The organism is Mycobacterium europaeum (genome assembly GCF_034555895.2).
GTDB classification, from domain to species: Bacteria; Actinomycetota; Actinomycetes; order Mycobacteriales; family Mycobacteriaceae; genus Mycobacterium; species Mycobacterium europaeum.
Map to the genome: position 1 here is coordinate 172,608 of NZ_CP157315.1, position 451,117 is coordinate 623,724.

440 protein-coding genes, 4 tRNA genes, 8 pseudogenes and 2 riboswitches (2 of these 454 only partly in view) are annotated in these 451,117 nt (G+C 68.5%); of the genes and pseudogenes, 235 read left to right on the plus strand and 217 right to left on the minus strand.

Translation table 11 applies throughout. The annotated features are described in order from the left end of the window. A protein-coding gene (locus U8D42_RS00910; protein WP_322860988.1) for an acyl-CoA dehydrogenase family protein crosses the window boundary here: on the plus strand, nucleotides 1-633 show its 3' portion. The gene continues 543 nt to the left of window position 1, outside the view; only the last 633 of its 1,176 coding nucleotides appear in the window; its start codon lies off the left edge, out of view; its stop codon occupies nucleotides 631-633. On the opposite strand, the gene U8D42_RS00915 is transcribed toward U8D42_RS00910, so the two are convergent. The 8 genes from U8D42_RS00915 to U8D42_RS00950 form a co-directional block, all read right to left on the minus strand. After that, nucleotides 630-896, minus strand: a complete 267-nt coding sequence (locus U8D42_RS00915; RefSeq protein ID WP_322860987.1) for a DUF4190 domain-containing protein — start codon at nucleotides 894-896, stop codon at nucleotides 630-632. The genes U8D42_RS00910 and U8D42_RS00915 overlap by 4 nt on opposite strands. Nucleotides 897-972: 76 nt before the next feature. After that, nucleotides 973-1,731, minus strand: coding sequence for an acyl-CoA dehydrogenase family protein (locus tag U8D42_RS00920; protein WP_322861025.1), 759 nt, complete (start codon nucleotides 1,729-1,731; stop codon nucleotides 973-975). A gap of 54 nt (nucleotides 1,732-1,785) precedes the next feature. Beyond that, entirely contained in the window at nucleotides 1,786-2,883 is a 1,098-nt protein-coding gene (locus U8D42_RS00925; protein WP_085242413.1) for an acyl-CoA dehydrogenase family protein, read from the minus strand. Further along, entirely contained in the window at nucleotides 2,880-3,314 is a 435-nt protein-coding gene (locus U8D42_RS00930) for a nuclear transport factor 2 family protein (RefSeq protein WP_322860986.1), read from the minus strand. Before U8D42_RS00930 ends, U8D42_RS00925 begins: the two co-directional genes overlap by 4 nt. Continuing rightward, complete coding sequence (locus U8D42_RS00935) at nucleotides 3,286-4,518, minus strand: metal-dependent hydrolase family protein (RefSeq protein ID WP_322860985.1); 1,233 nt, start codon at nucleotides 4,516-4,518, stop codon at nucleotides 3,286-3,288. Before U8D42_RS00935 ends, U8D42_RS00930 begins: the two co-directional genes overlap by 29 nt. A gap of 3 nt (nucleotides 4,519-4,521) precedes the next feature. Further along, nucleotides 4,522-4,851 carry a hypothetical protein gene (locus tag U8D42_RS00940; protein ID WP_322860984.1) on the minus strand — a complete coding sequence of 110 codons (330 nt, stop codon included), beginning with the start codon at nucleotides 4,849-4,851 and terminating at the stop codon, nucleotides 4,522-4,524. Beyond that, on the minus strand, nucleotides 4,829-6,112 hold the full coding sequence (locus U8D42_RS00945; RefSeq protein ID WP_322860983.1) for an aromatic ring-hydroxylating oxygenase subunit alpha: 1,284 nt from the start codon (nucleotides 6,110-6,112) through the stop codon (nucleotides 4,829-4,831). The genes U8D42_RS00940 and U8D42_RS00945 overlap by 23 nt, the downstream gene beginning before the upstream one ends. A gap of 13 nt (nucleotides 6,113-6,125) precedes the next feature. After that, nucleotides 6,126-6,641 (minus strand): carboxymuconolactone decarboxylase family protein, encoded by a 516-nt coding sequence (locus U8D42_RS00950; protein ID WP_322860982.1) that lies wholly within the window; start codon nucleotides 6,639-6,641, stop codon nucleotides 6,126-6,128. A gap of 436 nt (nucleotides 6,642-7,077) precedes the next feature. Between U8D42_RS00950 and U8D42_RS00955 the strand changes: the two genes are divergently transcribed. The 9 genes from U8D42_RS00955 to U8D42_RS00995 all read left to right on the plus strand — a co-directional run bounded on the left by U8D42_RS00955 (nucleotide 7,078) and on the right by U8D42_RS00995 (nucleotide 14,728). Beyond that, nucleotides 7,078-8,376 (plus strand): amidohydrolase family protein, encoded by a 1,299-nt coding sequence (locus U8D42_RS00955; protein ID WP_085242407.1) that lies wholly within the window; start codon nucleotides 7,078-7,080, stop codon nucleotides 8,374-8,376. A 112-nt stretch (nucleotides 8,377-8,488) separates the two neighbouring features. Beyond that, nucleotides 8,489-9,655, plus strand: a complete 1,167-nt coding sequence (locus U8D42_RS00960; protein WP_322861024.1) for an acyl-CoA dehydrogenase family protein — start codon at nucleotides 8,489-8,491, stop codon at nucleotides 9,653-9,655. Next, complete coding sequence (locus U8D42_RS00965) at nucleotides 9,652-10,461, plus strand: enoyl-CoA hydratase/isomerase family protein (protein WP_090421288.1); 810 nt, start codon at nucleotides 9,652-9,654, stop codon at nucleotides 10,459-10,461. Before U8D42_RS00960 ends, U8D42_RS00965 begins: the two co-directional genes overlap by 4 nt. 4 nt (nucleotides 10,462-10,465) lie before the next feature. After that, nucleotides 10,466-11,614 (plus strand): thiolase family protein, encoded by a 1,149-nt coding sequence (locus U8D42_RS00970; RefSeq protein WP_090418158.1) that lies wholly within the window; start codon nucleotides 10,466-10,468, stop codon nucleotides 11,612-11,614. Between the two features lie 118 nt (nucleotides 11,615-11,732). Next, nucleotides 11,733-12,326, plus strand: a complete 594-nt coding sequence (locus U8D42_RS00975; protein ID WP_322860981.1) for a TetR/AcrR family transcriptional regulator — start codon at nucleotides 11,733-11,735, stop codon at nucleotides 12,324-12,326. Between the two features lie 17 nt (nucleotides 12,327-12,343). Beyond that, complete coding sequence (locus U8D42_RS00980; protein ID WP_085242403.1) at nucleotides 12,344-12,850, plus strand: hypothetical protein; 507 nt, start codon at nucleotides 12,344-12,346, stop codon at nucleotides 12,848-12,850. Nucleotides 12,851-12,967: 117 nt separating this feature from the next. After that, the gene (locus tag U8D42_RS00985) at nucleotides 12,968-14,239 is read left to right on the plus strand and encodes a cytochrome P450 (RefSeq protein ID WP_322860980.1); all 1,272 of its coding nucleotides are present in this window, start codon (nucleotides 12,968-12,970) and stop codon (nucleotides 14,237-14,239) included. Beyond that, nucleotides 14,236-14,424: a ferredoxin gene (locus U8D42_RS00990; protein WP_085242401.1), complete on the plus strand. Its 189-nt coding sequence runs from the start codon at nucleotides 14,236-14,238 to the stop codon at nucleotides 14,422-14,424. The genes U8D42_RS00985 and U8D42_RS00990 overlap by 4 nt, the downstream gene beginning before the upstream one ends. A gap of 70 nt (nucleotides 14,425-14,494) precedes the next feature. Continuing rightward, nucleotides 14,495-14,728, plus strand: coding sequence for a DUF1330 domain-containing protein (locus U8D42_RS00995; protein WP_244268909.1), 234 nt, complete (start codon nucleotides 14,495-14,497; stop codon nucleotides 14,726-14,728). A gap of 3 nt (nucleotides 14,729-14,731) precedes the next feature. On the opposite strand, the gene U8D42_RS01000 is transcribed toward U8D42_RS00995, so the two are convergent. The 9 genes from U8D42_RS01000 to U8D42_RS01040 all read right to left on the minus strand — a co-directional run bounded on the left by U8D42_RS01000 (nucleotide 14,732) and on the right by U8D42_RS01040 (nucleotide 22,593). Further along, nucleotides 14,732-14,932: a ferredoxin gene (locus U8D42_RS01000; RefSeq protein WP_066957765.1), complete on the minus strand. Its 201-nt coding sequence runs from the start codon at nucleotides 14,930-14,932 to the stop codon at nucleotides 14,732-14,734. A 12-nt stretch (nucleotides 14,933-14,944) separates the two neighbouring features. Beyond that, a complete protein-coding gene (locus tag U8D42_RS01005) occupies nucleotides 14,945-16,150 on the minus strand; it encodes a cytochrome P450 (RefSeq protein WP_322860979.1) in 1,206 nt (401 codons plus the stop codon). Nucleotides 16,151-16,262: 112 nt separating this feature from the next. Continuing rightward, nucleotides 16,263-17,018, minus strand: a complete 756-nt coding sequence (locus U8D42_RS01010) for an NAD(P)-dependent oxidoreductase (RefSeq protein ID WP_348636985.1) — start codon at nucleotides 17,016-17,018, stop codon at nucleotides 16,263-16,265. 49 nt (nucleotides 17,019-17,067) lie between these two features. Further along, the gene (locus tag U8D42_RS01015; protein WP_322860977.1) at nucleotides 17,068-17,883 is read right to left on the minus strand and encodes an NAD(P)-dependent oxidoreductase; all 816 of its coding nucleotides are present in this window, start codon (nucleotides 17,881-17,883) and stop codon (nucleotides 17,068-17,070) included. After that, the gene (locus U8D42_RS01020) at nucleotides 17,880-18,761 is read right to left on the minus strand and encodes an alpha/beta hydrolase (RefSeq protein WP_322860976.1); all 882 of its coding nucleotides are present in this window, start codon (nucleotides 18,759-18,761) and stop codon (nucleotides 17,880-17,882) included. Before U8D42_RS01020 ends, U8D42_RS01015 begins: the two co-directional genes overlap by 4 nt. Beyond that, nucleotides 18,758-20,413: a thiolase C-terminal domain-containing protein gene (locus tag U8D42_RS01025; protein ID WP_085242395.1), complete on the minus strand. Its 1,656-nt coding sequence runs from the start codon at nucleotides 20,411-20,413 to the stop codon at nucleotides 18,758-18,760. Before U8D42_RS01025 ends, U8D42_RS01020 begins: the two co-directional genes overlap by 4 nt. Before the next feature lie 112 nt (nucleotides 20,414-20,525). Then, a complete protein-coding gene (locus U8D42_RS01030) occupies nucleotides 20,526-20,852 on the minus strand; it encodes a hypothetical protein (protein ID WP_085242394.1) in 327 nt (108 codons plus the stop codon). Nucleotides 20,853-20,983: 131 nt separating this feature from the next. After that, nucleotides 20,984-21,280, minus strand: a complete 297-nt coding sequence (locus U8D42_RS01035) for a ferredoxin (protein ID WP_068009970.1) — start codon at nucleotides 21,278-21,280, stop codon at nucleotides 20,984-20,986. Then, on the minus strand, nucleotides 21,277-22,593 hold the full coding sequence (locus tag U8D42_RS01040; protein WP_322860975.1) for an NADH-ubiquinone oxidoreductase-F iron-sulfur binding region domain-containing protein: 1,317 nt from the start codon (nucleotides 22,591-22,593) through the stop codon (nucleotides 21,277-21,279). Before U8D42_RS01040 ends, U8D42_RS01035 begins: the two co-directional genes overlap by 4 nt. Nucleotides 22,594-22,629: 36 nt before the next feature. On the opposite strand from U8D42_RS01040, the gene U8D42_RS01045 reads away from it, so the two are divergent. Then, nucleotides 22,630-23,103 carry a hypothetical protein gene (locus U8D42_RS01045; RefSeq protein WP_322860974.1) on the plus strand — a complete coding sequence of 158 codons (474 nt, stop codon included), beginning with the start codon at nucleotides 22,630-22,632 and terminating at the stop codon, nucleotides 23,101-23,103. A gap of 5 nt (nucleotides 23,104-23,108) precedes the next feature. Here U8D42_RS01045 and U8D42_RS01050 read toward each other — a convergent pair whose 3' ends face one another. The 6 genes from U8D42_RS01050 to U8D42_RS01075 form a co-directional block, all read right to left on the minus strand. Then, entirely contained in the window at nucleotides 23,109-23,975 is an 867-nt protein-coding gene (locus tag U8D42_RS01050) for an alpha/beta fold hydrolase (RefSeq protein WP_322860973.1), read from the minus strand. 15 nt (nucleotides 23,976-23,990) lie between these two features. After that, nucleotides 23,991-24,398 (minus strand): Rieske (2Fe-2S) protein, encoded by a 408-nt coding sequence (locus U8D42_RS01055; protein WP_322860972.1) that lies wholly within the window; start codon nucleotides 24,396-24,398, stop codon nucleotides 23,991-23,993. 1 nt (nucleotide 24,399) lies between these two features. Beyond that, on the minus strand, nucleotides 24,400-25,545 hold the full coding sequence (locus U8D42_RS01060; RefSeq protein WP_322860971.1) for an amidohydrolase family protein: 1,146 nt from the start codon (nucleotides 25,543-25,545) through the stop codon (nucleotides 24,400-24,402). 29 nt (nucleotides 25,546-25,574) lie between these two features. Next, entirely contained in the window at nucleotides 25,575-26,666 is a 1,092-nt protein-coding gene (locus U8D42_RS01065) for an amidohydrolase family protein (protein WP_322860970.1), read from the minus strand. Nucleotides 26,667-26,873: 207 nt separating this feature from the next. Continuing rightward, entirely contained in the window at nucleotides 26,874-27,797 is a 924-nt protein-coding gene (locus U8D42_RS01070) for an NAD(P)-dependent oxidoreductase (protein WP_322861023.1), read from the minus strand. A 52-nt stretch (nucleotides 27,798-27,849) separates the two neighbouring features. Continuing rightward, on the minus strand, nucleotides 27,850-28,242 hold the full coding sequence (locus U8D42_RS01075) for a carboxymuconolactone decarboxylase family protein (protein ID WP_085242388.1): 393 nt from the start codon (nucleotides 28,240-28,242) through the stop codon (nucleotides 27,850-27,852). A gap of 195 nt (nucleotides 28,243-28,437) precedes the next feature. On the opposite strand from U8D42_RS01075, the gene U8D42_RS01080 reads away from it, so the two are divergent. After that, nucleotides 28,438-29,436: an acyl-CoA dehydrogenase family protein gene (locus tag U8D42_RS01080; protein ID WP_322860969.1), complete on the plus strand. Its 999-nt coding sequence runs from the start codon at nucleotides 28,438-28,440 to the stop codon at nucleotides 29,434-29,436. Next, nucleotides 29,420-30,595 carry an acyl-CoA dehydrogenase family protein gene (locus tag U8D42_RS01085; protein WP_322860968.1) on the plus strand — a complete coding sequence of 392 codons (1,176 nt, stop codon included), beginning with the start codon at nucleotides 29,420-29,422 and terminating at the stop codon, nucleotides 30,593-30,595. Before U8D42_RS01080 ends, U8D42_RS01085 begins: the two co-directional genes overlap by 17 nt. Nucleotides 30,596-30,621: 26 nt before the next feature. On the opposite strand, the gene U8D42_RS01090 is transcribed toward U8D42_RS01085, so the two are convergent. The 7 genes from U8D42_RS01090 to U8D42_RS01120 all read right to left on the minus strand — a co-directional run bounded on the left by U8D42_RS01090 (nucleotide 30,622) and on the right by U8D42_RS01120 (nucleotide 35,909). After that, a complete protein-coding gene (locus U8D42_RS01090) occupies nucleotides 30,622-31,194 on the minus strand; it encodes a hypothetical protein (RefSeq protein WP_322860967.1) in 573 nt (190 codons plus the stop codon). Then, a complete protein-coding gene (locus U8D42_RS01095) occupies nucleotides 31,191-32,048 on the minus strand; it encodes a hypothetical protein (protein WP_322860966.1) in 858 nt (285 codons plus the stop codon). The genes U8D42_RS01090 and U8D42_RS01095 overlap by 4 nt, the downstream gene beginning before the upstream one ends. A 49-nt stretch (nucleotides 32,049-32,097) precedes the next feature. Then, entirely contained in the window at nucleotides 32,098-32,529 is a 432-nt protein-coding gene (locus U8D42_RS01100) for a hypothetical protein (protein WP_322860965.1), read from the minus strand. 126 nt (nucleotides 32,530-32,655) lie between these two features. Further along, entirely contained in the window at nucleotides 32,656-34,020 is a 1,365-nt protein-coding gene (locus U8D42_RS01105; RefSeq protein ID WP_322860964.1) for a cytochrome P450, read from the minus strand. Between the two features lie 21 nt (nucleotides 34,021-34,041). Continuing rightward, on the minus strand, nucleotides 34,042-34,236 hold the full coding sequence (locus tag U8D42_RS01110; RefSeq protein ID WP_322860963.1) for a ferredoxin: 195 nt from the start codon (nucleotides 34,234-34,236) through the stop codon (nucleotides 34,042-34,044). 46 nt (nucleotides 34,237-34,282) lie between these two features. Further along, entirely contained in the window at nucleotides 34,283-35,158 is an 876-nt protein-coding gene (locus tag U8D42_RS01115; RefSeq protein ID WP_322860962.1) for a mycofactocin-coupled SDR family oxidoreductase, read from the minus strand. A 49-nt stretch (nucleotides 35,159-35,207) separates the two neighbouring features. Then, on the minus strand, nucleotides 35,208-35,909 hold the full coding sequence (locus U8D42_RS01120; protein ID WP_322860961.1) for an SDR family NAD(P)-dependent oxidoreductase: 702 nt from the start codon (nucleotides 35,907-35,909) through the stop codon (nucleotides 35,208-35,210). Between the two features lie 281 nt (nucleotides 35,910-36,190). On the opposite strand from U8D42_RS01120, the gene U8D42_RS01125 reads away from it, so the two are divergent. The 10 genes from U8D42_RS01125 (at nucleotide 36,191) to U8D42_RS01170 (ending at nucleotide 48,798) form a co-directional block, all read left to right on the plus strand. Continuing rightward, nucleotides 36,191-37,696, plus strand: a complete 1,506-nt coding sequence (locus U8D42_RS01125) for an aldehyde dehydrogenase family protein (RefSeq protein WP_322860960.1) — start codon at nucleotides 36,191-36,193, stop codon at nucleotides 37,694-37,696. After that, nucleotides 37,693-38,898 (plus strand): CaiB/BaiF CoA transferase family protein, encoded by a 1,206-nt coding sequence (locus tag U8D42_RS01130; RefSeq protein WP_322860959.1) that lies wholly within the window; start codon nucleotides 37,693-37,695, stop codon nucleotides 38,896-38,898. Before U8D42_RS01125 ends, U8D42_RS01130 begins: the two co-directional genes overlap by 4 nt. A gap of 384 nt (nucleotides 38,899-39,282) precedes the next feature. Next, nucleotides 39,283-40,095 (plus strand): MlaE family ABC transporter permease, encoded by an 813-nt coding sequence (locus U8D42_RS01135; protein ID WP_322861022.1) that lies wholly within the window; start codon nucleotides 39,283-39,285, stop codon nucleotides 40,093-40,095. A gap of 9 nt (nucleotides 40,096-40,104) precedes the next feature. Further along, nucleotides 40,105-40,950 carry an ABC transporter permease gene (locus tag U8D42_RS01140; RefSeq protein WP_085242374.1) on the plus strand — a complete coding sequence of 282 codons (846 nt, stop codon included), beginning with the start codon at nucleotides 40,105-40,107 and terminating at the stop codon, nucleotides 40,948-40,950. 19 nt (nucleotides 40,951-40,969) lie between these two features. Next, nucleotides 40,970-42,229 carry an MCE family protein gene (locus U8D42_RS01145; RefSeq protein WP_322860958.1) on the plus strand — a complete coding sequence of 420 codons (1,260 nt, stop codon included), beginning with the start codon at nucleotides 40,970-40,972 and terminating at the stop codon, nucleotides 42,227-42,229. After that, nucleotides 42,226-43,248 (plus strand): MCE family protein, encoded by a 1,023-nt coding sequence (locus tag U8D42_RS01150; protein ID WP_322860957.1) that lies wholly within the window; start codon nucleotides 42,226-42,228, stop codon nucleotides 43,246-43,248. Before U8D42_RS01145 ends, U8D42_RS01150 begins: the two co-directional genes overlap by 4 nt. After that, nucleotides 43,248-44,366, plus strand: a complete 1,119-nt coding sequence (locus U8D42_RS01155; protein WP_322860956.1) for an MCE family protein — start codon at nucleotides 43,248-43,250, stop codon at nucleotides 44,364-44,366. Before U8D42_RS01150 ends, U8D42_RS01155 begins: the two co-directional genes overlap by 1 nt. Continuing rightward, a complete protein-coding gene (locus tag U8D42_RS01160; protein ID WP_322860955.1) occupies nucleotides 44,363-45,790 on the plus strand; it encodes an MCE family protein in 1,428 nt (475 codons plus the stop codon). Before U8D42_RS01155 ends, U8D42_RS01160 begins: the two co-directional genes overlap by 4 nt. Beyond that, complete coding sequence (locus U8D42_RS01165) at nucleotides 45,787-47,052, plus strand: MCE family protein (RefSeq protein ID WP_322860954.1); 1,266 nt, start codon at nucleotides 45,787-45,789, stop codon at nucleotides 47,050-47,052. The genes U8D42_RS01160 and U8D42_RS01165 overlap by 4 nt, the downstream gene beginning before the upstream one ends. Further along, a complete protein-coding gene (locus U8D42_RS01170; RefSeq protein WP_322860953.1) occupies nucleotides 47,053-48,798 on the plus strand; it encodes an MlaD family protein in 1,746 nt (581 codons plus the stop codon). A gap of 57 nt (nucleotides 48,799-48,855) precedes the next feature. Here U8D42_RS01170 and U8D42_RS01175 read toward each other — a convergent pair whose 3' ends face one another. From U8D42_RS01175 to U8D42_RS01185, 3 genes are all read right to left on the minus strand, one after another. Further along, entirely contained in the window at nucleotides 48,856-49,377 is a 522-nt protein-coding gene (locus U8D42_RS01175) for a hypothetical protein (protein WP_322860952.1), read from the minus strand. A 123-nt stretch (nucleotides 49,378-49,500) separates the two neighbouring features. Beyond that, nucleotides 49,501-50,100: a hypothetical protein gene (locus U8D42_RS01180; protein ID WP_322860951.1), complete on the minus strand. Its 600-nt coding sequence runs from the start codon at nucleotides 50,098-50,100 to the stop codon at nucleotides 49,501-49,503. After that, nucleotides 50,097-50,774 (minus strand): hypothetical protein, encoded by a 678-nt coding sequence (locus U8D42_RS01185; protein WP_322861021.1) that lies wholly within the window; start codon nucleotides 50,772-50,774, stop codon nucleotides 50,097-50,099. The genes U8D42_RS01180 and U8D42_RS01185 overlap by 4 nt, the downstream gene beginning before the upstream one ends. A 319-nt stretch (nucleotides 50,775-51,093) precedes the next feature. Here U8D42_RS01185 and U8D42_RS01190 point away from each other — a divergent pair, with 319 nt between their 5' ends. Next, a complete protein-coding gene (locus tag U8D42_RS01190) occupies nucleotides 51,094-51,477 on the plus strand; it encodes a hypothetical protein (RefSeq protein WP_208859369.1) in 384 nt (127 codons plus the stop codon). A 3-nt stretch (nucleotides 51,478-51,480) separates the two neighbouring features. On the opposite strand, the gene U8D42_RS01195 is transcribed toward U8D42_RS01190, so the two are convergent. Beyond that, nucleotides 51,481-52,083: a TetR/AcrR family transcriptional regulator gene (locus tag U8D42_RS01195; RefSeq protein ID WP_085242367.1), complete on the minus strand. Its 603-nt coding sequence runs from the start codon at nucleotides 52,081-52,083 to the stop codon at nucleotides 51,481-51,483. 109 nt (nucleotides 52,084-52,192) lie between these two features. On the opposite strand from U8D42_RS01195, the gene U8D42_RS01200 reads away from it, so the two are divergent. From U8D42_RS01200 to U8D42_RS01215, 4 genes are read left to right on the plus strand one after another with little or no spacing between them, the layout of a single operon-like run. Beyond that, complete coding sequence (locus U8D42_RS01200) at nucleotides 52,193-52,975, plus strand: hypothetical protein (protein ID WP_322860950.1); 783 nt, start codon at nucleotides 52,193-52,195, stop codon at nucleotides 52,973-52,975. Then, entirely contained in the window at nucleotides 52,972-53,778 is an 807-nt protein-coding gene (locus U8D42_RS01205; RefSeq protein WP_322860949.1) for a hypothetical protein, read from the plus strand. Before U8D42_RS01200 ends, U8D42_RS01205 begins: the two co-directional genes overlap by 4 nt. Continuing rightward, nucleotides 53,778-54,356 (plus strand): cytochrome c oxidase subunit 3 family protein, encoded by a 579-nt coding sequence (locus U8D42_RS01210; protein ID WP_322860948.1) that lies wholly within the window; start codon nucleotides 53,778-53,780, stop codon nucleotides 54,354-54,356. Before U8D42_RS01205 ends, U8D42_RS01210 begins: the two co-directional genes overlap by 1 nt. After that, complete coding sequence (locus tag U8D42_RS01215) at nucleotides 54,356-54,640, plus strand: cytochrome C oxidase subunit IV family protein (protein ID WP_322861020.1); 285 nt, start codon at nucleotides 54,356-54,358, stop codon at nucleotides 54,638-54,640. The genes U8D42_RS01210 and U8D42_RS01215 overlap by 1 nt, the downstream gene beginning before the upstream one ends. Nucleotide 54,641: 1 nt before the next feature. Here the strand turns inward: U8D42_RS01215 and U8D42_RS01220 are convergent, their stop codons facing one another. Then, nucleotides 54,642-55,937: a cytochrome P450 gene (locus U8D42_RS01220; protein WP_085242363.1), complete on the minus strand. Its 1,296-nt coding sequence runs from the start codon at nucleotides 55,935-55,937 to the stop codon at nucleotides 54,642-54,644. A 184-nt stretch (nucleotides 55,938-56,121) separates the two neighbouring features. Here U8D42_RS01220 and U8D42_RS01225 point away from each other — a divergent pair, with 184 nt between their 5' ends. Next, entirely contained in the window at nucleotides 56,122-56,823 is a 702-nt protein-coding gene (locus U8D42_RS01225) for a TetR/AcrR family transcriptional regulator (RefSeq protein WP_085242362.1), read from the plus strand. Here the strand turns inward: U8D42_RS01225 and U8D42_RS01230 are convergent. Both U8D42_RS01230 and U8D42_RS01235 read right to left on the minus strand, forming a co-directional pair. After that, complete coding sequence (locus tag U8D42_RS01230) at nucleotides 56,739-57,164, minus strand: hypothetical protein (protein ID WP_431523816.1); 426 nt, start codon at nucleotides 57,162-57,164, stop codon at nucleotides 56,739-56,741. The genes U8D42_RS01225 and U8D42_RS01230 overlap by 85 nt on opposite strands. After that, the gene (locus U8D42_RS01235; RefSeq protein WP_085242361.1) at nucleotides 57,161-57,907 is read right to left on the minus strand and encodes an enoyl-CoA hydratase/isomerase family protein; all 747 of its coding nucleotides are present in this window, start codon (nucleotides 57,905-57,907) and stop codon (nucleotides 57,161-57,163) included. The genes U8D42_RS01230 and U8D42_RS01235 overlap by 4 nt, the downstream gene beginning before the upstream one ends. Nucleotides 57,908-58,021: 114 nt before the next feature. On the opposite strand from U8D42_RS01235, the gene U8D42_RS01240 reads away from it, so the two are divergent. The 5 genes from U8D42_RS01240 (at nucleotide 58,022) to U8D42_RS01260 (ending at nucleotide 61,980) form a co-directional block, all read left to right on the plus strand. Further along, a complete protein-coding gene (locus tag U8D42_RS01240) occupies nucleotides 58,022-58,444 on the plus strand; it encodes a lipoprotein LpqH (RefSeq protein ID WP_322860947.1) in 423 nt (140 codons plus the stop codon). Between the two features lie 84 nt (nucleotides 58,445-58,528). Beyond that, nucleotides 58,529-59,719, plus strand: coding sequence for an amidohydrolase family protein (locus U8D42_RS01245; RefSeq protein ID WP_322860946.1), 1,191 nt, complete (start codon nucleotides 58,529-58,531; stop codon nucleotides 59,717-59,719). A 35-nt stretch (nucleotides 59,720-59,754) separates the two neighbouring features. After that, nucleotides 59,755-61,158 carry a FadD3 family acyl-CoA ligase gene (locus tag U8D42_RS01250; RefSeq protein ID WP_322861018.1) on the plus strand — a complete coding sequence of 468 codons (1,404 nt, stop codon included), beginning with the start codon at nucleotides 59,755-59,757 and terminating at the stop codon, nucleotides 61,156-61,158. Next, nucleotides 61,155-61,781 (plus strand): fatty-acid--CoA ligase, encoded by a 627-nt coding sequence (locus U8D42_RS01255; RefSeq protein ID WP_322860945.1) that lies wholly within the window; start codon nucleotides 61,155-61,157, stop codon nucleotides 61,779-61,781. Before U8D42_RS01250 ends, U8D42_RS01255 begins: the two co-directional genes overlap by 4 nt. A 13-nt stretch (nucleotides 61,782-61,794) precedes the next feature. Next, the gene (locus tag U8D42_RS01260; protein WP_085242357.1) at nucleotides 61,795-61,980 is read left to right on the plus strand and encodes a (2Fe-2S)-binding protein; all 186 of its coding nucleotides are present in this window, start codon (nucleotides 61,795-61,797) and stop codon (nucleotides 61,978-61,980) included. Between the two features lie 10 nt (nucleotides 61,981-61,990). Here the strand turns inward: U8D42_RS01260 and U8D42_RS01265 are convergent, their stop codons facing one another. Further along, nucleotides 61,991-63,676, minus strand: a complete 1,686-nt coding sequence (locus U8D42_RS01265) for an alpha-keto acid decarboxylase family protein (protein ID WP_322860944.1) — start codon at nucleotides 63,674-63,676, stop codon at nucleotides 61,991-61,993. Between the two features lie 63 nt (nucleotides 63,677-63,739). Here U8D42_RS01265 and U8D42_RS01270 point away from each other — a divergent pair, with 63 nt between their 5' ends. Genes U8D42_RS01270 through U8D42_RS01285 form a run of 4 tightly spaced genes read left to right on the plus strand, consistent with a single transcriptional unit; the run spans nucleotide 63,740 to nucleotide 66,281 of the window. Continuing rightward, on the plus strand, nucleotides 63,740-64,183 hold the full coding sequence (locus U8D42_RS01270; RefSeq protein WP_067927510.1) for an SRPBCC family protein: 444 nt from the start codon (nucleotides 63,740-63,742) through the stop codon (nucleotides 64,181-64,183). 4 nt (nucleotides 64,184-64,187) lie between these two features. Next, entirely contained in the window at nucleotides 64,188-65,267 is a 1,080-nt protein-coding gene (locus U8D42_RS01275; protein ID WP_322860943.1) for a CaiB/BaiF CoA transferase family protein, read from the plus strand. Between the two features lie 57 nt (nucleotides 65,268-65,324). After that, the gene (locus U8D42_RS01280; RefSeq protein WP_085242354.1) at nucleotides 65,325-65,780 is read left to right on the plus strand and encodes an SRPBCC family protein; all 456 of its coding nucleotides are present in this window, start codon (nucleotides 65,325-65,327) and stop codon (nucleotides 65,778-65,780) included. Nucleotides 65,781-65,831: 51 nt separating this feature from the next. Further along, complete coding sequence (locus U8D42_RS01285) at nucleotides 65,832-66,281, plus strand: SRPBCC family protein (RefSeq protein ID WP_208859293.1); 450 nt, start codon at nucleotides 65,832-65,834, stop codon at nucleotides 66,279-66,281. A 9-nt stretch (nucleotides 66,282-66,290) separates the two neighbouring features. Here the strand turns inward: U8D42_RS01285 and U8D42_RS01290 are convergent, their stop codons facing one another. Next, a complete protein-coding gene (locus U8D42_RS01290; RefSeq protein WP_322860942.1) occupies nucleotides 66,291-67,469 on the minus strand; it encodes a pyridoxal phosphate-dependent aminotransferase in 1,179 nt (392 codons plus the stop codon). A gap of 186 nt (nucleotides 67,470-67,655) precedes the next feature. Between U8D42_RS01290 and U8D42_RS01295 the strand changes: the two genes are divergently transcribed. Both U8D42_RS01295 and U8D42_RS01300 read left to right on the plus strand, forming a co-directional pair. After that, entirely contained in the window at nucleotides 67,656-68,867 is a 1,212-nt protein-coding gene (locus U8D42_RS01295; protein WP_085242351.1) for an acetyl-CoA C-acetyltransferase, read from the plus strand. Between the two features lie 4 nt (nucleotides 68,868-68,871). Continuing rightward, entirely contained in the window at nucleotides 68,872-71,016 is a 2,145-nt protein-coding gene (locus tag U8D42_RS01300) for a 3-hydroxyacyl-CoA dehydrogenase NAD-binding domain-containing protein (RefSeq protein ID WP_322860941.1), read from the plus strand. 73 nt (nucleotides 71,017-71,089) lie between these two features. Here the strand turns inward: U8D42_RS01300 and U8D42_RS01305 are convergent, their stop codons facing one another. The 3 genes from U8D42_RS01305 to U8D42_RS01315 are packed head-to-tail and all read right to left on the minus strand — an operon-like array spanning nucleotide 71,090 to nucleotide 73,827. Beyond that, nucleotides 71,090-71,713 carry a class I SAM-dependent methyltransferase gene (locus tag U8D42_RS01305; protein WP_322860940.1) on the minus strand — a complete coding sequence of 208 codons (624 nt, stop codon included), beginning with the start codon at nucleotides 71,711-71,713 and terminating at the stop codon, nucleotides 71,090-71,092. A gap of 15 nt (nucleotides 71,714-71,728) precedes the next feature. Next, nucleotides 71,729-72,595 (minus strand): LLM class F420-dependent oxidoreductase, encoded by an 867-nt coding sequence (locus U8D42_RS01310; RefSeq protein WP_322860939.1) that lies wholly within the window; start codon nucleotides 72,593-72,595, stop codon nucleotides 71,729-71,731. Beyond that, the gene (locus U8D42_RS01315; protein WP_322860938.1) at nucleotides 72,586-73,827 is read right to left on the minus strand and encodes an FAD-dependent monooxygenase; all 1,242 of its coding nucleotides are present in this window, start codon (nucleotides 73,825-73,827) and stop codon (nucleotides 72,586-72,588) included. The genes U8D42_RS01310 and U8D42_RS01315 overlap by 10 nt, the downstream gene beginning before the upstream one ends. A 127-nt stretch (nucleotides 73,828-73,954) precedes the next feature. On the opposite strand from U8D42_RS01315, the gene U8D42_RS01320 reads away from it, so the two are divergent. Further along, complete coding sequence (locus U8D42_RS01320; protein WP_322860937.1) at nucleotides 73,955-74,944, plus strand: LLM class F420-dependent oxidoreductase; 990 nt, start codon at nucleotides 73,955-73,957, stop codon at nucleotides 74,942-74,944. Nucleotides 74,945-74,947: 3 nt separating this feature from the next. Here the strand turns inward: U8D42_RS01320 and U8D42_RS01325 are convergent, their stop codons facing one another. Further along, on the minus strand, nucleotides 74,948-75,241 hold the full coding sequence (locus tag U8D42_RS01325) for a putative quinol monooxygenase (protein ID WP_085242345.1): 294 nt from the start codon (nucleotides 75,239-75,241) through the stop codon (nucleotides 74,948-74,950). Between the two features lie 150 nt (nucleotides 75,242-75,391). Between U8D42_RS01325 and U8D42_RS01330 the strand changes: the two genes are divergently transcribed. Next, complete coding sequence (locus tag U8D42_RS01330; RefSeq protein ID WP_322860936.1) at nucleotides 75,392-75,805, plus strand: Zn-ribbon domain-containing OB-fold protein; 414 nt, start codon at nucleotides 75,392-75,394, stop codon at nucleotides 75,803-75,805. A 68-nt stretch (nucleotides 75,806-75,873) separates the two neighbouring features. Then, the gene (locus U8D42_RS01335) at nucleotides 75,874-77,019 is read left to right on the plus strand and encodes a thiolase family protein (protein WP_322860935.1); all 1,146 of its coding nucleotides are present in this window, start codon (nucleotides 75,874-75,876) and stop codon (nucleotides 77,017-77,019) included. Between the two features lie 73 nt (nucleotides 77,020-77,092). On the opposite strand, the gene U8D42_RS01340 is transcribed toward U8D42_RS01335, so the two are convergent. Further along, nucleotides 77,093-78,742: a DNA repair helicase XPB gene (locus U8D42_RS01340; RefSeq protein WP_322860934.1), complete on the minus strand. Its 1,650-nt coding sequence runs from the start codon at nucleotides 78,740-78,742 to the stop codon at nucleotides 77,093-77,095. Between the two features lie 94 nt (nucleotides 78,743-78,836). Next, a complete protein-coding gene (locus U8D42_RS01345) occupies nucleotides 78,837-81,089 on the minus strand; it encodes a helicase-associated domain-containing protein (protein ID WP_322860933.1) in 2,253 nt (750 codons plus the stop codon). Nucleotides 81,090-81,207: 118 nt separating this feature from the next. On the opposite strand from U8D42_RS01345, the gene U8D42_RS01350 reads away from it, so the two are divergent. From U8D42_RS01350 to U8D42_RS01365, 4 genes are read left to right on the plus strand one after another with little or no spacing between them, the layout of a single operon-like run. After that, nucleotides 81,208-81,408: a hypothetical protein gene (locus U8D42_RS01350; RefSeq protein WP_090421285.1), complete on the plus strand. Its 201-nt coding sequence runs from the start codon at nucleotides 81,208-81,210 to the stop codon at nucleotides 81,406-81,408. Nucleotides 81,409-81,416: 8 nt separating this feature from the next. Beyond that, on the plus strand, nucleotides 81,417-81,944 hold the full coding sequence (gene moaC, locus U8D42_RS01355; RefSeq protein WP_322860932.1) for a cyclic pyranopterin monophosphate synthase MoaC: 528 nt from the start codon (nucleotides 81,417-81,419) through the stop codon (nucleotides 81,942-81,944). Next, entirely contained in the window at nucleotides 81,944-82,426 is a 483-nt protein-coding gene (locus U8D42_RS01360; RefSeq protein ID WP_090421283.1) for a MogA/MoaB family molybdenum cofactor biosynthesis protein, read from the plus strand. The genes moaC and U8D42_RS01360 overlap by 1 nt, the downstream gene beginning before the upstream one ends. Beyond that, nucleotides 82,423-82,848, plus strand: coding sequence for a molybdenum cofactor biosynthesis protein MoaE (locus U8D42_RS01365; protein ID WP_085242339.1), 426 nt, complete (start codon nucleotides 82,423-82,425; stop codon nucleotides 82,846-82,848). The genes U8D42_RS01360 and U8D42_RS01365 overlap by 4 nt, the downstream gene beginning before the upstream one ends. Before the next feature lie 78 nt (nucleotides 82,849-82,926). Here the strand turns inward: U8D42_RS01365 and U8D42_RS01370 are convergent, their stop codons facing one another. The 4 genes from U8D42_RS01370 to U8D42_RS01385 all read right to left on the minus strand — a co-directional run bounded on the left by U8D42_RS01370 (nucleotide 82,927) and on the right by U8D42_RS01385 (nucleotide 85,946). Next, a complete protein-coding gene (locus U8D42_RS01370) occupies nucleotides 82,927-83,745 on the minus strand; it encodes a transglycosylase family protein (RefSeq protein ID WP_322860931.1) in 819 nt (272 codons plus the stop codon). A gap of 12 nt (nucleotides 83,746-83,757) precedes the next feature. Next, nucleotides 83,758-83,945: riboswitch (cyclic di-AMP (ydaO/yuaA leader) on the minus strand. A 237-nt stretch (nucleotides 83,946-84,182) separates the two neighbouring features. Continuing rightward, nucleotides 84,183-84,461, minus strand: coding sequence for a MoaD/ThiS family protein (locus U8D42_RS01375; protein ID WP_085243211.1), 279 nt, complete (start codon nucleotides 84,459-84,461; stop codon nucleotides 84,183-84,185). A gap of 4 nt (nucleotides 84,462-84,465) precedes the next feature. Further along, entirely contained in the window at nucleotides 84,466-85,545 is a 1,080-nt protein-coding gene (gene moaA, locus U8D42_RS01380) for a GTP 3',8-cyclase MoaA (protein ID WP_322860930.1), read from the minus strand. After that, on the minus strand, nucleotides 85,542-85,946 hold the full coding sequence (locus tag U8D42_RS01385) for a YccF domain-containing protein (RefSeq protein WP_322860929.1): 405 nt from the start codon (nucleotides 85,944-85,946) through the stop codon (nucleotides 85,542-85,544). Before U8D42_RS01385 ends, moaA begins: the two co-directional genes overlap by 4 nt. Before the next feature lie 162 nt (nucleotides 85,947-86,108). Here U8D42_RS01385 and U8D42_RS01390 point away from each other — a divergent pair, with 162 nt between their 5' ends. The 3 genes from U8D42_RS01390 to U8D42_RS01400 all read left to right on the plus strand — a co-directional run bounded on the left by U8D42_RS01390 (nucleotide 86,109) and on the right by U8D42_RS01400 (nucleotide 88,665). Continuing rightward, the gene (locus U8D42_RS01390; protein ID WP_068082497.1) at nucleotides 86,109-86,522 is read left to right on the plus strand and encodes a cold-shock protein; all 414 of its coding nucleotides are present in this window, start codon (nucleotides 86,109-86,111) and stop codon (nucleotides 86,520-86,522) included. A gap of 61 nt (nucleotides 86,523-86,583) precedes the next feature. Continuing rightward, nucleotides 86,584-87,588 (plus strand): glutathione S-transferase family protein, encoded by a 1,005-nt coding sequence (locus U8D42_RS01395; RefSeq protein WP_322860928.1) that lies wholly within the window; start codon nucleotides 86,584-86,586, stop codon nucleotides 87,586-87,588. Nucleotides 87,589-87,750: 162 nt separating this feature from the next. Further along, nucleotides 87,751-88,665 carry a universal stress protein gene (locus U8D42_RS01400; protein WP_322860927.1) on the plus strand — a complete coding sequence of 305 codons (915 nt, stop codon included), beginning with the start codon at nucleotides 87,751-87,753 and terminating at the stop codon, nucleotides 88,663-88,665. Between the two features lie 15 nt (nucleotides 88,666-88,680). Here U8D42_RS01400 and U8D42_RS01405 read toward each other — a convergent pair whose 3' ends face one another. Together U8D42_RS01405 and U8D42_RS01410 are read right to left on the minus strand one after the other, a co-directional pair. Continuing rightward, the gene (locus U8D42_RS01405) at nucleotides 88,681-89,169 is read right to left on the minus strand and encodes a DUF2771 domain-containing protein (protein WP_322860926.1); all 489 of its coding nucleotides are present in this window, start codon (nucleotides 89,167-89,169) and stop codon (nucleotides 88,681-88,683) included. Then, on the minus strand, nucleotides 89,166-90,818 hold the full coding sequence (locus tag U8D42_RS01410) for an MFS transporter (RefSeq protein WP_322861017.1): 1,653 nt from the start codon (nucleotides 90,816-90,818) through the stop codon (nucleotides 89,166-89,168). The genes U8D42_RS01405 and U8D42_RS01410 overlap by 4 nt, the downstream gene beginning before the upstream one ends. 130 nt (nucleotides 90,819-90,948) lie before the next feature. Here U8D42_RS01410 and U8D42_RS01415 point away from each other — a divergent pair. Next, a pseudogene (locus tag U8D42_RS01415) lies at nucleotides 90,949-91,731 on the plus strand (DUF3027 domain-containing protein); the annotation flags it as partial. Between the two features lie 242 nt (nucleotides 91,732-91,973). Here the strand turns inward: U8D42_RS01415 and U8D42_RS01420 are convergent. Both U8D42_RS01420 and U8D42_RS01425 read right to left on the minus strand, forming a co-directional pair. Further along, entirely contained in the window at nucleotides 91,974-92,429 is a 456-nt protein-coding gene (locus U8D42_RS01420) for an SRPBCC family protein (protein ID WP_085243219.1), read from the minus strand. 28 nt (nucleotides 92,430-92,457) lie between these two features. Then, nucleotides 92,458-92,733 (minus strand): DUF2530 domain-containing protein, encoded by a 276-nt coding sequence (locus tag U8D42_RS01425; RefSeq protein WP_322860925.1) that lies wholly within the window; start codon nucleotides 92,731-92,733, stop codon nucleotides 92,458-92,460. Nucleotides 92,734-92,929: 196 nt separating this feature from the next. On the opposite strand from U8D42_RS01425, the gene U8D42_RS01430 reads away from it, so the two are divergent. The 3 genes from U8D42_RS01430 to U8D42_RS01440 are packed head-to-tail and all read left to right on the plus strand — an operon-like array spanning nucleotide 92,930 to nucleotide 94,460. Continuing rightward, on the plus strand, nucleotides 92,930-93,361 hold the full coding sequence (locus tag U8D42_RS01430) for a MarR family transcriptional regulator (protein ID WP_085243221.1): 432 nt from the start codon (nucleotides 92,930-92,932) through the stop codon (nucleotides 93,359-93,361). Then, nucleotides 93,358-94,191: a TrmH family RNA methyltransferase gene (locus tag U8D42_RS01435; RefSeq protein WP_085243222.1), complete on the plus strand. Its 834-nt coding sequence runs from the start codon at nucleotides 93,358-93,360 to the stop codon at nucleotides 94,189-94,191. Before U8D42_RS01430 ends, U8D42_RS01435 begins: the two co-directional genes overlap by 4 nt. Then, nucleotides 94,188-94,460 carry a DUF2537 domain-containing protein gene (locus U8D42_RS01440; RefSeq protein WP_085243223.1) on the plus strand — a complete coding sequence of 91 codons (273 nt, stop codon included), beginning with the start codon at nucleotides 94,188-94,190 and terminating at the stop codon, nucleotides 94,458-94,460. The genes U8D42_RS01435 and U8D42_RS01440 overlap by 4 nt, the downstream gene beginning before the upstream one ends. A gap of 23 nt (nucleotides 94,461-94,483) precedes the next feature. Here the strand turns inward: U8D42_RS01440 and sepH are convergent, their stop codons facing one another. Both sepH and serC read right to left on the minus strand, forming a co-directional pair. Next, nucleotides 94,484-95,257: a septation protein SepH gene (sepH, locus tag U8D42_RS01445; RefSeq protein ID WP_085243224.1), complete on the minus strand. Its 774-nt coding sequence runs from the start codon at nucleotides 95,255-95,257 to the stop codon at nucleotides 94,484-94,486. A 151-nt stretch (nucleotides 95,258-95,408) separates the two neighbouring features. Next, nucleotides 95,409-96,527, minus strand: a complete 1,119-nt coding sequence (serC, locus tag U8D42_RS01450) for a phosphoserine transaminase (RefSeq protein ID WP_322860924.1) — start codon at nucleotides 96,525-96,527, stop codon at nucleotides 95,409-95,411. A gap of 244 nt (nucleotides 96,528-96,771) precedes the next feature. On the opposite strand from serC, the gene U8D42_RS01455 reads away from it, so the two are divergent. Next, the gene (locus U8D42_RS01455) at nucleotides 96,772-97,797 is read left to right on the plus strand and encodes an AurF N-oxygenase family protein (protein WP_322860923.1); all 1,026 of its coding nucleotides are present in this window, start codon (nucleotides 96,772-96,774) and stop codon (nucleotides 97,795-97,797) included. A 20-nt stretch (nucleotides 97,798-97,817) separates the two neighbouring features. After that, on the plus strand, nucleotides 97,818-99,494 hold the full coding sequence (locus tag U8D42_RS01460; protein WP_322860922.1) for an FAD-dependent oxidoreductase: 1,677 nt from the start codon (nucleotides 97,818-97,820) through the stop codon (nucleotides 99,492-99,494). Between the two features lie 305 nt (nucleotides 99,495-99,799). Here U8D42_RS01460 and lpdA read toward each other — a convergent pair whose 3' ends face one another. Genes lpdA through U8D42_RS01480 form a run of 4 tightly spaced genes read right to left on the minus strand, consistent with a single transcriptional unit; the run spans nucleotide 99,800 to nucleotide 104,527 of the window. Next, nucleotides 99,800-101,179, minus strand: a complete 1,380-nt coding sequence (lpdA, locus tag U8D42_RS01465) for a dihydrolipoyl dehydrogenase (RefSeq protein WP_322860921.1) — start codon at nucleotides 101,177-101,179, stop codon at nucleotides 99,800-99,802. Further along, complete coding sequence (locus U8D42_RS01470) at nucleotides 101,176-102,405, minus strand: dihydrolipoamide acetyltransferase family protein (protein ID WP_322860920.1); 1,230 nt, start codon at nucleotides 102,403-102,405, stop codon at nucleotides 101,176-101,178. The genes lpdA and U8D42_RS01470 overlap by 4 nt, the downstream gene beginning before the upstream one ends. Beyond that, nucleotides 102,402-103,406, minus strand: coding sequence for an alpha-ketoacid dehydrogenase subunit beta (locus tag U8D42_RS01475; RefSeq protein ID WP_322860919.1), 1,005 nt, complete (start codon nucleotides 103,404-103,406; stop codon nucleotides 102,402-102,404). Before U8D42_RS01475 ends, U8D42_RS01470 begins: the two co-directional genes overlap by 4 nt. Continuing rightward, on the minus strand, nucleotides 103,403-104,527 hold the full coding sequence (locus U8D42_RS01480; protein WP_322860918.1) for a thiamine pyrophosphate-dependent enzyme: 1,125 nt from the start codon (nucleotides 104,525-104,527) through the stop codon (nucleotides 103,403-103,405). Before U8D42_RS01480 ends, U8D42_RS01475 begins: the two co-directional genes overlap by 4 nt. 157 nt (nucleotides 104,528-104,684) lie before the next feature. Between U8D42_RS01480 and U8D42_RS01485 the strand changes: the two genes are divergently transcribed. Continuing rightward, on the plus strand, nucleotides 104,685-105,155 hold the full coding sequence (locus U8D42_RS01485; RefSeq protein ID WP_065446231.1) for an Lrp/AsnC family transcriptional regulator: 471 nt from the start codon (nucleotides 104,685-104,687) through the stop codon (nucleotides 105,153-105,155). 7 nt (nucleotides 105,156-105,162) lie between these two features. Here U8D42_RS01485 and U8D42_RS01490 read toward each other — a convergent pair whose 3' ends face one another. From U8D42_RS01490 to U8D42_RS01500, 3 genes are all read right to left on the minus strand, one after another. After that, entirely contained in the window at nucleotides 105,163-106,251 is a 1,089-nt protein-coding gene (locus U8D42_RS01490) for a Glu/Leu/Phe/Val dehydrogenase family protein (protein ID WP_322860917.1), read from the minus strand. A gap of 147 nt (nucleotides 106,252-106,398) precedes the next feature. Then, nucleotides 106,399-107,607 (minus strand): metal-dependent hydrolase family protein, encoded by a 1,209-nt coding sequence (locus tag U8D42_RS01495; RefSeq protein WP_211279282.1) that lies wholly within the window; start codon nucleotides 107,605-107,607, stop codon nucleotides 106,399-106,401. After that, nucleotides 107,604-108,236 carry a TetR/AcrR family transcriptional regulator gene (locus tag U8D42_RS01500; protein WP_322860916.1) on the minus strand — a complete coding sequence of 211 codons (633 nt, stop codon included), beginning with the start codon at nucleotides 108,234-108,236 and terminating at the stop codon, nucleotides 107,604-107,606. The genes U8D42_RS01495 and U8D42_RS01500 overlap by 4 nt, the downstream gene beginning before the upstream one ends. Before the next feature lie 150 nt (nucleotides 108,237-108,386). Here U8D42_RS01500 and U8D42_RS01505 point away from each other — a divergent pair, with 150 nt between their 5' ends. Genes U8D42_RS01505 through U8D42_RS01535 form a run of 7 tightly spaced genes read left to right on the plus strand, consistent with a single transcriptional unit; the run spans nucleotide 108,387 to nucleotide 113,358 of the window. Beyond that, a complete protein-coding gene (locus U8D42_RS01505) occupies nucleotides 108,387-109,367 on the plus strand; it encodes an LLM class flavin-dependent oxidoreductase (protein ID WP_322860915.1) in 981 nt (326 codons plus the stop codon). Nucleotides 109,368-109,394: 27 nt separating this feature from the next. Next, nucleotides 109,395-109,835 carry a YybH family protein gene (locus U8D42_RS01510; protein ID WP_322860914.1) on the plus strand — a complete coding sequence of 147 codons (441 nt, stop codon included), beginning with the start codon at nucleotides 109,395-109,397 and terminating at the stop codon, nucleotides 109,833-109,835. A gap of 32 nt (nucleotides 109,836-109,867) precedes the next feature. Further along, on the plus strand, nucleotides 109,868-110,680 hold the full coding sequence (locus tag U8D42_RS01515; RefSeq protein WP_322860913.1) for an alpha/beta fold hydrolase: 813 nt from the start codon (nucleotides 109,868-109,870) through the stop codon (nucleotides 110,678-110,680). Further along, complete coding sequence (locus U8D42_RS01520) at nucleotides 110,680-111,543, plus strand: FAD binding domain-containing protein (RefSeq protein ID WP_322860912.1); 864 nt, start codon at nucleotides 110,680-110,682, stop codon at nucleotides 111,541-111,543. Before U8D42_RS01515 ends, U8D42_RS01520 begins: the two co-directional genes overlap by 1 nt. Next, nucleotides 111,540-112,070 (plus strand): (2Fe-2S)-binding protein, encoded by a 531-nt coding sequence (locus U8D42_RS01525; protein ID WP_322860911.1) that lies wholly within the window; start codon nucleotides 111,540-111,542, stop codon nucleotides 112,068-112,070. The genes U8D42_RS01520 and U8D42_RS01525 overlap by 4 nt, the downstream gene beginning before the upstream one ends. After that, nucleotides 112,067-112,456 (plus strand): SCP2 sterol-binding domain-containing protein, encoded by a 390-nt coding sequence (locus U8D42_RS01530; RefSeq protein ID WP_085243239.1) that lies wholly within the window; start codon nucleotides 112,067-112,069, stop codon nucleotides 112,454-112,456. The genes U8D42_RS01525 and U8D42_RS01530 overlap by 4 nt, the downstream gene beginning before the upstream one ends. Beyond that, nucleotides 112,453-113,358, plus strand: coding sequence for a DUF1028 domain-containing protein (locus tag U8D42_RS01535; protein ID WP_322860910.1), 906 nt, complete (start codon nucleotides 112,453-112,455; stop codon nucleotides 113,356-113,358). Before U8D42_RS01530 ends, U8D42_RS01535 begins: the two co-directional genes overlap by 4 nt. A 9-nt stretch (nucleotides 113,359-113,367) precedes the next feature. On the opposite strand, the gene U8D42_RS01540 is transcribed toward U8D42_RS01535, so the two are convergent. Beyond that, nucleotides 113,368-115,770 carry a xanthine dehydrogenase family protein molybdopterin-binding subunit gene (locus U8D42_RS01540; protein ID WP_322860909.1) on the minus strand — a complete coding sequence of 801 codons (2,403 nt, stop codon included), beginning with the start codon at nucleotides 115,768-115,770 and terminating at the stop codon, nucleotides 113,368-113,370. Nucleotides 115,771-115,920: 150 nt separating this feature from the next. Between U8D42_RS01540 and U8D42_RS01545 the strand changes: the two genes are divergently transcribed. Beyond that, on the plus strand, nucleotides 115,921-116,607 hold the full coding sequence (locus U8D42_RS01545; RefSeq protein ID WP_322860908.1) for a TetR/AcrR family transcriptional regulator: 687 nt from the start codon (nucleotides 115,921-115,923) through the stop codon (nucleotides 116,605-116,607). A gap of 7 nt (nucleotides 116,608-116,614) precedes the next feature. Here U8D42_RS01545 and U8D42_RS01550 read toward each other — a convergent pair whose 3' ends face one another. Genes U8D42_RS01550 through U8D42_RS01560 form a run of 3 tightly spaced genes read right to left on the minus strand, consistent with a single transcriptional unit; the run spans nucleotide 116,615 to nucleotide 119,587 of the window. Further along, nucleotides 116,615-117,451 (minus strand): SDR family NAD(P)-dependent oxidoreductase, encoded by an 837-nt coding sequence (locus tag U8D42_RS01550; RefSeq protein ID WP_322860907.1) that lies wholly within the window; start codon nucleotides 117,449-117,451, stop codon nucleotides 116,615-116,617. Nucleotides 117,452-117,504: 53 nt separating this feature from the next. After that, the gene (locus U8D42_RS01555; RefSeq protein ID WP_085243244.1) at nucleotides 117,505-118,533 is read right to left on the minus strand and encodes an aminotransferase class V-fold PLP-dependent enzyme; all 1,029 of its coding nucleotides are present in this window, start codon (nucleotides 118,531-118,533) and stop codon (nucleotides 117,505-117,507) included. A gap of 52 nt (nucleotides 118,534-118,585) precedes the next feature. Further along, nucleotides 118,586-119,587: an SDR family oxidoreductase gene (locus tag U8D42_RS01560; RefSeq protein WP_322860906.1), complete on the minus strand. Its 1,002-nt coding sequence runs from the start codon at nucleotides 119,585-119,587 to the stop codon at nucleotides 118,586-118,588. Nucleotides 119,588-119,910: 323 nt separating this feature from the next. On the opposite strand from U8D42_RS01560, the gene U8D42_RS01565 reads away from it, so the two are divergent. After that, a complete protein-coding gene (locus U8D42_RS01565; RefSeq protein WP_322860905.1) occupies nucleotides 119,911-120,426 on the plus strand; it encodes a RidA family protein in 516 nt (171 codons plus the stop codon). Nucleotides 120,427-120,464: 38 nt separating this feature from the next. On the opposite strand, the gene paaK is transcribed toward U8D42_RS01565, so the two are convergent. The 9 genes from paaK to U8D42_RS01610 form a co-directional block, all read right to left on the minus strand. Beyond that, complete coding sequence (gene paaK / locus U8D42_RS01570; RefSeq protein WP_322861016.1) at nucleotides 120,465-121,799, minus strand: phenylacetate--CoA ligase PaaK; 1,335 nt, start codon at nucleotides 121,797-121,799, stop codon at nucleotides 120,465-120,467. 23 nt (nucleotides 121,800-121,822) lie between these two features. After that, nucleotides 121,823-122,923 (minus strand): 1,2-phenylacetyl-CoA epoxidase subunit PaaE, encoded by a 1,101-nt coding sequence (gene paaE / locus U8D42_RS01575; protein ID WP_322860904.1) that lies wholly within the window; start codon nucleotides 122,921-122,923, stop codon nucleotides 121,823-121,825. A gap of 1 nt (nucleotide 122,924) precedes the next feature. Next, nucleotides 122,925-123,443 carry a 1,2-phenylacetyl-CoA epoxidase subunit PaaD gene (gene paaD, locus U8D42_RS01580; RefSeq protein ID WP_322860903.1) on the minus strand — a complete coding sequence of 173 codons (519 nt, stop codon included), beginning with the start codon at nucleotides 123,441-123,443 and terminating at the stop codon, nucleotides 122,925-122,927. A 5-nt stretch (nucleotides 123,444-123,448) separates the two neighbouring features. Beyond that, a complete protein-coding gene (gene paaC / locus U8D42_RS01585; protein ID WP_322860902.1) occupies nucleotides 123,449-124,360 on the minus strand; it encodes a 1,2-phenylacetyl-CoA epoxidase subunit PaaC in 912 nt (303 codons plus the stop codon). Nucleotides 124,361-124,382: 22 nt separating this feature from the next. Continuing rightward, on the minus strand, nucleotides 124,383-124,694 hold the full coding sequence (gene paaB, locus U8D42_RS01590) for a 1,2-phenylacetyl-CoA epoxidase subunit PaaB (RefSeq protein ID WP_322861015.1): 312 nt from the start codon (nucleotides 124,692-124,694) through the stop codon (nucleotides 124,383-124,385). A gap of 53 nt (nucleotides 124,695-124,747) precedes the next feature. Beyond that, a complete protein-coding gene (gene paaA, locus U8D42_RS01595) occupies nucleotides 124,748-125,728 on the minus strand; it encodes a 1,2-phenylacetyl-CoA epoxidase subunit PaaA (RefSeq protein ID WP_322860901.1) in 981 nt (326 codons plus the stop codon). 78 nt (nucleotides 125,729-125,806) lie between these two features. Then, on the minus strand, nucleotides 125,807-126,607 hold the full coding sequence (locus U8D42_RS01600) for an enoyl-CoA hydratase/isomerase family protein (protein ID WP_322860900.1): 801 nt from the start codon (nucleotides 126,605-126,607) through the stop codon (nucleotides 125,807-125,809). A gap of 21 nt (nucleotides 126,608-126,628) precedes the next feature. After that, a complete protein-coding gene (locus U8D42_RS01605; RefSeq protein ID WP_085243253.1) occupies nucleotides 126,629-127,486 on the minus strand; it encodes a 3-hydroxyacyl-CoA dehydrogenase family protein in 858 nt (285 codons plus the stop codon). Continuing rightward, nucleotides 127,483-128,223, minus strand: coding sequence for an enoyl-CoA hydratase/isomerase family protein (locus U8D42_RS01610; protein ID WP_142278511.1), 741 nt, complete (start codon nucleotides 128,221-128,223; stop codon nucleotides 127,483-127,485). Before U8D42_RS01610 ends, U8D42_RS01605 begins: the two co-directional genes overlap by 4 nt. A gap of 230 nt (nucleotides 128,224-128,453) precedes the next feature. On the opposite strand from U8D42_RS01610, the gene U8D42_RS01615 reads away from it, so the two are divergent. The 3 genes from U8D42_RS01615 to U8D42_RS01625 all read left to right on the plus strand — a co-directional run bounded on the left by U8D42_RS01615 (nucleotide 128,454) and on the right by U8D42_RS01625 (nucleotide 131,761). Next, nucleotides 128,454-129,071, plus strand: coding sequence for a TetR/AcrR family transcriptional regulator (locus tag U8D42_RS01615; RefSeq protein WP_085243347.1), 618 nt, complete (start codon nucleotides 128,454-128,456; stop codon nucleotides 129,069-129,071). 110 nt (nucleotides 129,072-129,181) lie between these two features. Next, complete coding sequence (gene paaZ, locus U8D42_RS01620) at nucleotides 129,182-131,242, plus strand: phenylacetic acid degradation bifunctional protein PaaZ (protein WP_322860899.1); 2,061 nt, start codon at nucleotides 129,182-129,184, stop codon at nucleotides 131,240-131,242. A gap of 183 nt (nucleotides 131,243-131,425) precedes the next feature. Next, on the plus strand, nucleotides 131,426-131,761 hold the full coding sequence (locus U8D42_RS01625; protein ID WP_322860898.1) for an EthD family reductase: 336 nt from the start codon (nucleotides 131,426-131,428) through the stop codon (nucleotides 131,759-131,761). Nucleotides 131,762-131,808: 47 nt separating this feature from the next. Here U8D42_RS01625 and U8D42_RS01630 read toward each other — a convergent pair whose 3' ends face one another. Further along, nucleotides 131,809-132,258 carry a VOC family protein gene (locus U8D42_RS01630; protein WP_322860897.1) on the minus strand — a complete coding sequence of 150 codons (450 nt, stop codon included), beginning with the start codon at nucleotides 132,256-132,258 and terminating at the stop codon, nucleotides 131,809-131,811. Nucleotides 132,259-132,389: 131 nt separating this feature from the next. Then, nucleotides 132,390-133,511 carry a citrate synthase 2 gene (locus U8D42_RS01635; protein ID WP_322860896.1) on the minus strand — a complete coding sequence of 374 codons (1,122 nt, stop codon included), beginning with the start codon at nucleotides 133,509-133,511 and terminating at the stop codon, nucleotides 132,390-132,392. A 72-nt stretch (nucleotides 133,512-133,583) separates the two neighbouring features. Here U8D42_RS01635 and pdxH point away from each other — a divergent pair, with 72 nt between their 5' ends. From pdxH to U8D42_RS01650, 3 genes are all read left to right on the plus strand, one after another. After that, a complete protein-coding gene (gene pdxH, locus U8D42_RS01640; protein ID WP_322860895.1) occupies nucleotides 133,584-134,243 on the plus strand; it encodes a pyridoxamine 5'-phosphate oxidase in 660 nt (219 codons plus the stop codon). A 75-nt stretch (nucleotides 134,244-134,318) separates the two neighbouring features. Continuing rightward, on the plus strand, nucleotides 134,319-135,203 hold the full coding sequence (locus tag U8D42_RS01645; RefSeq protein WP_322861014.1) for an amidohydrolase family protein: 885 nt from the start codon (nucleotides 134,319-134,321) through the stop codon (nucleotides 135,201-135,203). Nucleotides 135,204-135,472: 269 nt separating this feature from the next. Then, nucleotides 135,473-136,765 carry a citrate synthase gene (locus tag U8D42_RS01650; protein ID WP_085243259.1) on the plus strand — a complete coding sequence of 431 codons (1,293 nt, stop codon included), beginning with the start codon at nucleotides 135,473-135,475 and terminating at the stop codon, nucleotides 136,763-136,765. 16 nt (nucleotides 136,766-136,781) lie between these two features. Here U8D42_RS01650 and U8D42_RS01655 read toward each other — a convergent pair whose 3' ends face one another. The 5 genes from U8D42_RS01655 to U8D42_RS01675 form a co-directional block, all read right to left on the minus strand. Further along, the gene (locus tag U8D42_RS01655; RefSeq protein ID WP_322861013.1) at nucleotides 136,782-138,353 is read right to left on the minus strand and encodes a phytoene desaturase family protein; all 1,572 of its coding nucleotides are present in this window, start codon (nucleotides 138,351-138,353) and stop codon (nucleotides 136,782-136,784) included. Then, on the minus strand, nucleotides 138,350-138,613 hold the full coding sequence (locus tag U8D42_RS01660; RefSeq protein WP_085243261.1) for a DUF2630 family protein: 264 nt from the start codon (nucleotides 138,611-138,613) through the stop codon (nucleotides 138,350-138,352). Before U8D42_RS01660 ends, U8D42_RS01655 begins: the two co-directional genes overlap by 4 nt. A gap of 52 nt (nucleotides 138,614-138,665) precedes the next feature. Continuing rightward, nucleotides 138,666-140,006 carry a HAMP domain-containing sensor histidine kinase gene (locus tag U8D42_RS01665; RefSeq protein ID WP_322860894.1) on the minus strand — a complete coding sequence of 447 codons (1,341 nt, stop codon included), beginning with the start codon at nucleotides 140,004-140,006 and terminating at the stop codon, nucleotides 138,666-138,668. 15 nt (nucleotides 140,007-140,021) lie between these two features. Next, entirely contained in the window at nucleotides 140,022-140,732 is a 711-nt protein-coding gene (gene prrA / locus U8D42_RS01670; RefSeq protein WP_090418020.1) for a two-component system response regulator PrrA, read from the minus strand. Nucleotides 140,733-140,907: 175 nt separating this feature from the next. Further along, nucleotides 140,908-142,047 (minus strand): FAD-dependent oxidoreductase, encoded by a 1,140-nt coding sequence (locus tag U8D42_RS01675; protein WP_322860893.1) that lies wholly within the window; start codon nucleotides 142,045-142,047, stop codon nucleotides 140,908-140,910. Between the two features lie 104 nt (nucleotides 142,048-142,151). On the opposite strand from U8D42_RS01675, the gene U8D42_RS01680 reads away from it, so the two are divergent. Continuing rightward, entirely contained in the window at nucleotides 142,152-142,703 is a 552-nt protein-coding gene (locus U8D42_RS01680) for a TetR/AcrR family transcriptional regulator (protein ID WP_085243264.1), read from the plus strand. 88 nt (nucleotides 142,704-142,791) lie between these two features. Here the strand turns inward: U8D42_RS01680 and U8D42_RS01685 are convergent, their stop codons facing one another. Continuing rightward, nucleotides 142,792-144,264 (minus strand): carboxyl transferase domain-containing protein, encoded by a 1,473-nt coding sequence (locus U8D42_RS01685; protein WP_322860892.1) that lies wholly within the window; start codon nucleotides 144,262-144,264, stop codon nucleotides 142,792-142,794. 27 nt (nucleotides 144,265-144,291) lie between these two features. On the opposite strand from U8D42_RS01685, the gene U8D42_RS01690 reads away from it, so the two are divergent. Together U8D42_RS01690 and U8D42_RS01695 are read left to right on the plus strand one after the other, a co-directional pair. After that, nucleotides 144,292-145,023, plus strand: coding sequence for an enoyl-CoA hydratase (locus tag U8D42_RS01690; RefSeq protein WP_085243266.1), 732 nt, complete (start codon nucleotides 144,292-144,294; stop codon nucleotides 145,021-145,023). Between the two features lie 5 nt (nucleotides 145,024-145,028). Then, complete coding sequence (locus U8D42_RS01695; protein WP_322860891.1) at nucleotides 145,029-146,141, plus strand: MBL fold metallo-hydrolase; 1,113 nt, start codon at nucleotides 145,029-145,031, stop codon at nucleotides 146,139-146,141. Nucleotides 146,142-146,172: 31 nt separating this feature from the next. Here U8D42_RS01695 and U8D42_RS01700 read toward each other — a convergent pair whose 3' ends face one another. Next, a complete protein-coding gene (locus U8D42_RS01700; protein WP_322860890.1) occupies nucleotides 146,173-147,276 on the minus strand; it encodes a glycosyltransferase family 4 protein in 1,104 nt (367 codons plus the stop codon). A 97-nt stretch (nucleotides 147,277-147,373) separates the two neighbouring features. Here U8D42_RS01700 and U8D42_RS01705 point away from each other — a divergent pair, with 97 nt between their 5' ends. From U8D42_RS01705 to U8D42_RS01725, 5 genes are all read left to right on the plus strand, one after another. Beyond that, the gene (locus U8D42_RS01705; RefSeq protein WP_322860889.1) at nucleotides 147,374-148,960 is read left to right on the plus strand and encodes a serine hydrolase; all 1,587 of its coding nucleotides are present in this window, start codon (nucleotides 147,374-147,376) and stop codon (nucleotides 148,958-148,960) included. Then, nucleotides 148,957-151,329 carry a cation-translocating P-type ATPase gene (locus U8D42_RS01710; protein ID WP_322860888.1) on the plus strand — a complete coding sequence of 791 codons (2,373 nt, stop codon included), beginning with the start codon at nucleotides 148,957-148,959 and terminating at the stop codon, nucleotides 151,327-151,329. The genes U8D42_RS01705 and U8D42_RS01710 overlap by 4 nt, the downstream gene beginning before the upstream one ends. Nucleotides 151,330-151,396: 67 nt before the next feature. Then, entirely contained in the window at nucleotides 151,397-151,585 is a 189-nt protein-coding gene (locus tag U8D42_RS01715; RefSeq protein ID WP_085243270.1) for an antitoxin, read from the plus strand. Between the two features lie 4 nt (nucleotides 151,586-151,589). Next, nucleotides 151,590-152,060: a type II toxin-antitoxin system Rv0910 family toxin gene (locus tag U8D42_RS01720; protein ID WP_085243271.1), complete on the plus strand. Its 471-nt coding sequence runs from the start codon at nucleotides 151,590-151,592 to the stop codon at nucleotides 152,058-152,060. A gap of 42 nt (nucleotides 152,061-152,102) precedes the next feature. After that, nucleotides 152,103-152,537 (plus strand): hypothetical protein, encoded by a 435-nt coding sequence (locus U8D42_RS01725; protein WP_322860887.1) that lies wholly within the window; start codon nucleotides 152,103-152,105, stop codon nucleotides 152,535-152,537. Nucleotides 152,538-152,542: 5 nt separating this feature from the next. On the opposite strand, the gene U8D42_RS01730 is transcribed toward U8D42_RS01725, so the two are convergent. From U8D42_RS01730 to U8D42_RS01740, 3 genes are read right to left on the minus strand one after another with little or no spacing between them, the layout of a single operon-like run. After that, nucleotides 152,543-153,025 carry a VOC family protein gene (locus U8D42_RS01730; RefSeq protein WP_085243273.1) on the minus strand — a complete coding sequence of 161 codons (483 nt, stop codon included), beginning with the start codon at nucleotides 153,023-153,025 and terminating at the stop codon, nucleotides 152,543-152,545. Next, nucleotides 153,025-154,539 (minus strand): carotenoid oxygenase family protein, encoded by a 1,515-nt coding sequence (locus tag U8D42_RS01735; RefSeq protein WP_322860886.1) that lies wholly within the window; start codon nucleotides 154,537-154,539, stop codon nucleotides 153,025-153,027. Before U8D42_RS01735 ends, U8D42_RS01730 begins: the two co-directional genes overlap by 1 nt. A 1-nt stretch (nucleotide 154,540) precedes the next feature. Further along, nucleotides 154,541-155,767 (minus strand): acetyl-CoA acetyltransferase, encoded by a 1,227-nt coding sequence (locus tag U8D42_RS01740; RefSeq protein ID WP_322860885.1) that lies wholly within the window; start codon nucleotides 155,765-155,767, stop codon nucleotides 154,541-154,543. A gap of 748 nt (nucleotides 155,768-156,515) precedes the next feature. Here U8D42_RS01740 and U8D42_RS01745 point away from each other — a divergent pair. The 4 genes from U8D42_RS01745 to U8D42_RS01760 all read left to right on the plus strand — a co-directional run bounded on the left by U8D42_RS01745 (nucleotide 156,516) and on the right by U8D42_RS01760 (nucleotide 158,745). Beyond that, nucleotides 156,516-157,991 (plus strand): DUF4185 domain-containing protein, encoded by a 1,476-nt coding sequence (locus U8D42_RS01745; protein WP_085243276.1) that lies wholly within the window; start codon nucleotides 156,516-156,518, stop codon nucleotides 157,989-157,991. A gap of 84 nt (nucleotides 157,992-158,075) precedes the next feature. Next, nucleotides 158,076-158,216, plus strand: coding sequence for a hypothetical protein (locus U8D42_RS01750; RefSeq protein WP_322860884.1), 141 nt, complete (start codon nucleotides 158,076-158,078; stop codon nucleotides 158,214-158,216). 48 nt (nucleotides 158,217-158,264) lie between these two features. After that, the gene (locus U8D42_RS01755) at nucleotides 158,265-158,498 is read left to right on the plus strand and encodes a hypothetical protein (RefSeq protein ID WP_090417994.1); all 234 of its coding nucleotides are present in this window, start codon (nucleotides 158,265-158,267) and stop codon (nucleotides 158,496-158,498) included. A 10-nt stretch (nucleotides 158,499-158,508) separates the two neighbouring features. Next, entirely contained in the window at nucleotides 158,509-158,745 is a 237-nt protein-coding gene (locus U8D42_RS01760; RefSeq protein ID WP_322860883.1) for a hypothetical protein, read from the plus strand. Here the strand turns inward: U8D42_RS01760 and U8D42_RS29305 are convergent. Continuing rightward, the gene (locus U8D42_RS29305) at nucleotides 158,734-158,991 is read right to left on the minus strand and encodes an MmpS family transport accessory protein (protein WP_431523817.1); all 258 of its coding nucleotides are present in this window, start codon (nucleotides 158,989-158,991) and stop codon (nucleotides 158,734-158,736) included. The genes U8D42_RS01760 and U8D42_RS29305 overlap by 12 nt on opposite strands. Nucleotides 158,992-159,183: 192 nt before the next feature. Between U8D42_RS29305 and U8D42_RS29310 the strand changes: the two are divergent. The 4 genes and pseudogenes from U8D42_RS29310 to U8D42_RS01775 form a co-directional block, all read left to right on the plus strand. Next, a pseudogene (locus U8D42_RS29310) lies at nucleotides 159,184-159,303 on the plus strand (hypothetical protein); the annotation flags it as partial. Nucleotides 159,304-159,424: 121 nt separating this feature from the next. Then, on the plus strand, nucleotides 159,425-160,654 hold the full coding sequence (locus U8D42_RS01765) for a YeeE/YedE thiosulfate transporter family protein (protein ID WP_322860882.1): 1,230 nt from the start codon (nucleotides 159,425-159,427) through the stop codon (nucleotides 160,652-160,654). 132 nt (nucleotides 160,655-160,786) lie between these two features. Then, complete coding sequence (locus U8D42_RS01770; RefSeq protein WP_431523851.1) at nucleotides 160,787-161,029, plus strand: YgaP family membrane protein; 243 nt, start codon at nucleotides 160,787-160,789, stop codon at nucleotides 161,027-161,029. Between the two features lie 46 nt (nucleotides 161,030-161,075). Next, on the plus strand, nucleotides 161,076-161,915 hold the full coding sequence (locus U8D42_RS01775; protein WP_322860881.1) for a sulfite exporter TauE/SafE family protein: 840 nt from the start codon (nucleotides 161,076-161,078) through the stop codon (nucleotides 161,913-161,915). Between the two features lie 18 nt (nucleotides 161,916-161,933). Here U8D42_RS01775 and U8D42_RS01780 read toward each other — a convergent pair whose 3' ends face one another. Next, complete coding sequence (locus tag U8D42_RS01780; protein ID WP_420492635.1) at nucleotides 161,934-163,190, minus strand: IS30 family transposase; 1,257 nt, start codon at nucleotides 163,188-163,190, stop codon at nucleotides 161,934-161,936. A gap of 88 nt (nucleotides 163,191-163,278) precedes the next feature. Between U8D42_RS01780 and istA the strand changes: the two genes are divergently transcribed. Together istA and istB are read left to right on the plus strand one after the other, a co-directional pair. Further along, complete coding sequence (istA, locus tag U8D42_RS01785; RefSeq protein WP_322861695.1) at nucleotides 163,279-164,496, plus strand: IS21 family transposase; 1,218 nt, start codon at nucleotides 163,279-163,281, stop codon at nucleotides 164,494-164,496. Further along, nucleotides 164,496-165,308 (plus strand): IS21-like element ISMyma9 family helper ATPase IstB, encoded by an 813-nt coding sequence (gene istB / locus U8D42_RS01790; RefSeq protein ID WP_322861696.1) that lies wholly within the window; start codon nucleotides 164,496-164,498, stop codon nucleotides 165,306-165,308. Before istA ends, istB begins: the two co-directional genes overlap by 1 nt. Before the next feature lie 563 nt (nucleotides 165,309-165,871). Here the strand turns inward: istB and U8D42_RS01795 are convergent. From U8D42_RS01795 to U8D42_RS01810, 4 genes and pseudogenes are all read right to left on the minus strand, one after another. Next, nucleotides 165,872-165,944, minus strand: a tRNA-Arg gene (locus U8D42_RS01795). Between the two features lie 282 nt (nucleotides 165,945-166,226). Further along, nucleotides 166,227-167,768 (minus strand): annotated as a pseudogene (locus U8D42_RS01800) (APC family permease); the annotation flags it as partial. A 94-nt stretch (nucleotides 167,769-167,862) separates the two neighbouring features. Beyond that, the gene (locus U8D42_RS01805; protein WP_322859449.1) at nucleotides 167,863-168,084 is read right to left on the minus strand and encodes a hypothetical protein; all 222 of its coding nucleotides are present in this window, start codon (nucleotides 168,082-168,084) and stop codon (nucleotides 167,863-167,865) included. Nucleotides 168,085-168,158: 74 nt separating this feature from the next. Further along, entirely contained in the window at nucleotides 168,159-168,614 is a 456-nt protein-coding gene (locus U8D42_RS01810) for a DUF5709 domain-containing protein (RefSeq protein WP_085243284.1), read from the minus strand. Between the two features lie 317 nt (nucleotides 168,615-168,931). Between U8D42_RS01810 and U8D42_RS01815 the strand changes: the two genes are divergently transcribed. Further along, nucleotides 168,932-169,861 carry a ribose-phosphate diphosphokinase gene (locus U8D42_RS01815; RefSeq protein WP_322859448.1) on the plus strand — a complete coding sequence of 310 codons (930 nt, stop codon included), beginning with the start codon at nucleotides 168,932-168,934 and terminating at the stop codon, nucleotides 169,859-169,861. Between the two features lie 21 nt (nucleotides 169,862-169,882). Here U8D42_RS01815 and U8D42_RS01820 read toward each other — a convergent pair whose 3' ends face one another. From U8D42_RS01820 to U8D42_RS01830, 3 genes are all read right to left on the minus strand, one after another. After that, nucleotides 169,883-170,308 (minus strand): hypothetical protein, encoded by a 426-nt coding sequence (locus U8D42_RS01820; protein ID WP_085243285.1) that lies wholly within the window; start codon nucleotides 170,306-170,308, stop codon nucleotides 169,883-169,885. A 130-nt stretch (nucleotides 170,309-170,438) separates the two neighbouring features. Beyond that, nucleotides 170,439-170,747 carry a hypothetical protein gene (locus tag U8D42_RS01825; protein WP_322859447.1) on the minus strand — a complete coding sequence of 103 codons (309 nt, stop codon included), beginning with the start codon at nucleotides 170,745-170,747 and terminating at the stop codon, nucleotides 170,439-170,441. 293 nt (nucleotides 170,748-171,040) lie between these two features. Further along, nucleotides 171,041-172,447 (minus strand): phosphoribosyltransferase family protein, encoded by a 1,407-nt coding sequence (locus U8D42_RS01830; RefSeq protein WP_322859446.1) that lies wholly within the window; start codon nucleotides 172,445-172,447, stop codon nucleotides 171,041-171,043. Between the two features lie 180 nt (nucleotides 172,448-172,627). Here U8D42_RS01830 and U8D42_RS01835 point away from each other — a divergent pair, with 180 nt between their 5' ends. Continuing rightward, a complete protein-coding gene (locus U8D42_RS01835) occupies nucleotides 172,628-173,722 on the plus strand; it encodes a CapA family protein (RefSeq protein ID WP_348636956.1) in 1,095 nt (364 codons plus the stop codon). Between the two features lie 15 nt (nucleotides 173,723-173,737). Here the strand turns inward: U8D42_RS01835 and U8D42_RS01840 are convergent, their stop codons facing one another. From U8D42_RS01840 to U8D42_RS01860, 5 genes are read right to left on the minus strand one after another with little or no spacing between them, the layout of a single operon-like run. Beyond that, complete coding sequence (locus U8D42_RS01840; protein ID WP_322859502.1) at nucleotides 173,738-174,562, minus strand: LLM class F420-dependent oxidoreductase; 825 nt, start codon at nucleotides 174,560-174,562, stop codon at nucleotides 173,738-173,740. A 23-nt stretch (nucleotides 174,563-174,585) separates the two neighbouring features. Further along, nucleotides 174,586-175,641 (minus strand): poly-gamma-glutamate hydrolase family protein, encoded by a 1,056-nt coding sequence (locus U8D42_RS01845; protein ID WP_322859444.1) that lies wholly within the window; start codon nucleotides 175,639-175,641, stop codon nucleotides 174,586-174,588. After that, entirely contained in the window at nucleotides 175,642-176,898 is a 1,257-nt protein-coding gene (locus U8D42_RS01850; RefSeq protein WP_322859501.1) for an Nramp family divalent metal transporter, read from the minus strand. Nucleotides 176,899-176,938: 40 nt separating this feature from the next. Then, nucleotides 176,939-178,015: an NAD(P)H-dependent amine dehydrogenase family protein gene (locus U8D42_RS01855; protein ID WP_322859443.1), complete on the minus strand. Its 1,077-nt coding sequence runs from the start codon at nucleotides 178,013-178,015 to the stop codon at nucleotides 176,939-176,941. 24 nt (nucleotides 178,016-178,039) lie between these two features. After that, a complete protein-coding gene (locus tag U8D42_RS01860; protein ID WP_085243292.1) occupies nucleotides 178,040-178,831 on the minus strand; it encodes an SDR family oxidoreductase in 792 nt (263 codons plus the stop codon). Between the two features lie 309 nt (nucleotides 178,832-179,140). Between U8D42_RS01860 and pstS (U8D42_RS01865) the strand changes: the two genes are divergently transcribed. The 4 genes from pstS (U8D42_RS01865) to pstA all read left to right on the plus strand — a co-directional run bounded on the left by pstS (U8D42_RS01865) (nucleotide 179,141) and on the right by pstA (nucleotide 183,460). Further along, the gene (gene pstS / locus U8D42_RS01865; protein WP_322859500.1) at nucleotides 179,141-180,253 is read left to right on the plus strand and encodes a phosphate ABC transporter substrate-binding protein PstS; all 1,113 of its coding nucleotides are present in this window, start codon (nucleotides 179,141-179,143) and stop codon (nucleotides 180,251-180,253) included. A gap of 184 nt (nucleotides 180,254-180,437) precedes the next feature. After that, nucleotides 180,438-181,550 carry a phosphate ABC transporter substrate-binding protein PstS gene (pstS, locus tag U8D42_RS01870; protein ID WP_322859442.1) on the plus strand — a complete coding sequence of 371 codons (1,113 nt, stop codon included), beginning with the start codon at nucleotides 180,438-180,440 and terminating at the stop codon, nucleotides 181,548-181,550. Between the two features lie 60 nt (nucleotides 181,551-181,610). Continuing rightward, nucleotides 181,611-182,555, plus strand: a complete 945-nt coding sequence (pstC, locus tag U8D42_RS01875) for a phosphate ABC transporter permease subunit PstC (protein ID WP_322859499.1) — start codon at nucleotides 181,611-181,613, stop codon at nucleotides 182,553-182,555. After that, the gene (gene pstA / locus U8D42_RS01880; RefSeq protein ID WP_322859441.1) at nucleotides 182,552-183,460 is read left to right on the plus strand and encodes a phosphate ABC transporter permease PstA; all 909 of its coding nucleotides are present in this window, start codon (nucleotides 182,552-182,554) and stop codon (nucleotides 183,458-183,460) included. Before pstC ends, pstA begins: the two co-directional genes overlap by 4 nt. 19 nt (nucleotides 183,461-183,479) lie before the next feature. Here the strand turns inward: pstA and U8D42_RS01885 are convergent, their stop codons facing one another. The 5 genes from U8D42_RS01885 to U8D42_RS01905 form a co-directional block, all read right to left on the minus strand. Beyond that, nucleotides 183,480-184,388, minus strand: a complete 909-nt coding sequence (locus U8D42_RS01885) for a Ku protein (protein WP_322859440.1) — start codon at nucleotides 184,386-184,388, stop codon at nucleotides 183,480-183,482. Nucleotides 184,389-184,498: 110 nt separating this feature from the next. Beyond that, nucleotides 184,499-185,425 (minus strand): carbohydrate kinase family protein, encoded by a 927-nt coding sequence (locus U8D42_RS01890; protein WP_322859439.1) that lies wholly within the window; start codon nucleotides 185,423-185,425, stop codon nucleotides 184,499-184,501. Then, nucleotides 185,422-186,834: a mannitol dehydrogenase family protein gene (locus U8D42_RS01895; RefSeq protein ID WP_322859438.1), complete on the minus strand. Its 1,413-nt coding sequence runs from the start codon at nucleotides 186,832-186,834 to the stop codon at nucleotides 185,422-185,424. Before U8D42_RS01895 ends, U8D42_RS01890 begins: the two co-directional genes overlap by 4 nt. A gap of 110 nt (nucleotides 186,835-186,944) precedes the next feature. Further along, nucleotides 186,945-187,802: an HAD family hydrolase gene (locus tag U8D42_RS01900; protein WP_322859437.1), complete on the minus strand. Its 858-nt coding sequence runs from the start codon at nucleotides 187,800-187,802 to the stop codon at nucleotides 186,945-186,947. Then, a complete protein-coding gene (locus tag U8D42_RS01905) occupies nucleotides 187,799-189,328 on the minus strand; it encodes a mannitol dehydrogenase family protein (protein ID WP_322859436.1) in 1,530 nt (509 codons plus the stop codon). The genes U8D42_RS01900 and U8D42_RS01905 overlap by 4 nt, the downstream gene beginning before the upstream one ends. Before the next feature lie 127 nt (nucleotides 189,329-189,455). Between U8D42_RS01905 and U8D42_RS01910 the strand changes: the two genes are divergently transcribed. Both U8D42_RS01910 and U8D42_RS01915 read left to right on the plus strand, forming a co-directional pair. Beyond that, a complete protein-coding gene (locus U8D42_RS01910; protein WP_322859435.1) occupies nucleotides 189,456-191,726 on the plus strand; it encodes an ATP-dependent DNA ligase in 2,271 nt (756 codons plus the stop codon). Next, nucleotides 191,723-193,660 carry a fumarylacetoacetate hydrolase family protein gene (locus tag U8D42_RS01915; RefSeq protein WP_322859434.1) on the plus strand — a complete coding sequence of 646 codons (1,938 nt, stop codon included), beginning with the start codon at nucleotides 191,723-191,725 and terminating at the stop codon, nucleotides 193,658-193,660. Before U8D42_RS01910 ends, U8D42_RS01915 begins: the two co-directional genes overlap by 4 nt. Here U8D42_RS01915 and U8D42_RS01920 read toward each other — a convergent pair. Continuing rightward, a complete protein-coding gene (locus U8D42_RS01920; RefSeq protein ID WP_085243303.1) occupies nucleotides 193,657-194,574 on the minus strand; it encodes an SAM-dependent methyltransferase in 918 nt (305 codons plus the stop codon). The genes U8D42_RS01915 and U8D42_RS01920 overlap by 4 nt on opposite strands. A gap of 75 nt (nucleotides 194,575-194,649) precedes the next feature. On the opposite strand from U8D42_RS01920, the gene U8D42_RS01925 reads away from it, so the two are divergent. Further along, entirely contained in the window at nucleotides 194,650-195,456 is an 807-nt protein-coding gene (locus U8D42_RS01925; protein ID WP_431523818.1) for an enoyl-CoA hydratase/isomerase family protein, read from the plus strand. A gap of 12 nt (nucleotides 195,457-195,468) precedes the next feature. Here U8D42_RS01925 and U8D42_RS01930 read toward each other — a convergent pair whose 3' ends face one another. From U8D42_RS01930 to U8D42_RS01945, 4 genes are all read right to left on the minus strand, one after another. Next, the gene (locus U8D42_RS01930; RefSeq protein WP_322859433.1) at nucleotides 195,469-196,335 is read right to left on the minus strand and encodes a TIGR03619 family F420-dependent LLM class oxidoreductase; all 867 of its coding nucleotides are present in this window, start codon (nucleotides 196,333-196,335) and stop codon (nucleotides 195,469-195,471) included. A gap of 89 nt (nucleotides 196,336-196,424) precedes the next feature. Continuing rightward, nucleotides 196,425-197,189, minus strand: coding sequence for an STAS domain-containing protein (locus U8D42_RS01935; RefSeq protein WP_322859432.1), 765 nt, complete (start codon nucleotides 197,187-197,189; stop codon nucleotides 196,425-196,427). A 440-nt stretch (nucleotides 197,190-197,629) separates the two neighbouring features. Further along, complete coding sequence (locus U8D42_RS01940) at nucleotides 197,630-198,616, minus strand: DUF4873 domain-containing protein (protein ID WP_322859497.1); 987 nt, start codon at nucleotides 198,614-198,616, stop codon at nucleotides 197,630-197,632. A 242-nt stretch (nucleotides 198,617-198,858) separates the two neighbouring features. Further along, nucleotides 198,859-199,767, minus strand: a complete 909-nt coding sequence (locus tag U8D42_RS01945; protein WP_322859431.1) for an AurF N-oxygenase family protein — start codon at nucleotides 199,765-199,767, stop codon at nucleotides 198,859-198,861. Between the two features lie 118 nt (nucleotides 199,768-199,885). Between U8D42_RS01945 and cobF the strand changes: the two genes are divergently transcribed. From cobF to U8D42_RS01965, 4 genes and pseudogenes are all read left to right on the plus strand, one after another. Next, a complete protein-coding gene (gene cobF / locus U8D42_RS01950) occupies nucleotides 199,886-200,641 on the plus strand; it encodes a precorrin-6A synthase (deacetylating) (RefSeq protein WP_085243309.1) in 756 nt (251 codons plus the stop codon). Nucleotides 200,642-200,646: 5 nt separating this feature from the next. Then, a pseudogene (locus U8D42_RS01955) lies at nucleotides 200,647-200,841 on the plus strand (DNA-formamidopyrimidine glycosylase family protein); the annotation flags it as partial. 201 nt (nucleotides 200,842-201,042) lie between these two features. Next, nucleotides 201,043-201,510, plus strand: a complete 468-nt coding sequence (locus U8D42_RS01960) for a zinc finger domain-containing protein (protein ID WP_244275225.1) — start codon at nucleotides 201,043-201,045, stop codon at nucleotides 201,508-201,510. 41 nt (nucleotides 201,511-201,551) lie between these two features. Further along, nucleotides 201,552-202,301: an SDR family oxidoreductase gene (locus tag U8D42_RS01965; RefSeq protein WP_322859430.1), complete on the plus strand. Its 750-nt coding sequence runs from the start codon at nucleotides 201,552-201,554 to the stop codon at nucleotides 202,299-202,301. Between the two features lies 1 nt (nucleotide 202,302). On the opposite strand, the gene U8D42_RS01970 is transcribed toward U8D42_RS01965, so the two are convergent. After that, nucleotides 202,303-203,622, minus strand: coding sequence for an oxygenase MpaB family protein (locus tag U8D42_RS01970; RefSeq protein ID WP_322859429.1), 1,320 nt, complete (start codon nucleotides 203,620-203,622; stop codon nucleotides 202,303-202,305). Between the two features lie 92 nt (nucleotides 203,623-203,714). Between U8D42_RS01970 and U8D42_RS01975 the strand changes: the two genes are divergently transcribed. Continuing rightward, nucleotides 203,715-204,290: a TetR/AcrR family transcriptional regulator gene (locus tag U8D42_RS01975; RefSeq protein WP_322859496.1), complete on the plus strand. Its 576-nt coding sequence runs from the start codon at nucleotides 203,715-203,717 to the stop codon at nucleotides 204,288-204,290. A gap of 6 nt (nucleotides 204,291-204,296) precedes the next feature. On the opposite strand, the gene pgi is transcribed toward U8D42_RS01975, so the two are convergent. Together pgi and U8D42_RS01985 are read right to left on the minus strand one after the other, a co-directional pair. After that, nucleotides 204,297-205,961, minus strand: a complete 1,665-nt coding sequence (pgi, locus tag U8D42_RS01980) for a glucose-6-phosphate isomerase (RefSeq protein ID WP_322859428.1) — start codon at nucleotides 205,959-205,961, stop codon at nucleotides 204,297-204,299. A gap of 50 nt (nucleotides 205,962-206,011) precedes the next feature. Then, nucleotides 206,012-206,299 (minus strand): chorismate mutase, encoded by a 288-nt coding sequence (locus U8D42_RS01985; RefSeq protein WP_085243315.1) that lies wholly within the window; start codon nucleotides 206,297-206,299, stop codon nucleotides 206,012-206,014. 599 nt (nucleotides 206,300-206,898) lie between these two features. Between U8D42_RS01985 and pcrA the strand changes: the two genes are divergently transcribed. Next, the gene (gene pcrA, locus U8D42_RS01990; protein WP_322859427.1) at nucleotides 206,899-209,232 is read left to right on the plus strand and encodes a DNA helicase PcrA; all 2,334 of its coding nucleotides are present in this window, start codon (nucleotides 206,899-206,901) and stop codon (nucleotides 209,230-209,232) included. 103 nt (nucleotides 209,233-209,335) lie between these two features. Here the strand turns inward: pcrA and U8D42_RS01995 are convergent, their stop codons facing one another. Further along, nucleotides 209,336-209,914, minus strand: coding sequence for a hypothetical protein (locus tag U8D42_RS01995; protein ID WP_322859426.1), 579 nt, complete (start codon nucleotides 209,912-209,914; stop codon nucleotides 209,336-209,338). Between the two features lies 1 nt (nucleotide 209,915). Continuing rightward, nucleotides 209,916-210,956: a M23 family metallopeptidase gene (locus U8D42_RS02000; RefSeq protein ID WP_322859425.1), complete on the minus strand. Its 1,041-nt coding sequence runs from the start codon at nucleotides 210,954-210,956 to the stop codon at nucleotides 209,916-209,918. 323 nt (nucleotides 210,957-211,279) lie between these two features. Between U8D42_RS02000 and sucC the strand changes: the two genes are divergently transcribed. The 3 genes from sucC (at nucleotide 211,280) to U8D42_RS02015 (ending at nucleotide 215,023) form a co-directional block, all read left to right on the plus strand. Next, entirely contained in the window at nucleotides 211,280-212,443 is a 1,164-nt protein-coding gene (gene sucC, locus U8D42_RS02005; protein ID WP_322859424.1) for an ADP-forming succinate--CoA ligase subunit beta, read from the plus strand. Between the two features lie 12 nt (nucleotides 212,444-212,455). Next, nucleotides 212,456-213,358, plus strand: a complete 903-nt coding sequence (gene sucD / locus U8D42_RS02010) for a succinate--CoA ligase subunit alpha (RefSeq protein ID WP_067921437.1) — start codon at nucleotides 212,456-212,458, stop codon at nucleotides 213,356-213,358. 138 nt (nucleotides 213,359-213,496) lie between these two features. Beyond that, complete coding sequence (locus U8D42_RS02015) at nucleotides 213,497-215,023, plus strand: acetyl-CoA acetyltransferase (RefSeq protein WP_322859423.1); 1,527 nt, start codon at nucleotides 213,497-213,499, stop codon at nucleotides 215,021-215,023. 72 nt (nucleotides 215,024-215,095) lie between these two features. On the opposite strand, the gene U8D42_RS02020 is transcribed toward U8D42_RS02015, so the two are convergent. Further along, on the minus strand, nucleotides 215,096-215,944 hold the full coding sequence (locus tag U8D42_RS02020; protein ID WP_085243319.1) for an LLM class F420-dependent oxidoreductase: 849 nt from the start codon (nucleotides 215,942-215,944) through the stop codon (nucleotides 215,096-215,098). A 256-nt stretch (nucleotides 215,945-216,200) separates the two neighbouring features. Here U8D42_RS02020 and U8D42_RS02025 point away from each other — a divergent pair, with 256 nt between their 5' ends. From U8D42_RS02025 to U8D42_RS02055, 7 genes are all read left to right on the plus strand, one after another. Beyond that, nucleotides 216,201-217,091: a DUF5336 domain-containing protein gene (locus tag U8D42_RS02025; RefSeq protein WP_085243320.1), complete on the plus strand. Its 891-nt coding sequence runs from the start codon at nucleotides 216,201-216,203 to the stop codon at nucleotides 217,089-217,091. A gap of 39 nt (nucleotides 217,092-217,130) precedes the next feature. Next, complete coding sequence (locus U8D42_RS02030) at nucleotides 217,131-218,516, plus strand: cell division protein PerM (protein ID WP_322859422.1); 1,386 nt, start codon at nucleotides 217,131-217,133, stop codon at nucleotides 218,514-218,516. 21 nt (nucleotides 218,517-218,537) lie between these two features. Further along, entirely contained in the window at nucleotides 218,538-219,185 is a 648-nt protein-coding gene (gene purN / locus U8D42_RS02035) for a phosphoribosylglycinamide formyltransferase (RefSeq protein ID WP_322859421.1), read from the plus strand. Next, entirely contained in the window at nucleotides 219,182-220,765 is a 1,584-nt protein-coding gene (gene purH, locus U8D42_RS02040; RefSeq protein ID WP_322859420.1) for a bifunctional phosphoribosylaminoimidazolecarboxamide formyltransferase/IMP cyclohydrolase, read from the plus strand. The genes purN and purH overlap by 4 nt, the downstream gene beginning before the upstream one ends. 41 nt (nucleotides 220,766-220,806) lie before the next feature. Next, nucleotides 220,807-222,192 carry an ATP-binding protein gene (locus U8D42_RS02045; RefSeq protein ID WP_322859419.1) on the plus strand — a complete coding sequence of 462 codons (1,386 nt, stop codon included), beginning with the start codon at nucleotides 220,807-220,809 and terminating at the stop codon, nucleotides 222,190-222,192. After that, on the plus strand, nucleotides 222,185-224,164 hold the full coding sequence (locus U8D42_RS02050) for a vWA domain-containing protein (RefSeq protein WP_322859418.1): 1,980 nt from the start codon (nucleotides 222,185-222,187) through the stop codon (nucleotides 224,162-224,164). Before U8D42_RS02045 ends, U8D42_RS02050 begins: the two co-directional genes overlap by 8 nt. Nucleotides 224,165-224,356: 192 nt before the next feature. Further along, nucleotides 224,357-225,205, plus strand: a complete 849-nt coding sequence (locus tag U8D42_RS02055) for an aldo/keto reductase (RefSeq protein ID WP_322859417.1) — start codon at nucleotides 224,357-224,359, stop codon at nucleotides 225,203-225,205. Nucleotides 225,206-225,207: 2 nt separating this feature from the next. Here the strand turns inward: U8D42_RS02055 and U8D42_RS02060 are convergent, their stop codons facing one another. The 7 genes from U8D42_RS02060 to U8D42_RS02090 all read right to left on the minus strand — a co-directional run bounded on the left by U8D42_RS02060 (nucleotide 225,208) and on the right by U8D42_RS02090 (nucleotide 234,361). After that, nucleotides 225,208-225,810 (minus strand): DUF1707 SHOCT-like domain-containing protein, encoded by a 603-nt coding sequence (locus tag U8D42_RS02060; RefSeq protein WP_322859416.1) that lies wholly within the window; start codon nucleotides 225,808-225,810, stop codon nucleotides 225,208-225,210. A gap of 107 nt (nucleotides 225,811-225,917) precedes the next feature. Then, nucleotides 225,918-226,697 (minus strand): enoyl-CoA hydratase family protein, encoded by a 780-nt coding sequence (locus U8D42_RS02065; RefSeq protein WP_322859415.1) that lies wholly within the window; start codon nucleotides 226,695-226,697, stop codon nucleotides 225,918-225,920. Beyond that, a complete protein-coding gene (locus U8D42_RS02070; protein WP_085243329.1) occupies nucleotides 226,697-227,863 on the minus strand; it encodes an acyl-CoA dehydrogenase family protein in 1,167 nt (388 codons plus the stop codon). The genes U8D42_RS02065 and U8D42_RS02070 overlap by 1 nt, the downstream gene beginning before the upstream one ends. Then, nucleotides 227,864-229,897 carry an acetyl/propionyl/methylcrotonyl-CoA carboxylase subunit alpha gene (locus tag U8D42_RS02075; RefSeq protein WP_322859414.1) on the minus strand — a complete coding sequence of 678 codons (2,034 nt, stop codon included), beginning with the start codon at nucleotides 229,895-229,897 and terminating at the stop codon, nucleotides 227,864-227,866. A gap of 5 nt (nucleotides 229,898-229,902) precedes the next feature. Further along, entirely contained in the window at nucleotides 229,903-231,498 is a 1,596-nt protein-coding gene (locus U8D42_RS02080; protein WP_085243331.1) for an acyl-CoA carboxylase subunit beta, read from the minus strand. Continuing rightward, complete coding sequence (locus U8D42_RS02085) at nucleotides 231,495-232,655, minus strand: acyl-CoA dehydrogenase family protein (protein WP_085243332.1); 1,161 nt, start codon at nucleotides 232,653-232,655, stop codon at nucleotides 231,495-231,497. The genes U8D42_RS02080 and U8D42_RS02085 overlap by 4 nt, the downstream gene beginning before the upstream one ends. After that, a complete protein-coding gene (locus U8D42_RS02090; RefSeq protein ID WP_322859413.1) occupies nucleotides 232,652-234,361 on the minus strand; it encodes an acyclic terpene utilization AtuA family protein in 1,710 nt (569 codons plus the stop codon). Before U8D42_RS02090 ends, U8D42_RS02085 begins: the two co-directional genes overlap by 4 nt. Before the next feature lie 290 nt (nucleotides 234,362-234,651). Here U8D42_RS02090 and rpmF point away from each other — a divergent pair, with 290 nt between their 5' ends. From rpmF to U8D42_RS02115, 5 genes are all read left to right on the plus strand, one after another. Then, the gene (rpmF, locus tag U8D42_RS02095; RefSeq protein WP_007168835.1) at nucleotides 234,652-234,825 is read left to right on the plus strand and encodes a 50S ribosomal protein L32; all 174 of its coding nucleotides are present in this window, start codon (nucleotides 234,652-234,654) and stop codon (nucleotides 234,823-234,825) included. Between the two features lie 66 nt (nucleotides 234,826-234,891). Continuing rightward, nucleotides 234,892-235,581, plus strand: coding sequence for a two-component system response regulator MprA (mprA, locus tag U8D42_RS02100; RefSeq protein WP_085243334.1), 690 nt, complete (start codon nucleotides 234,892-234,894; stop codon nucleotides 235,579-235,581). Nucleotides 235,582-235,597: 16 nt separating this feature from the next. Next, nucleotides 235,598-237,142, plus strand: coding sequence for a HAMP domain-containing sensor histidine kinase (locus U8D42_RS02105; RefSeq protein ID WP_085243335.1), 1,545 nt, complete (start codon nucleotides 235,598-235,600; stop codon nucleotides 237,140-237,142). Between the two features lie 75 nt (nucleotides 237,143-237,217). Continuing rightward, nucleotides 237,218-238,696: a S1C family serine protease gene (locus tag U8D42_RS02110; RefSeq protein ID WP_322859412.1), complete on the plus strand. Its 1,479-nt coding sequence runs from the start codon at nucleotides 237,218-237,220 to the stop codon at nucleotides 238,694-238,696. Continuing rightward, a complete protein-coding gene (locus U8D42_RS02115) occupies nucleotides 238,696-239,253 on the plus strand; it encodes a MogA/MoaB family molybdenum cofactor biosynthesis protein (RefSeq protein ID WP_067921405.1) in 558 nt (185 codons plus the stop codon). Before U8D42_RS02110 ends, U8D42_RS02115 begins: the two co-directional genes overlap by 1 nt. Here the strand turns inward: U8D42_RS02115 and mscL are convergent. The 4 genes from mscL to U8D42_RS02135 form a co-directional block, all read right to left on the minus strand. After that, nucleotides 239,250-239,705: a large-conductance mechanosensitive channel protein MscL gene (gene mscL / locus U8D42_RS02120; RefSeq protein ID WP_322859411.1), complete on the minus strand. Its 456-nt coding sequence runs from the start codon at nucleotides 239,703-239,705 to the stop codon at nucleotides 239,250-239,252. The genes U8D42_RS02115 and mscL overlap by 4 nt on opposite strands. Before the next feature lie 66 nt (nucleotides 239,706-239,771). Continuing rightward, nucleotides 239,772-240,452 carry an SAF domain-containing protein gene (locus tag U8D42_RS02125; RefSeq protein WP_322859410.1) on the minus strand — a complete coding sequence of 227 codons (681 nt, stop codon included), beginning with the start codon at nucleotides 240,450-240,452 and terminating at the stop codon, nucleotides 239,772-239,774. 67 nt (nucleotides 240,453-240,519) lie between these two features. Further along, nucleotides 240,520-240,837: an FmdB family zinc ribbon protein gene (locus tag U8D42_RS02130; RefSeq protein ID WP_322859409.1), complete on the minus strand. Its 318-nt coding sequence runs from the start codon at nucleotides 240,835-240,837 to the stop codon at nucleotides 240,520-240,522. Nucleotides 240,838-240,925: 88 nt separating this feature from the next. Then, nucleotides 240,926-241,525, minus strand: a complete 600-nt coding sequence (locus U8D42_RS02135) for a 5-formyltetrahydrofolate cyclo-ligase (protein ID WP_322859408.1) — start codon at nucleotides 241,523-241,525, stop codon at nucleotides 240,926-240,928. Nucleotides 241,526-241,601: 76 nt separating this feature from the next. On the opposite strand from U8D42_RS02135, the gene U8D42_RS02140 reads away from it, so the two are divergent. The 5 genes from U8D42_RS02140 (at nucleotide 241,602) to U8D42_RS02160 (ending at nucleotide 245,873) form a co-directional block, all read left to right on the plus strand. Next, a complete protein-coding gene (locus U8D42_RS02140; RefSeq protein WP_085243341.1) occupies nucleotides 241,602-242,513 on the plus strand; it encodes a UTP--glucose-1-phosphate uridylyltransferase in 912 nt (303 codons plus the stop codon). 63 nt (nucleotides 242,514-242,576) lie between these two features. Beyond that, nucleotides 242,577-243,869, plus strand: a complete 1,293-nt coding sequence (gene glp, locus U8D42_RS02145) for a molybdotransferase-like divisome protein Glp (protein WP_085243342.1) — start codon at nucleotides 242,577-242,579, stop codon at nucleotides 243,867-243,869. 21 nt (nucleotides 243,870-243,890) lie between these two features. Continuing rightward, nucleotides 243,891-244,544 carry a GNAT family N-acetyltransferase gene (locus tag U8D42_RS02150; protein ID WP_208859365.1) on the plus strand — a complete coding sequence of 218 codons (654 nt, stop codon included), beginning with the start codon at nucleotides 243,891-243,893 and terminating at the stop codon, nucleotides 244,542-244,544. 163 nt (nucleotides 244,545-244,707) lie between these two features. Further along, a complete protein-coding gene (sepX, locus tag U8D42_RS02155) occupies nucleotides 244,708-245,754 on the plus strand; it encodes a divisome protein SepX/GlpR (protein ID WP_322859407.1) in 1,047 nt (348 codons plus the stop codon). A 46-nt stretch (nucleotides 245,755-245,800) separates the two neighbouring features. After that, nucleotides 245,801-245,873: transfer RNA gene (locus U8D42_RS02160), tRNA-Ala, on the plus strand. 102 nt (nucleotides 245,874-245,975) lie between these two features. Here U8D42_RS02160 and U8D42_RS02165 read toward each other — a convergent pair. From U8D42_RS02165 to U8D42_RS02180, 4 genes are all read right to left on the minus strand, one after another. Continuing rightward, entirely contained in the window at nucleotides 245,976-246,350 is a 375-nt protein-coding gene (locus U8D42_RS02165) for a DUF732 domain-containing protein (protein WP_322859406.1), read from the minus strand. Nucleotides 246,351-246,803: 453 nt separating this feature from the next. After that, nucleotides 246,804-247,628, minus strand: a complete 825-nt coding sequence (locus tag U8D42_RS02170) for a hypothetical protein (protein ID WP_322859405.1) — start codon at nucleotides 247,626-247,628, stop codon at nucleotides 246,804-246,806. After that, entirely contained in the window at nucleotides 247,625-248,233 is a 609-nt protein-coding gene (locus tag U8D42_RS02175) for a TetR/AcrR family transcriptional regulator (protein ID WP_322859404.1), read from the minus strand. Before U8D42_RS02175 ends, U8D42_RS02170 begins: the two co-directional genes overlap by 4 nt. 67 nt (nucleotides 248,234-248,300) lie before the next feature. Then, nucleotides 248,301-248,849 (minus strand): TetR/AcrR family transcriptional regulator, encoded by a 549-nt coding sequence (locus U8D42_RS02180; RefSeq protein ID WP_085239641.1) that lies wholly within the window; start codon nucleotides 248,847-248,849, stop codon nucleotides 248,301-248,303. Nucleotides 248,850-249,037: 188 nt separating this feature from the next. Between U8D42_RS02180 and U8D42_RS02185 the strand changes: the two genes are divergently transcribed. The 3 genes from U8D42_RS02185 to U8D42_RS02195 all read left to right on the plus strand — a co-directional run bounded on the left by U8D42_RS02185 (nucleotide 249,038) and on the right by U8D42_RS02195 (nucleotide 251,809). Next, nucleotides 249,038-250,258: a cytochrome P450 gene (locus U8D42_RS02185; protein WP_322859403.1), complete on the plus strand. Its 1,221-nt coding sequence runs from the start codon at nucleotides 249,038-249,040 to the stop codon at nucleotides 250,256-250,258. A 68-nt stretch (nucleotides 250,259-250,326) separates the two neighbouring features. Then, nucleotides 250,327-251,472, plus strand: coding sequence for a M20/M25/M40 family metallo-hydrolase (locus tag U8D42_RS02190; protein WP_322859402.1), 1,146 nt, complete (start codon nucleotides 250,327-250,329; stop codon nucleotides 251,470-251,472). An 85-nt stretch (nucleotides 251,473-251,557) separates the two neighbouring features. Further along, a complete protein-coding gene (locus U8D42_RS02195) occupies nucleotides 251,558-251,809 on the plus strand; it encodes a hypothetical protein (RefSeq protein WP_322859401.1) in 252 nt (83 codons plus the stop codon). Here the strand turns inward: U8D42_RS02195 and U8D42_RS02200 are convergent. Next, nucleotides 251,806-252,561 (minus strand): class I SAM-dependent methyltransferase, encoded by a 756-nt coding sequence (locus U8D42_RS02200; RefSeq protein ID WP_322859400.1) that lies wholly within the window; start codon nucleotides 252,559-252,561, stop codon nucleotides 251,806-251,808. The two genes, U8D42_RS02195 and U8D42_RS02200, sit on opposite strands and share 4 nt — an antisense overlap. A 218-nt stretch (nucleotides 252,562-252,779) precedes the next feature. Between U8D42_RS02200 and U8D42_RS02205 the strand changes: the two genes are divergently transcribed. From U8D42_RS02205 to U8D42_RS02215, 3 genes are read left to right on the plus strand one after another with little or no spacing between them, the layout of a single operon-like run. Further along, a complete protein-coding gene (locus U8D42_RS02205; protein WP_322859399.1) occupies nucleotides 252,780-253,796 on the plus strand; it encodes a GHMP kinase in 1,017 nt (338 codons plus the stop codon). Further along, nucleotides 253,784-254,401, plus strand: a complete 618-nt coding sequence (locus tag U8D42_RS02210) for a D-sedoheptulose-7-phosphate isomerase (RefSeq protein ID WP_322859398.1) — start codon at nucleotides 253,784-253,786, stop codon at nucleotides 254,399-254,401. Before U8D42_RS02205 ends, U8D42_RS02210 begins: the two co-directional genes overlap by 13 nt. A 12-nt stretch (nucleotides 254,402-254,413) precedes the next feature. Continuing rightward, the gene (locus U8D42_RS02215) at nucleotides 254,414-254,968 is read left to right on the plus strand and encodes a D-glycero-alpha-D-manno-heptose-1,7-bisphosphate 7-phosphatase (protein WP_322859397.1); all 555 of its coding nucleotides are present in this window, start codon (nucleotides 254,414-254,416) and stop codon (nucleotides 254,966-254,968) included. Here the strand turns inward: U8D42_RS02215 and U8D42_RS02220 are convergent. Then, nucleotides 254,934-255,761, minus strand: coding sequence for a WecB/TagA/CpsF family glycosyltransferase (locus U8D42_RS02220; RefSeq protein WP_322859396.1), 828 nt, complete (start codon nucleotides 255,759-255,761; stop codon nucleotides 254,934-254,936). The genes U8D42_RS02215 and U8D42_RS02220 overlap by 35 nt on opposite strands. A 261-nt stretch (nucleotides 255,762-256,022) precedes the next feature. On the opposite strand from U8D42_RS02220, the gene U8D42_RS02225 reads away from it, so the two are divergent. The 3 genes from U8D42_RS02225 to U8D42_RS02235 are packed head-to-tail and all read left to right on the plus strand — an operon-like array spanning nucleotide 256,023 to nucleotide 258,377. Further along, a complete protein-coding gene (locus U8D42_RS02225) occupies nucleotides 256,023-256,973 on the plus strand; it encodes a GNAT family N-acetyltransferase (protein ID WP_322859495.1) in 951 nt (316 codons plus the stop codon). Nucleotides 256,974-256,999: 26 nt separating this feature from the next. Beyond that, nucleotides 257,000-257,695 carry a DUF5642 family protein gene (locus U8D42_RS02230; protein WP_085239647.1) on the plus strand — a complete coding sequence of 232 codons (696 nt, stop codon included), beginning with the start codon at nucleotides 257,000-257,002 and terminating at the stop codon, nucleotides 257,693-257,695. Nucleotides 257,696-257,723: 28 nt separating this feature from the next. After that, nucleotides 257,724-258,377, plus strand: a complete 654-nt coding sequence (locus U8D42_RS02235) for a DUF5642 family protein (protein ID WP_322859395.1) — start codon at nucleotides 257,724-257,726, stop codon at nucleotides 258,375-258,377. Nucleotides 258,378-258,380: 3 nt separating this feature from the next. Here the strand turns inward: U8D42_RS02235 and U8D42_RS02240 are convergent, their stop codons facing one another. Next, entirely contained in the window at nucleotides 258,381-258,986 is a 606-nt protein-coding gene (locus U8D42_RS02240; protein ID WP_322859394.1) for an alpha-ketoglutarate-dependent dioxygenase AlkB, read from the minus strand. Nucleotides 258,987-259,056: 70 nt separating this feature from the next. On the opposite strand from U8D42_RS02240, the gene arcA reads away from it, so the two are divergent. Further along, nucleotides 259,057-260,271, plus strand: coding sequence for an arginine deiminase (arcA, locus tag U8D42_RS02245; RefSeq protein ID WP_322859393.1), 1,215 nt, complete (start codon nucleotides 259,057-259,059; stop codon nucleotides 260,269-260,271). A gap of 90 nt (nucleotides 260,272-260,361) precedes the next feature. On the opposite strand, the gene U8D42_RS02250 is transcribed toward arcA, so the two are convergent. After that, nucleotides 260,362-261,930 (minus strand): dolichyl-phosphate-mannose--protein mannosyltransferase, encoded by a 1,569-nt coding sequence (locus U8D42_RS02250; RefSeq protein ID WP_322859391.1) that lies wholly within the window; start codon nucleotides 261,928-261,930, stop codon nucleotides 260,362-260,364. A gap of 25 nt (nucleotides 261,931-261,955) precedes the next feature. Between U8D42_RS02250 and rsmI the strand changes: the two genes are divergently transcribed. Further along, entirely contained in the window at nucleotides 261,956-262,792 is an 837-nt protein-coding gene (gene rsmI, locus U8D42_RS02255) for a 16S rRNA (cytidine(1402)-2'-O)-methyltransferase (RefSeq protein ID WP_322859390.1), read from the plus strand. Nucleotides 262,793-262,796: 4 nt separating this feature from the next. On the opposite strand, the gene U8D42_RS02260 is transcribed toward rsmI, so the two are convergent. From U8D42_RS02260 to U8D42_RS02270, 3 genes are read right to left on the minus strand one after another with little or no spacing between them, the layout of a single operon-like run. Beyond that, nucleotides 262,797-264,050 carry an aminodeoxychorismate synthase component I gene (locus U8D42_RS02260; RefSeq protein ID WP_322859389.1) on the minus strand — a complete coding sequence of 418 codons (1,254 nt, stop codon included), beginning with the start codon at nucleotides 264,048-264,050 and terminating at the stop codon, nucleotides 262,797-262,799. 28 nt (nucleotides 264,051-264,078) lie between these two features. Further along, a complete protein-coding gene (locus U8D42_RS02265; protein ID WP_322859388.1) occupies nucleotides 264,079-264,990 on the minus strand; it encodes an RNA polymerase sigma-70 factor in 912 nt (303 codons plus the stop codon). After that, the gene (locus U8D42_RS02270; protein ID WP_322859387.1) at nucleotides 264,987-266,168 is read right to left on the minus strand and encodes an NAD(P)/FAD-dependent oxidoreductase; all 1,182 of its coding nucleotides are present in this window, start codon (nucleotides 266,166-266,168) and stop codon (nucleotides 264,987-264,989) included. The genes U8D42_RS02265 and U8D42_RS02270 overlap by 4 nt, the downstream gene beginning before the upstream one ends. 266 nt (nucleotides 266,169-266,434) lie before the next feature. On the opposite strand from U8D42_RS02270, the gene U8D42_RS02275 reads away from it, so the two are divergent. The 9 genes from U8D42_RS02275 (at nucleotide 266,435) to U8D42_RS02315 (ending at nucleotide 278,683) form a co-directional block, all read left to right on the plus strand. Then, nucleotides 266,435-268,099 (plus strand): hypothetical protein, encoded by a 1,665-nt coding sequence (locus tag U8D42_RS02275; RefSeq protein WP_322859386.1) that lies wholly within the window; start codon nucleotides 266,435-266,437, stop codon nucleotides 268,097-268,099. Nucleotides 268,100-268,398: 299 nt separating this feature from the next. Next, on the plus strand, nucleotides 268,399-270,261 hold the full coding sequence (locus tag U8D42_RS02280; protein WP_322859385.1) for a putative bifunctional diguanylate cyclase/phosphodiesterase: 1,863 nt from the start codon (nucleotides 268,399-268,401) through the stop codon (nucleotides 270,259-270,261). Between the two features lie 10 nt (nucleotides 270,262-270,271). Continuing rightward, entirely contained in the window at nucleotides 270,272-271,948 is a 1,677-nt protein-coding gene (locus U8D42_RS02285; protein WP_322859384.1) for a hypothetical protein, read from the plus strand. Continuing rightward, entirely contained in the window at nucleotides 271,945-272,097 is a 153-nt protein-coding gene (locus U8D42_RS02290; protein ID WP_322859383.1) for a hypothetical protein, read from the plus strand. The genes U8D42_RS02285 and U8D42_RS02290 overlap by 4 nt, the downstream gene beginning before the upstream one ends. A 3-nt stretch (nucleotides 272,098-272,100) precedes the next feature. After that, nucleotides 272,101-273,558: a Wzz/FepE/Etk N-terminal domain-containing protein gene (locus U8D42_RS02295; RefSeq protein ID WP_322859382.1), complete on the plus strand. Its 1,458-nt coding sequence runs from the start codon at nucleotides 272,101-272,103 to the stop codon at nucleotides 273,556-273,558. Beyond that, nucleotides 273,555-275,030, plus strand: a complete 1,476-nt coding sequence (locus U8D42_RS02300) for an O-antigen ligase family protein (RefSeq protein WP_322859381.1) — start codon at nucleotides 273,555-273,557, stop codon at nucleotides 275,028-275,030. Before U8D42_RS02295 ends, U8D42_RS02300 begins: the two co-directional genes overlap by 4 nt. Then, entirely contained in the window at nucleotides 275,027-276,040 is a 1,014-nt protein-coding gene (locus tag U8D42_RS02305) for a glycosyltransferase family 4 protein (protein WP_322859380.1), read from the plus strand. Before U8D42_RS02300 ends, U8D42_RS02305 begins: the two co-directional genes overlap by 4 nt. A 31-nt stretch (nucleotides 276,041-276,071) precedes the next feature. Continuing rightward, nucleotides 276,072-276,983: an aldo/keto reductase gene (locus U8D42_RS02310; RefSeq protein ID WP_322859494.1), complete on the plus strand. Its 912-nt coding sequence runs from the start codon at nucleotides 276,072-276,074 to the stop codon at nucleotides 276,981-276,983. After that, nucleotides 276,980-278,683: an FAD-dependent oxidoreductase gene (locus U8D42_RS02315; protein WP_322859379.1), complete on the plus strand. Its 1,704-nt coding sequence runs from the start codon at nucleotides 276,980-276,982 to the stop codon at nucleotides 278,681-278,683. Before U8D42_RS02310 ends, U8D42_RS02315 begins: the two co-directional genes overlap by 4 nt. A 4-nt stretch (nucleotides 278,684-278,687) precedes the next feature. On the opposite strand, the gene U8D42_RS02320 is transcribed toward U8D42_RS02315, so the two are convergent. Both U8D42_RS02320 and U8D42_RS02325 read right to left on the minus strand, forming a co-directional pair. After that, nucleotides 278,688-279,731: a glycosyltransferase family 4 protein gene (locus U8D42_RS02320; RefSeq protein WP_322859493.1), complete on the minus strand. Its 1,044-nt coding sequence runs from the start codon at nucleotides 279,729-279,731 to the stop codon at nucleotides 278,688-278,690. Nucleotides 279,732-279,742: 11 nt separating this feature from the next. Then, on the minus strand, nucleotides 279,743-280,606 hold the full coding sequence (locus U8D42_RS02325) for a class I SAM-dependent methyltransferase (protein WP_322859378.1): 864 nt from the start codon (nucleotides 280,604-280,606) through the stop codon (nucleotides 279,743-279,745). Nucleotides 280,607-280,751: 145 nt separating this feature from the next. On the opposite strand from U8D42_RS02325, the gene U8D42_RS02330 reads away from it, so the two are divergent. Beyond that, a complete protein-coding gene (locus tag U8D42_RS02330; RefSeq protein ID WP_322859377.1) occupies nucleotides 280,752-281,624 on the plus strand; it encodes a hypothetical protein in 873 nt (290 codons plus the stop codon). Nucleotides 281,625-281,660: 36 nt separating this feature from the next. Here U8D42_RS02330 and U8D42_RS02335 read toward each other — a convergent pair whose 3' ends face one another. The 5 genes from U8D42_RS02335 to U8D42_RS02355 are packed head-to-tail and all read right to left on the minus strand — an operon-like array spanning nucleotide 281,661 to nucleotide 288,496. After that, a complete protein-coding gene (locus U8D42_RS02335; RefSeq protein WP_322859376.1) occupies nucleotides 281,661-283,610 on the minus strand; it encodes a glycosyltransferase in 1,950 nt (649 codons plus the stop codon). Continuing rightward, on the minus strand, nucleotides 283,607-285,070 hold the full coding sequence (locus tag U8D42_RS02340) for an oligosaccharide flippase family protein (protein WP_322859375.1): 1,464 nt from the start codon (nucleotides 285,068-285,070) through the stop codon (nucleotides 283,607-283,609). The genes U8D42_RS02335 and U8D42_RS02340 overlap by 4 nt, the downstream gene beginning before the upstream one ends. Nucleotides 285,071-285,076: 6 nt before the next feature. Then, nucleotides 285,077-286,648, minus strand: coding sequence for a sugar transferase (locus U8D42_RS02345; protein WP_431523852.1), 1,572 nt, complete (start codon nucleotides 286,646-286,648; stop codon nucleotides 285,077-285,079). Next, nucleotides 286,648-287,220: a dTDP-4-dehydrorhamnose 3,5-epimerase family protein gene (locus U8D42_RS02350; RefSeq protein ID WP_322859373.1), complete on the minus strand. Its 573-nt coding sequence runs from the start codon at nucleotides 287,218-287,220 to the stop codon at nucleotides 286,648-286,650. Before U8D42_RS02350 ends, U8D42_RS02345 begins: the two co-directional genes overlap by 1 nt. Nucleotides 287,221-287,278: 58 nt before the next feature. Beyond that, nucleotides 287,279-288,496, minus strand: a complete 1,218-nt coding sequence (locus tag U8D42_RS02355) for a PPE family protein (RefSeq protein ID WP_322859372.1) — start codon at nucleotides 288,494-288,496, stop codon at nucleotides 287,279-287,281. Between the two features lie 707 nt (nucleotides 288,497-289,203). Between U8D42_RS02355 and U8D42_RS02360 the strand changes: the two genes are divergently transcribed. From U8D42_RS02360 to U8D42_RS02375, 4 genes are all read left to right on the plus strand, one after another. Continuing rightward, nucleotides 289,204-289,881 carry a TetR/AcrR family transcriptional regulator gene (locus U8D42_RS02360; RefSeq protein ID WP_322859371.1) on the plus strand — a complete coding sequence of 226 codons (678 nt, stop codon included), beginning with the start codon at nucleotides 289,204-289,206 and terminating at the stop codon, nucleotides 289,879-289,881. Between the two features lie 129 nt (nucleotides 289,882-290,010). After that, entirely contained in the window at nucleotides 290,011-290,721 is a 711-nt protein-coding gene (locus U8D42_RS02365) for a TetR/AcrR family transcriptional regulator (protein ID WP_322859370.1), read from the plus strand. A 97-nt stretch (nucleotides 290,722-290,818) separates the two neighbouring features. Beyond that, on the plus strand, nucleotides 290,819-292,819 hold the full coding sequence (locus U8D42_RS02370; RefSeq protein ID WP_322859369.1) for a hypothetical protein: 2,001 nt from the start codon (nucleotides 290,819-290,821) through the stop codon (nucleotides 292,817-292,819). A gap of 13 nt (nucleotides 292,820-292,832) precedes the next feature. Further along, on the plus strand, nucleotides 292,833-293,846 hold the full coding sequence (locus tag U8D42_RS02375) for a polysaccharide deacetylase family protein (protein ID WP_322859368.1): 1,014 nt from the start codon (nucleotides 292,833-292,835) through the stop codon (nucleotides 293,844-293,846). Here U8D42_RS02375 and U8D42_RS02380 read toward each other — a convergent pair. Together U8D42_RS02380 and metG are read right to left on the minus strand one after the other, a co-directional pair. Then, nucleotides 293,843-294,202 (minus strand): PAS domain S-box protein, encoded by a 360-nt coding sequence (locus U8D42_RS02380; RefSeq protein ID WP_085239674.1) that lies wholly within the window; start codon nucleotides 294,200-294,202, stop codon nucleotides 293,843-293,845. The genes U8D42_RS02375 and U8D42_RS02380 overlap by 4 nt on opposite strands. Nucleotides 294,203-294,355: 153 nt before the next feature. Beyond that, the gene (gene metG / locus U8D42_RS02385) at nucleotides 294,356-295,906 is read right to left on the minus strand and encodes a methionine--tRNA ligase (RefSeq protein WP_322859367.1); all 1,551 of its coding nucleotides are present in this window, start codon (nucleotides 295,904-295,906) and stop codon (nucleotides 294,356-294,358) included. A 19-nt stretch (nucleotides 295,907-295,925) separates the two neighbouring features. Here metG and U8D42_RS02390 point away from each other — a divergent pair, with 19 nt between their 5' ends. From U8D42_RS02390 to U8D42_RS02410, 5 genes are all read left to right on the plus strand, one after another. Next, nucleotides 295,926-296,780, plus strand: a complete 855-nt coding sequence (locus tag U8D42_RS02390; protein ID WP_322859366.1) for a TatD family hydrolase — start codon at nucleotides 295,926-295,928, stop codon at nucleotides 296,778-296,780. A 165-nt stretch (nucleotides 296,781-296,945) separates the two neighbouring features. Further along, entirely contained in the window at nucleotides 296,946-298,073 is a 1,128-nt protein-coding gene (locus U8D42_RS02395) for a resuscitation-promoting factor (RefSeq protein ID WP_322859365.1), read from the plus strand. Next, nucleotides 298,037-298,972, plus strand: a complete 936-nt coding sequence (rsmA, locus tag U8D42_RS02400; protein ID WP_322859492.1) for a 16S rRNA (adenine(1518)-N(6)/adenine(1519)-N(6))-dimethyltransferase RsmA — start codon at nucleotides 298,037-298,039, stop codon at nucleotides 298,970-298,972. The genes U8D42_RS02395 and rsmA overlap by 37 nt, the downstream gene beginning before the upstream one ends. A gap of 54 nt (nucleotides 298,973-299,026) precedes the next feature. Then, nucleotides 299,027-299,983 carry a 4-(cytidine 5'-diphospho)-2-C-methyl-D-erythritol kinase gene (locus U8D42_RS02405; RefSeq protein ID WP_208859285.1) on the plus strand — a complete coding sequence of 319 codons (957 nt, stop codon included), beginning with the start codon at nucleotides 299,027-299,029 and terminating at the stop codon, nucleotides 299,981-299,983. A 326-nt stretch (nucleotides 299,984-300,309) separates the two neighbouring features. After that, nucleotides 300,310-301,944, plus strand: coding sequence for a fatty acyl-AMP ligase (locus U8D42_RS02410; RefSeq protein WP_322859364.1), 1,635 nt, complete (start codon nucleotides 300,310-300,312; stop codon nucleotides 301,942-301,944). A 33-nt stretch (nucleotides 301,945-301,977) separates the two neighbouring features. On the opposite strand, the gene pth is transcribed toward U8D42_RS02410, so the two are convergent. From pth to U8D42_RS02450, 8 genes are all read right to left on the minus strand, one after another. Beyond that, complete coding sequence (gene pth, locus U8D42_RS02415) at nucleotides 301,978-302,553, minus strand: aminoacyl-tRNA hydrolase (protein WP_085239680.1); 576 nt, start codon at nucleotides 302,551-302,553, stop codon at nucleotides 301,978-301,980. A gap of 12 nt (nucleotides 302,554-302,565) precedes the next feature. Beyond that, a complete protein-coding gene (locus U8D42_RS02420; protein WP_322859363.1) occupies nucleotides 302,566-303,225 on the minus strand; it encodes a 50S ribosomal protein L25/general stress protein Ctc in 660 nt (219 codons plus the stop codon). Nucleotides 303,226-303,364: 139 nt separating this feature from the next. Then, nucleotides 303,365-304,246, minus strand: coding sequence for an oxidoreductase (locus tag U8D42_RS02425; RefSeq protein WP_322859362.1), 882 nt, complete (start codon nucleotides 304,244-304,246; stop codon nucleotides 303,365-303,367). A 52-nt stretch (nucleotides 304,247-304,298) separates the two neighbouring features. Continuing rightward, the gene (locus tag U8D42_RS02430) at nucleotides 304,299-304,946 is read right to left on the minus strand and encodes an LpqN/LpqT family lipoprotein (protein ID WP_322859361.1); all 648 of its coding nucleotides are present in this window, start codon (nucleotides 304,944-304,946) and stop codon (nucleotides 304,299-304,301) included. Further along, on the minus strand, nucleotides 304,943-305,299 hold the full coding sequence (gene arsC / locus U8D42_RS02435; RefSeq protein WP_085239684.1) for an arsenate reductase (glutaredoxin): 357 nt from the start codon (nucleotides 305,297-305,299) through the stop codon (nucleotides 304,943-304,945). The genes U8D42_RS02430 and arsC overlap by 4 nt, the downstream gene beginning before the upstream one ends. Then, nucleotides 305,300-306,280: a ribose-phosphate diphosphokinase gene (locus U8D42_RS02440; protein ID WP_085239710.1), complete on the minus strand. Its 981-nt coding sequence runs from the start codon at nucleotides 306,278-306,280 to the stop codon at nucleotides 305,300-305,302. 88 nt (nucleotides 306,281-306,368) lie between these two features. Continuing rightward, nucleotides 306,369-307,844 carry a bifunctional UDP-N-acetylglucosamine diphosphorylase/glucosamine-1-phosphate N-acetyltransferase GlmU gene (gene glmU, locus U8D42_RS02445; protein WP_322859360.1) on the minus strand — a complete coding sequence of 492 codons (1,476 nt, stop codon included), beginning with the start codon at nucleotides 307,842-307,844 and terminating at the stop codon, nucleotides 306,369-306,371. 92 nt (nucleotides 307,845-307,936) lie between these two features. Then, nucleotides 307,937-308,008: transfer RNA gene (locus tag U8D42_RS02450), tRNA-Gln, on the minus strand. A 168-nt stretch (nucleotides 308,009-308,176) separates the two neighbouring features. Between U8D42_RS02450 and U8D42_RS02455 the strand changes: the two genes are divergently transcribed. Then, the gene (locus tag U8D42_RS02455) at nucleotides 308,177-308,770 is read left to right on the plus strand and encodes a TetR/AcrR family transcriptional regulator (RefSeq protein ID WP_141659210.1); all 594 of its coding nucleotides are present in this window, start codon (nucleotides 308,177-308,179) and stop codon (nucleotides 308,768-308,770) included. Here the strand turns inward: U8D42_RS02455 and lysA are convergent. After that, on the minus strand, nucleotides 308,767-310,107 hold the full coding sequence (gene lysA / locus U8D42_RS02460; RefSeq protein ID WP_322859359.1) for a diaminopimelate decarboxylase: 1,341 nt from the start codon (nucleotides 310,105-310,107) through the stop codon (nucleotides 308,767-308,769). The two genes, U8D42_RS02455 and lysA, sit on opposite strands and share 4 nt — an antisense overlap. A 107-nt stretch (nucleotides 310,108-310,214) precedes the next feature. On the opposite strand from lysA, the gene mfd reads away from it, so the two are divergent. From mfd to U8D42_RS02495, 7 genes are all read left to right on the plus strand, one after another. Further along, nucleotides 310,215-313,877 carry a transcription-repair coupling factor gene (gene mfd / locus U8D42_RS02465; RefSeq protein ID WP_322859358.1) on the plus strand — a complete coding sequence of 1,221 codons (3,663 nt, stop codon included), beginning with the start codon at nucleotides 310,215-310,217 and terminating at the stop codon, nucleotides 313,875-313,877. Between the two features lie 73 nt (nucleotides 313,878-313,950). Next, on the plus strand, nucleotides 313,951-314,949 hold the full coding sequence (locus U8D42_RS02470; protein ID WP_322859357.1) for a nucleoside triphosphate pyrophosphohydrolase: 999 nt from the start codon (nucleotides 313,951-313,953) through the stop codon (nucleotides 314,947-314,949). A gap of 103 nt (nucleotides 314,950-315,052) precedes the next feature. Continuing rightward, complete coding sequence (locus U8D42_RS02475) at nucleotides 315,053-315,781, plus strand: lytic transglycosylase domain-containing protein (RefSeq protein WP_090421246.1); 729 nt, start codon at nucleotides 315,053-315,055, stop codon at nucleotides 315,779-315,781. 70 nt (nucleotides 315,782-315,851) lie between these two features. Next, nucleotides 315,852-317,141 carry a phosphopyruvate hydratase gene (gene eno, locus U8D42_RS02480; protein ID WP_085239689.1) on the plus strand — a complete coding sequence of 430 codons (1,290 nt, stop codon included), beginning with the start codon at nucleotides 315,852-315,854 and terminating at the stop codon, nucleotides 317,139-317,141. Beyond that, nucleotides 317,122-317,829, plus strand: a complete 708-nt coding sequence (locus U8D42_RS02485; RefSeq protein ID WP_348636933.1) for an FtsB family cell division protein — start codon at nucleotides 317,122-317,124, stop codon at nucleotides 317,827-317,829. The genes eno and U8D42_RS02485 overlap by 20 nt, the downstream gene beginning before the upstream one ends. Continuing rightward, nucleotides 317,822-318,310: a DUF501 domain-containing protein gene (locus tag U8D42_RS02490; RefSeq protein WP_085239691.1), complete on the plus strand. Its 489-nt coding sequence runs from the start codon at nucleotides 317,822-317,824 to the stop codon at nucleotides 318,308-318,310. The genes U8D42_RS02485 and U8D42_RS02490 overlap by 8 nt, the downstream gene beginning before the upstream one ends. Continuing rightward, entirely contained in the window at nucleotides 318,304-319,248 is a 945-nt protein-coding gene (locus U8D42_RS02495; RefSeq protein ID WP_322859355.1) for a Ppx/GppA phosphatase family protein, read from the plus strand. Before U8D42_RS02490 ends, U8D42_RS02495 begins: the two co-directional genes overlap by 7 nt. A 138-nt stretch (nucleotides 319,249-319,386) precedes the next feature. On the opposite strand, the gene U8D42_RS02500 is transcribed toward U8D42_RS02495, so the two are convergent. The 7 genes from U8D42_RS02500 to U8D42_RS02530 are packed head-to-tail and all read right to left on the minus strand — an operon-like array spanning nucleotide 319,387 to nucleotide 327,631. Further along, nucleotides 319,387-320,067, minus strand: coding sequence for a response regulator (locus tag U8D42_RS02500; protein ID WP_085239692.1), 681 nt, complete (start codon nucleotides 320,065-320,067; stop codon nucleotides 319,387-319,389). Continuing rightward, entirely contained in the window at nucleotides 320,067-322,634 is a 2,568-nt protein-coding gene (locus tag U8D42_RS02505) for a sensor histidine kinase KdpD (protein ID WP_322859354.1), read from the minus strand. The genes U8D42_RS02500 and U8D42_RS02505 overlap by 1 nt, the downstream gene beginning before the upstream one ends. A gap of 12 nt (nucleotides 322,635-322,646) precedes the next feature. Then, nucleotides 322,647-323,570: a potassium-transporting ATPase subunit C gene (locus U8D42_RS02510; protein WP_322859353.1), complete on the minus strand. Its 924-nt coding sequence runs from the start codon at nucleotides 323,568-323,570 to the stop codon at nucleotides 322,647-322,649. A 2-nt stretch (nucleotides 323,571-323,572) separates the two neighbouring features. Beyond that, nucleotides 323,573-325,723: a potassium-transporting ATPase subunit KdpB gene (gene kdpB, locus U8D42_RS02515; RefSeq protein WP_322859352.1), complete on the minus strand. Its 2,151-nt coding sequence runs from the start codon at nucleotides 325,721-325,723 to the stop codon at nucleotides 323,573-323,575. After that, the gene (gene kdpA / locus U8D42_RS02520; RefSeq protein WP_322859351.1) at nucleotides 325,723-327,393 is read right to left on the minus strand and encodes a potassium-transporting ATPase subunit KdpA; all 1,671 of its coding nucleotides are present in this window, start codon (nucleotides 327,391-327,393) and stop codon (nucleotides 325,723-325,725) included. Before kdpA ends, kdpB begins: the two co-directional genes overlap by 1 nt. Then, the gene (kdpF, locus tag U8D42_RS02525; RefSeq protein WP_102419760.1) at nucleotides 327,393-327,482 is read right to left on the minus strand and encodes a K(+)-transporting ATPase subunit F; all 90 of its coding nucleotides are present in this window, start codon (nucleotides 327,480-327,482) and stop codon (nucleotides 327,393-327,395) included. Before kdpF ends, kdpA begins: the two co-directional genes overlap by 1 nt. Continuing rightward, entirely contained in the window at nucleotides 327,479-327,631 is a 153-nt protein-coding gene (locus U8D42_RS02530) for a hypothetical protein (protein ID WP_322859350.1), read from the minus strand. The genes kdpF and U8D42_RS02530 overlap by 4 nt, the downstream gene beginning before the upstream one ends. Before the next feature lie 414 nt (nucleotides 327,632-328,045). Here U8D42_RS02530 and U8D42_RS02535 point away from each other — a divergent pair, with 414 nt between their 5' ends. Continuing rightward, the gene (locus tag U8D42_RS02535) at nucleotides 328,046-328,570 is read left to right on the plus strand and encodes a DUF6611 family protein (RefSeq protein WP_322859349.1); all 525 of its coding nucleotides are present in this window, start codon (nucleotides 328,046-328,048) and stop codon (nucleotides 328,568-328,570) included. Between the two features lie 10 nt (nucleotides 328,571-328,580). On the opposite strand, the gene U8D42_RS02540 is transcribed toward U8D42_RS02535, so the two are convergent. Both U8D42_RS02540 and U8D42_RS02545 read right to left on the minus strand, forming a co-directional pair. Further along, a complete protein-coding gene (locus tag U8D42_RS02540) occupies nucleotides 328,581-330,098 on the minus strand; it encodes a sensor histidine kinase (RefSeq protein WP_322859348.1) in 1,518 nt (505 codons plus the stop codon). Continuing rightward, on the minus strand, nucleotides 330,095-330,868 hold the full coding sequence (locus U8D42_RS02545) for a response regulator transcription factor (RefSeq protein WP_085239699.1): 774 nt from the start codon (nucleotides 330,866-330,868) through the stop codon (nucleotides 330,095-330,097). Before U8D42_RS02545 ends, U8D42_RS02540 begins: the two co-directional genes overlap by 4 nt. Before the next feature lie 445 nt (nucleotides 330,869-331,313). Between U8D42_RS02545 and U8D42_RS02550 the strand changes: the two genes are divergently transcribed. Then, nucleotides 331,314-332,681 (plus strand): PPE family protein, encoded by a 1,368-nt coding sequence (locus tag U8D42_RS02550; protein ID WP_322859347.1) that lies wholly within the window; start codon nucleotides 331,314-331,316, stop codon nucleotides 332,679-332,681. 79 nt (nucleotides 332,682-332,760) lie between these two features. On the opposite strand, the gene U8D42_RS02555 is transcribed toward U8D42_RS02550, so the two are convergent. From U8D42_RS02555 to U8D42_RS02570, 4 genes are all read right to left on the minus strand, one after another. Next, nucleotides 332,761-333,045, minus strand: coding sequence for a WXG100 family type VII secretion target (locus tag U8D42_RS02555; RefSeq protein ID WP_067128747.1), 285 nt, complete (start codon nucleotides 333,043-333,045; stop codon nucleotides 332,761-332,763). A gap of 44 nt (nucleotides 333,046-333,089) precedes the next feature. Next, nucleotides 333,090-333,386 carry a WXG100 family type VII secretion target gene (locus U8D42_RS02560; RefSeq protein WP_007771418.1) on the minus strand — a complete coding sequence of 99 codons (297 nt, stop codon included), beginning with the start codon at nucleotides 333,384-333,386 and terminating at the stop codon, nucleotides 333,090-333,092. Between the two features lie 162 nt (nucleotides 333,387-333,548). Beyond that, nucleotides 333,549-334,715, minus strand: a complete 1,167-nt coding sequence (locus U8D42_RS02565; RefSeq protein ID WP_322859346.1) for a PPE family protein, SVP subgroup — start codon at nucleotides 334,713-334,715, stop codon at nucleotides 333,549-333,551. A 62-nt stretch (nucleotides 334,716-334,777) separates the two neighbouring features. Then, nucleotides 334,778-335,671, minus strand: coding sequence for a PPE family protein, SVP subgroup (locus U8D42_RS02570; protein ID WP_322859345.1), 894 nt, complete (start codon nucleotides 335,669-335,671; stop codon nucleotides 334,778-334,780). A 356-nt stretch (nucleotides 335,672-336,027) separates the two neighbouring features. On the opposite strand from U8D42_RS02570, the gene U8D42_RS02575 reads away from it, so the two are divergent. The 5 genes from U8D42_RS02575 (at nucleotide 336,028) to U8D42_RS02595 (ending at nucleotide 338,673) form a co-directional block, all read left to right on the plus strand. Beyond that, nucleotides 336,028-336,101, plus strand: a tRNA-Leu gene (locus U8D42_RS02575). Between the two features lie 21 nt (nucleotides 336,102-336,122). Continuing rightward, nucleotides 336,123-336,722: a hypothetical protein gene (locus U8D42_RS02580; RefSeq protein ID WP_348636934.1), complete on the plus strand. Its 600-nt coding sequence runs from the start codon at nucleotides 336,123-336,125 to the stop codon at nucleotides 336,720-336,722. Nucleotides 336,723-336,880: 158 nt separating this feature from the next. After that, nucleotides 336,881-337,171, plus strand: a complete 291-nt coding sequence (locus U8D42_RS02585; protein ID WP_322859343.1) for a hypothetical protein — start codon at nucleotides 336,881-336,883, stop codon at nucleotides 337,169-337,171. A gap of 24 nt (nucleotides 337,172-337,195) precedes the next feature. Next, entirely contained in the window at nucleotides 337,196-337,348 is a 153-nt protein-coding gene (locus U8D42_RS02590) for a DUF732 domain-containing protein (protein WP_322859342.1), read from the plus strand. Between the two features lie 98 nt (nucleotides 337,349-337,446). Then, complete coding sequence (locus U8D42_RS02595; protein WP_085238965.1) at nucleotides 337,447-338,673, plus strand: methyltransferase; 1,227 nt, start codon at nucleotides 337,447-337,449, stop codon at nucleotides 338,671-338,673. A gap of 4 nt (nucleotides 338,674-338,677) precedes the next feature. Here U8D42_RS02595 and U8D42_RS02600 read toward each other — a convergent pair whose 3' ends face one another. Continuing rightward, nucleotides 338,678-339,691 carry a chemotaxis protein CheB gene (locus U8D42_RS02600; protein WP_322859341.1) on the minus strand — a complete coding sequence of 338 codons (1,014 nt, stop codon included), beginning with the start codon at nucleotides 339,689-339,691 and terminating at the stop codon, nucleotides 338,678-338,680. Nucleotides 339,692-339,897: 206 nt separating this feature from the next. Here U8D42_RS02600 and U8D42_RS02605 point away from each other — a divergent pair, with 206 nt between their 5' ends. Beyond that, complete coding sequence (locus tag U8D42_RS02605) at nucleotides 339,898-340,680, plus strand: hypothetical protein (RefSeq protein WP_322859340.1); 783 nt, start codon at nucleotides 339,898-339,900, stop codon at nucleotides 340,678-340,680. Nucleotides 340,681-340,683: 3 nt separating this feature from the next. Continuing rightward, a pseudogene (locus tag U8D42_RS29315) lies at nucleotides 340,684-340,923 on the plus strand (gamma-glutamyl-gamma-aminobutyrate hydrolase family protein); the annotation flags it as partial. Here U8D42_RS29315 and U8D42_RS02610 read toward each other — a convergent pair. From U8D42_RS02610 to U8D42_RS02620, 3 genes are read right to left on the minus strand one after another with little or no spacing between them, the layout of a single operon-like run. Further along, nucleotides 340,867-341,880 carry a VOC family protein gene (locus tag U8D42_RS02610; RefSeq protein WP_322859339.1) on the minus strand — a complete coding sequence of 338 codons (1,014 nt, stop codon included), beginning with the start codon at nucleotides 341,878-341,880 and terminating at the stop codon, nucleotides 340,867-340,869. The pseudogene U8D42_RS29315 and the gene U8D42_RS02610 sit on opposite strands and share 57 nt — an antisense overlap. A gap of 27 nt (nucleotides 341,881-341,907) precedes the next feature. Continuing rightward, nucleotides 341,908-342,753 carry an alpha/beta fold hydrolase gene (locus U8D42_RS02615; protein ID WP_322859338.1) on the minus strand — a complete coding sequence of 282 codons (846 nt, stop codon included), beginning with the start codon at nucleotides 342,751-342,753 and terminating at the stop codon, nucleotides 341,908-341,910. 10 nt (nucleotides 342,754-342,763) lie between these two features. Then, the gene (locus U8D42_RS02620; RefSeq protein ID WP_322859337.1) at nucleotides 342,764-344,311 is read right to left on the minus strand and encodes a bifunctional 3-(3-hydroxy-phenyl)propionate/3-hydroxycinnamic acid hydroxylase; all 1,548 of its coding nucleotides are present in this window, start codon (nucleotides 344,309-344,311) and stop codon (nucleotides 342,764-342,766) included. A gap of 85 nt (nucleotides 344,312-344,396) precedes the next feature. Here U8D42_RS02620 and U8D42_RS02625 point away from each other — a divergent pair, with 85 nt between their 5' ends. From U8D42_RS02625 to dmpG, 4 genes are read left to right on the plus strand one after another with little or no spacing between them, the layout of a single operon-like run. Beyond that, on the plus strand, nucleotides 344,397-345,053 hold the full coding sequence (locus tag U8D42_RS02625; protein ID WP_322859336.1) for a TetR/AcrR family transcriptional regulator: 657 nt from the start codon (nucleotides 344,397-344,399) through the stop codon (nucleotides 345,051-345,053). A 5-nt stretch (nucleotides 345,054-345,058) separates the two neighbouring features. After that, entirely contained in the window at nucleotides 345,059-345,847 is a 789-nt protein-coding gene (locus U8D42_RS02630) for a 2-keto-4-pentenoate hydratase (RefSeq protein ID WP_322859491.1), read from the plus strand. A gap of 37 nt (nucleotides 345,848-345,884) precedes the next feature. Next, entirely contained in the window at nucleotides 345,885-346,817 is a 933-nt protein-coding gene (locus tag U8D42_RS02635; RefSeq protein WP_322859490.1) for an acetaldehyde dehydrogenase (acetylating), read from the plus strand. Nucleotides 346,818-346,858: 41 nt separating this feature from the next. Then, a complete protein-coding gene (gene dmpG, locus U8D42_RS02640; RefSeq protein ID WP_431523853.1) occupies nucleotides 346,859-347,839 on the plus strand; it encodes a 4-hydroxy-2-oxovalerate aldolase in 981 nt (326 codons plus the stop codon). A gap of 31 nt (nucleotides 347,840-347,870) precedes the next feature. Here the strand turns inward: dmpG and U8D42_RS02645 are convergent, their stop codons facing one another. After that, complete coding sequence (locus U8D42_RS02645; RefSeq protein WP_348636935.1) at nucleotides 347,871-349,061, minus strand: AI-2E family transporter; 1,191 nt, start codon at nucleotides 349,059-349,061, stop codon at nucleotides 347,871-347,873. A gap of 230 nt (nucleotides 349,062-349,291) precedes the next feature. On the opposite strand from U8D42_RS02645, the gene U8D42_RS02650 reads away from it, so the two are divergent. From U8D42_RS02650 to U8D42_RS02685, 8 genes are all read left to right on the plus strand, one after another. Next, nucleotides 349,292-350,047, plus strand: coding sequence for a dienelactone hydrolase family protein (locus tag U8D42_RS02650; protein WP_322859333.1), 756 nt, complete (start codon nucleotides 349,292-349,294; stop codon nucleotides 350,045-350,047). A gap of 11 nt (nucleotides 350,048-350,058) precedes the next feature. After that, nucleotides 350,059-350,334, plus strand: coding sequence for a DUF6295 family protein (locus U8D42_RS02655; RefSeq protein ID WP_322859332.1), 276 nt, complete (start codon nucleotides 350,059-350,061; stop codon nucleotides 350,332-350,334). Next, a complete protein-coding gene (locus U8D42_RS02660) occupies nucleotides 350,331-351,104 on the plus strand; it encodes a DUF427 domain-containing protein (RefSeq protein ID WP_322859331.1) in 774 nt (257 codons plus the stop codon). Before U8D42_RS02655 ends, U8D42_RS02660 begins: the two co-directional genes overlap by 4 nt. Nucleotides 351,105-351,476: 372 nt before the next feature. After that, nucleotides 351,477-352,544, plus strand: a complete 1,068-nt coding sequence (locus U8D42_RS02665) for a WD40 repeat domain-containing protein (RefSeq protein WP_322859330.1) — start codon at nucleotides 351,477-351,479, stop codon at nucleotides 352,542-352,544. Between the two features lie 147 nt (nucleotides 352,545-352,691). Continuing rightward, nucleotides 352,692-354,323, plus strand: a complete 1,632-nt coding sequence (locus U8D42_RS02670) for a long-chain fatty acid--CoA ligase (protein ID WP_322859329.1) — start codon at nucleotides 352,692-352,694, stop codon at nucleotides 354,321-354,323. Between the two features lie 67 nt (nucleotides 354,324-354,390). After that, nucleotides 354,391-354,861: an SRPBCC family protein gene (locus U8D42_RS02675; RefSeq protein ID WP_322859328.1), complete on the plus strand. Its 471-nt coding sequence runs from the start codon at nucleotides 354,391-354,393 to the stop codon at nucleotides 354,859-354,861. Between the two features lie 19 nt (nucleotides 354,862-354,880). Further along, nucleotides 354,881-355,750, plus strand: a complete 870-nt coding sequence (locus U8D42_RS02680) for a class II glutamine amidotransferase (protein ID WP_322859327.1) — start codon at nucleotides 354,881-354,883, stop codon at nucleotides 355,748-355,750. A 45-nt stretch (nucleotides 355,751-355,795) separates the two neighbouring features. Then, nucleotides 355,796-356,665 carry a patatin-like phospholipase family protein gene (locus U8D42_RS02685; RefSeq protein ID WP_322859326.1) on the plus strand — a complete coding sequence of 290 codons (870 nt, stop codon included), beginning with the start codon at nucleotides 355,796-355,798 and terminating at the stop codon, nucleotides 356,663-356,665. A 37-nt stretch (nucleotides 356,666-356,702) separates the two neighbouring features. Here U8D42_RS02685 and U8D42_RS02690 read toward each other — a convergent pair whose 3' ends face one another. Both U8D42_RS02690 and U8D42_RS02695 read right to left on the minus strand, forming a co-directional pair. Then, nucleotides 356,703-357,782, minus strand: a complete 1,080-nt coding sequence (locus U8D42_RS02690) for a patatin-like phospholipase family protein (protein WP_322859325.1) — start codon at nucleotides 357,780-357,782, stop codon at nucleotides 356,703-356,705. Nucleotides 357,783-357,874: 92 nt separating this feature from the next. Further along, nucleotides 357,875-358,312: a lipoprotein LpqV gene (locus U8D42_RS02695; RefSeq protein ID WP_322859324.1), complete on the minus strand. Its 438-nt coding sequence runs from the start codon at nucleotides 358,310-358,312 to the stop codon at nucleotides 357,875-357,877. Between the two features lie 113 nt (nucleotides 358,313-358,425). Here U8D42_RS02695 and U8D42_RS02700 point away from each other — a divergent pair, with 113 nt between their 5' ends. Further along, complete coding sequence (locus tag U8D42_RS02700; protein WP_322859323.1) at nucleotides 358,426-359,025, plus strand: cysteine dioxygenase; 600 nt, start codon at nucleotides 358,426-358,428, stop codon at nucleotides 359,023-359,025. Then, a complete protein-coding gene (locus tag U8D42_RS02705) occupies nucleotides 359,025-359,459 on the plus strand; it encodes a rhodanese-like domain-containing protein (protein ID WP_322859322.1) in 435 nt (144 codons plus the stop codon). Before U8D42_RS02700 ends, U8D42_RS02705 begins: the two co-directional genes overlap by 1 nt. A gap of 73 nt (nucleotides 359,460-359,532) precedes the next feature. On the opposite strand, the pseudogene U8D42_RS02710 reads toward U8D42_RS02705, so the two are convergent. From U8D42_RS02710 to U8D42_RS02730, 5 genes and pseudogenes are all read right to left on the minus strand, one after another. After that, nucleotides 359,533-359,727: pseudogene (locus U8D42_RS02710) on the minus strand (hypothetical protein); the annotation flags it as partial. Between the two features lie 39 nt (nucleotides 359,728-359,766). Next, on the minus strand, nucleotides 359,767-360,942 hold the full coding sequence (gene arsJ / locus U8D42_RS02715) for an organoarsenical effux MFS transporter ArsJ (protein WP_348636936.1): 1,176 nt from the start codon (nucleotides 360,940-360,942) through the stop codon (nucleotides 359,767-359,769). 232 nt (nucleotides 360,943-361,174) lie between these two features. Continuing rightward, nucleotides 361,175-362,920: an alpha/beta hydrolase gene (locus tag U8D42_RS02720; protein WP_322859320.1), complete on the minus strand. Its 1,746-nt coding sequence runs from the start codon at nucleotides 362,918-362,920 to the stop codon at nucleotides 361,175-361,177. Between the two features lie 7 nt (nucleotides 362,921-362,927). Then, a complete protein-coding gene (locus U8D42_RS02725) occupies nucleotides 362,928-363,719 on the minus strand; it encodes an enoyl-CoA hydratase (protein ID WP_322859319.1) in 792 nt (263 codons plus the stop codon). Nucleotides 363,720-363,733: 14 nt separating this feature from the next. Next, a complete protein-coding gene (locus U8D42_RS02730; RefSeq protein WP_322859318.1) occupies nucleotides 363,734-364,771 on the minus strand; it encodes an enoyl-CoA hydratase/isomerase family protein in 1,038 nt (345 codons plus the stop codon). 205 nt (nucleotides 364,772-364,976) lie between these two features. Between U8D42_RS02730 and U8D42_RS02735 the strand changes: the two genes are divergently transcribed. Then, nucleotides 364,977-365,828: a Bax inhibitor-1/YccA family protein gene (locus U8D42_RS02735; RefSeq protein WP_085238944.1), complete on the plus strand. Its 852-nt coding sequence runs from the start codon at nucleotides 364,977-364,979 to the stop codon at nucleotides 365,826-365,828. 177 nt (nucleotides 365,829-366,005) lie between these two features. Here U8D42_RS02735 and U8D42_RS02740 read toward each other — a convergent pair whose 3' ends face one another. Together U8D42_RS02740 and U8D42_RS02745 are read right to left on the minus strand one after the other, a co-directional pair. Continuing rightward, nucleotides 366,006-367,223: an acetyl-CoA C-acetyltransferase gene (locus tag U8D42_RS02740; RefSeq protein WP_322859317.1), complete on the minus strand. Its 1,218-nt coding sequence runs from the start codon at nucleotides 367,221-367,223 to the stop codon at nucleotides 366,006-366,008. A gap of 86 nt (nucleotides 367,224-367,309) precedes the next feature. Beyond that, nucleotides 367,310-368,272, minus strand: coding sequence for an SGNH/GDSL hydrolase family protein (locus U8D42_RS02745; protein ID WP_090421654.1), 963 nt, complete (start codon nucleotides 368,270-368,272; stop codon nucleotides 367,310-367,312). Between the two features lie 243 nt (nucleotides 368,273-368,515). On the opposite strand from U8D42_RS02745, the gene U8D42_RS02750 reads away from it, so the two are divergent. From U8D42_RS02750 to U8D42_RS02765, 4 genes are all read left to right on the plus strand, one after another. Continuing rightward, on the plus strand, nucleotides 368,516-369,583 hold the full coding sequence (locus U8D42_RS02750) for an alpha/beta hydrolase (protein ID WP_322859316.1): 1,068 nt from the start codon (nucleotides 368,516-368,518) through the stop codon (nucleotides 369,581-369,583). Between the two features lie 70 nt (nucleotides 369,584-369,653). Beyond that, nucleotides 369,654-371,060, plus strand: a complete 1,407-nt coding sequence (locus U8D42_RS02755) for a cystathionine beta-synthase (protein ID WP_322859315.1) — start codon at nucleotides 369,654-369,656, stop codon at nucleotides 371,058-371,060. Between the two features lie 77 nt (nucleotides 371,061-371,137). Next, the gene (locus U8D42_RS02760; RefSeq protein WP_322859314.1) at nucleotides 371,138-371,884 is read left to right on the plus strand and encodes an RDD family protein; all 747 of its coding nucleotides are present in this window, start codon (nucleotides 371,138-371,140) and stop codon (nucleotides 371,882-371,884) included. A 48-nt stretch (nucleotides 371,885-371,932) separates the two neighbouring features. Beyond that, nucleotides 371,933-373,093, plus strand: a complete 1,161-nt coding sequence (locus U8D42_RS02765) for a cystathionine gamma-synthase (RefSeq protein WP_322859313.1) — start codon at nucleotides 371,933-371,935, stop codon at nucleotides 373,091-373,093. Between the two features lie 109 nt (nucleotides 373,094-373,202). Here the strand turns inward: U8D42_RS02765 and greA are convergent, their stop codons facing one another. Together greA and U8D42_RS02775 are read right to left on the minus strand one after the other, a co-directional pair. Beyond that, nucleotides 373,203-373,697: a transcription elongation factor GreA gene (gene greA, locus U8D42_RS02770; RefSeq protein WP_085240459.1), complete on the minus strand. Its 495-nt coding sequence runs from the start codon at nucleotides 373,695-373,697 to the stop codon at nucleotides 373,203-373,205. A 219-nt stretch (nucleotides 373,698-373,916) separates the two neighbouring features. Beyond that, nucleotides 373,917-374,351 (minus strand): DUF4307 domain-containing protein, encoded by a 435-nt coding sequence (locus U8D42_RS02775; RefSeq protein WP_322859312.1) that lies wholly within the window; start codon nucleotides 374,349-374,351, stop codon nucleotides 373,917-373,919. A gap of 114 nt (nucleotides 374,352-374,465) precedes the next feature. Between U8D42_RS02775 and mca the strand changes: the two genes are divergently transcribed. Genes mca through U8D42_RS02795 form a run of 4 tightly spaced genes read left to right on the plus strand, consistent with a single transcriptional unit; the run spans nucleotide 374,466 to nucleotide 378,033 of the window. Next, on the plus strand, nucleotides 374,466-375,338 hold the full coding sequence (gene mca / locus U8D42_RS02780) for a mycothiol conjugate amidase Mca (RefSeq protein WP_085240458.1): 873 nt from the start codon (nucleotides 374,466-374,468) through the stop codon (nucleotides 375,336-375,338). Next, nucleotides 375,335-375,655, plus strand: coding sequence for a hypothetical protein (locus U8D42_RS02785; RefSeq protein WP_085240457.1), 321 nt, complete (start codon nucleotides 375,335-375,337; stop codon nucleotides 375,653-375,655). Before mca ends, U8D42_RS02785 begins: the two co-directional genes overlap by 4 nt. Then, nucleotides 375,642-377,651 carry a thioredoxin domain-containing protein gene (locus tag U8D42_RS02790; protein WP_322859311.1) on the plus strand — a complete coding sequence of 670 codons (2,010 nt, stop codon included), beginning with the start codon at nucleotides 375,642-375,644 and terminating at the stop codon, nucleotides 377,649-377,651. The genes U8D42_RS02785 and U8D42_RS02790 overlap by 14 nt, the downstream gene beginning before the upstream one ends. Nucleotides 377,652-377,661: 10 nt before the next feature. Further along, nucleotides 377,662-378,033, plus strand: a complete 372-nt coding sequence (locus tag U8D42_RS02795; protein WP_322859310.1) for a nuclear transport factor 2 family protein — start codon at nucleotides 377,662-377,664, stop codon at nucleotides 378,031-378,033. A 5-nt stretch (nucleotides 378,034-378,038) separates the two neighbouring features. Here the strand turns inward: U8D42_RS02795 and trhA are convergent, their stop codons facing one another. Continuing rightward, nucleotides 378,039-378,815, minus strand: coding sequence for a PAQR family membrane homeostasis protein TrhA (trhA, locus tag U8D42_RS02800; protein ID WP_322859309.1), 777 nt, complete (start codon nucleotides 378,813-378,815; stop codon nucleotides 378,039-378,041). A gap of 165 nt (nucleotides 378,816-378,980) precedes the next feature. On the opposite strand from trhA, the gene U8D42_RS02805 reads away from it, so the two are divergent. From U8D42_RS02805 to U8D42_RS02815, 3 genes are all read left to right on the plus strand, one after another. Continuing rightward, nucleotides 378,981-379,769 carry a (2Z,6E)-farnesyl diphosphate synthase gene (locus U8D42_RS02805; protein ID WP_085240454.1) on the plus strand — a complete coding sequence of 263 codons (789 nt, stop codon included), beginning with the start codon at nucleotides 378,981-378,983 and terminating at the stop codon, nucleotides 379,767-379,769. Nucleotides 379,770-379,808: 39 nt separating this feature from the next. Then, nucleotides 379,809-381,179 carry a hypothetical protein gene (locus tag U8D42_RS02810; RefSeq protein ID WP_322859308.1) on the plus strand — a complete coding sequence of 457 codons (1,371 nt, stop codon included), beginning with the start codon at nucleotides 379,809-379,811 and terminating at the stop codon, nucleotides 381,177-381,179. A 486-nt stretch (nucleotides 381,180-381,665) separates the two neighbouring features. Beyond that, nucleotides 381,666-382,091 (plus strand): hypothetical protein, encoded by a 426-nt coding sequence (locus U8D42_RS02815; protein ID WP_322859307.1) that lies wholly within the window; start codon nucleotides 381,666-381,668, stop codon nucleotides 382,089-382,091. 16 nt (nucleotides 382,092-382,107) lie between these two features. Here U8D42_RS02815 and coaA read toward each other — a convergent pair whose 3' ends face one another. After that, nucleotides 382,108-383,046 (minus strand): type I pantothenate kinase, encoded by a 939-nt coding sequence (gene coaA, locus U8D42_RS02820; RefSeq protein ID WP_085240451.1) that lies wholly within the window; start codon nucleotides 383,044-383,046, stop codon nucleotides 382,108-382,110. A gap of 126 nt (nucleotides 383,047-383,172) precedes the next feature. Between coaA and glyA the strand changes: the two genes are divergently transcribed. From glyA to U8D42_RS02845, 5 genes are all read left to right on the plus strand, one after another. Continuing rightward, complete coding sequence (gene glyA / locus U8D42_RS02825; RefSeq protein WP_085240450.1) at nucleotides 383,173-384,453, plus strand: serine hydroxymethyltransferase; 1,281 nt, start codon at nucleotides 383,173-383,175, stop codon at nucleotides 384,451-384,453. Nucleotides 384,454-384,551: 98 nt separating this feature from the next. Beyond that, nucleotides 384,552-385,379 carry an acyl-ACP desaturase gene (locus U8D42_RS02830; protein WP_085240449.1) on the plus strand — a complete coding sequence of 276 codons (828 nt, stop codon included), beginning with the start codon at nucleotides 384,552-384,554 and terminating at the stop codon, nucleotides 385,377-385,379. Between the two features lie 218 nt (nucleotides 385,380-385,597). Continuing rightward, nucleotides 385,598-386,899: a PhoH family protein gene (locus U8D42_RS02835; protein ID WP_067279565.1), complete on the plus strand. Its 1,302-nt coding sequence runs from the start codon at nucleotides 385,598-385,600 to the stop codon at nucleotides 386,897-386,899. 92 nt (nucleotides 386,900-386,991) lie between these two features. Further along, nucleotides 386,992-387,867, plus strand: coding sequence for a polysaccharide deacetylase family protein (locus U8D42_RS02840; protein WP_322859306.1), 876 nt, complete (start codon nucleotides 386,992-386,994; stop codon nucleotides 387,865-387,867). Between the two features lie 85 nt (nucleotides 387,868-387,952). Beyond that, on the plus strand, nucleotides 387,953-389,410 hold the full coding sequence (locus U8D42_RS02845) for an adenylate/guanylate cyclase domain-containing protein (RefSeq protein ID WP_322859305.1): 1,458 nt from the start codon (nucleotides 387,953-387,955) through the stop codon (nucleotides 389,408-389,410). A gap of 16 nt (nucleotides 389,411-389,426) precedes the next feature. On the opposite strand, the gene U8D42_RS02850 is transcribed toward U8D42_RS02845, so the two are convergent. From U8D42_RS02850 to glpX, 3 genes are read right to left on the minus strand one after another with little or no spacing between them, the layout of a single operon-like run. Continuing rightward, nucleotides 389,427-390,383 carry a hypothetical protein gene (locus U8D42_RS02850; protein WP_322859304.1) on the minus strand — a complete coding sequence of 319 codons (957 nt, stop codon included), beginning with the start codon at nucleotides 390,381-390,383 and terminating at the stop codon, nucleotides 389,427-389,429. Nucleotides 390,384-390,399: 16 nt separating this feature from the next. Further along, nucleotides 390,400-391,812, minus strand: a complete 1,413-nt coding sequence (locus U8D42_RS02855; protein ID WP_322859303.1) for a class II fumarate hydratase — start codon at nucleotides 391,810-391,812, stop codon at nucleotides 390,400-390,402. 27 nt (nucleotides 391,813-391,839) lie between these two features. Next, complete coding sequence (gene glpX / locus U8D42_RS02860; RefSeq protein WP_090421210.1) at nucleotides 391,840-392,892, minus strand: class II fructose-bisphosphatase; 1,053 nt, start codon at nucleotides 392,890-392,892, stop codon at nucleotides 391,840-391,842. Between the two features lie 55 nt (nucleotides 392,893-392,947). Between glpX and U8D42_RS02865 the strand changes: the two genes are divergently transcribed. The 3 genes from U8D42_RS02865 to U8D42_RS02875 are packed head-to-tail and all read left to right on the plus strand — an operon-like array spanning nucleotide 392,948 to nucleotide 396,013. After that, nucleotides 392,948-393,658, plus strand: coding sequence for a DUF4245 domain-containing protein (locus tag U8D42_RS02865; RefSeq protein WP_322859302.1), 711 nt, complete (start codon nucleotides 392,948-392,950; stop codon nucleotides 393,656-393,658). Nucleotides 393,659-393,671: 13 nt separating this feature from the next. Beyond that, the gene (locus U8D42_RS02870) at nucleotides 393,672-394,469 is read left to right on the plus strand and encodes a dienelactone hydrolase family protein (protein ID WP_085240442.1); all 798 of its coding nucleotides are present in this window, start codon (nucleotides 393,672-393,674) and stop codon (nucleotides 394,467-394,469) included. A gap of 8 nt (nucleotides 394,470-394,477) precedes the next feature. Further along, nucleotides 394,478-396,013 (plus strand): carboxylesterase/lipase family protein, encoded by a 1,536-nt coding sequence (locus tag U8D42_RS02875; RefSeq protein ID WP_085240441.1) that lies wholly within the window; start codon nucleotides 394,478-394,480, stop codon nucleotides 396,011-396,013. A gap of 7 nt (nucleotides 396,014-396,020) precedes the next feature. Here the strand turns inward: U8D42_RS02875 and U8D42_RS02880 are convergent, their stop codons facing one another. The 4 genes from U8D42_RS02880 to U8D42_RS02895 form a co-directional block, all read right to left on the minus strand. Next, nucleotides 396,021-397,145, minus strand: coding sequence for a 3-beta-hydroxysteroid dehydrogenase (locus U8D42_RS02880; protein WP_322859301.1), 1,125 nt, complete (start codon nucleotides 397,143-397,145; stop codon nucleotides 396,021-396,023). 61 nt (nucleotides 397,146-397,206) lie between these two features. After that, entirely contained in the window at nucleotides 397,207-397,443 is a 237-nt protein-coding gene (locus U8D42_RS02885; protein WP_085240439.1) for an exodeoxyribonuclease VII small subunit, read from the minus strand. Then, nucleotides 397,433-398,683 carry an exodeoxyribonuclease VII large subunit gene (gene xseA / locus U8D42_RS02890; RefSeq protein WP_322859300.1) on the minus strand — a complete coding sequence of 417 codons (1,251 nt, stop codon included), beginning with the start codon at nucleotides 398,681-398,683 and terminating at the stop codon, nucleotides 397,433-397,435. Before xseA ends, U8D42_RS02885 begins: the two co-directional genes overlap by 11 nt. Next, the gene (locus U8D42_RS02895; protein ID WP_322859299.1) at nucleotides 398,680-399,261 is read right to left on the minus strand and encodes a lipid droplet-associated protein; all 582 of its coding nucleotides are present in this window, start codon (nucleotides 399,259-399,261) and stop codon (nucleotides 398,680-398,682) included. Before U8D42_RS02895 ends, xseA begins: the two co-directional genes overlap by 4 nt. An 89-nt stretch (nucleotides 399,262-399,350) precedes the next feature. On the opposite strand from U8D42_RS02895, the gene U8D42_RS02900 reads away from it, so the two are divergent. After that, nucleotides 399,351-400,349 (plus strand): 4-hydroxy-3-methylbut-2-enyl diphosphate reductase, encoded by a 999-nt coding sequence (locus U8D42_RS02900; protein ID WP_085240436.1) that lies wholly within the window; start codon nucleotides 399,351-399,353, stop codon nucleotides 400,347-400,349. An 18-nt stretch (nucleotides 400,350-400,367) separates the two neighbouring features. Here the strand turns inward: U8D42_RS02900 and U8D42_RS02905 are convergent, their stop codons facing one another. Next, a complete protein-coding gene (locus U8D42_RS02905) occupies nucleotides 400,368-401,555 on the minus strand; it encodes a DUF6542 domain-containing protein (RefSeq protein WP_322859298.1) in 1,188 nt (395 codons plus the stop codon). A 143-nt stretch (nucleotides 401,556-401,698) separates the two neighbouring features. Here U8D42_RS02905 and ychF point away from each other — a divergent pair, with 143 nt between their 5' ends. The 5 genes from ychF (at nucleotide 401,699) to U8D42_RS02930 (ending at nucleotide 405,222) form a co-directional block, all read left to right on the plus strand. Beyond that, on the plus strand, nucleotides 401,699-402,772 hold the full coding sequence (ychF, locus tag U8D42_RS02910) for a redox-regulated ATPase YchF (protein WP_322859297.1): 1,074 nt from the start codon (nucleotides 401,699-401,701) through the stop codon (nucleotides 402,770-402,772). A 32-nt stretch (nucleotides 402,773-402,804) separates the two neighbouring features. Next, nucleotides 402,805-403,188, plus strand: coding sequence for a hypothetical protein (locus U8D42_RS02915; protein ID WP_208859357.1), 384 nt, complete (start codon nucleotides 402,805-402,807; stop codon nucleotides 403,186-403,188). A gap of 90 nt (nucleotides 403,189-403,278) precedes the next feature. After that, nucleotides 403,279-403,677: a VOC family protein gene (locus U8D42_RS02920; protein WP_085240433.1), complete on the plus strand. Its 399-nt coding sequence runs from the start codon at nucleotides 403,279-403,281 to the stop codon at nucleotides 403,675-403,677. Between the two features lie 329 nt (nucleotides 403,678-404,006). Beyond that, on the plus strand, nucleotides 404,007-404,582 hold the full coding sequence (locus U8D42_RS02925) for a glycoside hydrolase (protein ID WP_085240432.1): 576 nt from the start codon (nucleotides 404,007-404,009) through the stop codon (nucleotides 404,580-404,582). Between the two features lie 316 nt (nucleotides 404,583-404,898). Beyond that, a complete protein-coding gene (locus tag U8D42_RS02930) occupies nucleotides 404,899-405,222 on the plus strand; it encodes a putative quinol monooxygenase (RefSeq protein WP_085240471.1) in 324 nt (107 codons plus the stop codon). Here U8D42_RS02930 and U8D42_RS02935 read toward each other — a convergent pair. Genes U8D42_RS02935 through U8D42_RS02945 form a run of 3 tightly spaced genes read right to left on the minus strand, consistent with a single transcriptional unit; the run spans nucleotide 405,219 to nucleotide 406,473 of the window. Then, nucleotides 405,219-405,908: a guanylate cyclase gene (locus U8D42_RS02935; protein ID WP_322859296.1), complete on the minus strand. Its 690-nt coding sequence runs from the start codon at nucleotides 405,906-405,908 to the stop codon at nucleotides 405,219-405,221. The two genes, U8D42_RS02930 and U8D42_RS02935, sit on opposite strands and share 4 nt — an antisense overlap. Continuing rightward, nucleotides 405,908-406,279 carry a carboxymuconolactone decarboxylase family protein gene (locus tag U8D42_RS02940; RefSeq protein WP_085240430.1) on the minus strand — a complete coding sequence of 124 codons (372 nt, stop codon included), beginning with the start codon at nucleotides 406,277-406,279 and terminating at the stop codon, nucleotides 405,908-405,910. Before U8D42_RS02940 ends, U8D42_RS02935 begins: the two co-directional genes overlap by 1 nt. Continuing rightward, entirely contained in the window at nucleotides 406,252-406,473 is a 222-nt protein-coding gene (locus U8D42_RS02945) for a hypothetical protein (protein ID WP_322859295.1), read from the minus strand. Before U8D42_RS02945 ends, U8D42_RS02940 begins: the two co-directional genes overlap by 28 nt. A gap of 47 nt (nucleotides 406,474-406,520) precedes the next feature. Between U8D42_RS02945 and U8D42_RS02950 the strand changes: the two genes are divergently transcribed. Continuing rightward, nucleotides 406,521-406,730, plus strand: a complete 210-nt coding sequence (locus tag U8D42_RS02950) for a hypothetical protein (protein WP_322859294.1) — start codon at nucleotides 406,521-406,523, stop codon at nucleotides 406,728-406,730. Here U8D42_RS02950 and U8D42_RS02955 read toward each other — a convergent pair. Next, nucleotides 406,682-407,506 carry an adenylate/guanylate cyclase domain-containing protein gene (locus tag U8D42_RS02955; RefSeq protein WP_322859293.1) on the minus strand — a complete coding sequence of 275 codons (825 nt, stop codon included), beginning with the start codon at nucleotides 407,504-407,506 and terminating at the stop codon, nucleotides 406,682-406,684. The genes U8D42_RS02950 and U8D42_RS02955 overlap by 49 nt on opposite strands. Before the next feature lie 127 nt (nucleotides 407,507-407,633). On the opposite strand from U8D42_RS02955, the gene U8D42_RS02960 reads away from it, so the two are divergent. The 3 genes and pseudogenes from U8D42_RS02960 to U8D42_RS29320 form a co-directional block, all read left to right on the plus strand. Then, nucleotides 407,634-409,040, plus strand: coding sequence for a glucose-6-phosphate dehydrogenase (locus U8D42_RS02960; protein WP_322859489.1), 1,407 nt, complete (start codon nucleotides 407,634-407,636; stop codon nucleotides 409,038-409,040). 15 nt (nucleotides 409,041-409,055) lie between these two features. Beyond that, entirely contained in the window at nucleotides 409,056-410,078 is a 1,023-nt protein-coding gene (gene gnd / locus U8D42_RS02965; protein ID WP_322859292.1) for a phosphogluconate dehydrogenase (NAD(+)-dependent, decarboxylating), read from the plus strand. A 17-nt stretch (nucleotides 410,079-410,095) separates the two neighbouring features. After that, nucleotides 410,096-410,199, plus strand: a pseudogene (locus U8D42_RS29320) (2-isopropylmalate synthase); the annotation flags it as partial. A 7-nt stretch (nucleotides 410,200-410,206) separates the two neighbouring features. Here the strand turns inward: U8D42_RS29320 and U8D42_RS02970 are convergent. Then, entirely contained in the window at nucleotides 410,207-411,070 is an 864-nt protein-coding gene (locus tag U8D42_RS02970; protein WP_085240426.1) for an alpha/beta fold hydrolase, read from the minus strand. A 133-nt stretch (nucleotides 411,071-411,203) separates the two neighbouring features. Here U8D42_RS02970 and U8D42_RS02975 point away from each other — a divergent pair, with 133 nt between their 5' ends. The 3 genes from U8D42_RS02975 (at nucleotide 411,204) to U8D42_RS02985 (ending at nucleotide 413,936) form a co-directional block, all read left to right on the plus strand. Then, on the plus strand, nucleotides 411,204-411,677 hold the full coding sequence (locus tag U8D42_RS02975) for a VOC family protein (RefSeq protein WP_085240425.1): 474 nt from the start codon (nucleotides 411,204-411,206) through the stop codon (nucleotides 411,675-411,677). Between the two features lie 111 nt (nucleotides 411,678-411,788). Further along, nucleotides 411,789-412,694, plus strand: coding sequence for an alpha/beta fold hydrolase (locus U8D42_RS02980; RefSeq protein WP_085240424.1), 906 nt, complete (start codon nucleotides 411,789-411,791; stop codon nucleotides 412,692-412,694). Further along, nucleotides 412,695-413,936 (plus strand): WS/DGAT domain-containing protein, encoded by a 1,242-nt coding sequence (locus U8D42_RS02985; protein ID WP_322859291.1) that lies wholly within the window; start codon nucleotides 412,695-412,697, stop codon nucleotides 413,934-413,936. On the opposite strand, the gene U8D42_RS02990 is transcribed toward U8D42_RS02985, so the two are convergent. Both U8D42_RS02990 and U8D42_RS02995 read right to left on the minus strand, forming a co-directional pair. Continuing rightward, nucleotides 413,937-414,551: a MarR family transcriptional regulator gene (locus tag U8D42_RS02990; RefSeq protein WP_322859290.1), complete on the minus strand. Its 615-nt coding sequence runs from the start codon at nucleotides 414,549-414,551 to the stop codon at nucleotides 413,937-413,939. Continuing rightward, the gene (locus U8D42_RS02995; RefSeq protein ID WP_431523854.1) at nucleotides 414,548-416,188 is read right to left on the minus strand and encodes a pyruvate, phosphate dikinase; all 1,641 of its coding nucleotides are present in this window, start codon (nucleotides 416,186-416,188) and stop codon (nucleotides 414,548-414,550) included. The genes U8D42_RS02990 and U8D42_RS02995 overlap by 4 nt, the downstream gene beginning before the upstream one ends. A gap of 140 nt (nucleotides 416,189-416,328) precedes the next feature. On the opposite strand from U8D42_RS02995, the gene U8D42_RS03000 reads away from it, so the two are divergent. Beyond that, entirely contained in the window at nucleotides 416,329-416,838 is a 510-nt protein-coding gene (locus U8D42_RS03000) for a DoxX family protein (protein WP_085240420.1), read from the plus strand. Here the strand turns inward: U8D42_RS03000 and U8D42_RS03005 are convergent, their stop codons facing one another. Further along, entirely contained in the window at nucleotides 416,839-418,200 is a 1,362-nt protein-coding gene (locus U8D42_RS03005) for an HNH endonuclease signature motif containing protein (RefSeq protein WP_322859288.1), read from the minus strand. Nucleotides 418,201-418,292: 92 nt separating this feature from the next. Then, nucleotides 418,293-419,657 carry a flavin monoamine oxidase family protein gene (locus tag U8D42_RS03010; RefSeq protein ID WP_322859287.1) on the minus strand — a complete coding sequence of 455 codons (1,365 nt, stop codon included), beginning with the start codon at nucleotides 419,655-419,657 and terminating at the stop codon, nucleotides 418,293-418,295. Between the two features lie 117 nt (nucleotides 419,658-419,774). On the opposite strand from U8D42_RS03010, the gene prpD reads away from it, so the two are divergent. Then, entirely contained in the window at nucleotides 419,775-421,283 is a 1,509-nt protein-coding gene (gene prpD / locus U8D42_RS03015; protein ID WP_322859286.1) for a 2-methylcitrate dehydratase PrpD, read from the plus strand. A gap of 240 nt (nucleotides 421,284-421,523) precedes the next feature. Further along, nucleotides 421,524-423,248 carry a DUF3556 domain-containing protein gene (locus tag U8D42_RS03020; RefSeq protein WP_322859285.1) on the plus strand — a complete coding sequence of 575 codons (1,725 nt, stop codon included), beginning with the start codon at nucleotides 421,524-421,526 and terminating at the stop codon, nucleotides 423,246-423,248. Between the two features lie 66 nt (nucleotides 423,249-423,314). Here U8D42_RS03020 and metE read toward each other — a convergent pair whose 3' ends face one another. The 8 genes and pseudogenes from metE to U8D42_RS03060 all read right to left on the minus strand — a co-directional run bounded on the left by metE (nucleotide 423,315) and on the right by U8D42_RS03060 (nucleotide 432,438). Next, a complete protein-coding gene (metE, locus tag U8D42_RS03025; protein WP_322859284.1) occupies nucleotides 423,315-425,594 on the minus strand; it encodes a 5-methyltetrahydropteroyltriglutamate--homocysteine S-methyltransferase in 2,280 nt (759 codons plus the stop codon). A 136-nt stretch (nucleotides 425,595-425,730) separates the two neighbouring features. Continuing rightward, nucleotides 425,731-425,967: riboswitch (cobalamin riboswitch) on the minus strand. Between the two features lie 16 nt (nucleotides 425,968-425,983). Next, a pseudogene (locus tag U8D42_RS03030) lies at nucleotides 425,984-426,139 on the minus strand (NAD-dependent dehydratase); the annotation flags it as partial. Further along, entirely contained in the window at nucleotides 426,138-426,980 is an 843-nt protein-coding gene (locus tag U8D42_RS03035) for an SDR family oxidoreductase (RefSeq protein ID WP_090421648.1), read from the minus strand. The pseudogene U8D42_RS03030 and the gene U8D42_RS03035, both read right to left, overlap by 2 nt. Nucleotides 426,981-427,057: 77 nt before the next feature. Beyond that, entirely contained in the window at nucleotides 427,058-428,338 is a 1,281-nt protein-coding gene (locus U8D42_RS03040) for a TetR/AcrR family transcriptional regulator (RefSeq protein ID WP_322859283.1), read from the minus strand. A 150-nt stretch (nucleotides 428,339-428,488) separates the two neighbouring features. Continuing rightward, nucleotides 428,489-429,136, minus strand: a complete 648-nt coding sequence (locus tag U8D42_RS03045; protein WP_322859282.1) for a nitroreductase family protein — start codon at nucleotides 429,134-429,136, stop codon at nucleotides 428,489-428,491. Further along, nucleotides 429,136-430,236, minus strand: a complete 1,101-nt coding sequence (locus tag U8D42_RS03050) for an acyl-CoA dehydrogenase family protein (protein ID WP_322859281.1) — start codon at nucleotides 430,234-430,236, stop codon at nucleotides 429,136-429,138. Before U8D42_RS03050 ends, U8D42_RS03045 begins: the two co-directional genes overlap by 1 nt. Further along, nucleotides 430,233-431,378: an acyl-CoA dehydrogenase family protein gene (locus tag U8D42_RS03055; RefSeq protein WP_322859280.1), complete on the minus strand. Its 1,146-nt coding sequence runs from the start codon at nucleotides 431,376-431,378 to the stop codon at nucleotides 430,233-430,235. The genes U8D42_RS03050 and U8D42_RS03055 overlap by 4 nt, the downstream gene beginning before the upstream one ends. Before the next feature lie 85 nt (nucleotides 431,379-431,463). Beyond that, a complete protein-coding gene (locus tag U8D42_RS03060) occupies nucleotides 431,464-432,438 on the minus strand; it encodes an SDR family NAD(P)-dependent oxidoreductase (RefSeq protein WP_322859279.1) in 975 nt (324 codons plus the stop codon). Between the two features lie 94 nt (nucleotides 432,439-432,532). On the opposite strand from U8D42_RS03060, the gene U8D42_RS03065 reads away from it, so the two are divergent. The 9 genes from U8D42_RS03065 (at nucleotide 432,533) to U8D42_RS03105 (ending at nucleotide 443,382) form a co-directional block, all read left to right on the plus strand. Continuing rightward, nucleotides 432,533-434,278, plus strand: a complete 1,746-nt coding sequence (locus tag U8D42_RS03065; protein ID WP_431523855.1) for a nitric oxide reductase activation protein NorD — start codon at nucleotides 432,533-432,535, stop codon at nucleotides 434,276-434,278. A gap of 56 nt (nucleotides 434,279-434,334) precedes the next feature. Further along, nucleotides 434,335-435,177: a CbbQ/NirQ/NorQ/GpvN family protein gene (locus U8D42_RS03070; RefSeq protein ID WP_322859277.1), complete on the plus strand. Its 843-nt coding sequence runs from the start codon at nucleotides 434,335-434,337 to the stop codon at nucleotides 435,175-435,177. Nucleotides 435,178-435,210: 33 nt separating this feature from the next. Continuing rightward, entirely contained in the window at nucleotides 435,211-436,323 is a 1,113-nt protein-coding gene (locus U8D42_RS03075; protein ID WP_322859276.1) for an ABC transporter substrate-binding protein, read from the plus strand. Nucleotides 436,324-436,336: 13 nt separating this feature from the next. Continuing rightward, nucleotides 436,337-437,479, plus strand: coding sequence for a spirocyclase AveC family protein (locus U8D42_RS03080; RefSeq protein WP_090421167.1), 1,143 nt, complete (start codon nucleotides 436,337-436,339; stop codon nucleotides 437,477-437,479). Continuing rightward, nucleotides 437,472-438,440 carry an SDR family oxidoreductase gene (locus U8D42_RS03085; protein WP_322859275.1) on the plus strand — a complete coding sequence of 323 codons (969 nt, stop codon included), beginning with the start codon at nucleotides 437,472-437,474 and terminating at the stop codon, nucleotides 438,438-438,440. Before U8D42_RS03080 ends, U8D42_RS03085 begins: the two co-directional genes overlap by 8 nt. A gap of 10 nt (nucleotides 438,441-438,450) precedes the next feature. Then, nucleotides 438,451-439,665 (plus strand): cytochrome P450, encoded by a 1,215-nt coding sequence (locus tag U8D42_RS03090; RefSeq protein WP_090421164.1) that lies wholly within the window; start codon nucleotides 438,451-438,453, stop codon nucleotides 439,663-439,665. Between the two features lie 90 nt (nucleotides 439,666-439,755). Next, the gene (locus U8D42_RS03095) at nucleotides 439,756-441,240 is read left to right on the plus strand and encodes an aldehyde dehydrogenase family protein (RefSeq protein WP_322859274.1); all 1,485 of its coding nucleotides are present in this window, start codon (nucleotides 439,756-439,758) and stop codon (nucleotides 441,238-441,240) included. A 196-nt stretch (nucleotides 441,241-441,436) separates the two neighbouring features. After that, nucleotides 441,437-442,582, plus strand: coding sequence for a thiolase family protein (locus U8D42_RS03100; protein ID WP_322859273.1), 1,146 nt, complete (start codon nucleotides 441,437-441,439; stop codon nucleotides 442,580-442,582). 53 nt (nucleotides 442,583-442,635) lie between these two features. After that, nucleotides 442,636-443,382 (plus strand): crotonase/enoyl-CoA hydratase family protein, encoded by a 747-nt coding sequence (locus U8D42_RS03105; RefSeq protein WP_348636957.1) that lies wholly within the window; start codon nucleotides 442,636-442,638, stop codon nucleotides 443,380-443,382. On the opposite strand, the gene U8D42_RS03110 is transcribed toward U8D42_RS03105, so the two are convergent. Together U8D42_RS03110 and U8D42_RS03115 are read right to left on the minus strand one after the other, a co-directional pair. After that, nucleotides 443,379-444,395, minus strand: coding sequence for an NAD(P)/FAD-dependent oxidoreductase (locus U8D42_RS03110; RefSeq protein WP_322859271.1), 1,017 nt, complete (start codon nucleotides 444,393-444,395; stop codon nucleotides 443,379-443,381). The two genes, U8D42_RS03105 and U8D42_RS03110, sit on opposite strands and share 4 nt — an antisense overlap. Further along, nucleotides 444,392-444,892: an isoprenylcysteine carboxyl methyltransferase family protein gene (locus U8D42_RS03115; RefSeq protein ID WP_085240401.1), complete on the minus strand. Its 501-nt coding sequence runs from the start codon at nucleotides 444,890-444,892 to the stop codon at nucleotides 444,392-444,394. Before U8D42_RS03115 ends, U8D42_RS03110 begins: the two co-directional genes overlap by 4 nt. A gap of 208 nt (nucleotides 444,893-445,100) precedes the next feature. Between U8D42_RS03115 and U8D42_RS03120 the strand changes: the two genes are divergently transcribed. Then, a complete protein-coding gene (locus U8D42_RS03120) occupies nucleotides 445,101-446,246 on the plus strand; it encodes an NAD(P)H-binding protein (RefSeq protein ID WP_322859270.1) in 1,146 nt (381 codons plus the stop codon). After that, nucleotides 446,243-446,965 (plus strand): CPBP family intramembrane glutamic endopeptidase, encoded by a 723-nt coding sequence (locus U8D42_RS03125; protein WP_322859269.1) that lies wholly within the window; start codon nucleotides 446,243-446,245, stop codon nucleotides 446,963-446,965. Before U8D42_RS03120 ends, U8D42_RS03125 begins: the two co-directional genes overlap by 4 nt. 6 nt (nucleotides 446,966-446,971) lie before the next feature. Here U8D42_RS03125 and U8D42_RS03130 read toward each other — a convergent pair whose 3' ends face one another. After that, the gene (locus U8D42_RS03130) at nucleotides 446,972-448,309 is read right to left on the minus strand and encodes a DUF2867 domain-containing protein (RefSeq protein WP_322859268.1); all 1,338 of its coding nucleotides are present in this window, start codon (nucleotides 448,307-448,309) and stop codon (nucleotides 446,972-446,974) included. A gap of 84 nt (nucleotides 448,310-448,393) precedes the next feature. After that, entirely contained in the window at nucleotides 448,394-449,203 is an 810-nt protein-coding gene (locus U8D42_RS03135) for an enoyl-CoA hydratase (protein WP_322859267.1), read from the minus strand. Between the two features lie 97 nt (nucleotides 449,204-449,300). On the opposite strand from U8D42_RS03135, the gene U8D42_RS03140 reads away from it, so the two are divergent. Beyond that, the gene (locus U8D42_RS03140) at nucleotides 449,301-450,386 is read left to right on the plus strand and encodes a CaiB/BaiF CoA transferase family protein (protein WP_322859266.1); all 1,086 of its coding nucleotides are present in this window, start codon (nucleotides 449,301-449,303) and stop codon (nucleotides 450,384-450,386) included. A gap of 53 nt (nucleotides 450,387-450,439) precedes the next feature. After that, nucleotides 450,440-451,117, plus strand: the 5' portion of a protein-coding gene (locus U8D42_RS03145) for a 3-hydroxyacyl-CoA dehydrogenase (RefSeq protein ID WP_322859265.1). The gene runs 75 nt beyond the window's last position; only the first 678 of its 753 coding nucleotides appear in the window; its start codon is at nucleotides 450,440-450,442; the stop codon falls past the right edge of the window.

A 451,117-nucleotide genomic window follows, 5' to 3' on the forward strand; every position in this document is an offset into this window, starting at 1 on the left:
CCCAAGCACAAGGGCATCAGCGTGTTGCTGATCCCCACCGACACGCCCGGTGTGGTCCGCCGCCCGTTCGCGTCGGTGTGTGACAGCGACGAGGTCGACTTCAACGAGGTTTTCTTCACCGACGCGCGCGTGCCGGCCGAGAACCTGGTGGGCGAGCTGAACCAGGGCTGGCGGGTGGCCACCGGTTCCCTGGGGCACGAACGCGTCATGCTGTGGATGGGATACGTCGACCTGCTGCACGAACTGAGCATCGACTTCCGGCCGACGGGCCCGCTCGAGCGGGATCGCTACGCCAGCCTGGTGATGGACGCCTATGCGCTGCGGCTACTGGGCTCGGCCGCGTTGTCGCGGGCTGCTCGCGGGGAAGAGGACGTGCCGGCCCAGTCGGTGCTGAAGCTGCTGGGCTCCGAGGCCCTGCAACGCGCATCCGAGGACGCCCTGAACGCCGCCCATGCGGACGGGCTCGTGCACCGCGCGGTCACCGCCCCGTTCGCGCCGCTGAACCTCGACAGCCATTACCGCAGCTGGTTCGACCGCTACGCGCGCACCTTCGCCGCGACGATCGCCGGCGGCACGTCGGAGATTCAGCGGAACATCATCGCCGAGCGCGTGCTCGGGATGCCGCGGAACTAGCGGGCGTCCAGCCAGGCGTAGTAGCCGATCGCGACGAGCCCGGCAACGATCGAAACCGCCCCTAACACCATGCCCGCCAATGCGACTCGGGGATTGTTCGCTGCGCCCCGCAGCACCCGTCTGCGACCGACGTCGCCCGTTATCAGCGCCGCGATGCCGAACGGCACCCCGACCAGCATCCAGCATGTGCCGAGCGCGACCAGGCCCACGAGCAGCGAAGCGACGCCCATCTCGTTTCGGGGGGCTGGCTCGGGCTGACTCATCGCGTCCCATCCTGTTGGCGGCCAGACGCAGTCTACGCGCCGGCTTCGGGCCCCACCCGCCGGAAGGGCCGCGAGCCTAGAGCTGGGCGAGCCGCGGCGCGAAACCGTTGTCCGCCAGGACCTTTCCCGCCTCGCGGGTCAGCTCACGGGTGTTGCCCAGCAGGCCGTCCAGGATCAGCGACCGTTTCACGTGGTGGTGCAGCGGGTGCTCGGCGGTGAAGCCGATACCGGCCAGCACCTGCTGGCAATGGCGGGCGGCGGTCAGGGCTGCCTGGCCGGCGGCTGCCTTGGCCAGCAGCGACGCCAGCCCGTCGTGATCCCCGACCTGCGCGGCGACGCGCAGCGTCGCTTCGGCGCCCTCGATCGCGACGAGCGTTTCTGCCAGCCGGTGCCGGATCGCCTGGAACGAGCTGACGTGCCGACCGAACTGCACGCGGTCCAGCGCGTGCCGGCGGGCCAGCGAGAGCATGGCCCGGCCGGTGCCGACCAACCACCAGCCCAGTGCCTGCCTGCCGGCGGCCAGCGCGGACGACGGCAGCGAATCCCCCTGCGCCACGCGCTGTATCGGCAGCGCGTCGTCGATCGCCGAACCGACGCACTCGCCGCGCGCCCAGATCACCCAGGCACCGCCGGCGAACGGCAGCGGCGGTGTTCCTCCCGGCGCCGCGCCGGTCTCGCGTGACACCACGTCGTTGAGCACCGGGGCGTGCGCGCCAGTCTCGCCGAGCAAGCGGAAGGCCAAAGGGACTGCGATGCCGGGCATTTCGTCCAGCATGTCGCACCAGCCCAGCTCAGTCAGCGCCGCGTCCAGCTTGCCCCCCGATGCGGCCGCCATCGTCGTCCGCAGCGAAGTTTCTAGTAGGCGCAGCGACTCGGGATCGTCCACGGCTCAGTCCTTCCCGAGGTCGAGCAGTCGGCGCGCAATGATGTTGCGTTGGATCTCGGCGGTGCCGCCGTAGATGGTCGCCGCGCGCGAGTACAGGTATTCCGGGCGCCACGGCGTCTCGTCGAGCTCGAGCGTTCCGGGCAGCAGGTCACGGACCGTGTCATAAAGCCGTTGCTCGGCGGCGGCCAGCAGCACCTTGTCGATCGACGTGTCCGGTCCCAGTCGCGCCCCGTCGCGCAGGCGGTGCTGGGTGTCGCGGGATCGGCAGCGCAGCGTGTGCAGCGCCAGATAAGCCGCCCCAAGCGCGGATTCGTCCGGCTCGCCGGCATCGCAGGCCTGGGCGACGAGGTCGTCGAAGCGGGAGTACAGGTAGGCGATTCGCTGCCAGAAGCACGTCGACCGCTCGTAGGGAAGCAGGTCCATTGCCAGCCGCCAGCCGTCACCCGGCCGGCCGAGCATCCGGCTGCCCGGGATCACCACGTCGTCGTAGTAGACCTCGCAGAATTCGTCGACGCCGTGCATCGTCCGGAGCGGCCGGATGGTGATGCCCGGGGTGTCGAGGTCGACGAAGAAGGCGGTGATTCCGTCGTGGCCGGGCGCGGTGCGGGTGAGCAGCACGCAGCGGGTCGAGAACTGCGCGAAGCTGGTCCAGACCTTCTGCCCGTTGACGACCCAGTCGTCACCCCGCTGCGTCGCGCGGGTGGTCAGCGAAGCCAGGTCGCTGCCGGAGCCCGGTTCGGAAAAGCCTTGACACCAATGCTCTTCGCCGCGCAGCAGCCGCGGCACCATCTCGGCGGCGAGCGCCGAAGGCGCGTAATCGATCATCGTGGGCGCGAGCACCTCGAGCATCGAGTAGGGGCCCGGCTCGGCGAGGCGGCGACCGACCACCTCTTCGCCGACGATCGCGCGCAGGACCGCGGGACCGCCCAGCCCGCCGACTTCGATGGGCCAGCCGTAGCGCATCCAATCGGCGTCGTAGAGCGCGCGGCTGACCCTGGCGAACTGCCGCATATGGCCCTGCAGCGAGTGGTCGGGACCGGGGGTCAGGTCATTGTCGTCGAGCCACGCACGCAAACCCGCCCGGAACTCCGCGACATTCACGGCGCGGGACGGCCCACGGCATGCGGGCGCCCGGAGTCGTGCACGCCGCTGCGGCGGATGAACGTCATGGCACGGGTCTTCAGCCGCCATCCGTCGGGCGTGCGGGCATAGGTGTCGCGGTAGTAGCCGATCCGCATGTCATGGGTGGCGTGGTCGATGAAGCACAACGGCTGGGTGCCGCTGGCGGAGTCGCCGTCGATGTTCTCGATCAGAGCAGTCCCGGTGAGAAACAAGCCCTTTGGCGCGGCGGCCACCAGCTCCGGAAATCTGTCCAACCGGTAGGTGTCGCCGAACGCACTGTAGGTGCCGTCCGGGGTGAAGACCCCGATGAGCCCGTCGATGTCTTCCTGGGTGATGGTGACCGCGTAGCGGGCGAGCAGCTGCTGGATCTCGACCAGGTCGTCAGTTCGGGTTGGCTGTCTTGTCGACATAGACCTTGCCGCCTTTCATGACAAAGCTCACGCTCTGGGTAACGGTGATGTCTTCCAAGGGATTTCCCGGCACCGCGATGATGTCGGCGAGCTGGCCCGCCACGAGCCGGCCCCGGTCGGTCGAGTTGATCAGTTCGGCCGCGGTCACCGTCGCCGCGCGCAACACGGCCAACGGCGGCAGTCCCCAGTTCACCAGGGTTACCAACTCGTCGGCGTTGCGTCCGTGCGGGATCGCGGGAGCATCGGTGCCTACCGCGATCTTCACCCCGGCCTCGTAGGCGGCCAGGATGGAGGTCCGAGCCTTCGGGAACATCTCGGCTGCCTTGGCCTGCAGCTCGGGGGCGGCATGAGAGACGTCCATGGCATCGCCGTCGGCCAGGCGCCGGGTGCTCACCAGGAAGGTGCCGTGCTCGACCATCGACGCGATCGCGTCGTCATCGATCAAGAAGCCATGCTCGATGCAATCGATGCCGGCGTCGACAGCGTGCATGACGGCCTCGGCCCCATGCGTGTGGGCGGCGACGCGCAGCCCGCGCCGGTGCGCCTCGTCGACGATCGCGCGCAGCTCCTCGTCCGAATAGTGTTGCGCGCCAGGCGGTCCGGTCAATGACATCACCCCGCCCGAGCAGCACACCTTGATCAACTCGGCGCCGTGTTTGATCTGGTAGCGCACGGCCTTGCGGATCTCGTCGATGCCGTTGGCGATGCCCTCCTCGACGGTCAGCTCCAGCGCGTGCGGCGCAAACGCCGCGAACATCGTCGGATCCAGGTGGCCGCCGGTGGGGGTGATGGCATGCCCGGCCGGCACCACGCGCGGACCGTCGATCCAGCCGGCGTCGATGGCCTTGCCCAGCGCGACGTCCAACAGGTAGCCACCGGTCTTGACGAACAGGCCGAGGTTGCGCACGGTGGTGAATCCGGCGCGCAACGTGCGCCGCGCGTTGCCGACCGCGCGCAGCACCCGCGTGGGCGGGTCGTCCTGAACCTGGGACAGCCCGGGCTTTTCACCGCGGCCACCCATCAACAGGTTGACCTCCATGTCCATCAGCCCGGGCAGCAGGATTTGATCGCCGAGGTCGATGAGTTGGCCTTCCGGCTCACCGCCGACACTCGCGATCCGGTCACCCTCGATCTGGACGACGCCGGGGGAGACGATCTCGCCGGCGTCGACGTCGAGCAGCCCGGCGGCCTTGAGCGTCAACACCGGTTAGATCACCGGTTCCCGGATGCACTCCACCCAGGCGGCCCCGCTGTCGGGCACCCGCGGCTGCTTCCACGCTTCGATGGGAAACGACACCATGACGAGCGACTGCATGATGTGCATGAGAGTCCTTGCGTCCTCGGGCAGATCGTCTAGTGGGTATTTGTCACAGTAGGCGATCACGTCATTGAGGCGCGGGAAGGCCACGTCGTAGAACGCCTGCATCTCGGCCATCGTCGAGGCCAGTCGCTTGGCGTAGCGCTCGGGTTCGGTGGCGAGATCCCAGTCCAAAAACGGCTCGAGTTCGGTGAATTCAGCGGGCAGCGACGTGGCCATTGTTCTGATACTCCTTCACGTAGTCACCGGTCGTCTTGTGCAGATGACGGATCAAGACTTCCTGGTCGCACAGCAGGAACTCTGTGACGGCCCGCGTGCCGATCATGGTCTGGGTCGCTTCGAGCGTATTGGCGTCCTGCAGCGCGTACTCCTTGAACGTCACAGCGGCCAACTCCTGGGCCAGCCGTTCCCGCGCGTTGCGCGGCGGGACGAAGTACAGCGTGCACTCGAAGATGTGCTTGTCCACGGCGGTGGGCCAGTAGTGGTAGGTGAGGAACCAGCCCGGCTCCCAGATCAGCAGCATGAAGTTCGGGTAGAAGAGGAACGAGTCGATGCCCCATTGCGGCACCCTCTTCACATTGACCCCCGGCGGCAGGTCCAGCTTCTCGATGAGCTCCGGCTTGTCCCACGGGCCGAACAGACCGCTGCGCAACACCTGGTCCATCGGCTTCACCATGGACATGTCCGGGGGAGGCGCCTGACCGCCCCACGTCGACTGCAGGCTGTGCGGGCCGGCCAGTTCGTAGTGCAGCGCCTCGTATCCGAACTTTTGGATCTTGGCGGCTTCTTCCTTCGTGTATTGCCCCTGGTGCAGGATCGGCGCGTGGTAGAACTCGACGAACGCGTCGATGAACAGCTTCCAGTTGCTGCCGACCTCGGCGCGGTAGGAGTAGGTCTCCGTCATCTCGCCGAAGGGGTAGCCCTCGATGCTCTTGGCGAGTGGCCCGAGGTAGTCGGTGAGCGGCGCCGCGTTGGGGTCGAAGTTGATGAAAATGAAGCCCTCCCACACCTCGCAGCGGACCGGCGCCAAGCCGAAGTTGCCCTTGTCGAGGTTGAAGAATTCTTCTTCCTGTTGAACGAAGGTCAGGTCACCGTCGAGGTTGTAGCGCCAGGCGTGGTACTTGCAGGTGAACTGCCGGCAGGTGCCGGAGGTCTCCTCGTTGGGGAAGTCGTTCCACACCAACTTGTTTCCGCGGTGGCGGCAGACGTTGTGATATGCCTTGACCGATCCGTCCTTGGTCTTGACGATGATCACCGAGGTGCCCTTCCCCGCCGACGGCAGCTCTTTGGTGAAGTAGCTGCCGGTGCGGGGCAGGCGGTCGACTCGGCCGACGTTGAGCCATGTCTTCCTGAAGACGGCGTCGCGCTCGGCTTGGAAGAAGGCGGTATCGATCGAGTCGGTGTAGTCGACGGGCGCCGTGCCAAGCTCGGGGTAGTTCTCTGTCCAGCTGCCTGCGGCTGGCTTGGGGAAGTGGGGCAACTTTCTACCTCTCTTAGTGTTCGGCGTTTTCGAGCTGTACGCCAAAAGTGTTGAAGGCCATGGCCAGCAGCGCGTAGCAGCCGACCGTGAAGACGAAATCCATGCGCTGCCGGTCGTCGAGGCGCACACCGAGCGCGGCCCAGGTCTGGTCGGACAGCTGTGATTTCTCCTCGAGCTCGTCGACACCGGCGATCACCACGCGGTCGAACTCGTCCGCGGGCCGGCCTTGCTGGACCGCGGCGATCTCGTCGTCGGTCATTCCCTCGGCCTTGGCCATCGCGACGTGGTGCGACCACTCATAGGCGCAGCCTCGGCGATGCGCGACCCGCAGGATGGCCAGCTCACGAATGCGCGGCGGCAGCGTGGACGAGGTCAAGAGGTGGACGTTGAAGCGCAGAAACGCCTTGGCGAGGGCGGGATGGTGGGCGAGGGTGCTGAGCGCATTGTTGGTGTCCGGGTCGCGCATCGCCGAGAGCGCCCGGTGGGCACTGTCGTCCCACTGGTCAGCGGGCAGCGGCGCCAACCGCATCCGCGCACTCCTCTCGCCATCCCCCCATGCACCTCTCGGTGAAGGAGAATCAGATTCTCATTTCCAACTAATAGAGTTGCATGAATCGCGCGGCGGGTCAATGGCGGCGGCCGGCGACGCGCCCCGGGCCGCAGGCGGTTCGCCGCCCCGGCGCGGCGAAATGCCCGCCTTCCTGCGAGAACGCCGGCCGCCGCGCCGCTTTGCGGGTCGACGCCGCGCTTCACCTTTCACACCCGGCCGCTCGGGGGTGGGCGCCGCGCCGGGCCGGTCCCCGCCTGGTCGGCCGCCGCACGCGGGCCACCGCATCGGATGGATGTTGATTCTCGCTTGGCGAGAAGATAGTTTTCATTTTAGTGATCTTGGCACGGGACAACGATTCGCCGAGGCTGCGTGGGAGCGGAATCGAATAGACGGACCCGATGGAAGGGCAACGGCCATGAACAAAGAAGACATGATCCTGATCAGCGTCGACGACCACACCGTCGAGCCGCCCGACATGTTCAAGAACCACCTGCCGAAGAAGTACCAGGACGACGCGCCGCGCCTGGTGCACAACGCCGACGGCTCGGACATGTGGAAGTTCCGCGACACCGTGATCCCCAACGTGGCCTTGAACGCGGTCGCCGGACGGCCGAAGGAGGAGTACGGCATCGAGCCGACCGGGCTCGACGAGATCCGGCCGGGTTGTTACAACGTCGACGAGCGAGTCAAGGACATGAACGCCGGCGGCATCCTGGCCTCCATCTGCTTCCCTTCGTTTCCCGGCTTCGCCGCCCGGCTCTTCGCCACCGAGGATCACGATTTCTCGATCGCGCTGGTGCAGGCCTACAACGACTGGCACATCGACGAATGGTGCGGTGCCTACCCGGCGCGGTTCATCCCGATGGCGATCCCGGTCATCTGGGATGCCGAGGCGTGTGCGGCCGAGGTGCGACGCGTCGCGAAGAAGGGCGTGCACGCGCTGACGTTCACCGAGAACCCGGCCGCGATGGGATATCCGAGCTTTCACAACGAGTACTGGAATCCGCTGTGGAAAGCCTTGGTGGACACCGACACCGTGATGAACGTGCACATCGGTTCGTCGGGCCGGCTGGCGATCACCGCGCCGGACGCGCCGATGGACGTGATGATCACGCTGCAGCCGATGAACATCGTGCAGGCCGCCGCCGACCTGTTGTGGTCGCGGCCGATCAAGGAATACCCGGACCTGAAGGTCGCGCTCTCCGAGGGCGGAACCGGCTGGATCCCCTACTTCCTCGAGCGTGCCGACCGGACCTTCGAGATGCATTCCGCCTGGACGCACCAGGACTTCAAGGGCAAGCTGCCCAGCGAGGTTTTCCGCGACCACTTCCTGACCTGCTTCATCAGCGACAAGGTCGGCGTGGCGCTGCGCAACATGATCGGCATCGACAACATCTGCTGGGAAGCCGACTATCCGCACAGCGACTCGATGTGGCCGGGTGCGCCGGAAGAGCTGTGGGATGTGTTGTCCATCAACAACGTTCCGGACGACGAGATCAACAAGATGACCTACGAGAACGCGATGCGCTGGTACTCGTTCGACCCGTTCACTCACATCTCGCGTGAACAGGCGACCGTCGGTGCGCTGCGTAAGGCCGCCGAGGGGCATGACGTGTCCATCAAGGCGCAGGGCCACGACAAGGACACCCGGGGCGGTTCGTCCTTCGCCGATTTCGCGGCCAACGCGAAAGCCCTTACCGGCAACAAGGACTGAGGGCCCCCCAGTCCCGCGAGCAGACGCAAACTCGCATAACTCCGGTCGCGATTATGCGAGTTTGCGTCTGCTCGCGCTGAAAGAGGAGGAGCGCTAAATGCCCGGCGCTGGAATGAACTTCGAGCTGACCGATGACCAGGAGCTGATCCGACGGTCGGTCGCCGAGCTGGCGCGGAAATTCGACGATCAGTACTGGATGGAAAAAGACCAGGCGCACGAATTTCCGGTCGAGTTCTACCAGGCCATCGCGCAGGGTGGCTGGCTGGGCATGACGATTCCCACCGAGTACGGCGGACACGGCCTCGGTATCACCGAAGCCACCATCCTGCTCGAGGAGGTCGCCAAATCCGGCGGCGCCATGAACGCAGCCAGCTCGATCCACCTTTCCATCTTCGGCATGCAACCGGTGGTGGTGCACGGCTCCGACGAACTCAAGGCGCGCACCCTGCCCAAGGTCGCAACCGGCGAAGTCCATGTCTGCTTCGGCGTGACCGAACCCGGTGCGGGACTGGACACCTCGCGAATCACCACCTTCGCCAAACGCGACGGCGATCGCTACATCGTCAACGGCCGCAAGGTGTGGATCTCCAAAGCCATCGAGTCCGACAAGATCCTGTTGCTCACCCGCACGCAGAGCTACGAGGAAGTCACCAAGAAGACCGACGGGATGACCCTGTTCATCACCGATCTGGACCGCAGCCGCATCGACATCCGGCCGATCCGCAAGATGGGCCGCAACGCCGTCAGCTCCAACGAGTTGTTCATCGACAACCTCGAGGTACCGGTGGAGGACCGAATCGGCGAGGAGGGCAAGGGTTTCCAGTACATCCTGGACGGTCTGAACCCGGAACGCATGCTGATCGCCGCCGAGGCGCTCGGCATCGGCCGCGTGGCGCTGGACAGGGCGGTCAAGTACGGCAACGAGCGTGAGGTCTTCGGCCGGCCCATCGGAATGAACCAGGGCCTGCAATTCCCGCTCGCGGACTCTTTGGCGCGCCTCGACGCCGCCGAACTGATGCTGCGCAAGGCGACCTGGTTGTACGACCACGGGAAACCGTGTGGGCGCGAGGCGAACACCGCGAAATACCTGTGCGCCGACGCGGGCTTCACCGCCGCCGACCGGGCGCTGCAAACCCACGGAGGCATGGGTTACGCGGAGGAGTACCACATCACGCGCTACTTCCGCGAGGCCCGGTTGATGAAGATCGCACCGGTGAGCCAGGAGATGATCCTGAACTTCCTGGGAGCGAACGTCCTGAAATTGCCGAGGAGCTACTGACGTCCGCCGACGAACCCGTGCTCCTGTCGGAAGACCGCGACGGAGTGCGCACGCTCACCCTCAACCGTCCGCGCCGAAAGAATGCGATCAACCCCGAACTCTGGGCCGCGTTGCGCGACGCGCTGCTCGGCGCCGGCCGGGATCGTGGCGTGCGCGCACTCGTGCTCACCGGCTCCGGCGGCAGCTTCTGCTCGGGCGCCGACATCTCGGCGCCCGACGACGTGCACCCAAACTACAAGCTGCAGCGGCTGACCGACGTCGCGCTCGCTCTGCACGAGCTCGCGATACCGACGATCGCCAAGGTGACCGGGGTGGCCGTCGGGGCGGGCTGGAACCTCGCCCTGGGATGTGACTTCGTGGTCGCCACACCGGAATCGAGGTTCTGCCAGATCTTTGCCAAGCGTGGTCTGTCGATCGACCTCGGCGGCTCCTGGCTCCTGCCCAAACTCGTTGGCCTGCAACAGGCCAAGCGGCTCGCGCTGCTGGCCGAGACGATTGACGCGGCGGAAGCGTACGCCCTGAACCTGGTGACGTGGCTGGTGCCGGGCGCGGAGATCGACGCCTTCGTCGACGACCTCGCGGACCGGTTGGCGGCGGGTCCACCGATCGCCCTCGCCCACACCAAAGCCCTGCTGAACCAGGGCGCCGACAGCACCTTGCGCGGTGCCCTCGCGAACGAGGCACGCGCGCAAGTGGGAAACTTCGCAACGGCCGACGCGGCCGCGGCGTACGCCGCTTTCGCGGAGCGGCGGGAGCCGTCGTTCACTGGCCGGTGGGCATCAGCACGATCGAAGGAAGAAGAGTAGGGATATGCGGGAAACAGTCATCGTCGAAGCCGTGCGCACAGCGGTGGGGAAGCGCAATGGCGGCCTGTCCGGCATGCACGCCGCCGACTTGTCGGCCGTCGTCCTCAACGAACTGCTGGAGCGCGCCGGAGTCGGCCCGGAGACCGTCGACGACGTGATCTGGGGATGCGTATCCCAGGTCGGTGACCAGTCCAGCAACATCGGGCGTTACGCGGTCCTGGCCGCCGGCTGGCCGGAGACCATCCCCGGTACCACCGTCAACCGCGCGTGCGGGTCGAGCCAGCAGGCCCTCGACTTCGCCGTGCAGGCGGTGATGTCCGGTCAGCAAGACGTCGTCGTGGCCGGCGGCGTCGAGGTCATGAGCCGTGTCCCGCTCGGTTCCGCCCGGGCGACCGGCATGCCGTACGGCCCGAAGGTCCTCGCCCGCTATGACGACTTCTCCTTCAACCAGGGGCTGTCGGCCGAGATGATCGCCAAGAAGTGGGGCTTGTCCCGGACCCGGCTCGACGAATACTCCGCGCGCTCCCACGAACGGGCCGCCGCGGCCCAGGACGCCGGCGCCTTCACCGAACAGATCGTGCCGGTCTTCACCGAAGACGGAACGGTCGTCGCCGCCGACGAGGGTGTGCGGCGGGGGACCACGGTGGAGAAACTCAGCGGCCTGAAGCCGGCGTTCACCGAAGACGGCGTGATCCACGCGGGCAACTCCTCGCAGATCTCCGACGGTGCGGCGGCCTTGCTGGTGATGACGGCGGAAATGGCGGTCGACCTCGGCTTGACCCCGTTGGTGCGCTACCTGGCGGGCGCGGTCACCGGGGCGGACCCGGTGCTCATGCTCACCGGTCCCATCCCGGCGACCGAGAAGGTGCTGAAGAAGGCCGGCGTGCAGCTGTCGGAGGTCGGTGCGTTCGAGGTGAACGAGGCCTTCGCGCCGGTGCCGCTGGCGTGGCTCGCCGAAACGGGGGCGGACCCCAAGCGGGTCAACCCGCTCGGCGGCGCCATCGCGCTGGGCCACCCGCTGGGCGGGTCCGGGGCGGTGCTGATGACGCGCATGGTGCACCACATGCGCGACAACGGGATTCGATACGGGCTGCAGACCATGTGCGAGGGCGGCGGCACCGCCAACGCCACCCTGGTCGAACTCGTGCGGTAGCGCCGGCGTCCCCGCACGCCGAAAACAAAAGGCCCCGGGTGACCCTTGTCACAGCCGGCAAACTAACCTACTGTGTGTTCACTAGGTTGGTTGCCCGCCATTCGGTCGAAGGAGTCCGGTGCCCGACGCACGGCGATACGACACGTTGCTCGCCAAAGGTGAGGACCGCAAGCAGCGCATCCTCGACGTCGCGCAACGGCTGCTGACGCGCAACGGCTGGCGCAGCACCACCCTCGCCCAGATCGCCGGCGAGGCCGGGGTCACCCCCGCCGGTCTGCTGCATCACTTCGAATCAAAAGAGCAGCTGCTGCACGCCGTCCTCGACGCGCGCGACCTCGACGACGACCTCCACGCCGACCGCACCGGTGATCTCTTCGCCCAGATCGCCCAGGTCGCCGATCGGTTCAACCGGGCACCCGAACTGGTGGGGACATTCACGGTGTTGCTGGTCGAGAACATCCTTCCCGACGCCCCGCTGCACGACCGGATGCTGGCCCGGCATCGCGCCGCCACCGACATCGTCGCCAATCTCATCCGCCGCGGGCAGGCCGATGGCCGATACCGCGCGGACATCGACCCCGCCGTCAAGGCAGTAGAGATTCTCGCCTTCGTCCACGGAATGGAAACCACATGGTTGCTCGATCCATCGATACCGCTAACCGAGGCGTTCAAGCAGTACGCCGAGACACTGGCGCGGGACTTCGCCCCGTAGAAGAGCCACGCGAGGAAATGAGATACCGGCTCGACGTGGTCGCCGCCACCGTTGTCGACGTGGTGCGATTCGCCGGTGGCTGGCTCTTCGACCGGGCGATGGCAGGGTGGGACGTCACCGTGCTCGTTGCTGACCACCCCGACGATCGGCCACTGCAGATCCTCGGCGCCCGGGTGATCGACCTCGAAGACGCCTTGGCGTCGGTGCAATCACGTCCCCGTCCCCAGGCCCTGGCGGCCGCGGCGGACCTGTTCGGCTGCGACTCGCGGGTTCGGCAAGGCGTGTTGCAGGCCCTCGATCACGGCGTCACCGAGGTCACGCTGTGGGGGGAGAACTGGCCGGCCGAGCTCGACGACAGCGTCGGCCTGGTGCAGCACCGGCTGAGCATGGCCGCCCACACGTTCAAGGCCCAGGCCCTGGCCGCCGCCGCTCTTCCAGACGGTTCGATCGGTCCCGTCGAGACCTTCCGTAGCGGATTGCTGGCCTGGCCATCGGTCGCCGCCGATCTGGTTCCCGCCAGCTGAGCCGCGCACCGGCCGCCCAGGGCCGGGCCCCTCGTTGACGACCGGCATGCCTTATGGAAATGTAATACTCATATGCGAGAGGCACGTTCTCACTAGCCGAGATTCGAGGAGCGGGAGATGGCGAACGAATTCTCCGAGTTGGACTTCTTCCGCGGCGGCGAACTCATCGGCGACCCGTACCCCTACTACGAGGCGCTGCGCCAGCGCTGCCCCGTCACGCGGGAACCCCATCACAACGTCACGATGATCACCGGCTGGGACGAGGCGTGCGCGGTGCTCAACGACGCCGACACGTGGTCCTCGTGCATCTCGGTGACCGGCCCCTTTCCCGGCTTTCCGGTGCCGCTGGAAGGTGACGACATCACCGGGTTGATCGAAGAGCACCGCGACGAATTGCCGTTCAGCGACCAACTGCCGACGCTCGATCCGCCGACCCACACCAACCACCGCTCGCTGCTGATGCGGCTCATCACCCCGAAGCGTCTCAAGGAGAACGAGGACGCCATGTGGGTGCTCGCCGATCAGGCGCTCGACACCTTCCTGGCGCCCGGCCGTGGCGAGTTCATCAAGGGCTTTGCCGGCCCGTTCACGCTGCTCGTCATCGCCGACCTGCTCGGCGTGCCCGAGGAAGATCGGGACAAGTTCGTCAAGGGCATCCGCGACCACTCGGGTGGCGGCGTCGGGGGAACCAAGGGCTCGCTCGCGCACAGCCCGCTGGAGTTCCTCTACGGGCTGTTCTCCGACTACGTCTCCGACCGCAGGCGCGACCCTCGCGACGACGTGCTGACCGGCCTGGCCACCGCCACGTATCCCGACGGCTCGACCCCCGAGGTCGAAGACGTGGCCCGCGTCGCCAGCAACGTCTTCTCCGCGGGGCAGGAGACCACCGTGCGGCTCCTGGGGGCGGCATTGCAGACGCTCGGGGAGCGACCCGACATCCAGGCGCAGTTGCGCAAGGACCGCAGCCTGATCCCCAATTTCATCGAGGAGTCGTTGCGGCACGAGAGCCCGGTCAAGGGTGACTTCCGCTTGAATCGGGTGCCCGTCAATGTCGGTGGCGTCGACCTGCCGGGGGGAACCACCGTGATGGTCGTGCAGGCGGCCGCCAACCGTGACCCGCGCCGGTTCGACGACCCGGCGACCTTCGACCCGGCCCGCAAGAACGCCCGTCAGCACATCTCGTTCGGGCGCGGTATCCACAGCTGCCCGGGAGCGCCGCTGGCGCGCGCCGAAACGCGGGTGGCGATCGAGCGCCTACTCGACAGGACGTCGGACATCAGGATCGACGAGCACCTGCACGGCCCCGCGAACGACCGCCGCTACCAATACGTTCCGACCTACATCCTGCGCGGATTGACGGAACTGCACCTGGAGTTCACCCCGGCATGAAAGTCACAGTCGACGACCAGCGCTGCCGCGGCCATGGCGTCTGCACCACGCTGTGCCCGGAGGTGTTCACCCTCACCGACGACGGTTACGCGGAGGCGATAACGTCCGACGTCCCAACGGAATTCGAGGCCGCCACTCAAGAGGCCATCGAGTGCTGTCCCGAGCAGGCCATCAGCAAGATCTGATCGGAGTTAAGGAGATTCAGTGGCGAAAGGGTACGTCATCCTCACCGAGGCCATCAAGGATCCGGAGGGCATGAAAGCCTATGCCCAGGCTGCCGGTTCGGCGATGGCCGGTGCCACCATCCTGGCGGTTGACACTGCTCCGAAAGTGATCGAGGGCGCCTGGCACGGCGACCAGACCGTCGTGCTGGAATTCGAATCGGTGGACGCCGCCCGCGCGTGGTACGAGTCCGAGGGCTATCAAAAGGCGGCGAAACTGCGGCAGGCGGCGGCCGACTGCAACGCCGTCATCCTCGCCGGTTTCTGATCGCTACTCGCCCACGATCGAGATCGCCTGCCGGGGGCACTGGCGAACGGCCTCGCGCACGTCCGCCTCGTTCTCCGGGGTGACTTCTTCCTGCAGCACGGTCAGCATGTCGTCGTCGCCGAGCAGAAAAATCTCCGGGTTGATGCCCATGCAGACGCCGTTGCTCTCGCAGAGTCCCCAGTCGACTTCGATCTTCTTGGTCATCCGTGACCCCCTTTACCGAAGTATCTTGACGGGCACGTTCTTCCAGCCCGCGACGTTTTGCATGTTCACCCGTGTGCAGCCCGCCCAGTCCACCTCGTAGCGCGGCATGAAATCGAGGAGCCTCTCGAGCGCGATCCTGCTTTCCAGGCGGGCCAGCGCCGCGCCCAGGCAACTGTGGATCCCGTACCCCAGGCCGAGGTGTTGCGCCTCGGTCTGGTCGCGCTCGATGTCGAAGGTGTCGGCGTCGGTGAAGGCCTCCGGGTCGCGGTTCGCCGCAGCGCCGCACAGGAACACCGGCTTGCCGGCGGGAATCACGCCGCCGCTGACGTGTGCCTCTTTCAGGGTGTAGCGCACGTTGTACTGCACCGGCCCCTCGTAGCGCAGGAGCTCTTCCACCGCCCCGGGAATCTTGTCGCGGTCCTCCTGCAGTTTCTGCCACTGGTCGGGGTGGCGCGCGAAGATCACCGCCGCGTTGCCGAGCAGTTTGGTGACGGTCTCGGCGCCCGCCCCGCCCAAAAGCGTCGCGAAGCCGGTGATCTCGATGTCATCGAGCTTGCGCATCTCACCATTCTCGCCGGGGATCTCCGCCGCGATCAGCCTGCTGATCATGTCGTCCTGCGGCTCCGCGCGGCGCTCCTGGACCAGGCCGAAGTAGTACATCGCGGTGTCGATGTTGGCCTGCATGCCGGCTTCGCTGATCTCGATCTGTCCCGGTTCGTGGGACAGGCTGGTGTCGATCCAGTGGCGGACCTGCTGCCGGTACTCCTCCGGCACGCCGGCCATCCGGGTGATCACCTCGACCGGGAACGGCCCGGAGAAGTCCTGCACGACGTCGAAGTTGCCGGGGTCGGCGGCGCCCAGGTATTTGTCGATCACCTCGATGATCGTCTCGCGCTGCGATTGGATCGCCCGCGGAGTGAACGCCTTGTTGAGCAGGCTGCGCATGTGGCGGTGCTCGGGCGGATCCATGAAGATGATCGACTTCTGCTCGGGGGACACGCCCCGGCGCACCATCGCCAGGTCGCAGCCGCGCGCCGAGGAGTAGGTCTCGAAGTCCTTGAACGCGGCCGCGACGTCCTCGTGGCGGGTCAGCGCGTAGAAGTCCTCTTTTTCGTCGTAATACAGCGGCGCTTCCTCGCGCATCCGTCGATAGATGTCGAACGGGTTGTTGAAGTAGTCCTCGGAGTACGGATCGAAGACGACCTTCGGTTTTGTCACTGAATCCTCCTCAGCGGCGAGGGCGGGCTGCAACCGTTACAGCGGAGTCGCTGACTGTAACGGTAACGGTAATACCTTCGTGACGAACCGGAAAGACCGAAACGCCAAGTTCTCAAGCCCTCTTCGCGACGTCGACGGACTTCATGACGTCGTCGAGGGTGCCCAGGTCACCGCCGAGTTCCGCGCTGATGCTGCGCACGACGGCCACGTCCTTGCGCACGAATTCGCCGGCCACCTCGAGGAACGACGCGACGGAACCTGCCGCCGCCAGGTCGAGGACGCGGCTGGTCGAGCTGCCCTGTGTCAACGCGGTCAGCAACGTCGGTTCCGGCACGCCGAGCCGCTCACCCCATCGCATGGCGTGTGCGAGCAGCCCGATTTGCCCCGCGAACAGGGCGTTGTTCACCAGTTTCACGATTTGTCCGCAGCCACGCGCGCCGACGTGCAAAACCGGGTCGCCGTAGCAGTCCAGCACGGGCCGCACGCGCGCCACCGCGTCGTCGGCTCCCCCCACGAACAGCGTGAGCCGGCCGGCCGCGATGTCGTGCGGGCCCCCGCTGACCGCGGCGTCGACGACGTCGACTCCGTCGGCGCGTGCGGCGAGGTCGTCGATCGTCTTCGGGCTGGCGGTGGTGTGCACCACCAGCGCCGAACCTTGCGGCATGGCGGACAGCAACCCGCCGTCCAGGCATACCTCTCGCACCTGCTGGTCGGTGAACACGCAGAGCACCACGATGTCGGCCCGGGCACCGGCCTGGGCGGCGTCGTGGACGGCACGCGCGCCGAGCCGCTCGAGATCGCTTCGCTTTTCCGACGTCCGGCCCAGGGTCAGGACGTCATGCTCGGCCTCGATCAGACGGGCCACCATGGGTCGGCCCATCCGTCCGGCACCGACGAACCCGATTCTCACTGGGCCTTCATCGGGAGGTGCCCATCATGGCCAGCGCGGCGTCGGCCGCGTCCAGCACCGTTCCCCCGCTCGCCCCGGCCCGTTCGGCCAGGTCGACCACCAGGCGAACGTCCTTTTGCAGCAGCGTCCCGGCCACGCCGGCGAGCCGTTCCAATCCGCCGATCCCGCCAAGGGCGTTGAGGGCGAAGCTGTTCCCGCTGCTGCGAGACACGACTTCGGTGAGGCGGTCCGGATCGACACCGAGGGCGCCGGCCAGCGAGAGCGCGGTGGCGGCGGTGGCCAGGTGGGCGGTGAACAGCAGGTTGTTGAGCAGCTTGGTGGTTTGACCGGAACCGAGCTCCCCGAGGTGGACGATCGGATCGGCATAGGTGGCAAAGACGGGGCGGCACCGCTCGACGACGTCGGCGTCGCCGCCGACCATCACCAACAGCCGCCCCTCGGAGGCCGCCGGTCCGCCGCCGCTCACGGGTGCGTCGATGATCGAGATGCCTTTGGCCGCAGCCCTGTTCGCCAGCATCCGGCAGGTGTTGGGGTGCACGGTGCTGTGCACCGCGATCACACCGCCCGGCTGCATCGCCGCCAGCAGCCCGCGCTCACCGCCCGCGATCTCGTCGATGTCGGCGTCGCCCACGACGCACAGGCAGACCAGGTCGCTGGCCGCGGCGAGTTCGGCCGGTGACTCGGCAACCTTGGCCGTGGTGTCGGCGAACGGCTCGAGGGTTGCGGGCCTGCGCGCCCACAGTGTCGTCTCGTAGCCGGCCTCGATGATCCGCCGCGCCATGGGGCCGCCCTGGCTGCCCAGACCGATGAATCCGACTCTCATCCGGTGGCCTCTTCCGAGCTTGATGACGTCACGCATTCATCGACGAACCCAAGGACCTCCGCGTGATAATCCGCGGCGGTGTGGCCGAGGCTGATGTTGTGCCCCGCGCCGGACTGCCGATGCACGGTGAACCGCGGCGCAGCGGAGAACATCGCGGTAATCTGCTGCACCGCCGAATCATCGGCCTGCCAGACTTTTTCGTGTTCGGCGATGCTGAAGTGCACGGGCACCCGGACAGCCGGGGCCAGCGTTGGGAAAGTCTGGCGTGCCCAGTCCGACACCATTTGGTCCTCATAGGACGGCGCGGACGGGGACACCGTCGCGCCGCCGAGGACCTCGGGCGGATACAGGTGCTCCGGGCTCCATAGCAGGTCGCGCATGCCCGACGGGCGTCGTTCGCGGGTCGCTGTTTTGAGTATTTCCTTGGCCGCGGGGTGGTAGTGCCGACCGGTGCCGGCCAGTTCGATTCCCAGCAGATCGGCGCCGCGCTCGTCGGCGCCCATCCGCATCACGAGTTCGCATCCGCCGGAATGTCCCATCAGGAACAGCCCCGCGCCGCGAGCCCGATCACCGAGGATGCGGTCCACCGCGCCGTAGGCGAGGTTGACCCGTTGCTCGGGCAGCGCCATCGCCTCCGGATAGGGGGCGGAGCTGCCGTAGCCGGGCCGGTCGAGCGCGACCACGGTGAATCCGGCCGCGGCGCCGGTCCGCAGCATCGACAGCGACGGGTGACCCGGGCAATCGAAATAGATCGCGGTGGTGCCCCCGCCGTGGATCGCGACGATCACGGCCTTGGGTTCGGGGGATTCGGCGATCAGCGCCGACATCGGCACGCCGTCGACGATCACCAGCCGGGGGCGGGGCGCGGGGCCGCTCATGTGTCCGCCCGCAACAACAGCACGCCGCTGGGGGTGAGGCCGCCGCTGCTGACCACGCCGACGCGGGCGCCGGCGACCTGGCGATCGCCGGCCTCGCCGCGCAGCTGGGTGACGGCCTCGTGGACCAGGCCCATGCCGTGGGTGCGGCCGTGCGAGAGCTGGCCGCCGTGGGTGTTGAGTGGCAGCTGGCCGTCGCGGGCGATGTTCTTGCCGCCGTCCAGGAACTCTCTGGCCTCGCCGATGCCGCAGAAGCCCAGGGCCTCGATCCATGACAGGCAGTTCATGGTGAAACCGTCGTAGAGTTCGGCGATGTCAACATCCTTGGGGCGCAACGTGGTACGTGTCCACACGTGCGCGGCCTGACCCAGCACCTGCGGCTCATGGGTCAACGTGCTCTGGTCCCAGTCGATGCGTTCGATGATCTGCGTGCCCACCGCCTCCACCAGCACCGGCGGCTTGGCGAGGTCCCGGGCGGCGTCGACGGCGGAGACGACGACCGCTATGGCGCCGTCGCAGGGCACGTCGCAGTCATAGAGGCCGAAGGGCGTGGTGATGGGCCGCGCGTTGAGGTAGTCATCCATCGTCATCGGGCTTCGGTAGACCGCCGTGGGGTTCAGCTCGGCGTTGGCCCGCTGGTTCAACGCGATCCAGCCGAGCGTCTCCTTGGTGGTGCCGTAGCGGTGAAAGTGCCGCTGCGCGTTCATGGCGAGCGTGTGGGCCGCCGACGTGGCGCCGAACGGCATCAGCCAGCCAGGCGCCCGGCCCATCGATCCGCTGATCTTGCCCTGCTTCATCAGCTCGTTGAAGGTGGCTTCCCACAACGTGCGGAAGCACAGCACGTGACGGGCCAGCCCGCCGGCGACAGCGAGCATCGCGGCGATCAACGATCCTCCCGGGCCGAAGGTTTCGATCCCGCCGTTGTGCCAGACCGGCCGGATGCCCAGGGCGGCCTCGAGCGAGGTGACGCCGCCCTCGCCGAACCCTCCGAGGTTGCCCCCGCCGGGATACGTTGACAGGCCGTCGATGTCGGCGAACGTCAGCCCCGCGTCGGCGATCGCCGCCTCGCACGCCTGGACGGTCAGCGCCAGCGGCGGTTGCATCAATCGGCGCCCGATGGGCGACATGCCGATTCCTGTCAGCGCGACCTTGTCCTCGAATTTCGCCGTGGTCAGCATCGGGCGGACGTATTCGCCGAACCGCTCGGGCGCGATCTCGTCGGCCGGCAGGGGTGCGCGCGCGGAATCCGCGGCCGGCCGAAACAGCGGCAGCCACACGTCTTCGGCCGGTTCGAAGACGACCTCCACCTGTTGGCCGAGTTCGAGCCGGTCGGGATCGCAGTCCACGATGTTGGTGGTCAGCCGGACCCGGGGGTCCTCGGCGATGGCGACCTGGGCGATCACGTAGGGCGCCGGCATGCCGGGCACGCTGAACCGGTGGTTCACGGTGAAGCCGGCGAGCGTCGCCTTGCCGGAGACCGGCCGCACGCCCATATCGCGCGATCGGCAGTACCGGCACACCGGGGCCGGGGGGTGGATCAGCGATTCGCAGCCATTGCACTGCTGCAGCCGCAACGTGCCGTCGGCGCCCGAGGTCCAGAAGAATTCGTTGTCCTGGGTGATCAGGGGCAACGGTCGTCCCGGTGCTGCTGGCACGTCACCTCCGCGCGTTGAACGGTCCTGCAGCGCAACTGGTAGGACCGTTATACGAATCGGAGAATTACGTTATCACTCGCACGCGGCGCGATCGAGGCACGCTCGCCACCCGTCACAGCGGCACCCACACGCCGCCCACGTAGATGCCCCACTGGTGAAAGCCGACACTCCACATCGGGGGCTCCGATGTCCACCATGGTTGCGGCGGAGGCGGCGGCACGTCCTGCCCGGCGAACGAGGGGGCGTATGGCGGCGGGGGTGTGTACCACGACCACGACGGCGGTGCCGGCGGCGGTTTGCACTCGCGGGTCGCCGGGTTGAACGACATGTTTTGGTCGCACTCCGCCGAGCTGATTGCCGGCGTCGCGATCACCGCGACCGCCATCGCCACGAAGGCGACCGCGAGGGCGGCGGCCAGACGACGAACGAACCACCTCATGGTGGGCCTCCAGTGGGCCATCCTGACCTTGGCTGGTGTCAGCCTATTCCGTCGATGCCGCCCTGACCAGGAGGAACTTTTTCAAGGGCGGCGACAGAGCGCACCCGGTGATCAGCGCGACCGAAGACGGGTCAACGGGTGAATCCCCACTCCGCCTCGTTCTCCTCGGTTTTGAGGCGCTCGGCCGGATCGTCCGCGTCGGCGAGGGGCGGGTGTGCGGACGGGGACGTGCGCTCACCGATCTCGGCGATGGCGTGTACGGGGCAGTCCATCAATGCGCGCATGACGGCGTCGCGATCCGCCTCCGCCACGGTGCCGTCGCCGATGAGGGACGCGTAGCCCCAGTCGTCCAGCGAGAAATACCCGGGCGCGTATTTCGCGCAGATTCCGAAGCCGTCGCAAACGGTGCGGTCCAAACGGATCTTCATGCGAGCCTCACCGCCTCCGCCTGGTAGGGCCGGTCGGCCCGGAACGCGCCGCGGGCGCAGTCCGGGCACGCGCCGTCGAGATGGGTGGCGACTTCGCCCGGGAACTGACCGAGCAGGCTGGCGGCGACGTTGGTGGCGGCGTCCAGCGTTGCGCACGCGCCGCGTCCGCGCAGCAGCACCGACCAGCGGCGCAACCGCTCGACGTCTTCGGTTGTCGCCACGCCGTCTCGCAGCGCGCCTGCGACGGCGGCCATCGCCGCCGTCCCGTTGAAGCACGACCCGCATTGGCCGGCGTTCTCGCGGTCGAAGTAGGCCAGCACCGACGCGGCGACCGCGACGGGGCAGTCGTCGGTGATCACCGAGATGGCGCCGCAACCCAGGCCGCTGCCCAGTCGCCGCATCGTCTCGTGGTCCAGCGTCGTGTCCAGCACGGTGCGGTTGAGCAGACCGGCGAAGTAGCCGCCCAGCAACGCACCTCGCACGTGCTCCGCCGGAACACCGTGCAGGGCAAGGAGTTCGGTGAAGGGCATGCCGTGCGGAAGCTCGTAGAGAACGGGCGACCGGCCGGCCCCGGTGATGGTGGCCAGGAAGGTGCCCGGGGAGAGCGATGTGCCCTGCGAGCGGAATGCCGCGGCGCCGTGGCCCTGCAGGAACGGCAGGTTGGCCAGCGTCTCGACGTTGCTCACCAGTGTGGGCCGCTCGTCGACGCCGGTTTCGAAGGGGCGTGGCGGCTTGTCGGTCGGCTTGGCCGGGCCGCCGTTGATCGCGCGGACGGCGGCGGTTTCCTCGCCGGCCACATACCCGGGCTGCACGGTCAACATGCCGACCGTGACGCCGAGCGCGTCGGGACCCAGCTCATCGAGCGCGGTCTCGACGCTGTGCGCCGACTCCGGGTCGGACACGTAGACGTAGGCGCGGCCCGCGCCGACGATCGCTGCCGCCAGCCGGAGCCCGTCGAGGATCAGGTGGGGCCGGTTGCGCAGCAGCCAGCGGTCTTTGATCGAAGCCGGTTCTCCCTCTTCGCCATTCGCGACGACCACGGCGCCGCCGGCACCGCGGCCTGCGAGGCCGGCATTGTCGCGCACCGTACGCAACTTGATCGCGAGCGGGAAGGCGGCCCCGCCGCGGCCGACCAGCCCACCGGCATCGACCTCGCGTAGCAACGCGTCGGCGTCGACCAGCGGCCGGTATCCGCCGAGCCGCCGATACGCCGCGAGGTCCTCGCGGGGTTGGCCGGTTCGTTCGAACAGCAACCGGGGTTCACACCCGGGGAAGGCGACGGTGGTGATGGCGGTGGATTGCGCGGTGTTCACGGCTTGCCCGCCGGCGTCTTGGTTAGGCTTGCGCCCATGCGAACTGCGGTGGTGCGCGTCAATGTCGATCCGAAAGACGTGTGCACGCCCGCGCAGCTACGAGACGGCATGGCAGCGCTCCTTCAGCTCGCCGGGCAGTCGGGTGCCGGCGTGGTCGAGAACGACCTCGCGGCTATGCCCCTGGGCCGCCGTGAAGTTGAATTGTTGATCGCGGCCGAACACGGTGACGAGGCCATCGAGGCGGCGATCGGGTTGTGCGCCACAGTGTTCGGTGGCTCCCCGGTTGCCGGGGTGGTCACCTTCATCAGCCGCGGGACCGACGACGATGCGCACGGCGTGCTGTCCGGTTTCGGGCTCACCGGTGAGATCGAGCGGACCCCGGGCGACGAAGGCTTCGACATCGTCTACGTGACGCTGCGTGAGGAGGACCTCGACCGCATCCCGGAGAGCCGGGTTCACACGGCTCTGGAGGCCTCGCTGAACTGCGAGGTCCACATTCGCACCGTCTAGCAACATCACGAGCCCAGGAACTCGAGGATCGCGGGTGCGGCCTGCACCCAGGTGTCGAACATGTTGAAGTGCTGCACCCGCCCCGCCGCGCGGTCTTCGGCCGCACGCTCCCACGCGTCCTCCGGCCAGGGCGGATCGATGAGCTTGGATCCCTTGATCAAACAACTCACCTCGAGCGACGTCCGTTTGGGGTGATCCATGTCGTTCTCGCCGCCGCGGATGATCAACGTGGGAACCTTGATGCGGTCGAACATTTCGTCCTCGACACCCGGAATCGTCTGCCCCGGTTTGGAAACGAACGCGTTGAGCCAGCGCAGCATCACCTTGAGGAATTCGTCTTTGTCGAAGTCGAGGAACCGCTGCTTGTTGTTCGGGTTCTCCTCGATCCGATCGCGCCATTCGGCCACCTTCACCACACCGTCCATTCCGGTGCCGCGCACGGCGAGAATGCTCGGGATGATGTAGAAGGAACCGAGCACGAAGGTGCCGTAGATGCCGCCGACGATGTTCCACACCACCAGCTTGGTGACCATCTCGGGGTAGAGCATCGTGGTGAGCATGGAATCGCGTGCCCCGCCCGATCCGCCGGCGAGGATGCAGCGCTCGAAGCCCAGGCCGGTCACCAGCTTGTGCAGCGTCTCGGCGCGCATGTGCGACTCGCTTTGTCCGTAGAACTGCACATCGGAGGCACCGCAGTTGGGCCGGTCCCACAGCAGGACGCGATACCCGCCGGCGACGAGCGCGTCGGCGAGGGGGCGCAGCCCCTCGATCTCCTTGCTGAACCGCCCGCCCGGCGTCAGCGCAATGAGATCGCCTGACTCACCGAGGATTTCGTAGACAACGTTTCCCCCGTTGATCTCCATTGAAGGCACGCGATTCTCCTGTGGTTAGGCCTGCACCAGAACGTCGTTGCCGACGACGCGCACCGGATAGGTGCGGATGCTCCATTCCGGTTTGACGGCGGTCGTGCCGGTCGCCAGCTCGAAACCCCATTGGTGCCAGGGACAATAGATGTATTCCAGGTCGCGCACCATGACCGAGTCACCCGGAGCGGTTTCGTCGACGATCGTCCGTCCCCGGGCCCGCCCCGAACACAGCGGACCGCCTTGGTGGGGGCAATAATTCGCGATGGCATAGAAGCTGCCGTTGACGTTGTAGACACCGACGCCGTGCCGCCCGATGGGTACCAGCTTGTGCTTGCCCGGCGGGATCTCGTCCACGGTTGCGACGACATGCTCGCGGCCCTGGGCGAGACGGGGCTGGGGCCGTTTGGCTGCCCCTTCTTGTTCGGTCAACTCAGAGCACCCGGGTCTGACCCTCGAGGACCGGAACGGTCTCGGGCAGGTGGTACGTCGCGATGCCGTTCTTGTACATCACGGCGTCGCGGGCCGCTTTGGGCAGGTGCTTGACCAGCCAGCGGGGGTCGTCGAATGTCCAATGCGGGTAATCCGAGGAGAACAGCAGGATCTTCTCGCACTCCATCCATTCCAGCGCGCGGGTCAGCTCGGTCTTGTCTTCGGGATAGTCCAGCGGCTGGGTGGTGAACTTGATGTGGTCCTTGACGTATTCGGACGGCTTGCGCTTGATGTCCACCCACGACTTGCGGGCCTCGTAGATCGCGTCCATCCGCCACATCAGCGGCAGGATCCAGGTGAACGCGTGCTCGACGAAGACGATCCGCAGCGTCGGGAAGCGGTCGAAGACGCCGTCGAAGATCAGGCTCATCACCTGATTGGCGGCCAGCAGCGAATAGGTCACCATGAAGTCGTGGTTGTAGCTGGGGAATCCCACCGGCGGAATCGGTAATTCGTCGTACTGGCTGCGCGACAGGTGGCAGCTCACGGTGATGTCGTGCTTGGTCGCCGCCGCCCAGATCGGGTCGTATTTGGGATGGCCCCACGACGGCTTGGGCTCCGCCTTGATCAGGATCTGCGCCATGTAGGGGTGCCCCGCCCAGCGCTCGATTTCGCGCACGGACTCTTGCGGCTCCTCGATGGCCAGGCAGATCGAACCGCGCCACCGCTCGTGCCAGTTGTTGTGGCTGTCCAGCCAGTGATTGGCCTGCCAGTCGTTGAGCGCGTACGACATTGCGTGTTGCGCTTCGGGCAGCCGGGCCGGGTAGGCGGCGGGTTCCAGGATCGCGATGTCGGAGCCCGCCTCCATGATCAGCTGGCGAAACGCCAAGTCCGGGTCGCTGCAGGGAAACTCGCCGTTGGGGGGGAAGGTGTCCACCCGCATCGCGTAGGAGTGCGCATAGTCGGGGGCGTCGTAGTAGATCAGCTCGCCCACGTTGCGGTTGAGGAAGTACTTGCTGCGCCACGGCTCGGGGATGTACGGAACCAGCTCGCCGCGTTTGGGCGCCGGGTGAACATCCGAGTCGACGCACCGGACGGCTATGCGCTCGGCAGCGGGTACCCGCTCCTGCGAATGTGTCAACGTCATCTCGAACTCCTCGGTCTCACGTCCTACTCCTACTGTGCGCCGACCCCGGCGGGCATGTCTATGCCGTAGAGCTGCGCCGCGTTGCGCCAGCACACCTTTTCGCGCTGTTCGGCGGAGAGCGCGCCGGGCAGCTTCGTGGCATCACCGAACTGCCAGTGCGGGTAGCTGGAGCCGAACATCACCATGTCGTCCTTGCCGGTGAAGCCGAACCATTCGCCGGCGAACTCGACATCGCCGGGACCGTCGAGGCTGCCCTGGACGAAGTACACGTGCCCGGGCAGGTAGTCGCTGGGAATGCGCGGCGCCCACGGCGTCTGCTCGAGGTGCGGCCGCCCGAATGTGTCCATCCGCCAGATGAACGGTGTCACGAAGTCGGCGGCGCCGTCGGCCCAGACGAACTTCAGTCCGGCGAAGCGCTCGAACACTCCCTCGGCGATCATGTTCATCAGGTGGTAGATGTAATTCAGCGCCATGAAGCTGACGTATTGCTCGTAGGTGCGGGTGTTGCCGGACGGCGTTGGCGGGAACATGATCCCGTTGCCCACCTCGATGTGCGCGGCCACCGGCAGGCCGGCGTCGACCGCGGCCTCCCACAGCGGCCAGAACTGCGGTTTGCCGTACAGCTCGCGGGATTGCAGCGGGACGCCGATCTGGACGACGCGCGGATGCGCGCGCCATTTCTCGATCTCCCGCAATGCGCCGGCGATGTCGTCCGGATTGACCCGGATGGTGCCGCGGAACTTCTCGCCGAACTCGCTGGACTCCAGCCAGTTCGACACCATCATCTCGTTGTGGGCGGCGTGCAGGGCGGTGCCGAGGTGCCGGTCGGGCATGATGCCGCGGCCCATCGGATGCAGGACGGCGACGTCGACTCCGCGCTTCGAAAACAGCTCCTGGGCAACGAATTCCGGATCTGATCCGGGGTATTGGCCGTCCGTTCCCTCGGTGTTCGGCGCGTACTCACCGCCGGGAGCGCCGTACCAGTCCATCTCGTAATCGGGGAAGCCGCGGCTCTTGAACGGCTCGCGCAGGGTCTTCCGCAGCGCCTTGTTGGACGGGAAGAAGATGTGCACGCTCGCGTCGATGAGCGGTGTGCGAGTGCCGTCAGCGTGTTCGATCACGAAAGCCATCCTTCGACTCGGGCGGCAGATGCGAGCCCAGCCGGGTCATATGATAGATAATCTAACATTTTTCTCAACGGTCATTCAACGGGTTTTCGGTAAGCGTTTCGTTTAGTCATCATCGCTGGTAGTAGGCGATTTCCCGCGGGTTTCGCAAGTATCGTTCTTAAATCTGGATAATACCATTCTCTGGCCCGCGGATCGGGGTCATCCGCCTCTATGCAGGGGGTGACCGGGCGGGGCGGGCGACGGGCCGACCGTCACGCCGGCGGCCCGCTCGAGCGGTTTGATGACCGTCGTGAAGTCGGAATCGGGGCCTTGGTCATCCGCGACCCGCTCCCAGAGCCGGCGGATGGTGGTGGCCACGTCCGTCGGCACGCCGAGCGCTTCCGCTTCCTCGAGATAGAGCCGCACGTCTTTGACCATCAGCCCGGTGGCAAACCCGTAATCGAACGTCCCGGGCAGGATCGCGCGGGGGAACTTGTCCCGGCTCGCGCTGGTGGCGCCCGAGCCGGCGTTGAGCACCTCGATCATCACGGCCGGGTCGAGCCCGGCCTTCACACCCATCACCACGACCTCCGCGGTCGCGGCCAGGACGTTGGCCGCCAGCACGTTGTTGGCCAGCTTCATCGTCTGCGCCAAACCGGGTTTGGCTCCGACGTAGAACGGTCGGCCGATCGCCTCGAGGGCGGGTCGGGCGGCCTCGAATCCGGCGCGCGGACCGGACACCATGATCGCGAGGGCGCCCTTCTCGGCCCCGCCGACACCGCCGCTGACCGGGCTGTCGATCGCCACGATGTCGCGCTGGGCGAGCCGGTCGTGGATCTGGCCCGCGGTGCGGCTGCCGATCGTGGACAGGTCGACGTAGCGCTCGATCCGCGCGCCCGCGATCACGCCCGCCGCACCGGTCGCCACCTCGAGCGAGGCGGCCGGCGTGGGGAGGCTGGCCAGCACCGTCTCGGCACGGTCGGCGACGTCTTTCGGCGACGACGCGGGACGCGCCCCCAAGGCGACGACGCGCTCCAGCGCCTCCTCGCGCGTGTCGAACGCCACGACGTCATGGTTTTGCTCAATCAGGCGCCGTGCCATGGGAAAACCCATGTTCCCCAGCCCGACGAATCCCACCCGCACGGCGATCCCCGAATCTTGATGGTGGCGACCCGCTGCGCCCGGCTTCGCCGCGCTAGCGATCGCCACGGTCCCGCTCTAGTTCGGCGAACGCCTCGCGGGCGATGCGGAAGCTGTCGACCGCGGCCGGCACTCCCGCGTAGATGGCGACCTGCAGGAAGATCTCGCGAATCTCCTCGCGGGTGACGCCGTTGGTCAGCGCCGCCTTGACGTGCGTGCGCAGTTCGTTCGGGCGGTTCAACACCGAGATCATCGCCAGGTTGAGCATGCTGCGCGTCTTTCGGGACAACTCGTCGCGGCCCCACACCGCGCCCCAGCAATACTCGGTGACCAGGTCCTGCAGGGGCTTGGTGAAGTCGTCCGCGTCGGCCAGGGCGCGGCTGACATACTCCTCGCCCAGCACGGCGGAGCGGATGTCCAGCCCCCGTTGGTAGGTCTCGCGATCCAATGGTCTTTCCCTTCGTCCGGGGGCGCCGGCGTCGTAATGCCCCGAGCGCAGTCTCGCATCGCGACCGGTCGACGCGGTCGGCATCGATATCCGCCGGGCCGCGTCCGTGACCCCGTAACCCGACTGCGAGATTATTACTTCCGCATGCGAGAATGATATTCTCGCGCCGGCGGTGATGACAGGGAGGCGGCCTTCATGCTGTTGGAGTTCGATGCCGATCAGCGGCTGTGGCAGAAGACCGTTCGCGACGCCGTCGCCAAGCAGTGCCCACCCGCTCTGGTGCGCGGCGTGGCCGAGGACGGTGTCGACCCCAGCCCCTTGTGGAAGTCGTATGTGGACCAGGGCTGGACCGAGCTGAACGATGCCGCCAGCGCCGTCGAATTGGCTGTCGTGCTCGAGGAATTGGGGCGCGCGACCGACCCCACCCCCTTCCTGGCGACGATGAGCCAGTTCGCCCCGTTGGCGGCTGAGCAGTTCGATCCGCACGAGTCGGGCACCGCCGTGTACGGCGGGGTGGCGGCGCACCGGGACGCCGAGGGCTGGGTGTTGGACGGGACCGCGCGGCATGTGCTCGACGGCGATCGCGTCGACCGCTTGGCGGTGGTGACCGACGCCGGGGTGTTCGTCATCGCGTCGAACCAGGTGTCGGCGCGGCGGACGGCGATCTTCGATCCCGTCCTGCACATCGCCGACCTGTCGTTCGGCGAAGTCCGGGTGCCCGACAGCGCTCGGCTCACCGTCGACTCCGAGCGCGCGCACCACATCGCGCTGACGGGCATGGCGATCACCATGGTCGGTGCGTGCCAGCGCATCCTCGATCTGGTGCTCGAACACGTCCGGAGCCGGCAGCAATTCGGCGTGCCGATCGGTTCGTTCCAGGCCGTTCAGCACAAGGCCGCGGACATGCACGTCGCGGTCGAACGGGCCAGGGCCCTGGCGTACTTCGCGGCGCTGACCATCGCCGCCGACGATCCCCGCCGCCGGCTCGCGGCGGCCATGGCCAAGGCGTCGGCCGGGGAGTGCCAGTCGCTGGTCTTCCGGCATGGTTTACAGCTCCACGGTGCAATGGGATTCACGTGGGAGAACGATCTGCAGTTCGCGCTGAAGCGCGCCAAGGCCGGTGAGTTGATGCTGGGCGGCGCCGCCGAGCACCGGGCGCGCATCGCGGAGGAGTACCGTGCAGCTGACTTTTGATTCCGACGTCGAGGCGTTTCGGTCGGAGTTCGCGGCCTTCCTCGACGAAAACCTGCCGCCCGCAAGCGAAACGCTGGAGCGGCCCCGTTCGGTGTCCCATATGCCGCGGTGGGCGCGCGACTGGCAGCGGCTGTTGTTCGACAACGGCTGGCTGCTGCCGAGCCAGCCGCCGGAGTTCGGCGGCCGCAACGCGACGGTCATTCAGCAGTTCGTCTACCTCGAGGAACTCAGCCGCCGCCGGATCTACCACAGCTTCAACCCGCAGGGCGTGAACATCGTTGCGGCGTCGCTGTTGTCGTTCGGCAGCGAGGAACACAAGCGACGGTGGGCGGTGCCGATCCTGCGGGCCGAGATCACCGCATCGCTGGGCATGAGTGAACCCAGCGCGGGCTCCGACCTGGCGTCGTTGCGCACCCGCGCCGTGCTGGACGGCGACCACTTCGTGGTCAACGGGCAGAAGGTGTGGACGTCGGGCGCCCACGACGCCGACGTCCTGCTGACGTTCGTGCGTACTAACCCGGATGCGCCCAAGCACAAGGGGATCAGCGCGCTGATCATCCCCACCGACACACCGGGAGTCGTGCGCCGGCCGTTCCCGTCGATCTGCGGCGCCGACGACCTGGATTTCAACGAGGTCTTCTTCACCGACGCCCGGGTGCCGGCGGAGAATCTGGTCGGCGAGCTCGACCAGGGCTGGCGGGTCGCCAACGGGTCGCTGGGGCACGAGCGCACGATGATGTGGCTGGGTTTCGCCGATCGGCTCGACAACATGATCGACGACTTCCATCCCGGCACGGAGGTCGAGCGCGACCAGTACGCCAGCACCATCATGGACAAGCAGGCGCTGCGCCTGCTGGGGTCGGCGGCCTTGGCCCGCGCCTCCCGCGGCGAAGACGACGTGGCGGCGATCTCGGTGCTCAAGCTGCTCGGGTCCGAGGCCGAGCTGCGTGCCATGGAGCTCGCGCTGACGTCGGCGGGCGCCGACGGCCTGGTTCACCCGGGCCTGACCGGGCCGTATGCACACATGAACCTCGACCACTACTTCGCCAGTTGGTTCGAGCGCTATGCCCGCAGCTTCTCGGGGACAATCGCCGGGGGCACCTCGGAGATCCAGCGCAACATCATCGCCCAACGGGTGCTCGGGCTGCCGCGGGGTTAGCTCCCCCTGTCGAGCGAACCGAGTCGCTAGACCGGGTCGAACTTGGTGATCAGCCAAGCCCCGTTGACGCGGCTCACACTCACCAGCACGCTGCTGGACGCCATCGCTGGGTCCGGGTTGTCCTTACTGGTGGTGCTCTGATCGACCAACACCAGTACGACCGCCGAATTCGGATGCAGCTCCGAGACCGCGGCCCCGATCACCCGAGCGCTGGTTTTCAGGGACTTCTGCTTGGCCGCCGGAGCGACGATCTGCTCGGTGAACTGGTTGTAGTACGACAGGAAATCCCCGGACAGGTGCGACTTCGCCGCGGCGAAGTCTTTGTCGAGTGTGTCGGGCGAGTAGGACAGCAGCGCGACCGTGCCGTCGGACGCCGCAGCGACGACCGCGTTGGCGACGCCGGCGTCGGTTTGTTTGTCGGGCCGGTACTGGGTGAAGTACAGCCATGTCGCCACGCCACCGGAGAGCAGCAGGAGCGAAACCAGAAGGACGGGAAGGACCTTCACCCTGCGCCGCGCCCGAGGCTTGCTCGGTTCACTGTCGTCGGTCTGTTCGGGAGAGTCGGCGTCGGCGTCGACGTCGCGGCCTTCGTCGCTCATGGAACGAACTCCAGTTTGGACATCTTGTACTGCCCGCCGTCGTCTGTGACGGTCACTTTGAGCCGCCAATTGCGTGGTTCGTCTTTGGCGCCCGCGGCGTTGCTGATCCGCGATGACGCCGCGACGAGCACCAACGCGGAATTCCCCTCGATGGATTGCACGGCCGCCGCGTTCACGGTTCCCTGGGTGACCACCTTGGACTGCTCGACAACCGTCGTGAAATCCTTCGCGCGCTGCTGGAAGTCGTCCCTGAACTGGCCAGTTGAATTGTCGATCACCCGCTGGACGTCCTCCTTGGCCCGATTGAAGTCCATCGAGAACATGTTGACGACGCCTTGTTTGGCCCCAGCGATGAAGTTCGCGGTGCGCTGGTTGCGCTCGGTGGTCTCGTGGCGTTCCCACACCATGTATCCGCTGGCCCCGACGAAGGCGCAGATGAGAACGATGACGGCCGCTTTCCACGTCACGGACCACGGTGGCAGCCGCACGCGTCGCCGGGAGCGGGCCGGCTCGGATTCCGACTCGGTTTCTTCCGGGGTTTCGCCGGAGACTTCTTCGGCGGTCTCCGCATCACCGGTGGCTTCGGCAGCGTCGGCGACATCGTCTTCGGCCTCCGCTTTGGCGGTGTCGGTCGCGTCCTCGTCGGCGTCCGGGGCTGCCTCGGCGGCCCCTGCCGGGGCCTCTTTCTCCGCTTGGGCCTGCGCTTCACGCCGCAGCCGGGCGGCGCGGGCGCGAGCGCGCGCCGCGGCCGCCAGCGCTTCGGCCTCGGCCGCTTCCGCCTCGGCCTCTTCCAGCAACGCCTTCACGTCGGCTTTAGAGGTGGCCGAATCTTGCGGTTCCTTCGCCTCAGCCATCGCGCTTGCTGCCCGTCACTTTCATATCGACTGACTCCGGGTCACGCGGCTACCATCGCACGAGCGAAAACGGATAACTAGCGGTGCCCCCCGGTCCGCCACCGCAACCCGTGTCGAACGTGGAGTCGACCTGACCCGCCATCGTCGTCGCATCCCACGAGTAAACGTCATGAGAGGGAAAGAACTGGACCACGCAGCGCACACCGTCGGGCACGTCAACGGCCATGGTGTAGCGGCCGTTGGTCAGATGAGCGTTTGCGTTCCAGAACGCCGCTTGCCCGTTGGGCTGCGCAATCGCTTGAATGGTCAGGCATTCCGGTCCTTGATCGTATCGGCACGGCCGAATCGCCCAAATCCAAAGGTGGCCCGGATCCCGGTTGGTGTCCACCCGGTAGTTGCCGACCTGGATGTCCGCGTGGGCCGTCGGCGCGACGGTCAGTGCGACCGTGGCAAGCGCAAGGCTTGCTGCGAACGTCTTCACCGATGCGTCTCCCGTCTCTGCGCACGCGCCTGGCCTGAATATAGAGCGCGGCTCTGCTGAACAGGCGTACTCGGGAAAATTGGGGCGGTCAATGGACGGCTTTCTCCTGCATGGCGACGCCGCAGGTCAGTCGATGACGGCGGCTTCCTTGCGTTCGGTGATCGGCCTGGCGAGTTCCTGTTGGTCGCAGATGCGTTGCAGCTTCTCCAGCGTCTCGTCCAGCCCGGCCCCGATCTTGCGGCCGGGGGTGAAGGTGGCCGGCAGTTTGCGCATGCCCTGGATGACGCCGATGGTCTCGTAGTGGATGGTGCCCTCAGGGTCACAGCGGTAGTCGGGCATCCGGTCGAGAACCGCCGTCAGCATCGATTTGAACACGGTGCGTGCCACGTTTGATCCGATGCACCGGTGGACGCCGAGGCCAAAGCTGAAGTGGCGATTACCTTTGCGGTCCAGGATGATTTCATCCGGGTCTTTGAACACCGACGGGTCGCGGTTGGCCATGGCCCACGAAATCCATAGCCGTTCACCCTCTTTGAACTGGGTGCCGTCGAGCTTGACATCGTCGGAGAATGTTCGGCCATCGCCGGGTGCCGGGGTGAAGTACCGCAGGAACTCCTCGGTCGCCGGGTCGAGCAGGGTATCGCGTCGCTTGCTGAGCAACTCACGTTGATCGGGGTGCTCCGAAAGCCATTCCAGCGAATGGGCGGTCAGTGCGGTCGTGGTGTCGAAGCCGCCGCCGATGACCAGCCCGAGATTGCCGAGGATCTCCAGATCCGGGGCGGGCTCGCCGTCGATCCGCATCTCCAGCAGAGCGTTCACGATCCCGGGCCGCGGATTCTCGCGAATCTCGATCATGTTGTTGACCAGGTCGAGCCCCATCTGCCGGTGCATCTCGGTGACCCGTTGGATGTCCGGGGAATGCTCGGGCGTGTACACGGCCGCGTGGGTGGGCTCGCTGTACATCTGCCAGTTCTTCAGCGGGATGCCCAGCATGGCCAGGGTCAGGACCGCAGGCACGACGTTGGCCAGATCATCGACGAAGTCGATGTGGCCTCCCTCGATCTTCTCGTCGAGGCAGGCGCGAGTCACGTCGTCGATGAACGGCTTCCAGCGCTTGACCGCGGCGGGCGAGAGGTAGGGGTTGAGCACGTTGCGGTAGATGCGGTGTTCGGGCTCGTCCATCTCGAGGATCCCGCCGCGCACGCCATTGATGCGGCTGGCCGTCGGAATCGAAATGCCCTTGTAGCCGCGGCGTTCGTTATTGACATCGTGATCGTTGGAGACCGCGGGGCAGCGAGCGAGCTCGAACACCTCATGGCTTCCTGCCGCCACCCAGTGGCCGCCGTAGGTGTCGCTCCAGGCCATCGGGCACTTCGCGTGCATCTCTTCGGTGATGGCCTTGAAGTTCGACCGGTATTCCGGGGAATGCCGCTCAAACTGATACCGCGTCTTCTTCCGTTCGCTATCGCTGACGGTGTCGTCGACACTCAAAGCTCTGTCTCCCTTTACGTGTCATTCGGTGATGATGATGGCCTGCTCCGGGCAGGATTGGGCGGCTTCGCGAACCTGGTCCTGCCGATCGGCGGGCACCACTTCATCGACCGCGGATGAACTGCCGTCGATGTCGCTGAGCTGAAACGACTCCGGCGCGATCATCGCGCACAGGGTGTGGCCCTGACAGCGTTCGGGATCGACCCAGACCTTCACGGTGTCTCCTTGCGGTGGTTCGTTGTGGATTCGAGTTGGGGGCTTCTCAGTTGTGGTAGTCGTACCACTTCAGGTAGCCGCCGGCGTCGACGCGCAACTGCATGCCCGTGACGTACCTGGCCTCGTCGGAGGCCAACCACAGCACGGCGTTGCTGATGTCTTCCGGCTCGACATACGGAATCCTCATGGCCTGTTGCACGCCGAACACGGGTTCGGCGTCCGCCCGGGTCGGGTGTTCGAGGTCCGGCCGGAACGAGCGGTACATCGGCTCGCTCTGCAGCATGGCGGTGTTGGTGTTCGTGGGGTGCACGACGTTGGCGCGAATTCCCAACGGCGCCAGCTCGGTTGCCAGGTCGTGCACGTAGTGCGCGATCGCGCGCTTGGAGTGCACGTAGGCCATGCCACCCGGATCGTTGCCCGGGGCGTCCTTCTTGGCCGTATCCATCAGCGCCGCAGTGGATCCGGTGGCGATGATCGAGGCGCCGGCCCGCAGGTGCGGCAACGCGACCTGGATGGCGTTGACGGTGCCGATCAGGTTGGTGTCGATCACGTCGCACCACGCCTGCATCGGCGGCTCGCCCTTCATCCCGGCGACCCCGGCCTGCGCGACCACGATGTCGAGGCGGCCGAACTCGGCCAGCCCGGTGTCCAGCGCGTCGCGCAGTTGGGCGGCGTCGCGCACGTCGGCGCGGGCGGTCACCGCGGCCTGGCCGGTCTTCTCGACGAGCCGTGCGGTCTCGTCGAGATCCTCTGGCGCGGCCATCGCGTAGCCGATGGTGTCGATGTCGCAGCACAGGTCGACGGCGATGATGTCGGCGCCTTCCTCGGCCAGTCGCACCGCGTGGCTGCGGCCCTGGCCGCGCGCCGCGCCGGTGACGAAGGCGACCTTGCCCCGTACGCGCCCGTGTGCGCCGTCCGCCACCGCTTCTCCTTCCAATTGGTCGCCGAAGACCGTCGAGGGCCGCGACGTTTCAGGTGTTGCGACCGCCGTTGACGCCCAACAGCTGACCGGTGATGTAGCCGGCCTCGTCGGACACCAGGAAGGCGCAAGCCGCCGCGATGTCTTCCGGCTTACCCATCCGGCGCACCGGGGTCCGCGCGATGGTCTCGTCGATGTCGCCCAGGAAGCCGTTCTCCGCCGCGGCGCGCAGCATCGGGGTGTCGATGAAACCCGGCGGCACCGCGTTGACCGTGATGCCGGCGGGGCCGTACTCGAGCGCCAGCGATTTGGTGAGCCCGTTGACCGCCGACTTGGCCGCCACGTAATGGCTCATGTAGGGCGCGCCGGAATGCGTGCTCGACGAAGAGATGTTGACGATCCGCCCCCATTTGGCCTCGATCATGTCGGGCAGCACCGCCTGGATGGTGTGGAAGACCCCGTTGAGGTTGACGTCGAGCACCCGCCGCCAGTCCTCGAACGTGATGTTGGTGAAGCGCTTGAATCCGTCCAGGCCCGCGGCGTTGACGAGGACCGTGACGGGGCCCAGCTGGGTGCGGATCGCCGCGAAGGCGGCATCCACCTGCGACCGATCGGTGACGTCGGCGGTGAAGGAGTGGTCGTCGTCCGACGGCCGGAGGTCGATCGTGGCGACGTCGAGGCCGTCGGCGCGCAGCCGTTGCGCGACGGCAAGGCCGATGCCGGATCCGCCACCGGTGACCACCGCAGTCTTCACGTTGATGCCTCTACTCCACGGGTGACCGTCTCAGTCACAAAGAATCACGCTTACAATTATGAGAACCCTACTCTCACGCCGGAGCGGGTGGCAACCTCCCCGGGAAACCCCGTGCGGCCTGCGTCGGGGCGGTCGTTGCACCACCGGATCGGCGGTTGGGGTGCTGGTCAGCGGCCCGCTCTCATTCCTGAGAGTTTCTTGAATTATCGAGACGCGAATGTAAGATTCGCCGGGGAAGAGAATCAAATTATCGCGACCGTCACCACGTTAGGGAGTACGGAATGGCTGCCCAGGACACGGCAGAGCCCGCCGCGGACGCCGCGCCTGAGTCACACGCCGACCGCCGGCTGCTGATCGGTGGCCGTCTGGTCACCGCCGACACCACATTCCCGTCGATCAATCCCGCCACCGGCGCGGTCATCGGGCATGCGCCGGACGCCGGCGCCGCGGAAGCCGCGGCGGCGATCGAAGCGGCCCGGGATGCGTTCGACACCACCAGCTGGCCGACCGACGTCGAGTTGCGCATCCGCTGCCTCGATCAGCTGCATCAGGCGCTGATCGACCACGCCGACGAGCTGCGCGAGCTGACCATCGCCGAGGTCGGCGCCACCCGGGCGCTGACCCAGGGCGCCCAGCTCGACGAGCCGATCGGCATCGTGCGCTTCTACGCCGACCTGCTGCGCACCTACCAGTTCTCTGAGGACCTCGGGGAGAGGCAGTCGCGCGGGATGCTCCATCACCGCTGGGTGGAAAGGGAAGCCGCCGGCGTGGTCGCGGCGATCATCGCCTACAACTACCCGAATCAGCTGGCGTTGGCGAAGCTCGCCCCCGCGCTGGCCGCCGGGTGCACCGTGGTCCTCAAGGGTGCGCCGGACACACCCTTGGTCACGCTAGCGCTCGGTGAGCTGATCGCCGAGCACACCGACATCCCCGACGGCGTGGTGAACGTGCTCAGCTCCTCGGGCCCCGCGGCGGGGGAGGCGCTGACCACCAGCCCCGACGTCGACGTCGTCACCTTCACCGGATCAACGGCCGTCGGGCGCAAGATCATGGCCGCCGCGAGCGGGACGGTCAAGCGGGTGTTCCTGGAACTGGGTGGCAAGTCGGCCGCCATCATGCTGGACGACGCCGACTTCGCCGCCGCGGCGACGTTCGCGGCGTTCAGCATGGTGACGCACGCGGGGCAGGGCTGCGCCCTGACATCGCGGCTGCTGGTCCCGAGGTCGCACCACGACGAGATCGTCGAGCTGATCGCGCAGAACTTCGCCCACGTCCGCCACGGCGACCCCGCGGATCCGAAAACCTACATGGGCCCGCTGATCAACGAGCGCCAGCGGGACAAGGTCGACGGCATGGTCCAGCGGGCCGTCGCCGCGGGCGCAACCCTGGTCACCGGGGGCAAGCGACTGGACCCGGGCTACTTCTATGCGCCGACGCTGCTCACCGATGTCGATCCTGACAGCGAGATCGCGCAGGAGGAGATCTTCGGCCCGGTGCTCGTCGTGATCGCGTTCGACGATGACGACGACGCGGTGCGCATCGCCAACAACTCGATCTACGGACTCGCGGGCGCCGTCTTCAGCCGCGACGAGGACCGCGCACTCGCGGTGGCGCGCCGGATCCGGGCCGGCTCCTTCTCCATCAACGGCGGCAACTACTTCGGTGCGGACAGCCCGTTCGGGGGCTTCAAGCAGTCGGGGGTAGGCCGCGAGATGGGTGTGGCCGGGCTGGAGGAGTTCCTGGAGAGCAAGACGTTCGCGGTGCCGGCGCCGGGAGCCCCGGCGTGAGGCCGCTCGAGGGCATCCGCGTCCTAGAGGTCGCGATGTACGGGTTCGTCCCGTCGGCGGGCGCCGTGCTCGCCGAGTGGGGCGCCGACGTCGTCAAGGTCGAACACGCGGTAACCGGCGACCCCCAGCGCGGTCTCCGGCAGACCGGCATGCTGCGCGTCGAGGGCGACCCCAACCCCAACATCGAACACGCGAACCGCGGCAAGCGCAGCATCGGCCTGGACATGTCGGTGCCGGAGGGCAAGGAGGTGCTCTACGAGCTGGCCCGACGGTCGGATGTCTTCCTCACCAGCTTCCTGCCCGGCGCCCGCCAGAAGTTCGGGATCGACATCGATGACATCCGGGCGGTGAACCCGAACATCGTCTACGCGCGCGGAAGCGCGCTCGGCCCGCGCGGGGAGGAGTCGGTGAAGGGTGGTTACGACATGACCGCCTTCTGGTGCCGGGCCGGAACCGCCGCGACCATCACGCCGGCGGGGATGCCGGGGATGATCGCGCCGCCCGGACCCGCGTACGGCGACACCATCTCCGGCACAAATCTCGCGGGTGGCATCGCGGCGGCCCTGCTGAAACGGGAACGCACCGGCGAACCGTCCATCGTCGACGTGTCGCTGCTGGGCAGCGGGCTGTGGTCGATGGGACACACGGTCGCGCTCACAAAGCATTTGGGCCAGCGATTGGAAGCACCGCCGCCGGGGGTGCACGGCGCCCCGAACAACCCCTTGGTGGGCCTGTACACGACGTCCGACGGGCGCTACATCTCCTTCGTGATGATGCAGCCCACCAAGTTCTGGGCCGACGTGTGCCGGCACGTCGACCTACCGGAGCTGGCCGAGGACCCGCGCTTCGAAACGGTGGAGAAGATCGCCGCGAACACGGCGGATGCGGTCGAGCTCCTGACCAAGGCCATCGCAACCCGCACGCTGGCCGAGTGGAGCGAGCGCTTCGCCACGCTGGCGGGGCCGTGGGCGCCCGTCCAGGACACCCTGCAGGCCGCCGACGACGCGCAGGTCCGGGCGAACGAGTACATGGTGCACGCCGGCGAGCTCGACCTGGTCGCGAATCCGGTCCAGTTCGACGTCGCGGCTCCGCAAACGGGGCCGGCACCCGGATTCGCCGAGCAGACGGACGAGATCTTGATGGAACTCGGACTCGACTGGGACCGCATCATCGAACTCAAGACGGCCGGCGCCGTCACCTAGGACCGGAGATCTCGTTGATGTTCGAGGCGACCGTCGCGGCTGTGGCGACACATTGGCCCCGGCTAAGCGGACTGCTGATTGCTTGTCGGATAACGGTTATGCGTTTTCCATTCCGTCCGGACCCGGCATGAGTCATAATCGCCGGACGCTTCAAGACATGGGGCCCCACGTTTTGGAGCGTCAACTCACGCAACAGAATGGAGGGCCCGGCGTGAGGATGGACAGCGCCGTCACGCCCGAGGCAGATGCCGGATCCCGGCCGCGCACAGGGCGTTTCGTCGTCGCCAGCGCGCCGTCGTGGCCGTCGTCTCAGCCAAATCTACAGCAGTCAATAGGCGGGAACAAGACCGTCGGTCTCGTAACTCAGGAAAGGGTTTGAGGCCGATGGCAATTAGCAACGACCGCTGGTCCCCCGGATTACCCTCGTTGAGACTCAAGAATCTGTCCGGATCCATGCAGGCCGTCGGGGCCCTATTCGCAATGTCGGCCGATGCGGTGAAGTTCGCGTTCCGCCGGCCGTTCCAGTGGCGGGAGTTCTTGGAGCAATCCTGGTTTGTCGCGCGGGTGTCGCTGGCCCCCACTCTGTTGGTGGCCATCCCGTTTACCGTCCTGGTCAGCTTCACGCTGAACATCCTGTTACGCGAACTGGGCGCGGCGGATCTCTCCGGTGCGGGTGCCGCGTTCGGTGCGGTCACCCAGCTCGGACCGCTGGTCACGGTCTTGATCGTGGCGGGAGCTGGTGCCACGGCAATGTGTGCGGACCTGGGGGCGCGAACGATTCGTGAAGAAATCGACGCGATGGAGGTGCTGGGCATCAACCCGGTGCAGCGGTTGGTCACACCGCGCATGCTGGCTTCCGGGTTGGTCGCCTTCCTGCTCAACAGCCTCGTGGTCATCATCGGCGTCCTGGGCGGCTACGTCTTCTCGGTGTTTGTCCAAGGCGTCAATCCCGGCGCGTTCGCCGCGGGTATCACATTGCTCACCGGTGTGCCCGAGGTGATCATTTCGTGCATCAAGGCAGCGCTTTTCGGGCTCATCGCCGGCTTGGTCGCCTGCTATCGGGGCCTGTCGATCAGCGGCGGCGGCGCCAAGGCCGTTGGCAACGCGGTGAACGAAACCGTGGTTTATGCCTTCATGTCTCTGTTTGTCGTCAACGTGGTCGTCACCGCGATCGGCATCAAGATGACGGCGAAGTAGGGGCAGGCAATGGCGCTGAGGGCCACATATCCGCGGTTGATCCGCGAATTCGAGAGGCCGGTCGCCTTGATGGGCCGGATCGGCGACCACACCATCTTCTACGGTAAAGCGCTCGCCGGAGTGCCCTTCGCCGCTACCCGCTACACCCGCGAAGTCGTCCGACTCGTTGCCGAGATCAGCATGGGCGCGGGCACTTTGGCGATGATCGGCGGAACCGTGGTGATCGTTGGCTTCCTGACGCTGGCGGCGGGCGGCACACTGGCGATCCAGGGTTACACCTCGCTGGGCAACATCGGCATCGAGGCGCTGACGGGCTTCTTGGCCGCGTTCATCAATGTGCGCATCGCGGCGCCGGTGGTCGCGGGGATCGGTCTGGCCGCCACCTTCGGCGCCGGGGTGACCGCCCAGCTGGGTGCCATGCGGATCAACGAAGAGGTCGATGCCTTGGAGAGCATGGCAATTCGGCCGGTCGCCTACCTGGTGAGCACCAGGATCCTGGCGGGAATGATGGCGATCACGCCGTTGTACAGCATCGCCGTCATCCTGTCGTTCGTGGCGAGTCAGTTCACCACGACGTTCTTGCTCGGGCAGTCGCAGGGCCTGTACCAGCACTACTTCAACACGTTCCTGAACCCGATCGACTTGTTGTGGTCGTTTCTGCAGGCCATCCTGATGGCGCTCACCATCCTGCTCATCCACACTTACTACGGTTATTTCGCTTCGGGGGGCCCGGCCGGTGTGGGCAATGCGACCGGCAACGCGGTGCGCACCTCGCTGATCGTCGTGGTGTCGGTAACACTGCTGGTCTCGCTGTCTATCTACGGTACGAACGGCAACTTCAACCTGTCCGGTTAGCCAAGGAGGTGGAACGGCAGTGACGCAGAGTGTCCCAGCGGGTCGCGCGATCGCCGGGCGACCGCCGCGCGCCGGCCATGCGCATCCGCCGGCCGGACGGAACTATCTGCCGCCCCTGGTCGGGTTGCTCACCGTCGTCGTCATCGGCTTGATCTTCGCGTTGGCGGTGGGCCTGTTTCAGGGCTCGTTCACCGAAACCGTTCCGGTGACCGTGATCTCGCAACGCGCCGGCCTTGTCATGAACCCGGACGCCAAGGTCAAGATGCGCGGCGTGCAGGTGGGCAAGGTCGCCTCGATCGAATCGCTGCCCAACGGGCAAGCGGCCATCCACCTGGCGATGGACCCGTCGCAATTGCGCTTCATTCCCAGCAACGTGCTCGTCGACATCGCGTCATCGACGGTGTTCGGCGCGAAGTCCGTCCAGCTGGTCGAACCCGCCCAACCCTCGGCCCAGCGGCTGCACGGCGGTCAGACGCTGCAGGGCCAGCACGTCATGGTCGAAATCAACACGGTGTTCCAGGAATTGGTGTCGGTCCTGGCGCACATCGACCCGCCGAAGCTCAACGAGTCATTGGGTGCGCTCGCGCAAGCGTTCAGTGGCCGGGGCCCACAGCTTGGCCAGTCGCTGAGCGACCTGGATTCGTTCCTGGCCAAGCTCGAGCCCAGCCTTCCCGCTTTCCGGCATGACCTCTCGGTCTTACCGGTGGTGTCCAACGCCTACGCCGACGCGGCGCCGAACCTGGTGAAGACCGCGTCCAATGCGGCCCGCATCAGCAAGACGCTCGTCGACGAGCAACACAACCTGGATGCGTTGTTGATCAGCGCGATCGGCCTGGCCGACATCGGCAACGACGTGTTGTCGACGAACCGCCAACGGCTGACGGATGCGCTGCATCTCCTGGTGCCGACCACCGATCTGACCAATGAATACCACGAGGTTTTCACCTGCGGATTCGGTGGCCTGATCAACATCGCGCACGGTCCGCCGTTGTCGGAACCCAGCATCAACATCTCGTCGAGCATCGTGTGGGGCGGGGAACGCTACCGGTATCCGACCAACCTGCCCAAGGTCGCGGCGACGGGCGGCCCGCAGTGCATGGGCCTGCCGAACCTGCCGTTCAACACCAAACCGAAGCAACTCATCACCGACATCGGCGCCGACCCGGTGGGGTACGGAAACCCACAGCTGCTGATCAACTCCGATCTCCTCAAGCAACTGTTGTACGGGCCGATCGCCGGGCCGCCGCGCAACTCCGCCCAGGTGGGGATGCCCGGATGAGAACGCGCGCCACGCTGATCAAGTTCACGATCTTCGCGGTCGTGATGGCGATCCTGACCGCCTTCCTGTTCTTCATCTTCGGCCAGTACCGGACGGGTGCGACCAACGGGTATTCGGCGGTGTTCGCCGACGTCTCGCGTCTCAAGCCGGGTCAGTCGGTGCGGGTCGCCGGCATCCGGGTGGGCACCGTCAACAGCGTTTCACTGCAGCCGGACAAGAAGGTCGTGGTGAAGTTCGACGCCGACCGCAGCGTCGTCCTCACCGAGGGCACCAGGGCGGCGGTCCGTTACCTGAACTTGGTGGGCGACCGCTACCTCGAACTCGTCGACGGTCCTGGCTCGACCAAGCATCTGCCGGCCGGGGGTCAGATTCCGGTCAGCCGCACAGCGCCGGCGCTCGACCTCGATCTGCTGCTCGGCGGGCTGAAACCGGTTACGCAGGGCCTGAATGCGCGTGACGTCAACGCGCTGACATCCGGGTTGTTGCAGGTCTTCCAGGGGCAGGGCGGGACGCTGGAGTCGCTGTTCGCCAAGACGACGTCGTTCTCAAACACCTTGGCCGACCACGATCAAACGGTGCAGCAGCTGATCGACAACCTCAACATCGTGATCGGCACGATCTCCAAGGACGGCACCAAGTTCTCCGGTGCGATCGACCGCCTCGAGCGGCTCGTCAGCGGGCTGTCGGACGACCGCAACACCATCGGCTCCGCCATCGACGCCCTGGACAGGGGAACCGCCTCGCTGGCGGATCTGCTGAGCAGCGCGCGGCCGCCGCTGTCCGGCACCATAGACCAGTTGAATCGGCTGGCGCCGATCCTCGATAACGACAAGGACCGCCTCGACGCCGCAATCGGGAAGGCGCCAAAGAACTACCGGAAGCTGGTCCGACTCGGCGCGGACGGCGCCACCATCCCGTACTACCTCTGCCAGTTGGAACTGCGCGGCACCGATCTTCAGGGCAGGACAGTGAAAGCCCCGATATTCAGGTCAGACGCTGGAAGGTGTACGGAACCCTGATGCTCAAGTATCGCGGAGTTGGGCTCGTCAAGGCGGGACTCATCGGCGTCGTCCTGGCGGTGATGGTCATCCTCGTCGGCCTGTCGCCCGACCGGTTCATCGCATGGGCGACGATGGTCAGGTACCAGGCGCTGTTCACCGAAGCCGGCGGCCTTGCGGCGGGCAACCCGGTCATCGTGTCGGGCGTGAAGGTCGGCACGGTGTCGGATGTGAAGTTGCATCACGGCGATGCTCTGGTGACGTTCGCGATGAAGGGCAACGTCCTGCTCGGGTCGGAGACTTCCGCGCACATTCGCACCGGCACGCTGTTGGGCGAGCGGATGCTGACGGTGGAGTCCGCCGGCAGCGGCACGTTGCACCCGATGGCGCTCATTCCGGTCTCGCGCACGTCTTCGCCGTACTCGCTGACGGAAGCGGTCAGCGACCTGACAACCGACACCGCCGGAACGAACACCACGGCGCTGAACCAGTCGTTGGACACGTTGTCGGCGACGCTGGACCAGATCGCGCCGCAAATGGGGCCGGCCTTCGACGCGCTCACCCGGTTGTCGCGCAGCCTCAACAGCCGCAACAAGAACCTGGGCGAGCTGTTCAAGAGCGCCGGCGACGTCACCGGCGTGCTCTCCGAACGCAGCCAGCAGGTCAACAAACTCATTCTCAACTCCGACTCTCTGCTCCAAGTGCTGGTGGCCCGCCGACAGGAGATCGTGGACCTGCTGGCCAACACGTCGGCGGTGGCCAAACAGCTGACGGCACTGGTGCACGACAACGAAAGCAAACTGGCACCGACGCTTCAGCGGCTGAATTCGGTGACCGCCATGCTGCAGAAGAACCGCGACAACATCAGCAAGGCGCTGCCGGGCCTGAAGAAATTCCAGATCACGGTCGGCGAGGGCATCTCCAGCATGTACGCCTACTCGGCGTTCGTCCCGAACTTCCTTGCCCCGCAACTCTTCCAGCCCATCATCGACTACCTCTGGGGATTCCGCACCTTCGACACCTCGAAGGGTCCGGGCCACCCGTCACCGTTGCCCCGGGCGCTGACTCCCTGGCCGTACAACGGTATTCCGGTGTGCCCTGGCTGCACGTTGGGCGGCAGGGTCGGAGGATCACAATGACCTCCCGGATTCCCCGTAACAGGGTGATGGCCGCGGCGGCGGTTGTCCTGGTCGGGCTCATCGTGGCCGGCGCCGCCGTGCTCGTCCGCAATGCGGTCTTCGGCCCGAAGACGATCACCGCCTACTTCACCACCGCCACCGCGATCTACCCCAACGACGAGGTGCGCGTCGCGGGTGTCAAGGTCGGCAACATCAAATCCATTCAGCCGCAGGGCACCCAGGCCAAGATGACCCTGAAGGTCGACCGCGACGTGCCGATTCCGGCGGACGCGAAGGCGGTGATCGTCGCCTCGAACCTGGTGTCTGCCCGCTACGTTCAGCTCTCGCCGGCTTATCGAGACAGTGGACCGGTCATGCCCGACGGGGCGGTGATCCCTGTCGAACGGACCGCGGTCCCGGTCGAGTGGGACGAGGTCAAGGCCCAGTTGATGCGGCTGGCAACGGATTTGGGGCCCAAGAGCGGGGTCTCGGGGACGTCGGTGGGCCGGTTCATCGACAGCGCCGCCAATGCGCTCGACGGCAACGGCGACAAGCTGCGCCAAACACTCGGCCAACTGTCGGGGGTGGGCCGCATCCTCGCCAACGGCAGCGGCAACATCGTCGACATCATCAAGAACCTGCAGACCTTCGTCGGCGCGCTGCGCGACAGCAACGTCCAGATCGTGCAGTTCAACGACCGCCTGGCCACGCTCACCAGCGTGGTCAACGACAGCAAATCCGAACTTGACGCGGCGCTGACCGATCTGTCGACGGCGGTCGGCGAGGTGCAGCGCTTCATCGCCGGGACGCGTGACCAGACCAGCGAGCAGATCGCCCGGTTGGCCGACGTCACACAGGTACTGGTCGATCAACACATGGACCTGGAGAACATCCTGCACGCGGCGCCCAACGCGCTCGGTAACTTCTTCAACGACTACAACGCCGACACCGGAACCATCATCGGCGGGTTCGGGATCATGAACTTCGCGAACCCCACGTTCTCGGGTCTGATGGTTCCCCTGCCCGTGCCGGGCTGCACCGCACTCGGCGCCATCGAGAACGTCACCGCCGTGGAATCGGGCAAGCTGTGCTCCCTGTTCCTCGGCCCGGGATTGCGGGTCCTGAACTTCAACAACCTGCCGATCCCCATCAACATCTTCCTGGCGAAATCGGTGGATCCGTCCAACATCCTCTACACCGAACCACGCCTGGCGCCCGGCGGCGAGGGCCCGAAACCCGGACCGCCCGAGATCCCGCCCGCGGTGTCGGCCTACACCGGCCTGCCCGGCGATCCGGTTGGACCGCCGGGGGCGGTGCCGCCCGAACGGATACCGGGCGCGGCGATGCCCCTGCCGCCCCCGCCGTCGACACCGATGCCGCCCCCGCCGCCCCCAGCGCAGAGCACGTCGGACATGCTGCTGCCGACCGATGGACCACAACAATGATCGCAGGGGTAGCGGCGCGTCGGGTGTTCGTCATGGGCTGTTGCGTGGTGGTGACGGCAACGGGATGTGCCTTTCACGGCCTGAATTCACTACCGCTGCCCGGCGCGGTCGGACGTGGGCCGGGGGCCAACATCTACCACGTCGAGATGCCGAATGTCGGCACGATGGAGTCGAATTCGCCGGTGATGATCGACGATGTCGTCGTCGGCAGTGTCGGCACGATGAGGGTGAAAGGCTGGCACGCCGACGTCGAGATCTCGGTGAAGCGCGATGTCGTCGTGCCGGCCAACGTGGTGGCCACCGTCGGTCAGACCAGCCTGCTGGGGTCGATGCACGTGGAGCTCAATACTCCGCTCGGCCAGCAGGGCAGCGGCCGGCTGCAGCCGGGCGCCACCATCCCGCTCAGCCGATCGTCGGCCTATCCGTCGACCGAGCAGACGCTGTCATCGTTGGGGGCGGTCGTCAATGGCGGCGGGCTCGGACAGATCGGGGAGATCATCCACAATTTCTCCGCCGCGCTGTCGGGGCGCGAGGGCGCCGTGCGCGATCTGATCACCCGCCTCGACACGTTCGTGGGAACGCTGGACGACCAGCGCGACAACCTCGTCGACTCCATCGAGGCGCTGAACCGGCTTGCCGGCACGTTCGCCGAGCAGCGCGACGTTCTCACCCAGGCGCTGCAGAAGATTCCGCCCGCGCTCGATGTGCTGATCAAGGAGCGGCCGCGGTTGACGGCCGCGCTGGACAAACTGCGCGTCTTCAGCAACACCGCCACCCGGTTGGTCAACGACTCCCAGGCCGACTTGGTCAAGAACCTCAAGAACTTGGAGCCGACCATCCGCGCGCTCGCCGACGTCGGACCCGAACTCGGCACGGCTATCGCGGCTGCGTTCGTGTTCCCGTTCACCCAGAACTTCGTCGACCGAGCGGTCCGGGGCGACTACTTCAACCTGCACGTCGATTTGGACCTGTCGATTCCACGGCTCAAACAAGGTCTGATGCTGGGGACCCACTGGGGGCAGCTGGACCAGCCGTTGGTACCTGCGCCCGGGGACCCGTATTACCTGCAGTACACCCACGATCCGATGCATGACCCCGTGCGGCCACCGTGGGTCGACCCGGCGAGCCTTCCTCCGCTGCCCGGCCCCGGGCCGGGTGCGGCCCCGCTGCCGGGACCGCCGCCGACCGCGGCCCCGCAGTCCGACGCGGACGTTGGTCAAACCCCGCCGCCCGCAACGGCACCGACGGAAGGTGGCGGGTAGATGCTGACGCGCTTCGTCCGGATCCAACTCGCGGTTTTCGCGGTCGCCGGGACCATCGGCGTGATCGCGATGGTCCTCTACTACATCCAGGCGCCGACCCTGCTGGGCATCGGCCGGATGACGGTGACGCTGGAGCTGCCGGCGACCGGCGGGCTGTACCGGTTCTCCAACGTGACCTACCGTGGGGTTCAGCTCGGTAAGGTCACCTCGGTGGGTCTGACGCCGACCGGTGCGAAAGCGACTCTGTCGCTGAGCACTTCACCGAAGGTCCCCGCGGACCTGAGGGCGGAGGTGCTCAGCGTCTCCGCGGTGGGTGAACAGTACGTGGACTTGCGGCCCAAGACCGATGCGCCGCCCTACCTGCACGACGGTTCGGTAATTCCCGCGCGCGACACGACGATTCCGCAGCCGGTCGGACCGATGCTCGACCAGCTCAACGCCCTGGTCCAGAGCATCCCGAAGACCAAACTCGGCCAGTTGCTCGACGAGTCCTTCCAGGGCTTCAACGGTTCCGGTTACGACCTCGGGTCGCTGATCGATTCCTCACAGGCGTTGTCCCGCGACGCCAACAGCGTCGTCGACCGCACCCGGGCCCTCACCGAAGACACCGGACCGCTGCTGGACACCCAAGCACGCACCACCGATTCGATCAGGACGTGGGCGCGTAGTTTCGCCGGCATCTCGGATGTGCTGGTGAACAACGATTCCCACTTCCGCACCATCCTGCAAAACGGCCCCGAGGCCGCGAACGAAGCGTCCCGGCTTCTCGAACAAGTCAAACCGACGCTGCCGGTGTTGCTGGCCAACCTGACCACCATCGGTCAGATCGGCGTCACCTACCACCCCTCGCTGGAGCAGCTGCTGGTGTTGCTGCCGTCGGCGGTCGCCATCGAGCAGGCCGCCGCGGCGCCAAACCATCCCGAGGGAACGGCCCGGGGCGACTTCGCGCTCACGATCGATGATCCGCCGATCTGCACGGTCGGCTTCATGCCACCCAACACCTGGCGATCCCCGGACGACCTCACCGACATCGACACGCCGGACGGGTTGTATTGCAAGCTCCCGCAGGATTCACCGCTTGCGGTTCGCGGTGCCCGCAACTATCCCTGCATGGGGCACCCGGGCAAGCGCGCGCCCACCGTCGAAATCTGCAACAGCGACAAGCCGTACATGCCTTTGGCGATGAAGCAGCACGTTCTTGGTCCCTACCCACTTGACCCCAACCTGCTCGCCCAGGGCGTCCCGCCCGACGACCGGGTGACCGTCAACGACAGGATCTTCGGCCCGGTCGAGGGAACCCCGCTGCCGCCGGGGGCGGTGCCGCGCGGCTCGCCGGCGGGGCCTCGGGGAGAGAATCCGCCACCGGGCACGGTGGGAGCGGCCGTACCGCCCGTGCCGTCGTCGGGACCGCCTCCGCTGGCGCCGATGTCGAGAATGTCGGCCGACCTCCCGCCCATAGCGCCACTGGACGTCCCGGCAGCCGGGGAGCTTCCCGCTCCACCGGCCGCGCCCGCGGCGCCCATTCCGGCCGATGCCGCGCCCCCCGACGCGGCCGGGGGCGGCGGCCCGCAGGCGGCGCCGAGCGCATTGCGCGGCGGGGCCGGTAAGCCAGCGCCGTCCGTCACCATCGCCCGGTACGACCCGCGTACGGGTCGCTATGTCGGTCCGGACGGCAAGTTGTACCAGCAGTCGGATCTCGTTGCCCCGAAGGCGCCCAAGACGTGGCAGGACATGCTTCCGACCTGAAGCCGCCGCGCGGCGACCGCCTTAAAGCGAGATAGGTAAGTGAGTGGGAGCGCCCGGTCAGCCGATTTTGTCCAGGCGTAACGGCATCGCGATATCAAGCCACTGGTTTTGCCCGCAGGCACCGGAAGGGCCGACCGTCTTGTCTTTTCCGGCGTAGGTCGACGACCCGAGCTGATATCCGCCGTATTCGTTCACCGGGTAGAAGTAATAGGTCTGCTGCCCGGTGAACGCGGTGCCGTCCTCGCACCGCTCCCAGTCCCGCACTTCGCGTTTGACCTTCCACATCTCCCCGTCATTCATATACAGGGGAGCGCTCCATCCCCGGTCGCTGGTCACCGTGCCGTGGCATTCCTGAAACGTGACGCACGTCGAGCTGATCGTCCAGGTCTGGACGACGGTCGGCTCGCCGTAGTACTGATCGTTCCGCTGGGCCCAATCGCCGATCGACGTGGCGCGGAACGTTCCGTTGACGGCCACTTCTTCCTTGGTCGTTGCCCGCGCCATGGATGCCGTGCTCAAACCGCCGAATACGGTGGCGGCGACCAGCGTAACGGCGGTGAGTGGTCGAATCGAACGCATCAGGTGCTCCTCCGCCCGCATTAATCAACCGACATTGTTATGCGGCTTGCGGCTTTTCGTGCAATGAGATTAACACCGCGTCGGCTCCGACAAAATGCCGATTGAACCAAAAACCGCAAGCGGTCACGACAGCGGATCCAATCTCGAGATCAGCCAGGAACCCCTGACTTTCACCACCGTCACCCGGGCGCTGTTCGCGGTTGTCTGCGGTTCTGGCTTCTCCCTGCTTGTCGCGGTCTGGTTGATGAATACCAGCACGACGGCTGAATCCGGGTGCAACTCCGAAACGGCGGCCCGAATAACCTGGGCTGTCTCCGTGACGTGCTTCTGCTGTGCCAGCACGGCGATCTGTTCGGTGAATTTGGTGTAGTAGGCGAGGAAATTACCGGTGAGATAAGACTTCGCCCGGGAAAAATCGCGGTCCAGGTTGTCGGGAGAGTACGACAGCACCGCGACGGAACCCTCTGACGCCGCCTGGACCGCCCGGTGCGCCACCGCTTCGGAAACCTGCTGATCCGGTCGGTACAGAACGACGTACAGCACGGCGGCGACGCCCACCGCGGCAACGACCAACACCGTCGCCAGCATCGAACGCCAGCTGGCCACACACCGGCCGATCCGGCGCTTGGCTCTGCCCTGCCCCGGCGAAGCGGGTGCCGACCCCGCCTCCTCGGACGGCGCCGTGTCCGCGCCGTCCAGCGGCGATTCGTGCTCGAGACTCATTGCAGGAAATCGACTTTCGACATTTTGAGCTGACCACCGTCCCGTGCGAGGACAACGCTGATCCGCCACACGACGGGTGGTCGATGCGTGTTGTCCGCATTGGTGACATCGGATTTCGCCGCGACAAGCACGACCGCCGAATTGTCGCTCATCGACTCGACCGCAACGGCTTCGACGGTGGCCTTGCTGCTGACCTTCGATTCCTCGGTCTGCTTGGCCATGATGGCCGACATCGCAGACATCTGGGCCTTGAAGTCACCCGTGGACCCGTCGATGATGCGCTGGTAGTCGTCCCTGGCATGGTTGGCATCGATCGACATCAGCGCCGTGACCCGTTGCCGGGCTGCGGCGGTGAACTCCGCCGCGAGCTGTTGTTTGTGCACGGTGGAACGGTGCTGCCACACCATGTAACCGCTCGCTGCCAGCGAACCGGAGGCGAGCACGACGCCGACGCCGGCGGCAACCGTTTTCCGCGCCGGGCGCCGGAGCCACCGTGGCCGCCCCGGCAACCGCAGTCGTGCCCGGATCGAGCGTGCGGGGCGCTGCTCGGCAGCGTGGGAGGCGTCGTCGTCGGCGTCCGCGCGCAGCCTGGCAAGGCGTGCCCGAGCCGCCTCGGCGCGCGCTTCGGCCTCGGCAACATCCTCTTCGGTGTCCACGTCCGACACTGGCGCCATGTCGCCGGTGCCCGCCCCTGGGCGCGGCCGTGATTCGTCGGCATCGGCCACGTCCGCCGGGCCGTCACACTGGTCGGCGCCAGGCCGTTCCGGGTCGCGCACGGAGAAGGAGCTTATCACTTCGGACCGGCCCCAACGGCGTCATCGGCCACCGACCTTGCGCCCCCGACATGCGGAAATGCGCACTCGCCAAGGGGGCCGGGCGGGGTGGCGCCGGGGCGGCGCGACGCCGATCGCTTCTGGTTCGGGTGATCTTCTCCAACGAGGAGAATTTTCTTTTCGGGTGTGGCAAAGTAATCGGGTGCGATTCCTCGTGGCAATGGCTGCCGCGTTGGTCGGCGCCGGCGTGCTGGCCGCGCCGCCGTCGCTTGCCGGGCCGACCGTTTGCGACTACCCCGCCTGCACCCCGGGCATCATGCCGCATCAGGTCCTGGGCGCGCCGTGCGAGAACACCACCTACTACGCCTTCGGTGTCGCCGACGGATACGTTTCGTTCGCATCGGAGCCCGGACGGCTGATGTTCTGCGGCTCCCCCAGAAGATACCAGCCGCGGTGGTTCCGGTCACCGCCGATGGCGGGCGTCAAGGAGGAAGGCGCCAGCTGCCAGAATTACCAGAACTACGTCGCGCAGGCGCCCGACGGCCTTTTCCTCATCTGTTTCGCCCACGACGGCGTCATGACCTGGGTCCGCGCCGATACCTAGCCATCACTCGTGGCCTTCGCGAGGCAGACCGAGCAGGCGCCGGCTCAAATCGGTAACCCGGTCGAGCAATGTCTCGTCGTCGATGTCGGCAACCAGCGGGTGCATGACCGCCGTGCTGAGCGCGCCGGAGAACATGGCCGCCTCGATCCGCCCGTCCAGGCCCGCATCGCTCAGCAGCACCCGGTACAGACGGTCCATGAAAACCTGAAACGGCTTGTGCTCGGCCAGCAATCGGACGACGACGGGGTCGAATTGCAGTGTGCGGACCAACCGGCGGTCGCGAACGGCCATCTCGACCACCCGCACCAATAAGGCATCTCGCGCCTGGGGCCCGTCGTCGTATGCCTCGGCCTCCTCGAGGGCCGGCTCCAGCCGGCCGAGCTCGCGCTCGGTAACCGCGATGACGATCTGCTCTTTCGTCCGAAATTGATGGTAGACAGCGGCTTTCGTTATGCCGACGGCATCGGCGATCATCTGCAGCGACGTGCCGCTGACACCGTGTGCGGCGAACAGTTCCAACGCGGCATCGAGCACCCGGGTCCGGGCCGCGCTGTGCTCGATCAGCCGGAATTGGCCACCGGCGACCTGTTGCCGTGCTGTTCCCACCCACCGAGACTAGACGATGCTCTTGACCGGGGCTAGCCGATCGGCTAGCTTCGCTCACTAGCCGGGTGCGGGTGGCGATTCGTACGGGGAATGCGGGGAAGGGGTACCGATGTCCGTCGACGGAAGCGGTGCAGACGATCGCCCAGCTGCGCAAACCCCGTCGCGGCGCACCGACGGCGAGCTGATCCTGTTGTGGACGTTGCCCGCGGCACTGGTCCTCTGGATCGCCGGGTTCCTCCTGTTTCCGGGCTTCAACCCGCCGATGTCACCGACGATGCCCGCGGAACAGGTCGCGGCGTTCTATCGCGACCCGGCGCACCTTCCGGAGATCCGGTACAGCATGATCCTGTTCAACTGGTTCGGCGTCTGCCTGGTGCCGATCCTGGCCCTGATCGTCTTGCAGATCCGCAGGATGGCGCACCGGACACCGATCTTCTCCTACGCGATGCTCGGGTGCGCGGCCGGCGGCCCGACACTATTTCTCGTCGCGAACGTGTGCTGGCTGCTGGCCGCCTTCCGCCCCGAACGCAGCCCCGAGTTGACCCAGTTGCTCAACGACCTCGCCTGGATCACCTTCACGATCCTGGTTCCGTTCCTGATCGGGCAAAGCGTGATTCTCTCCCTGGCAATCTATTTCGACGACCAACCGCGCCCGGTATTCAACCGCTGGGTCGCGCACTTCAACCTTCTCGTAGCGGCCGCGCTGGTGCCCGCGGCGTTCGTCGGCGTCGCCTTGACGGGACCGCTGGCCTGGGACGGCTTGTTGTCCTTCTGGGTGAAGAACATCGCCATCGCCGCCTGGATCGTCGTGATGGGCGTGGTGCTGGGCCGGACCATCTATCGCGAGCGGGCCGAAAGCCGAGGACGGAGAACGGAACTGGTCGAGGCATGAGCGCGGTGATCACGCCGTCGCCGGCCAGCGTCCCGTCGGGACCCCTGCATCAGCGAATCGGCTGGCACTTGCGCCGCGGTCCCAAGCGCGAGCTCTGGCTGGCCTGGGGGATACTCGTCGTCTTCTACAACGTCTTCTTCCCGGTGTTCTTCATCGTGGCACGAGTCCAGCCGCCGCCGCAGCCCACCTGGGACCTCGCGACGCAGGTGCACTGGTTCCACGAGCGCCACCTCGGGATACCGGTTGGCTTTGGCGTCATCTTCGCCATCAGCGGCATGATCGCGATCAACAACGCCCTGATCGCGTACTCGATGCGGCGCATGTCGGTCAGCCCGGCGTTCGCGTATTCGTATCTGATCATCTACTCGCTCAGCGCCGTTCCCGGCATGCTGCTGCTCAACATCGCGCTGATGGTCGGGACGCTGCGGCCCGGGCGCGACCCCGAAGCCGTCGGCTGGCTCTACGACTTCGCCTTCTTGTCGTTCGACGGAACCATGGGCGTGTTCCTGATCGGCTCGCTGATCTGGATGGTCGCGATCCTGCTCGACAAGAACCGGGTATTCCCCAAGTGGTTCGGCTATCTCAACCTGTGCAACGCGCTCACCGAGGTCGTGGTGGCACCGTGCTGGATCTTCCGGCGCGGCGTGCTGGCCTGGAATGGCCAGATCGCCTGGTGGCTGGACATGGTCGTGTTCGGCATCTATCAAGTCACGTTCATCGTCATGCTGTTTCGGATGATTCGGCGCGACGACCTCGGCACCGGCCCGCTGTCCAGCTTGGCCCGCACCCGGGCGGCCGCGTGATGACCGACCTGGCCGACGACGACGCACCCGCCAGGTCTGTGCCCGGGCAGCCCGACATGTGGGCCTTCGTGCTGTTCGAAACCTTGATATTCACCGCCTATTTCGGCTTCTACCTGTTCTACCGCGCCCAAAGTCCCGAACTCTTCCTGCGTTCCCAGGCGCAGCTCGACCTGCGCATCGGGGTTTGCAACACCCTCGTCCTGCTGTTGAGCTCGTGGTCGGTGGCGCGCTGCGTCCAGTCCGCCCGCGCCGGCGCCTACCGGGCCGCGCTGCGAGACGTGGTCGTCACGGCCGCATTCGCCGCGGTGTTCCTGTTCTTCAAGGTGTTCGAATGGGTCCGGTTGGTCCGCATGGGAAACGGGTTGGACAGCAACGACTTCTTCACCTACTACTTCTTTCTCACCGGCATCCATTTCGTGCACCTGCTGATCGGCTTCGTCGCCCTGGGTGTGGTCGTCTACCAGCTGCGCGGTGCGTCGCGACGGGAGCAGGAGATTGTCGAGACCTGTGCGACCTATTGGCACACCGTTGATTTCCTCTGGGTGCTCATCTTCGCGTTGCTGTACGTGGTGAGGTGATCGGGATGAAGTTCAACAAACGGTTGCCGGTGGTATGGCTGATCCTGGCGTCGCTGACGCTGGCCTACCTGTGGATAGACCATTCCGCCGGTGTGTCGCCGAAATCCAGCGCGATCGTCACGTTGAGCGTCGTCGTGATCGCACTCATCAAGGTGCGCATCATCTTTCGCGAGTTCATGGAGGTCCGCAACGCCCCCGTAGCGCTGTGCAGGTTGACCGACGCGTGGGTGATCGTGATGGCCGCCGCCCTGCTGGGCTGCTACTTCGTCGGCACGGCGATCTAATTCAGGCGACCGGCGCCACCGCGTCCGCGGTGGTGAACGTCAGGTGCAGTTCGCTCAACCCGCGCAGGATGTACGTCGGCTCGTAGGTGTAGCGCCGGTCGGCGCTGGGCCCGTGGTGGGCTTCGTCGATCTCGATGTGCGCCATCCGGTCCAACAGGCGCTCGATCGAGACGCGGCCCTCGACCCGGGCGAGCGGTCCGCCGGGGCACGAGTGGACGCCTCGGGCGAAGGCCATGTGCTCGCGCACGTTTCGCCGGTGCAGGTCGAACTCGTGCGGGTTCTCGAACCGGCGCGGGTCGCGGTTGGCCGCACCCGGAAGGACCATCACCACGGTGCCGGCCGGGATCTCGACCCCGCCGATGGTCGTCTTCTTGACGGCCAGCCGCGAATCGCTCTTGACGGGACTCTCCATCCGCAGCGATTCCTCGATGAAGCCGGGAATGAGGCTGCGGTCCTCCCGCAGCTCCTGCTGGATGTCGGGTCGGTCCCCGAGCGCCTGCAGCGCGGCGCTGAGCAGCTTCGCCGTGGTCTCCTGGCCGGCGGCGAAGAGGAACGTGGCCGAGCGGACCACCTCGATGACCGGCGGTGTCGAGCCGTCGGGGTACTTCGCCGACGCCAGCGAGGTCAAGACGTCGTTACGCGGCTCGCGTCGCCGGTCCTCGATGTAGTTGCAGAACTTCTCGTCGAGCCACTCCAGCGGGTTGATACCGACGGACTCGTGGTCCAGCGCGCCCACCCGCGCCTCGGGACGGTCGGCGCCCAACACCTTGCGGAACTCCTTGTGGTCGGATTCCGGCACGCCCAGTAGGTCGGCGATCACCAACGTGGCGAACGGCTTTGAGTACTCGGCGATGAACTCGCACTCGCCGTTGTGCAGAAACTCGTCGAGCTGACGGTCGGCGAGGCGCCACATGAACTCCTCGTTCTGCTTGAGCCGGCTCGGGGTCAGCAGCTTGCTCAGCACCGACCGGGCCTTGGTGTGGTCCGGCGGATCCATGGTGACCATGTGCTCGTTCATCGGGAAATAGCTGCGGTGCCGGTCGATCAGCGCGCTGATGTCGTCGCCCTCGGGCGCAAACGGCAGCGGGGGGAACGGACCGCCGAGCGCGACGATGTTGGAGAACGTCTCGGGGTCCTTGTAGACCTCGCAGGCTTCGTCGTATCCGGTGACGGCGACGACCCCGTGGTGGGGCAGGCGCAGCACCGGGTTCTGGCTGCGCAGGTAGTCGAAGTAGGGGTGCGGATCGGGAACCAGGGACGGATCGGTGAAGAAGTCGATCGAGTCGTAGTCACTCATTGGCTGTGCGTCTCCCTGGGCTGGGTTTACCGGTGGGGTTCGTCGGCATGCGGAACCGCCCCCGTTTCGAGAATCTGCTGAGCACCTGCTTAGCACGGCGGTAATGTCGTGGTCAAGGTCGCAACGCCTTGCCGCGATACGATTTCCGTGGTCGGCACGCGAGCGGCAGGGACGGAGTAGCGGGATGACATCGGTCCGCAGGATCGGGGCGCCGGACGCGAAGAATCGCGGTCTGCTGCTCGACGCGGCCGAGCAGCTGATGCTCGACGAGGGCTATGCCGCAGTCACGTCGCGCCGCCTCGCGAACAAGGCGGGGTTGAAGCCCCAACTGGTGCACTATTACTTCCGCACCATGGAGGAGCTGTTCCTCGAGGTGTTCCGCCGCCGCGGTGAGGAAGCGCTCGCGGTGCATGCGCAGTTGATGAAGTCGCCGCAGCCGCTGTGGGCGCTGTGGCGATTCGGCACCGATCCCGCGTTCACGCGGATTTCGATGGAATTCATGGCGCTGGCCAACCACCGCAAGGAGTTGCGGGCCGAAATCGCTTACTACGCCGAACGTTTGCGCGAAGAGGAAAGACAAGCGGTGACGGCCGCCTTGCAGCGGTACGGAGTGGCCAGAGAAGAGATGCCGCCGGTGGTGGTTACCGTGCTCATGTCCAGCTTGTCGAGATTCCTGGTCCTCGAGCGGGCGATCGGCATGTCCAGCGGCCACGCCGAAACCGTGCAATTAGTCGAACATCACTTGCGGCGCCTGGAAGGCGAGCCGCAGCCGATCGATGGTGTGCCGCAGACCTGGGTTGTTCACCAGTTGCGCAGCGAACAGAGCACGCCCTTGGGGCCGTCCTTGGATACGACCACGGCGCCGTCGACCGCCAGATCGCAGTGAAGCCCCGGCGTGCCGGGCTCCGTACCCGTGCTCGCCACGACCATCGCGTAATCGTCGGGGTTCGACATGTCCAGGTCGAAGCTCCACGGCGTGCCGGGGCCGACGTCGACATCGACGTGCGGCGTGAACGAGTAAGGGTTGTGGCTGTAATCGGAGAATTTCTCCGGCTGGTGGTCCAGGTAGTAGATGTCGGTGTAGATCGGATTCTTCGCCGTCACGGTGTATTTGACGTGATGCATGACCGGGTCGTCGGCCCGGGCATGGCCGGCGCTCACGAATGACGCCGTCGCACCCACCAGCAGCACCGACAACGTCGCCGCGCCCGCCAGTCTGGCCCTCATTTCGCTCCTCCGGAGGCCCGTCGCGCACTCATGGTGCGGTTCATCACCCGTTCCGCGGCTCGCCAGTGCGCGTCGGCAACCCACAGCCGCGCAAAGGATGCTATCGCTTCGTCCGCCGAAGCTCCGTTGATTACGCGCTTGATCTCGGTCGCCGGGTGGCGAGCCAGCGACCTCGCGATGGATTGCCAGCCCTGGTCGAACGAGGCGCGTGGCAACACCCGGTCCACCAAGCCGATGCGCTCGGCCTCGTCCGCGGTGAGGGCGGTTCCGGTGCCGGCCAGCAACAGCGCACGGCTCTTTCCGACCAGCTCGGCCAACCGCTCGGCGCCGCCCCAGGCCGGCATGATCTCCAGCTCGACCTGATTGAACGCGATCTTGACGTCGTCGGCCGCCACCCGGATGTCGGCCGCGACGGCGACCTCGGCGCCGCCACCGAAGGCGTGACCGTTGAGCGCGGCGATCACCGGAGCGGGGAAGCCGGCGAGCTGATCGCAGATCGCCCGCATCCGTTTGGCCATCGCCGCGGCATCCTCTTCGGTGCGCAGCGCACGCAGCTCCTTGAGGTCGCCGCCGGACACGAAAGCCCGATCACCCGCGCCCTTGATCACCAGGGTCTTGGCACCCGCCGCCGCATCGAGTGCCTTTTCCAGCTGCTGCATGGTGTCCAGGGCGATGGCGTTGCGCGCGTGAGGCCGATCGATGGTCAGCACCGCCAGCCCGTCGTCGATCTCGAGGTCCACCATGCGTCATCGCTCCTTGGACGAGAACAGACGATATCGGCATTTGTCTGAAGTGCAGAGAATAACATCGTCGTTGCAGGCCGAAGCGCTATCCGTCAGCGAAGACAGGGGCACCCCTTGCGGGATCGAATCGGGGCCGCGGTCATGGCGGCGCTCGCCGTCACCATGACCGGGGCATGCAGTCCGCGGCCGCCGTCCCGGCTGTCCAGCACCGCGTCGGTAACCGTCAACGGAAGCGAGACGAAGTTCAACGTCGTCAAGTGCGGCCAACTGCAATGGACCCGGACGATCGACATCGGCGGTGATTTCGCCGGAGCCAGAATCGTCGTCGACGAGCAAGGGGACGCCGTCAGCGCCGAGTCGGTGCACATCCGGAACGTGAACGGCTTCACCGGCATGTATTCGCGGGGCGGTGAGGGCGACGCGGACACGAGGTTGAGCGGCGACCGGTTCACCATCACCGGCTCCGCGCACGGTTACAAAGCCGACAAGCCCAACCAACCCGACACCGCCACCTTCAAAATCGTCGCCACCTGCTGACCGGTTCCCCCGGACTGCCGGGGCCCCGTTGCGGTGCGGCGCCACGAGAGAATAGTATTCTCATAATTTGCGAAGGAGGATTTCATGGGCCAGTTGTCGCATCGGGAGGACGTCCCGTTTCCGATCTTTGACGCGGACAATCACCTTTACGAGCCGCCGGAGGCGCTCACCAAGTTCCTGCCCAAGCAGTACAAGGACTTCGTCCAGTACGTGCAGATCAATGGGCGTACCAAGATCGCGATCCGGGGCCACATCAGCAACTACATTCCCAACCCGACCTTCGAGGTCGTCGCCCGGCCGGGTGCTTGGGAGGAGTACTTCAAGTACGGCAACCCGGAGGGCAAGAGCAAGCGGGAGCTGTTCGGCGAGCCGATGCGCGCGATCCCGGCGTTCTTCGAGCCCGGGCCGCGCCTGGAGAAGATGAACGAGCTGGGTCTGGACCGCACGCTGATGTTCCCGACGCTGGCCAGCCTGCTCGAGGAGCGGCTGCGCGACGACCCGGTCGCCATCCACGTCCTGATCCATGCGCTGAATGAATGGCTCGACGAGGTCTGGGGCTTCAACTACCAGAACCGCATCTTCACCACCCCGGTCATCACGCTACCGATCGTCGAGAAGGCGATCGAGGAACTGGAATGGGCGGTCAAGCGTGGTGCGCGCTGCATCCTGATCCGCCCGGCGCCGGTCCCCGGCTTTCGCGGCCCGCGGTCGTTCGCGCTGCCGGAGTTCGACCCGTTCTGGGAGCGGGTCGTCGAGTACGACCTGCTGGTCGGCATGCACTCGTCCGACAGCGGCTACTCCCGGTACACCTCCGAGTGGGACGGCGCCGAGCAGGAGATGCTGCCGTTCCAAACCAATGCGATGGGGATCCTCAACGAGTGGCGGCCGATCCAGGACGCGGTGGGTTCGTGGGTGATCCACGGCGCGCTCTACCGCCACCCGAAGCTGAAGGTCGCGATCGTCGAGGCCGGTTCGAAGTGGATGACCCCGTTGCTGGACGGCCTGGCCGAGGTCTTCCGGAAGGCGCCGGAGGCCTTCCCGAGTGACCCCGTCGAGATGGTCAAGAGCCGCATCCACGTCAGCCCGTTCTTCGAGGACGGCATCGACGATCTGGTCAACCTGGTCGGTGTGGATCGGGTGCTGTACGGCTCGGACTGGCCGCACCCGGAAGGCTTGGCCGAGCCGACCTTCTACGTCAACGCGCTGTCGCACCTGTCGGTCGACGATCAGGCGAAGATCATGGGCGGCAACCTGGGCCGACTCGTCACGGTGTGACGTCGGCCAATAACGAGTGGCAGACCATCCCCGAGATGGTCTTGAGCGCGGCGGACCGCTTCGGCGACGCGGAAGCGGTCGTGGACGGTCCGCTGCGCCTCACCTTCACCGAAGTGGTCGAGCGGATCCGCTGCGCCGCAGGCGCATTCGCCGGCATCGGCGTGGACAAGGGTGACCGGATCGCGATCTGGGCGCCCAACTCGGCGGAGTGGATCATCGCGGCGTTCGGGGTGCTCACCGCGGGCGGCGTGCTGGTTCCGGTCAATACGCGGTTCAAGACCGACGAAGCGGCCGACATCATCGTCCGCAGCAAGGCGAAGGCGGTCTTGGCCCAGAAGGGTTTCCTGGGACAGGACTACACCGCCCCCGCCGGTGTGCCGGTCATCGATGTGAAGTCGGACTTCCTGTCCGGCGGCTCACCGTTCGAGTGCGCGGTGAGCGGCACCGACATCGCCGACGTCATCTTCACCTCGGGCACTACCGGTCGCCCCAAGGGCGCGATGATGAACCATCGCCAGACGCTGCGGATGTACGAGGAGTGGGCGACGCTCGCGGATCTGCGCGAGGGGGACCGCTACCTGCAGATCAACCCGTACTTTCATACCTTCGGGTTGAAGGCGGGGCTCGTCACGTCGTTCCTTCGCGGCGCGACGATGCTGCCGGTCGCGGTGTTCGACGTCGAGATGGTGGTGAATCTCATTGCACGCGAACGCGTCACGATGCTCCCCGGGCCGCCGACGCTGTATCACTCGCTGCTGACGGTCGCCGACAAAGCCAAGCTTGCGACGTTGCGGGCGGGCGTGACCGGCGCCGCCGACATCCCCGTCGAACTGGTCCGCCGCATCCACGGCGAACTGCCCTTCCAGACGCTGATGACCGGATACGGGCTGACCGAGGCGGGCAACGTCACCCTGTCTCGGCCCGGCGATTCGTTCGAGGACGTGGCGACCACCGCGGGCCTGCCCTGCGAGGGGGTCGAGGTGCGCATCGCCGGGGACGGCGAGGTGCTGGTCCGCGGGTACGGCGTCATGCAGGGGTACCTCGACGATCCGGAGGGCACCGCCGCGGCGATCGATGCCGACGGTTGGCTGCACACCGGCGATCTGGGCCGGCTCGATGCCGCGGGCCGGTTGTGCATCGACGGACGCAAGAAGGACATGTTCATCGTCGGCGGGTTCAACGCCTACCCGGCGGAGATCGAGGGCTACCTGCTCGAGCATCCGGCGGTGGCACAGGCCGCCGTCATCGGTGTCCCCGATGACCGCCTCGGCCAGGTGGGCAAGGCCTTCGTGGTGGCGAAAACACCGGTGGCCGAGGATGACCTGCTGATATGGTGCCGGGAGCGGATGGCTGGTTTCAAGGCGCCGAGATCCATCCAGTTTCTCGACGCGCTGCCGCTCAATGCCACCGGGAAAGTGATGAAGGATCAACTCCGTTGAGTGACGGCGACATTCATTCGATGGTGATCGCGTCGGACTACCGCGTTCCGGATCCCGGCCGGGTATGGCCGCTGCTCGAACGCAGGAAGGCGGCCCTGGCCGACATCGGCGCCCACCACGTTCTGGTCTACACCTCGACGCACGACTACGGCCGCGTGCTGGTGATGATCGGCGTCCACAGCCGCGAGCCGATCGTGGAGCTGCTGCGGTCGCGGGTCTTCTTCGACTGGTTCGACGCGGCCGGCGTGGACGACATACCCGCCGTCTTCGCCGGCGAGATCGTCGACCGATTCGTCCCGGCACCCACCGCGACCCCGGAGGCGCCGGGCGTGGTCGTCGCCACCATCGCCTCGGTCCACGACGTGTCGGCCCTGACCGCCGAAGTCGCCTCGGCCACCGACAGATTCGTCGCGGCCGGCATCCGCAAGACCTGGATCTTCCAGGCGTTCGACGATGAGCACGAGGTGCTGATCATGTCGGAGTTGCCCGACGAGGAGAGCGCGCGGCGATGGATCGAGCATCCCGACGCCGCGGCCGAATGGATGTCCGGCGCGGGGGTGGGGCCCTACCCGCCGGTCTTCGTCGGCCGATTCACCAACATGATGCGCATCGAGGCGGACTGAGCGGCCACCGGGAATGTTCGTGTGCCTGTGCAACGGCGTCACCAGCCAAACGGTGACCGAGGCGGTCGAGGCCGGGGCGTGCACCACCAAGGACGTCGCACAGGCCTGCGGGGCGGGTGCCGACTGCGGCCGCTGCCGGCGAACCGTCCAGGCGATACTGCGGTCGTCGGGCCCGAACGGCGCACCCACACGATCCTGACGCGGTGGCCCTAGCGGCGAACGCTGCCGTCCGGCGACATCGGCTGGACGAGTTCGACCAGCAGCGGGGGGATTTCGAGCCGCGGCAAGACCACCTCGACGAGCACCATGCGGTCGGAGTGCTGCGCGGCGGCGGTCAAGGCGTCATCGAGTTCCCCGTAGGTCCGCACCCGGAAGGCCAGGTGGTCGGCGACCCCGAGCGCGCCGGGGATCTCCGTCCACCTCCAATTCACGATGTCGTTGTAGGGCGCCGTCTCGCCGTGGATCGCCCGCTCGACGGTGTAGCCGTCGTTGTTCACCACCACGATGACCGGGGACAGCCCTTCCCGCGAGAAGTTGCCCAGCTCTTGCACCGTCAGTTGCGCGGCGCCGTCACCGATCAGCAACACGGTCCGGCGGTCCGGGTGCGCCACCCCCGCCCCCAGCGCCGCGGGCAGCGTGTAACCGATTGAGCCCCAAAGTGGTTGGCCGATGAAGGTGACGCCCTGCGGCAGCCGGTGGTCGGCCATGCCGTAGAAGGAGGTGCCCTGGTCGGCGAGCACGACGTTGCCCGGGGTGAGGGCTGTGCACAGGCGGTCCCACAGCATTTCCTGCGTCAGCGGTTGATCGCGCGGCGGGGGAGGCGGCAGGGCTTCGGCGGGCGGCGAGGCCACCGCCGGCGACGTGACCGGACGCCGGGTCAGGATGGTGGCCAGCGCCTCCAGCGCGGCGCCCATCTCCAGCGGCGCGAAGACCTCGCCGGCCACGCTGCTTTGGTACTGCCCGACGTCGATGGTCCGCGCCGGGTCGATCCGCTGGCTGAAGAAGCCGCTCACCATGTCGGTGAACACCACGCCGGCGGTCACCAGGACCGGCGCCTGTTCGATGGCGGCGCGCACCGCCGGGGCGCTGGCCGAGCCCGCGTAGATGCCCAGGTAGTGGGGCGAGCTTTCGTCGAGCAGGCTCTTCCCCCACATCAGCGTCGCGTAGGGCACCACGTCGGCCGTCAGCAGCGCCTCGAGCTCCTTGACCACCTGCAGCCGGTGCACCAGCAAGTCGGCCAGCACGGTCAGCTGGTGGTCGCCGATGAGCGCCGAGGCGGCCTCGACGAACAGCGACAGCGCGCGCGGGCTGGTGCCGCCGGTGTAGCGGGGTAGTGGGTCACCGGGCGGTTCGGTGGGGAAGCGGGCGACGTCGGTGGACAGCAGGATGTAGCCGGGCCGCTTCTGTTCGCGCACCTCGGACAGCACCCGGTCGATCTCGCGGCGGGCGGTCGCGGGCATGAGGTTGGCCTGCGCGCAGGTGATCTCGCGGCTGATCCGGAAGAAGTGCTCGAAGTCCCCGTCGCCGAGCGAGTGGTGCAGCGCGCGCCGCGTGCCCTGCGCGTCTTTGGAGGGCCCGCCGACGATGTGCACGACGGGCACCTGTTCGGCGTAGCTGCCCGCGATGGCGTTGGCCGCCGACAGCTCGCCGACGCCGAAAGTGGTTACCACGGCCGACATTCCGCGCAGCCGGCCGTAGCCGTCGGCGGCGTAGCCGGCGTTGAGCTCGTTGGAGCTGCCCACCCACCGGATGCTGGGGTGAGCGACGATGTGGTCCAGGAATTCCAGGTTGTAGTCACCCGGGACGCCGAAGATCTCGGTCACACCGAGTTCGGCGAGGCGGTCCAACAGGTAGTCACCGACGGTGTAGACGGGCTGGCTGGCGGCGTCAGTCACAAGCACGACGGTACCCGGACCAATCCGTACCGGCCGCCACGCCGCTTCAGTATCGTGCGGGCCATGGCACTCAAAGAATCCCGCGACATCGTCATCGAAGCCGGCCCGGAGGAGATTCTGGACGTCATCGCCGATTTCGAGGCGATGCCCGAATGGTCCGAGCCCCATCAAAGTGCGGAAGTCCTCTCGAGGGGGGCCGACGGGCGGCCCGAACAGGTGAAGATGAAGGTGAAGGTCGCCGGGATCACCGATGAACAGGTGGTGGCCTACACCTGGGCGGCGGACTCGGTCAGCTGGAAGCTGGTCAGCTCCTCGCAGCAGAAGGCGCAGGACGGGAAGTACACCCTGATACCGCAGGGCGAGGCGACGCTGGTCAAGTTCGAGCTGCTCGCGGACCCCAACGTGCCACTGCCCGGGTTCGTCCTGAAACGCGCCGTGAAGGGCACGATCGATTCGGCGACCAAGGCACTGCGCGAGCGGGTGCTCAAGGTCAAGAAGGGCAACTGATCGCGTGGGCGACGGCGGGCCGCTGGCCGGGGTGAGGGTGATCGAGCTCGGCGGGATCGGACCGGGGCCGCACGCGGGGATGATGCTCGCCGACCTGGGCGCCGACGTGGTGCGGGTGCGCCGGCCGGGCGGCTTGGTGATGCCGCCTGAGGATCGCGATCTGCTGCATCGCGGGAAGCGGATCGTCGACCTGGACGTCAAGGCGCAGCCGCGGGCGCTGCTGGATCTGGCCGCCAAAGCCGACGTGCTGCTGGACTGTTTCCGGCCCGGCACCTGCGAACGGCTCGGTATCGGTCCCGACGAGTGCGCGGCGGTCAATCCGCGGCTGATCTTCGCGCGGATCACCGGTTGGGGGCAGGACGGGCCGCTGGCCCAGACGGCGGGCCACGACATCAATTACCTGTCCCGCACCGGCGCGCTGTCCGCGCTGGGCTACGCCGACCGGCCCCCGATGCCGCCGCTGAACCTGGTCGCCGACTTCGGTGGCGGGTCGATGCTGGTGCTGCTCGGCATCGCCGTCGCGCTGTACGAACGGGAACGTTCGGGCGGAGGTCAGGTCATCGACGCGGCGATGGTGGACGGCGTCAGCCTGCTCGCCCAGATGATGTGGACCATGAAGTCCACCGGGGCGCTGCGCGACCGGCGGGAGTCGTTCCTGCTCGACGGGGGCGCCCCGTTCTACCGCTGCTATGAAACCGCCGACGGCAAGTATGTGGCCGTCGGCGCCATCGAGCCGCAATTCTTCGCGGCGTTGGTGGCCGGGCTGGGCCTGTCCCCCGACGAGGTGCCCGCCCAGCTCGACACCGGGTCCTACCGGCGGATGCACGACGTCTTCGCGCAACGGTTCGCCGGCCGGACCCGCGACGAATGGATGGCCGTTTTCGCCGGCACCGATGCGTGTGTCACCCCGGTGCTGACGTGGAACGAAGCGGCCGCCGACGAGCACTTGAGGGCGCGGGCCACGATCGTCACCGCGCACGGCGTCGACCAGGCGGCACCGGGCCCGCGCTTCTCGCGCACCCCGGCCGCACCGGTCGGGCGGCCACCGGCCGCCACCACGCCTCTTGCCGAAATCGATTGGTAGCCAGCGTTTTACGCCGAACCGATCCGCGGGTGGGCCGGCGTTGCTAGGTTGAACTCAGTGGCCGTAAAAGCATCACGGGAGTTTGTCGTCGACGCGCCGCCAGATGTGGTGATGGAGGCGCTGACAGATGTCGGCGTCCTGTCGTCGTGGTCACCACTGCACAAACACATCGAGGTGATCGACCGCTATCCCGACGGTCGGCCGCACCATGTCGCCACCACCATCAAGATTCTGGGGTTGGTCGACAAAGAGATCCTGGAATATCACTGGGGCCCCGATTGGGTCGTCTACGACGCCAAAGGGACTTCCCAGCAGCACGGTCAGCACGTCGAGTACAACCTCAAGCCCGAGGGCCTCGACAAGACGCGGGTGCGCTTCGATGTCACGGTCGAACCCGGCCGGCCCATGCCCGCGTTCATCGTCCGGCGGGCCAGCGAAAGCGTTCTCGACTCGTCGGTCAAGGGACTGTGCGAATTGGTCAAGCGCTTCCAAGGCTCATCCGATGCCGAATAGTCCGCCTTTTTCTCCTTCGTCAGCGCCTGGGCGATTGCTAACTTATTAGCAGTGGCCGTTCAAGCGTCGTCGGAAATCGTCATCGACGCGCCTCCGGAAGTGATCATGGAGGCGCTGGCCGACATGGACGCCGTGCCGTCGTGGTCGTCGGTGCACAAGCGGGTCGAGGTCGTCGACAAGCACCCCGACGGCCGGCCGTACCACGTCAAGGTCACCATCTCGGTGACGGGCATCCACGACACCGAACTGCTCGAATACCACTGGGGGCCGGACTGGATGGTGTGGGACGCGCAGAAGACCGCCCAGCAACGCGGCCAGCACGGCGAGTACACCCTCACCCGGGAGGGCTACGACAAGACCAGGGTGCGGTTCGCCATCACGGTCGAACCGTTTGCCCCGCTGCCCGAGTTCTGGGTCAACCGGGCCCGCAAGAAGATCCTGCACGCCGCGCTCGAGGGACTGCGCAACCGCGTGATGGAGAACTTCGGCCCGCTCGGGTGAGCCTTCCGGTCACCGCAGGACTCCCAGCCGCCTGATCGCCTCGTCGAGGGTGTTCTCGCGCTTGCAGAAGGTGAAGCGCACCAAGTGGTTCCACACCTCGGCCTGCGTGGAGGCGTGCGGGGCGCCCGGGTCGCAAAAGGGTGACAGCGGAATGGCCGCCACGCCCGCCTTTTCCGGTAGGGCGGCGCAGAACGCGGTGCTGTCGTCGTAGCCGAGTGGGCGCGGGTCGGCGCACAAGAAATACGTGCCGGCGCTGTCATGCACCTCGAAGCCGATCTCGGAGAGCCCGGCGGCCAGCCGGTCGCGGCGGTCTCGCAACGAGCGGCGCAGCCCGGCCACCCACGCGTCCTCGGTGTCGAGCGCGAGAGCCACCGCCGGCTGGAACGGGGCGCCGCCGACATAGCTCAGATACTGCTTTGCCGCCCGCACACCGGCGATGAGTTCCGCTGGGCCGCAAGCCCATCCGATCTTCCATCCGGTGCAGTTGAACATCTTGGCCGCGCTGGAGATGGTGACCGTCCGTTCGGCCATGCCGTCGAAGCCGGCCAGCGGCAGGTGCCGGTGGTCGTCGAAGACGAGGTGCTCGTACACCTCGTCGGTGATCACCAAGAGGTCGGCGGCGACCGCGACCTCGGCGATGGCGGTCAGCTCGGCTTCGCTGAGCACCGTGCCGGTCGGGTTGTGCGGCGAGTTGACGATCAGCGCGCGGGTGCGTGGCGTCACGGCCCGGCGCAGGGCGTCGGCGTCCAGGGCGAAGCCGCGGCCATGCGGGACCAGGGGGACGGCCACCCTATGCGCGCCCGCCATCGCCACCACCGGCGAGTAGGAGTCGTAGAACGGCTCGATGAGCAGCACCTCCGAGCCGGGTTCGACCAGGCCCAGCACCGCGGACGCGATGGCCTCGGTCGCCCCGACCGTCACCAGCACCTCGGTGTCGGGGTCGTAGGTGATGCCGAAGTGCCGCTGCCGCTGGGCGGCGATGGCGTGCCGCAGCTGCGCGACGCCGATGCCCGGCGGGTATTGGTTGTTCCCCTCGGCGATGGCATCTTGGGCGGCCTTCAACATGGCAGCGGGCCCGTCCTCGTCGGGGAACCCCTGACCGAGGTTGACCGCACCGACCCGCGCGGCCAGCGCCGACATCTCGGCGAACACCGTGGTCGCGTAGGGACGCAGTCGCGACACCGTCATGCTGGTCGAGCTTAGGGGCCGCGCAGGCTCGACGGCGTGGCCGGGCGCCCCCGCTGCGCTCCGAGGTTGAGGCTGACCAGCGGCGATCGGCCCAACCAACAGGTTGGCCGGGCACTTTGTTAGGGTGCGGTATCTGGACCTACCTTTAATACGGATCCGATACCCACTCGCGAAGAGGAACTCGACATGTCCGAAGAAGCCTTCATTTACGAGGCCATCCGCACGCCCCGAGGCAAGCAACGCAATGGCTCGCTGAACGAGGTGAAGCCGCTCAACCTGGTCGTCGGGCTGGTCGACGAGCTGCGCAGGCGCAACCCCGACCTGGACGTGAACCTGATCAGCGACATGATCCTGGGGTGCGTCTCGCCGGTCGGTGACCAGGGCGGCGACATCGCCCGCACCGCGGTGCTGGCCGCCGGCCTGCCCGAGACCACGGGCGGCGTGCAGCTCAACCGGTTCTGCGCCTCCGGCCTGGAGGCCGTCAACACCGCCGCCCAGAAGGTCCGCTCCGGCTGGGACGACCTGGTGCTCGCGGGCGGTGTGGAGTCGATGAGCCGCGTCCCGATGGGCTCCGACGGCGGCGCCTGGGCGCTGGACCCCGAGACCAACTACCAGATCGGCTTCGTGCCGCAGGGCATCGGCGCCGACCTGATCGCGACCATCGAGGGCTTCTCCCGCGAGGACGTCGACGCCTACGCGCTGCGCAGCCAGCAGAAGGCCGCCGAAGCCTGGTCGGGCGGCTACTTCGCCAAGTCGGTGGTGCCGGTGCGCGACCAGAACGGTCTGGTCATCCTGGACCACGATGAGCACATGCGGCCCGACACCACCATGGAGGGGCTGGCCAAGCTGAAGACCGCGTTCGACGGCATCGGCGAGATGGGCGGCTTCGACGACGTGGCGCTGCAGAAGTATCACTTTGTGGAGAAGATCAACCACGTGCACACCGGCGGTAACAGCTCGGGCATCGTGGACGGGGCCGCGCTGGTGCTGGTCGGGTCCGAGAGTGCCGGCACGTCGCAGGGCCTGACCCCGCGCGCCCGCATCGTGGCGACGGCGACCAGTGGCGCGGACCCGGTCATCATGCTGACCGGCCCGACCCCGGCCACCCGCAAGGTGCTCGACCGTGCGGGGCTGACCGTCGACGACATCGACCTGTTCGAGCTGAACGAGGCGTTCGCGTCGGTGGTGCTGAAGTTCCAGAAGGATCTCAACATTCCCGACGAGAAGCTGAACGTCAACGGTGGCGCCATCGCGATGGGCCACCCGCTGGGCGCCACCGGCGCCATGATCACCGGCACCATGGTCGACGAGCTCGAGCGCCGCAACGCGCGTCGCGCGCTGATCACGCTGTGCATCGGCGGCGGCATGGGTGTCGCCACCATCATCGAGAGGGTTTAAGACCATGGCTGAGAACACCATTGCGTGGGACAAGGATGCCGACGGCATCGTCACGCTTACGCTCGACGACCCCACCGGGTCGGCGAACGTGATGAACGAGCACTACAAGGAATCGATGCACAAGGCCGTCGAACGCCTTGTGGCGGAGAAGGATTCGGTCACCGGCGTGGTGATCACCAGTGCGAAGAAGACATTCTTCGCCGGCGGAGACCTCAAGAGCATGATCACCGCCGGACCGGAGAACGCCGGGGAAGTCTTCACCGAGGTCGAGGAGATCAAGCGCGACCTGCGCGCCCTGGAGACCCTGGGCAAGCCGGTGGTCGCGGCCATCAACGGCGCCGCGCTCGGCGGTGGCCTGGAGATCGCGCTGGCCTGTCACCACCGCATCGCCGCCGACGTCAAGGGCCTCGTCGTGGGGCTCCCCGAGGTGACGCTGGGCCTGCTGCCCGGCGGTGGCGGGGTGACCCGCACCGTGCGGATGTTCGGCATCCAGAACGCGTTCATGAACATCCTGTCGCAGGGCACCCGATTCAAGCCGGACAAGGCCAAGGAGATGGGGCTGGTCGACGAGCTGGTCGGCTCCGTCGAGGAACTGGTGCCCGCCGCCAAGGCGTGGATCAAGGCCAACCCCGACTCGCACGTCCAGCCGTGGGACGCCAAGGGCTACAAGATGCCCGGCGGCACCCCGTCCAGCCCGGCGCTGGCCGGCATCCTGCCGTCGTTCCCCGCGCTGCTGCGCAAGCAGCTCAAGGGCGCACCGATGCCGGCACCGCGGGCCATCCTGGATGCGGCCGTCGAGGGTGCGCAGGTGGACTTCGACACCGCCAGCCGCATCGAGAGCCGCTACTTCACGCAGCTGGTCACCGGCCAGGTCGCCAAGAACATGATCCAGGCGTTCTTCTTCGACCTGCAGCACATCAACGGCGGCGGTTCGCGTCCCGACGGCATCGAGCCGGTCAAGATCAACAAGATCGGTGTGCTGGGCGCGGGCATGATGGGCGCGGGTATCGCCTACGTGTCGGCCAAGGCCGGCTTCGACGTGGTGCTCAAGGACGTCAGCATCGAGGCCGCCGAGAAGGGCAAGGGCTACTCGGAAAAGCTTGAGGCCAAGGCGCTTCAGCGGGGCAAGACCACCGAGGAGAAGAGCAAGGCGCTGCTGGACCGCATCACGCCGACGGCCGACCCCGCCGACTTCAAGGGCGTCGACTTCGTGATCGAGGCGGTGTTCGAGAACCAGGAACTCAAGCACAAGGTGTTCCAGGAGATCGAGGACGTCGTCGAGCCGAACGCGCTGCTGGGGTCCAACACCTCGACGCTGCCGATCACCGGTCTGGCGACCGGGGTGAAGCGCCAGGAGGACTTCATCGGGATCCACTTCTTCTCACCGGTGGACAAGATGCCGCTGGTCGAAATCATCAAGGGCGAGAAGACCTCTGACGAGGCGCTGGCCCGGGTGTTCGACTACACGCTGGCCATCGGCAAGACCCCGATCGTGGTCAACGACAGCCGCGGCTTCTTCACCAGCCGCGTCATCGGCACCTTCGTCAACGAGGCGCTGGCGATGCTGGGTGAGGGCGTCGAACCCGCCAGCATCGAGCACGCCGGTTCGCAGGCGGGCTACCCGGCCCCGCCGCTGCAGCTGTCCGACGAGCTCAACCTCGAGCTGATGCACAAGATCGCGGCCGCGACCCGCAAGGGCGTCGAGGACGCGGGCGGCACCTACGAGCCGCACCCGGCCGAGGCGGTCGTGGAGAAGATGATCGAGATCGGCCGCCCGTCGCGGTTGAAGGGCGCCGGCTTCTACGAGTATGCCGACGGCAAACGGACCCGGCTGTGGCCGGGCCTGCGGGAGACGTTCAACTCCGGTAGCGCGGATATTCCGTTGCAGGACATGATCGATCGCATGCTGTTCGCCGAGGCGCTCGAGACGCAGAAGTGCCTCGACGAGGGCGTGTTGACGTCGACGGCCGACGCCAACATCGGCTCGATCATGGGCATCGGCTTCCCGCCGTACACCGGTGGTAGCGCGCAGTTCATCGTGGGCTACTCCGGCCCGGGCGGTACGGGCAAGGAAGCCTTCGTGGCGCGGGCGCGTGAGCTGGCCGCCAAGTACGGCGACCGCTTCCTGCCGCCGGATTCGCTGACGTAGGGCAGGCGCGGCGAGCAGACGCAGAATCGCATGGGAACGGTTCCCGCAGTGCGATTTTGCGTCTGCTCGCGCATTAGGTGCGGCGCTGGAAGAGGTAGTACCGCGCCGGGGTCTGCTCTCGCGCAGTTCCCCGACCCAGCCGCGCTTCATCGAGGTCCCCCTCGTCGCCGGCGGACAACAGCGTCCATGCGGCGCAGAATCGTGATTCCATCTCGGCGGGCTCGACACCCCGCACGCCGAACCTCCCGCCGGGACGGAACGCGACGACGAACAGCCGTGCGTCGGGCGCGGCCACCGCGCTGACCTCCCGGACGTACGCCGCGCGATCTGCATCGCTCATGTTGTGCAGGCAGCCGTTGTCGACGATCAGGTGGAAGCCCGTGCCGATCCCCGTCTGACTCAGCCGCGTGACGTCGGCCCCGACGAAGTTGACCGGCAGATCGGCGGCCTTGGCCCGGGCCTTGTCGAGCGCCTTCGGGACGAAGTCGACGCCGGTGACTTTCCATCCGTGCTGTGCGAGGTAGATCGACGAGTCCCCGGTGCCGCATCCGAGATCGAGGGCCGACCCGATGGGCAGTGGGGGCGTGTCATCGGTGCCCTCGACCAGGTCTCGCAGGTTTTGCGCGATCGGATGACCGTCCCACGGGGTGAAGCCGATGCGGTAGAAGATCCGGAACAGCGTGTGCTTGGAGGCCATGCCCCAACGGTATGCCTAAACCCGATACAGGGCCGCGGCGATCCGGCGCCATTGTTCGCGCGGGAAGGCCCTCGGATCGTCCAGCAGCACCTGAACGCAGACGTGGTCGGCGCCGGCCGCGCGGTGCGCGGCGACCCTGCGCAGGATCGCCTCCTCGTCGCCCCAGGCGATGATGGCGTCGAACAGTCGGTCGCTCACCTGGGCCAGGTCGTCGTCGGAGAACCCGCTGCGCAGCAGATTGTTCGCGTAGTTGGGCAACGCCAGATACGCGCGCAGCCAATCGGTTCCGATGCGCCGCGCCTCGTCGGCGCTGTCGGTCAGGATCACCGTCTGCTCGGGCAGCAGCAGCGGGCCGTCGCCCAACGCCGCACGGGCTGACGCGGTGTGGTCGGGGGTGACCAGGTAGGGGTGCGCCCCGCGGGCCCGGGTCGCGGCCAGGGCCAGCATCTTGGGGCCGAGCGCGGCGAGGACCCGGCTCCCGGCGGGTACGGGCTGCGGGGCGGCGTCCAGCCCGTCCAGGAACGCCGCCGTCGCCGCCAGTGGTTTGCGGTATCGCCCGGGTTGGCCGGCGTCGATCAGCGGCGCGTGGCTCACGCCGATGCCCAGCAGGAAGCGGTCGCCGTGCCGGGCGGTCAGCGCCGCATAGGACTCGGCGACGTCGCCGGGCGCGTGCATCCAGAGGTTGAGGATCCCGGTGGCGATCACGGTCCGCTTGGTCGCGGCGAGCAGGTTGCCGACCGCGTCGAACACCGGCCCGCCGACGTCGGGTATCCACAGCGCCGGAAAGCCTAGTTCGTCCAATTCCGCTGCCGCGTCGGCGGATTCGGCCGGGTCGCCGTAGCGCAGTTGACTGCTCCAGATTCCGACGCCGGTCAGTTCCATGGGCGGATGTTCCTTTCGTCGGCGTGGAGGCCGGTCGCGCCGTAGTCGGGCACCGGCATCGAGTCGTGCATACGCACGCCCTTGGTGTTGAGTCTGGCCAGCGCCCGGGAAAGCGAGCCCGGCATCAGTGAGACTAGCTGGGCACCGCGGGTCAACGCCCACACCCCGAATCGCGAACCGGGGATGACGCCCTTGGCGGCGCCGCGCGCGAAGGCCCGGCTGCGGTGCACCGGTTCGCGCATCTGCAGTTCGTAGCCGGCGAACGCGCGCAGGTGGTCGCCGTCGGCCCGGGCGAGCTCGCCGGCCAGCACGTAGGCGCCGAGCACCGCCAGGCTGGTGCTGCCGCCCACCGCGGGGCCGGGGCAGTATCCCGCGTCGCCGACGAGGGTGACCCGTCGGCGCGACCATCGGTCCAGCCGGAGTTGGCTGATGGAATCGAAGTAGAACGCCGGTGTGCGGTCGAGTTCGCCGAGCCAACCGTCCACCTGCTCGTGCATGTTCCCGAACGCCGCACGCAGAAGATCCTTCTGCCGCATCGTATCCCGATGGTGGTAGGCGAGCTCCCGACCGGAACGGAACAGGAAGACGGCGCGCGCGTCGTCCAGGTGCTCGGCGGTGTAGACGGCAGCGACGCGGCCGACGCCGACATGACAGGTGATCTCGCCGGGGCTGGCCAGCCCCTTGGGCGCCGACACCACCGCCAGATAGCCCCCGAGGAATCGCGTGAGGTTGGCTTCGTCGCCGAAGGTCAGCTGCCGGACGTTGGAGTGCAGCCCGTCGGCGCCGACGACGACGTCGAACCGGCGGGCGGGGGCGTGCTCGAACGTCACCTCGCCGTCGTGATCGATCGCGGTGATCGAGTCGCCGAACAGGTACTCGACGTCGTCGCGGCCGGCGGCGTAGTAGATCTCGCTGAGGTCGTCGCGCATGATCTCCACGTGCCGGTCCGAGGTGGCGGCGTAGACCTTGGTGAGGTCGATGTCGAAGGGCCGCGCCCGGCCCTCCCGATGCATGGTCATGCGGTTCGTTCCGGTGGCGAGCGCTTCGATCTGGGGCAGGACGCCCATGCTCGCCGATATCTGCATCGCGGGACGGAACAGGTCGACGGCGTGGCCGCCGGTCTTGCGCAGGGCGGGCGCGCGCTCGACGACGGTGACGTCGAAGCCATGACGGGTCAACCAGTACGCGAGCACCGGTCCGGCGATGCTCGCGCCCGAGACGAGAATCCGCATGCCGACCTCCCCGTGCCTCACCGAATTCCGTAAGCCTAATCAGCAGCACCGGGGCCGCGGCGGCGCTGACCGCTGAGGTCCCCGCACCGTCCGCGGCGCGTTGGTCCTGGGGCTAGAGTCCGTTGTCATGCGCTTCGGTCTCTTCATCCCGCAAGGCTGGCGAATGGATCTGGTCGACATCGAACCGGAGCGGCACTGGGCGGTGATGCGCGACCTGGCCCGCTACGCGGACAACGGCGCGTGGGATTCGCTGTGGGTCTACGACCATTTCCACACCGTTCCGGTGCCGACCGGCGAAGCCACCCACGAAGCGTGGTCGCTGATGGCCGCCTATGCGGCGGTCACCTCGCGGATCAAACTCGGTCAGATGTGCACCGCGATGAGCTACCGCAATCCGGTGTACCTGGCCAAGGTTGCGGCGACGGCCGACATCATCTCCGGCGGCCGGATCCAGATGGGCATCGGCGGCGGCTGGTACGAACACGAATGGCGCGCTTACGGTTACGGCTTCCCCTCGGCCGGCGTGCGGCTGGGCCGCCTGGACGAGGGCGTACAGATCATGCGGGACGCCTGGCGTGACGGCAAGGTCAGCTTCGGCGGCAGGCATTACCAGGTCGACGGCGCCATCGTCGCCCCCAAGCCCTTGCAGGACAACGGAATCCCGCTGTGGATCGCCGGCGGCGGTGAGAAGGTCACCCTGCGCATCGCCGCGCAGTACGCGCAGTACACCAACTTCACGCCGGAACCTGAGGCGTTCGCCCACAAGTCGGAAGTGCTTGCGCGGCACTGCCAGGAGCTGGGCACCGACTTCGATGCGATCGTGCGGTCGGCCAACTTCAACGCCGTCGTCGGAACCTCGGACGCCGACGTCAAGGACCGGCTGCGGCGCGTCCGCGACCGCCTGGTCCGCTACGTGCCCGAGGCGGCCGCCGACGCGATGCTCGCCGCCGGCAGTGGACCCGACTCGGCGACGGGCACGCCGGAACAGGTGATCGAGCGGATCGCCAAGCTCCGCGACCTCGGCTGCGAGTACGCCATCTGCTACTTCCCGGAGGCCGCGTACGACCGCTCGGGCATCGAGCTGTTCGAGCGCGAGGTCATCCCCGCCCTCAGCTAGCCGTCAGATGTCGGAGGTGGTGTACCTCTTCTTGACGGGCGGCTCGGCCAGCAGCGGCGGCAACTCGGTGAGCCGGCCTTCGCCGGCGCGAAACGCGCGGTAGGCCTCGTCGTGCTCGACCGTGTCCCACAGCTCGTAGATCAGCCAGTGGGCTTGGTCGTCCTCGTCGACGAGCACATCGGTGCCCAGGTTGCCGGCGAACGCGCGGGTGTCTTTCAGCGCCCGGCCCATGACCTCGCGCGCCTGGGGCACCGCGTCGGGCCTGAACTTCAGCTCGAGTATGACCGTGACGGGCATTGATCGTCTCCTTACGTCGCCGCGACCCTCGGCCAAGATAGCCCAGCCCCGCGCTCCCGCATGCCATGAGAATGCGGTTTCCACTTTTCGGAAAGCTGTTATACGGTTCAGTGAGCAACATTCTGTTGGCGGCCCCGCTGGAGGATCCCGATGCAAAAAGCACTCGCCCCCGAGATCTCGACCTGGCCCGATGAGAGCCCACAGCTGATCGGCAGCCGGTGTGGCAGCTGCGGCGCCACCACCTTCCCGGTGCAGCAGTGGTGCCCGCGTTGCAGCGCCGGCCAGATGAGCGACGTGTTGCTGCCACGCCGGGGAACGCTCGTCGCGTGGACCACCCAGGGCTTCCCGCCCGGGGCCCCCTACGCCGGCCCCACCGGCAAGGACTTCGTCCCGTTCGGGGTGGGGCTGGTACAGCTCGACGACGTGATCCGCGTCGAGGGGCGGTTGACCGAGAACGACCCGGCCAAGCTGCAATTCGGGCAGGAGGTCGAGCTCACCATGGTGCCGCTCACCACCGACGACGAGGGCGCCGAAATCATGACGTTCGCGTTCCGGCCGGTCTAGTGGCGATCGCGAGCGCGGCCTCGGCCGGGCGAAGCGGGCCGCGACCATCTACCCCGTAGGAGACTGAGATGACCAACGACGTCGCCATCATCGGCGTGGGCCTGCACCCCTTCGGCCGGTTCGACAAGACCGCAATGCAGATGGGTGCCGAGGCGGTCCAGTCCGCCCTGAAGGACGCCGGCGTGGCGTGGAAGGACATCCAGTTCGGCTTCGGCGGCAGCCACGAGGTGTCCAATCCCGACGCGGTGACCCGCCTGGTCGGGCTGACCGGCATCACGTTCACCAACGTGTTCAACGCGTGCGCCACCGCGGCGAGTGCGATTCAGCAGACCGCCGACACGATCCGGCTGGGCAAGTACGACATCGGCATCGCCATCGGCCTGGACAAGCACCCCCGCGGCGCGTTCACCGACGACCCCGCCAAGCTGGCGCTGCCGCAGTGGTACGCCCAGAACGGGCAGTTCGTCACCACCAAGTTCTTCGGCATGAAGGCCAACAAGTACATTCACGACCACAACATCTCCCAGGCCACGCTGGCCAAGGTCGCGGCCAAGAGCTTCCGCAACGGCGCGCTGAATCCGAACGCCTTCCGCCGCAAGCCGATTCCCGAGGACGAGATCCTCAACTCCACCGTGCTCAACTACCCGCTGACGCAGTACATGTTCTGTGCGCCCGACGAGGGCGCCGCCGCGGTGATCATGTGCCGCGCCGACCTGGCGCACAAGTTCACCGACAAGCCGGTGTACGTGCGCGCCTGCGAGATTCGCACTCGGAGGTTCGGTGCCTACGAGGTGCACGCCACGTCGGCCCCGCTGGACGAGGACGCCTCGCCGACGGTGTACGCGGCGCGGGCGGCCTACGAGGCCGCCGGCATCGGGCCCGAGGACGTCGACGTCGCCCAACTGCAGGACACCGATGCGGGCGCGGAGGTGATCCACATGGCCGAGACCGGTCTGTGCGCCGACGGCGAGCAGGAGAAGCTGGTGGCCGACGGTGCCACCGAGATCCACGGCTCGATGCCGGTCAACACCGACGGCGGGTTGATCGCCAACGGCGAGCCGATCGGCGCGTCCGGGCTGCGGCAGATGCACGAACTGGTGCGCCAGTTGCGCGGTGAGGCCGGCGAGCGCCAGGTGCCCGGCAATCCGCGCGTCGGGCTGGCCCAGGTGTACGGGGCCCCGGGCACCGCCTCGGCGACCATCCTGTCGCTCTAGTGAGTGACGCGAGCAGACGCGGAATCGCACTGGCGCAGGGCGATCCATGCGATTCTGCGTCTGCTCGCCGAGGCTAAATCGCCGGGCCCAGAAGGTCGTCCGCGTCGCGGATGATGTAGCCGTAGCCCTGCTCGGCGAGGAAGCGCTGCCGGTGCGCGGCGTACTCGGCGTCCAGGCTGTCGCGGGCCACCACGGAGTAGAAGATGGCCCCACCGCCATCGGCCTTGGGTCGCAGCAACCGCCCGAGCCGCTGAGCCTCCTCCTGGCGCGAGCCGAAGGTCCCCGAAACCTGCACGGCCACAGAGGCTTCCGGTAAGTCGATGGAGAAGTTGGCGACCTTGGACACCACCAGCGTGGACACCTCGCCGCGGCGGAACGCGTCGAACAATTCCTCGCGTTCCTTGGTCCGGGTCGATCCCTGGATCACCGGCGCGTCCAGCTCGGCGCCCAGCTCGTCGAGCTGGTCGAGGTAAGCGCCGATCACCAGCGTCTGCTCGCCGGGGTGCTTGTCCAGAATCGACTTCACGACGGCGATCTTGGAATGCGCCGTCGAGCAAAGCTTGTAGCGCTCTTCGGGTTCCGCGGTGGCGTACATCATCCGCTCGTTGTCGGTCATGGTGACCCGCACCTCGACACACTCGGCCGGCGCGATCCAGCCCTGGGCCTCGATGTCCTTCCACGGCGCGTCGTAGCGCTTCGGGCCGATGAGGGAGAACACGTCGCCCTCACGGCCGTCCTCGCGGACCAGCGTGGCGGTGAGGCCCAGGCGCCGCTTGGATTGCAGGTCGGCGGTCATCCGGAACACCGGCGCCGGCAGCAGGTGGACCTCGTCGTAGATGATCAGACCCCAGTCGCGGCTGTCGAAGAGCTCCAGGTGCCGGTACTCGCCCTTCGTGCGGCGGGTGATCATCTGGTACGTCGAGATCGTGACGGGCCGAATCTCCTTGCGCTCACCCGAATATTCGCCGACCTCGTCCTCGGTCAGGGATGTGCGCGCGACCAGTTCGCGCTTCCATTGCCGCGCCGCGACGACGTTGGTGACCAGGATCAGCGTCGTCGCGCTGGCCTTCGCCATCGCGGCCGCGCCCACCAGCGTCTTGCCGGCCCCGCACGGAAGCACCACCACCCCCGACCCGCCGGACCAGAACGAGTCCGTGGCCATCTGCTGGTAGTCGCGCAGGTGCCAGCCGTCCTGCGCCAGGCTGATCGGGTGGGCCTCGCCGTCGACGTAGCCCGCCAGGTCCTCGGCGGGCCAACCGATCTTGAGCAGCATCTGCTTGACCCGGCCGCGCTCACTGGGGTGCACGACGACGGTGTCCTCGTCGATCCGCGCGCCGAGCATGGGGGCGATCTTCTTGTTGCGCAGCACCTCCTCGAGCACCGCGCGGTCCAGGCTCAGCAGGGTCAGGCCGTGCGCCGGGTGTTTGACCAGCTGCAGGCGCCCGTAGCGGGCCATGGTGTCGACGATGTCGACGAGCAGCGGCTGGGGCACCGCGTAGCGCGAGAAGCTGACCAGCGCGTCGACCACCTGCTCGGCGTCGTGGCCCGCGGCGCGGGCGTTCCACAGCGCCAACGGGGTGATGCGGTAGGTGTGCACGTGCTCGGGCGCGCGCTCCAACTCGGCGAACGGCGCGATGGCGGCACGCGCGGCGCCGGCCAGCTCGTGGTCGACCTCGAGCAGCACCGTCTTGTCGGACTGCACAATCAACGGGCCGTCAGTCACGGGCGCCGCTCCTCCTCATCGCTTCGCTCTGCATCGTCGCCGGCGCGAGTCACGGGCGCCGATCCTCCTCATGTCTCGCCGCATCAACCATCCATTATCGGCCGTTGGCCGACACCACCGACGTGATGCGGTGGATGGCGAAGTCGCGCAGCCGCCCCGACGCCGAGTCGAAGGCGGTCAGCTGGCCGCCCCGGACGGTGATCGGCGACACCACGCGCTGGGTGGCCACACCGGCGGCGTCTAGATAACCGATCACCAGCGTGTCTTGTTCCCTGGCCGCGCGCTGCAACAGCGACATGGTGACCGCCGGGTCGACGCGAATGCTGCCGAACGGCGCGGCCGTCACCTTCCGCAGCACCGCCACCACCGCGTTCAGGCTCTCGTTGTTGGGGCGCGGCATCGGGCGGTAGGGCCGCCGCTGCTGGGGCGTGGGCACCCGGGCCCCCTGCGGCCGGACGTCGACGATGGCGCCGGTGGAGTCCTCGGCCGCGGGGGCGAAGCCCGCGGCCCGCAATGCGAGCAGCACCTCGGCGATCGGCGCCGGAGACACCGCGACGGTCGGCGCCAGGGCGCGCAGTTGCACCCCCTCGGTCGCGGGGGCGGCGATGGCCTGGGCCAGCAGCGCCGGGTCCTCGCACCGTACGAACGAGGCCGCCATCCCGATCCGCAGCTGGCCGTGCCGGCGTGCGACGTCGTCGATCAGATAGGTAAGCCCTTGAGGGACAGGGGTTTTGGAATGTTTGGCGAACAGGGTATGCATCCAGTCGCGGGTCTTCCCGACGTCGAGGGCATGCCGGATCGTCTGCTCGCTGATGCGGTACACCATCGCGGTGCCGGCCGATTCGACGGTGGCCACCGCGGCCAGTTGCTCGGCCAGGTCGCGCTGCAGTGGGCCCGGCACGACCACGGTCAGGTCGGCCTGGATCAGGAAGTAATCGATCGGGTGCGGCAGGGCCCGCGCCATGGCGTCGACCGCGGCGGCGGGGCCTTCGTTCAGCAGGGCCCGGGCGGGGGTGCTGAGCGCCCCCCGTCCCACCAGGCCCAACGCCTGGCTCTCGGCCAGCAGGTCACCCACGGGCCCCGGCTGCAGCCGCTTGGCCCAGCGCGGCCGCCGCCAGATGAGGGCGGCCGACGCCTCGGCCGTGTTGACACCGGCGCCCGGCGGCAAGTGCGCCAGCGTGTCGAGCAACAGCCGGCGATCCAGTGGCGCGGCGGTCGAGTACAGCGCATCGGTAAGGGCGCCATAGGGTTTGGCGTCGGGACCGCGGGTGCCGATCAAGGCCGGGCGGCTCGGCAGGTCGAGCCAGCTGCTGGCCAGCAGCTGCCAGCGTTCGGCGGCGGGCAGCGCGGTGAACCGGTCGGTGGCCACGGTCGGCGCCCAGTACGGGGCCTCGCCGGTGGCCGGTTCCGGGTCCGGCATCCCGCTCGCGATCAGGCCGGCCGCGGCCGCCACCTCCAGAATGAGCCCCAACCGCGACTCGTCGATGCCGGTCGTCTTGCCGAGCCGTTTGACATCGCGGACTCCCAGTCCGCCGCTGCGCAGCTCGGAAACCGGTGCGGCGGCGAGCGTGGCGATGAGGACGTCGAGCTCGCGCAACAGGTCGATGGTGGCCCCGGCCGCCGCCGCGTCGACGTCGTCGGTGGTGGTGGTCGACACCACCGGGTCGGGTGCCGTCAGCCGCATGGGGCCGGGCTGCTCGCCGCGCAGCACCTGCCCGACGTGGCGGGGCAGGATCACCGTTTCGGCGTCGATGCGTCGCAACAGGCCCATCGCCAGCAGCTGGGGCACCGGCCGGTCCGCCGGGGCGCCCGGCGCGGCGTCACGGGTGCGGCCCATCGGGGAGCCCTCGAGGAGCTTTTCCAGCACTTCGCGCTGCGCCTGGCTCAGCCCGTCGATGAGACGGGCGATCTCCTCGCCGGTGCGGGAGGCGTCCTCGAGGGTGACCTGGCCCGGGTGCCACGGCAGGGCCGTGCCGGCGTCGGGAGCGACGCGCAGCGCCGCATCCCCCCAGACCAGGGCGCGCTCCCGGAGATCGTCCAGCGCCTGCGCCACGTCGGACTCGGGAGCGCGCTCGCCGATCAGGGCCAGCAGTTTCGCCGTGGGCACCGGCGTGGCGTCGGCCTGCAGCACCAACAGCGCGTCGAGCACCGCCAGGCGCAGGAAGTCGAGCTCGTCGGTGGCGGCCTTCACCGACTGGCGGGCCTGCGCGCGGGCGGCCAGCGCGGCGATGCTGCCGGGCGGCGGCTGGGCGAGGTCCGGCCGCAGCTCTAGCAGGCGGATCAGCCGCTCGTCGGGCAAGTCGGCCAGCCACGACCCCAGCGGGATATCCGGGGTGTTGTCGGTCATTGCTGACCAGCGTAAAGCAGTCGGTCGGTGCTGAGCAGGCAGCGAAGGCCGGCAGCTCGTCGGCCGAACTGACGGTCTTGCACGACGCGCGCAACAGCGACCTGTCAGAATGGACGGCGTGGCTGACACTGCTGAGGGCAAAGCCCGCAAAACCAGGTATGTCGACAACGGGTGGCCGACGACGGACCCCGACGACCACGCGGTGAGCGAACTCGTGACCGACCGGACGGGTGCGTTGTCCCCCTTCGGCGAGATGGTGTTCCCGCTGCCCTCCACTGACCTGCCCTACCTGCACCCGGTCACCGTCGTTAACCGGTAGGCGCCAGCATGGCTAGGGCCTCCGAGGCCGCCAAGCCCCCGGCGAGCTGGGCGACGGGTGAATCCCCTGCTGGCTCGCTGTCACACCTGGACGACCGCGGTGCGGCGCACATGGTCGACGTCAGCGGCAAGGGCGCGACCAAGCGGACCGCCGTCGCGGCGGGCGCCGTGCGCACGTCGCCGCGCGTCGTGGAGCTGATCTCGGCAGGGGGCCTGCCCAAGGGCGACGCGCTGGCCACCGCCCGGGTGGCGGGCATCCTGGCGGCGAAGCGCACCAGCGACCTGATACCGCTCTGCCACCAGTTGGCGCTCACCGGAGTCGACGTGGAATTCACCGTGGGGCCCTCCGAGATCGAGATCACCGCGACGGTGCGCAGCACCGACCGCACGGGCGTGGAGATGGAGGCGCTGACCGCCGTCAGTGTGGCCGGCCTGACGCTCTACGACATGATCAAAGCCGTCGATCCCGCCGCGCGCCTCGATGACATTCGGGTGCTGCGCAAGGAAGGCGGCAAGACCGGAACGTGGGAGCGGTGATGGGCGCCCGATCCGCCCGCGTCATCATCGCCTCGACCCGCGCATCGGCGGGAGTCTACGACGATCGGTGCGGGCCGATCATCGCCGAATGGCTCGGCGAGCGCGGGTTTTCATTCACCGAGCCGGAGGTGGTTCCCGACGGCGATCCGGTGGGCGATGCCCTGCGCAAGGCGGTCCGCGACGGCGTTGACGTCATCATCACCTCCGGCGGCACGGGCATCTCGCCGAGCGACAGCACCCCCGACCAGACCGTGGCCCTGCTGGACTACATGATCCCGGGGCTGGCCGACGCCATTCGCCGGTCGGGGCTGCCCAAGGTGCCGACGTCGGTGTTGTCACGAGGAGTGTGCGGCGTGGCGGGGCGGACCCTGATCGTCAACCTGCCGGGTTCGCCCGGCGGTGTGCGCGACGGCCTGGGTGTGCTCGCCGACGTGATCGATCACGCGCTCGACCAGCTCGCCGGGGGAGATCACCAGGGATGACGCTCGTCGTCCGCGCGGCCATGACCGATCACCCGATCTCTTTGGCCGGGCACGAAGAATTGGTCGCCCATCAGTCGGCCGGCGCCGTCGTCGGCTTCGTCGGCATGATCCGCGACCACGACGGCGGCCGACGGGTGGTGCGGCTGGAGTATTCCGCGCATCCGTCGGCCGAGCAGGTCATGGGCGAGGTGGTCGCGGAGGTCGCTGAACAGTCGAGCGGGGTGCGTGCCGTCGCGGCGAGCCACCGGATCGGCGTGTTGCGCATCGGGGAGGCGGCGCTGGTGGCGGCGGTGGCGGCCGACCACCGTCAGGCCGCGTTCGCCACCTGTGCGCTGCTGGTGGACACCATCAAGGCGCGGCTACCGGTGTGGAAGCACCAGTTCTTCGACGACGGCACCGAAGAATGGGTGGGCTCGGCGTAGCGCCGTAGCGATTTGGAATGCCGGCACGCCCCGAAGCGTCGACGTTCGAGGCGTGCCGGGCAGTCTGACGGGCGGAACTCAGGTGGCCGGGGACGGCTGCGCGATCGCGTCCAGCGCGTCGTTGCCCTGAATGTCCTGTGCCCGGATGGCCTCCCACAGCTGCTTCGTGTAGCCGACCGAGGAGACGTCCTGCGGCATGTTGGCCGGCACGAAGCCGTGGAAGTCGTTGTCCGCGACGGGCGCGTCGGCGGGAGGCGCCGGCGGCAGGTCGGCCGGTGGCGCGGGCGGCATCGCGTCGGCTGGGGGCACGTCGGCCGGGGGCGCGGGCGGCAGGTCGGCCGGGGGCGCGGGTGGCACGTCGGCCGGAGGGGCCGCCTGGTCGAAGCCGGCCAGCTGCACCGGAGCGGGCGGGGGAGGGGCGTCCGGCGGCGGCGCGTCGGCGGGCGGGGGAGCCAGCGGCGCCGGCTGGCCGTTGATGCCGGGAGCGTCCAGGGGGGCGTCCAGGCCGGCCGGTGCGGGAGCCTCACGCGGCGTCGGGCCCGAGAGCGGGCCACCGCATACCGGCCACGCACCGCGGCCCTGGGTGGCCAGCACGCGCTCCGCGACGGCGATCTGCTGTTCCCTGGTGGCCAATTCGGCCGACGGGGCGTACTGACCGCCGCCGTGCGAGGCCCATGTGCTCGAGCTGAACTGCACGCCACCGTGGTAACCGTTGCCGGTGTTGATCGCCCAGTTGCCGCCGGATTCGCAGCGGGCCACCTGGTCCCATTCGCCGTCGGTGGCCGCGGCCGCCTGGCCGGCCAGGGCGATACTGCCGCCACCGAGGACGGCGCCGGTGACGGCGATCTTGGCGACGCTGATGTTTGACGTGCTGGGCTTACGGTGACGTCCACTCATAGGCCGTGAAAATTCCTCTCTCGTGACGCGCCTGCGAGGTCAGCTGTCGGGTTCGGGTTGGAGAGGCCACCCGGCCGTCGTCGTATCCACTGTGAAACGACGTCGGCTTCACCCCAGGGGGCCGCGTGCGGCCCCCGATCCGATCACGGTGGACCGGTGGGTCCCCCGTCTCCATCCACGTAGGTCGGTGGACCCCTGCCTATTGGATGGAGCTCGGCGCGATAGGAGGGGAGGTCCGTCAATTCGGTTGTCTTGGCGAGCCTTCGGAGAAAGGTAGCGGTTTCTGTTGGTCCCGTCACGTCCTGCGAAACCCGGCGTTTCCCTCCCGGCCATCTGCGAAAACGCACCGAACACGCGGCATTCACGCAGGTCAAGGCACGTGATATCGGAGCGTGATTATGCCGTTATCGTTCCGTTACGTGAGATATTTCACAGTTTCAGCCGCCGGCGAAGGGCGGTAGAACGTCGATCGTGTTGCCCCTTCGTAACGGTGCGGTCTCGTCGCGGACGGCGACCCCGTCGCACAGGTAGGAACACCTGCCCAACACGGAGGCCAGGCGTGAGCCTCGCACGGCGAGGCGCCCGATCAGCTCGGCCACCGTGGTGCCGGGGCGCACCACCACCGTCTCCGACTCGGCTCCGGCGGCCGCCCGAGCGGCCGCGAAGTAGCGCACCGTCACCTGAATCCCGTCTTGTTCGACGGACGCATGACTCATGGGTCTAGCCGCCGATCGCGCTCATCGGGCGGTCGGGCTGGACGAAGCTCGGGTCGTTGATCCCGTGACCCGCGGGCTTGCCCCACATCGCGACCCGCCACGCCGTTTCGATCGCCTCATCGGGGGCGCCGGTGCGCAGCAGGGTCCGAAGATCGGTTTCCTCGACCGAAAACAGGCAGCTGCGGACCTGGCCATCGGCCGTCAGTCGGGTGCGGTCACAGGCCGAACAGAACGCGTGCGAGACCGACGCGATGACACCGAACTTGCCGCTCGGTGTCCCCGGGCCCGTGTCGACCAGCCAGAGCTCGGCGGGCGCCGACCCGCGCGGTGCCGGGTCGGGACGCAGCCGGAAGTGCGGCCGCAGCGTGTCGAGCACATCGTCGGCGCTCAGCGCGGCGCCCCGCCGCCATTGGTGCCCGGCGTCCAGCGGCATCTGCTCGATGACGCGCAACTGGTGGCCGCGCTCGAGGCAGAACCGCAGCAGTTCGACCACGTCCTGGCGCCCGGTGACGGGGTCGAGCACGGCATTCACCTTGACCGGTGTCAGGCCGGCATCATGGGCGGCCGCCAGGCCGGCCAGCACGTCGTCGAGTCGGTCCCGGCGGGTGATCGCCGCGAAGTGCTCGCGGTCCACGCTGTCCATCGACACGTTGACGCGGTTCAGGCCCGCCCGGGCGAGGCCCTCCGCCCGCCGCGCCAGCCCGACGCCGTTGGTGGTCAGCGAGATCTCCGGGCGCGGCCGCAGGCCGGCCGCCGCGGCGACCACCTCTTCGAGGTGCCGTGCCAACAGGGGCTCACCGCCGGTGAACCGCACGCTGGTCACGCCCAATCGGGTGACCGCGATGTGCATCAGCCGCGCCAGCTCGTCGGGCCGCAACAGCTGCTCGCCGGGCAGCCAGTCCAGCCCCTCGGCCGGCATGCAGTAATTGCACCGCAGGTTGCAGCGGTCGGTCAGGGAGACCCGCAGATCGGTGGCGACCCGGCCATAGGTGTCCACCAACGGGCCGGCGGTCGGCGCGCTCGGCGCGGCGGTGCCGTCGGTGCGGCCCGGCACCGTCGGCACACCCAGCGCGGTCAGCGTCACGCGGCCACCGCCGGGTGGTGGGACGGCGGACCGACCGGAACGATCTCCTTGCCCAACGGCATCAGCGACACCGGGATCAGCTTGAGGTTGGCCAGCGCCAGCGGTATGCCGACGATGGTGATCGCCATCGCCAGCGCGCTGGCCAAGTGGCCGATCGCCAGCCAGATCCCGAACAACAGCACCCAGATGACGTTCCCGATGAGGGCACCCGTCCCGGCGGTCGGCTTGTCGACGATGGTGCGGCCGAACGGCCACAGCGCGTAGGAGGCGATGCGCAGTGACGCGAAGCCGAAGGGGATGGTGATGATGAGCAGGAAGCTGATGAGCGCCGCGACCAGGTACCCGAGGGCCATCCACAGGCCGCCGAACACGAGCCAGATGATGTTCAGGATCAGGCGCATATTTCCTCCACCGTTGACGTCCAGCGTACCGAGCGGGGAAGAACGGGGTGCTCGTGAGTTGAGCATCCGAGTAGGATCTATAGACCAAACGGCGTCCTGCGCAGGCGGGACGCTTATTGTGTTGGCCATTCTATTGATCCGTTAGACAAGCAGGTGAGACCAGTGCCGACCGGCAAGGTTAAGTGGTACGACGCCGACAAGGGGTTTGGCTTCCTGTCGCAGGAGGACGGCGAAGACGTGTACGTCCGCTCGTCGGCGTTGCCCGCTGGGGTCGAGGGGCTCAAAGCGGGCCAGCGCGTCGAGTTCGGCATCGCCTCCGGGCGGCGCGGGCCGCAGGCGCTGAGCCTCAAGCTGATTGAGCCGCCGCCCAGCCTCACCAAGGCGCAGGGCCGCCGAGAGGTGCCCGCCGAGCACAAGCACAGCCCCGACGAACTGCACGGCATGGTCGAGGACATGATCACGCTGCTCGAGAGCGCCGTGCAGCCCGAGTTGCGCAAGGGTCGCTACCCCGACCGCAAGACGGCCCGACGTGTTTCCGAGGTGGTTCGGGCCGTCGCCCGCGAACTCGACGCCTAGCGCGTCGAGGGGCGGGTTTGCCCCCGCAGGCACCCGCCGGGGCTGGGGCAGAATTGTCGCCATGGCCGCATACGTTGCCGGTAACGGCGACTTCGCCCGCGACACCGACTACATCAGCACCCGCGTGACCGCCGACGGGCGCGACGGTTACCCGGTGGAGCCCGGCCGGTACCGGCTCGTCGTTGCCCGCGCGTGTCCGTGGGCCAACCGCGCCATCATCGTCCGCCGGTTGCTGGGGCTGGAAAGCGTTCTCTCCATTGGATTTTGCGGACCCACCCACGACCAACGCAGTTGGACGTTCGACCTCGATCCGGGCGGCGTCGACCCCGTGCTGAAGATCCCGCGGCTGCAGGACGCGTACTTCAAGCGCGTCCCCGACTACCCGAAGGGCATCACGGTCCCCGCGATCGTCGACATCCCGTCCGGTGCGGTGGTCACCAACGATTTCGCCCAGATGACGCTGGATTTCTCGACGGAATGGGCCGCCTACCACCGCGACGGCGCGCCGGAGCTGTACCCCGAGCGGCTGCGCGGCGAGATCGACGAGGTGAACAAGCGCGTCTACACCGAGATCAACAACGGGGTGTACCGGTGCGGCTTCGCCGGCTCACAGCAGGCCTACGACGCGGCCTACGACCGGCTGTTCGCCGCGCTGGACTGGGTGAGCGAACGCCTGACCGACCAGCGATACCTGGTGGGCGACACCATCACCGAGGCCGACGTGCGGCTGTTCACCACGCTGGCCCGGTTCGACCCGGTCTATCACGGGCATTTCAAGTGCAACCGAAGCAAACTGAGCGAGCTGCCGGTGTTGTGGGCGTATGCGCGCGACCTGTTCCAGACGCCCGGGTTCGGCGACACCATCGACTTCGTCCAGATCAAGCAGCACTACTACATCGTGCACGCCGACATCAACCCAACCCGCATCGTGCCCAAGGGGCCGGACCTGACCGGCTGGCTGTCACCACATAACCGGGATTCGTTGGGCGGCAAGCCTTTCGGCGATGGGACGCCGCCCGGGCCGCCGGTCGAAGGCGAGGCGGTGCCCGCCGGGCACGGAGCGTAGCAAGCCTCCGGGCTCCCGCGTCGCGGCCGCCAGCGGATTGCGTCGCGGTCCGCGGCGAAAGGCCGTTTGGTCACTGAAGCGTGGGACCAACGCCCCCTGTCCGCGCGTCCTCGGGGTCCTAGAGTCGAGGGTACCGACCACACGTGTAAGCGAGGCAACGAAATGTCCGGTGAATCAGGGGATCTGGGAGTCGTCGTTGGTGTCGACGGATCGCGGGATTCGAATGCTGCCATCCGTTGGGCCGCCCGCGAGGCGATCATGCGCAACGTCGCGCTGACGCTCGCCTACGCCGCGGCGCCGGCGCCCGGCGGCGCGCCGGTGCTCGAGTGGGCAGGCGAGTCCGCTCCACCGGAATTCCGCGAGGAGCTGGGTGCGATGGCAACACAGGCGCTCGCTGACGCGGTCAAGATCGTCGAGGACGCGACCGGGGGGAGCGACCTGCGGATCCACAACGAGGTCATCGCCGAGGCGCCCGTTCCCGCGCTGGTCGAGTTGTCGACGAAGGCCGACATGGTCGTGGTGGGCAGCCGCGGGCACGGGGCGTTGGAACGCGTGCTGCTGGGCTCGGTCAGTACCGGGCTGGTCCATCACGCCCATTGCCCGGTGGCGGTCATCCGCGACGAAGGCTCAGCACCCGTCGAGGGCTGCGTGCTGGTCGGCGTCGACGGCTCGCCGGCATCGGAGCTGGCGACGGCCATCGCCTTCGACGAAGCTTCATGGCGGAACGCGGAACTGGTGGCCCTGCACGCCTGGACCGACGCCGAGGTCCCCGATCTCCCCAGCCGGGAGTGGACCGGACTGACCAGGACGTCCTGGACCAAGCTGCAATCGGCAGCCGAGGAGACACTGGCGGAACGTCTGGCGGGCTGGCGGGAACGGTACCCCGACGTCGTCGTGCACCGCGAGGTCGTCGTCAACCACGCCGCGCAGCATCTCGTGGAGCGGTCGGGGTCCGCGCAACTTGTCGTCGTCGGCAGTCACGGGCGCGGCGGGTTCACCGGCATGCTGCTGGGATCGGTCAGCACGGCGGTGGTACACGCGGTGCGCACACCCGTGATCGTCGCTCGCGAGGGTTAGCCCCGCGAGCGACGCTCAGTACGTCAGCCGCACTGACCATTCCGCGTGCGGGACATCGCGCAGTTCGCCGGCGGGGTCCATCACCAGAGTCAGCAACTGCACGACGATCCCGACCAGGCGCCCACGGTGCGGGTCGACCGGGGGGATGGTGACCGCGAACCGGGTGTTCGGCCGAAAGATGGTGCTGTTGGTGTTGGTCGGGTCCTCGTAGACCTGCAGCAGCCGCCAGGGCGCGCGATAGATCGCGTCGGGCACCGACAGCTGCACGGGATAGCGCTCGCTGACCTTCAGCTCGCCCTGGACTTGCGGGGTGTCGCAGTCGTTGAGGTTGAGCACGTTGCAGTACAGGTAGGGCCCCACCCTGGCGAGGTGGCCGTGCGAATACGCGCTGATCTCCGGGCGCTGCGGACCCGACGGGCGCACCAGCAGCCAGGTGCCGACGCCGACCGCCGCGCACAACACCGTCATCACGCCGGCCAGCAGCACGGCGACACCGCGTTTCACTCGGGCACCACCGCCGGGCTGCCGCGGCGCGCGCCCTCCTGCTCGACCATGACGGGCCGGTTACCTCCGAGGCCGGGGATCAGCGAATTCCCTTGGTAGCTGACGAGCGTCTGCGCCAAGCCGAGGATGAGCAGGGCCGTGACGACGGTGAAGCCGATCCACAGTTCGGTGTAGACCAGGACGCCCACGGCACCACCCAGCACCCAGGCCAGCTGCAGCGTCGACTCCGAACGCCCGAATCCCGAGGCCCGCGATTCCTCAGGCAGGTCGTTCTGCAAGGAGGCGTCCAGCGAGGCCTTCGCGATGGCGCTGGAGCCGGACGTGACCAGGGTGGCGATCACCGCCGCCGCCAGGGTGCCCGCGACCGAGGCCGCCAACGCGACCGCCGAGACCGCCAGCGTGCAGCGCACCACCAACACGGCCGGCCGGCCCAGTTGCAGGCGCGCGGCCGCAAAGTTGCCGGCGAAGTTGCCGATGCCGGCCGCCGCGCCGATCATCCCGAGCATGCCCAGCTGAACCCAGCCGCTGGCCTGGTGCGCCTTGGCGACGAACGCCGGGTACAAGAACAGAAACCCGACCATGACCTTGATGGTGCAGTTGCCCCACAATGACGTGATGATGTTGCGGCCCAAAGGTTGTCGCAGCGTCCCGCCGACCTTCTTGACTTGGTCGGGCCAGCGCCGCCGTTGCGGCTCGCTGTCCTGGCGATAGCTCAGGGTGGCCGGCACCTCGCCCGCGGTCACCTCGACCCAACGCGGGATCCGCATGGACAGCAAGGCGCCCGCGACGGTGACCGCGATGACGACGAACAGCGCGCCGGGCAACTTGAACAGGTGGGTGCAGGCGAACTCGACACCGGCCGCGACGGCCCCGCCGGCGATGGTGCCGCCCAGTAGGCCGAACACGGTCAGCCGGGAGTTGACCCGCACCAGGTCGATGGTCGGCGGCATGACGCGCGGGGTCACGGCGCTGCGCAGCACGCTGAACGACTTGGAGAACACCATCATGGCCAGCGCGCAAGGATAGAGCACCCACGACGGGTAGCTGCCGCTGGCGCCGTCGTAGTTCATGATCAGCACCAGCGCCAACGCCGTGCGCAGGGCGAACGACGTGGCGAGCGCGACGCGCCGGCCGTGCTGCAACCGGTCCAGCGCCGGGCCGATGAGCGGCGCGATGACCGCAAACGGCGCGATCGTGATCAGCAGATACAACGCGACCCGGCCCTTGCTCTCCCCGGTGGCCGCCGCGAAGAACAGCGTGTTGGCCAGCGCCACCGCCATCGCCGCGTCCACCGCGAAGTTGGCCACCACCGGCCACGTCAGCGCGGTCAGACCCGACTTGTCGGCGCCGTCGGCGGTGGCGGCCCGTTGCACCATCCAGTACATCCGCGAACCCATCTCGCGGCTGCGCAGCGCCGCGGCGCGGGTGACGGTGATCCGCTCGCCGGTCGGGGCACCGCGCGGCGGCGGGCTCTCGCGTCGCTCCGGCTCCGGCTGCTCGCCGATCGGCGGCAGGTAGCGATTGGCGCTGGGCATCGGCGGTGACCTGCGCGCGCGGCGATAATCGCCGTCGTCGGCGGGGTAGTTGGCCATGCCCGGATGCTGATTGCCGGACCCACCCCGGGGCCGGCGGCCCGGGGTGGAGGCCACGCGGCCCGGATCGTCACGCCGCCGTCCAGACACGTCCCGATTCTCCCCTATGCCGACGACATGCGTCTGCAGGTAACGGGGCGTGGCTGGCCAACCTAGTATTGGAAACGCAATGCAGGAAGGGGACATGGTGACCGGGCCCATCGAGGAATCCGCCGTGGCAGCCGTGGCCGAGTGGCCGGAGGGGTTGGCGGCCGTGCTCACGGGCGCGGCGGACCAGGCCAGGGCCGCCGTCGTGGAGTTCAGCGGGGCCGAGGCCGTCGGCGACTACCTGGGCGTCAGCTACGAGGACCCCGCGGCGGCCACCCACCGGTTCCTGGCGCATCTGCCCGGCTATCAGGGCTGGCAGTGGGCCGTTGTCGTCGCCGCCCACCCCGGTGCGGACCACGCCACCGTGAGCGAAGTGGTGCTGATTCCCGGACCGACGGCGTTGCTGGCCCCGCACTGGGTTCCGTGGGATCAGCGGGTGCGCCCAGGCGACTTGAGCCCGGGGGACCTGCTGGCCCCCGCGGCCGACGACCCTCGGCTGGCGCCCGGCTACACCGCCACCGGCGACCCCCAGGTCGACGAGACCGCCGCCGAGATCGGGCTGGGCCGGCGCTGGGTGATGAGCGCCTGGGGCCGGGCGGAGGCGGCCGAGCGATGGCACACGGGCGACCACGGGCCCGACTCGCCGATGGCCCGCTCCACCAAGCGGGTGTGCCGCGACTGCGGATTCTTCCTGCCGCTGGCGGGCTCGCTCGGCGCGATGTTCGGGGTGTGCGGCAACGAACTGTCGGCCGACGGGCAGGTGGTCGACAAGCAGTACGGTTGCGGAGCCCATTCGGACACCCCGGCTCCGGCGGGAACCGGTTCGCCGATGTACGAGCCATACGACGATGGCGTGCTCGACGTCGTGGAAGCGCCGCCCGAGGTATTCGAGCCGGCCGAGGTATTCGAGCCGGCCGAGGTATTCGAGCCGGCCGAGGTGTCCGAGGTGTCCGAGGCGGTCGAGGTATCCGAGGCGGCCGAATCGCAGAACCCCGAGACCGAGTCGGACAGCGGTCCGGAGCTCGAGGCGGAGCCGCCGGCATCCGCGCCCGAGGCCTCGGAGGCCCAGCCCGACGCGACGGCGTCGGGCGCACCGGAGGGCCGGCCCGAGCAGCCCGAGGCGGACTAGCTTTTTTCGGCTGCGGCCTTGATCTTGGCCAACGAGGTGTTCATGCCCTCGAGCAACTCGTGCTCGAAGTTGGTGGTCCCGCCAAGCAGCGCGTTCACCGTCAGGTTCGAGACCGCGGTCACGCCGTTCTCCGCGTGACGGCTCTCGATCACCCGGGTGCCCCCGTCGATGGGCTGCAGCTCGTAGCTCCAGATGGTGCGGTTGGCGTCGACGCGGAACGCCAGCTTGCTCTCCGGGATGACCTCGACGACCGTGCACGTGGTCGGCCAGAACAGCCGGTTGCGGCGATTGATGTTCAGGGTCCGCGTACCCTGGCGCAGCGGGCCGAACGTCTTCATCCAACGGCACTGCGGGCTCCACTGGGGCATCCGCCGAAGATCGGAGATCAACCCCCAAACGGTGGAAACCGGTGCGTCGATATCGATTTGCGCTTGCAGTAGCGGAGCTACCATCGATCCTCCCGGGTTATCGGTGCGAGATCTAGCCGTGGTCGAGATAGTTGTCGAGTCCGGTCTGCGCGCCGCGATCGCCGCGGCGCGCAGCTGCGAGCTGCAACACGAAGATGCTCGTCCCGAGCACGCCCACCCCGAGCCCGGCCAGCGTCAGCGGACGCCAACTCTGCAGGGCCGGGACAAAAAATGCGGCGGCCGCCGCGACCAGCCAACCGAGCGCGCCGAGGCCGATGAAAGGCCACGCGTTGAGCAGCGCCGGTGGCAGGGGCGGCGCCTCGCGGTTCGAGCCGGGTTCCTCGGACATCGCGATTAACATAGCCCCCGCCCGCACGGGCCGCCCTACCCCCCGGGTGCCGGGGTGGCCGAAATGCCGGGGCGGCGCGGGTTGCCTGGCCACACAAGCGGTTCGGCGATCGTCGGCCCGCGTGGTCCCGGGAGCCAAAGCCCGTCGTTCACCGGTTCGTATCCCGACTTCCTGAGCTTCCGTGTACCCTCGCGCCATGCCTGACAGCGATGCGCGGCTGGCGAGCGACCTGTCGCTGGCGGTCATGCGGCTGGCCCGCCAACTCCGGTTCCGGAACCCGTCGTCGCCGGTGTCGTTGTCCCAGCTGTCGGCGCTGGCCACGCTGGCCAACGAGGGCCCGATGACGCCCGGCGCGCTGGCTATCCGCGAGCGGGTCCGGCCGCCGTCGATGACCCGGGTGATCGCATCGCTGGCCGACATGGGCCTGGTGGACCGCGCCCCGCATCCCGTCGACGGCCGACAGGTGCTGGTCTCGGTGTCCCCGTCCGGCGCCGAGCTGGTCAAGGCCACCCGGCGGGCCCGTCAGGAGTGGCTGGCCAAACGGCTGGCGACGCTGGACGACGAACAGCGTGACACCCTGCGCAACGCGGCCGACCTGATGCTGGCCCTGGTCGACGAAAGCCCGTGAGCGATGGCATCGATGGCCTCAACGTCCAGGACGTAGCCGATCCCGACGACCCCCGCCTCGACGACTTCCGCGACCTGAACAGCGTCGATCGCCGTCCCGACCTGCCGTCGGGCAAGGGCCTGGTGATCGCCGAAGGTGTGCTGGTCGTCCAGCGCATGCTCTCCTCCCGGTTTGCCCCGCACGCGCTGCTGGGGACCGAGCGCCGGCTCGCCGAACTCGCAGACGACCTGGCGGGCAACGCCGTGCCGTTCTACCGAACCTCCGCCGACGTCATGGCCCAGGTGGTCGGCTTCCACCTCAATCGGGGGGTGCTGGCGGCCGCCCGACGGGTGCCGGAACCCGGTGTGGCCGAACTGGTCGAGCGCGCCCGGACCGTCGCGGTGCTCGAGGGCGTCAACGATCACGAGAACCTGGGCGCGATCTTTCGCAACGCCGCCGGGCTGGGCGTCGACGCCGTGATGTTCGGCAGCGGCTGCGCCGACCCGCTCTACCGCCGTGCCGTCCGGGTCTCCATGGGGCACGCCTTGCTGGTCCCGTACGCGCGAGCGACGGACTGGCCCGCCGAACTGGCAATGTTGAAGGAGAAGGGATTTCGGCTGCTCGCGATGACCCCGCACGGCAACGCCGCCACCCTGGCGGAGGCGATGGCGGCCGCGCGCGACGAACGCATCGCGGTGATCGTGGGGGCCGAGGGGCCGGGGCTGACGCCGGCGACCCTGCGGATAAGCGATGTGCGCGTACGCATCCCGATGTCGCGCGGAACGGACTCCCTCAACGTCGCTACCGCCGCCGCCCTGGCGTTCTACGAACGGGTTAGGCTCGGCGGGTGACCGACGATTCCCCGCCCTGGGCAACGGGTTTGACGGTCGCCGGCTTCGTCGCCGCAGTGACCGGGGCCGCCATCGTGGTGCTCAGCCTGGGCCTAGTCCGGGTGCATCCGTTGCTGGCGGTCGGGCTCAACATCGTCGCGGCCGGGGGGCTGGCGCCGACGCTGTGGGGTTGGCGGCACAAGCCGGTGCTGCGCTGGTTCCTGCTGGGCGCGGGAATCGGTGTCGCGGGAGCCTGGCTGACACTGCTCGCGCTGACGGTGGCGAGCTAGACGCTGTGGGCGCGGCGGGTCGCCTAGCGCTGCCCGCCCGAGCGCACCCCGAGCAGCACATCCTCCCAAGCCGGAATGACGGGCTTACCGCGTCGAGTGTGCACCGGGGGCTCCTGGGGAGCGGGCTGCTCTTGCGGAGCGGCGGCGGTGGGCTTCGCCGACTCCTCGAAGTCGACGTGGGCGACCCGCGCGAGCGGGCGCAGCGGACGGTCGAAGTTCGGGTCGACCAGCTCCTTGGCCGCGTCGTCGATGGCCGTGACCGTGCCACCGTGCGCACCCGGCGCGAAGCAGAAGTGCGCGATGTTGTCCGACCGGCCGGCCTTCCAGGCGAGCTGCACGGTCCAGCGGCTGTCTTCGTTGCGCCAGGCGTCCCAGCTCAGCCGGTCGGGTTCCAGGCCGCGCGTCACCAGGGCGGCGCTCACGGTTTCCAGCAGGGTGAGCACCGCGGGCCCATCGGCGAGCACCGGATGCGCGGCGGTTGCCAACTCCGCGGCGCGAGCGCGTTCCAGCAGCACGGGGTGTGCGAATCGGCGGACCCGTGAGACGTCGGAGCCGGAGGCCGCGGCCACCTGTTCCACGGACGCGCCGGCGCGGATCCTGGCCTGAATCTCTTTGGGGCTCAGCATGTTGGTGACCTGGATGTCGAGTTGCGGTTGCTCCGGCGGCGCGATTTCGCCGCGCACGGCGGCCTTCAGCTGATCGTCGACCGCGAGCTTGAAGGGCTCGGCGGGATCGCCGGCCTCGCAGATGATGTGTTTGCCGCCGGCATCGACCCCAACCATTTTGAGTTCCCGCATGGTTTCTCCTCGCAGGCTCCGTGCAGGTCGACGGACCCGTCTCGTGCGCACTCTAGTGCAGCTGACGCCCATAACCTGTGCTGACACGCTGGGCGGTTGCGCGCCGATTGCGAGCGGGTTACGGCCCGGATGCGGCCCGCCGCTCGGCGGGTCAGAGTCGCTCGACCACCCAGTCGACGCATTGTGTCAGCGCGCTGACGTCATCGGGGTCGACCGCGGGGAACATGCCGACCCGCAACTGGTTGCGGCCGAGTTTGCGGTACGGCTCGACGTCGACGATGCCGTTCGCCCGCAGGATCTTCGCGACGGTCGCGGCGTCGACGTCGTCGACGAAATCGACGGTGCCGACCACCTGGGACCGCAGGCCCGGGTCGGAGACGAACGGCGTGGTGTACGGCCGCTCCTGCGCCCAGGAATACAACCGCTGCGACGAGTCGGCCGTGCGCTTGACGGCCCACTCCAGCCCACCGTTGCCGAGCATCCAGTCGATCTGCTCGGCCATCAGGGCCAGGGTGCCGACCGCCGGGGTGTTGTACGTCTGGTTCTTCAGGCTGTTGTCCACCGCGATCGGCAGCGACAGGAAGTCGGGAACCCATCGGCCCGAGGCGGCGATGGACTCCACCCGCGCCAGCGCCGCCGGGCTCATGATGGCCAGCCACAGGCCACCGTCGCTGGCGAAATTCTTCTGCGGCGAGAAGTAGTAGGCGTCGGTCTCGGTGATGTCGACCGGCAGGCCGCCCGCGCCGGAGGTGGCGTCGATGACGACCAGGGCGTCGCCGGAGTCGGCCGGGCGGCGGATGGGCACCGCCACCCCGGTCGAGGTCTCGTTGTGCGCCCAGGCGATCACGTCGACCGAGGGATCGCTCTGCGGCTCGGGTGCGCTGCCGGCGTCCGCCTTGACGACGATCGGGTCGCCGACGAACGGGTTGTTGGCAACCGCCGAGGCGAACTTCGCACTGAATTCGCCGAAGGACAGGTGCAGCGAGCGCTTGTCGATCAACCCGAACGCCGCCGCGTCCCAGAACGCCGTCGCGCCGCCGTTGCCCAGGATGACCTCATAACCGTCCGGCACGGAGAACAGCTCGGTCAGCCCGGTCCGGACCCGGCCCACCAGGTTCTTGACGGGAGCTTGGCGGTGCGAAGTGCCGAACAGCGGGGCCGCGGTGGTCGTCAGCGCCTGCAACTGTTCGGGCCGGACCTTGGAAGGGCCGCAGCCGAAGCGGCCGTCGCGGGGTTTGATGTCAGCGGGAACCTCGAGCTGGTCAGCCATGCTCATCAGGGTAGTGAGCGGATGTGACCGGTGACGCAGCGGTCCGCCGGCCCGCCTCCGTGACCCGCGCAAAACGCCTGGCCGCGCGCCGGCGGCGTTTGGCGCACTGTGAGGCAGGGCACACCTGTGGCCTGACCACTGGTCAGGCCACAGTGCCCGTGGGGGGTCTAGAAGATATCCGGTACCTGCGGTACTGTCTGGACATAGCACGTCCAAATGTAAACCTCGTTGGGGAGGCTTGGATATGGCCAGGACACGCATGGTTCGGCGTTGGCGCCGCAATATGGAGGTGCGCGACGACACCGAGTACGTCAACACGCTTGCCACCCTGTCCGAGGGCTCGGTGCGGCGAAACTTCAACCCGTACACCGACATCGACTGGGACTCACCCGAATTCGCCGTCACCGAGAACGACCCGCGATGGATACTGCCGACGACCGATCCGCTGGGACGCCATCCCTGGTATCTGGCGCAGTCCGACGAGCGCAAGATCAAGATCGGCATGTGGCGCCAGGCCAACGTCGCCAAGGTCGGGCTGCACTTCGAGTCGATCCTGATCCGCGGGCTGATGAACTACACGTTCTGGGTGCCGAACGGGTCTCCGGAATACCGGTACTGCCTGCACGAATCGGTCGAAGAGTGCAACCACACCATGATGTTTCAGGAAATGGTGAACCGCGTCGGCGCCGACGTGCCGGGAATGCCGCGGCTGCTCAAGTGGCTCTCGCCGCTGGTACCGCTGGTGGCCGGCCCGCTGCCGGTGGCGTTCTTCATCGGGGTGCTCGCCGGCGAGGAGCCGATCGACCACACGCAGAAAAACGTTCTGCGCGAAGGGAAGTCGCTGCACCCGATCATGGAGCGGGTGATGGCTATTCACGTGGCCGAGGAAGCGCGCCACATTTCGTTTGCCCATGAGTTCCTGCGCCGGCGGGTGCCGCAGTTGACCCAGCGGCAACGGTTCTGGACCGCGCTGTACCTGCCGCTGACGATGAAGGTCCTGTGCCGGGCCATCGTGGTGCCGCCCAAGGCGTTCTGGCAGGAGTTCGACATCCCGCGCGAGGTGCGCAAGGAGCTCTTCTTCCGGTCGCCGGAATCACGAAAGTGGCTCAGCGACATGTTCGGCGACGTGCGGATGCTGGCTCATGACACCGGCCTGATGGAGACGCGCTCCGCGCGGCTCATGTGGCGGCTCTGCAAGATCGACGGCAAGCCGTCGCGCTACCGCAGCGAGCCGCAGCGCCGGCACCTGGCCGCGGCACCGGCCGCCTAGGACCGCGCGGGTAATCGCCTATGCCGCATGTCATTACCCAGTCGTGCTGTAACGACGGGTCCTGTGTTTTCGCGTGCCCGGTGAACTGCATTCACCCCACGCCCGACGAGCCGGGCTTCGCCACCTCGGAGATGCTCTACATCGACCCGGTGGCCTGCGTGGACTGTGGCGCGTGTGTGAGCGCCTGCCCCGTCGGTGCGATCGCGCCGGACACCCGGTTGGACATCAAGCAGTTGCCATTCGTCGAGATCAACGCGTCCTTCTACCCGGAGCGGCCGCAGGGGGAGAAGGTGCCGCCCACCTCGAAGCTGGCCCCGGTGATCCCGGCGGCGCAGGTGCGGGCAAGCCGTCAGCCGCTGACCGTGGCGATCGTGGGCTCCGGGCCGGCGGCGATGTATGCCGCCGATGAGCTGCTCACCCAGGATGGGGTGCGGGTCAACGTCTTTGAGAAGCTGCCCACCCCCTACGGCCTGGTGCGCGCCGGGGTGGCGCCCGATCACCAGAACACCAAACGGGTCACCCGGTTGTTCGATCGCGTCGCCGGTCATCGCCGCTTTTGCTTCTACCTCAACGTCGAGGTCGGCAGGCACCTCAGTCACGCCGATCTGCTGGCCCACCATCACGCCGTGGTGTACGCGGTCGGTGCCCCCGACGACCGTCGCCTTCAGATCGAGGGCATGGGGCTGCCGGGCACCGGAACCGCGACCGAACTGGTGGCCTGGATCAACGGCCATCCCGATTTTGCCGAGCTGCCAGTCGATCTCAGCCACGAACGCGTGGTGATCATCGGCAACGGCAACGTCGCCCTGGACGTGGCCCGGGTGCTCAGCGCGGATCCCGACGACCTGTCCCGCACCGACATCTCCGACCGTGCGTTGGCGGCGCTCCGCGCGTCCGCGGTTCGCGAGGTGGTGGTGGCCGCCCGCCGCGGCCCCGCCCAGTCGGCGTTCACCCTGCCCGAACTGATCGGTCTCACCACCTCATCCGACGTCGTGCTCAGCACCGCCGACCACGAGCTGGTGGCGGCCGATCTGGCCACCGTCACGGACAGCTTGACCAAGCGCAAGCTGGAAATCCTGAGCGACCTCGGTGACGACTCGGCGCCGGGAGATGAGCGTCCGCGAGTCAGGCTGGCGTATCAGCTCACCCCGAATCGTGTGCTGGGCGGTCAGCGCGCCACCGGCGTGGAGTTCGCCGTCACCGGCACCGACGAGCTGCGCCACCTCAGCGCGGGACTGGTCCTGACGTCGATTGGCTACCGCGGCAAGCCGATTCGCGACCTGCCGTTCGACGAGTCGGCGGCTGTCGTGCCCAACGACGGCGGCCGGGTGGTCGATCCCGACTCGGGGGAGCCGGTGTCCGGCGCGTATGTCGCGGGCTGGATCAAGCGGGGGCCGAGCGGATTCATCGGTACGAACAAATCCTGCTCCCTGCAGACGGTGCAGGCTCTGGTGGCGGATTTCAACGCCGGCAGGCTGAGCGATCCGGTGTCGAAGCCGGAGACGCTGGCCAAGCTGGTCCACGCCCGGCAGCCCGACGCCGTCGACGCCCGCGGCTGGCGGGCGATCGACGCCGCCGAGGTCGCGCGCGGGAGCAACGACGGCCGGCCTCGGAACAAATTCACCGAGGTCGCCGACATGCTAGCCGCAGCTGCCACCGCGCGAGCACGGCGACGCTGGCTGCCGAGGCTTGGCTGATAAGAGTGGGACTTTCCAGCTGATTTGGTGCCTGCGCGCAGCAGAGGGGCAGGTCTTCCCGTGATGCCCGGCAGGTGTGGCGCCGCTATGTGCCGATGGGCTTGGCGTTGCGAGCTCTAGCGTAGTGCGCCGGCTCGGGAAGTGACTCGTCTAATCGTCGGTACGGGGTGGCCGGCCGGACAAGCGAGACGAAGGAATCTTCCCAGCCTGTCCCACGAAACTTTCCCGCCACCAACTTCACCCGCCACACAGGGGCTGGGTCGATTGCCCGCGAGATTGTCTCCGATCTACAAGCATGGTGGTCATCAGGAATGACCGTGCAGTGGTGAGCGCGACAGCGCGAGCATCGCCTCGCCGAGCGCTTCGCTTTGAGTCGGATGCGCATGCAGAAAGGGACCAACCTCGGCCGGTAGGGCTTCCCAGCCGACGATCACCTGCGCTTCACCGATGAATTCGCTGACTCGATCACCGACGCAATGGATTCCGACGACGGGGCCGTCACCGTGGACGGGGCCGCGGCGGATCACCTTGATGCCGCCCGAGGAGCGCAAGATCTGGCTCTTGCCATTGCCGCCGAGGTCGTACACCGTCGTGGTGATGTCGCCGTACCGTTCGCGTGCCGCGGGTTCGGTGAGTCCCACGCAAGCCACCTCGGGATGGGAGTAGGTGACCCTCGGGATGAACTGCTCGACGACCGGCACGGGATCACGCCGGGCGATCACTTCGGCGACGAAGGCACCGTGCGCAAAGCCTCGGTGCGCGAGTTGTGGGCCGGCGACAAGGTCGCCGACGGCATACACGCCCTCGTGGTTGGTGGCGAGGCGCTCGTCCACCCAGACGAAGCCGCGGTCGACGGTGATCCCCGCGTCAGCCAGCGCCCGGGAGCGCGGCTCACGGCCAACGGCGACCAGCAACACGTCCGCGGTCAACGCGTCGCCACGGTCGGGTGTCACGGTGACGGTGTCCGTGGTCTGGCCCGCCTCGGTGACCGCGATTCCGGTGTTGACGGTGACGCCGCGGCGGCGCAGCGCGCGCTCCAGGGTTCCCGACACCCAGGAGTCCTCTCCCGGTAACAGTCGGGGCAGCGATTCCAGGATCGTCACCGACGACCCGAGCGACGTCCACAAGCTGGCGAATTCCACTCCAATGACTCCACCGCCCAGCACAATCGCGGTTTCCGGGACATAGGGCAGTGCGAGCGCCTCATCGCTGGTGACGATGCGACCGCCAATCGAGATGCCGGGAATCCGCCGCGGCGACGAGCCCGTCGCCAGGACCACCGCGTCCCCGGTGTAGAGGGTGCCCTCGACGTCCACGGCCCGCCGACCCAGGTAGCGGCCGGTGCCGGGTACGGTGGTGACTTTCCGGCTTGCGACCAGTCCCGCGAGGCCTGCGTGCAGCCGGGTGACCACCGACTCCTTGTAGGCATGCACGGCGGCCATGTCGACCCCGTCCAAGCGCGCCCTAATACCGAAAGTGCTTGCGGCGCGCGTCATGTCGGCGATCTCGGCGGCATGCAGCAGCGCCTTGGTCGGTATGCAGCCGCGGTGCAGGCAGGTGCCGCCGAGTTTGTCGGCCTCGATCAGTACCACCGACAATCCGAGTTGGCCGGCCCGCAGCGCGCACGCATACCCAGCCGGGCCGCCACCGAGAATCAGCACGTCGCTGTGCTGAACCGCCGTCACAGCAGCGCCAGCGCCGTGACGGGATTCTGCACGTAGTCGGCGAATAGGCGCAGGAAGCCACCGGCCGAGCCGCCGTCGCAGACCCGGTGGTCGAAGCTGAGCGACAGCTGGGTCACCTTCCGCACGGCGAGCTCACCGCCGAGGACCCACGGCCGGTCGATGATGCGGCCGACGCCCACGATGGCCGCCTCAGGGTGATTGATGATCGCCGCCGACCCGTCGACACCGAAGACACCGTAGTTGTTCAACGTCACGGTCCCGCCCGCCAGCCGTGCGGGCGGGAGCTTGCCGTCCCGGGCCAGAGAAATGACTTCGGCGAGGTTGTTCGACAACGTCACGGTGTCGAGCGCGTCAGCGTCCGGGATGACCGGGACCATCAACCCACGCGGCGACTGCACCGCAACCCCGAGATGAATGTGGCGGTGCCGCACAATGTGCTGGTGTTCGACGTCGAAGGACGCGTTCAGCTCGGGAAATTGGCGCAGCGCGGCGATGGTGAGCCGGGCCAGCAATGCGAGGAGGCTGACGGGCGCCGCCTGACCCATGAGTCGTTTCGCCTCCAACAACCCGGTCGCGTCGGCGTCGACCCACGTGGTGGCGTCCGGGATTTCGCGGCGACTGGTGCTCAGCTTGTCCGCGATGACCTTCCGGATCCCGGTGACGGGAATTCGGGGCTCGTCCTCGTTGGCGGATGGTGCTCTAGCCGCGATCACGCGCTCGACGTCGGCGCGGGTGATGATGCCGCCGGCACCGCTGCCCGCAAGCTGCTCCAGGTCGACACCGTTGTCGCGGGCAAGCATTCGGACAACCGGCGAAATGACCTTCGTGGCAGGGCCCTCCGCCTTTACCGCAGCTCGTGGGCGCCGGCGACGTGGCGCGTGGTGACCGCTGGTTCCGTAGCCGATGAGTACATTGCCGGAACCGGCGCGCTCTTCTTCCCGGTGTTTTGCGAACGTGCCAGTGCTTTCCGCGGAGTCGGGGAATTCACCGGTGCGCACGGTGATCAGCGGTGCCCCGACCGCCACGGCGACGCCCACGGTCCCGTGCAGTTCGGCGACCGTTCCGGCGAACGGGATCGGTACGTCGACGCACGCCTTGGCGGTCTCTACCTCGATGACCGGCTGGTCGATGCCGACGCTGTCGCCGACGTCCACCAGCCACCGTGTGATCACGGCTTCGGTAAGCCCCTCGCCGAGGTCGGGCAGCATGAAGGTCTGATCGGTCACGCGCCGACCGCCCAGCGGGTGTCGGGATGGTCATCCCACTGCAGCCGGTCGACGGCGTCGAGAATGCGGTCGCAGGTGGGCAGATACCAGCGTTCCAATTTCGGTGCGGGGTAGGGGATGTCGTAGCCGCTCACGCGTAACACCGGTGCCGCCAACTGGTGGAAGCAGCGCTCCTGGATCCGTGCGGCGATTTCGGCCGCCACCCCGGCGAACCCCGGTGCCTCCTGCACCACTACGCAGCGACCCGTCTTGCGGACCGAGGCCGTCACCGTCGCGTCGTCGAACGGCACGATCGAGCGCAAGTCGACGAGTTCCACCTCCCGGCCGTACTCGGCGGCCGCCGCCGCGGCGTGCATGGCGGGTTCCACCGACGGCCCGAAGGCAACCAGCGTGACGTCCGCGCCGGATCGGAGCACGTGGGCTTGTCCGATCTTCGCGCCGCGGCGAAGCTCGACGTCGTCCCTGGAGAAGTACAGACGCTTCGGCTCAAGGAATACCACCGGATCGGGATCGTCAATGGCCTCGCGCAACAACCCATAGGCATCGGCGACCGTCGCCGGCGTGACGACTTTCAGTCCCGGCGTGTGGGCGTAGTAGGCCTCACTCGAATCGCAGTGATGCTCGACTCCGCCAATACCACCGGCGTAGGGCACACGTATCACCAAGGGCGCCGACAGGACGCCACGGGTGCGGTTACGCAGCTTGGCGACGTGCGACACGACCTGTTCGAAGGCCGGGTAGGCGAACGCATCGAACTGCATCTCGACCACGGGCCGAAAACCCCCCATCGCCATCCCGACCGCGAATCCGATGATCCCGGACTCCGCCAGCGGAGTATCGAAACAGCGGTCGGCGCCGAACGTCTCGGCCAGGCCATCGGTGACGCGAAAGACGCCTCCGAGCGTGCCGACGTCCTCTCCGAACACCACCACGGAATCGTCGTTGTCGAGCGCATCGCGTAATGCCGCGTTCAGAGCCTGCGCCATCGTGGTCGGTGTCATTTGTCGTCCTCTTCGAGCTCGGCCGTGAATTCGATGCGGGCTTGTGTCTGCTGTTCGCGCAGTTGCGTGGTCGGCTCCGCGTAGACGTACCGGAACAAATCGTCGATCTCGGTGGGCCGGGCACGGTTCATGCCGTCCCGGATCGTGGTGGCCAGGCCTTCCGCCTCGGCGGTCAATGCGGCGGCGTAGGCGTCGTCCACCAATCCTTGGGCGCGCAGGAAGGTTTCCAGTCGCCGGATGGGGTCGCGGGCGGTCCACTCCGTCACCTCCTCCTCAGTGCGATACCGGCGCGGGTCATCGGCGTTGGTATGGCCGGATATCCGGTACGTGTGCGCCTCGACGATGACGGGTCCGTTTCCCGCCAGCACGTAGTCGCGCGCCGCGTCCAGCACCGCAAGCATGGCGACGGGATCATTGCCGTCGACCTGCTCACTGCCGATGCCGTAGCCAACCCCCTTGTGCGCCAACGACGGAGCCACGGACTGGCGGGCCAGCGGAACGCTGATGGCAAAGCCGTTGTTTTGGACCAGGAAGATCACCGGTGCCCTGAACACCGCGGCGAAGTTCAGGGCTTCGTGGAAATCGCCCTCGCTGGTGGCACCGTCACCGCATAGGGCCAACACCGCCGCGTTGGTTGCCTTGCGCGTCAGGGCGTGCGCCAAGCCGGCCGCGTGCAGGAGTTGGGTGGCCAATGGTGTGCACTGTGGAGCGGTGTGGTGACGCTTGGCGTCGAAGCAGCAGTGCCAGTCGCCTGCGAGCATTCCGAGGACCTCGACCGGGTCGATGCCCCGAGCTGTCAGGGCCATCGAATCGCGGTACGTCGGGAACAGCCAGTCCTGCGCGTGCAGGCACATCGCCGCCGCGATCTGGCAGGCCTCCTGCCCGCGCGAAGACGGATAGACGGCAAGTCGACCCTGCTTCGTCAACGCCACCGCCTGCTCGTCAAAACGGCGCCCCAGCAACATGTTCCGGTACATCGTCAGCAACCGCTGAGCCTCGGGTCGGGCATATCGGGCGCTGCTCGCGACCGGCTGGCCGGCGGGGTCGAGGAATTGTACGGCCGTGTCGGCGGGAAGGAACTTCTGATACAGCGAGGTGTCAGCCGATGCGACCACTGTCACGGTAGCCTCCAATGTCGATTGTCTGTCTTACGATCTTCGGCAGTTGTGGGCCACGTGACAACGAGATCGGTCATAATGAATACGGATTGCTGTCCATCCCGGCAAGCGGCAACAAATTGTTCAGTGCGATGGTCGAGCGGAAGCGAGCGGTAAACAAATGGATGACGCGGTGACACACGTTCAACTCGACGACGTCGACCGCAGGTTGATCAAAGAACTGGTCAAGGACGGCCGCTTGTCAATGCTGGCATTGGCGCAGCGCGCACACGTCTCGCGTACCCACGTCTACGCACGGGTCGAACGGCTGGAAAAGGCCGGCGTCATCGAGGGCTTCACCGCACGAATCAACATGGAGAAGGCCGGGTTTGCCACATCCGCTTTGATCGCCCTGACGATTCTGCAGGATTCCTGGCGCGGCCTGTCTGAGCAGTTGAAGACGCTGCGCTATGTCGAGCGCTTCACCCTGGTCGGCGGAGACTTCGATGTGCTGGTGGTGGTGCGTGCCCCCGACAACCACACCCTTCGCAACGTCGTGCTCGACCGGATCCACAGTCTGGCCGGAATCCGTTCGAGCCGCACGTGGCTGGTGTTCGAGGAGTGGAGCGACCTGAGTCGCGAATGGCTGTGAATCGTGCTCAGCCGGCGAGGGATGTGGGTGCGGCGGCGCGGCGGCGCGCCAGAGTTCGAGCGGCCGCATCGGTGGGAATGCCTTCTGCCACGCTGATTTCGTAGACCTGCGTCAGCGTCTGTCCGATGGCTCTGGTGTTATCTGCCACCACGTCGGCATCCCACCCGAGCACCTCCCGGCCGACAAGGTGGAATGCGCCGCCGGCATTGGTGACGAAGTCGGGGGCGTACAGGATTTCGCGATCACGCAGGACCGACCCCGCTTCGTCCTCGGCCAGGATGTTGTTGGCGGCACCCACAACCGCGGAGGCGGTGAGTCGCCGCGCGACGGCGCGGTCGATGACGGCACCCATCGCACAGGGCGCGAAGATGTCGCATGGGGTGGTGGATACCCGAGCGGGTGGGATTGGGGTGCACCCGAACTCCTGCGCCCGGGCGATCCGCTCGCTGTCGACGTCAGCGACCAACACGCGCGCGCCGGCCTGGGCCGCCATCGTCGCGAGGTGGGCGCCGACCGCGCCGAGGCCTTGGACGAGGATGGTCAGGCCCTCGAAGCCGCCCATCCCGCCGAACCGCGCGGTGGCTTTCATCGCCTCAAAGACTCCGACTGCCGTGTTGACCGCGCTCGACCCGGCGCCGCCCCCGCCGACCGAGCGGCCAAACACGAAGTCCGTTGTGTTGCTGAGGACGTCCATGTCCGCGGAGTTTGTGTTGACGTCCGGACCCGTCCAGTAGGCGCCATTGAGTCTGTCGATGTTTTCGGCGTGCAGGTACAGGATTCGTTTCCAGGTCGCCGCATCGATGTCCTGGCGTGGGGCAGGCAGGGCGATGACGGATTTTCCACCGCCCATGGGTAGGTTGCTCACCGCCATCTTCAATGTCATGGCCTCGGCCAGCCGGGCCGCGTCCGCCAGCGCGTCGGTGAGCGAGGCGTATTGGGCTGCGCGCGTCCCGCCCGCGGCGCGGCCGTGCCGGATCGAATCGACCCGGATCACGAAAGTCGTGCCGGTGTCGGCGTCATGGCGGGTGAGCGTCAGTTCGCCCTCCCACCGAAGTGCGTCATCGGGGTTCATGACTAAGCCTTTCGTATCGACCAACGTGTAGCGACGCTAGGGCGCTGTGGACGGACAGGCGAGATCGGCGCGAATAATTCGGACAGAATGCTCAACTGCGGCGAAATAGACGGAGGATTTGTTGCTTTGGTGGGTTGGCAGCAGCCCCCGGTGAACGGTCTGCTGAGCCGCCTACCCGACCACTTTGCCGCGATGAATGACCAGACGTACGCGTTCGCGAAGCCCCTGCACCGAGATCTCCGGGCCCTCCAGCAGCACCATGTCGGCCCGCTTGCCCGGGGACAGCTCACCGATGTACGCGCCCGCGTCGAGCAGTTCGGCCGCCGACGTCGATGCGGCACGCAGCGCGTCGATGGCCGAGATCCCCAGCCGATTCATGAGTTCCAACTCGCGGAGGTTCTCGCCGTGGCGGCAGATGCCGGCGTCGGTACCCATCGCAATGCGGACACCCGCGGAGTGGGCGAGCCGCACGGACGCTTCGTGCGCTTCAAGGGCCGCGACGGCCTTCTCGCGCGTCGACTCGGCGATGCCGCCCGAGGTGTCGGCCTGTCGCAGGATCGCGTACGGGGCGGATAGTGTTGGAACCAGCCATGTTCCGCTCTTGACCATCATGTCGACGGCCTCTTCGTCGAGGTAGACACCGTGTTCGATGGAGCGCACCCCGGCCCGGACTGCGTTTTTGACGCCCTGCGCGCCCTGTGCGTGCGCCATCACCGGCAAGTGTGCGGCGCGTGCTTCGGTCATCATGACTGCGAGTTCGTCCTCGGCGAGCTGTGCGCGCCGCGGATCGCTTCGTGGACTGATCACCCCGCCGGTGGTCGCGACCTTGATGACGTCGGCTCCCGCGCGCACGAGTTCGCGGACCGCGCGGCGCATTTCGTCAACGCCGTCGACGACGGTCGACGGGCGGCCGGGATAGGTGGGCCACAACGCGTGCACACACTCGCCGGTTGGCAGCCATTCGTCACCGTGGCCGCCGGTTTGGCTGAGCATTCCGATGGCGATCTGCATGTCGGGACCCTCGACGAGCCCGGCGGCGAGTGCCTGCTTGACACCCAGGTCGGCGCCGGCGGCGTCCCGGATTGTCGTCACGCCGGCGCGCAACGTCAGCCGCAGGTTGCGCGCGGCCTGAAAGAACCGCAGCGACAATGGCGTTTGGAGCAGCCGCAACGTGTCGACGTCGTCGAGCATGACGTGCACGTGGCAGTCGATGAAGCCGGGAACGACCAGTTGGCCGGTGGCGTCGATCGCGGTGTCGCCGTCCAGCCCCACGCCGACGTCGACAATCCGGGTGCCCTCGACGGCGACGTCCGCGGGCCCCGCCGTCCCGCCGATCGGATCGAAGACGTGGCCGCCCCGGACCACGAGTCGCGCCGTCACGTGTGATCCGTCGGGCACGGCCCGTACAACGTGTTGATCCAGACGGTTGTGAGTGCCGCCGCGGCGGTGGCCGGGTCGGTGATCGGCCGCCGACCGAACGCCGCGATCAGATAACGCTCGTTCATCCACGTCAGCGCCCGCGCCACTTCCGCCGGCTCGGTGATGTGGGTGCGTTTCGCGCACAGATCCGACGCAATGCGGCGCGCGGTCTGCTCGGCGAGGCGATCGGCGAGCTCCCGATAGAGCGCGCCGATCTCAGGATCGTGCCGGGCGCTGTCGGAGATCGCCTCGATCAGCCGTCCGTGCTCGACCCATAGCGCGGTGAGCGCCTGCAGGCTGCGGCGCAGCTCGGCGACCGGATCGTCCGACTCCGCCAACCAGTTGTCGGCCACGTGGTCCAATTCGAGGCCGACGTCGCTGAGCATCGCCATCAGCAGGCTCTGCCGATCGTCGAAATGGCGGTAGAAGGCCGTGCGCGCAACGTCCGCGGCAGACGTGATGTCGTCGAGCGAGATCTCCGCCCACGCCTTTTGTTCGAGCAGGGCGTGCGCGGCGTCGAGGATGCGGCGACGGGCGTTGCGGCGGTGCTCGCGGCGACGCGCTTGCAGGTCCGTCTGGCGGGTGGTCATGAGGTCGAGTCTCGCACACGTGGCACATCAAGTGAAACATCGTTCTTGACACAGTGTCACAGTTGTAGTTACGTGATGGGCACCCACGCGGAACCACGCGTCCGCGCAACCGCGTCCCGCACCATAGATTGGGGTTTGAGCCTCGTGCGATTGAGTCTGTCGTTCACCGGATTCGGCTCGATCTTCGCCGACCTGCCGGCGGTCCACGCCGCAGAGGAGTGCGGACTGGACGGCATCTGGTACGCCGAACACATCTGCGCTCACGACGCGGTTGTGCCCGCGACGGTCTATCTGCGGGAAACCGAGCTGCTGGAGCTGGCGCTGATGGGCATCAATCCCGCGGGCCGCCACCCCGGGGTCACGGCAATGGAACTTGCGTCGCTGGCCGAGATCGCCCCCGGCCGGATTCGTGCCGCGATCGGCACCGGCGTGCCGGACATGATCGCCAGGCTGGGACGCTCGATCGACAGACCGATCGCCTCGACCATCGCGCTGCACCAGGCGCTCAGATCCGCACTCGGCGGCGTCGAGCTGACAGGCGATTACCCGGGATTCGCCTTCGCGCGGTACCAGCTGAACCCGCACACGGCGCCACCGCCACTGGACATCATGGCGGTGCGCCCGAAAATGGTGGAGACCGCGGCGCGATACGCCGATGGTGTGTGCCTCAGCGCCGGTTCGTCGCGGGCCTACCTGACCGAGACCGTCCGGCGGGTCGAGGAGACGCTGGCCGCGGCCGGCCGGCCGCGGGGAAGCTTCCGGATCTCTGTCGTGGTTCCCGCCTTCATCACCGAGGACATCGACGGTGCGCGGCTGCAGGTGGCCTCGTTGCTGTCGACATTCGACGCGGGTACCACGGAATACCTTGCGGCCGGCGCGATCCCGCCGGGGGCCCTGGTTGCGGCGGTGGCCTCCGGCGACCCGGCCGCGGCGATCAAGGTGTTCACCCCGGAAGTCATCGATGCCGTGGCAATGGTCTGCCCGCCCGATGGCGTCGGCGAATCGTTGGCGGCCTACGCCCAAACCGGCGTCGACGAGGTCGCCATAGCCCCGTTCATGCCGCCCGCCGAGGTCCCCGATCTGGTCCGGTTGCTGGCCGAGAACCGGCCCGCGATGGCCACCAACCCCTGAATACCGACCCTGAAGGACGGAACGTAGATGACACAGGGCGCCACTGTGCGCGAGGGCGATGCCGCCGAAATCATGCGGCTGCACCGCGAATTCGTCGACGCCAACAGCCCGCTGGACTCGCGCTATCTGAGACGGCGCGTGAGCGCCGACCCCGGCGAGCTCGTTTGGTACAACCTCAACGGCTCCGCCTACGTCGGACAGGACCACATCGCCGCGTTGTGGGACACCCTGTCGGCCAACATGAACGAGCAGGCGGTGAGCGCCGAACTGCGCGATGAACGCGTCGAGGTCGAGGGCGACGTCGCGTGGGTCACCTACCTGAGCCACTATCAAGCGGATTTCGGTGAACTGGGCACCTATGACGGCGGCATGCGCAGCACCGAGATCTGGCGGCGACGCGGCGGCGAATGGCGGCTGGTCCACACCCACTTCTCGGCGCATGTGCCCGACCAGATGGGCGGACGATGACCCTGCCGCCCCCGCGCGAGGGGGATTAGGCGGTGCGGCGACGCTTCGTGGCGGGTCCGGCCGGGCGCCTCAGCTGTCTGTGGGCCGAATCCGGCTCGGCCAGAACGCCTCTGGTGTTCGTGCACGGCATCAACGGAGTCGCCGAGCAATGGTCGCCGGTCGCCCGCCTGATGGCCGGTCGCGGCTTGCTTGCCGTCGACCTTCGTGGCCATGGCGATTCGGCGCCGGGCGGTCGGTACGAAGCCGCCGACTACGCCGCCGACGTCAGCGCCGCGATGTCCGCACTGGGCATCACGCGCGCTCACCTGGTCGGAGCCTCGTTCGGAGCGGGCGTCTGCGTCACGCTGGCCGCAACCGAGCCCGATCGTGCCGCGTCGCTGACACTCATCGGTGGGGCACTCAGCGTCGCCGGCACCGCCGATGCCGAAGCCGCCGTCGCCGAGTTGCGCCGGCTGGGCGCGGAGTCGTTTTTCGAGCAGGCCGCCGCGGCGAGCTTCGGGCCGGATGCCGACGAGGAAATGCTGCGGCAATCGGTGCGGTTGGCCGCGTTTCGCGACGAGGCGGTGATCGAGCGGATCCTGCGCGCGGCGCTGGCCGCCGACGTCTCGGCCGCCGCCGCCCGGGCCACGGCTCCGGCCCGCGTGCTGACCGGCGAGCACGACCGGACCTGCCCCCCGGAACTGGGGGCGGCACTGGCCACCGCCCTGCGCACCGACTGCATGGTGCTGGCGGGGCTGGGGCACATGGCCCACATCGAGGACCCCCATCGAATTGCGGCTCTGCTCGAAGAGCACATTTGTCGGGCCGACGCGTCGCACGAATCCCCGGCTGCGCGAGGTTCGTGATGCGCCCGGCAGTGTTCGACTATGTGTCGGCGTCCACCGTGACCGAAGCGTGTGCCGAGCTCGGTCGCGACCCCGAGGGGACGCGGGTGTTGGCTGGTGGACAGAGCCTGATGCCGCGGCTGGTGCGCCGGCTGGATCGCCCGCGCCGCCTCGTCGACATCTGCAGAATTGCCGAACTTCACGAATTGTCCGCCACGCCAGACGGTGTGCGGATGGGCGCCGCGGTCACGCAGCGAACGGCAGAGCTGTATCCCGCGCTGCAGGGCTTCGGTGTGCTCGCGCAAGCCTTGCCCGGGGTCGGCAAGGTCACCACCCGCAATCGCGGAACGGTCTGCGGCAGCCTCGCCAACGCCAACCCCGCCGCAGAGCTCGGTGTGTGTCTGTTGCTCCTCGGCGGCGAGGTGACCGCGATCTCGACACGCGGCCTGCGTCGCATCGCCGCGGAGGACTTCTTCCTGGCTCCGCGTCGCACCGCGCTCGAGGACGACGAGTTGCTGCACACGGTGCGGTACGACCGCCCGCAGGCGGGCACCGTGGGGCATTTCGAAAAGGTGACGATTCGCGGTGCAGGTGACACCCCGTTGTTGAGCGCCGCGGTCAGCGCCCGCCTCGGCGCCGACGGGGCAACCGATGTGCGCATCGGGGTGGGCGGCGAGGGGCAGAAACCGACGCGCGCCCCGTCGCGTATCACCGCGCCGCTGACGGGAGCGCTCGATGACCCCGCGATCGAGCACGCGAGCTGCTCGCTTGCCGCAGAACTCGAATTCCTCAGCGACACAAGGGCTTGCGCCGATCATCGTCGACGGCTGGCGATCCGGATCGTCGCTCGCCTGCTGCGTCGGCTGCGGGAGGACCTGCTATGACCGACGGTGTGGCCATCGAAGTTCGGGTGAATGGCCGGGCGGTGCGCGCCTACGTGCCCGCGCGAATGACGCTCGTCGACTTCCTGCGGGAGCGGCTCGGCCTCACCGGTACGCACATCGGCTGCGGCGAGGGGTTGTGCGGCGCGTGCAACGTGCTCCTCGAATCGCGTTCCGCGCGTGCGTGCCTGATGCTGGCCGTACAGGCCGACGACACCGACGTCGTCACGATCGAAGGGCTCAGCCCGCCCGGGTGTGCGTCGAACGTGCAGGACTGCCTCGTGCGGCATCACGCATTGCAGTGCGGCTTCTGCACACCCGGCTTCGTGGTCCTGATCGAGGAACTGCTTGCCGAGGTCGACGCAGGCAGGCGCCCGACGGCCATCCAGATACGCAAACACCTGAGCTCATCGCTGTGCCGCTGCACCGGGTACGCGCCGATCATCGCCGCGGCCGAGGAACTGGTGGCCGACAGGATCGCGGTAATCAACAGCAGCAACCCACAACCCCCGACGGAGGCCGCACGATGAAGTACGCATCTCAGGAATGGCTGACCCGGCAGACCGCGCTCCAGCAGTCGTTCGCGGTACGCCCCGGCGCTACGGCCCGGGTGCAATACCGTCTCACCAACGCCCCGGGCGGAGGCGAAATCCGTTACTACGCCGACGTCCGCGACGGCCGCGCCGTGGAACAGCAGCTGGGTGACGACCCCGCCGCCGATGGCACCATGACGGCGTCGTTCGGCGACTCCGTCGCAATCCTGCGTGGCGAACTGCCCCCGACGACGGCGTTCATGGACGGGCGCATCAAGCTGGCCGGTGACGTGGCCAAGCTCGGCAAGCTGATGCCGCTCACCCAAACAGCCGAATACAAGCGGCATCTCACACAGCTCTGCGAGGAAACCGACTTCTCTTGACCTTCTCGCTGCTTGCCCGCGATCCGGTCACGGGCCATCTCGGCGTCGCATCGCAGTCGCACTACATGGGCGTCGGCTCCGTAGTGACCTGGGCCGAAGCCGGTACCGGCGCGGTGGCGACACAGGCGTTCGCGCTCCGCCAATACGGGCCGCGCGGCCTGGCCCTGATGCGGGCCGGCAGCCGCGCGCCCGATGCACTGCGGCAACTGCTGCGGTCGGATGCCGACCGCGAGATCAGACAAGTCGCGTTCCTGGACGCGGCGGGGGAATTCGGAATACACAGCGGCACTCGATGTGTCGGCGCCGCGGGCGTGGCCCGAGGCGAGCACGTCGTGGGGTTGGGCAACATGCTCGACAACGACGGCGTGCCGCGGGCGATGGTGCATGGCTTCGAAAGCGCATGCGGTGACCTGGCCCACCGCCTCGCGGCCGGCCTGCAGGCCGCCGATGAGGCAGGCGGTGACATTCGCGGGCGGCAATCGGCCGCGATTCTGGTCGTCGACGGCGCACCCACCGATGCGCCATGGGATGGCATCTTGCGAGATCTACGCGTCGAGGACGATCGGGACCCCATCGGGGAACTGAGCCGGCTGCTGGACATCAACGACGCGGTCGACGACATGTCGCGGGTGGTGTTCGATCCGCAAGGCCCGATCCTCGGCCCGCCGCAGCCCGATTGCGTCTACAATTCCGCCGCCGCAACGCTGGCCACGGTGGCGAGGGTGCTGGGCGACAACCCCGAGGCGACGTTCTGGCAAGCGGTGCTGCAGGCGCGCTGGGGACGAACGGACGATGCCAGACAACTTCTGGAAACCGCTACCCGGCACAATCCCCGGCTGGTGACATTCTTCTCGCGGTTGGCCGACGCCGGAATCCTCACACCGAGAGCGTTTCCGCCCTGACTTAGTTTCTCAGAAACCGCTACCGCCACCTGTCGCCCATACCCGCTGGGGCGCAGATGGTTGTGGCTCTGGTGCGGGGCGGGAGGTCATCGAATCTATCGCGACGAGTAGCCGATCGGCGGTGATCGGGATGGTGTCGACGATGTGGGCGTGTTCGTCCCCGATGGCATCGCGGATCGCGTTGGCCAGCGCCGCGGGCAGCGGGATGGCGCCGCTTTCACCGGCTCCTTTGGCGCCGTTGAGTGAGAAGGGTGAGGGTGTTTCGAGGTGGACGAGTTCGACCTGGGGCACGTTGGCCGGCAATGGGGGGAAGTAGTCCCACATCGACTGGACCACCGGTTGGCCATCGTCGGTGTAGGGCAGCTGCTCATACAGCGCCGCGCCGATGCCCTGTGCGGTGCTGCCCTGGATCTGTCCCGCGACGAGCGCGGGATTGAGCTGGCGGCCGCAGTCGTGCCCGAATACCACCCTGGGTAAGGACACCGTGCCGGTGTCGCGATCGATTTCGACCACGACCGCGACGGCACCGAAAGTGAAAGCGAAGTTGCGCGGATCGTAGGTATAGGCCGACTCGAGCCCGGGTTCGGTATCGGGCGGAAGATCTATTGCACGCCAAGCCGCTTCGGCGACCTGACCGATGCTGACCTGGGCGCCGGACTCATCGGCGAAGCCGGAATCGCTGTCGAGGACACGCGCCGGACCGCTTGCCTCGAGCAGGTGCGCGGCGATTTCTCGCATCCGTTCCCGCAGCCCGCGCGCGGCCATCATGACTGCGGAGCCGGCGACGCCGGCGCCGCGGCTGCCGCCGCTGGCATAGCCGGTGTACGGGCAGGCCTGCGTATCGCCGCAGATGACCGAAACCGATTCCAGCGCAACGCCGATCTCGTCGGCGGCCACCTGCGCAAGGACGGTCTCCAGCCCCTGGCCCATCGGGATCTGCCCGGTCAGCACCGTGACCAGGCCCGACGCGTCCATGCGGACCACCGCGCGGTCATGGCCGGGGTTGTTGATGCCCATCATCGCCGCGGCCGCCGACGGACCGAAATTGGAAGCCTCGACGTAGCAGGCGATGCCGACGCCAGCCAGCCGCCCCATGGCGCGGGCTTCGGCGGCCTCGCGGCGGGCCCGCGGCCAGTCGAAGCGGTCGGCGACGAGGTCGAGCAGTTCGCCGTAGCGCCCGCTGTCCAGGCACATCATCGCGGGCGTCCAATACGGCAATTCGTCCGGACGCAAGAGGTTGCGGCGGCGGATCTCGATCGGATCGATGCCGAGTCGGCGCGCCCCCTCGTCCAGCGCTCGCTCGATGGCGAGGGTGGCTTCTGGCATGCCGAAGCCGCGGTACGCCCCGATCGGCGTTTTGTTGGTTACCACCGCGACCAGCTCGCTGAGCGCGTCGGTGACCCGGTACGGGCCGGTCAGCATGGCCGCGGTGACCACCCCGGACCCGGCGCCGGCCATATATGGCGTTGCCCCGCAATCGAGTACGACCGTGGCCCGCAGTCCGGTGATGGTGCCGTCCGCATTGAGCCCCAACTCGAGGTCGACCGCCGTTCCGCGCCCGTGAACGGTGGCGGTGAACGCCTCGGATCTGCTTTCGATCCAACGGACGGGACGGCCGACGACGCGTGCGGCGAAGGCCACCAGGGTCTCCTCGATGTAGGCGCACGTCTTGTTACCGAATGCACCGCCGACATCGGGGCAGATCACGCGGACGCGGCTCTCGGGCACTCGCAGTGTGGCGCTCAAAGAGGCGCGCACTTGATGCAGCGCCTGCGTCGAGGTCCACACGGTGACGGACTCGCCGGTGATATCCCATACGGCGCGCACCCCGCGTGTCTCCAGTGAGAGCCCGGCGACTCGATTGCTGGTGTACCGGCCGGCGACGATCAGCGCCGCGCCCGCGAGAGCAGCGCCGGGATCGCCGGCCTCGAAACGTGTTCGGCCGAAGACGTTGTCGGGCCAGTCGTCATAAAGAAGCGGTTCGCTGTCGGCGCTCGCCTCGACCACCGCGGGCAGCCGCTCATAGGTGACGTCCACGAGCTCGGCGGCGTCCTCGGCGAGGTAGGCGTCGTCGGCGACGACGGCCGCGATCGGTTCACCCACATAGCGAACCCGGTCGCCAGCCAGACACCACGTGGGTGCGTCGGCCTGGATCTGTGTCGTCCACATCATCGCCATCGGTTCGGTAGCGGAACGGACGTCTGAGCCGACCAGAACTGCGCGCACGCCGGGAGCGGCGCAGGCTTTGCGCGTGTCGACCGAGACGCGGGCGTGCGGTTCGCGGGAGCGGACCACCACCAGGTGCAGTTCGCCGGCGGCCTGCTCATCGGCGAGATAGCGGCCGCCTCCGGCGGCCAGTCGCCGCAGGTTGAGCCCCGGCGGGCTCTGGCCGACCTGGCGCGCAGTGGTCATGGCGAGGTGCACACGCCCCTTCTCTGGGTCTTGACCGATACGTCCGGACCGGCTCGCAAGCAAACGTAACGACGCGTGTGACAGCATGTCAATAACGACGTTCAATTTGCCGTCCGATATGCTGGCGGATAGACATGTCACGCCCATCGGGTGTCTGCGACGACGGTCGGTCGCGCAGACCCGCCCCTGACCGCAAGTAGGTTCCCGCTCCTGACCACTCGACAAAGCGATTTGCAGGCGCGCCGGCGCGAGCACAGACGCAATGCCCGCCGACGGCTGCTGGACGCCGCGCACGGTCTGCTCGAAGAGCAACGCTGGGCGGAGATTTCGCTCGACGACATCACCTCGGCCGCCGATGTTGCGCGCACCGCCTTTTACCGCCATTTCGAGGACCGTCAGCACCTGCTGATGGCGATGCTCGACGACGTCGGACTCGAGTTGGACCACGTCGCCGACAACTGGATGGCACCCACCGACGACCCCGTCGCCGAGCTGCGCGCGAGCCTCGGCGGCCTGACAACGGTTTTCGTCGAGCACGGTCGCCTCATCCAGGCCATCTCCGACACCGCCCGGCACGACCCGGAGATCGGCGCGCTCTACGACCGCCTGGCCGACCGCCTTCTCAGCGCAACCGCGCGCCGAATCGAAGCGGACGTCGAGGCCGGACGGAGCGACATCACCGAGCCGCACGAGGTGGCCCGTGCGCTCACGTGGATGAACGAGCGGTACCTGCTCGCGTCGTTCGGGCACCCCCCGTTCAGCGACCCGGCGGCGGTCACCGAAGCGCTGGCGACCATCTGGATCCGCACGCTGTACGGGCCGGCCGCGGCGACGTAACCCCGGCTCAGGTCTCCTTGGTTTCGGAGCGGCCGGCCGCGACCCGCCGGAACAGCTCGGTCATGCCGGCACGGGCCGTGATCATTTCGGTCAATCGCGGGTTGAGTTGAATGGCCGCGAGAATCGGTCGGACCGGTGCGCCGGTGACGTGCACTTCGGGGCGGTCGTGACGAATGGCCGCGACGACCTTGCGGGCCACTCGAGTGGTTGTGGTCGTGCCGAGCAAGGGGCTGGCGGAGAATCCGTTGTCGAGCATCCGTTGGTACATGCCGGCTCCGGTGACCAGCCCGGGGCACACGACGGAGAAACCGACGGGGGTGTGACGGTATTCGGCGCGCAGCGCCTGTGTCAGCGCGAGCAGGGCGGCCTTCGTCGCAGAGTAGGGCGCCTGGTAGGCGCTGCCCATCTTCGCCAGTCCCGAGGAGACGAACACGATATGGCCACGCCCACGGTCGAGCATGCCGGGCAGGGCCCGATGGGTGAGGAGCATCGTGGCGGTCAAGTTGACCTCGACCATGGTGCGGATGTCGTCGGGCGTCATGTCCGTGAACGCGGCGGGCTGTTCGACGCCGGCGTTGTTGACCAGAACGTCGACGGGGCCGAAGTCGCGCTCGGCGCGGCCGAGCAGGTCGTCTGCTGCCGCGGGGTCCGTCAGGTCGGTCGGAATAGCTTGTGCGCGTGCATGGTTCGCGCCCAGCTCGGCAACGAGCTCGTCGAGAGCACCGCTTTGTCGACCAGAAACCAGCACGGCGGCGCCGGCATCGGCGAGCGCCTGGCAGATGGCGCGGCCGATGCCGCCGGACGCTCCGGTGACCAGGGCGGTCTTGCCGGTCAGTTCTCTCACGTGGGCTCCTCACAATATGTTGCCGCGTTCTTATGGGGGATCGTCCGCGCCGGCTAGAGCACGTCGAGCAGCCGATCGAGGTCGTCATCGGTGTTGTACAGATGAAAGCCGACGCGGGCGGAGCCTGCGCGCACCGATGCCCGGATCCCGGCCCGCCGCAGGGAATCGGCGTCGTGGGAGCCCGGGACGGAGACGATCGGCGAGTCGACGGCGGGCATGTCGAGTTCGGCTCGCAGCCGATTCGCCAAACCCACCCCGTGGGCTTCCACCGCGCCCCGGTCCAGCGACGCCACCCAGGGCAGCGCGAGCCCCGCTCCCAAGACGCTGAACCACACCGGCGCCGCATCGAACCGCCGTGCACCGCCGGCCAGCCGCATCGGTAGGCCGTACACCGAGGACCATAGATCTTCCCCCGCATAGGGATTGGCCAGGTGCGGTATCAGCGCATCCAGCAGGCGTTGGCTCAACGACATCCACGCCACACCGCGCGGCCCGAGCAGCCACTTGTAGCTGACCGACACCACCGCGTCGGCCCACGGCATCTCGATGTTCTTCCAGCCCAGCGCGTGTGTCGCATCGATCACGGTGATCGTCCCGGATTCGGCGGCGTTGCGACGCAACCTTTCGACGTCCAGCACGGCTCCGTCGGCGGATTGCACGAGACTGGCTGCCACCACGTCGAAGTCACCCGCCGCATCCTCGAGCCGGCCCCCGGGCAACTCCGTGACCGTGACTCCCCGCGCAGCTTGGGCGGCGAAGGGGAAGATGACACTGGTGAATTCGCCGCGCAAGGTCGCCACCCGGCTGCCGTCGGGTATCGACGCGGCCAGCAGGCCAATGGCCGACGAGACGCTGGTGCCCATCGTCACCCGGTGTTCATCTACGCCGATCAGGGCGGCGTACGCGGCGCGGCTGGCGCTCATGGGGGCGTCGAATGCGCTCATCTGCAGGCGTCCTTGCGCCCACGACCGCACGCATTCGTGCATTCCATCGGCGACAAAGCACGGCGGCAGCCCAGATGTGGCCGTGTCCAGGAAACCCTCAGCACCAAAGAATGTCGTACCGAATGCTGCACGCTTCACCGTGCCGCCCTCCTTAACCGCTCATCGTTGCCGCCGGAGCCGACACGCCGGGTCAGCCGCACTCGGGAATGAAGACGTCCCGGTTGTCCCGGAACCACGACTTCAACGAAAGCGGCTCGAAACCAAGCATTTCCGGTGTGAGGTGACGTTCACCGCCGCGCAGGTCGTTGCCGCGCTTGAGGAGCTCGTTGATGAAGGGCACCTCATGATGACATTCGGCCAGGATGTGCTCGGCGGCGTCGTCCTGCTTGTAGTACTTACGCAGGGCGGGCCCGAGTTCCCGCAGAAAGGCTTCATCGGTGCCTTCGTAGCCGATCGGCACGCCCCACGCGTCGCTCATGATGTCCGCGATCCTGCTGAACCTGATCATCGTGTCGATGCCGTTCTCCAGGTGCAGGGTTTCACCGGCTTCGGTCAGCGAGGGGTCCAGCAGCAGTTCGGCCGCGCAGCGGCCGATGTCGCGGGTCGCGATGAAGTTCATCGGCCGGTCCGCCGCCATGACGAACGTGCGCCTGTCGCGGATCGGGTCGACCAGAAACTCGGAGAAATCCTCGAAGAACCAGCCCGGGATGTTCATGTATACGACCGGAACGCCCGCTTCCGTCAACACTTTACGGGCTCGCAGATGATGCAGCGCCGTTTCGTTCTTATAGTCAGGGCCCCACAATGCCAGCACCTCCGCTTCATCACGGATTCCCGGTGGGTCGCCGATCAGCCGGACCAGCCGCACGAGCGTTCCGGTTGCCTTGACCGCGCTGGCCACGTTGGCCATGGCGACCTTCTCGTCGATGAAATCCGGGGTGAGCACGAACGCCGCATGGATCCCGTCGAAGGCCGCGATCATGTCATCGGCGCTCAGGTAGTCGGCGATCATCACCTCGGCGCCCGGGTGCGCGTCGGCCAGGGCTGCGGCCATGTCGGGCCTGCTGGAAACGACCCGGATGTGCGCGCTGGGGTGCCTTTCGGTGAGCCATTGTGCGCAGGGGCGCCCGATGTGTCCGGCGGCGCCGAAAACGAGAAATGACGGTTCGGGAGGCAATGTCTGGATCGTCACGATTCAATTCCTAACGCGCCGTGTGGATCTGGTTAGTGCGCCGGCCATGGTGGTGGGTATGTCGTGCGCGGAGTTCCGAAGCTTTCCGCCCCTCGAATCCGTCCCGCGCTGCCGCGGGGCCATAGTAGGCGTGCAAGGTAAGGACAGTATGTAATATGCCATGCGTGACATGCTGTCACAAGTGTGGTCACAGTGCGGTCGGGGTGCCGCCGGTTCGCATTCGCCACGGCCATGAGGAGGTGAGCGCCGATGGACGACGGGTTCCGCGGATGGCGTGCCCGCTGCGTAGACCGGCCGTCTGGTCGTTGCGCAGGGCGGCGGAGGTGAAGCCCGCGTCGACGCCGGAGAAGCGTCTCGCGCGGCTCGGCATCGAGCTGCCGGCCCCGGCACCGGTCGCCGGCAGATACCTTGCGGCCAAACGCGATCGCGACCTGGTTTTCGTATCCGGCCACGGGCCTATTCGGAGCAGGCATGGCGGCTCCTTACCCGGCGTCCAGGGCAAAGTAGGAATCGACCTCACGCCGGAGGCCGCCCGATCGGCAGCCCGCCTCACAGGGCTGTTCCTGCTGTCCGCGCTCCGCGCGGAAATCGAATCCCTTGACCGCGTGCGATCGGTGCTCAAGGTGTTCGGCATGGTGAACTGCGCTCCCGGGTTCACCGATACGCCCGCCGTCATCGACGGCTGCTCGGAACTGATCGTGCAGGTGTTCGGCGACAAGGTCGGCCGCCACGCCCGTTCCGCGGTCGGCATGGCCGAGTTGCCGTTCGACATCTGCGTGGAGATCGAGATGGTGGTCGCGGTCAAACGCAGGTACTGCCTGCGCGGGAAACGGCATTGACGTGTCCACCGGCCATCACGGCCGCCGCCGCTGCCCGGCTACCGCTGCGTACGGTTGTCGATCAACCGCCTCGCCTTTCCCTCGGAGCGCTTCATGCTGTTCGGCTCGACAACGTTGACCGTGACGCTGACGCCGATGCGACTCTTGATCTGCTTGGTGAGCGTGTCGGCGGCATCCACACGCATCTCGGGCGTCGCCCCCGACCGGCTTTCCACGTGCACGGTCAGGGTGTCGAGTCGGCCGGTGCGACTCAGAACGCAGTGGAATTCCGGTGTCAGCGCCTCGACCCCGAAGATCAGCTCCTCGATCTGCGTCGGGAAAAGGTTGACGCCACGCAGGATGATCATGTCGTCGGTGCGCCCGGCGATCCTGCGCATCCGCCGCATGCTCCGCGCGGTACCGGGCAGTAGTGCCGTGAGGTCGCGGGTGCGGTACCGAATGATCGGGAACGCCTGTTTGGTCAGTGAGGTGAAGATCAGCTCGCCTTCGGCTCCATCGGGGAGCACTCGGCCGCTTGCCGGTTCGATGATTTCGGGATAGAAATGGTCTTCCCAAATGTGCAGCCCGTCTTTGGTGTCGACGCACTCCTGGGCTACTCCGGGGCCGATCACCTCGGATAAGCCATAAATGTCGACTGCGTCGATGCCGAGCTTGCGTTCGAGTTCGGTGCGCATCTGTTCGGTCCAGGGTTCGGCGCCGAAGACGCCGGTACGCAAGGACGTTTTGCGTGGATCGATGCCTGCGCGTTCCATCGCGTCGATCAGTGTGAGCATGTACGACGGGGTGACCATGATGGCGTCTGGCTCAAAGTCGGTGATGAGTTGGATCTGACGTTCGGTCATGCCGCCCGATATGGGGATGACCGTGCAGCCGAGGCGCTCTGCCCCGTAGTGTGCCCCTATTCCGCCGGTGAAAAGACCGTAGCCGTAGGCGATGTGGACTTTGTCGGTGGAGCGGACCCCTGCCGCGCGCAGGCTGCGTGCGACCAGGTCGGCCCAGGTGTCGATGTCGGCCGCGGTGTAGCCGACCACGGTCGGGCGCCCGGTGGTGCCCGATGAGGCGTGGACGCGTCGGATCTCCGCCTGCGGCACGGCGAACATGCCGAACGGATAGTTCTGCCGCAGGTCGGCTTTGGTCGTGAACGGGAACAGGGCCAGATCCGCCAGGTCTTTGAGGTCACTTGGGTGGACCCCGGCCTGATCGAAGGCGGTTCGGTAATGGGCGACATTGTCATAGGCATGCCGAAGCGACCACTTCAGCCGGGACAGCTGCAGCGCCGCGATCTCATCGCGCGAGGCAACTTCGATAGGTTCGAGCGCATCGGGTGAGCGGCGCGCGGCGTCATCGGCGGGACGGTCGACGAGATCGGCCATGGCAAGTTCCCAGGGCAACATCGTCATGCGTCGAAATCGACGGTCAAGGCATCGGTGCTGGGATAGGACTGGCACGTCAGCACAAAGCCGGCTTCGACTTCGGCGGGGTCGAGTGCGTAGTTGCGGCGCATGTCCACGGCGCCGCCGGTGACCTGGGCGCGGCAGGTCCCGCACACCCCACCCTTGCACGCGAAGGGCAGGTCGCTGCGGGACCGCTGCGCCGCGTCGAGGATCGAAGAATCACGCGGCAGCGCGAGTGTGGTGGTGGCACCGTCTAGAACGAGGGTGACCTGGCTGACCGGGCCGGACATCGCTGCATCGACATGTTCGACCGGTGCGGGAGCGGTGTCTTCGACGAAGAACAGTTCCTGATGGATTCGGTCGCCGCGCACCCCGAGCGTGTGCAGCGCCGCCTTGGCGTCGGTGACCATCCCGAGCGGTCCGCACAGCCAGAAGTGGTCGACGCTGTGCACCGGCACGAGGCGTTGCAACAGTGCGTGGATGCGGGCACGGTCGAGCCGGCCGCTGAGCAGGTCGGAAGTTCGCGGCTCACGCGAAAGCACGTGCACCAGCTGCAGCCGTGCGCCGTAGGAGTCCTTGAGGTCGGCCAGCTCATCGGCAAACATGACCGTGCCGGCGCGGCGGTTGCCGTAAAGCAGCGTGACCCGTGATTCGGGATGGGTCAGGACCGAAGCGGCGATCGAAAGGACCGGGGTGATACCGGAACCGGCGGCAATCACCACGTGGTGTCCCCCTCGGGCGGGGTCCGCGGTGAAATTGCCCGAGGGCGGCTGCACTTCGACCTCATCGCCCGGGCAGAGCTGGTGGACCAGCCAGCCCGAGACCGCTCCTCCGGGTACTTCGCGGACTCCGACCCGGGGCCGGTCACCGGCAGGCGAGCAGATCGAGTAGGTCCGGCGCTGCTCGGTGCCGTCGATGATGCGCCGAATGACGACGGATTGGCCGGGCGCGAAGGCAAATTCGGCGGCGTACTCGTCGGGCACGGTGAAGGTGATGGCGGCGGCGTCAGCACAGAGCTGCTGCACGTCGGCGACCCGCACCGTGCGGAACCGCCGACGACGCGGGCCCGTACCCGTCGCGGCGACCAGTTCAGCGGTGGACATATCAAATCTCCTTGATGCGCTCGAATGGTTCACCGCAGCGCCGGCAGCGGTGCAGGGATTTGCAGGCGGTCGACCCGAAGGCCGACAGTTCTTCGGTATCCAGGCAGTCGCACTGCGGGCACTGCACCACGGGGCTATGCGCAACGAGGGCGAGGGGGACGGGGCCGGTGGTCGGCCGCGGGGCGGCGTGCGGGGGAGCGATCCCATGTGCTTCGAGCTTGCGGCGGCCGTCGACGGTGATCCAGTCCGAACTCCAGGGCGGCGCCAGCGAAATCCGGACCTCAACCCGCTCTAAACCCGTTGAGGCGAGCGCATTTGCGAGGTCCTCGCGGATGGTGGCCATCGCGGGACATCCGGAGTAGGTCGGGGTGATGGTGACGACGATCGTGCCGTCCTCTTCTTGGTGGACGTCACGCAACACTCCGAGGTCCACCAGCGTCAGCATCGGCATCTCGGGGTCGGTCACCGTGGCGGCGACTGCACGCGCCCGGGCCACCAACCCCATCATCGCGGCGGTCATCGACCTCACCATGCCCCAGTGGGATGCGCCCGGGCCACGGACTGCATTTCGGCCAACAGATGGCTCAGCGCTTCGGTGTGGGTGCCGTCTCGGCCGGATCTGCCGGCCACTCGCGCCGCGGCCCGCACCGCCGGGACGGGCAATAGCGCGGCCCGGAAAACCTGTTCGACGACGTCGTCGAACTCACCGCGAAGCATCGCCGAGTCGGCCGCCGCGCCCGTCGCCGCAAGTCGCTGCTCCACCGGGTTGGGAATGAAAAGTTCGTCCACGTAGGGCCATACAGCCGTGACCGCCCGCTCCAGCCGGAACCGCGACTCGGCGGTCCCCCCTGCGAGCGTGAGGAACCACCGGGCGGCGTAGTCGCGGTGATAGGTCACTTCTTTGACGCCCTTGGTGGCCACGGCCGCGAGCACCGGGTCGCGCGAGTCCCGCAACCGTTGCAGTGTCGCCAGCCGAAAAGTGGCGAACACCAGAAGGCGCGCGATGCTGTGGGCGAAGTCGCCGTTGGGCAGTTCCACCAGGCGAAGGCACCGAAACGACGGCTCGTCGCGAAAGAAGGCCAACGCGTCGTCGGCGGGCACGGGGGAGTCGTCGGGCAGCGCCGGGACAATTGCCGGGTGGGCGGCCGCGGCCCGGGCCAGCAACAGGCGGGCCTGGCCGAGCAGGTCCAGCCCGATGTTGGCCAGTGCCATCTCCTCTTCGAGTTCGGGCGCGTTAGCGCACCATTGGGTCAGCCGCTGCGCGGAGATCAACGCATCGTCGGCGAGCATCAAGCAGTAGACCGCCAGGTCGGCGCCGTCGATGCCGTCCACCAACGTGGTGTCGACGCCTGCCAGCGGATCGTCGAAGCTGGTTCCGAATGCCCACTGGTCGTGCGTGTCTTCGTCGATGGCGTAGGTGGTGTCGGGGTCGTTCATGCGCGCAGGCCTTCCTCGCCGATCACATGTGGGAGACGTTGTCGGCAATGGTGTAAAAGGTGGGGTGGCGGTACACCTTGTCGCCGCTGGGTGCGAAGAACGGATCCTTCTCGGCGGGGCTGGACGCGAGGATCGCGTCCGAACGCACCACCCAGATGCTGACGCCTTCGTTGCGCCGGGTGTAGAGATCACGCGCGTGGCGCAGGGCCATCTTCTCCTCGGCGGCGTGCAGCGAACCGACATGCACATGGTTGAGACCGCGTCTGCCGCGGACGAATACCTCGTAGAGGGGCCAGTCGGCCGCGACCGCGGCCTCGTCCGGTACCGTGTCCACGCTCGCTATCGGAACCGCACCGTGACCGCCTTCGGCGGTGAAGTCGTTGTCGCTCATCGTGCTTTCCCCTCCAAGGTTCGGAGCTTCGCCGCGAATGCGGTCGCGGCCTCGCGCACCCATGCACCGTCGTCGTGGGCGCGCGTGCGCCTGGCGATGCGCTCGGCGTTGCACGGCCCATGCCCAGCGATGACGTCGGTGAACTCGTTCCAATCCGGCGTGCCGAAATCGTGTGCGCCACGTTTTTCGTTCCAGCACAGCTGCGGATCGGGCAGGGTGACGCCGAGTGCCTCGGCCTGCGGGACCGTCATGTCCACGAAACGTTGCCTGAGTTCGTCGTTGGTATGGCGCTTGATCCCCCACGCCATTGACGTGGCGCTGTGGGGCGAGTCGGCGTCGGGCGGCCCGAACATCATCAGGGTTGGCCACCACCACCGGTCGACGGCGTCTTGAACCATCGCGCGCTGCGCGGCGGTGCCCGCCATCATCGTGGCCAACAGTTCGTAGCCCTGACGTTGGTGGAAGGACTCCTCCTTGCAGACCCGGATCATCGCGCGGGCGTAGGGCCCATACGAGCTGCGGCACAACGGAACCTGGTTACAGATCGCCGCGCCGTCGACCAGCCAGCCGATCACGCCCACATCGGCGTAGGTCAACGCGGGGTAGTTGAAGATCGACGAATACTTCTGCGTACCGGCGAGAAGCTTGGCGTTGAGGTCGGCACGGTCGGCACCCAACGTCTCGGCCGCCGAATACAGGTAGAGGCCGTGACCGGCTTCGTCTTGCACCTTCGCCAGAAGGATCGCCTTGCGGCGCAACGACGGCGCCCGGGTCAGCCAGTTGCCTTCGGGCTGCATGCCGATGATTTCGGAGTGGGCATGCTGTGCGATCTGGCGGATCAGCGTCGTGCGGTAGCCGTCGGGCATCCAATCGCGCGGTTCTATCCGCATGCCGCCGGCGATGATCGCTTCGAACTCCCGCGCCAGTGCGGCGGGATCGTGGCCATCCGTCTGCGACGAGACGTCGCCCAGGGTCATCGAGCCTCCCAAATACCGACCGAATGTTCGGTTATATAATTTTGCCGGATCGCGCGCCCGAACACAAGTTGCGCGGGCTCAGTGCCCGACGAAAACCGGCCTGGCCTTGGCAAGGAATGCCTCGACGGCCGCACCATGATCGGTCGACGCGCCAAGCCGTTGTTGTGCGGCGGCTTCGCGTTCGAGGATGTCTTGCAATGAGCCGGTGGCGTTTTCGGACAGCAGCGCCTTAACGGCGCTGAACGCGGCGGTGGGGCCGGCGGCCAGGCGCGCCGCAAGGCCGGTCGCCACATCATCGAGGACGTCGGGGTCGACGACCTGATGCACGAGTCCCCACGCTTGGGCGGTGGCCGCGTCGATGGTGTCTGCGAGCAGGAACATCGCTGTGGCACGGCCTGCTCCGATGAGCCGGGGCAGCGACGCGGACAGCGCCGAGTCGGCCGCCAGACCGATGCCGGTGAAAGCAGTGCCGAACTTGGCATTGGAACCGGCGATGCGGACGTCGCCCGCCAGGGCCAGTCCCAGGCCCGCCCCGACGCAAGCACCGTTGATCCCCGCGATGACGGGCACCTTGATCGCGTGTAGTGCCGTCACGATCGGGTTGTAGTGGTCGCGCACCGTGTCCATCGCGTGGCCGGGGTCGGCGTGCAGCGCGTCGACGTGTTCGGCGAGGTCCTGGCCCACGCAGAAGTTCTTTCCGGCAGCGGTGATCACGAGGGCTCGCACGCTGTTGTCTGCCGCGACAGCAGTCAGCGCATTCAGCAGCTGCTGTTTGGTGGCGCGGTCGAGCGCGTTAGAGGCCCCGGGCCGGTCCAGTCGAATCGCGGCGACGCCGTCCTCAACGTGGTAATCGACTGTCGCCGCGGATGTTCCTGTCATCAGATGCTCCTCGATGGTTGTTTACCGCGGCCAGTGGAAGAATCCCTGACCGGTCTTGCGGCCCAGCTCCCCACGAGCGACTTTGTCGCGCAGGAGCGCCGGTGGCCGGAAGCGATCCCCCAAGGTGGCGTGCAAATGCTCGGCGATCGCAAGCCGGACATCCAGGCCGACGAGGTCCGTGGATCGGAGCGGACCCATGGGATGGCGATAACCCAATTCCATCGCGCGGTCGATCGATGCGGCATCCGCGACGCTTTCCTCGAGCATGCGGATCGCTTCCAGCCCGAGCGCCACGCCGAGGCGGCTGGTGGCGAACCCGGGCGAATCATTGACGACCACATCGGATTTCCCGAGCCGGTGAATCCAGCCAAGCACCTCGTTGACGACGTCGTCAGCGGTGCCGGGTCCGCGCACCACCTCGACCAGGGCAGACGCGGGCACCGGGTTGAAGAAGTGCATACCGACGAAGCGCTCTGGAAAGCGAAGCGCCGCAGCGATTTCACTGATCGACAGCGAGCTGGTGTTCGACGCGAGCACGGCGGTCGGCGCGACGACCTTTTCCGCCCCGGACAAGACATTGATCTTGTCGGCCATCCGCTCGGGCACCGCCTCGATGACCAACCCGGCGGCGGCGGGCAATTCGGTCAGGGCCGGCACGGTATGCACCCGGGCCAAGACCCGCTGCGGATCGTCACGCAGGCTGCCTTTGTCCGCGGCGCGGGCCAGGCCGGCCGCAACTCGTTCGCGGGCGGCCGATGCGGCATCCGGGTTCGCCTCCGCCACGGTGACCGTCGACCCGGCCGCCGCGAAGACCTGGCTGATGCCGGCGCCCATCCGACCTCCGCCGATTACTGCGACCACTTCGGGCACGGTGATCATGAGGTCCTCTTCTGTAGAAACCGGGTCATCCGCTCAGTTTTGTCGGGGCTTTCGAACAGGACCGCCTGAGCGACGTCATCGAGCAGGGGATGCGGCGCGGTGGCATCCACAACCGCCTTGGAGATCCGCACCGCCAGCGGCGAGAGTCGGGCAATCCGATCCGCCAGCGTGCATGCGCGGCTGAGCGCGGTCCCCGTTTCGACCACCTCACCGACCAGGCCGCACTGCAGTGCGGCCTCGGCGTCGAGGATGCGCCCGCCGAGGATGACCTGCTTGGCAATCGATTTGCCCACCAAGTCGGTGAGCCGGTAGCTGGCGCCCGCGGCCGCCAGGATTCCGAGTGCGGGCTCGGGATTGCCGAACCGGGCGCCCATTGCCGCGACGCGCAGGTCGCAGGCATATGCCAGTTCGGCGCCACCGCCCAACGCATTTCCCTCCACGGCGGCGATGGTGGGCATCGGCAGCGCCGCAATCCGGTCGAAGACGCCGCGATTGATTCCGGCCAACGCCTCGTCGCGTCCCCGCGAGCGGAGTTCGCCGATATCCGCGCCGGCGGCAAAGTCGGTGCCGGCGCCGCTGACGACGAGCACGCGGGGCCGGGACTCCAAAAGCGCGCATACCGCGTGGAGTTCGGCGACCATCGCGGCGTTGATGGCATTGCGCTGGGCGGGGCGGTGCAATTCGACCACCACGCGGCCGTCTTCCTGGTGAACGCGCAGAGTTTCGTAGACGATCACAGCGCCTCGATCAGCGCGGCCGCCGAACCGGCGGGCAGTGGTGACGACGATCGCGCGGTCACGACGCCGTCGGCGCGGAAAACGCCGTCGACCAGATGCACTTCTGCGCCCACTGCGGCATCCTTTCGCGATTTCCGTCAATAACCGACCATTCGGTCTATTATTAATAGCAGACAGCTGAGCGCGAGGGTTATCAGCATGCGGAGACGCGGAATGCCATGATGATCAACATGGCCGCACCGCGATCGCGTTCCACCGGGCATGTCGGTCGGCCGGGCTACGACTTGGACTCATTGCTGGCCATTGCCGTCGGGGTGTTCAACCAGCGCGGTTACGACGGCACGTCGATGGAACACCTGTCGGCCCGGCTGGGCATCAGCAAGTCGTCGATCTATCACCACGTCAGCGGCAAGGAAGAGCTGCTGCGGCTTGCCGTGGATCGGGCCCTGGACGCGCTCTTCGCCGCCACGCAAGCCCCGGACACCACCACCGGACCGGCCATCGAGCGCCTGGAAAACCTCGTCAAACGCAGTATTCATGTGCTGGTCGAGGAGCTTCCCTACGTGACGCTGCTGCTGCGGATCCGCGGCAACACCACCGTGGAGCGACGCGCGTTGGCGCGGCGCCGAGAGTTCGACCACATCGTCGGAAAGCTCGTCGAGAACGCGTGCGACGAGGGCAGCATTCGTCCCGACGTCGATCCGGCCCTGACGAGCCGGCTCATCTTCGGCACCGTCAACTCCCTCATCGAGTGGTACCGGCCAAGCCGTGCCCTGGGCGCCGACGAGCTCGCCGAGGCGGTGGCGACGATGATCTTCGACGGACTGCGCACCGCTGCCACAGACTGACCGTTCGGCCGGTATTACCCGCCCCATGATGTCCGCTTGACGCGTCGATGGCCACACTGGCATGGTGATAACCGAACGAATGGACGGTTGGTTAAGAGGGAGCCCGCTGGATGACCGATGTGCTGAAGAGCTACGTGACGGGAAGCTGGATCGCGCCCGCGGGGGATGACGTCCCGCTGTTCCACGCGGTCACCGGCGAGCAAGTGGCCCGCTTCGCGACGGGATCGCTGGATCTGGCCGCCGTCATCGCCCACGGGCGTGAGGTGGGCGGCCCGGCGTTGCGCGCGTTGACCTTTCATCAGCGTGCCAACGCTTTAAAAGCGCTGGGCAAGCTGCTCATGAGCCGCAAGGAAGAGTTCTATCCGCTGTCGGCGGCCACGGGCGCGACCGTGCGCGACTCGGCGATCGACGTCGACGGGGGAATCGGCACGCTGTTCAGCTACGCGAGCAAGGGCACGCGCGAACTTCCGAACGACACCGTCTACCTCGACGGCCCCGCTGAAAAGCTCGGCCGCACCGGCGCATTCGTCGGACAGCACATCTACACCTCACGCGGCGGCGTCGCTGTCCAGATCAATGCGTTCAACTTCCCGGTATGGGGGATGCTGGAAAAGCTGGCCCCGGCGTTTATCGCCGGCGTGCCCTCGATCGTCAAGCCGGCACATCAAACCGCCTACCTGACCGAGTTGGTGTTCCGCGCCATCATCGACTCCGGGTTACTTCCCGAAGGGTCCGTGCAGCTGCTGTGCGCCAGCCCGCACCAGTTGCTGGACCACCTCGACAGCCAGGACAGTGTGCTGTTCACCGGGTCCGCATCGACCGCCGCCAAGCTCCGCAGCCATCCCGCTGTGGTCGAGGGTGGCGTGCGCTTCAACGGCGAGGCCGATTCCCTGAACTGCTCGATCCTGGGTCACGATGCCACTGCGGACACACCCGAGTTCGACTTGTACGTCAAGCAACTCGTGGCGGAGATGACCACGAAGGCGGGGCAGAAGTGCACGGCCATCCGGCGCGCCCTGGTGCCCAACGAGCTTCTCGACGAAGTGATCGACGCGACGAGTGCGCGACTGGCGCAAATCGTTGTCGGTGACCCGGCGCTCGAGGGCGTGCGGATGGGCCCGTTGGCCAGCATCGATCAGCGCGACGAGGTACTGCGGTCGCTAAAGAGCCTTCACGACGCCGCTGCCCTCGTCTTCGGTGACCCGGATTCGTTCACCGTCGAGGGCGCCGACGCCGCCCGTGGCGCCTTCCTGCCGCCATTGCTACTGCGGGCGGCCGACCCCACGGCGGCTGCCGTGCATGAGGTAGAGGCTTTCGGCCCGGTCAGCACTGTCATCGGCTACCGCGACTTGGATGATGCCATTGCGCTCGCAGCGCGCGGAAAGGGAAGTCTCGTAGGGTCATTGGTGACCCACGATGCCGCACTGGCGCGACGGGTGACGATCGGCATCGCCCGATATCACGGCCGCATCCTGGTGTTGGACCGCGACGACGCCAAGGAGTCGACCGGCCACGGATCGCCGCTGCCCACGCTGGTGCACGGTGGGCCCGGCCGTGCCGGTGGCGGGGAGGAATTGGGGGGCATCCGCGGCGTCTTGCACTTCATGCAACGCAGCGCGATCCAGGCCAGTCCCGACATGATGACAGCGATCACCGGTCGTTGGACCGCCGGTTCCGCACGTACCACCACGGATGTGCACCCCTTCCGCAAGCACCTCGAGGAGCTGCACATCGGCGACACGATCGTCGGCGGCCCGCGGGTCGTCAGCCTCGAAGACATCGGCCACTTCGCCGAGTTCACCGGCGATACCTTCTACGCTCACACCGATGCATCGGCAGCAGCAAACAACCCGTTGTTTGGCGGGATCGTGGCGCACGGCTATCTCGTCGTGTCGCTGGCAGCCGGCTTGTTCGTCGAACCCAGCCCAGGGCCGGTCCTGGCCAACTTTGGCGTGGACGGGCTGCGATTCCTCACCCCGGTCAAGGCTGGAGACGCTCTAACCGTCACCCTGACCGCAAAGCAGCTAACACCGCGGCTTTCGGCCGACTACGGCGAAGTCCGCTGGGATGCCGTGGTGACCAATCAGGTTGGTGACCAGGTGGCTACTTATGACGTGTTGACGCTGGTCGCAAAACTGAAAGAGGAACGCAACCAACCGGGGCGTCAATGACACTGTCAAGCGATGCGGCCAGCCCCTCCCCAGCTCCTGACCTTGAAGCCCCGAGGCGTCACCGCGGTGGTCGCAGTCGTAGCGAAGTCGCCAGACCGGCTTGCGTTCCATTTCAAGTCGCCGTGATCCGGGTTCTTCGTCGCCCGGTGCTATCCGATCCGTTCTAACTCTGAGGAGCAAAATATGTTTCGAGTCTCAGTCTGCTACGGCGAGCCCACCGATCCCGGAGCATTCGAGAAGTACTACAGCAGCACGCATGTTCCGTTGACGTTGAAGATCCCCGGTTTAGCCGGTTTCACCACCGGCAAGTGTCGGTCGCTCATGCCTGACCGCGAGGCCCCGTACTACATGGTGGCCAGCCTGATGTTCGGCTCCCTCGAAGACCTCATAGGGGCGCTGAAATCACCCGAGATGGCCGCCGCCAGCGCTGATGTGGCAAACTTCGCCACCGGCGGGGTCTCGTTATACAGCACGGAAGAGGTCGACCGGCTGATCCAGACCGCTAACGCGTCTTCCTAGACCTGATCCACGGCCTATGGGCCGAGCTGCGCGGCCGATAGCCGGGGCTACCGCCCCGCCATCGCGGCCTGGATCTCGTCGTAGCCGACCTCGCGGACCGGCTGCCCCATCGACCAGTGGTGGCCGAACGGGTCGGCGACCACGCCGTAGCGATCGCCCCAGAACTGGTCGTCCAACGGCATCACCACGGTGGCGCCCGCGTCCAGGGCGCGCTGGAACTTGGCGTCGACGTCGCCGACGGTCAGGTGGATCGTCACCGGGGTGCCGCCCAGTGACGTGGGCGTCATCGACCTGCCGCTACACATCTCCGGGAAGTCGTCGTTGAGCATGACCAGAAAGCCGTTGATGCGCAGCGCGGCGTGGACGAGCTTTCCGTCGGGGCGAGGCACCCGCCCAATCTCCTCGGCGCCGAAAGCCTTGACATAGAAGTCGATCGCGGCGGCGGCGTCGTCCACCACCAGGTGCGGGGCCAGTGCCGGTTCGAAGTTGATCGCCATCGTGGTTCTCCTTGTTGTCGGTGTCCCAGACCCGCCCGGGCGGGCGGGTTCGCGAGTTATGACTTCGCCCGCGACACAAATTCATCGCGGCGATTTCATTCAATCGCGGGGCACCGACAACTGAGCCCGCCTCAGGCGTGGGTGAGGCTGCGGTCCCAACCTTCGACGGACTCCGGGCTGCGCGGGCCCGGTCCCACGTAGATGGCCGACGGGCGCACCAGCTTGCCCAGCCGCTTCTGCTCGAGGATGTGCGCGCACCAGCCGGCGGTGCGCCCGCAGGTGAACATCGCCGGCATCATGTTGGCCGGCACCTGGGCGAAGTCCAGGATCACCGCAGCCCAGAACTCGACGTTGGTCTCGATGGCCCGGTCCGGGCGACGCTCGCGCAGTTCGGCCAGCGCGGCCTGCTCCAGCGCCACCGCGACCTCGTGGCGCGGCGCGCCCAACCGCTCGGCGGTGGCGCGCAGCACCCGCGCCCGCGGGTCCTCGGCGCGGTAGACCCGGTGCCCGAAGCCCATCAGCTTGTCGCCGCTGTCGAGGATCTTCTTGACCAGGCCACGGGCGTCGCCGGTGCGCTCGACCTCTTCGATCATCGGCAGGACCCGCGCGGGCGCCCCGCCGTGCAGCGGCCCGCTCATCGCGCCGATCGCGCCGGACAGCGCGGCGGCGACGTCGGCGCCGGTCGAGGCGATCACCCGTGCGGTGAACGTCGACGCGTTCATGCCGTGCTCGGCGGCCGAGACCCAGTAGGCGTCAATCGCTTCGACGTGCCTCGGGTCCGGCTCACCCTGCCATCGGGTCATGAAACGGGCTGTGACGGTTGAGCATTCGTCGATCACGCGCTGCGGGACGGCGGGCTGGTAGATGCCGCGGGCGGACTGCGCCACGTAGGACAGCGCCATCACCGAGGCTCGGGCCAGCTGGTCGCGGGCTGTGTCGTCGTCGGTGTCGAGCAGCGGCCGGTACCCCCATATCGGCGCCAGCATCGCCAGGCCCGCCTGCACGTCCACGCGCACGTCGCCGGTGTGGATGGGTAGCGGGAACGGCTCGGCCGGCGGCAAACCGCGGCCGAACTTGCCGTCGACCAGCAGGGCCCACACGTCACCGAAGGTGACCTGTTGGTTCACCAGATCCTGGATGTCGACGCCGCGGTAGCGCAGCGCGCCGCCGTCTTTATCCGGTTCGGCGATCTCGGTGGTGAAGGCGACGACGCCTTCGAGGCCGGGGACAAAGTTCTCGGGGACCACACTCATACCGGAAATTCTCGCACCCCACCTTCGGGCGGACGCTACCGGCCGGTAGCAAGCGCCGGTAGCGTTGGCGCGATGGCAGTACCAGACTCCGAACACCTGCAGCGCATGCGCGTGGAATACGGGTCGGCGGAAAAGGACGGCAGTCCCGATCTCGACACCGATTGGCTCGACGACGGTTGGGTTGCCTTGCTGCGCAAGTGGATCGGTGACGCCGAGCGGTCCGGCGTCGCCGAGCCCAACGCCATGGTGCTGGCCACCGTCGCCGACGGCAGGCCGGCCAGCCGGACGGTCTTGTGCAAGAGCGTGGACGAGTCCGGGATCACATTTTTCACCAACTATGACTCGGCCAAGGGCGCCGACCTGGCGGCGACGCCGTACGCGTCGGTGACGTTTCCCTGGTATCAGCTGGGCAGGCAGGTCCACCTCCGGGGCCCGGTGAGCAAGGTCACCCCGGAGGTCACCGAGGACTACTGGTCCAAGCGCCCGCGCGGCTCTCAGCTGGGCGCGTGGGCGTCGCACCAGTCCCGTCCGATCGCGTCGCGTCTGGCGTTGCTCGACCAACTGGCGGAGGCGACCGCACGCTTCGCCGACCGCGAGCAGGTCCCGGTGCCACCGGGCTGGGGCGGCTATCTGCTCGTTCCGGAGTCGGTCGAATTCTGGCAGGGGCGGGAGAACCGGTTGCATAACCGGATCCGGGTCACCGGCGCCCGGGTCGAGCGGCTCCAGCCCTGACGGCGGGCCGGCGTGCGCGTCGTCCCGGCCGGTGTCGCCGCCGATGTGGCTGCCATCCTGGCTGACGTGGACGAGATGGAAGCGGTGCGCCGCATCTGGCGCTCGCTCGGGCTGCCGGGCATCGTCGACGTGCACACCCATTTCATGCCCAAGTCCGTGATGGACAAGGTGTGGCGCTATTTCGACGACGCCGGCCCGTTGGTCGGCCGCCGCTGGCCGATCGCCTACCGCACCGACGAGGAGCAGCGGGTGCGCACACTCCGCGGATTCGGGGTGCGGGCGTTCACCTCACTGGTCTACCCCCACAAGCCGCAGATGGCGGCCTGGCTCAACGAGTGGGCGGCGTCCTTCGCCGCGGCGACGCCGGACTGCCTGCACACGGCGACGCTCTACCCCGAGCCCGGCGTCGAGGCCTACGTCCGTCGGGCCGTCGAGTCCGGCGCGCGGGTGTTCAAGGTGCACGTCCAGGTCGGCCGGTTCAGCCCCACCGATCCGCTGCTCGACCGGGCATGGGGCGTCATCGAGGACGCCGCCGCCCCCGTCGTCATCCACTGCGGCTCGGGTCCGGTCCCCGGCGAACACACCGGCGCCGGCCCCGTCGCGGAGCTGCTGACGCGCCATCCCCGCCTGCGCCTGATCGTCGCGCACATGGGCATGCCCGAGTACACCGACTTCCTGGACCTCGCCGACCGGTACCACGAGATCCGGCTCGACACCACGATGGCGTTCACCCCGTTCATGGAGGAGGCGATGCCGTTCCCGCGCACGGAATACCGGCGGCTGCGCGACCACGGCGACCGCATCCTGTTCGGCAGCGACTTCCCGAACATCCCGCACGGCTTCGTCGACGCGATGCAGGTGCTGACCCGGCTGCCGGGGGTCGACGACGACTGGCTGCGGAAGGTCTTTCACGACAACGCCGCTCGGCTGTTCGGGTTGGCCGCACCGATGGCCGGGTGAAGCCCGCGCGCGGCCGTTCGGATCGTCTCCCGGGTGCGCGGGAGGCGGCCGGGGGTGCCCGCGCGGCGGCGGGGGCGACTCGGCCTTCAGGTCGATATCGCGTCGGTGAAGTCGTGAGCGGCCACGACCGCCACCGCGTCGCCCGATGGATACGCTGGCAGCCTCCGCAAGGCCGACCCCGGGCAGGCACGCGAACGCGACAACGACTACCTTCACCTATAAGCAGCTAGTCAGGGCAGCCATACCAGCCAGAGCGCAAAGGGGTTCTCGTGGCCGACACCGACGACACCGCAACTCTGAAGTACCCGGGGGGCGAGATCGACCTAGAGATCGTCCGCGCCACCGAGGGTGCTGACGGGATTGCTCTCGGTTCCCTGTTGTCCAAAACGGGGCACACCACCTTCGACAACGGCTTTGTCAACACCGCCGCCTGCAAGAGCGCCATCACCTACATCGACGGCGACGCCGGAATTCTGCGTTACCGCGGCTACCCGATCGAGCAGCTCGCCGAGAAGTCGACCTTCATCGAGGTGAGCTACCTGCTGATCTACGGTGAGCTGCCGGACTCCGACCAGCTCGCGGAGTTCACCAAGCGCATCCAGCTGCACACCATGCTGCACGAGGACCTGAAGCGGTTCTTCGACGGCTTCCCGCGCAATGCGCACCCCATGCCGGTGCTGTCCAGCGTGGTGAACGCGTTGAGCGCCTACTACCCCGACGCGCTCGACCCGATGGACAACAACCAGGTCGAGCTGTCGACCATCCGCCTGCTCGCGAAGCTGCCCACCATCGCCGCGTACGCGTACAAGAAGTCGGTCGGGCAGCCGTTCCTCTACCCGGACAACTCGATGTCGTTGGTGGAGAACTTCCTCCGGATGACGTTCGGGCTGCCCGCCGAGCCCTACCAGGCCGACCCCGAGGTGGTGCGGGCGCTGGACATGCTGCTCATCCTGCACGCCGACCACGAGCAGAACTGTTCGACGTCGACGGTCCGGCTGGTCGGGTCGTCGCGGGCCAACCTGTTCACCTCGATCTCCGGCGGCATCAACGCGTTGTGGGGACCGCTGCACGGCGGCGCCAACCAGGCGGTGCTCGAGATGCTCGAGCAGATCCGCGAAAGTGGCGACGACGTCAGCGAGTTCGTCCGCAAGGTGAAGAACCGCGAAGAGGGCGTCAAGCTGATGGGCTTCGGCCACCGGGTCTACAAGAACTACGACCCGCGCGCCCGCATCGTCAAGGAGCAGGCCGACAAGATCCTGGCCAAGCTCGGCGGCGACCCGCTGCTCGACATCGCCAAGGAGCTCGAAGAGGCGGCGCTGACCGACGACTACTTCATCGAGCGCAAGCTGTACCCCAACGTCGACTTCTACACCGGCCTGATCTACCGGGCCCTCGGCTTCCCGGTGCGGATGTTCACCGTGCTGTTCGCCTTGGGCCGGCTGCCCGGCTGGATCGCGCACTGGCGCGAGATGCACGACGAGGGTGACAGCAAGATCGGCCGTCCGCGCCAGATCTACACCGGCTACACCGAGCGCGACTACACGACCATCGACGCGCGCTAGCCACGCCGGAGTCGAGTCACAGCGAGGCCAGCACCGCCATGGCGGCGTTGTGCCCGCCGATCCCCGACACCGCGCCGCCGCGGCGGGCGCCCGAGCCGCACAGCATGATCCGCTCGTGCGCCGTTGCGACTCCCCATTGCCGCGCCGGGGTGTCCAGCGGGTCGTCGTCCTCGGCGAAGGGCCATGACAAGCCGCCGTGGAAGATGTTGCCCGCCGTCATCCCCAGCATGCGGTGCAGGTCCAGCGTGGTCGTCGTCTCGATGCACGGACGACCGTGGGTGTCGCTCAGCAACACGTCCTGAATCGGTTCGGCCAGAACGGAATCGAGCGATGCCAGCACCGAGTCGGCCAGCCGGTCACGCAGGGCGCCGGAGTAGGTGCCGTCGAACAGCGAGTGGGGGGTGTGCAGGCCGAACACGGTCATCGTGTGCGCACCCGCGTCGCGTAGCCCGGCCGGCAGGATGCTGGGGTCGGTCAGGGAATGGCAGTACGCCTCGCACGGCAGGGGATCGGGCACCTCACCGACGGCTGCCCGCGCATACGCCGTATCCAGTTGCGTCCACGCCTCGTTGACGTGGAACGTCCCGGCGAAGGCCTGTTCGGGGGTGACGCTGTCGTCGCGCAATCGGGGTAGCCGCCGCAGCACCATGTTCACCTTGACCTGTGCGCCCTGGGCGGGCGGCGGGGGCCGTTCGCCGAGCAGCCCGGCCAGCACCGCCGGTGTGACACCCGCGAGGACGAAGCGGGCCCGGATCAGGCGCTCCGTCTCGCCGGCGCGGTAGCGCACCAGCCCGTCCGGTTCGATGGCGTAAACCTCTGCACCCGTGCTGATTTCGGCACCGTGGCGGACGGCGGCGGCCGCCAGGGCCTGAGTCAGCGCGCCCATTCCGCCGACGGGCACGTCCCAGTCCCCGGTCCCGCCGCCGAGTACGTGATACAGGAAGCAGACATTCTGGATCAGCGACGGGTCGCCGAGGCGAGCGAACGTTCCGATCAGTGCGTCGGTCGCGATCACGCCGCGGACCACGTCGTTGCCGACGGCGGCGGTGATGGCGTCTCCGATCGGCTCGTCGATCAAGGCCTGCCACGCGTCCGCCGCTTGGTGCCCGCCGCTGTCCACGACGTGCCGGCGCGCCTGTTCGCGGGTGCGCAGCGGTTCCAGCAGCGTCGGCCACAGCGGCCGGGTCACCAGCCGGCAGCGTCGGTAGAAGGCGGCGAACCCCTGCGCATCGGGGCCGGCGCCGATCGCGGGGAACGTGTCGCCGCCCGCCCCGATCAGCAGCCCGCGGCGGCCGTCGGTGCCGGGGTCGGGCGTGTACGAGGAATACCGCCGCCGGGCCAGTCGCACGGCGGCTCCGAGGTCGTCGACGATGCGGGGCGGCAACAGGCTGACCAGGTAGGAGTACCGCGATAGCCGAACCCCGACGCCGTCGAAGGCCTGAGCCGAGACGGCCGCTCCGCCAACGTGTCCCAGCCGCTCGAGCAACCGCACCCGCAGGCCCGCCCGAGCCAGATAAGCCGCCGCCACCAGGCCGTTGTGACCGCCCCCGACAACGACGACGTCGACATCCCCCGGGTGTGGGCTCAGCTCAGGTAGCCCTCGACCTCGTCGGGCGGGCGCACCTCGGCCTCGCGCGGGTCGCCGCCGGTGTCACGCAGCGCCCGCCGTTGCCGCAGCAGGTCCCAGCACTGGTCGAGCTCGACCTCCACCCGCCGCAGGCGATCGTGCTCCTCCGATTCGGTGATGTCGCCTTGCTGCAGCTGCGCCCGCAGGGTTTTTTCCTCGGCGACCAGGTTTCGGATGTGTGCCAGGGTTTCGCTGTCGGTCGGTTTCTTGCCGTTGCCCATCGCTCCAGTGTGCCCGACCCGTCGGGGGCCGACCCGGTGGCCGGCGGATGCGTTAACTGGGGCCCGGCAGCCGCAGCACCAGCCGCGCGCCGCCCAGCGGGCTGCTTTCCAGTGCAGCGGTCCCGCGATGCAGGTGGGCCTGCTGGGCCACCAGCGCCAGCCCCAGCCCGGAGCCCGAATGCGAGGCGGTCGATCCGCGAGAGAACCGCTCGAACACCACGTCGCGTTCGCCCTCGGGCACCCCGGTGCCGTTGTCGTCGATGGCGATTTCCACCCCGGCGCGCGAGCTGACCGCCGAGAGCTGCACGCGGGTCGCGCCGCCGTGTTTGACGGCGTTGGCGATCGCGTTGTCGACCGCCAGGCGCAGGCCGGCCGGCAGGCCGACGATGATGCACGTCGGTGACGGCACCAGCGACACGTCGAGATCGGGGTAGATGCGCATCGCGTCGTGGGCGGCGCGGTCCAACAGCTCGGTGATGTCGACCGGCACGTGGTCGTCGGACGTCGACAGTTCGCCCTGGGCCAGCCGCTCGAGGGCGCTCAGGGTGGCCTCGATCCGCGACTGGGTGCGGATGACGTCGCTGAGCACCTCTTTGCGTTGGTCGTCGGACATGTCCAGGGTGGCCAGCACCTCGAGGTTGGTGCGCATCGCGGTCAGGGGAGTGCGCAGCTCGTGCGACGAGACGGCGGCGAAGTCGCGGGCCGATTCGAGCGCCTCCTTGGTCCGGTTCTGCTCGTTCCAGATGCGCTGCAGCATGCCCCGCATGGCTTCGGCGATCTCGACGGCCTCGGTGGCGCCGTGCACCTCCACCCGCGGCGCCTCGTCGCCGGCGTCGATCGACCGGGTCTGCTGCGCGAGCTGTTTGAAGGGCCGCACCGCGAACGCGGCCAGCAGCCAGGCGAACACCGCCGCCGCGCCAATGGCGAAGCCACAGATCAGCAACACCCGCCGGTGCAGGTTGTTGGTCTCGGCGACGGTCGCGTCATAGGTCGCGCCGACGGCCAGCGACGTGGGCTCCGGCGCGGGAATCTCCACCGTCCGCACCCGGTAGCGCACGCCTTTGACGTAGGCGTCGGCGTAGTCGACGCCCAGCTTGGGCAGCGTGACGCCCGAGTTCGACTTCACCACGTTGCCGCGGCGGACCGTCATGATGGCGTCGTTGTCGTTCGGGGAGCGGGGGATTTCGTCGAGACCGCTGGGCAGGAAGGGGATCGCGAAGCCCGCGGCCTCGTCGAGGCGGCGGTCCAGCCGCTCCTTGCGGTCGTTGGTGATGCCCACCCAGACGACGACGCCGACGATGAGGACGGGAATCGCCGCCCCGATGACTGTCGCGACCACCACCCTGGCGCGCAGCGAGGGCGTACGGGTGAGGATTCGGGACAGAAAGTTCATCGCCGCTCTACCTGGTTACTGCATGCGCAGCACGAACCCAACTCCGCGGACGGTGTGCAGCAGCCGGGGACCGCCATTGGCCTCCAGCTTGCGGCGCAGGTATCCGATGAACACGTCGACCACGTTGGTGTCGGCGGCGAAGTCGTACCCCCAGACCAGCTCCAAGAGTTGCGCCCGGGACAGCACCGCGGTCTTGTGCTCGGCCAGCACCGCCAGCAGGTCGAACTCGCGCTTGGTCAGGTCGACGTCGACGCCGTTGACCCGGGCCCGGCGACCGGGGATGTCGACCTCCAGCGGGCCCACCGTGATGGTTTCCGACGAGGAGGTTGCCGTTGCGCCGCGGCGACGCAGCAGCGCCTTCACCCGCGCGACGAGTTCGGCCAGGACGAACGGTTTGACCAGGTAGTCGTCCGCGCCCGCCTCGAGCCCCGCCACCCGGTCGTCGACCGAGCTGCGGGCCGACAGCACGCAGACCGGGACGTCGTTGTCCATCGCCCGCAGCGCCGTGACGACGCTGACGCCGTCCAGCACGGGCATGTTGATGTCCAGCACGATCGCGTCCGGGCGGGTCTCGGTGGCGCTGCGCAGGGCTTCGGCGCCGTCGACCGCGGTCGACACCTCGAATCCGGACAGCCGCAGGCCGCGTTCCAGCGAGGCGAGCACGTCGGAGTCGTCGTCGACGACCAAGACGCGGGGTGAGGTCCCAGCAGTGTCCATGCCGCCCATTTTGCCTGATCGCCGAACGCGGCGTCGCCATGGCCGGGCCGCCGCTGCCCAAAAGGTTACGTTTTCGACGCTGCGCCGCAACTGGCCGTTGATGTCTGCGTATCGGTGCCGAAACCGGTTGTGGCGAAGCCTGTTTCGCTTCCCGCGCCGCTTGTGGTCGACGGGAGGGCGTCGATCACTCCGTGGCGAGCCCGCTCAACCGCACCGCCAGCTGTCGCCGCACCGCGGGAATCTCCGCGGCCAGGCGCATTCCGGCGTTGCGCAGGGGGCGCAGCGGGCGCGGCAGCGTCGCGACGCGGGTCAGCCGTCCGGTCAGTTTCAGCACCCGCTCGGCGCGTAGGCGCTGCGCGGCGCTGTAGGCGTCCAGCGCGGCGTCCGGGCCACCCCGCAGGACCTCGGTGAGCGCGCCGGCCAGGGCCACCGCGTCGGTGATCCCGAGGTTCATGCCCTGGCCCCCGGCCGGGCTGTGCACGTGGGCCGCGTCGCCGGCCAGCAACAACCGGCCGGCCCGGTAGCGGTCGGCGACGCGGTGCTGAATGTGGAACCGCGACCCCCAGACCAGGTCGGTCACGACCGTTCGCCCCGGCCCGAAGCCACGGGTGTCCAGCAGTGCCTGCACAAACCGCGCCGACGGCAGCTGCGGTGCCGCGGTGGTCGGCGCGACGACGCGGAAGATGTCGCCGGGCAGCGGCGCCAGGACGGTCAGGCCGTCTTTGGCGTAGAACAGGATCACCTCGTCGCTGGGCGCTTCGCCGGTCACGCGCACGTCGGCGAGCGTGAACGACTCGGCGAATTCCCCTCCGGCGAAGCCGATTCCGGCTTCCGTGCGGACGGTGCTGTGCATGCCGTCCGCCCCTACGGCGTAGCCGGCCCTGATGGTGTCGCCGTCGTCGAACGTCGCGGTCACCCCGGTGCCGTCCTGGGAAATGCGGCTCAGCGCCTTGGGCCGGACGACGTCGCCGCCCAGTTCGCGCAGCCGCTCGAGCAGCAGCCGCTCGGTGTCGGCCTGCGAGAGCATCAGGGTGTACGGGTGTTCCGTCGGGAGCGTGCTGAAGTCGACGGGGAACAGCACACGCCGGCCCTGCCGCATGGTGAACCGCGGCGCGATCAGCCCGGCCTTGACCATTCGGCGGGTCACGTCGAGCTCGTCGAGCACCTCGAGGGTGCGGGCGTTGACGGCGGCGGCACGGGAGGTGTTGGCGCCCGCCGCCAATTTGTCGACCACCACCACGCGAATCCCGCGGGCTTGGAGCGCGGCGGCGAGCGTGAGGCCGGTAGGGCCTGCGCCGACCACCAGGACGTCGGTGTCTTTCATGGCGGGCTCCTCTCCTTGAGCTGTTAGTCAACGCTTGTTGGCATAACCCCATGGTCGCGCGCGTTCCGCTCTATGTCAACAGTTGTTGGCCTACAATCGTTGGCATGAGGAGATCGTCGGACGAAACCAAGGCGGTGATCCTGGCGGCGGCCCGCGAGCGGTTCGGCGCGGTGGGCTTCCAGGGCGCGACGATTCGGGCCATCGCCGCCGACGCGGGGATCGATCCCGCGATGGTCATGCGGTATTACGGCAGCAAGGACAAGCTGTTCGCCGCGGCGGCCGAGTTCGACCTGCGGTTCCCCGACCTCGCCGCGGCCGACCCGACCCAGGTCGGGCGGTCGCTGGTCCGGCATTTCCTCGAACGCTGGGAGGGCGACGAGGCGCTGGTGATCCTGCTGCGGTCCAGCGCCACAAATGGCGAAGCGGCGCAACGGATGCATGAGATCTTCGGAAAGCAGATCCGGCCGCTGGTGTCCTCCTTCGCGCCGCCGGAGCAGGTCGGCGTGCGGGCCGGGCTCATCGCCACCCAGATTCTCGGGATGGCCTTGTGCCGCTTCGTGCTACGGCTTCCCCCGGTCGTGGAGATGACCCGCGACGAGATCGTCGAGTGGCTGGGCCCGACCATTCAGCGCTATCTCGGCCTGCCAGAGGGGTGACTCACCGGGCATAAACGACGGTGACGTTTTGCGGCGTGTCGTGTGCGTGGTTGATGTGGCGCGGGCGCGGGCGGCGCCGTCGGACGCGTCAGGGCACTCCGATGCGGCGGTAGCGCTGCAACCGGCTGGCCAGCCGCTCGGGGGCGGGTTGTGCGCGCAGGGCGTGCACCTCGGCGGCGATGGCGCGCGCGAGTCGCCGGCAGAACTCGACGGGCTCGTCGGCCGCGTCGGGATGTTCGGGGACAACGACGTCCGCGATGCCGGACGCCAACAGGTCTGCCGACCGGATGCCTTGCGCGGCAGCGAGTTCGGCGGCGTGCGCGGTGTCGCGGAAGACGATCGCGCTGGCACCTTCCGGCGGGAGCGGCGCCAGCCACCCGTGCAACGCGCACAACACCCGATCGGCGGGGACCATCGCCAGCGCCGGCCCGCCGCTGCCCTGCCCGAGCAGCACCGAGACCGTCGGGGTGTCCAGGGTCACCAGCTCGGCCAGGCACTGGGCGATCTGGCCGGCCAGCCCGCCCTGTTCGGCCTCGGCCGACAGCGCGGGCCCGGCGGTGTCGATCACCAGCACCAGCGGCAGGCGCAGTTCCGCGGCCAGCGCCATGCCCCGCCGGGCCTCGCGCAGTGACGCGGGGCCCACCATTCCGCCCGCCACCCGCTGCTGACCGAGCACCACCGCCGGCTGTCCGGCGAAGCGGGCCAGCGCCAGCAGGGTGGTCGCCGCGTCGCCCTGGCCGGTGCCCGACAACAGCACCCGGTCGGTGGCGCCGTGGCGCAGCAGCAGGCCGACACCGGGGCGGTCGGGACGCCGCGACGCCACCACCGAGTCCCACGCCGGCACGTCGGGTACCGGTTCGGGCGGCTGCGCCGCCGGCAGGGCCCCGGGCGGGTCGGCGATGACCGTCAGCGCGCGGTCCAGCATCCGGCGCAGCCGGTCCAGCGGTACCACGTCGTCGATCACGCCGTGGCGATGCAAGTTCTCGGCCGTCTGGACGCCCGCGGGGAAGGGCTCGCCATAGAGCAGCTGGTACACGCGCGGCCCGAGGAAGCCGATCAGTGCGCCCGGCTCGGCGGCCGTGATGTGGCCCAGCGATCCCCACGACGCGAACACCCCGCCGGTGGTCGGGTGGCGCAGGTAGACCAGGTAGGGCAGGTGCGCCTGCTTGTGCAGCCGGACGGCGGCGGCGATCTTCACCATCTGCAGGAAGGCGACCGTGCCCTCCTGCATGCGGGTGCCGCCGGAGCTGGGCGAGGCCAGCAGTGGCAGGCGCTCGGCGGTGGCCCGCTGCATCGCGGCGGTGATCCGCTCGGCCGCCGCCACCCCGATGGAGCCGCCGAGGAAGCCGAATTCGCAGACCACCACCGCCACCCGGCGGCCGAAGATGCGGCCCTCGCCGGTCAGCACCGATTCGTCCAGGCCGCTGGCGGTCCGCGCGTCGGCCAGCTCTCGCGCATACTCCGCGCTGACCTGCACGGCGAGCGGCTCGCCGTCCCAGCGGATGAAGGAACCCTCGTCGAGCACCGCGTCGCGCAGCTGAGCAGCCGTGATACGACTCACGACACGAGGCTATATAGGGTGGCTGCCATGATCGGTGTTACCCAGGACGAAGCCGTGCTGACCATCGAGCTGCAGCGTCCCGAGCGCCGCAATGCCCTCAATTCGCAGCTCGTCGAGGAGCTGCGGGAAGCCTTCCAGAAGGCGAGCGACGGCTCCGTCCGGGCCATCGTGCTGACCGGGCAGGGCACGGTGTTCTGCGCCGGCGCGGACCTCAGCGGCGACGCGTTCGCCGCCGACTATCCCGACCGGCTCATCGAGTTGCACAAGTTGATGGACGCCACGCTGATCCCGCTGATCGGCGCGATCAACGGTCCGGCCATCGGCGCGGGTCTGCAGCTGGCCATGCGATGCGACCTGAGGGTCGTGGCCCCGGAGGCGTTCTTTCAGTTCCCGACGTCGAAATATGGCCTGGCACTGGACAACTGGAGCATCCGGCGGCTGTCCTCGCTGGTGGGTCACGGCCGGGCCAGCGCGATGCTGCTGACCGCCGAGAAGCTGACCGCCGACGCGGCGCTGCAGACCGGAATGGCCAACCGCATCGGGGCGCTCGCCGACGCCCAGGCCTGGGGCGCCGAGATCGCCGGCCTGGCGCCGCTGGCCATTCAGCACGCCAAACGGGTGCTCAACGACGACGGTGCCATGGAGGACTCGTTGCCGGAGCACAAGGAGCTCTTCGACAAAGCCTGGCAAAGTCAGGACGTCATCGAAGCGCAGGTCGCCCGCATCGAGAAGCGACCGCCGAAGTTCCAGGGGGTCTGAGGGCCATGCTGCGGGGGGCGCTGCGGCTGGCCGCCGGTACGGCGTCGCTGGCGGCCGGCAGCTGGTTGGTGCGGGCGCTGCACGGCGCTCCGGCGGCACTCGGCGCCCACCCCACCGCCATCAGGGCGGTGGCGCAGGGCTCGCCCAACTACCGCGACGGCGTCTTCGTCAACGTCGACCCCGCCTCCGCGCTGACGATGGATCGCGAGGAGTTGCGGCTGGTCGCGTGGGAGCTGATCGGCAACCGGGGCGTGAGCCGGCCCCCGGCACCGATCCCGTTGGCCGCGCCGGCCCTCTTCGAGGGTGATCCCCGCCGGCTCGCCGTCAGCTGGTTCGGCCATTCGACGGCGCTGCTCGAGATCGACGGCTACCGGGTGCTCACCGACCCGGTGTGGAGCAATCGCTGCTCACCGTCGGACCTCGTCGGGCCGCAGCGGCTGCACCCGCCGCCGGTGCAACTGGAAGGGCTGCCGGCCGTCGACGCGGTGGTGATCAGCCACGACCACTACGACCACCTCGACATCGACACGGTGATGGCGTTGACGCGCACGCAGCGCGCGCCGTTCTTCGTGCCGCTCGGCGTCGGCGCCCACCTGCGCGGCTGGGGGATACCCGAGCATCGCGTCGTCGAGCTCGACTGGCATCAGAGCGCCCGGGTCGACGAGCTCACCGTGACTTGTGTTCCGGCGCGCCACTTTTCGGGTCGCTTCCTGGATCGCAATACGACGCTGTGGGCGTCGTGGGCGTTCGCCGGCCCCAACCACCGCGCGTATTTCGGCGGCGACACCGGCTACACCAAGAGCTTCGCCCAGATCGGCGCCGACCTCGGGCCGTTCGACGTGACCCTGCTGCCCATCGGCGCTTACAACACCGCATGGCCGGACGTCCACATGAACCCGGAGGAGGCGGTCCGGGCGCACCGGGATCTCACCGAAAAAGGGCTGCTGGTGCCGATCCATTGGGGCACCTTCCGGCTGGCCCCCCACCCGTGGGCCGAGCCGGTCGAACGCCTGCTGGCCGCGGCGGCACCCGAACAGGTCGACGTCGCGGTTCCCGCCCCGGGGCAACGCATCGATCCCGCGGCCCCCGGGAGATTCAACGCGTGGTGGCGCCTCTGAATCCGGCGCCTGAGCGTCGACGGGGCCGGGCCTAGGCAAGCATGGCCAGCCAACTGCCCCACTGCTCGGCCCGCCGCGCCCAGTTGTTCTCGGCCACGGCGTAAGCCACCTGGGCCTGCAGGCGCGCCTCGGTGCCGGCGGGGTCGGCGGCCCGGTCGGCCAGCAATTGAATGACACGGTCGGCGAACGCCCCGGCATGGGCGTGCGGATCGGCCAGCGCCGGCATCAGGTCGACGAAGCCGGCGCCCGTTTCCGGCAACGCGCCGAGATCACTGGTGACGACCGTGCAACCCGCCGCCATCGCCTCCATCACGGCGATGCACGAGGTCTCGGGGAAGGTGTTGGGGTAGGCCAGCATCGTGGCGCCGCGCAGCGCGCGAGCCAGCGCCGGCTGGGCGACCGAACCGTGATAGGTCACGCCGGGGGAGGCCCGCGCCATCTCGTAGAGCGGCTGGAACGGGTCCACCAGGGCGTTGTAGACGCCCATGCTGCTGTAGACCTCGAGGCGGGCGTCGGGCACCGCGGCCCGGACGCGGGCGAACGCCTCCAGCAGGCGGTCCAGCCCGCGGAACGGCGTGCTGGTGTAGCAGAGGGTCGGCGGGCCCGCCTTGGCCGGCAGGATCCCGGCGTCGCCGAACAGGTCGGTGAAGGCGGGGCCCACGGCGTTGCGCAGGATGCCGATGCGCGCCGGGTCGAGCCCGAACGCCTGGTGGAAACAGTCGGCCTGCCACTCGCTGACCATGGCGAAACCGTCGAACACCGACCGGATCTCGGGCTGCGCCAGGGGCGCGACGAAGGGCTGGTCATGGGCGTGGCCGGTCCACAAGATGTGGTGCGCGCCCGGGCCGCACTGCGCCTTGAACTCGGCCAGCCTGGCATGCATGACCCCGCCTATGTGCACGACGCAGTCGGCGTTTCGCAGGGCGTCGTCCCGCCCGGTGGGGATCGGCTGGCAGCGGACTCCGCGCACCACCTTGGGCTCGGCGTCGCGGGTGGCGAGCGTGACGCGGTGGCCGAGCTTCGCCAGCTCGGGCGTCAGATAGCAGGCCGCCGACTGCGAGCCGCCCAGCGGCCGTTGGAATGGCGTGTCCGGATCGTAGGCCCAGGAGGCGACGTCGATGAACACGATGTCCATGTGCCCGCACTCTAGGTGGCCAGCCGCCGGGGTTCCCAACTGGCATGCCGGCCCGCGGAATCGCCGCGTTGCCCGGCAACCACGCTAGAGTGCCGCCATGGCGAAACGTGCAGCAGCCGCTGCTGTCACCGTGCTGCTCGGCATGACCGGATGCGGGCCCGCGCCACCGGTATCCAGCCCGCCGGCGCTCTCCGAGGCACCGCCCAACGAGGTGTCCGGAGTGGCGATCCCCGCCGGGCGCATCGACCAGGCGGTCGCAAAGCTCGACGGCCTGGTCGGCGACCTGATGAAGAGCACCGGCGTCCCGGGAATGGCGGTGGCCGTTGTCCACGGCGGTAAAGTGCTGTACGCCAAGGGATTCGGCATGAAGGACGCGAGCAAGGGGCCGGGCCAGGGCAATCAGGTGGACGCCGACACCGTCTTCCAACTGGCCTCGGTGTCCAAATCGGTCGGTGCGACGGTGGTCGCGCACGAAGTCAGTGCCGGCGCAGTCGCGTGGGACACCCCGGCGGCGGCCAAGCTGCCGTGGTGGACGCTGAGCGATCCCTACGTCACCAGCCACGTGACCATCGGAGACCTGTATTCGCATCGTTCCGGGCTGCCCGACCACGCCGGTGACAAACTCGAAGACCTGGGCTACGGCCGGCGGCAGACGCTGGAACGGCTGAAGTACCTGCCGCTGGCCCCGTTTCGAATCAGCTACGCCTACACCAACTATGGTGTGACCGCCGCCGCCGAGGCGGTGGCCGCCGCGGCGGGCAAGCCGTGGGAGGACCTGTCTGAGGAGGCGCTCTACCGCCCCCTGGGCATGGCCTCGACCAGTTCGCGCTTCGCGGACTTCCTCGCGCGCCCCAACCACGCTGTCAACCACATCAAGATCGCCGGCAGGTGGGAGGCCCGGTTCCAGCGGGATCCGGACCCGCAGTCACCCGCGGGCGGCGTCAGCTCGTCGGTCAACGACATGGCCCGCTGGCTGATGATGCTGCTGGGCAACGGAACTTACGACGGCCGGCGGATCACCTCCCCGGAGGCCCTGCTGCCCGCGATCAGCCCGCAGGCGGTTTCGTCGCCGGCGAAGACGCCCAACGCGCGCTCCGGATTCTACGGATACGGCTTCAACGCGTCGGTTGATTCCTCGGGGCGCACCGAGTACAGCCATTCCGGCGCCTTCGACCTGGGGGCCGCGACGAACTTCGTGGTCATGCCCGCCGAGGACCTGGGCATCATCGCGCTGACTAACGGCGCGCCCTACGGTATCCCCGAAACGCTGACCGCCCAATTCATGGATCTGGTTCAGTACGGCCAGATCCGCGAGGATTGGGCGGCTCTGTATCAGAAGGCGATCGGCTGGCTGAACAATCCGGAGGGCTCGCTGGTCGGCAAGCAGCCACCGGCCAACCCCGCCCCGCCCCGGCCGCTGGGCGACTACACCGGGGTCTACGCCAGCGACTACTGGGGCCCGGCCGTCGTCACCGAACGCGACGGCGCGCTGCAGCTGGCGATGGGCCCGGAGAACCGGACGGTCACCCTGACCCACTGGGACGGCGACACCTTCACTTTCGGGCTGACCGACGAAAACGCCCCGCCGGGAACGATTTCCAAGGCCATATTTTCTGGTTCGCCGGTCCGCACACTGAACCTGGAGTACTACGACTCGGACAAACTGGGAACGTTCACCCGATGATCGCGGGCCTGACCGATGCCGAGGTGGCGCAGCGGGTCGCCGAAGGCAAGAGCAACGCGGCCCGGGAGCGTGCCACCCGCAGCATCCCGGACATCGTGCGCGCCAACGTCTTCACCCGGATCAATGCGATCCTGGGGGTGCTGCTGCTGATCGTGGTGGCGACCGGTTCACTGATCAACGGGATGTTCGGCCTGCTGATCGTGGCCAACAGCGTGGTCGGCATGGTCCAGGAAATCCGGGCCAAACAGACGCTGGACACCCTGGCCATCGTCGGGCAGGCAAAACCCCTGGTGCGCAGGCGATCCGGGACCCGTACCTTGCCGCCGGCCGAGGTGGTGCTGGACGACATCATCGAGCTCGGGCCGGGCGACCAGGTCGTGGTCGACGGTCAGGTCGTCGAAGAGAGCAACCTGGAGGTCGACGAGTCGCTGCTGACCGGGGAGGCCGATCCCGTCGCCAAGGCCACCGGCGACGCGGTGATGTCGGGCAGCTTCGTCGTCGCCGGCACGGGCGCCTACCGGGCCACGAAGGTCGGGCCGGAGGCCTATGCCGCCAAGCTCGCCGAGGAGGCCAGCAAGTTCACGCTGGTCAAATCCGAACTCCGCAACGGCATCAACCGGATCCTGCAGTTCATCACCTACCTGTTGGTGCCGGCCGGTCTGCTCACGATCTACACCCAGTTGTTCACCACCCACGTCGGCTGGCGGCAGTCCGTGCTCCGGACGGTGGGTGCGCTGGTGCCGATGGTGCCCGAAGGCCTGGTGCTGCTGACATCGGTCGCGTTCGCCGTCGGGGTGATCCGGCTCGGGCAGCGCCGGTGCCTGGTGCAGGAGCTGCCCGCCATCGAGGGCCTCGCGCGGGTCGACGTGGTCTGCGCGGACAAGACGGGCACGCTGACCGAGACCGGCATGCGCGTCGCGGGTGTCGAGGAACTCGAACCGGCACAGCGGAACCCGGTCGACGACGCGCTGGCGGCGTTGGCCGCCGCCGACCCGCGTCCCAACGCCAGCATGCAGGCGATCGCCGAAACCTATCGACGGCCGCCGGACTGGATCGCCACGGCGACCGCGCCGTTCAAGTCGGCCACCAAGTGGAGCGGGGTGTCCTACCCCGACCACGGCAACTGGGTGATCGGCGCGCCTGATGTGCTGCTCGACCCGGCGTCGGCCGCGGCCGAACAGGCCGAGCGGATCGGCGCGCAGGGCCTGCGGGTGCTGCTCGTGGGCACCGGTGACGTGGCCGTCGACCACCCGGACGCCCCGGGCCGCGTCACCCCCGTCGCGCTGGTGGTCCTCGAGCAAAGAGTGCGCCCCGACGCCGCCCAGACGCTGGATTACTTTGCCGAGCAGGGCGTTTCCGTCAAGGTGATCTCCGGCGACAACGCGGTTTCCGTCGCTGCCGTCGCCGACAAGCTCGGGCTGCGCGGTGAAACCATGGACGCGCGCCGGCTCCCGTCCGAGCCCGCGCAACTGGCCGACGTGCTGGACGCCTACACCACCTTCGGTCGCGTGCGGCCCGACCAGAAGCGGGCAATGGTGCACGCCCTGCAATCGCTCGGGCACACCGTCGCGATGACCGGCGACGGTGTCAACGACGTGCTGGCCCTCAAGGACGCCGACATCGGCGTCGCGATGGGCGCCGGTAGCCCGGCGTCGCGGGCCGTCGCGCAGATCGTGTTGCTGGACAACCGCTTTGCCACCCTGCCGTATGTCGTCGGCGAGGGCCGGCGGGTCATCGGCAACATCGAGCGGGTCGCCAACCTGTTCTTGACCAAGACCGTCTACTCGGTGCTGCTGGCGCTGCTGGTCGGCATCGAGTGCCTGTTCTCCAAGCCGCTCAAGGCCGATCCCTTGTTGTATCCGTTCCAGCCGATCCACGTCACCATCGCCGCGTGGTTCACCATCGGAATCCCGGCGTTCATTCTGTCGCTCGCCCCGAACAACGAACGCGCCTATCCCGGATTCGTGCGGCGGGTACTCACTTCGGCGCTGCCGTCCGGGCTGATCGTCGGCGCCGCGACGTTCGCCTCCTACCTGGTGGCCTATCACGGCCGGCACGCGACGTTCCAGCAACAGGAGCAGGCGTCGACCGCGGCCCTGATCACGCTGCTGATGACCGCGCTGTGGGTGCTCGCGGTGGTGGCGCGCCCCTACCAGTGGTGGCGGGTCGCGCTGGTCGTCGGTTGCGGCCTGGCCTACCTGGTGATCTTCAGCCTCCCGCTGGCCCGCAGAGCGTTCCTGCTCGATCCCACCGATGTCGCGGTGACGTCGGCCGCCGTGGGGATCGGGGTGCTGGGCGCCGCCGCCGTCGAGGTGATGTGGTGGGTGCGGGCCCGGATCCTGGGCGTGCGGCCGCGGTTGTGGCGCTGACCGCCCGATCGCCCGCGCGCGGGGCGCAGGCGGACAAGTAGGATTTCGGCGGGGAAAGGACGGGTACATGGGATTCCTGGACAAGGCCAAAGAGCTGTTGTCGCAGAACGCCGACAAGGTCGAGACCGCAATCGACAAGGCCGGCGAGTTCGTCGACGACAAGACGCAGGGCAAGTACTCCGACACCATCCACAAAGTGCAAGAAGAGGCCAAGAAGGCGGCCGAATCAGCGGCAAAAGGCGACAACCAGAACTGAGCTCATGGCGAAACTCTCCGGATCCATCGACGTCCCGCTGCCACCCGAGGTGGCCTGGAAGCATGCCTCCGACCTGGCCCGGTTCAAGGACTGGCTGACCATTCACCGGGTGTGGCGCAGCAGACTGCCCGACGACATCGACAAAGGCACGGTCGTGGAGTCGATCGTGGAAGTCAAGGGCATGTACAACCGGATCAAGTGGACGGTCGTCCGGTACAAGCCGCCGGAGGGCATGACGCTCAACGGCGACGGCGTCGGTGGTGTCAAGGTGAAACTGATGGCCAAAGTCCAGCCCGCGGAGGAGGGCTCCGTCGTCAGCTTCGACGTTCACCTCGGTGGCCCGGCGCTGTTCGGGCCGATCGGCATGATCGTCGCCGCCGCGCTGCGTGGCGACATCGACACGTCGCTGCAGAACTTCGTCACGGTGTTCACTCGCCCGGACCCCGGCATGAACGGTTCCGGCGGGCACCGCTGACCGAGGAGCGCCACGCTCGCGTGGTCGGTTAATCTCGCTGACATGACTCGCCGGCTGCGCCCTGGTTGGCTGGTTGCGCTTTTCGCGTTGGTGATCTCGGCCAGCGCGTGGCTACCGTGGCTGACGACGGCGGTCAACGGCGGGGGCTGGGCCAACGGCATCGGCGGCGCTCACGGCAACTTGGAACTTCCGCGGGGGTTCGGCGCCGGCCAGCTCATCGTGCTGCTGTCCTCGGCGCTGCTGGTGACCGGGGCGATGGTCGGCCGCGGCCTTGCGGTGCGTCTCGCTTCCGTTGCGGCGCTGGTGATTTCGCTGCTCATCGTCGCCCTGACGGCGTGGTACTACAAGCTCAACGTCAATCCGCCGGTGTCGGCGCAATACGGTCTCTATGTCGCCGCGATCGCGGCGGTCTGTGCGGTGGTGTGTTCCATCGGGGCCGTGATCGCGGCCTTGGCTTCCGGCGGGCCCGGTCGCTGAGGTCGTTACGGCGTCGGGAACTCGTGTGTTCCTGACGTGGAGCTGTCGCCGGGCTCGTTGACACCGAACACGAAGGGCGCGAACACGATCTCGCGGCCGTCCGGGTCGCGGTAGGTGAGCGCGCCCGTCGCCTCCCAGTACGCATGCTGTTCGACGGGTTCGACGCCCGCCGCTCGCAGGCGGACGATCGCCCCCTGCTGGGCCTGCCGGTCGGGGAAGTACAGGCACAGCTGTTCGTGGGGGTCCACCGCGACCGGCTCGGCGGATTCCACGATCTCCAGGGTCAGGTTCCAGCTGGGCAGGCCGAAGATCGCGCCGTTGCTGCCGTAGCTGTCGGCGAACGTCTCGTAGAGCGGCAACCCCACCAGCTCGCGGTAAAACCGCACCGCCTCTTGGAAGTTCGACGACCGGCGCGCAAAACGAATGCCGCCGATCGACGCCAGTTGCATCGGCCAGTGCGTGGTCCGACGGAGCTTGTGCGCCTCCATCACAACCCGACCGCGCTCGCCGGGGACTCCGCGGTGCTCCAGCGCCGGAGTTGTTCGCCGGGCGCCCAGGTGGAATGAGTTCCGCTGGAAATACGCTCCGGCAGTTGAATTTTGCAGACCGGGCCGTCGGCCAAACGCCCGGCATCAAAGACGACGCAATAGGAGGCGTCGGCGTTCATGTCGGTGGTCAGGGTGACCAGGTAGCCGTCGTCCTCGCCGGTGGCACCGCGCCGTGGGGCCATCGCCGTCTCGCTGCCGTAGACGCCGTCGCCGAAGGAGAATGCCTGTTGGCCTCCGGTGCGCAGATCGTGTTTGACGAGCCCGTCGAAGAGGAACCAGCCCGGTTTGCCGGTGGCGGCATAGGCGTAGCGGTAGTCGCTTGCGGCAAAGTCGGGGTTGATGGTCCCGAACTCGGTGACCGACTCCGACAATCGCTCTTCGCGCACGGCGCCGGTGGCCAGGTTGAAACGCCACCGGTGCAGCCGCGACTGCAGGCGATCGAGTGCCAGGAACCGGAACAGCTTGTCCCACTTGGTTCCACCGTTGTCCATCGGCGAAGGATCGCCCTCGAAGAAGCCGTCGAGCACGATCTCGTCACCGTCCTCGTAGGCGTTGACGAAGTGCAACACGAACGTCGGGTCCGCCTCGAACCATCGGATGTCCCCGGTTCCGCCGCGGCGGGGCAGGACCGCGAAACGTGACGGCATGTCGGGATAGAAACGCGGCAGGTGTACGTCCTGCTCGAGCAGGACCGGGTCCCAGAACAACGGAAAGTCGTTGAGAATCACGTAGTTCTCGGTGAAGGCCATGTCGTGCGGCAGCCGCGGCCCGGGAAGGGGGATGTCGACGTAGTGGACGAGTTCGCCGGTCTGGTCGACCACACCGTAGCGCAGGTAGGGGTCCCGCTTGCTGTAGTTGAAGAACAGCAGTTCACCGGTCTTGGAGTCCACCTTCGGGTGCGCGGACACACCCCAATCGGTCGGGAAGTGCCCGTTCCAGGTCTCCTTGCCCAGGGTTTCGCCCGAACGGGGATCGACCCGGTAGAGGTCGCCGCACTGGTAGAAGCTGGTCAGCGCGACGCCGCGGTGGACGATGACGTCGGTGCTCGACGCGTCCTTCATCCGGCTGCGGGCGCCCCAGCCGTCCCCGCGCTTGGCCAACTGCACGGGCTCGGCCAGTCCCGGCCACAGTGGTTCACCGGCTTCGTTCTCCGCCAGGAAGCCGTCGGTGCGGATAAAACGGTTGCGGTAGAAGGCTTTTCCGTCGCGGAATCCGACGATGTGCAGCATGCCGTCGCCGTCGAACGGGTGATAGGTCTTCAGGGCGGGATGCAGCGGGTTTTCGGTGTTGCGCAGGTAGATGCCGTCCAGGTCGCGCGGGATCTCCCCTTCGACGGCGGTGAGGTCGTCGGCGTTCCATTCGGTGGTCTGGGGACGCCAGGGCCCGGTCCGGTAGGGGTGGTCGTCGTCTTCGGGCAGCGTGGACAGGAACTTGCCGACGAGCTCAACGTCCATCTCACGCGCCCTCTGCCGCGCCGACAACGAAGCTCACGGTGGTGGCGGTGCTGCCGCCGAAATTGAGGGTGCCGAACTTCCGCGCCCCCTCGACCTGATACTCGCCGGCCGCGCCGCTGACCTGTTTGGCCGCGTCGAGCAGCATGCGCACGCCGGAGGCGCCGACCGGGTGGCCGCCGCCGATGAGGCCGCCACTGGGATTGATCGGCAGCCGGCCGCCGATCTCGATCTCGCCGTTTTCGATGGCCTTCCAGGACTCGCCTGGGCCGGTCAGCCCGATGTGGTCGATGGCCAGGTACTCGCTGGGGGTGAAACAGTCGTGCACCTCGTAGCCGTCGAGGTGGTCGAGGGTCAGCCTGGCGCGCCGCAACGCGTCGTGCACGGCGGTCCGCACGTGCGGAAGGATGTAGGGGTCGTCCGCCGCTCGGTCCAGCTTCTGCCGCAGGCCCAGCCCCACCGTCCGGTGCCCCCAACCCTCGATGCGGCCGATCGGGCGCGCGTCGGGGTGCTCGCGCAGGTAGGCGTCGCCGACCAGAACCAATCCCGCCGCGCCATCGGTCATTTGGCTGCAGTCGAAGCGCCGCAGCCGCCCCTCGGTGATCGGGTTGGTGGCGTCGTCGTCCGTGATGGGGTCGGGGACCGTCCAAGCACGGGTCTGGGCGTTGGGGTTACGCCGCGCGTTCGCGAAGTTCAGCTGCGCGACGGCGCGCAGGTGGGTGTCGTCCAGGCCATAGCGCCGGTCGTATTCGTCGGCGACGGCGGCGAACATCGACGGCCACAGGTAGCGCGCGCCGGCCCCCTCGTGACCGGTCCACGCGGCCGCACCCAGGTGTTCCGCCGCGGTGTCACCGGGCACGGTTTTCTCGAGCTCGATGCCCACCACCAGCGCGGTGTCATAGGCGCCGGACCGCAGATCGGCCATCGCGGACAGTGCGGCGACGCTGCCCGACGCGCACGCCGCCTCATGCCGGGAGGCCGGGGTGTCCCAAAGATCGGGGCAGACCGTCGCGGGCATCGCCCCGAGGTGACCCTGACGGGCGAACATCTCCCCGAAGGCGTTCGCCACGTGCACCACTTCGATGTCGGCGGCGTTGACCTTGGCCGAGGCCAGCGTCGCCTCGACGATCTCGGCGGTCAGGGCGGCGAAGTCGCGGCCCTCTTTGGTCAGGTTGCGGGCGAAATCGGTTTGGCAACCGCCCAGGATCCACACACCGGCCGAGCCATCCATACGCCGCAGGCTACTCCTGGACGGCCTCGCCGTTGAGGCCTATCCGCGAGCGGCTCATGGTCCGGCCCCTGGCGCAAATGAGGGCGGCCCCGTCGGCTCTCGGGCTGAACCGACGGGACCTAGGCGAACGCGAAGGCCGGCCGACGCGTGCGCCTCTCATGGAACATTGCCCCGTACCGCGGCAAACAAACATGCGGTGTCGAGTCGCGCCGGGCACGGGGCGCGATAGGCCTGTGCTCCGGGGGTCCCCGGCCTGGCTTCGGATCGCGGTGTAGATGAGTGTGGTGGGCTCGGTTGCGTCGGGGTGAGGTGCGGCAACGGTCGGATGAGGGCGGTGAAATCGCCACGCGGATAGCGCTTTAGCACCTCGACTACAACGAGCCCGGTGGCGTCGGCCCGATCTTCCTGACCGAGTGCTCCGTAGACGCCCGGTGCGTCGGCCACCTCCGGGCGGGGTAGTAACCGACCAGAACGACGACCGCGGCCAGCCGGACCCCGCGAGGCAGCCCCGAAGAATGCCGCGTCCGGGAGTGCCGACGCTCTCGCAGAGTCCGGCGGATCGCGGCGCCACCGGCAACGTAGGCAGTCACGCGACCGGACTTATGGGGATCGGTGGCTCCGTTGCGACACGGTCACGGATACGTACCTATCGCTGCATCACTAGTCACAACAGCCGCTCTGATCACTATCGTCACATGAGCCAACTGCGGACGTCAATGCGGTGTCCCTGCCGCTCGAAAGGTGTTACATGTCGGCGATTCTTCGAAGTGTGTCGCTATCGATGGCGTCGGCGGCCGCTGTCGGACTCGTCTACGTGGTCGGCCCCGCACCGTCGGCCAATGCCACGCCGTGCGGCGCGCCGGAGGCGAACGTCGAGCCACCCGCCGCGCCGCCGGCGATGCCCGCACCCCAGCCGGTCGTCCAGCCGCCCACCGGGCGCAGACCCAGCCACACCAACGACCAGGCGCCACTGCCCAAGCTGGGGCCGCTGATCTCGTCGTTCCTCAAGCCGGCGATCCCACGGCAGGTCGCCCCGATGAGACCGCAGGCCGAGGTATTACCGCCCGGGCCCAATCCGCCGGTCCCCGCCCTCCCGCAGCCGCCGAACGCCGGTCAGTTGCAGCCCAACGCGGCCCCGGTCCCGCCACCGCAACCCGCGCCGGCGCCGCCCCCCTCGATCGCGGGGGCGCCGACATCGCTGGTCGACTGGGTGACCGGACCCGACGGGCCCAACAAGACTCTGCAGCGCTTCAGCATCTCCGGTACCGACCTCGGGATCGCCTGGGACAACGGAGATCCCGCGAATCGTCAAGTGCTCATGGCCTTCGGTGACACCTTCGGCTACTGCAGGGTCAAGGGCCAGCAGTGGCGTTACAACACGCTCTTCCGCAGCTCGGACCGTGATCTGTCGCACGGCATCCACATCGCCGACGGCATCCCCAACGACCGGTACTCCGGTTCACCCGTGTGGGCGCCGAACCTGTCCAAGCAGGTCGTCAACACCATCCATAAGGCAGCACACGAGACCGGGATCATTCCGACCGCCGCCATCTCGCTCGGCAGGACGCAGTACATGAGCTACATGTCCATCCGGCAGTGGGGTCGCGACGGCGAATGGTCGACGAACTACTCGGCGATCGCGCGGTCCAACGACAACGGCCAGAACTGGGGGATCTTCCCCACCTCGATCCGCACCGCCTCGGCGGATGCCATCCCGGGGGCCGGGTTCACCCCCGGGAACGAGAACTTCCAGATGGGTGCCTTCATGAAGGGCAACGACGGCTACCTCTACCAGTTCGGGACTCCGTCGGGACGCAGTGGCGCGGCCTTCCTGTCGCGGGTGCCCCCGGGTCAGCTGCCCGACCTCACCAAGTACCAGTACTGGAACGGCGACGAAGGCGGTCGCTGGGTTCCCAACAATCCGGGCGCGGCCACGCCGATCTTCCCGGGTCCGGTAGGCGAAATGTCGGCCCAGTACAACAACTACCTCAAGCAATATCTGGTGCTCTACACCAACGGCGGCAGCAACGACGTGGTGGCCCGCACCGCGCCGACCCCACAGGGACCGTGGAGCCCGGAGCAACCGCTGGTGTCGTCGTTCTCGATGCCCGGTGGCATCTACGCGCCGATGATCCACCCCTGGTCGTCCGGCCGGGACCTGTACTTCAACCTGTCGTTGTGGTCGGCGTACGACGTGATGCTGATGCACACCGTCTTGCCCTAATCGTGATCGTGTCGCACCCCGAATAGTCGGTATACGTGTCGCACCCTGAATAGAGCGGGGGCGTAGCGAGAGAGGAGATCGGCGATGATCACCTTCGACAACCCAGCCACGTCGACCGCCGGCAAGCCGCGGCGGCCAGACATCGAGGTACGTATCGAGGGCGTGCACCGCAGGGGTGGCGCCGTTCGGCTGGGCATCGTGCTCGACGGGCGGATGGCGACCTAACCCACGGCGTCAGCCGCCGGCCGCACCGGTCGGGGCAAGATGTAACGCGTGAGTTGGGCCAAGCGCGAGGCGAAGGCGCTCGCGGATACGGTACTGACGGGCGATGCGCTCCTGGCCGAGCTCGAAGACTATATCCGCGTGCACAATCCGCAATTGACGGACGTTCGGCTGGAGCGGGCGACCCCGACCGAGGAATACGACACGAGCAGCCGACCGCCCGGACGGTGGTACGTCGTCACTTATCTGGCCGACGACGGCGAAGGGTACGGCATTCGACCGTGAGGCATGGGGCATGACGGCGCGTGCCACCCCGCCCGCGAACAACGCCGTCCCAAACCCACTTTGTCTCGTTGTCACCGGCGTGTTGATGAAGCAACGCGCCGCCGCTCTCGTCGCACTCGATCGCCGTCGCGCCATCCATTCCTTGAGGGAGTGGGCGCACAACAGCGCCACCACGTTGGCGAACACGGCGGGCAGTCGCGTGGTGACCGTGTACGACGATGGCGGGCTGCGAACCTCATTCTGGTGAGGCTCCGTGCGCGTCCAGGTAATTGATGTTTGCCAGAGTGGTTGCGGGTCTGAAGATGTCGTACGTGACCTGCTTGTGGTCACCGGCTCGATCACGACGGCGGCACCGTCGGGTCGAGCTCTTTTGATGCGACTCGAGCATGCCGCGCAGGTGCGACATCGACAGCCCGGCAAAGCCGGGACGAGCGCGACGGCCAGCGACACCCATGCTCGCTTGATCAACCCAGCCCGGAAATGTTTCGGCCATACGGGTAGGGGTACGGGTACCGCGTTGGTGACTGTGGGTCTCGGCCTTGGCAGGGACTGTCCGAGTCGGACCTAAGCCATCGGCATCGTTACGGTCCGTCGAGGTGAGAGAGCTTATTCCTTTGCTGGTCAACGTTTTTCGCAATTCGGTAGTATCGATGGTGGATCCTGAGTGCCCTACGGGGGCCTGGTAGTGACGACGACAGTAGTCCGCCCTCAAGCACGGCGCGCATTTCCGGACCGGCGCGGGCCGCGAGGGTCGGCGGTATACCGGTTGATCACGACGACGGATCACAAATTGATTTCGATGATGCGGGAGGAGGCCTATATTGGTCGCCACCACGGCGACCCCGGCACGGGAGATGTCAGCAAGGAATGATCACAACATGCGAACCCAACAAGCAGGCGACGCAAATGCGCGATAAGGCCCAAGCGTGATTGACGTTACCGCTCCGCTGTGGGTCGGTTTGATCTTCGGGGTGCTCTTCGGCGCAATTGGAGAGCTTTGGGGAATCGGCAACCCAGAGACGCTGATCCGCCTGGCCCGATGGAAGGACAGGTTGTTGTTCGGCTGCATAGCCATCGCATCGGCAGTCGGCGCGGTCGTCCTTTATGGTTTGTATGCGTGCGGTTTTTCGATGCATTTTTCGCCGAAGCCGGCCTACGTAGTTGGAGTTACTCTCGGCGGACTGTTGTTCGGAGCCGGAATGGCTGTTTCGGGCTATGTGCCAGGTTCTGAATTGATGGCGCTCGGTGAAGGGCGCCGTGATGCATTGTATGCCTTGCCGGGCGCTCTTCTCGGAGCGGTGGCCTGGACGATGCTCTATCAAACGGCAGTGGGTCGTTGGTTGGTGCACACGGCAAATCTGGGAAATCTGATCGCTTCGGGACCGATCGACCGCATCCATCCTGGGTTTACGTTCGTAATCGCCGTCGGGTACGCAATCGCGCTGCTTGCTCTTGTGATGTTCCTTCCCCGCTATGCGGGGGGCAGAAGCTTCGTCGTTCGCGCTGTACGTGGCGGTAGCGACGCGCTCGACCGAGAATTCGTTGCCGACACGGCTGCGTACCTAGCGGAGGGGAGCTTGTACGAGGGCCGGTCGCGTTGGCTGTCCCGTGTGATCAAAGATGACGTGCCCAATAGCAACTTTTTCTCACCCGTGAAGCTTGGTATGAGTGCCGTGGTTGGCGTGGCCGCAGTGCTCGCCATATTTTTCCGCCAAATCTTCGGCGAATCCACTACGTACTCTTGGATCGTCGGCAATTTACTGCTTCCTGATTTTGAATACAGCAAGATCATGGCGAAAAGGGCTGGTTGGGAGCCATTATCGGACATGGGAACTTTTGTCGGGGCGCTGCTCACGGCGCTTTTTATAAGCCGCCACTTCCAAGGGTTCAGGCCGGTTATTCCGCCATCATGGCGGAACCGCTTCGGATCCAGTCGCGGTAAGCGAGCGATCGCCAGCTTCGGTGGTTCCTGCGTCATGATGTTCGGGGCACGGATGGCCGATGGGTGTACGAGCGGGCATATCCTCAGCGGCGGTGTCCAGATGGCTGCCAGCGCCTGGCTGTTCACGCTGGCCGTTTCGACTTCGATGATTGTCACGGCTCGGGTCGTATACGGGGATTCCAGCGAGAAGTGTAAGCCGGATGATCGCGCTTAAAGAGTCAGGCGTGCGCGCAGTGCGATTCACCGCCGAATAAGGCGGGTACCAAGAAGTAAGCCTGGGCTGAAAGGGGGAATGATCATGGGAGATCGGATGACTCGGCCCGCAATGCAACGGGGGGCGTTCGGAATGCCCAAGCCGCAAGGGTGGACGCTGGAACGTGCCGTGCACCTGCTAGCCGGGAGCGTGGTGCTCGCCAGCTTGCTGTTGGGGCAAAAGTATTCGCCTCGCTGGCGCGTATTGACTGGATTCGTCGGCGCGAATCTGTTGCTCGACGCCGCGGTCGGTTGGTGTCCAACGAGTCTGCTGCTGCATCGGGTAGGCATCCTCACGGCTGCTGAGCGCTCGCAGGACCGCTCGTGCGTCTCATGATCGGCCTGGGAATAGACACGCACGGCCACATCCGGCGGACAGCACGATGAGCCTGAGCGGCATTGCCATCGCAACACCGTTAGGCCTTTTGATCGGCCTGGCCCTCGGGGCCCTCGGGGGTGGTGGATCCATTCTCGCCGTCCCCGCCTTGGTCTACGGGGTAGGAGAGAGCGCACACGCCGCGACCACAACGTCACTCGTGGCCGTGGGGGCTACGGCTCTGGTCGGCATGATCGGGCATTGGCGCGGGGGCCGGGTACGGATCCGCTCCGGCATGATCTTCGGGTTGGTCGGCATCGGTGGCTCATTGCTTGGATCCTTGCTCAGCCGAGCAATCCCCAATGACACTCTGCTATTGATCTTTTCAGGCTTGATCTTGGTGGCTGCTTGGCGCATGTACGCACGGCACACCGAAACGCCATGCCATACAAAGCAGCTGGCCTCGGTCGGCGCCGGTGGCGTCCAGCAGGCCGACGGCACCGGCGAGCGCCGCGCGACAACGTCTCCGCACGCGGACTGCGCGTCCGGCGACAACGGAGGCGAGCACCGGAGAACGTGGTTTGCCACCGGCTGGCGACTGGTGATCGCCGGTACCGTCGTCGGCTTCCTCACCGGTTTCTTCGGGGTGGGTGGCGGCTTCGTAATCGTGCCGGCGCTGGTCTTGGCACTTGACTATGAAATGCCTACTGCAGTCGGGACTTCGCTGCTCGTTATCGCCATCAGCTCGGCCGAAGGACTTGCGTTTCACCTTCAAAGCGGCCCCATCGACTGGCCGATAGCGATACCTTTCACCGCGGCGGGCAGCGTCGGGGTGCTGTTGGGTAACGGGCTCGCCAGCCGGGTACCAGCGGCCCGTGTCGGTTCCGGTCGAAAAGTGAGCAGGTGATTCCGGGGTGGCTTCTAGTCAACGTCGCAACAGTTGATGGTCTGGTGAGGTTAGCAGCGCGGTGAAAAGTTCGGCGGGACTGCGGTCTTCGAGGGTGTGGCGGGGGCGGTTATTGATCTCGTATTCGACAGCGCGCAGATGGTCGGGTGTGTAGGTGCTTAGGCTGGTGCCCTTGGGGAAATATTGGCGTAGCAGCCCGTTCGCGTTCTCGTTGCTGCCGCGCTGCCACGGCGAGCGGGAGTCGCAAAAGTAGACCGGCACGCCGAGGTCTGCGGTGATGTCGGTGTGTCGGGCCATTTCGATGCCCTGATCCCAGGTGATCGATCGGATCAAGTTCGATGGCAGGCCACCCATGGTCGTGGCGATCGCGATACGCAGGGAGTCGGCGTCACGGGTGGGAAGGTGCATCAGCCGAATCAGGCGGGTCTGGCGCTCGACCAGGGTCCCGATCGCCGAGCGCTGGTTCTTGCCGACGATGAGGTCACCTTCCCAATGCCCCGGCTGGCTGCGGTCGGCGGGAGCGAATGGCCGCTGATGGATCGACAACATCGGCTGGGCGAACCTCGGACGCCGCCGACCCGGCCGCTGGTGCGCGCGGCGATGGGTCCTGCCAGTGCGCAACGGACCCCGGTGTGACGACCTGACCTGTGGCGGCCGTATCAAGCGCGAATGGGGTTGGTACACAGCCCGGTAGATGCTTTCGTGGCACAACCACATCAATCGGTCCTCGGGGTATTCGCGCCGCAAGTGTCGGGCGATCTGCTGCGGGCTCCACCGTTGAGCGAGGAGCTCGGCGATCAGGTCACACAGGGCGGGATTCTTGTCGACCCGCCGCTGGTGACGACGCGCTCTGCGCTGAACCGCCCAGCGGTGGGCTTCAAACGGCCGGTACTGGCCGTCGCGGCGGCTGTTGCGGCGCAACTCCCTCGATACGGTCGATGGTGCCCGGCCAAGCGTGGTGGCGATCTGCCGAACACCCATGCCCGTGCGGCGCAGATCGGCGATGCCGATCCGCTCCTCTTCGGATAGATAGCGATCGCTGATCTGGCGCACAGCCAAACGATCGAGTGCGGGCACGAATCCCACGGCCTCGCCACGCCGATAGGTTTTGTACCCCCTTGCCCAATTGTTTGCTGCGGTACGGGACACACCGACTTCACGACCCGCCGCCAAGATGGACCAGCCCCGGGCGCGCAGCTCCGTAAATCGCTCACGCTTGGCGGACTGTGGCCGTCGGCCCGGGCCTTTTTTCACGCGACGCGACGATGACAACACAACCTCCAGAACCTAGAGAAGTGTTGCGACCGCCCCTAGAAACCACCCGGTCGAAAAGTGAGCACCCTTCGATTGGAGAGTGATCACTGTGGAGGATTGGGCTGAGATCCGCCGGCTGTATCGGTCGGAGAAGTTGTCGCAGGCTGCGATCGCCCGACGGCTGGGTCTGTCACGCAACACTGTGGCCAAGGCGCTGGGTTCGGATAGTCCGCCGCGCTATGAGCGGGCGCCGGTGACGACCTCGGCGTGGGCGCAGATCGAGCCAGCCGTGCGAGCGGTGCTCAGCGCGTATCCGAGGATGCCGGCGACGGTGATCGCCGAGCGAGTGGGTTGGACGGGTGGGCACTCGTGGTTTGGGGAAAACGTTGCCCGGATTCGCCCGGAGTACGCCCCGGCTGATCCGTGCGACCGGCTGGTGCATCTGCCCGGTGAGCAGGTGCAGTGCGATCTGTGGCTGCCCGGCCGGGTGGTGCCCGACCATGCCGGAGTGCTGCGATCGTTTCCCGTATTGGTGATGGTGGCCGCCTACTCGCGGTTTATCGCCGCGATGATGATCCCGTCGCGGGTCACCGGGGATCTGCTGGGCGGCATGTGGCAGCTGCTCTCGGGGTGCATCGGCGCGGTGCCGCGAACATTGTTGTGGGACAACGAGGCCGGGATTGGTCAACGCGGTCGGCTTGCCGACGGGGTGGCCGGGTTCTGCGGAGTCTTGGGCACCCGGCTCATCCAGGCCCGCCCCTATGATCCGGAGACCAAGGGGCTCGTCGAGCGGGCCAACGGCTATTTGAGGTCGTCGTTTCTGCCGGGTCGGCGGTTTTGCTCGCCTGCGGACTTCAACACCCAGCTCGCGCAGTGGCTGGCGCAGGTGGCCAACCCACGCCGGCACGCTACGACCACGATGATCCCCGCCCAGGCGCTGGGCACCGATCTGCAGGCGATGGCCGCGCTGCCGCCGGTGGCCCCGGCCACCGGCACCATGATCACCACGCGGCTGGGTCGCGACTACTACGTCAGCATCGGCGGCAACGCCTATTCGGTGCATCCCGAGGCGATCGGTCGGATGATCACCGTGTCCGTATCGCTGGATCGGGTGATGGCCCGCTGTGGTGAGCGGGTGGTCGCTGACCACCAACGGCTCTGGGGCACCGCGGGATTGGTTGGTGATCCTGAGCATCTGGCCGCGGCGGCGATCATGCGGGAGAACTTCCGGGACCGCCCGACGGCGGGTGCTCACATGGACGTGGAGGTCCAAGTCGCCGATCTAGGGGCCTATGACGCGCTGTTTGGGACCGGGGAGGTCGCCTGATGGCCACCAAACGCGCTCCCGTTCCCGGGGAGGCGGACAAGCTGATCGCCCACCAATCCCGGCTGCTCAAAGCCCCGCGGATCGCCGCCCACTACGGGCGGCTGGCCGAACAAGGCCGCGCTGCGGGCTGGTCACTCGAGGACTACCTGGCTGCCGTGCTAGCCGTGGAATCCAATGCCCGGGCCGAATCTGGTGCCCGGCAACGCATCCGCTATGCGGGGTTCCCGGCGATCAAAACGATCAACGACTTCGACTTCACCGCCCAACCCCACGTCGACCGCGCACAGATCGCCCGCCTAGAAGCCGGCGGCTGGCTGGCCGAAGCCCGCAACATCGTGCTGCTAGGACCACCGGGCACCGGCAAAACACACTTGGCGACCGCGTTAGCGATCGCAGCCGCCCAGGCCGGGCACCGGGTCGCCTTCGCGGCGGCCACCGGCTGGGTCACCCGGCTGGCCGAAGCCCACCGCATCGGGCGCCTCGATTCCGAGCTGCGCAAAATCTCGCGCATCGGGCTGATCGTCATCGATGAAGTCGGCTACATACCCTTCGACACCGAAGCGGCCAACCTGTTCTTCCAACTGGTGTCCACCCGATACGAGAAATCCTCGATCATCTTGACCTCTAACCTGCCGTTTTCCCGGTGGGGCCAGGTCTTCGGCGAGGCCACCATCGCCTCAGCGATGATCGACCGCATCGTGCACCACGCCGACGTCATCGCCCTCAAAGGGGCCAGCTACCGCATCAAACACACCGCAATCGAGTCCCTGCCCTCCGTCGAAGCCGACCGTCAGGCAGACTCAACCCCGTAAACAAACCTGCTCAGTTTTCGACCGGAAGAAACTGCTCAAAATTCGACCGGGGCCGACAGCCCGACTCATCCGCTGGTTCGTATGGCTTCTGGTCGCAGTCGCTTGTTACACGGCGATTCGTTCACTAGTAGCGACGTAAAGGCGAATGCCGACTCGCCGTTTCGCGGGTGTCCGTTGTCACCGAATCTGAGGCATCGCCCGACGTCATACCCCTGGCAGGGTGCCCCTCGACACCAACCGCCGCGGCCCCCAATACGGCCGTGACGCCGCAATTCCGGCGGAATCGCCTCAACCTGCGGGGCATCTGATGCGGACTAATCACCCGCCGATGCGACCGTTCCCATCAACTCCACCAGGCCCTGGGTCTCATAGCGGGCCAACCACGAGTGCGCGCCTGACGCGCCACCCCGGTCTTTTCTGCGGCCTGTGACACCGACAACCCATCACCACCGCCATCACAGCCTGATACCGCTGCTCAGCCACGCTCAACTCCCTCATCGAAGGAGTGTCACCGATCAGCCGAACAACTGTCACGCACCAGCCGAGCCATACACATCACACAGTGCCCCCGGCAGGATTCGAACCTGCGACACCGGCTTTAGGAGAGCCGTGCTCTATCCCCTGAGCTACGAGGGCGGGCGACGTCTTCAAATACCTTGACTCAAACCTAGCTGGGCGAGGTTCAGCGGCGTTCGCGGCGTCCTGGTGCCATTCCGGACGATTGGCCTAATCGTCGCGATGTGGCGGGTGTGAGTGTAGCTGGTATGGCGATGACCAGGTGACATCTCGGCGTGAGGGCCCAGCCGACGGCGAGTCTCTCTTGTCGGCACGCGTCAGGCGGATCGTCCCCCAAGGTAGTCAGGGGCGTACCGGCTGATCGACGTGCCCACCGGGATGCCCTCCGGTGAGCCCGCACGTGATGGTGCGGCCGCGGAAGAAACCCGGGGCTATCGCCCACCACGCCAGCATCAGGATCACTCCGAGCGCCAGCGCGCCGATACCGACCGCCGCGACGGCACCGAACCCGAGGATCGTGATGCTGTGGCCCTCATGGTCGGTCAGCCACTCGGGCCTGGCGTACTGGATGAGCCCGTAGATGAAAACGAGCAGTAAGACCACGCCGCCCAGCAATGGGAAGGCGCCGCGCATCACGAAATCCCGCACCGACGCGGTAAGGGTATGGCGGTAGTACCAGGCGCACGCAAACCCGGTGAGCCCGTAGTAGAACGCGATCATCAACCCGACCGATCCCACCAGCGCGGCCAGCAGGCTCTCGCTGATGAGCGTGAACAGGACGTAGAAGATGATGGAGACCACCCCGACCGCGATCGTGGATGTGCTCGGCGTCAGGTAGCGAGGGTGGGTCTTGGCGAACGAGTCAGGCAGCGCCTTGTACGCCCCCATCGACAGGGTGGTGCGCGTGGTCTTCAAGATCGTCGTCTGAGTCGACGCGGAGGCGGAAGTCAGGATCGACGCCGCCAGCAACAGCAGTGCAATCTTCCCGAGGACACCGTCGCCGAACAATTGCGGACCGATGGAGGCAAAAACATCTCTCGAGTTGCGCGGGTTGCCCAGTCCGATGCCCGCCGTCCCGACACCGGCGAACGCCACGGCCGACACGGTCACCAGGGTGAAGGTCGCCAGCAGTAGGAAAGTCGAGATGACGCCGGCGCGACCTGGCGTGCGGCCGGGGTCGTCGGACTCCTCGTTGCAGGACACAGCGGTGTCCCACCCCCAGTACATGAAGATGGCCATGAGGACTGCCGGGGCGGCGGTCGTCCTCAAGTCAAGACCGCCCGGCCAGAACCAGGACAGCGAAGGATGCAGCGAAAAGGCTTGGGCTTCATGAGTATACGTTTTGACCAACGCGACCACCGAAAACGCAATCAGCGCCACGATCTGAGTGGACAGCAGTGCGTACAGCAGTCGCGCCGAGACCGCGATGCCGCGATAACAGACATACGTCATCAGCACAATCCAGGAGACGCCCGCCACCGTCGAGCAGAACCTGCTGTCGGCCAGGTCCGCAACCGAATGCCAACCCAGCTGGCCGACGAACCTGAACGAGTACTTCCCGGCGATATCGACCAGGTTGGCCATCACGATCACTTCCGCGGCGATGATGCCCCAGCCGCCGAGCCATCCGACGACAGGCCCAAACGCCCGCGACGCCCACCTGAACGTGGTGCCACAGTCCGGTTCGGCCTCGTTCAGCTCCCGGTAGGCGACGGCGATCAGATACATCGGGATGAAGGAAACGAGAACGACCGCCGGGGCTTTCACGCCGGCGAGTTGCCCACCGCCACTGGCCACGACGAGACCCAGCGTCGCGGCAAGGCTGTAGGCGGGTGCCATTGACGCCAGGCCGACCACGACGCCGGAGACCAGGCCGAGTGCGCCACCCCTGAGGCCTTTGCTCTTGACGGTGGTCGGCGCGGCTTCGCTATCCGGGCCGGCCATGGTCCCACCTTTGCTCATCGCACCCCTCTGCCTGAGCATTCCCAGGCTAAAACGGCGTTGAGGAGTCGCCGCGCCTACCGCCGCGCTGCGCCGACTATTGCCATCGCAGATCTTCGTCGAGTTGTTGGGCTCGTTCGTCGAGTTCGATGGCGGGGCCGGTATCAATGATGACCTCTTGCCAGTACGACGGACTGTAGAGGTGAATGTCCTTGCCGCTATTGACCCTCAGCACGCCGCCCGTGAGTACTGCATAAGTGGCGCCGTCCGGATATTCGTCGTCTTCATCCTGGCCGGAAATTTGGATCCACATTTTCATGCCGAAATACCCTCCGCGTCCGCCGAGCGAATTCTTGAAATTAGCGCTGCGACCGCGCCCGGGCCCGGTAGGACTTACTCCTCCTCGTCGTCGATGACGTGCATGGCGGCTTCCTCGGCGGACGCCGCACCCCCGCCGATCCCGACATCTGTAGCGAACAACTCCTCGTCGGCATCTTCGCCAAATCCCAAGTCCGAAGCGACAAGCCGCCCGGCTCGTGCACCGCCCACTTCGCGCCGCTCCGGAAATTCGGCGTCCCGCTCGGAGGCATCGCTGCGCCGCTGCTCGTCCTCGTCGAGCACGACGTTGATTCGCGCCGCCGGGTCCGGCTCTTCCTCCGCGAGCATTTGATCCATGCTTTCGGCTGGGCCGAATGCGCCGCGTCCGTAGGGTCGTTCGGGTGGTGAGTACCCCTCGTCAAGGATGTCGTCCACACCGCGATCGAGCAGGGTGTCCTCTTGTTGGAGCTGGTTGTCGTCCTCAACGCTGTAGTCGCCGGCCGCGGGGCCGGTCTCGTAGTGAGCACTCATAATTCGCCTGTCATGTTGTTACCGTTCCTGTCGCGGCATTCACCGCGTGCGCAGTCCAACCGTAAGGATCGCACCGGTCCGCGCCATAGGGTCATTTGTCCTTTTCGACCGAGGCCTCCCGCGCATCATGCAGAAGCCCACCGGGGGAGAAATCCGAATTCATCTGCGGCATAAGTGTCCAGCTCGGAGTGACTTTCCGCAGCAGAGATATGACTTTTGCCCCTCGGCCGGGCGGTGGATTGGTGCGATGGTCGAGGCACGATGGGTACAGCCATGCATTCAGGATGGACTCAGGGCGGCGAGGGAAAGGACGCCCGATGACCGTACTGCGTATCGTCTCGGGTAGCGCCAACCCGGGGCTGTTCAGCGCCATCGCAAACCACCTGGGAGTCGACTCCTACGGCTGTTCCCTGGAGCGATTCCCTGACGGGGAGATCCATCCGACGATCGAAGATGTCTGCGGTGCCGACGTTTACGTCATTCAGCCGACATCGCCACCGGTCAACGAGCACTTCGTCGAATTACTCTTGCTGCTCGACGCCTGCCGTCGGTCCCGCGCGGCACGGGTGACCGCGGTGGTGCCGTATTTCGGCTACGCCCGCCAAGATCGTCGCACCGGGCCGGGTCAGGCTCTCGGCTCACCCGTCGTCATAGATGCGATTGTCGCCGCGGGTGCCGATCGACTGGTTGTTGTCGACCCGCACACGCCCGCCCTGGAAGCGATGTGCCGAATTCCCGTGGAAACGCTGTCCGCTGTTCCCGCGCTATGCCGCGAGCTCGCCGGCGATCTGCCGGAGGGCGTGGTGGTGGTCGCACCCGACCTGGGCGCGGTCAAGCTCGCCGAACGGTACGCAAAAGCGCTGCACGGCTCGGTGGCCGTGGTGCGCAAACAGCGCGAAAGCGGCTCAACGGTGGCCGCATTGGACATCGCCGGGGACGTCAGTGGTCGCAGGGTGGTGGTCATCGATGACATGATCACCACCGGGGCCACTATTGAAGCCGCGGTCGAGAAGCTGCGGGCACACGGCGCCGCGGCGGATATCGTCGTGGCGGCCACGCACGGGCTATTCGTGCACACCGCGGTGAACCGATTGCGCAAGCTCGACCTGCGGCGCGTGCTGGTTGCCGACAGTACTGACGTCAAAGCCGCAGACGCCTTCATCCGTGTGTGTTCGATCGCGCCGACGATAGCTGATGCGATCGCCCGCCTGCACGCCGACGAGCCACTCGATAATCCCGCCGTGTGATCCGCTGCGGGCCAATAATTCTCAGCCCAGCCGCTCGATCTCGTCGGCCGCCTCGGTCAACGCCGTGGCGAGTTCGCGGGCACCCGCCGCGTCCAGCGCATTGAGGTGACGGGCGTGTACGGCAATCCACCGCCGCGTCGAGCCATCGGCCTGCTGTCGACCGCAGATCTGAACGTGCGTCGGCCCTCTGCGGCGGGAGGTGCCCTCGAATTCGCGAAACCAGTTGCTGTCGAAGTGCCAGTCGAAGGTGCGAACCGCACCGTCGGGTGGTCCGATGGCGTCGAATGGCATCCCGGCGGACACGTTCTTGGCCGCCCACTGCCGTGCCATGTCCAGCAGCGTCTGCGGTTCGTCGTGTTCGAGGCGCTCCAGCTGAGCGATTTGCGCAGCGGTGAGCTGGTCGGCCACGTCGCGCCAGGTTTGGGCGGTGTCGTCAGATGCGGTCATGGTTTGCAGTCTGTGCTGCCCTCCCGCGGTTAGCGAGAGTCGAAAGTCATGTCTTCGTAGTCCGGGGCACCGCCGGATCTGTCTGCTTGCGGTTCAGACGGTTTGGGCATGTCACGGACTGGCGAAACGGTCAGCCGATTCCGACGCGAATCCCCTCGTGTCGCTGCTCCAGCCCACTGCTGACTCCGGTGAAGAGGTCATGCGCGTCGGCGTTGACACCGCGCAGCGTGACCGTCAACGCGCCCGGCTTGCTGTCGACGACGATGCTGCCGGCCGGATGCAATGGATATTCGCGGGTCCCGGTGCCACCCGTCCCGGTTCCGGTCGCCAACTCATAGCCGTGATCGTCTCGGAGCCTGTCCACGAGGGCCGTGACGATTTCGCTTGCCAGCTCGTCTGGATCAACCGTCTCCGGCACGGTCAGCGTCAGTCTGGTCACCTGCACCACGCTACTGGCCTCGCAGCACCCGATGTCTGAAATGACGGCCCACGAATGCGGGACAGGCGGAGAATGATGGTCGAGATCGTGAGGTCGGGAAGGGAGGAAGCCATGGTCGCGGACCCGCAATGCGCCCGCTGCAAACAACCCATCGCACCGGGGTGGCTTTATCTGACTGCGCATCGCCGCGGCCAAGCCGAACCGGCCGCCGACGACGCAGTGCTCATCCATGTGCCCGATGAATGCCCAGGGCCGGGCGAGCACGTCCCGCCCAGCTAGACAGGCCGACCGGACTACGGATTCGTACTCAGAGCCGCCGGGCTCAAGTGGTCGACGAACCAGTCGCGGGCCAGCATGGCGACCTTCTCGAGCGTTCCGGGCTCTTCGAAGAGATGGGTGGCGCCGGGCACGACGGTGAGTTTGCATCTGCCGGGGATCGCTGCTCGCGCTTGCCGATTCAGTTCCAGCACTACGTCGTCATTGCCGCCGACGATGAGCAGCGTGGGCGCGTAAACCCGGGCCAGGAATTGCCCCGCCAAATCCGGGCGGCCGCCCCGGGACACCACCGCCGCGACGTTCACGCGCGGTTCGGTGGCGGCGACCAGGGCCGCGCCCGCGCCGGTGCTGGCACCGAAGTAGCCCACCGGCAGCGCGGCCGTATCCGGCTGGCGGCTCAGCCAGCCGGTGACGTCGACCAGCCGTCGCGCCAAGAGGCCGATGTCGAAAACGTTGGCTCGATTTCGTTCCTCTTCGGGGGTGAGAAGGTCGAACAGCAGCGTGGCGAGACCCGCGGCGTTCAGCACGTCGGCCACGTAGCGGTTGCGGGGGCTGTGCCGGCTGCTTCCACTACCGTGCGCGAACAGCACCACGCCGAGTGGACGCTCGGGGATCGTCAGATGTCCCGCCACCGACACCGAACCGACGGTGACCGTGACTTCCTCGTCGCGTAACGGCGGGTCGGCCGAGCCGGCATCGACCAGCGGGTCGCGAGAACCGTTTCGGGCCCGCTCGAGGAGCGTGACCACCTCGTCGTCAGAAGTCTGGGTGAAGTTCCGGTAGCCCTGCCCCACGGCGAAGAAGAACTCGGGCGTGTGCAAGCAGACCACTTCGTCGGCGTACCCGGCGAACTTTGCGAACACATCGCGTCCGCCGATCGGAACTGCCAGCACCACCCGGCTCGCGCCCTGGGCGCGAGCGACCTCGCAGGCGGCTTTCGCCGTCGCGCCCGTAGCGACGCCGTCATCGACGATCACGGCGGTTCGCCCCGCCAACGGGATCGGTTCGTGCCCGCTGCGGAACCGTTCAGAGCGACGAGCCAACTCGGCCCGCTGCTTCGCCTCGACCGCCGCCATCTCGTCCGCGGACAAGTGAGCTTCACGCACGACGGCGTCGTTGATGACCCGCACCCCGCCCTCACCGATCGCGCCGAAGGCCAGCTCGGGCTGAAATGGAACCCCGAGCTTGCGCACGACCAATACATCCAGCGGGGCCTGCAGCGCCTTGGCGACCTCGAAGGCCACCGGCACACCACCCCGCGGTAGACCTAATACCAAAACATCCTGGCCACGCAAGGGTTCCAAACTTTTGGCCAGCTGTCGTCCGGCGTCGACACGATCATCGAACACTCTTTGGTCGCCGCGTAACGAAGCCAGCCGCTGCACCAGCGGTCGACCCCAGCCATCGCGGTCCGTCCGTGTCATCCCCTCAGTGTGTCGCGAGGCGCCGGCGTGCCGAAGGGCCGTTAGGCCACTCCCGTGGGGACCAAGGCCTCCTGGCCGGCATTTCTCCGAGCGCCTAGCGTCGGCGTGGTGGAGTCGGATCGCCCACCGGGCTCCTCGCATGGTTCCGGTGCGGTGACGGTGCTGTTGGGTGGCGACGTCATGCTCGGGCGCGGCGTCGATCAGATCCTGCCCCATCCCGGCGATCCAGAATTGCGTGAGCGCTATCTACGTGATGCCGGGGGATATGTCCGGTTGGCCGAGCGAGCAAATGGGCCGATTCCGCGTCCGGTGGATTGGCGGTGGCCGTGGGGCGAGGTCCTGACGGTCCTCGACGAGGCCGCCCCAAACGTCCGTCTGATCAACCTGGAGACGACGATCACCGCGCGGGGCGATTTCGCCGACGGCAAAGCGGTTTGTTATCGAATGCATCCGGATAACCTGCCCGCCCTGACGGCGTTGCGGCCCGACGTCTGCGCGCTGGCCAACAACCACATCCTCGACTTCGGCCGCCCGGGCTTGGCCGATACCCTGTCCGCCCTCACCGGTGCGGGAATCCGGGGCGTCGGAGCCGGGGCCGACCTGTCTATCGCACGCGAACCGGCGGTGCTCGATGTCGGCGACGGATACCGGGTCACGGTGGGCTCGGTCGCGATGCCGTCGGCCGGCGTTCCCGTGTCTTGGGCCGCGCTCCACGATCGGCCCGGCGTGCGACTGATCCGGGACGCCTCGGCACGCGGCGTCGCCGACGAGGTGGCCGCGGACGTGCTGGCACGTCAACACGACCGCCGGATCGCGATCGTCTCGGTGCATTGGGGGTCGAATTGGGGTTATGACATAGCGGACAGTGACGTCACATTCGCGCACCGGCTGATCGATGCCGGCGTCGACATCGTTCACGGTCACTCCTCGCACCATCCCAGGCCGATCGAGATATACCGTGGCAAACCGATCCTCTACGGTTGCGGCGATGTCATCGACGACTACGAAGGCATCGGCGGGCACCAGGCCTACCGTGCCGATCTCCGGCTCCTGTATCTGACCCGAACCGATCCGGCCGGCGGTGAATTGGCGTCGTTGCAGATGATCCCGCTGCGCGTCCGCCGGATGCGGCTCGAGCGTCCGTCTCGTGACGAGGTCGAATGGCTGCGCGCAACGATCGCGCAAGCCAGCCGGCGGTTCGGGCTGCGTGTGGTGACGCGGCGAGATGACCTTCTCGAGGTTGAGTTGCCCGGCAACCATGGCCGGACACCGTGATGCTGCAGCGACGGCTCAGCGCAGTTCGGCGATGACCTTCGCGAAGTTGTCGATGTGGTTGTCCTGGACGGTGATGAACGTGACCCCGTACTTCTCCCGGTACTCCAGCAGCGTGTCGGCCATCTCGCGCGGTGACCCCGTCAGGACGGAGTGCATGGCCAGGATCTCCTCGTCGGACAATCCCGCCGCGTACCGACGGGTCATCGTCAGGTCGGGCAGGCTCTCGCCCTCGGCCGGGACCGCCGTCACGGCGAGGTTCAATTCGAGCGCGTCGAACCGGTCGCCGGCGGCGTTGCGGACGAACTCGACGCGTTCGGTCAGCGGGTCGTCGGCCTCCTTGACCCTCGAACCCGTCAGCCCGATGATGTCGGCTTGCCGGGCGGCGATGGTCAGCACCCGGTCGCCGTTGCCGGCGATGAGGATGGGTGTCGTCGGGTGGTGCTCCTTCAGATATGCCGTCATGTGGTTGAGGTAGTCGACCCGGGCGCCGGCACTGGGGTAGGGGAGCTCGGCGGCGTCGAACTCCTCTTTGACATAGCCGGTGCCGAGCCCGATTTCGAGACGGCCGTTACTGAGCTTGTCCAGGTCGCCGAGGTCCCGGCTGAGCAGGGCGGGCTTGTAGAAGGCGGCGTTGAGCACATACATGCTCAGCTTGAGCTTGTCGGTGACCATGGCGGCCGCCGTCAGTGCGGGAATGGGGGCCACCGCGCCGAGATGGTCCGGCACGCAGAGCACATCGAATCCGATGTCTTCGGCTTGCTTCACCTTGTCGACGAACGCTGCGCGCGACTTGATGAAGCGCATGCTCATTCCGAAGCGAAAATCCTTGGCCACCAACAACTCCAATCAACAGACGAGGACAATTACCAACAACGTGCAGCTTCCACCAACCCCCGGATCAGCGCCGCGGTGACCGGTGACAGGCCGTCATCGCCGGGCAGCGGGCTGCGCGGGCTCAGGCCGCGCACGCGGGGGGAGAGCTCCAGCTGGGTCCCGCCCTCGCGCACCCGGTTCACGGGATTGTCCGGGTGCAGACCCCGTAACTCCGGGGGAATGTCCTCGAGCTCGGTGATCACCCGGTAGCCGGTCAACCGAATGTGCCGGGCCAGATGCGCGGCCAGCGCGCGGTTGCGGCCACCGGCCAGCAATTGCGTGCTGCGCCCGATGCGGCCGTATCCGTGCAGCGACACCGCAACGTCGACATGGTCGAGGAATTCGGCGAGCCGTGGCGACTCGGTCGGGTCGAACAACGCCGAGGGCAGGTGGTGCGGATAGCGGTCGGGGTGACGCAGCACGTACACCGACGCGTCGGCTGCCTCGGCGGCGCGTTCGGCGATCACGTCGGTCATCTCTTCCAGCCCCCCGCCGTGGATGGCCAGAAAGCCGAAACGCGACCGCAAGCGGCCGGCCTCGCTCACCCCGGCCTGGCTCAGCAACGCCGAAAGGGATTCGGGCGCAGGCCCCGACGCCGACGCCCGCTGCGGCCAGCGTGCGGGATCCCAGCGCCGCAGGAAGTCGACCCAACGTTGCGGCAACCCATGCTGCACCGCGCCGTCGATGATCTTGGGCAGGTAGCCCGGCCGCGGCGGACCCGGCGTCACCCGATGGTCGATGTAGACCCAGGCCGGCGCCGGCCCGCCGTCGGTGTGCACGGTCAGCCGGTCGCGCCGGTAGCGCACCGGCACGCCCTCGGCGCTGTCCAGCGTCGCCAGGTCCCCATCGGAGATCTGCCACACCACGCCGTACACCTGGTTGCCGGCACACGGCTCGACCGTGGCCACGCCGCGCTGGTTGATCAGCCAGTCATGATCGGACAGGACCGCCGGCCGCGGATCGGCGGCGTCGGGACACCGCAGCGCCATCTGCTTCACGCACAGGTTCGACCCGTATGCGAAGTAGGCGTGCCGGCGGGCCGGCATTCAGGCAGTCACCGTCAGCCAGATGAGGACCACGTTAAGCAGACTAATCATGACGCCAACGGCCCAGCCAATAATCGTCGTGACGGGGTGGTTGGTGTCGTCGCCCATCAAGTCGCGGTCACTGGTGAGCTTCACCAGCGGCAGGACCGCAAACGGTATCCCGAACGACAGCACCACCTGGGAGAGCACCAGCGCGCGGGTGGGGTTGAATCCGACCGCGAGGATCACCAGCGCGGGGCACACGGTGATCAAGCGGCGCACCAGCATCGGAATCCTGCGGTGCAGCAGCCCCTGCATGATCATGGCGCCGGCGTAGGCGCCCACCGAGGACGATGCCAGCCCGGACGCCAGCAGTCCGACCGCGAACAGCACCGCGATGGTTGGCCCGAGCGTGTGGTGGATCGCGGAGTACGCGCCCTCGATGGACGCGGTGATGTTGCGGTGCTGCAGGTTGATCGCGGCGACCAGCAGCATCGCGGCGTTCACCGTGCCCGCGACGACCATCGCCAGCACGACGTCGAGCCGGGTGACCCGCAGCAGTAGGCGCCGCTGCGCGCCCTCGGCCGGATGGCCGTGCCGGTCGAGGACCAGCCCGGAATGCATGTACACCGCGTGCGGCATCACGGTGGCGCCCAGGATGGCGGCGGCGAGCAGCACGCTTTCGGTGCCGCGGAACCGCGGCACCAGCCCGCCGAGCACGTCACCGGGCGGCGGCGTCTTGACGAAGAAGCTGGCCGCGAACCCGATGGCGATGACGAGCAGCAGGCCGGTGATGACGCGCTCGAAGATGATCTGCCCGCGCCGGTCCTGGATCGCCAGCAGCAACAGGGACACCAGCCCGGTGATGATTCCGCCGAGCAGCAGCGGCAAGTCGAACAGGATGCGCAAGGCGATTGCGCCACCGACGATTTCGGCCATGTCGGTGGCGATCGCCACCAGTTCGGCCTGAACCCAGTACACCAGCCGGACCGGGCGGCTCATTCGCTTGCCGACGGCCGCCGGCAACGAGCGCCCGGTCACCAGGCCGAGCTTGGCCGACAGATACTGCACCAGGCCGGCCAGCGCATTGGCCACCACGATGACCCACAGCAGCAGGTAACCGAACTGCGCCCCGGAGCTGACGTTGGCGGCGACGTTGCCGGGATCGACATAGGCGATGGCGGCGACGAAGGCAGGCCCGAGCAGATACCAGCTGCTTTTGAGCGAGTCCTGACTGCTCTGCGCCAACGCGTCGCCCTTCGATTCACTCGGCCGAATTGAAAAGTGAGGGTATCCGAAGAGTCGACGCGCCCGTTGCTCACCCGGGCAGGTAAAGCCCCTTGCCGGTGATCAGCGGCAGGTCCAGCGTCGTGACGATGCCCGGCGGGGCGGCCACCACCGCGGGGATCGCGTTGACCACCCGCATCGCCGTGGCGACCAGGCCGGCGTGGTTGTGGTCGCCCTTGCGGCTGCTGAGGCAGACGTCCATGGCGTAGGACGGTTCGCCGGTCACCTCGATGCGGTAGGACCCGCCGGGCTGGGCGGGCTGCGGCCACTCGGGGCACAGGTCCTCGCGCAGCCGGGTGACGTGTTCGAGGACCACGACGGGGTCGCCGTTGACCATGCCGAACACCTCGAACCGCAGCGCCGCGGCGCTGCCTTTGGGGATGTGTCCCGACGCGATGTCGAAGTCCTCGGGCGCCGGCACGCGGACGTACTCCTGCGCGACCGAGTCGAGTGACACGCCCAGGCCGGCCGCCAGTTGCCGAACCACCGATCCCCACGCCAGGCTGAGCACGCCCGGCTGCAGCAGCATGGGGATCTCGTCGAGCGGCTTGCCGAAGCCCATCACGTCGAACATGACCGCGGCGCTGTCGTAGGTGGCGTAGTCGACGATCTCCATGCAGCGGATCTGCTGGATGTTCTGACAGGTGCCGGCCAGTGCCAGCGGCAGCAGGTCGTTGGCGAAGCCGGGGTCGATCCCGTTGACGTACACGCTCGAATTGCCTTCGCGGGCAGCGTCTTCGATGGGCTTGATCAACTCCTCGGGAATGACCTCCCACGGATACTGCAAGAACACCGGGCCGCTACCCACGACGTTGATCCCGGCCGCCAGGACGCGCCGGTAGTCCTCCAGCGCCTCGGGCAACCGGTTGTCGGCCAGCGCGTTGTACACGGCGCACTGCGGCCCGGTGGCCAGCACGGCGTCCAGGTCGGTGCTGGCCAGGACGCCGGTCGACTCGGGGAGTCCGGCGAGCTCTGCCGCGTCCTTGCCGGCCTTGGCGTCCGACGACACCCAGACGCCGGTGAGCTCGAACGCCGGGTTGGTGATGAGCGCCCGGAGGGCGTGGATACCGACGTTGCCGGTGCCCAATTGGACGACGGGTATTGCCATGACGGGCTCCTCAGTGGTCGGGGGTCACAGATCCGGGACGGGGATGTCGAGGTTGGGGTAGGTGAGTCCGCCGTCGACCTCCAGCGTCTTGCCGGTCAGGAAGCTGCCCGCCGGGGACGCCAAATAAACTGCGGCGGCCGCGATGTCGACGGGATCACCGAGGCGGCGCATCGGGGTGGCCTTCTCCATCGGCGCGCGCAGCTCGTCGTTGGAGGCCACTACGTCCAGCGCGGAGGTCAGGATCGACCCCGGCGCGATCGCGTTGACCCGGATGCGGGGGCACAGGTCGAGGGCGGTCAGCCGGGTGTAGTGCGACAGCGCGGCTTTGGCGGTGCCGTAGGCGGCGAAGCCACGGCCGGCCAGCCGGCCCATGGTGGAGGTGATGTTGATGACGCTGCCGCCGCCGGAGTGCTCGAGCATGAGGGGTACCGCCGCGACGGTGAGCGCGTGGGCGGTGGCGACGTTGAAGGTGAATGCGTCCTTGAGTTCTTTGGTCGAGGTGGTCAGCAGCGTGTTGGGCATGGTCCCGCCGACGTTGTTGACGACGATGTCTAGTTTCCCGAACGCGTCGACGGCCTGGCCGGCCAGCTCCGCGGTCACCTCGGGGTGGGCCAGGTCGGCGGCGACGATGTGCGCCCGGCGACCGGCGGACCGGACCTGTTCGGCGACGCCTTCTAGTTGCGATTGTGTGCGCGAGGCGATGAGGACATCGGCGCCCGCCTCGGCGAAAGCCAGCGCGATGGCCGCCCCGAGGCCGCGGCCGGCACCGGTGATGACGGCGACTTTGTCGTCGAGACGAAATCTGTCAAGGATCATTGCGGCCTCTCTTCGCCCAAGTTGTCAGCCGAAACGGTAGCAAGCCGCGCCGTCTCGGATGCGGCATTTCTGGAACAGGTTCTACTTTTGCATATTGCCGGGCGATGTATCGCCCCGCGCCCAGGTCCGGGCCCGCCGAACCGGTCGGTCGAAATCGTGTCCGAATTCCGCGCCGCGCGGCCTGGCCGCATCCGGCCTCCACTGCGAGAACAATCGCCCGGCGCTAGCCTTAGTCCTGACAGTTTGGTCGGCGCGCAGCGGCTAGTGAATGGTGGCGATCATGTTCGATGCTCCCCCGTGGGAATCCTATTGGTTCTGAAGCGATTCGGCGCTGCGCTCAGTGTCCTGACCGTTGTTGCGCTGGTAGTGGCGGCTTGCGGGACCAACGACAACGCGGCGGGCAAAAGCACCGGGTCCGGTGGGTCGCCGGTCCAGGTGAGCTGTGGTGGGACGAAGGTGCTGAAGGCCAGCGGGTCGACCGCCCAGGCCAACGCGATGACCCGCTTCATCAATGCGTTCGAGCAGGCCTGCCCGGGCCAGACGCTGAACTACACCCCCAACGGGTCGGGCGCCGGGATCGGCGAATTCACCGGCAAACAGACGGATTTCGCGGGGTCGGACTCGCCGCTGGCTCCCATCGAATACTTCGCGGCGCAGCAACGCTGCGGTTCGCCGGCGTGGAATTTGCCGGTGGTGTTCGGACCGATCGCGATCACCTACAACGTCTCGGGGGTTACGTCGCTGAATCTCGACGGCCAGACAGCCGCCAAAATCTTCAAGGGCGCCGTCAGCGTATGGAACGACCCGGCGATTCAGAAGTTGAACCCCGGCGTCGCGTTTCCCGCCGAGCCTATTCGGGTGATCTTCCGCAGCGATCAGTCCGGTACCACGGACAACTTCCAGAAATATCTGGACTCGGCCGCGAACGGCGCCTGGGACAAAGGCATCGGGAAGACGTTCAAGGGTGGTGTCGGCGAGGGGGCCAAAGGCAATGAGGGCACATCGGCGGCGGTCAGGGCCACCGAGGGGTCGATCACCTATAACGAGTGGTCCTTTGCTCTGGCGCAAAAGGTCAAGATGGCCAAGATCATCACGTCGGCCGGTCCGGACGCGGTGGCGATCGACGCGGGCTCGGTGGGCAAGACGATCGCCGGCGCCGACTTCAGCGAGGAGGGCAACGACCTGGTCGTCGACACCTACTCCTTCTACGAGCCGACCCGGCCCGGTTCCTACCCCATCGTGCTGGCGACGTATGAGATCGTTTGCTCGAAGTACACCGATCCCCGGGTCGGCGCGGCCGTGAAGGCGTTCCTGCAGAGCACCATCGGCGCGGGGCAGGACGGCTTGGCGGACAACGGCTACATTCCCGTCCCCGACTCGTTCAAATCCCGGTTGTCGACCGCGATCAACGCCATCTCGTGAGCTTCTCGCAACGGCCCGCGACCCACCGCAAAGGCATCCTGGCCAGCGATAATAAGCCGACGGCAATTTGCCCCGCGTTAACCTTCGTGCTGTTAGCTTCCTTGCTGCGAGAGACGGCTGACCGCTCGACAGCGGCCAGGAGAACGTCGCCCTTCGAGCTTCATCCCTACCGTTAGGAAGTGACTTGAAACTCAACCGATTCGGTGCCGCGCTGAGCGTCGTGACCGCTGGTGCGCTGGTGTTGTCGGGTTGCGGAAGTGACAACAACGCCAGCAGCGGAAGCGCGACCAGCGGTTCGTCGGCGGGCAAGGTCAGCTGTGGCGGGAAGAAGACGTTGAAGGCCAGCGGGTCGACCGCCCAGGCCAACGCGATGACCCGGTTCGTCAACGCCTTCGAACAGGCCTGCCCCGGCCAGACGCTGAACTACACGGCCAACGGCTCAGGCGCGGGCATCAGCGAATTCACCGGCAAACAAACCGATTTCGGTGGCTCGGACTCACCGCTTGCCCCCAAGGAATACGCCGCCGCGCAGCAGCGCTGCGGATCGCCGGCATGGAATCTGCCGGTCGTCTTCGGTCCGATCGCCATCACCTACAACGTCAAGGGCCTGAGTTCGCTGAGCCTCGACGGTCCGACGGCGGCGAAGATCTTCAACGGTGCCATCAAGACCTGGAATGACCCGGCCGTCGCGGCGCTCAACCCCGGTGTCGCGCTGCCCGCCGAGCCGATCCACGTGGTGTTCCGCAACGACGAATCCGGCACCACGGACAACTTCCAGGAGTACCTCGACGCCGCCTCCAACGGCGCGTGGGGCAAGGGCGCCGGCAAGACGTTCAAGGGCGGCGTCGGCGAGGGCGCCAAGGGCAACGACGGCACGTCGGCGGCGATCAAGGCCACCGAAGGGTCCATCACCTACAACGAGTGGTCGTTCGCCAAAGCTCAGAAGCTCAACATGGCCAAGGTGATCACGTCGGCCGGCCCGGACGCCGTGGAAATCAGCGCCGACTCGGTCGGCAAGACGATCTCGCGGGCCAAGATCAGCGGCCAGGGCAACGACCTGGTCCTCGACACGCTCTCCTTCTACAAGCCGACCCAGCCGGGGTCCTACCCGATCGTGCTGGCGACGTATGAGATCGTATGCTCGAAATACCCCGATGCCCAGGTCGGCACCGCGGTGAAGGCGTTCCTGGAAAGTACGATCGGTGCGGGGCAAAATGGCCTGGCCGACAATGGGTACATCCCCATCCCGGATTCGTTCAAGTCGAGACTGTCGGCCGCAATCAACGCCATCACGTGATCTGAGGTGGTCGTGACCCGTGGAGCGGTAGCCAGCCCGTCGGCCCCGCAAAAGCCCGAGCTGAAGACGCTGAGTGCGCCGTCGACTCGGCAGGGCGACCGGCTCTTCAAACTTGCGGCTGCCGCTGCCGGGTCGACGATCGTCGTCGCGATCCTGCTGATCGCCGCGTTCCTGCTGATTCGTGCCGTGCCGTCGTTGCGGGCCAACCACGCGAACTTCTTCACCAGCGCGCAGTTCAGCACCACCGATCCGGCGAAGCTCGAGTTCGGCATCCGCGACCTGCTGATGGTGACCGTCCTGAGCTCGCTCACCGCCCTGGTGGTGGCGGTGCCGGTCGCGGTCGGGATCGCGGTGTTCCTCACCCAGTACGCGCCGAAGCGGCTGGCCCGCCCGTTCGGGGCGATCGTGGACCTGCTGGCCGCGGTGCCCTCCATCATCTTCGGGTTGTGGGGCATCTTCGTGCTGGCGCCCAACATCGAGCCCGTCGCGGCGTTCCTCAACCGCAACCTGGGCTGGTTTTTCCTGTTCAAGCAGGGCAACGTGTCATTGGCCGGCGGCGGCACCATCTTCACCGCCGGCATCGTGCTGTCGGCGATGATCCTGCCGATCATCACGTCGGTCTCGCGCGAGGTGTTCCGGCAGACCCCGCACATGCAGATGGAAGCGGCGCAGGCGCTGGGCGCCACCAAGTGGGAGGTGGTGCGGATGACCGTGCTGCCGTTCGGCCGCAGCGGTGTCATCGCGGCGTCGATGCTGGGGCTGGGCCGTGCGCTCGGTGAGACCGTGGCGGTGCTGATCATCTTGCGCTCCGCCGCGCGCCCGGGGCATTGGTCGCTGTTCGACGGCGGGTACACGTTCGCCTCGAAGATCGCCTCGGCGGCAGCCGAATTCAGCGCACCACTGCCCACCGGGGCCTACATCGCCGCGGGATTCGCGTTGTTCGTCTTGACCTTCGTCGTCAACGCCCTGGCCCGCGCCATCGCCGGCGGGAAGGTCAACGGATGAGCTCCACGGTGGAAACGTTTGACCGGCCGGTCAAAGCCCAGGCCTTCCGGCCCGTCAGCATCCGGCGCCGGCTGACGAACAACGCCGCGACCGTCTTCTTCGTCACCTCGTTCCTTGTCGCGCTGGTGCCGCTGGTCTGGGTGCTGTCGGTCGTGGTGGCCCGGGGTTGGTACGCGGTCACCCGGTCGTCGTGGTGGACCCACTCGCTGCGCGGGATTCTGCCGGAGCAATTCGCCGGCGGCGTGTACCACGCGCTGTACGGAACCGTGGTGCAGGCGGGGGTGGCCGCCCTGATGTCCGTCCCGCTGGGTTTGATGACCGCGGTCTTCTTGGTGGAATACGGTTCCGGCCGGCTGGTGCGTCTCACGACGTTCATGGTGGACGTGCTCGCCGGGGTGCCCTCGATCGTGGCGGCGCTGTTCATCTTCACCCTGTGGATAGCCACCCTGGGATTCCAGCAGAGCTCGTTCGCCGTGTCGCTGGCGCTGGTCCTGCTGATGCTGCCGGTGGTGGTGCGGTCCGCGGAGGAGATGCTGCGGTTGGTGCCCGACGATCTGCGGGAGGCCAGTTACGCGCTCGGTGTGACCAAATGGAAGACCATCGTGCGGATCGTGTTCCCGATCGCGATGCCCGGCATCGTCTCCGGAATCCTGTTGTCGGTCGCGCGGGTGATCGGCGAGACCGCCCCGGTGCTGGTGCTGGTCGGCTACAGCCGGTCGATCAACACCGACATCTTCCACGGCAACATGGCCTCGCTGCCGCTGTTGATCTACACCGAGCTCACCAATCCCGAGCACGCCGGCTTCCTGCGCATCTGGGGTGCGGCCCTGAGCCTGATCATCATCGTCGCCGTGATCAACCTGACCGCGGGGGCCACCCGCTTCTTCTCGACCCGCAGGCGCTGAGCGCGCGCGGGGCCACGCGTCACGCTTTCGATGCCGCCTTCTTGGCCGGTGCCTTCTTCGCGGTGGTCTTTTTCGCTGTCGTCTTCCTCGCGGCCGTCTTCTTGGCCGGTGCCTTCTTGGCCGCAGCCCTGCCGTCGCCGGAGCGCGCCTTGACGCTGGCTTCCAGCTTCGCCAGCAGGTCGGAGACGTCCTCGGTCTCGTCGAGTTCCTTCGGTTGCTCCTCGGTGGTAAAAGCCTCGCCACCTTCGAGTTTGGCGTCGATCAGCTCCTGCAGCTGCTCCTGGTAGGTGTCGTGGTAGCGGTCTGGATTGAAGTCCTCGGCCATCGACTCCACGACCTGGCCGGCCATCTTCAATTCCGCGGGCTTGATCTCGACCTCCTTGTCGAGCACCGGAAAGTCGGGGTCGCGGATCTCGTCGGGCCACAGCAGGGTGTGCACCATCATCACGTCCCGCTTGCCGAAGTCCTTGACGCGCAACGCCGCCAGCCGCGTCTTGTTGCGCAGCGTGAAGTGGACGATCGCCATCCGATCGGTCTCGGCGAGTGTCTTTGCCAGCAGCACATAGGATTTCGACGACTTGGAATCCGGTTCCAGGAAGTAGCTACGGTCGAACAGCATCGGGTCGACCTCCTCGGCGGGAACGAACTCCAGCACCTCGATCTCGCGGCTGCGTTCCTCGGGCAAGGTGGAGATGTCGTCGTCGGTGATGATGACCATCTGGCCGTCGTCGGATTCGAACGCCCGGGCGATGTCGCGGTATTCGACAACCTCGCCGTCCAACTCGCAGACGCGTTGGTACCGGATGCGGCCGTTGTCCTTGGCGTGCACCTGATGAAACTTGATGTCGTGGTCCTGGGTGGCGCTGTACACCTTGACCGGGACGTTGACCAGCCCGAACGCGATCGAGCCCTTCCAGATGGAGCGCATGTAAGTCAGTATGCCCATACCGCCGCCGGGAAAACAGCATGACAGGCCCGTGAGCTGGGGTTGTGCGGCTTCGCGGCAGACCGCGGTGTGCCGGGTTCGCCGGCGTCGTGCTACCCGAAAGCGCCGCTGGCGGAGGTCAATTGAGCCCGCAGGGCAGCCCGATCGGGCAGATCGGCTCCAGCACGGGCGACTGTCAATGCCGACGCGGCGCTCGCGGTCCACAGGGCGGCAGTGAGCGCGTCGGGCTCGATCCGGGCGAGGGCGGCCCGCCGGTCGGCGCCCAGCAGGTTCATCTCCCACAACGAGTCGAGCAGGCCGACCATGAACGCGTCACCGGCGCCTACGGTGTCGACCACCCTGGCCGGTTTCGCCGCGACCTGGACCTCGCCGGCCGCGCAGAACGCCCGCGAACCGCGTTCCCCCATCGTCACCGCGACGACCGCGGGTCCCAAACCCAACCACGCCCTGGCCGTCTGCTCGGGCTCGTGATCGGGCTCGATGGAGCGCAGGTCCTCGTCGCTGACCTTGACGACGTCGCTGCGCTCGACCAGGCGCTCGATCCGCGCACGGGCCAAAGCGGGGTCGGCGGTCAGCGACGGGCGCACGTTCGGGTCGAAGGTGACCGTGGCGGAAACGCGGTAGGTGTCGATCAACGCCGCGACCGCCAGGCAGCCCGGCTCGCGCGTGGCGGCGATGGACCCGGTGTGCACGAACAGCGGCGGCGGAACCTCGGGTGTCCCGGAGAGTCGCCAGTCCAGATTGAACACGTAGTCGGCCGAGCCGTCCTCGCCGATCGTCGCCACGGCCGTCGGTGTCTGGCTGGCCGCGACGCTACCCGAAACCAGCCGTGCGCCAGCAGCTTTCACGTACTCGGCGATGCGCCGGCCGTGCGGGTCGTCGGCGATGTGGGTCAGAAAGTCGACTTCACGGCCCAGGCGTGCGAGTCCGACGGCGACGTTGAGCGGGCTGCCACCCACATGCTCCTCGCCGTCGACGATATCGATCAGCGACTCGCCGATCACCAGTCCGCGGGTCACCGCACCAAAGCCTCCAGCGTCGCCCGAGCTCCCTTGGTGTGCAACGAATCCAGCGCCCAGCGGTACGCCTCGACGAAGCGTGGCTGGTGGGCCAGATCGCAGAACACCGCAGTGACCTCGATGAACGCGGTGGGATTCCGGTGCTGTGACCGGGCGATCGGGATGAGCGAATCCGCGAGTTGGTCCACCACCTCGTACGGCCTGCCCCATTCGTCGGTGCCCTCGGCGTAGCGCGCCCAGCTGGCCACCGCCGCGGCCGCGAGTTGAACCGGCCCGTCGGCGGCCAGGTTGTCGCAGACGACGGGAAACAGCCATTTCGGGATGCGGTCCGACGAGTAGGCACACAGCCGCGCGACGGTGTCGCGCACGGCCGGGTTGGCGAACCGCTCGACCAGCGTGCGGGCGTATTCGTGGAGGTCGATCCCCGGCACCGGCGGCAGCGTGGGGATGGCCTCGTTGTCGAAGTAGGAGAGCAGGAATTCCGCGAACAGCGGATCGCGCGCCGCCTCGTGGACGAACTGGAAGCCGCACAGGTGGGCGAAGTAGGCCAGGCACTGATGCCCCGCGTTGAGCAGCCGCAGCTTCATCAGCTCGTACGGGCGCACATCGTCGACCAGCAGCACCCCCGCCTGCTCGAGCGGGGGACGGCCATCGGCGAAGTCGTCCTCGATCACCCAGGCGCTGAAGGGTTCGGCCACCACCGGCCATCGGTCGTTGACGCCGAAGTCGCGCCGCACTTCGGCGGCCATCTCCAAAGTTGTTGCCGGAGTGATGCGGTCGACCATCGAATTAGGGAACCGGGCATGTTCGGCCACCCACTCGGCCAGCGCGGGATCTCTGCGCTCGGCACTGGCGAGCACGGTGCGCCTGGCGACGTCACCGTTGTTCTCGATGTTGTCGCAGGAGACGACCGTCGGCGCGGGGATCCCGCGACCGCGCCGCCTGGCGAGCGCCTCGGTGATCAACGCGAACGCGGGCCCGTCCGGGTCGCGGTAGCCGCCTTCGGTGATGGTCAGCGAAATGATCCGGGTCGATGCCGCGGTGAGTACCTCCAACGCCGATTCCGGGTCGTCCGGGGCGTAGCGGTAGTCCACGATCGACCCGATCACCTGGGCGTCTCGGCTGCCGTTGGGATTCTCCAAGATCAGTGTGTACAGCCCGTCCTGATCGTTGAGGACGTCGCGCATGGTCCAGTCGGCGGGCATGACGCCCACACCGCAGATGCCCCAATCGAGTGCCAGGCCCTGCTGGAGCAGCAGGTTGATGTACGCGGCCTGATGCGCACGGTGGAAATGGCCGGCGCCGATATGAGCGATACCGACGGTCACGGCGCCCCGGTCATAGTTGGGCGGCTCGATCGGCAGTTTGGAAAGCGACGCATTGTTCAGATCGATCGCGCTAGCCACCATTGGCCAACTCCTCACCGGGCCGCCGCCCGGATCGTTACCGGGCGCGCGGCACCTCTCGACGGTATGACAGCCGCGGGCCGAAGCCCAGCGACAAACGACCAGCCGATGCCCTACGTGAGTGACGTGCCTGCGGCCGGTACGGCCGACAACAGCAGGACATCGGCAAGAGCGCGCCACGATTCGGTTATCGCGACCGCGCCGGCATCGATCAGATCCGCTCGGCGGCAATCCCGTTCGTCAGCCGGCACGAACATCAGGTTGCCCACGGTGGGGTAACCGGCCGCGACCGCGGAACGCACGCCGGCCACCGAGTCCTCGATGGCCAGCCCTTGTCCTGCCGCGACGCCCATCACCTGACCGGAATGCAGATACACCGCCGGGTCGGGCTTGCTTGTCGGCGACGGCAGTGAATCCTCCGCGCTGAAGGTCACCGACTCGGCTATCAGCGAGTCGATGCCGGTGGCGGCGAAGCAGGCACGCAGGCGCTTGGTGGCGCTGGAGCTCACGGCCGCCAGCGCGTAATGCGGTGCGAGGTCGCGCAGCGGTTCGAGCACCTGCGGGTCGGGTGTCAGGGTCACCGCCAGATGTGCGGTGACCCGTTCGCGCTCTTCGCGCACCCACTGCTCGAGTTCGTCGGTGGACAACGCATTGCCCTTCGCCACGTCACCGGTTGAGGCGCACACCGCTGCGGGGAGGCCGTCGGCCAACGCCTGATCGAGCGGCAGTCTGCACTGGACCGCCAGCTCGAGAGCCATGGCGCGGAAGTTCTTCCCGACGGCCCGCTTCCGCAACTCCTCCGGGTCGACCGGAGCTGTCACGCCGAACCTGGCCAGGAAACGATTCATCACCTCCGTCGACGCTTCGAACGCCGGCCGCTCCGAAGCGAACAGGTTGTCGTCCGCGTCGCACAGCAAGGTCGTGATCGGCGCCGGGTCGAATGTGCGCACAAAGGTCAGCCCATCGCTCATCGTGACACCAACTCCCGCTCGTCGTTGCGCATCCCGTCACGCAGCGTGGGCACCACACCGCATGTGTCGATACGCCTGATCATGTCGCCAAGGCGCTCCGCAAACCCGGGAACCGCGCGAAGCTCCGCGAACATCGCGTGCCGCAGCAGCGGATCCGCATTGTCGCCTGCCATGTTGGCCAACGTGGCCACCGGTATCGCCTGTGAGTCTTCCAGACGGAGCTTGCGCCCCTGCAGGTCGTGGCCGCGCATGTAGCGGGCCCACCCGGCAACGGCCAACATCAGCAGCGTGTGCGGCCTGCCCCGCGTGATCGCATCCTGCAGGGACGGCAACACAAACGACGTTATCTTGCTCGTTCCCCGCCTGGCCAGCCGCGACAACTGGTCACTCATCTGAGGATTGCCGAGCCGATCGAGCAAACTGGCCCGGTATTGGGGTGTGTTCATCCCCGGGACCGGGGGCAGCAGCGGCTGAATCTCGTCGCGCAGCAGCCTCTCGACGTAGTCGAATATCACGCGGTCCCGCATCGCCTCGTCGGTGCGCCGGTAGCCGGCCAATATGGCCAAACACGCGAGCGCGATGTGGGTTCCGTTGAGAAGACGGGTCTTGATCAGCTTGTGGTCGGAGACATCGGAGACGAATTCGGCTCCGACCTCCTCGAGCGGAGGGCGCCCGTTGCTGAAGGAATCCTCGATCACCCATTGGCTGTACGGCTCGGTCACGACCGGACATTTGTCGGCCACACCGAACGTCTGCTCCACGAATTCGCGCTCCGACTCCGAAGTCTGCGGGGTGATGCGGTCGACCATGGTCGACGGGAACGCGACATGCTTTTCGATCCAGCCGGCGAGCCCGGAGTCCTTCAAGGCGGCGAACGACACCAGCGCGGTTCTCGCCGGGCGGGTGTCGCCGGGAATGTTGTCGCAGCAGAGCACGGTGAACGGCGCCACGCCCGCGCGGCGGCGCCGGTCGAGAGCTTCGGCCAGATATCCCCACGCGGTGGCATACCCTCCGGAGGCGCCATGAGATGCGACAAGGTCAGCGCGGATGTCGGGGTGGTTGGCATCGAACTCGTCGGTGACCGGATCGAGGAAGTATCCGTTGTCGGTGATGGTCAGGCTGACGATACGGGTCTGGGGGTCCGCCAGGGCGGCGCGCACCGCCGCGTCATCATTCGGTGCGTAATGCACGGAGCCGATCGAGCCGACCACGCGGGCGGTCTGGCGGTCGTGGCCGCGCTGTACCACGGTGTAGAGCCCGTCCTGCGCCGACAGCAAGTCTTTGGCGGTCGGGGAGTGCAGGCTGACGCCGGTAACCCCCCAACGATCCGAAATGCCCGAGCGGGCAAGGTCATCGAAGTAGACGGCCTGATGTGCGCGGTGGAAATTGCCCGCGCCGATGTGGACGACACCACGCTGGAGGGCCGATCTCTCGTAGGTGGGTACCGCGATTCGCCGGGAGTGCAGTCGAAGGGTGGCATTGCTGAGGGGGACGCCACATTCTGGACGCCAGGACAGTATGGGCATCCGTCTTCGGTGCCCGGCCCGTCGGTGTGTCTAACCCCTTCGTGGTCGATGTCACAAAGATTTACGTTTGAGACATAATCAGCGGTGGTAACGAATCGGCCCTGATCAAACGCGTAAGTTGACTCTCATGGCACCGCGGGTGAAGCTGACCAACGCCGACAAGGTGCTCTACCCCGCCAGCGGGACCACGAAGCGCGACGTCTTCGATTACTACACCCGGATCGCCGAGGTGATGATTCCCCACATCGCGGGGCGCCCGGCCACCCGCAAACGCTGGCCGAACGGCGTCGAGCAGGACGCCTTCTTCGAAAAGCAGCTGGCCGCCTCGGCCCCCGACTGGCTGCCGCGCGCCAGCGTCACCCACCGGTCCGGGACCACGACCTACCCGATCATCGATACCCCCGAGGCGCTGGCCTGGATCGCGCAGCAGGCCGCGCTGGAAGTGCACGTGCCGCAGTGGCGGTTCGTCGCCCAGTGGACGCGGAGCAAGGCCGAGGAACTCAAGCCCGGCCCGGCGACCCGATTGGTCTTCGACCTCGACCCCGGTGAAGGCGTGACCATGGCCCAGCTGGCCGAGGTGGCCCATGCCGTGCGCGAGCTGATCGGCGGGATCGGGCTGACCCTGTTCCCGCTCACCAGCGGCAGCAAGGGCCTGCACCTCTACGCGCCGCTGGCGGAACCGGTGAGCAGCAAGGGCGCGACCGTGTTGGCGAAACGGGTTGCCCAGCAACTGGAAACGTCGATGCCCAAGCTGGTCACCTCGACCATGACCCGCAGCCTGCGGGCGGGCAAGATTTTTCTCGACTGGAGCCAGAACAACGGATCCAAGACGACGGTCGCACCGTATTCCCTGCGTGGACGCGAACACCCGACGGTCGCCGCGCCGCGCACCTGGGCGGAGATCGACGACCCGGCGTCGCTGCGCCAACTGCGCTACGACGAGGTGCTGGCCCGGGTGGCGCGCGACGGTGACCTGCTGGCGGCGCTGGACAACGACGTCGCCGCCCCGGACCGGCTGACCAAGTACCGCAGCATGCGGGACGCGTCGAAGACTCCGGAACCGGTGCCCCGGACGAAACCTGAGACCGGCCAAGGCAATACGTTTGTCATCCAGGAGCACCACGCCCGCCGGCTGCACTACGACTTCCGACTGGAGCGCGACGGCGTGCTGGTGTCGTGGGCGGTGCCGAAGAACCTGCCCGAAACCACGTCGGTGAACCACCTGGCGGTCCACACCGAGGACCATCCGCTGGAATACGCCACCTTCGAGGGCAGCATCCCCAAGGGCGAATACGGGGCCGGGAAGGTGGTCATCTGGGACTCCGGCACCTATGAGGCGGAGAAGTTCGATCAGTCCGCCGAAAAAGGGGAGGTCATCGTCAATCTGCGCGGCAGCAAGGTCTCCGGCCGCTACGCCCTGATCCAAACCAAGGGTGACCAGTGGCTGGCGCACCGGATGAAGGACCAGAAGGTCTTCGACTTCGACGCAATAGCGCCCATGCTCGCCTCCCACGGCTCGGTCGCCGGCTGCAAGGCGAGCCAGTGGGCGTTCGAAGGCAAGTGGGACGGCTACCGGCTGCTGGTCGAGATCGACCACGGAAACCTGCGGGTACGGTCGCGGCGAGGCCGGGAGGTCACCGACGAATACCCCCAATTACGCGCTCTGGCCGCCGATCTCGCCGACCATCACGTGCTGCTCGACGGGGAGGCGGTCGTTTTGGACGACTCCGGGGTGCCGAGCTTTCATGCGATGCAGAACCGGGGCCGCGGCAGCCGCGTCCAGTTCTGGGCGTTCGACGTGCTCTACCTCGACGGCCGTTCGTTGCTGCGGGCCCGCTACCAGGATCGCCGAAAACTGTTGGAGACGTTGGCCAGTGGCGGCGGCCTCATCGTGCCCGAGCTGTTGGCGGGGGACGGGAAACAGGCGCTGGAGCACTCACTCGAGCACGGCTGGGAGGGCGTGGTCGCCAAGAGACGCGACTCCACCTATCAGCCCGGCCGACGCTCGGCGTCCTGGATCAAGGACAAGAATTGGAACACCCAGGAGGTCGTGATCGGCGGCTGGAAGGCCGGCGAGGGCGGGCGCAGCAGCGGCATCGGCTCGCTGCTGATGGGCATTCCGGTCGACGGTGGCCTGCACTTCGCCGGGCGCGTCGGCACCGGGTTCACCGAACGTGACCTGGCGAACCTGAAGAAGACGCTGGCCCCGCTGCACACCGACCGGTCTCCCTTCACCCCGCCGCTTCCGCGCACCGAGGCCAGGGGCGTGACGTACGTCGAGCCGGTGCTCGTGGGCGAAGTGCGGTACAGCGAATGGACCCCGGATGACCGGTTGCGCCAATCGAGTTGGCGTGGGCTGCGGCCGGACAAGGAACCGAGCGAGGTGGTGCGCGAATGAAATGGGTGACCTACCTTGACGCGGACGGCGAACGCACCGGGGTGCTCGCCGGCGACGTCATCCACCCGATGCCCGCGGGCGTGACGCTGCTCGACCTCATCGGGCGCGGCGCCGACGGATTGCGTGCGGCCGGCGAGGAGGCGCTGCGCGCCCCCGTCGCCACAGTGCCCGTGGCCGCGGTGCGGCTCCTGGCGCCGATCCCGCGTCCGCCGTCCATCCGCGACTCACTGTGCTTCCTGGATCACATGCGCAACTGCCAGGCCGCGCTGGGCGCCGGGCGGACGCTCGCCGACACCTGGTATCGGATACCGGCGTTCTATTTCGCTTGCCCCGCAACGGTTTTGGGCCCCTACGACGACGCCCCCGCCGCCCCTGGAAGCGCTTGGCAGGACTTCGAATTGGAGATCGCCGCGATCATCGGCACCGGCGGGCGGGACCTGACCGTCGACGAAGCCGAGCGCGCCATCATCGGCTACACCATCTTCAACGACTGGTCCGCGCGCGACCTGCAGCAATTGGAGAGCCAACTGGGCATCGGGCAGGGCAAGGGCAAGGACGGCGGCGTGACCCTGGGCCCCTACCTGGTGACGCCCGACGAGCTCGAGCCGTACCGGCGGGGCGGCAGGCTGGACCTGCGGGTGACCGCCCTGGTCAACGACGCCGTCATCGGCACGGGGTCGACCGCCCAAATGGACTGGACCTTCGGCGAAGTCATCTCCTACGCCTCCCGGGGCGTGACGCTCGCCCCGGGCGACGTCATCGGCTCCGGGACGGTGCCGACCTGCACGCTCGTCGAGCACCTCAACCCGACGGCGCTGGACTCTTTCCCCGGCTGGCTGCACGACGGCGACGTCGTCACGCTCCAGGTCCAGGGGCTCGGGGAGACCCGACAGACCGTGCGCGCCAGCCGCGCGCCGCACCCGTTGGCCGTCCGGCGCAACCCGGACGCCCCGCCCGCCCCACCGCGGGTGAACCGGGCGGCCGCCAAGGTGCCCTACACCCGCGGTCTGCACGAGGTCGCCGACCGGGTGTGGGCCTGGACCCTGCCGGACGGCGGCTACGGATGGAGCAACGCCGGGCTGGTCGCCGGCGACGGGGCGTCCCTGCTCGTCGACACCCTGTTCGACCTGGCGTTGACCCGCGAAATGCTCAGCGCGATGCGGAACATCACGTCGTCGGCGCCCATCACCGACGCGTTGATCACCCACTCCAACGGCGATCACACCCACGGCAACCAGCTGCTCGATCCCTGGGTCCGGATCATCGCCGCGCGGGGCACGGCCGACGAGATCGCGCACGGGATGGCACCCGAGATGCTGGCGATGGCGCAGACCGCGAACCTGGGCCCCGTCGCGACCCCTTACACCCGGGACCGCTTCGGGCACTTCGACTTCAGCGGCATCACGGTGCGCAACGCGGATCAGACGTTCGACCGCGAGCTGACCATCGAGGTCGGTGGGCGGCGCATCGACCTGCTGAACTTGGGTCCGGCGCACACCGCCGCGGATTCGGTGGTCCACGTGCCCGACGCCGGTGTGCTGTTCGGCGGCGACCTGCTGTTCATCGGCTGCACCCCCATCGTGTGGGCCGGCCCGATCGCCAACTGGATCGCGGCGTGCGACGCGATGATCGCGCTGGACGCGCCGACGGTGGTACCCGGCCACGGCCCCGTCACCGACCCGGACGGAATCCGCGCTGTGCGCGGCTATCTCGCGCACGTCGCCGAACAAGCCGAGGCCGCCTACCGCCGCGGGCTGTCGTGGTCCGAGGCGGCCGACACCATCGACCTCGATGAGTACGCGAGCTGGCTGGACGCCGAGCGCGTCGTCGTCAACGTCTATCAGCGGTACCGCGAACTCGACCCGGAGACCCCGCAGCTGGAGGTGATGGCCCTGCTGGTGATGCAGGCCGAGTGGCTGGCCAGGCGCGGCTAGAGCCGCACCGCCCGGACGAATTTGATCGTGGCGGCCGGGACCTGCTCCGCGGCGGGCCCCAACTCCGGCAGCCCGGCGGCGGAGAACAGGTCGGTGAGCCGGGATTCGGTGGTTTCCCAACCGTTTTCGTGCAGGTGCGCGGCGACGTCGGTGTGCTCGCCGGGATACGACAAGCTGGTCAGGTCCATGTCGAGTCCCTGCTGTCGCCAACCCTCGGTCGCGAGCCGGGCCTGCTCGCGGGCCGCCGGCGACGTGCCGGTCACCGTGCCGTAGTCGGCGGCGAACCGGCTGCCCTCGGCCGACAGCGGGATGATGGAGTCCAGCAGCCGCACCTCGGCCTCCGGCGGGAGCCATCCGATCAGCACGCCCTCGGCCAGCCATGCCGTGGGGTGGGCCGGATCGAAGCCCGCCTCCTGGAGCGCCGCCGGCCAATCGTCGCGCAGATCGACGCCGACCTCGCGGAGCTTGGCGGTCGGCGCCGCCCCGATCTCCGACATCGTCGCCGCCTTGAACGCGATGACCTCGGGCTGATCGATTTCGTACACGATCGTCCCGATCGGCCAGCGCAGCCGGTAGGCGCGTGAATCCAGCCCCGAGGCCACGATCACCACCTGGAGCAGCCCCGCCTGCCCGGCTGCGGCGAAATAGTCGTCGAAATACCGCGCGCGGGCGGCGAACGTGTCGACCATCCGGGGGAACCCGACGCTCCGCTCGAGGTCGTCGGGATCGAGCTCGCCACTGGCCAGCCTGGTGAACACGTCCAAGCCCACGGCGCGCACCAGCGGCTCGGCGAAGTCGTCCGTGATGACCGGCTGCGGACGCTTGCTTGCGGCGGCCCGGGCGGCGGCGACCATGGTGGCCGTCGCCCCCACGCTGTTGGCCAGGTCCCAGCTGTCACCTTCGGTTCGTGCCATGGCTTCTCCTTCGATGTGGCGGCCAAACCACGGTATGCCCCGTCGGTGAAATCCGCGTCGCCTACCGTTTCTGCCATGCCCGCAGTGGAATCCGAAACCGTCGAAGACGGCATCGCCCGCATCACCCTGAACCGGCCCGAGCGCCTCAACGCCATCGACGGCGCGTTGATCGACGGCGTGGACCACGCCTTGGACACGCTCAGCGGCGGCGAGTTCAGGGTCGCGATCCTGACCGGCGCCGGACGCGGATTCTGCGCGGGGGCCGACTTGAGCGGCACCGGCGAGCCGTGGACCAGGCCGAGGCCGTCGACCCCGGCGTTCAAGGTGAACTACGACTCCCAGGTCCGCCTGGCCGACCTGTTCACCCGGATCTACGAGCTGCCCATTCCGGTGATCGCCGCCGTCAACGGGGTGGCCGTCGGGGGAGGGCTGGCCTTCGCGCTGGTGTGCGACATCCGCGTCGCCTCCGACCAGGCGCGGTTCTCCTCGGCGTTCATCAAGGCGGGCTTCTCGTCGATGGACATGGGCACCAGCTACCTGCTACCCAAGATCGTCGGTGCGGGCGTGGCGCGCGAACTCATGCTGACCGGCCGCATCATCGACGCGGCCGAGGCCTACCGCATCAAGCTGGTGCACGAGGTGGTGGCCCCCGACGACCTGATGCCGGCCGCGCTGAAGGTGGCCCGCTCGATCGCCGCGAACAACGCCTACGGCGTCTGGCAGACCAAGATCGGGCTCAACGCGGCACTGGATGCGCCCAGCCTGCGGCATGCCATCGAGATCGAGAACCGCACCCAGATCCTCACCGGCTTCACCAACAACCCGGTCGAGGCGGCTAAGGCGCACCGGGAGAAGCGAGCCCCGAAGTGGGATCCGCTGTGACGGTCAGGGAGGTCAGACCTTCGCGATGACGTTCTCGGCGAACATCTCGAGGTTGCGGATCTTGTTCTCCAGCGGCTCGGTGTCCGTGCCCTTGATGTAGGGGATGCGGAAGCCGACGATCGCATCGGTGACGCCCTTGTCTTCCAGGCGTTTGATGCCGTCCACGGTGTAGGCGTCGGCCGAGATGACGTGAATCTGGAAGGGCCCGGTCTTGCCGGCCTCCTCGCGATACCGCTTGAGCTTGGCGATGAGCGCGTCGAGTTCCTCCGGGTCGCCGCCGCCGTGCATCCAGCCGTCCAGCCGGGCCGCGCGGCGCAGCGCCGCGTCGGCATGCCCGCCGATCAAGATCGGGATCGGCTGTGTGGGAGCCGGCGTCATCTTGGTCTTGGGGATGTCGTAGAACTCGCCGTGGAATTCGAAGTAGTCGCCGCTCGTGAGGCCCTGGATGATTTCGATGCATTCGTCCATGCGCTTGCCGCGCCTCGCGAAGGGCACGCCCAGCAGTTCGTAGTCCTCCGGCCAGGGGCTGGTGCCGACGCCGAAGCCCACCCGGTTGTTGGTCAGTGCCGCCAGCGAACCGATCTGCTTGGCCACCAGAGCCGGCGGCCGGATGGGCAGCTTGAGGACGAAGAAGTTGAAGTGCAGCTTGGTCGTCACCGCGCCCAAGGCCGCCGTCAGCACGAAGGTTTCGATGAACTCCTTGCCGTCCAGGAACTCGCGGTCCCCGTCGGGCGTGTACGGGTACTTCGAGTCCGACTCGAAGGGGTAGGCGATGCTGTCGGCGATCGTCATCGCGTGGTACCCGGCCGCCTCGGCCGCCTGGGCCAGCGGGATGTAGTACCGGTGATCGGTCATCGCCTCCGCGTAGGTGAACCGCACGTCATCTGCCTTCCTGGAAACGGGTCGTGACACGAGATTAGAACGTGTTCTAGTTCTACCCGTGCCCGGGTTCCCAGCACAATAAGGCGTCAGAGCTGGTTTTCGGGGCCGATCACCGCCCACACCGTCTTGCCGGCCGCGGTGGGGGTGTTGCCCCACGCGCGTGAGAGCGCGTCGACGATCGCCAGGCCCGACACGTCGATGCCGTTCGCGGGGGGCGGCAACCGCAGGGCCGGGGCGTGGCTGCTGTCGGACACGGCGATGGTCGCCGTCGTGCCATGGCTCTCGATCCGCACCACGGGGACGCTCGCGGTGTGTTCCAGCACGTTCTCGACGAACACGTTGACCACCACCAACGCGACCGGGATGAGCGTGGATTGCGACCAGGCGGTGAGCCACTCGCGGACCAGGCGGCGTGACTCGCGCAGGCTGGTCAGGTCGGCGGGCAGCTGCGCGTCGGCGCGGCGCACGGCACGCCGGCTCTGCTGGCTGAGCGCCTTCGTCGCCGCCTTCTCGGTCGCGTACACCGGCATGAAGTAGGCGGCGCCGTTGCGGGTGATCGCCTCGCGTGTCCCGCGGTGCGCGCACACCAGGACAACCGGAACATGGGGATTGGCGCGGATCTGCCAATACGCACCGATGAACGTCGACGACGCCGAGTCGTCGAGCACCTTGAGGCCGGAGATGTTGACGATGACGGCGGCGGGCTCGTCCAGGGTGGCCTGCAGGATGTGGTCACGCAGCGCCGCGGAGTTACCGGTGTCGAGGACGCCGTCGACGGTCAGGATGGCGACCGATTGGTCCGTCCGCGTCGCGACGGCCAGTGAGCTGGGGGATTCAGCCACCGAACTCACCAGCGTGACCCCGTCCCCGTCGGGGGCCTAAAGCGTCGAGGCGCTCGGATCGCCGGCCGGATCCGCGATCGGGGAGGCATCACAATCCGGCTTCCCAGCGGGGTCCTGTCCGGTTCCATCGCTGCTCCTCGAATCGCTGGCGGGCCAACTGCTTGAGTATCCGCCCTCAGCGACAAAAGTCGAATGCGGGTCGAGCGGCCTGCAAGCCGCCCGAATGCGCAGCCCACCAGGGACATGTCCCGGACGCGCGCGGCGTGCGGCGCGGTAGGAGTGAGGCGCGTGCCCGTCCCCACCCGTTCGAGGCCCCCGCCTCTACCGCACCGAACCTGACGTTCGAATCTGCTGCGCAGCACGCGCATGTCCCGAAGTTACCACCCTCCGGTGGTCCGAACGCCTGATTACGCCCGCAAGCGGTTCGATGAGCAGCGCAAAGGGGCCGGTCAGGTGGGCGCGTACGGCGGGGCGCCCACCCCGGCGACCGAGTGCGTTCCCCACGGCGTCCGCTCGACGATCCGCGCGGTGGCGGTGCGCCGGCCCACCGTCAAGGTCGCGGTCCGGGTTTGCCTGAGCGTCTCGTCCGGCAACGGCCGCGACGGCGAACCGAACAGCGTCCCCTGCCAGTGGTAGCGGCCGTCGATGGGGTCGAGGTGGCCGGTGAGCCGGACTCGCACCGGATGGGTGCCGCCGGCGATCTCCAGCGTCGCCGCGCCGTCATAGGTGTCGTCGCGTTCGGGTGCGGCCGAGGACAGGTCGAAGGCGGACGCCACCGGAGGGGCCTGGTCGGTTGTGAGCCGGGCGCGTTCGTTGAACACCCGCAGGCTGCTGGCGCGCACCTCGATGCGGCCGCTGGCCGTGCGGTCCATCAGCCGGAGGCACTCGGCGATGTAGCGCGCCTGAGCCTCCGTGTCCGGCCCGGTGAGGAAGAAGTAGTTGGGAAAACCGCGAACCGCCACCCCATAGAACGGCTCCATACCGTCCTGCCAGGCCTGCCGGATGGTCACCCCGCCGGCGGCGACGAGCGTCCCATCCGCCGGCTCGTCGGGGACCGAGAAGCCGGTGCCGTAGACGATGGCGTCGACGTGGTGGTCGACGCCGTCGCGGGTGCGGATGCCCGACGCCGTCACCGCCTCGATCGACGACCCGGCCACCGTGGCCGACGGGCGCTCGGTGGTCGGCGCGATGCGCCGGCGCAGCCAGCGCTTGGCCCGCGTCGACCACAACGGGATTTCCGTGATCGCCCGGCGCGGTGCGTGGGCGAAGACAGTGACCGACGCCGCCGCCCCGATCAGCCGGCCCAGGTGGTGGCCGGCGTTGGCGTCGGTGCCGACGACCGCGACGCGTTGGCCGGTCGGATCGAAGTCGAGGGGCCACGCGGCCGCGTGAAACGATTCGCCGCGGAAGTCGTCGCGGCCCGCGATGTCCGGCAGCCAGGGGACGAACGGCGGCCGGCCGGCGGCGACGACGGCCCGCGCGCGCAGGCCCTCGCCGCCGGCCGTCGTGAGCTGCCAGGTGTCGGTGCTGTCGTCGAACCTCGACCGGAGGTCCGCGGCCGGCCCGTCGAGAACCGTGAAATCGGTGACCCCGGCGGTCAGCAACGCCGACCGAGCGCCGGGGTGCGCGCCGACGATGGCGACGGGGTGGCGGGGCACGGCGGGGTCGCGCGGCCGCGTCACAGAAACCTGCTGCGCTTCCAGCCGCGGCGGGCGATGGGCCCCAGCAGGCCCACCTCGGTCAGGAACGCCGCCAACGGCGCGAAACCGGAGACCTGCATGTCGCGGCGATGCGGGCTGGTCCGCGCGATCCGCCGCGCCCGCTTCGGGTCCAGGCCGGTGCGCGCATACGGGATCGGGTTGCTGAACAGGTAATTGAAGAAGTAGCCGCCCAGCCCGTTGATGTTGGCCATGAACCAGCGGTTGAACCGGGGCATCTCGGCGACGCGCTTGCGGGCGCCGTCGCGGGCGAACTGGATGTGGCGCGCCTCCTCGGTGACGTGAATCCGCATGAGGCGCTGGATGATCGGCTGCAACTCCGGGTCGTCCATCATCTGCCGTTGCAGCGAGTCGAAGATCTCCTCCCCGATCAACGCGGCCACCCACAGCATCGAGCCCCGCTGGAACGCCAGCGGAAGCGCGTTGATGATCATCCGGTGGAACAGCCGCGGCCGCACCGGCTTTGCGCCGATGCGCTCGATGGCCTTGCCGAACATGACCATGTGGCGGGTCTCGTCACCCAGCTCGGTCAGCTTGTAGTGGGTGGAGGAGCTGGTCGGGTCCTCGTGCAGGATCGTGCGCAACAGCGACTGGTTGAGCATGTTCTCGAACCAGATGCCGGCCGAGAGCGTGTTGACCAGCTCCTGGCGGGAGAGCTCGATCTGTTGTTCGCGGGTCATCTCGTCCCACATCGGCGTTCCGTACAGCGACACCAGCCGTGGCGGCAGATAGAACTTGTCCGGGTCCAGCGGCGCATCCCAGTCGATGTCGACGACGGGTTCGTAGGACTTTTTCACCGAGCCCTTGAGCAGGCGGTCGGAAAACTCCTCACGACTTGGCCCGCTCGATTTGACCGCAGTGGTGGTCATCGCTGGCGTCCCTTCATTGGGTCCTGCAGACGGTACCCATGGTACTGGGTACTTTCGGCCCCGACTAGGCCCTCTAGGTTGCAATTCGGCAAGCTGATTCGCGTCACGAGGAGGGTTCTTGGGCCGGCACATCCACGTCATCGGCATCGGCGCCGGCGATCCGAACTACCTGACCGTCCAGGCGATCGACGCGCTCAACGACACCCAGGTCTTCTTCGCGATGGACAAGGGCGAGGCGAAGAGCGACCTGGTGGAGCTGCGAAAGCTGATCTGCGCCCGGTTCATCCGCGAGCCCGGCTACCGCTTCGTCGAGCTGCCCGACCCCAAACGGTCGGCATCCCCCGACTGTGGGGCCGGCTACCGCGAGGCCGTCTCGGACTGGCACGCGGCGCGGGCGCGGCTCTGGGCGGCGGCCATCGCCGAAGAGCTGGGCCCCGACGGCGTCGGCGCCTTCCTGGCCTGGGGTGACCCCTCGCTGTACGACAGCACGCTGCGCATCCTGGACGCGGTCGCGGCCGAGCTCGAGTTCACCTTCGACGTCATCCCGGGCATCACCGCGGTGCAGGCGCTGACGGCGCGGCACCGCATCCCGCTCAACGAGGTCGGCGAACCCGTCCTCATCACCACCGGCCGGAAGCTGCGTGAGCAGGGGCTGTCCGGAGCGGCCGTCGTGATGCTCGACGCCGAGTGCTCGTTTCAGGCGTGCCCGCCCGACACCGAAATCTGGTGGGGCGCCTACCTGGGCACCGCCGACGAGTTGCTGGTGGCGGGCACGGTCGGCGAAGTCGGCACCCGCATCGCGGAGCTGCGGGCCCAGGCGCGGACGCGGCACGGCTGGATCATGGACACCTATTTACTCAGACCGGCAGACTGAAGGGCGTGCCCGAACTGCCCGAGGTCGAAGCGCTGGCCGACCACCTGCGCCGCCATGCCGTCGGCTTGACGATCGGCCGCGTCGACGTCGCCGCGCTGTCCGTGCTCAAGACCTTCGACCCGCCACCCAGCGCGCTGCACGGCCAGCCCGTGACCGGGGCCCACCGCTGGGGCAAGTACCTCGGGCTGCAGGCCGGGGAGCTGTTCCTGATCGCCCACCTGTCGCGGGCGGGCTGGTTGCGCTGGTCCGAGAAGCTGGCCGCGGCGCCGCTGCGCCCCGGCAAGGGGCCGATCGCGCTGCGGGTGCACCTGGGCACGCCCGGCGAGGCGCCCGGCTTCGACCTCACCGAGGCCGGCACCCAGAAGCGGCTGGCCGTGTGGCTGGTCGGCGATCCGCAGTCGGTGCCCGGGATCGCCGCCCTGGGCCCGGACGCGCTGGACCTGAGCGTCGACGATCTCGCCGGCGTGCTGGCCGGCAACACCGGGCGGATCAAGACGGTCATCACCGATCAGAAGGTGATCGCCGGCATCGGCAACGCCTACAGCGACGAGATCCTGCACGTCGCCAAGATCTCCCCGTTCGCCACCGCGGGCAAGCTGACCGACGACCAGCTCACCACCCTGCACGACGCGATGGTGTCCGTCCTGCGCGACGCGGTGAGCCGATCCGTGGGGCAGGGGGCCGCCACCCTGAAGGGGGAGAAGCGTTCCGGGCTGCGGGTGCATGCGCGCACCGGGCTGCCCTGCCCGGTGTGCGGGGACACCGTGCGGGAAGTCGCCTTCGCGGACAAGTCTTTTCAGTACTGTCCGACGTGCCAGACCGGCGGTAAGGTGCTGGCCGACCGGCGGCTGTCGCGGCTGCTCAAGTAGGCGGCCGCCCGAGACTCGACACCTGTCGATATGCTGCCCGGGTGACTCGTCAGAAGATCCTCATCACGGGCGCCAGCTCCGGTCTGGGCGCCGGCATGGCCCGCGCCTTCGCCGCCAAGGGTCGCGACCTGGCGCTGTGCGCCCGGCGCACCGACCGCCTCGACGAGCTGAAAGCCGAACTGTCGCAGAAGTATCCGGGTATCAAGATCGCCGTCGCGGCACTGGACGTCAACGACCACGAGCAGGTGCCGAAGGTGTTCGCCGAGCTCAGCGACGAGCTCGGCGGCATCGATCGGGTCATCGTCAACGCCGGCATCGGCAAGGGCGCGAAGCTGGGCTCGGGAAAGCTGTGGGCGAACAAGGCGACCATCGAGACCAACCTGGTGGCCGCGCTGGTGCAGATCGAGACCGCGCTGGAGATGTTCGGAAAGAGCGGATCGGGCCACCTGGTGTTGATCTCGTCGGTGCTCGGCAACAAGGGGGTGCCGGGCGTCAAGGCCGCCTACGCCGCCAGCAAGGCCGGGCTGAGCTCGCTGGGCGAATCCCTGCGCGCCGAGTACGCCAAGGGCCCGATCAAGGTTTCGGTCATCGAGCCCGGTTACATCGAGTCGGAGATGACGGCCAAGTCGAACAGCACGATGTTGATGGTGGACAACGAGACTGGCGTCAACGCGCTCGTCGCCGCCATGGAACGCGAGCCCGGCCGCGCCGCGGTGCCGTGGTGGCCGTGGGCGCCGCTGGTGCAGGTGATGCGGGTGCTGCCGCCCCCGCTCACCAAGTGGTTCGCCTGAATTAGTGCGGCACCGGCGTGTAATGCTCTGCGTCGCTGGTGAACTCGGGTTTTCCGTAGGTCGCCAGCCGCAGCTTGAGGAGCCCGATGACGTAGGCGTCGGTGATGTCGGCAAGCACGGGGATGCGGCTGGCGTGGCTCACGGCGGTGAAACGCCCGATGATGAACGGTGCGGTGAGGGCCACGCGGATGAGGTCCGTCGGGCCCATCGAGACGCCCATGGCTTCGGCGATCTCACGGTTTCCATTGCAGAAGGTGCGAACGAAAGTGAGCTTGCTGAAACTCTTTTCGACCGCTTCGGCGCAACGGTCGAACAGCGTGGTGTCGGGACGCAGGTAGGCCGCCATCGTTCCGCGGACCAGCTCCTGGCAGATGCTGTCGAATCCGTCGCGCAGCAGTGCCGAGCGCGCGTGCATGACGTGAATGATGTCGGCCGGTTCCGCGGGCAACAGTTCTTCCGGTAGGCCGAGCAAAAAGCAGCGATACCTGGCGAATTCGACCACGGCGCGCTCCTCGGCGGTGAACTCGGTCCGGCCCTGTTGGCGCGCCTTGCGGGCCAGCAGGTACTGGCCGATCATGCCGGCCGGCATCTGGTCGACCTGTGGGACGGGCATGCCGTACACGGCGGCGTCCCACTTGTCGGATTTCTTCAGGGCGTTGTAGCGGACCATCGAGTGCATCAGCCGGACCATGGCGGCCGCCTCGAAACCCGGGCCGAAACGGTCCAGCGCACCGGGCAGGGTGGTGACGGCGAAGAAACTGGCGGTTTCGTTCACCCGGCGGGCGGCCCGCCTGCCCGAGAGTGCGCCGGTCAGTGCCATCGGCAGCGCGGCGTAGGTGTTGGTGAAGGTCGCGATGAAGGCGCCTCGCGTGATGAAGGGGGCCAACAGCGCTGCGGGGATTCGCTCTTGGCGGGCGCCCTCACGGACCAGGTCGAAGTCGATCCACTCCGGGGTGGCCTCCATGGCGGCGATGAACGAAACCAGTTCGGGGGGTGCGTCCGGCACCGCCTCGATTCCTGCCCGGCAGGCCGTCTTGAGCATGTCGATCAGGTGGGCGACGCTGTGCGAAGCCATCAGCGCCGCATAGGGATCGGCGACGACGTCACCGAGCAGGGTGGCCGTGCTCATCAGCTCGACCACGCGGTCGTCTTCCAGGATCGGTGCGCGCTCGGCGATCCAGGCGGGCAGGGCCGAGTCGACGTCCGGCTCCGTGGCCAGGCGATCCGGCTGCCGGTCGAAGTCGAAGTCTCCATACAGGTCGGGCTGCAATTCGCGCTGGCTGCGGACTCGCTCGGCGAGTTCGGGGTAGTACGTGACCATCGCTGCCTCTCATTTACTAACACTTCGTGAGTAATACTCACAAGGTGTTAGTTATGCTGTCAAGCATGAGTGCGGGCAACCCGAAGCGGCGCATGACCGCCGAAGGCCGGCGCGAGCAGATCCTCGATGTCACGCATGCAATCGTCGACGCCGAGGGGTTCCACGCGGCCACGCCGAACCGCATCGCCGAGGCGGCGGGCATCAACCGGTCGTTGATCTATCAGCTGTTCGGTGACCGGGCGGGACTCTTCGTCGCACTGATCGACCGTGAGGCCGCCCGGGCCGGCGCCCAGTTCGCCGAGGCGGTCTCGGGGTTGGATGCCGTCGGCGAGGACCAGTCGCTCGTCGTCGCGTTCGACGGCGTGCTGGCCGCGGTCGACGCCCACCCGGCCACGTGGCGACTGTTCCTGTTTCCGCCGCAGGGCGCGCCACCGGAGTTGTATGCGCGGCTGGCTCAATCGCAGGCCGTCGTGCTGGAGTTCTTCGTCACGGAATTGCTGCGCATCAATCCCGGAGTGCATGACCCCGAATACACCGCGCGGATCCTGCACGCCGCCGGACGCGAACTGTTGCAGCTGCACCTCAGTGAGCCGCAGACCGCGACGGTGGAACGGTTGCGCACCTTCGTACGGCGGTTGGGCTCCGACGTGATGAGCCGCGCGGGGTGAGGGCTGTCAGCTGGTGCGCCCGCGCTCGGCCCGGTAGCGGCGGACCAGCGCGTCGGTGGAGCTGTCGGATTGCGGCGCCGGCGAGGCGTCGGACGTGATCACCGGGAGCAGCGCCTTGGCCTGGGTCTTGCCCAGCTCCACGCCCCATTGGTCGAACGAGTCGATGCCCCACACGACGCCCTCGGTGAAGACCTGATGCTCGTAGAGCGCGATCAGCTGGCCGAGCACCGACGGGGTGAGCCGGTCGGCCAGGATCGAGGTCGACGGCCGGTTGCCCGGCATCACCTTGTGCGGCACGACGTCGGCCGGCGTGTCTTCGGCGGCGATCTCCTCGGCGGTCTTGCCGAACGCCAGCACCTGGGTCTGGGCGAAGAAGTTGCTCATCAGCAGGTCGTGCATGCTGCCGGTGCCCTCGACGGTGGGCAGGTCGTCGAGGGGCTGGCTGAAGCCGATGAAGTCGGCCGGCACCAGCCGGGTGCCCTGATGCAGCAATTGGTAGAAGGCGTGCTGGCCGTTGGTTCCCGGTTCGCCCCAGAAGATCTCGCCGGTGTCGGTGGTGACCGGGGTGCCGTCGGCGCGCGTCGACTTGCCGTTGGATTCCATGGTCAGCTGTTGCAGATAGGCCGCGAACCGTGACAGGTCGTTGGAGTACGGCAGCACCGCCCGCGACTGGGCGCCCATGAAGTTGGAGTACCACAACCCGATCAGCCCGAGCAGCGCGGGCGCGTTGGACTCCAGCGGCGCCGTCCTGAAATGCCGGTCCACGATGTGGAACCCGGACAGGAAATCGGCGAAGGCCGCCTTCCCGATGGCCGCCATCACCGACAGGCCGATCGCCGAGTCGACCGAGTACCGGCCGCCGACCCAGTCCCAGAAGCCGAACATGTTGTCGGTGTTGATGCCGAAGTCGTCGACCAGCCGTTTGTTGGTGGAGACGGCCACGAAGTGCTGGGCCACCGCGGCGTCGCCGAGCGCGTCGGTCAGCCAGCGCCGCGCCGCGGTCGCGTTGGTCAGGGTCTCCAGCGTGGAGAAGGTCTTGGACGCGACGATGAAAAGCGTTGTGGCGGGATCCAAGTCGGCGAGGGTGGCGATGAGGTCTGCCGGGTCGACGTTGGAGACGAAGCGGGCCGAGATGCCGGCGTCGGCGTAGTGGCGCAGCGCCCGGTAGACCATCACCGGACCCAGATCCGACCCGCCGATGCCGATGTTGACCACGGTGCTGATTCTTTTCCCGGTGGCCCCGGTCCATTCACCGCTGCGTAACCGGTCGGTGAAGTCGCCCATCCGGTCCAGCACGGCGTGCACGTCCTTGACGACGTTGCGGCCGTCGACGATCAATTCGGCGTCGCGGGGCAGCCGCAGCGCGGTGTGCAACACCGCCCGGTCCTCCGACACGTTGATGTGCGCCCCGGCGAACATCTGGTCGCGGCGCTCTTCGAGGTTAGCTGTGCGCGCCAGATCGATCAGCAGCCGCAGCGTTTCTCGGGTGATGCGGTGTTTGCTGTAGTCGATGTAGAGGTCGCCGACCGAGACGGTGAGGTCGCGGCCGCGGTCGGGATCCTCGTCGAAGAACTGGCGTAGCTGGGTCGCGCCGATCTCTTCGTGGTGCCTGCGCAGGGCATCCCACGCTGGGGTGGCGGTGATGTCGGGGAGGCGTTGCACGGAGGTCATAGTTCGACCCTAGTGACGGTCGCGCGCGCGGTGAAGCCGGGCGCAGCGGGTCAGTGACCGAGCCGGCCCCTGCCCAACCGCAGCAGCAGGATCGCCAGGTCCTTACCGTCGGGACCGAGCTCGCTGTAGCGTTCGATCACCTTCATCTCGCGGCTGTGGACGAGCCGCGTGCCTCCGGACGCCATCCGCGCCTTGCCGATCGCCTGGGACACCTCCGTGCGCCGCTTCACCGCGGCGAGGATCTCGGCGTCCAAGCGGTCGATCTCGTGGCGCAACTCGTCAATGCTCAACTCGTCGGCGTCGGCGGTCTCTGGGGTTTCCACCGTCTCAACCTTCATCTCTGCTAACTCCGCATTCTCGGGATGTGGGGGTTGTGGTCTCGTCCGGTTTCGGGCCTCACAAAGAGACGAGCCCCGATCTCCGGAAGCGGACCACGGGGCTCTGACGAAAACAGCTAGACCACGGGGACCGCTAACCGGTACCCGTAGAAAAATCGGCGGCAGTTCGGGAGGGAGAGCTGCCGATGGGACTGCGCGTCGAGCACAAAACGAGTGTGCCATTAAAAACAGGCCCGGCGCAAAAACGCGTTCGCGAGCTGGCCAACAGGCCGTCGCGGCGGGCGGGGAGCCGCCCGGAGTCCGGTCGCGCCGACGCCCATGCCGCGGTTGATTGCCGGTGTGGATTTCCTTAACACGGGGCGAAATTGAGTGTTATCGCGGATCGCTCGAGATTTGACGGAAACGCAAAACTCGGGCGAAATTGTCGTGGTCTTTTTAGACGCAGGTGTAATTGGGGTTATTTGCAACGGACCGCCTATCGGATTGCGAATACCCTTTTTGTGGGCGGGGACTCGGCAGGCGGACCCGGGGCCGGGGCGCCAACCTGGTCCGGCGTCTTGGCACGTTGTGTCGGTGGCCGGCGGTAAGTTTGGACCAACATGAGTGTGTACGTGACCGATGCCAATCTGAGCTCCGAAGCAGATCAGCTGCTTGACGGCCTCAATCCGCAACAGCGCCAGGCGGTGGTGCACGAGGGCTCGCCGCTGTTGATCGTCGCGGGGGCGGGATCGGGCAAGACCGCGGTGCTGACGCGCCGCATCGCCTATCTGATCGCCGCGCGGGGCGTGGGGGTGGGCCAGATCCTGGCCATCACCTTCACCAACAAGGCCGCGGCCGAGATGCGTGAACGCGTGGTGCGGCTGGTGGGCAACCGTGCCCGCGCCATGTGGGTGTCCACCTTCCACTCGACGTGCGTGCGCATCCTGCGCAACCAGGCGTCGTTGATCGAAGGCCTCAACTCCAACTTCTCGATCTACGACGCCGACGATTCCCGTCGGCTGCTGCAGATGATCGGGCGCGACATGGGGCTCGACATCAAGCGCTACTCGCCCCGACTGCTGGCCAACGCCATCTCCAACCTGAAGAACGAGCTGATCGACCCCGCCGAGGCGGTGGCGCGACTGACCGATGATTCCGACGACCTGGTCCGCACCGTGGCCTCCGTCTACGGCGAGTACCAGCGGCGGCTGCGCGCGGCGAACGCGATGGACTTCGACGACCTGATCGGCGAGACCGTCGCGGTGCTGCGGGCCTTCCCCCAGATCGCCCAGCACTACCGGCGGCGGTTCCGTCACGTCCTGGTCGACGAGTACCAGGACACCAACCATGCGCAGTACGTGCTGGTGCGGGAGCTGGTCGGTCACGACGTCACCGAATCGCCGGACGACGTGCCGCCGGCGGAATTGTGCGTGGTCGGCGACGCCGACCAGTCGATCTATGCGTTCCGCGGTGCCACCATCCGCAACATCGAGGACTTCGAGCGCGACTACCCGGACGCGACAACCATTCTGCTGGAACAGAATTACCGCTCGACACAAAACATCCTCTCGGCGGCCAACTCGGTGATCGCCCGCAACGCCGGGCGCCGGGACAAACGGCTGTGGACCGACGCGGGCGCCGGCGAGTTGATCGTCGGCTACGTCGCGGACAACGAGCACGACGAGGCCAGGTTCGTGGCCGAGGAGATCGATGCGCTCGCCGATCGGGGCGAGATCACCTACAACGACGTGGCCGTGTTCTACCGCACCAACAACTCGTCGAGGTCGTTCGAGGAGGTGTTCATCCGCGCCGGCATTCCCTACAAAGTCGTTGGGGGAGTGCGCTTCTACGAGCGCAAGGAGATCCGCGACATCGTCGCCTACCTGCGGGTGCTGGACAACCCCGGCGATGCGGTCAGCATGCGGCGCATCCTCAACACCCCGCGTCGGGGCATCGGGGATCGTGCCGAGGCCTGCGTCGCGGTGTACGCCGAGAACACCGGAGCCAGTTTCGCCGACGCGCTGACGGCCGCCGCCGAAGGCAAAGTGCCGATGCTCAATTCGCGCGCGGAGAAGGCGATCACCGGTTTCGTCGAATTACTCGATGAGCTCAGGGGCCGCCTCGACGAGGATCTCGGCGATCTGGTCGAGTCGGTGCTCGAACGGACCGGCTACCGGCGTGAGCTGGAATCCTCCACCGATCCACAGGATCTGGCCCGTCTGGACAACCTCAACGAACTCGTCAGTGTGGCGCACGAATTCAGCACCGACCGGGCCAACGCCGCCGCGCTGGGCGAGTCGCTGCAGACCCCCGAGGACGAAGACGTGCCGGACACCGGTGTGCTGGCCGAATTCCTGGAACGGGTCTCGCTGGTGTCCGACAGCGACGAAATCCCCGAGAACGACGCCGGCATGGTCACCCTGATGACGCTGCACACCGCCAAGGGGCTGGAGTTCCCGGTGGTGTTCGTCACCGGCTGGGAGGACGGGATGTTTCCGCACATGCGGGCGCTGGACGACCCGGTCGAACTGTCCGAGGAGCGGCGACTGGCCTACGTCGGCATCACCCGCGCCCGTCAGCGGCTGTATCTGAGCAGGGCCATCGTCCGGTCCTCCTGGGGGCAGCCGATGCTGAACCCGGAATCCCGTTTCCTGCGGGAGATTCCGCAGGAACTCATCGAGTGGCGGCGAACCGCGCCGGCCCCGTCGTTCAGCGCGCCGGTGAGCGGCGCCGGCCGGTTCGGTGCGCCGCGCGCGGCCCCGACCCGCTCGGGTGCGGGCAAGCGCCCGCTGCTGGTCCTCGAGCCGGGCGACCGGGTGACCCACGACAAGTACGGGCTCGGGCGGGTCGAGGAAGTTTCCGGGGTCGGCGAATCCGCCATGTCACTCATCGACTTCGGCAGCGCGGGACGGGTCAAGCTGATGCACAACCACGCACCGATCAGCAAGCTCTAGGGGGGGCCGGCGCCTCAGGACCATGAGACGAGTCGGGAATCCGATATCGCCCGCGATATCGGATACGAAAGTTTCGTGATGGCCGGCCGGACCCGCGCCCGCGTCAGGCCTCCAGCCAGCGTTTGGTTCGCGGGTGCATCGCGAGCACCACGCTGGCGAGCGGCAGCAGCGGCAGCAGGTGCACGATCCACGCGACCCGGGCGCCGGCGATGAACACGCCCAAGTAGGTCAGCACGGCGACCACGGCGCCAACCGCGATGAGGTAACGCCCAAGAAGGCGGTGCTGCAGGAGCATGATCACGCCTGAAATGGTGGCCCCCGCGAAGACCAGGGCCAGGAACGCGATGGCGATGCAGAACAAGCGGTCGGAGCGCCACCAACCGGCGATCAGGTCGGTGGCCACCACGGCCGTCGCCCACCCACTGACGATGCTGACGGCGCAGGCGGCGACGGTCGTCCGGTCGCTGGGCTCATCGCCCGGCGCGCCGTAGACGACTCGGCTTCCCGGGCGAAGAGAGGCCTGATACAGGGGTGGCTGCTGCGGAATGTGGGTCGTCGGGGATTCCGGCGTTGCGGGGACGGGTCCGGTGGGTGCCCGGCGGATGATGCGCGTCTTGGGGTCCGACGGCGACGCGGATTCGGGCGGTTGCGGACCGGAAGGCGGTTGATTCGGCGCGGTCACCTCAACCAGCGTAGTTACCGACCATAAGACCCCGCTTAGCCAGCCACGGGACAGGATCGATTCGTTGGGTGCCGCCCTGAAGCACCTCGAAGTGCAGGTGCGGGCCGGTGGAGTTACCCCGGTTGCCCATGGTGGCGATCTGGTCACCGGCCATCACGCGCTGCCCGACGCTGACCAACGTGGTGTTGACGTGGCCGTAGAGCGTCACGGTGCCGTCGGCGTGGCGAAGCTTGACCAGCGCCCCGTAGCCGGCGGCCGGCCCCGCGTCGATGACGACGCCGTCGGACACCGCGTAGATCGGCGTTCCGATCGAGTTGGCCAGGTCGATGCCGGCGTGCAGCACGCCCCAGCGATAGCCGAAGTTGGAGGTGAAGATGCCCTTCGTCGGCATCACGTAGAGCGGCTGCTGCAGCCGCGCCTCACGCTGGGCGCGATCGTTGGCGAACGCGACCCCCTTGGCGAGCTCCTGGTTGTGCACGGCGGCGGTCGCCGCCGGCTCGAGCGCGACCACCTGGGCCCCGCGGATCGTGTTGTTGCCCGACCCCCCGGTGAGCGCCGACGCGTTCGCGGTCAGCACGGCCTCGGTCCTGGGGGTGTCGGCGTGGCTGGTGGCGGCGTGGGCCGCCGCAGCCGCAGCGCCGGCGGCCATCGCCGAGATCATCAGGCGACCCCTGGCCGCGCTGGTCGGTTGCTTGCGATGCTGGCCGCCGCGCCGTGCCGCCCCCACGACATCGGTGGCATGGCCGCGACCCGGACGCCGCTCGGGCCCCACGACCACGCGCGGGAGCACCTCGGTGACCGGCGCGGCCAGCCACAGCGTGGCCGGATCGTCGGCCTCGTTCAGGTCGTCGAGTTCTGGAGCCAGCAGCACCTGCGCTTCGTTGTCGAACGCGGTGTCGTTGCTGTAGTCGAGGTCGCCGAGATCGCGGGCGTCGTCACGCCAATCCAGGTCGTCGAAGTCGAAGCCGTCGAGCGGGAGGATTTCGGTGACTTCGTTGCGATGGGGCTCCGCCCGGCCGCCCGCCGCGCGGCCAACCCTCACTACGCCTGCCGTTTCGGCAGCTGAAGGAGCTAAACGGTGCTGGGACAAGCTGAAATGTCCTCGTATCGTGACCATAACGTTATCTGGACCCTAGGAAGGTATCCGCTGACCCGCGGGCCTGGCAACCTCGTCGCACAATCCCGCCGAAATTGTGATTTGGGTCACGGACGGGGACGGCGGGGGCGCCGTGAGCTGTGCCACATCGCCGGACGCGGCGGTAAGGGCCGGTTGGCCAGTGGATACAGTTCGTCCGTGCGAGTTGCCGAACGCGGCACCGCCCATCAAGAGGCCTAGCAGTTGAGTCGAGCGAAGACAGAGAGTCCATGGACCTTTTCGAGTATCAAGCAAAAGAATTGTTCGCCAAGCACAACGTACCGACTACGCCTGGGCGGGTGACCGACACCGCCGAGGGCGCACGCGAAATCGCCGCCGAAATCGGTCGACCGGTGATGGTCAAGGCGCAGGTGAAGGTCGGCGGGCGCGGCAAGGCGGGTGGCGTCAAGTACGCGGCGACACCCGAAGACGCCTACGAACACGCCAAGAACATCCTCGGCCTCGACATCAAGGGTCACATCGTCAAGAAGCTGCTGGTCGCCGAGGCCAGCGACATCTCCGAGGAGTACTACATCTCCTTCCTGCTGGACCGGGCCAACCGCACCTACCTGGCCATGTGCTCGGTCGAGGGCGGAATGGAAATCGAAGAGGTGGCCGCCACCAAGCCCGAGCGGCTGGCCAAGGTTCCGGTGAACGCCGTCACCGGTGTCGACCTGGCGACCGCGCGGTCCATCGCCGAGCAGGGCCACCTGCCCCCCGAGGTGCTCGACGCGGCCGCGGTGACCATCAACAAGCTGTGGGAGCTCTTCGTCGCCGAGGACGCCACCCTGGTCGAGGTCAACCCGTTGGTGCGCGATCCGAAGGATCAGATCCTGGCGCTGGACGGCAAGATCACGCTCGACGCCAACGCCGACTTCCGGCACCCCGACCACGCCGAGTTCGAGGACCGCGCGTCCACCGACCCGCTGGAACTCAAGGCCAAGGAGCACGACCTCAACTACGTCAAGCTGGACGGCGCCGTCGGCATCATCGGTAACGGTGCGGGCCTGGTGATGTCCACCCTCGACGTCGTCGCATACGCCGGGGAGAAGCACGGCGGCGTCAAGCCGGCCAACTTCCTCGACATCGGCGGCGGCGCGTCGGCCGAAGTCATGGCCGCGGGGCTGGACGTCATCCTGAACGACAAGCAGGTCAAGAGCGTGTTCGTGAACGTGTTCGGGGGTATCACCTCGTGCGACGCCGTCGCGAACGGAATCGTGACCGCCCTGAACATGCTCGGTGACGAGGCCAACAAGCCGCTCGTGGTGCGGCTCGACGGCAACAACGTCGACGAAGGGCGCCGCATCCTGGCCCAAGCCAACCACCCGCTGGTGATCCAGGCCGAGACCATGGACGCCGGTGCCGACAAAGCCGCCGAGCTGGCGAACAAGTAAGGGACCCAACAGATGTCGATCTTCCTGAATAAAGATTCCAAGGTCATCGTCCAGGGCATCACCGGCGGCGAGGGCACCAAGCACACCGCGCTGATGCTGAAGGCCGGCACGCAGGTGGTGGGCGGCGTGAACGCCCGCAAGGCGGGCACCACCGTCTCGCACGTCGACCCGGTCGGCAAGGACGTCGAGCTGCCGGTGTTCGGCAGCGTCGCGGAGGCGATGAAGGAGACCGGCGCCAACGTGTCGGTCGGCTTCGTGCCGCCGAAGTTCGCCAAGGACGCCATGATCGAGGCGATCGACGCCGAGATCCCGCTGCTGGTGGTCATCACCGAGGGAGTCCCGGTGCAGGACACTGCATATGCGTGGGCCTACAACCTCGACAAGGGCCACAAGACGCGGATCATCGGGCCCAACTGCCCCGGCATCATCACGCCGGGCGAGGCGCTGGCCGGCATCACGCCCGCCAACATCAGCGGCCCCGGCCCCGTCGGCCTGGTGTCCAAGTCGGGCACGCTGACCTACCAGATGATGTACGAGCTGCGTGACTTCGGGTTCTCCACGTCGATCGGCATCGGTGGCGACCCGGTGATCGGCACCACCCACATCGACGCCATCGAGGCCTTCGAGAAGGACCCCGACACCAAGGTCATCGTGATGATCGGTGAGATCGGCGGCGACGCCGAGGAGCGTGCGGCCGACTACATCAAGGCCAACGTGAGCAAGCCGGTCGTCGGCTATGTCGCGGGATTCACTGCGCCGGAAGGCAAGACGATGGGCCACGCGGGCGCCATCGTGTCCGGTTCGTCGGGCACCGCGGCCGCCAAGAAGGAGGCCCTCGAGGCGGCCGGCGTCAAGGTCGGCAAGACCCCGTCGGAGACCGCCGCCCTGGCCCGGGAGATCCTGCAGAGCCTGTAGGGCCCGTGGCGATCGGGAGCGCGGCGTTGGGGGCACCTCCCGCTTGCGGGGGACCGGGCGAGGCGGGTCGCCACTATGGGACCGCTGCGAGGGGCCCCGGATTTGGCCGGGGCCCGGCCCTAGGTAGATAGTGGGTCTATGAATCTCGACCCGAACACGCCGGTCATCGTCGGTGTGGGGCAGTTCACCGAGCGCATCGAGGACTCCGGCTACCGTGGGATGTCCTCGGTGGAACTGGCCACCGCGGCGGCGCGGGCCGCGCTGCATGACTGTGGGGCCGACGCCGCCACCGTCGCCGCGTCCATCGACACCGTCGCCGCGATCCGGCAGTTCGAGCTCTCCGGGCGCACACCCGCGCCGATGGGCAAGTCCAACAACTACCCGCGTTCGGTGGCCCAGCGCATCGGTGCCACACCGGCCCGCGCGGTTCTCGAACCCATCGGCGGCCAGGGCCCGCAGCATCTGGTCACCGAGTTCGCCGGCGTCATCGCCTCGGGTGCGGCCGAGGTCGTGATGATCTTCGGCTCCGAGAACACTTCCAGCATCCGGTATTTCGCCGACCGGGAGAAGCCGGACCACTCCGACACGGTCGAGGGCTCCCTCGAGGACCGGGGCTTCGGCTACGACGGCCTGTTCGACGACTACACCGTCGCGCATGGCTTGGTCGGTGCGCCCGCCCAGTACGGGCTGCTGGAGAACGCGCGCCGTGCCCGCCTGGGCTTGAGCGTCTCCGACTACCGGCGCGAGATGGGCGAGTTGTTCGCTCCGTTCACCAAGGTGGCGGCGAAGAACCCGTTCGCGTCCTCCCCGGTAGAGCGCAGCGTCGACGAACTCATCACCGTCACCGCGTCCAACCGGATGATCTGTGATCCGTACCCGAGGCTGCTGGTGGCCCGTGACCAGGTCAATCAGGGTGCGGCCGCGCTGCTGATGTCGGTGTCCGCGGCCCGCAGGCTCGGCGTGCCCGCGGAGCGCTGGGTGTTCTTGCACGGCCACGCCGACATGGTGGACCAACCGCTGCTCGACCGCCTCGACCTGACGCACAACTCGGCTTCGGTGCTGGCGGTCCGGGAAGCACTCGGCGGCGCTGGCATCGGCATCGACGACGTCTCGACCTTCGACCTCTACAGCTGCTTCCCGGTGCCGGTGTTCAACTTCTGCGACGGGACGGGCCTGGCCAGCGACGACCCGCGCGGGCTGACGCTCACCGGCGGCCTGCCGTACTTCGGCGGGCCGGGCAACAACTACTCACTGCACGGCATCGCCGAGACCGTCAGCGAAATGCGCGACCTGCCAGGGCAATTCGGCCTGGTCGCCGCCAACGGCGGGATCATGAGCAAGTACTCCGTCGGGGTGTACTCGACCACCCCGGTGAACTGGAAGCCCGATAACAGCGCCGCGCTGCGTGCCGAGGTCGCCGCCCGTCCCAAGATGCCGGTGACCGTCAAGGCCGACGGTCCGGCGACCATCGAGACCTACACCGTGCGCTACGACTGGCCGGTGCACACCGGCCTCATCGTCGGCCGTCTCGACGGCGACGGCAGCCGCTTCCTGGCCCTGAGCGAGGACCCCGATCTGGTCGGGCTACTCAGCGACGGCGAGCCGCTCGGGGCTTCGATCGTGGTCCGGCCGACCGAGAAGGACAACCGCGCCGCCCTGGCCTGACCCTCAGTGGCGAGCAGACGCAAACTCGCACTGGTTCCCGGCGTCGGATGCGATTTCGCGTCTGCTCGCGCCCTAGACGAGGGCGGCCAGCTTGCCGGCCAGCCGCTCGACGTAGGCCGCGACCTCGTCGTCGGGCTTGTCCGGCAAGCCGAACAGCACCTCGGTCACCCCGAGCTCGGCCCATTTGGCGAGCTTCTCGGGGATCGGTTTGAAGTCCAGCGCGACGATCTGCGGAGCACCGTCGCGGCCGGCGGCCGCCCAGGTGTCCTGCAGCAACTTCACCGGCTCGTCGATGTCGAAGTCGCGCGGGGTGGTGATCCAGCCGTCGGCGCTGCGGGCGATCCACTTGAAGTTCTTCTCGGTCCCGGCCGCGCCCACCAGCACCGGAATGTGTGGCTGCACGGGCTTGGGCCACGCCCAGCTGGGCCCGAACTTGACGAACTCGCCGTCGTAGGCGGCTTCCTCCTTGGTCCACAGCTCACGCATGGCTTCGATGTATTCCCGCAGCATGGTGCGGCGCCGGGCGGGCGGCACCCCGTGGTCGGCGAGCTCGTCGGTGTTCCAGCCGAATCCGACGCCGAGGCTCACGCGCCCGCCGGACAGATGGTCGAGGGTCGCGATGCTTTTCGCCAGCGTGATCGGGTCGTGTTCGACGGGCAGCGCCACCGCGGTGGACAGCCGGACCCGCGACGTGACGGCGCAGGCCGCCCCCAGGCTCACCCATGGGTCTAGCGTCCGCATGTAGCGGTCGTCGGGCAGCGACGCGTCGCCCGTCGTCGGGTGCGCCGCCTCGCGCTTGATCGGGATGTGGGTGTGTTCCGGCACGTAAAAGGTCGTGAAGCCGTGTTCGTCGGCAAGCTTCGCGGCCGACGCCGGAGAGATGCCACGGTCGCTGGTAAAAAGCACAAGCCCGTAATCCATGGGGAGAATTAGAACGTGTTCTACCTCCGCTGGGCAAGCGGCCGGCGCGGCGGCACGGATCGGCGGCGGTCTGGTGTCCAAGCCGGTCGCCACGGCACCGGCGTCCCGAAGTGCGCTAGCGTGGTTGATCGATCGCGTCGCAACGCAAGCGCCGGGCACGGCGGTTAAGAAACGGCGCGCCCGCAAGCACAGCGTCGCGACGCAACTGCGGCGCCCGCAAAGGCACTTCAAGGCACTGGAAGCAACAGGAGGAGCCATGACCTACTCGCCCGGCAGCCCCGGATACCCGACCGCGCCGCCCGGCGGCTCCTACGCAGGCTCCACACCGTCGTTCACCAAGGACGACGACGGCGCCACCAAGCTCCCGCTCTACCTGAACATCGCGGTGATCGCGTTCGGACTCGCGGTGTACCTGCTGAACTTCGGGCCCACCTTCACCATCGGCGCCGACCTCGGCCCGGGCGTCGGCGGCCGCGCCGGTGACGCGGGCACGGCCGTCATCGTCGCGGTGCTGGCCGCGCTGCTCGCGGGGCTCAGCCTGGTGCCCAAGGCCAAGAGCTACGCCGGAATGGTCGCGGTCATCGCGGTCCTGGGTGGGTTGCTCGCCGTCACCGAGACCATCAACCTGCCCGCCGGCGTCTCGATCGGCTGGGCGATGTGGCCCCTGGTGGCCTGCAGCGTGCTCCAGGCGATCGCCGCCGTCGTCGTCGTGCTCTTGGACGCGGGTGTCATCACGGCGCCCACGCCGCGGCCGAAATACGACCCGTACGCCCAGTACGGTCAGTACGGCCAATACGGGCAGTACGGCCAGCAGCCCTACTACGGCCAGCCGGGCCAGCAGCAATCGCCGCAGCACCCCGGGTACGGATCGCAGTACGGATACGCGACCGGTCAGGGCCCGACCCAAACCGCGGTTCCCACCGGCGGTTTCGGCGCTCAGCCCGCGCCGCAGTCCGGGGCCCAACAGGCCGCGCAGCAGGGTCCGTCCACGCCGCCCACCGGCTTCCCGAGCTTCAGCCCGCCGCCCGCGGCCGGTGCCGGCTCCGAGGGTTCGGCGTCCAATTACTCCAACCAGGCCGGCGGCCAGCAGCCCTACGGCCAGGAGCAGCAGTCGCCTTCGTCGCAGTCTGGCCCCGCGCCGTCCTAACGGTGCGCCTTCGCGCCTAGTCGGGACGTGCGCCAGAGAGTGAACAGGGTGTCGGAAGGCGCGGACAGCCGGCCGGCGGGCGCCCGCCAGGCGCGTGACCTGGTCCGGGTCGCGTTCGGCCCGGCGGTGGTGGCCCTGGTCATCATCGCCGCGGTCACGTTGCTGCAGTTGTTGATCGCCAACAGCGACATGACCGGGGCGCTGGGCGCCATCGCCAGCATGTGGCTCGGCGTGCACCAGGTGCCGATTTCCATCGGCGGCCGCGAGCTGGGCGTCATGCCGCTGCTGCCGGTGCTGCTGATGGTCTGGGCGACGGCGCGCACCACGGCGCGGGCCATCGCCCCGTATTCCTCGTGGCTGGTGGTCCGCTGGGTCGTCGCCTCCGCGCTGGGCGGCCCCCTGCTGATCGCCGCGATCGCCCTGGCCGTCATCCAGGACGCGTCGTCGGTGATCACCGAGCTGCAGACGCCCAACGCCCTGCGCGCGTTCGCCAGCGTGCTCGTCGTCCATGCCGTGGGCGCCGCGGTCGGCGTCTCGTCCCGGGTGGGACGACGGGCACTGGTGGCCTCGTCGCTGCCGCTGTGGCTGGGCGACGCCGTGCGTGCCGCGTCCGCGGGCATGCTGGCGTTGCTCGGGCTGTCCGGCATGGTCACGGCGGCCTCGCTGGTGGTGCATTGGGCGACCATGCAAGACCTCTACGGGATCACCGATTCGATCTTCGGGCAGTTCAGCCTCACGGTGCTGTCGATGCTGTACGCGCCCAACGTCATCGTCGGCACCTCGGCGATGGCGGTCGGATCCAGCGCCCACCTCGGCTTCGCGACGTTCAGTTCGTTCACCGTGTTCGGCGGCGACATCCCGGCGCTGCCGATCCTGGCCGCCGCCCCGCGGCCGCCGCTCGGACCGGCGTGGGTCGCGCTGCTCATCATCGGGGCGTCGTCCGGGGTGGCGGTCGGGCAGCAATGCGCTCGGCGCGCGCTGCCGCTGCTCCCGGCGATGGCCAAACTGCTGGTCGCCTCCGCCGCCGGGGCGCTGGCGATGTCCTTGCTCGCCTACGGCGGCAGCGGCCGGCTGGGAAACTTCGGCGATGTCGGCGTCGACCAGGGTGCCCTGCTGGTCGGGGTGTTCTTCTGGTTCTCGGTCGTGGGCGGGATCACGGTGTTCATGGCCGGCGGCGTCCGGGCACGGCCCCGGCGGCCCAGGCCCGCGCCCGCCGCGGCCGCCCCCGCCGACTTTGCGGGCGTCTTCGACGAGCCCGACGCCGAGCCGGTCGATGAGCCGGTTGCCGATGTCGCCGACCCCGACGACGTGGCCGCTGACGGCGCGCTGGACAGCGGCGACGACGCCGCGGTCACCGGCGACGAGGTCGCGCCACCGCCCGGTGACGCGGAGCCGACCGCGACCGACCGCGAGCCCGACGAGTAGCTCCCACTAGGCTCTCTCCCTGTGCCCGAACCGCTCCATGTGCCCCCGAGCGCGCCCGCGCGGGTGGTGGTGCTGGCGTCGGGCACCGGGTCGCTGCTGAGCTCCCTGCTCGACGCCGCCGTCGGTGACTACCCGGCCCGCGTGGTCGCGGTCGGCGCCGATCGCGACTGCACGGCCCTCGAGATCGCCGCGCGAGCCGCGCTGCCGACCTTCACCGCGCGGCTCGGCGACCACCCCGACCGCACCGCCTGGGACACGGCCATCACCGAGGCTACCGCCGCCAACTCGCCCGACCTGGTGGTGTCGGCGGGCTTCATGAAAATACTTGGGCCGCAATTCCTTTCACAGTTCTACGGGCGGATCGTCAATACGCATCCGGCGCTGCTGCCGGCATTCCCGGGCGCGCACGGAGTCGCCGACGCGTTGGCCTACGGCGTCAAGGTCACAGGTTGTACCGTGCACCTGGTGGACGCCGGGACGGACACCGGGCCGATCCTGGCCCAGCAGGCCGTGCCGGTGCTCGACGGCGACAGCGTCGAAACCCTGCATGAACGCATCAAGGTCACCGAACGGAAGCTCCTGGTGGACGTGGTGGCCGAGATCGCGACCGGCGGCCTGACCCTGGTCGGGAGAACAGCGACGATCGGACGAAAGGCGAGCAACCGATGAGCACCGACGACTGGCCGGAAACGGCGAAACGGCCGATCCGCCGCGCGTTGATCAGCGTCTACGACAAGACCGGCCTCGTCGAACTCGCCCGGGGCCTGGCGGACGCCGGCGTCGAGATCGTCTCGACCGGATCGACGGCGAAGACCATTGCCGACAAAGCGATTCCGGTCACCCGGGTGGAGGAGCTGACCGGCTTCCCCGAGGTGCTCGACGGCCGGGTCAAGACGCTGCACCCCCGGGTGCACGCCGGCCTGCTCGCGGACCTCCGCAAAGCCGAGCACGCCGCGGCGCTCGAGCAACTCGGGATCGCCGCCTTCGAACTCGTCGTCGTCAACCTCTATCCGTTCAGCGAGACCGTCGACTCGGGCGCCAGCATCGACGAGTGCGTCGAGCAGATCGACATCGGCGGGCCGTCGATGGTCCGCGCGGCCGCCAAGAACCACCCCAGCGTCGCGGTGATCACCGACCCGCGCGGCTACGACGGCGTGCTCGCCGCGGTGCGGCACGGCGGGTTCACCCTCGCCGAGCGCAAAAAGCTGGCGGCGCTGGCGTTTCAGCACACCGCGGAATACGACATCGCCGTCGCCGGCTGGATGGAGTCGACGCTGGCGCCCGAGCACCCGCCGACCGCGTTCCCCAAATGGCTGGGACGCAGCTGGCGACGTTCGGCGATGCTGCGCTACGGCGAGAACCCGCACCAGCAGGCGGCGCTCTACAGCGACCCCGGCGCCTGGCCCGGCCTGGCGCAGGCCGAGCAGCTGCACGGAAAAGAGATGTCGTACAACAACTTCACCGACGCCGACGCGGCCTGGCGGGCCGCCTTCGACCACGAAGAGACCTGCGTCGCGATCATCAAGCACGCCAACCCCTGCGGGATTGCCATCTCGTCGGAATCGGTGGCCGACGCGCACCGCAAGGCCCACGAATGCGATCCACTGAGCGCCTTCGGCGGCGTCATCGCGGCCAACACCGAGGTCAGCCTCGAGATGGCCGAATACGTGAGCACCATCTTCACCGAAGTCATCATCGCGCCCGCCTACGCGCCGGAGGCTTTGGAAGCCCTGACCCGCAAGAAGAACATCCGCGTGCTGGTGGCCTCCGAGCCGCTGACCGGGGGCACCGAACTGCGGCCCATCAGCGGCGGGCTGCTGGTGCAGCAGCGCGACGAGCTCGACGCGCACGGCGACAACCCGGCGAACTGGACCCTGGCGACGGGCTCCCCGGCCGATCCGGCGACGCTGACCGACCTGCTCTTCGCGTGGCGGGCCTGCCGCGCGGTCAAGTCGAACGCCATCGTGATCGCCGGTGGCGGGGCCACCATCGGCGTCGGCATGGGGCAGGTGAACCGGGTGGACGCGGCGCGGCTGGCCGTCGAACGCGGAGGCGACCGGGTCCGCGGCGCGGTCGCGGCATCCGACGCGTTCTTCCCGTTTCCCGACGGGCTCGAGACATTGACGGCCGCCGGGGTGAAGGCGATCGTGCACCCCGGCGGGTCGGTGCGCGACGACGAGGTGACCGCGGCGGCGGCCAACGCCGGGATCACGCTCTATCTCACCGGGGCCCGTCACTTCGCTCACTGAACGTTCGGCGCGTGGGCCGAATGGGCAACGCGTAGCGTGGAGTGGTGCCATCACCCAGCAATCTGCCCCGTACCGTCGGTGAGCTGCGCGCCGCCGGCCACCGTGAGCGGGGAGTCAAACAGGAAATCCGGGAAAACCTGCTGACCGCGTTGGCTGAGGGTGACGAGGTCTGGCCGGGGATCCTGGGTTTCGACGACACCGTCCTGCCCCAGCTGGAGCGGGCGCTCATCGCCGGACATGACTTCGTCCTGCTCGGCGAGCGGGGCCAGGGCAAGACGCGGCTCCTGCGCGCTCTGGTCGGGCTGCTCGACGAATGGACGCCGGTGATCGCCGGCTCGGAATTGGGCGAGCACCCCTACTCGCCGATCACCCCGGAGTCCATCCGCAAGGCCGCCACCCTGGGCGACGACCTGCCGGTGGAGTGGAAACACCGCAGCGAGCGCTACACCGAGAAGCTGGCCACCCCCGACACCAGCGTCGCGGACCTGGTCGGCGACATCGACCCCATCAAGGTCGCCGAGGGCCGCAGCCTCGGTGATCCCGAAACCATCGCCTACGGCCTGATCCCGCGGGCACACCGCGGCATCGTCGCGGTCAACGAGCTGCCCGACCTCGCCGAGCGCATCCAGGTGTCGATGCTCAACGTGATGGAGGAGCGCGACATCCAGGTGCGCGGCTACACCCTGCGCCTGCCGCTGGACGTGTTGGTGGTCGCCAGCGCCAACCCCGAGGACTACACCAACCGCGGCCGCATCATCACCCCGCTCAAAGACCGGTTCGGCGCGGAGATCCGGACCCACTACCCGCTGGAGCTCGACGCGGAGGTGGGCGTGATCGTGCAGGAGGCGCACCTGTCCGCGCAGGTGCCCGACTACCTCATGCAGGTGATCGCCCGGTTCGCCCGGTATCTGCGGGAGTCCAGTTCGGTCGACCAGCGCTCCGGGGTGTCGGCGCGGTTCGCGATCGCGGCGGCCGAAACCGTCGCCGCCGCCGCGCGGCATCGCGGCGCGGTGCTGGGGGAGACCGATCCGGTGGCCCGAGTGGTCGACCTCGGCACGGTGATCGACGTCCTGCGCGGCAAGCTGGAATTCGAGTCCGGTGAGGAGGGCCGCGAGCAGGCCGTGCTGGAGCACCTGTTGCGCCGGGCCACCGCCGACACCGCGTCGCGGGTCCTCGGCGGCATCGACGTCGGGTCGCTGGTGTCCGCGGTCGAGGGCGGTTCGGCGGTCACGACGGGCGAGCGGGTGTCGGCCAAGGACGTGCTGGCCGCGGTTCCGGCCCTGCCCGTGGTGGACAAGATCGCGGCCAAGGTCAACGCCCAGTCCGAGGGCGAGCGCGCCGCCGCGCTGGAGCTGGCGCTGGAGGCCCTGTATCTGGCCAAGCGGATCGACAAGGTGTCCGAGGAGGGCCAAACCGTCTATGGCTAAAGGGCATTCGTCGCGGTACTCGGCGTACACCGGCGGGCCGGACCCGCTGGCCCCGCCGGTGGATCTGCGCGAGGCCCTCGAGCAGATCGGGCAGGACGTCATGGCCGGCACCTCGCCGCGCCGTGCGCTGTCGGAGCTGCTGCGCCGCGGCACCAAGAACATGACCGGCGCCGACCGGCTGGCGGCCGAGGCGAACCGGCGTCGACGGGAATTGTTGCGGCGCAACAACTTGGACGGCACCCTGCAGGAGATCAAGAAGCTGCTCGACGAGGCAGTGCTGGCCGAACGCAAGGAGCTGGCCCGCGCGCTCGACGACGACGCCCGCTTCGGCGAACTGCAACTCGACGCCCTGCCCGCCTCGCCGGCCAAGGCCGTCCAGGAGCTCTCGGACTACAACTGGCGCAGCACCGAGGCCCGCGAGAAGTACGACCAGATCAAGGATCTCCTCGGCCGCGAGATGCTCGACCAGCGCTTCGCGGGCATGAAGGAAGCCCTGCAGGGCGCCACCGACGAGGACCGCCAGCGCGTCAACGACATGCTGAACGACCTCAACGAGCTGTTGGACAAGCACGCGAATGGGCAGGACTCGCCCCAAGATTTCCAAGACTTCATGGACAAGCACGGCGAGTTCTTCCCGGAGAACCCGCGCAACGTCGACGAGCTGCTGGACTCGCTGGCCAAGCGCGCCGCGGCCGCGCAACGCTTCCGCAACAGCCTGAGCCCCGACCAGCGCGCCGAGCTGGATGCGTTGGCGCAGCAGGCATTCGGCTCGCCCGCGCTGATGCAGGCGCTGAACCGGCTCGACGCGCATCTGCAGGCCGCCCGGCCGGGCGAGGACTGGAGCGGGTCCGAGCAGTTCTCCGGTGACAACCCGTTCGGCATGGGTGAGGGCACGCAAGCGCTGGCCGACGTCGCCGAGCTCGAGCAGCTGGCCGAACAACTCTCGCAAAGCTATCCGGGCGCCACCATGGACGACGTCGATCTCGACGCGCTGGCCCGCCAACTCGGCGACCAGGCCGCCGTCGACGCCCGCACGCTCGCCGAGCTGGAGCGGGCGCTGGTCAATCAGGGCTTCCTGGACCGGGGTTCCGACGGCCAGTGGCGGCTCTCCCCGAAGGCCATGCGCAGGTTGGGCGAGACGGCGCTACGCGATGTGGCGCAACAGCTTTCCGGCCGGCGCGGCGAGCGGGACCATCGGCGCGCGGGCGCGGCCGGCGAACTCACCGGGGCGACCCGGCCGTGGCAGTTCGGTGACACCGAGCCGTGGCACATCTCCCGCACGCTGACCAACGCGGTGTTGCGGCAGGCGGGAACCGCCACCCTGGACGGCGGTGCCGGAGGGCTGAAGATCACCGTGGACGACGTCGAGGTCTCCGAGACCGAGACGCGCACCCAGGCCGCGGTCGCCCTGCTGGTCGACACGTCGTTCTCCATGGTGATGGAGAATCGCTGGCTGCCGATGAAGCAGACGGCGCTGGCCCTCAATCACCTGGTGTGCACGCGATTTCGTTCCGACGCCTTGCAGATCATCGCGTTCGGCCGCTACGCCCGGACGGTGACCGCCGCCGAGCTCACCGGTTTGGAGGGCGTCTACGAGCAGGGCACCAACCTGCACCACGCGCTGGCGTTGGCCGGCCGGCACCTGCGGCGGCACCCCAACGCGCAGCCCGTTGTGCTGGTGGTGACCGATGGTGAGCCCACCGCGCACCTGGAGGACTTCGACGGCGACGGCACTACCGTGTTCTTCGATTACCCGCCGCATCCGCGGACCATCGCGCACACCGTGCGGGGGTTCGACGACATGGCCCGCCTGGGCGCGCAGATCACCATCTTCCGGCTGGGCAGCGACCCCGGCCTGGCCCGGTTCATCGACCAGGTCGCCCGGCGCGTCGAGGGGCGCGTGGTGGTCCCCGACGTCGACGGCCTGGGCGCGGCCGTGGTGGGCGACTACCTGCGGTCGCGTCGCCGTTAGCCCGCCCGGGTTGCGGCTGGCTGCTATGCGCGCACTGGCGGTGGCCCGCAGCGTCGATGGACGCCAGCGGCGAAGACACGCACGTCCGGCCCGGCCAGGCTGGGGTATCGAGCGCGCTCTCGGACCGGGATCGCCGTTGCCTCCGATAAGAGCGCGGCCGACCGGGTATAGGCCTTACGAAGGAGGAGATGCATGAGCAAGGTTCCAACGATCCAACTCAACGATGGTGTCGGCATTCCGCAGCTCGGCTTCGGCGTGTTCCAGATCAAGCCGGCCGAGACCGCGGCGGCAGTCAAGACCGCGCTCGAGATCGGCTACCGGCACATCGACACCGCCGAGATGTACGGCAACGAAAAGGAAGTCGGACAGGGCATTCGGGACGCGGGTCTCGACCGCGCCGACGTGTTCATCACCAGCAAGCTCAACAACGGGTTTCACCAGCCCGACGATGCGCGCCGCGCCTTCGACGGAACGCTCAAAGCCCTGGGGTCCGACTACGTGGACCTGTTCCTCATCCACTGGCCGTTGCCCACGCTTTATGACGGTGACTTCGTCTCGACCTGGAAGGTGTTCGAGGAGTTCGCCCGCGACGGGCGCGCCCGCAGCATCGGCGTCTCGAATTTCCAAGTGGCACATCTGAACCGGCTCGCCGCGGAAACCGAGACACTGCCGTCGGTCAACCAGATCGAGGTTCACCCATACTTCGGCAACGCAGAGGTCCGGGCTTACGGACGCGAACACGGCATCGTCACCGAGGCGTGGGCACCCATAGCGCAGGGCAAGGTGCTCGACGATCCGGTGATCAACCGTGTCGCCGATGCGCGCGGCAAGACCGCGGCACAGGTGGTGCTGCGCTGGCACATTCAGCGCGGCGACGTCGTGTTCCCCAAGTCGGTGACTCCGGAACGGGTCAAAGAGAACTTCCAGCTTTTCGATTTCGAACTGGATCACTCCGACATGGACGCGATCTCGGCGCTGGACAAGGGTGAATCGGGGAGGAACGGGCCTAATCCCGACAAGTTCGACTACGTGCCCGGCTGACGCTAGCCGCGGGGCCGGCGGGCCTTGCGAACGATGCCGACGCCGCCCCACAGCGAAAAGCCGCGGATCTTCACCGTCGGGGCGCCGGGGGTGCCCTGGCCCAGGACGCTGCGGTCGAAGTTGCCCATCACGCCGCGGCCGTGAATCTCGACGTTCACCTCGGGCGGCAGCAAAATTTTTGTGGCGCCCATGATCGACATCGCGTGGATGTCGACCTCGGTCGAGGTGAAGTCGGCGTAGCGCAGATCCACCACCCCGTTGCCCCACAAGGCGAAGGTGGTCAGCTTCTTGGGCACGTTCCACCGGCCCCGCCGCTCGAAGCCGCTCAACAGGGCCAGCAGCAGGGTGGACGGCGCGGGGTTGGGCTTGCCGCCGCGGCGCGGGCTGATGGGCGCACCCGGCAGATCGGCCCGCAGCCGGTCCAGTTCCTCGTACGTGGTCGCCGCATACGCCCTGGTCAGACGGTCTTCGTAGTCTTTGAGCTGTAGGCGGCCCTGCTCGGCCGCGTAGGCCAGCAACTGCGCGAGCTGGATGCGATCAGTGTCGGCCGCGCGCGACGATTCGTCGCGCGTGTCGTTCGCATCGCGTTGCGCAGAGTTGCTCATCACCCACGAGCCTACGACCTCCAGCCTTTGCTGCAAGAGGAGTTGGTCAAACTGCAACCTCGCGTCGCGCCGACCGCTCGCGCGCGGGGCTCTTGTTTGACACCTGGCTAACTCACCCAGCCGGGTGTGCGCTTCTGCAGGAACGCCAGCATGCCCTCCCGGGCCTCCTCGGATACGAAGAGCCGGGCCGATTCTGCGGCAAGCCGTTCGGCGTCGCGGTCGAACCCTTCCAGCACCGCCGCCGTGGTGAGCGCCTTGGAGGCCGCCAGCCCCTGGGGCGAACCGCGGCCCACGTCGGCGAGCAGTCCGCCCACCGCCGCGTCGACGTCCTCGGCCGCCATCGTGACCAGGCCGATGTCCGCCGCCGTGGCGGCGTCGAATGTCTCGCCCGTCAGGTAATAGCGCGCCGCGGCGCGCGGGGACAGCTTCGGCAGCAGCGTGAGCGAGATGATCGCCGGGGCGACGCCGATGCGGGCCTCGGTCAGGGCGAAGGTGCTGCGCGGCCCGGCGACGGCGATGTCGCAGGCGCCGACGAGCCCGAACCCGCCCGCGCGGACGTGCCCGTCGATCGCGGCGATGACCGGCAGCGGCGACGAGACGATGTCCCGCATCACCGCGGTCATCTCCCGGGCCCGCGCGACGGCCATGTCGAACGGGTCACCGCCGCCGGCTTCACTCAGGTCAGCGCCGGCACAGAATGTGTCGCCGGTGTGGCCCAGCACCACAGCGCGCACGCCCGGGTCCGCCGCGGCGTCGCGCAACCCCTGATGCAACTGCTCGACGAGCGCGGTGGAGAGCGCGTTGCGGTTGTGGGGCGAGTTCAGCGTCACCCGCGCGAACGGCCCGCCGGTCTCGGCGGGGCCGGCGTATTCGACCAGCGTTTCCATCAGTACGACCGGGGCAAGCCCAGCGATGTCTGCGCCACGAAGTTGAGCACCATCTCGCGGCTGACGGGGGCGATTCGCCCGAGCCTGGCCGAGGCCAGCATGGCCGCGACGCCGTACTCCTTGGTCAGCCCATTGCCGCCCATCGACTGCACCGCCTGGTCGACCGAGCGGGTAGCCGCCTCGGCCGCAGCGTATTTGGCCATGTTGGCGGCCTCGGCCGCGCCCGCGTCGTCGCCGCTGTCGTAGAGCGCGGCGGCCTTCTGCATCATCAGCTTGGCCAGTTGCACCTCGATGTGGCACTGGGCCAACGGATGCGACAGTCCCTGGTGCGCGCCGATCGGCGTGCCCCACACCTGGCGGGTCTTGACGTAGTCGGCGGCCTTCTCGAGAGCGAACCGTCCCATCCCGACCGAGCTGGCGGCGCCCATGATCCGCTCGGGGTTCAGGCCGGCGAAGAGCTGCGCGATCGCAGCGTCCTCGGAACCGACCAGCGCGTCGGCCGGCAGCCGGACGTCGTCGAGGAAGACCTGGAACTGGCGTTCGGGACTGATCAGCTCCATTTCGATTGGGGTGTAGGTGAATCCAGGGGAGTCGGTGGGCACCACGAACAGGGCCGGCCGCAGCTTGCCGGTCTTGGCCTCTTCGGTGCGACCCACCACCAGCACGGCCTGCGCCTGGTCGATGCCGGAGATGTAGACCTTCTGGCCCTTGAGGATCCAGTCGCTGCCGTCGCGGCGGGCGGTGGTGGTGATCTTGTGGGAGTTGGAGCCGGCGTCGGGCTCGGTGATGGCGAAGGCCATCGTCAGGGTGCCGTCGGCGATGCCGGGAATCCAGCGCCTCTTCTGTTCTTCGGTGCCGAACTTGCTGATGATGGTGCCGTTGATGGCCGGGGACACCACCATCAGCAGCAGCGCACTGCCCGCGGCGGCCATCTCCTCCATTACCAGCGAAAGCTCGTACATGCCGGCGCCGCCGCCGCCGTACTCCTCGGGCAGGTTCACCCCGAGGAAGCCGAGCTTGCCCGCCTCCGACCACAATTCGTCGGTGTGCTCGTGCGCGCGGGCCTTCCGCAGGTAATACTCGCTGCCGTAGTTGGCGGCCCACGCCGCCACCGACTTGCGCAGGGCCTGACGTTCCTCGCTCTCGATGAAGCTGGTGTCGGTCATTTACGAATCTCCTTCTGCTTGCGGCGCTTCGACCCGCGGGTTTGGATGGTCGTGACCCACTGCGCCCGGCTGCGCCGCGCTTGCGATCACTCCTAGGACGGCGCCCACTTCGACTTGCTGGCCGGTCTTGACGTTGAGTTCGACGAGGACGCCGCCGGTCGGCGCGGTGATGGTGTGCTCCATCTTCATCGCCTCGAGCCAGATCAACGCCTGGCCGGCGTCGACGGTGTCGCCGGCCGCCGCGCCGATCCGGATCACGCTGCCGGGCATCGGCGCAACCAGCGACCCCTGCTCGACGGCGGATCCCGGCTCGGGGAACCGCGGCAGCGCCACCAGGTGCACCGGCCCGCGCGCCGAGTCGACGTAGACGTTCTCGCCGTAACGCGCGACGGCGAAGCCGCACGCCACCCCGGAACCGTCGGCGAGCACGACCTCGTCCGACGTGGCCGAGACCAGCCGGACCGGCTCGTCGTCGGCGAGGAGCAATCCCGTTCTGGTGAAGCGGTATTCGACCCGATGCTCGCCGCCGTCGGCGTCGCGGTAGGTCTTCACCTGATAGCCCGACGCCAGGTTGCGCCAGCCGCTGGGCAGCGATCCCAGGACCGGAGCGGTCGCACGGTTGTGCGCGGCGTCGGCGAGCGCGGCGGCGATCGTGGACAGCCGGACGGTCGCTTCGTCGGCCAGGGGGGCCGACAGTTTCGTCAGGTCGTGCGTGTCGAAAAATGCGGTGTCGGTGGCGCCGTCGAGGAACGCGGGGTGGCGCAGCACGTTGACCAGCAGCTCGCGGTTGGTGCGCAGGCCGTGCAGCCGGGTGCGGGCCAGCGCGTCGGCCAGCACCAGTGCCGCCTGCCTGCGGGTCGGCGCGTACGAGATGACCTTGGCCAGCATCGGGTCGTAGTGAATGGACACCGTCGATCCGGCCGCGATGCCCGAGTCGAGGCGGATGCCCGTCCGCCGCCCCAGCGTGGCGAATCGCGATCGCACCGCGGGAACCTCGAAGTCGTGCACGCGGCCGGCCTGCGGCTGCCAGCCCTGGGCGGGATCCTCCGCGTAGAGCCGAGCTTCGATCGAATGCCCTTGCGCGACGGGCGGTTCGGCGTCGAGCCGGTCGCCGTCGGCGACGGCGAGCTGCAGTTCGACCAGGTCCAGCCCGGTGGTCTCCTCGGTGACCGGGTGCTCGACCTGCAGCCGGGTGTTCATCTCCAGGAAATAGAACTCGCCGTCATCGTCGGCGAGGAACTCGACGGTCCCGGCGCCCGTGTAGCCGATCGCCCCGGCGGCCAGCCGGGCCGCGTCGAACAGCCTGGCCCGCATGCCCGGGGTGCGCTCGACCAGGGGGGAGGGGGCTTCCTCGATGATCTTCTGGTGCCGGCGCTGGATGGAGCATTCCCGTTCCCCGACGGCCCAGACGGTGCCGTAGGTGTCGGCCATCACCTGCACCTCGATGTGGTGTCCGGTGGGCAGGTAGCGCTCGCAGAACACCGTCGGGTCGCCGAATGCGGACTGGGCCTCGCGGCGGGCGGCCTCCACTTCGCGGGCCAGGGCCGACAATTCGCGCACCACCCGCATGCCGCGGCCGCCGCCGCCGGCGGAGGCCTTGACCAGGACGGGCAGCTGCGCCTCAGTGACGGAGTCGGGGTCCAGTTCGTCGAGCACCGGGACGCCGGCGGCGGACATCAGCTTCTTGGACTCGATCTTGGAGCCCATCGCCCGCACCGCGTCCACCGGCGGGCCGATCCATGTCAGGCCCGCGGCCTGCACGGCGGCCGCGAATTGCGCGTTCTCCGAGAGGAACCCGTAGCCGGGGTGCACCGCGTCGGCGCCGGCGGCGTGGGCGGCCGCGATGATCGCCTCGGCGTTCAGGTAGTCGTTGGTCTTCGGCAGCCGCACCCTGGCGTCGGCCTCGGCCACGTGCGGCGCGGCGGCGTCCGGGTCGGTGTAAACGGCGACGGTGCCCAGGCCGAGCCGCCGGCAGGTGGCGAACACCCGTCGGGCGATCTCGCCCCGGTTGGCGACCAGCACTCGAGTGACCATGGGGCTCACATCCGGAAGACGCCGAAGTTCGACGTCCCCTTGATCGGGCCAGTGGCGATGGCGGACAGACACATTCCCAACACGGTGCGGGTGTCGCGCGGGTCGATCACCCCGTCGTCATAGAGCATCCCGGACAGGACCAGCGGCAGCGACTCGGCTTCGATCTGCCCCTCGACGGCCGCCCGCATCGCGGCGTCGGCCTCCTCGTCCACCTGCTGGCCGCGGGCCTCGGCGGCGGCCCGCGCCACGATCGACAGCACCCCCGACAGCTGGGCGCCGCCCATCACCGCCGCCTTGGCGCTGGGCCAGGCGAACAGGAACCGGGGGTCGTAGGCGCGGCCGCACATGCCGTAATGGCCGGCCCCGTACGACGCGCCGATCAACAGCGAGATGTGCGGGACGGTCGAGTTGGAGACCGCGTTGATCATCATCGAGCCGTGCTTGATCATCCCGCCCTCCTCGTAATCCTTGCCCACCATGTAGCCGGTGGTGTTGTGCAGGAACAACAGTGGGGTGTCGGAGCGGTTGGCCAGCTGGATGAACTGGGTCGCCTTCTGGGATTCCTCGCTGAACAGCACCCCGCGGGCGTTGGCCAGGATGCCCACCGGGTAGCCGTGCAGCCGGGCCCACCCGGTCACCAGCGACGAGCCATACATGGCCTTGAATTCGTCGAACTCGGAGCCGTCGACGATGCGGGCGATCACCTCGCGCGGGTCGAACGGGATGCGCAGATCCGCGGGCACGATGCCGATCAGCTCCTCGGCGTCGAACAACGGATCGGGGGCCGGCCCGGGTGCGGGTCCCTGTTTGCGCCAGTTCAGCCGGGCGACGATGCGCCGCCCGATCCGGATCGCGTCGAGTTCGTCGACGGCGAAGTAGTCACCCAAACCCGATACGCGGGAGTGCATTTCGGCACCGCCGAGCGATTCGTCGTCGGATTCCTCGCCGGTGGCCATCTTGACCAGCGGGGGGCCGGCCAAAAACACCTTGGAGCGTTCCTTGATCATCACCACGTGGTCGGACATGCCCGGCACGTAGGCCCCGCCGGCGGTCGAGTTGCCGAACACCAGCGCGATGGTGGGGATGCCGGCCGCCGACAGGCGGGTCAGGTCACGGAACATCCGCCCGCCGGGGATGAACACCTCCTTCTGCGTCGGCAGGTCCGCACCGCCGGACTCCACCAGCGAGATGACGGGCAGCCGGTTCTCGAAGGCGATCTGGTTGCACCGCAGGATCTTTCGCAGGGTCCACGGATTGCTGGTGCCGCCCTTGACGGTCGGGTCGTTGGCGACGATCATGCACTCGACGCCCGACACCACACCGATGCCGGTGACGACGCTGGCGCCGACCTGGAATGCGCTGCCGTACGCCGCCAGCGGGCACAACTCCAGGAACGGGGAGTCCGCGTCGACCAGCAGCTCGATGCGTTCCCGCGCGGTCAGCTTGCCCCGCCCGTGGTGGCGCTCCACATATTTGGGGCCGCCGCCCGCAAGCGCTTTGGCGAGCTCGGCGTCGATCTCCCCGAGCCGGGTGGTCGCGGTCGATGCCGCGTCGCTGTAGGCGGCCGACGACGGGTCCAGCGTTGACTGCAGGACGGTCATGATTGGTATCCCAGCGTTTTCGCGGCCAGTGAGGTCAGGATTTCGGTGGTCCCGCCGCCGATGCCCAGGATCCGCATGTCCCGGTACTGGCGTTCGACTTCGGATTCGGCCATGTAGCCCATGCCGCCGAACAGCTGGACGGCCTGGTTGGCCACCCATTCGCCGGCCTCCACGGCGGTGTTCTTGGCGAAACACACCTCGGCGATCAGGTTGGTCTCACCGGCCAGCTGGCGTTCGACCACATGACGGGAGTAGACCCGGGCGACGTCGATGCGCCGGGCCATCTCGGCCAGGGTGTTCTGCACCGACTGCCGGGAGATCAGCGGCCGCCCGAAGGTCTCGCGGTCGCGGCACCACTGCACCGTCAGGTCCAGGCACCGCTGGGCGCTCGCGTACGCCTGCGCGGCAAGGCCGATGCGCTCGGAGACGAACGCCGCCGCGATCTGCAGGAAGCCGCTGTTCTCGGCGCCGACCAGGTTGGCCGCCGGCACCCGCGCGTCGACGAAGGACAGCTCGGCGGTGTCCGAGGACCGCCACCCCATCTTGGCCAGCTTGCGGCTCACCTCGAAACCCGGCGTGCCCTTCTCGACCACCAGCAACGAAACACCCGCCGCGCCGGGACCGCCGGTGCGCACCGCGGTGACGACGTAGTCGGCGCGCACCCCGGAGGTGATGTAGGTCTTGGCGCCGTTGACCACGTAGTAGGCGTCGCCGTCGCCGCGGACTAGCTCAGCCGAGGTCCGCAGGTGCCCCACGTCCGAACCGCCGCCGGGTTCGGTGATGGCCAGCGCGCCGATCTTCTCGCCGGCCAGCGTCGGGCGGACGAACTCTTCGATCAGCCGCTGATCGCCGGACGCGATCATGTGCGGCACCGCGATCCCGCAGGTGAACAACGACGCGAAGACCCCGCCCGGCGCGCCGGCCTGATGCACCTCTTCGCAGATGATCACCGCGTCCGCGCCGTCGCCGCCGCCCCCGCCGACCGCCTCGGGGAAGCCGGCGCCCAGCAGGCCGGCCGCCCCGGCCCGGCGGTGCAGGTCGCGCGGGAGCTCGCCGATGCGCTCCCACTCGTCGGCGTGCGGCAGGATCTCGCGTTCGGTGAAGGCGCGCACGGTCTTTCGCAACGCTTCGCGCTCGGGTGTTGTCCAGAGATTCATAACAACCTTTCGGGGATGTCGACATGCCGGCCGCGCAGCCATTCGCCCAGCCCCTTGGCCTGGGGGTCGAACCTCGCCTGGTAGGCGACGCCCTGGCCCAGGATGCCGTCGATGACGAAGTTGACCGCGCGCAGGTTCGGCAGCACGTGGCGGGTCACGTCGAACTGCGCGGCCTCGGGCAGCAGCTCCACGAGCAGCTCGACGGTCAGCGTGTTGGCCAGCCAGCGCCACTGGTCCTCGGTGCGGACCCAGACCCCGACGTTGGCCGAGCCGCCCTTGTCGCCGCTGCGCGCCCCGGCGATGCGGCCCAGCGCCACGCGGCGGGTCGGACCCTCCGGCAACGGCTCCGGCAAGGCCGGGGGATCGGCGGGCGCCAACTCCAGAGTCTCGGTGGCGCAAGGGATGTCACGGCGCGAGCCGTCGGCGTGCACCGCGACGTGCGGCACCTGGGTGGCATCGACGTAGCCGGCGGTGAACACGCCGTAGACCTGGCCGTCGCCCGGCGGGGCGGTCACGTGGAAGCCGGGATAACTGGCGAGCGCCAATTCGACGGCGGCCGAAGAGAATTGACGTCCGACGTTGGCGGGATCGGGGTCGCGGACCACGCAGTGCAGCAGCGCGCTGGCGGCCTCCTCGGTGTCGGCGTCGGTGTGGTCGGTGCGCGCCAGCGACCACTGCAGCTCCGCGGGCTTGACGCTCAGCGCGGCCTCCAGCTGCCGGCGCACCAAGTCGGCCTTGGCCTCGATGTCCAGCCCGGTCAGCACGAAGGTCATCGCGTTGCGGAATCCGCCGATGCTGTTGAGCGACACCTTGTACGTGGGTGGTGGCGGCTCGCCGCGCACGCCGCTGATGCGCACCCGGTCCGGCCCGTCGGCGGACAACGCGACGGTGTCCATCCGGGCGGTGACGTCGGGGTTGGCGTAGCGGGCGCCGGTGATCTCGTAGAGCAGCTGCGCGGTGACGGTGTCGACGCTCACCAGCCCGCCGGTGCCGGGGTGCTTGGTGATCACCGACGAGCCGTCGGCGTGCACCTCGGCCAGCGGGAAGCCGGCGTGGGTCAGGTCGGGTATCTCCGTGAAGAAGGAGTAGTTGCCGCCGGTGGCCTGCACGCCGCATTCGATGACGTGGCCGGCGACCACGGCGCCCGCGAGCCGGTCGTAGTCGGCGCGGTCCCAGCCGAAGTGCGCCGCCGCCGCCCCGACGATCACCGAGGCGTCGGTGACCCGGCCGGTGACGACCACGTCGGCGCCGTCGCCCAGGCAGTCGACGATGCCCCACGCGCCCAGGTAGGCGTTCGCGGTCAGGGGCGTGCCCAGGCCGAGGTCGGCGGCGCGCGCCAGCAGGTCGTCGCCCTCGACGTGGGCGACCCGGGCGGGGATGCCGAGCCGCTCGGCCAGGGCACGGATCGCGTCGGCCAGTCCGGCCGGGTTGAGGCCGCCGGCGTTGGCGACGATGCGGACGCCCCGGTCGCGTGCCTCGCCCAGGCAGTCCTCGAGCTGGGTCAGGAAGGTCTTGGCATAGCCGCGCTCGGGATGTTTCATCCGGTCGCGGCCCAGGATCAGCATGGTCAGTTCGGCCAGGTAATCGCCGGTGAGGTAGTCCACGTCCCCGCCGGCGAGCATCTCCCGCATCGCCGACAGCCGGTCGCCGTAGAACCCGGAGCAGTTCGCGATCCGGACAGCGTCGCGAGCAGGGGCAGAGGCCATGCAGTCCTCCAATCTGCGATTCACCGGTGAGCGCAAACCAACCAACCAACCGGTAGGTTAGCGGGTCGCGCCGGTGCCACGTCAAGGACGTCCGATCGCCTCCGGCGCCGAGATCGCCACCACGGTCGTATGACGGCGTCGGATCGCAGCCGTCACGGCAATCTGGGCGCCGGCGGCCGTCGTTTTGGTGAGCGCCAGGCCACCGACTATCCTGGTAGCAATCGTCGCACGTTCGGCCCCACCGGCCATGCCCCGCGACATGCCCCCGACACGAGGAGTTAGGCCCGACCATGGCCGTACCCAAGCGCAGGATGTCGCGCGCGAACACCCGTAGCCGTCGCGCGCAGTGGAAGGCCACCAAGACCGAACTCGTCGGTGTGACGGTCGCCGGCCAGAAGCACAAGGTGCCCCGCCGCCTGCTCAAGGCCGCCCGCCTGGGCCTGATCGACCTGGACCGGCGTTAGTTAATCTCGGCAAACACCCGGCGCGCCTCTCAGCCCGCTCTCAGGCGTCGGGACGACACTAGCTGCGTGCGGATACTGGTCGTCGATGACGATCGCGCAGTGCGTGAGTCGCTGCGGCGGTCGCTTTCCTTCAATGGCTACTCGGTGGAGTTGGCCCACGACGGGGTGGAGGCGCTGGAGATGATCGCCAGCGACCGGCCCGACGCGCTCGTCCTCGACGTGATGATGCCGCGGCTGGACGGCCTCGAGGTCTGCCGCCAGCTCCGCAGCACCGGTGACGACCTGCCGATCCTGGTGCTCACCGCCCGCGATTCGGTGTCCGAGCGGGTCGCCGGGCTGGACGCCGGCGCCGACGACTACCTGCCGAAGCCGTTCGCGCTGGAGGAACTGCTGGCCCGGATGCGGGCGCTGCTGCGCCGCACCAAGCCCGATGACGAGGACGCCGAATCGGTGGCCATGACGTTCTCCGACCTGACGCTGGACCCGGTGACCCGTGAAGTGACCCGCGGACAACGCCAGATCAGCCTGACCCGCACCGAATTCGCCCTGCTGGAAATGTTGATCGCCAATCCGCGCCGGGTGCTCACCCGCAGCCGGATCCTGGAGGAGGTGTGGGGGTTCGACTTTCCGACCTCCGGCAACGCGCTGGAGGTCTACGTCGGCTACCTGCGCCGCAAGACCGAAGCCGGCGGTGAGCCGCGACTGATCCACACGGTCCGCGGCGTGGGCTACGTCCTTCGCGAGACGCCGCCGTGACGACCCGCATTCGACGATGATCCGGTACCAACGGCCGCAACGCGTTCCGCTTCGCGCCACCAGCTCGCTGTCGCTGCGGTGGCGCGTCATGCTGCTGGCGATGTCGATGGTGGCGATGGTCGTCGTGCTGATGGCGTTCGCCGTGTACGCGGTCATCTCGGCGGCGCTGTACAGCGATATCGACAACCAGCTGCAGAGCCGCGCGCAGCTGCTGATCGCCAGCGGTTCGCTGGCCGCCGACCCGGGCAAGGCCATCGAAGGCACCGCCTATTCCGACGTCAATGCGATGCTGGTGAACCCGGGCCACTCGATCTACACCGCGCAGCAGCCGGGCCAGACGCTGCCCGTCGGCGCGCCGGAGAAGGCGGTGATCCGCGGTGACCTGTTCATGTCCCGGCGCACCGCGCTGGATCAGCGAGTCCTGGCCATCCACTTGCCCAACGGCTGCTCGCTGCTGATCTCCAAGAGCCTCAAGCCCACCGAGGCGGTGATGACCAAGCTGCGGTTGGTGCTGCTGATCGTCGGCGGCATCGGTGTCGCGGTCGCCGCGGTGGCCGGCGGCATGGTCACCAGGGCGGGTCTGCGTCCGGTGGCTCGCCTGACCGAGGCGGCCGAGCGGGTGGCGCGCACCGACGACCTGCGGCCCATCCCGGTGTTCGGTAGCGACGAATTGGCCAGGCTCACCGAGGCGTTCAACTTGATGCTGCGGGCGCTGGCCGAGTCCCGCGAGCGGCAGGCGCGGCTGGTCACCGACGCCGGGCACGAATTGCGGACCCCGCTGACGTCGCTGCGCACCAACGTCGAGCTGCTGATGGCGTCGATGGAGCCGGGCGCGCCGCGGCTGCCCGAGCAGGAGATGGTCGAGCTGCGCGCCGACGTGCTGGCGCAGATCGAGGAATTGTCCACGCTGGTGGGCGATTTGGTGGATCTCACCCGTGACGACGCCGGGCAGGTGGTGCACGAACCGGTCGACATGTCCGAGGTGATCGACCGCAGCCTGGAGCGAGTCAGGCGGCGCCGCAACGACATTCACTTCGATGTGAACGTGACCCCCTGGCAGGTCTACGGCGACGCCGCCGGGCTGTCGCGCGCGGTGCTGAACCTGCTGGACAACGCGGCCAAGTGGAGTCCCGCGGGCGGACGCGTCGGTGTCACCATGCGCCAGCTCGACCCGTCGCACGCGGAGCTGGTGGTGTCCGACCAGGGCCCCGGGATCCCGCCGCACGAACGCCGCCTGGTGTTCGAGCGGTTCTACCGTTCGACGACCGCACGCGCCATGCCGGGCTCCGGCCTTGGTCTGGCGATCGTCAAGAAGGTCGTGCTGAATCACGGTGGGTTGCTTCGCGTCGAGGACACCGTGCCGGGCGGACAGCCGCCGGGCACCTCGTTTTACGTCCTGCTGCCCGGCCGGCCGATGCCGCCCTCTGCGTATCCGGCGCCCGCCGCCGCGAACCCCGATGAGGAATCGGACGCCACCGTCCCGGTGGCCACCGATGAGTCGAACTCTCGGGAACCGGCGAACGTTATCTCAGTGGACTCTCAGTCCGCGCGGGCAAGGTAGGTCTGCAGCTAGTGTTGAGGAGCCCGTCGAGCCGACGGGCCGAATACCGAGATAGAGGAAGAGCGACCCAGCGACATGACGAATGACCCGAGGTATTCGCCACCGCCGCAGCAGCAGCCGGGATACCGTCCCGTGCCTAATCAGCCTGCGCCCGCCCCGACCCATCCGGGGACCTCTGCTTACGGCCAGGGGCATCAGCCACCGTATAGCCAGCCGTACGACTGGCGGCAGCAATCCCAGACCACCCAGTTCCGCCAGCCCTACGAACCGTTCAACGGCACCGGTCCCGGCCGGATGCCGGGAGGAGCGGGCGTAGGCCCCATGCCCGGGGCCGCCGGGACGGGCCCGGTCCCCGGCATGCTGCCGCCGATGCCGCCCGCTCCCCAAAAGCGGCCCCGCGCAGGGCTGTTGGCCGTCGGCGCGGTGGCCATCGCGGTGGTCTCGGCCGGCGTCGGTGGAGTCGCCGCCACGGCCGTCGAGCTGGGCACCCACACGACCAACGGCAGCGGGCACAGCGTCATCGGCGGGGGCGCCCCCAGCGTCCCGGCGGCGAACATGCCGCCCGGCAGCGTCGAGCAGGTTGCCTCCAAGGTGGTGCCCAGCGTCGTCATGCTGGAGACCGATCTGGGCCGCCAGTCCGAGGAGGGCTCCGGCATCATCCTTTCCGCCGACGGGCTCATCCTGACCAACAACCACGTGGTCGCGGCGGCCGCGGGGCCGGCGAAGGGTCCCGGCGCTCCCCCCGGCGGTCCGGGCGCACCCCCCAGTGGCGGACCGGGTGCTCCGGCACCCAAGACGACGGTGACGTTCGCCGACGGCCGCACCGCGCCGTTCACGGTCGTGGGCGCCGATCCGACGAGCGACATCGCCGTGATCCGCGTGCAGGGTGTCTCCGGGCTGACCCCGATCTCGTTGGGTTCCTCGTCGGATCTGCGGGTCGGCCAACCGGTGGTGGCCATCGGGTCGCCGCTGGGCCTGTCCGGCACGGTGACCACCGGGATCGTCAGCGCGCTGAACCGGCCGGTGTCCACCACCGGTGAGTCGGGCAACCAGAACACCGTTCTGGACGCGATCCAGACCGACGCCGCCATCAACCCGGGCAACTCCGGTGGCGCGCTGGTCAACATGAACGGCCAACTGGTGGGCGTGAACTCCGCGATCGCCACCCTGGGTGCGGACTCGCCCGACGCGCAGAGCGGTTCGATCGGGCTCGGCTTCGCGATCCCGGTCGATCAGGCCAAGCGCATCGCCGACGAGCTGATCAGCACCGGCAAGGCGTCCCACGCCTCGCTGGGGGTGCAGGTGACCAACGACAAGGGCTCCCCGGGCGCCAAGGTCGTCGACGTCGTGCCCAACGGTGCGGCCGCGAGCGCCGGCGTTCCCAAGAACGTGATCGTCACCAAGGTGGACGACCGCCCGATCAACAGCGCCGACGCCCTGGTGGCCGCCGTGCGGTCCAAGGCGCCGGGCGACAAGATTTCGCTGACCTTCCAGGATCCCGCTGGTGGTGGCAGCCGTACCGTGCCGGTGACTCTGGGGAAGGCGGATCAGTAATGCGAGTCGAAGAACCCTCGGCGGCGGGATTGTCGGAGCTCGGTTATACCGTGGCACCCATGGAGACGGGTGCGGAGCTGGTGGTCGGGCGTGCGCTGGTCGTGGTCGTCGACGATCGCACCGCCCACGGGGACGAGGACCACAGCGGGCCGCTGGTCACCGAGCTGCTGACCGAGGCGGGATTCGTCGTCGACGGCGTGGTCGCGGTCGCGGCGGACGAGGTGGAGATCCGCAACGCGCTCAACACCGCGGTGATCGGCGGTGTCGACCTGGTGGTCTCCGTCGGCGGCACGGGCGTCACGCCGCGCGACGTCACCCCGGAAGCCACCCGGGAGATCCTGGACCGCGAAATCCTCGGCATCGCCGAGGCGATTCGGGCGTCGGGGCTGTCCGCGGGCATCATCGACGCCGGATTGTCACGCGGCCTGGCCGGGGTGTCCGGAAGCACGCTGGTGGTGAACCTGGCCGGCTCCCGCTACGCGGTGCGCGACGGGATGGCGACGCTGAACCCGCTGGCCGCGCAGATCATCGGGCAGCTGTCCAGCCTGGAAATCTAGGCCTCGGCGTCGGCGCGGGGCCCGTGGTCTGGAGGGGGCGTCGTGCCTGTTCCGCCGTGCCTGCCGGACGAGTCGCCGTTGGTCTGGGCGAGTAGGTCGCGGATCTCGGTGAGCAGAACGATCTGGGCGTCATCGGCCTGCTCGACCTCGCCGCGCTTGCGCAGCGTGTTGTAGGGCAGCACGACGAAGAAGTAGACGACCGCGGCGATCAGCACGAAGTTGATGGCGGCCGACAGCAGGATGTTCAGGTCGATGGTCTGGCCGCCGCCGATGCCGATCTTCAGGATGCCGACGTTGGACTGCTGCTTGACGCCGATCCGGTTGATCAGCGGCGTGATGATGCTGTCGGTGAACTTGGTGACCAGCGCGGTGAAGGCGGTGCCGATGACGACCGCCACGGCCAGGTCGACGATGTTGCCGCGCGAGAGAAACTCCTTGAACCCTTTGAACATTCAGATGTCCTTCCTGGGATTGGACAGAGTTTGCTGTCGGTCGCGGGGCCGACGGCGGCGATCCGCTCAGTGCAGGGTGAGGGTCACCGCCTGACCCAGCGCCGAGCCCGCCACCGTGTTCGCCACGCGAGCCGGCAGCGCCACCAAGACTACGCGGTCGCCATCGCCTGCCTGGGCTTTTGGCTTGGCCGACACGAGCACCACGACGGCGTCGGTGGCCACCACCTTGGGGGCCGCCTGGGGCGGTTCCGGCGACCCGGTCGACGGCGCGGCCAGCACGTCGACGACGTCGCCGGCGCGAACAAGGTCGGTCAGGGCGCTGTCGGCCAGACGCAGCGCGACGATCCGGGCGCCTGGTCCCGCCGTCGAGGCGATCGCGGCCTCGGCCAGTCGGCTGCCCAGTAGCCGCACATCGGTGAGGACCTCGCCGCGCCTCGCGGGGCCGGCCAGCGTGGACCCGACCACGGCGCCCACATCGGTGCGTGCCCCGTCGGGAACAGTTGTCGCCAAACGCTTTTCGAGGCGAACGTCGGTCGGGGTCAACGCGGCGCCGGGCCGCAGGTCGTGATCGGCGACCACCACCTCGGCGTAGTCACCGGCGGGGTCGGCGCTCAGCGCGGTAATGCCGGCCAACACGACAAGCCCGCCCGCGGTGACTCGGCGCGCCAGCACCGTCCGGGTCCAATCGGGGCGCAGCCACCCCGAAAGGCGGCTCAACAGGCCAGGATTCAGCGACGATTCACCCACGCCGCAACGGTAAGCACGGCGGGGTCAGCGGCGAATGCCGGCGGCCCAGGCGGTTGTGGATAACCCGTCAGCTCGAGGCCGCGGCGGCTGGCGCCGTGGAGGTGCTGCTGGACTTCTCGCCAGATGCGGACTTCTCGCTCGAACCCGAGCTCGATCCCGAGTCGGTCGGCGAGGACCCGTTGCCCGAGCTCGTGGACTTCTTGCCGGACTCGCGGCTGTCGGTGCGGTAGAAGCCGCTGCCCTTGAACACCACGCCCACCGAGTTGAAGAGTTTGCGCAGCCGCCCGGAGCAGCGCTCACACGTGGTCAGCGCATCGTCGGAGAAGGCCTGCACGATGTCGAAGCGATCGTCACACTCGGTGCACTGATAGCTGTAAGTCGGCACAAAAACCTCCGGATGGTTGCAAAGCCTGTTAGCACTCTAGCGTCTCAAGTGCTAGAACCGCCACGTGACGTCACTCATTCCCGAGATGTCACCGCCGATTGAGGGCGGTCAACCCGGCCCGCGGCGTGAGCGCATGGGTCATCGGTATGTCGTGCCGCTCGGCGGGTAGCTCGTCCACCAATTCCGCGTCGCGCACGACCGCGATCAGCCGCGCGTGCTGGTCGCGGTAGCCCAGCGAGCGATCGTAGAAGCCGCGGCCCCGGCCCAACCGCACCCCGGAGCGGTCGACGGCCAGCGACGGCACCAGGATCAGCGCCGCCTCCGCGATCGCCGATGCCGCGAGCCACGGCTCGGGCGGCTCCAGCAGCCCCCACCGCGCGGAGGTCAGTGTGCCGCGGCGGTATTCGCCCCAGCTCAGCGGCAGCGGCGCGTCGTCGGCGGTGGTGCGCGCGATCGGCAGCAGCACCCGCCCGGACCGCCGCAGCAACACGTCCAGCATCTCGATCGACCCGGGCTCGGCACCCACCGGCACGTAGGCACACACCGTGCTGCCGCCGCTGAGCGGTATTTCCGCGGACTCCAGGTGCTCGCACAGCATGCGCGCGTCGCGGGCCCGCACGTCGTCGGCAACGCGGCGCCGGGCCGCCTGCAGTTGGGCGCGCAACGCGGCTTTACTGGTGGTCGCCATGTGTCAACCATGGCAGCCGCGTCTTCGCCCGCGCCACATCGCCTCGGCACGGCCCGTTCGGGTTATCGTGTGAACAATGTCAAGCCGAAAAGTGGTGGTCCCACACACGGCGATCGTGCCGGCCGCCGGTCTTGGTACCCGCTTCCTGCCCGCGACGAAGACGGTGCCCAAGGAGTTGCTGCCCGTCGTCGACACCCCCGGCATCGAGTTGGTCGCCGCCGAGGCGGCCGAGGCGGGCGCCGATCGCCTGGTGATCATCACCTCGGAGGGCAAGGACGGCGTCGTCGCGCATTTCGTGGAGGACCTGGTCCTGGAGGGCACGCTGGAGGCCCGCGGCAAGAAGGCGATGCTCGACAAGGTGCGCCGCGCCCCCCAGCTGATCAAGGTCGAGTCCGTGGTGCAGGCCGAGCCGCTCGGACTGGGACACGCGATCGGCTGCGTGGAGCCCACGCTGGCGCCCGACGAGGACGCCGTGATGGTGCTGCTGCCCGACGACCTGGTGCTGCCCACCGGCGTGCTGGAAACGATGGCGAAGGTGCGCGCGGAATACGGCGGCACGGTGTTGTGCGCGATCGAGGTGTCGCCCGAGGAGATCAGCGCCTACGGCGTTTTCGACGTCGAGCCGGTGCCCGGTGGCGATAACCCGGACGTGCTGAGGGTCAAGGGCATGGTCGAAAAGCCCAAGCGCGAAGACGCGCCGTCGATGTTGGCGGCGGCGGGCCGTTACGTGCTCGACCGCGCCATCTTCGACGCGTTGCGTCGCGTCGACCGCGGCGTGGGCGGCGAAGTCCAGCTCACCGACGCGATCGCGCTGCTCATTTCCGAGGGCCACCCCGTGCATGTCGTCGTGCATCACGGATCTCGACACGACTTGGGAAATCCGGGCGGCTACCTCAAGGCTGCGGTTGACTTTGCATTGGATCGTGACGACTACGGCCCCGATTTGCGGCGATGGTTGGTGGCGCGGTTAGGCCTGGCCGAGAAGTAGCCGGCCTGCTACGCCCGGGCCGAGACGGCCAAGCCCGTCGGGGTAAGGGCAGAGAGGCGCGCTGTGCGTTCTGTGGAGGAGCAGCAGGCCCGGATAACGGCCGCCGCGGTGGCTCCGCGGCCCATCCGGGTGGCCATCGCCGAGGCGCAGGGATTGATGTGCGCCGAGGAAGTCGTCACCGAGCGCCCGATGCCCGGTTTCGACCAGGCCGCGATCGACGGCTACGCGGTGCGCAGCGTCGACGTACTGGGCATCGGCGAAGTGGGCGTCGACGCTCTGGGTGAGCCGCCCGGCGACGCGGAGCTGGACGAGGACCGCCGCGAGGGCCTGGTTCTGCCCGTGATGGGGACCGTCGAGGCCGGGGCGCGCACGCCCAGCCGCCTGCAACCCCGTCAGGCCGCCAGGGTGCACACGGGAGCCCCGCTGCCCACGCTGGCCGACGCCGTCATCCCGTTGCGCTGGACCGACGGCGGAAGTAAGCGGGTGCGGATCCTGCGCGGGGCGCCGTCGGGTGCGTACGTGCGCCGCACCGGGGACGACGTGCAGCCCGGCGACGTCGCGGTGCGCGCCGGCACGGTGATCGGCCCCGCCCAGGTCGGCCTGCTGGCCGCGGTCGGCCGCGAGCGGGTGCTGGTGCATCCGCGGCCCCGGGTGACGGTGATGGCCGTCGGCGGCGAGCTGGTCGACATCTCGCGCACTCCCGGCAACGGCCAGGTGTACGACGTCAACTCCTATGCATTGGCGGCGGCGGCCCGCGATGCGGGCGCGGAGGTCAACCGCATCGGCATCGTCAGCAACGACCCCGCCGAATTCCGCGAGGTCGTCGAGGGCCAGATCAATCGTTCCGAGGTGGTGGTGATCGCCGGCGGCGTCGGCGGCGCCGCGGCCGAGGCGGTGCGCTCGGTGCTGTCCGAGCTGGGGGAGATGGAAGTTGTCCGCGTCGCGATGCATCCCGGGTCCGTCCAGGGGTTCGGTCAGCTGGGCCGCGAGGGCGTCCCGACGTTTCTGCTGCCCGCGAACCCGGTGAGCGCGCTGGTGGTCTTCGAGGTGATGGTGCGGCCGTTGCTCCGCCTCTCGCTGGGCAAGCGCCAGCCGATGCGCCGCATCGTGCAGGCCCGCACGCTGTCGCCGATCGCGTCGGTCGCCGGTCGCAAGGGCTACCTGCGCGGCCAGCTGATGCGCGATCAGGAGACGGGGGAGTATCTGGTACAGGCGCTCGGCGGCGCCCCCGGAGTGTCCTCGCACCTATTGGCCACCCTCGCCGAGGCGAACTGCCTCGTGGTGGTGCCCAGCGGCGCCGAACAAATCCGCACCGGCGAGATCGTCGACGTCGCCTTCTTGGCTCAGCGCGGTTAAGTGGAACCGTTCCGCACGCTCGTGAACCGGTTGCGCACCAACGCCCGCCATCCGGGCTGGCCGCTGGACGTCGGTCCGTTACGGGTCCCCGCGGGGGTGGTGCGGTTGCGGGCGGTGCGGATGCGCGACGGCACCCAGTGGAGCCGCATCCGGTTGGCCGACCGGGCGCACCTCGAGCCGTGGGAGCCCAGCGCGGACGGCGACTGGACGAGCCGGCACGCGGTCGCGGCCTGGCCGCCGCTGTGTTCCGGCCTGCGCGCGGAAGCCCGCGCCGGCCGCATGCTGCCGTACGTCATCGAGCTCGACGGGCAGTTCTGCGGCCAGCTGACCATCGGCAACGTCACCCATGGGGCGTTGCGATCGGCGTGGATCGGCTACTGGGTGCCGCGGTCGGCGACCGGCGGCGGGGTGGCCACGGCGGCACTGGCGCTTGGTTTGGACCACTGCTTCGGCCCGGTGATGCTGCATCGCGTGGAGGCCACCGTGCGGCCCGAGAACGCCGCCAGCCGGGCGGTCCTGGGGAAGGTCGGCTTCCGCCAGGAGGGGTTGTTGCAGCGCTACCTCGAGGTGGACAAGGCGTGGCGGGACCACCTCCTGATGGCCATGACGGTCGAAGAGGTGTCCGGATCGGTGGCATCGGCCCTGGTCCGCGCCGGGCACGCCAGCTGGGCCTGACCGGCCTAGCACCTCGCCCGCCGTGTGGCTACCGCGACACGAGTGACTTGTGGTGCTTGTGAGAGCCAAATTACAGGTGTGTAATTGTCCTGGTCACTAAGACCCGGCCGCGCTGGCCACCGGTGGGCTTCGCGGGGATCGGAACCGAAGAGAGCAGGTCGTCATGCCAAGCATTCCGCAGTCACTGTTGTGGATCTCGCTCGTAGTGCTCTGGCTGTTCGTCTTGGTGCCGATGCTCGTCAGCAAACGCGACGCCGTGCGCCGCACCAGCGACGTCGCGCTGGCGACCCGCGTCCTCAACGGTGGCGCGAACTCCCGACTGATCAAGCGGAGCGGCCCGGCGGCCGGTCATCGCTCCGACCCGAACTGGCAGCCGCCGGAGGAGTCGGCCGACAACGACCTCGACGACGAGCGCGACGTCGCCGGCGATGACGACGAAGAACACGGAGAAGACCACGACACCGAGGAACTGCGGGCCCCGCGCCCCGTCGTCATGAAGATCGCGACGCCCGAGCGCACCGAGCCCGACTACCTCGACGTCGATGTCGTCGAGGATTCGCAGGCGCTTCCCGCCGGCGTCGCCGCCGTGGCCGAGCGCGACCCCGAAGCCGACGAGGACGACGAGGATTCCGACACCGACGTGGTCGCCCACGCCGGCGGCGAAGACGACGAGGGCTACGAATACGTCGACGACTCCTCCGGGCTGGAGCCGGAAGCCGAAGCCGAAGGCGACGAGGAGGAGATGCCCGCGCCGGTGCCGCGGAACGCCTCGCGGCGCCGCCGGTTCGACGCGAAGACCGCCGCCGCGGTCAGCGCCCGCAAGTACAAGTTCCGCAAGCGCGTGCTGATGGTGATGGCGGTCGTGCTGGTGGGCTCGGCCACGGCCGCGTTCAAGATATCGTCGAGTGCCTGGTGGGTGTGTGGCACCGCCACCGCCGTGACGCTGGTCTACCTGGCTTACCTGCGCAGGCAGACCCGCATCGAGGAGAAGATCCGTCGCCGCCGGATGCAGCGGATGGCGCGGGCCCGGATGGGCGTGGAGAACGCCTACGACCGCGGCTACGACCTGGTGCCGTCGCGGCTGCGGCGCCCCGGCGCGGTGGTTCTCGAGATCGACGACGAGGACCCGATCTTCGAGCACCTGGACTACGCGATGCCGATGCGCAACTACGGCTGGCCGCGGGATCTGCCGCGGGCCGTCGGCGAGTAGTGCGGTTCGGCGGTTCGGCCCGCGGCTGGTAGCCTGCTAGCGATCAGGGGCTATGGCGCAGTTGGTAGCGCGACTCGTTCGCATCGAGTAGGTCAGGGGTTCGAATCCCCTTAGCTCCACCCGAGAAATCGCCGCTAACCCGGCTTCGGCGGGTTGGGGTAATCGCCGTCCACGCGTACGCGTGGGTGAAACAACTCGGCTTTTCGCTCCGCGGCGCCCGCTCACATCAGCGGGGGAAACGGCAGCAGCCAGATCACCGAAGGGTCGACGCAGCCCCGGTATTGCGGACAATACGATGCCACCGAAGCGCCGACGAAGAAGCCGGCTTGCCGACTTGTCGAAACGTTCAGCTGCGTATCCTTCAGCACCTTCAACGCCAGCACGCTTGAGTCTTGGCCTCTATCAAGTCCGGTGCATACCGCGTGGCCGTGCGCAATCGTGGTGCCGGGGTCATCGACGGCGATCCCGTAATTCTCCAGGGCCGCGATGAAGGCATCATCGGCTGGATCTGCCGATGCTGACGCTGCGGGAAGCAGCATCGCGGCGGCCAGCACGAGCGCGCCGACTTTCGACCACTTTCCAGGACCGACGTTCATCTGGTCGAGGCATCCTCTCGGTGTGAGGCGAATCGGCTGCTACGCAGTCGTGGGATCTCACTGTCCGCCCCGCGCTGAAGCGCGTGGTAGGGCCCAAAGTCCTCCGCCGCCGGACCCTCCGTCGCATTCCGGCACCTCGGCAACGACTGTAAACAACAGGCTTTGGTTGACTCGACCCAACCCGGCCGCGTGCCGATATGCGCTTCTCCTATGGACGGCACTCGACGCGTTTTTGGGGAGGGCTGAACGGGGAACGCCTCGCGCTACAGCCCTCTTCTTGAGCGGTGCGGTCTGGCGTCGGGTTGTTCCTAGAGGACTCGGTTCAGCCCCTCCAACGTCGAGTCTGCTCCGCGGGCGGCCGCCGACCGTAGACGGCGAGCGGGACCGTTCACTTTTTGGCGGATTCTTCGTTTCCTGGCCCCCGACGCAACGGGATGACGGCGCGGTACCTCGTCATGGGTGGGTGACCAGGTACGTTTCGTTGTCCAGGTCGGCGGTGAGTTCGTCGATGTCGAAGGGCCGGTCGAGCCGGGCGTGCAGCGCCTTCGGGTCGATCAGAAGGCTGATCTCGGCGGTCTGGCGGGCGAACATCCGTCCGACGAGGGGATAGATGCGGCGCATGATCGCCCGCTCGGCAGCGGTGCAGCGCGATGCGCAGTAGCCGACGTGTCCAATCTCGTCGGTCAGGATTTCGCTGTAGAGCAGTTTGATCCGCTCGGCGACTTCAGGTTCGTCGCTGAACAGTTCGATGCCGACGCGGCGCAGTTCGTCGAACATGATGCAGCCCGCCATCTCGCCGGCCCCGACGAACAGAAAGCTGAGCCGCTCCGGAAGGAAAACACTGGTTTTGACGAATTGCCGCATGACGAACGGGGGCGGGGCGACCTGGAATGTCAGGTCGAAGATGTCGAGCGCATACGCGAGCAGCCGGGTGTGGTAGTGCTCTTCGAGTTCGAGGTAGACGTTCTCGGGCGGTACGTCATGACCGCTGTTGCGCCCGTAGGTTTCGCCGAGTCCGACGCCGAACCGTTCCGCCTGATTCAGCTTGGCGGTTGCCAGCAGGAACAGCATCTTGCGGTCCAGGCCGGGCTCCGGCCGTCGGCGGCGCAGGTTGCGAAGGAATGTCTGTTGATCAATCGGGTGGGCCGACCGGACGGGGTTCGCTTCAAGTTGGTGGAAGAACCGCTCGCGATTGGCTAATCGTCGATTGAGTAGGTCGGCTTCACCGTCGCGCCTGGCCAGGAAATCCCGGTAGCCCTCGATGCCCGTGCTGTTCATCGTTTCTCCATTCCCTTGACAATCGTTGAAACGTAACGACTTAACAGCGCGGGGTCGTGTGACCCGGTCGCGAGGAGCGCGAACAGCCCGGTGAGAAAGAACACGGCGAGTTCCGTGGCATCCGCGTTCGCCGAGACGTGCCCCGCATCTCGCGCCCCGCTGATCACGTCGATCAGAAATTCCGCGAGCGGGTGTTGCGCCAACTCGTCTTCAACGGGACGTGACGACGAGAAATGCAGTCCGAGCATGTCCCGGAATACGGCTGCACCTAAACGACTTTCGGCATCGAGTACGTGCCTGACGATTTCCGAGAGTATCGACGCCAAATCACCCTCAGCGGCACCGAGTTCGCTGACGATTCGAGCCTCCTCGTCGCGCTCCAACTCGGCGAGCACGTGCTCCTTCGTCGGGAAGTGAAAATAAAACGTTCCCCGTGCCACGCCTGCCGTGGCTGCGATGGCACTGACGTCGGCGGCGGCCAAACCGCTCTGCCCGATTTCGGCCAGCGCGGCGTCGAACAAGCGCGCCCGGGTTTCGAGTCGGCGGGCCTCGCGAACGCCACCAGAAGGCGTTTCGGTCGCCGACGAGGCGGGCGATGACCCCATCGACGCACCCTATGTCTTTCGCTGACAACCGTCAATGACGGCCGTCAGCGAATCGCGGGTGGGCGCTTCACTCGTCGGCAAACGCGGGCGCCAGGAACCGCTGCAAGACCGTTCGTTCGATGAGGCTGTCCGTGAGCGGCCAGTAGGCCAGGGACACGACCACGCGAACGATCCACTGGGCCGCCTCCGGATCGTCGGTGATCCCGGTGAGTTCCGCGGCGAGATGACTGAGCACCGGCGAGGAATGCAGCTCGCCCAAATCCGGCGTGCTCCCCGGGCTGAGCATCAGTCGCCGCAGCGGGTCCGAGCGGATCTGTTCGAGCGCGACCGTGACGGCGGTGAGCACGCGGTCGGGGCCGGTGAGCCCGTCCACGGCGTGCCGAACCGTCTCGATGATTCCGGCCGACAGGCGGATCAGCACCGCGTCGCGGATCTGGGCCTTGCCGCCCGCGTAGCGATAGATGGTCGCTCTCGAGCAGTGGACCCGCGCCGCCAGGGCGTCGATATCGAACGCATCCAGCCCCTCGCGCACCACGAGGTCGGTTGCGGCAGCGTAGATGCGGTCCGCGGCCGCGGACCGGCGGTCGCCACCGAGGACCCAATCATGGCCGGCCATGGGCCTCACTCCCTTGAGTCATCGGGACAGCGCGTTCTCACAAGTGAGACGATCTCGGCCCTATGTTCCAGCATTTGCGCAGCTACCTCAACGCCGGTGAGACGGCGGCCGTGCCATGCCAGCGCCTCGGATCGCAACTTTCGGCACGTCCATTGACGGCCGATGTCCCGGCGACTCAGCGTTGAGTCATGGATTCGAATGCCGGCGGTCTCGGGCTCGCGCTGTTCGACGAGCAGTTCATCCAGAACCCGGAGTTGCTCTACCAACGGATGCACGAATCCGGACATGTCCATCGCATCGGCGATTCACGGTTCTACGCGGTCAGCAGTTGGGCAGCCGTGAACGAGGCGGTCGCACGCTGCGCAGACTTCTCGTCCAACCTGACGGCGACGATGATGTATCAGCCCGGCGGCGCCGTCACCGCCTTCCACATCGGCGAGCTCGGCGGACCCACTCAAGCGTTGGCGACCGCTGACGAACCGGTTCATTCGGTGCATCGAAAGGCGCTACTGCCGCACCTCGCGGCGAAGCGCATCCGCGCCTTCGAGCCATTCATCGCCGACACCGCTGCCCGCCTCTGGGATCGCCACGCGCGAGGCGGGCGCATCGAATGGATGAGCGCGATGGCCAACCGGCTACCCATGATGATCGTCGGGAGGATCATCGGCGTCCCCGACGCCGACATCGACAAGATCATCCAATGGGGTTACTCCGCCACCCAGGTGGTCGAAGGGCTGGTCACCCAGGATCAGATGGATGCGGCCGGCGTAGCCGTGATGGAGCTCAGCGGCTACATCACCGAGCGGTTCCAGCACGCTGTAGGTGACCCACAGGACAATCTGCTGGGAGATCTCGCCGCCGCCTGCGCCTCCGGCGAACTGGACGACCTGGCGGCCCTGGCGATGATGATCACGCTGTTCAGTGCCGGCGGTGAATCGACGGCGTCCCTGATCGGTTCTGCCGCTTGGGTATTGGCGACGCGGCCGGATGTCCAGCGGCAGGTGCGCGAGCGACCGGATTTGCTCGGGGCGTTTCTCGAAGAGGTGCTGCGCTACGAACCGCCTTTCCGGGGCCACTACCGGCACGTCGTCCACGACACCGAACTGTGCGGCGTCGAATTGCCGTCGGGTTCGCGGCTGCTTCTGTTGTGGGGGGCGGCCAACAGGGATCCGTCCCACTTCGACAACCCCGAAGAGTTTCGACTGGATCGGGCTGCGGGGAAGGGTCATATCAGCTTCGGCAAGGGAATCCACTTCTGCGTCGGAGCGGCGCTCGCGCGCCTGGAGGCGAACATCGTGCTGGGCCAACTGCTCGCGCGGACGTCGAACATCACGGCCGCCGACGTCGGGAAGTGGCTCCCCAGTCTGCTGGTGCGGCGCCTCGAACGGCTGGAAGTCGCGTACGCGTAGGCGCGATTGCCCGCCACTTGACGCGGGTACTGATCCCTTCGAATCAGTCACGAACCCGGAAGGACCGCATGCCGACGCGCGAGGGCAACGCCACCGACGGCCTCCTGCAAGAACTTCTATGGGCCTACGGGCCGTGCGGACAGGAAGCCGAGGTGCGCGCGGTATGCGCGCGCGAGCTGCAGCCCGTTGTCGACGACATGTGGACCGACGACGCGGGGAACCTGATCGGGTACATCGCCGCCGACCCCCCGCGCGACGGCGCGGGGCGCGGGCATCGGCACCGGGTGTCGTCGGCGGCCGAACCCGGCGTCGCGACCCGCGTCATGGCGCACCTGGACGAGCTGTCCATGCTGGTCAAGCGGGTGGAACCGGACGGCACGCTGCACGTGACGCAGCTGGGCACGATGTATCCCGGCAACTTCGGCCTGGGGCCGGTCGCCGTGCTCGGCGAGCACGAGACGCTGACCGCGGTGTTGACGCTGGGCTCCGAGCACACCACCCAGGAGAGCCAGCGGATCTGGCAGACCAAGCCCGACAAGGGCGACCGCGCGCTGGACTGGGACCACGTCTACGTCTTCACGGGTCTGAGCACCGACGAGCTGGAGGTCGCCGGGGTGCGTGCAGGCACCCGCGTGTGCGTCGACCGCAGCAAGAGGACGCTGGTCGAGTTCGGTGGCTACCTAGGTTGCTACTTCCTCGACGACCGCGCCGCGGCGACCGCACTGCTGCGCGCCGCGCGCCTGTTGTACGAGCGCGGGCAACGGCCCGTCGACGACGTCTATTTCGTGTTCACCACCAACGAGGAGATCGGCGGGGTGGGGGGCACGTACGCCAGCGGGTCGTTGCCCGGCACGCTCACCCTGGCCCTCGAGGTCGGTCCCACCGAGCGCGAGTACGGGACCAGGGTCAGCGGCGGCCCGATCGTCGGCTACAGCGACGCCTTGTGCGTCTACGACAAGGACGTGGCCGACCGGCTGATGGGCATCGCCACCGAGTTGGGGCTCTCGCCGCAGCCGGCCGTGCTGGGCGCCTTCGAATCCGACGCGTCGCACTCGAAAGCCAACGGGCTGAGCCCGCGCGCGGGCCTGCTGTGCGTGCCCACGCTGAGCACGCACGGTTTCGAAGTGATCCCGCGCAGCGCGATCGACGACATGGCCTCGATCATCGTCGAGTTCGTGCGGCAGCCCGGCGCGCATGCCCGAGACGAAGACTAACGCGGCCCCAAGATTTGCCTGAACATTGCCTAAGAGGCGCGTGGCGGCGCCCGGCGCGTCGGGATGCCCGTCCTACGGTCGACGGATGAACATTGACTACTACCTGCAGAAGGTGCCGGTCGAGTCGGTGCGGCCGGGCTTCGCGCTCGCGATCGGCGACGGCGGTGACTACCGCCTCTTCCGGGTGGAATGCACGCAGATGACGCAGCGCAGCGGTCAGCCGGTGACGTTCACGCTCACCTCCGAGGCCCCGGACGGCGGCGCTCCCTCGGTGCTGGAGTGCGAGGCGGGCACGCCGGTGGTCCGGGTCCTCGGGGTGTGCAAGGCGGCCTGCTAGCCCTGCGCGCGGACAGCCGGCTTCGTCGCGGCGATGAACTGCAGCGCGCGCTGCGTCTGTTGCTCGATGTCGACCAGCCCGGCCGACGAGAACAGGTCGATGAAGGCGTGCCGGTCGAACATGGAGAGCCCGATGACACGGGCGCCGGCGGTCATCGCGTGGCGGATGCCGGGCATGTCCGGGACGTAGCTGGTGAGGACCGCGATGCGGCCCCCGGGTTTGAGCACCCGCAGCATTTCGCGTGCCACGCGGAACGGTTCGGGCATCAGGTACAGCGCGCCGAAGCAGCAGACCGCGTCGAACGTCGCGTCGGCGAACGGCAACGCGCCGGCATCGCCGCGCACATAGCAGGTCCGCGGCGTGCTGTTGTCCAGCACGGCCCGCGTGAGCATCGGCTCGGAGATGTCGAAGCCGACCGCGAGTCCGCCATCCGGTAGTTGCCCTGCCAGCGAGCCGGTGAAGTTGCCTGGGCCGCAGGCGACGTCGAGCAGTCTCGCGGCGGTGGACAGCCGAAGCGCCGATGCCGCGCGCCGCTGCTCGGCGCCCGTGGTGACGCCGCTGGCCACGTAGAACGCGGCGGGGCGCCACAGCCGCTCGTAGACCGTGGCGACCAGGGGGCTGTTCATGGCGCGCTGCGCGACCGTCGGGGCCGGGGAACTCGTCGATTCGCCCAGTACGTCCAGGAATCCGTGCCGTGCCGCGGCGGGCTCGGTGAGCAGACCCCGGGTCAATTCGACTGCATCCTGGCTCATTTCGTCGCTTTCGTTCGGGCGTGCACGGGTGGGGATAATCCGCAGGTGAATCCCCATTTTTTCGCCGATCTGGCTGCTACGCTAAGGCTCTTCGTGGGAGGCGACGCAGTGGGGGCCTGGCGCAGGCAACGGATGGGGTGAGCACGTGACGCACCTTTCGGCGACGATCGCGGGACGCGCGTCGGCCGGCTGAGCGGATTGCGTTGACAGTGCAACCCTTGCCCCGGCCCCGAATCCGCGCCCGTGCGCCGCTGCGGATCTCGTTCGCGGGGGGCGGCACCGACGTGCCGCCGTTCCCGACCACCGAGGGCGGCTGCGTCCTGTCCGCCACCATCGACCGCTACGCGCAGGGATCGCTCACCCCGCGCACCGACCGCATGGTCACGATCGAGTCGGTGGACTTCAAGACCACCACCGAAATGAGGCTCGACAGCGAGATCCTCTACGACGGCAGCCTGGATCTGATCAAGGCCGCCGTGCGCAGGTTCGGCAGGGAAGGCACGGACGGCTATGACCTGGTGCTGCGCTCGAGCGCTCCGCCGGGCTCGGGGTTGGGCTCCTCGTCGACGATGATGGTGGCGCTCACGGGCCTGCTGGCCGAGCACTACGGCGTGCCGATGGGTGAGTACGAGACCGCGCAGTTGGCCTGTGCCATCGAGCGTGAGGACTTGGGTATCACGGGCGGCATGCAGGACATGTACGCGGCGACGTTCGGGGGATTCAACTTCATCGAGTTCACCGACCGCGTGATCGTCAACCCGCTGCGCATCCGGGAGGAGACCGCGTTCGAACTCGAACTGAGCCTGCTGCTGTGCTTTACGGGCATCACCCGGGACTCCGCCCGGGTGATCGAGGACCAAACGCGGCGCGCCGCCACCGGCGCGGAGGACACGCTGGCCGGGCTGCGGGCCCAGAAGGAGTTGGCGGTGGCCATGAAGGCCGCCCTGCTCACCAACAAGCTGAACGACTTCGGCGCCCTCCTCGGCGAGGCGTGGATCCAGAAGAAGCGCATGTCGCCCTACATCACCAACGAGCGCATCGACGAGCTCTACGACCTCGCCCTGAAAACCGGCGCACTGGGCGGCAAGATCACCGGGGCCGGCGGTGGCGGCTACATCCTGCTGTTCTGCGACTTCGCGAAGAAGCACCGCCTCATCGAAGCCCTCGAGTCGGCCGGGGCCACCATCACCGAATTCGCCTTTGAGAGCAAAGGATTGACGACATGGCAGGCATGAGCACCTCGGATGTTGTCCCGCCCAGCGTCGAACTGGTCCGGGAGCGGTTGGCGGAGACCATCGCGGTGAAGCAGCAAATGCTGTCGGGCGCCATCGCCGCGCAGACCGTCGACATCGCGCGACTGATGATCGAGTCGCTGCGTTCCGGCGGAAAGGTCATCTTCTTCGGCAACGGCGGATCCGCGCAGGACGCCGGGCATCTGGCCGCGGAGCTGATGGGCCGCTTCGCTTTCGACCGGCCGGGTCTGGCCGCGATCAGCCTGCCGGACGCGACGGCGGCGATGACGGCGATCGGCAACGACTATTCCTACGACGAGGTGTTCGCCCGCCAGGTGCTGGCCGCCGGCCGCGCGGGCGACGTCGTGGTCGGCCTCAGCACGTCGGGCAACTCGCCCAATGTCGTCCGCGCGCTGGAGGCGGCCGCCGACGCCGGGATGACGACGGTGGCGCTCACCGGTGCGCGTGGCGGGAAGGTGGCCGAGGTCGCCGAGTTCTGCATCCGGGTCCCGAGCGAGGACACCGGGCGGGTCCAGGAAGCCTGCCTGCACCTGGGCCACTCGATCTGCGAGATGGTCGAGGCGGCGCTGTTTCCCCGGCCCCGCTGAGGCCGTCGCGGTATGGCCGACTTCCGGAACGTCCGCACCGTCTTCCTGGACCGGGACGGCACCCTCAACGTCAAGGCCGCCGATGGCGAATACATCAGGGCGCCCGAGGAATTGGTCCTGCTGCCCGGCGCGGCGAAGGCGGTGGCCGCCCTGAACGCGGCGGGCCTGCGCACGGTCCTGGTGACCAATCAGCGTTGGTTGTCCGAACCGGCCGCGGACGCGGCGCGGTTCGCCGCCGTCGAGGACCGGCTGGAAGAGCTCCTGGCGGACGAGGGCGCCCGCCTGGACGCGGTGTACCACTGCCCGCACGCGGCGGCCAGCTGCGACTGCCGCAAGCCCGGCGCGGGCATGTTGCTGCGGGCGGCGCGCGAGCTGGGTTTCGCGCTGGCCGAGTCGGTGATGATCGGGGACAGCGAGACCGACATGCAGGCGGGCCGGGCGGCCGGCACGGCCACCGTCCTGCTCCGCGCCGGTGACGCGGACGCGGAGGGTGCCGACGCGGTCGCCGACGATCTGGCCGCGGCCGTGCGACTCATCTTGCGCGCCAAGGGTTCTCGTTTCGCCTGAACCGTTGCGCCACCGAGCGAATCAGCAACGCGAGCGCGAACGGCAGGTCGTCCCGAAGGTACCTGCGGGCGAGGCGCCGCGGCTCGAGCGCCAGCCGGTGTACCCACTCCAGTCCCAGCCGTTGCAGCACGGGCGATGCGCGGCGGACGATCCCGGCGGTCATCGCGATGCCGCCACCGCAGGCGAGGCACCAAGCGCCCGGAAGTTCCTCGCGCAGCAGCTCGATGAGGCGCTCCTGCCGGGGGAAGCCCAAGCCCACGAACACCAGATCTGGTGCGGCGGCCGCGACGGCGGCGACCACGCGGCGGGCCCCAGCGTCGGTCTGGTCGAAGCCGAACTCCGGCGAGCACGTCCCGGCGACGCGCAGGTTGTCCGACCGCGCCACGAGCGTCGCGGCCGCCCGCTCCGGCACCCCCTCCGCGCCGCCGAGGAGGTACACCGACTTGCCTTCGGCGGCCGCCGCGGCACACAGCGGAAAGATCAACGACGACCCGGCGACGCGCTCCGGCAGCCGGTCGCCCTGGGCGCGCGCCGCCCACACCAGCGGCATCCCGTCCGCGACCACGACGGACGCGCGGGCGATCAGGTCGGCGAGTTCGGGGCTGCGGGCGGCCGCACGGGCCACATCCACGTTCACCGGCACGATCGAGCCGCCCCGGCCGGCGGCCCAGGCCGCCCGCACACCGTCGACGACCTGTTGTTCGGTCACGGCATCGAACCAGAGGCCGCCCACCCGGACCCTGCGCGGCCCCGCGCCGGTCGGCCGCGGTGAACTCCGGTGGGGTCGGTTCACCCGCTCATCATGCCCCGCGGCCGCGGGGACCGGCACGGCCGACGCGCGCTCCTTGCCGCGGCCCGAACCCAGCCCATAACCTGGGCAACATCCGACCGCGGCCGGGGGAGTCGGGCCTGGCGCGGTAGACGACGGCGACGCAGGCGGGCAGGTCATGGCACAGCGGCGGTCACCGGGGCGCGCAGGCCCGCGCCGCGACGGCGTGAGCGGCGGACTATCGCGGTGGCCTTGACCGGCGCGCGCGCGGACGAGCTGGCGGCGATGGACGTCTTCGAGGGATGTCCGACCGCCGATCTGGAGCCGCTGGCGGCGTCGCTGCAACCGCTGAGCGCCGCGGCCGGCCAGGTACTGATGCAGCAGGGCGAGCAGGCCGTCTCCTTCCTGCTCATCTCCTCGGGCATCGTCGAGATCACCCACGTCGGCGACGACGGCGTGATCATCGTGGAGCACGCCTTTCCGGGGATGCTGATCGGGGAGATCGCGCTGCTGCGTCACATCCCGCGGACCGCGACGGTCACCACCGCCGGGCCGCTGACCGGGTGGATCGGCGACAACGACGCCTTCGTCCGCATGGTCCACATACCCGGGGTCATGGAGCGGCTGCTGCGCACTGTGCGCCAGCGTCTCGCCGCGTTCATCACGCCGATCCCCATCCGGGTCCGCGATGGGACCGACCTGATGCTGCGACCGGTGCTGCCCGGCGACACCGAGCGAACGGTGCACGGGCACATCCAATTCTCCAGCGAGACGCTCTACCGGCGGTTCATGACACCGCGACTTCCCACTCCGGCGCTGATGCACTACCTCTCGGAGGTGGACTACGTCGACCACTTCGTCTGGGTGGTGATCGACGGCGGCGACCCAGTCGCCGACGCGCGCTTCGTGCGCGACGAAGGCGACCGCAGCGTCGCCGAGATCGCGTTCACCGTCGCCGACGCCTACCAGGGCCGCGGTATCGGCAGCTTCCTGATCAACGCGCTGTCCATCGCCGCCCATGTCGCCGGCGTCGAAAGGTTCTCGGCGCGAATGCTTTCCGACAACCTGCCGATGCGCACGATCATGGACCACTACGGCGCGATCTGGCAGCGCGAGGACATCGGCGTCATCACCACCGTCATCGACGTGCCGCACCGGCGTGACCACGGTTTTCGGCGCGACGTGGCCGCCCAGATCGAGCACGTCGCCCGCCAGATGATCGAGGTGGTCGGCTGAGCCGGCGCCTTGTGCTACCAACGAGCATGCGGCCGTTGCGGTTTGGTGCCGCGACCGGTCCCGCGCTGGCGTTGCTGCTGCTGGCCGCGTGCGCTCACCCGCCCGCGCCGGCCCCACCGCCGACGCCCACCACGGCGCCGGCGCCGACGGCGGTCAACCCGGCCAACATCAAGCGGGTGGTGCGCGAGCTGCCGCCCGGTTACGAGGCGACCACGGGGATCCCCGGCGGGGCGTCCCCGCAGGTGATCTGGAGCCTGGGGCCCGATGCTTCGGACAGCAAGGTGAGGCCGCCGCAATGCGGGGTGCTGGCCGACCCCGGGCAGGGACATGACGGGTCGGCGCAGGGGGTGTCCGCCTCGGGCAGCGGTGGCATCGTCGACGCGGTGGTGGTGGCTTTGCCGGCGCCGGTGGTCCGGCCCGACGACGTGGTCGCCGGGTGCGGCCAGTGGACCATGACCGCCGGACGCAGCACGGCGAGCGTGCATCTCATCGACGCCCCACAGGTCGAGGGCGCCCAAACCCTCGGCATGGTGGCCGACGTCAAGTCGTCCGTCGAGTCGGGCACTCAGATCGATTCGCGCACATACACCTTCATCGCCTACCTGGGCAACTTCTACGCGTTCACCACGCTGACCACCGATCCGGGTTCGGTGGTGCCCGCGCTGCCGCCGCACGTCGCCGCCGATCTGCTCGTCAAAACGGTGTCCACGTTGCGCAGCTGACGCGTCGGCCTTGGGTAGATTGGCCACGGTGTTCAAGGTGGCGGTCACGGTCGCGGCGGTGGGTGTGCTCGCCGGATGCTCGTCGGGGGACGCTACCTCGGCGAAAGTCGACATCAAGAAGGTCGCCGACGTGAAGTCGAGCTTCGGGCCGGATTTCAAGGTCACCGACATCGGTGAGCGGGGGATCGACCCCAAGGTGCTGTCCGGCCGCAAGCTGCCCGAGGGCCTCACCTTCGACCCGGCCAACTGTGCCAAGGCCGCGATGGGGCCGCAGATGCCCCCGGACCTGCAGGGCAACATGGCCGCGGTTTCCGCCGAGGGCAAGGGCAACCGATTCGTCGTCATCGCTGTGGAGACGTCAAAAGCCTTGCCGGTCAACGACCCCGGTAAGGAGTGCGCCAAGGTGGCGTTCACCGGCCCGCAACTGCGCGGCGGCATCGAGGTGGTCGACGCGCCGCGGATCGACGGGGCCCGCACGCTGGGGGTGCACCGCGTCCTGCAGGCGCTGGTCCCCGGCGGGCCCCGCACCGGCGAGCTCTACGACTATTCGGCGCAGTTCGGTGACTACCAGGTGATCGTGACCGCCAATCCGCTGGTGGTCCCCGGGCAGCCGGTCGCGCCGGTCGACACCCAGCGGGCCCGCGACTTGCTCGTCAGCGCGGTGAAGTCGGTCCGCGGCTAGGCCCTAACGGACACCGCGGGGCCGGAACTGGATGCTGACGCGCGGGCCCACCGGCGCCGACGTCTTGGGCACGGCATGCTCCCAGGTGCGCTGGCACGAGCCGCCCATCACCAGCAGGTCGCCGTGCGCCTGCGGCAGCCGCAACGACGGGCCCCTAGAAGGACGTGCGCGCCGCCGCATGGCGAAGGTGCGGGTGGCGCCGAGGCTGACGATCGCCACCATGGTGTCCTCGGAGCTGCTGCGGCCGATGGTGTCGCCGTGCCAGGCGACGCTGTCGGAGCCGTCGCGGTAGCAGCACAATCCGACCGTGGTGAACGGCTCGCCGAGCTCGCCGGCGTAGATGTCGTTGAGCCGGCGCCGCAGCCTGGCCAGCAGCGGATGCGGCGGGTCGTCGACGGTCAGGTCGTGAAAGCTCACCAGCCGCGGGACGTCGACCAACCGGTCGTACATCTGGCGGCGTTCCTCCCGCCAGGGCACGGCCGACAGCAGGCCGTCGAGCAGGTCGTCGGCGTCGGTGAGCCAGCCCGCGCGGATCTCGATGAAGGCGCCGTCACCGAGTTCTCTGCGCTCGGTGTGTGCGAACAGGGAGCCTTGTACCGCGATCTCCACGGCGGCCAGTCTATCGCACATCCGTTCGATGAAGGCGGGACCGGCCGTCCGAGCGGCTACCGTTTTCACTGTGGGTGTGGTTGAGCTGGGCACCAATTCCGAGGTGGGCACGCTGCGGGTCGTGATCCTGCACCGACCGGGCGGCGAGCTGCGGCGGCTCAACCCGCGCAACATGGATCAGCTGCTCTTCGACGGGTTGCCCTGGGTCGCGCGCGCCCAGGACGAACACGACCAGTTCGCCGCGCTGCTGCGGTCACGGGGCATCGAGGTGCTGCTGTTGTCGGACCTGCTGGCCGAGGCGCTGACCCACAGCGGGGCGGCAAGGATGCAGGGCGTTGCCGCCGCGGTCGACGCGCGGCGGCTCGGAGCGCCGCTGGCGCAAGCACTTTCGGGCTACCTGCGCGGACTGGACCCGGGCAGGCTGGCGCAGGTGCTGATGGCCGGCATGACGTTCAACGAACTGCCGTCGGACATCCGGACCGACGTGTCGCTGGTGCTGCGCATGCACCATGGGGCGGACTTCGTCATCGAGCCGCTGCCCAACCTGGTGTTCACCCGCGACTCGTCGATCTGGATCGGCCCGCGGGTGGTCATCCCCACGCTGGCGCTGCGGGCCCGGATGCGCGAGGCGTCGTTGACCGATCTGATCTACGCGCATCACCCGCGGTTCACCGGGGTGCGGCGCGCCTACGAGTCGCGCACCGCTCCGGTGGAGGGCGGCGACGTGCTGCTGCTCGCTCCCGGTGTGGTCGCGGTCGGCGTGGGCGAACGGACCACCCCGGCGGGCGCGGAAGCGTTGGCCCGCAGCCTGTTCGACGACGACCTCGCGCACAAGGTGCTCGCCGTGCCGATCGCGCAGCGGCGTGCGCAGATGCACCTGGACACGGTGTGCACGATGGTCGACACCGACACCGTGGTGATGTACGCCAACGTCGTCGACACGCTCTCGGCGTTCACCATCGAACGCACGCCCGCCGGCGTGGCCATCGGCGACGAGGCGCCGTTCCTGGAGGCCGCCGCCAAGGCGATGGAGATCGACCGGCTGCGCGTGATCGACACGGGGCTGGACCCCGTCGTCGCCGAGCGGGAGCAGTGGGACGACGGCAACAACACGCTGGCGCTGGCACCCGGCGTCGTGGTCGCCTACGAGCGCAATGTCCAGACCAACGCCCGCCTGCAGGACGCGGGCATCGAGGTGCTGACCATCGCGGGGTCCGAACTGGGCACCGGCCGCGGCGGCCCCCGCTGCATGTCCTGTCCGGTCGCCCGCGACCCGCTGCGTTAGATCGCTTGCGGCGCCGAGATTGCCGCCATGGTCGTCGCTGGGGGTCGAACCACAACCCTCACGGCAATCTCGGCGGTGAACGGCGCAGGATCAGCGCCAGCTGGGCAGCCAGATCTCCATGTCCCAGGTCTGCTGGGAGATCGGCAGCCCGGTGAGCACCGGGAACAGCCAGGCGAAATTGGTCACCACCAGCGCGACGTAGCAGCAGACGGCGATCAGCCCCAGTGTGCGTCGTTCCGGGCTCAGACCGCGGGCCCGGCCCGGCGGGTAGAGGACGTCCCCACAGATCAGGGCGATCCCCATCACCAGGAACGGCGCCATCGTCGACGCGTAGAAGAAGTACATCTGCCGGTCGATGTCGGCGAACCACGGCAGCCACCCGGCGCAATAACCGGTCAGCACAACGGCATAACGCCAGTCGCGGCGGACGAACGCCCGCCAGCAGGCGTAGAGCAGGACCGGCACGGCCAGCCACCACATGGCCGGCGTGCCGACCAGCATCTCCGCCTTGACGCACGACTGCCCGCCGCACCCGGAAACGTTCTGCTGATCGATCGCGTACAGCACGGGCCGCAACGACATCGGCCAGCTCCACGGCTTGGACTCCCACGGGTGGTGATTGCCGGCGGCGTTGGTCAGGCTCTTGTGGAATTGAAAGGCCTTGGCGGTGTAGTGCCACAACGAGCGGATGGCGTCGGGGAGCGGGACCACCGAATGGGGGCCGATCGACTGACCGACCTCGTGCCGATCGATCGCCGTCTCCGACGCGAACCACGGCGCGTAACTGGCCAGGTACACCGCGAACGGGATGAGCACCAGCGCGTACCCGGTGGGGATCAGATCCCGCCGCAACACCCCGGCCCACGGCCGGGTCACCTGGTACTGGCGCCGCGCCGCGACGTCGAACGCCAACGACATGGCGCCGAAGAACAGCACGAAGTACAGCCCGGACCACTTTGTCCCGCAAGCCAATCCAAGCAGGACGCCCGCCGAGAAGCGCCACCAGCGCACCCCGAGTCGCGGACCCCACACCGTCTCGGCGGCGCGCCCCGCGAGCAGCGCGACGTGCATGCGCCGGCGCACCTCGTCCCGGTCGACGATCAGCGCGCCGAACGCCGCGACCACGAAGAAGGTGAGGATGCCGTCGAGCAGCGCGGTCCGGGCGGTGACGAAGCTGACGCCGTCGCAGATCACCAGCACGCCGGCGATGGCGCCGACCAGCGTCGAGCGGCTGATCCGCCGGACGATCCGCGTCACCAGCACGACCAGCACCACGCCGAGCAGGGCGCCGGTGAACCGCCAGCCCACGCCGTTGTAGCCGAAGATCGCCTCGCCGATCGCGATCAGCTGCTTGCCGACCGGCGGGTGGACCACCAGGCCGAAGCCGGGGTTGTCCTCCACCCCGTGGTTGTGCAGCGCCTGCCAGGCCTGCGGCGCGTAATGCTTCTCGTCGAAGATGGGCGTGCCGGCATCGGTGGGCGAACCCAGGTTGAGGAACCGGCTGATCGCGGCCAGGACGGCGATCACACCCGTGACGACCCAGCCGCGGATCTGGTCGGTCGGCCCGAAGTCGGCCACCGGAATCATCGGTCCCGGGCTGACGACGGGCACGACGCGCTCCTGGCCGGCGACCGGGGGTTCGCGGGGCGGGGCGGACATCGGTGTCGATCGTAGGCTGTCCGTCATGACCACTGGCCGCCTGTTGCTGGGCGCGACCCCGTTGGGCCAGCCGTCGGACGCCTCGCCCCGCCTGATCGACGCCCTCGCCCGCGCCGACGTGGTGGCGGCCGAGGACACCCGGCGGGTGCGGACCCTGGCGAAGGCCCTGGACGTCACGATCGGCGGCCGGGTGGTCAGCCTGTTCGACCGGGTCGAGGCGGCCCGGGTGGAGCCCCTGATCGCCGCCGTCAAGGCCGGCGCGACGGTGCTGGTGGTCAGCGACGCCGGGATGCCGCTGGTCAGCGACCCCGGCTTCCGGCTGGTCGCGGCGTGCGTGGAGGCCGGCCTGCCGCTGACGTGTCTGCCCGGGCCGTCGGCGGTCATGACCGCGCTGGCCGTGTCCGGCCTGCCGGCGGAGAAGTTCTGCTTCGAGGGATTCGCCCCCCGCAAGCAGGCCGCGCGGCGGGCCTGGCTGGACTCGCTGGCCGACGAGCGGCGCACCTGCGTGTTCTTCGAATCGCCGCGCCGGCTGGCCGCGTGCCTGCGGGACGCCGTCGACCGGCTCGGCGGCGAACGCCGGGCGGCGATCTGCCGGGAACTGACCAAGGTGCACGAGGAGGTGGTGCGCGGATCGCTCGACGAGCTGGCGGCGTGGGCGGACGACGGGGTGCTCGGCGAGATCACCGTGGTGCTGGCCGGCGCCACCCCGCGCGCCGACCTGCCGGCGCTGGTGGGGCGGGTGCAGGAGCTGGTCGCCGGCGGCGCGCGGGTCAAGGACGCCTGCGGCGAGGTGGCCGCCGCCAATCCGGGGGTGCGCTCGCGCCAGCTCTACGACGCCGTCCTGCGGTCGCGCGGGGCGTGAGGGGTCAGCCCGCCGAGAACGCGGCCGCGATCCGCGGCTGTCCCACGATCGGAGAGGCCTTGTGCAGGCATTCGGCCCATTCCGCGTCCGGATCGGAGTCGGCGGTGATCCCGCCGCCGACACCCAGCACCGCGCCGCCCGCGGCGTCGAACTCGACCGTGCGGATGGCCACGTTCAGTTCGCACCCCGCCACGGGTGAAGCCAGGCCGATTGTGCCGCAATAGAGTCCGCGACGGTGGGGCTCCCATTGGGAGAGCAGCTGGCGGGCGCGGTGTTTGGGTGTCCCGGTGACCGAGGCGGGCGGGAAGGCGGCGTCCAGCAGCGCGGACGTCGGCAGCTCGACGGGGACGCGCGCCGACACGGTGGACACCAGGTGCCACACCCCGGGGGCGCGTCGCACCACCAGCAGCTCGGGCACGGTCACGGTGCCCACGACGGCCACCCGGCCGAGGTCGTTGCGCACCAGGTCCACGATCATGATGTTCTCGGCCACTTCCTTCGCCGACGCCCGCAGCGCCGACGGCCAGGCATCCAGCGGCAGGGTGCCCTTGATCGGGCTGGACGTCACGAGCGTCCCGCGCCGCCGCAGGAAGAGCTCGGGGGACAGCGACGCCACCGCCCCCCACGCCCCGGCCAGGTAGGCCGCCCGCGCCGGGGAGGTGCGGGCGATGCCGTCGGCGAAGAAGTCCAGGGAGGTGCCACCGGCCGTCCCGGTGAATTGGGTGCACACGCAGGCCTGGTAGACCTCGCCGGCGCGGATGGCCTCCAGGCAGCTCAGCACGCCGTCGCGGTGGGCCGCCCGGTCGGCCGGGCCCCAGTCGATGCGGCAGTCGCGCGCCGGCGGCGGCCCCGTGACCAGGGCGGCGGCCAGCCAGTCCGGCATCGGTGCGCCGGACAGGCTCTCGTACCACCACCGGCCGTCCCGGTCGCGCCGCAGCACGCAGTCGGTCCAGCCGCCCGCGGCTTCGGGGATCCGGGCCGGCTGGTCGTCGGCGCCGGGATCGGGATAGGAAAGGTAACCGATCCAGCCGCCACCCACGGCTTGCGGGTCGACCGATTGCCGGCCGAGTTGGGTCGCGAAGGCCGCGTCGGGATCGACCGGCTGCACCGGCACGCTCGGCGCGATCACCGCCAGGGCGCCGAACCATTCGCCGGTCAGCGCGGCCGGCGGCGGCAGATCGAGCCGGGCGGTGGCGTCGCCCACGGCGCGCAGCACCGCGGGTGCGGCGCCAAGGTCGCCGAGCCGGTCGATACGCACCGCCCTAGCTTGACAGAAGGGCGCCCGCCTAGCCGCGGCTGACGTCGCGGGCGGTCGCCAGGGCCGCCAGCTTGTCCGGATTGCGCGTGACGTAGAAGTTGGTGATCTTGTCCTCGGCGATCTCCAGCGTGATCACCCCTTCGAGGCGGTCGCCCAGGTAGAGCAGCACGGCCGGCGCGCCGTTGCAGGTCACCATGTCGATGCGGAACTCCGCGAACTCGCTCGCCTTGCGGAGCAGGCCGACGATGGCCCTGGCCACCCGGTCGGCGCCCACCACCGGCCGGCGCGCCGCGGACACCTTGCCGCCGCTGTCGGCCGTCCACGTGGCGTCGGGGGCCAGCATCGTCATCAGCGTCTGCACGTCACCGCTGGCGGCGGTCTCGAGGAATTGGGCGGTGAGCCGCGCGTTGCGCCGGGGATCGGTCGCCTCGAACCGCTTCCGCCGCGCCCGGACGTGTTCGCGCGCCCGGTGCGCCACCTGCCGCACCGTGGGCGCCGGTTTGCCGACCGCCTCGGCGATCTCGCCGTAGTCGAAGCCGAACACCTCGCGCAACACGAACACCGCCCGCTCGTCGGGGCTCAGCGTTTCCAGCAGAACCAACATCGCCATCGAAATCGATTCCGCCAGAACCACATCCGTTGAGGCGTCCCGCTCGTCGAGCAGCAGCGGCTCCGGCAGCCACGGCCCCACGTACTCCTCGCGCCGGCGCGCGCCGGCGCGCAGCGCGTTGAGCGCCTGGCGGGTCACCAGCTGAGCCAGGTAGGACTTGGTGTCGCGCACCGTCGACAGGTCGACCGCCGCCCACCGCAGATAGCTGTCCTGCAGGACATCGTCGGCCTCGGTGGCCGAGCCGAGCATCTCGTAGGCGATGGTGAACAGCAGCGGCCGCAGCACGGTGAACCGTTCGGCGTGCTCGTTGCCGGCGGGCGCGCGCGTCATCGCAGCGCGATCTCGGCGGGCGCCTGCGCGGGCCGATTGCCGCCCTTGAGCCAGCGGTAGGAGCCGGGTTTGGCGGCCTCGCGCCGGATGCCCCACAGCGTGCCCTTGCAGATGGCCTCCTTGATGGACGCGGCTGTCCGCCCGCCCACGGCCATGTTCACCGGCGTGTCGTCGGTGCGCGCCAGCTGCACCGTGCCGTAGGTGCGGCCCAGGCTGATGCACTGGCCGACGAACGCCTGGTTGAGCCGGGCCGGAGCGGTCCCGGTGAGGCGGCTGAGCACGGTGTCGGCGGCTTGGGCGCCCAGCGGTCCGGCGGCCTGGCAGCTCATCCGCAGGGGCTGGCCCGACGGTGCGGCCGCATCGCCAGCCGCGACGACGTAGGGGTTGTCGATGCTGGTCAACGTCTCGTCGGTGAGCAGTCGGCCCAGCGCGTCGGTGCTCAGCCCGCTGCGCGCGGCCAGGTCCGGCACGGCGAATCCCGCCGTCCACACGGTCGCCGCGCTCGGCAGCACGGCTCCGTCGCCGAGCACCACCGCGTCCCACCGCACCTCGGCCACCGTCGCCGATTCCAGCACGTTGACGCCGAAACGGCGCAGGCGCTTGGCGACGGAACGCCGGCCGCGCCGGCTCAGCGACGGGCCGAGCGCGGCGCCGCACACCAGGGTCACCTGCCGGCCCCGTTCGGCCAGCTCGGCGGCCGTTTCGATGCCGGTCAGGCCGCCGCCGACGACGGTGACGGGCGCGGCCAGCGGCAGGTCGGCGAGCGCGTAGCGCAACCGCTGCGCGCTTTCCAGGTCGGCCGTGGAGTGCGCGAACTCGGCGAACCCGGGCACCGCGGCCGGTGCGGCGCCGGTGCTGCCGACCGCGTAGATGAGGTAGTCGTAGCCGAGCTCGCGGCCCGAGGACAGCAGGACGCGCCGGTCGGCCGCCTCGATGCGGTCCACGGTGTCGACGACCAACCGGATCCCGTCGCCGAGCAGGGTCGCGTAGTCGGCGGTCGCGGCGCCGGTGTCGGCGACCAACTGGTGCAGGCGGATCCGCTCCACGAAGAGGGGGCGGGGGTTCACCAGGGTGACGTCGACGTCGGGACGCTGCCGCAACCGGTTTGCGGCCAGGGTCCCGGCGTATCCGCCTCCGACCACGACGACATGAGTTTTCTGGGCGGCCACCTCGGTCATTGCTGTCTCCTGTTCTCACGGGTCTGATGCCCTTGAGACACCGCGGCCCGGTCGAGCGTGACAGGGCCGCAAACATTGTGACGCGCCTCACGGGCGCCGCCAGCCGGGTCGGCCGCGCTGCGCCGGAGCGGGGAAGGGGCGGGTCGTGCGTGCTACGCTGCGCTACGCCAATTCGTGACCAGCCCCGCGTCGGATACACGCACCAGATAACCCAGGCAGTACGGGGCCACTTCAGTGTGCAACGGTGTGTGTTGGGAGAAGCAACCGTGAGGACGAGGAAAAGCGCGCTGGCCGCTGTCGTGTGCGCGGCGGTGGTGCTGAGCGGATGCGGTGGCAAGAGCGATCCCGGGCCGCTGTCGGCGATGGTCAGCCCGGCCATCCCGCCCAGCGCTCAAGAGATCCCCAACCCGCTGCGCGGCCAATACGAGGAAGGCTTGAATCCGCTTTTCCCGCAAGGTAATTCCGCGCAGCAGCGGTACGCGGCCTGGCCCGCCTCCTACGACGCCAGCCTGCGGGTCTCGTGGCGCCAGTTGCAGCCCGTCGACCCGCGCACGCTGCCCCCCGACGCGCCCGACGACCGCAAGTTCGACTTCAGCGCGATCGACGACGCGCTGGCGAAGGTCGGCAGCCGGAACATGCGGCTGATCCTCGGCGTGTACACCTACAAATCCTGTTGCAACGATTCGTATCCGAACGCCACCAACATCGCGATCCCGGACTGGATCCGCTCCGCCGCCACCACCTACCCCGCGACGTCGAACAGCTCCACACCCGGTGTCGTGCAGGTGGTCCCGAATTGGAATGACGCCGACTACCTCAACAACTTCACCCAGCTGCTCGCCGCGCTGGGCCGGCGCTACGACGGCGACGAGCGCCTCAGCGTGTTCGAGTTCTCCGGGTACGGCGACTCCGGCAGGACCAGCCTCACGTACCTGCGCGACGCGCTCGGCGCGCCCGGACCGGCGCCGGACGACAGCGTCTCGAAGTTGGGCTACTACAGCCAGTTTCGCGATCAAAGCATCACCAAGGCGTCCATCGGGCAGCTGGTCGCGGCGAACGTCGCCGCGTTCGGCCATACGCAGTTGGTGGTGACCGGGGAGAATCCGGAGATCGTCCGCGAGTTGTTCGCCGACGACGTGACGAAGAAACTCTCCGCACCGGTCGGCATCCGCGCGGACTGCCTTGGCGTGCAGGCCCCCCTGCCGGAATGGGCGGAGTCCGGCGACTCGCACTACGTGCGGTTCAACGACGCCGTCGTCAGCGCGATCAAGCAGCGGTTGGCCTCGGCGCTGGTGGTCAGCCAGTGGTGCCCGCTGCCGAACGGGACCGACCCGCGGTCGTACTACGAGAAGGCCCTGCACGACGTCGTCCGGTACCACGTCTCGATGACGTCGAGCGCCAACTTCCCCGACCGGGATGCGACGTCGGCGATGGACCCCAAGCTGTATCTCCTGTGGGCCAAAGCGAACACCTCGGCCGGCTACCGGTACTCGGTGGAGGCCAAGCCGGGCTCGCAGTCGATCCAGGGCAAGGTGGCGGCCATCTCCGTCGTCTGGACCAACTACGGCTCGGCGGCCACCACCGAACGATGGGCACCCGGCTACAAGCTGGTCGACTTCTCCGGCGCCGTGGTCCGCACGATTCCGGCGACGGTCAACCTCAAGACGCTGGTCCACGACGACTCCAGCTCGTCGCGCGAGGAGGCGGTTCCCGAGTCGTCCACCGAGTCCGTGCACGTCGACGTGACCGGCCTGGCGCCCGGGCACTACACGCTGCGCGCGTCGGTGGACTGGCAGCAGCACAAGCCCGGCGCCTCCCACGTGGTGAACTACGCGCCGATGGCGCTGGCCCGCGACGGGCGCGACGGTTCCGGCCTGTACCCGATCGCCACCCTCGACATCGCGAACGACGCGGCGGCCGGCGGGCCGTAGCCCCCGATGACGGGCCGGCGACCGTCGCGGCCGCCCGTTCGCGCCGCAGTTGGGCCCCCGCCGGAAGTTGCTCGTTAGCCCGGCTGGGACCGTGTCGCGTGGTAGGTTTTGCTGACCAAAACCGATCGTGACCTGCCCCGGTCCGAATCCATCCGACAGCCACACCCGCGAATCGAAGGGGTCCGTCGACGCGCATGGGCGCGCCTCCGGCGGGGTTCGTCATCACGACCGTCCCCCGATCGGGCAACCGTCACCACGGTCGCCGCCCGGTGGGATGTATGCCCGTATCGGAGGAGACCGTGTCACGCAGCCTGGACCTGGTCGTCACCTCCGTCGCCACCCAGTTGATGGAGGCCACGGCCGCGACGGCCATCCTGGTGAGCGAGAAGATCCTCGCGCAACTCGTCCAACAGTTCGACGTGGACGCCAGCTTCCTGCAGCACCTCGACCCGCACACCCGGACCCCCGCGCTGGTGGCCGAGTGGCCGCCCCGCTCGGACGCCGCGGACCCGGATCCGACGGGCTTCGCTCAGCTGGACCTCGCCGAGTCGGTCCTCGCCCGGTGCGGGCACGGGCACAAACCGGTGGTGATCCGCCCCGCGCAGTCCAAACGCTATGTCCGGCGCCGGCTCGGCGGGGCGAAAGCGGCCGCCTCCCCCTCCGTGGCGGCCGCACCGCTGGTCTCGGGCGAGACAACCATCGGCTTGCTCGGCTTCGTGAAGTTCGGTGCCCGCAAGTGGGAGCAGGAAGAGATCAACACGCTCGAGGCGGTCGCGGCGCTGTTCGCACAGCTGCAGGCCCGCATCGCGGCGGAAGAAAAGCTGCGTTATCTCGCCGAGCACGACGATCTGACCGGCCTCTACAACCGTCGCGCGCTGGTCGCGCACCTGTCCGGACGGCTGGCCACGGGATGCCCCGGGCCCGTCGCGGTGATGTACCTCGACCTCGACCGGCTCAAGCCGATCAACGACTACCTCGGCCACACCGCAGGTGACTGGTTCATCCGCATCTTCGCGCAACGCATCCGGATCTGCGCCCCCAACAGCACGATCGCCCGGTTGGGCGGTGACGAGTTCGTCGTCGTCCCCGACCAGCCGATGTCGCCGGAGGCCGCGGAGTCGTTCGCCCGGCGCCTCTCGGGGATGCTGTGCGAGCGGCTGGCCATCGGCGGCCACGTGATCAGCCGCACGGTCAGCATCGGCCTGGCGGTCGGCGAGCCGGGAAAAGACAACTGCACCGACCTGCTCCGCCGCGCCGACGAAGCGGTGCTGACGGCCAAACGCGGCGGCGGCAACCAGATCGCGGTGTCCACCGACGACATGTCGCTCAAACGCGCGTTCCGCAACGACATCGAGCTGCACCTGCAAGGCGACATCGGCAGCGAGGCGTTGCTCCTGCACTACCTGCCCGAGGTCGATCTGTCGACGGGCGCCATCGTGGGCGCGGAGGCGCTGGTGCGCTGGCGGCACCCGATCTGGGGTCTGCTGCTGCCCGACTCCTTCATCGGCATCGCCGAGTCGACCAACCTGGCGGCGGAGTTGGGCCGCTGGGTGATGCGCACCGCGTGCGCCGAGTTCAGCAGCTGGCGGGCCAAGGGCGTCGGCCAAGGGGCGGTCATGCGCATCAACGTGTCACCTCTCCAGCTCATCACCCGGGGTTTCGTGCGCGACGTCGCCGACACCATCGACGAGTTCGGGCTCGACGCCGGCTCGGTGTGCCTGGAGATCACCGAGCGCGCCGTTGTGCACGACATTGACACCACTCGAAAGACGTTGGCGGAGCTCAAGGAAGTGGGTGTCCAGCTGGCCATCGACGACTTCGGCACCGGCTACGCGGTGTTGTCGCACCTGAAGTCCCTGCCGGTCGACATGCTCAAGATCGACACCGGGTTCGTGCGCGACCTGGGTAACAACGCCGGCGACCTGGCGATCGTTCGCGCCATCATCGGCCTGGCCGAGGCCTTCGGTCTGGAAGTCGTTGCCGAGGGGGTGGAAACACCTTTGGCGGCAACGACTTTGATTCAGCACGGGTGCCGCCGGGCGCAGGGTTTCCTGTTGTCGCGTCCGGTTCCCGGCGATGCGATGGAAGCCCTATTCGCCGCGCGCTGGCTCTCGATGCCTTTTTTGGCCGACCGCAAGGCGTTGCCGACGGGCGGCATCTAGCATCGCACCGATGGTCGCAACATGGAGAACGGGCGCGGCGCTGCTCGTCGCGTGCGCGGTGACGCTGTTGAGCGGATGCGGCGGCCACAGCGAGCCCAATCCGTTGTCCCCGGTGGCCAGTCCCGCCATACCGCTGGGCGTGCAGGAGGTGGCCAATCCCCTGCGGGGCCAATACGAAGACCTCCTGATGCCGCTGTTCCCGCAGGGCAATCCCGCGCAGCGACGCTATCCGCCGTGGCCCGCGTCCTACGACGCCAGCCTGCGGGTTTCGTGGCGGCAGCTGCAGCCCACCGATCCGAACACCCTGCCCCCCGACGCTCCCGACGAGCGCAAGTTCGACTTCAGCGTGATCGACGACGCGCTGGCGAAGCTGGCCGCACGCAACATGCGGCTCACCCTTCGCGTGTTCGCCTACAGCTCCTGCTGCGACGTCACCTACGCGAACAACACCAACATCGCCATCCCCGATTGGATGCGCCCCGCATCCACCACCTACACCGGGCCGCAACGGTACTGGTGGACCCCCGGGGTGGCGCAGGTGGTGCCGAACTGGAACGACCCCGGCTACCTGAACGCCTTCGGACAGCTGCTTGCCGCGCTCGGCCGCCGGTACGACGGCGACGAGCGGCTCAGCGTTTTCGAGTTCTCCGGCTACGGGGACTTCAGTGAGAACCACATCGCCTATCTGCGTGACACGCTGGGCGCACCCGGCCCCTCACCCGAGCAGAGCATCGCAAAGCTGGGTTACTACAGCCAGTTTCGCGATCAGAGCATCACCAAGGCGGCCATCGGCCAGCTCGTCGCGGCGAACGTGAGCGCCTTTCCCCACACCCGGTTGGTGACCACCGCGCTGAACCCGGAAATCGTGCGTGAGCTGCTCGCCGACGATGTCACCAAGAAGGTGTCGGCGCCGGTCGGCATCCGCTCGGATTGCCTCGGTGTATACGCGCCGTTGCCCGTCTGGGCAGAATCCGACGGCTCGTACTACGTGCACACCAAGGACCCACTTGTCGACCGGCTGAAGGACCGGCTGGCGTCGGCCCTGGTGATCACCGAGTGGTGCCAGTTGCCCGACGGCACCACTGCGCGCTCCTACTACGAAAAGGGCCTGCGCGACGTCGTGAAGTATCACGTGTCGATGACGTCGAGTTTCAACTTCCCGGCCGTGGATTCTGCCACCCCGATGGACCCGGCCCTGTACCTGTTGTGGGCGCGAGCCAACGTCTCGGCCGGTTATCGGTACTCGGTGGAGGCGCGACCGGGATCGGAATCGTTTCGCGATCGCGCCGCGACGATATCGGTGGTGTGGACCAACTACGGCTCGGCCGCCGCGGTCGAGAAATGGGTGCCCAGCTACCGACTCGTCGATTTCTCCGGCGCGGTGGTCCGCACGCTGCCGACCGCCGTGGCGCTGAGCAAGCTGGTCCCGTCCGGGGAGGGCGCCGGCGATCACCCCGCCCCGGCGTCGTTCACCGAATCGGTGACCGTCGACCTGGCCGGGTTGGCGCCAGGGCACTACACGCTGCGCGCTTCCGTGGATTGGCAGCAACACAAGCCGGACGCGTCGCACGTGGTGAACTATCCGCCCATGCGGCTGGCGCGCTCCGGACGCGACGAATCCGGGGGGTATCCGCTGGCAACCCTGGACATACCACGCGACGCCCTGACTCCCGCCCCGCCCCGATGATCATGGTCGTCAGCAAACGTATCGACAACGCATTGCAATCGGGACAACGCCGCGTGGCCATCCTGCATAATGTGCACTGGGCTTTGCGCGGCGAGTGTAAAGCAATTCAATTCGGCGCTATTCGCGTGGCGTCGGCCCAGAAAGGTTAGTGGATGGATTTCCGCACCTTTGTCCGCACTCTCGTCACCCACTGGAAACTCGCCTTGGGGGCGTTACTGGCGTGCACGATCGGAGCCGCGGCCGTTACGGCGTTGCAGACGAAGCATTACCAGTCGACGGCCACCATCCTCATTTCCTTTCCGGGCGCCACCGACCTCACCGAGCTGTACAACGGCACGCTGACCGCGCAGGAACGGTTGTCGTCCTATGCGCAGATCGCCGGCGGACGGACGGTGGCCGAGCGTGCGATCAATCAGCTTCAGGCCCCGATGAGCGCCGACGCCCTGGTGAGCCAGACCCAGGTGAAATACACCGCCAAATCCATGCTTTTCACGATCACCGTCAAGGACACCGACCCCAACCGTGCCGCGGCGCTCGCGGGAGCGATGGCCGACCAGTTCGCCGCGCTGGTGCCGACTCTCGGTGCGACCACGGGCCCCGACGGCCGGACCGTGCCCGCGCTCCCCGGCTCGCGGCCCGACGTCGGCGAGCCGAATCCGCCTACCACACCACCGTCGGAAACCCCGGGCCAACCGGTGGTCAAACCCATGCCGTTGGCCAGGGCGAGGGTGGTGGAGGCGCCCCGGGTGCCCGATCACCCGGTGACGCCGGTGCCCGTGCGCAACATGGCGATGGGGTTCATCGCCGGGATACTGCTGGCCATCGCGGTGGCGGTGGCCCGCGAGGCCAACGACCGCACCGTGCGTTCTCGGGCGAAGCTGGAACAGCTTTCGGGACTGCCCACCTTGGCCGAGCTGCCCGGCAGGCGCGGAAACACCCCGCGGTTCGGTGTGGACTCCGCCCTCGACGACGCCGTGCGGGGGCTGCGCGCCCGGCTGCTCAGGGCGGTGGGGCCGCAGGCCCGCCGGATCCTGGTCACGGCGCCGTTCGGTGGGGAGGGAACCACGACCACGGCGCTGAACCTGTCGCTGGCACTGGCCGAGATCGACGAAGACGTCTTGCTCGTCGAGGGCGATACGCGCCGGCGTGTGATCGCCGGTCTGCTGCGGGTCGAATCGGGGGAGGGGCTGGCGAACGCGCTGGCCAATCCCGACAGCGCCGCTGAGGTGGTGAAGCCGACGCCGATTCCCAAGCTGTTCACCCTCGCGTCGCGCTCCGCCCGCCGCGAAACCCCGCCCTGCAGCGCGTTTCTGCCCGAGGTGATCGACCGCGTGCTGCTGGATCTGTCGTCACGTTTCGACCGGGTCGTGGTCGACGGCCCGCCGGTGCTGGCGACGCCGGACAGCGGCCTGCTCGCCGGCGCCGTCTCGGCCACCGTGCTGGTGGTGCGGGCACGCCGGACCACCGCCGACGAACTCACCGACGCGCTGACCGCTCTGCGCGCGGCCGGCGCGGAGGTGGTCGGCACCGTGCTGACCGATGCCCGGCCGGCGCTGCACATCAGGGCCGCGGCCAAGACCTACCGGGCAAAGGTCAGCGGGCCGACGTGATCCCGTATCTGCCCGGTCGCCATCGCCTCGCGGTGGATGGCGTGCTGCTGGCGGTGTTCCTGTTCGGGTGCTTCGTCTTTGGCGTGCTCGCGGTGCGGCGAACCACCGAGGGCGCGTTGCTGATCGCCGCGACGTTCTGCCTGGTGCTGTACTGGGTGAAGCGCGAGGGGATGGCGGGGGTGACGTTGTTCCTGGCGTTCGCGGCGCTGCCCGAAGGCCTGCACGTCGGCAAAGTCATTGGGCCGGTGGCGATCTACGCGTATCAGGTGCTCGCGGTGCTGGCCATCGGCTACCTGATCCCGATCGTCAAACCCCGGTTCGGGGACTTCTGGCTGCCGGCGATGTTCGTGTTCACGGTCCTGTACTTCACCGTGGTCGGCTTCCAGATGGGGCACGACCCCACGATGATCCTGCACGAAGCGACCACCCTGATCGAAATGGTGATCGGGTTCGTGCTGGCGCTGTTGATCGTGTACGGCGGGTACCTGCGGTTCTGCATGCGCGTCATGGTGGTGACGCTGTGGTTCTCAGCGGCCATGGCGATTTTCAGCTCCCTGCACGCGATCCGGCTGGCCGGGCGGGCCGAGAGCCTGAAGGAGGCGACGGGCGCCGGCCAGGCCCTGCGCATCGTCCTGTCCACCCAGACGCCGGCCACCGCCACGCTGACCGCTCTGGTCGCCGCGTCGATCGTCGGCCGCGTCCGGCCCGCGACGTACCTCGCCTTCGGCCCGCCGGCGCTGATCATTTCGCTGCTGGCCTTCTCCCGGAACACGCTGATCGCCGTGGCGGTGGGCGCCACCGTCGCGTTGTTCGCCAACTTCGGTTGGCCGGCCCTGCGGCGTTCGGCCGCCGTCGCCGCGATCAGCTTGGGCGTCTTCGCGCTGACCGTGCCGCTGTCGCTGTTCGTGCTGCAGCATTCGGAGGCCGGGTCCTGGCTCAGCGACCAATTCACCGCGTTCAACCAGCGGGTGCTCGGCGGTGTCTCGGCGAGCGCGCTCGCCACCGACGAGTCGACGCTGGACCGGCTGCGGGAAAACGCCCGCCTCAACGCCGCGATCGCGCAGGCGCCGCTGTTCGGCCACGGCCTCGGGTATGCCTACCAGCTGCCGTCGGGCAACGATCCGAAGGCGTTCGCCTGGACGCTGGGACCGACCTACTCGCACCTGTTCTACCAATGGTGGGTGGCCAAGGCCGGGGCAGTGGGCATGGCGGCGTTCGCCTGGCTCGCGCTGACGCCGGTCGTCAAGGCGCTGCGCTGCGCGTCGGCCCCGGCGAAGATCAGCGCGGCGGTCTGCGCCGGCCTGCTCGCGATATCCGCCCTGTGGCCGCTGCCCGAAATGCCCATGGACGCCCTGGCTTTGGGTATGGCGCTGGGGACGGCCATGGGATTCGCCGGGCTGCGGCGCAGGAACTCCGAAGCGGACCACCCGGGCGACGGCAGCGTGCCGGAGCCGGCCGCCGACCGAAAATGATTGCGGTCATTCACGTCGGGCCCGACATGTACAGCTTCGGCGGGACGCAGTCCGTGATCCGGGTCATCCGCGACAACATGATCGGCGCCGACCAGATCCGCGTGCTGTCCACGTGGAACGGGCGCCACCACGCCAGGAACCTCGTGCTCACCGTGCGCGCGGGGGCGGCGCTGGCCCGGGCGCCGCGCGCGAGCATCGTGCACTTCCACTTGTCCAACGGTGGCGCCTGGTTGCGCGAAGGACCGCTGATCCGGCTGGCGCGGGCGCGCGGCTTCCGGATCATCGTCACCATCCACGGCTCGGACTTCGCCGAGTTCGCCCGGTCGCGCCCGCGTTTCGTGCGGTCCACGCTGAGCAAGGCGGACCACATCATCGTCTTGTCGGAGGAGGCGCGCGCGGCCGCGAAACGGGTGGCGCCCGCGGTTCCGGTGTCGATCGTGGCGAACCCGGTCGCCATCGACCGCGACGCGCCCGGCGCCGGTTCGACACCGCCGGTGGTGCTGTTCGCCGGCACCATCGGGCGGCGCAAGGGTGTCGACACGCTGGTTGCGGCCTGGCGGCAGCTGCTCGCCGAGGGCATCGAAGGGCGTTGCCGCATAGTCGGTGTCGTCGACGACTACACGCCGCCGCCCACGGAGCGCCTGACCGTCGAGCCGCCGGTGCATCCGGACCGGGTCCGCGAGCTGATCCGGTCGGTTCGGGTGGTGACGCTCCCGTCGTTCGCCGAGGGCATGCCGATGATCCTGACCGAGGCCCTCGCCGGGGCGCGACCGTTCGTGGCGACCCCCGTCGGCGGTACGGCCGAGATCGCCTCGGACCCGGGCATGCTCGTACCCGTCGGCGACGCGCCCGCCCTGGCGGCGGCGATCGGCCGGTACCTGCGCGATGCGGACCTCGCCGAGCGTGACGGGCGCCGGGGTCAGGAACACATCGCGGCGACGCGGAGTCCGCGCGTCATCGACGCGGAGCTGCGCCGGATCTACGAGGGCTGCGGTGTTGGGGCGGGTTGAGCTCGCCGGGCCCCGGCTGAGCATCAGCGCGATGGGCTTCGGATGCGGCGGTCTGATGCAGTCACCGTCGCGCAAGGAACGGATGGCCGTGCTGGGTGCCGCGGTGGACAACGGGATCACCCACTTCGACACCGCACGCATGTACGGGCTCGGGATGGCCGAGGCGGAGCTCGGGGTGTTCCTGCGCACGGTGCCACGCGGCAGCGTCACCTTGGCAACAAAATTCGGCATCGATGTGGGCGGCCTGGCCCGGCGGCTCGGCCGGTTTCAGGCCCCGGCGCGTGCGCTGCTGCGCCAGGCGCCGGCGCTGCGGCGCGCGGTCAAGCGCCGGCAGGCGACGCCCGGGACCGCCCGCGTGTACGACGCGGCCGGCGCGGCGCGCAGCCTCGACGAGAGTCTCGCGGCGCTGGCCGTCGACTACGTCGACATCTTGTTCCTGCACGGTCCCCGCCCGGGGGACACCGTCGCCGGTGCCGAGCTCCGTGACTTCTTCGAACGCGCCCACCGGCAGGGCAAGATCCGCGCCTGGGGTGTCTCGCAGGACGAGGGGCTGGACACGGATTTCGCCGCGGCGTTCGCGCCCGCGGGCGTGAGCCAGGTTCGCGCCGACCTGCTCCACCCCCCGCCGCGCCCGGCGGATCTCGCGTTCGGGGTGCTGCAGAGGTCATACGCCGCGCTCTCGGCGGCGCTGCGCTCCGACCCGGCGTTGGCGCAACGCTGGCGCGAGGCCCTCCAGCTCGACCCACTGGCTCCCGGGGCGCTGCCCAAACTGATCCTCGGATCGTCAGCCGTCGCAACCGGTTGCCGCGCAATACTTTACAGCACCACCAACCCGGGACGGGTCGCCGAAGCGGCGGGCGCCGTCGCGTCGCCGCCGGGCGCCGAGACGGTGGCGCGGTTCCTGGCGCTGGCGGCGGAGGTGCGCGGGGGTGCCACCGCGTGATCCGTGGCCCCCGCGAGTTCGCCCCGAACGCGACGATCGAGACCGACGTCGTGGTCGTCGGGGCCGGCGCGATCGGCATCGCGACGGCGCTCGAGCTCGCGCGGTCCGGTGTCCAAGTGGCGCTGATCGAAAGTGGGCTGGAGCGCAAAAGCCAAGCGGCGCAGGAGTTGTCGACCCTCGCGTCACTGCAGGACGACGAGCTCCACGCGCACAGCGAGCTGATGATCCGTCGGCAAGTGGGCGGGACCACGGCATTGTGGGGCGGCCGATGCGTCATGTTCGATCCGATCGATTTCGAGGACCGCCCGCTCACCGCGCAGGCGCCCTGGCCGATCCGCTATGAGGACGTCGAGCCGTACCTGCAACGCGCGTGCGATTGGGCCGCGTGCGGGAGGGCGGAGTTCAACGCGCGCGACGTCCCGGAGCTGGCGCAGACCGACATGGTCGCCGGGCTGCCCGATGGGGACGTGCGCACCACCGACCTCGAGCGCTGGGCGCTGCCGACGCGTTTCGGCCGCGAGTACCGGACCGAGCTGCGCGACGCCCCCTGCCTCACCTTGTGGACCGGCCTCACCTGCACCGAAATCGTGACGACGCCGGCCGGTGACCGCGTCGACCACCTCGTGATCAAGACGCTCGACGGGCGCCAGGGCAGGGTGGTCGCCGCGGACTACGTCATCGCGACCGGCGGTCTGGAGGCCACTCGCCTGCTGCTCGCGTCGGACCGCCACCATCCGGCGGGCCTGGGAAACGCGGGCGGCCACCTCGGACGCTGGTACATGTCCCACGTCGAAGGCAGGGTCGCGCGCGTGCAGTTCAGCACCGATCGCGTCCTCTACGCCTACGAGCGGGACAACGACGGGGTGTACGTCCGCCGGCGCTTCACCCTGGACCCGCGGCTGCAGCGCGAGGCAGCCATGCTGAATGCCGCTGTCTGGCTGGTCAACCCGCCGATCAGCGACCCCGGCCACGGAAGCGGGATCCTGTCCGGCGTTTACCTCACGCTGATCTCCCCGGTCGGCCGTTTCCTGCTCGCGGAGGCGATCCGCGCAAAGCACACCGAGACGGACGGCCCGCCGCGGATCCTCGCGCACCTGCGCAACATCGTGCGGGACCTGTTCCCGTCGCTGCGGTTCGCGCTCACCTTCTCCTACGCCCGGTTCCTGCGCAGGGGCCGTAAGGCGCCGGGCTTCTTCGTGAAGAGCGCCGACAGCCGGTATCTGCTGCACTACCACGGCGAGCACCTTCCGCACTGGGAGAGCCGGGTCGAGCTCGCCGACGACCGCGACGCCCTCGGCATGCGCAAGCTGCGCACCCACATCCACTTCTCGGACGCCGACTACCGGAGCGTGCGCGCGGCCATCGCCACGATCGATGAACACCTCCGCCGGCACGGCGTGGGACGCGTGGAATGGCTGACCGACGACGTCGAGGGGTCGGTGCGCGGGTTCTTGGGCGGCCACGCCGGTTACCACCAGGCCGGAACGACGCGCATGTCGACCACCGAAGAGGGCGGCGTCGTGGACCCGCACCTAGAGGTTCACGGGGTGCGCGGGTTGTATGTCGCGAGCACATCGGTCCTGCCGACGTCGAGCCAGGCGAACCCGACACTGCTCGGGATCGCGCTGGGCGTGCGGCTCGCCGAACGCCTCGCCCGCGCCCGAACCCCTTGCGCCGGTCCGGATTCCAGGACCGCGTGAGCCGTCAGCGCCGGCCGGCCAGCACCTCGGCGATGACGTCCAGGAAGCGCTGCGCGACGATGTCGACGTCGCAGTGCTGCGCGTAGTGGCCCGCCGCCTGGGCACCGAGCCGCGCCGCGACCGCCGGGTCGGCCAACAGGTCGAAAGCGGCGGCCAGTCCGGCGACATCGTCGACACCGATCGGGGGGCAGCCCGGTGGCTGGTACTCGGGCAGGGCGCCGGCGGTGGACACGATCGGCATCACACCCAGTTGCATCGAGAGCACCTGCACGCCGCTCTGCGACGCCCGCCGGTAATGGCACACCGAACCCTTCGCCGCGGCCAGCGTCGGAATGACGTCGGCGTAGCGGTAGCTGCCGTTGCGCCAGCGCGTGTGTTCGGGCAGGGCGCCGGCGTCCAGCGGCCCGTCACCGATGAGCACCAGGTCGTCGCCGTGCCAGCCGCCGCCGGCGAGATGGCGTCGCCACGCCTCGAGCACCACGTCGACGTTCTTGTACGGGTTGAGCCGGCCGAACATGACGAAGTCGCGGCGCCCTTCGGGCCCGACGAACGGTGGAATCCTGTGCGGGTCAACATCACTGGCGAGCGGCACCACATACACCGGTGTGCCGGCGACGTCGCGCCGCGCGGAGACGGCCGTCGCGACGTAGCGGCTGTAGGTGACGGTGGCCGCCGAGCGGGCGCCCCAGCGGTCGAATACCGCGCGTTCGTAGGGGGGGACCTGCTCGCCGGGATCGTGCGGCTGGTCGTCGTGCACCACCTGGATGCGTGGTGCCCGCCCGGCCAGCACGATCCAGCGCGGGTCGCGCACGATCTCGGCGATCACGACATCGGGCCGGAACCGGCGGATGCGGCGCCACGCCTTCACGGTGGGGAGCCAGGTCGCGGCGGTCTTGAAGCGCGGATCGAGTACCAACTCGTAGTCGCGGGCGGCATCGGACTCGGGGTGCCGATCCGAGGTCACCAGCAACACCTCGGCGCCCCGCCGCGACAACCCCTCGGCCTGCACGCGCACCGCCGGTCGCGTCCAGGGCGAAAGCCACAGCACCCGGGGAGATTTCATAGCTCGTCGTCGGCCTGGAGGAAGATGTCGGCGTCGCTCCACATCCGGGTCTGCAGCGCGCGTCGCGGCACGCCGGCGAGCAGGGCGGTGACACGGGGCGAGGCAAGCAGCCGCCACGCCAGCGGGTTGACCTTCGCGCGGGTCCAGATGTGCAGCCCCATGCCGCCGAGTTGCCACCACCGCGTCTTCGAGGTGTGGAACTGCATGCCGAATCGCTTCCCGATGAACTCCAGCGTCGATCTCTGGTAGAAGGTGATGTGCTGGCCGGTGGCAAAGGCGTAGTACATCCAGTCCTTCGGGGGCGGGCGCCCATCGAACAATTCGGTTGTGAAAACGATGGTGTCGGTGCCCGTGGTCTCCAGCAGCTCGGCGACGAAGCCGATCGGGTCCGTCAGGTGCTCCATCACCTCGAAGGCGGTGACGACGGTGTACGGGGGTCCGGGGCCGGCGTCCGCGTCGAAGCCCTGCGCGGTCAGGTTGGGGGAGTGTTTGTCGGCCCAGTAGTAGTCGAAGCCGATGTCCCGCATCAGTCGCGTGTAGACGCCGTAACCCCCGGCCGCGTCGAGAAACCGGCCGCGGTGATCGAAGAAGAAGTACAGCAGCACCGACATGGCCCGGGCGAGATACTGATTGCGCCACAGCATGGTGGTGTCGGCCGCCGCGATGGGACTCGCATAAGCCTCGTCGAGCCAATACGGTCCCTCGGTCTGCAGGCCGCCGCAGTTGTCGCAGAAGTAGTACTTGCAGTCGTATTTGGTGAGGACTTTGTGGGTGAACGCCAGGGTGGTGCCGGAACTGCAGATGCGGCACAGCACGCCCATCAAATCCTCCCGCGCATGTCCCGCGCCTCGAGCAAACACCAGGACAATGCAAAACCTACGGCACTTTCGGTGCTGCGGGCAAGCGAATCGGCAGCCGATTTCGGTGCGGACCGCCGTTGTGCACCACCGTTATTCAGCGAACGTGGGGAATGCTCGGCTATCGCCGTGATAGTTTTTATCTCCCATGGCCAGAAGCGCTACACCGCCACCGAAAGAGACGCTCCGGCAGAAGATCCGGCGCATCCTCGGCACTGAAACGCGGGACCAGCTCAAGGATCTGATCCTTTTCGACCATTCCCAGTCGCTGAAGGCGAACCATGCCAACCCGCTCAACCGCGCGGGCAAGAAATGCTTTTCGGCGACCGACGAGGACGGAATAACGCTGGAGATCCTGCGCCGGATCGGCCGGCTCGACGACGGCGTGTTCGCCGAGTTCGGCGTCGGCGACGGGACCGAGAACAACACACTGATCCTTGCCGCACTGGGCTGGAAGGGCTTCTGGGTGGGGGGACAGGACCTGGCCGTCACCGTCGAAGACCACCCGCGGTTCACCTACCAGAAGGCGTGGATCACCGCGGACAACATCCTTGCGCTGACCCGCTCCTGCCTGCAGAGGATCGACGCCACCGGAGTCGACGTGATCTCCCTCGACCTCGACGGCAACGACATCTACCTGGTCGAGAGGCTCCTGGCCGACGGCATCCGTCCCAAGCTGTTCATCGTCGAATACAACGGCAAGTTCCCGCCGCCGGTGCGGTTCCAGATCGCCTACGACCCCGATCATGTCTGGCAGTCCGACGACTACTTCGGGGCATCGCTGAGCAGCTATGCGGCGCTGTTCGCCCGCTTCGACTACCGCCTGGTGTGCTGCAACTCCCACTCCGGTTCCGACGCGTTCTTCATCGACACCGCCCTGTCCGGCTACTTCGCCGACGTGCCGACGGACATCGAGGAGATCTACACCGAGCCCAGGTACTTTCTCTACGGCGGCTTCGGTCAGCACAAGACGTCCCTCCGCACGGTGGCGCAGATCCTGCGCCCGCGTCCCGAACGATGACGCGTCGGGACGAAAGCCGCGGCCTGCGAAGCGTGTTCACAGCACCGCGTTGATCGCTTCCACATAGGCGTCGGTCATCGCCTCCACCGTGTAGTGCTTGCGCATCCGCTCGAAGCCACGGCGCCCGACCGACGGCAGCGCGTCGGGGTTCGCCAGTATCCGGGCCAGGCTATCCCGCCATCCCGACACCGACACGGGCTCGACCAGGAAGCCCGCCCTGCCGAAGTCGAGCATTTCGGGCACCGCGCAAACCGCCGATGCCGCAACGGGAACCGCGCGTGCCATCGCTTCGAGAATCACCAGCGGGAACGCCTCGGACCGGCTCGGGACGCACAGCAGGTCCGCATCCGCCAGCGCGGGACCGGGGCCCGCCGACCAGCCCCGCCACTGCACCCGATCGCGCAACCCGGCGGGTGTCTGCCGTTGCAGCCTTTCCCGATCCGGGCCGTCACCGAAAATCGAGAGCCGCCAGGGCATGTCGGGAAGGCCACCGAGCGCCTCGATCAGCAGGTGCGGGTTCTTGTGCTCGACGATGCGCGAGAGCATCACCAGGTGCAGGGGTTCACCGGCGGCCCGGACGTGCGGGGCCGGGTCGCCGGCGAGGGCGACACCGTTGGGCGCAACGAATCGCCGTCCCCGCAGCCGATGCTGGGCGACCAGCATGTCCCAGTGCCGTTGCGCCAGAACGATGAAACCGTCGGAGCGGCGCATGGCGGCGGTGAGCGGCCGCGAGTAGATCGGCCGATCCTCCTCGGGCGGAACGTGCGGCGCGACCAACCAGCGCCGGCCGGCGGCGGCCGCGCGCCACAGTGTCGCGAAGCCCGCCTCGGTGTTGGTGTCGGCGGTGATGAGCACCGCCGGACCCCCGGGGATGTCGACGGCCGGCGCCCACCACGGCTGGCGCACCACCCGCACGGTATCCGGGATCTCGGAGATCATCGGGCCGAACCGCTGCACGCAGACGATGGTGACGGGGTAGCCGCGACGATCCAATTCCGCTGCCAGCAAAGCCTTTTGCCGCTCGGCGCCGCCATAGACCAGGCGGTTGGTGGTGATCACGATCGAGGGCAGGTCGTCGCGCCGCCCGGCGTCAGCGGCCCGTCGCGTCCCGCGTCGCGCCCTCCCCGGCAGCGTGGTGCCGGCCAGGTACGCGTCCGCGTGGTGCACGCTGTGCTGGTGCTCGAGCAGCAGCGCGGTGTTGGCTCGCACCAGGTCGCTCACCCGCCGGCGGTGGGCGGCGGTGCCCGCGGCGTCGTCGAGGCCCGAGCGGTCGACGCCGACTTCGTCGGCCAGCAGCAGCCGCCAGCCCGCCGCGCGGGCCCGGGCCTGCCAGTCGGCTGCCGCACCGAAGCAACAGAATTCCTCGTCGAAGCCGCCGACGGCATCCCACGCCGCGCGGTTGATCGCCAGGCAGCCGACGTCCAATTCGCCCTCGACGGACTGCGATTCGGCAGGCTGGCGGGCGTACACGCGCGCGATCGGCGTGCCGCGCCGCGCGTACCGGTGACCCGCGGCCAGCTCGCGAACCAGCGTCCGGCGGCGGGTCGCAACGTCCCACGGCGCCCAGCCGGGTGCCGTGTCGTCGCGGGCCATCGGCGAAACCGCCGCCACTCCGGGCCGGCTCAGCAGCGCGCGGGTGCGGGTCAACGGTCCCAGCAGGCGCGCTCTCGCGTCGAGCAGCAGCAGATCGGCGCCGCCCGGGGCGTGCTGCACCAACGCGTTAAATGCTTCGGCGCAGCCGAGTTTCACCGCCCCCGCCACCCGGTGGACTCGCGGGTGCCGGGCGGCCGGCCCCGTCACGTCGCCGCAGTCGTGGACGTAGACCGGCAGGTCGGGCAGCCACTCGGCGACGCCGGCCAGGCACGACTCCAGCGCGTCGTGGCCGCCGGTGGCCACGATCAGCACGGCCAGGGGCCGCTCGGGCGGCAGCTCCGTCGTGCCGCCGGCCGGAACCTTCAGGTACTGCCGATCCAGTTCACGCTTCATGCCGCCAACTGATTCCGACGCAGGGCGGCCAGATCCGACCAGCGCAGCGGGCCCGCCGCGGCGCTGGTGAGCAGGTAGGCGACGGCGGCGGCGGCGAGGACGAGGACCACGTGGTGACCCCAGAGCAGCAGCGTCACCGCGACACTCGCCGCCGTCGGGATCGACACCCGCAGCAAGAACGTCACCGGTGTGCGGTAACCGCAGTGGCGGCGCAGCCACCAGCTGCTGACCACCATGTTGAAGAACTCGGTGCACACCAGCGCGACGCCGGGTCCGACGGCGCCGAACCGCCCGGCGAGGGCGAGGTTGAGCCCGACGTTGAGCACCAGGGTGGCGATCGTCAACCAGAACAAGATCCGCTGGTGATGGCTGGCGACCAATCCCTGACCCAGCGTGCCGCTGACGAATCGCAGGGCCGCCGCGACGAACAACAGCGCCAACGTCGGCGTCCCGCGGGCGACGAACGCCCTGTCACCGAACAGCGAGATCAGCGGTCCGGCCAACATGGCGCCGACGACCGCGACGGGAACGGCCACGAAGTACATCAGCTCCACGCTGCGGCGCAGGAACCGGGCGAACGCGGCGACGTCGCGTGCGAACAGCTCGGTGGCCGTCGACAGCGTGGACTTGAGGAACACCAGAGACACCACGATGGTGTTGAACGCGATCGTGAAGGCCAACCCGTACACCCCCACCTCGGAGTGGGTGCTCAGCAGCGACAGGATGACCCCGTCGGCCCGGCAGTACAGGAGCCCGACCACCAGAAACCCGATCAGCGGCAGGCTTTCCCGCAACAGGTCGGCGGCCTCGCGCGGTGCGAAGACCGGTCGCACCGAGATGTGCCGCATCGCCGCGGTGCCCTGGATGAGCAGCGCCACGGCGGGCGGGATGAGTTGGGCGACAGCGAACCAGATGACGTCCGCCCGCGTCGCGACCAGGAACGCGACCATGACCAGTGCGCCCAGCCGGCCGGCGAAGTCGGAGATGGCCACCGCGGAAAACCGTACGGTGGCAAGGAACACCGGTTCGAACCGCGTCACCATGGTCTGCATCAGCAGCGCGCCCGACAGCACCACGAGCATCACGCGGACGTCGGCGTCCCGGTAGATGAGCAACCCCGACCCGGCCGCCAGCAACGCCAGCGGAACGCAATAGATCAGGGCCAGGCCGCTGTTCACGCGCACCAGGCGCTCGAGGTCACCCTGACCGGACGTCACGCGGCGCACGATGACCGTGGCGATGCCGAGATCGGCCAGGCTGGTCCACATGGCGATGAAGAGCACCGCGATGGACAGTTGGCCGTAACGGCCCGGGCCCAGGTAGCGGGCGGTCATCGCGACCGACACCACCGAGGCCAGCATCCCCAGTGCGCGGGAGATCAGTTGAATCGAGAAGGCGTGAGCCATTCGCGAGAGCGGCACCGACGGGACGACCGCCTCGGGCGTCGTCGGCTCAGTCATGACTCCCTAGTATGCGCCGTGACTGGTGAGAACGGCCTTGATCGTCTTGGCGATGATCATGAGATCACCCGACATCGACCAGTTGTCGACATACGACAGGTCCAGTCGCACCGACTCTTCCCAGGAAAGGTCTGAGCGGCCGCTCACCTGCCACAGTCCGCTGACGCCCGGCTTCACCAGGAGCCGGCGCCGCACATCGCCGTCGTAGTTCTCGACCTCGCGCCGCAGCGGGGGACGCGGCCCTACGACGCTCATGTCGCCCCTGAGCACGTTGATGAACTGGGGCAGTTCGTCGATGCTGAACCGGCGCAAGATCCGGCCGACCGGCGTGACCCGCGGGTCCTGGCGCATCTTGAACAGCACCCCGCCGGCGCCTTCGTTGAGCGCCAGGAGCTGATCGAGCTGGGCGTCGGCGCCGACGGTCATCGTCCGGAACTTGAGCATCGTGAAGGGCTTTCCGTCGATGCCGATCCGTTCGGACGGGTAGAACACCGGCCCCTTGCTGGTGAGCTTGATCGCGAGAGCGGCCGCGATGAGGATCGGCGCGGTGGCGATCAGCGCCGCCAGCGAGAAGACGAAATCGAAGACCTGCTTCTGGAAGCGTTGCGTCCCTTCGTATTGCGGCTTCTCCACGTGCAGCAGCGGCATGCCCGCGGTGGGGCGCAGCGTCAGGCGCGTTTCGGCGACGTCCATCACCCCGGGCGACACGACGACGTCGACGTCCATCGTCTCGAGCTGCCACATCAGTTCCCGGATCCCGTGCATCCCGAAGTGATCGGTCTGCGTGATCGCCACGGTGTCCGCGCCGCAGCTGCGAATCGCGTCCGCCACGTGGGCGACGTCACCGAGGATCGGGACCTCGCGGCCACCGATGGTGAGGGTGCTGCCACGCGGTCGCCCATAGCCCGGAATGCAGACTCCCACCAGGACATAGCCGTCCAGCGGGTTGCGGGTCAGTTCGCGGGCCAGGTGGGTGACCGCCTGGCGATCCCCGATCGCCAGGACCGCCGTCTGGCACTGGCCGCGCCCCCGCAGATGGCCGATGTGCTTGCGCCACAGGCTGCGGCTCGCCAACAGGCCGATGGTCCCGACGGGAAGCGCGATCGCCAGATACCCGCGGGCCAGGTCGACCTTGGCGAGCAGCGTGACCATCGCGATGATCCCGAACGTCCAGAATGATGCGCTGCCGATCCGCCGGTACTCGTCGATGCCGGCGCCGATGACCCGCGGCGAGCGGGTTTGGAAGACCGCCAGCGACGACAACCACAGCGCCGCGAACAGGAACGAGAACAGCGTCATGACCACGTCCGAGTAGCCCGAAGTGTTGGCGATCTCCCCGAAGCGGACGTACTGGGCCAGCATTACCGACGCGCACACGATCAGCGCGTCGGTGATGCGCAGATGCTGCGAATACCGGTGCTGCCAGCGCCGGACGGAATTCGCGGCGGGGGAGGGCGCCGGGGCGGCGGCGACCGGCACTGGGCTCGGCCGATGGTGAGTCCACGACGTCACGGCGGCCGGTCTGCGCTCGAGCGGTCCCGGTTCGACGTGCACGACGTCCACCAATTCCTGGGTCATCAACTGGTTAGACATGACGCTGCTCTCTCGATCGGCGTGAAGCTCGGCGTTCGCGCGGGCCAACTGGCGTCCCGCTCGGAGATGACCGTCACCGGCAGCGGCCACGCGATCCCGAATTCGGGGTCATTCCAGTGGAATCCCTGCTCGTCTGACGGCGCGGGCTGGCCGCTGACCTGATAGCTGACTTCGGTGTTGTCGATCAGGGTCTGGAAACCGTGCGCGACGAACGGCGGCAAGAACAGCGCCCGGTAGTTGTCCGCGCTCAACTCGACCATGACGTGGTCCCCGTAGGTCTGCGACCCGGGCCGGATGTCTACGGCGACGGCGGCGATGGCGCCGCGGGTACAGCGGACCAGCTGGGTCTGCGCGTAGGGCGGGGTCCGATGGTGCAGACCCCGCACGGTGCCGCGGGTGTAGTTGAAGAAGATGTTCGTCTGGGTGACGTCGAAAGTCAGCCCCCGGCTGGCGAATTCGTCTGCGCAGAAGGACCGCGACGCGAACCCGCGGTGGTCGCGTTGGGGCTCCAGGTCGATGATCGTCACGCCGGCGATCTGGGTGGGCGTGTACTTCACTTGCCGATCCTTCCGCAACGGGCCGCGCCCATGGACTGGTCTGTGTTCATGCGATGGCCTACGCGTATCCACCGGACGGCGGGCGCGTCATCACGGTCGGGATGACCCCGTACCGCGGCCCGAGGTTTTTGCCCGACGCGGCGGCCAGGCGCGGCAGCGAGCCCATGATGCTGGGCGGCGTGTTGGCGCTGGCGAGGCTGATCGTCGGCAATGCGGACGCGGCGCTCTGGGCCGCCGGGATCACGCTGGTCCAACTCGCCGGCACCGCCAGCGGGCCCAGCGAGGCCGCGCTGCCCAGGCTGCCTATCACGCCCGACCCGAGTGATCCGATTGATCCGAGCGCGCCCGCGCCCGCGCTCGCCGCGCTCGCCGCCCCCGACGCCGCGGTGCTCGCGGCGGCCATCGCCCCGTTCGCCAAACCCTGCGCGGTCTGGGCCATGCCCAGGATCGAGGACATCCCGTACAGCGGGGTCGCACCCGCCATGAAGTAGGTGGGAAGCGAACTGGGGATGCTGGACACGAGGCTGTTCATGAGCGACGAAGTGGCCGAACTGGTCGCCGTGCCGGCCGTGCCGGCCGCGCCGCCGGCACCCGCCTCGCCCAGCGTGACGGCCCCGCTGGTCATCGGCGACGAAAGCCCTTGCAGGGTGCTGGGCACCGACGACATCACGTGCGAGAGCGACGTGTGCGTCGCCGCCAACGTTTCCGCCTGGGCGACCGCGCTGCTCTGGCTGGCAACGCCCGCTGGGTTGGTGACGTCCGGCGCCGGGCTGAACGGGGTCACTTCGCAAGCGACCGCCGAGCCCGCGGCGTACTCGTACATCGCCGCGGCGTCCTGCGCCCACATCTCGCCGTATTCGGCCTCGGTGGCCGCGATCGCCGCGGCGTTCTGGCCGAAGAAGTTGGTGGCGACCAGCGTCGCGAGCTGAACCCGGTTGGCGGCGATGGCCGGTGGGGGGACGGTCATCGCGAAGGCGGCTTCGTACACTTCGACGGCGAGCCGGGCCTGACCGGCCGCCTCCGCCGCCCGTGCGGCCGCCCCGGCGGTCCACGCCATGTAGGGGGCGAACGCGGATGCCATGGCCAACGACGACGGGCCCATCCAGCGCCCGGTCGTCAGGCCCGCGATCACCGTCCGGTAACAACTTGCGGCGGAATGCAATTCGGCGGCAAGGCTGTCCCAGGCCACGGCGGCGGCCACCAGGGAAACCGGGCCGGGGCCGGCGTACATCCGCGCGGAGTTGAACTCCGGCGGGAAGGCACCGAAATCGATCACGTCAAAACCCCGGCCTTGCGGGCGGCGCGAGCGGCCGCGCCCGAACGTCCGCACACTGGGGCAGGGGCGTGAGCGGACGTGGCAGCGGCGGCGTACTCCACCGCAGGTAACTCGAGATTAAACATACTAAAAGTATGCTCTGGTTGGCCGTTGCTTGCTAAGAGTATTTGGCCCGCGACCGGGAAGGCACCTGGTCCCTTCCCGGGTGTTCTACCTGCTGGCGCCGCCAGCCCGCGTGGCCTCGTGGTCACGACCGGCATGTGCCTCTCCTTACGCCCTACAGGTGGCCCGGCATCGGGGTGTATCGGCTGCTCAGATGGTCGAACGGGGGGTCTGTGCAGCTTTCGTGTACAAACTGACACATTGATAATAGCGCAAAAACCATACTAATAGTCTGCAAAGATCCTGTGATCCGCACTACAGGTATTTGCGGCCGCGTCAAGCGGGGGCCTCCGGCTGCTAATCTCGGACTTGGCCAAGAACTGCCGGGGGTGGCCGGTCGGTGTCGTTTCAGACCGTCTGAGAACCGAGGTGTATGCCCTGCTCATCAACCTGATGGGGAACGACCGGCTCAGGGTCGTTACCCCTGGCAAGATCGCTCGCGACAGCCACGGCGTCGGCGCGCGAACCGGCATCACTGCCGGATTCGAGCCTCCGCCCCATCCTCGCGGCCCGGCGGCTGAACCAGAGTTGAGCCGGCGCCTCCGATGACGACCCACTCGGGCGACGGGCGCGCCGACGCGACGCGCCGACAGATACTGCGGGCCGCCTCGCATCAGTTCGCGCGCCGGCCATACCACGAGGTCGGTCTCGACGACATTCTCGCGGAGGCGCAGCTGACCAAGGGCGCGATGTATTTCCACTTCAAGTCCAAACACGCCCTCGCGGCCGAACTCATCGACAAGCAGATCGCCGCGGCCACCGTCGCGGTGGGAGACCTGATGACCAGGGGGCTTTCCGGTCTGGAAACCCTGATCGACTTCTCGTATCTGATCGCCGTCCAGGACATCAAGACCGATCTGGTCAGGGCCGGCCTGAACCTGATCGAGTCGGTCGGGTCGGCGGAGGGACTGCGGGACACCTTGATGAACGGATGGGTGAACGCGCTGTCGGAGGTGGTTCAGCAGGCCATTGACGAGGGGGACATCGACGGCCAATGCGGGCCCCACGACGTGGGACGCCTGATGGTGTCCCTGCACATGGGGCTGCGGAAGACCAGCAATCTCGACGAGCCGGAACGATTCCTGCTCGACCTGGAGAGATGCTGGATGCTCATCCTGGGCGGAATCCTGCGACCGGACCGAGCCGATTACTTCCGCCAATTCCTAAGGCGGCGTGCGGCGCTCGCCGTCAATGCCGGATCGACCGGGGAAGATTCGCCGTAATTCACGCGGGTTGGCCACACCGCCCGCCCGCCCTCGCGTCGGCTGCTAACCTTGGACGCCTTGGCGGTCGATGTGAGGCCCAGACCGACGGCTACGCGCATCCGACGCGACTCCGGAGGTGTAGAGACAGTGGCGCGCCAGATCCGATCCGAGGCCACTCGGCGCAAGATCCTCGATGCCGCGATGGAGGTGTTCGGCGAAGTCGGGTATGCCGCCGCCGGTTGGGGCTCGATCATCGAGCGGACGGGGATGACCAAGGGCGCCCTCTACCACCACTTCGATTCCAAGGAATCGCTGGCGTCCGACATCCTCAAGGAGGGCTCCGACAACCTTCTCACCGCTTTCCGCAACGTATGCGGGTCGTCGTCCCCGGGACTGGAGAATCTGCTGCACGGCGCCTTCACCATCGTGGAAGTGCTGAACTCGGACGAGATGGTTCGCACGGCCGAGCAATTGGCCTCTGCGTTAAGCGGATTGAACGACGCCGCCGCGAGCTTCTATGCGAACCTGGCGGCGTTGATCGAAGAGCAGGCCCGGCGGGCGATCGGCGAGGGTGACCTTCGCAACGACGTCGACCCCCAAGTGCTCTCCGAGTTCCTCGTCGGAGCCATGTTCGGAACGCGGTTGGTATTCAACGCGATAGCTCGCCGCGACGCCGGCCGGCCCATCGCCGGCGACATCGCCGGGCGCCTGCGTCAGATCCTGGAACTGCTGCTGCCCGGCACCGTCACCGAGGCGTCGCTTCCCTACTTCCGGCAATACCTCGGTCGAGAAGTGATGCGCCATGCCCCGAGCGCCGCGCCGCGCGCAGACGCCGACACCGAGCCCCTCATCGGATAGACCATCGAACCGCCGAGGTTCGGGCCGGATGCGCCGCATCCTCTTTCGCGGTCGTCCAGACGGTGGTTCGATAACCGGGCTTGACGCGCTTTTGACGATGCATACTGTTCCGGTGATGTACCCGAGACGTCTGGGCAAAGCGGTGGCGCTGGCCGCCGTCTCCGGATTTTTGGTGATGAGCGCCCCGGCGTCGTGGGCCGCGCCCGGCGACCCGGTTACGGCGGCGGACTCGCCGACCCTGTCGCTGACCGACATCGGGTCCGCCCCCATGCTGGAGTTCTGGGGCCTGACGAGCAGCCAGCAGCTGACCGTGCCGGTCTTGCACGGGCTGACACCGACCGCGCTGAACGCCACCGTCGAACTGCCGATCAATCTGCGGTCCGGGTTGCTCACCGTGACGCAGGGGGAGCGCACCATCGCGCGACTGAATCTGCCGTCGGCCGATCAGACGCCGATCGTCATCCCGCTGGCGGGCGCGGAGATCAACGACAACTGGCTGTCGGTGACCGTGCGTTCCTACCTGGTGCCGTTGGACGGATACTGCCTGTACCCGGAGAGCCCGCTGCGCCTGACCAACGGATCGATCACCTACACCGGGGTCGAACTGCCGCCCACCACCGTGGCCCATTTCCTGCCCCCGGTGCTGCGAAAGCTGTCCATCTATCTGCCGCAATCGCCGTCGCCGAACGAGTCAGACACGGCGATCCAACTGGCCGCGGCCGCGGCCAGTCACTACGGCAGGCAGACGCCCGACATAGCCGTGATCCCGCTGGCGGACGGGCAGGCGGCGCCCCCGGGGCCGCCGCAATCGCTGGAACGCCAGATCGTCGTCAAAGAGGGCCCCGACAACGGCCTTTCGCTTCAGGGTCCCGCCGGGGTGCCGTGGTTGCTGATGTCGGGACCGCTCGGGCAGTCCGACGAATCGAACACGGCCGTGCTGTTCAACGACGTGTCGCAGCTCGCCATGTCTTCCAAGGCGGCGGTGGAACAATTGAAGCCGCGCCCGCAGCAACTGGGTAACTCCGTCACGCTGCGTGAACTCGGGCAGCCGGTCGTCAACGCCACGTCGCTGCAGCCGCGGGTGTCGATCGGACTGGACCAGACCAAGTTCGGGCGGTCCGTGCACGACGTGCGCGTGCACCTGCAGGGGTCCTACACCCCGACCCCAGGCAACATCGGCGGCCAGATCGCCGTGACGATCGGCCCGGAGACCGTCGATCACTGGCCCACCGACGGCCACGGCACCATCGATCGCTGGCTCGACGTGCCCGATCGCCTCCTGCAGCGATACACCAGCCTCGACCTGGTCTTGGACGTTGCGGCCAACACCGGGCATTGCGGCGACTTCTACACCGCCGGGCCCGGCAACCAGCTCCTCACGTTGAACATCAACGGCGACAGCACGATTCAGACCAGCCCGGCCGCCCCGCCGGTGCCGGACGGCTTCCAGTCGGTGCCGCAGTCCCTGATGCCGCGGGTGCAGGTGGGCATCGAGCCCCACTCGTTGAGCGACACGGTCCGGGCGGTCAACCTCGTGGTGGGCCTGCAGCGAATCAGCTCCGTGCCGCTCTACACCACGGTCACCGGTGTGCAACAGGCGATCGACTCGTCGGATCCCGCGATATTGATCGCCGCCGACGGCTGGAATCACTCCAATGTCACGCTGCCGGTGTCCGCGGGGCCCAGCGGACCGATCACCGTCAACGCCGTCGAATCCGACGGCAAGCCCGCCAAGCTCATGCTCGACCCCGGCCTTCGGTTTGCCTCTCTCCAAACGGTTTTCAACCGGGGCAGGTCGCTGTTGGTGGCGACGTCCAACGGGGCGCCCGGGCAGCTCGACGAGCTGATCCGCTGGCTCAACGGCGATAACAAGCGCTGGCAACGGCTCAAAGGTGTCGCGGTGGTCTCCGCCCCGGGCGGGCAGGACCCGGTCACCGTCGAGCAATCACCCGCGGCCGGGCCGGCCGCGGGATCGCAGGGCCACTCGGGTGACTCTGACTGGCTGTGGTGGTTCGGCGCGGGCTGGGTCGCCGTGGCCATCGTCGGCGCAGGCGTGATCGTTTGGCGGGTCCGGCGCGAATCCTGGCGGCGCCGTTAGGTTTCGGCGCCTGATGGCACGAGTCAGGAATCTCGTGGCGGTGCTGCTCTGCGCGGTGGGCGTTCCGGCGTTCACCCGGGCGCGACACCGCCACAAGCTTGCCATCGTGATGTTCCACGGGGTCGAAGACCAACCGCTGTCGCCGGCCTGCCGGCACGTGCTCGACGCGGCGCTGTACCGCCGCCAAATCGCATATCTCCACAGGCATTTCAATGTCCTGCCGCTCGAGGAGGCTCTGGAGCGGCTCGCCGACGGGACGTTGCCGCCCCGTGCGGTGGCGATCACGTTCGACGACGGCACGCGCAACCTCGCCACGCGCGCGGTCCCGGTGCTGCGCGAACTGGGACTTCCCGCGGCGGTGTTCCTGGCGACCGGCGCGATCGGAAGCGGCGAAACGTTGTGGCCCGACCGGCTCTGGCTGGCGATCGCCCGCACCGCGGCGACCGAGGTCGATCTGACCGCGTTGGGACTGGGCGTGCACTCCCTCGTCGGCATCGCGCACCGCGCGAAGGCCTATGCCGCCGCGGTGGAGGGGTTGAAAGGCCTGCCCGACGCCGACCGGCTCGGGGCGCTGGACGACGTTCTGGGCGCGCTGGGGCACCGCGACGACGGCGACGGCGGCCCATTCCGGATGCTGTCCTGGGAAGAGGCGCGCGCGATGGCCGGCGACGGCCTGGTGACGCTGCATCCGCACTCGGTGACCCACCCGATCCTCGCCCGCTGCGACGACGACAAGGTGAAGCGCGAGATCGCCGATTCGTGCGCTGCGCTCGAACGCGAGACCGGGCGCCGGCCAAGGGTTTTCGCGTATCCCAACGGTCGCCCGCAGGACTTCGACGACCGCGCCAGGGGCGCGCTGCGCGACCGTGGCATCCGCTGGGCGTTGTCGACCAGGCCGGGGTTCGCCGACCGCCGCTGCGACCCGCTGGCGTTGCCGCGGCTGGCGGTCTCGAGCGATGCGTCTTTCGGCCACTTCCGGTTGCTGGTCTCCGGCGGCCTGCCGCGCCGCCCGGGACGACGCGGCTAGCGGTCTTCCTTCCAGAGCTGTTCGGTCAGGTCCTGGAAAGCCGCGAGGACGAATTGGTCGTCGGCCCGCATCGCCGCCGACTTGCTCATCAGGGCGCGCACCACCGAACCGTCCTTGTGCTGCAATTCGACAACCATATTGGCCAGCGAATGAACGACCGATAACACATCCGAGTCCGGCGCGTGATGGAAGATCTCATGAAACCGAAGCGACAAGACCTCCTCCGGCTCGTAACCCATCATCTCGGCGAACGCGGCGTTGGAAAAAAGGATGCGGCCGTCATTCTCGATGGCCAGCACGGGAATCGGGATCCGCTCTAGCACAACCAGTGCCGGCAACTGCTTCAAGGCCGTCATCGGCGAGTCCCCGTGTTGCCGATTACGTCGTCGCTCCACCGGCCGATTATGGCGCATAACATAGGCAATACACGAGGCCTTTGCGCAGATGCTGATGCGGCGCTTCGCGGGCCCTTACTTTTCCGGCCGCCTCGCCGGCGGGTCCGCGGCGGCTCATTCGCCTTCGGGAGGCTGGTAACGGGGGAACACCCCGGCCGGTGGCGGCAGCTTCGTGCCGGGGGCCAGGCGCGCGGCGACGGCGTCGAACGCCCGCCGGTCCCCGGCCTGCCCGAGCAGGTCGAGCAGCTTGCCGGCGGAGTCGGGCATCACCGGCTGGACGAGCAGAGCGGCGACGCGGACCGCCTCGCAGGTGACATAGAGGACCGTGCGGAACCGCAGCTGGTCGGCCTCGGACTCGCTCTTGCGCAACACCCACGGCTGTTGGGCCGAGAAGTATCTGTTCGCCTCGCCGAGCATCAGCCAGATCGCCTCCAACGCCAGATGCATGGCTTGGCCGTCGAAGCTGGCGCGCACCCGGTCCAGCAATCCGTCGGCCGTCGCCAACAGATCCGCGTCCGCGGCCGTCAGCTCGCCCGGTTCGGGGACGACCCCACCCAGGTTCTTGGCCACCATGGACAACGACCGCTGGGCCAGGTTGCCGAGCTCGTTGGCCAGATCGGCGTTGATCCGGGCGATGATCGCGTCTTCGCTGTAGCTGCCGTCCTGACCGAACGGCACCTCCCGCAACAGGAAGTAGCGGAGCTGGTCGACGCCGAACGTGTCGATCAGGGCGACCGGGTCGACGATGTTGCCCACCGACTTGCTCATCTTCTGCCCGCGGTTGAGCAGGAACCCGTGGGCGAACACCCTGCGCGGCAGTTCGATGCCGGCCGACATCAGGAATGCCGGCCAGTACACGGTGTGGAACCGGATGATGTCCTTGCCGATCATGTGCAGGTCGGCCGGCCAGTAGCGGCGGAACAGCTCGGATTCGGTGTCGGGATAGCCGACGCCGGTCAGGTAATTGGTGAGCGCGTCGACCCAGACGTACATGACGTGATCGGGATGCTCGGGCACCTGCACACCCCAGTCGAACGAGGTGCGGGAGATGGACAAGTCGCGCAGCCCGCCGGAGACGAAGCTGACAACCTCGTTGCGGCGCACCTCGGGCCCGATGAAATCCGGGTTGGCTTCGTAGTGGGCCAGCAGCTTGTCGGCGTATGCCGACAGCCGGAAGAAGTAGGTCTGCTCTTCGGTCCAGGTCACCGGGGCACCGGTTTCGACGGCGATCCGGGTGCCGTCGACCAGCGCGGTCTCGGATTCGACGAAGAACCGTTCGTCGCGCACCGAATACCAGCCCGAGTAGGTGTCGAGGTAGATGTCGCCGGCGGCCTGCATCCGCCGCCAGATCGCCTTGGAGGCCTCAAGGTGGTCGGGGTCGGTGGTGCGGATGAACCGGTCGAAGGAGATGTTCAGCCTCTCCTGCAGGCGCTGGAACGCGTCGGAGTTGCGCCGGGCCAGCTCGGCGGTGGGAATGCCCTGCGCCGCCGCCGTCTCGACCATCTTGAGGCCGTGCTCGTCGGTCCCGGTCAGGAATCGCACGTCGAACCCGTCGAGGCGCTTGAACCGGGCGATGGCGTCGGTGGCGATGTATTCGTAGGCATGCCCGACGTGCGGATCACCGTTGGGGTACGTGATCGCCGTGGTGACGTAGTAGGGCCTCATCGAGAGTCCACCCTATTGTGTGGCCGTGAGTTCCAACCGGTCTGGTAAACGAGAAGCGCCGCCCCCGCCCGAACCGCTGGCTCCGCTGGTCGACGCCCACACCCACCTGGACGCGTGCGGCGCCCGGGACGCCGAGGGTGTGCGCGCCATCGTCGACCGCGCCGCGGCGGTCGGGGTGGGCGTGGTGGTCACCATCGCCGACGACCTGGATTCGGCGCGCTGGGTGACCCGGGCCGCCGACTGGGACCCGCGGGTGTACGCCGCGGTGGGACTGCATCCCACCCGCGCCGACGCGCTGGACGACGACGCACGCACCGAGATCGAGCGGCTGGCGGCGCATCCGCGGGTGGTGGCCGTCGGCGAGACCGGCCTGGACCTGTATTGGCCCGGGCGCCTCGACGGGTGCGCGCAGCCGGGCACGCAGCGCGACGCTTTCGCCTGGCACATCGACCTGGCCAAGCGGTGCGGAAAACCGCTGATGATCCACAACCGCGAGGCCGACGCCGAGGTCCTCGACGTACTGGCGGCCGAGGGCGCCCCCGACGTGGTGATCTTCCACTGCTTCTCGTCGGGCCCCGCGACGGCCCGGCGCTGCGTGGACGCGGGGTGGTTGCTCAGCCTGTCCGGGACGGCGAGCTTCCGCAACGCGCGCGAGCTGCGGGAAGCCGTTCCGCTGATACCGCTGCAGCAGCTGCTGGTGGAGACCGATGCGCCGTTCCTGACGCCGCATCCCTACCGCGGGTCGCCCAACGAGCCGTACTGCCTTCCTTATACTGTCCGGGCGGTCGCTGAACTGGTAGGTCGTCCCGCCGAAGAGCTGGCGCTGGCCTCCACGAACAACGCCCGGCGGGTCTACGGACTGCCTCCCGGTTGACCCGCGGACTGCGCGATTGCGTTCACAAAGTCGCGCAGGAGTTGCTCAACATTGGCCGGTTCGTTACCGTCTTGTGATCGAAAGGGTGGGGCCTGCGGGCCCTAATTTGTCGTTTGGTGCTGATTAGGTCGTTGGGGTGCTTGCTGTGGTCGGGATAGACGCACGTTGACTGTATTAACAAAACTTCATCAGAACCCGTCGCCGATGTTGCGGCTCGTCGTCGGAGGGCTCCTGGTAGTCCTGGCGTTCGCGGGCGGATTCGCGGTCTCCGCGTGCAAGACGGTGACGCTGACCGTCGACGGAATCGCCATGCGGGTCACCACGATGAAGTCGCGGGTGATCGACATCGTGCAGGAGAACGGCTTCTCCGTCGACGAGCGTGACGACCTGTACCCCGCCGGAGACGTCACGGTGCACGACGCCGCCAACATCGTGTTGCGCCGCAGCCGGCCGTTGCAGATCTCGCTGGACGGCCGCGACACCAAACAGGTGTGGACGACGGCATCCACCGTCGACGAGGCGCTGGCCCAACTCGCCATGACCGACACCGCCCCGGCCGCGGCCTCCCGCGGCAGCCGGGTCCCGCTGGCCGGGATGGCCCTGCCCGTCGTCAGCGCCAAGACCGTGCGCATCACCGACGGCGGCACCGCCCGCACGGTCCATCTGCCCGCGCCCAATGTCGCGGGGCTGCTGAGCGCCGCCGGCGCGCCGCTCCTCGAAGGCGACCAGGCGGTGCCCAGCGCGTCGTCGCCCATCGTCGACGGCATGGAAATCCAGGTGACCCGCAACCGGATCCAGCGCGTCACCGAGCGGATGCCGTTGCCGCCGAACGCCCGCCGGGTCGAGGACCCGGACATGAACATGAGCCGCCAGGTGGTCGAGGACCCGGGCGCCCCGGGCACCCAGGACGTCACCTTCGCCGTGGCGACCGTCAACGGCGTCGAGACCGGGCGGTTGCCCATCGCCAACACCGTGATCACCCCGGCACGTGAGGCCGTGGTGCGGATCGGCACCAAGCCCGGAACCGACGTGCCGCCGGTGACCAACGGATCCGTCTGGGACGCGATCGCGGGTTGCGAGGCCGGCGGGAACTGGGCGATCAACACCGGCAACGGCTACTACGGCGGTGTGCAGTTCGACCAGGGCACCTGGGAGCGCAACGGCGGGCTGCGGTTCGCCGCGCGCGCGGACCTGGCAACTCGGGAAGAGCAGATCGCGGTCGCCGAGGTGACCCGGCAGCGCCAGGGCTGGGGCGCCTGGCCGGTGTGCAGCGGAAGAGCTGGTGCGAGCTGACCATCCGGCTGCTGGGTCGGACCGAGATCAGGCGGCTTGCCAAAGAACTTGATTTTCGGCCACGCAAATCCCTCGGTCAGAACTTCGTCCACGACGCCAACACGGTCCGCCGGATCGTCTCGACCGCCGGGGTGGGCCGGACCGATCACGTCCTCGAGGTCGGCCCCGGCCTGGGCTCACTGACGCTGGCTTTGCTGGACCGCGGCGCCACCGTCACGGCCGTCGAAATCGACCCGGTGCTGGCCGACCGCCTGCCGCAGACCGTCGCCGAGCACTCACACAGCGAGATCCAGCGGCTCACCGTGCTCAACCGCGACGTGCTGACCCTGCGCCCCGACGAGCTGGCCGCCGAGCCCAACGCGGTCGTGGCCAACCTGCCCTACAACGTGGCGGTGCCCGCGCTGCTGCACCTGCTCGCCGAGTTTCCGTCCATCAAGACGGTGACCGTGATGGTGCAGGCGGAGGTAGCCGAACGCCTTGCCGCCGAGCCCGGCGGCAAGGACTACGGCGTGCCCAGCGTCAAGGTCCGCTTCTTCGGAACGGTCCGGCGGTGCGGCATGGTGTCGCCGACGGTTTTCTGGCCGATTCCGCGCGTCTATTCGGGGCTGGTTCGCATCGACCGCTACGCCAGTTCGCAGTGGCCCACCGACGAAGCCTTCCGGCGCCAGGTGTTCCACTTGGTGGACATCGCGTTCGCGCAGCGGCGCAAGACGGTCCGCAACGCGTTCGCGGAGTGGGCCGGCTCGGGCAGCGAGTCCGCGAACCGGCTGCTGGCCGCCAGCATCGACCCGGCCCGTCGCGGCGAGACGCTGTCCATCGACGACTTCGTGCGGCTGTTGCGGCGATCGGCCGCGTCCGGTACCGCGCCCGCGGCCGATCAGCAGCCGTCCGCGAACTGACTGCGGCGGCGCTGCGTGTAGTTGCCCGGTCGCAGCGATAGTCTGCTGCGGTGGGTGACAATGTCTGACGGCAACACCGCCGCCCAGTGGGTGCCCACCGGGTCGGTCACCGTCCGGGTGCCCGGAAAGGTCAACCTGTATCTTGCGGTCGGCGACCGCCGCGAGGACGGCTACCACGAGCTGACGACCGTGTTTCAGGCCGTCTCCCTGCTCGACGAGGTGACGGTCCGCAACGCCGATGTGCTCTCGCTCGAGGTCGTCGGGGAGGGTGCCGACAAGCTGCCCACCGATGAGCGCAACCTCGCCTGGCAGGCCGCCGAACTCATGGCCGAGCACGTGGGCCGGGCGCCCGACGTCTCGATCATGATCGACAAATCCATTCCGGTGGCCGGCGGGATGGCCGGCGGCAGCGCCGACGCCGCGGCCGTGCTGGTCGCCATGAACTCGCTGTGGGAGCTCAACGTGCCCCGCCGCGACCTGCGGATGCTCGCCGCGCGGCTGGGCAGTGACGTGCCCTTCGCGCTGCACGGTGGCACCGCGCTGGGGACCGGCCGCGGCGAGGAACTGGCCACCGTGCTGTCCCGCAACACCTTCCACTGGGTGCTGGCGTTCGCCGACGGCGAGCTGCTCACGCCGGCGGTCTTCAGCGAGCTGGACCGGCTACGGGAGGCCGGGGATCCGCCGCGGCTTGCCGGGCCCGGGCCGGTGCTGGCGGCCCTGGCCGCGGGCGACCCGCAGCAGCTGGCGTCCTTGCTGGGCAACGAGATGCAGGCCGCCGCGGTAAGCCTGAATCCGCGACTGCGCCGCACCCTGCGCGCCGGGGTCGAGGCCGGCGCCCTGGCGGGCATCGTGTCCGGCTCGGGCCCGACGTGCGCCTTCCTGTGCTCCTCGGCGGCCTCGGCGGTCGACGTCGGCACCGAGGTATCCGGTGCGGGCGTCTGCCGCACGGTGCGCGTCGCGAGCGGGCCGGTGGCCGGTGCCCGCGTGGTGCCGGCCCCCACCGAGGTGTGAAAATTCCCCCAAATCGCGCATTCGTTTGGGCTGTTCCCTAAGAGGAGCTTAAGATAATGCGCGGTGACGGGTAGCGCTGAGCAAGAACACTTATCTTCGTCGTCCGCCGGGGTCCCCGGCGGACGACTGATAATTCGGGCTCACCGGCGTTTCCGGGGCCCGATTGGCGCCGATCCGGTGGCCGCATGCCGGGCCCTCTACTCATCGCCGATTCGAGACCTAACTGCAGCCCGACTGTGTTTGCGTGCCTGCTCCCAAGCGTTACCCAGGGAGCGGAATATGAGATCCCGGGCGTCGTGGCGAGCGCCGGAACCGAGGAGGTTTGTGTGAGCAGGTTTACCGAGAAGATGTACCGCAATGCCCGCAACGCGACGACGGGCATGGTCACCGGTGAACCCCACGAGCCGGTCCGCCACACCTGGGGCGAGGTCCACGAGCGCGCGCGCCACATCGCGGGCGGCCTGGCCGCCGCCGGGATCGGGCTGGGCGACGCGGTGGGCGTGCTGGCCGGCTTCCCGGTGGAGATCGCCCCGACGGCGCAGGGCCTGTGGATGCGCGGCGCCAGCCTGACGATGCTGCACCAGCCCACGCCGCGCACCGACCTGGCCGTGTGGGCCGAGGACACCATGAACGTCATCGGCATGATCGAGGCCAAGGCCGTCGTCGTCTCCGAGCCCTTCCTGGTGGCCGTCCCCGTGCTGGAGGAGAAGGGCATCAAGGTCCTCACCGTCGCCGACCTGCTGGCCGCGGATCCGATCGACCCCGTCGAGGTCGGCGAGGACGACCTGGCGTTGATGCAGCTGACCAGCGGCTCCACCGGATCTCCGAAGGCCGTCCAGATCACCCACCGCAACATCTACTCCAACGCCGAGGCGATGTTCATCGGCGCGCAGTACGACGTCGACAAGGACGTCATGGTCAGCTGGCTGCCCTGCTTCCACGACATGGGCATGGTCGGCTTCCTGACCATCCCGATGTACTTCGGCGCGGAGCTGGTCAAGGTCACGCCGATGGACTTCCTGCGCGACACCCTGCTGTGGGCCAAGCTCATCGACAAGTACAAGGGCACCATGACCGCGGCGCCCAACTTCGCCTACGCGCTGCTCGCCAAGCGGCTGCGCCGCAACGCCAAGCCCGGCGACTTCGACCTGTCGACCCTGCGGTTCGCGCTGTCGGGCGCCGAGCCCGTCGAACCCGCCGACGTCGAGGACCTGCTCGACGCGGGCAAGCCGTTCGGCCTGCGTCCGTCGGCGATCCTGCCGGCCTACGGCATGGCCGAGACCACGCTGGCCGTGTCGTTCTCGGAGTGCAACGCCGGCCTGGTCGTCGACGAGGTCGACGCCGACCTGCTGGCCGCGCTGCGCCGGGCGGTGCCCGCCACCAAGGGCAACACACGCCGGCTGGCCACGCTCGGCCCGCTGCTGCAGGACCTGGAGGCGCGCATCATCGACGAGAACGGCGACGTGATGCCGCCGCGCGGCGTCGGGGTGATCGAGCTGCGCGGGGAGTCGCTGACGCCCGGCTACCTGACCATGGGCGGCTTCCTCCCGGCGCAGGACGAGAACGGCTGGTATGACACCGGCGACCTCGGCTACCTGACCGAGGAGGGCCACATCGTGGTGTGCGGCCGCGTCAAGGACGTCATCATCATGGCGGGCCGCAACATCTATCCCACCGACATCGAGCGGGCCGCGGGCCGCGTCGAGGGGGTGCGGCCCGGGTGCGCTGTCGCGGTGCGCCTCGACGCCGGGCACTCCCGGGAGACGTTCGCCGTCGCCGTCGAGTCCAACGCCTGGCAGGACCCGGCCGAGGTGCGCCGGATCGAGCACCAGGTCGCCCGCGAGGTGGTGGCCGAGGTCGACATGCGGCCGCGCAACGTGGTGGTGCTCGGGCCGGGCACCATCCCGAAGACACCATCGGGCAAGCTGCGTCGCTCGCACTCCGCGACCCTGGTCACCTAGGCCGCGCCGCATCGATCGCCCCACGGCGGGCGCCTACCAGGCGTGCACCTGGTTCTGCGCGGGCTCCAGCCCCAGCTCGATGAGTAACTCGGTGGCGTCCGCGGCCTGCTCGCAGATGGTGGGAACCTCGCCGCGCTCGGCGGCGGAGAAGTTCTCCAGCACGAACGCCGCCGGGTCCTTGCGCCCCGGCGGCCGGCCGATGCCGATGCGGACCCGCTGAAACTCCTTGGTGCCCAGCGCCGATGCCACCGACCGCAGCCCGTTGTGGCCGCCCTCGCCGCCGTCGATCTTGAGCCGAATCCGGCCGAAGTCGAGGTCGAGGTCGTCGTGGACGACGACGATGTCGGCCGGCGGCACCGAATAGAACTTCGCCAACGGCCCCACCTGCCGGCCGGACTCGTTCATGTAGCAGCGCGGCTTGGCCACCAGTACCGAGTGCCCGGCCAGTCGGCCGCTGACCACGTCGGCCCCGGACCGCTTGTGCACCTTGAACTTCGAACCCAACCGGTCGGCGAGCAGGTCGGCGACCATGAACCCGAGGTTGTGCCGGGTGCGCGCGTAGTTGTCTCCGGGGTTGCCCAGGCCGACCACCAGCAACGGCTCGGCCACGTTGCGGTCCGCCTACTCGGACTCGCCCGCGGGGGCCTCGGCCTCGCCGGCTTCCTCCTGCGCGGGGGCCTCCGCGGCGGCGGGGGCCGCGCCGGCGCCCTCTTCCTCGAGGTCCTCGGCGGTCGGCGCGGTCACCACGTTGACCACCAGCATCTCGGGGTCGGAGATCAGGTTGACGCCGCGCGGCAGGGCGATCTGCCCGGCGGTGAACTGGGTGCCCGGTTCGGCGTCCTCCACCGACACGGTCAGCTGCTCGGGAATCGACATGGCGTCGGCCTCGATCTCGATGGTGTTGGTGTCCTGGGTGACCAGGGTGCCCGGGACGGCGTCGCCCTCGACGACGACGTTGACCTCGACGACGACCTTCTCGCCGCGGCGCACCGCGAGAAGGTCGGCGTGCTGGATGGTGCGGCGGATCGGGTGGATGTCGAGCGCCTTGGTCAGCGCCAGCTGTTCCGTGCCGTCGATGTCCAGGGTCAGCACCGCGTTGGTGCCCGTGTGGCGCAGCACGGCCGCGAAGTCGTGGCCGGGCAGCTCCAGGTGCTGCGGTTCGGCGCCGTGGCCGTAGAGCACGGCGGGAATCCTGCCTTCGCGGCGGGCTCGGCGGGACGCGCCCTTGCCGGTCTCGGTTCGTACCGTCGCGGTGAGTTGGTTGCCTGCGGACTTGGCCATGGTGTCGCTCCTGTGTGCTCGGTGCCTGAGTGTGGGGGCACGGCCAGGGTCGCGACAGTTCGTCGGTCTCCGTCGATAACGGTGCTGGCTGGCCAGCAACCCTCGCCGTGACGCCCGGTCAGGTTAGCGCATGCGCACCTCAGAGCGGAAATTTGGTGCCGGTGAGCTGCTCGGACAGCTCCCACAGCGCCGCCGCCATCGCCGGGTCTTGCGCCCGCCGGCTGCGCCGGACCGGTTGGGTGCGGCCGGTCTGCCCGAATCGCGGCCCGACGAACGTGTCGCCCGGCAGGTCCTGCGACGCCGCGTACAGCGTCTGGCGGGCGCCGAAGTCGGCGTCGGTGGCCACTACGCGGGTGACCGCCGACATCATCGCGTCGCCGAGCTTGCGGCCGGAGGCGCCCTGCAGGTTGGTGTGCGAGTAGCCGGGGTGGGCGGCCAGCGCGCGCAGCGTGGAACCGGCCCCGTCCAGGCGTCGCTGCAGCTCGCTGGCGAACAGCAGATTGGCGAGCTTGGACTGGCTGTAGGCCAGCCACGGCGAGTACCGCCGCGTCTTCCAGTTCAGGTCGTCAAGGCTGATCCGGCCGGCCCAGTGCGCCATCGACGACACGGTGACCACGCGATCGGTGAGCTTGGGCAGCAGCAGGTTGGTGAGCGCGAAATGCCCGAGGTGGTTGGTGCCGATCTGGCTCTCGAAGCCGTCGACGGTCTGCTGGTACGGGGCGGCCATGATGCCCGCGTTGTTGATCAGCACGTCGACGCTGTCGACCCCGTCGGCGAATTCGCGCACGGACGACAGGTTTTGCAGGTCGAGCGCGCGGACCTCGACCGGGCCGGTGTGGGAGCCCCTGATCTGCAGCGCGGCCTTCTCGCCCTTGCGGATGTCGCGGACCGCCATGACGAGCGTCGCGCCCCGTCGCGCCAGCTCGCGGGCGGTGACCGCGCCCAGCCCGCTGTTGGCGCCGGTGACGATGACGGTGCGCCCGGCGAATGAGGGCAGGTCCGCGGCGGTCCAGTTGGTCATGGTTGTCGAGCCTAATCGGGCTCGCTCACCGCCCGGCGAACCGCAAGGGCATTTACTTCGCGGCGACGACGAACCCCCGCATGATCGCCTCGATGTCGGACGACTGCGCGACGGCCTGGTTGGCCAGCCCGGTGATGGTGAGCTGCACCAGGTAGCGCTGCTTGGTGGGCGGCGAACCGGTGGCGATGACGATCCGGTTGAAGCTGTGCAGCCGCGTACCGTCCAGGTCGTAACTGCCCTGGATCATCGACGAGGGGAAGCCGTTGTAGGGCGTCGTCGAGGCATCCAGCTGCTTGAAGTCCTCGAACAGCTGGGCGTCGTCGTTGCCGTGCTGGATCACCTGGGCCGGATCGAAATCGCCGTGCAACGCGAACACCACCAGCCGCGCGGTCGGGTATTTGCCGCCCTTGGAGATCATCACGGTCTCGGGCGCGATGTGCGGATTGTGCGCCGCCGTCCAGCCCGGGGGCGTCGGGATCGACACCGTCAGGTCGGGCAGGTTGCCCGGCGCGACCTGCTGTCCGGTCACGCCGATGTTCTGCAGATACTGCGACAGCGGGACGGGCTTGGCGACCCTCGTCGTGGTGGTCGTGGTCGTCGGGGTTGTCGACCAGATCGATTGGTAGTCAGGCGTTTTCGGCCCGCAAGCCGCCACGGGCAGGGTCAGCGCGATGGCCGTGGCCGCACACGCGCGTCTCACAGAATCTCGCGGGCCTTCTCGACCGGCCGGGCCAGCCGGGTGCCCTTCGTCGTCACGACGAACGGCCGCTCGATCAGGATCGGGTGTTCGGCCATGGCGTCGAGCAACTGGTCGTCGGTCGCATCGGCGAGATCGAGTTCGGCGTACAGCGGTTCCCGCTTGCGCACCGCGGTGCGCACGTCGATCCCGGCGTCGCTGATCATCTTCACCAGTTCGGCGCGCGACGGCGGGGTCTTCAGGTACTCGACGATCGTCGGCTCGAGGCCGTTGTCGCGTAACAGATCCAACGTCTTGCGGGAGGTGCTGCACCGGGGATTGTGGTAGATGACAGCCTCGCCGGGCTTTGCAGCCATCTAGGCGTCCCCGTCGAAAAGCCCCGTCACGGAGCCGTTTTCGAAGACGGCGCGAATGGTGCTGGCCAACAGCGGCGCGATGGACAAGACGGTGAGCTGGGGGAAGCGCTTCTCCTCGCCGATCGGCAGCGTGTTGGTGACGATCACCTCCCGCGCGCCGGACGCCGCGAGCCGCTGGGCGGCCGGGTCGGACAGCACGCCGTGGGTGGCCGCGATGATGACGTCGGCGGCGCCGTCGTCGCGCAGCAGCTGCACCGCGCCGGCGATGGTGCCGCCGGTGTCGATCATGTCGTCGATGAGCACACAGGTCCTGCCCTGCACCTCGCCCACCACGCGGTTGGACACCACCTGGTTGGGCACCCGCGGGTCGCGGGTCTTGTGGATGAAGGCGAGCGGAACGCCACCCAATGCGTCGGCCCACTTCTCGGCGATGCGCACCCGGCCCGAGTCGGGGGAGACGACCACCATGTTGCCGTCGGGGTAGTTGTCGCGGATGTAGCCGGTCAGCAGGTTTTGGGCGCGCATGTGGTCTACCGGCCCGTCGAAGAACCCCTGGATCTGGTCGGTGTGCAGATCGACGGTCACGATCCGGTCGGCGCCCGCGGTCTTGAGCAGGTCGGCGACCAGCCGCGCCGAGATCGGTTCGCGGCCGCGATGCTTCTTGTCCTGCCGGGCGTAGGGGTAGAACGGCATGACCGCGGTGATCCGTTTGGCGCTGCCGCGCTTGAGCGCGTCGATCATGATCAGCTGTTCCATCAGCCAGTCATTGACCGGTGCCGGGGCCGACTGCAGGACGAACGCGTCGCACCCGCGCACCGACTCGTGGAACCGCACGAAGATCTCGCCGTTGGCGAACTCGCGCGCCGTCTGAGCGGTGACGTGGACGTCGAGCTCTTTTGCCACCTGCTCGGCCAGCTCCGGATGCGCGCGGCCGGAGAAGAGCATCAGGTTCTTGCGGTTGTCGGTCCAGTCGTGGCTCAACGCACTGCCCTCACCGTTGTCGAGAATGGAACGCCCCATCGTACGTAGCGAATCGTACGGAAAGTGGCCGGGTTACCAGAAACCGACATCACGGTGTCTGTTCGGGCTCGGACGCCGGGTCGGCGGCCTGTGTCGCCTTCGCGGCCGCCTCGGCGGCCGCGCTGCCCGGTCGTTTGCGCTGCACCCAGCCCTCGATGTTGCGCTGCGGGCCCGCGGACACCGCCAGCGCGCCCGGCGGGACGTCGTCGCGGACCACGGTTCCCGCGCCGGTGTAGGCCCCGTCGCCGACGGTCACCGGGGCGACGAACATGGTGTCCGAGCCGGTCCGCACGTGCGATCCGACCGTGGTGCGCCGCTTGGTGGCGCCGTCGTAGTTGACGAAGACGCTCGACGCGCCGATGTTGCTGTGTTCGCCGATGTCGGCGTCCCCGACGTAGGTCAGGTGCGGAACCTTGGTGCCGGTGCCGATCGTGGAGTTCTTGGTCTCGACGAACGCCCCGAGCTTGCCTTCGTCGCCCAGCACGGTGCCGGGCCGCAGGTAGGTGAAGGGGCCGACCGTGGCGCCGGCGCCGATGGACGACGACGTGCCGTGCGTGCGCACCACCGATGCGCCGTCACCCACGGTGACGTCGGTGAGCGTGGTGTCGGGGCCGACGATGCAGTGGCTCCCGACCTGGCTGCGGCCCAGCAGCTGCGTGCCCGGGTGGATGACGGTGTCGCGCCCGACCGTGACCTCGACGTCGATCCAGGTGGTCGCCGGATCCACGATGGTGACCCCGGCCATCTGGTGGGCGGCGACGATCCGGCGGTTGAGCTCGGCGCCCAGCTGCGCCAGCTGCACGCGGTTGTTGACGCCGGCGACCAGGGCACTGTCGTCGACGTGCCGGGCCTGGACGGCCTGCCCGTCGCCCCGAAAGATCGAGATGACGTCGGTCAGGTAGAGCTCCTGCTGGGCGTTGTCGGAGCTCAGCCGGTTCAGCGCGGAGCGCAGCGCCGCGACGTCGAAGGCGTAGACCCCGGCGTTGACCTCGTGAATCTCCCGCTGGACGGGTGTCGCGTCGGCGTGTTCCACGATCGCGGTGACCTCGTTGTCCTGGGTGCGCAGGATCCGGCCGTAGCCGGTGGGGTCGTCGAGCGTCGTGGTGAGCACCGTCGCGGCGGCCGAGGCCGCGTGGTGGGTCGCGATCAGGTCGGCCAGGGTGTCGGGGTCCAGCAGCGGCGTATCGCCGGAGGTGACGACGACCACGCCGGCGTAGTCGTCGGGCAGCGCGGACAGGCCGCAACGGACCGCGTGGCCGGTGCCCAGCGGCCGGTCCTGCAGCGCGACCTCGATGCCGCGTCCCAGGGCGTCGGCCGATTCGGCGACCAGCGGCGCGATGCGCTGATGATCGTGGCCCAGGACCACGACCAGGTGCTGCGGCGCGACCTTGGTGACGGCGTGCAGCAGGTGGGACAGCATGCTGCGACCGGCGATCTCGTGCAGCACCTTGGGGGTGTCGGACCGCATCCGGGTGCCGGGCCCGGCCGCGAGCACCAGGACCGCGGTATCACCACGAGACGCCATCAACTCTCCTCAACCCCGGCGCGACCGTCGTGTCCGTAGACGACACGCCGTCAAGCGTGGCACTTGATGCACACCCGAGGCAAAGAGCCGTGCTCCGTCGCCAGGACTCGAACCTGAACTATCTGAACCAAAATCAGAGGTGCTGCCGATTACACCACGACGGATCGCAAGCGCCATAGGCCCGCGCCACCAAGAGACTCTAGACGCTTCTCGGGCCGATCGCGGCGCCGAGGGAAAGACGGACGGTTTGGCGCGGGCGACGCTATACGCTGATTGACGTGGCTGTTCTCGACAAGGAACCGGACAAGGAGGTGCGTGCGCCGCGCGCCCGCATGACCGGTAGCGAGCGCCGACAGCAACTCATCGGCATCGCGCGCTCGCTGTTCGCCGAACGCGGCTACGAGGGCACCTCGATCGAGGAGATCGCGTTGCGTGCCAACGTCTCCAAGCCGGTCGTCTACGAACATTTCGGCGGCAAGGAGGGGCTGTACGCCGTGGTCGTCGACCGCGAGATGTCGGCGCTGCTGGACGGCATCACCTCGTCGCTGACCAACAACCGCTCCCGGGTGCGGGTCGAGCGGGTCGCGCTGGCCTTGCTCACCTACGTCGAGGAGCGCACCGACGGCTTCCGCATCATGATCCGCGACTCGCCGGCCGCGATCAGCTCCGGCACCTACTCGAGCCTGCTCAACGACGCCGTCAGCCAGGTCAGCTCCATCCTGGCCGGCGACTTCGCGCGTCGCGGCCTGGATCCGGAGCTGGCGCCGTTGTACGCCCAGGCGCTGGTGGGCTCGGTGTCGATGACGGCGCAGTGGTGGCTCGACACCCGCGAGCCCAAGAAAGAAGTGGTCGCCGCGCACCTGGTCAACCTGATGTGGAACGGGCTGACCCATCTGGAGGCCGACCCCAGGCTGCAGGACGGTTAGCCGCGGTCGCGGGCCAGCAAGTCGGTGATCGTTTCGCGCCGGACCAGTTCGCGGGCCCGGGCGCCCCGGACACCGACCATGGCCGGCCGGCCCACCATGTTGTAGTTCGACGCCATGCTGTGGTGATAGGCGCCCGTGCAGGCCACCGCCAGCAGGTCACCGGGGCGCAGGTCGGCGGGGAGCTCGACGTCGCGGGCGATCTCGTCGCCGGCTTCGCAGTGCCGCCCGGCCACGGTGACGCGTTGCTTGAGGCCCGAGGCGCGCCGGTTCGCCAGCGCGACGGTGTAGCGGGCGCCGTACAGCGACACCCGCGGGTTGTCGCTCATGCCGCCGTCGACGGCGACGAAGGTGCGCCCGCCCGACTGCGTTTTCACCGCGCACACCCGATACAGGGTGACGCCGGCCCGGCCGCTGATGGCCCGGCCGGGCTCCACCACCACGCTCGGGCGGGGGAAATGCTCGTGGCCGCAGGCCTCGTCGAGCGCGTCGTCGATGACGCGCGCCAGCTCGTCGAGAGCCAGCTCGGGGTCCCCGGGCACGTACGAGATGGCATGCCCGCCACCGAGGTTCAGTTCGGTGAGGATGACGCCGTGCCGGGCCCGGATGTCGGCCATGGCGGCGATCAGCCGGCGGATCGCCTCGCCGTAGAGGTCGGGGTCGGCGACCTGCGAGCCAATATGGCAGTGCAGGCCGACCAGGTCGAGGATGGGGTGCGCCAGCACCCGCCGCACCGCGTCGGCGGTGTGGTCGCCGGCGAGGGTGAACCCGAACTTCTGGTCGCTGATGCCGGTCGTGACGGCGCGGTGCCCATGGACGTCGACGTCCGGGGTGACCCGGATGAGCACCGGCTGACGGCGGCGGGCCACACCCGCGAGGTAGGCGATCTCCATGCACGAGTCCACGACGATCCGCCCCACCCCGACGCGCACCGCGTCGCGCAACTCGTCGGGCGACTTCGCGTTGCCGTGCATGATGATCCGCCCCGGGTCCGTTCCGGCGGCCAGGGCAACGGCCAGCTCACCCGCCGAGCAGACGTCGATGCCCAGGCCCTCTTCGCGGGCCCAGCGGGCCACCGCGGTCGTCAGCAGCGATTTTCCGGCGTACACCACCTGGACGTCGCGCAGCGCCCTGCGATAGCAGCGGGCGCGGTGCCGGAAATCGGTTTCGTCGAGGACGTAGGCCGGGGTGCCGAACTCGTCGGCGATATCGGTCAGTGGCACGCCGCCGACGCACAGCCTGCCCTCCTCGTCAGAGTGGGCGGTGACGGGCCAGATCGCGGGATCGAACCGCGGGGGAGCCGCGTGGCGCAGCGACGGCAGGATGTCCAGCAATGTCATGAATACAACGTGCGCCCGCGGCGGGCCGTCGCCCGTGATCCTTACGATCCCTTGACGGCGCCGGGCTCGAAATTGACGAATCTTGGCGCCCCTAGAATGGATTCATCATGACCGCACCGGGGCCTGCTCGCCCAGAACCCCCGATCGCGGGGCTCGTTGAATTGGCGCTCACCGCGCCGACCTTCCAGCAGCTGATCGAAAGCGCGGCCGAACGACCGGGCGAGCTTCACCTGGTGGGTCCAGCCAGCGCACGGGTGTTCGTCGCCAGCGCGTTGGCGCGGTCGGGTCCATTGCTGGTAGTCACCGCGACCGGGCGGGAAGCCGATGACCTGACCGCCGAACTGCGCGGCGTCTTCGGCGACGCCGTGGCGGCCTTCCCGTCCTGGGAGACCCTGCCGCACGAGCGGCTTTCACCCGGCGTCGACACCGTCGGCACCCGGTTGACGGTGCTGCGCCGGCTGGCCCACCCCGATGACGCGCGGTTGGGTCCGCCGCTGCGGGTCGTGGTGACCGCGGTGCGCTCGCTGCTGCAGCCGATGACGCCGCAGCTGGGGCTGGTCGAGCCGGTCACCTTCAGCGTCGGCCAGGAGATCGCGTTCTCCGACGTCGTCGCCCGGCTGGTCGAGCTGGCCTACACCCGGGTCGACATGGTGGGCCGGCGCGGCGAGTTCGCCGTGCGCGGCGGAATCCTCGACGTCTTCCCGCCGACCGCCGAGCACCCCGTGCGCATCGAGTTCTGGGGCGACGAGGTCAGCGAGATGCGGATGTTCGCCGTCGCCGACCAGCGCTCCATCCCCGAGATCGAAGTCGAGACGGTGATCGCGGTGGCCTGCCGTGAGCTGCTGCTGACCGAAGACGTGCGGGAACGCGCCGCCGCGCTGGCCGCCCGGCACTCCGGGGCCGAGCCCGCGATCACCGGCAGCGTGACCGACATGCTGGCCAAGCTGGCCGAGGGCATCGCGGTCGACGGCATGGAGGCGCTGCTGCCGGTGCTGCGGCCCGGCGCACACGTGCTGCTGACCGATCAGCTGGCCCAGGACACGCCGGTGCTGCTGTGCGACCCGGAAAAGGTGCGGACCCGGGCCGCCGACCTGATCAAGACCGGCAGCGAATTCCTCGAGGCGTCCTGGTCGGTCGCCGCGCTGGGCACCGACGCACCCGTGGACGTGACGCAGTTCGGCGGATCGGGGTTCGCGGAGCTACAGGACGTGCACGCCGCGGCGGTGCGGTCGGGTCATCCCTGGTGGACGCTGAGCCAGCTGTCCGACGAGTCCGCGGTGGAACTGGACGTCCGGGCGGCGCCGTCGGCCCGCGGGCATCAGCACGACATCGACGAGATCTTCGCCATGCTGCGCGCCCACGTCTCGACCGGTGGCTACGCCGCGGTGGTCGCGCCCGGCGTCGGGACCGCGCACCGGGTCGTCGAGCGGCTCGCCGACTCCGACACCCCCGCCGCCATGCTGGAACCGAGCGCGGCGGACACCACGCTCAAACCGGGGATCGTCAGCGTCCTCAAGGGCCCGCTGCACGACGGTGTCATCGTTCCCGGCGCCAACCTGGTCGTCATCACCGAGACCGACCTGACCGGCAGCAGGGCCACCGCCGTCGAGGGCAAGCGGCTGGCGGCTAAGCGGCGCAACACCGTGGACCCGCTGGCGCTGACGGCCGGCGACCTGGTGGTGCACGACCAGCACGGCATCGGCCGGTTCGTCGAGATGGTCGAACGCACCGTCGGCGGGGCGCGCAGGGAGTACCTCGTTCTCGAGTACGCGTCCAGCAAGCGGGGCGGCGGATCGGACAAGCTCTACGTCCCGATGGATTCGCTGGACCAGCTGTCGCGCTACGTCGGCGGTCAGGCGCCCGCCCTCTCCAAGCTGGGCGGCAGCGACTGGGCCAACACCAAGACCAAGGCGCGCCGCGCCGTGCGCGAGATCGCCGGCGAGCTGGTGGCGCTGTACGCCAAGCGGCAGGCCAGCCCGGGCCACGCGTTCGCGCCGGACACTCCGTGGCAGGCCGAGATGGAGGACGCGTTCGGCTTCACCGAGACCGTCGACCAGCTCACCGCGATCACCGAGGTCAAGGCCGACATGGAGAAGCCGATCCCGATGGACCGGGTGATCTGCGGCGACGTCGGCTACGGCAAGACCGAGATCGCCGTGCGGGCCGCGTTCAAGGCGGTGCAGGACGGCAAGCAGGCCGCGGTGCTGGTGCCCACCACGCTGCTGGCCGACCAGCACCTGCAGACGTTCACCGACCGGATGGCCGGCTTCCCGGTGACCGTCAAGGGTCTGTCGCGGTTCACCGACCCCGCCGACTCCCGCGCCGTGATCGAGGGCATGGCCGACGGGTCGGTCGACATCGTGATCGGCACGCACCGGCTGCTGCAGACCGGGGTGCGCTGGAAGGACCTGGGCCTGGTGATCGTCGACGAGGAGCAGCGCTTCGGCGTCGAACACAAGGAGCACATCAAGTCGCTGCGCACCCACGTCGACGTGCTGACCATGAGCGCCACCCCGATCCCGCGCACCCTGGAGATGAGCCTGGCCGGCATCCGCGAGATGTCGACGATCCTGACCCCGCCCGAAGAGCGCTACCCGGTGCTGACCTACGTCGGCCCGCACGACGACAAGCAGGTCGCCGCCGCCCTGCGGCGCGAGTTGCTGCGCGACGGGCAGGCCTTCTACGTGCACAACCGGGTCAGTTCCATCGATCGGGCGGCGGCCCACGTGCGTGAGCTGGTCCCGGAGGCGCGGGTGGTCGTCGCGCACGGGCAGATGCCCGAGGAGCGGTTGGAACGCACCGTGCAGGGCTTCTGGAACCGCGAGTACGACATCCTGGTGTGCACCACGATCGTGGAGACCGGGCTGGACATCTCGAACGCCAACACGCTTATCGTCGAGCGCGCCGACACCTTCGGGCTCTCGCAGCTGCACCAGCTGCGCGGCCGGGTGGGGCGCAGCCGTGAGCGCGGCTACGCCTACTTCCTGTATCCACCGCAGGCGCCGCTGACCGAGACGGCCTACGACCGGTTGGCGACCATCGCGCAGAACAACGAGCTGGGCGCGGGGATGGCCGTGGCGCTCAAGGACCTGGAGATCCGCGGGGCGGGCAACGTGCTGGGCGTCGAGCAGTCCGGGCACGTCGCCGGGGTCGGCTTCGACCTGTACGTGCGGCTGGTGGGCGAGGCCGTGGAGGCCTATCGGGCCGCCGCCGACGGGCAGACGGTGACCACCGCCGAGGAGCCCAAGGACGTGCGCATCGACCTGCCGGTGGACGCGCACCTGCCGCCGGACTACATCGCCAGCGACCGGCTCCGGCTGGAGGCCTACCGGCGCCTGGCGGCCGCTTCGGACGACGCGGCCGTCGCGGCCGTGGTCGAGGAACTCGTCGACCGCTACGGTGCGCTGCCCGAACCCGCCCTGCGCCTGGTGGCGGTCGCGCGGTTGCGGCTGCTGTGCCGCGCTGCCGGCATCACCGAGGTGTCGGCCCCGTCGGCGGCGACGGTGCGGTTGTCGCCGATGACGCTGCTCGATTCGGCCCAGGTGCGGCTCAAGCGGATGTATCCGGCCGCCAGCTACCGCGCCACGACGTCCACCGTGCAGGTGCCCATCCCGCGGGCCGGCGGGGTCGGCGCGGCACGCATCCGCGACGTCGAATTGCTGCAGATGGTGGCCAACCTGGTAACGGCGCTGGAGGGTAAGCCCCAGATCGATATTGGTATAACGGGGTCACCTGCAGCGATGTCCAGTGAGGAGCGGCAAGCGCGATGATTCGCGCCGGCGACGATGCAGAGCCAAGCGATGTGGGGGCACCACCCGCATGCGGGGGAGAGGAGCGGCGCCAATGATTGTCGTGATGTGCGACCCGCGCCGCCCGTCGCTGGTGCCCGTCGAGGCCATTGAGCACCTCGGCGGGGAGGTGCAGTACACCGAGGAGATGCCCGTCGCGGTGCCGTGGTCGCTGCCCGCGGCGCGCCCGGTGCACTCGGGCGACGACGCTCCGGTGTTGCTGTCGTCGGACCCCGACCATCCCGCCGTCACCGCCCGGCTGTCGGCGGGCGCCCGGCTGATCTCCGCGCCGGAGACCCCGCGCGGCGAACGCCTGGTCGACGTGGTCGCGATGATGGACAAGCTGCGCACCGCCGGACCGTGGGAGAGCGAGCAAACCCACGACTCTCTGCGCCGATTCCTGCTGGAGGAGACCTACGAACTGCTGGACGCGGTGCGCAGCGGCAGCGCCGACCAGTTGCGGGAAGAACTCGGCGACGTGTTGCTGCAGGTGCTCTTTCACGCGCGCATCGCCGAGGACGCCCCGCAGCTGCCCTTCACCATCGACGACGTCGCCGTCACGCTGATGCGGAAGTTGGGCAACCGGGTCCCGGGTGTGCTTGCCGGGCAGACGATTTCGCTGGAAGAGCAACTGGCCCAGTGGGAAGAGCGCAAGGCGGCCGAAAAGCCGCGGAAATCGGTGATGGACGACGTACACACCGGACAACCGGCGCTGGCTCTGGCGCAGAAGGTGATCGAGCGGGCCCAGAAGGCCGGCGTGCCCGCCGACCTCGTCCCCGCCGAGGTCACCTCCGTTTCCGTGTCGGCCGGGGGTGACGCGGAAAGCGCGCTGCGCACGGCGGTGCTGGAGTTCGTGGACACGGTCCGGCGGGCCGAGCGGGCGATCGCCGCGACGCGCCGCGGTGTCGGCGTGCCGGAGGAGTTCGACGTGGCCCCCCTCGGGGAGATCACGGAAGACGAGTGGCGCGAGCACTGGCCGTCGGGCGAGTCCGACGAGGAGCCGGACGAGGCGGTCGACGAGTCCGCGGTGGACGCCGCGGGCGACGACGCCTGATCGTGCACCGGAGCCCGAACGCGGCCGGGCACACCGGAACCCATGGGACGATGGTGGGGCGGAAGTTGGTGCAGGCGAGTCCGAGGGAGCTTTGAGCAGCATGGTGTCGCCGAGGCGTTGGTTGCGCGCGGCCGCCGTGATAGGCGCGACCGCGATGCTGCTGGCCTCCAGCTGCACGTGGCAGCTCAGCCTGTTCATTCCGGAGGGTGTCCCGCCGCCGGCCGGGGCTCCGGTACCGCCGGTGAACACGCACGCCAGCGGCCGGCCCGCGGACCAGCTTCGGGCCTGGGCCGAACAGCGGTCGGCCACCTTGGAGATTCCCGTGATCGCATTGGAGGCGTACGCGTACGCCGCCCGGGTCGCCGAGGTCGAGAACCCGAAGTGTCATATCGCGTGGACCACGCTGGCGGGCATCGGGCAGGTCGAGAGCCACCACGGCACCTACCGCGGCGCGCAGCTGGCGCCCAACGGGGACGTGAGCCCCCCGATTCGCGGTGTCCGCCTGGACGGCAGCGGCGGCACCCTGCGCATCGTCGACAGCGAGGAACCGGTGACCGACGACGACGGGGTGGTGCGGGCCATGGGGCCGATGCAGTTCATCCCGGAGACCTGGCGGTTGTACGGCGTGGACGCCCACAACGACGGCCGCGTCAGCCCGGACAACATCGACGATGCCGCGCTCGCGGCGGCCGGTTACCTGTGTTGGCGGGGAAAGGATCTGGCCACACCTCGCGGCTGGATCACCGCGCTGCGGGCCTACAACAACTCCGGCGTCTACGCGCGGGCGGTGCGCGACTGGGCGACCGCCTACGCGGCGGGTCACCCGCTGTAGCAGGATGTATCAGGCTTTACGCTAACGGCGGCGAGGCCGGCACCAGCTACGAAACACAAGGAGAAACTCAGTGCCGATTATCGAGCAGGTCGGGGCCCGCGAGATCCTCGATTCCCGCGGCAATCCGACGGTCGAGGTGGAGATCGCCCTGGCCGACGGGACGTTTGCCCGCGCGGCGGTGCCCTCCGGCGCGTCGACCGGTGAGCACGAGGCCGTCGAGTTGCGCGACGGCGGTGAGCGTTACGGCGGCAAGGGCGTGCACAAGGCCGTAGAGGCCGTGCTCGACGAGATCGGTCCCGCCGTGATCGGGCTCAACGCCGACGACCAGCGGTTGGTGGATCAGGCGCTGGTCGACCTCGACGGCACCCCCGACAAGTCCCGGCTGGGCGGCAACGCCATCCTGGGCGTTTCGCTGGCCGTCGCCAAGGGCGCCGCCGACTCCGCGGAGCTGCCGCTGTTCCGCTACATCGGCGGGCCGAACGCGCACATCCTGCCGGTGCCGATGATGAACATTCTCAACGGCGGCGCGCACGCCGACACCGCCGTCGACATCCAGGAATTCATGGTGGCACCGATCGGCGCGCCCAGCTTCGCCGAAGCGTTGCGCTGGGGCGCCGAGGTGTACCACTCGCTCAAGTCGGTGCTGAAGAAGGAGGGCCTGAGCACCGGCCTGGGGGACGAGGGCGGTTTCGCGCCCGACGTGGCCGGCACCACCGCGGCGCTGGACCTGATCGGCCGGGCGATCGAATCGGCCGGTTTCAAGCTGGGCGTGGATGTGGCGCTGGCCCTGGACGCCGCCGCCACCGAGTTCTACACCGACGGCAGCGGATACGCGTTCGAGGGCAGCACCCGCAGCGCCGAGCAGATGGCGGAGTTCTACGCCGGGCTGCTCGACTCCTACCCGCTGGTGTCCCTCGAAGACCCGCTGTCCGAGGACGATTGGGCCGGCTGGGCTGCGCTGACGGCGGCGATCGGTGACCGGGTGCAGATCGTCGGCGACGACATCTTCGTCACCAATCCCGAGCGCATCGAGGAAGGCATCGAGAAGGGCGTCGCGAATGCGTTGCTGGTCAAGGTGAATCAGATCGGCACGCTGACCGAGACGCTCGACGCCGTCGCGCTCGCCCACCACAGCGGGTACCGCACCATGATCAGCCATCGCAGTGGGGAGACCGAGGACACCACGATCGCCGATCTCGCGGTGGCCGTCGGCAGCGGGCAGATCAAGACCGGTGCGCCCGCCCGCAGCGAGCGGGTCGCCAAATACAACCAGCTGCTGAGGATCGAGGAGGCGCTGGGCGACGCCGCCCGCTACGCCGGCGACCTGGCGTTCCCGCGGTATGCGCCGGAGGCCAAATAGCTTGCCCGCCAAGCCGGATCCGAAACGGCGCTCCCCGGCATCGCGTCCGGGGAAGGCCGGGGATCCGGTTCGGCGCCCCCGCACGACCAAGCCGGCCTCCAAGCCCTCGCAGACCGCGAAGCAGGCCGGCGCCCGGTCGGCTTTCGAGCATGTGGTGGAGCCGATCAAGCGGCAGGTCGCCGAGTCCGTCGAGCAGCGCTCCGAGCAGCGGCTGGGCTTCACCGCGCGGCGCGCGGCGGTGCTGGCCGCGGTCGTCTGCGTGCTGACGCTGACGATCGCCGGCCCGGTGCGCACCTACTTCGCACAGCGCACCGAGATGAATCAGTTGACGGCGAGCGAAGCCGCGCTGCGCCGGCAGATCGCCGACCTCGAGCAGCGGAAGGCCAAGCTGGGCGACCCGGCCTACATCGCGGCGCAGGCGCGCGAACGGCTCGGTTTCGTCAAGCCGGGCGACATCCCGTTCCAGGTGCAGCTTCCGCCCTCGGGGGCGGCCCCGTCCGAGCCGGGGGGTCAGGCGGCCAAACCCGCCAGCACCGATCCCTGGTACACCGCGCTGTGGCACACCATCGCCGACACGCCGCACCTGCCGCCGGCCAGCGTGCCGCCGCCGGAAACCCCGCCGGGGCAACCCACCCCGGGCGGTCCCGTTCCGCCGGCCGCACCGAACCCCACGGCGCCCGGTGGTTGACCGTGCCGACCTGGAAGCGGTGGCGCGTCAGCTCGGACGTGAGCCGCGCGGCGTGCTCGAGGTCGCCTACCGCTGCCCCAACGGTGAGCCCGCTGTGGTGAAGACCGCACCGAAACTGCCCGACGGCACGCCGTTTCCGACGTTGTACTACCTGACGCATCCGGTGCTGACCGCGGCGGCGAGCCGGCTGGAGACGACGGGATTGATGCGCGAGATGTCCGAGCGATTGCGGCATGACCCCGCATTGGCGGCCGCGTACCGGCGGGCCCACGAGTCGTATCTGGCCGAGCGGGACGCGATCGAGCCGTTGGGCACCACGTTCTCCGGGGGCGGAATGCCCGATCGGGTCAAGTGCCTGCACGTGCTGATCGCGCACTCGCTGGCCAAGGGGCCGGGCTGCAACCCGCTCGGGGACGAGGCGCTGGCCATTCTGGCGCCCGAGCCCGCGATGGCCGGCATTCTGGTGGCCGGTCAGTGGTGAGCAGGCTCGCCGGAATCGACTGCGGCACCAATTCGATTCGGTTGCTGATCGCCGATGTCGTCGACGGCCGCCTGCGCGACGTGCATCGGGAGACGCGGATCGTGCGGCTGGGTCAGGGTGTCGACGCGACCGGGCAGTTCGCTCCGGAGGCGATCGCCCGGACCCGGCAGGCGCTGACCGACTACGCCGCTCTGCTGAGGCGCCACCGCGTCGAGCGGGTGCGGATGGTGGCCACGTCGGCCGCTCGCGACGTCGCCAATCGTGACGTCTTCTTCGCGATGACGGCCGAGGTGCTGGGCGCGGCGGTGCCGGGCGCGGTGGCGGAGGTGATCACCGGCGCCGAGGAGGCCGCCCTGTCGTTCCGCGGTGCCGTCGGCGAATTAGACCCTGCGGCAGGGCCTTTCGTCGTGGTGGACCTCGGGGGTGGATCCACCGAGATCGTGGTGGGCGGTGACTCGGTCGCGGCGAGCTACTCGGCCGACATCGGCTGCGTGCGGCTGACCGAACGCTGCCTGCACTCGGACCCGCCGACGCCCGGGGAGGTGGCCGCGGCCCGCGCGGTGGTGCGCGAACGGCTGGACGTCGCGCTCGGGGTGGTGCCCGTCGAGGGGGCGCGGACCTGGGTCGGACTGGCCGGGACGATGACGACGCTGTCCGCGCTGGCCCACAACATGACGACGTATGACTCTGCGGCGATTCACCTTTCGCGCGTGCCCGGCGGCGACCTGCTGGCGGTCTGCGAGCGGCTGATCGGGATGACCCGGGCCGAGCGCGCGGCGCTGCCGCCGATGCACGAGGGGCGGGCCGACGTGATCGGTGGGGGCGCGATCGTGGTCGAGGAGTTGGCCCGCGAGCTGCGCGCGCGCGCCGGCATCGACGAACTGACCGTCAGTGAGCACGACATCCTCGACGGCATCGTGTGGTCGATCGCGGGGTAAGTCACAGCGGCCACACGCGTTGCTGGCGCCCGTGACGCGCGACTGTGCGCTCAGGGCTTCGACTGTGCGCTGAGGGCGAAGAATCGGCGAAATTCACGCCGTGGGCGCACACTCGAAGCCGTGTGCGCACACAGTCGCTCACGCCTCGAAGCGGTAGCCCATCCCCGACTCGGTCACCAGGTGCTTGGGGTGCGACGGGTCGTCCTCCAGTTTGCGTCGCAGCTGCGCCAAATACACTCGCAGGTAATGTGTTTCGGTGGCGTACGCCGGACCCCACACCTCCTTGAGCAGCTCTTCGCGGCCGACCAGCTTGCCGCGATTGCGGACCAGCACCTCCAGCATCCCCCACTCGGTGGGCGTGAGGTGCACTTCGGCGCCGTTCTTGGTGACCTTCTTGGCGGCCAGGTCGACGGTGAAAGCGTCCGTCTCGATCACCGGCTGATCCAGCTCGGACGCCGCGGTGTTGCGGCGGATGGCCGCCCGCAGCCTCGCCAAGAACTCGTCCATCCCAAACGGTTTCGTGACATAGTCGTCCGCCCCGGCGTCGAGGGCCTCGACCTTGTCCGAGGAGTCGGTGCGCGCCGACAACACGATCACCGGTGCGGTGAGCCAGCCCCGCAACCCGGCCAGCACCTCGATTCCGGAGATGTCGGGCAGGCCCAGGTCGAGGACCACCACGTCGGGTTTGTGCTCGGCGGCGGCGCGCAGCGCCCCGGCTCCGCTGGACGCGGTGATCACCTCGTAGCCCCGCACGGACAGATTGATGCGCAGCGCGCGCAGGATCTGGGGCTCGTCGTCGATCACCAACACGCGGGTCATCATCGCGCCCCCACCATTTCCGGTGCGGCCAATTCCACCGTCACGGTCAGGCCGCCGCCGGGAGTGTCGCCGGCCGTGATCGTGCCGCCCATGGCCTCGACGAAGCCGCGCGCGACCGACATGCCCAGGCCCACTCCCGTGGTGTTGTCGTGGTCGCCGAGGCGCTGAAACGCTTCGAAGATCTGGTCTTCGGTCCCGTGCGGGATGCCGGGCCCCTCGTCGATGACGTTGATCAGGACACGGTCGCCCACGCGGCCCGCGTTGACCCGAACCACACAGTCGGGTGCGTACCGCAGCGCGTTGTCGATCAGGTTGGCAAGCACGCGCTCGAGTAGCCCCGCGTCGGCCAACACCACCGCGTCACCCACATCGACCTTGACCCGATCGATCGCGGATCGATAGAAGCCGGTGGCGCCCTTGCCGATACTGATCAGCGCCCGCTGCACGGTCTCCTCCAGATACACCCGGCGCGTGTCCGGGTGCACCACGCCGGCGGCCAGGCGCGACGAATCGAGCAGGTTGCCGACCAGCGCCGTCAGCTGGTCGATCGACTCCTCGATGGTCGCCAGCAGTTCCGCCGTGTCCGCCGGGGAGAAGGCGACGTCCTCGGCACGCAGGCTGGACACCGCGACCTTGGCGGCCGCCAGCGGCGTGCGCAGGTCGTGGCTGACCGCCGACAGCAGGGAGCGCCGCAACTCGTCGGCCCGCACGATCGCCTCGGCCCGGCTGGCCTCCTCGGCCAGCTCACGCTGCCGGATCAGCCCCGCGGCCTGCTTGGCCACCGCGCTCAGCACCCGGCGATCGCGGGCCGAAAGCTTCCTGCCGGCCAACAACATCCAGAACTCGTCGTCGCCGACCTCGATCGCGGTGTCCGCGGAGGCGACGGTGGCACACGGGTCCCTGCCCACGCACGCGACGACGTCGGCCTTCTTGCCTTCGGCGCGGTCCTCCTCGCCGGGTTCGCGCAGCATGCTGACCGCGCGCTGCGAGTAGGTCTCGCGCACGCGCTCGAGCAGCGTCTCGAGGTCGGCCCCGCGCAGCACGGAGCCGGCGAACAAGATCAGCAGCTCGGCCTCCTGGGAGGCGCGACGGGCTTCCCGGGTGCGTTTGGTCGCGCCGTCGACGAGGACCGCGACCGCGACCGCGACCAGCAGCAGCACCAGTTCGGTGACGGCCGCATCGGGTTCGGCGATGGTGAACGTGTGCCGAGGGGCGGTCAGGAAGTAGTTCAGCAACAGGCTGGACAACACCGCCGAGGCCACCGCCGGGGCGACGCCGCCCAACAGTCCGACCAGCAGCACCCCGACGAAGAACAGTGCGCTGTCGCCGCTGGTGCCCAGATACGGGTCGAGCGCTGTGACGATCACCGCGCAGATGGCCGACGGCACGATGACGGCCGCCAGCCAAGACGCCACCCGCCGCTCGTTGGGACCCAGCGACGCCGCCCGGAATCCCCGTTTGGACTCCTCGTGGGTGACCAGGTGCACGTCGATCTTGCCCGACAACTCGACGATCCTCGCCCCGATGCCCTCCTCGAAGACACGCGCCCACCGCGACCGCCGCGAGGTGCCGATCACCAGCTGGGTGGCGTTCATCTCGCGGGCGAAATCGAGCAGAGCGGCGGGCACGTCGTCACCGACCACGGTATGCAGCGACGCGTCCAAACTGCTTGCCAGGTCCCGGATCTTGGCCATCCGCGCCTCCGAGAGGCCGGCCAGCCCGTCACCGCGGATGACATGCACCACCATCAGCTCGGCGGTCGACTTCGACGCGATCCGCGACGCCCGTCGCACCAACGTCTCCGACTCCGGGCCGCCGGTGACCGCCACGACCACCCGCTCGCGGGCCTCCCACATGTCGGTGATCTTGTTCTCGGCGCGGTACTTGGCCAGGGCGGTATCCACCTGGTCGGCGAGCCACAGCAGGGCGAGTTCCCTTAGCGCGGTGAGGTTTCCGCGGCGGAAGTAATTCGACAGCGCCGCGTCGATGCGCTCGGGGGCATAGACGTTGCCGTGAGAAAGCCTGCGGCGCAACGCCTCCGGAGTGATATCGATCAGCTCGACCTGCGAAGCCTGCCGGACAATGGAATCCGGAATGGTCTCTTTCTGCTCGATGCCGGTGATCTGGGCGACGACGTCGTTGAGGCTTTCCAGGTGCTGGACATTGACGGTCGAGATCACCGTGATCCCGGCGTCGAGCAATTCCTCGACATCCTGCCAGCGTTTGGCGTTCTTGCTGCCCGGCGTGTTCGTGTGCGCGAGCTCGTCGACGAGCACCACCTGCGGTTTGCGCGCCAGGACGGCCGGCACGTCGAGTTCGGGGAAGGTGCTACCGCGATAGTCGATAAATCGCGGCGGAATGATCTCGATGTCCTCAAGCAGCTCAGCGGTTTTCGCCCTGCCGTGGGTCTCGATCACGCCGGCCACGAGGTCGGTGCCGCGCTCCAGCCGGCGATGCGCCTCGCCGAGCATCGCGTACGTCTTGCCGACCCCGGGTGCCGAGCCGAGGTAAATTCGCAGCTCGCCGCGCTTGGGGCGGTGGTCAACGACACTCACGTCAACCATCATCCCCCTATCGCGCTAGCTCGAGACTGGATATTTGTGATCGAGTTGCAGGTTGAGCTGCAACACGTTGACACATGGTTCGCCGAAAAATCCAAGCGTGCGGCCGTTCGTGTACTGCGCTACGACAGCCCGGATCTGATCCGGGCTGACGTGCCGGGCCTTGGCCACCCTGGCGACCTGCAGGTCGGCGTAGGCCGGTGAGATGTCCGGATCCAGACCGCTGCCGCTGGCGGTGACCGCGTCGGCGGGCACGGCGGGGTTGGCGGGCGCGGCGCCGCGGATCGGAACCATCTGGCCGATCGCATAGTCCTCGCCGTCCTTGGCGCACTCGACGCGGACACCTTCGTAGAGGGGGAGGAACGGTGCCGGCGTCGCTCGGCACGGCTCGTTGACGCTGACCACCCGGGTGGGGTGGACGACGTTTCCGCGGGCGTCGCGCGGCCCGATCACCGAAAGGACGGCGCCCACACCGCCGCCCGTGCAGAACGGTCGCGATCCGTCCACGCCCTCGAGCTTGCCCACCGCCTCGCTGCGCGTGCACACCTGGGTGAGCAGGCTCGGCTTGAAGCCCGCGTCGGTAGCGGACTTGCCCGCCGCCAGCTGCGCCGGATCCGCGGGTGTGTCGACGATGCTTTCCGGCCCGAGGTTGCTCGCGCTCGTCGACAGGGGGTCGTAGCCGTTGCCGGCCGCCGAGGGCCGGCTCTGAAAGTACTGGGGCAGCGGGTTACCGGCTGAGTCGGTGAACAGCTGACCGATCAGCCGGCTGCCGACCGGTTTGCCGTTGGCGGTGAGGATCGACCCCTCCGCCTTGTCGTGCAGACCCGGTAGCTGCGCGATCAGCCAGATGGAGAGCGGGTAGGCGATGCCGGTGATCACGGTCAGCACCAGCAACGCGCGGAACGCCGCCCAGTGTATGCGGACGAAAGTCGAGAAGCTCATGGTCAGGACATCCCCGGGACGAATTGGACGATCAGGTCGATCAGCTTGATTCCGACGAAGGGGGCCACGATGCCGCCCAGGCCATAGATGTAGAGGTTGCGGCTCAACAGCTTTGACGCGCTGCTCGGTGTGTAGCGGACGCCGCGCAGCGACAACGGGATCAGCGCCACGATGATGATCGCGTTGAAGATCACCGCGGACAGGATCGCCGACTCGGGGCTGTGCAGCCGCATGATATTGATCGTGTCCAGCCCCGGGAACAGCGCGACGAACATGGCCGGGATGATCGCGAAGTACTTTGCGATGTCGTTGGCGATCGAGAAGGTGGTCAACGCGCCGCGGGTGATCAGCAACTGCTTGCCGATCTCGACGATCTCGATGAGCTTGGTCGGGTCGGAGTCGAGGTCGACCATGTTGCCCGCCTCTTTGGCGGCCGAGGTACCGGTGTTCATCGCCACGCCCACGTCGGCCTGGGCCAGGGCCGGCGCGTCGTTGGTGCCGTCGCCGGTCATCGCCACCAGCTTGCCGCCCTCCTGCTCCCGCTTGATCAACTCGAGCTTGTCCTCGGGCGTCGCCTCGGCGAGGAAGTCGTCAACGCCGGCCTCGTCGGCAATCGCTCTGGCGGTCAACGGGTTGTCGCCGGTGATCATCACCGTGCGGATGCCCATCCTGCGCATCTCGTCGAATCGATCGCGCATGCCCTGCTTGACGACGTCCTTGAGGTGGATCACGCCGAGCACCGCCGCGTTGCCGTCGCGGCGCTCCCCGACCACCAACGGGGTGCCGCCGGCGGCGGAGATGCCGTCCACGAGCTCGCCGAGCTGGTGGGGGACCTGGCCGCCCTGGCCGCGCACCCAGTCCGCCACCGAGCTGGCCGCGCCCTTGCGCAGCTGGTGTCCGTCGAGGTCGACTCCCGACATGCGCGTGGTGGCCGAGAACTCCACCCAGTGGGCGTGGGTGAGTTCGCCCGGTGTTCGTGCGCGCAGCCCGAAGTGCTGCTTGGCGTAGACGACGATCGAGCGCCCCTCGGGGGTTTCGTCGGCGAGGCTGGACAGCTGTGCGGCGTCGGCCAATTGCTCGTTGGTGACACCGTCAAGGGGGACGAAGGCCGCGGCCTGCCGGTTGCCGAGCGTGATGGTCCCCGTCTTGTCGAGCAGCAACGTGTTGACGTCGCCGGCGGCTTCCACCGCCCGCCCGGACATCGCGAGCACGTTGCGTTGTACCAGCCGGTCCATGCCGGCGATACCGATCGCGGAGAGCAGTGCGCCGATGGTGGTGGGGATGAGGCACACCAGCAGCGACACCATGACGATCCCGGTGACGCCGTTGGCGTTGAGCGCCTGGGTGTCTGGGACGCCGGGATTGTTCATCTTCGAATAGATCGCCAGCGGCTGCAGGGTGGCGACCGCGAAGACGAAGATGATGGTCAGCGCGGCCAACAGGATGTTGAGCGCGATCTCGTTGGGGGTCTTCTGCCGGTTGGCGCCTTCGACAAGCGCGATCATCCGGTCGATGAAGCTCTCGCCGGGCTTCTGGGTGATTCGCACGACGATGCGGTCACTCAGCACGGTGGTGCCACCGGTGACCGCCGAGCGGTCGCCACCGGACTCGCGGATGACCGGCGCCGATTCGCCGGTGATGGCCGATTCGTCCACGGAGGCAATGCCTTCGACGACGTCGCCATCGCCCGGTATCACCTGCCCGGCCTCGACCACCACGACGTCACCCTGTTGCAGCAGCGGTGCGGCAACCTCTTCCTCGACGACGGGCGCGCCGGGTTGCCAGTCCTTGAGCCGCCGGGCCAGCGTCTGGGTTTTGGCCCGGCGCAGGGTTTCGGCCTGAGCCTTGCCGCGGCCTTCCGCCACCGCCTCGGCCACATTTGCGAAAAATACTGTGAGCCAGAGCCATACCACGGTGAGCCAGGCGAACCAGGTCGGGTTGATGATCGCCAGCACCGTGCTCCAGGTGGCGCCGATCTCGACGATGAACATGACCGGGTTGCGCCACAACGTGCGGGGGTTGAGTTTTGCCAGCGCGTCCGGCGTCGAGCGCCACAGCATCTTCGGATCGAGCAATCCGCCCTGCACCCGTTTCTTGCTCGCGTGGTCGGTCGGCTGAGCCTCTTCAGCCGTGTCGATGGTGGAGGCGGTCATCAGTGGATTCCTTCGGCGAGAGGTCCGAGCGCCAGCATGGGCAGGAAGGTGAGGGCCACCAGGATCAGGGTGACGCCGGCGACCATGCCCACGAATTGCGGTCGATGGGTGGGCAGGGTGCCCGCCGATTCGGGCGTCTGGCCCTGCCTGGCCAGTGAGCCGGCCAAAGCCAGGACGAGCACGATCGGCAGGAATCGGCCGAACACCATGGCCAGGCCGAGGGCGGTGTTGTACCAATTGGTGTTGACGCTGATGCCGGCGAAGGCCGACCCGTTGTTGTTGGCCGCGGAGGTGAACGCGTACAGCACCTCGGACAGCCCGTGCGGGCCGGTGTTCAGCATCCCGGCGCGCTCGCCCGGCAGCGCCATCGCGATCGCGGTCCCGGTCAGCACGATCAGCGGCGTGACGAGGAAGTAGCTTGCGGCGAGCTTGATTTCGCGCGGGTTGATCTTCTTGCCGAGGTATTCGGGGGTACGGCCGACCATCAGCCCCGCGACGAATACGGTGATCACGGCCAGGATCAGCATGCCGTACAGGCCCGAGCCGGTGCCACCGGGCGCGACCTCGCCGAGCTGCATGTTGAACATGGTCATCATTCCGCCGAGGCTGGTGTAGGAGTCGTGGAAGGAGTCGACGGCGCCGGTGGAGGTGAGCGTCGTCGAGTCGGCGAACACCGCGGAGTTGGCCACGCCGAACCGCTGCTCGACGCCCTCCATCGCCGAGCCGACCGCGGTCGGAACCGTGCCGTGGTGCTGCAGCTGGAACCACATCATGAAGGTCACGCTGATCGCGTAGAGCGAGGCCATCACTGATGCGATCGCGTAACCCTGCTTCGTGCTGCCCACCATGCGCCCGAACGTGCGAGGCAGCGAGAAGCTAATCACCAGTAACAGAAAGATTTCCAGCCAGTTGGTCCACCTGGTCGGATTCTCGAACGGGTGGGCTGAGTTCGCGTTGTAGAAGCCGCCGCCGTTGGTGCCCAGCTCCTTGATGACTTCTTGACTGGCCACCGGGCCGCCGGTGATGGTCTGCGGCGTGCCGCCGAGGGTGGTGACTACTTGGTCGTTCAGGTGGAAGTTCTGGATGGCCCCGCCCGCGATCAGCAGGATCGCACCCAGGACCGCTATGGGCAGCAGGATACGAAGCGTGCCTCGCACCAGGTCGACCCAGAAGTTCCCCAGCTCGCCGGTGCGCGTGCGCGCGAACCCGCGCACCAGCGCGATCGCGACCGCCATGCCGACGGCGGCGGAGACGAAGTTCTGCACCGCGAGGCCGGCCATCTGCACCAGGTGGCCCTGCGTGGACTCGCCCGAGTAGGCCTGCCAGTTGGTATTGGTGACGAAGCTGACCGCGGTGTTCCACGCCAGCCCCGGGGTCATTTTGGTGGCCGGGTCGTGCAGATGCAGCGGCAGCTTGCCCTGCAAGAGCTGGAAGAAGAACAGGAACAGGATGCTGATCGACGAGAACGCCAACACGCTTCGGGCGTAGGCGCCCCACGTTTGCTCCGAGCGGGAATCGACACCGATCAACCGGTAGATCGCCCGCTCGACATACGAATCCTCGTCTGCCGTGTAAACGCGGTACATGTAGTCGCCGAGGGGCACGTGCACCAGAACCAAAGCCGCGATGAGAACGACGAGGAAGACGACTCCCGCTGTGGTTGTGCTCACTAGAACCTCTCCGGGAACAGCAAGGCGCACCCAAGGAACAGGGCAAGGACGACAGAAAGCACCAAACCGACGATGTTTTCGTAGTTCACAGCCGCTCGACCAACTTCTGTGCCAAGCCCAGCACGGCGAACACCGCCACCGTGAGCGCGACGAACGCCACTACGCCCATTCCGAGCCCATCTCGTCTCCGTTCAGCACCAACCGTGTGCACGCGAAAGCCCTCCATCGAGTCAGCCACACGCTGCGTCTGGAGGCAAGGTCAGCTTGAAATTAACCGGCACCTTCGGGCTAGGGCCTTTGGTTGACACTTCCCTAACGGGCTCGCGCTCCTCCTTTACGGTTTGTTTACGCACGCCAGTTCGAACACCCTGCGCTGTGAGCGGACTTCAATGGGCGCCCCTGGCAAGGGCTTTGAGAAGGCGCTCGACGTCAGAGGCGTGCTGACCGGCGATTCGATCCAGACTCCCGCGAATGATCAGCGGTCCGAAAAGGATCCGTAAACATTGGCGCCTCGGGCATATGGATGCTGTCCGTATCGCCGCGAGCGTCATGAGCTCGGCGTAGACCCGAAACCATGCCTGAGCCTCAACACCGAACCGTTGAACGCCTAGTTGCCCCGCCCGCCCAGGTGCCAATTTCCGGACCGGGTTGGTTGTCGCGCCTGCTGGACGGCGCCCACCCCTGGGGATCGTACGAGGCCGTGGTCGGCCGGTACGGTGTGCGCCGCTACAGCCTGACCATCTACCCGCCCGGAGCCACTACCACTGACCGGCGGCTGGCGCGGCTCTGGCGTGCTTGGCCGATAACTGCCGCCACGCTCATGCTGCTGTGCGTCATGGTGTTCGGCACTGCGATGACCTCGCCCGACACCGTTCTGACAGTTGCTGCGACCGGCTACCTGGGGATCAGCATGTTCCTCTTCCTACGGGCCGGGCCCCGCCGCGTTCGAGGCAGGTCGATGTCGATCATCCTCATGCCCAACACCGCCGACGTGCAGGAGCTGCGCAGGTACATGCAATGGCGAACGCTGGTCGAAATGCTCGTCGATGCCGACCGCATGTTGACGGCTCGTGCCATCTCACCTGTCCAGCATGAGGCCACCTGGTGGGAGGCCTATGACGGTTTGGCGGCGATCACGGATGTCGGGAAGCGGCCTGCGTCGGGCAGTCCCCGATGACGGTCACACCCTAGGTGCCGGGGCCGGCGATCATCGGGATCCGCACCCGGAAAACCGTTCTGCCCTCGGCGGATTCGGCGGCGACGGACCCGTGGTGGGCCTTGACGATCGAATCGACGATGGCCAGGCCCAGCCCGGTGCCCGAGCTGTTGAGCCTCGAGTTGTGCGCCCGGGCGAACCGTTCGAACAAGCGGGGGAGAAGCTCGGGGTCGATGCCCGGCCCGTCGTCGGTGACGGTCAGTTCCGCGAACGGGGGCTCGGACCCGTCGCGGCGGCTGGTGATCGCCGTCGTGACGGTGACCCCGGGCGGGGTGTGCACCCGGGCGTTGTTGAGCAGGTTGCTGACCAGCTGGTGCAGCCGGGCGCGATCGCCGCGGACCCACACCGGTTCGTCGGGTAGGTCCTTCACCCAATTGTGCGTGGGCGCCGCGACCGCCGCGTCGTTCACGGCGTCGACCACCAGGTCCGCGAGGTCGACGTCCTCGCTCTGCAGGTCTTGCCCCTCGCCGAGGCGGGAGAGCAGCAGCAGCTCGTCGACCAGCAGCGTCATCCGCTGCGCTTCGGACTCGATGCGGGCCAGCGCGTATTCGGTGGTCGGCGGCAACTGCGAGCTGTCCTGGCGGGTGAGTTCGGCGTATCCCTGAATCGCCGCCAGCGGCGTTCGCAGCTCGTGGCTGGCGTCGGTGATGAATTGCCGCATGCGCAGGTCGGATTCGGCGCGCTGCGCCAGCGCGCTGTCGACGTTGTCCAGCAGCCGGTTCAGGGTGTGGCCAACGATGCCGACCTCGTTCTGCTGGTTGGTGTCCCGCGGCCGCACCCGGACGCTGATTCGGTGGTCGTCGTCGGTGAGCGGCATGGCGGCGACTTCCGCGGCGACACCGGCCAACCGGCGCAGCGGTCGGAGGGTGTAGCCGACGACCCACACGGTGAGCCCGGCGGTGACCGCCAGAGCGGCGGCTATGAGCACGGTGGTGGTGAGTTGCTTGCGGGCGATGATCTGGTCGGCGAGATTCAGGGACACCCCGGCGACCAGCACGTCGGGTCCGTCGACGTGGCTGTTGACCCGGTAGAACCCGAGGCTGCCAAGGTTTTCGGTTCGTGGCGGTCCCTCGCCCCATGACTGCGCTTCGATCGCCCGAATCACGTCGGCGGGCGCGGGCCGCGCTTCGGCCTCCGAGAACACCGCCGATCCGATGACGGCGCCGTTGTGCAGCACCACGATCAGGTTTCCCGGCGTCTGGTCGGGGAACTGCAGCATCGCCTGGCCCAGCGGCTTGGCGGTGCCGGGCGAATCCCGTTCACTCTCAAGGTATTTGCCGTAAGAGTGGCCCAGCGCATCCAACGAACCGGCGACGTCGGCGTCGCTCATCGAGGTGACGTAGCCGCGCAGGCTCAGCACGGAGACGATTCCCACCGTCATCAGCACCACGCTGACCACGGCCAGTACGCCCAACAGCAATTGGCGCCGTAACGAACGGGGTAGCCACCGCGGAAGGTCTCCGGCCAGGGCGTCCCGGTTCCGGCTCATTCCGGGGGCCGCAGCATGTATCCGACACCACGCACGGTGTGAATCATCGGATCCCGGCCGGAGTCGATCTTCTTCCTCAGATATGAGATGTACAGGTCGACGATGCTGGTACGGCCGGCGAAGTCGTAGTTCCAGACGCGGTCCAGGATTTCGGTTCGGCTCAGCGCCCGGCGGGGATTGCGCATGAGGAACCGCAGCAGCTCGAACTCGGTCGAGGAAAGCGATATCTGGGTTCCGTCGCGGGTCACCTCGCGGCTGGCGGTGTCGAGGCGCAGATCGCCGACTTTGAGGGTTTCGGCGGCCGGCGGCGTCTGCTGGCCGGAACGGCGCAGCAACCCCCGCAGCCGGGCGACGAGCTCCTCGAGGCTGAACGGCTTGGTCATGTAGTCGTCGGCGCCGGCGGTCAGGCCGGTGACCCGGTCCATGACCGAGTCGCGCGCGGTCAGGAACAGCGTCGGGGTGTAGGCATCGGACTGGCGGACACGTTCCAGGATTCGGAGCCCGTCGACGTCGGGAAGCATGATGTCGAGCACGAGGACGTCGGGGTTGACCTTGTCGTACTTCGCCAGTGCCTCGCGCCCGTTGTGGGCGATGTCGACGACCCAGCCCTCGTAGTGCAGCGCCATCTTCACCAGGTTCGTCAGCGCCGGCTCGTCATCGACCAGTAGGACCCTGATCGGCGATCCATCGGCGCGGTAGATCCTGGGCAACTGCCCGAGAATGGCCTGGCGGGGGCGCTGACCCCCCGCGTAGCCCGACATTGCGGTCATGTTCTTCCATTCTGGCAAACACACACCTAACTGTCACGGGACTCATAGAAACCTCAAATGTCGAGTTGTCGGCCGCGTCACATCACATGCCGTTCAAATATGAGTTTTCTATGTGTCGCATCAGCCAACTTGAGATGAGTTGATTCCCCAAAAATACTGGGCTACAGCGTTGTTGGTCTGGCGGGCCGGATCATTTCCGAGGTTAGGCTGTCCAAATCATCAGCGCAAGAGCGGATTTCGGTGACTGAAACCCATGTCATTGCGACGAGTACCGTCGGTGCCGAACACGTACGCACGACGGCCGGAGACGACGACGTCTCCAATCGTCGTTAATGGCACGTTACGTGCTGTTACGAATCTTGGTTACCCGAAACCGTTTTCAGATGCATTTCGGGTCGGCGGAACGCCGCGGCGACTGCGGTCACGCCACTAGCGAAGGAAAGCAATGGATTTTGGAGCGTTGCCTCCGGAAGTCAACTCCGGTCGGATGTATGTGGGGCCCGGGCCCGCGACGCTGCTGGCCGCCTCGGCGGGATGGGACGCGCTGGCCCTGGAGCTGAACTCGACCGCCGGCGGCTATGAGTCGGTGATCACCACCCTGATGGACGAATGGCTGGGCCCGACTTCGGCGTCGATGGCCGCCGCCGTCGCACCCTACGTGGTGTGGCTGCGTGCCACCGCCGAACTCTGCGAGCAGTCGGCGACCCAGGCCACGTCCGCGGCGGCGGCCTACGAGGCGGCGTACGCCATGACCGTGCCACCGCCGCTCATCGCGGCCAACCGTGCCCGGCTCATGGCGTTGATCGCGACCAACGTCCTGGGGCAGAACACGCCGGCGATCATGGCCACCGAGGCCGAGTACAGCGAGATGTGGGCCCAGGACGCGACCGCGATGTACGGCTACGCCGCCAGCTCTGCCTCCGCGTCGACCTTCAGCGCCTTCGCGCCGCCGCCGCAGACGACCAATCCGGGCGGGGCCGCCGGCCAGGCCGGCGCGGTGACCCAGGCCACCGGCACCCAGGCCGGCAGTGCGGCACAGACCGCGTCATCGCAGGTGATGTCCACCGTTCCGCAGGCGCTGCAGAGCATGTCGACGCCCGGGTCCACGTCCGGTGCGGGCCTCTCGCAGGCGGCGGTGGGTACCGGGGCGTCGCTGGGAACGTCCGGGGCCTCGAGCCCGCTCGGTGCGCTCTCGAGCCTGACCGGCACGTCCAAGAGCGCGACGAAGACGGCCAGCACCGGCCTGGGGGCCGCGTCGGGTCTGGGGACCGCTCTCGGCGGCACCACCGGCGCGGGAAATACGGCCGGGCTGGCCTCGGACGCGATCGGGGTGGGATCGGATTTCGCCGGTTTCGGTGGGGATGGCGCAGGATTGGGCGCCGACGGCGCAGGGATTGGCATGGACGTGTACGGCCTGGGCATCGACATGGAGGGCGCGGGCTCGATCATCGGTGCGGAGGGCGGCGCGATTCCGGGCGTAGCCGGCCTCGGGGACGCGGGTGGCCTGGGAACCCTCGGGCCGATCGGTGGACTCGGCGAAGGCGCGTCGGCGGGCGTGGGCCAGGCGGCCTCGTTAGGGACGTTGTCGGTGCCGCCGACCTGGGCCGACACCGTGTCGTCGGTGACACCGCTGCCCGCCACCCTCGACGCCGGCGCCACGCCGGCCGGGTGGAGCGCGGCGCCGGCGCCGTCGCAAGCCACCGGGATCTCCAAGCTGCCGCTGGGCGCCATGGTCGGGCGTGAGTCCGACGGCGGGGTTCAGCGGATAGGGTTCCGCCCGTCGCTCATCCCGCGTTCGCCGGTGGCGGGGTAACGCCGGGCCGAAAGCTGTTCGGGACACCGAAAGGGCCCGCACACCGTGGTGTGCGGGCCCTTCGAGCGGAGACGCGGTGTCAGGCCCAGCTGGACCCGACGGCGCTGTCGGTGCTGGCCATGTTGCTGCCGGCGCTTTGCACCTTCTGCCCATGGGCGTTGGCCTGCTCGTAGATCACCTGGAAGTTGCGACCCAACTGGGTGATGAACTCCTGGCAGGCCACCGAACCCGCACCGCCCCAGAAGTCACCCGCAGCAAGCACATCGCGAACGATGGCCTGGTGCTCAGCCTCCAGAGACGCGGCCTGGGCGCGGATCAACGCACCGTGGGCGTCGACATCGCCGAACTGGTAGTTAATGCTCATTGCTTAGCTCCTAAAAAGTGTTGGACTGCAGCGATTTTCGGCTGTTAGCTGCCCAGGATCTGCTGCGAGGCCTGCTCTTGCTGCTCGTAGTTGTTCGCGTCGCGGATCAGTCCGTCGCGCACGCCGTGGAGCATGTTGACGATGTTGCGGAAGGCCTGGTTGACCTGCCCCATGGTGTCGTACGAGGTAGCCTGCGCCTGACCGCTCCAGCCCGAGCCGGCGATGTTCATCGAAGACGCCCACATCTTGCGGGCCTCGTCCTCAACGGTCTGGGCGTGGACCTCGAAGCGGCCCGCCATCGCCCGCATCTCGTGCGGGTCGGTCATGAAACGTGTTGCCATGTTTTTTCTCCTTATCCTTCAAGCCTTCAGTGCCGAAGTCTTAAAAGTGTGTAATTGATGCGGTGGTGGCCGCGTTATGGACAGATTACGGCCTACCGGCTAACTGCTCGCCTCAAACGGGTGACATGTACCCCCTTATTTCCCGTATCGGTGGTCCAGACATCAGACGACAACCTGCTTGGGCATGACGATCGGCTTGAAGCCGTACCGCGGGCCCGAGCCGTAGGCTCCGGCGCCCTTGGCCGCCGCGGCCATGCCCGGCATGCCCGGCATCGCGGTGACCGGCTCCGCCTCGGCCGCGGCGGTCCAGCCGGAGCCCTCGAGCGGTGCGGTGGAGGACGCCAACGACGCCGGGGCGGCGGCATTCCAGCCGGCCGGCACGGACAGCCCGCCGACCGCCGAGGCCTCACCCAGGGCGGCCGATGCACCCGCTCCCGACACCGAGCCGACCATGGTGCCCTGCACCATCCCGCCGGCGAGCGGCGTGACGGAGTCGGTGAGCGCGAACGGGATCGACGGCACTGAGCCGAGTGTGTGGCCCAGCGACACGGCTGTCGGGATGGTGTTCATGACGAACCAGGCCGCGGTGTTCACGCCGCCGTTGATGCCGTTGAGCACAGCCGGGGTGCCCAGGAAGTTGTCGATCGAGCCCAGAATGCCCGTGGTCTGGAAGGGCAGGGTGGGCGCCGCCGCGGCGGCCAAAGGTGCCGCGGAGACCGGGGCCGCCAACGCCTGGGCCGTGCCACCCGTCGAGTCGGCCGTGAGCGCGGTGCTGTCGAGTGCCGCGGCCACCGTGGGGTTGGTGGTCGACGTCAGCGGCGTGACGGGCGTCAGCACCCCGGCCACCGCCGATGCGGCCTGGTAGGCGGCCATCATGGCGGCGTCCTGGGCCCACATCGCGGCGTAGTCGGCTTCCGCCGCGGCGATCGCGGCCGAGTTCACACCCAGGAAGTTGGTCGCGACGAGCGTCGCCAGCAACGTCCGGTTGGCCGCGATCACCGGCGGCGGCACCGTCGCCGCGAACGCCGCCTCGTAGGCGGCCGCCGAGGCGGTGGCCTGCGCGCCCGCCTGCTCGAGCGTCGTCGCCGTCTCGGTCAGGTAAGTGATGATCGGCTGGGCCGCGGTCGCCGCCGCGGCAGACCCGCCTCCCGTCCAATTCTCGGTGGTCAGCAGCGAGACGATCGACTCCCACTGGGTTGCCGTGGCGCTCACCTCGGCGGCCAGGTTGGCGTACGCCGTCGCGGCCGCCATCAGCGGCGCGGCGCCCGCGCCGGCGTACATGAGCGAGGAGGTGATCTCCGGGGGAATTGCTGCAAAGTCAAGAACCATTTGTGTTTCCCGCTCCTTTTGTCTTTTGGAATGTGATGTCTTTTGAGGGAGGAGTCCGACGGTTAGACGGTCGCCGGTTTCGGCATGACAATCGGCTTGACGCCGTAGCGCGGCGCGCCGAAGCCGGCGCTGTTGCGCGCGGCCGCGCCCATCCCCGGCATCCCCGGGATGATCGTCCCCGTGCCGGCCTGCGGGGCGGCGGCGGTCCAGCCCACCGTTTGCAGCGGTGCGGCGCTGGTGCCGACCACCGGGCTGGCCGAGCCGGCCCAACTCGGCGGCACCGAGAGGTTGCTGACCATGGTCGCCGAGCCCATCGAGGCCATCGGCATGGCGCCCATGCCGGCGCCGGCCATGGGCGTCGTGACGTCGGCGAGGCCGGCCGCGTCGGCGGCGGCACCGGCGGCATCGGCCGCCGAGGTGTCGAGCAGGCCGCCACCGGCCAGCCCCAGCAGGTCCGAAGCCGCGGAGGCCCAGTTGCCGAAGCCGATGTTGCCGATGTTGGCGCCGTTGCTGGAGAGGCCGAAGATTCCGCCCAACATGTTCGGGTTGGTGCCGTTGCCGGTGCTGCCGAGCAGCCAGGCCAGGTAGTCGAGCGGGGTGTTCGTGGGCGTGGCAGCGGCCGCAGCAGCGGGATCCGCAGCCATGGTCGCGTTCGACAGCGTGGCCTGGGCGGCGTTGACGGCCTCGGTGTTGGCGTAGCTGCCGGAGCTGATGCCCAGGGTCTGCGCATACTGTTCGAGCTGCGCCTGTGCCTCGGCGGCGATGGCCTGGTACTGGGTGCCGAACGCCGAGAAGATCGCCGCCTGCTGGGCCGACACCGGGTCGGCGGCCGCGGGAGCGATGACCGTGGTCGCCGACGCGGCGCCCGTGTTCTGCGCCGCCAGGTTGGTGTTGATCCCCGACAGCAGCTGCTCCGCAGCTAGCATCTCTTCTGTCTGTGTCGTCAGAAATGACATCTATTGCTCCCTAGTGTTCGGAACGGCCGACCCCCATGCGGTGGATCGACCCTGAGTGTTCGCGTAACGGCCCCTGTGCGTTGGCGTAACACTAACGACCCCCGACTCCACGTTCCCGACCGAAAGGGCCGGGGTGACAGCCGTTTACGGCTTCTTAACGAGGAAGGCGGCAGTTTTAACACGGTCCTGTCGGACGACATAGCGGTGTCATCTGTCATCTGCCCGAAAACCGTGGTGAAGGCGCGCGCCGGCGGATCCTAGCCGACGCACCCCCGAGTCGCATTTAGGCGATTTCGCGCGATACAACGGGATGCGGTGTCCCGGATTCGGCGCCCGCGCGCTAGATTCGCCGCCGAGCCCCCATAGCCCAATTGGCAGAGGCAGCGGACTTAAAATCCGCCCAGTGTCGGTTCGAGTCCGACTGGGGGCACCGGCGTCGGCGCAGGTCGGGATGGGTAGCGCGGTCGCTGATCCGGTGATCGCTCAGGGTTGCCTTGCCGTCGAAGATAGAGCCTTTGTGCTCTGTCCGAGCGGCGTTGTCGGGGCGAAGGATCACCGTGCACAGGGTTTAGGAGGCCGGGTGATCAAGCAAGCCATTGGGGTCGTTGCGGTGGTTCTTCTCGTCGCAGGGTGTTCGACTCACACACACCCCAGCGGCGGCGGCGTCACCACGACAACGCCGCACGCCCAAGCCGTGCGCGGATGGGTCGAGCTGACCACGGGCGACATGCAGAAGCTGGGAATCGCCATGGGCAAGGCCACCTTCGCCATCGGCAGCCGGGACTACCCCGCTCTCGCGGCGGCTTGCCACGATGGTCATGACGCGGCGATCTCCCTGCAGGGCCACCTGCCGTCGCCCAACAAAGAACTCACCGACGCTCTACAAGCCAGCCTCGACGACTTCGACGCCGCGTCCCACTTCTGCGTCGCCGCGATCGAGGACCGCGATGCCAACGAGGCCCGCCACGCGGGCGAATTCATGAACTCTGCCGAGGGGCACCTCTCCACCGCCACCGCCATCCGCGATCGCCTCGTCAACGGAAACCCCTAGGGCTTAGGTCGAGCCGGCCTCGTCGGCGCTCGACGGAATGCGACAAAGGGTCCGGCGCGGGAGGACCTTGGCCCCTACCTCTGGCGGCCGGGCAGCGTCGACAGTGAGATCACACGACTTCGTGGCGACCGAGAGAGGGCAACGAAATGAATCGCGAAATGAGCAAGTTCTTCTGCGGAGCGTTCGCCGGCATCGCCTACGCGCACGCGGGCTATGCCGTCGCCGCATCCGCCGGCATCATCGACGAGCCCATCTTCCTCGGGAGGAAATGGGGCGTCGGGTTCATGTGGACGGAGGCCGTTGTGTACACGGCGATCAGCGCGGCTCTCGGGTACGCCGGGTGGCGTTCACGACCCGTCACGCTGCGCGACGTGAGCGCGCCGGAGACGAACGGGCAGTCCACGCAGGCGGCGGCCGGAACGAAAGTACCGGTGCCTTCGCCGAATTGATCGGTCTCCACCTTCAATGCCAGCGTGCTGGCATTGAAGGTGGAGTACGGCTCCGACCTCTCGACGCGGGAGTCCAGTTACTTCGCCGGCCTGTCCGTGGCCGCGTATTGCCCGCAGTGCCGGGGCCGTATCGACAGCTCGCTGATCTGGGTGATTCCGGGGCCCTCGCTGATGTGAACGCGAACCGCGGCCATGGCGTCATACCGTCGACGGGTTGAAAGGCGGTAGGCACAGTAAGTTTGTCGCGACCGCCACCGTGAAGGAGTTGGACCGAAGTGACCGACGATCCGCGGGGCGACGGCGTCTCCCGCCAATACGATCGGTGGGAGTATCCGCCACCGGTGACCGACCTTGCGGCCTGGAGCACCAACCACTGGGATTGGTTCGACCCCTTCCGGGCGCACCGGGTCTTATGGCCAAACCGTGACTACCAGCCGGACCTCGACATCCTCATCGCGGGTTGCGGCACCTTCCAGGCGGCCCTGTTCGCCTTCACCAACCGCGCCGCCAAAGTGGTCGCCATCGACGTCAGCCGGTCCGCGCTCAAGCACCAGCAATATCTGAAAGACAAGCACGGCCTGGACAACCTGGAATTGCACCTCCTCCCCATCGAAGAAGTGGCGACGCTGTCCCGCGACTTCGATCTGATCGTTTCCACCGGCGTCTTGCACCACATGGCAGACCCGCTGGCCGGCCTCGAAGCGCTCGGCGGATGTCTGCGCACCGATGGGGTGCTGGCCGTCATGCTTTACGCGAAGTACGGCCGCATCGGTGTCGACATGCTTGAATCGGTGTTTCGCGACCTCGGACTGACGCAGGACGACGCATCGGTCCAATTGGTCAAAGAGGCGATCACGGTGCTGCCGGCGGACCACCCGGTGCGGTCCTACCTGAAGAACGCGCGCGATCTGATGTCCGACGGCGCCCTGGTGGATACGTTCCTGCACAGTCGCCAGCGAAGCTACACCGTTACCGAATGCCTCGACCTGGTCAGCTCTGCCGGGCTGGCATTCCAGGGATGGTTTCACAAGACGCCTTACTACCCACACCATTTCGTCGCGCCGGCGAGCCGGTTCCAGGCGATGCTGGACCAACTTCCGGACGCCCAATTGTGGTCCGTGATGGAACGACTGCAGCCGGCTAACGCCACCCACTTCTTCATGGCCTGCCGCCCCGAACGCCCGAGAGAGCATTACGCAATCGACTTCTCGACGGCTGAGGCGCTCGACTACGTTCCGCTGGCGCGCACGGCCTGCCTGCTGTCCGGGGACGAAATCCATTTGCCCGGAGCGAAGCTGCGGCTCAACCCGGCCCAGCTGCCCTTCGTCCAGCAGGTCGACGGCCGCCGCACGATGCGGGCGATCATCGAGTCGGTGGCACAGCGCGATGACGTCGGCCCGGAAAACGCCGACCGGGTCAGGGAATTCGGGCGAAAGCTCTTCCAGTCGCTCTGGCGCATCGACTTTTTGGCGATGGCGCTGAACCCCGGCCTCTCCCGGTAACCGTTCACCCCGTTTCGGTGCTCCCGCCGTTGGCGGCTTTCGCCGCCAGAAGCCCCTGGCGCAACGCGGCGATCGCGTGCGCGGCGCGGTTGGCCGCACCGGTATAACCTTCCAAATCCACTGCGCTCTCGGCATTTTCGGCCAGAGTGTGCGACAGTCGCGCGGTATCCTTCAAGGTGCGGATCGCCGCCCAGATCGCTTCCTCGAGTGCTTCACCGTAAGCCGAAAGCAGCGCCTGGGCGGTCCACGCATGGCCGACCGGACAGCGGTACCCGTTGTCGGCAACGGCCATCAGCGCGCCGTTGCAGCTCGGGCACGTGTACCCGGTCGGCGGACCCAGGTCCTCCATGCCGACCGAAGCGGCGAATTGGCTGCCCATCGCGATCCGGTTCTCCAGCTCGAGCCGCCCGTCCGGGTCCGCCGGCAGCTCTTCGATGTCGCGGTCGGCCAGCTGGCCCAGCAGCCTGCCGATGTCCTTCGCCACCGCGGTCTCATCGACCGCGTTGGCTTTCAAGGCATTGTTAGGCAGATCGGGAAAAAGCGCGTCCGCCGGATCCTGGACCACGGTGACTCCTCCCTTGGCCTTGATGGCGCGCAGCCCGGCCACGCCGTCGTCGAGCAGTCCTGACATCAGGACACCGATTGCCCGGGGGCCGTAGTCCAGCGCGACGGATCGGAAGAGCGCGTCGATCCCCGGCCGGTGACCGCTCTCCCACGGCCCGTCCGACAGCGCCACGCGATGGTCGCGGGCAAGCAGATGGTGATCGGGCACGGCGGCGTAGATGCGTCCGGCCTCCAGGACATCGCCGTCGACGGCGGCGACCGCCGGCAACGGGCCGCATCGGCCGATGATCTGCGCCAGCAGCGAAGGCGCTCCCGGGCTCATGTGGATGACGATCATCACCGCGAACGGGAAGTCGGCCGGCATGCCCGCCGCCAGTTCGCACAACGCTTCGATACCTCCGGCGGATGCGCCGATCGCCACCACGCCTTCAGCCGGTCTCGCCGTGCGCTCCATAGCTCGGCCCAGCCTCACCCTGTCCTGGCTGCCAGCTTCCGGAGCCCGCCATCGCCTGCAAACGTCTGGCTTCAAGACTGACGCCGGCGGGGGGCGATGCCAAGGGCCGTAAGCCCCTACTTGGCGGTCCGACCAGACTGACGGGCTGCGGTGTTTCCCCTTGCCGACGACGGCACGGCAATCCGCCGCTCATACACTGGCCCATCGTGGGCATGCTGTCTGGTCTTGCGTCGTGGATCGTTTATTGGGGGCTCGTCGGTAACGTGCCGTTCGGTGCCGCCGCGGTGACGGCCCTGGCGGTCGCGGTCATCGCCCTGGCGGCCGGGGCGGTCGGCGGCAAGCCGGAGCGGACGCTCGAAATCGGTTCTGTCGCAGTGTTTGTGGTGTTGACGGCGCTGACCTTCGCGTTGGGCGACCCGTTCGCCCAACGGTGGATGCTGCCACTCAGCACCGGAGGGTTCCTGGTGGTGGCGCTGGTCGGCACGCTGACGGGCAGGCCCTTCGTGCGCACGTTCGCCGGCGCGGAACAACCCGCCGACGTCGTCAAGACCGAACTGTTCGGCCGGGTAGTGGGGGTCCTGAGCTGGATCTGGGTGGGGACGGCGGCCGGTATGACGGTCTCCTCGGCCATCCCGCCGATCGTGCGGGGTGACGCCACCATCCTGGACGCCAGGACTCCGTTGTCGTACGTGTGTTACTGGCTGATTCCGTTCACGCTGCTGGGTCTGGCGGCGGTGGCCTCGCGGTTCCTGCCCGCGCGGATGCTGATCGGTATCGACGACATCGAGCGCGAAACCTCGTTCGTCGCCTACGACGAGGCCACCATCGACGAGTTGTACTTCCTCGCGCAGGAACACGCCAACCGGGAGGTCGGCCCCGGCAAGGAGGCCTACAACGTCAAGGTGGGAGGCATGGGCACCCCGTTGACCGGCGATGAGTCGCGCAAGTCGTGGCCGTCGACCTACAAGGTGCGCGACAAGCGGCGCTGATCGGTGCCGTCGCCGGGCCCGCCGCTAGCCGATGGCGGCGACCCGCTTCGCCCGGCTACGCCGCGCTCGCGATCGCCGCTAGCCGATGGCGGCGACCCGCTTCGCCCGGCTACGCCGCGCTCGCGATCGCCGCTAGCCGATGGCGGCGACCCGCTTCGCCCGGCTACGCCGCGCTCGCGATCGCCGCTAGTCGTCGGGGATGCCCGGCGCGCTGAGCGCGGCCACGGTGTCTTCCCGGTGCCGTAGCGAGCGGGCGGCCGCCGCGAACTGGTTGAGTTTGGCGACGACGGTCTGCCCTTCCGGACTGTGGCCCCAGATGCTGATGCCCTGGTGGGTGGTGGGGCTCCAGGTGGCCTCGTCGACGACGATGGGGTTCCAGCCCACCTCCCATTCGAAGCCCGACGGCGTCGCCGCGTAGTAGGACAGCTCCTTGTCGTTGGTGTGCTGACCGACCGACAGGGCGATCTCGAATCCCAGTTCCCTGACCCGCTGGTAGGAGCCGACCATGTCGTCGAGCGTGGCGACCTGCACGTTGACGTGCTGCACGCGGGTGCGAATGGGGTTGACAGGCAACGCATTCACCGACGCGATCGCCACCGAGTGGTGGCGTTCGTTGACCCGCAGGAACCGGATCTTGAACTTCATTCCGCTGATGGTCTCGTCGATGTAGTCCGACAGGCGGGCATCGAAGACGTGGTGGTAGTAGCCGCGCACGTCGTGCGGCTTCTTGGTCGTGAGGGCGACGTGGCCCATTCCGCCTGCGCCGGTGACGAATCCGCTGCCCGGGATGTCCAGCGGCAACGGGGCGGTGCGGGCGGTGGTGTAGATCTCCTGGCCGAGCCCGTTGGGGCCGGGGAATCGCAGGAAGCGCTCGACACCGCGCAGCTTCGCCTCTTCGTCGGTGCCCTCGGCGCTGGGCACCCCGTGGTCGGCGACGCGGCGACCGATCTCGTCGAACGTCGGATGGCCGTCGAGCTGCCAGCCCAGCGCCACGACGTCCTCGGCCGGGCCGCGTCGCAGCAGCACGCGACATGCGTCGTCGTCGAGGCGGAACCGGACGGTGTCGGGCGCCATCTCGTCGAGGTGCATGCCGATCGCGTCGCGACCGAAGCGCTTCCAGTCGGTCATCTTGTCGGTTTCGATCACGACGTAACCCAGGTGCGCCTTGCCGAACACCGACGGTCGTGCAGTGGTGGACATCTTGATCCCTGTCGTCTCGTGCAGCGATTAGGTGGTCAGGAACGCGGCGGTGACGGCGTTGAACAGTTCGGCGCGCTCCCACTGGACCCAATGTCCGGTGTTGGCGACGAGCAGGACGTCGGCGTTGGGCAGCCGGTCGGAAAGCATCGCCGCGCCGCTGGGCTTGTTCACCTTGTCGTCGCGGCCCCAGATGACCAGTGTGGGCGTCGGGAGGCTGCCGAGCCGGCGGTCGCGGGTGAAGTCCATCCGCCACAGCGTGCGCAACCCCGCGGGCCTTTGCAGCGGCGGATTCGCCACCACCTCGGGGTCGATCGACGCCCGGTAGCGGGCTTCGATCAGCGAGTCGGGCACCGCGTCGCCGTCATGCACCAGGTACGAGCGGATGAACGTGCGCAGCTTTTCCAGGCTGGGGCCGTCCCCGCCGTAGTAGGCCAGCAGGCTCCGCAGGCCCTCGCTGGGCAACCCGCGGCTGGTCCCGACGCCGCCGGGACCCATCAGCACGAGCTTGGTCACCCGGTGGGGGGTGTCCAGGGCCAGCCGCAACGCACACGACCCGCCGTAGGAGTTGCCGACCAGGTGCGCGCTGTCGATGCCGAGCTCGTCGAGCACGCCCCGGATGTGATCGGCGAGGTATCCGAACGGATCTCGGCGAGAGACGCCCTTGGTGGAGCGGCCGTAGCCGGGCATGTCCGGAACGATGACCCGGAAGTGCTCGGCGAGCGGCTCGATGTTGCGGGCGTAGTTCGACATCCCCGACGCGCCCGGCCCGCCGCCGTGCAACAGCACGACAGCCGGGCCACTGCCGGTCTCGGCGAAGAAGATGTCCTTCCCTTTGACGCGGACGGTGCGTTCGGTGATGGTGTTCGTGGTCACTGGGTCGTCCTCACGCCGTGAAGCCCGCCGGCGGCGGCGGGAGGGGTTGATGGTCGGTGGCGCCGGCATAGACGAAGCCGTCGGGGCGCACGACCACCGCCGAGGCGCCCTTCCCGTTCAGCCAGGCGGTCAGCGACCCGTCGGTGTCGACGACGCAGTCGGCACGCGGAACGCTTTGGGGCGCAATCACTTGCAGGACGGGCACCCCGGCGGCCCGCCAGTCCGGCCAGTCGAATGCGGGGCCGCTGTGCAGCACGGTCCAGCGGCGGCCCACCACGTCGTCGAGACGCACCACGTCGCCCTTTTCGTCGCGGACCCAGGGCTGGGGGATGAGCCAGCCGACGGCCCGGTTTCCGTTGCGGGCCAGCAGACCATCCCGGTAGCGGGCGTCGGGCAACCAGCGGTGTTCACGCAGCCAGGTCAGGAAGTAGGGCAGCTTGCTTGCGGTGCGGAATAGATGATTGCGGGCCGCGGCGCGCCACCGGTTGCGTTCGATGATGAGCTTGCCCGTCTTCACCGCGCGGTTGGTCACCTCCTGCACGTGCGGCAGCCGCTCGGTCTGATAGGTGTCGAGCACGGATTCCGGCAGCGACCCGTTCAGCACGGCCCCGAGCTTCCAGCACAGGTTCGCCACGTCCCGCACCCCCGCGCACATGCCCTGGCCGATCCACGGGGGCATCGCGTGGGCGGCGTCGCCCGCCAGGAAGATCCGGCCCACCCGCCACCGGTCGGCGAAGCGGACGTGGTGGCTATAGCAGGCGAAGCCGAGGATCTGCACGTTCTCCGGCGATATTCCCTGGCGGCGCAGCACCTTCCAGATCGCGTCCTCCGACAGCAGGTCGCGCTCGTCCTCCTCGTCGCGCACCGGGAACTCCCAGCGGTGGTGTCCCAGCGGGGTGGGGCAGTCGACGGTCGGCCGGTCGGGGTTGCAGTGAAACCGGAGCTGGTCGTGACCGGGCCATTGCTTGAGCACCCTGGTGTCGATGACGATCCAGCGCTCGGCGTAGGTGCGGCCGCCGAATCCGACGCCCAACTGGGCGCGGGTGGCGCTGGATCCGCCGTCGGCGGCGATCACGTAGGTGGCGCGGATCCGCCGAAACTCGTCGGTGGTCAGATCGGCCAGCATCAGCTCGACGCCGTCAGTCTGCGGAACCAACCGCAGGCACTCGTGCTCGAGCAGGACGGACACGTTGGGGAAGCGGTCGACGCCCTCGCGCAGCACCTTCTCCAGCGCGGGCTGATAGATGAACTGCTGCGGCGGGTGCCCGTTACCCCTGGACACGGGCAGCAGCTTGACAAAGGGCACGCCGTTGGCGTCGACGAAGTTCGCCCCGCAGCCGGGCTGCATGTCGGCGTTGAGCCGGTCCGCCAGCCCCACCTGCTGCCAGATGCGAACCACCTCCTCGTCGGTGGAGATGGCGCGTGCCCGCGCATAGATGTCGGGATCACGTTCCACCACAACGACGTTCAGTCCCAGTTGACCCAGCAGGTTCGCCGCGGTGCAGCCGACCGGGCCGTAGCCGACGATCGCCACGTCATAAGTCTTTCGGTCCGTCATCTCGGCCCTTCCGGCGACTTGTTAATGTAGTGATCCATACATTAAGCTTTCGTCAGGTGAGCGTCAACACCCCGAAGGAGGCACCGTGACCGCCGACGCCGGCAGCACCGGCCCCACCGGATCCCGCGCCGGACGGCGCACCCGGGCCAACGGGGAGCAGTCGCGCGAGCGGATCCTGGACGCGGCGACGGAGGTCGCCACCGAACGCGGGTACGACGGCACCACCATCTCGCTGGTCAGCAAGAAGAGCGGCCTGCCGCCGACCTCGATCTATTGGCACTTCGCCGACAAGGACGACCTGATCGCCGCGGTCATCGAGCGCAGCTTCGGCCGCTGGCTCGCGGCGCTCGACCTGCCCGGGGGCGCCCTGGTCCAGGAGCGGGTGGCCGACCTCGGCACGCAGGTGGCCAAGGCGCTGCTCGATGCGCCCGACTTCATCCGGCTGGGGTTGATGCTGGCGTTGGAGCGCCGCCCGGTCGAGCCGCGGGCGAGGGAGATGTTCCTCCAGGTGCGCGACGCGGCCTTTCACCGGTTCGAGGCGATCGTGCGCGATGTCGCGCCGGAGCTCGACGAGGAGGGTGTGCGCCTGCTGACCACCTACGCGATCGCCGGGGCCGACGGGCTGTTCATCGCCAAGGAGGTCGGCGGCGACTCGGTGGACCTGATCAAACTGTTCGACCTGCACGCCCGCCTGGTCTTCCAGTCGGCGACCCAACTGCTGCAGTCGGGGGAACTCACGTGATCGAGTTGACCTCCCAGGACCCGCAGCTGGACGAGGCCGCCCAGCGGTTGTACGCGGCGCAGGCGACCGGCAACCCGATCCCTCCGCTGACCGAGGCCTACCCGAGCCTCAATGTGGCGCAGGCCTATTGGGTGCAACGGCGCAACCTCGCGCGCCATCTCGGGGCGGGCGCCCGCGTGCGTGGCCACAAGATCGGGCTGACCTCCGCGCCGATGCAGGCGCTGCTCGGTGTCGACGAACCCGACTTCGGCTACGTCCTGGACACCATGGTGCTGGACGACGGCGCGGCGGTGCCCAGGCGGGCATTCTGCACGCCGCGGGTGGAGCCGGAAGTGGCGTTCCTGCTGCGGGCCCCGCTGCGCGGTCCCGGGGTGACGGCGGCCGCGGTGATGGCGGCCACCGGGGCGGTGGCCGCGGCGCTGGAGATCGTCGACAGCCGCATCGCCGACTGGCGAATCACCCTGGCGGACACCGTCGCCGACAACGCCAGCTCCGGCGCCGTGGTGCTGGGCGAGTGGGTGCCGATCGCGGACGCGCCGTGGCTGCCCGGCACCACCGCGGCGCTCTACCTCAACGACGCGCTCGTCGAAACGGGGCGGGGCGCCGCCGTGATGGGTGATCCGGCGGCGGCCGTCGCCTGGCTGGCCAACGCCCTGGCCGAGTACGGAACGGCGATCGAGGCCGGGCAGTTGGTGATGTCGGGCTCCTACACCACGGCCGCCTTCGTCCAGGCCGGAGACCGCGCAGCGGCCACCATCACCGGCCTCGGCACCGTCGGCGTGAGTTTCGCGTAGGCCGGGAGGAAACACCATGGCCGGTCGGCGATTTCCCGTGGCGATCATCGGGTCGGGCAACATCGGGACCGACCTGATGCTCAAGATCATGCGGGGCGGCGGACCGCTGACGATCGCGGCCATGATCGGCATCGACCCCGCCTCCGACGGGCTGGCCCGCGCGGGCCGGCTGGGGGTGCCGACGTCGTCGGACGGCATCGACGGACTGTTGGCCATGCCGGGCTTCGAGCGGGTCCGCCTGGTGTTCGACGCCACCTCCGCCGAGGCCCACGCCACGCACTGGGATGCGTTGCGGCACAACGGCGTACGTGTACTCGACCTCACCCCGGCCGCGATCGGCCCGTTCTGTGTGCCGGTGGTCAACCTCGAAGACCACCTCGACGCGCCGAACCTCAACATGGTGACGTGCGGGGGGCAGGCCACGGTGCCGATCGTGGCCGCGGTGAACCGGTCGGCGCCGGTGGCCTACGCCGAGATCGTGTCGTCGATCTCGTCGAAGTCCGCTGGCCCGGGCACCCGCGCGAACATCGACGAGTTCACCGAAACCACCGCCACCGCATTGGAAGTCGTCGGCGGCGCGCAGCGGGGCAAGGCGGTGATCGTCCTCAACCCCGCGGACCCGCCGATCCTGATGCGCAACACGGTCTACTGCCTCGTGGAAGGGGATTGCGATCACGCCGCGATCGAGACGTCCATCGCCGCGATGGTGGAGCGGGTCCGGCGCTACGTGCCCGGATATCGGCTCAAGCAACCCGTACAGTTCGAGACGTTCGGTCCCGACCACCCCCTGCACATCCCCGAGACGGGGAAATTCATCGGCACCCGGATCACCGCCCTGCTGCAGGTGACCGGCGCCGCGGACTACCTGCCGGCCTACGCCGGCAACCTCGACATCATGACCTCCGCGGCGCTGGCCACCGCGGAAAGCATTGCGGCGCATTCGTTCACGGGATCGGGGGTGTCGTCGTGACCGACCGGCTCCACATCAGCGACGTCACCTTGCGCGACGGGATGCACGCGGTGCGCCACCAGTACACGCTGCGCCAGGCCGCCGACATCGCCGCGGCGCTCGACGCCGCAGGGGTCGACTCCATCGAGGTCGCCCACGGCGACGGGCTGGGCGGCTCCAGCTGCGTGTACGGGTTCGGCGCACACACCGACCTGGAGTGGATCGAAGCGGTCGCCGGGGCGGTCCGGCGCGCGAAGATCGCCACGCTGGTCCTGCCGGGAATCGGCACCGTCGGCGACCTCGCCGCGGCGCACCGGGCCGGGGCCGCCGTGGTGCGGGTCGCCACCCACTGCACCGAGGCCGACATCTCCGCGCACCACATCGCCGCCGCCCGCGAACTGGGCATGGACACCGTCGGGTTCCTGATGATGAGCCACCTGACCACCCCGCGGACCCTGGCCGAGCAGGCCGGGTTGATGGAGGGGTTCGGCGCCGGCTGCGTCTACGTCGTCGACTCCGGCGGCGCGATGACCATGCGCGACGTCGCCGAGCGCGTCGACGCGGTGCGCCAAAAGCTGTGCGCCGAGACCGAAGTCGGCATCCATGCCCACCACAATCTGTCCCTGGGCGTCGCCAACTCGATGGTCGCCGTCGAGCACGGGTGCCGGCGCGTCGATGCGTCCCTGGCCGGCATGGGCGCCGGTGCCGGCAACGCCCCGCTGGAGGTCTTCATCGCGGCCGCCACCCGGATGGGCTGGCCACACGGCTGCGACCTCAACGCCCTCGAGGATGCCGCCGACGACCTGGTCCGCCCGCTGCAGGAGCGTCCGGTGCGCGTGGATCGCGAGACGCTCACCCTCGGCTACGCCGGCGTGTATTCGAGCTTCCTGCGCCATGCGGAGGCGGCGGCCGAACGGTTCGGCGTCGACGCCCGCACGCTCCTGGTCGAGGCGGGGCGCCGCGGCATGGTGGGCGGGCAGGAGGACATGCTCGTCGACATCGCCCTCGACCTCGCCGGGAGCCGCGCGGCGGCGCGGGCGTAAAAGCCTTCGCGCGCAACGGTTTCGGTGCCGCTCACGCCTCGTCCAGTGCCGGGAACAGCAGTTCCTGCGCGAGCAGCTGCAGGGCCGCCGCCAGCGGGATGGCGACCAGCGCTCCGACCACGCCCAGCCACGCGGCGCCGAGGAGCACGGCGACCACCGTGACGCCGGCCGGCACCCTGACCGCCCGGCCGATGATCCTGGGGGTCAACAGATAATCCTCGCCCAACCGGAATCCCATGTAGAACGCGACGGTCGCGATGGCGATCGGGATCGAGACGCTGAGCGCGACGGCGGCGACGACGAATCCGCCCACCGTCGAGCCGTAGGGGAAGAGGTCCAAGACGGCCACCACGACACCCAGCAGAACCGCGTAGGGGACGTCGAGCAGGACACACCACACGAAAGTGGCGAACCCCGCGATGACCGACGTCAGCACGTTGCCGAAGAGGTAGGCGCCGAACTTCGCCACCACTTCGTCGCCGATCAGGATGGCGCGCGGCCGGCGGGAGTTGGGCATCAGCCGGTAGAAGCCGGCCCGGATGCGGCGCATGTCGGCGAGGAAGTAGATGGTCAGCATGGCCACGATGCCGATGTGGGACAGCACACCGAACACCTCCGACCCGGTGCGGACGACCCCCGCGACGCTGAAACGGCCGGATCCGGTGACCAGCTCGGTGACCCGCTGTTGCAGATGGACGCGCTCGTCGAGCCTGCCGAGCAGCGACGAGCGGTCTTGCATGTGCTGCAGGTAATGCGGCAGTTGCTCGGCGAGCTGGCGCGCCTCCTGCACCAGCGGGGGAATGGTCGCGGCCACCGTCCCGGCGATGAGGGCGAACACGAGCGTCACCACCGCCGTGACCGCCGCCCACCGCGGCAGCCTGTGGTTGACGAGCCACGACACGGCGGTCTCGAGCCCGAGCGCGAAGAACATCGCCACGCCGATCAAGACCAGCACCGAGGACATCGACCCGAGGACACGCACCGCCGCATAGGTCACGGCCACGCCGGCCGAGGCGGTCATTCCCATCACGAACGGGGAGCGCCGGTCGAACCGCTCGCCGCGCCGACCGAAACGATGTTCGTCCGAGCGCAACCGGGCGGCCCGCCGTTCGGCTTCGACGATCACCCCTTCGTCGTCGCGGTGCGGCTGACCCACCAGCCGGTGATGACCCCGACCACCGGCACGGTCTTGGGCCTCTTGATGTTCAGCGCTGTCAACCACGTGCAGTGCCCCATTCGTCAGCGCGGCCAGTCGCTGCCCGGCGTCCCCTACAGCGTGACGTCCGCTCGGCACAACGAGGTCGCACGACACGCGAGGTGAGGGCCCGGGAGGTGAGCTGAACCGTCCGGCCGCGCGGGCGTTCCGATACGTTGGTGTCCGGCGGGGCGGCCCGACCGGCCGCCTGCGCTCCGCCCGGTTGCGGCCCAACCGGCGAGCCCGGAAGGTTTGCGATGAACGCGCTCAGCCCCGACGCCATTCGCGCGGAAACCGTCACCATCACCGGCCACGGCGGCGACGAGATCGAGGCGTACCGCGCCATGCCGCTGGCCGAAGGGAGTCGCGGGGGAGTCGTGTGGATCCACCACATGCCCGGCTACGACCGCGAGACCAAGGAATTCGTCCGGCGGCTCGCCGTCAGCGGCTACCACGCCATGGCCCCGAACCTCTATTCGCGGGAGGCCCCAGGCGCGTCACCCGACGACGCGGCGGCGGCGGCGCGGGCCGCCGGCGGGGTGCCCGACGAGCGGCTGGTGGGCGACGTCGCGGGTGCGGTCGAGCACCTGCGCTCGTTGCCGGGCGCCAACGGCAAGTTCGGCGTCATCGGGCACTGTTCGGGCGGGAGGCACGCGTACCTGGCGGCCTGTTCGCTGCCGTTCGACGCCGCGGTGGACTGCTACGGCGCCTTCATCGTCGAGGACCCGCCGGAGGGCATGCCCAAGGTCATGAAGCCGATCCTGCGGCTCGCGTCGGGTCTGAGTTGCCCACTGCTCGGCCTGTTCGGGCTCGACGACCGATTCCCGGCGCCGGCCGCGGTGGCCACCCTGGACGAGGAGCTCAACAAGCTGGACAAGCCGCACGAGTTCCACTCCTATGCGGGCGCGGGCCACTCGTTCTTCTCCGTCGATCGCCCCGCATACCGGCCGGAGGCGGCGGTCGACGGCTGGCGGCGCATCGACGACTTCTTCGCCACCCACCTGAAAGGCTAGGTACGCCCGCCATGTGCACCCATCTCACCGAACACGTCGCGATCGACGGCAGCGCCAAGGGCGCCACGGGATGGTTCGGCGCCAGCCGCGCGACGGTGTATGTCGATCACCCGGTCCACGCGCCCTACGGCCACACCGTCAACATCGACGTGATCAACCCCCAGCTCGGGCCGTCGGCGCGGGTGGCGCTGGAGCTCACCGAGGAAAGCGCCCTGGCGCTGGCCGACGCCATCCGGGCGGCGATCGCCCATGCGCCGGCCGGTCTGGCCGCCAAGGATCAGACGTGACCGCCGAGCGCGACTACCCGCAGGTGGCCGCCGCCCGCGGGCGGGTCGAACCCGCGCCGCGCCGGGTGCGGGGCTATCTCGGCGACGCGCTGGTCTTCGACACCACCGCCGCGCTTTATGTGTGGGAGGTGCCGCACTACCCGCAGTACTACATCCCCTTGGCCGATGTCCGCGCGGAGTTCCTGCGCGACGAGAACCATCCGCAGCACGTGCAGTTCGGCCCCTCGCGGCTGCATTCCTTGCAGCGCGCCGGCGAGACCCACCCGTCCGCCGCGCGGGTGTTCGACGCCGGCGGTGACGGCCCGGTGGCCGGGACGGTGCGATTCGAATGGGATCCGTTGCGCTGGTTCGAGGAAGACGAGCCGATCTACGGCCATCCGCGCAATCCCTACTCGCGGGTGGATGCGCTGCGTTCACACCGCCATGTTCGGGTGGAGCTGGACGGAATCATGTTGGCGGACACCAGGTCTCCGGTACTGCTATTCGAAACTGGCTTGCCGACAAGGTATTACATCGATCCTACCGACATCGCCTTCGAGCATCTGGAACCCAGCGCGACACAGACGCTGTGCCCGTACAAAGGCGTGGCGTCGGGTTACTGGTCGGTGCGCTCCGGTGGCGTCGTGCACGCGGACCTGGCCTGGACCTACCACTATCCCTTGCCCGCGGTCGGCCAGATCGCCGGTCTGGTGGCGTTTTACAACGAAAAGCTGGACATCGTCGTCGATGGCGTCGCCTTGGTCCGGCCGCACACCCAGTTCAGCCAGTGAGCTGTGTGATCTTTCCCTCTCCGCGGACCAAAGCCTGAGAGTTTCTTAACCTGGACAACCGTACGCGCTGAGCGCGGGCGTTAGCGGCGAAAGCGAAATCCGCCGGATGAGCGTTTGCGTCACTTTCGCTAAGGGTAAGCGACTGCGATACAGCGTAATTGAAAGCCTGAGCAGAACCTGAGTGCGGGGAGTGACGAAGCTAACGTCGGGGAATTTCTGAACCGTTTGACGCGAATTCTGGCCGGTAGACTCGCAAAACCAGTCGCGTCGGCGCCTTTCGGTGCTGAGATCCGGTGGATCCGGAGGCCGAATTGTCGCACACGTCCCGGCGACTTCGCCTCCACGCCGACAACACAGCAAAGGCGGTACAGCGTGAGCGCTTCGAACGGCCGCAAGGCCTTCCAGGATGACTGTGTGTTCCACTTCGACGACACCTCGGTCGTGGCAATTCCGGTGCGAAACGGCCCGATCAGCGACCTCGGCATCAGCCCGGACGGGAGGCGGCTGGTCGTGGTCAACCCCGGCCGCGACATGGTCTCCGTCGTCGACACCGATGCCCGCCAGGTGGTGCAGACCCTCGGCGGCCTCGACGAACCGTTCGCGGTCGCCCTGAGCGGGGGGGACGCGCCGCTCGCCTACATCAGCACCGCAACGTCATCGTATGACTCCGTCGGCGTCGTCGATTTCTCGGCGAACGCGCTCATCGCGAGGCACCCGCTGGCCCACAGTGTGAGCGATCTCACCGTGAGCGCCGACGGGAGGTTCATCTACGCCGGCCGGAACCGGGGCCGCGGCGCCGACGTCGCGGTGGTGGACACCCTCGGGGGCGAGACCGAGGTGATCGAGCTCGCCACCGCGGCGGGGACCACCGCGGACTGCGTGCGCCTCAGCCCCGACGGAAGTCAGCTGTACGTCGCCACCAACGGGCCCTCCGGTGGGCAGCTGGTCGTCGTCGAGGCCGGCCCACCCTCCGACGGCGGCTCCCGCATCGTCGGCATCTACGAGCTCGGCCTGCCCATCCGCGACGTCGCGCTGAGTGGCGACGGCGGCATCGCCTACGTGGCCAGCTCCGGCCCGGTGGTCGGCGCGGTCCTCGACGTCATCGACACCCGAAGCCGCGAGATCACCGGCACGCGCAAGCTCAGCGAGCTCTCCGGTCCGATCACCCGCTTGGCGCTCAGCCGCGACGGGCGCCGCGCCTACCTGGTCAGCGACGGGCACGTCGCGGTCGTGTGCACCGGCACCCACGACGTCGTCGGGGACATCACGGTGGCCGAGCACCCGTCCTGCGTGGTGGAAAGCCCCGACGGGCGATACCTCTACATCGGCGGCCACTCCGGTGTCGTCACCGTCGTGCCGATCGCGGCGGGCGGCGGGCGCCAGGAGGCATCGACCACCCGGCTGCCCGCGGCGGTGCCGCGGGAACCCGTCCTCGCCTAGGTGATTGCCTGCATCCCCGCCTAGCTGGGGCTTAGGGTGGAGGCTGCCGGCGAACAGGCGTTGCCGGCCCGGGACGCGGCCCGCACCGCGCGTGCCGGAGGGTGACATTCAGGCGACGCTGCGCCGCGATCCAAAGGCGGTATCTCGATGGACAGCACGATGCAGGACTTTCCGTTGACGATCACCGCGATCATGCGGCACGGCTGCGGTATCCACGGCGCGCGCACGGTCGCCACCGCCACCGGTGAGGGTTACCGGCGAATCACCTACCGTGAGCTGGGTCAAGATGCCGCTCGGCTGGCGAACGGGTTGCGACGCCTGGGCGTCAGCGGCGACCAGCGGGTGGCGACGTTCATGTGGAACAACGCCGAACACCTGGCGACCTACCTGGCGGTGCCGTCGATGGGCGCCGTGTTGCACACCCTCAACATCCGCCTCTTCGCCGAGCAGATCGCCTATGTCGCCAACGAGGCCGAAGACCAAGTCGTGCTGGTCGATTCGTCGCTGATCAAGTTGCTGGCCCCGGTGCTGGGCGACCTCAAGACCGTGCACACGGTGATCGTGGTCGGGGAGGGCGACGCCGCGGCCTTCGAGGGCGCAGGCAAGACGGTGCTGCGATATGCCGAATTGATCGACGCCGAATCCCCCGACTTCGACTGGCCGGAGCTCGACGAGAAGTCCGCGGCCGCAATGTGTTACACCAGCGGCACCACCGGTAACCCGAAAGGCGTTGTCTACAGCCACCGTTCGAGCTACCTGCACACCATGGCGGCCTGCACCGCCAACGGCATCGGTGTGGGCTCCGTCGACAGCGTGCTGCCCGTCGTGCCGATGTTCCACGCCAACGCCTGGGGCCTGCCCTACGCGGCGCTGATGGCCGGCGCCGACCTGGTGTTGCCCGACCGCCATCTCGACGCGCGGTCGCTGATCCGCATGGTGGAGGACCTGCGACCGACCGTGGCGGGCGCGGTGCCCACGATCTGGAACGACGTCTTGCACCGGCTGGAGGAAGAACCCGACCACGACATGTCGTCGCTGCGGCTGGTGGTCTGCGGGGGATCGGCCGTTCCGGTGTCGCTGATGCGGACCTTCGAGGAGAACCACGGCGTGCAGATCCGCCAGCTGTGGGGGATGACGGAAACGTCGCCGATGGCCACCATGGCGTGGCCGCCGCCGGGAACGCCCGAAGACCAGCACTGGGCGTTCCGCGGGACCCAGGGCCAACCCGTTTGCGGCGTGGAGATGCGGATCGTCGACGACAATGGCCGGGCGCTGCCCAACGACGGTGCGGCCGTGGGCGAGGTGGAAGTCCGCGGCCCGTGGATCGCCGGCTCGTACTACCTGACGGCCGACGACTCGAAGTTCGACTCCGGCTGGCTGCGCACCGGCGACGTGGGACGGATCGACGAGCGGGGCTTCGTGACGCTGACCGACCGGGCCAAGGACGTCATCAAGTCCGGCGGGGAGTGGATCTCCTCGGTCGAGTTGGAGAACAGCTTGATCGGTCACCCGCACGTGGTCGAGGCCGCGGTGGTCGGCGTGCCCGACGAGCGCTGGCAGGAACGGCCGCTGGCCGTCGTGGTGGCCAAGGAAGGCACCACGGTCAACGCCGAGGACCTGCGGAAGTTCCTGGCGGAGAAGGTGGTTCGCTGGTGGCTGCCCGAACGGTGGACATTCGTCGACGAGATTCCGCGTACCAGCGTGGGCAAGTACGACAAGAAGGCCATCCGGGCGCGCTACGCCGAGCACGGCTACTGGGTGGTCGAGACGCGCGACTGAGGGCGGGTCTGACACTCTTGGCTCGTTCGGTGCATTCCAGGTTCACGAGCGCAGCGGAAGGACCCTCATGGCCCAGCCCCTCGTCGTCGAGCAATCGCATGTGGTGCCCGTCGCGCCGGACGCGGCGTTTCACGGCACGCTGCCCATCTCGCTGCCGGAGATCTTCGGCCGCTGGTACGGCCCGATCCCGCCGATCAGGGAGGTGCGGGACCAGACCGGCGACTGGGACAGCGCGGGCCGGAGCCGCACGATCATGTTGGTCGGCGGTAGCGCGCGGGAGGACTTGACCAGTGTCGACGCGCCGCGATCGTTCGGCTACCGGCTCACCCGAATCCACGGGCCGATGGCGCTGCTGGTCGGTTCGGTCACCGGCGAGTGGACCTTCGCCCCGGCCGGCGGCGGCACCGAGATCACCTGGCGCTGGACCATTTACCCCAGGTCGCCGCTGGCCGCCCCGGGTCTGCCGCTGTTCGGGATGCTGTGGAAGCGCTACGCGCGGCGAGCGCTGCTGGACCTCGGCGAGGTGTTGACCCGCTGAAGCTGGGTACCGTGCCGGTATGTGCCGACTTTTTGGATTGCATGCCGGGACCGACGTTTGTAGTGCGACCTTTTGGCTGTTGGACGCCCCCGACAGCCTGTCGGTCCAGAGCAGGAGAAACCCCGACGGCACCGGCCTGGGCGTGTTCGACGAGCGGGGCCGGCCGCAGGTGCAGAAGCAGCCCATGGCGGCCTGGGAGGACGCCGCGTTCGCCACCGAAGCGCACGAGATGAGCGGCACCACCTTCATCGCGCACGTGCGCTATGCGACGACCGGCTCACACCAGACCCGTAACACCCATCCCTTTCTGCAGGACGGGCGGATATTCGCGCACAACGGCGTGGTCGAGGGGCTGGACGTCCTCGATGCACGGCTGCGCGAGCTCGGCACCGACGGCCTGGTGCAGGGCGACACCGACTCCGAGCGGGTCTTCGCCTTGATCACCGGTTGCACCCGAGCCCAAAACGGCGACGTGACAGCGGGTTTGCTCGATGCCCTGCGGTGGCTTGCCGACAGCGTGCCGATCTTCGGGGTCAACCTGCTGCTGAGCACGGCCGCCGAGATGTGGGCGCTGCGGTATCCGGCGAGCAACCGGCTCTACGTCCTGGACCGGCGCTACGAGCCCGCGTCGGCGCGAGACTTCCACATGCGCACCAACCGGATCCGCGCCTGGTCCGAGCACCTGTGCGCCCGATCGTCGGTGGTGTTCGCCAGCGAACCCATGGACGGCGACCCCCGCTGGCGCCTGCTGGACCCCGGCGAGCTCGTCCACGTCGATGCGGGACTGCACATCACCAGCAAAGTGGTGCTGCCCGACCCGCCCCGGCACCAGATCCGGGAGGAGGATCTCAGCGTGCCGGCGCAGCAAGCGCAGCTGCTCTCGCCGTAAACCCCGCCGCGCCGGCCCCCGCCGCTGCTGGCAGAGTGGGTGGGCGTGACAACCAGACGGGCGCTTGTGCTGGCGGGCGGTGGGATAGCGGGAATAGCCTGGGAGACAGGTGTTCTGCGCGGCATCGCCGACGAGTCGCCGACGGCGGCGCGGTTGTTGCTGGATTCCGACGTGCTGGTGGGCACCTCGGCGGGCTCGGCGGTCGCCGCGCAGATCGGCAGCGGCAGCGTGCTTGACGCGCTGTTCGACCGGCAGGTCGCCGAATCGTCGCCCGAGATCGATTCCGGGGTCGACGTCGACACCATCACCGAGATGTTCCTGGCGGCCCTGGCGGCGCCCTACACCGACCCGTCGGACAAGACCCGGCAGCAGATGCAACGGATCGGCGCGGTGGCGCTGGCCACCGAAACCGTTCCGCCGCCGGTGCGCCGGCAGGTGATCGCCCGGCGGTTGCCGTCGCACGACTGGCCCGACCGGACACTGCGGATCACCGCCATCGACGTAAGCACCGGCGAATTGGCCGTTTTCGATCGGGAGTCCGGCGTCGACCTGGTCGACGCGGTGGCGGCCAGCTGCGCGGTGCCCGGGGCATGGCCACCGGTGGCCATCGCGGGCCGGCGCTATATGGACGGCGGCGTCGCCAGCTCGATCAACCTCGGCGTGGCCGCCGATTGTGACGCGGCGGTGGTCCTGCTGCCCTCCGGCGCGGACGCGCCCTCGCCGTTCGGTCCCGGGCCGGCCGCGGAGATCTCCGCTTTCCCCGGCGCGGTGTTCGCGGTGTTCGCCGACGCCGACTCGGTGGCGGCCTTCGGGCGCAATCCGCTGGATCCGAAGTGCCGCGTCGCCTCGGCACTGGCCGGGCGCGAGCAGGGCCGCCGCGAAGCCCGGGCCGTGGCGCGGTTCCTGGGCGTCTGATCGAGCCGGGGCCCAATCGCTTGCGGCAGAGCGGTTTTCAGCCGTCGGCCGCGGGCGGCGCGGCACGGTCGGCCTCGAAAGCGTCCAGGGCCTCCTCCGCCAATGCACGGCCGACGGCGATGACCTCGGCCGCCCGGTGGAATTCCAGGCCCCGGCAGATCGAGCGGGGAACCTCGATCAACAGGTCGGGCGGGTAGACCGCCAGCGTGTGGCGGGCCAGCGCGGCCTGCGCGATGTCGATCGTCCGGTTCATCACCTCGAAACTGCCCAGCTTCGGGACTTCGGGTGTGGCGCCGGCCAATTCGGCGACGGCATCGTCCCCGGCGGCGGGCTCCGCGGCCTCGGCATCGTCCGGCCAGGTTTCCGCCTCCGCGGTGGACGCGCCGAATCGGCCCAGGACGGCGCGCGCGGTCGGCCGATCGAGCAGCGACCGGGCCGCGGAGCTGTCGAGCAGCGAGGAGGTGCTGCGCACCATGCGGTTCAGCCAGTCGGCGGTCGCGCCGGCCTCGCCCTCGCGGTTGACGATCGCCTCACTGCCGCTGAGGCTCACCGCAATGGTCACGTCGGCGTTGACCGCCGACAGCGGTGCCATCGGCAGCGGGTCCAGGATGCCGCCGTCGGCCAGCAGCCGTCCGCCGAGTTCGTGGGGGGCGATCACGCCCGGTATCGCGATGGAGGCGCGGATCGCCTCGTCGACGGGTCCGTGCTGAAACCACACCGACTTGCCGGCCAAGAGGTCGGTCGCCACGGCGGTGAAGGGGATGGGCAGCTGCTCGATGGCGACCGGGCCCAGGATGTCGCGCACCGTGTCCAGGATCTTCTCGGCCCGCATCACCCCGGCCGCGCTGATCGAGAAGTCCAGCAGCCGCAGGATGGTGCGTTGTGTCAGGGATTTCGCCCAATCGGCGAACTCGTCCCGGCGCCCTGCCGCCTCCAAACCGCCGACCAGCGCGCCCATCGACGAGCCCGCGATTCCCACGATCTCGTAGTCCCGGGCGCGCAGCGCTTCGATCACCCCGATGTGGGCGTAGCCGCGGGCCCCGCCGCTGCCCAGCGCCACGGCCACGCGCGTCGGTGAGGATCGGCGCGGGCCACCTCCGCCAGTTCCGTCCGGCATTTCTTCATTCTGCGCGGCGAAGCGGGCCGGCACACCGGCCGGGCGGTCACTTTAGGTACGCGTGAGTTGAATCGCGCACGAGTTCGAAGGGGCTAGTCGCATTCGCCGTTGGCGGCGGCGCGCGCGGCGGTGATCACGGCCGCCTGCCGGGCCGGCGGCAGGTCCGCCCAGCGCGCGTTCCAGCTGCCTGCGGTGCCCGACGGCGCGGCCTGGACCATCGCCAGATAGGGCTCGAACCGCGACTCATCCGTCCTGGGCTGGGCGTCCATCCACACCTTCGCGGCGTGACAGGCCTGGTAATACTCCTCCTCGGTCGAGTTCGCGGGGACGTCGACCCTGGTCGTCACGCCGGAGGGGGAGAGCCCGACGGCACCCGGCGGGGCGGCGTCGGGGCCGGCGTCGGCCGGCCGCGCCGGCGAGGATGCCGGCGTGCGCGTCGGCGCACCGGGCGAGCACCCGGTGGCCGCCACCAGAGCGGCCGCCGCGACGAGCGGGCCCCACAGCCGGGGCCGGCGACCGCACCAGCGCACCTCGCCAATCTATGCAACACTGGCGGCCGTGATGGAGCGCTTCGGACTTTGCGAGTGTTGTCGGCCGTAACACGCCGCCGCCTGTCCGATCCCGTTTTCCCTGGAGCTCCACGATGTCATTGCCTCTGGCAACACCTGTGCCCGTCGCCGCGCCGGCCGCGTTGCGCCCGCGCACCATCCCGTCCCCATCCGGGTCCCCGTCGCCGGGCCCGACCCGGCTGCGGGTGCCCGACCTCCTGCACGCCACCGACCGGGCCGCCGACGACGTGCTGAGCGGGCGCTGCGATCACTTGCTGCCGCCGGGCGGGATACCGGAGTCGCGGCGCTGGTTCGCCCGCATCCACGGTGACGAGGAGCTGGACATCTGGCTGATCAGCTGGGTGCCCGGCCATCACACCGAACTACACGACCACGGCGGGTCCCTCGGCGCGCTGACGGTGGTGTCGGGGTCGCTCACCGAATTCCGTTGGGACGGCAGCGCCTTGCGGCGGCGCCGGCTGGACGCCGGTGATCAGGCCGGGTTCCCGCTGGGCTGGGTGCACGACGTGGTGTGGGCGCCCCGGCCCGTGCCAGTCTCGGGGCCGGCGCGGCCTTCGCTGAGCGTGCACGCCTATTCACCGCCGCTGACCGCGATGTCCTACTACGAGGTCACCGGCCGAAACCGGCTGCGGCGCCAGCGCACCGAACTGACCGACCATCCGGAAGGACCGTGATGAGCCGCATCGACGTCGTGTTGAGGTCCGCCCGCCGCCGCTACCGCCGCCTTCCCGCCGTCGAAGTGCCGGACGCGCTGCGGCGCGGGGCGGTGCTCGTCGACATCCGGCCGCAGGCCCAGCGCTCCCGCGAGGGTGAGATCCCCGGCGCGCTGGTGATCGAACGCAACGTCCTGGAGTGGCGCTGCGACCCGACCAGTGACGCCGGGCTGCCCGAGGCCGTCGGCGACGACGTCGAGTGGGTGATCGTGTGCTCGGAGGGCTATACGTCCAGCCTCGCGGCGGCCGCGCTGCTGGACATCGGCCTGCACCGCGCCACCGACGTCGTCGGCGGCTACCACGCCATGGCCGGCGCCGGGGTGCTGGATGCGCTCGGCCGGGGTTCCATCGACTCGAGACCGGGGGCGCTGGCAACGCCGGAACCGCCGGCCTAGCTACGTCGCCCTGAAAAACCGGCGTCGGTGCTGAGCGGCTGTGTCGGGTCGCAGCGGTATGGCGCGAATGTGGCTACGGCGTTATGTCGATCACGCGGCGGAGGGCACTGATCTTGGCCAGCTGGGCCAAGACGCCGTGCCCGCTCCGGATCCGAGTGCCTTTGTGCCGTCGATGCGGGCGCGAGCCCAGCCGTAAGCCACGCTTGCGGGTGCTGATGCGGCCTTCACTTCCGTTGCGCCACTTGATTGTTCGTCGGAACGCAGGTCGAATAGTTAGATAAGAGTCAGGAACGAACAGTTGCATCGTTCAAGCACGGGGAAGGTTGAAAGACGAAATTCCCGCAGCCAAAACCAAGGCGCAGGAAGTCACCAGGCATCCCACCAATCCGTAAAACTCGAAAACCACTCCTGACAGGAGGGTGCCCAGTAGACGGCCGACTGCGTTGGCCATGTAGTAAAAGCCGACGTTGACCGCGACCTCTTCGTCGGCCGAATACGTCAGGAGCAGATATGAGTGAACCGCAGAGTTGACCGCAAAAACCACCATGAGGATTCCGATCCCGACCATCAGGGTGGGTGCGTTATCCAGTCCGAACTTGAGCGCGGCCGCGATAGCGATTGGTATTACGGCGAGAATGAAGGCCCACAGACGCGCGGTGTCTCCAGTCACGCCTTCCTGACCACCCCAGTGGCGAAGGATCTCGGGCGCTGCTGCCTGTACAAGGCCATAACCGATGAACCACGCCGCGGCGAAGCCTCCCACCTGCCAAAAGGACCAATGCAGCGTGGAAGCAAGAAAGACTGGCAGTCCCACCACGAACCACACATCGCGAGACGCGAACAAGAACGCGCGTGCCACGGATAGCCAATTCACGGCGGCGCTCTTCGAAAAGAGCGCCGTGAACTTGATTTTCGACTTAGCTTTACCCATCCCAGCCGGGAGCGACACCACGGTCGCAAGCAGCACGACCAGAAGGCCGGCCGCCATCGCGACCAGTGAGCCCGCGAATCCGAGCGACCCAAGTAGAGCGCCACCCATGAAAAAGCCGGCACCCTTCAGCGCATTCTTTGACCCAGTCAGACGCGCAACCCATTTGAAGAGCACGCTGTCGGCGTCGTCCGGAACCATTGCCTTGATCGCCGCCTTGGCACTCGTTTTTGTCAGGTCTTTAGCGATACCTGACAGTGCCTGGGCGGCCATTACATAGGCCATTGAAGGCGCATGAGGCCATTCCGGCTGCAGGAGCGCGAGCATTATCAGCGCGCCGACCTGAACGAGAAACCCACCGTAGAGCATCACCTTCAGGCCTGAGCGCGCGGTGATCCAGCCGCCGAGGAGATTGGTCACGATGCCGAAGAACTCGTAGAAGGCGAACAGAAAAGCGAGCTCTGTTGCCCTATATCCGAGCCGATGAAAATGGAGCAGCACCAACATGCGCAGTGCGCCGTCAGTGAGGGTGAATTCCCAGTAGGCAATGGTCACCAACGCGTAGTTGCGTGGCGCGCTCTTCGTATTCACTGTCCCGCTGCTGTCGAGGGTCGGGCCAGGACCAGGCTAGCAGCGATCGTTGGGGCCTCCCGCTCGGTTGTGGAAGTGAGGTGTGTCATCACGGCCCCCGGAGGTGCTCGGCGTGTTGATGACGGGCGCAGCCCGGCCCAGCCTCGATTTTGCAGGCCAGTAGGTTTGGGCGACCGCCGACTTCAGGTCGAAGTAGCTAGGCGTTCGAGTGCAGGAGCGGCCGCAGCTTTTCCGTTTTCTCCTGCGTCCAGCCGGGCGGTGAGAGCACGGCGGCCCAGCCGTCGGCCGCGTCGGCGACATAGTGGTGGCCATGTCCGGCCGGTACCTCCACGGCCACCGCCATGTCGGCCGTGACCTGCAGGAAAGTCACCACCGGAATCCAGCGCGTCTCCGGTAACACGTCGTAGCCCCGCTGTTCCCGCAGCCAGTCCGGTTCGCTGAACAGAAGGTCGGGCGTCCACCAGGCGATCGGATCGGAGGCGTGCTGCAGATAGACCACGCGCGGGTGATCCCACGGGGCGTTCGGGCGCGCCAGATCGCTTGGGCGCGCGACGAACCGGACGTTCCTGCCGTCGTGGTAGATCGGCAACCACTCCGGGGAGCCGGCGTCACGGGTGACGGTCAGGTCGGTCCAGATGGTGTTTTGGAACGTCGGTCCGCTGAACAGGGCGCCGTCGGTACGGGCCAGTACGTTGTTGAGGCTCATGAACGGCGCCTCGCCGCCGAAGGATCCCAGGCTTTCGCCGAACACCACGAGCCTGGGTCGTTGCACCTCGGGCAGCTGCCGGATCAGCTTGTCGACGGCCTCGAACAGTGCCTGGCCGGCGTGGCGGGCGTTCTCCTTGTCCACCAGGAACGACAGCCAGCTGGGCAAAAACGAATACTGCATGCTCACGATCGCGGTGTTGCCGTTGTACATGTACTCGAGCGCCGAGGCCTCCGCCTCGTTGATCCAGCCGGTGCCGGTGGTGGTGCCCACCGCGACGACGGCGCGTTGCAGGCCGCCGGTGCGCTGCAACTCCTGGGCCGCCAGCTCCGCGGTCGCCGTGATGCCGTCCGTGGTGGCGTCCAGCCCGGCGTAGGCGCGGATCGGCTCGGTGGCCGGAGCCCCGTTGAAGGCGGTGAGCTGCTCGACGCTCGGACCGCCCTCCACGAAGAGGCGACCCTCCCGGCCCAGCGAATCCCACGACACCAGGGATTGCGGACCGCCCGAGCGCAGGGTTGTTTTCGGGGGTGCCGTGTCGGGATTCATCTCGTCGTTGGCCGAGGCGAAGGTGCTGTTCATCGTGTGCATGCCGAACTTGAGTACGACGCCGTTGAGCACGGTGACCGACAGCACCACGAGCGTGACCACCACGATGGTGGCCGAGAGGCGAAACGGCGCGATGCGGTCCACCTGTCCGACGAGGAAACGGACCAGCCACCGGATGAACTGGCCGATTTCGACCAACGTGAACAGCACCACCAGCGACGTGGCCGCAGCCACCGGGTAGTCGTACCACTTGAGGTGCTCGACACCCATCAGGTCGCGCACGTTGTCCTGCCAGACGTGGAACCCGATCGCCATCACCACCATGCCGACCGCGCCGACGGGAATCAGCACCTTCCAGGCCCAGCGCGGCGGCGGCGGGCTGGAATCCCAGTCGAGGAGATAACGGACCAGCCAGACGGCGAAGACCCCCAGCCCGTAGCCGATGGCGCCGGAGATCCCGCTGACCAGCCCCTGGAACAGCGCACCGCGCGGCAGCAGCGACGGCGTCATCGAGAACCAGATGAAGATGAGGCCGACCGTGGTGCCGGTGAACGTGTAGTGGCGTACCCACCAAGGCTTTTCGGTCCACCGGGAGCCGCGAGTCGCCGGGCCGGCTTCCGGGGGCGCTTCCGGTGCGGCCTCCTCGGTGACGGCCGTCGGATTGTTCGTCGCGGGGCCCGGCTCGCTCATGGCAGGCTTACCGGTGCGTGAAGTTCGGAGTGCGCTTCTCGACGAAGGCCGCCATGCCTTCCGACTGGTCCGCGGTCGCGAAGGTCGAGTGGAAGAGCCGGCGTTCGTAGAGGAGCCCTTCGGACAGCGTCGATTCGAACGCACGGTTGACGGCCTCCTTGGCCATCCGCGACGCCGAGCGGGACATCTGCGAGATCGTGGTGGCGACGGCCTTGGCCTCGGTCAGCAGGTCGTCGGCCGGCACCACGCGCGAAACCAGGCCGCTGCGTTCGGCTTCGGCGGCGTCGATGGTGCGCCCGGTCAGGATGAGGTCCATGGCCTTGGCTTTGCCGATGGCGCGGGTCAGGCGCTGCGAGCCGCCCATGCCCGGCAGCACCCCGAGTTTGATCTCCGGCTGGCCGAACTTCGCCGTGTCGGCGGCGATCAGCACGTCGCACATCATGGCGAGCTCGCAGCCGCCGCCGAGCGCGTGCCCGGCCACCGCGGCGATGGTCGGGGTCCGCACGGCGGCCAGCTTGGCCCAGGGGGCGAAGAAGTCGGCGTCGAACGCGTCGGCGAACGTCAGCCCGGCCATCTCCTTGATGTCGGCGCCGGCGGCGAACGCCTTGGCGGACCCGGTGATGATGATCGCGCCGATGCCCGGATCGTTGTCGAAATCCATTGCCGCGCTGGTTACTTCGTTCATCACCTGGGTGTTCAGCGCGTTCAGCGCTTTGGGCCGGTTCAGGGTGATGGTGCCGACGCGGCCGTCGCGCTCGACCAGGATGGTCTCGTAGCCCGGGGTGGAGCTGTCTGTCATCGCAAATCGCCTTTCTAGAAGCTCAAGTCGTCGTCGACGGGGGTGAAGTACGCCTCGATGTCGGCCCGGGTGACCTCGGACAGCGACGACGGCGACCACTTCGGGTTGCGGTCTTTGTCGACCAGCTGCGCTCGGATTCCCTCCACCAGATCGTGTGATCGCAGCGATGCGCACGAGACCCGATAGTCTTGAACGAGAACGTCTTTCACCGTCGGAAGGTTGGCGGCGCGGCGGATGGCCTCCAGCGTCACCGACAACGAGATCGGCGAGCGGGTGCCGATCAGGTCGGCGGCGGCGTTGGCCGGGCCGGCGTCATGCCCGCGCAGGCTGGCCACGATGTCTTCGACCGTGTCACCGGCGTAGCATTCGTCGATCCAACTGCGTTGTGCGGCAAGGTCGCTCGGCGGGGGCTCGACGGCATGCCGGGCGAGCGCGCTCTGGACGCCATCGGCGATGACCGCCCGGGTGAACGCCTCGAGGTCGTCGTGCGGCACGTAGTGGTCGGCGAATCCCATGGCGATGGCGTCGGCTCCCGTAAACGGCGCCCCGGTCAGCGCGGCGTGCAGACCCAGCGCCCCGGGCGCCCGGGACAGCAGGAACGCCCCGCCGACATCGGGAACGAAGCCGATGCCGACCTCGGGCATCGCGATCTTGGAGGTGTCGGTCACCACCCGGGTGTTCGCGTGGGCGCTGACGCCGACGCCGCCGCCCATCACGATGCCGTCCATCAGCGCCACGTATGGCTTGGAGAAATCGGCGATCTGGCCGTTGAGGAGGTATTCGTCCCGCCAGAACCGCCGCGCCTCCACGCCGTCCTTGCGGGCACTGTGATAGATGGAGACGACGTCGCCGCCGGCGCACAACCCGCGCTCGCCGGCGCCGGAGAGCAGCACCGCGCCCACCGCGTCGTCGTCCGCCCAGTCGGCGAGCACGGCGCTCAGCGCGTCCACCATCGGCTGATTCAGCGAGTTGATCGCCTTGGGGCGGTTGAGCGTGATCAGACCGACGTTGCCGTCGACCCGGGTCAGAACCTCATCGGATCCGTCGGTCACGCCCTGGCCTCCCATCGCCGGTCCATCCTCGACGAAAAATCTAGATCGTGACGACCGGCGCGATACCCGCGGGTAAGGGTTATCTTTAACGCGACGACGGCAGCAAAGCCTCCAGACACTTGCCCGGGCCCCCTGGGAACCCGGACCGGACGCCGCTCGTTGAGAGTGTGTTCGCACAGCTCGAGCCAATAGAGAGGATCCGACGGTGCGGGAGACAAGCAACCCGGTATTTCGTTCGCTGCCCAAGCAGCGGGGCGGATACGCGCAATTCGGTACGGGCGCGGCCCCCATGCAGGGCTATGGGGCCGACCCCTACGCGGCCCCCTACCAAGCTCCGTACCAGGAGACCAGGGCTTCGCGCCCGCTGACCATCGATGACGTCGTCACCAAGACCGGCATCACGCTGGCGGTGCTGGCGGTGTCGGCCGTGGTCTCCTACTTCCTGGTGGCGTCCAACCTCGCGCTGGCGATGCCGCTGACCATGGTCGGCGCGCTCGGCGGCCTCGGCCTGGTGCTGGTCGCAACCTTCGGCCGCAAACAGGACAGCCCGGCGATCGTGCTCAGCTACGCCGTCCTCGAAGGCCTCTTCCTGGGCGCCATCTCGTTCGTCTTCGCCAACTTCTCGGTCTCGAACGCCAGCGCGGGGGCGCTGATCGGAGAGGCCGTGCTCGGCACCTTCGGGGTGTTCTTCGGCATGCTCGTCGTCTACAAGACCGGCGCGATCCGGGTGACGCCCAAGTTCACCCGGATGCTGGTCGCCGCGATGTTCGGGGTGCTGGCCCTGATGCTGGGCAACTTCGTGCTCGCGATGTTCCACGTCAACGGCGGCGCGGGCCTGGGCCTGCGCAGCGGCGGAACGGTCGCGATCATCTTCTCGCTGGTGTGCATCGCGATCGCGGCGTTCAGCTTCCTGATCGACTTCGACGCGGCCGACCAGATGGTGCGCGCCGGCGCGCCGGACAAGGCGGCCTGGGGTATCGCCCTCGGCCTGACCGTGACCCTGGTCTGGCTGTACATCGAGATCCTGCGACTGCTCAGTTACCTGCAGAACGACTAGTTCTCGTCAACGAAAAAGGCCGGCACCGAGGTGCCGGCCTTTTTCGTGTGCCGGGCGTCCAGCGTGCATTTACGGCTTCCAGTGTGAGCCGGCGGCGGGAGCCAGGCGATTTTCTCGCCACGAATGCACACGCAAAGCCCTAGGCGCACGCCGGACGGGCAGAAGGGACAGCCGCCGTCAGCTCAGCCGCTCGATGATCATCGCCATGCCCTGCCCGCCGCCGACACACATGGTCTCCAGGCCGAACGTCTTGTCGTGCGTCTGCAGGTTGTTGAGCAGCGTGGTCGCGATGCGCGCGCCGGTCATGCCGAACGGGTGGCCCAGCGCGATCGCCCCGCCGGACACGTTCAGCTTGTCCTCGTCCATGCCCAGCTCGCGCGCCGAGCCCAGCACCTGAACCGCGAAGGCCTCGTTGATCTCGTACAGGTCGATGTCGTTGATCGACATCCCGGCCCGCGCCAGCGCCTTCTTGCAGGCCTCGATCGGGCCCAGGCCCATGATCTCCGGGGACAGGCCGCTGACCCCGGTCGACACGATGCGTGCCAGCGGGGTCAGGCCGAGTTCCTTGGCCTTGGTGTCGCTGGTGATCACCAGCGCGGCGGCGCCGTCGTTCAGCGGGCAGGCGTTGCCCGCGGTCACGGTGCCGTTGGGGCGGAACACCGGCTTGAGCTCGGAGACCTTTTCGTAGGTGGTTCCGGCGCGGGGGCCGTCGTCGGTACTGACGGTGCTGCCGTCGGGCAGGGTCACCGGGGAGATCTCGCGCTCGAAGAAGCCGCTCTTGATCGCCTCCTCGGCGCGGTTCTGGCTGCGCACGCCCCAGCGGTCCTGGTCCTCGCGGCTGATGCCGGTCAGGATGGCGACGTTCTCCGCGGTCTGGCCCATCGCGATGTAGACGTCGGGCAGGTTGCCGTCGGCGCGGGGGTCGTGCCACTCGTCGGCCCCGGCGGCCGCGGCCTGCGAACGCTCCTGGGCCTCGTCGAACAGCGGGTTCTTGGTGTCGGGCCAGGAGTCGGAGTTGCCCTTGCCGAACCGGGACACGGTCTCGACGCCCGCGGAGATGAACGCGTCACCCTCGCCGGCCTTGATCGCGTGGAACGCCATCCGGGTGGTCTGCAGCGACGAGGAGCAATACCGGTTCACGGTGGTGCCCGGCAGGAAGTCGTAGCCGAGCTCGACGGCAACGACGCGCGCCATGTTGAAGCCGGACTCGCCGCCGGGCAGCCCACAGCCCAGGATGAGGTCGTCGATCTGGTGGGGGTTGAGCGCGGGCACCTTGTCCAGCGCGGCGCGCACCATCTGGGCCGCCAGATCGTCGGGCCGCATGGAGACCAGCGACCCCTTCATCGCGCGGCCGATCGGCGAGCGAGCGGTTGAGACAATGACGGCTTCAGGCATGACGGTTCCCTTCAAATCCCTTGCGGATTCCGACGAGCTCGCTATGTGAACGGGTGGTGGCTCCACGCCGACGGGCTAGCTCGAATCTAGCCGTTGCCCATCAGGGGGTAGGACGACGGGGCGGGTCCGGGCACGGGGCGCCGCCACAGCCGCGACATCACGCTGACCCGGGTGTGACGCTGCCCGAGCACCGGCGGGGTCGTCGAGGCCGCCAACTCCATCGGCGGGGTATCGACCTTCTCGCCCAGCGCTTCACACAGCGCGCGCAGCAGCGCGTCGGCCGCGATGGCGTAGGCCGGGGCCGACGGGTGGAAGCCGTCCGGGGAGAACATCACCTGGGGCGTGGACCGGAACTGCGGGGTCATCAGCTGCCCCAGCGGTACCGGCATGCCGCCGGCGGACCGCACCGCCGCGGCTTGGGCCCGGGCGAGCTGCGAGCAACGCTCGTGCGCGATCGAGCGCAGCGGCTGGGGGATGGCGGTGATGACCCCCAGATCGGGGCAGGTGCCGGCGATCACCACCGCGCCGCGGGTCCGCAGTTTGCGAACGCTCAGACCGAGGCGCTGGGCCGACTGGCTGACGCCGTTGAGGGCCGTCACGTCGTTGGCGCCGACCATGATGACCGCCGCGTCGGGCGGCGCCCCCGCCACGAACATCGCATCCACCTGACCGCAGACGCCTTTCGAGGTGGCGCCGACGATGGCCTTGGTGCTCAGGCGGATCCGCTTGCCGGTCTGTTCGGCGAGGCCCCGCGCGATCCGCACCCCCGGCACCTCCTCCGGGCTGATGCACCCGTAGCCGGCGGCGGTCGAGTCGCCGAAGATCATCAGGCTCAGGTCGAAGGGCACGCCGCGGTGCCACCGCTCGACCGGGCCGCCGCCGCGGGTGTACACGCCGTCGGCGCGCGGGGGGATGTCCCACGCCTTGGGGATGACGGTGCGCGCGTGCGTCGCCTGGCCCACGAGCAGGTTGCGCGCCCCCAGGTAGGCAGTTCCCGTCGAGGCGAGTGCACCCGCTGTGGCCAGGGCGATCGCCGAACGGCGCGGCACCCGCATGGTCACGGAAATCAGTTTAGTTCGGCTCGCACGTTCGCGAGGTCGGCTGACCAACAATCCGGTCACGGCGGGAAACGAATTGGTATCGAATCGAGCGATTCGAACGTTGCCCTAAAAAATGCCTGTCACGCTGATCCCCAGGGGTTGGCTGAGCGCCTCGAGCAAACGGCTGAACCAGACGCTTGGCCGCCTCGTCACATGCTGTATCGCACTACAAAGGCGTAGGAAGTGTTGAGCATGAGCGCACCCGGCAAGGTATCCGGCTGGCCCCAGAGTCCCGTTCGCCCACACGACGTCCTGAGGGCCCGCAGAGCCAAGGCCCGCAAGTTCGCCACGAGCGATGGCACGCCGGTCGAGGTACTCGAGTCCGGGCCCAGCGTCGCTGCGCGGGTGGCGAACCTGACGTCGCGCGTCACCATCCGCCCGGTCCTGTCCGTGGGCAGCCATGTCCCGAACTTCCCCTGGCCCTGGGGCCTCATCGACCTCGCTGCGCGGGCGGTGCTCCCGGTGTCGGCCACCGTCCGCGAGACGGTGAAGTTGCCCAACGCCTCGGCGCAGTTGGTACGCGCGCCCGGCGTGCTGCCCGCCGACGGCACCCGCCGGGTCGTCGTCTACTTCCACGGCGGCGCCTTCTTGACCTGCGGGGCGAACTCGCACGGCCGGCTGGTCGAAGCGCTGTCGAACTTCGCCGACGCGCCGGTCCTGGTGGTCAACTACCGGCTGCTGCCCAAGCACTCGATCGGGATGGCCCTCGACGATTGTCACGACGGCTACCAATGGCTGCGGCTGCGCGGATACCAGCCGGACCAGATCGTGCTCGCCGGCGACTCCGCCGGCGGTTACCTGGCGCTTGCGCTCGCGCAACGCCTCCAGGACGAAGACGAGGAACCCGCCGCCCTGGTGATGATCTCGCCGCTGCTGCAGCTGGCCAAGGAATACAAGCAGGCGCACCCCAACATCAACACCGACGCGATGTTCTCCACCCGGGCGTTCGACGCGCTCGCCGAGCTGGTCGCCAGCGCGGCCAGCAAGCGCAAGATCGCCGGCAAACCCGAGGAGATCTACGAGCCGCTGGAGCACATCAAACCGGGCCTGCCGCGGACGCTGATCCACGTCTCGGGCTCCGAGGTGTTGCTGCACGACGCGCGGCTGGCGGCGGACCGGTTGGCCGCGGTCGGGGTGCCCGCGGAGGTGCGGGTGTGGCCCGGCCAGATCCACGACTTTCAGCTGGCGGCACCCGTGGTGCCGGAAGCGGCCCGGTCGCTCCGCCAGATCGGCGACTACATCCGCGAGGCCACCGGCTAGCGCGCACGGCGCTGCCCGGGGATGGGGAAGCGGTCGTGCACCCCCCACAGGTGCCTGAGACGATGAACGCATGCGGATCGCCCAGCACATCAGTGAGCTCATCGGCGGCACGCCGCTGGTTCGCCTGAATTCCGTCGTCCCCGAGGGCGCCGGCACCGTGGCGGCCAAAGTCGAGTACCTCAACCCCGGCGGCAGCTCGAAGGACCGGATCGCGGTGCGCATGATCGACGCCGCCGAAGCGAGCGGGTTGCTGAAGCCGGGCGGCACCATCGTCGAACCCACCTCGGGCAACACCGGCGTCGGACTGGCGCTGGTGGCTCAGCAGCGCGGCTACAAGTGCGTGTTCGTCTGTCCCGACAAGGTCGGCGAGGACAAGCGCAACGTGCTGCTCGCCTACGGCGCCGAGGTGGTCGTCTGCCCGACGGCGGTGCCTCCCGAGCATCCGGACAGCTACTACAGCGTCTCCGACCGGCTGACCCGGGAGATCGACGGTGCGTGGAAGCCCGACCAGTACGCCAACCCGGAGGGCCCGGCCAGCCACTACGCCAGCACCGGCCCGGAGATCTGGGCCGACACCGACGGCAAGGTCACCCACTTCGTCGCCGGCATCGGCACCGGCGGCACCATCACCGGCGCGGGGCGCTACCTCAAGGAGGTGTCGGGCGGGGCGGTGCGCATCATCGGCGCCGACCCCGAGGGGTCGGTGTATTCGGGCGGCAGCGGCCGGCCCTACCTGGTCGAGGGCGTCGGCGAGGACTTCTGGCCGGCGGCGTACGACCGCACCGTGCCCGACCAGGTCATCGCGGTGTCCGACTCGGACTCGTTCGACATGACCCGGCGGCTGGCCCGCGAGGAGGCGATGCTGGTCGGGGGGTCGTGCGGGATGGCGGTGGTGGCCGCGCTCAAGGTCGCCGAGGAGGCCGGGCCCGACGCGCTTGTCGTGGTGCTGCTGCCCGACGGCGGGCGCGGGTACATGGCGAAGATCTTCAACGACGCCTGGATGTCGTCCTACGGGTTCCTGCGCAGCCGTCTCGACGGGTCGACCGAACAGGCCAGGGTCGGTGACGTGCTGCGCCGCAAGTCGGGCGAGCTGCCCGACCTGGTGCACACGCACCCGTCCGAGACCGTCCGCGACGCCATCGGCATCCTGCGCGAGTACGGGGTGTCCCAGATGCCCGTGGTCGGCGCCGAGCCGCCGGTGATGGCCGGGGAGGTGGCCGGCAGCGTCTCCGAGCGCGAACTGCTGTCGGCCGTCTTCGAAGGCCGGGCCAAACTGGCCGATGCCGTGTCGTTGCACATGAGCCCGCCACTGCCGATGATCGGCGCGGGGGAGTTGGTCAGCGCCGCCGGCAAGGCACTGCGCGACTGGGACGCCTTGATGGTGGTCGAGGAGGGCAAGCCGGTCGGGGTGATCACCCGATACGACCTGCTGGGCTTCCTGTCCGAGGGGCCTCGTGGACCGGTGGGGCGTCGCTAGCGGATCTCGCCCGGCCGCCGCGCGCTCAGGTACTGTAGTGCGGCCTGGTTCAGCTGGTCCGCAGGGAAGGGGTGCCCATGACCGATCAACCGCCGCCCGGCGGCACTAATCCGCCACCTCCCGCGTCGCCCGAATCCACTGGTGGGCAGGAGCCCCCGCCTCCTCCGTCCGCGCCCGCCGGCGGTTCCTACCCGCCACCGCCGCCACCCCCCGCCGGGGGTTCGTACCCGCCGCCCCCGCCACCGCCGGGCGGTTCCTACCCGCCGCCCCCGCCGTCGTCGGGCGGGTACGCGCCACCCCCTCCAGGGCCGGCGATCCGTACGTTGCCGACGGAGTCCTACACGCCGTGGCTCACCCGGGTCGTGGCGTTCATCATCGACATCCTCCCGTACGCCGTCGTGCACGGAATCGGGACCGGAATCCTCGTTGCCACGCAGCAGACGGCGTGCGTCACCGACGTCACGCAGTACGCCGTCAACCAGTACTGCGCCACGCAGAACTCGACCATCGGCATGGCCGCACAGTGGTTGGCATCGCTGGTGGGCCTGATCTATCTGATCTGGAACTACGGCTACCGCCAGGGCACCACCGGGTCCAGCGTCGGCAAGTCGGTGATGAAGTTCAAGGTGGTCAGCGAGGTCACCGGCCAGCCGATCGGTTTCGGCATGTCGGTGGTGCGCTCCCTCGCCCACTTCGTCGACGCGATCATCTGCTTCATCGGTTTCCTCTTCCCGCTGTGGGATTCGAAGCGGCAGACGCTGGCGGACAAGATCATGACGACGGTCTGCCTGCCGTTCGACGGGACCGAGGATCGGCCGAGCTAGCCGTGCGGACGCGGTAGCCGGGGCGGCGGTCGCCTAGGCTGGGCGTCGATGAGCGCCGACCGACACGGACACTTCACCGGACTCGCCACCAAGGCGATTCACGCCGGCTACCGGCCGGACCCGGCAACCGGGGCGGTCAACGCCCCGATCTACGCCAGCAGCACGTTCGCGCAGGACGGCGTCGGTGAGCTTCGCGGTGGGTTCGAATACGCGCGCACCGGCAACCCGACGCGCGCCGCGCTGGAGGCTTCGCTCGCCGCCGTCGAGGGCGGCGGTTACGGGCGGGCGTTCGGTTCCGGCATGGCCGCCGTCGACTGCGCGCTGCGGGCGATGCTGCGGCCCGGCGACCACGTCATCATCCCCACCGACGCCTACGGCGGCACCTTCCGGTTGATCGACAAGGTGTTCACGCAGTGGGGGGTTCGTTACACACCGGTGGCGCTGTCCGATGTGGACGCCGTCCGCGCCGCGATCACGCCGCAGACGCGGCTGATCTGGGTGGAGACGCCGACGAACCCGCTGCTGTCCATCGCCGACATCGCGGCCCTGGCCGAGATCGGCAAGGAGTCGTCGGTAAAGGTGTTGGTGGACAATACGTTTGCCTCACCCGCGCTGCAGCAGCCGTTGACGCTGGGCGCGGACGTGGTGCTGCATTCGACCACCAAGTACATCGGTGGCCACTCCGACGTGGTGGGCGGCGCGTTGGTCACCGACGACGCGGAACTGGACCAGGCTTTCGCGTTCCTGCAGAACGGGGCCGGCGCGGTGCCCGGCCCGTTCGACGCCTACCTGACCATGCGCGGCCTGAAGACGCTGGTGCTGCGGATGCAGCGGCACGGCGAAAACGCTTCGGCCGTCGCGGAATTCCTCGCCGGACATCCGGCGGTGAGCACCGTGTTGTATCCGGGTCTGCCCAGCCACCCCGGCCACGACGTCGCCGCCCGGCAGATGCTCGGCTTCGGCGGCATGGTGTCGGTGCGCATGCGGGGCGGCCGGCAAGCGGCCCGCGACCTGTGCGCGCGCACCGAGGTGTTCATCCTGGCCGAATCGCTCGGCGGCGTCGAGTCTTTGATCGAACATCCCAGCGCCATGACGCACGCGTCGACGGCAGGTTCGCAACTGGAAGTTCCCGACGACCTGGTGCGGCTGTCGGTCGGCATCGAGGACGTCGCCGACCTGCTGGCCGATCTCGACCAGGCGCTGGGCTGACCACCGCGAGCAGACGCAAAATCGCACGCGCGAAGCGCGCTAAATGCGATTTGGCGTCTGCTCGCCGAACGAGCCGAACGAGGTGGCAGTGGCGATCGCCATTGTCTGGCTACGAGTGGTAGGGCTCCGCGCTGAGCAGCGTGACCTCGACGGTGTTGCCGTTGGGCACGACGTAGCTGCGGGTCTCGCCCACCTTGGCGTCGATCAGCGCGCCGCCCAGGGGTGAGTTGGGGGAGTACACCTCGAGCTTGCCGTCGTTGACGCCCTCCTGGCGGGTGGCGATCAGGAACGTCTCGGTGTCCGACTTGTCCCCGTTGTAGTAGACCTTCACCACCGAGCCGGGCAGTGCGACCCCGGACTGCTTGGGGGCCTCGCCGACCTTGGCGTTGTTGAGCAGGTCCTGCAGCTGACGAATCCGGGCCTCCTGCTGCCCCTGTTCTTCGCGGGCGGCGTGGTATCCGCCGTTCTCGCGCAGGTCCCCTTCTTCACGGCGGTCGTTGATCTCCGCGGCGATGACCGGACGATTCGCGATCAACTGATCGAGCTCCGCCTTCAGCCGGTCATGTGACTCCTGGGTCAGCCACGTCACCGAAGTGTCCGTCATCTTGTCGTGCTCCTCGTGTTGTCGTTCCGCGTGCCCGCGTAAGCCTGTTGATCCCGCCGCCGGAGTATCCGGGTCTGCCTCCCCGTGTGCTGCCGGTCCGTTCTGCTCACGGCCTTAATGCAGCAATACACGGTCCCATCAGGAACCGTGCATTCACCCATGTTACCACCGCGCAAACAAATGATGACCCAAATTCGCAGTTCGGCTGTCGTTACGGGGTCACGCCGGCCGCAGATAGGCCGGCACGTCGGTGCCGCAGCCGTAGATGTCGGCCATCGTCGGCGGTTTGCTGGACTTCACCGTGGTGGTCAGCTGCACCGTGGCGGCCGTCGATGGCGGGACCAGCACTTCCCGCCTGCCCGTCTCGCTGCCGTCCTTTGCCCGGACCCGCACGATGCAGTCCACCGGCCGCGACGGATCGGATCGCGTCACGCCGATCGTCACCGACGCGGTCTCGTCGTCGATCACCCGGTAGCCGACCAGGGTGCCCGACACGGCGCTGGTGCCCAGCCGGTGGTAGGCGACGGCGGCGATGACCAGCCCGGCCGCAATCACCAGCGCAGCCAGCCCGCCGATCAGCCACCGGCGGGGCACGCGCACGCGTCCGGAACGCCCGTAGCGGGCCTCCGGACGCGAAGGAGAGGTTTCGGTCATGCCTCGGTATGCCTGAGCGGTCGGCTGCCGGCCGGCGGCCGGCAGCATGCAACGATCTGAAGAACTGGAATTATAGGTTCGTATCCGGCGATGAGCAGACCGACAAGGGGGCACGTGAGCGAGCTGCGGTTGATGGCGGTGCACGCCCACCCCGACGACGAGTCCAGTAAGGGCGCGGCCACCCTCGCCCGCTACGCCGACGAGGGCCACCGGGTGTTGGTGGTGACGCTGACCGGCGGCGAGCGCGGCGACATTCTCAACCCGGCGATGGACCTGCCCGAAGTCCGCGGCCACATCGCCGAGATCCGCCGCGACGAGATGGCGAAGGCCGCCGAGATCCTCGGCGTCGAGCACACCTGGCTGGGCTTCGTCGACTCCGGCCTGCCCCAGGGCGACCCCCCGCCCCCGCTGCCCGAAGGATGCTTCGCGCTGGTGCCGCTGGAGGACTCGGTCGAGGCGCTGGTGCGGGTGGTCCGCGAGTTCCGCCCGCACGTGATCACCACCTACGACGAGAACGGCGGCTACCCGCATCCCGATCACATTCGCTGCCACCAGGTTTCGGTCGGCGCCTTCGAGGCGGCCGGCGACTTCCGGCGTTTCCCGGATGCGGGCGAGCCATGGACGGTGTCCAAGCTCTACTACATCCACGGATTCCTGCGGGCGCGAATGCAGCTGCTGCACGACGAAGCCGTCAAACACGGTCACGAACCCCCGTTCAAGAAGTGGCTCGAGCACTGGGACGCCTCGCACGACCCCTTCGAGTCCCGGGTGACGACGCGCGTCGAGTGCTCGGCGTATTTCAGCCAGCGCGACGACGCGCTGCGGGCCCACACCACCCAGATCGACCCCGAGCACGACTTCTTCGCCGCGCCCATCGAGTGGCAGCAGAGGTTGTGGCCGACGGAGGAGTTCGAGCTGGCGCGCTCGCGCATCCCCGTCCGGCTGCCCGAGGACGACCTGTTCGCCGGGATTGCGAGTGACCGATGAACCACCTTCTGTTGACCGCGAGCGCGGCCGCCGGCTGGCAGGCGGACGGGGCGCCCCGGCACACCGGGCCTGACTTCGGCAAGGCCAGCCCGATCGGGCTGCTCATCGTCGTGCTGTTGCTGATCGCCACGCTGTTCCTGATCCGGTCGATGAACCGGCAACTGAGGAAGGTGCCCGAGTCCTTCGACCCCAAGCACCCCGAGCCCGACCAGGCCGCCGACGAGGGCACCGACGCGGTCGACGAGGCCGATACACAGCCGCCGGGCCAGGCGAACGGATCGGAGCGTTCCCCGGGGCCCGGTGATGAGCCCGGCTGACGCTGCGGCGACCAACGCCCTCGGGCTGGCCACCAGCCCGTATCTGCGCCAGCACGCCGACAACCCGGTGCACTGGCAGCAGTGGACCCCGCAGGCGCTGGCGGCCGCGGCCGAGCGCGACGTGCCGATCCTGCTTTCGATCGGCTACGCGGCCTGTCACTGGTGTCACGTCATGGCCCACGAGTCGTTCGAGGACGACGAGGTGGCCGCCGCGATGAACTCCGGGTTCGTCTGCATCAAGGTCGACCGGGAGGAACGCCCGGACCTCGACGCCGTGTACATGAACGCCACCGTGGCGCTCACCGGGCACGGCGGATGGCCGATGACGTGCTTCCTGACACCGGACGGACGACCGTTCTTCTGCGGCACGTACTACCCGAAAGACGGCTTCCTGCAGCTGCTTTCGGCGGTGTCCGCCACGTGGCGGCAGCGCCGCGGCGAGGTGGAGGAGGCGTCCGACCGCATCGCCGGCGAGCTGCGCGCGATGGCTGGGGCACTCCCCGGCGGGCCGGACGTCGCGCCGGCGCTGTGTGACCATGCGGTCGCCGCGGTGCTCGGCGACCAGGACACGGCGCACGGCGGGTTCGGCGGTGCACCCAAATTCCCGCCGTCGGCGATCCTCGAGGCCCTGCTGCGCCACTACGAGCGCACCGGGTCGGCGGCCGCGCTCGAGGCGGTGGTGCGCACCGGCAACGCGATGGCGCGCGGCGGCATCTACGACCAGCTCGCCGGCGGGTTCGCCCGCTACAGCGTCGACGACGCCTGGGTGGTACCGCACTTCGAGAAGATGCTCTACGACAACGCGTTGCTGCTGCGCGCCTATGCGCACTGGGCCCGGCGGACCGGGGATCCGCTGGCGCGCCGGGTCGCCGCGCAGACCGCCCGCTTCCTGCTCGATGACCTGGCCGACGGCGCCATGTTCACCTCGTCGCTGGACGCCGACGCCGACGGCCGCGAGGGCTCGACCTACGTCTGGACGCCTGGCCAGCTCACCGAGGCGCTCGGGCCCGACGACGGACCCTGGGCGGCAAGCGTTTTCGCGGTCACCGCGGCCGGCACCTTCGAACACGGGGCGTCGGTGCTGCAACTGCCCACCGACCCCGACGACCCGCACCGGGCCGAACGCCTCCGGGCCGCGCTGCTGGCCGCCCGGCTCGCCCGGGCCCAGCCCGGCCGCGACGACAAGGTCGTCACGTCCTGGAACGGGCTGGCGATCACCGCGCTGGCCGAGGCGAGCGTGGCCCTGGGCGAGCCCGCGCTGGCCCGCGCCGCACGGGACTGCGCGACCGCGCTGCTGGGCCTGCACCTGGTCGACGGTCGGCTGCGGCGCGCCAGCCTCGGCGGGGTGGTCGGCGACAGCGCCGCCATCCTCGAGGACCACGCGATGCTGGCCACTGGCCTGCTCGCCCTCTACCAGCTGGACGCCGACCCGCAGTGGCTGGCCGCGGCGACCGACCTGCTGGACACCGCGCTGGGCCACTTCGCCGACCCGCAGCGGCCGGGCCGCTGGTTCGACACCGCCGACGACGCCGAGCGGTTGATGCTCCGGCCCGCCGATCCGCTGGACGGGGCGACCCCGTCGGGGGCGTCGAGCATCACCGAGGCGCTGCTGACGGCGGCGCCTCTGGTCGGCGGTGACCGCGCGGAGCGGTATCTGCGGGCGGCGGCCGACGCGCTGCACGCGCATTCGGTGCTGCTGGACCGCGCGCCGCGCTCGGCGGGACACTGGCTGGCCGTGGCGGAGGCCGCGGTGCGCGGGCCGCTGCAGATCGCCGTCGCCTGTGAGCCGTCCCGCTCGGCGCTGCTGGCCGACGCCCGGCGGCTGGCTCCGGGCGGCGCGCTCGTCGTGGCCGGCGAGCCGGACTCGTCGGCGCTGCTGGCCGGGCGCGACCGGGTGGCGGGCGCCGACGCCGCCTACGTGTGCCGCGGCCGGGTGTGCGGCCTGCCGGTCACCACCGCCGAAGACCTCGCGGAGGCCCTGGCCGCGCCGCGGTAGCGTGACTTTCATGCCGAGCGCCCAACACATCACCGACACGGTCAACCGCTATATCGAACTGGTCGCCAAGGGTGGCGCCGACGAGCTGGTCGAGCTGTACGCCGATGACGCCACCGTCGAAGACCCCGTCGGCGGCGAGGTGCACATCGGCCACCGGGCGATCCACGGCTTCTATTCGGCGGTCAACGACGTGCAGCGCGAATGCGAACTGGTGACGCTGCGGGTCTCGGGTAACGAGGCGGCCTTCCATTTCCGGCTCACCATCACCGCGGGGGAGCACCGGATGGTGATCGAGCCGATCGACGTGATGGCGTTCGACGAGGACGGCAAGGTCGCCCACATGAAGGCCTACTGGTCAGCCGCCGACGTCAAGCACCTGTAGCCGGCTCAGTGCAGCCACGCCTGGTGGCCGACGTAGAACACCGCGAACCACATCGCGATGTAGTGCAGGATCGCCGCCACCGCGGTGAAGGCGTGGAAGAACTCGTGATAGCCGAAGGTCCTGGGCCACGGGTCGGGCCAGCGGAGCCCGTAGAAGATCCCCCCGACGCTGTAGAACACGCCGCCGACGGCCAGTAGCACCATCGCGGCCACCCCGGCGGTGTGCAGGATCGTCGGGCAGTACCAGACGGCCACCCAGCCCAGCAGCAGGTAGAGCGGCACGCCCAGCCAGCGCGGGGCCGACGGCCAGCACACCTTGAGCAGGATGCCCGCCGCCGCGCCGCCCCACACGATCCACAGCACCTCCACCCCGGTCTGCTGCGGCATGGCCAGGCGCGCGAACGGCGTATAGCTGCCGGCGATGAACACGAAGATCATCGAATGGTCGAGGCGCTTCATGCGGTTGCGGGCCGCCGCGGATGTCCACTGCACCCGGTGATAGGTGGCGCTGACCGCGAACATCGCCACCGTCGCCGCCGCGTAGACCAACGTCGAGTGACCCGCGCGCGGCGAGGACGCGGCCCACGAGACCGACACCAGGGTGGCGCCCGTGATGATCGCCAGCCACGCCGAGACGAAGTGGATCCACCCCCGCATGCGGGGCTTGGTCAGGACGTGGGCGGCGCCCTCGACAAGCTGATCGACCGTGTTGCCGGGGGTGATGGCCTCGGATCCGCGATCCGAACGCTCGGAATTGGCAGACGTGCTCGTCTGGCTGCTCATATCTCCTGTGCCTCGTCTTGCAGGTCGGGAACACTGCCAGTGGCTGCTCACCGTCAACAGTAATCGGCAACGGTCACGGCATGGTCTCTGCCCGTTGCGGGCCGGCCTGAAACCGGGGCGAAATCGCACGGGAATTCGGTGCGGCTCGCAGTAGGCTGAATCTCCGTGGAAATTATCCCGCCGCGTCTCAAAGAGCCGCTGTATCGCGTCTACGAGCTGCGGCTGCGGCAGGAGTTGACCTCCGCCAAGTCCCATCTGCCCCGCCACATCGCGGTCCTGTGCGACGGGAACCGGCGGTGGGCCCGCGACGCCGGCTACAGCGACGTCAGCTACGGCTACCGGATGGGTGCGGTCAAGATCGCCGAGATGCTGCGCTGGTGCCAGGAAGCCGGCATCGAAATGACGACGGTGTACCTGCTGTCCACCGAGAACCTGCAACGCGACCCCGACGAGCTGGCGGGTCTCATCGAGATCATCACCGACGTCGTCGAGGAGATCTGCGCGCCGGCCAATCGCTGGAGCGTGCGCACCGTCGGCGATCTGGAGCTGCTCGGCGAGGAGCCGGCCCGACGGCTGCGCGACGCGGTGGAGTCGACGCCCGTGGTGGCGCCGTTCCACGTCAACGTCGCCGTCGGCTACGGTGGCCGGCGCGAGATCGTGGACGCGGTGCGGGCGCTGCTGAGCAAGGAACTCGCCAACGGTGCCTCCGCCGAGGAACTCATCGAGGCGGTGACCGTCGACGGCATCTCCGAAAACCTGTACACCCACGGGCAGCCCGATCCCGACCTGGTGATCCGCACCTCGGGGGAGCAACGCCTCTCCGGGTTTCTGCTCTGGCAGAGCGCCTATTCGGAAATGTGGTTCACGGAAGCGCACTGGCCCGCGTTCCGGCGCGTCGACTTCCTGCGCGCGCTGCGCGACTACAGCCAGCGGCACCGCAGATACGGCAAGTAGCGGGTCGGCGCGCGTCCGAACCCGTGCCAAACTGTGAGCATGGCTGCGCTGTCGGCGGTGGTGTTCACGCTGAGCGGCTGGCTGGGGTTGTACCTGCTGGCTCGCGATCCGCGTAAGCCGGTGTTGGTGTTGGCGGCCATCGGGCTGTGCGGTTTCGCGTTGGTGGTCGCGCTGGACGCGGTGCGCAACACCAACCCTGCCTACGCGCACGTGCTCAGTCGCGTGGAGATCTACCTGGTGACCATTCCCGGCATTGCGTGGTTCGCGGTGCTCGTCGAGCTGTCCCGGCCCCGGGACGGCGGCCTGGCGCGCGGCCGTGAGTTGGTGCTCGTGGCCGGTGTCGCCGTGCTGACGCTGTTCGGGGCGATGCTGGCCGGCAGCGTCGAGGGGCCGTTGCGGACGGGCCACTGGCTGATGTTCGCGGTGATCTCGCTCTCCACGTTCGGCGCGATGGCCGTCGCGCTGCGGCGGCCGCGCCGGCCCCGGTCGGCCGTCGGGCTGGCCGTCGTCGCGACCCTGTTCTTCGCGCTCGGCAACGCCATCCTGATCATTCCGCTGGGCCTGGTGCCCAGCTGGGTGGCGCTGGCGTCGACGAGCGTCGACGTCCTGTCGCTCGGCCTCGCCGTCGCCCTGTGGGACGCGTTCGAGGAGGGCCAGGCGTTGCGCGCCGACATGCTGCGCTCGTTCGCCGGCTCGATGGCGGTGGCGGTGTTGTTCGGGGGCCAGGCGCTGATCGGCCTGGCCGTCATCCGTGACGAGCCCGCCGGGCGGACCGTGCTGGGTGTGCTGTTGTTCAGCAGCCTCGCGATTGCCATCGCGGTGCAGGTGCTGGCCGACCCGCTGGCCGGCGTGCTCGACCGGATGGCGTTCTCGAAGTCGCCCGCGCTGCGCGCCGACCGGGCCGCGCTGCGGCACACCGGGGCGGCGTTGCCGCTGCGTGCGGCCGATCCGCTGGTCGACGTCGACGACGAAACCTTCGCCAGGCTCACCCGCCGCGCCCTGGGGCACTACGGCGACCTGACGAAGCTGGTCGCCAGCCCGTTGACCGCCCTGCCCGTCATCGACGAGCGGCTCGCCGCGCGGGGCGCGCCCGACCATCCGCTGGAGCGGGCCAACGAGCTCAAGGCGGTCCTCGCGGACGCGATCGGACGGCTGAAACCGCGCGACGCCGGCGATTTCGGGACCACCGAGCAGTGGCGCCATTACAACTCGCTGTATTTCCCCTACGTCGTCGGCGTGCGCGCGTACGCCCAGAACGCCACCGCCGCCGGATTGGATCCGACCGCCCGCCGGGCCTGGCAGTGGCTGGTCACCGAGGTCCCGCAGCGCTCGCTGCACAACTGGCAGAACGCGGCGGCCCGGCTGATCGCCGCCGACCTGCGCGGGCGGATCCCGGTGGCCAGCGACTGATTCGCAGACGCGTTCGGCCCGCTGTCACTTTTGTCACCCGGCGAGGTGGGCGCCGGTCCGCCTCGCGCAACCTTGTGTGGGACTACCGCGGCCCGGCTAGGGGCGATCGCGCGCGCTTCGAGTGTGAGCTGAGGGCTTTCGGTGTGAGCTGCGGGCGAGAAATCCGCGAGACTTCCACCCTGGACGCACACTCGAAGCCGTCAGCGCACACCCGCTGGAAGGCGCACACCCGCTGGAAGCCGCCATTGTCGCTCGGAGGCGGGCACACCGTCGTGCCCTCGCATTCTGTGACTGGTGGGGCAGGTGAACGCCAGACTGGCGTCTGTCGAATAACAATCCGGATTCGGGCTCCCGGAAGGGAATAGGCGGGCCGCCACCCTGGTCTTTGTTTCCGTGGCAGTAGTTGGCAGTGCCACGAGTCGATATGGCAGTGCACCGGTAGCACGCTGATGTTCGACCCAATTCGCCATCGCGAGGAGTAATCACATGATGTCTGCATCTGGCGCACCCGGTCTGGCTACCCGACCCCTGTACGACTCGACCGACTCGCTGCTGCGTTTCGCCATGCGCGCCGACGCCACCCTCACCGGACTGTGCGGTTTGGTCATCGCTTTTCTCGCCGACCCGCTGTCGTCGCTGACGGGGCTGACCTCGCTGCAGGAGTACAGCCTCGGCGCGTTCTTCGTGTTCGCCGGGCTGATGGTGTTCCTGCTGGCGGCGGCGCCGAACCTGCGCCGCGTCGGCATCGGCGTCGTGGTGGCCAACGTCGTGCTCACCCTGGCGGCGATCGTGGCGGCCGAAGCGCTGCCGCTGTCCGCGACCGGGATCGCCGCCGCGCTGGCCGGCGGCGTGTACACCGCGGCCTTCGGCGCACTGCAGTACCTCGGGGTGCGTCGTCTCGCGGCGGCGTGACCGCCGCGTTCGCTGCCTAGAGCTTGCGCAACCGGAGCCGGTTGATGGAGTGGTCGGCGTCCTTGCGCAGCACCAGCGTGGCCCGGGGCCGGGTCGGCAGGATGTTCTCGACCAGGTTGGGCCGGTTGATGGACCGCCAGATCTCCCGCGCGGCGGCGACGGCCTTGGTGTCGTTGAGCGCCGAGTAGTGGTGGAAGTGCGATTCCGGGTCGGCGAAGGCCGTGCCGCGCAGCGACAAGAACCGGGACACGTACCACTGTTCGATGTCTTCGATACGGGCGTCCACGTACAGCGAGAAGTCGAACAGGTCCGACACCATCAGGGTCGGGCCGGTCTGGAGGACGTTGAGGCCCTCCAGGATCAAGATGTCGGGATGCCGGACGACGTGCTTGGCGCCGGGGAGGATGTCGTATTTCAGATGCGAGTAGACCGGCGCGCACGCATAGTCGGATCCCGATTTGACCGAGGTCACGAACCGCATCAGCGCCCGGCGGTTATAGCTCTCCGGAAAACCCTTGCGATGCATCAGGTTTCGTCGGTCCAGTTCGGCGTTCGGGTATAGGAAGCCGTCGGTGGTCACCAGGTCCACCCGGGGGTGGTGGTCCCAGCGGGCCAGCAGGGCCTGCAGCACGCGGGCGGTGGTCGACTTGCCGACCGCGACGCTGCCGGCCACGCCGATCACGAACGGCACGGGCCGGTCCGGATTCTGTTGCGGCTCGCCCAGGAACTCCGCGGTGGCGGCGAACAACCGCTGGCGGGCGGCGACCTGCAGGTGGATCAACCGGGCCAGCGGCAGGTAGACCTCTTCCACTTCGAGCAGGTCGATCTGCTCACCGAGACCGCGCAGCCCAACCAGTTCCTCCTCGGTGAGGGCCAGCGGCGTCGACATGCGAAGCGCGCGCCATTGCTTTCGGTCGAACTCCACATAGGGGCTCGGCTCGCTCAGCCGCGGCATAGTGCAAGTGTCGCAGGGGCGGACGCGCGCCCGACGGCTGGGCTGGCTAAACCTTGGCTGGATAGACTGGCGCGCGTGACTGCTGCACCCGACGCCCGTCCCGCTCGCCCCGGCACGGCCTCCCTCATGTCCGCCCCGCTCGCCGCGGTGGATCCCGACATCGCCGAGCTGCTCGGCAAGGAGCTGGGCCGTCAGCGCGACACCCTGGAGATGATCGCCTCGGAGAACTTCGTGCCGCGCTCGGTGCTGCAGGCGCAGGGCAGCGTGCTGACCAACAAGTACGCCGAGGGCCTGCCCGGCCGGCGCTACTACGGCGGCTGCGAGTACGTCGACGTCGTGGAGAACATCGCCCGGGACCGGGCGAAGGCGCTCTTCGGCGCCGACTTCGCCAACGTGCAGCCGCACTCGGGCGCGCAGGCCAACGCCGCCGTGCTGCAGGCGCTGATGACGCCGGGCGAGCGGCTGCTGGGCCTCGACCTGGCCAACGGCGGGCACCTCACGCACGGGATGAAGCTGAACTTCTCCGGCAAGCTCTACGAAACCGGCTTCTACGGTGTGGATCCCGTGACGCACCTGGTTGACATGGACGCGGTGCGGGCCAGGGCCCTCGAGTTCCGCCCGCAGGTGATCATCGCCGGGTGGTCGGCCTACCCGCGGATCCTGGACTTCGCGGCGTTCCGGTCGATCGCCGACGAGGTGGGCGCGAAGCTCTGGGTGGACATGGCCCACTTCGCGGGCCTGGTCGCCGTCGGGCTGCACCCCTCGCCGGTGCCGCACGCGGACGTGGTGTCCACGACGGTGCACAAGACGCTCGGCGGGCCGCGTTCCGGCCTGATCCTGGGCAAGCAGGAGTACGCCAAGTCGATCAACTCCGCGGTGTTCCCCGGCCAGCAGGGCGGCCCGCTGATGCACGTCATCGCGGGCAAGGCCGTCGCGCTCAAGATCGCCGGCACCCCCGAGTTCGCCGACCGGCAGCAGCGCACGCTGTCCGGCGCCCGGATCATCGCCGAGCGGTTGACCGCCCCCGACGTGGCCAAGGCCGGTGTGTCGGTGGTCAGCGGCGGCACCGACGTCCACTTGGTGCTGGTGGACCTGCGCGACTCCCCGCTGGACGGCAAGGCCGCCGAGGACCTGCTGCACGAGATCGGCATCACGGTCAACCGCAACGCGGTCCCCAACGATCCGCGGCCGCCGATGGTGACGTCGGGCCTGCGGGTGGGAACGCCGGCGCTGGCCACCCGCGGCTTCGGGGATGCGGAGTTCACTGAGGTCGCCGACGTCATCGCCACCGCACTGGCCGCGGGGGCCGCCGCGGATCTGGCCGCCCTGCGGCAGCGAGTGACGCGGCTGGCCAGGGACTTTCCGCTCTACGACGGCCTCGAGGAGTGGACGCTGGTCGACCGCTGACCTTGGGCCGGAGAACGGTTTAGGGACCAAAGTCACCAGTTGTCGCGACACGGTTCAAGCGATTTCACGAACCTGTGTATGCGAGTTACAGTAACCGCATGGCACAGAAACCTGTCGCGAATGCGCTGACCCTGGAACTCGAGCCGGTGTGCGAAGCCAACATGGACCGGCATCTGAAGACCGAGGAACTCTGGTTCGCCCACGACTACGTGCCGTTCGACCGGGGCGAGAACTTCGCGTTCCTCGGCGGACGTGACTGGGAACCGTCCGACGCGACGCTGCCCCGGAAGTACACGGACGCCTGCGAGATCATGCTGCTGCTCAAGGACAACCTCGCCGGCCACCACCGCGAGCTGGTCGAGCACTTCATCCTCGAGGACTGGTGGGGCCGCTGGCTGGGCCGCTGGACCGCTGAGGAGCACCTGCACGCGATCGCGCTGCGTGAGTACCTGGTGGTGACCCGTGAGGTCGACCCGACCGCCAACGAGGAGGCCCGGGTCGAGTACGTCATGAAGGGCTACCGCGCCGACACCTACACGCAGGTGGAAACCCTGGTGTACATGGCGCTCGCCGAGCGCACGCACGCCGTCTTCTGCGAGAACCTCGCGGCGCAGCTCGAGGAGCCGATCCTGGCCGGGCTGATCGACCGGATCGCGCGCGACGAGCGCCGCCACGAACTGTTCTTCTCCAACCTGGTCGAGCACTGCCTCTCCTACACCCGCGACGAGACGATCGCGGCGATCGCCGCGCGCGCGGCCGACCTGCAGGTGCCCGGCGCCGACATCGACTCCTATCGGGACAAGCTGCGCAACGTCGCCGACGCGGGCATCTTCGACCAACAGCAGCTGCGGCAGGCGATCTCGGATCGCATCACCGCGTGGGGTGTGGCCGACGAGCCCGCCCTCAAGCAGTTCGTCATCGGCTAGCGCGATCTCCGCGCGCGACGCTCGTCGTCGGCGCGCCTGCGCTGCTGCGAAGCGGCGACGAGAGTAGCGTCGATCTCGATGGTCAGCGTCATGCTCTGCTGCCAGGGCGGCACCTCCCGTCACCACAACGGAAGGACCGGCCCCGGTCCTGGTGTCGCAGTTCCCGCCGACATGCCTGTGCGGGTCCGCGCGGGCTCATCCCGCTCGAGGAGCGCTACGTGACCGAAATCCGGACCTACGTGATCGACACCTCCGTGCTGCTGTCCGACCCGTGGGCGTGCAGCCGGTTCGCCGAGCACGAGGTGGTGGTTCCGCTGGTGGTGATCAGCGAACTGGAGGCCAAACGGCATCACCACGAGCTGGGGTGGTTCGCCCGTCAGGCCTTGCGTCTGTTCGACGATCTCCGGCTCGTGCACGGGCGGCTCGATCAGCCGATTCCCGTTGGGACACAAGGCGGCACGCTGCACGTCGAACTCAACCACACCGACCCCGCGGTGCTGCCCGCCGGTTTCCGCAGCGACAACAACGACTGCCGGATCCTGAGCTGCGCCGCCAACCTGGCCGCCGAGGGCAAGCGAGTCACGTTGGTCAGCAAGGACATTCCGCTTCGCGTGAAGGCCGCCGCGGTGGGGCTGGCCGCCGACGAGTATCACGCGCAAGACGTGGTGGCCTCCGGGTGGTCGGGGATGCGGGAGATCGAGACGGCCACCGAGGACATCGACGCGCTCTTCGCCGAGGGCGAGATCGATCTGGCCGAAGCGCGAGACCTGCCGTGCCACACCGGTATTCGGCTGCTCGGTGGCAGCTCGCACGCGCTGGGCCGGGTCAACGCGGACAAGCGGGTTCAGCTGGTGCGCGGCGACCGCGAGGCGTTCGGCCTGCGGGGCCGTTCCGCGGAGCAGCGGGTGGCGCTCGACCTGCTGCTCGACGAGTCGGTGGGCATCGTCTCGCTGGGTGGCAAGGCCGGCACCGGCAAGTCGGCGCTGGCGCTGTGCGCGGGTCTCGAGGCCGTGCTGGAACGGCGCACCCAGCGCAAAGTGGTGGTCTTCCGCCCGCTGTACGCCGTGGGCGGCCAGGAGCTGGGCTACCTGCCCGGCAGCGAGAGCGAAAAAATGGGTCCCTGGGCGCAGGCGGTCTTCGACACGCTCGAGGGCCTGGCCAGCCCGGCCGTGCTCGAGGAGGTGCTCTCCCGGGGCATGCTCGAGGTGCTTCCGCTGACCCACATCCGGGGCCGGTCGCTGCACGACTCCTTCGTCATCGTCGACGAGGCCCAGTCCCTGGAGCGCAACGTGTTGCTGACGGTGTTGTCCCGGCTGGGCGCGGGGTCGCGCGTGGTGCTGACGCACGACATCGCCCAGCGCGACAACCTGCGGGTCGGCCGGCACGACGGGGTCGCCGCGGTGATCGAGAAGCTCAAGGGTCATCCGCTGTTCGCCCACATCACGCTGTTGCGCAGCGAGCGGTCGCCGATCGCCGCGCTGGTCACCGAGATGCTCGAGGAGATCGCCGGACCGCAGTGACGGCCCTGGTCGGCCGCGAAACTGTATTCCGTGACGCTTCCACTCGCGAAACATGTCGCTAGCTGCAGTCTCGCGGTGGGTAGACTTCCACGGTGCCGAAAAGACCCGACAATCAGGCCTGGCGCTACTGGCGCACGGTTGCCGGTGTCCTCACGGCCGTGGCGGTGTTGGTGATCGGCGGGCTGACCGGTCACGTGACGCGCGCCGACAACCTCAGCTGCGCGGTGGTCAAGTGTGTGGCGCTGACGTTCGACGACGGGCCCAGCCCATTCGACGGCCGGTTGCTGCAGATCCTGAAGGATAACGACGCCAAGGCGACGTTCTTCGAGATCGGCAACAAGGTGGCGGCCAACCCCGCGGGATCCAAGCAGGTGGCCGACGCGGGGATGGAGATCGGCAGCCACACGTGGGAGCACCCGAACATGGCGACGATCCCGCCGGAGGACATCGCTTCCCAGTTCGCCAAGGCCAACGACGCGATCACCGCCGCCACCGGGCGGACGCCGACGATCTACCGGCCCGCGGGCGGGCTGTCCACCGACGCCGTCCGGCAGACCGCGGCCAAGTTCGGGCTCGCCGAAATCCTCTGGGACGTGATCCCTTTCGACTGGGCGAACGACTCGAACACGGCCGCGACGCGGTACATGCTGATGACCTACACCAAGCCGGGCTCGGTGGTGCTGTTCCATGACACCTACTCGAGCACCGTGGACCTGATCTACCAGTTCATCCCGGTGCTCAAGGCCAACGGCTACCGGATGGTGACGGTCAGCGAGCTCCTGGGCCCCCGGACGCCGGGCAGCAGCTACGGCAGCCGCGAGAACGGGCCGCCCGCCAACGAGCTGCACGACATCCCGCCCGGCGACATCCCGCCGCTGCCCAACACGCCGTCGCCCAAGCCGATGCCGAACTTCCCGATCACCGACATCCCGGGCCAGAACTCCGGGGGGCCGAACAACGGTGCCTAGCACAGGCTTGCGGGCACGCGTGGCCACCCGGCTGGGGACGTGGCGCCCGCAAGCACCGGTGGGGCAACGGAAGTCCGCTCGCCGGTTGGCGATTCAATATGGCGCCGACCTCGCCCTGTCGTACGTGCTGGCCGTCATCGAGGCGGCCGCCATCCTGATCCCGCTGCGCGGCCACACCTCCGTCGCGGCCAACGTCGACTTCGCGCAGACCAACTCGGCGGCGGTGGTGGCGCTCGTTCTGTTGGGCATCGCCGGCGTCGCGACCGCCGGGGTCGTGAGCATCGCCCCGACGCTGCGTTGGTACGCCGCGGGCGCCGAACCCGACCAGGGGCAGCGGGAAGCCGCGCTGAAGCTGCCCGGGCGCCAGTCGGTCATCCTGTTCGGGGCATGGGCCGTCAGCGGCGGCATCTTCATGCTGCTGAACCTCCACGGCGGGGCGCAGCTGCTGCTGCCCATCGCGCTCGGCGCGCTGCTGGGCGGACCGGCCGCCGCCGGCACCGCGATGCTGCTGGCCCAGCGCGTCCTGCGGCCCATCATGCGCGCCGCCACCCTGGGCTGCGAGCCACGGGTGGCCGTGCCCGGGGTGTACGCGCGTCTGGTCCTGCTGTGGTTCCTGTCCAGCGCCTTCCCCATCGGCGTGATCGCGGCGCTGGTCGTGCTTCGCTCCTACGGGTGGCTGATCGACAAGTCCGCGTCGCTCGATGTGCCGATCCTGGTGGTTGCGTTGGCGGCGCTGGTGCTCGGGCTGCCGACCATGATCTTGACGTCCCGGTCCATCTCCGACCCGCTGGGCGAGGTCGTCGACGCCATGGCCGAGGTCGAGCGCGGCCGCATCGGAACGTACGTCGGGGCGTACGAGCGCTCCCAGATCGGCCGTCTGCAGACGGGATTCAACCGCATGGTGGCCGGGCTGGCCGAGCGGGACCGGTTGCGCGACCTGTTCGGGCGCCACGTCGGGACCGGCGTCGTCCAGCGCGCCCTCGAAGAGGGCGCAACGCTGTCGGGGGACGTGGTCGAGGCGGCGGTCCTCTACATCGACCTGGTCGGCTCGACGCAGCTGGCGGAAAGCCATCCCCCGCAAGAGGTCGCCCAGGTTCTCAACGACTTCTTCCGCATCGTGGTCAACGCCGTCGACGAAAACCACGGACTGGTCAACAAATTCGCCGGGGACGCCGCGCTGGCCGTCTTCGGGGCGCCGCTGCCGACCGGCGAGCCGGCATCGGCGGCCCTGGCGACCGCCCGCGCGCTGGGCACCCAATTGCGCCGGCTGCCGGTCGATTTCGGCATCGGCGTGTCGGCCGGCCCCGTCTTCGCCGGCAACATCGGCGCCGAAAACCGCTATGAGTACACGGTGATCGGCGATGCGGTCAACGAGGCCGCGCGGCTGGCCGACCTGGCCAAGACCGCCGACCGGCGGATCCTGTGCGCGGCGGCGGCCATCGAGCGGGCCGGCGACGCCGAGGGAAGGCATTGGGCGGAGTGCTATTCCACCGTCCTGCGGGGACGGTCCGAGGCCACCCACGTCTCGGCGCCGGCCGGCTAGCGCGGCGGGCGCCGCGTCAGGACTTGTTGACCTTCAGCGCGGCGATGATCTTCCCGATGATGTCCGCCGACGCGGTGTCACCGATGGGTGTGCTGCCGATGAAGACGGTGACCGGCTTGGTGTCGACGGCGATGACGGTGACGGAGTCGCCCTTGACGTTGCGGGTGGGATCGGCGATCGTCACGTTGGCGTCCGCGCGGGCGGCCTTGGTTCCGTCGACGGTGACCGACGAGGTCTTCGTCGGGCCGAGCGTCGGCGACGCGTTCGCATAGCCGGGCCCGTTGGCGATGCACTGCAGCAACTTCGACGCCTGCGCGGTGACGTCCATGCTGGCGGCGAAGTTCGTGACAGCCACCTCGGCCGTCATCATCCATTGGTTGGCGCCCGGCACGTCCTGGGCGACCCCGACCGCCCCGATGAGGTTCGGGTCCTGGTCGTCGGAGAACAACGTCCAGTTGGGGGGCACAGCGGAGGCCGGGAACGACAGCTTGCCGGCGGTGATCGAGTCGGTCCGGGGGATCTCGCCGCCGGACACGTTGGGGGTGCAGTCGGTGGCGGTCTGGGCCGAACCCTTCGGCTGGCTGGCCGTGGTGCTCGTCGACGAGGGAGCGGCCTTCGGCGGCTTACCGTGGCTGCCGCCGCGCACCACCATCAGGGTCGCCACCAGCGCGATGACGGCCAGGACGACGAGACCACCGATGATCAACCACGGCAGCTTCGAGCCGGGCCCGCCCGGTGGCGGCCCCGGCGGGTAGGACCCGGGCGGGAACTGCTGGCCCCCTTGTGGATACCCCGGCGGCGGATACGGGTACGGGCCGGTCGGCGGGTACGGTTGCGGGCCCTGCGGCTGGCCTCCCCAATGCGGTTGCTGCCCATACGGATTCCCGTAGGGGCCCTGACCGTAGGGACCTTGGTCGTAGGGGCCTTGACCGTGGGGACCTTGGTCGTAGGGGCCGCCGGGAGGAGCCGTCATCGCTGCACCACCCCGCCTACGCCTCCGGCTTGACCTTGGCCATCGCCAAGACATCCAGGCGACGGTCCAGCTCTTCCTCGGACAGCTTGTCGCCGATCAGGCCACGGTCGATCACGGTCTGGCGGATTGTCTTGCGCTCCTTGAGGGCCTGCTTGGCCACCGCGGCCGCCTCCTCGTAGCCGATCGCCGAGTTCAGCGGCGTCACGATCGACGGCGACGATTCGGCCAGCTCCCGCAGGTGATCGACGTTGGCCTTCAGCCCGATGATGCAGCGCTCGGCGAACAACCGCGACACGTTGGTCAGCAGCTTGAACGACTCGAGGACGTTGCGGGCCATCATCGGGATGTAGACGTTGAGCTCGAACGCGCCACTCAAACCACCGACGGCGACTGCCGCGTCATTGCCGATCACCTGCGCGGCCACCTGCGTAACCGCTTCCGGCAGAACGGGATTCACCTTGCCCGGCATGATCGAGCTGCCCGGCTGCAGGTCCGGCAGCTGAATCTCGGCCAGCCCGGTCAGCGGGCCGGATCCCATCCAGCGGACGTCGTTGGCGATCTTGGTCAGCGAGACCGCGATGGTGCGCAGCGCGCCGGACGCCTCGACCAGGCCGTCGCGCGCCGCCTGAGCCTCGAACGAGTTGGCGGCGGTGCGCAATTCGTTCAGGCCCGTGGAGGCGATCAGCGTCTCGACCACCTTGGCGCCGAAGCCGTCGGGGGCGTTGAGGCCGGTGCCCACCGCGGTGCCGCCGATCGCCAGCTCGCCCAGCCGCGGCAGCGTGGCGCGTACCCGCTCGATCCCCGCCTCGATCTGGCGGGCATAGCCGCTGAACTCCTGTCCCAGGGTCACCGGCACGGCGTCCATCAGGTGCGTGCGGCCCGACTTGACCACCGTGTGCCATTCGCGGGCCTTGCCGGCCAGCCCGTCGTGCAGCACCTCGAGCGCCGGGATCAGGTGGCGCACCGCGGCCTCGGTCGCCGCGATGTGGGTGGCGGTCGGGAAGGTGTCATTGGACGACTGCGACATGTTCACGTCGTCGTTGGGGTGCACCGTGACACCGTTGGCGGCCGCGATGCTCGCGATCACCTCGTTGGTGTTCATGTTGGAGCTGGTGCCCGACCCGGTCTGGAAGACGTCGATGGGGAATTGGTCGTCGTGCAGGCCGTCGGCGATCTCGGCGGCGGCGGCGATGATCGCGTCCGCCTTCTCCGGCGCCAGCAGCCCGAGGTCCTTGTTGACTTGCGCGCAGGCGCCCTTCAGCAGGCCCAGCGCGCGGATCTGGGTGCGCTCCAAACCGCGGCCCGAGATGGGAAAGTTCTCCACCGCGCGCTGGGTTTGCGCGCGCCACAACGCCTTTGCGGGCACCCGGACCTCGCCCATGGTGTCGTGCTCGATGCGGTATTCGGTATCGGTGGCGCTCTCGGCCATAGGTAGCAGTCCTCGCTGGTTCTCGGTCTAGGGCAGGGGATAGGCGGCGGTGCTGTCGCCGGTGAAGTCGATGGAGGAGTACTCGTTGAGCTTCGAGAGCCGGTGATAGGCCTCGATCATGCGCACGGTGCCCGACTTCGACCGCATCACGATCGACTGCGTGGTGCAGCCACCCGGGTAGTACTGCACGCCTTTGAGCAGGTCGCCGTTGGTGACCCCGGTGGCGCAGAAGAAGACGTTCTCCCCGGACACCAGGTCCTCGGTGGTCAGCACCCGATCGACGTCGTGTCCGGCGTCGACGGCCTTCTGGCGTTCCTCGTCGTCCTTGGGCGCCAGCCGCGCCTGGATGGCGCCGCCCATACACCGGATCGCGGCGGCGGCGATGATGCCCTCGGGGGTGCCGCCGATCCCGGCCAGCATGTCGGTGCCCGAGTTTGGCCGGCAGGCCGAGATCGCGCCGGCGACGTCGCCGTCGGTGATCAGCCGGATGCGCGCCCCGGTCAGCCGGACGTCCTCGATCAGCTGGGCGTGCCGGGGCCGGTCCAGGATGCACACGGTCATGTCGCGCACCGACAGCGCCTTCACCTTGGCGACGGCCTTGATGTTCTCGGCGATCGGCGCGGTGATGTCGAGCACGTTGGCGGCCTCGGGCCCGACGGCGATCTTGTTCATGTAGAACACCGCCGACGGGTCGAACATCGCGCCGCGGTCGGCTACCGCCAGGACCGAGATGGCGTTGGGCATGCCCTTGCTCATCAGCGTGGTGCCATCGATCGGGTCCACGGCGAAGTCGCACTCCGGGCCGTCGCCGTTGCCGACCTCCTCGCCGTTGTAGAGCATCGGCGCGTGGTCCTTCTCGCCCTCGCCGATGACCACCACGCCGCGCATCGACACCGTGTTGACCAGCTCGCGCATCGCGTCGACGGCCGCGCCGTCGCCACCTTCTTTGTCGCCGCGCCCCACCCAGCGGCCGGCGGCCATGGCACCGGCCTCGGTTACCCGGACCAGTTCCAGGGCCAGGTTGCGGTCCGGGGCTTCACCACGTGGCCGTCCTGGTGGGCGGTCGCCCTCAACTGTCATGGTTGGAGATTGTCCCAGAAGCGGATCGGTCTGCTGGAACTGGGATACTTGGGGGATGACCGAAGAGCCGCCGCTGAACGCCAGCTCGGATGCCCATGTCACGGGCGAGCCGGCCCCGGCGGCCGGGGCCCTGCCGGGGCCGGTTTCACGGCCCGCCAAACCGCGGTTGCTGCAGGACGGCCGCGACATGTTCTGGTCGCTGATCCCGTTGGTGCTCGGCTGCATCCTGCTGGCGGGCCTGGTGGGCATGTGCTCGTTCCAGCCCGGCAGCCACCGGGGCGTGGTGCCGTCCTACGACGCGGCGGCGGCCCTGCGCGCCGATGCCGCCACCCTGGGCTTTCCCGTCCGGCTGCCCAAGCTGCCCGCCGGCTGGCAGGCCAACTCGGGCAACCGCGGCGGTATCCAGGGCGGGCGCACCGACCCCGCGACCGGCCAACGGGTGAACGCGACCACCTCGGTCGTCGGCTACATCAGTCCGACCGGGATGTATCTGAGCCTCACCCAGAGCAACGCCGACGAGGACAAGCTGGTGGGTTCGATCCATTCGTCGGCGTATCCGGCCGGAACGGTCGACGTCGCGGGGACCAGCTGGGTCGTCTACAACGGCGCCGGCCAGAGCGGGGCGGACGCGGAGCCGGTGTGGACCACCCGGCTTGCCGGCCCGTCCGGAGCCACCCAGATCGCGATAACCGGCGCCGGCACCACCGATCAGTTCCGTACGCTTGCTTCGGCGACGCAATCCCAACCGCCGCTACCCGCGCGCTGAGGAAGGGCCGAGTGTGACCGCACCCCAAGCGGATCTGTCCGGATGGTCGGTGGCGCCGTTCAGCGGCGGCGGCTACACCCATGACGTCTACCGCAAGGGCAGCGGACCGGGGGTGGTCCTGATCCCCGAGATCCCCGGAATCCACCCCGGCGTGCTTGCCCTGGGCAACCACCTGGTGGACAACGGCTTCACCGTCGCCATGCCGTCGCTGTTCGGCGAGCCGGGCCGCGGCAAGACGATCGGGCACATCGCGGCGAGCGTCAGCCGGGCCTGTGTGGCAAAAGAATTCGCGGCGTTCGCGACGAACAAACAGCGGCCGGTGTCGTTGTTCCTGCGGGCGCTGGCGCGTGACCTCAACGCGTCGACGCCGGGCAAGGGGGTCGGGGTGATCGGCCAGTGTTTCACGGGCGGCTTCGCGCTGGCCGCCGCGGTCGACGACAGCGTGCTGGCCCCGGTGTTGTCGCAGCCGTCGGTACCGCTGCCGCTGGGCCGCGCGCGCCGCCGCGACCCGGGACTCAGCGAGTCCGAACTGAGCGCGGTCGCCGAACGCGCCGCCACCGAAGGGCTGTGCGCCATGGGTTTACGGTTCAGCGAGGACCCGGTGGTGCCGGCGGAACGCTTTGCGGTGCTCAAGGAGCGGCTGGGCGACGCGTTCGAGGTGATCGAGATCGACTCGCGGCCGGGCAACCGGTACGGCTTCGCCAGGACCGCGCATTCGGTGCTGACCGACGAGGTCCGCGAAGTCGACGGCCACCCGGCCTACGAGGCCCGCAAGCGGGTGGTCGAGTTCCTCACGCAACGGCTCACCTAGGCCACGGCATGCCCGACGACGCTCTCGTAGTCGACACCGTCTACGGCCCGGTCCGGGGTGCCGACCTCGGCCAAGCTCGGGCATGGAAAGGCGTCCGCTACGCCGCGCCGCCCGTCGGTGCCCTGCGGTTCCGGGCGCCGCAGCCGCCCGAGCGGTGGAAAAAGGTCGCCGACGCCACCCGCTACGGGCCGGCCTGTCCGCAACCGGTCTTTCCCAACATGCCGCTCGACCTGGGCGCGCCGCAGGGCGAGGACTGCCTCCGGCTGAACGTCTGGGCGTCGTCCGGCACTCAGCCGGGCGACCGTAAGCCGGTGATGGTCTGGCTGCATGGCGGGGCTTACGTCCTGGGCTCGGGCAGCCAAGCGTTGTACGACGGTCGCCGGTTGGTCAGCGGCGGTGACGTGGTCGTGGTGACGGTCAATTACCGTGTCGGAGCGCTCGGTTTCATGGACCTGTCGTCATTCACCACCTCGCGGCGGCGGTTCGATTCCAACGTCGGACTGCGCGACGTGCTGGCGGCGCTGACGTGGGTGCGGCACAACATCGCCGCGTTCGGCGGAGATCCCCGCAACGTCACGCTCTTCGGCGAATCCGCCGGCGCGGGGATCGTGACGACCCTGTTGGCCTGCCCGGCAGCCGACGGCCTGTTCGCTCGCGCGATCGCCCAGAGCTCACCGGCCACGTCGGTGTACGACCGGCGCAGAGCGGAGCGCGTGGCCGAGACGGTCCTCGAACGGCTTGACGTCGATGCGGACCGGTTGCCGAGCGTGCCCACCGCGGTGCTCCTGGCCGCCTCCCAAGAGGTCTTCGACGAAGTGCCCGTGCGCAACCCGGGGATTCTGGCGTTCGTCCCGATCATCGACGGCGAGCTGCTGGACGACTACCCGGTCAAGCGGGTGCAGGAGGGCCGCTCGCTTCCAATCCCGCTGATCATCGGCACCAACCGGCACGAGGCGGCGCTGTTCAGGTTGATGCGCTCACGGCTGATGCCGATCACCCCCCGCGCGATCACGTCGATGTTCGATCAGATCGCCGCCGAACAACCCGACCTGCAACTGCCCACCGAGGAGCAGATCGGATCGGCGTACTCGCGATTGCGGCGCGGGGCAAGGAGTTTGAGCATCGCGACCGACGTCGGGTTCCGGATGCCGTCGGTGTGGCTGGCCGAGGGCCACTCCCGCGTCGCGCCGGTGTATCTGTACCGGTTCGACTACGCGACCCCGTTGCTGAAGCTGCTGTTGGTCAATGCCGCCCACGCGACCGAGTTGCCTTATGTCTGGGGCAATCTCGGCGGTCCGAAGGACCCAACACTCAAGCTCGGCGGCGCCGCGACCGCCAAGGCGGTATCCAAGAGGATGCGGACCCGCTGGGTCAACTTCGCCGCACGGTCGACGCCCGCGGGTCCGGACGGCGAGCCGGACTGGACGCCCTACCGGGCGGACGACCGCGCCTGTCTGATCATCGACAAGCGCGACACGGTCGCGCGCGACGTCGATGCGAGCATCCGGGCCGCCTGGGGCAGCCAGATGGTGGGTTTCCGGTAGCGGCGGGTCAGGCCGTGGGCTTGGCGGCGGTATTGCCTTGCTGCGCTTCGGCCTTCATGCGCTGGAACATGTCGACGTAGTAGGGCAGGCATTGCGACATCGCCTGCTCGGTGGTGAACAGCGGCTCATAGCCGAGGTCGCGGCGCGCCTTGGCGATCGAGAAATAGTTGTCCAGATAAAGCCGCTCGACCGCCAGCGGCTCGAGCAGCGGCGCGGGTATGCCGAAACGGAAATGCAGCCGCTGCCAGCCGGTCATCGCCGCGCGGACCATCGGACCGTTGACCCGCACCCGGGGCCAGCTCACCCCGCAGGCCTCGACCACCGGCCGCGCGAATTCGAACATGTTGATGGGTTCGTCGTCGTTGATGAAGTACGCCTGGCCGGGAGCGGTGCCGCCGGGGACGAGGTGCTCGGCGGCCAGGATGAAGCCGTGAATCAGGTTGTGCACGTAAGAGTTGTCCAGCCGGGCCGACTTGCGGCCGATCAGCACCTTGACGTGGCCGGCGATCACGCTTTCGAACAGCCTGCGGAACATCGTCTGGTCGCCGCGGCCCCAGATCCCGCTGGGCCGGATCGCGCACGTCAGCATCCCGACCGCCCCATTTGGCCGCGCGTTCTGGCTGAGGACGAATCGCTCGGCGACCACCTTCGTCTCGGTGTACAGGTCGTTGAACCGGTCGGTGTAGGGCAGGGTCTCATCCCCGCCGGCGATGTTCTGGCCGCCCATCACGACGCTGTTGGACGAGGTGTAGACGAATCGCTTGACCCCGGCCGCCTGCCCGGCATGCACCAGGTTTTCGGTGCCGCCGACGTTGACCGCGAAACTGCGCTGCCGGTACGCGTCGGTCACCGACGCGCCGCCCATCAGGTCGATGATCGCCGCGGTGTGGAACACCGTGTCGATGCCGTCCACCGCCTGGGCGCACACCGCCGTGTCGGTGATGTCACCCTCGAGCACCTCCAGCTGTGGGTGCTGCGCGAGCGGTGACGGCGCGCGGTCGAACGAGCGCACTTGATACCCGCGGTCCAGCAGGGTGGTGACCAGGTTGGCGCCGACGAACCCGGAGCCCCCGGTGACCAGGACGCGGCCGAGTTCGGTCGTCAGTGATGCATCAGCCATGGGCCGCAGCATAACTGAAACGTGTTCCAATTTGAAAAAAAGTCACGACTAAAACTTTCGTCGAATGGTCAAATCAGGCGTCGTCCGGCTGGCCGGCCGCGAGCGCATCCTCGATCCGCTTGCGAGCGCCAGCTAAGTGCTCCTCGCAGCGTTTCGCGAGTTCTTCGCCCCTTTCCCATAGCTTCAGCGATGCGTCGAGATCTAGCCCGCCCTGCTCCAGCTGGCGGACGACTTCGATCAGTTCGTCGCGGCACGCTTCGTACCCCAGGCTACTAATGGGCGTAATTGATTGCTCCTCTTTATCCGCCATCGGTCGGCCCCTCGCTCACCGCGGCGACGGCGCCGTCGGCAACCCGCACCCGCAGCCGGGCGCCCGCCGGGGCGTCGGCAACCGACCGCAGCACCACCGAGGACCCGGCGTCCGGAACCGCCTGCACCACCGCATAGCCGCGGGCCAGCGTGGCCGCCGGGCCCAGCGTCGCCAGGCGCGCGCTCAGGTGACCGACGCGCTCGGTCTCGGCGGCGGCCCGGCGGGTGATGTCGCGGCGGATCGCCGACCTGGCCCGGTGGATCTCGTCGGCGCGCGCCGTCAGCGCCGTCAACGGCTCGGCGAGCACCGGCCGGCTGCGGACCTGGGCCAGCGCGCGTTGTTCGCGGGACACCCAGTTGCGCAGGGCCTGCGCGCTTCGCCGACGCAAGTCGTCGATCAGGCGCTGCTCGGCGGCGGTGTCGGGCACCACCTTCTTCGCCGCGTCGGTGGGGGTGGCGGCGCGCAGATCGGCCACCAGGTCGCACAGCGGGTTGTCGGGTTCGTGGCCGACCGCGCTGATCACCGGGGTGCGGCAGGCCGCGATGGCGCGGCACAGCGTCTCGTCGGAGAACGGCAGCAGGTCCTCGACGCTACCGCCGCCGCGGGCCACCACGATGACGTCGACCTCGACGTGGCGGTCGAGTTCGTAGAGGGCGTCGACGATCTGGGCCACCGCATTGGGTCCCTGGACCGCGGTGTTGCGGACGGCGAAGCGCACCCCGGGCCAGCGTCCGGTTGCCACCGTCGTCACGTCGCGTTCGGCGGCGCTGGCCCGCCCGGTGATCAACCCGATCATGTTGGGCAGAAAGGGGATTGGCCGCTTGAGACGGGGGTCGAAGAGGCCTTCGGCGTCCAGCAGCCGGCGCAGGCGGTCGATACGCGCCAGCAGCTCGCCCATACCGACGGCACGAATCTCGCTGAGCCGCAACGAGAATGTGCCCCGGCCGGTGTAGAACGACGGCTTGCCGCAGACCACCACCTGGGTGCCCTCGGCCAGCTTCACCGGCGCGTTGGCCACCAGGTCGCGTGAACAGGTCACGCTCAGCGACATGTCGGCGGCGGGGTCGCGCAACACCATGAACACCGTCTTGGAGTCGGGCCGCGCGCTGATCTGGGCCAGCTGTCCCTCGACCCACACCGTGCCGAGTTTGTCGATCCAGCCCGCGACGCGAATGGCCACCGCGCGCACCGGAAACGGGTTCTCGGCGGAGTTGGGTTCGGACTGTGCGGCTGGGGTCACTTCGCGTTCGCGCGGGTGATCCTGTTGGCCAGCAGGGTCTGGAACGGAGCGCGGGCCTTGGTGGCCTGCTCGTAGGCCAGCAGGGCTTCCAGTTCGTCGACGCTCAGCGACTGCAGGCGCGCCCGCAGCTGCGCCAGCGTCAGCGTCGCGTAGTCCAGCTCGCTCACCACCGACGGTTGCGGAACCGCCGGCGCGTCCGCGGATTTCCTGCCCTGCTTCAATGGGGCCGCATCGGAGGCGGCGTCGGCGAGCGAGTACAACGCGAACCGGCCCTCGGTTCGGCGATCGCCTTCGCCGGCCTCGGCGCCGCCGGCCGTTTCCCCCGCGTCGGGCAGGTCCTCGTCGAAGGTCGCCCACTCCGGCTGCTCGTCCTTGGGCGGGAAGATGCTTTCGAGCGTGCTGTCACCCTTGATCGCCAGCTCCGCGAGGTTCTGCTGAAATCGCATCACAATGTGCGCCGCCTGACTGGCTAATGTCATGGGGTACATCAGGATGGTCTTCGGCAGCTTCATGGTCTCCTCGACGGCGACTGTCGCCGCGCCGACCAGTAGCCGAACTCCATACGGTGCAGTAGCCATGGGTCCAAGATTGCCCTAAGCGACGGCTAACTCCAAGCCCACCGGCGCGAGCTGGCAAGCCCGTGCCGGCAGAACGTACCCTGGGTGTCATGCCGCCGACTGTCGACATGGGAATTCCCGGCGCGTCCAGCTCGGTAGCCAGCGATCCAGCCCGCAAGCGAGTGCTTCTGGCCGAGCCGCGTGGCTATTGCGCGGGCGTGGATAGGGCCGTCGAGACGGTCGAACGCGCGCTGGAGAAGCACGGGGCGCCGGTGTACGTGCGGCACGAGATCGTGCACAACCGGCACGTGGTGAACACGCTGGAAAAGGCCGGCGCCGTGTTCGTCGAGGAGACCGACGAGGTGCCCGAGGGGTCCATCGTGGTGTTCTCCGCGCACGGGGTGGCGCCGACGGTGTACGCGGCGGCCGCCGAACGCAACCTGCAGACCATCGACGCCACCTGCCCGCTGGTGACCAAGGTGCACAACGAGGCCCGGCGATTCGCCCGCAACGACTACGACATCCTGCTGATCGGGCACGAGGGCCACGAAGAGGTCATCGGGACCTCCGGGGAGGCGCCCGACCACGTGCAGCTGGTGGACGGGGTGGCCGCCGTCGACAGCGTGACGGTCCGGGACGAGAACAAGGTGGTCTGGTTGTCGCAGACCACGCTGTCGGTCGACGAGACCATGGAGATCGTCGAGCGGCTGCGGCAACGGTTCCCGAAGTTGCAGGACCCGCCCAGCGACGACATCTGTTATGCGACCCAGAACCGGCAGGTCGCGGTCAAGGCGATGGCCCCCGAGTGCCAGCTGGTGATCGTCGTCGGCTCGCAGAACTCGTCGAACTCGGTGCGGCTGGTCGAGGTGGCCCTGGGCGGCGGCGCGGCGGCCGCCCACCTGGTGGACTGGGCCGACGACATCGATCCCGCCTGGTTGGACGGGGTGACCACCGTGGGCGTGACTTCCGGCGCGTCCGTCCCCGAGGTCTTGGTGCGCGGTGTGCTCGAGCGGCTCGCCGATCACGGCTTCGATGTGGTGCAACCGGTCACCACGGCCCAGGAAACCCTGGTGTTCGCGCTGCCGCGCGAGATCCGGTCACTGCTGTAAAGACGGGCGGGGCGGAGCTCAGGCGTCGTATTCCCAGGATTCCGTCGGGGGCCGCTGCGGCCGGCCGTACGTCCGTGAACGGTTCCGGCGCTCCGGGCGCGGCTCGGCGGGCTCGTCGGCCCCCCGATAGCGGACCTGCGAGATCGGATGATGCGTGCCATTGTTGCCGTTGGTGGCGGGGCGGCGGCGCCTTGGCTCGTAGGTCGGTTCATAGCTGTCATAGCGACCGAAGTGCTCCGGCGCACCGGGCGGGTCGTACCTGTCGTACCCGTCGAAACGGCTGCTCCGCGGCGCGGGCCGCTCGTAGGGCTCGTCGTAGGGCCGCTCGTAGGGGTTGCGTCGGGTGCGCGGCTCGCGCCGGCCGTCCCGGGCCGACTGGCCGCGCGGGTCCGCATCGGCGTCCGGCCTGGGGCGGCGTCGCGACCGCCGTTCCGCGGCGTCGTAGTCGCGGGCGGTCGCCGACCCTCTCCGGCTCGAGCGCCGCTCGCCCGGTTCGGCCGCGGCGTCCAGTGGTTCCCGGGTATGCCGGGAACGGGCCCGGGCGGAACGGGCGGCGGACCGGTCACTGCGCGCCGTCCGGCGGGCCCGGGATGCGCTACCGGTCCCGCGGTCGCGGCGCGCCCTCGCCGGGGCCGCCTCGTCGGCGTCGTCGTCACCGGATTCCGGCCGCACGATTGCCTGCAGTTTGGCGACCGCTTTGGCGACGAAGCCGCCGACGACGGACCCGATGTCGGCGGACTCCCCGTCGTCGGAGGCGTTGGCCGCCGAGGTCGCCCGCTGCGACTGGCCGAAGTACCACCTGACCAGCCCGATCAGCAGCACGATGCCGGCGGTTCCCAGCATCAGCGGAAAGCGTTCGATCAGCGGGTAGCCGCAGTTGATCAGCAGGTCCTTGAGATGGCCGATTTTGGCGTCGTGGAACAACCAGTAGGCGCCGGGCACCGCGCAGAAAAGTATCAGCGGGGGCTGGATGATCGCGGTGAACAGCCCGTCCTGGCGCACCGCCAGCACCGCCGCCACGCAGCCGGCTATATAGAAGCCGGCGAAGACATGGGTCAGCTCCTTGTGGCCGGAGTCGATTCCGTAACCGATCGCGGTGGCGGTGACGGCGAGGAGCAGGGCGGCATACCACGGGATACCGGGGATATTCGGGTGGATCGAGCGGTGGGATGGCTCCACCGTCGACGTCGGCCGCTGTCCTGACACATGTAGACCGTACCGGCAATGGGCCGAAAGCCCCGTAAATACCTCATAGGGATGCCGGGCGTGCCATGCCCCGGACCCGTGAGCGGCGCGGGGAACGGTCCATGGCGGCCCGCGCCGGCGCCGACCCCTAGACTTGGGTCCCTGTGAGCCTGAGCCTGGGAATCGTGGGTCTGCCCAACGTCGGTAAGTCGACTCTGTTCAACGCGCTGACCCACAACGACGTGGTCGCGGCCAACTATCCGTTCGCGACGATCGAACCGAACGAGGGCGTCGTCCCGCTGCCCGATCCTCGACTGGACAAGCTGGCCGAGCTTTTCGGCTCCGAGCGCACCGTCCCGGCGCCGGTGACGTTCGTCGACATCGCGGGCCTGGTCAAGGGCGCGTCCGAGGGGGCGGGGCTGGGGAACAAGTTCCTGGCCCACATCCGCGAATGCGACGCCATCTGTCAGGTGGTCCGGGTGTTCTCCGACGACGACGTGACCCACGTGGCCGGTGAGGTGGACCCCAGGTCGGATATAGAGGTCGTCGAGACCGAGCTGATCCTGGCCGACCTGCAGACGCTGGAGCGTGCCCTGCCGCGGTTGGAGAAGGAGGCCCGCACCAACAAGGAGCGCAGGCCGGTGTACGACGCGGCCGTCGCCGCCCAGGAGACCTTGAACGGCGGCAAGACGCTGTTCGGTGCCGGGGTGGACGCGTCGCTGCTGCGGGAGCTGAACCTGTTGACCACCAAGCCTTTTCTGTACGTCTTCAACGCCGACGAGGCCGTGCTGACCGACACGGCGCGGGTCGCGGAGCTGCGGCAGCTGGTGGCGCCGGCCGACGCGGTGTTCCTGGACGCGGCCATTGAAGCCGAGCTGAACGAGCTCGACGACGAGTCGGCGGCCGAACTGCTGGAGTCGATCGGCCAGAGCGAACGCGGCCTCGACGCGCTCGCCCGCGCCGGCTTCCATACCCTCAAGCTGCAGACGTTCCTCACGGCGGGCCCAAAGGAGGCGCGCGCGTGGGTGATTCACCAGGGCGACACCGCGCCGAAGGCCGCCGGGGTGATCCACACCGATTTCGAGAAGGGCTTCATCAAGGCCGAGATCGTGTCCTACGACGACCTGGTCGCCGCCGGCTCGATGGCGGCGGCCAAGGCGGCGGGCAAGGTCCGCATGGAGGGCAAGGACTACGTCATGGCCGACGGTGACGTGGTCGAGTTCCGGTTCAACGTCTAGCGAACGGATCATCACTCGACCATGCTGGACAGATGGCGACGGTCGAACACAGGAAACCGTGGGTCCGGCGGTCCGCCGGGATCCTGGCGGGTTGCGGAGTGGCGTTGTCCGCCTTCGGGCTGACGGGGGGAGTCGCCCACGCGGTGCCGGCGCCCACCTCCCATTGGTGTCCGGGCAGTGCGTGGGACCCGAGCTGGGGCACGGTCTACAACTGGGACTGGAATCAGTGCCACGACTGGCAGGGTCACGCGGGGCAGAGTTTCCCGGCGGGCGCGGGCCCGTGGGGACCCCCGCCGGCGTGGGCGCCGCCGGCACCGCCTCCACCGGCCTGGGCCCCCGGGGCCCAGCTGATGTGGAACCCGACCGGCCCCGGCAACTGGGGATTCTGGAACCACGGGATCTGGACTCCGGTCTAGACCGGCTCGACTGGCACTTTCTTGTCGGAGGGGCTCCGTAGCATGCCCTCGTCGCACGAGCGTGCACGCCACGGTAGTCAGGAGGGCGCCATGAACTTCGTTTCCACCCGCATCATCACCGCCGACGTCAACCGGCTCGTCGATTTCTATGAGACGGTCACCGAGGTTCCCGCGGTATGGGGCAACGAACTTTTCGCCGAGATTCCGACGCCGGTGGGCACGCTGGCGATCGGCAGCGACAAGACGGTGCCGCTGTTCGCGGCCGGATCCGCCGAACCCGCTGCCAATCGCAGCGTGATCGTGGAGTTCTTGGTCGACGACGTCGACGCGCAATACGAGCGGTTGCACGAGCGCGTGCCGGAGGTCGTGACAACGCCGACCACCATGCCGTGGGGCAATCGCGCGCTGCTGCTGCGGGATCCGGATGGCAACCTCGTCAACCTGTTCACACCCGTCACCGCGGAGGCCCGCGCCAAGTTCGGAATGTGACGTTCTGGCAACGGATCCCGGTCACACCGTGGCGTAGGGGCAAGACAACCTCTGCCGGGTTACGCGCCTGGCGCTGAAGCGCAGGTGGGCACTCGCGCGGCGGGCCGTGGCGGCGCCCAAGGTGAGTCGTGGCCGCAGCATCGACCGGGAAACAGCGGAAACCGAGCGCGGCCTCGACTGCAACTGAGCCGGCTAGACGTTTGCTGGTGGCCGGGGCGATCGCTCCGGTGCATTTGCTGAGAATGCGGCGAAGGCCATTATCCGGCTTGCGAATGACGTGCGCCACAAATTTTTGCGGACAATAACCGCTATTGCTAGCGTCGCCGCCCATGGTAGTTCTTACAACATTGATCTCATTGATCAATCAGGTCTCCGGGACGCCCTATATTCCGGGTGGAGATTCTCCCGCCGGGACGGATTGTTCGGGCCTCGTTTCGTGGGTTGCCAATGCGGCGTCCGACAGGCCGGTTTTCGGCAACCGGTTCAACACCGGAAATGAAGAGGCGGCCTTGTTGGCGCGCGGGTTTCAATACGGAACCGCCCCCAATGCGCTCGTGATCGGGTGGAACGGCGGCCACACTGCCGCGACGCTGCCCGACGGGACGCCGGTGTCCAGTGGTGAGCGCGGTGGTGTGCACGTCGGCGGCGCGGGCGCCTACCAGGCCGGCTTCACGCACCACATGTTCCTGCCGATGCCACCGGATGGCGAGGGTGCGCTTCCTCCGCCGCCGGACGCGCCGCCCCCACCGCCGGACGCGCCGCCGCCGGCCCCGGACGCCCTGCCGCCGGCCCCGGACGCGCAGCCCGTGCTGGTCGACGCCACGGCCCCCGCCCCGCCCGCGCCGCCGGCCCCGCCGGCGCCAGAATTGCCGCCGCCCGGCGATCCTGGAATTGCGAATCCCTAACAAAAAGAATTCGCGGAGGCCTCAATCTATTGCGCCGCTATTTGACGCGTATAGGACACGCGAATAGCGCGGGGTCTACCACCAAGTGAAATAGCACGGTCCGCGCGGGGTTTGTGAGGTAGGCCACTTCGCGGCCTGAGCGAGCGGGTCCCGACCCGCGCGGAAGCAATGCGAAAGTGTGCCCCGGATGTCGAACAAGATATCCGGGGCACACTTTGCTGGAGCTCAGGCCGCGTCCCGGGTCGGTGGGTTGGCGGATATGCTGGCGCTGCTCGCCGGGGATCGAGCGGGCCCAACCTTCAGGAGCGAACCGGCAATGATCTTCATCGTCGTCAAGTTCGAGACCAAGCCCGAGTGGACGGAGCGCTGGCCAGAACTCGTCGCCTCGTTCACGGCCGCCACCCGCGCCGAGGACGGCAACCTGTGGTTCGAGTGGTCGCGCAGCCTCGACAATCCGGCGGAGTATGTCTTGGTGGAGGCGTTCCGCGATGCGGAGGCGGGCGGCACCCACGTCAACAGCGATCACTTCAAGCGGGCAATGCGGGAACTCCCGCAGGCCCTGAAGTCGACCCCCAAGATCATCAACCAGACGATCGACGCGTCCGGCTGGTCGGAGATGGGGGAGATGTCGGTCGACTAACCGACTTCGCTTACCGTGACCGCGATTTCGTGGCCCAGCTGATACCCCTGGGCCAGCGGAAGCGTGTCACCGCTCCAGAACTTGCCCGGATCGAACCAGTACGCGTCCTTGTCCGTGTCGAGCAACCCCATCTCCTCATAGGTGATGGCCACCGTCTCCGCGCAATAGGCCGTCGAAAGGCTCATCTTGCGCTCCTCACGCCGGCGTCGGGTCTGTTCACGAACCTTCTTGTCCACCACGGGAATTCCCCGCACCCAGTCATTGATGGTCGGGAGCCGGCCGCGGAACCAGCGTCCCGTCAACCGAGCGGTGGTGGGAAACGCGGTGCCGTCCATCCGTGCGATCACCCGCAGCAGCTTGTTCTCCTGCTCGCGGGTCGGATTGGGCGTCAGCTGACGTAGCCAGCACCGTTGGTCGTAGCGCTGCGTCCACTGCAGGACGGCCTGGTGCAGATCGTTGAGCTGCACGCCGCGGTGGTTGGTCCCGGTCCACATGTCGACGAGTTTGTCGCCCAGTTCGGCGTGCCAGATCAGCGGCGGCAGGTCGTCGATGGCCACCGTCATGCCCACGTGATTCACCGGTGCGTTCGTCAACGTCTGAATCGCGCGGTCGGGCCGCGAGCGGCCGCGAAACAGCCAGAGGTCGCCCGTGCGCGTTTCGTTCAACGCTTGATGGAGGGTCAGCATTACGAATCGGCAAGTGCTTCTCGTGCGGCTTTCTGCGCCGCGTTGGCGGCGGGATAGCCGGCGTAGCCGGCCATGTGGTAGATCACCTCTTCGATCTCGGTGATGCTCAGCCCGTTGCGCAGCGCGATCCGGAAGTGGGATTTCAACTCGTCGGTGGCGCGCAGGGCGATCAGGGCGCCGATCGTCGCCAGGCTGCGCGAGCGCCGATCGAGCCCGGGCCGGGCCCACAGGGCCCCGAAGACGTGGTCGACGCCCAAGTCGATGAGTTCGTCGGCGATGCCGCCGTCGCGCAGTGTGGTGGCGTCGTCCGGGACCAGGCCGGGCAGCATGTCCCGGAACACGTTCAGGCCTTCGGTGCGAGGGTCAGCCATTCGGTCTGCCTTTCAATCGGGGCCCGCAGGAGATCCGGCAGGCGAGTCCCGCCCACGGCGGGGCGATGCGAAAGTTGCTGGGAGGCAAGCGCGCACCCGATCACGCGGCCGATGTCATCGGCCGCCACGGTGATGACTGCGACTTCGTCGCGAGGGGTCTGCATGCGTTCGCGCCCGTTCGAGCAGGTTTCCACAGCGGCAAGAGCACACCAGTTAACCACAGCGCGAATACTCTGTGGGTATGCGCAGTGTGTGGAAGTGGCTAGGGCTGGCCGGCGTCGCCGGTGTCGTCGCCGGGGGCGCGCTGGTGGTTCGCGACGAACGGAAACGACGCGCGTACACGGCCGACGAGGTCCGGTCCCGCCTGCATCAGCGGCTGGCCGAGTACGACGAGGAGGGCTTTCAGTCGCGATCGGGATCGGCCGGGGCCTCGACCGCGAACAACCGGTAGCTGCCCGAAAAACCCTTGAGCTCGGCGTCGCGCCCCCCGTCGAAGTGGATGTCGTCGCAGTCGGACAGGGCGTCTCGCACCGGTTGACTCACCAGGATCTCGCCGCCGGTGGCCTGCGCCGCCACCCGCGCCGCCATCGCGACGTTGCGGCCGAACAGATCGTCTCCGCGGCGCACCGAGCGGCCCATGTGGATGCCGATTCGCACCCGAATCTCTTCGTGCCGCTTGCGTTTTGCGTTCTTGTGTAGCGCGCGCTGCAGGTCGATGCCACACCGCACCGCCTGGTCGGCGCGGGCGAAGGCGATCATGAAGCCGTCACCCTGGCTCTTCACCACGTGCCCGGACCTCCGCTGCACGAGGTCGGACACGAGTTTGTCGTGCGCCGCGATGAGCTTGACCCAGGCGCGGTCGCCGATGCGTTCGTTGAGGGCGGTGGATTCCTCGATGTCGGAGAACAGGATCACCACCCGGCCGTCGGGCGTGACGCGCGCCAGGTCGGGTCGCTCCACCTCCGCCCAGTCGGCGAGGTCTTCGATCGAACTGCGGACGGCGGCGCCGAAGCCCTCCTTGCGCAGCAGGTTTGCCGTGTTCCACACCCTCTTGACGGCCTCGCGCCCACCCGACAGCAGCTGATTGCGGGTGTCGGTCCGGTGCCGCAATTCGTCGATCTCCTGGCGGCTGCGCACCAGCAGCCGCGCCAGCACGGCGAGGGCGACGGCCTCGATCGCGGCGATGCCGGCCAGGACGTAGACCGTGACATGCAGCGCATCACCCACGCAAGCATCCTGCCAAGGCCGTGGCGGCTCGAGGTTGTCGGGCCTGTGCGCGGTGTCTAGTGTTAGGTCCGACCGCCGCGGGTAGTGAGTCTCTATAGCCAAACGGATGACTTTCGGAGGTGCGGACTTGGCCGATGGCGGTGAGAATTCCTCGAACAAGCTGGTGATATTCGGCATCACCGGCGACCTCGCGCGCAAGATGACCTACCGCGCCCTGTACCGCCTCGAAGCGCGCGACTTGCTGGACGTCCCGATCATCGGCGTGGCCAGCGACGACATCCCCCTCGAGAAGCTGGTCGATCGGGCCCGCGAGGCCATCAAGGCGTCGGGCGAGAAGTTCGACGACGCGGTGTTCGGCCGGCTCGCGGACCGGCTGTCGTATCTGCACGGCGACGTCACCGACGACAAGCTCTACGGCCGGCTCGCCAAGGAGATAGGCCCGGATTGCCGGCCGCTGTACTACCTGGAGATGCCGCCGTCGCTGTTTGCGCCGATCGTCGAAAACCTCGCCAAGGCCGACCTCTTGGAGTGCGCACGCGTCGCCGTGGAAAAGCCGTTCGGCCACGACTTGGCCTCGGCGCGCGACCTCAACGCCCGGTTGCGCGCGGTGCTCGACGAGGACCAGATCCTGCGGGTCGACCACTTCCTGGGCAAGCAGCCCGTCGAGGAACTGCAGTACCTGCGCTTCGCGAACAACGCCCTGGCCAAGCTGTGGGACCGCGACAGCATCTCCGAAATCCACATCACCATGGCCGAGGATTTCGGCATCGAGGACCGCGGCAAGTTCTACGACGCCGTGGGCGCGCTGCGCGACGTCGTGCAAAACCATCTGCTGCAGGTGCTCGCGCTGGTCGCGATGGAGCCGCCCGTCGGCCCCAGCGCCGATGACCTGAACGACAAGAAGGCCGAGGTGTTCCGGGCGATGCCGGCGCTGGATCCCGACCGCTGCGTGCGGGGCCAGTACCGCGGCTACACCGACGTCGACGGGGTGGCCAGGGATTCGCAAACCGAGACCTATATCGCGCTGCGGACCGAGATCGACAACTGGCGCTGGGCCGGCGTGCCGATCTTCCTGCGCGCCGGCAAGGCACTGCCGGAGAAGGTCACCGAGGTCCGGATGTTCCTCCACCACGTTCCGGGGTTCTCGTTCCTGCCCAACCGCCGGCCGCCCGAACCCAACCAGATCGTGCTGCGCATCGACCCCGATCCGGGGATGCGGCTGCAGATGTCCGCCCAAGCCGGCGACCACTGGCACGACGTCCACCTGGACTCCTCGTTCGCCGAGGATCTCGGCGAGCCCGTGCGGCCCTACGAGCGGCTGCTGTACGCCGCGCTCACCGGGGACCGTCAGCTGTTCGCCCGGGAGGACGCCATCGAGGAGACGTGGCGGATCGTGCAGCCCGTGCTGGACCGGCCGGGCCGGATCCATCATTACGATCCGGGCTCCTGGGGGCCCGAGGCCGCGCAGTCGCTGCTGCACGGTCACCGCAGTTGGCAGGAGCCGTGGCTGCCCAAGCAGACGTCGTCACAGTAAGGAGAACAGGAAGAGATGCAGCTCGGGATGATCGGCCTCGGCCGGATGGGCGCCAACATCGTCCGCCGCGTCGCCAAGGACGGACACGAATGCGTGGTCTACGACCACAACCCCGACGCGGTCAAGGCGATGGCGGGGGAGGAGCGGACCACCGGAGTGTCGTCGGTGAAAGAGCTCGCCGAGAAGCTGACCGCTCCCCGGGTCGTCTGGGTGATGGTGCCCGCCGGGACCATCACCACGGGGGTCATCGAGGAGCTGGCCAAGACGCTGGAGCCCGGCGACATCGTCATCGACGGCGGCAACTCGTACTACCGCGACGACATCAGCCACGCAAAGACCCTGTCGGACAAAGGAATCCATCTACTCGACTGCGGCACCAGCGGCGGCGTGTGGGGCCGCGAACGCGGCTACTGCCTGATGATCGGCGGCCACGACGAGGCCTTCGAACGCGCCGAGCCGATCTTCGCCAGCGTCGCTCCTGGCGTGGACGCCGCCCCCCGCACGCCGGGCCGCGACGGTGAGGTCGGGCAAGCGGAGAAGGGCTACCTGCACTGCGGGCCATCCGGCGCCGGGCACTTCGTCAAGATGGTGCACAACGGCATCGAGTACGGAATGATGGCCTCGCTCGCCGAGGGGCTCAACATCCTGCGCAACGCCGACATCGGCAAGCACGTGCAGGAGGGTGACGCCGAAACGGCGCCGCTGTCGAATCCGGAGTTCTATCAATACGACTTCGACATCCCCGATGTCGCCGAGGTGTGGCGGCGGGGCAGCGTCATCGGTTCGTGGCTGCTGGATCTGACCGCGATCGCGCTGCACGACTCGCCCGACCTCAAGGAGTTCTCCGGACGGGTCTCGGACTCCGGGGAGGGCCGCTGGACCGCCATCGCGGCGATCGACGAGGGCGTCCCGTCACCGGTGCTGACGACCGCGTTACAGTCCCGGTTCGCCTCGCGTTCCCTCGACGACTTCGCCAACAAGGCGCTCTCGGCGATGCGCAAGCAGTTCGGCGGGCACGCCGAGAAGCCCGCGAACTAGGGCCGCCACCGTCGGGATCAGTGGCGATCGCGAGCGCGGCCGAGCCGGGCGAAGCGGGTCGCCACCACCGGGATCAGTGGCGATCGCGAGCGCGGCCGAGCCGGGCGAAGCGGGTCGCCACCATCGACCTAGTGGCGTTTGACGAACTTCACCACGGCGTCGCTGAACGCGTCGTTGTCGTCACCGGCCGCGGTGTGCCCGGCTTTGGGCAGTTCGACGAACTCCGCGCGCGGAACGCTGGCCAGGAAATGCCGGACACCTTCGGGGCTGACGACGTCGGACAACTTCCCGCGGATCAACAGCACGGGAATCGACAGGTGCTTGGCGGCCTGCTCGAACTTCTCGGTGCGCAGCTCCGGATCGTCCCCGGGCTTGGTCATGAACGCCGGGTCCCAGTGCCAGTACCAGCGGCCGTCGCGCAGGCGCAGGTTCTTCTTCAGCCCCTCGGGGCTGCGCGGCTTGTCCCGGTACGGGAGGTAGGCGGCCACCGCGTCGGCGGCCTCCTCCAGCGAGTCGAAACCGTCGAGCCCGCTGATCATGAAATCGCGGATGCGGGCGCTGCCGCCCTTCTCGAATCGGGGCACCACGTCGACGAGAACCAGTCGGGTCACCTCCGCCGGCCCCGCCCGGTGGGCGGCGAGGATGCCGGTCAACCCGCCCATGCTCGCCCCGATGATCATCACCGGCCTGCCGATCGCGGCGATCACCTGCAGGACGTCGGCCGTCAGGGTCTCGACGTCGTAGTCGGCGTTGGGCGCGCGATCGCTGTCGCCGTGGCCGCGGCTGTCGAGCGCCACGACGTGCAGGCCCTCGTCGGCGAGGGTTTGGCCGGTGTTCTTCCAGGAATGCCGGTTCTGGCCGCCGCCGTGCAGCATCAGGACGCTGGGCCGGCCCGCGCCGCCGGTCCCGCCATTCCATTCGTCGGCAACCAGGGTGATCCCGCCGGCCCCGGAATACTCAACCGTCCGAGGGACGCTACTGACGGCGCTCATGCGACCTGACGTTACATAGGGCGTCCAAGCACCTTTCCGCGGGTCGACGGCGCGGTGAGTTTCGGCGTCCGATGCGGTCTATCCAGTGACAACACCAACGCGATCAACCGAGCCGATTAGGAGGCCGCGGCCCATGCCATCGATCACCCCGTCGTTGTGGTTCGACCACGACTTGGAGGAGGCGGCGAGGTTCTACACCTCGATCTTCCCGAACTCGCACATCGAGGGCTTCAACCGGACCACGGAGGCCGGACCCGGCGAACCGGGCACGGTGCTGTCCGGCAGTTTCGTGCTGGACGGGACCCGGTTCATCGGGATCAACGGCGGCCCGCACTTCCAGTTCGACGAAGCGGTGTCCTTCACCATCCACTGCAGGGACCAGGACGAGGTCGACTACTACTGGGAGCGGTTGACCGACGGTGGCGAAGAGTCGCAATGCGGCTGGTGCAAAGACCGGTTCGGCCTGAGCTGGCAGATCATCCCGGACCGGCTCTACGAGCTCGTCGGCGACCCCGATCGGGCCCGCGCCGCGGCGGCCACCCAGGCGATGTATGGCATGCGAAAGATCGTCATCGCCGAGCTGGACGAAGCCGCCGCGCGGGTATAGCGAAACTCCCTGCCGCAGCGGCAATCTGACCGCTTGTGGCATGCGGTCGGTGCGTCTTGGGGCTGTACGCGTTAGGTTGGTCCGTGCGGACGCGCCGAGCAGGGAGTCAATATGGGTGAACCAGGCTGGATCGACGTGCCCAGCCCGGCTGGGGACCTCAAGGCACTCACCTGGGGGCCACGCGATGCCCCCATCGCCTTGTGCCTGCACGGCTTCCCCGACACCCCCTACGGATTTCGCAAGATCGCTCCGCGGCTCGTCGGGGCGGGATGGCGGGTGGTGGCGCCCTTCATGCGCGGGTACGCGCCGTCGTCGATTCCCGCCGACGGCAGTTACCACGTCGGCGCGATGATGGACGACGCCCTGCGGGCGCGCTCGGCGGCGGGCGGCACCGACCGCGACGTCGTGATCGGCCACGACTGGGGGGCGATCGCCACCACCGGACTGGCCGCCATGCCCGACAGCCCGTTCACCAAAGCGGTGATCATGTCGGTGCCGCCCTCGGCGTCCTTCCGTCGCAAGGCCGGCGCCGCCGAGCGGGGGCGACTGGCCGCCCACCTGGCGCGTCAATTGCTGCGCAGCTGGTACATCATGTACTTCCAATTGCCCTGGCTGCCGGAGCATTCCGCGTCCTGGGTGTTGCCGCTGCTGTGGCGGCGGTGGTCGCCGGGGTACCGCGCCGACGAGGACCTGCGCCACGTCGACGCGGCGATCGGGACACCGGAGAGCTGGCGGGCGGCGCTGGGCCCCTACCGTGCCACGATCCGCAACACCCGGCCGCCCGCGCAGTACGCCGAACTCAACGAGCTCTGGACCCAGGAGCCCGTGTGGCCGTGCCTGTACCTGCATGGCCGTGACGACGGCTGCATGACACCGGCTTTCGCCCGCTGGGCGGAGAAGGTGTTGCCGCCGGGCAGCGAGGTGGCCATCGTCGAGCACGCGGGGCACTTCCTGCAGCTCGAGCAGCCCGACAAGGTCGCCGACCTGATGCTCGGGTTCATCGGCTCTCCCGGCTGAATGACCGCGCAGCGGATGGCCGCCGTCGATGCGCAGTTCTATTGGATGTCGGCCAAGATCCCCGGCGACCAGTTCCTGCTGTACGCATTCGACGGCGAACCGGCGGACCACGAAGCCGCCGTCGAGCAGGTCTGCCGGCGGGCCAACGCCTGCCCGGAGCTGACGACGCGGGTGCGAGAGCGCGGATGGTTGGCCTACCCGCAGTGGGTGCCGGCGACCGTCACGCCCGAGCGGGTGATCCGCCACGACCTTGACGACCAGACGTGGGCCGGGTGCCTGGCGGCCGTCGTCGCGCTCGCCGACAACCCGCTCGACGCCCGCCGCGCACCCTGGCGGCTGCACTTCTTCACCCCGGTGCGGGGCATCCCCGGCGTGACCGGGTCGGGCAGCGTGGCGGTCATGCAGGTCGCACACGCGCTGGCCGACGGGGCGCGGGCGTCGGCGATGGCGGCCTGGCTGTTCGGCCGGCCCGCTCCCGTGCCCGCGGTGCGACGGCTGCGGAGCGGGTTTTTGCCGTGGCGAGCGGCCCAGGCGGCCCGCGCCCACCGAAAGCTGCAGCGCGACACCCGTGCCGGGCTCCTGAACCCCGGGCCCGGTACCCGCCCCCTGCTGCCGACCAACGCGCGTCCCGGGCCGGTCCGCTCGGTGCGCACGCTGGTGCGACGCCGCGGGGAGTTGCGCGGTCCCACGGTCACCGTGGGCGTGCTGAGCGCGGTCTCCACCGCGCTGTCCGACCTGCTCGGCGACGTCGCCGATACGCTGGGCGCCGAGGTTCCTATGGCCAAACCCGGTGTGGCGTATGCGAATAACCACTTCGGCAACATCGCGGTCGGGCTGTACCCGAAGCTGGGACCGGACGCACGCGCCGAGCGGATCGCGGCGGAGCTGGCCAATGGGCGGCGTCGCTTCGCGCATCCGGCCACGCGCTACGCCGACCGGGCATTCGCGGGCGTGCCCGCGCCGCTCTTGCGTTGGGGCATAGCCCAGTTCGACGCCGACACCCGGCCGACGCAGGTTTCCGGCAACACCGTGGTGTCCAGCGTGCACCGCGGCGCTGCCGACCTTGGCTTCGGCGGCGCCCGGGTGGTGCTGACGGCCGGCTACCCGGCCTTGTCGCCGGTGATGGGCCTGACGCACGGCGTGCACGGCGTCGGCGACACCATCGCGATCAGCGTGCATGCGGCCGAGTCGGCCGTTCCCGACATCGACGCCTACGTGAGGCTCCTGGACGCGGCGCTGTGACTAATGCGCGTCGCCGGACCTGGCCGCTTCCTCCCGCGTCAGGCCCACGGCGGAGATCAGCTCCTCGTGCAGCTCGAACCACACGGTGTGGTAGGAGTCGATGAGCGGCCTGGTCAGCCAGGCGGTATCGCCGTCGTGCGCTTTCGCCAGCGCCGCAGCCAGTTTCGTTGCGTACGCGGCCAACCGCGGCAGCTGGGCCGCGGCCGCATCGACGATCGGCAGGACCCGCGCGTGCACATCGTCGAGCCGGGCCAGGACCGCGGCGTCGTACTCCGCGTCGTCGTGCGGGTTGGGGGCGCCCTGCGGGCCACCCCTGAGCTGCCAATCCGTGACCACCGATTTCAAATCGGCGTTGACGGAGCGAAAGTCCGCGTAGGCGGCCGCGAGCGCGGCCCGGTTGGCGCCCCGGCGTTCCTCGTCGAGCAGTGACGCGAGGCGGTCCCGACCGGCGGCGGTGATCCGCAGCGTCGCGCCGTCGGCCAGCAGGCCCGCCGCGGTGAGCTCCTCGACGACGCCCGTCACCTGGGCGAGCTCGGCGTCCAAGGTTGCGGCCAGGTCGGCGGGACGCACCCGGCCCTTCAGCCGAACCGCCTGCAGCACCGCTAATTCGGTCATGAGGTGGTCCCGCTCGCCAGGCGCAGCGCGGTCAGCATGACGATCAGCGGGGTGCCCGAGACGACGTCGGTGTGCCCGTCGTTCATGGCGGAGGCCACCGTGGCCTCGGTGGCGTCTTCCAGTCGGAGGTGGTCACCGGAGGTGTGGGCGCGCAGCGGGCTGATCCGCCGCGCGATGTCGGCCAGCTCCCGCAGTTCGGGCGTGTCGCTTTCCGACCATGCGGACAGGCTCAGATTGCCCTCGCGCACTTCGCCTTCGGCGCCGTCGACGGTGATCAACTTGCCGGCCAGCGACGCGGCGACTCCGTGGCCGCACCCGACCACGGCCACCCGTCCGAGCTCGCGACTGACCACCGCCGCGTGGCTGGCGGCGCCGCCGACTTCGGTGACGATGCCCTGGGCGGCCAGCATGCCGGAGACGTCCTCCGGCCTGGTGTGGTCGCGGACCAGGATCACCGACTCGCCGCGGTCCGCCGCATCGAGCGCCTCGTCGACGTCGGTGTATGCCTTGCCCGACGCCACCCCCGGGCAGGCCGGTAAGCCCTTGGCCAAGAGCTTTGCGGCCAAACGTATTTCGGGCTGCAGGGCGGGCTGCAGCAGCGTCCGCACGTGGGCGGGGGTCACCCGGCGCAACGTCTCGGCGTCGTCGATGAGTCCCTCATGCCGTAGCTGCAGCGCCAGTCGCACCGCGGCCTGCGCCGACCGCTCCGCGTCGCGTGTCTGCAGCAGCCACAGCTTGCCGTGCTCGACGGTGAACTCGATCTCTTGAACGTCGGAGCCGAGTCGCTCCAACCTGCGGGCGGCGTCCATCAACTCGTCGTAGACGGCCGGCTGCTCGTCGCGCAGCGCGGTGATCGGTTCCACGTCCACCGAACCCGAGACCACGTCGTCGCCCTGCCCGCCGGGCAGCCATTCGCCGAACGGCGCGTTGTCGCCCGTGATTGGGTTACGCGAAATGAGAACCCCCGCACCGGAATCGGGGCCGATATTGCCGAATACCATCGCCTGGACGACGACCGCGGTGCCGCTGCGGTCGTCGCCGCCGGAATGGGCGCGGTAGGCGACCGCGCGCGGCGAGTTCCACGAGGCGAACACCGCCTCGATGCCGGCGCGTAGCTGCGTGTACGGGTCGGCGGGCAGCGGCCGGCGCGCGTCGATCCCGACGATGCGCCGGTACATGCCCTCGAACCGCCGGCGGGTGTCCCGCGCGAACGCGGCGGCGCAGGCGGCGGTCAGCGCCTGCTCGACGTCGTCGTTCATGCCGAGGTCCAAGATCGTGTCCATCATGCCCGGCATCGATTGGGTGGCCCCCGAGCGCACGCTGACCAGCAAGGGGCGCGGGCCGCGGCCGAACGTGCGCGAGGTGTGTGCCTCCAGCCAGCCGATCCGGTCGAGGACGTCGTCCCAGATCGCGTCCATCGCCGCCCGGGGATCGGCGAGATAGCGCAGGCCCACCTCGGTGGTGATGCAGAACGCGGGCGGCACCGGCAGGTCGTGCCGGCGCATCACCTCGATGCCGTGGCCCTTGTTGCCCAGCAACTCCCGGGGGTGACTTGCTGTGCCGTCGAGTAACACCACGGATTGCCCGTCAGAAGCGGCCCCAGACGCGTCACGGGGGGCGCCGCTGCCTCGTGCGATACGCGCCGTGGTGCACCCCCTCGTGATCTGCTGCTGATCGGCCAACGTCGGAACGCCCGCAATGTTCCCACATGAATCAGCGCAGTTAGCTGCGCGCCGCTCCTGTTATGCCGTCCGTGCCATGCTCTAGGTTTGCAGGTATGACTCCCTACGACGTCGGACTACTGATCCTGCGGCTGGTGTTGGGCGTGACGTTGGCCGCGCATGGCTACAACAAATTCTTCGGCGGCGGGCGCATCCCCGGCACCGCGCGCTGGTTCGAGAGCATCGGCATGAAGCCCGGGAAGTTCCACGCGACGGTGGCCGCCACGACCGAGATGGCCGCCGGGCTGGGTCTGGCCGCGGGGTTGCTCACACCGATCCCCGCCGCGGGATTCGTATCGTTGATGCTGGTCGCGGCCTGGACCGTGCACCGGGCCAACGGCTTCTTCATCGTCAAGGAAGGCTGGGAATACAACCTCGTCCTGGCGGTCAGCGCCATCGCAGTGGCCACCCTGGGCGCCGGAAAGTTCAGCCTGGATTACGTGGTCTTCGGGCACAACTGGATGGACGGCTGGCGGGGTCTGCTGATCTCGGTCGTGCTCGGCCTCGCCGGCGCGATCGGCCAGCTGGTGATCTTCTACCGCCCGCCCGCTAAGCAGGCTGGTTAGCTAGGGGTCGTCGTCGTCCTCCTCGGCCATCAGCTTTTCGGGGTGGTGGAAGGAGTTGGTGCGGCGTTGCCCGCGGTCCAGATGGGGCGGCGGGATCCATTCGGTGTCGCCGTTGGCGCTTTTTCGGGTGGTCCAGCCCTGCTCGAGGAGCCGGTGGTGCGGTCCGCAGGTCAGGGTGAGCTGCTCGATGTCGGTCCGGTGCGTGTCGGCCCAGTCTTCGACGTGGTGGACCTCGCAGTAATAGCCGGCGACGTCACAGCCCGGTGCCGAGCAGCCGCGGTCCTTGGCGTACAGGACAATTCGCTGTCCCGCTGAGGCCAGCCGTTTAGCGTGGTACAGCGCCACCGCCTTGCCCTTCTCGAACACGGCCAGGTAGTGGTGGGCGTGCCGGGCCAGGCGAATCACGTCGGACATCGGCAAGATGGTGCCCCCGCCGGTCAAGCCCTTGCCCGCGGCGGCTTCCAGGTCGGCGAGGGTGGTGGTCACGACGATGGCCGCCGGCAGCCCGTTGTGCTGGCCGAGGTTCCCGCTGCAAAGCATCGCGCGCAGGCCGGCGTTGAGGCCGTCGTGGTTCCGCTGAGATGCTGTGCGGGTGTCGCGCTGCGCCGCATCTTCGGGCGGTGCGCCGTCGACCACCGGGGTGTCGTCGTCCGGGTTACACATACCGGGCGCGGCCAGCTTGGCCAACACCGCCTCCCAGGTGGCGCGGGCTTCGGGGGTCAGCCAGCCACTGAGGCGCGACATGCCATCGGAATCTTGGGTCCCTAGGGTCAGGCTGCGACGCCGAGCACGGTCCTGGTCGGTGAACTGTCCGTCGGGATTGAGGTAGCAAGTGATGCGCTCGGCCACTTTGCGCAGACTTTCTGGGCGATGAGCGCTGGCCCAGCGGGCCAGGTCGAGCTCGGCGGCTTGCCGGGTGGGGGCGTCGACCCAGCAGGGCAGCTCATCGAAGAAGCGGTGGATGATCGCGAGGTGCGATGCGCCGACGAGCCCGGCGCGCTGGGCGGCCGCGGTGGCCTCGTACCGCGGGGCCAGCGGCTCCCCGGTCAGCGCCTGCCGCGTGCCCAGCGTGCGAGCGTCGGTGATCCGACGAGTGGCTTCGCCGCGGGTGATGCGCAGTCGGTCGGCCAATACGTGCGCGAACTTGCCGCCGAGTTCTGCCGGCGTGGCTTGGCAATCGATCTGGTTGATCAACGCGTGGCCGGCCACGGGCAGTCGCCGCATCTCGCGTTCGAGCGATTCGAGGTAGGCGAAGCGCTCGGGGGTGGTCAGCGCATCGTAGGAGTGCTCGGCGATGCGTGAGACCACCTCGTGCAGCGCGGCATAGTCGGACGCGATCTGCTCACGATCACTCGAACGCATGTTCGAATATTATGACTTCCCACCGACAAGAAGGGCTGCGCTGAGACTGCTGAAACAAAAGTGGCTCAAGTGATTTGGCTAGGCGACCGCGATCAGACCACCGCGGCGGTCTCGGCCTCCCGGACTTCCATCGCGGCGCGCTCACCGGAGCGGATGGCGCCGTCGATCCAGCCGCACATGACGGCCGAGCTCTCCGTCCCGGCCCAGTGCACGCGGCCACACGGCTCGCGCAGGGTGTATCCGAATTCGGTGAGCACGCCGGTGGGGGCGTGGCTGATCATCCCGCCGCCGGAGTAACGCTCGGTCGTCCAGTTCTGTTCGTGGTACTCCCGCGGCGTTCTGGCCTTCTCGCCGAACCGGTCGACCAGTTCGCCGACGAGCGTGGCCCTGCGCTCTGCTTCGTTGAGCTTGGTCAGCCGGCGCGCCGCGGGCCCTTCGGTGATGACGCACATGATGCCGGGCTCTCCGGTGTCGGTGCAGGCGTCGATCGTCAGCGTGGCCGGGGTTCCCGGTGCGGCCGACTGGCCGGATAGCCCATCGCTGCGCCAGAAGGGCTCGTCGTAGACGATCGACGTCTTGATGACCGCCCCGCTCGGCATGCGCTGGTGCAGCAGCGCCCGATCCACCGGCAGCATCGGCTCGTAGACGATCGAAGACGCGATCGCCAGCGGGACCGCCACGATGACCCGCCGGGCGCGCACGGTCAGGTCGGCCGCGCCGACCGTCACGCCGTCGGCGTCCTGGGCGATCTGCCGCACCGGCTGCGAAAGGTGCAGGGAGTCGCCCAGTTCGGCCACGATGCGACCGTAGATGGCGCCCATCCCGCCGACCGGGCGGGCATCCTGGGCGCCGCCCTTGCCGGAGATGACGAAGGTGGGGCCGCCGCCGGAGCCCATCTGCGCCAGGCACCACAGCAGCGACGTCTCCGATCCCGCCGAGGTGTAGGTGCCGGCCAGCGCCATGTCCAGCATCTCGCGGGCAGCCTTGGACATGGTGCTCTGCTCGATCCATTCGCCCACGCTGATGCGATCCCACTCGTCGGCCTGCTTGGCGTCCCAAGGTGCCTCGCGCGGAAGGGATTTGGCCATCTTCTCGATCGACAGCAGGCCGACCCCGAGGTTGGCGACCGCCCACGGGCTCATCGTCCAGGGGATGGTGCCGCCGTAGCGGTGCTTCTTGCCGTCGACGATCATCATCGCGTCGCCGTCGTGGTGTTGCTTGTACTCGGACACGCCGAACTCGTCCATCAGCGCGTAGATCCGGTCCTGTCCCGGCCCGATCCACGCGCCGCCGCGATCGATCCACGTCCCGTCGGGCAGGTACTCGGTGAAGGTGCGGCCGCCGACCCTGTCACGGGCCTCCAGCAAGGCCACCGAGTGGCCCGCCTGTTTCAACCGCAGGGCGGCCGTCAAGCCCGCGAATCCCGCTCCGACCACGCAATAATCGACCTCTGACACGGCTGGCTCCTCAATCTGGGCAGCGCCCCAGCAGCAAACTACACCTCGACCGGCGCGGCGGCGGCGGGTTCACGGAGATTTCCGCAGGCGTTCTCGCCGCCCATAGGCTGCGGGTTTGTGTTGGTGCATACGGTGCGGACGCGGCGCAGCTCCGACGACTTTCCCCGCGCCGAACACCTGGCGGCGAAAATCGCGGCGGTCGCCGCCGACCCGGTCGCGGTCGAGCCGGAAACCGCGGAGATGGTGGCCAATCGGATCATCGACAACGCGGCGGTCAGTGCGGCCGCCGTGTTGCGCCGGCCGGTCACCGTGGCGCGCCGGCAGGCGCTGGCCCATCCCGCGCCGCGCGGGGCAAGGGTTTTCGGGGTCGCGGGAACCTATTCGGCCGAGTGGGCGGCGTGGGCCAACAGCGTCGCGGTGCGCGAACTCGACTTCCACGACACGTTTTTGGCCGCCGAGTACTCCCACCCCGGCGACAACATCCCCCCGCTGGTCGCGGTCGCCCAGCAGCTGGGGCTGCCCGGCGCCGACCTGCTCCGCGGACTGGCCACCGCCTACGAGATCCAGATCGACCTGTCCCGCGGAATCTGCCTGCACGAGCACAAGATCGACCACGTCGCGCATCTGGGGCCGTCGGTGGCGGCGGGCATCGGAACCATGCTGCGCCTGGACACCGAGACCATCTACCAGGCGATCGGGCAGGCGCTGCACCTCACCACCAGCACCCGCCAATCCCGCAAGGGTCTGATCTCCAGCTGGAAGGCGTTCGCCCCCGCGCACGCCGGCAAGGTCGCCATCGAGGCCGTGGACCGCGCGATGCGCGGTGAGGGGTCGCCGGCGCCCATCTGGGAAGGGGAGGACGGCGTGATCGCCTGGCTGCTGGGCGGACCCGAACGCGAATACCACGTGCCGCTGCCCGCTCCCGGCGAGCCCAAGCGCGCCATCCTGGACAGCTACACCAAGGAGCACTCGGCGGAGTATCAGAGCCAGGCCCCCATCGACCTGGCGCGGCGGCTGCGGGCACGAATCGGTGACCTCGATGAGGTGGCCACGATAGTGCTGCACACCAGCCACCACACCCACGTCGTGATCGGAACGGGCTCGGGGGATCCGCAGAAGTTCGACCCCGACGCGTCACGGGAAACGCTCGACCACTCGCTGCCCTACATCTTCGCCGTCGCGCTGCAGGACGGCAGCTGGCATCACGAACGCTCCTACGCCCCGGAGCGGGCCCACCGGCCCGACACCGTCGAACTGTGGCGCAAGGTCTGCACGGTCGAGGACCCGGAGTGGACCCGGCGCTACCACGCGACGGACCCAGCGGAGCGGGCGTTCGGGGCGCGCGCCGAGGTCACGCTCAAGAGCGGCGAAGTGATCGTCGACGAACTGGCCGTGGCGGACGCCCACCCGTTGGGCGCGCGGCCGTTCCGAAGGCCGCAGTACGTGCAGAAGTTCACCGAGCTCACCGGCGGCCTCGTCGCACCGGCGGAGCGGGACAGGTTTCTGTCCACGGTGGACGCGCTGGCGGATCTGCCCGCGGGTGACCTCGACGCGCTCAATGTCATGGTCGATCCGCGGGCGCTCGAGCGGGCGCCGGTGATCACTCCCGGGATCTTTGGTGAGTGAAAACGCGTGTGCGCTCACGGCTTTGAGTGTGTGTCCAGGGCGGGAACTGCGCGGATTTCTCGTCCTGAGCGCACACCGAAAGCCCTCACCTCACACTCGGGAGTGCGCGCGGCTCAGCCCGGGCCGCCGTACTGCCACACCAGATCGCGGGTGCCGGTCATCGTGGTGCCTCCTCGGTGGCAAAGGTTTCTTGCCCCGCTTACGTGCCGCGCGCCTAGAACACGTTCTAATCTGACCACCATGGGATTTCTCAAGCCTGAGCTGCCGCAGCTCGACATGGCCGAGTGGAACAAGGGCACCCGCAGCGAAAAGATCCGGCCGATGGCCAAGCACTGGGCCGAAGTGGGCTTCGGCACGCCGGTCGCGCTGCACCTGTTCTACGTCGTCAAGATCCTGCTCTACATCCTCGGCGCCTGGGTGTTCGCCTCGGCGACCAGAGGCTTCGGCGGCTTCACCAACGTCGCGTCGTGGTGGTCGGAACCCATCGCCTTCGAGAAGGTCGTGCTCTACACGATGCTGTTCGAGGTGATCGGGCTGGGTTGCGGCTTCGGGCCGTTGAACAACCGGTTCTTCCCGCCCATGGGCTCGATCCTGTACTGGATGCGGTTCGGCACCATCCGGCTGCCACCGTGGCCCGACCGGGTCCCCCTGACCAGGGGCACCAAGCGCAAGCCGATCGACGTCGCGCTGTACGCGCTGTTCCTGCTGGTGACGCTGAGCGCGCTGTTCGCCGACGGCACCGGGCCGATCCCCGAGCTGGGCACGACGGTCGGGTTGCTGCCGAGCTGGAAGATCGTGCTGATCCTGCTGCTGTTGGGCGTGCTCGGGTTGCGCGACAAAGTGATTTTCCTGGCCGCCCGCGGCGAGGTCTACGCGACCATGGCGGTGACCTTCCTGTTCGGCGGCGCCGATATGATCGTCGGGTCCAAGGTGGTGTTCCTGATCATCTGGATGGGCGCCGCGACCTCGAAGCTCAACAAGCACTTTCCGTTCGTGATCTCCACGATGATGTCGAACAACCCGCTGGTGCGGCCCCGCTGGCTGAAGCGGCGGTTCTTCGAGAACTTCCCGGACGATCTGCGGCCCGGGCGGTTGTCGCGATTGCTGGCGCACGTGAGCACCGCCATCGAGATGCTGGTGCCGCTGCCGTTGTTCTTCTGCCACAGCGGCTGGCCCATCACGGTGGCCGCGATCGTGATGGTCTGCTTCCACCTGGGGATCCTCGTGTCGATCCCCATGGGCGTGCCGCTGGAATGGAACGTCTTCATGATCTACGGCGTGCTCGCGCTGTTCGTGGCGCACGCCCGCCTGGGGCTACGCGACCTGAGACACCCCGTGGCGGTGGCGATCCTGTTCGTCGTCGTCGCGGGAATCGTTGTGCTGGGCAACCTGTTTCCACGCAAAATCTCGTTCCTGCCCGGAATGCGGTACTACGCCGGGAACTGGGACACCACGCTGTGGTGCATCAAGCCCTCGGGCAACGACAAGATCACCCGGGGCATCGTGGCGATCGCGAGCATGCCGCAGGCCCAGCTGGAGCGGTTCTACGGCAGCCCGGAGGCCGCCCAGATCCCGATCTACATGGGATATGCGTTCCGCGGGTTCAACACTCATGGCCGCGCGCTGTTCACCCTGGCGCACCGCGCGATGGCGGGCCAGAACGAGGACGACTACATCCTCATCGACGGCGAGCGCATCTGCAGCACCGCCATCGGCTGGAATTTCGGTGACGGCCACATGCACAACGAGCAGCTGATCGCCGCGCTGCAGGAACGCTGCCACTTCGAGCCGGGCGAGGTGCGCGTGGTCCTGCTCGACGCCCAGCCGATTCACAAGCAGACTCAGGCCTACCGGCTGGTCGACGCGGCGACGGGCGAGTTCGAACGCGGCATCATCCGGGTCGCGGACATGGTGACGCGGCAGCCGTGGGCCGACGACGTGCCAGTCGAGGTGGTGTCCGAATAGCGCGAGCAGACGCAGAATCGCACTCCGGAGGCCCGGATCGTGCGATTCTGCGTCTGCTCGCCAGGCTCAGGCGCCCGCCCGGACCTCCTGGGCCGCGGCGACCATGTTCTTCAACGACGCGGTCACCTCATCGGGGTTGCGGGTCTTCAGCCCGCAGTCGGGGTTGACCCAGAGCCGTTCCGGGGGAACGGCTCTCAGTGCCGCGCGCAACGCCTCGGCCATCTCGCCCCTGCCCGGCACCCGCGGCGAGTGGATGTCGTAGACGCCCGGGCCGACGCTGTTGGAGAAGCCCGCCGCGTTGAGGTCGTCGAGCACCTCCATGTGCGAGCGTGCCGCCTCGATGGACGTCACGTCGGCGTCCAGGTCGGCGATGGCCCCGATCACCTCGCCGAACTCCGAATAGCACAGATGGGTGTGGATCTGCGTGGAGTCCGCGACGCCGGAGGTGGCCAACCGGAAAGACCCTACGGCCCAACGCAAGTAGTCGTCCTGGTCGGCGCGGCGCAGCGGCAGCAACTCCCGCAGCGCCGGCTCGTCGACCTGGATCACCGCGATGCCGGCGGATTGCAGGTCCACGGTCTCGTCACGGATGGCCAGCGCCACCTGGTTGGCGGTGTCGGCCAGCGGCTGGTCGTCGCGGACGAACGACCACGCCAGGATGGTGACCGGGCCGGTCAGCATGCCCTTCACCGGCTTGTCGGTCAACGACTGCGCGTAGGTGATCCACTCGACGGTCATCGGGTGCGTCCGGACGACGTCGCCGTACAGGATCGGCGGACGCACGCAGCGACTGCCGTAGGACTGCACCCAGCCGTTCTGCGTCGCGAAGAAGCCCTCCAGCTGTTCGGCGAAGTACTGCACCATGTCGTTGCGTTCCGGCTCACCGTGCACCAGCACGTCGAGCCCGAGCTCCTCCTGCAGCTTGATGACGTCGGCGATCTCCTTGCGCATCCGCTTCTCGTACTCCGCCTGGTCGATCTCGCCGGCCCGCAGCGCGGCGCGGGCCTTGCGGATCGCGGAGGTCTGCGGGTAGGAGCCGATGGTGGTCGTCGGCAGCGGCGGCAGGTGCAGCCGCTCCTCCTGGCTGGCGCGGCGCGCCGCCGCGTCGCCCCGGTGGGTGCCCGACGCGACGATCGAGTCGATGCGGGCGCGTACCCGGTCGTTGTGCAGCCGCGGATCGCTCCTGCGCGAGGCCACCACGGCATTGGACGCCGCGATCTCGTCGGCGACGGCGTCGCGTCCGTCGCGCAGTGCGCGCGCGAGCGTCACCACCTCGGCGACCTTCTCCCGCCCGAAGGCCAGCCAGCTGCGCAGCGCGTCGTCGAGCCCGGTTTCCGGTTCCAGCGAGTAGGGCACGTGCATCGTCGAGCACGAGGTCGAAACCGCCACCGTGGCCGCCGAATCCCGCAGGGCGGCCAGTTTGTCCAGCGCCGACTCCAGGTCGGTGCGCCAGACGTTGCGCCCGTCGACGACGCCGGCCACCACGGTCTTGCCGGACAACTCGGGTATGCCCGCCACCGCCGTGCCGGCGCCGTAAACCAGGTCGATGCCGATCGCCTCGACCGGCGTGCGGGCCAGCCCGGCCAGGGCGGCTCCGGGGTCACCGAAGTAGGTCGCGACGAAGATGGCCGGCCGGTTGCCGACCTTGCCCAGCGCGTTGTACGCGGCCTCGGCCAGCGCGGGCGCGTCGGGGGAGATGTCGGTGACCAGCGCCGGCTCGTCGAACTGCACCCACCGCGCGCCCCCAACGGACGGGTCGGCGAGCAGGGACAACAGCTCCGCGTAGATTCCCACCAGCTCCTCGAGCCGCTCGATGGGGGCGGCCGAGCCTTTGACGCCCTTGCTCAGCAGCAGGAACGTGATCGGCCCGATGACCACCGGACGGGCCGGAATTCCTTGCGCAAGAGCCTCTTTCAGCTCGGACAACACCTTGTCCGGGTTGAGTGAGAACGTGGTCGCGGGCTCGATCTCCGGAACCAGGTAGTGGTAGTTCGTGTCGAACCACTTGGTCATCTCCAGCGGTGCGACCTCGGAGTTGCCGCGCGCGGCGGCGAAGTAGCGGTCCAGATCGTCGGAGACCTGTGCGGCCCGCGCGGGCAGGGCCCCGAGCATCACCGCCGTGTCCAGCATCTGGTCGTAGTAGGAGAAGGTGTTCACCGGAACCGAGTCCAGGCCGGCATCGGCCAGCCCCTTCCACATGTCGCGGCGCAGGGTGGCGGCGACGTTCTCGAGCTCGGCCCGGCTGGTTCGCCCGGCCCAGTAGCCCTCGGTGGCGCGCTTGAGTTCGCGCTTGGGCCCGATGCGTGGCGAGCCGATGACGGTGGCGGCGAATGGTTGAACGGTCACGGTACGGTCCTATCGGTCAGCGGGGTGGTCACCGCCAGCGGACGCGCAGCCGATCCGCCGCGGCGTGCACCCTGTGCACAACCGCAACGCCTTCAGCCAGACGCCCATTCCACGAGGCGATGAGCCGCCGGACGCGGCGCGCCCGGCACGGCTGGCAGGTCTTCGGACTCGCAGGCGCACACCTGTCGGTGTTCCTACTGGCCGTCGCTTCCCGGTCTTACGACCAGTGCTTGGTTGACGGCGGTCGTTCCTGCATACCGCTGCGGGACAGTCCCGGGCTCTCACCGGGTTCCCTCTCGCGAAGCGTGACTAACGTGCTTCGCTCGATGCCGTTGCCTTGCGGCGACGGCAGACCAGCTGCGTAGCGGAGTTTACCCCGGCCGGCCGAATCAGCCCGCCAGCGCTTCGGCGATCGGTGTCTCACCGTTGTTGAAGTCGATCGTTCGGCCGACGGTCGAATCGTCCGCGAGCGCGGCGGCCAGCACCAGCGCGACGTCGGCCCGGGAGACTTCCCCGGTGCCCCGGCCGGGCGCTCGCGACCCGCTAGAGCTTCACGCGTCCCATGATCAGATCGATGATCGGCTTCCCGGGCGGGTACGCGCCGGTGAGCGACGCCATGGTGTGCCCGTAGTCCACCAGCAGCGTGATCCCGCTGATGCCGAAGGCGGCCGCGCTGTTGAGGAACGCCATGACGTCACCCATTTGTTCGGGGGTGTGCACCTTCGAGCCCGTCTCGTCGCGGTAGTCCTGCGCGAAGGTGAGCCAGAGGTCGGCGTTGGCCTGCGCCAGGGGGGTGTCGGTGGGTCCCGGGCAGATCGCGTTGATCCGGATGCCCTTCTTCAGCAGCGGGTAGCCCTGGGTCGCGACGTAGGCGTTGACCACCTTCTTGGAGAAGCCGTAGTGGATGATGCCTTCGGATTCGTGCGCCTTGACCCATTCCTGAGCGGACGCGAAGTCCGGCGTGGCGAGGAACTCGGTCAGCAGCTCCAGGTCGTTCTCCCAGCCCATCCCGGCGACCGAGGAGATGAAGCAGATCGCCGAGCCCGGGGGAAGCTGGTTCTTCTCGAGCAGGCGGTCGATCAGGTGGCGGTGGCCGATGAAGTTGATCGCCATCAGGTCGGTGGTCCCGTCGGCGATGCCGGCGGCCGAGAAGACGGCGTGGACCGGGCCGTCCAGCTGCTCGAGCGCGGAGTCGATCGATGCGGGGTCGCGCAGGTCCACCTGAATGGCCTTGGCGACGTCGTAGTTCACCGGCGCGTAGTCCATCACGATCACCTCGGCGCCGAGTTCGGCCGCCGACTTGGCCGCCGCCGCGCCCATGCCGGTGGCGCCGCCGACGACGAGAGCCCGTTTGCCGTCGTAGCGCAACCGATCGACAACAGTCATGGAAATCCCCTTCTCGTTCACTGCTAACGCGGTTCTAATCGCCCAACTGTATGGGTAACAGTTTTTTGGTTCAATACCTACCTGGGGCGAACCGCGACGCCACGCAGCACCGTATCGCGGACGTGCACCAGCGCGGCGCGTGTGCCGACCTCGGCCAGGATGTTCTCCGGTATCCACTGCAAGCCGATGACGCACCGCGCCAGCATCGCGGTGGACGCGGCGTCGACGGTGATCTCCCCCGAGCGGATGCCCTCGCCAAGAAGCGTTTTCATCTGCCGGAGCCGGGTGGCGTACAACCAGCCGGGGTTGGGAGTGTCCGGCGGCGACTGACGCATCCAGGCGAGCTGAATCCGGAACTCGTCGGAGAACCGATCGAGCGCGTTGACGTTCACCCAGCTCAGCGCGTCCAGTTTCTCGACGGGTGTGGCGTTCGAGCGCAGCACCCCGACCCAGCCCGCCTCGACCTTCCTGCCGAACGATTCCATGATCGACGCGAGAAGCTCATCCTTCGAGCCGATCACCCGATAGACGGTTCCGGTGCCGAGGCCGGTTGCGGACGCGATGTCCCTGATGGTGGTGGCTTCGTAGCCCTTGCGGCCGAATTCCGTTCGCGCCACCGCGCGCACGTGGGCCGCTTTGTCGCTGGGGTCGGCGTCGCTGTCGTCCGACCAGGTGTCGATGACCCTCCTTGCGGCGGTGAAGGCATCGGACCTGTCCAGCGCCGCGTCGGTGGGCGGCCGCGTCGCCAACCCTTGCAACATGATTCGGCAGAGCAGCGCGGCGACCTGGTCGGGGGGCGACTTGTGGCGCATGACATCGAGGCCGACCTGCAGCATGGTCTGGCAGATGCGGTCGGCCAACGTGGGCAGATCGATGTCGGGTTTGATGTAACCGCTCCACCGGCCCGCGCGCAGCGTCTGCAGCATCGCCTCCCGGATCGCCACGGGCCGCTGCTGCGTCAGCTTCATCAATTCCGGGTCGGTGCTCGGTCCCTCGTAGAACGACATCTGCAGCGCGGCGCGATGCCGCACGGCACAGTCCGCGATCGCCGAGCCCAGCTCGACGATCCGCTCGGGGACCGGGCGGGGGTCCGGCTCGTCCAGCTCGGCCTGCGCGGCACGCCCGATACGATCCAGGTCGTCCTGATACCGGCGGATCAGCTCGATGAGGATCGCCTCTTTGGACTCGAAGTGGTGATAGAGGCTACCGGGAAGAATGCCGGCCGCGTCCGCGATCTCCTGCAGCGACGTCCGCAATCCCGACTGTGCGATCAACGTGGCCGCCGTGGTGAGGATCTCCGTCCGGCGGGTACCGAAATCGGCTGGGAGACTTGGCTTCAACGACTCCGCTCTCGGCATGATCAGCGGTGCGCACGCCCGGACGACTGCGGACCGGCATACATTCGCATTCGTCCCTCTCAACGAACCAAATCTTTGTTGAAGGCTATCAGAGCGCGCGCAAACGAATGCGCTGCATAACGGCGGTGCCGGACCATTCTCGGGACCATTCTAAAGCGCCGGCCCGTCCCAACCGTCGCGCGCGACCACCTCGCCGACCGGCCGTCGCCGGGCGGGCCGGAATGTCTGACCGGCACGCAGCCGGCCGACCGGAAGCAGACAGCCCTGGACGTAGCTTTCGGGAATCCCGAGCAGCCGCCGAACCTCCACCTCGCGATGCAGGTGCAGGGTGGTGATACAGGTCCCGTATCCCCGGGTGTGCAGCGCCAGCTGAAAGTTCCAGACCGCCGGGAAGATCGAGCCGTACAGCGTGGCCTGATGAAACGATTCGTCGCCCTCGATGCGGGGCAGGTATGGCTGATAGCAGGGGATCACCAGCAGCGGAACCCTCGACATGTTCTCGACGAGCCATTCCGTCGACGACATGATCCGGCCTTCCGGCGTTCCGGCCGGCACCAGGTCGGCGATCAGCTGGCCACCGACCCGCAGTAGGTACGCCGCGCGATACAGCTCGGCGATCTCGGCACGCAACGCCGGGTCGGCGATCACCAGCCAGCGCCACGACTGCTGATTGGAGCCGTTGGCCGCCTGCAAACCGATGCGCAAGCACTCCCGGATGTCCGCGAGGTCGACCGGCGCGTCGAGGTCGAGCGTCTTGCGCGCCGAGCGGGTGGCGGTGAGCAGGTACTCGACATCCATCACGGCTTGCCGCTCTTCGCAAGGCGCGCACCGAGTTCGGTGAGGCATTGATCGGGACCGGCCAGGAACGCGCTCCAGCTGAGCAGGCGCTTGAGGTACAGGTGGGCGTCGTGCTCCCAGGTGTAGCCGATCCCGCCGAACACCTGGATGGCCGTGTCGCCCACCGTGGCCAAGCGCCCGGCGAACGCCTTCGCCCGCAGCGCGGCCAGGTGCCGCTCGTCAGGGTCGGCGTTGTCGGCCGCCCAGAGCGCGTGGATAACGCCGCTGCGTGCCAACTCCAGGGTCTCGAACATGTCGACGCACAGATGCTGGACCGCCTGGAACGAGCCGATCGGCTGCCCGAATTGTGTTCTGGTTTTGGCGTATGCAACGGCCATCTCCATGACGGCTCGCGCGGCGCCCAGAGCGTCGGCGGCCGTCGCGATCAGCACATCGTCGAGCACCGCGGCGACGTCCTCCGGGGACGCCGCGGCCAGTCGCTCCCCGGGCGCCGAGTCGAGCGTGACCCGGAATTGCTTGCGGGTCTGGTCGATACCACGCTCGGGCGCGACCGAAACACCCGGCGAGTCGCTGCGTACCGCGAATAGCCCTTGACCCCCGTCATCCTCGGCGAGCGTCAACAGCACGCCCGCGGCGGCGGCGTCGGGGACGGCGGTGATCTCGCCCCGCAAGACGATGCGCTCGGAGTCCTCCCGGCTCGCGGCGACCGGAGTGTCAGCCAGGAAGCAGACGGTGGCGATCGTGGTGCCATCGGCGATCGTGCTCAACAGCTCGATTGCGGCATCTGCCGCACCGAGCCGCGTCAGCGCCCGGGGGGCGGCGACCGCGCTCGACAACCACGGCCCCGGATGCAGTGCGGCGCCGAGCTCTTCGGCAACGATGCCGGCCTCGACCATCGTCATGCCGGCGCCGCCGACGTGCTCCGGAACCAGCAGACCGGTTGTCCCGAGGCCGGCGAGGCCGCGCCACACCGCCTCGGTGGTGCCGGTCGGGTCGTCGAGCAGCGGGCGCACATGACCTGAGACCGGCGCCTTCTCGGCCAGAAAGCGCCGGGTGGTGTCCCGCAGCGCCGTCTGCTCGTCGGTGAGTTCGAGGTTCATTTGCGTGGCAACCCGAGCACCCGCTGGGCGGTGATGTTCTTGTTGATCTGGCTGGTGCCGCCCGCAATGGTCAGCGACCGCGACGTCAGACGGTAGTTGGCCCACGGCGCACCGGCACCGCGGGCGCCCAACACGTCGAAGGCGAGGGCGGCCATGTCCTGCCCGATCTCACCCCACACCGTCTTGGCGAGGCTCGCCGATCCGAAGGCGTCACCCCCATGCAGCGTCGCCGAGATCGACCTTTGGCACAGGACCTCCAAATACTTGATGCGCAGCGCGATTTCGCCGAGGCGGCGCAGCGTAAGGGGATCTTCAAGCGCATCGGTGTGCGCGGCGATGTCGTCGACCAGTTCTTCCAGCCGGACCTGCATTTCGGCGTACAGCCGGGCCGCCCCGGCCCGCTCATGACTGAGGGTGGTGGTGGCCACCTGCCAGCCCGCGTTCAGTGGACCGAGCCGCGCGTCCGCCGGCACGCGCACGTCGTGAAAGAAGACCTCGGCGAAATCGGCGTCGCCGTTGAGCGTCACCAGCGGACGGACTTCGATGCCCGGCAGTGTCATGTCGACGATCAGGCAGGAGATGCCCTTGTGTTTGGGCGCTTCGGGGTCGGTGCGCACGTAGAGCTGGCACCAGTCCGCCCGATGCCCGAGCGAGGTCCAGATCTTCTGGCCGTTGACGACGAAGTCGTCGCCGTCGCGCACGGCGCGGGTCCGCAGTGCGGCGAGGTCGGAACCCGCTTCGGGTTCCGACATCCCTTGGCACCAGATGTCGTCGGCCCGCATCATGGGGGGGAGCAGCGTGCGCTTCTGTGACTCGGTCCCGTATTGCATGATGGCCGGTGCGATGTTGTTCAGCCCAATAACGTTGAGCGGCATCGGGGCCCGGGCCCGCGTGGTTTCCTCCGTGTAGACCAGTTGCTCGAGAACCGTCGCGCCGCGGCCGCCGTACTCGCGAGGCCACGAGACCGCGGCCCAGCCCGCGTCGGCCATCGTCGCGCTCCACGCGCGCAGCATCTCGAAAGCGGCGTCATCGCGTCCGGAGGGCCGACGGGCGGCCACCAGCTCGTCGGTCAGGTTCTTCGATAGCCAGTCGCGCAGCTCGACGCGGAACTGCTCCACTTCCGCCGGGTATGAAAAGTCCACTTTTCCTTGGTTCCCTGGTGAATTTGGCACCTAGCCGGACTTTACGGTTGAGCGGATAGCCGGTCAACAACGGCGGCGCGCAGCGTCAGCTCCGCCGTGGCTCGGGGAAGGCGACATCGCCGTCACCGGGCATCGCGCTGACGCCGCGGCGCCCACACACCTCGAGCACCTCGTCCACGATCGAGGCGGGCACCAAGAACTTCTCCGTCGACGAGATCTCCTCGAGGTGCGCCTGGATGTCTTCGGCCGTGGGTTGGCTCCGGGCGTCCGCAAGCCATCCTTCGCTCAGGCCGACGAACACGCGCGCGTAGCGGCCGGCGGCGGCCGAATAATTACGGTGGGTGAACGTGCACGCGCTACTGGCGAGGAAGGTCACCAGCGGCACCACGAGCTCTGGCCTGATGGCCTGCATGAATCCGGATTCGGCGAGGAATCTCTCGTCGCCGACGGTCTCGGTTACCATTCGCGAGAAGCCGGTCGGCATAACGGAATTCGCGACGATGCCGTGTGCCTCGCCCTCGATCGCGATCACGTTCGTCAGCCCCACCAGGCCGGCCTTCGCCGCGGCGTAGTGGGCTTCCATCGGCTGGCCGAAGACCCCGGCCGACGAGGAGATGAACACGAACCGCCCGCCTCCGTTGTCCTTCATCACGCGGTATGCGGGCTGAGACAGCTGAAAGCCGCCGTCGAGATGAACACGAAGCATGCGGGCCCAGTCGTCGAGCGAGAGGTCCTCGAAGGGCGCGCTGCCGAAGATGCCGGCGTTGCTGATCACCGCGTCCAGCCGCCCGAATGCGTCCAACGCCGCGTCGATGATCGCCTGGCCGCCCGCGGGATTGGCGACCGAGTCGTAGGAGGCGATGGCGCTGCCGCCGGCCTTCCTGATCTCCTCGACCACATCGTCGGCGACGCCGGAGTCGGCGCCCTCGCCGCGCATCGAGCCGCCGACATCGTTGACCACCACCGCGGCGCCCCGGCGCGCCAGGTCCAGCGCGTACAGCCGGCCGAGTCCACGGCCGGCGCCGGTGACCACGGCGACCTGGCCGGTGAAGTCAATCACCACGTGCTCCTTGCCCCGATTGACTGCGGTGGCCCCGGACTCTACGGTGGAACAGATATTTGGTCAACGCAGTCCAAACCGTGCGGAGATGAGCGTGTCCACCGACGTTCGCGGCGACCGGCTGCCGGGGCTCGGCATGCTCGCGGCCGCGCTGGCGGGCCGCGCGGTGGCGGTGACCGAGCTGCGGCCGGGGGAGCCGTCGTGGACCGACGGCCAGACCATCCACGTCGACGCCGGCGCGAGCGCCCGCGAGCGGCTCGAAGCCGTTGCCGTGCAAGCCTCGATGATCGCGGCCGGCAGCCTGGACCCGGGCATCATGCGCCGCCTACTGCGCCACCCCCGGCTGGCCAGGCGCTACCTGGCGGTGGAGGGGCACCGGGCGGTCGTCGCGAATGGCCACCTGCTGCCGGGCGTCCTGGCATCCCTGGCCGACCGGGACACCGCGAAGCGCAGCGATTCGCCCGTCGCTTCGCTGCGAATCGCCCGAAGGCGCGCGACGATCGACGACCCCGCACCGGAATTCGGCGTCATTCGCCCCGCGAAGGTACTGGCCGCGTCCGCTCGCGCGGCGGAACAACGGGGTGGCCACGAGCACGGACACGCCCCCAGGGGCCCGGCGGGCAAACTGGATGAACTCGAGGACGGCGCGATCGACGATGCCGATGAGCCCGATACGTTCACCAGCCCGGTGGGCGGCGGCGGCTTCATCGGCAAGTGGCTGAAGAAGATGCTGTCTTCCGCGCGCAAGACCGGCAGCGGCGGCGGGCCACCCGGCGCCGACACGCCGACGCACCGGACCAACAGTGCCAAGCGCGGATCGCACGCGGTGACATCGCTGGCCGCCACGTCGGGCGAGGATGGGGCAGAGCGGCGGGCCCCGACGGCCGCGGACGGCCTGAAGTACCCGGAATGGGATGTCGCGCACGGGAAATACCGGCCCGAGTGGTGCACCGTCCGCGAGGTCGAGCCGACGCTCAAGGCGTCGGCGACGCATGCGATCGAAGCGGCCGTCGGCGTTGGCCGCCCGCTATCGCGGCTGGGCATGGGGCTGCACCGACACCACCGGCAGCCGCAGGGCGACGACATCGACATCGACGCGGCGGTCGAGGCCCACGTCGAAGTCTTGGCCGGTTCGATGCCCGACGAGGCGGTGTACCTGGACAGCCTGCGCCGCAGGCGTGATTTGTCGGTGCTGCTGCTGCTCGACGTTTCGGGGTCGGCGGCGGAGCCCGGCACGGTGGGGCGAACGGTGCACGAGCAACAACGCGCGGCAGCCGCCAACCTCGCGGTTGCGCTGCACGACCTGGGTGACCGGGTCGCGCTCTACGCCTATTACTCGCAGGGCCGGGGCGCGGTCAGCGTGGTGCCGGTCAAGCGATTCGACGAGCACCTCGACACCCGGGTCATGAAGCGGCTCAACAGCCTTGAGCCCGGCGGGTACTCCCGGCTCGGCGCGGCCATCCGGCACGGGTCGGCCGTGCTGGATGCCCGCGGGGGCACGACACGGCGGCTGCTGGTGGTGCTCTCCGACGGGCTCGCCTACGACCACGGATATGAGCGGGCCTATGGCGCCGCCGACGCGCGCCGCGCCCTGGCCGAGGCCCGCCGGCGCGGCATCGGCTGCGCCTGCCTGACCATCGGCGCCGGGACCGACGCGGCGTCGGTGCGCCGGGTGTTCGGCAGCGCCGCGCACGCCACGGTCGCGCGCCCCGACCAACTCGCCGCCGTGATCGGGCCGCTGTTCCGCTCCGCACTGCGCTCGGCGGAGGTCGGTCGCACGATGCCGCGGCACCCGCGTGTTTCAGATACGAAGCCCAAACACGCAAGTCAGAGCTCTTGAAACAAACATCTGTTCCGCGATAGGCTCCGTTTCACCGTGGGGGCAGAAGGGAAGCTATGGCCAACGAGTCCGGGCTTGCGTACCGGAACGGCGCGATCCCCGAGGCGGAGGGGACGCGGCCCTACTATCGGGCGATCGGCGGCGAGGAGGCCGTCTTCAAGGCGGCCTACCGCCAGGGCCTGGCGCTCGTCCTGAAGGGGCCGACGGGTTGCGGCAAGACCCGATTCGTCGAGGCGATGGCCCACGATCTCGGCCGCCCGCTGATCACCGTCGCCTGCCATGACGACCTCACCACGGCCGACCTCGTCGGCCGGTACCTGCTACAGGGCGACGAGACCGTGTGGGTGGACGGCCCGCTGACGCGGGCGGTGCGCGAGGGGGCGATCTGCTATCTGGACGAGGTGGTGGAGGCCAGGCAGGACACCACCGTGGTGCTGCATCCGCTCGCGGATCACCGGCGGCAGCTGCCGATCGAGCGTCTCGGCGTCACGCTGGACGCGGCGCCGGGATTCGGGCTGGTGGTGTCTTACAACCCCGGTTATCAAAGCGTGCTGAAGGACCTCAAGGACTCGACCCGGCAGCGGATGGTCGCCATCGAATTCGACTTTCCCCCAGCCGATGTCGAGGAGGGGATCGTCGCACACGAGGCGGGCGTGGACGGCACCACCGCCGCGGAGCTGGTGCGGTTCGGACAAGCCATCCGCCGGCTGGAAACCGGCGGCCTGCGCGAGGTCGCGTCGACCCGCGTGCTGATCGCGGCGGGCAGGCTCGTCGCAGAGGGGCTGACCATGGCGGATGCGGCCGGGGCGGCGATCGCCGGCCCGCTCACCGACGACGCGGCGGTGGGCAGGGCCCTGACCGAGATGATCGAGATCTATCTGGGCGGGGCGACGAAATGAATTGTCGGCGCGAGTGTCTCACCGGGAGGTCGGATGTCCTACGAAAGCAGCGCTGAGCCGATCAAGGTCGGTTACCTGATGGACTTCACGCTGCCGCCGGGGTTTCCCGAGGAGATGAAGGCCGACTTCACCCGGTGCTTCGACCTCATCTTCCAAGAAGCCCACGAACAGGGCGTGATCGATCGCACGGTGCAGATGATCTACCGCGAGGTGGAGGGCCTGCCCAAGGGGTCCGTCAAGGCCGTGATCGACGCGTTCGGCGAGCTCGTCGACGAAGGCTGCCTGGTGGTGTTCGGACCGCACATCACCGACAACTGCGTCCCGACCCGCGAGGCGATCGAGGAGCGGTTCAAGGTACCCGCGATCAGCGTCACCGGCACCGACGACTGGTTGGGGGAATGGACATTCGCCTTCCCCCAGGGGTCGATGACCGACGAGCCGATCTTCATCGCCGACCTCGTCGCCAAACGCGGGCTCACCGACATCGGCGTCCTCGTCGAGCAGAACCTGATCGGCGAGAGCTACCTGAAGAACCTGCGAACCGCGTGCCGCCGCAACGGCGTTCGCATCGTCGCCGAAGCGGCGATCGCCCAGACCGCGCAAGACATCAACGAGGCCGTCCGGACGCTGCACGACGCCAAGGCGGAGGCGATCGTGCACCTGGGCTTCGGCTTCGGCATCGTGTTCATCAACCCCGCGCTGCAGGCCGTCGACTGGGACCCGCCGCGATTCACCACCACCGCGTTCCAGAACGCCTGGGTGAACCCCATCATGTGGAACGCGTTCATGGGCTGGGTCGGTGTCGACCAGTACGACGAGGAGAACCGGCTCGGCCAGGAGTTCCTGGACCAGTACGCGCACAAGTATGGCGGCAGGCGCCCCGAGTACTGCGTGCCCGTGGTCAACCACGACGTCGCCGCCACGCTGGTCCGCGCGTTCACCGACGCGCACCCGCTGAGCCCGCGCGGGGTCAAAGAGGCGCTGGAGCGGGTGAAGATGATGCCCGCCGCGTCGGGCGCCCCCGGCACCCGCGTCTCCTTCGGGAAATGGACTCGCCGCGCGTGGATGGGCGCGGGGTACCTGGTGGCCCGCACGCTGGACGCCGACGGCGTCAACTCGCGCCTGGTCGATCGCTTCGGAGAGTGAGGGCGCCGACGCCATGAGCACTGATCAATCCACACCGTTTGCCGCGCAACGCGACCCGGCGCGGCCGCGCGCGGGCGAGCGACGCGGCTGGGGCGGCTGGGTCGCCGGCGCCGCCCTGGCGGCGTTCGCGCTGTTCTTCATCGCGAACTGCCGCGTGGCCCTGGACCCGCGTGTCGCCAACCCGAACGTGCACGGCCGCCCCCGCCCGGTGAAGTTCATCTTCGGCCTGGACTACATCACCTTCCTGCACATCTCCACCGTCATCATGCTGCTCGTCCTGCTCGTGGTGTTCGTCAGGGGCTGGCGCCGCAACCCGGGCAGCCCCGTGATGCTGATGTTCCTGTGCACCACGCTGATCGTGTGGCAGGACCCGATCATGAATTGGGCCCCCTTCGCGGTGTACAACCCCGACCTCATCCACTGGCCGGAATCCTGGCCGCTGGTGTCGCTGTCGCCGACCGTCGAGCCGTTCGTCGTATTCGGTTACGTCACCTTCTATTTCGGTCCGTACTTCCCGGCGGTCTGGATCCTGCGCAAACTGCAGGCGCGCAAAGGGCCCGAGGCTTTCGTGTCGCGGCATCCGCTGATCAGCTTGGGCCTGCTGACCTGTGCGATCGGCTTCGTCTTCGACGCGTGGCTGGAGATCCAGCTCGTGCACATGGGCATGTACATCTACTCCCAGGTGATTCCGTGGGGTTCGGTGTTCACCGGCACGACGTTCCAGTTCCCGCTGATCTGGGAGTCGTTCTCGGTGACCTTCGTGATGGTGCCCGCGGCGATACTGTGCTACCGCGACGACACCGGTAAATCGGTGGCCGAGAAACTGGCCGCCAAGGCCAGGATCTTCCCGACCCGTCCGGTGCTCGGCACCTTCCTGGTGATGTTCGCCATCATCAACGTGTCCTATTTCGCCTACGGGGCGTGGTTCTGGGTCATCAAGGTCAGCCACGCGGCGACCTCGGTGGCCTGCCCGTGGCCCTACCCGGAGGCCAAAGTGTATGACCCGCAGGGCTATTACGAGAAGGCCGGCGCCCAGGGCCCGTACTCGGTCGGCATCTGGTCGACCTGGGCGAGCGGGGAGCCAAACGGGCGGCCCCAGGTGGATCCGCCGCCGCCGGGCAGTGGCCCCTGCGCAACCGCGGGCGCGCATGGCTGAGCCGCGCACCGCCGTCATCACGGGTGCCTCCCGCGGTCTGGGGTTTGCCTCGACCGTGCGCCTGTACCGCGAAGGCTGGCGGGTGGTCGCGGCGATGCGGACCCCCGACCGCGGCCTCCCGTTGCTCCGGGAGGCTACGGGCGCCGAGGAAGGCGACGACCGGCTGATCGGCGTGCAGCTCGACCTGTTGGACCCGGCGTCGATCGCGGCGGCGGCCAAGGCCATCGGGGAAGCCGTCGGCGCACCCGACGGGCTGGTGCACAACGCCGGGATCTCGGCCGCCGGGATGGTCGAGGAGACCGACATGGCGTTGTGGCAGAGCATGTTTGCCACCAGTGTCCTGGGCCCCGTCGCGTTCACCCAGGCGCTGCTGCCGTCGATGCGGGCGGCGGGACGGGGACGCATCGTCCTGGTGTCGAGCGCGGCGGGGGTGCGCGGGCAGCCGGCCACCGCGCCGTACTCGGCGGCCAAGGGCGCGCTGGAGCGGTGGGGGGAATCGATGGCGTGCGAGATAGCGCCCTTCGGTTTGGGTGTCACCGTGTTGGTCGCCGGCACGTATGACACCGAGATCATCACCGACGCGGGCACCACCGACAATCGCGATTTCGGCGGCCCGTACGCGCGGCTGCACCACACCATGAACAGCCGCGGGCGCTTTGCGATGAAACTGGCCCGGCCACCCGAGCGGTTCACCGACGGTCTGCTCAAGGCGCTGGATGACCACGCGCCGTTCCGCCGCCGCGGTGTAGGACCGGACGCCTCGATGTTGCTGGCCGCCAACAGGATTCTTCCGTCCTCCGGCATGCACCACGTGTCGCGGATCGTGCTGGGCATACCGAGGCAGGGTTCGATGCGGGATGGGGCGTGGCCATTGACAACGGGTCAAAAGGCGATGGTGTTCGTCGCGCGGATTGTGCCGCAGCCGATCCTGCAGCGCCTGGCGGCCCGAAAAGCGAAGTGAGGGAGCATTGATGGAACAGCTATTCGACGACCTGGACGACTTCGGCGCCTTCGACGACGCCGTCTCCGGCGACGTCCGCGACCCGTACACCGAGCTGGCGCGGCTGCGGCGCGAGGAGCCCGTTCAGCGCCTGGATGTTTCCGGGATGCCGCACGAGGAGTCCAAACCGGTCTTCATCGTCTACCGCTTCGAGGAAGCGCAGCAGATGCTGCGCGACAACGAGACGTTCTCGTCGGCGGCGGTCATCGCGGCGTTCGGCCCCGTGCTGGGGGAGCGCGTGATGCTCGGCATGGACGAGCCGGTGCACGGCCGGTTGCGTTCGCTGGTGTCAAAGGCGTTCTCGCAGAAAGCTTTGGCGCGCTGGGAGGACGAGTTGGTCGGCCGCGTGGGAAACAGTCTGATCGACCGGTTCGCGGCGAACGGCAAGGCCGACCTGGTCAAGGAATTCACCTTCGACTACCCGAGCCGGATCATCGCGGGCCTGCTGGGCCTGCCGGAGGAGGACTATCCCCAGTTCCAACGATGGTCCATCTCGTTGCTCAGCTGGATCCTGAATCCCGAACGCGGCCTTGCCGCCTCGGCGGCGCTGTGCGAGTACTTCGCGCCGATCCTGCGGGCCAGGCGGGCCGAACCCAAGGACGATCTGATCAGCGCGCTGGCCCAGGCCGAGATCGACGGCGAGAAGCTCGACGACGAGGAGATCTACTCGTTCCTGCGCTTGCTGCTGCCCGCCGGGGTGGAGACGACCTACCGGTCGCTGGGCAGCCTGCTGTTGGCGCTGCTGTCGGATCCCGCGCAGCTGGCCGCCATCCGCGCGGACCGGTCGCTGCTGCCGCAGGCCATCGAGGAGGGTGTGCGGTGGGAACCGCCGCTGCTCACCATCACCAGGGTGGCCACCCGCGACACCGAACTCGCCGGGGTGGCGATCCCGGCCGGCTCGACCGTCATGCCGATGCTGGGTGCGGCCAACCGGCAGGAAGACCGCTACCCCGATCCGGACACGTTCGACATCTTCCGCTCGCCCAGGGCGCACCTGGGCTGGGGGCACGGCGTGCACGTCTGCCTCGGCATGCACCTGGCGCGGCTGGAAATGCGCACCGCCGTCAACCTTTTGCTGGACCGGCTGCCGAACCTGCGGCTGGACCCCGACGCGGACGACCCACACATCCGCGGGCAGGTCTTCCGCTCGCCGACGTCAGTGCCGGTGCTTTTCGACCCCCGATGACCAGCCCCGCAGAGGTTGCAGCTTGCCAATCGGCTAGTTTCCGGTAAGGCTCTCCGTAGCCCCTTCGCGATTCAAAAGAGAGTGACAGTTATGACCGAGGCTGTAAAGGTTCGTTTCGAGCCGAAGATGATGATCGACGGCAAGCTCGTCGACGGCCAAGCCGGCACCTTCACCAATATCAACCCCGCCACCGAGGAGCCGCTCGGCGAGGTCGCCGACGCCTCCAAGGAGGACATGCACCGGGCGATCGACGCCGCCCGGCGGGCCTTCGACGAGACCGACTGGTCGACCAACCGCGAACTGCGCAAGCGCTGCCTGCTGCAGCTGCACGAGGCGATCGAATCGGAGAAGGAAGAGCTGCGCGAGGAGCTCATCATGGAGGTGGGCTCGCCCCGGGCGATCACGTTCGGCCCCCAGCTGGACGCCCCACTGGAAGACGGGCTGCGCTACCCCGCCAGGCTGATCGACGAATACGCCTGGGAGACCGACCTGGGCGACAAGGTGATCAGCCTGACCGGCACGCTGACCACCCGCAAGGTCTGGCGCGAGCCGGTGGGCGTGGTCGGCGCGATCGTGCCGTGGAACTTCCCGTTCGAGGTCACCCTCAACAAGCTCGGACAGGCGCTGGGCACCGGCAACACCGTCGTGCTGAAGCCGGCGCCCAACACGCCGTTCAACGCGACCCGGCTCGGCCGGCTGATCGCCGAGAAGACCGACATTCCCGCGGGCGTCGTCAACGTCGTCACCGCATCGGATCACTTTGTCGGCGAAGAGCTCACGCTCTCACCCAAGGTCGACCTGATCTCGTTCACCGGCTCGACGGTGGTCGGCCAGCGGATCATGGAGAAGGGCGCCGCGACCATGAAGCGGCTGTTCCTGGAGCTCGGCGGCAAGTCGGCCACCATCGTGCTCGAGGACGCCGATTTCGGGATGGCCTGCGCGATCGGCATCGCGCCGTGCATGCACGCCGGGCAGGGCTGTGCGAACCCCACCCGGATGCTGCTGCCGCGGTCGCGCTACGACGAGGGCGTGGAGATTCTCAAGAGCATCTACGAGAACGTCACGTGCGGCGACCCGCAGGACCCCGGAACGCTGTGCGGCCCGGTGATTTCCGAGGTGCAGCGCAACCGCGTGATGGGCTACATCCGCAAGGGCGTGGAGGAGGGCGCGACGGCTCTGGTCGGCGGCCCCGACGCACCCACCGGTTTCGACAAGGGATTCTTCGTCCGGCCAACGCTTTTCACCGACGTCGACAACTCCATGACGATCGCCCAGGAGGAGATCTTCGGGCCCGTGCTGTGCGTCATCCCGTTCGACGACGAAGAGGACGCGATCCGGATCGCCAACGACAGCAAGTACGGATTGGCGGGCAACGTGATGTCGGGGTCGCTGGAGCGCTCGCTGGCCGTGGCGCGGCGGATCCGGGCCGGCTTCATGGGTGTCAACGGCGGCGCACCGTATGGCGCCGACACACCCTTCGGCGGCTACAAGTACAGCGGCGTGGGACGCCAGAACGGCGTCGCCGGGTTCGACCAGTACACCGAGATCAAGTCGGTGGCCTACCCCGCCGTCTAGGGGTTCACTGTTCGCCGGGATTGCCGCCACGGTAGAGCCTCGCGTGCGGGTCGCGACCACCGCGGCAATCTCGGCGCGGCCGCGACGCGCAACCAAACCCACCCCGCCCCGCGCCCTCCCAACGCGTTGGTTGACAATCGACCCGAGGCTCACTTTCACCGATACCTGAGGTTCCAGCGTCAAAGGAGACACAAGCATGGCCGAAGCCGTCATCGTCGAGGCAGTTCGCTCACCGCTCGGGAAGCGCAACGGCGGACTGGCCGGGGTGCACCCGGCCGACCTGTCGGCGCAGGTCCTCAACGGGCTGGTCGATAAGGCCGGTATCGACCCGGGAATTGTCGACGACGTCATCTGGGGCTGCGTGATGCAGGCCGGTGAGCAGGCCCTCGACATCGGCCGCACCGCGCTGCTGGCCGCCGGTTGGCCCGAGACCGTGCCCGGCGTGACCGTCGACCGCCAGTGCGGGTCGAGCCAGCAGTCCATCCACTTCGCCGCGGCCGGCGTGGTCGCCGGACATTACGACGTCGTCGTCGCCGGCGGTGTCGAGTCGATGTCGCGGACGCCGATGGGATCGTCGCTGGCCAACGGCGGCAACCCGTACCCCCAGGCTTTCAAGGACCGCTACCACCGGACGCCGAACCAGGGCATCGGTGCGGAAATGATCGCCGAGCAGTGGGGCTTCGACCGACTCGCCCTCGATGAGTTCTCGCTCGGATCACACGAAAAGGCCGCCGCGGCACAGGATTCCGGTGCGTTCGACGACCAGATCGTCGGCATCAAGGATCAGGATGGCAACGTCGTCCTCAAGGACGAGGGCATCCGCCGCGGCACCCCGATGGAGAAGATGGCGTCGCTGAAGCCGGCGTTCAAGGAAGACGGCGTCATCCACGCCGGAAACTCCTCGCAGATCACCGACGGTTCGGCCGCGCTGCTGTTCATGTCCGCCGAGAAGGCCAAGGAACTCGGCCTCAAGCCGATCGCCAAGGTGCACACCGCGGTACTGGCCGGCGCCGACCCGGTGATCATGCTGACGGCGCCCATCCCGGCGACCCAGAAGGCGCTGAAGAAGTCCGGCCTCTCCATCGGCGACATCGGCGCCTACGAGGTCAACGAGGCGTTCGCGCCCGTTCCGCTGGCGTGGCTGAAGGACATCGGCGCCGACGAGAACAAGCTCAACCCCAACGGCGGTGCCATCGCGCTGGGCCACCCGCTCGGTGGTTCTGGTGCGCGGTTGATGACCACGCTGCTCTACCACATGCGGGACAAGGGAATTCGCTACGGCCTGCAGACCATGTGCGAGGGTGGCGGCCAGGCCAACGCCACCATCGTGGAGCTCCTGTGACGGACGCCCCGGCCGACCAGCCGGCGGTGCTGGTCGAACGCCGCGGCAACGTCATGGTGATCACGATCAACCGGCCCGAGGCCCGCAACGCGGTCAACGGCGCGGTGAGCGTCGGCGTCGGCGACGCGCTCGACGAGGCGCAGCACGACCCCGAGGTGCGGGCCGTGGTGATCACCGGCGCCGGCGACAAGTCGTTCTGCGCCGGCGCCGACCTCAAGGCGATCTCCCGCCGGGAGAACCTGTATCACCCCGACCACGGCGAGTGGGGTTTCGCCGGCTACGTGCACCACTTCATCGACAAGCCCACGATCGCGGCGGTCAACGGCACCGCGTTCGGCGGGGGCACCGAGCTGGCCCTGGCCAGTGACCTGGTGGTGGCCGACGAGCGGGCCCAGTTCGGCCTGCCGGAGGTCAAACGCGGGCTCATCGCGGCCGCCGGCGGCGTCTTCCGGATCGTGCAGCAGCTGCCGCGCAAAGTGGCGATGGAGCTGCTGTTGACCGGCGAGCCGATCACCGCCGCCGACGCCTTCGAATGGGGCCTGATCAACCAGGTCGTCGAGGAGGGCACGGTGCTGGAGGCCGCACTGGCCCTGGCCGCGCGGGTCACCGTCAACGCGCCGCTGTCGGTACAGGCCAGCAAGCGCATCGCCTACGGGGTCGACGACGGCGTCGTCACCGACGAGGAAGCCGGTTGGGCGCGCACCATGAACGAGATGCGCGACCTGCTCCGGTCGGAGGACGCCAAGGAGGGGCCGCTGGCGTTCGCCGAGAAGCGCGAGCCGGTCTGGAAGGCCCGCTAGCCCGCCAGGACGTTCACCCCGCGCTGGAACGCGCCGGGCAGCAGCGTGCAGGCCGGCACGATGGCGCGGCGGGCCGCCGGCGGGGTGCTGGCCAGCACCAGCCCGCGGGTGAGCAGTCGATAGCTGCGGGTGATCCGTTGCCACGCAGGCTCATACGACTCCGGCGCTTCGTCGACGATCGCGGCGACGGCGGCGGCCGCTTGCTTGACCGCCAGGCTGATGCCCTCGCCGGTCAGCGCGTCCTCGTAGCCGGCCGCGTCGCCCACCAGGAGCACCCGCCCCGCGACCCGTCCGGACACCACCTGCCGCAGCGGGCCGCATCCCCGGGCCGGCCCGCGGGCCGCGCCCGCCAATCGCCGGGCCAGCCCGGGGAACCAGGCGAGGTCGGGCCGGCCGCGGGAGAGGATCGCCACGCCGACCAGATCCGGCTCCACCGGCGTCACATACGCCTCGCCCCACCGCGACCAGTGCACCTCGACGAATTCCGACCAGGCCGGAATCCGGTAATGCCAGCGCACGCCGTAGCGCCGCGGTGTTCCGGCCGTCGCCGCGATCCCGACGGACCGCCTGACCTGTGAGTGCAGTCCGTCGGCCGCGACCATCCATTTCGCGCGCACACCGGCGGCCGTCACCCCGCGAGCGTCCTGCTGCACGGAGGTCACCCGCGCCCGAAGCCGTTCGGCGTCTTGCTCTTTCGCGCGTGCGGCCAGCGCCGCGTGCAGCGTGGTCCGTCGCACCCCGCGGCCGGGCCCGCGGTGAAACCGCGCCTGCGCCCGGCGGTGTTCGCTGACGTAGGCGATTCCGTGAAAGGGCATGCCGGCCGGGTCGACGCCGAGGGATATCAGCTCGGCGAGGCCGCCGGGCATCAGGCCCTCACCGCACGCCTTGTCGATGGGACCCTCGCGCGGGTCGGCGACGATCACCGAGAGCCCATGCCGGCGGGCGTGCAGTGCAGCGGCCAGACCACCCGGTCCGCCGCCGACGACCAACAGATCGGTGTCGTACTCGCTCACGTGTAGCCCAGAGCCGAGTTCTCCACCCGCAGCCGCACCCTGAGCAACGCCGCGTTGGCCAGCGTGAACAGCGCGGCGGTCAGCCACGCCGTGTGCACCAACGGCAGCGCCAACCCCTCAGCCACCACTGCAACGTAGTTGGGATGGTGCAGCCACCGGTAGGGGCCCTGCCGCACCAGGGGGGCGTTCGGCAGCACGATCACCCGGGTGTTCCACCGCCGGCCCAGTGTGGCGATGCACCACCAGCGCAGGCCCTGGCTGAGCGCCACCACCGCCAGCATCGGCCAGCCCAGCCATCCGATGAACGGCCGGTGCAGCGCCCACGGCTCGACGATGCAGCCGACCAGCAGCGCGGTATGGACGAGCACCATCACCGGGTAATGCGGGCGACCAAATTCCTTGGCACCCTGGGCAAAAGACCACTGCGCGTTCCGGTTGGACACCACCAGTTCGGCGACGCGTTCGATGCCGACCGCCAGGACCAACAGGTAATACATGTCTCCACTATCTCTTGACGAGGATTCCTTGTACCCACGGTGCCGCCGACACGGGGGTTCAACGCCGCGAGCTGTGGGCACCTCCCGCGTGCGAGCGTAGCGACAGGGCGAAATTCCGGGCCGAACGCCGCCGTGGCGTTACGCGCGCGCGGAGAGGCCCCGCGCCCGCGAGGTTTACGCGCATCGTCGCCGGGCTAGTGTCGAAGGTATGCGGATCCTGGTCACAGGCGCCACCGGCTATGTCGGGTCGCGGCTGGTCACGGCGCTGCTGGCGGACCGCCACCACGTCCTGGCCGCCACCCGGAACCCCGCGCGCCTCAGCCGGTTCGGATGGTTCGGCGAGATCACACCGGTGACGCTCGACGCCGCTGATCCCGCCGCCACCCGCGCGGCCTTCGCCGAATGCGGGCCCGTTGACGTGGTGTATTACCTGGTGCACGCCATCGGGCAGCCGGGCTTCCGGGACGCCGACAACGCCGCGGCCGCGAACGTGGCGGCGGCGGCCAGGGACGCCGGCGTGCGGCGCATCGTCTACCTGGGCGGATTCGTGCCCGCCGACGAGGTGCTGTCCGAGCACCTGACGAGCAGGGCCGAGGTGGCCGCGGCGCTGACGGTTCCGGGCGGGCCGGAGGTGGTGTGGCTGGGCGCGGCGATGATCATCGGCGCGGGATCGACCTCGTTCGAGATGATGCGCTACGTCGGTGACCGTTTTCCGCTCATCCCGATACCGAGCTGGATGGACAACCCGATCGACCCGATCTCGATTCGCGATGTCCTGCACTACCTGGTCGCCGCCGCCGACCCCGGCCTGGTGCCGGCGGGCGCGTACGACATCTGCGGCCCGGACACGACGTCCTACCGCGAGCTGCTCAAGGCGTATACGCGCATCTCCGGCCGGTGGCACGCCGGGGTGCCGGTGGGCAGGGTCGACACGGCGTTGGCGTCGCTGATCACCGGCGTCGCCCTGCCCGTACCGCCGGGGCTGGCCGGCGATCTCGTCGAATCGCTCGATCATCCGATGGTGGCGTCCAAGCGCGGCCTGCGCGATCGCGTGGCCGACCCGCCCGGTGGGTTGCTCGGCGTGGACCGGGCCATTGCCCTAGCCTTGGCCGATCAGCCGAATCGCCCGTCCCCGGTCAACGCCCTGGCCGATCCCCATCACCTCGCCGACACCGACCCCGCGTGGGCCGGCGGTGACGTGCGGCGCATCCGCCACCTGGCCCGCCGCCTCACCCCGCCCGTCGTGCGGCCGGCTCTGGGGCTGGTGGGCATGGTCCCCGGTCCGCTCGCCGGCGCGCTTCGAACCGGCCTCGACCTCCTGATCGCCCTGACCCCGAAGGTGCATCCCGCATGAGCCAGTCAACCGCCCCGTCCAACACCGGCGTGCTGTCCGAGTGGTGGCGCGCGCTCACCAAAGTCGCTGTGCCCCACCACGAATCGCCCGCCGTCGTGCGACGCCGGCGCGTCATCGTGACGGTCACGCTGGTCATCGGCGCCGCGATGCTCGGGTTCTCGCTGCGGCGCCACCCGGGGGAGTCGAGCTTCTACTGGCTGACCCTGGCGCTGGCGGGGGTGTGGTTCGCCGGCGGGCTCATCTCCGGCCCGCTGCACCTCGGCGGCATCTGCTGGCGCGGCCGCAATCAACGCCCGGTCATCACCGGGACGACCATCGGCCTCCTGCTCGGCGCGGTGTTCGTGGCGGGCGGGCTGATCGCCCGGGAGATCACGCCGGTGGCGGAGTTGATCACCCGGGTGCTGGAATACGCCCACCACGGGTGGTATCCGGTGATCGTGGCGATCACCCTGGTCAACGGCGTCGCCGAGGAAGTGTTCTTTCGCGGCGCCCTCTACACCGCCCTGGGGCGCTATCACCCCGTCCTGATCTCGACCGTCCTCTACACCGGCGCGACGCTGGCCAGCGGCAACCCCATGCTCGGCTTCGCCGCGGTCATCCTGGGGACGGTATGCGCATTCGAGCGCCGGGCGACCGGCGGCGTCCTGGCGCCGATGCTCACCCACCTGGTGTGGGGGCTGATCATGGTCCTCGTGCTGCCCCCGATGTTCGGGGTCTGACGCCGGTTATCGGGCCGGGCCGACGACCTCGCGGGCCAGCGCACGCATCCGGGCGGCGTGAACCGGCCGCGCGAACAACCAGTACACCCGCCCCGGGATGCCCCTCGGCAAAAAGATGGACCGCTGGGAGTAGCGGCTGCCGCGGCCGTCTTGCGGCGTGACCGTGATCTCGAGCCATTCCCGTCCCGGCGCCCGCTTCGTGGAGCGCAGCCGCAACAGTGTCCCCGGGGCACGCTCCTCGAGCTTCCAGCCCGTCCGCGAGGTCACGGCGTCCTCCGCCGCTTTCCAGACCGCGGCGGGTTCGGCGGGGCTGTGGGCGGTGCGCGCATCGGTATAGACGATTTCCCCCGCCCACTCCGGGTCGCTGGGCAGCGCTTCGGCCGGCTCGGACCGCAACGACGACCACGAGGGTTCCGGGACACCCCGCGCGGCGCGCGCGAGCGCCAGCTCGACGGCCCGGCGGTAGTCGGTCAGACCGCCCGGCGGGGGCGCGATGACGCTGTCGACGTCGTGGTCGCGCATCACCGCGTCGCATTCCAGCGACTCGATCAGGGGGCGCGCCAAGCCCGGCGGGATCGGCGTCACCGTACCGACCCAGAGGCTGGCGATCGTGGGCGTCAGGAACGGCAGCACGATCAGATAGCGCTTGCCCAGCCCCGCGACGTCGGCGTAGACGCGCATCATGTCGCCGTACTCCAAGACGTCGGGTCCGCCGATGTCCCAGGTGCGCGAGGCCGGCACCGCCGCCGTCGCCGCGGCGACCAGGTAGTAGAGCACGTCGCGCACCGCGATCGGCTGAATCTTGTTGTGCACCCACTTCGGGGTGGTCATCACCGGCAACCGGTCGGTGAGGTGCCGGATCATCTCGAACGACGCCGACCCAGAGCCGACGACGACGCCCGCCTGCAGCACCAGCGTCTCGATGCCCGAGGCGATGAGCGCGTCGCCCACCGCCGCCCGCGACTCGAGGTGCGGCGAGAGCTTGCGGCCCTCGGGATGCAGCCCACTCAGATACACGATGCGCCGCACGCCGGTGCGACGGGCCGCGGTGACGACGTTGCGCACCGCGCGCGCCTCCTCGTCGGCGAAATCCTTCGCCGAGCCCATCGAATGCACCAGGTAGTAGACGACGTCGATTCCGTCGAACGCCGCGACCAGGGAATCGAGATCACCGAGGTCGCCGCGCGCCACCTCCGCCTGCTGCCGCCACGGCACGTCCGCCAGCTTCGCCGGGTTGCGGGCCAGGGCGCGCACCGGGTGGCCTTCGTCCAAGAGTCGCGGCACCAGCCGGGCACCGATGTAGCCGGTCGCCCCGGTCACCAGACACCGCACCTGTCCAGCCATGGATTCTCCGTCCGTCGCTTCCAATTATCGGGGCCCGACGCGAGGGAGGATTACCGGCATCGGCCGCCGGTAAGCGCCACGCCGTCAGCGATCGGTGAACTCGGGGGCGCGACGCTCCTGGAAAGCCTTTGTGCCCTCGACGAAGTCGTGGGATCGCAGCAGGACGGCCTGCCCCTCGTATTCGCGCTGCAACGCCGGATCCAGCTGGGTGAGCGTGGCGGCGTTGATCGCGAGCTTGGTCTTGCCGAACGCGGCCACGGGGCCCGCCGACAGCCTGGCGATCACCTTGTCCACCTCGGCCTCGAATTCGTCGGCGGGGTAGACGGCGCTGACCAGCCCCCAGGACAGCGCCTCGGCGGCCGGGAGGCGTTCGGGCAGCAGCGCCATGTGCATCGCCCGGATGCGGCCGACGGCGGCGGCGATCAGCGCCGACGCGCCGCCGTCGGGCATCAAGCCGATCTTGGTGAAGGCGAGCATGAAAAAGGCGCTCTCCGAAGCCAATACGATGTCGCACGCCAGCGCCAGCGAGACGCCCACGCCGGCCGCCGGTCCCTGAACCACGGCGACGACCGGGTGCGGCACGGCGGCGATCGCCCGGATCAGCCGGTTGATCTCGCACACGATCTCGTCCGGCGAGAGCGTGGTCCCGGACACGTCGTCGGCGCTGATCCCCGCGCCGGAGCAGAAGCCGCGGCCCGCACCGCCGAGGCGCACCACCTTCACCTCCGGGTCGGTCGCCGCGCGTTCCATCGCGTCGGCGATCCCGGTAATCACCGGCACGGTCAGCGAATTGAGGCTGTCGGGCCGGTCGATGGTCACCGCCAGCACGCCGTCGGACAGCGTGACGGATAGGCCTGCGACGGGGGTCAGGGTGTCGATCGCGGATTGCGGCATGGGCTCACCCTAAGTGACCGGGCTGCGCGCCCGCTGGGGCCGGCTGCGAAGATGCCAACAACAACGGGCGTCAGAGCAGACGAAAGGTCGGTGGGTCGTGGCTGGACCGCTGAAGGGACTTCGGGTCGTCGAGTTGGCCGGCATCGGGCCGGGGCCGCATGCGGCGATGATCCTGGGCGATCTGGGGGCCGACGTGGTGCGCATCGACCGGCCGTCCAGCGGTCCCGGCGGTGTCGCCAAGGACGCCATGCTGCGCAACCGGCGCGTCCTGGCCGTCGACCTCAAGTCCGACGAGGGCCGAGCCGTCGTGCTCGAGCTGGTCGCCAGGGCCGACGTGTTGATCGAGGGCTTCCGCCCCGGCGTCACCGAGCGGCTCGGCCTCGGGCCCGAACAGTGCGCCGCGGTCAACGAGCGGCTGATCTACGCCCGGATGACCGGCTGGGGACAGACCGGCCCGCGCAGTCAGCGGGCGGGCCACGACATCAACTACATCTCGCTCAACGGGATCCTGCACGCCATCGGCCGGGCCGGCGAGCGACCGGTGCCGCCGCTGAACCTGGTCGGCGACTTCGGCGGCGGCTCGATGTTCCTGCTGGTCGGGATCCTGTCCGCGCTGTGGGAGCGGCAGGCCTCCGGCAAGGGACAGGTGATCGACGCCGCCATGGTCGACGGCTCCAGCGTGCTGATCCAGATGATGTGGGCCATGCGGGGGCTGGGCATGTGGTCGGACGCGCGCGGCACCAACATGCTCGACGGCGGCGCGCCGTATTACGACACCTACGAGTGCGCCGACGGCCGCTATGTCGCCGTCGGCGCCATCGAGCCGCAGTTCTACGCGGCCATGCTGGCCGGGCTGGGCCTGGACGCCGCCCACCTGCCGGCGCAGAACGACGTCAGCCGCTGGCCCGAGTTGCGCGAGGCGCTGACCGCGGCCTTCGCCGGCCATGACCGCGACCATTGGGCAAAGGTGTTCGCCGATTCCGACGCCTGCGTGACGCCGGTGCTCGCGTTCGGCGAGGTGCACACCGAGCCGCACATCACCGAGCGGAACACCTTCTACGACGTGGACGGCGGTTTGCAGCCGTTGCCCGCCCCGCGGTTCTCGCGCACCACGCCCGACGTGCCCCGCCCGCCGGCGGCGCCACTGCCCGACGTCGCGGCCGTGTTGAACGACTGGGTATAGTCGCCAACCAACTGGTTGGCTGGACGCAACGTGACTCTCAGGGAAGGACTCGCATGAAGATCAAGGACGCCGTCGCCGTCGTCACCGGGGGCGCCTCGGGCCTGGGCTTGGCCACCACCAAGCGGCTGCTGGACGCCGGCGCGCAGGTGGTGGTGATCGACCTGCGGGGCGAAGAGGCCGTCCAGGAACTCGGCGAGCGCGCCCGCTTCGTGCAGGCCGACGTCACCGACGAGGCCGCCGTCGGCAAGGCGCTCGACACCGCCGAGTCGATGGGCCCGCTGCGCATCAACGTCAACTGCGCGGGCATCGGCAACGCCATCAAGACGCTGTCCAAGGACGGCCCGTTCCCGCTGGACGCCTTCAAGAAGGTGGTCGGGGTCAACCTGATCGGCACGTTCAACGTGCTGCGGCTGGCCGCCGAGCGCATCGCCAGGACCGAGCCCATCGGGGAGGAGCGCGGCGTCATCATCAACACCGCCTCGGTCGCCGCGTTCGAGGGCCAGATCGGCCAGGCCGCCTACTCGGCGTCCAAGGGCGGCGTGGTCGGCATGACGCTGCCGATCGCGCGCGACCTGTCGCGCGAGCTCATCCGCGTGGTGACTATCGCGCCCGGGCTGTTCAAGACCCCGCTGCTGGGTTCGCTGCCCGAGGAGGCGCAGAAGTCGCTGGGCAAGCAGGTGCCGCACCCGGCCCGGCTCGGTGACCCCGACGAGTACGGCGCGCTCGCGGTG

Excerpts from the sequence above, each read along its gene's own strand:
- U8D42_RS01910 (WP_322859435.1), top strand. The coding sequence starts at position 189,456 with ATGGCACCGCGGGTGAAGCTGACCAACGCCGACAAGGTGCTCTACCCC.
- U8D42_RS02090 (WP_322859413.1), bottom strand. The coding sequence starts at position 234,361 with ATGGCCTCTGCCCCTGCTCGCGACGCTGTCCGGATCGCGAACTGCTCC.
- U8D42_RS02540 (WP_322859348.1), bottom strand. The coding sequence starts at position 330,098 with ATGAGCCGGAACCGGGACGCCCTGGCCGGAGACCTTCCGCGGTGGCTA.
- sepH (WP_085243224.1), bottom strand. The coding sequence starts at position 95,257 with ATGCGGGAACTCAAAATGGTTGGGGTCGATGCCGGCGGCAAACACATC.
- U8D42_RS02560 (WP_007771418.1), bottom strand. The coding sequence starts at position 333,386 with ATGGCAACACGTTTCATGACCGACCCGCACGAGATGCGGGCGATGGCG.
- U8D42_RS01615 (WP_085243347.1), top strand. The coding sequence starts at position 128,454 with ATGGCCGCACCGCGATCGCGTTCCACCGGGCATGTCGGTCGGCCGGGC.
- glyA (WP_085240450.1), top strand. The coding sequence starts at position 383,173 with ATGTCCGCCCCGCTCGCCGCGGTGGATCCCGACATCGCCGAGCTGCTC.
- U8D42_RS01665 (WP_322860894.1), bottom strand. The coding sequence starts at position 140,006 with ATGAACTTTCTGTCCCGAATCCTCACCCGTACGCCCTCGCTGCGCGCC.
- rpmF (WP_007168835.1), top strand. The coding sequence starts at position 234,652 with ATGGCCGTACCCAAGCGCAGGATGTCGCGCGCGAACACCCGTAGCCGT.
- U8D42_RS01740 (WP_322860885.1), bottom strand. The coding sequence starts at position 155,767 with ATGGATGGCTCGGCCGGTGTGTGGATCCTGGGCGGTTGCCAAACCGAT.
- U8D42_RS01510 (WP_322860914.1), top strand. The coding sequence starts at position 109,395 with ATGACACAGGGCGCCACTGTGCGCGAGGGCGATGCCGCCGAAATCATG.
- U8D42_RS01735 (WP_322860886.1), bottom strand. The coding sequence starts at position 154,539 with ATGGACGTTGAGCTCGTCGGCAAGTTCCTGTCCACGCTGCCCGAAGAC.
- U8D42_RS01000 (WP_066957765.1), bottom strand. The coding sequence starts at position 14,932 with ATGACCAAGAAGATCGAAGTCGACTGGGGACTCTGCGAGAGCAACGGC.
- U8D42_RS02975 (WP_085240425.1), top strand. The coding sequence starts at position 411,204 with ATGCCATCGATCACCCCGTCGTTGTGGTTCGACCACGACTTGGAGGAG.
- U8D42_RS01500 (WP_322860916.1), bottom strand. The coding sequence starts at position 108,236 with ATGACCACCCGCCAGACGGACCTGCAAGCGCGTCGCCGCGAGCACCGC.
- U8D42_RS02565 (WP_322859346.1), bottom strand. The coding sequence starts at position 334,715 with ATGGTTCTTGACTTTGCAGCAATTCCCCCGGAGATCACCTCCTCGCTC.
- U8D42_RS02425 (WP_322859362.1), bottom strand. The coding sequence starts at position 304,246 with ATGACCAACTGGACCGCCGCGGACCTGCCCTCATTCGCCGGGCGCACC.
- U8D42_RS02950 (WP_322859294.1), top strand. The coding sequence starts at position 406,521 with ATGCGCAGTGTGTGGAAGTGGCTAGGGCTGGCCGGCGTCGCCGGTGTC.
- U8D42_RS02690 (WP_322859325.1), bottom strand. The coding sequence starts at position 357,782 with ATGCCGGACGGAACTGGCGGAGGTGGCCCGCGCCGATCCTCACCGACG.
- U8D42_RS03095 (WP_322859274.1), top strand. The coding sequence starts at position 439,756 with ATGACCGAGGCTGTAAAGGTTCGTTTCGAGCCGAAGATGATGATCGAC.
- U8D42_RS03135 (WP_322859267.1), bottom strand. The coding sequence starts at position 449,203 with ATGCCGCAATCCGCGATCGACACCCTGACCCCCGTCGCAGGCCTATCC.
- paaA (WP_322860901.1), bottom strand. The coding sequence starts at position 125,728 with ATGACCCTGGGCGACGTCTCGTCGCAGACGGATGGCCACGATCCCGCC.
- U8D42_RS02740 (WP_322859317.1), bottom strand. The coding sequence starts at position 367,223 with ATGCCTGAAGCCGTCATTGTCTCAACCGCTCGCTCGCCGATCGGCCGC.
- U8D42_RS01660 (WP_085243261.1), bottom strand. The coding sequence starts at position 138,613 with ATGGGCAACGGCAAGAAACCGACCGACAGCGAAACCCTGGCACACATC.
- U8D42_RS02725 (WP_322859319.1), bottom strand. The coding sequence starts at position 363,719 with ATGACAGACAGCTCCACCCCGGGCTACGAGACCATCCTGGTCGAGCGC.
- U8D42_RS01375 (WP_085243211.1), bottom strand. The coding sequence starts at position 84,461 with ATGAGTCATGCGTCCGTCGAACAAGACGGGATTCAGGTGACGGTGCGC.
- U8D42_RS01635 (WP_322860896.1), bottom strand. The coding sequence starts at position 133,511 with ATGAGTGTGGTCCCCGAGAACTTTGTCCCCGGCCTCGAAGGCGTCGTC.
- U8D42_RS02115 (WP_067921405.1), top strand. The coding sequence starts at position 238,696 with ATGCGAGTCGAAGAACCCTCGGCGGCGGGATTGTCGGAGCTCGGTTAT.
- U8D42_RS02880 (WP_322859301.1), bottom strand. The coding sequence starts at position 397,145 with ATGCTGCGGCCCATGGCTGATGCATCACTGACGACCGAACTCGGCCGC.
- U8D42_RS01220 (WP_085242363.1), bottom strand. The coding sequence starts at position 55,937 with ATGAGTGACTACGACTCGATCGACTTCTTCACCGATCCGTCCCTGGTT.
- U8D42_RS02075 (WP_322859414.1), bottom strand. The coding sequence starts at position 229,897 with ATGGTCACTCGAGTGCTGGTCGCCAACCGGGGCGAGATCGCCCGACGG.
- U8D42_RS02470 (WP_322859357.1), top strand. The coding sequence starts at position 313,951 with ATGATTGTCGTGATGTGCGACCCGCGCCGCCCGTCGCTGGTGCCCGTC.
- rsmI (WP_322859390.1), top strand. The coding sequence starts at position 261,956 with ATGACCACTGGCCGCCTGTTGCTGGGCGCGACCCCGTTGGGCCAGCCG.
- U8D42_RS02620 (WP_322859337.1), bottom strand. The coding sequence starts at position 344,311 with ATGACGGACCGAAAGACTTATGACGTGGCGATCGTCGGCTACGGCCCG.
- U8D42_RS01170 (WP_322860953.1), top strand. The coding sequence starts at position 47,053 with ATGCTGACGCGCTTCGTCCGGATCCAACTCGCGGTTTTCGCGGTCGCC.
- U8D42_RS03115 (WP_085240401.1), bottom strand. The coding sequence starts at position 444,892 with ATGTATTACCTGTTGGTCCTGGCGGTCGGCATCGAACGCGTCGCCGAA.
- moaC (WP_322860932.1), top strand. The coding sequence starts at position 81,417 with ATGGCTAGGGCCTCCGAGGCCGCCAAGCCCCCGGCGAGCTGGGCGACG.
- U8D42_RS01540 (WP_322860909.1), bottom strand. The coding sequence starts at position 115,770 with ATGACCACTGCGCGCCAGGTCGGCCAGAGCCCGCCGGGGCTCAACCTG.
- U8D42_RS01675 (WP_322860893.1), bottom strand. The coding sequence starts at position 142,047 with ATGAAAGACACCGACGTCCTGGTGGTCGGCGCAGGCCCTACCGGCCTC.
- U8D42_RS02810 (WP_322859308.1), top strand. The coding sequence starts at position 379,809 with ATGGCTGCGCTGTCGGCGGTGGTGTTCACGCTGAGCGGCTGGCTGGGG.
- U8D42_RS02775 (WP_322859312.1), bottom strand. The coding sequence starts at position 374,351 with ATGACCGAAACCTCTCCTTCGCGTCCGGAGGCCCGCTACGGGCGTTCC.
- U8D42_RS02930 (WP_085240471.1), top strand. The coding sequence starts at position 404,899 with ATGATCTTCATCGTCGTCAAGTTCGAGACCAAGCCCGAGTGGACGGAG.
- U8D42_RS01845 (WP_322859444.1), bottom strand. The coding sequence starts at position 175,641 with ATGCCGGCCCGCCGGCACGCCTACTTCGCATACGGGTCGAACCTGTGC.
- U8D42_RS01600 (WP_322860900.1), bottom strand. The coding sequence starts at position 126,607 with ATGACAGGAACATCCGCGGCGACAGTCGATTACCACGTTGAGGACGGC.
- U8D42_RS03050 (WP_322859281.1), bottom strand. The coding sequence starts at position 430,236 with ATGAACCTCGAACTCACCGACGAGCAGACGGCGCTGCGGGACACCACC.
- U8D42_RS02175 (WP_322859404.1), bottom strand. The coding sequence starts at position 248,233 with ATGGGGTCATCGCCCGCCTCGTCGGCGACCGAAACGCCTTCTGGTGGC.
- U8D42_RS02675 (WP_322859328.1), top strand. The coding sequence starts at position 354,391 with ATGGCCCAGCCCCTCGTCGTCGAGCAATCGCATGTGGTGCCCGTCGCG.
- U8D42_RS01605 (WP_085243253.1), bottom strand. The coding sequence starts at position 127,486 with ATGATCACCGTGCCCGAAGTGGTCGCAGTAATCGGCGGAGGTCGGATG.
- U8D42_RS02875 (WP_085240441.1), top strand. The coding sequence starts at position 394,478 with ATGCCCGACGACGCTCTCGTAGTCGACACCGTCTACGGCCCGGTCCGG.
- U8D42_RS02165 (WP_322859406.1), bottom strand. The coding sequence starts at position 246,350 with ATGAACGTCGGTCCTGGAAAGTGGTCGAAAGTCGGCGCGCTCGTGCTG.
- U8D42_RS02285 (WP_322859384.1), top strand. The coding sequence starts at position 270,272 with ATGGTCGCAACATGGAGAACGGGCGCGGCGCTGCTCGTCGCGTGCGCG.
- U8D42_RS01185 (WP_322861021.1), bottom strand. The coding sequence starts at position 50,774 with ATGGCGCCAGTGTCGGACGTGGACACCGAAGAGGATGTTGCCGAGGCC.
- U8D42_RS01300 (WP_322860941.1), top strand. The coding sequence starts at position 68,872 with ATGGCTGAGAACACCATTGCGTGGGACAAGGATGCCGACGGCATCGTC.
- U8D42_RS01035 (WP_068009970.1), bottom strand. The coding sequence starts at position 21,280 with ATGAAGATCCGTTTGGACCGCACCGTTTGCGACGGCTTCGGAATCTGC.
- U8D42_RS02290 (WP_322859383.1), top strand. The coding sequence starts at position 271,945 with ATGATCATGGTCGTCAGCAAACGTATCGACAACGCATTGCAATCGGGA.
- U8D42_RS03040 (WP_322859283.1), bottom strand. The coding sequence starts at position 428,338 with ATGCCGAGAGCGGAGTCGTTGAAGCCAAGTCTCCCAGCCGATTTCGGT.
- U8D42_RS02420 (WP_322859363.1), bottom strand. The coding sequence starts at position 303,225 with ATGGCCAAGTCCGCAGGCAACCAACTCACCGCGACGGTACGAACCGAG.
- U8D42_RS03035 (WP_090421648.1), bottom strand. The coding sequence starts at position 426,980 with ATGACTGTTGTCGATCGGTTGCGCTACGACGGCAAACGGGCTCTCGTC.
- U8D42_RS01420 (WP_085243219.1), bottom strand. The coding sequence starts at position 92,429 with ATGGTAGCTCCGCTACTGCAAGCGCAAATCGATATCGACGCACCGGTT.
- U8D42_RS02135 (WP_322859408.1), bottom strand. The coding sequence starts at position 241,525 with ATGGCGACCACCAGTAAAGCCGCGTTGCGCGCCCAACTGCAGGCGGCC.
- U8D42_RS02225 (WP_322859495.1), top strand. The coding sequence starts at position 256,023 with ATGGACGTCTTCGAGGGATGTCCGACCGCCGATCTGGAGCCGCTGGCG.
- U8D42_RS01775 (WP_322860881.1), top strand. The coding sequence starts at position 161,076 with ATGAGCCTGAGCGGCATTGCCATCGCAACACCGTTAGGCCTTTTGATC.
- U8D42_RS00930 (WP_322860986.1), bottom strand. The coding sequence starts at position 3,314 with ATGTCGACAAGACAGCCAACCCGAACTGACGACCTGGTCGAGATCCAG.
- U8D42_RS01815 (WP_322859448.1), top strand. The coding sequence starts at position 168,932 with ATGACCGTACTGCGTATCGTCTCGGGTAGCGCCAACCCGGGGCTGTTC.
- istB (WP_322861696.1), top strand. The coding sequence starts at position 164,496 with ATGGCCACCAAACGCGCTCCCGTTCCCGGGGAGGCGGACAAGCTGATC.
- U8D42_RS01140 (WP_085242374.1), top strand. The coding sequence starts at position 40,105 with ATGGCGCTGAGGGCCACATATCCGCGGTTGATCCGCGAATTCGAGAGG.
- U8D42_RS00995 (WP_244268909.1), top strand. The coding sequence starts at position 14,495 with ATGAAAGCCTATGCCCAGGCTGCCGGTTCGGCGATGGCCGGTGCCACC.
- U8D42_RS03090 (WP_090421164.1), top strand. The coding sequence starts at position 438,451 with ATGGAACAGCTATTCGACGACCTGGACGACTTCGGCGCCTTCGACGAC.
- U8D42_RS01975 (WP_322859496.1), top strand. The coding sequence starts at position 203,715 with ATGACCGCCGAAGGCCGGCGCGAGCAGATCCTCGATGTCACGCATGCA.
- U8D42_RS02765 (WP_322859313.1), top strand. The coding sequence starts at position 371,933 with ATGAGCGCCGACCGACACGGACACTTCACCGGACTCGCCACCAAGGCG.
- U8D42_RS01160 (WP_322860955.1), top strand. The coding sequence starts at position 44,363 with ATGACCTCCCGGATTCCCCGTAACAGGGTGATGGCCGCGGCGGCGGTT.
- U8D42_RS02065 (WP_322859415.1), bottom strand. The coding sequence starts at position 226,697 with ATGGAAACGCTGGTCGAATACGCCGGCCCCGCCGAGACCGGCGGGCCG.
- U8D42_RS03005 (WP_322859288.1), bottom strand. The coding sequence starts at position 418,200 with ATGCGTTCGAGTGATCGTGAGCAGATCGCGTCCGACTATGCCGCGCTG.
- U8D42_RS02580 (WP_348636934.1), top strand. The coding sequence starts at position 336,123 with ATGGGTAGCGCGGTCGCTGATCCGGTGATCGCTCAGGGTTGCCTTGCC.
- U8D42_RS01395 (WP_322860928.1), top strand. The coding sequence starts at position 86,584 with ATGGCCGCATACGTTGCCGGTAACGGCGACTTCGCCCGCGACACCGAC.
- U8D42_RS02755 (WP_322859315.1), top strand. The coding sequence starts at position 369,654 with ATGCGGATCGCCCAGCACATCAGTGAGCTCATCGGCGGCACGCCGCTG.
- U8D42_RS01770 (WP_431523851.1), top strand. The coding sequence starts at position 160,787 with ATGCCCAAGCCGCAAGGGTGGACGCTGGAACGTGCCGTGCACCTGCTA.
- U8D42_RS01210 (WP_322860948.1), top strand. The coding sequence starts at position 53,778 with ATGACCGACCTGGCCGACGACGACGCACCCGCCAGGTCTGTGCCCGGG.
- U8D42_RS02980 (WP_085240424.1), top strand. The coding sequence starts at position 411,789 with ATGGGTGAACCAGGCTGGATCGACGTGCCCAGCCCGGCTGGGGACCTC.
- U8D42_RS02370 (WP_322859369.1), top strand. The coding sequence starts at position 290,819 with ATGCATACTGTTCCGGTGATGTACCCGAGACGTCTGGGCAAAGCGGTG.
- U8D42_RS02060 (WP_322859416.1), bottom strand. The coding sequence starts at position 225,810 with ATGAGCAACTCTGCGCAACGCGATGCGAACGACACGCGCGACGAATCG.
- U8D42_RS01835 (WP_348636956.1), top strand. The coding sequence starts at position 172,628 with ATGCTCGGGCGCGGCGTCGATCAGATCCTGCCCCATCCCGGCGATCCA.
- U8D42_RS02940 (WP_085240430.1), bottom strand. The coding sequence starts at position 406,279 with ATGGCTGACCCTCGCACCGAAGGCCTGAACGTGTTCCGGGACATGCTG.
- U8D42_RS02085 (WP_085243332.1), bottom strand. The coding sequence starts at position 232,655 with ATGAATCTCTGGACAACACCCGAGCGCGAAGCGTTGCGAAAGACCGTG.
- mscL (WP_322859411.1), bottom strand. The coding sequence starts at position 239,705 with ATGTTCAAAGGGTTCAAGGAGTTTCTCTCGCGCGGCAACATCGTCGAC.
- U8D42_RS01165 (WP_322860954.1), top strand. The coding sequence starts at position 45,787 with ATGATCGCAGGGGTAGCGGCGCGTCGGGTGTTCGTCATGGGCTGTTGC.
- U8D42_RS02375 (WP_322859368.1), top strand. The coding sequence starts at position 292,833 with ATGGCACGAGTCAGGAATCTCGTGGCGGTGCTGCTCTGCGCGGTGGGC.
- U8D42_RS02500 (WP_085239692.1), bottom strand. The coding sequence starts at position 320,067 with ATGACCCGCGTGTTGGTGATCGACGACGAGCCCCAGATCCTGCGCGCG.
- U8D42_RS02790 (WP_322859311.1), top strand. The coding sequence starts at position 375,642 with ATGAGCCCGGCTGACGCTGCGGCGACCAACGCCCTCGGGCTGGCCACC.
- U8D42_RS01915 (WP_322859434.1), top strand. The coding sequence starts at position 191,723 with ATGAAATGGGTGACCTACCTTGACGCGGACGGCGAACGCACCGGGGTG.
- U8D42_RS00915 (WP_322860987.1), bottom strand. The coding sequence starts at position 896 with ATGAGTCAGCCCGAGCCAGCCCCCCGAAACGAGATGGGCGTCGCTTCG.
- U8D42_RS01095 (WP_322860966.1), bottom strand. The coding sequence starts at position 32,048 with ATGGCTGAGGCGAAGGAACCGCAAGATTCGGCCACCTCTAAAGCCGAC.
- U8D42_RS02310 (WP_322859494.1), top strand. The coding sequence starts at position 276,072 with ATGGGCTTCGGATGCGGCGGTCTGATGCAGTCACCGTCGCGCAAGGAA.
- U8D42_RS02815 (WP_322859307.1), top strand. The coding sequence starts at position 381,666 with ATGATGTCTGCATCTGGCGCACCCGGTCTGGCTACCCGACCCCTGTAC.
- U8D42_RS29305 (WP_431523817.1), bottom strand. The coding sequence starts at position 158,991 with ATGGCCGAAACATTTCCGGGCTGGGTTGATCAAGCGAGCATGGGTGTC.
- U8D42_RS01365 (WP_085242339.1), top strand. The coding sequence starts at position 82,423 with ATGACGCTCGTCGTCCGCGCGGCCATGACCGATCACCCGATCTCTTTG.
- U8D42_RS02550 (WP_322859347.1), top strand. The coding sequence starts at position 331,314 with ATGGATTTTGGAGCGTTGCCTCCGGAAGTCAACTCCGGTCGGATGTAT.
- U8D42_RS01805 (WP_322859449.1), bottom strand. The coding sequence starts at position 168,084 with ATGAAAATGTGGATCCAAATTTCCGGCCAGGATGAAGACGACGAATAT.
- paaZ (WP_322860899.1), top strand. The coding sequence starts at position 129,182 with ATGACCGATGTGCTGAAGAGCTACGTGACGGGAAGCTGGATCGCGCCC.
- U8D42_RS02210 (WP_322859398.1), top strand. The coding sequence starts at position 253,784 with ATGGCAGGCATGAGCACCTCGGATGTTGTCCCGCCCAGCGTCGAACTG.
- sepX (WP_322859407.1), top strand. The coding sequence starts at position 244,708 with ATGCCAAGCATTCCGCAGTCACTGTTGTGGATCTCGCTCGTAGTGCTC.
- U8D42_RS02935 (WP_322859296.1), bottom strand. The coding sequence starts at position 405,908 with ATGCTGACCCTCCATCAAGCGTTGAACGAAACGCGCACGGGCGACCTC.
- U8D42_RS01945 (WP_322859431.1), bottom strand. The coding sequence starts at position 199,767 with ATGACCACCACTGCGGTCAAATCGAGCGGGCCAAGTCGTGAGGAGTTT.
- U8D42_RS02895 (WP_322859299.1), bottom strand. The coding sequence starts at position 399,261 with ATGGCTACTGCACCGTATGGAGTTCGGCTACTGGTCGGCGCGGCGACA.
- U8D42_RS02455 (WP_141659210.1), top strand. The coding sequence starts at position 308,177 with ATGACCGGTAGCGAGCGCCGACAGCAACTCATCGGCATCGCGCGCTCG.
- U8D42_RS01400 (WP_322860927.1), top strand. The coding sequence starts at position 87,751 with ATGTCCGGTGAATCAGGGGATCTGGGAGTCGTCGTTGGTGTCGACGGA.
- glmU (WP_322859360.1), bottom strand. The coding sequence starts at position 307,844 with ATGGCGTCTCGTGGTGATACCGCGGTCCTGGTGCTCGCGGCCGGGCCC.
- U8D42_RS01315 (WP_322860938.1), bottom strand. The coding sequence starts at position 73,827 with ATGCGGATTCTCGTCTCGGGCGCGAGCATCGCCGGACCGGTGCTCGCG.
- U8D42_RS01460 (WP_322860922.1), top strand. The coding sequence starts at position 97,818 with ATGCCGCATGTCATTACCCAGTCGTGCTGTAACGACGGGTCCTGTGTT.
- U8D42_RS03080 (WP_090421167.1), top strand. The coding sequence starts at position 436,337 with ATGAGCACTGATCAATCCACACCGTTTGCCGCGCAACGCGACCCGGCG.
- U8D42_RS02485 (WP_348636933.1), top strand. The coding sequence starts at position 317,122 with ATGCGCCGGAGGCCAAATAGCTTGCCCGCCAAGCCGGATCCGAAACGG.
- U8D42_RS01920 (WP_085243303.1), bottom strand. The coding sequence starts at position 194,574 with ATGGCACGAACCGAAGGTGACAGCTGGGACCTGGCCAACAGCGTGGGG.
- U8D42_RS01525 (WP_322860911.1), top strand. The coding sequence starts at position 111,540 with ATGACCGACGGTGTGGCCATCGAAGTTCGGGTGAATGGCCGGGCGGTG.
- U8D42_RS01360 (WP_090421283.1), top strand. The coding sequence starts at position 81,944 with ATGGGCGCCCGATCCGCCCGCGTCATCATCGCCTCGACCCGCGCATCG.
- U8D42_RS02250 (WP_322859391.1), bottom strand. The coding sequence starts at position 261,930 with ATGTCCGCCCCGCCCCGCGAACCCCCGGTCGCCGGCCAGGAGCGCGTC.
- U8D42_RS01830 (WP_322859446.1), bottom strand. The coding sequence starts at position 172,447 with ATGACACGGACGGACCGCGATGGCTGGGGTCGACCGCTGGTGCAGCGG.
- U8D42_RS01230 (WP_431523816.1), bottom strand. The coding sequence starts at position 57,164 with ATGAGGGCCAGACTGGCGGGCGCGGCGACGTTGTCGGTGCTGCTGGTG.
- U8D42_RS02600 (WP_322859341.1), bottom strand. The coding sequence starts at position 339,691 with ATGGAGCGCACGGCGAGACCGGCTGAAGGCGTGGTGGCGATCGGCGCA.
- U8D42_RS01700 (WP_322860890.1), bottom strand. The coding sequence starts at position 147,276 with ATGGACATCGTGTTCATCGACGTCGCCTCCTGGGCCTACGATCCGGAC.
- U8D42_RS02795 (WP_322859310.1), top strand. The coding sequence starts at position 377,662 with ATGCCGAGCGCCCAACACATCACCGACACGGTCAACCGCTATATCGAA.
- U8D42_RS01335 (WP_322860935.1), top strand. The coding sequence starts at position 75,874 with ATGACCAACGACGTCGCCATCATCGGCGTGGGCCTGCACCCCTTCGGC.
- U8D42_RS01150 (WP_322860957.1), top strand. The coding sequence starts at position 42,226 with ATGAGAACGCGCGCCACGCTGATCAAGTTCACGATCTTCGCGGTCGTG.
- U8D42_RS01010 (WP_348636985.1), bottom strand. The coding sequence starts at position 17,018 with ATGGTGGCCCGTCTGATCGAGGCCGAGCATGACGTCCTGACCCTGGGC.
- U8D42_RS02970 (WP_085240426.1), bottom strand. The coding sequence starts at position 411,070 with ATGAGCGCCGTCAGTAGCGTCCCTCGGACGGTTGAGTATTCCGGGGCC.
- U8D42_RS01310 (WP_322860939.1), bottom strand. The coding sequence starts at position 72,595 with ATGGAACTGACCGGCGTCGGAATCTGGAGCAGTCAACTGCGCTACGGC.
- U8D42_RS01205 (WP_322860949.1), top strand. The coding sequence starts at position 52,972 with ATGAGCGCGGTGATCACGCCGTCGCCGGCCAGCGTCCCGTCGGGACCC.
- U8D42_RS02265 (WP_322859388.1), bottom strand. The coding sequence starts at position 264,990 with ATGACGCGCGCGCCCGCCGGCAACGAGCACGCCGAACGGTTCACCGTG.
- lysA (WP_322859359.1), bottom strand. The coding sequence starts at position 310,107 with ATGACATTGCTGGACATCCTGCCGTCGCTGCGCCACGCGGCTCCCCCG.
- U8D42_RS02510 (WP_322859353.1), bottom strand. The coding sequence starts at position 323,570 with ATGAGCTTCTCGACTTTCGTCCGCATACACTGGGCGGCGTTCCGCGCG.
- mfd (WP_322859358.1), top strand. The coding sequence starts at position 310,215 with ATGACCGCACCGGGGCCTGCTCGCCCAGAACCCCCGATCGCGGGGCTC.
- U8D42_RS02915 (WP_208859357.1), top strand. The coding sequence starts at position 402,805 with ATGGCGACGGTCGAACACAGGAAACCGTGGGTCCGGCGGTCCGCCGGG.
- U8D42_RS02655 (WP_322859332.1), top strand. The coding sequence starts at position 350,059 with ATGTGCACCCATCTCACCGAACACGTCGCGATCGACGGCAGCGCCAAG.
- U8D42_RS03020 (WP_322859285.1), top strand. The coding sequence starts at position 421,524 with ATGGGATTTCTCAAGCCTGAGCTGCCGCAGCTCGACATGGCCGAGTGG.
- U8D42_RS00970 (WP_090418158.1), top strand. The coding sequence starts at position 10,466 with ATGCGGGAAACAGTCATCGTCGAAGCCGTGCGCACAGCGGTGGGGAAG.
- trhA (WP_322859309.1), bottom strand. The coding sequence starts at position 378,815 with ATGAGCAGCCAGACGAGCACGTCTGCCAATTCCGAGCGTTCGGATCGC.
- U8D42_RS02670 (WP_322859329.1), top strand. The coding sequence starts at position 352,692 with ATGGACAGCACGATGCAGGACTTTCCGTTGACGATCACCGCGATCATG.
- U8D42_RS01520 (WP_322860912.1), top strand. The coding sequence starts at position 110,680 with ATGCGCCCGGCAGTGTTCGACTATGTGTCGGCGTCCACCGTGACCGAA.
- U8D42_RS01320 (WP_322860937.1), top strand. The coding sequence starts at position 73,955 with ATGCGCTTCGGTCTCTTCATCCCGCAAGGCTGGCGAATGGATCTGGTC.
- dmpG (WP_431523853.1), top strand. The coding sequence starts at position 346,859 with ATGCACGCGGTGCGCCACCAGTACACGCTGCGCCAGGCCGCCGACATC.
- U8D42_RS01190 (WP_208859369.1), top strand. The coding sequence starts at position 51,094 with ATGGCTGCCGCGTTGGTCGGCGCCGGCGTGCTGGCCGCGCCGCCGTCG.
- U8D42_RS00980 (WP_085242403.1), top strand. The coding sequence starts at position 12,344 with ATGAGATACCGGCTCGACGTGGTCGCCGCCACCGTTGTCGACGTGGTG.
- U8D42_RS03070 (WP_322859277.1), top strand. The coding sequence starts at position 434,335 with ATGGCCAACGAGTCCGGGCTTGCGTACCGGAACGGCGCGATCCCCGAG.
- paaE (WP_322860904.1), bottom strand. The coding sequence starts at position 122,923 with ATGTCCACCGCTGAACTGGTCGCCGCGACGGGTACGGGCCCGCGTCGT.
- U8D42_RS01175 (WP_322860952.1), bottom strand. The coding sequence starts at position 49,377 with ATGCGTTCGATTCGACCACTCACCGCCGTTACGCTGGTCGCCGCCACC.
- U8D42_RS01245 (WP_322860946.1), top strand. The coding sequence starts at position 58,529 with ATGGGCCAGTTGTCGCATCGGGAGGACGTCCCGTTTCCGATCTTTGAC.
- U8D42_RS02105 (WP_085243335.1), top strand. The coding sequence starts at position 235,598 with ATGATCCGGTACCAACGGCCGCAACGCGTTCCGCTTCGCGCCACCAGC.
- U8D42_RS02345 (WP_431523852.1), bottom strand. The coding sequence starts at position 286,648 with ATGACCCAGGAATTGGTGGACGTCGTGCACGTCGAACCGGGACCGCTC.
- U8D42_RS01455 (WP_322860923.1), top strand. The coding sequence starts at position 96,772 with ATGGCCAGGACACGCATGGTTCGGCGTTGGCGCCGCAATATGGAGGTG.
- pcrA (WP_322859427.1), top strand. The coding sequence starts at position 206,899 with ATGAGTGTGTACGTGACCGATGCCAATCTGAGCTCCGAAGCAGATCAG.
- sucC (WP_322859424.1), top strand. The coding sequence starts at position 211,280 with ATGGACCTTTTCGAGTATCAAGCAAAAGAATTGTTCGCCAAGCACAAC.
- U8D42_RS02760 (WP_322859314.1), top strand. The coding sequence starts at position 371,138 with ATGACCGATCAACCGCCGCCCGGCGGCACTAATCCGCCACCTCCCGCG.
- U8D42_RS01015 (WP_322860977.1), bottom strand. The coding sequence starts at position 17,883 with ATGAGAGTCGGATTCATCGGTCTGGGCAGCCAGGGCGGCCCCATGGCG.
- paaC (WP_322860902.1), bottom strand. The coding sequence starts at position 124,360 with ATGAACGACCCCGACACCACCTACGCCATCGACGAAGACACGCACGAC.
- greA (WP_085240459.1), bottom strand. The coding sequence starts at position 373,697 with ATGACGGACACTTCGGTGACGTGGCTGACCCAGGAGTCACATGACCGG.
- U8D42_RS02610 (WP_322859339.1), bottom strand. The coding sequence starts at position 341,880 with ATGTCCACCACTGCACGACCGTCGGTGTTCGGCAAGGCGCACCTGGGT.
- U8D42_RS03120 (WP_322859270.1), top strand. The coding sequence starts at position 445,101 with ATGCGGATCCTGGTCACAGGCGCCACCGGCTATGTCGGGTCGCGGCTG.
- sucD (WP_067921437.1), top strand. The coding sequence starts at position 212,456 with ATGTCGATCTTCCTGAATAAAGATTCCAAGGTCATCGTCCAGGGCATC.
- U8D42_RS00940 (WP_322860984.1), bottom strand. The coding sequence starts at position 4,851 with ATGGCCACGTCGCTGCCCGCTGAATTCACCGAACTCGAGCCGTTTTTG.
- U8D42_RS02545 (WP_085239699.1), bottom strand. The coding sequence starts at position 330,868 with ATGACCGCAATGTCGGGCTACGCGGGGGGTCAGCGCCCCCGCCAGGCC.
- U8D42_RS00985 (WP_322860980.1), top strand. The coding sequence starts at position 12,968 with ATGGCGAACGAATTCTCCGAGTTGGACTTCTTCCGCGGCGGCGAACTC.
- U8D42_RS02920 (WP_085240433.1), top strand. The coding sequence starts at position 403,279 with ATGAACTTCGTTTCCACCCGCATCATCACCGCCGACGTCAACCGGCTC.
- paaD (WP_322860903.1), bottom strand. The coding sequence starts at position 123,443 with ATGACCGCCGCGATGATGGGGTTGGTGGCCCGGGCGCGTGCAGTCGCC.
- U8D42_RS01200 (WP_322860950.1), top strand. The coding sequence starts at position 52,193 with ATGTCCGTCGACGGAAGCGGTGCAGACGATCGCCCAGCTGCGCAAACC.
- U8D42_RS01060 (WP_322860971.1), bottom strand. The coding sequence starts at position 25,545 with ATGACGTTGACACATTCGCAGGAGCGGGTACCCGCTGCCGAGCGCATA.
- U8D42_RS02270 (WP_322859387.1), bottom strand. The coding sequence starts at position 266,168 with ATGACCGAGGTGGCCGCCCAGAAAACTCATGTCGTCGTGGTCGGAGGC.
- serC (WP_322860924.1), bottom strand. The coding sequence starts at position 96,527 with ATGGCTGACCAGCTCGAGGTTCCCGCTGACATCAAACCCCGCGACGGC.
- U8D42_RS01905 (WP_322859436.1), bottom strand. The coding sequence starts at position 189,328 with ATGCCCATACTGTCCTGGCGTCCAGAATGTGGCGTCCCCCTCAGCAAT.
- U8D42_RS01080 (WP_322860969.1), top strand. The coding sequence starts at position 28,438 with ATGCTGTTGGAGTTCGATGCCGATCAGCGGCTGTGGCAGAAGACCGTT.
- U8D42_RS01260 (WP_085242357.1), top strand. The coding sequence starts at position 61,795 with ATGTTCGTGTGCCTGTGCAACGGCGTCACCAGCCAAACGGTGACCGAG.
- U8D42_RS00920 (WP_322861025.1), bottom strand. The coding sequence starts at position 1,731 with ATGGCGGCCGCATCGGGGGGCAAGCTGGACGCGGCGCTGACTGAGCTG.
- U8D42_RS02180 (WP_085239641.1), bottom strand. The coding sequence starts at position 248,849 with ATGGCCGGCCATGATTGGGTCCTCGGTGGCGACCGCCGGTCCGCGGCC.
- U8D42_RS01760 (WP_322860883.1), top strand. The coding sequence starts at position 158,509 with ATGACGGCGCGTGCCACCCCGCCCGCGAACAACGCCGTCCCAAACCCA.
- U8D42_RS01810 (WP_085243284.1), bottom strand. The coding sequence starts at position 168,614 with ATGAGTGCTCACTACGAGACCGGCCCCGCGGCCGGCGACTACAGCGTT.
- U8D42_RS03125 (WP_322859269.1), top strand. The coding sequence starts at position 446,243 with ATGAGCCAGTCAACCGCCCCGTCCAACACCGGCGTGCTGTCCGAGTGG.
- U8D42_RS01720 (WP_085243271.1), top strand. The coding sequence starts at position 151,590 with ATGGCGAAACTCTCCGGATCCATCGACGTCCCGCTGCCACCCGAGGTG.
- U8D42_RS01900 (WP_322859437.1), bottom strand. The coding sequence starts at position 187,802 with ATGAGCGATGGGCTGACCTTTGTGCGCACATTCGACCCGGCGCCGATC.
- U8D42_RS01305 (WP_322860940.1), bottom strand. The coding sequence starts at position 71,713 with ATGGCCTCCAAGCACACGCTGTTCCGGATCTTCTACCGCATCGGCTTC.
- gnd (WP_322859292.1), top strand. The coding sequence starts at position 409,056 with ATGCAGCTCGGGATGATCGGCCTCGGCCGGATGGGCGCCAACATCGTC.
- U8D42_RS02050 (WP_322859418.1), top strand. The coding sequence starts at position 222,185 with ATGGCTAAAGGGCATTCGTCGCGGTACTCGGCGTACACCGGCGGGCCG.
- U8D42_RS01895 (WP_322859438.1), bottom strand. The coding sequence starts at position 186,834 with ATGGTGGCTAGCGCGATCGATCTGAACAATGCGTCGCTTTCCAAACTG.
- U8D42_RS01860 (WP_085243292.1), bottom strand. The coding sequence starts at position 178,831 with ATGATCCTTGACAGATTTCGTCTCGACGACAAAGTCGCCGTCATCACC.
- U8D42_RS01485 (WP_065446231.1), top strand. The coding sequence starts at position 104,685 with ATGGATGACGCGGTGACACACGTTCAACTCGACGACGTCGACCGCAGG.
- U8D42_RS02855 (WP_322859303.1), bottom strand. The coding sequence starts at position 391,812 with ATGGCCGAGAGCGCCACCGATACCGAATACCGCATCGAGCACGACACC.
- U8D42_RS02055 (WP_322859417.1), top strand. The coding sequence starts at position 224,357 with ATGAGCAAGGTTCCAACGATCCAACTCAACGATGGTGTCGGCATTCCG.
- U8D42_RS01430 (WP_085243221.1), top strand. The coding sequence starts at position 92,930 with ATGCCTGACAGCGATGCGCGGCTGGCGAGCGACCTGTCGCTGGCGGTC.
- U8D42_RS01745 (WP_085243276.1), top strand. The coding sequence starts at position 156,516 with ATGTCGGCGATTCTTCGAAGTGTGTCGCTATCGATGGCGTCGGCGGCC.
- U8D42_RS01690 (WP_085243266.1), top strand. The coding sequence starts at position 144,292 with ATGATCGGTGTTACCCAGGACGAAGCCGTGCTGACCATCGAGCTGCAG.
- U8D42_RS01385 (WP_322860929.1), bottom strand. The coding sequence starts at position 85,946 with ATGCGCCTGATCCTGAACATCATCTGGCTCGTGTTCGGCGGCCTGTGG.
- U8D42_RS02190 (WP_322859402.1), top strand. The coding sequence starts at position 250,327 with ATGCCGACGCGCGAGGGCAACGCCACCGACGGCCTCCTGCAAGAACTT.
- U8D42_RS02925 (WP_085240432.1), top strand. The coding sequence starts at position 404,007 with ATGGTAGTTCTTACAACATTGATCTCATTGATCAATCAGGTCTCCGGG.
- U8D42_RS02015 (WP_322859423.1), top strand. The coding sequence starts at position 213,497 with ATGAATCTCGACCCGAACACGCCGGTCATCGTCGGTGTGGGGCAGTTC.
- U8D42_RS01855 (WP_322859443.1), bottom strand. The coding sequence starts at position 178,015 with ATGGCAATACCCGTCGTCCAATTGGGCACCGGCAACGTCGGTATCCAC.
- U8D42_RS02080 (WP_085243331.1), bottom strand. The coding sequence starts at position 231,498 with ATGACCGTCCTGCAGTCAACGCTGGACCCGTCGTCGGCCGCCTACAGC.
- U8D42_RS02140 (WP_085243341.1), top strand. The coding sequence starts at position 241,602 with ATGTCAAGCCGAAAAGTGGTGGTCCCACACACGGCGATCGTGCCGGCC.
- U8D42_RS01710 (WP_322860888.1), top strand. The coding sequence starts at position 148,957 with ATGATCGCGGGCCTGACCGATGCCGAGGTGGCGCAGCGGGTCGCCGAA.
- U8D42_RS02720 (WP_322859320.1), bottom strand. The coding sequence starts at position 362,920 with ATGAGCGAGCCGGGCCCCGCGACGAACAATCCGACGGCCGTCACCGAG.
- U8D42_RS01730 (WP_085243273.1), bottom strand. The coding sequence starts at position 153,025 with ATGGAGGCGCACAAGCTCCGTCGGACCACGCACTGGCCGATGCAACTG.
- U8D42_RS01330 (WP_322860936.1), top strand. The coding sequence starts at position 75,392 with ATGCAAAAAGCACTCGCCCCCGAGATCTCGACCTGGCCCGATGAGAGC.
- U8D42_RS01970 (WP_322859429.1), bottom strand. The coding sequence starts at position 203,622 with ATGGTCACGTACTACCCCGAACTCGCCGAGCGAGTCCGCAGCCAGCGC.
- U8D42_RS01475 (WP_322860919.1), bottom strand. The coding sequence starts at position 103,406 with ATGACACCGACCACGATGGCGCAGGCTCTGAACGCGGCATTACGCGAT.
- U8D42_RS02700 (WP_322859323.1), top strand. The coding sequence starts at position 358,426 with ATGTCATTGCCTCTGGCAACACCTGTGCCCGTCGCCGCGCCGGCCGCG.
- U8D42_RS02070 (WP_085243329.1), bottom strand. The coding sequence starts at position 227,863 with ATGACCGACACCAGCTTCATCGAGAGCGAGGAACGTCAGGCCCTGCGC.
- U8D42_RS01705 (WP_322860889.1), top strand. The coding sequence starts at position 147,374 with ATGGCGAAACGTGCAGCAGCCGCTGCTGTCACCGTGCTGCTCGGCATG.
- U8D42_RS02650 (WP_322859333.1), top strand. The coding sequence starts at position 349,292 with ATGAACGCGCTCAGCCCCGACGCCATTCGCGCGGAAACCGTCACCATC.
- U8D42_RS02230 (WP_085239647.1), top strand. The coding sequence starts at position 257,000 with ATGCGGCCGTTGCGGTTTGGTGCCGCGACCGGTCCCGCGCTGGCGTTG.
- prrA (WP_090418020.1), bottom strand. The coding sequence starts at position 140,732 with ATGGGCGGCATGGACACTGCTGGGACCTCACCCCGCGTCTTGGTCGTC.
- U8D42_RS03100 (WP_322859273.1), top strand. The coding sequence starts at position 441,437 with ATGGCCGAAGCCGTCATCGTCGAGGCAGTTCGCTCACCGCTCGGGAAG.
- U8D42_RS01715 (WP_085243270.1), top strand. The coding sequence starts at position 151,397 with ATGGGATTCCTGGACAAGGCCAAAGAGCTGTTGTCGCAGAACGCCGAC.
- U8D42_RS01325 (WP_085242345.1), bottom strand. The coding sequence starts at position 75,241 with ATGCCCGTCACGGTCATACTCGAGCTGAAGTTCAGGCCCGACGCGGTG.
- U8D42_RS01530 (WP_085243239.1), top strand. The coding sequence starts at position 112,067 with ATGAAGTACGCATCTCAGGAATGGCTGACCCGGCAGACCGCGCTCCAG.
- U8D42_RS01695 (WP_322860891.1), top strand. The coding sequence starts at position 145,029 with ATGCTGCGGGGGGCGCTGCGGCTGGCCGCCGGTACGGCGTCGCTGGCG.
- U8D42_RS01680 (WP_085243264.1), top strand. The coding sequence starts at position 142,152 with ATGAGGAGATCGTCGGACGAAACCAAGGCGGTGATCCTGGCGGCGGCC.
- U8D42_RS02785 (WP_085240457.1), top strand. The coding sequence starts at position 375,335 with ATGAACCACCTTCTGTTGACCGCGAGCGCGGCCGCCGGCTGGCAGGCG.
- U8D42_RS02555 (WP_067128747.1), bottom strand. The coding sequence starts at position 333,045 with ATGAGCATTAACTACCAGTTCGGCGATGTCGACGCCCACGGTGCGTTG.
- U8D42_RS02505 (WP_322859354.1), bottom strand. The coding sequence starts at position 322,634 with ATGATGGTTGACGTGAGTGTCGTTGACCACCGCCCCAAGCGCGGCGAG.
- U8D42_RS01125 (WP_322860960.1), top strand. The coding sequence starts at position 36,191 with ATGGCTGCCCAGGACACGGCAGAGCCCGCCGCGGACGCCGCGCCTGAG.
- U8D42_RS01750 (WP_322860884.1), top strand. The coding sequence starts at position 158,076 with ATGATCACCTTCGACAACCCAGCCACGTCGACCGCCGGCAAGCCGCGG.
- U8D42_RS01425 (WP_322860925.1), bottom strand. The coding sequence starts at position 92,733 with ATGTCCGAGGAACCCGGCTCGAACCGCGAGGCGCCGCCCCTGCCACCG.
- U8D42_RS02340 (WP_322859375.1), bottom strand. The coding sequence starts at position 285,070 with ATGACTGAGCCGACGACGCCCGAGGCGGTCGTCCCGTCGGTGCCGCTC.
- coaA (WP_085240451.1), bottom strand. The coding sequence starts at position 383,046 with ATGCCGCGGCTGAGCGAGCCGAGCCCCTATGTGGAGTTCGACCGAAAG.
- U8D42_RS01645 (WP_322861014.1), top strand. The coding sequence starts at position 134,319 with ATGGAAGCGGTGCGCCGCATCTGGCGCTCGCTCGGGCTGCCGGGCATC.
- U8D42_RS01045 (WP_322860974.1), top strand. The coding sequence starts at position 22,630 with ATGCGAACTGCGGTGGTGCGCGTCAATGTCGATCCGAAAGACGTGTGC.
- U8D42_RS02380 (WP_085239674.1), bottom strand. The coding sequence starts at position 294,202 with ATGACGGCCTTGAAGCAGTTGCCGGCACTGGTTGTGCTAGAGCGGATC.
- U8D42_RS02850 (WP_322859304.1), bottom strand. The coding sequence starts at position 390,383 with ATGACGGCTCCTCCCGGCGGCCCCTACGACCAAGGTCCCCACGGTCAA.
- U8D42_RS01725 (WP_322860887.1), top strand. The coding sequence starts at position 152,103 with ATGACTCGCCGGCTGCGCCCTGGTTGGCTGGTTGCGCTTTTCGCGTTG.
- pdxH (WP_322860895.1), top strand. The coding sequence starts at position 133,584 with ATGGCAGTACCAGACTCCGAACACCTGCAGCGCATGCGCGTGGAATAC.
- U8D42_RS01135 (WP_322861022.1), top strand. The coding sequence starts at position 39,283 with ATGGCAATTAGCAACGACCGCTGGTCCCCCGGATTACCCTCGTTGAGA.
- U8D42_RS01155 (WP_322860956.1), top strand. The coding sequence starts at position 43,248 with ATGCTCAAGTATCGCGGAGTTGGGCTCGTCAAGGCGGGACTCATCGGC.
- U8D42_RS02680 (WP_322859327.1), top strand. The coding sequence starts at position 354,881 with ATGTGCCGACTTTTTGGATTGCATGCCGGGACCGACGTTTGTAGTGCG.
- U8D42_RS01345 (WP_322860933.1), bottom strand. The coding sequence starts at position 81,089 with ATGACCGACAACACCCCGGATATCCCGCTGGGGTCGTGGCTGGCCGAC.
- U8D42_RS02330 (WP_322859377.1), top strand. The coding sequence starts at position 280,752 with ATGGCCAGAAGCGCTACACCGCCACCGAAAGAGACGCTCCGGCAGAAG.
- U8D42_RS02865 (WP_322859302.1), top strand. The coding sequence starts at position 392,948 with ATGACCGAAGAGCCGCCGCTGAACGCCAGCTCGGATGCCCATGTCACG.
- U8D42_RS01295 (WP_085242351.1), top strand. The coding sequence starts at position 67,656 with ATGTCCGAAGAAGCCTTCATTTACGAGGCCATCCGCACGCCCCGAGGC.
- U8D42_RS02215 (WP_322859397.1), top strand. The coding sequence starts at position 254,414 with ATGGCCGACTTCCGGAACGTCCGCACCGTCTTCCTGGACCGGGACGGC.
- U8D42_RS02110 (WP_322859412.1), top strand. The coding sequence starts at position 237,218 with ATGACGAATGACCCGAGGTATTCGCCACCGCCGCAGCAGCAGCCGGGA.
- U8D42_RS01235 (WP_085242361.1), bottom strand. The coding sequence starts at position 57,907 with ATGGTGGACCTCGAGATCGACGACGGGCTGGCGGTGCTGACCATCGAT.
- U8D42_RS02990 (WP_322859290.1), bottom strand. The coding sequence starts at position 414,551 with ATGACCGAATTAGCGGTGCTGCAGGCGGTTCGGCTGAAGGGCCGGGTG.
- U8D42_RS02295 (WP_322859382.1), top strand. The coding sequence starts at position 272,101 with ATGGATTTCCGCACCTTTGTCCGCACTCTCGTCACCCACTGGAAACTC.
- arsC (WP_085239684.1), bottom strand. The coding sequence starts at position 305,299 with ATGGCTGCAAAGCCCGGCGAGGCTGTCATCTACCACAATCCCCGGTGC.
- U8D42_RS02900 (WP_085240436.1), top strand. The coding sequence starts at position 399,351 with ATGCCGCCGACTGTCGACATGGGAATTCCCGGCGCGTCCAGCTCGGTA.
- metG (WP_322859367.1), bottom strand. The coding sequence starts at position 295,906 with ATGAGGCCCTACTACGTCACCACGGCGATCACGTACCCCAACGGTGAT.
- U8D42_RS01250 (WP_322861018.1), top strand. The coding sequence starts at position 59,755 with ATGGTCTTGAGCGCGGCGGACCGCTTCGGCGACGCGGAAGCGGTCGTG.
- U8D42_RS03045 (WP_322859282.1), bottom strand. The coding sequence starts at position 429,136 with ATGGATGTCGAGTACCTGCTCACCGCCACCCGCTCGGCGCGCAAGACG.
- U8D42_RS00990 (WP_085242401.1), top strand. The coding sequence starts at position 14,236 with ATGAAAGTCACAGTCGACGACCAGCGCTGCCGCGGCCATGGCGTCTGC.
- U8D42_RS01030 (WP_085242394.1), bottom strand. The coding sequence starts at position 20,852 with ATGAGGTGGTTCGTTCGTCGTCTGGCCGCCGCCCTCGCGGTCGCCTTC.
- U8D42_RS01180 (WP_322860951.1), bottom strand. The coding sequence starts at position 50,100 with ATGAGTCTCGAGCACGAATCGCCGCTGGACGGCGCGGACACGGCGCCG.
- U8D42_RS01020 (WP_322860976.1), bottom strand. The coding sequence starts at position 18,761 with ATGAGCGGCCCCGCGCCCCGCCCCCGGCTGGTGATCGTCGACGGCGTG.
- purH (WP_322859420.1), top strand. The coding sequence starts at position 219,182 with ATGAGCACCGACGACTGGCCGGAAACGGCGAAACGGCCGATCCGCCGC.
- U8D42_RS02360 (WP_322859371.1), top strand. The coding sequence starts at position 289,204 with ATGACGACCCACTCGGGCGACGGGCGCGCCGACGCGACGCGCCGACAG.
- pgi (WP_322859428.1), bottom strand. The coding sequence starts at position 205,961 with ATGACCTCCGTGCAACGCCTCCCCGACATCACCGCCACCCCAGCGTGG.
- U8D42_RS01270 (WP_067927510.1), top strand. The coding sequence starts at position 63,740 with ATGGCACTCAAAGAATCCCGCGACATCGTCATCGAAGCCGGCCCGGAG.
- U8D42_RS01090 (WP_322860967.1), bottom strand. The coding sequence starts at position 31,194 with ATGAGCGACGAAGGCCGCGACGTCGACGCCGACGCCGACTCTCCCGAA.
- U8D42_RS01630 (WP_322860897.1), bottom strand. The coding sequence starts at position 132,258 with ATGGCGATCAACTTCGAACCGGCACTGGCCCCGCACCTGGTGGTGGAC.
- U8D42_RS02985 (WP_322859291.1), top strand. The coding sequence starts at position 412,695 with ATGACCGCGCAGCGGATGGCCGCCGTCGATGCGCAGTTCTATTGGATG.
- U8D42_RS02570 (WP_322859345.1), bottom strand. The coding sequence starts at position 335,671 with ATGTCATTTCTGACGACACAGACAGAAGAGATGCTAGCTGCGGAGCAG.
- U8D42_RS01370 (WP_322860931.1), bottom strand. The coding sequence starts at position 83,745 with ATGAGTGGACGTCACCGTAAGCCCAGCACGTCAAACATCAGCGTCGCC.
- U8D42_RS02025 (WP_085243320.1), top strand. The coding sequence starts at position 216,201 with ATGACCTACTCGCCCGGCAGCCCCGGATACCCGACCGCGCCGCCCGGC.
- U8D42_RS02200 (WP_322859400.1), bottom strand. The coding sequence starts at position 252,561 with ATGAGCCAGGATGCAGTCGAATTGACCCGGGGTCTGCTCACCGAGCCC.
- U8D42_RS01885 (WP_322859440.1), bottom strand. The coding sequence starts at position 184,388 with ATGCGCTCCATCTGGAAGGGCTCGATCGCGTTCGGGCTGGTCAACGTC.
- U8D42_RS03085 (WP_322859275.1), top strand. The coding sequence starts at position 437,472 with ATGGCTGAGCCGCGCACCGCCGTCATCACGGGTGCCTCCCGCGGTCTG.
- U8D42_RS01985 (WP_085243315.1), bottom strand. The coding sequence starts at position 206,299 with ATGAAGGTTGAGACGGTGGAAACCCCAGAGACCGCCGACGCCGACGAG.
- U8D42_RS02885 (WP_085240439.1), bottom strand. The coding sequence starts at position 397,443 with ATGGCGGATAAAGAGGAGCAATCAATTACGCCCATTAGTAGCCTGGGG.
- U8D42_RS01820 (WP_085243285.1), bottom strand. The coding sequence starts at position 170,308 with ATGACCGCATCTGACGACACCGCCCAAACCTGGCGCGACGTGGCCGAC.
- kdpB (WP_322859352.1), bottom strand. The coding sequence starts at position 325,723 with ATGACCGCCTCCACCATCGACACGGCTGAAGAGGCTCAGCCGACCGAC.
- U8D42_RS02335 (WP_322859376.1), bottom strand. The coding sequence starts at position 283,610 with ATGAAGCGTGAACTGGATCGGCAGTACCTGAAGGTTCCGGCCGGCGGC.
- U8D42_RS00950 (WP_322860982.1), bottom strand. The coding sequence starts at position 6,641 with ATGCGGTTGGCGCCGCTGCCCGCTGACCAGTGGGACGACAGTGCCCAC.
- U8D42_RS02585 (WP_322859343.1), top strand. The coding sequence starts at position 336,881 with ATGAGCAAGTTCTTCTGCGGAGCGTTCGCCGGCATCGCCTACGCGCAC.
- U8D42_RS03130 (WP_322859268.1), bottom strand. The coding sequence starts at position 448,309 with ATGGCTGGACAGGTGCGGTGTCTGGTGACCGGGGCGACCGGCTACATC.
- U8D42_RS02750 (WP_322859316.1), top strand. The coding sequence starts at position 368,516 with ATGAGCGCACCCGGCAAGGTATCCGGCTGGCCCCAGAGTCCCGTTCGC.
- U8D42_RS00960 (WP_322861024.1), top strand. The coding sequence starts at position 8,489 with ATGAACTTCGAGCTGACCGATGACCAGGAGCTGATCCGACGGTCGGTC.
- U8D42_RS00955 (WP_085242407.1), top strand. The coding sequence starts at position 7,078 with ATGAACAAAGAAGACATGATCCTGATCAGCGTCGACGACCACACCGTC.
- U8D42_RS01625 (WP_322860898.1), top strand. The coding sequence starts at position 131,426 with ATGTTTCGAGTCTCAGTCTGCTACGGCGAGCCCACCGATCCCGGAGCA.
- glpX (WP_090421210.1), bottom strand. The coding sequence starts at position 392,892 with ATGACAGTTGAGGGCGACCGCCCACCAGGACGGCCACGTGGTGAAGCC.
- U8D42_RS02195 (WP_322859401.1), top strand. The coding sequence starts at position 251,558 with ATGAACATTGACTACTACCTGCAGAAGGTGCCGGTCGAGTCGGTGCGG.
- U8D42_RS02170 (WP_322859405.1), bottom strand. The coding sequence starts at position 247,628 with ATGAACAGCACGGGCATCGAGGGCTACCGGGATTTCCTGGCCAGGCGC.
- U8D42_RS03105 (WP_348636957.1), top strand. The coding sequence starts at position 442,636 with ATGGTGATCACGATCAACCGGCCCGAGGCCCGCAACGCGGTCAACGGC.
- U8D42_RS02830 (WP_085240449.1), top strand. The coding sequence starts at position 384,552 with ATGGCACAGAAACCTGTCGCGAATGCGCTGACCCTGGAACTCGAGCCG.
- U8D42_RS03000 (WP_085240420.1), top strand. The coding sequence starts at position 416,329 with ATGACTCCCTACGACGTCGGACTACTGATCCTGCGGCTGGTGTTGGGC.
- U8D42_RS01225 (WP_085242362.1), top strand. The coding sequence starts at position 56,122 with ATGACATCGGTCCGCAGGATCGGGGCGCCGGACGCGAAGAATCGCGGT.
- U8D42_RS01925 (WP_431523818.1), top strand. The coding sequence starts at position 194,650 with ATGCCCGCAGTGGAATCCGAAACCGTCGAAGACGGCATCGCCCGCATC.
- U8D42_RS02185 (WP_322859403.1), top strand. The coding sequence starts at position 249,038 with ATGGATTCGAATGCCGGCGGTCTCGGGCTCGCGCTGTTCGACGAGCAG.
- paaK (WP_322861016.1), bottom strand. The coding sequence starts at position 121,799 with ATGGCCGATCTCGTCGACCGTCCCGCCGATGACGCCGCGCGCCGCTCA.
- U8D42_RS02705 (WP_322859322.1), top strand. The coding sequence starts at position 359,025 with ATGAGCCGCATCGACGTCGTGTTGAGGTCCGCCCGCCGCCGCTACCGC.
- pstA (WP_322859441.1), top strand. The coding sequence starts at position 182,552 with ATGAGCTCCACGGTGGAAACGTTTGACCGGCCGGTCAAAGCCCAGGCC.
- U8D42_RS02020 (WP_085243319.1), bottom strand. The coding sequence starts at position 215,944 with ATGGATTACGGGCTTGTGCTTTTTACCAGCGACCGTGGCATCTCTCCG.
- U8D42_RS03075 (WP_322859276.1), top strand. The coding sequence starts at position 435,211 with ATGTCCTACGAAAGCAGCGCTGAGCCGATCAAGGTCGGTTACCTGATG.
- U8D42_RS01290 (WP_322860942.1), bottom strand. The coding sequence starts at position 67,469 with ATGACGGTGTCGCGACTGCGTCCCTACGCGACCACGGTGTTCGCCGAG.
- U8D42_RS02305 (WP_322859380.1), top strand. The coding sequence starts at position 275,027 with ATGATTGCGGTCATTCACGTCGGGCCCGACATGTACAGCTTCGGCGGG.